Genomic DNA, 457,461 nt, shown 5'->3' with positions numbered 1-457,461 from the left:
AGACTGAAGTGATGTCCGAGCAGGATGAGATCTTCGAGGCGCTCGGGCTCGTTGCCATGGAGCCGCTCCAGTGCGGCACCAATCCTTCCATGAAGCTCGATCCGCCGCTGCAGAAGCAGATTTTGATAGATCACGTCCTGAAGCAGGGTTTGCGTGAAGCGGTAGGTCCGCAACGAAATCGAGTTCGATCCCGCGATCTCCTCGATGATTTCCGCGTCGCACAGAAGTTCGAGCCCGACCTCGACCCTTGCCGGCTCGGTTGCCGCCGCAGCGAGAGCCGCGACATCAAAACGCGGACCGATCACCGCCGCTTCCTGTGCCAGGTGGCGCACCTGATGCGGCAACCGGTCGAGGCGCGCCAGCAACAACGCCTGAATGCTCGCCGGAATATCGGCGGCGGCATCATCGGACGTTATCCGCCACTGCGCGCCGTCGCGCCCCAAGGTGCCGGCTTCGATGAGGCCGCGTATGATCTCCTCGAGGAAAAGCGGATTGCCGCCGGCGCGGTCGAGGATGCGACTGAACAGACGCCCCGGCGGTTCGCACCAGCCCTGACTGAAGTAGGCCGCGAGCAGCCTTTGTCCATCAGCATCGCCGAGCTGAGGCAGCCGAAGGGTTGTGTGACTGATCCTGCTCGAGCCGAACTGATCCAGTTCCAGCATCGGCCGATGCGTAAACAGCAGCATCAGGCGCGTCCGCTCCAGCCGGTCCGTCAGGAACCGCAACGCTTCAAGCGACACCGCATCAGCCCAATGCAGGTCCTCGACGATGATCAACAGCGGCGACAGGGCCAGGCGGCGTTCGAAGACGGTGCGAATCGCGAAGAATATCTGCCGGCGGAGCTGTTCGGGCTCGACATGCCTGAGCGCGGCGTTGGGGTCGCCGAGGCCGAGCACGTGCAGATAGAGGGGCATCAGGCGGTCGGCCTCGTCGGTCGCGAGGCCAAGCTCCGCCAGCGCTTCGGCGACTTTCGCCTCCGCCTCTGTGGCGCCGGCCTTCTGCGCGATGCCATAGGCGCTGCGCAGCACGGCGGCGAGCGCGCCGTAGGATTGTTCGCCGAGCGGCGAGCAAGCTGCCTGCCGGATCGCCACGCCTGCGAAACGATCCTCGTCGCGGATGCGGGCGACGAATTCGCTGACCAGGCGCGTTTTCCCGATGCCGGCTTCACCGACCAGCCGCACCAGTTGAGCCGCGCCGCCGCACGCCAGATCAAGGCTGCCCATCATGCGCGCAACCTCGGCGTCACGGCCGATCAGCGGCGCATTGAGGCCCAGCATGTCGAGGCCTCGCGCCGCACGGGGCGTATCGAGCGGCTCCTTCAGACGGTGGACCAATACGGTGCCCATCTTGCCCTTGAGCGAGACTTCGCCAAGCGAGTCGTAGGAGAACGCATGCCGCGTCAGACGGTGGGTCAACGGTCCGACCAGCACCTCGCCCGGAGCCGCCATCGACTGCAGTCGCTGGGCGGTATTCACCGTATCGCCGGTCACCGAATAGGATTTGGCAGCGCCCACACCGAGCCCGCCCGCGACGACGTGTCCGGTGTTGATGCCGACATGGAGCTGAAGCGGTGAACCGGCATACGCCTTCGCACGTTCGCTGAGGCGCGCCGTCCGCCCGATCATGTCGAGGGCAGCGCGGACCGCCCGTTCCGGATCGTCCTCGTGCGCCGTCGGCGCACCAAACAGGGCAAGCAGCGCATCGCCGATGAATTTGTCCACGAAACCGCCGAAGCCTTGCACCGCGGCCGTCAACTCCTCGAACAATTCGTTTTGGAGCGACTGCATGACCTCTGGATCGAGCCGCTCGCTCATCGCGGTAAAGCCACTGAGATCGGCAAACAGCACGGTGATGGTGCGGCGGTTCGCTTCGCCCTCGACCTCACCCGAGCGAGGTCCAAATTCGGCTTGAGCCTCCGCCCTCGGCACGAGCGGCGGAGAGGAGGAACGGATCGGAGCGGTCGTCGGGCTCGTCCGCGCCGATGCCTGCGCTCCGCCCGTCGGGACCTCGCAGACGAGGACGCCGCACTTCGGGCAATAGGCGAAATCCGGCGCGCATGGAAAGCCGCAGCCAGGGCATGCGTTCGGCTGCTTCGTGCCGCACTTCGGGCAGAAGGCAAAGCCGCTCTGGACCTCGAAACCGCAACCCGAGCACTTCATGGCCCAAGACCTCGCGGAAGCCGCGATGGCGCGATCTGCTGGGCCATACCGGATGGCCCACGATGTGGGCCAGAATGGCCTCGGCGAGGCGGAAGAGCAAGCGGGCGACCGGTCTACCCCCTCCCAGCAACAGGTCCAACGGCGCGGCGATGCTGCGGGTGCACTGGCGCATAGTACGTCGCCGGCAAGCATGGCCGCATGCAGTGGCACCAATTGACACCCGCATCGCCGGTACTACCCTGCTGAGGAAATGACAAATAAGAAGAGTAAGGGAATCGCCGTGACAGGCGTCATCGCGTTGTGAGCCCAGCCGCACGGCGTTCGGCGCTCGCACCATTCCGCATCCGCAACTATCGCTTTCAGTGGCCGTCGGACCTGCTCACCTCCTGGGCGTTCGAGATCGAGACGCTGGTGCTCGGCTGGTACATCCTGGTCGAGACAGGCTCGGTGCTGCTGCTCACCGTTCTGGCGTCGCTGCAATATGTCGGAACGCTGATTGCTCCGGTGCTCGGGATGGTCGGTGATCGCATGGGTCACCGCGATCTTCTTGTCGTGCTGCGTCTCACCTATACGGTCCTCGCCTCGACCATCATGGTGCTGGCGCTGACCGGGCATCTGGCGCCGTTCAAGGTGATGATCATCGTGACGATCATGGGCCTGATCCGCTCCTCGGATCTCGGCCTTCGCAGCGCACTTCTCGCCGACATCATGCCGGCCGAGCTGTTGGTGGGGGCGATCAGTCTGTCACGCACGACCCAGGACAGCGCGCGCATCGCCGGGGCGCTGACGGGAGCCGGACTGTTCGCGACCTTCGGGATCGGCAAGGTCTATGCAGTGATCGCCTGCCTGTATGTCGTGGCCGCCCTCCTGATGCTGTGCCTGACCCGGCCGGCAAAGTCCGCCGCGCATCGCGCGGCCGGGAGCCATTCGGGCTCGCGACTGCTGCGTGATCTCAAGGAAGGCATCGTGTATTCCTGGAACGGGCCGGCAATGCTGGCCGCGCTTTGCGTCGCGTTCCTTGTCAATCTCACCGCGTTTCCGCTGACCAATGGATTGCTGCCCTACATCGCGCGCGACATCTTTCATACCGACCAGACCGGCCTCGGTTATCTCTCGGCGAGCTTCGCCTTGGGCTCGCTGATCGGCTCCGTCACGCTAAGCCTGGTCGGCGGCCTGCGCATTGCCCGGCTCCTGATCGGCGCCACGCTGGCCTGGTACACGCTGCTGCTGCTGTTCGTCGAAATCAAGACCATGCCCGTGGCCATGGCTTGCCTCGTGCTGGCCGGCATCGCCCAGAGCCTGTCGATGATCTCGGCTGCCGTGATCCTGATGCGGACCGCCAGCGCGCACCTGCGCGGGCGCGTCATGGGCGTGCGCATGATGGTGATCTACGGTCTGCCGATCGGATTGCTCACGGCCGGCAGCCTGATCGACCTCATCGGCTTTTCGGCGACGGGGTCGCTCTACGCCGCCGGAGGCTTCATCGCGATGCTGGCCATCGCGATCCGCTGGCGCGCCGACCTCTGGCCGGTGCACGCGCCCGCCAATGCCCGCTAGGGCCCCGTTCCGATAAATCGTTCGCTCGAAAACGCTCTAATCCCCGTAGCCGCGCAGCCGCTCGACATTGAGGATGGTGACGCCACCGTATTCGAGGCGCAGCAGCCCCTCCTTCTCGAGCCGGTTCAGCGCGCGATTGGCGTTCTGGCGCGACATGCCGGAGAGCGCCCCGATCTCCTCCTGGGTGATCTCCAGATGCGCAGTCGATTCCGGATAGAGGATCGGGTTGAACAGCGAGGCAATGCTCCGGGCAAGCCGAGAGGTCGCATCCAGCGTCCGGTTGACCTCGAGCATGCCAATGAACTGGCCGAGCCGCTCGTTGAGCTGGCGCACCAGGAAGCGGTTGAAGCCGACGCTGTTCTCGAACAGCCACATGAAGGCGCTGCGCTCCATCAGGGCGACGCGGCTGACGCGCAGTGCGACCACGTCGTAGCGGCGCAGCTCGTTCTTGAGCACGCTGCCCTCGCCGAACCAGGCGCCCGCCGTAAGCCCCGCAAGGCTCGTCTCCTTGCCGTCGCGCGAGACCCCGCCCATGCGGGCGAGGCCGCTCACCATGCCGGCCCAATAGTCGAACTTGTCGCCGCGCATGAACACGGTCTCGCCGGTGCCGTAGGACCGCTCTGTGATCCCGGCGCGGGCGACCTCGATCTCCGCCGGCGTGAGCTCGCGCGACCACGCGGCGACGCGCTTCAGTTGATCCTCTGAAATCATGACCCCGAAGCCAGCCGCACCGTTTCGTCACTCCATCCGCCTGCTGCACTGCAGCACGATCGTTCCGACCACCATCCTACGAAAGATGGATGTGGCTGCTGCCCGAAAAACTTTGTCGCAGAATTGTCAGGCCGGAGACATTTCAAAATAGCGCTTTCCCCTATTGAGAGCCACCTCGGGTGTTGCGGCTTTTGATCCCAAACGGGTGCGAAAGTGGCGCGGCTCCGGTCGGGACCATGTGCTGCATGGCCTCACCGGCACGACCGTACTAGGATCGCCCGAGAGGAACGGACGAAGAGCGCCGCTGAACGCGCCATCACCGGGAGGGATTTGTTTGGTGGCTACCAGTCTCGAAGTGCGCGGCGTGTCCCTGCGGTTCGGCGGCGTCCGCGCGCTGACCGATGTCAGCTTTGCCATCAGGGAAGGCGAGCTGTTCTCGATCATCGGTCCCAACGGCGCCGGCAAGACCTCGATCGTGAACTGTATTTCCGGTCGCTACAAGCCGACCGAAGGCCAGCTGTTCTACCAGGGCAGTGACATCACCGGCCTGACGCCGAATGCGCGCCCCAAACTCGGCATCGGCCGCACCTTCCAGAACCTCGCCCTGTTCCACCACATGAGCGTGCTCGACAACATCATGGTCGGCCGCCATCACCTGCTGAAGAACAATTTCCTCACGGGCTCGCTGTACTGGCTCACCGGCGCGCGCAAGGAAGAGCTCGAACATCGCCGCAAGGTCGAGGAGATCATCGACTTCCTCGATCTCCAGTCGGTGCGGAAAGCGCAAGCCGGCACCCTCTCCTACGGCCTGCGCAAGCGCGTCGAGCTCGCCCGTGCCATGGCACTGGAGCCGCGCCTCATCCTCCTCGACGAGCCGATGGCCGGCATGAACTTCGAGGAGAAGGAGGACATGGCCCGCTACATCGTCGATCTCAACGAGGAGTTCGGCATGACGGTGGTGATGATCGAGCATGACATGGGCGTGGTGATGGATATCTCCCATCGCGTCATGGTGCTGGATTTCGGCAAGAAGATCGCCGAAGGCGATCCGGCCGCTGTGCTCGCCGATCCCCACGTCAAGCGTGCCTATCTCGGTGAAGAGGACGAGGTGCTCACTGATCCCGACGACAAGCCCGAGGCTCCGGAGTGCGCCGCATGATGGATTATGCAGGGCGCGTCGCGCAGGCCGATACCTATCCGAAAATGCTCCGGCTCAATGCCAGAGAGCACGGCAACGAGATCGCGCTGCGTGAAAAGGATCTCGGCCTCTGGCGCCCCTTCACCTGGAACGATTACCAGACCCGCGTGCGCGACTTCGCGCTCGGGCTGGTCGAACTCGGCCTCGGCCGCGGCGACGTCATCGGCATCATCGGAGACAACCGGCCGGACTGGGTTGCGGCGGAAGTGGCGACCCATGCGATCGGCGGATTGAGCCTGGGGCTCTATCGCGATGTGCTGGACGAAGAGGCATCATATCTCCTCAACTATGGCGAGGCCCAGCTCGTCTTCGCCGAGGACGAGGAGCAGGTCGACAAGCTGCTGGCGCTGGCCGAGCGCGTGCCGAAACTGAAGCACGTCATCTATTCGGACCCGCGCGGCATGCGGAAATATGACGACCCGCGCCTGATGTCGGCGGAGAAGTTCGCCGAACTCGGCCGCGCCCGCGCGACCCGCGAACCGGACCTCTACGATCGCCTCGTGGATGCGACCAAGGGCGAGGACGTCGCGATTCTCTGCACCACGTCGGGCACGACGTCGCATCCAAAGCTCGCGATGCTCGCTGCCGGCCGCGTGCTCGGGCACTGCGCGACCTATCTCGCCTTCGACCCGAAGGGCCCCGACGACGAGTACGTCTCCGTGCTGCCGCTGCCGTGGATCATGGAACAGGTCTATGTGCTCGGCAAAGGCCTGCTCTGCCGGATGAAGATCAACTTCGTCGAAGAGCCGGACACGATGATGAATGATCTGCGCGAGATCGCGCCGACGTTCGTGCTGTTCGCGCCCCGCGTCTGGGAGACGATCGCCGCCGACGTCCGCGCCAAGGTGATGGACGCGACGCCGTTCAAGCAGCGCCTGTTCGACATCGGCATGAAGTCCGGTCTCGCCGCGCTCGAACAAGGCAAGCGCTCCGGCTTCGCCGATGCGATCCTGTTCCGCGCGCTGCGCGACCGGCTCGGTTTCACCCGCCTGCGCTCGGCGGCCACCGGCGGCGCCGCGCTCGGGCCCGACACGTTCAAGTTCTTCCAGGCCATGGGCGTGCCGCTGCGCACGCTCTACGGCCAGACCGAGTTGCTGGGGGCTTACACGCTGCATCCCGAGGGCAAGGTCGACCCCGACACCACCGGCGTGCCGATGGCCGACAATGTCGAGATCCGCATCGACAATGCCGACGTCCACGGCGTCGGCGAGATCGTGGTGCGGCATCCCAACATGTTCCTCGGCTATTACAAGAACCCTGAAGCGAGCGTCGCCGACATCAGGGACGGCTGGATGCTGTCGGGCGATGCCGGCTATTTCAACGCGAACCGCCAGCTCGTCGTCATCGACCGCATCAAGGATCTTGCGGAGACCTCGCGCGGCGAGCGTTTCTCGCCGCAATTCATCGAGAACAAACTGAAGTTCTCGCCCTACATCGCGGAAGCCGTTGTGCTGGGAGCCGGCCGCGACGCGCTCGCCGCGATGATCTGCATCCGCTACTCCATCATCTCGAAATGGGCGGAGAAGAACCGGCTCTCGTTCACGACCTACAGCGACCTCGCCTCCCGGCCCGAGGTCTACAAGCTGCTCCAGAAGGAGGTCGAGACCGTCAACGCCACGCTGCCGCCGGCCCAGCGCATCTCGCGCTTCCTCTTGCTCTACAAGGAGCTCGATGCCGATGACGGCGAGCTCACCCGCACACGAAAAGTTCGCCGCGGCGTCATCAACGAGAAATACGCTGGAATCATCGACGCGATCTATCGCGGCGACGCCGACATCCCCGTCGACACCGTGATCCGCTTCCAGGACGGCACCACGCAGCGCGTCCGCACCACACTACGGGTCGTGGACCTCGGTGGACATGGCCCGATGGCGGAGGCGGCGGAGTGAGACAGGTATCCATCGCGAACGGTGCTGCCCTTCGCCTCTCCCCGCTTGCAGGGAGAGGCCGGAGCGCGTCAGCGATCCGGGTGAGGGGGAGCCTCCGCGAAGGCGGTGGCAATCGTTTCGAGAACCCCGACCAGATTGGTCGACACATCGTTGTTCCAGAACCGGCGATACCAGAGTTTCCCTTCCGCATCCGTCAACGCGGCTCGCAAGTGTCTGGCGCGCTCGGTCTTGGATTCGTCAGCACCTCGCATGCGGAGACTCCCCCTCACCCGCCGCGCGTTCCGCGCGTCGGCCTCTCCCCGCAAGCGGGGCGAGGCGAAGATAACACGGAACCGACATGAACACCGCCTTCCTCATCCAGCTTCTGGTCAACGGCCTCGTGGTCGGCACGCTCTATGGCGTGGTCGCGATGTCGTTCGTGCTGATCTACAAGGCGACGCAAGTCGTCAATTTCGCGCAAGGTGAATTGCTGCTGGTCGGCGCCTGGGTGTGCTGGGCGCTGCTCGCCAAATATCAGGTGCCGTTCTGGATCGGCATGCCGATGACGCTGGTGTTCATGTTCGTGTTCGGCATCGCGATTCAGGTCCTGATCCTGCGCCCGATGATCGGCGAACCGATCATCTCCGTGATCATGGTGACGATCGGCCTCTCCACCGTGCTGCAGGCGACGCTGAAATGGATGTTCGGCGTCAACCCGCAGCCCTTCCCACGCGTGTTCGAGAGCCAGTCGGTCGGCCTGTTCGGCCTCCAGGTCCAGACCGTCTATGTCATGAGCCTCGTGGTCTCAGTCGCGATGATGATCGGCATGGCCTGGTTCTTCCGCGCTTCGAAGTATGGCCTGGCGATGCGCGCCACCGCGTTCAACCAGCAGGTCGCGCAATCGCTCGGCATATCCGTGAAGAGCGTGTTTGCGATGGCCTGGGCGATCTCGGCGACCGTCTCCGCCGTGGCGGGCGTGGTCGTCGCCGTCGTCAACGGCGTCTCCTCCGGCCTTGCCGCCTACGGCATCAAGGTGTTTCCGGCAGCGATCCTGGGCGGGCTCGATTCCGTCGGCGGCGCGGTGCTTGGCGGCATCATCATCGGCCTGCTCGAGAACGTCGCGCAGTATGTCGACAGCGAGTACCTGCACTGGGGCAATCTCTACGAGATCGCGCCGTTCTACGTCCTCATCATCGTGCTGATGATCAAGCCTTACGGCCTATTCGGCACCCACGACATCGAACGGATCTGACCCATGGCCGGCCCTGCCCTCATCCCTGCTGGTGATTTCCGCACCTCCTATGCGGCCGACACCACGATCTTCCCGACCACGACCAGCCGCAACTTTGCGATTGCGGGCGTGCTGCTGCTCTGCCTCGTTCCGCAAGTCCTCGGCGGTTACTGGCTCAGCATCCTGATCCAGATCGGCATCTTCTCGATCGCGGCGCTGGGGCTGAACATCCTGGTCGGCTTCACCGGCCAGATCTCGATCGGCCATGCCGCCTTCTTCCTGCTCGGCGCCTTCACCTCGGCCTACATCTCCAACAACGCACCGATCCCGGTGTTCTTCGCGATCCCGCTTGCGGGAATCGTCACCGCGCTGGTCGGATTGATCTTCGGCATCCCGGCGGCGCGGCTGAAGGGGCTCTATCTCGTCATCGCCACGCTGGCTGCGCAATACATCCTGCTCGACTTCTTCTCCCGCGCCGAATGGTTCTCGGGCGGCTCGGTGCCGGCCAGCGCGAATCCGTTCTCGATCTTCGGCTACACGTTGCGCGGCGACAGGCAATATTTCTACGTCGTGCTGGCCTACGTGCTGGCGAGCTACATCCTCGTCACCAACCTGATGCGCACGCGCGACGGCCGCGCGCTGGTGGCGATCCGCGACCATTATCTCTCCGCGGAGATCATGGGCATCAACCTCACCAAATACCGCACGCTGTCGTTCGGTCTCGCCGCCTTCTTCGCCGGCATCGCCGGCGCGCTCTACGCGCACTACCAGCAGGTCGTGTCGCAGGAAGGCTTCGGCATCGAACGCTCGATCCTGTTTCTCGCCATGATCATCATCGGTGGCACCGGCTCGATCATGGGCACGCTGATGGGCACCGCCTTCGTGGTGCTGCTGCCGGAATCGATCGAGCTGCTCAGCCTGTACCTGAAGGGCGGCGCGATCGACAAGGCGCTGGCGCTCAACAACAACATCACCTTCCTGCGCGAGATCACCATCGGACTGATCATCATCGCGTTCCTGATGTTCGAGCCGGACGGCCTCGCGCATCGCTGGCGACAGATCAAGGCGTACTGGAAACTCTACCCGTTCTCGCATTGAGCCCGGGCAACTTCACTTAAACAATAAACTGGAGGAACCGACCCATGACGATGAAGTCCCTTTTGAGCACCGCATCGCTCGCGCTTGTGATCGCGGCATTCTCCGCGAGCGCGCAGGCGCAGATCGCGATCGGCCATCTCGCCGATTATTCCGGCGGCACCTCCGACGTCGGCACGCCCTACGGCCAGGCCGTCGCCGACACGTTCGCCTGGGTCAACAAGAACGGCGGCATCGGCGGCAAGCAGCTCAACGTCGACACCAACGATTACGGCTACCAGGTGCCTAAGGCGATCGCGCTCTACAAGAAGTGGTCGGCTCCCGACAGCAAGGTTGCCGCGATCATGGGCTGGGGCACCGCGGATACCGAGGCGCTGACCGGCTTCCTCGCCCAGGACAAGATCCCCGACCTGTCCGGCTCCTACGCCGCCGCTCTCACCGATCCCGAAGGCGTCAGCGGCAAGGCCAAGCCGGCGCCCTATAATTTCTTCTATGGTCCGAGCTATTCGGACGCGCTGCGGGCGATGCTGATGTGGGCGGCCGAAGACTGGAAGACCAAGGGCAAGCCCGGCAAGCCGAAATTCGTCCACATGGGCGCCAACCATCCCTATCCGAACGCGCCGAAGGCCGCCGGCGAGGCCATGGCGCAGGAGCTCGGCTTCGAGGTGCTGCCGCCGCTGGTGTTCGCGCTGACGCCGGGCGACTACAGCGCGCAGTGCCTGAGCCTGAAATCGTCGGGCGCCAATTACGCCTATCTCGGCAACACCGCAGCTTCCAACATCTCGGTGATGAAGGCCTGCAAGACCGCGGGCGTCGAGATCCAGTTCCTCGGCAACGTCTGGGGCATGGACGAGAACGCCGCCAAGACCGCGGGCGATGCCGCCAATGGCGTGATCTTCCCGCTGCGCACGCCGGTGAGCTGGGGCGGCGATGCGCCCGGCATGAAGACGGTGATGGAGATCTCGAAGATGTCCGACCCCACCGGCAAGGTCTATCGCCCCGTGCACTATGTCGCCGCGGTCTGTTCGTCGCTCTACATGAAGGAAGCGCTCGACTGGGCTGCCAAGAACGGCGGCGCCACCGGCGACAACGTCGTGAAGGGTTTCTATCAGAAGAAGGATTGGGTGCCGGCAGGCCTGGAAGGTGTCTGCAATCCCTCGACCTGGACCGACAAGGATCACCGCGGCACGCTGAAGGTCGACCTCTATCGCACCAAGATCTCGGGCCCCACCGACGGCGAGCTCAACGACCTCATGGCCAAGGGCACGATCAAGCTCGAGAAGGTCAAGACCGTCGAGCTGCCGCGCAAGCCGGAATTGCTGGGCTGGTGATCGCAATCTCGGACGTCATGGCCGGGCTTGTCCCGGCCATCCACGTCTGACCACTCGGCACGAAGTACGTGGATGGCCGGGACAAGCCCGGGCATGACGAGCCTAGCAGATTGGCGACACACATGACCGAAACCCTCGAAGCAACCCGCCCCTCCCCGAGCGTCGTACCCGCACCGCCCCTCCTCGCCGTGCGCAACATCGAGGTCGTCTATGACGACGTCATCCTGGTGCTGCGCGGACTGAGCCTCGACGTGCCCAAGGGCGCGATCGTGGCGCTGCTGGGCGCCAACGGCGCCGGCAAGTCGACGACGCTGAAGGCGATCTCGGGGCTGCTCAAGACCGAGGACGGCGAGGTCACGCGCGGCGAGATCCTGTTCGAGGGCGAGCCCATCGCCGGCATCGATCCAGACAAGATCGTCCGTCGCGGCATCTTCCAGGTCATGGAAGGCCGCCGCATCGTCGCCGACATGACGTCGCTGGAAAACCTCAAGCTCGGCGCCTTCACCCGCAGGGATCGCGAGGTCGATGCCGACCTCGACATGGTCTTCAACTATTTCCCGCGCCTGAAGGAGCGCACCGGCCTTGCCGGCTATCTCTCCGGCGGCGAGCAGCAGATGCTCGCGATCGGCCGCGCGCTGATGGCGCGCCCGAAGATGATCCTGATGGATGAGCCTTCGATGGGCCTGTCGCCGCTGCTGGTGAAAGAGGTGTTCTCCATCATCCAGAAGATCAACCGCGACCTCGGCGTCACCATCCTGCTGGTCGAGCAGAACGCGCGCGCTGCGCTGTCGGTGGCGAGCCACGGCTACATCATGGAGCAGGGCAAGGTCGTGCTCGACGGCACCGCCGACGAGCTGCGCGACAACGAGGACGTCAAGGAGTTCTATCTCGGCGGCGCCGGCGACCAGCGCAAGAGCTTCAAGAACCTCAAGAGCTTCAAGCGGCGCAAGCGGTGGCTCTGACAAAGCGTTTTCAAGCGAAGTGGGAACCGGTTCGCGTGAAGAAAACGCGTCAAAACAAGAGAGCTCTAGCCCTCCAGCACCTGCTCCGCTTCCGTGACCGCGCAGAGAACATGATAGAACGACGACGCAGGAATGGTGTCGACCAGCGATTTGCCGTCGCTGTCGAACTGATCGTACCAGCCGCCCCGCACGGGATGGCTGAGGTAATGCCGTTCGAGCCGCACCAGCGCCGCGCGCGCCTCCTCCGCTGCGCCCGCCTCGCCGGACTCGGCCTGCGCGATCCACGCCTTTGCCATCTCGGTCTGTGGCCACAGCCGGCGTGTGCTGCGGCGGATGTTGCCGGTGTCGTCGCCCTCGTCGACGAGGCAGCCGGTGGCTGCGTCGCGATAACGCAGCGCGGTCGCAAGCAACTCGGCGCGCCGCGGCCCGGTCGGACATCCCGTGATGCGCTCGAACCCTTTCAGCAGCCACACCCATTCCGCCTGGTGGCCGGGCTCGACGCTGACCGGCTCGATCTTCGACCAGTCCTCCTCGAAATATTCACCGAGCGCGCATTTCCGCTTGTCGTAGAGGTTGGCGAGGAACAGCGCGAAGAACTCGCCGGCGCGGTTCTGGAACGACAGATCGTGGGTCGCGTCGAAACACGCGATCATCGCCTCGAACAGATGCATGTGCGGATTCTGCCGACGCGGCAGCGACACCGGCAGGCTTTCGTGCACCCCACCATGCGGGGAGCGCAGATGGCCGTCGAGGAAGGCGAGCAGCGCGTCGATCTCGGCGCGGATTTGTGCGTCCTGGTCGAGCGCATAGACAGTCGCCAGCGCAAACAGGATGAAGGCGTGGTCGTAGGCGTCGCGCCGCGCGTCCAGCACAGTTCCCTCCGGCGTCAGCCGGTGCACATAGCCGGGCTTGCCGTCGGGCGCCTTCGCCTTTGCCAGGAGGTGCTCCAGCCCCTTCAGCGCGATGGCGCGCCCCTCGGGATACCAGCCCATCTGCGCCGCCTTGGCGTAGCAATAGATCTGGCGCGCCTGCACCATCACCCGCCGCGGCGCAGCCGCATCTGCGCTGCCATCGCGATGCAGCCGGTCGATAAAACCGCCCGTGGCATGGTCCCAGCCGACCGTCGACCACAGCGGGATCGCATCCTCGATCACGCGGCGCTTCAGGCGTGCGACGACGTCCACCGTCTCGGCCGCCGGAATGATGCTCTCGTCCGCCATCGCGTCCTCTCCACGCCCCGCCAATGGCCGTCTGATACCCATGCGAGCGGCGGCGCGCAACGGATGCCAACCCGGAAAGACCTGCCATGACCGCCCATTACGACGCTCTCGAGACGCGCGAGCATGCGGCGCGCGAGGCCGATCTGTTTGCCCGCCTGCCAGGCGTCCTGCGCAGCGCGATGAGCGCGCCCGCCTATGCCGAGCGGCTGAAGGGCATCGATCCCGCCGCGGTGACCTCCAGGACAGCGCTGGCGGGCCTTCCCGTGCTGCGCAAGTCGGAACTGCCGGCCCTGCATAAGGCCTCCCAGCCCTTCGGCGGCTTCGTGGCGGCATCCCCGGGCTCGTTCGGCCGCCTTTTCACCTCCCCGGGCCCGATCTTCGAGCCCGAAGGACGGCAGGCCGATCCCTGGCGCGGCGCGCGGGCGCTGTTTGCGGCTGGATTCCGGCCCGACGATATCGTGCTGAACACCTTCAGCTATCATCTCACCCCCGGCGGCTTCATCTTCGATGCCTCGGCGCGCGCGCTCGGCTGCGCTGTGATTCCGGCAGGTCCCGGCAATACTGAGCAGCAATTCGAGCTGATCGAGGCTTACAGGCCGATCGGCTACAGCGGCACGCCGGACTTCCTCAAGATATTGCTCGATGCCGCCACCGCCGGGGTCCGCGACGTCTCCTCGATCAAGCGCGCGCTGGTTTCCGGCGCCGCCTTCCCGCCCTCGCTCCAGGCCGAGATCAAGGCGCGCGGCATCGACGCCTACCAGGCCTTCGGCACCGCCGATCTCGGCCTGATCGCGTTCGAGACCGAGGCGCGCGACGGCATGGTGGTGAACGAGGATCTGATCATGGAGATCGTCAAGCCCGGCACCGGTGATCCCGTGTCCCCCGGCGATGTCGGCGAGATCGTGGTGACCTCGCTCGATCCGCATCATCCCTGGATCCGGCTCGCGCTCGGCGACCTCACCGCGGAGCTGCCCGGCCCAAGCAAATGCGGGCGCACCAACATGCGCATCAAGGGCTGGATGGGCCGCGCCGACCAGACCACCAAGGTCAAGGGCATGTTCGTCCGTCCCGAGCAGATCGCCGAGATCGGCAAGCGCCATGCGGCCCTCGGGCGCCTGCGTCTCGTCGTCACGCGCCAGGGCGAGACCGACGCCATGACGCTGAAGGCGGAAACGCCGGCCGCAAGCGATGCGCTGCGCGAGGAGATCGCAAGCAGCCTTCGGGCCGTAACGAAGCTCGGCGGCGCCGTCGAGCTGGTCGATCCCGGCGCGCTGCCGAACGACGGCAAGGTGATCGCGGACGAGCGATAGGCTCCGCTCGACGTCGCGAACCGGTCAGCCTGGTTGATCTTGGTCGCTTTGAATCGCGCCGGACGTTGCGGCAGCCGGCTCTTTCGTCCGGGTGGGCAAGCTGAAGATTCGCGAGGAGTTTGCCGCCAGCCGCCGGTAGATCCGACAATCAAGCAGTCCGAAGGCGTAGCCTGCCATCAGGCCGATCGCGAAATACAGCGGGAGCCAAGCAAGTCCCTGCACGTGCAATACGCGCACGGCAATGATGATGGCCGGAAAGTGCAGCAGATAGATGCCGTATGACGCGTCGCCCAACGTCTCAGCCATACGCGAATTCAAATCGATATCGGCAACAGCGAGCAAGAGACTCGTTGCCGCCACGCCGAGGAAAAGCAGCTTGTGCGAACTGTACTCGGGAAATGCAAAGCTCACGCAAAAGGCAACCAGGGCAACCAAAAGGCCGGCCAGCCGGGGCACCTTCCTGAGATCGTCGAAATGAATCCCGCAGATGACGCCCATCGGAAAAACCTGCACGGCCGGCGACCATAGAATGCCGGGAAGGCCCGGAAAGGTGTACCTGCCGACATCAGGCGCCGCGGCCACGAGATTGACGACCAAAATCCAGATGACCGCAAGAATGGTCAAGCTGCGATCACTGAGGCGCACCCAATAGGCGACGGACGCCAGAGCATAGAAGATGATTTCGAATGCGAGAGTCCAGTAAGGAATCGTGAGCGTGCTGTTGCTGACGGTGGAGGGATACAGCAGCAGCGATGATGCGCTCGCGCTGACCGGCGAATGAATCGCGGCGAGCCCGATCGCTGCAACGATCATGGCCAGCCAGTAACTCGGGTAAATCCGCAACAATCGATGCTGTACGAAATTCGTCCAGTTCTTCGCTCGCTGCAGCGCGATCACGAACCCGGAAATCGCGAAAAACAGCACAACGCCGAACGAGGTCATGCGGATCGGAGTGTAGTGGTTTGCCACATAGGCCGCGTGCTCGCCGACGACCAAAATTGCCGCCACGGCCCTCAGCGCATGTATGCCTCCGAAAAATCGCGGCGATGCAGTCATCTCCTGAGTCTACCTTGGAACCGACGATGCTCCGGAATGGAGGCCGACCCGAAAGCCAGTGCGCGCCGATCGATACCGGGGCCGTGGTCATATCTGAATGCGCCGCCCTCTGCCAAGACGGCTCTCGATGCTTGAAGCAATCGAGAAGAGCATCGAGCTTTGCGTGTCGGGCGAGAGCCGCGCCGCGAACATGCTCTCAAGCAAGATCGCCGCCATCGAGTGTCTTGATAGGCTTTCGAAATGGAATACGGCGCCCCCAGCTCGAACTGAAAGACAGCTACAATCATTGTTGCCAGGCTGGAACAAGCGGGATATCAGCTCGATTTCACGACCTTGGTGAGTACTCATGTCGACCTCAAGAGGATCAATTTCGGCCTTGGGCATGTCCGACCACCACCGAACGCACGCATCAAGCACCGGCTGATGCGCGTTCTCATCCTCAACGCCGATTATCAGCGCTTTCTCGCCTGGCTGTACCGGCGCCATCCGGGCCTCGAGAATGCGACCTACGACGCACAGATGGCAGCGCGCAGCGCCAGCCTGTTCGGCGTGGCCGACTTCTACTCGCGCAATTTCGAGGCCCTCGGGCACACGGCCGCCAACATCCACGTCAACAACGGCTGGATGCAGACCGCATGGGCGCGCGAACACGGCATCAGCGTAACGCCGTCTCCGCCGCCGGGCGCTGCGGTGAGCGATGCGATCCCCGGATGGCTGCAGCGCGCCGTCGCGCCGTTCAAGCCGGTGTTGAGACCGCTCGCGCGCAAGATCGGACTGAGCCCGCGCCTCGACGCACAGTCGGAACAGATCCTGCTGGCGCAGATCGAGGACTTCAAGCCGGACCTGATCCTCAACCAGGATCTGTTCCATGTCGACACACGCCTCGTGCGCCGGATCAAGCAGATCTGCCGTCCCACCATGGTCGGCCAGGTCGGAATCGTGCCCTCGCGCGGTGAAGACTGGTCGGTCTACGATCTCCTGATCTCGCAGATCGCCGCGGTGGTGGAGTTCTTTCGCCAACAAGGCGCGCGCTCCGAGGTCATCCATCTCGGATTCGAGCCTGGGATTCTCGACGTTCTTCCGCCCGCACCGGCGCGCAGCATCGACGTCTCATTCGTGGGCGCCGTATCGGCCGATCATCAGCAGCGCGTGGCGCAGCTCGAAGCTGTCGCGCGGCGCCACGATCTGAAACTGTTCGGCAGCGGCCTGCACACATTGCCCGCCTCGTCGCCGCTTCATCGCTGTTACCAGGGTGAGGTTTGGGGCGTGGAGATGTATCAGGCGCTGCGAGCCTCGCGCGTGACGCTCAACTCGCATATCGACATGGCCGGACCCGAAGCCGGCAATGCCCGCCTGTTCGAAGCGACCGGCGTCGGCGCCTTCCTGCTCACCGACTTCAAGGACAATCTCCATACGCTGTTCGAGCCCGGCCGCGAGGTCGCTGTCTGGCGCTCGGCGGACGACTGCATCGCGCAGATCGATCGCTATCTGAATGATGAGCCAGCGCGCATGGCGATCGCTGCGGCCGGACAGGCATGCACGCTTTCGACCCACACGTTCCGCCAACGCGTCAGCACGATCTTGCAGCTCGCCGGCCGCACGTAAGAGCCACCGGCGCGCCCTTGACGGTCTCGGCCAAAATGGCCAAAGTGCCCTTGCGTGACGCTATGTCACTATAATTTCAGCGCTTTTTGTCGAGGCCCAGAATGGAACACGTCGAGCATGTTCGATTCGGCGACCAGCTCTATGCGATCATCGTGCGCGCCTCGTTCCGCGAGCCGGGTATCCACTTCTTTTCATCACCCGAACTGTCGCAGCAGCTCGCCTATATGAGCCATCCGAAGGGCAAGAGCATCGAGCCGCATCGCCACAACAAGGTGACGCGGGAGGTGCACTACACCCAGGAAGTGCTGCTGATCCAGAAGGGCAAGCTCCAGGTCGACTTCTACACGGTCGAAGAAAATTATCTGGAAAGCCGCGTCCTCGGCGCCGGCGACATCATCCTGTTGTGCAGCGGCGCCCACGGCTTCCACGTGCTCGAACCGGTCGAGATGTTCGAGATCAAGCAGGGTCCCTATTCCGGCGAGAACGACAAGACGCGGTTTGCCGAAGTCCCCCAATCCGAAATCCGGATCAAGGGTCCAAGCCTGTGAGCTCGCCTGTGAGCACGCCGGTGACCGCACCGTTCATTCCGGTCAATACGCCGCTGCTCGACGGCAACGAGGCCGATTATCTCGCCGAGTGCATCCGCACCGGCTGGATCTCTTCGGAAGGACCTTTCATCAAGCGTTTCGAACAGGCGATGGCGGAGGCCGCAGGACGGCGCCATGGCGTCGCGGTGACCAACGGCTCGGTCGCGCTCGACATCGCCGTCCATGCCCTCGGTCTCGCGGAAGGCTCCGAGGTCATCATCCCGACCTTCACCATCATCAGCTGCGCCGCAGCGATCGTGCGCGCCGGCCTCGTGCCCGTAGGGGTCGACTGCGATGCCGCGACCTGGAACATGACGGTCGAGGGCGTAGAGGCCGCGATCACACCGCGCACGCGCGCGATCATGCTGGTGCACATCTACGGCCTGCCGGTCGATCTCGAACCGATCATGGCGCTTGCGCGCAAGCATGATCTGAAGGTGATCGAGGACGCCGCCGAGATGCACGGGCAGACCTATCGCGGCGCGCCCTGCGGCGGCTTCGGCGACGTCTCGACCTTCAGCTTCTATCCAAACAAGCATGTCACCACCGGCGAAGGCGGCATGATCCTCACCGACGACGACGCGCTCGCCGGTCGGCTGCAGGGCTATCGTAATCTCTGCTTCCAGCCGCAGCAGCGCTTCATTCACGAGGAGCTCGGCTGGAACGCGCGCATGACCAACCTCCAGGCCGCGCTCGGCGTCGCCCAGGTCGAGCGCCTGCCGCGCACGGTCGAGCTCAAGCGCCGGATCGGCCGGCTGTATGACGAGCATCTCGCCGGCGTCGACCGCATCCGCCTCCCGGTCGCCCGCACCAACTATGCCGACAACATTTACTGGGTCTACGGCGTCGTGCTGGACGACAGCGTGCCGTTCGACGCCAAGGAGGCGATGCGCCGCCTTGGCGAAAAAGGCATCGGCACGCGGCCGTTCTTCTGGTGCATGCACGAGCAACCGGTGTTGCGCCGGATGGGCCTGATGCTCGATGAATCCCATCCGAATGCCGAATACATCGCCCGTCGCGGCTTCTACCTGCCGAGCGGACTTGCCCTGACCGACGACGAGATTGCGCGCTCGGCGCAGGCGCTCAAGGAGATCTTGGCGTGACGGTGTTCGCCGACTACGCGCCCTGGTATGACCTGCTTTATCAGGACAAGGATTACGCGGCGGAGACGGCGTTCGTCGAAGCACGCCTGCGCGATCACGGCGTTTCCTCGGGCAAGCTGCTCGATCTCGGCTGCGGCACGGGCCTGCACGCCGTCGCATTCGCGCGCCAGGGCTGGAACGTTGCCGGCATCGATCTCAGCCATGAGATGATCGCGAGCGCCAAGGCGCGCGCCGCGCAGGCCGGGCTGTCGATTCCGTTCCGGCAGGGCGATGCCTGCGAGACCGGCCCGGAACGCGACTTCGATGCGGTCGTGTCGTTATTTCATGTTGCGAGCTACCAGACCAGCCGCGATGCGCTGGCAGCGATGTTTCGCACCGCGCACGCCGCACTGAAGCCGGGCGGCGTGTTCTTGTTCGATTATTGGTATGGCGGCGCCGTGCTGGCGCAGGGCGTCGAGACGCGGGTCAAGGTGATCGAGCGGAAGCCGCTGCGCCTCACCCGCATCGCGCAATCCGACCATGACGAACAGGCCGCGACCGTTACCGTGAACTACACGCTGTTCTGCGAGGACACGGACCGCGCCACGATCCGTCGCGTCGACGAAGCGCACCACATGCGCTACTGGTTTCCGTTTGAGATCGATTCTGCGCTCAAGGCGAACGGCTTTGAGCCCGCCACGCATGCCGCATGGCTGACGCAGGACGCGCCGAGTTCGAAGAGCTGGGCGGCCTACACGGTCGCCAGAAAGAGTGGCACGCCGTGAGACCGCTGCGGCTCGCCGTGATGCTGGAGCAGGCGCTGGAGGTCGGCGGCGGCTTCCAGCAGCCGCTCAACGATTTGCTCTGGCTGCGCGACTGGGCGGCCAAGTCGGGCAACGAGATCGTGGTGTACTCGCCCCATCCGAAGACGCTGGAGATCCTGAAAGAGTTCGGCGTCGCTGGCTCCCTGCTCAAGTTCGGCGTGCTCGACTATCTCTTCCTGTTCCTGAAATATTGCGGACCGTTCGATCTGGTCCAGATCGTGCTGAAGTGGAAATCGCCGTTCGAGCGCGCGCTGATCCGCGACGGCATCGACGTCGTGCATTTCACGTCGACCTCGAAGCGGCACCTGCTGCTCTACGAGCTGCCCTTCATCATCACGATCTTCGACGGTTGCCATCGCGATGCGCCGGAATTTCCGGAGGTCCGCACCTTCGGCGAATTCGAGCGCCGCGAGATCCTGTTCGGCCTTGCGAGCACCAAGGCCGCGGTGGTGATCGTGAATGCGCCCGAGCTGATCGACGATCTCTCGCGGCGCTACGCCATGGAGCGGGGTCGCGCGGTCTGCATCCCGTTCTCGCCATCGGCCTATGTCGGCCAGTCCGCGCCCGCTGCGGCCGACGATGCGGCGGTGCTGGCAAAGTACCGGCTCGAGTCCGGCTATCTGTTTTATCCGGCGCAGTTCTGGCCGCACAAGAACCACATGACGCTGCTCGCCGCGCTCGCCCACCTGCGCGAGCGGGGCGTCACCGAACGGCTGGTGCTGTGCGGCTCGGATCGCGGCGGCCGCGACAAGATCGACGCGGCGATCCGCAGCTATGGCCTGTCGGACCAGATCTCCATCATCGGCTTCGTCGAATCCGCCGAGCTCGGCGCGCTCTATCGCGGCGCCGCTGCGCTGGTGATGCCGAGCTATTTCGGCCCGACCAACCTGCCCCCGCTGGAAGCCTGGGCCGTCGGCACGCCCGTGATCTATCCCGAGGCCTTCAAGGCCCAGGCCGGCGACGCCGCGCTCCTGTTCGACTATGACGACCCGCGCTCACTCGCAGACGCCATCGTCAGTCTCCGCACCGAGGGCATGCGTGAGCGCCTGAGCGAGGCCGGGCATCTTCGGCTCGCGCAGTTCGCCGAGGAGACCAAGGCCGGTCATCGCGAGTTCGCCCGCCACCTCGAACGGCTGAAGCACCGGCTGGCGCTGACCGCACGCTGAGATCTTCCGCTACGCCGGAACCAGCGCCCGCAGCCGCTCGCGCAGCGCTGCGTTCAACAGCGGGCTTGCGAGCCCGCCGACCACCACCATCCAGATCGCGCATTCCAGGACGAAGTGCACGAGCCCGCTTCCGGGGACGAGCATGGTGATGGCGAGTCCGATCAGCCAGACGGGCGCCACGATTCCGGCGGCGACAAGCATCAGGAACGCGATGTGCCTGAGCGGGTGACGGAGGGTCTGCCAGATGATCACCAGCGCGAGCAGCCCGAACTGAACGACGATGTCGCTCGCCACCACCGCGATCGCCGCGCCGAGCGGTCCGAACCTAGGGATCAGGACGATGGACAGAGCCAAGAAGACGACGAACTGGAGCCCCTTGGTCCGGATCAAAAGCGTGCCGCGATTGCTGTGGTTGGCAAAGACCAGTGCCATCAGCGAGGGCGCGCCCGCGGCCGAGCCGAGCAGCAGCGTCACTGCAAGCGGCCCGTCATAGGGTATGCTGCCATGGGTCCACAATGCGAAGAAATCGGGCCAGAACGGCAGAAAGCCCGCGACCACCAGGCAGGCAAGCCCGGTGACGAACGCCGATCCGTACGCATAAAATCGGCGGAGCCGCTCCGTGTCGCCGATGGCGTGATCGTGCCCGAGCTCGGCACCGAGCGGCAAGGCGGTCTGCAAACACAGCCCACGTACGAGGCTGGCGACCACGCGCGTCAGCCCCCATTGCACCACCGCGACGCGGTCGGTGACGAGCGCAGAGACGAGCAGGACCGGAACGTTGACCAGCGCAAGCTCGGTGATGTTGGCGATCGCAAAGGGTAGCGCGCGACCGAACTGGCCGATGCTCCAGCGCCAGGACGGCGCCACAAGCGGCGGCCTTGCGGGGCGTCGCAGGAACGGAAAACGGCGCGGCGCATCGACGGCGACGATGAAGATCGTGAAGAGGAGCTGCGTCGACACGAAGGCGACCGCCACCGCGAGCAGGCTTCCGAACATGGCGAGCGCGGCGAGTTGCGCGATCTGCCCGAACAGCAGTGCAGCGTTTTGCAGCCACACCGCCCGGCTGTACTGGCCGCGAACGCGATAGAGGCCGGAGCCGAGATTGGCCGGCAGGCTCAGCAGCGTTCCCAGCGTCATCACCAGCATCGCGGCGTCGAAGGTCGGCATCGCGTGAAACCCGAACACAGCCGACGGCGGCACGAGATACACGGCCGCGCAGAGCAGGACGCCGAGCCCGGCGACGATGGCAAGATAGATCAGCAGCATGCCGTGGTAGACGCTCGCCGTGCGTCCGTCGCAGTCGACACAGGACTTGAACGAGAGAAACCGGTTGATGGCGCGAAGCTGCAATCCGGCATCCGCCACGATCACGAGACTTCCGGCAGCATAGATCGCAAGCCACGCCGCGAGCACGTCGCCGCTCCAGACGTGCAGGAATGCGGGGATCAGCAGCAATTGCTGGGTCAGCCCCAGCACCATCTGGACCAGATTCGCCGACCAGCCGCGAACGAGCCGTCCGGCCCGTCCGGCACCACCCGGCACCGCAGCCTTGGCGGGCGCGTCAGTCTGCGTGTCGGTCAAACCGTATCCTTCCCGGCAGCGCTCAGAGCCCGTCCGGCAGGCCGTTCTTGGGCGTGGCGCGCGGTACGAAGGGCGCGAACGACGGGCCCCCCGGCGTCGGCGTCACCAGCTGGCTGCCGCCATTCAGAATCGCCAGCCCGGGCGCGCTTGGGGGCGCGGACGGCGTCGCCTCCGGCCGCTGCAGCGCGAGCACCTCGCTGCGATCACCTTGCTTGAATGTCACCTCACGCGGCTGGATCGAGGCCAGCGACCAGCCGTCCAGCGATTCGCCTTGCCGCAGGCGAACGACTTTCTGGTCGGTGCGCTTGATGAGGATCGCGATCGCGTCCCCCTCGCCCACCACGGCCCCGACCAGCATCAGCGGCGGCGGCCCTTCGAGCGGCTTCGGGGCCGGCGGCGGCGGGGCCTCTTCAACCGGGGCGGCCGCAACGGCGCGCGGCGGCGGCCGCCGCGTCGCCGAGAAGATCGGGCGCTCCTGGGTTCCGGTCAGCGCCGACAGCGGCACCGACCAAAGCGGATTGCCGCGAGGCGCGGGTCTGTCCGCGGCCGGCGCGGGCCGGACAATCGGTTTTACCGCACCGACATCGACGCTTGCGGCAGGACTGCCGGCGACATCGTCAGACAGGATGTCCATGCGCGACGAGGTGGCCGCAAAGCTGTCGGTGACGCCGAGGACCGCACACAACACGGCCAATCCAGCCGTTCTCAGCCACCCGGACATCGAAACTCCCCTGCGACCGGCCGCCACGTCGGCGCGCGGCAAGCCCGAGGCCGCAAACTAGTTCTGATGGGCCTCCCGATCAACCCGCCACCATCCCTTTGACCTGGCTGGCGAAGCTGCGCCGGGCGGCATGTTGCGACGCATGAAATTGTTGCCCAATGGCCACGATGACCGAAATTGCGGAGGAAACGGGCGGGAACTCTATGCAAATCGATGGCCGTTCATTGCAGCCCGTTGCGGCACCATGAGATCATGGGCCGGAGGCGGGCCGTTGCAGCCTGCGCGATTGCGTTGATTTGTTTAGGCGATTTGTGAAGGGCCGATGGCTGGATCGATCATAGCGCGCGGAAGGATGGATCGCCGGCTGCGCGCCGTCATGCGCCATTCGCTGGCGACCCTGCTGGCGACCACCGCGCTCGGCGTCGTCGCCGCGCACGCCGTGGACGCCACCTGGACCGGCACCTTCAGCAACGAATGGACGGATGCCCCCAACTGGACGTCCAACCCGAGCGTGCCGGACGGGACCGCGACGTTCAGCAACACCGGCGCCAATGCGATCGTCAACTTCGGCGGCATCGTCACCATCGGCACGATGCAGTTCACGAACACCGCGCAGGCTTACTCGTTCACGCTCTTCAACCCGTTCATCATCAACGCGGCCGGCGTCGTCAACAATTCGGGCAACACGCAGAGCTTCGAAGTCACCTCCGGCAACAATCTGGTCTTTCAGAACAGCAGCACCGCCAGCGGCGGCACCGGGGCGGTGACCATCACGAACGATGCCGGTGGCACCGTCAACTTCCTCCAGAACAGCACCGCCGGAACGGTCAGCCTCACCAACAACAGCTTCGTCACCTTCGAAGATTCCAGCTCGGCCGGCAGCGCCCAGATCACCAACAACGCCAACGGCCAGATCGACTTCTTCACCAACGCCTCGGCCGGCACCGCCACGATCGGCAATGCCGCGGGAGCGACGCTCAACTTCCACAGCAACGCCACCGCCGCCGGCTCGACCATCACCAACGACGGCACGCTGACCTTCGATGGCTCCGCCACCGCCGGCAATGCCACCATCACCACCGACAACGCCGCAACCACGACCTTCAACGACAACGCAACCGGCGGCAACGCACGCTTCATCACCAATCTCGGCGGCACCGTCGACATCTCCGGCCTGACCAGCGGCGGGATGACGTCCGGGTCGATCGAAGGCGCGGGCAATTACGTGCTCGGCGCCAACACGCTCACCACCGGCGGCCTCAACACCTCGACCGTGGTCGACGGCGTGATCTCCGGCACCGGCGGCGGACTGACCAAGGTCGGTACCGGCACGCTGACGCTGACCAACACCAACACCTACACCGGTGCGACGACGGTCTCGGCCGGAACGCTGGCGCTGTCCGGCTTCGGCAGCATCTCCGCCTCGAGTGTCGTGACGGTGAACGCGACACTGGACATCACGGCAATTACCCCGGCAGCCGCCGCGATCACGACGCTCGCCGGCAGCGCGAGCGGCATCGTCAACATGGGCAGCAAGGGGCTGTTCATCACCAACGGCTCGACCGAGTTCGCGGGCGTGATTCAGGGCACCGGCGGATTCGAGGTCGGCGGCGGAACGCAGACGCTCTCCGGTGTGAACACCTACACCAACACGACGCAGATCGATGCCGGCGCGACGCTGGCGCTGAAAGGCGGCGGATCGATCGCGAACTCGGCTAGCGTCACCTTCACGCCGGGCGCAGGCGGTACGTTCGACATCTCGCAAACGACCTCCGGCACCTCGGTGAACGCCCTGTTCTCCGCGACCAGCGACGGAATCGTCGCGCTGGGGTCGAAGACGTTGACGATCACGGGCGGCAGCTTCTTCGGCGGCGTGATCCAGGATGGCGGCATCGCCGGCGGCGCCGGCGGCAGCGTCGTGATCGCCAACGGCGCCACGCAGCAGCTGTTCGGCACCAACACCTATACCGGCACCACGACCATCGCGAGCGGCGGCGAGCTCGATCTGATCAATTTCGGCGGCGGCGATGGCAGCATCGCGACCTCGAGCAACGTCGTCGTCAACGGCGTCTTCGACATCACGGCCTTGAGCGGCGGCACCTCGATCAAATCGCTGTCGGGATCAGGCAACGTCAATATCGGCGCCAACACGCTGACCATCACCAACGGCAGCGGCACCTTCGCTGGCATCATTGGCGACGGCGGCGCCGGCGGCGGCCTCACCATGGCCGGCGGCACCGAGATCCTGTCCGGCGCCAACACCTATACCGGCGCGACCACCGTGAATGGCGGCAGGCTGGAGGTGAACGGCTCGATCGTCAGTGCGAGCACCGTCAATGCCGGCGGCACGCTCGCAGGCGCCGGCAGCGTCGGCAGCGTCGCGGTCAACGGCGGCACGCTCGCGCCCGGCAGCACGGCGAACCCGACCGGAACACTGGCGATCAACGGATCCCTGAGCTTCACGGCGGCCTCGACCTATATGGTGCAGGTCTCCTCCACCGCTGCCAGCCTCGCCAGCGTCACGGGCGCGGCCACGCTCGGCGGCGCGACGGTGAATGCGATCTTCAGCTCCGGCACCGTCAAGAAGCAGTACACGATCCTGACGGCGGCCGGCGGCCTTGGCGGCACCACCTTCAATTCGGCGGTCGTCTCCAACATGCCGTCGCTCAACGCGACGCTGAGCTACGACGCCAACAACGTGTTCCTCAACATCGGCGTCAATTTCACGCCGAGCGGTGGCAGCCTCAATGTCAACCAGCAGAACGTCGCCAACACGCTGACCAATTTCTTCAATTCGACAGGCAGCATTCCCGCCGCCTTCACCACGCTGACGCCTGCGGGGCTGACCACCGCTTCGGGTGAGCTCGGCACCGGCATCATCCAGTCCGCGATCAACGCCGACGGTCAGTTCCTCAACCTGATGCTGGATCCGACCGTCGTCGGACGCTCCAGCGGCTTCACGAAAGCCGGCAGCGTCGCGCAATACGCCGAGAGCGACGATGCGGCCGCCTATGCGTCGATGCGCCCGGCCACCGTGCGCGAACGAGAAGCCTTTGCGATGGCGACCAAGGCGCCGCTGCTGTCGTCGCAGCCGATCAATCGCTGGAGCGTCTGGGCGGCCGGCTACGGCGGCTCGGCGCAGGTCGGCGGCAATACCGCGGTCGGCTCGCAGGACCTCACTGCGCGGGTCTGGGGCGGCGCGGCCGGCGCCGATTACAGGCTTTCGCTGGACACGCTCGTCGGCTTCTCGCTCGCCGGCGGTGGGCTGAACTATTCGGTTGCCAACGCCATGGGCTCGGGCTCCGCCGACCTATTCCAGGCCGGCGTTTATGGCCGGCACAATTTCGGCCCGGCCTATATCGCCGGCGCGCTGGCCTATGGCTGGCACGACGTTACAACGAACCGCACCGTGGCGCTTGCCGGCGCCGATCAGCTCCAGGGCCGCTTCAAGGCCGACACCTTCTCGGCCCGCTTCGAGGGCGGCTATCGCTTCGCGACGCCGCTGATCGGCATCACGCCCTACGCGGCTGCGCAGGTGACGAATTTCAACCTGCCGAATTATTCCGAAGTCAGCCTCAACGGCGGCGGCCTGTTCGCGCTGAACTATGCCTCACAGTCGCTCACCGACACCCGCTCCGAGCTCGGCCTGCGCACCGACAAATCCTACGCGATGCCGAACGGCGTGCTGACGCTGCGCGGCCGGGCCGCCTGGGCGCACGATTACAATCCGAACCGCGCCGTCACCGCGCTGTTCCAGACCCTGCCGGGCTCGAGCTTCGTCGTGAACGGGGCCAGGGTCGACGCCGATTCCGCTTTGGTCAGCGCCAGCGCCGAGATGAAATGGCTGAACGGCTTCTCGATCGCCGGCACCTTCGACGGCGAGTTCTCCGGCAACCTCACCAGCTATTCCGGCAAGGGCGTGCTCAAATACAGCTGGTGAACATGATCCGGAAAAGTGTGCAGCGGTTTTCCGAGAAGATCATGCTCAAATGATAAGCTACTTCCCTGCCTGCCACTGGCCGGAGACGCCCAGGATCACCCTGACATGGCCGGTGCTGGCCTCGTTCTGCGCGGTGGTCTGCGGCACCTGGACGTCGAGCTGGTCGATGAAGAGGAACGGCATGCCGGCCTCGAGATCATAGAGCAACTTTTGCAGCGCGGGCTGCTCCAACTCGCAGCTCACGACAAGGCCGACGAAGCCGTCCTTGGTCTGCGCCCCCGAGACGTCGACCTGCGAGGACTGCACCGAGCCGCCGACATTGCCGACTGCAGTCGCAACCCGCTGCAGCAGATTGGCGCCCGCCACGGTCACCGTCGGCCCTTCCAGGAACGGCGTGCCGGGATGTTCGGCCGACATGGCCGCGGCATTCTTGGCGGCGCCCTTGCGGCCGCGCAGCTGGTCGAGCAGGTCGGAGGTCTGCGCCAGGGCCTGGCGATGCGTGATGACGTCGGCGATCGACAGGCCCGCCATCACCAGGAGCCCGCCCGTCACCGCGAGATAGAGCGTGACCGCGATCAGCGGCGAGCCGGTCAGCCACCGCGCGGCTGCGTTCTCGGCTGCGACCCCGCCGCTGCTCATGCTGCTGCTCATGGCGCGTTCCTCGGTTCGACCTGCGCCTCGATGTGGAAGCGCTCGCCGGGATCGGAGGGGCTGCGCGTCGTCGGAGCGTAGAAGGTCGCGCGGGTGAAATGCTGGGACTGCTCGATCAGCGGGATCAGCGAGGGCGCATCGCGGGTGATGCCGGCGATCTGGAGCTTGTTGCCGACCATATGCATCTCGGTGACGTAGGTATGATCGGGCAAAAGACGGCTCAGCGATTCCAGCACGATCACGCTCGCCGGCGTGTCGTATTTGCGCCGCTCCAGCAGCGCCAGGGGCGAGCGCTCGCCGCCGTCGGCACCGCGGATCGCGGCGCGGCGCTGGGTGATCTGTCGTTCGAGCTCGCTCTCCTGCGCGCTCAAGCTGTCGGCCAAATAGCCCGCGACGATCGAGCCGAGAACGGCGGCGACTGTGGCAATGGCCAGCACCACTTGCAGCGTCCTGCTCAACCGCACGGGATCGATCGCCCCGCGCGACTTCTGCTCGAACACCCTGATGCGCCCGCCCTCGCCCGGCTCGGTCAGAACCGCGATTGCCGACGGATGAAAACCGGACACGGCCTCGACATAGCCCATCGCGAGCCGGCGCGGTGCAGCCGCGATCATCGTGGTGATGCTCTCGCTGCCCTGCGCCGTCGGCGCGCTGCAACCGAACACCGCATCAGCGGCGCTCCACGGCGTCAGCCGGTCGATCTGCGCCCGCACGATGCCGTCGAGGAAATCGGCCGCACGCGCCGGCAGCTCCAATGGACGGAACAGGAAGCGCGCCGGCCGCAGCACGATCTCGACACGACAGCCGCGGACGATCGGCGCGAGATTGGCGCCGGTGAATTTGCCGTCCTCGAACGCGATCTCCTTCGGGATGTTATCCGGCTTTGCCGCCTCCAGCGCAAACGTGCCGGTCTCGCCCTCGACCAGCCGCACCAGGCGCGGCGACACCATCCGCTCGATTCCGGCGACGGTGGCGCCGGCCACCGCGCCGGTCCAGGCATCGAAGATGGTGCGAAGGGAACTGAGCGAGCTCATCTCACAGGGGCTTTCCGGCCGAGCCGTCAAAGGCGTTGTGCCACGACAATACACGATAGGGCTCATCGCCGCTTTCGAGAAGCAGGATGACGATCTCGGCCGAGCTCTGCCGGTGCGATGGCGCCTCGGCGGCGACCGTCACGCGGTAGGCCTTCGAACCCTCGATCGTGGCGCTGGCGCTGCCGGCGAGCCCAACCAGGGATCGCGGGTCCACGTTGGGATCGGCGCGGTCGCGCAGCAGGCGTTGCAGGGTCTCCGGGGTCATGTTCGGCAGCGCCGCCACCACCTGCGGCGCGGCATCCAGCACGTTCACGGTGCGCATGTTGCTGAACACGGTGACGAAAGGCAGCACGCGCTCGATCACGGCCGGCGGGATGCCGCGCACCAGCCACAGCTCGTCGCTATGCGGAAACGGCGCATGGCGCGGCAGATAGGGCGCGCCGAGCGTGCGGTAATAGGAATCCTCCGCATTGTCCTGGCCGGGCTCCGTGGACGTCCGCCACGCCAGGATCCGGTCGGCGTAAACAGCTGCATCCGCCCCGGGGACGCCGAACCCCATCATCAGGCCGGCGAGGACGCCTTTCGGCGCCATGTTGAGATCGATGCGTGCCGCCTCCGAGCGGAATGTCACGGCCACCTTTCCCGCCCCGACGCGGGCATTGAAAGTGCCGCTGGTCGGCCGTGTCGCCTCGCCTTGCGCGGTGAGCCGATAGGCCGCAAGCTCGAGGCCGGCGGTCACCAGTGCGTCGGCCTGCAACCGGTCGGCGTTGACGGCGACCGTGACCGCAGTGTTCGTGACATAGGTCAGATAGATCAGCGCGAGCGCGGCCAGCGCGGCCAGCATCCAGAGCACCACGATGACGATGAAGCCGCGCTCGTTGCGGAGCATTCCCCGGCGATGCACTACGCCGCTCACAGCTGCGGCTCCTCTTTCTGCCCCTTGGGTGGTTTTACTCCGGCCACGCAGGTCATCGGATTCTTGGCCCGCGCGCATTCGGCCGGCGCATTGATATGCGGCAACACCGCGGCCGAAACCGCCAGCACCTGCCCGTTGGCGCCGTCGCGCACCGTGATCCGGATGCGATCTGGCAATTGCGTCTGGCCTTGCCAGGTCGGCTGCCAAATCCTGTCGGGCCCGGCATAGGCGAAGCTGACACGGAACGGCGCGCGGATCAGCACCACCTGGTCGAGGAAACGAATCTGCCCGTCCGTCGGCATCGGCTGGAACGGCGCGCGCTCGCGCACCAGCGCGAGCCCCTGGGCATCGGCCTTTTCGATCAAGCGGATGAATTCCAGGCCCGGCCGCGCGCTCGGGCCGAGCGCGGTGCGCAGGAACGTCACCGACAATTCGGCGCCATCAAACAGCGGCGCCTTGGCATCGCCGTTCACGGTCATCTGCTCGGCGACCGAGAGATCGGCGACGATGCGATCGAGTCCCGTGGCCAGGCGCTCCGCGCGCTGCACCCGCGCAATGCCGCGATTCCAGTTCGGCAGCCATTGCGCCGTCACGGTCGCGAGCGCAGCCAGGATCACCGTCATCAGTAGCGTCGCCAGCAGCACTTCGAGCAGCGTGAAACCCGCCTCGGGGCGGCGCGTCCGGTGCAGGCGCTCTCCGGCGCGGGTCATTGCGCCGCCCTCGGCACCAGCTTCACCGTCGTGACCTGGATGGCGGCGCCGTCGGCGCGCTGAAGGCGCAGATTGATCGCCAGCGGCACGAAGCGATCGGTGGCGGGATCGCCGCCGGCGACGTTCATTGGCGCAATGTCGACACGCCAGCGGCTGCCGGCAAGCTGCCCGCTCTGCCGACCGGGCTTCAGCAATCCGCGCGCCGGCAGGTCCGCGAGCAGGGTCTCCGCCGTGCTCGCCAATGCCAGATGCTGGTCGATCGAGCGCGTGCCCTTCGTCGTGACGGCGATGACCGAACCGATGGTCCCGAGCACGATGGCGATGATCGCAAGCGCGACCAGCGCCTCGATCAAGGTGAAGCCGGCGGCGCCGTCAGAGCAGCTTCTGCGGGACAATCTCGACGCCTCCCGTCAGCCAGTTGACGCGCACCTCGTAGCCCATGCCGGGCCGCGCCAGCGCAATCGTGCCGCCGCACGACATGCCCGACGGAAAGAAGTCGATCGACCGTCCCGTGGCGCGATCGGCGCAGCGCGCAGCCAGCGTCGCCTGCACGACGACGTCGCGCGGCAGGCGGATGGTCTGTCCGGTGACGCCGGACCGGATCGCGCGCGCCTCCGCATCCACCTGGGTTGCGACCCTGACCTGGCGACGCAGCGCCGAGTTGCGATCGGATTTCAGCAGGGCCGCGGTCTCGACTGCGTAGCTTTCAAGCTTCGCCCGTGTCGTCGAGTGCGGGATCGCTGGCAGAATGATCGCCGCAAGCAGCCCAATGATCGCAAGCACGCACAGGATCTCGATCAGCGCGAAGCCTTGCTCATCGAAGGCTTGGGCGCTGAAAATTTGCGCAGGACGAGCGGGTTCAGCGCGCGCCGCTGACAATATCGGCTGCCGTTCCACTGCCGCCTTCCTGACCGTCTGATCCGAGCGAGATGATTTCGTAGGGAGCGCTCGCGCCCGGTGACCGATAGACATAGCCATGGCCCCAGGGATCGTTGGGCACCACGCCGCCGCGCAAATAGGGACCGTTCCAGCCGGCCTGGTTGTTGCTGCGGGTCAGCCCGGTGAGACCTTCATTCGAGGTCGGATAGCGACCGAGATCGAGGTAATAGAGATCGAGCGCGCTGGAGAAGCTCTCGATCTGGATCTTCGCGGCCTTGGCCTTGGACTCGCTGAGATAGTTCAGCACCCGGGGGCCGACCAGGGCCATGATCATGCCGATGATGGTGATGACGACGAGCATCTCGACCAGGGTGAAGCCGGCCTCTCCCCGGGCCTTGCGCCGCCGCCGGCACCTCGACGCTGGATGTCTGATCACTTCAAGCCCCTCCCAATACCTTATCGTCTAACCGACAATCTGACTCACCGACATCAGCGCCGTCATCACCGACGTGATCAGGCCGCCGACCACCAGCGAGATCGCGATGATCGCCGCAGGCCCGGCAATACCCACCGCGCGGTCGAGCGTGCGCTGCAGCTTGGCCTCGTAGAATTCGGCAACCCGGCCGGACAGCATCGGCAGCTGCCCGGTCTCGTCGCCCAGTCGTAGCATGCGCACCGCCATCGGCGGCAGCGCCTCGGTCTCCGCGAGCGCATCGGAGAGCTTCGAACCATGACGAACGCGATCGGCAGCATCGCTCCAGACCGTGGACGATCCCGTCGTCGCCATCATGTCGACGAGGATGCGCAGCGTGGTGGTGAGGTTGACGCCGCTGCCGAGCAGCAGGCCGAGGTTACGGCAGAACAGCGCCGTGCGGTATGCGCCCATCACGTTGCGGATCGCCGGCAGCCGCACCATCGCATTGGTCAGCCCGCGGCGGACGCGCTCCTGCCGCAGCACCAGCCATAACGTTGCGATGGTCACCAAAAGGCCGGCCAGGACCGCGTCGGAGTTGCTGCGTAAAAAGGTCGAGATGTTCAGGAACACGCCGACGATCGGATCGACCTTGGCGCCAAAATCCTGCAGGACGCTGGCGAATTGCGGCAGCACGAAAGTCAGAAAGAACAGCAGCACGCATCCGGCCGCGCCAAGCACGAAGAGCGGATAGCGGATCGCATCCGTCAGGCGCCGCCTCAGCGCCTCGCTGCGCGCGCGTTCGCCGGCAAGCACCTCCAGCACCTGGTCCAGCGACCCCGACGCCTCGCCGACCCGCACCAGTGCGATGTACATCGGCGGAAACTGCCCCTCGTGCCGTGCCAGCGCCTCGCCAAAGCTCTCGCCGGAGACCACGCGCGCGCGGATGTCGGCGACGACCGGCCGCAGCCGTCCAAAATCCGGATCGGCGGCGAGCAGCTCCAGGCCGTCATTGATGCGGGCACCGGCGCGCAGCAGCAGCGCGAGGTCGCGGGTGAAGATGGTGACGTCTTCCGGCTTCGGCCTGTTGAAGAGGCTGAACGCGCCGCGCGCAGCACCGCCCTCTTCCGGCGTGACGTTGTCGACCAGCACCAGGCCGAGCCGCTCGATCCGCTGCGCCACGTCGGCGGGCGCCGGCGCGGCGATGGCTCCGGAGACCAGTTCGCCGTTGGCATTGAGCGCGCGATAGCGATAGTTCGGCATGGTTCCTAGCACATCTCGGCGTTAGCGCACCGTCGTGACACGGAAGACCTCAGGCACCGTCGTCAATCCGGCCCGGCATTTGGCAACCGCATCCTCCAGCATCGTCGTCATGCCGCCCCGCATCGCGGCGGCGTCGACGGAGTGGGAGTCGGTCTTCGGCCCGATCAGCGCGCGCACCTCGTCGGACATTTCGAGGATCTCGAAGACGCCGTTGCGGCCGCGATAGCCGGTGCCGCCGCAGCGCTCGCAGCCGCCGGCTTCGTGCACGACCTCGCCGCACTTGAAGCCGATCACGGCAAAGCGCGGATCCTCGGCGAGATCGGCCTCGGTCAGCGCGTGCGGCACCTTGCAGCGGTCGCACAGCATGCGCACCAGGCGCTGCGCCACCACGGCGCGCAGCGTCGACTTGAGCAGGAAGCCCTCGATGCCGAGATCGATCAGGCGCGGCACGGCTGCCGCCGCCGTCTCGGTGTGCAGCGTCGTCAGCACGAGATGGCCGGTCAGCGCGGCATGGATCGCGATGTGCGCGGTCTCGGAGTCGCGGACCTCGCCGACCATGATGACGTCGGGGTCCTGGCGCACGAAGGAGCGCATGGCGGAGGCGAAGGTCAGGCCGATCGACGGCTTGACCTGGGACTGGTTGATGCCGGGAATTTCGTACTCGACGGGATCCTCGATGGTGAGGATCTTGCGCGTCGGCTCGTTGAGGATCGACAGCATGGTCGCAAGCGTCGTGGTCTTGCCGCTGCCGGTCGGCCCGGTGATCACGATCATGCCGTGCGGCATCGCCAGCAGCCGCGTCATCACGCTCTCGTCACGGGTCCGCAGACCGAGCTTGCTCATCTCGAGCAGACCACGGTCGCGCGGCAACAGGCGAATTACGGCGCTCTCGCCATGCTGTGTCGGCATGGTCGCGACGCGGACGTCGATTTCGTTGCGCCCGACGCGCACGCGCGCCGCGCCGTCCTGCGGCAACCGGCGCTCGGCGATGTTGAGACTGGCGAGAATCTTGATGCGCGAGATCAGCGCCTGCGGCGGAATGCCTTGCGGCGACGGCAACGCGCGCAACAGACCATCGACGCGCATGCGCACCACGAGCCCGGAGCGAAATGGCTCGACATGAATATCGCTGGCGCGCAAGTCCAACGCACGCTCCAACAGGTCGTTGAGCGCCCGCACCACCGGCGCACCGCTGGCGAGATCTCGCAGGCTCTCGATGTCGTCGTCGGATCGCTGCGCAGCGCTCCTGCCGCGCTCGTCGACATTTGCGTCATCGGCCTCGGCCCGCTGATCGAGGACTGTCGTAATGTCCTCATATGACGCGACTACGACATCGACCGTCGTTCCGAACACGATCTCGGCTGCGCGCATGGCAGCCGTATCGGACGGATCAGCCACCGCCAGACGGAGATCGCCATTCGGTGCGCTGAAGGGAAAAACTGTGGACTCTCGCAGAAATCGACGCGAAAAGCCGTCCAGGCGAGGCGTGGTCGTGAGCAGTTGCGGAAGACTGAGCCGTGGCAGGCCAAAATATTCCGACACTTCATCGGCGAAGTCGGCAGCAGAGAGATCGGTGGCTTCCCAGAATTCGCGCAAAGGGCGCGCGAGCGTGGTCGTGCCTGACCTCTCCATACGGGCGTGCGCCCGCGGCGGCAGCGCGTATTTTTCCAGAAGGTGCTGCCGGAAGCTATCGGCGGAGCGGTCTTGCATCGCAGTCACAGCGTTGACCTTGTTACTCGAATGCAACAGCTTCCGCCTGTCACGGAGTCCCTTTACCCTTGACTTATTTCTTAGCAAAAACATAATCGTGGCGCAAATTATTGCGCGTCCGAACCAAGGGGGATCGGATGCAATTTCCAGTCACTTCCAGCGTTGGCAGGCGTATTTTGTTTGAGGTGGTCCAGCCGCTTTTGCGCCGACGCTCAGCGTTGACTGGAGCGCTCGCTCTATTGTCGTCCGCCTTCCTGCTCACGGCCTGCATTGTGACTGCCGATCAGTCGGTCGAAGCGGACCCGAGGGACCCGCGCACCCAGGATCTTGTTGATAAGATACGTGGCCTCGACCTCCAGCCCCGGCAACCTGCGGATGCAGGATCGACCGGCGTCGGCCAGCCGAGGTCGTCGAAACCTGCGATCTATCTGAGCGATGGTGCACCGCAAGGCGGCGCACTGGTCGAGCGCGACGATGGCGGCGGCAGCGGCTACGACCTCAATTTTGAAAATGCGCCGGTCGCGACCGTGGCAAAGGTCATCCTCGGCGACGTCCTCAATGTCGGCTACGCGATCGATCCCCGCGTGCAGGGAACCGTGACACTCGCCTCGGTCCGGCCGGTTCCGAAGGCCGATGCAATCTACGTGCTGGAGAATGCGCTGCGCATGTCCGGCGTGGCCCTGGTGCACGACCGCACCGGCTACCGGCTGCTGCCGGCGCCCGAAGCCGGCCCCGGCCGCCTGGACCGTTCGGCAAGCACCGAAGCCGGCCAGGGCATCACCGTCGTGCCGCTGCGCTACACGTCGGCACAAAACATCTTCAAGCTGCTCGATGCCTTCGGCGTGAAGGCCTCGACCATGCGCCCCGACAACTCCCGCAACACCCTCATCGTCAGCGGCAGCGGCACCGACCGGGCGACCGCGGTCGACACAATTCTGTCCTTCGACGCCGACTGGATGCGAGGACAATCGGTCGGCATCTTCCCGGTGCGCAATTCCTCACCCGAGCCTGTCATCGCCGAGATCGAGAAGATCATGGACTCCGGCGACGGCGGCATGGGTCAGAACGTCATCAAGATGCAGCCGATCGCACGGCTCAACTCGATCCTCGTGGTGAGCCAGAAGCCGGAATATCTCAAGCGCGCCCAGACCTGGATTGCGCGGCTCGACCGTTCCGACACCGACGGCGTGAACCTGAAATCCTATCCATTGCGCTACGGCAACTCCAAGCTGGTCGTGGCGATGCTGAACGAAATGTTGTTCAATCAGAGCGCGACGAGCAATACGACGCTGGACAGCGCGTCGAGCCAAGTTGCGCCGGGAGCGGGCATGGCGACGTCGTCGTCCGGGTCTGCCGGCAGTCCGGTCGCAGCGCTGAGCGCGCTGCCGACCGCCGCATCAGGTGCTGCGCCGCCGACGAACGGACCGGCAGGATCAGCGCTCGGCGCCCGTCCCGCTCCGGCCGCATCCGCAACGCCGGCGCAGGACAACACCTTCGGCGGCCCCGGCGGCAGCGGCTCGAAGTCGGGCGTCAACGGCATCCTGCAGAACGTGCGGATCACCGCCGACGTCACCAACAATGCCGTTCTCGTCTATGCCAACCAGGATGCGCAGCGCATCGTGGAGCAGACCATTCGCCAGATCGACCGGCCGCAGCGCCAGATCGCAATCGAGGCGACGATCGCCGAGGTGACGCTGAACGACCAGTTGAACTACGGCGTGCAGTACTTCCTGGCGAGCCAGAAAGGTTCGATCTCCAACACCATTTCCGGCGTCAGCAATTCCGCGACTGTCGGCAGCGGTGCTGTCGAAACCGCATCCAACGCCGTCAACGCCGCGGCCGGCACATTGCTCGGACGTGTGTTGCCGGGCTTCAACTTCCTGGTCGGCTCGGAGAACTCGCCGCGCGTCATTCTCGACGCGCTGCACGGCGTCACCAACGTCAAGGTGCTCTCGAACCCGTCGCTGGTGGTGCTCGACAACCAGCCGGCGACGTTGCAGGTCGGCGATCAGGTGCCGTTCTCGACCGGCACCGCGACCGTGCTGACCGCCAACAACACCGTCGTCAACACCATCGACTACAAGAATACCGGCATCATTCTGCGCGTGCTGCCGCGCGCCAACGCCAACGGCAATGTCGTGCTCGACATCGAGCAGGAGATCTCGAGCGTGGCCGCAGGCAGCGCCAACTCGCTGACACCGACGATCTCGCAGCGCCGGGTCAAGAGTTCGATCGCGGTGACGAGCGGTCAGACCGTGCTGCTCGCCGGCCTGATCAGCGAGACCGAGAACAAGCAGCGCCAGGGCATTCCCGTGCTCGATGCCATTCCTGGCATGGGCGACGCCTTCTCGCACCAGACCAATACCCGTGCACGCACCGAGCTGATCCTGTTCATACGGCCGACCGTCATCAAGGACGGCGTCGATGCGCATGTCATCGCCGAGGAGATGCGCAGCAAGATGAACAGCCGCCTGGTCGGGACCAGCAATCCCGTGGTCACGGTCAGCCCGCCCAGGGCCGCGCGCTGACGGCGTGGCCGCTGAAGACGGGCATGACGGGATAGGCGCCCCGCTCGTCCTCAGCCTCGCGCTGCTCGTCGGCGTGTTCGCGAGCCTCGTCACGGCGCCGGCCGCGGAGGGCCTCTATGGCGCGTTCCTGGCCGCTCTCATGCTCGCCATCGCCGTCAGCGATGCGCGCCATTACCTGATCCCGAACGAGCTGAGCGGAGCCGCCTTTGCGCTCGCCCTGCTCCGCGCCGCCGCCTTCGTGCCCGATGTCGGCGCCGAGGCGCTGCTCTGGCCGCTCGTGCGCGCCGTGGCCGTGGGGCTTCCGCTGCTGCTCCTGATGCTGGCCTACCGGCGCTGGCGCGGCCGCGACGGGCTCGGGCTCGGCGACGTCAAGCTCGCGGCCGTTTGCGGGGCCTGGCTCGATCTTGCGACGGTCGCCGCAGTGATCGAGCTCGCGGCGCTGCTCGCGATCGGGGCCTATGTCGCTAATGCTGCATTGCAAAGGACCCCGCTGCGCGGGACTGCTTTCCTGCCGTTCGGGCTGTTCCTGGCGCCCTCGATCTGGGTCGGTTGGCTGGGCGAGACCTGGTATCTGAACTGGCTGGGCGGCTGGCCCGGCTAACGCCCGGCGCGATCAGGGCAAATCCGCATCGCCGCGCCGCTCGCCTGCCGTCCCCTACTGTGCATGGGGTTGTTTTCGGCATTTTTGCGAAACCATCTGCAATTGTTTCGCCGGGTTGACAGCAATTCCTTCTACATCCTAATAGACCGGTCGTTTCCGGATGTTTTCAATCATGTCAAATGCTACGGAGCTCGTCTCCGAAATCTCGTCGAAGATCGGGAACGCAGCGAAGGTCGTGGCGATGCGCGCGCGCCGCAGCCTTTCCCAGGGCGGCAAGGTCCGTCCCGGCTTTTTCGATCAATATCCCCAGTTCTTCGAGACCAGCGAAACGACGGCATTCGCGAACCGGTTGAACGAGCGCTATCGCGCCATCATCGATTTCAGCCGCAACGCGATCTCCGGGAAGCGCATCCTCGATATCGCCAGCCACGACGGCCGTTGGAGCTTCGCCGCGCTGAGCGCGGGCGCGAGCCACGTCACGGGCATCGAGGCCCGCGCGCATCTGGTCCAGTCCGCCGGAGACAATCTCGAGCAGCTCGGAATGTCGCGCGACAAGTTTCAGTTCATCCAGGGCAATGCGTTCAGCGCCCTGGATCAGATCGCGCCGGGACAAATCGACACCGTGATGTGTCTTGGGTTCTTCTATCACGTCACCGATCACATGGCGCTGCTGGCTCAGATCGAGCGACTGAAGCCCGCGCACGTCATCATCGATACCGCCGTCGCCGCCGATCCGCGGAATGTGGTCGTCTGGCAGGTCGAGAACCACGATTTCGAAAGCGACGCTGCCAAGACCTCGGATGCACAGAAGATCGTTCTGGCTGGCATCCCGAGCAAGGCTGCGCTCGACTTGATGCTGAAGAGCCTGGGCTGGAAGCCCCAGTATTACGACTGGGGCAATGCCGGCATTCAAAACTGGACTCACATCGAGGACTACCAGGAAGGCACGCGCGTGACGCTGCGTGTCGACGTGAGCAAGTAGCCCCGAACGCCCCGCGGGGCGGATCGAGCTCGCGGCCACCGCCGCCGCGCCGCGGCCGTGCGACCTACACCAGCAAATGAAAGCCTTGTCCGATGCTGGCAGCCAAATCGTTGCTTGTGTCGTGATCGAGGCTCGCGGCCACCGTTTGCTGCGAGGCAAGCGGAGCCGCGCCTCCGCTCCCCGTGGTGTTGACGTGGAAGTAGCTATAGGTGCCGTTGCCTGAATAGGCCTGGCCATCATAGGCCTTGACGTAGAGGTCGTCGGACGTCCCGCCACTTCCCGCAACATAGGTCGTTTGCGCGAGCTGCGCCGCCGTCACCGCATACGCGGTCTGTGCCGGCACGATCGTTCCGTTGACGGCAAAGTGCCCGCTGCTCGCCGACGGGCTGTCGTCGTAGAGATAATAGGTCAGCGCATCGCCGTCGGCATCGCTGGCGCTGAACAGGCTCGATGCCGTAAACGTCTGGCCTGCCGTCGCCGAGATCACTGTCTGCGGCACCGTCACGACCGGCGCGTGGTTGCCGCCGGGAGCGACCGCGTTGACGTGGAAATAGCTGTAGGTGCCATTGCCTGAATAGGACTGGCCATCATAGGCCTTGACGTAGAGATCGTCCGACGTTCCGTTGCTCCCCGCAACAAAGGTCGTTTGCGCGAGCTGCGCCGCCGTCACCACATATTCCATCTGTGCCGGCACGACCGTCCCATTGACGACAAAGTGCCCGCTGCTCGCAGACGGGCTGTCGTCGTAGAGATAATAGGTCAGCGCATCGCCGTCGGCGTCGCTGGCGCTGAACAGGCTCGACGCGGCGAGAGATTGCCCCGGCGTTGCCGAGATCACCATCTGCGGTACGGTCAGAACCGGCGCATGGTCGGTGACGTTTGCACTGGTCGTGTTGACATGGAAATAGCTGTAGGCGCCATTGCCTGAATAGGCCTGACCATCAAAGGCCTTCACGTAGAGATCGTCGGACGATCCGTTGCTCCCTGCAATAAAGGTCGTTTGCGCCAGCTGCGCTGCCGTTACCGCATACGCCGTCTGGGCCGGAACGATTGCGCCATTGACGACGAAATGCCCACTGCTCGCCGACGGGCTGTCGTCATAGAGGTAGTAGGTCAGCGTATCGCCGTCGGCGTCGGTCGCACTGAACAGGCTCGACGCCGTGAACGCCTGGCCGGGGGACGCCGAAAGCACCGTCTGCGTCACCGTCAGAACCGGCGCATGGTCGGCGGGCGTGTTGACGTGGAAATAGCTGTAGGTGCCGCCACCGGAATAAGACTGTCCGTCAAACGCCTTGACGTAGAGATCGTCGGACGTTCCGCCGCTGCCTGCAACGAAGGTCGTCTGGGCGAGCTGTGCCGCCGTCACCACATATTCCGTCTGCGCCGGCACGATCGTGCCATTGACGACGAAGTGGCCGCTGCTCGCCGACGGGCTGTCGTCGTAGAGGTAGTAGGTCAGCGCGTCGTTGTCGGCATCGCTGGCGCTGAACAGGCTCGACGCCGCAAACGTCTGCCCGGCGCTCGCCGCAACAACGGTCTGCGACACCGTCAAGACGGGCGCGTGATTTGACGTGATCCCAACGAGGTCGGCTGCCGTGATCGTCAGCTTGCCGACGAGGTCGATCGCAAAATCCGCGACGCCGTCGCCGTTGGTGTCGCCCTGGAGGACCGTGACGCCCCGCGCGCCGTCATAATAGAAGTTGAGCTCGCCGGCCCTGCCGTCAAAGGCTGAGACGCCAATGAAGTGAAAGGAGTCGCTTGCCGCCGTGCTGGGGATGGCGTCCATGGACGACAGGTCGATATGATCGACGCCGTGCGTAAAGTCGGTGATCTGATCATGCTGACCGACCGCCGGCGAGCTATCGCCGGCCGCAAAGACGAAAGTGTCGGCCCCGTCGCCGCCGGTCATGATGTCGACCCCGGTACCACCGACCAGGGTGTCATTGCCGCCGCCGCCGGAGAGCGTGTCGTTCCCGCCACCGCCTTTCAGCACGTTGGCGATGGCATTTCCGATAATCGTGTCGTTACCGGTGCCGCCAATGGCATTGTCGATGTAGGAGCGCACGTCGCCATTGTAGAGATAGGCGTTGTAGACATTGCCCGACGCGTAATGGCCGTTGCCGAGATTGGCCAGCTGCACGGTCGAGAACACCGACGACGCACCGGGATTGAGATTGATGGTCAGGCTGGTCGTGTAATTCGACAGGTCGTAGGTATCGACGCCGCCACCGTCCCACACCGTGTCGTAGATGCGGTTGGCCGAGCCGCCGGTACCGCCACCCGGCGCGAGCTGTCCGACGCCGTTGACGAACTCCTGCCCCGTCGTCGGGCTCCAGGTGTAGACGGTGTTGCCGCCCTGCGTGTTGTAGTTCGCGCCGTACAGCGTCTGCAGCGCGAGGATATCGTTGGCCATATAGGTCTGCGGATATCCGTAGGCCTCGTTGGTGTAACCGGTCAGCGGCCCACCGACATAGCTGCGATAGCTCATGACGGTGTATTCGCTGTCGTCATGTGCGGTCGGCACCGCGACATTGGCGACGCCGCCGGCCTCCTGGCTGTGCTTGAGACCCATGGCATGCCCGAGCTCGTGCAGCGCGGTCGTGAAATAGTAATTGCCGAGCTGTGCCTGGGTGTAATCGTACTGCGTGCCAAACCAAACGTCGCCGCCGGCCGCGTAGTTGCCGGGGTAATAGGCGTAAGAGGTCGGATTGGCCGCCGGCGACTCCGCGACCATGATGTCGGCCGTGCCCGTGCCGTTATAGGTGATGCTGGCGTTGGTGTAGCTCTGGATCAGCGCGATGGCGTAGTTGATCGCCGCCTGCATCTGGGTCGGCGCAGCCGAAAAGCCCGACTTCGTCGGTTCACTGCTGCCGCCGGAGTAAGGATTGGCATAGGTGCTGGACGAGGTGGGGAAACTGTAGCTGATCGTGCCGGACCATTTGGTTCCCGCCAGCAGGCCGTCAATGTCCGCGTTGTTGGTTGCACTAACGTTGACAGAGGTCGCCAAGAGAATCTCCAAAACAGCAAGCCCCCGATCGTTCGGAGGCGCGGAATGATTCTAGCTTGAGCCCCATTCGTTTGGTTTAAGTTTGGCGATGCGGCCTGATCTCTTCCTTAAGACCTTGTTAAACATCAGATCCCGTGGAGGTACGGCAAGAGCGACGATGCCGATTCAGCTGCCATCGCAATTGACAAGGGAACTCATGAAACCACACTTGCTCTCGGCCGGTCTGCTCAGCGCTTTCGTTGTGCTTGCGGGGCCAGATCAGCTGCCCTCCGGAGGAACGCCTGTCATGGTCGGAAAAGCCAACGCGGACGACAGCGGCAAGGCGTTGCGCGCGCCTTCGGTTCCACCGGCCCGCGCCCCATCGGCAGCGGTCGCCGAGGAGTATGAGCTGGCGCGCCAGAAGGGAACATCAGAGGCGCTCGAGCTGTTCATCGCCCGCCACCCTGACAGCGCACAGGCACAGAAGGCTCGCGAGGACCTCGGTGCGATGAAGCGGTAGAGGCCGGTGCGCCCGGCTTGGCGCCCACTCCAGCCCGTCCCCCTTCAGGTCTCGATCTAAACCAGCAAGTGAAAGCCTTGTCCGATGCTGATGGCCAAATCGTTGCTTACGTCGTGATCGCCGCTCGCGAACACCGTGTGTTGCGAAGCAAGCGGGGCCGTCCCGCTCCCGGTGGTGTTGACGTGGAAATAGCTGTAGTAGCCGTTGCCTGAATAGGCTTGGCCATCATAGGCCTTCACGTAGAGGTCGTCGGAGCTCCCGCCGCTTCCCGCGACAAAGGTCGTTTGCGCGAGCTGCGCCGCAGTCACGACATACTCGGTCTGCGCCGGCACAACTGTTCCATTGACGGCAAAGTGCCCGCTGCTCGCCGACGGGCTGTCGTCATAGAGATAATAGGTCAGCGTATCGCCGTCGGCGTCGCTGGCGCTGAACAGGCTCGACGCCGTGAACGTCTGGCCTGACGTTGCTGAGATCACCGTCTGCGGCACCGTCACGACCGGCGCGTGATTGATGCCGGTGGCCGCGGTCGAATTGACGTGGAAATAGCTGAAGTAGCCGTTGTTCGAATAGAGTTGGCCATCATAGGCCTTGACGTAGAGATCGTCGGACGTTCCACCGCTTCCAGCGACGAATGTTGTCTGGGCGAGCTGCGCAGCCGTCACCGCGTAGGCGGTCTGTGCCGGAACAACTGTCCCGCTAACGACGAAGTGCCCGCTGCTCGCCGCTGCGTTGTCGTCGTAGAGGTAATAGGTCAGCGTGTCGCCGTCGGCATCGCTCGCGCTGAACAGGCTCGTGGCGGCGAGAGATTGCCCGGGCGTTGCCGAGATCACCGTCTGCGGAATCGTGACGGCAGGCGCATGGTCGCTGCTCGCTGCCGTGTTGACATGGAAATAGCTGAAGTAGCCGTTGTTGGAATAGAGTTGGCCGTCATAAGCCTTGACGTAGAGATCGTCGGACGTTCCGCCGGTTCCCGCCACGAATGTCGTCTGCGCGAGTTGCGCCGCCGTCACCGCATAAGCGGTCTGGGCCGGAACAATTGTCCCGTTGACCACAAAGTGCCCGCTGCTCGCCGATGCGCTGTCGTCGTAGAGGTAATAGGTCAGCGCATCCCCGTCGGCGTCAGTCGCGCTGAACAGGCTCGATGCCGTAAACGTCTGGCCGGCGGTCGCCGAGATCATCGTCTGCGATATCGTCACGACGGGCGCATGGTCGGCGGCCGTGTTGATATGGAAATAGCTGTAGGTGCCGCCGCCCGAATAGGACTGTCCGTCGAACGCCTTCACGTAGAGATCGTCGGACGTTCCGCCGCTGCCTGCGACGAAGGTCGTTTGGGCGAGTTGCGCTGCCGTCACCGCATATTCCGTCTGCGCCGGCACGATCGTGCCATTGACGACGAAATGGCCGCTGCTCGCGGACGGACTGTCGTCGTAGAGGACGTAAGTCAGCGTATCGCCGTCGGCGTCGCTGGCGCTGAACAGGCTCGAGGCCGCAAACGTCTGACCAGCATGTGCCGAGATCACCGTCTGCGGCACCGTGACCACGGGCGGATGATTGGTGTGAAGGTGAAATCCCAGCGCATCAAGTTGCTGCAAGTCGACTGCGGTCAGGACTTGGCTGGTGCTGCCAGAATAGAACTCATTGAAGGGATCGTTGCGGCCCTGCACACCGCTATTGAGGAAATCGCTGGCGTCGGACGTCTGGCCGTAGTCCGCGATCTTGGTGTTGCCCCCGTCCAGCGAAAAATACGCGGCCGGCGCGGTAGCGCCGCCCTGGAAGAGGCGCGTCCCAACCCCGGTGAATCGGAAAAGGTCGAAAACGTCCGGGGCCGTACCATAGGGGATACGTCCCATCGCATGGGTCAGTTCGTGAAGCGCCACGCCAACGATGAGGTTTGGATTGATGTCCGCTGCAAAAGTCGCGCCGCCGTCATCTGTCGTCGCATCGTTGGGATTGAGCAATCCCCAGAGCTTCAGTTGCGCGTTCCAGACCGCAACGTTCGTTTGTCCCTGAATCGAAGATCCTGACGGCAACGCATTGAAGGTCGCGTCACCGGCACTCGCGTTGTTGACCAGATCGCTCCGGATCAGGGAATAGCTTTCATACAGGCCGCTGTCGGGGCCGGCAGCGGCGCCTCCGCCGGAGCCGCTGATATCGACGTTGAGGTTGACGGTTATCTTGTCGGTGATCAGCGAAGCCAGAATCCCCGCGGCCTGCGCGATCCCCGCCCTCAGGCTCGCGGAAGCCGCCATCGCTGCAGTGTCGAAGTTCAGGTTGAGCGTGAGCCCGCCAGCCGAGACCGTGACCACGTTGCCGGACGCGCTGAAAACAGGGCTCGCTGTCGACCCATCGACCGCAAAGAAGCTGGCATGAATGGCGTTCCCGACGACGGTAAAGGTCGGGTCGTCGGAGGGGTCATAGTCGTTTGGATCGGTCGCCATCTGTCGTCTTCACCTGAGCCTGCCGCCAATGCAACCCACAGTCCGATTCGCCGGCAATCACAGCCAATAGCAGAATCGGCACAGTTTGAGCCGGACGAATTGCTATTCGGTTACAAAAGAATTCACGCCGGATGCCAATTTCTCACCAGGATTTGCCGCTGTTGCCCGCCCGCCCAGAAAGGCGCCGGGGCATGAGACGCCGCGGACCTCGCGTTGGATCCAGGGGAAACGGCGGCCTCAGCGCTCGCGACTTGGCGCCCACTCCAGGGCCCGCAACCTCGCCTCGGCAATCTCACCGCGCGTCATCTTGGACGTCACGGCGTCGCGAATTCGCACACGCGCATCGCGGGCCTGGCGGGGCGCCGCCGCAGTGGACAGGTTGAGCCATTTGCTGGCTTCGACGATATCCCGCGGCACCCCTTGGCCCCTGTCGTAGAGAAGTCCGAGGGAATATTGCGCGAGGCTATCGCCCTGCTCCGCGGCACGGCGGTACCACATCGCCGCCTCGGTATAATTCTGCGGAACGCCACGGCCGGTCTCGAACATATAGCCGAGATAGGTCTGGGCAGGCGCGCTGCCGCGCTCGGCAAAGGGAATGAATGCCCGCGAGGCTGCAACGTAGTCCTGACGATTGAAAGCGGACACCCCCTGTCGGAGGGATTGCGCCTGGGCCGCCGAGCCGCTGGACCACATCGCCGCGGCAACCAGCAGGACCAGCCTTGCGCCACCAACCATTCCCCCGCCGGCGCCCCTTGGCCGACGGTTGGCGCTTGGACGATCGTTGTAGCCTGTGCCCATCCCTGCCCCACTCCCGCTGTACCCTGTCAGGTTAGCTTCCCACCTGGCCGATTTCCAGCATCTTCGCAGGGCCAAAAAGAAGAGCGGCGGGCTTCCATCAAGAAGCCCGCCGCTCTGGCACAAATCGAATGCTACTTCAGAGGTGTCGATATCGTCGGCGTGAAAGCGCCGTTCGTCGCGTTGTCGACGAAGGACGTCACCGAGGCGCCACCAATCGCATTCACTGCGGTTGCGGCACCGAACATCTTGTTGCCCGAGAGCAGCAAATTGCTCGGCGCGGTAACCTGGATCGCGAAGCTCGGATTGTTGTCATACAAGGCGGTGAACGACAATCCAGTGTTCTGGACGCCACCGGATCCTGCAATATTGAAACCGCCGGCGTTGTTGGTGATGATCGAGTCCCGGATGACGGCGCGTGCGCCGGCCGTGCCGACCAGGTTCACACCGTTTCCGGTGAAGTGCCGGATCTGACAATTCACGATCGTGGTCGTTCCGGAGCCGATGATCTTCACACCGTCGAGGCCCGTGCCAAGACCTTCGATATCGAGGCCCTGAAGCAGAACCCTGTCGGTCGCTGCGGGAAGACTGACAACGATACCGTTGGTGCCGGAAACCAATACGCCGGCTTCAAATGTCGAGCTGATGGTGATCGACTTGGTGATGGTCACGGCGCCGAAGCCACCGGGATCGAGAACGTTGATTTCGCCGAATGTCGCCGTCTTGGAGATCGCGCCGGCGAAGGTCTTGCACGGTGCTGTGCGGCTGCAAGGATTGGCATCATCGCCAACGCCGGAAACCCACGTGCGGGTCGCCTGGGCATTTGCTGGCGCGGACGCCAGGAATGGGACCAAAAAGCCGATCGTCAATATGAGTAAACCAAACCGCCTCATCTCTGCCTCCTCTGAGCTGGCCGATTTCCGGCCCAGCAAAACTGCCGAACAATCATTTCCAGGTAGAATTGCTAGTGAAGGCAGCCCCGGCTTGTGCATATCGCATGCGCGAAACGTCGCCGGCAGCCATCCCCCAATTCGCTGCAGTCCGTAGTCCATGCTGTGACGCGCTATGGGCCGGAATCACGCCACTGAATTAGAGACCCACTATGAGATCGAAGCCGTGTTGGCGTCCGCCTCACGTGCATCTGTCCTCCGTTTGGAGGATCAGGTTCAATTTGAGTTTGCAATTTTTGCGATCGCTTCTGACGGCGGGAACCAAGGGCCGCTGGCGCAAAATGAGCTTGAACTCGAAAAATGGCCTGCGAACCTCGATCGGGAAAAGATGGTAACTCAGCAATCGTTACAGGGCAATGACGTCAGGCCGCCCGCATCGACCGCTGTCCCCAGGGCTGTTATAGCTGCCTCGCCGGCCGGACCCGCGTGATTTGGCGGCGGATCTATGCACTTCTCCCTGGAGTCTCGTGAATGGCCTTCCCGCGCGCCTCGCAAGCCCTCTCCCGTTTCACCGTGCTCGACCTGACCCGGGTCCGTTCGGGACCAACCTGCGTACGGCAATTGGCCGATTGGGGCGCCAATGTCATCAAGATCGACGCACTTCTGGAGGACGGCGGCGGCGAGCAACCCGGCGGCCCCCGTCAGGGGGCCGATTTCCAGAACCTGCACCGCAACAAACGCGCCATGACGCTGAACCTCAAGGATCCCAAAGGTCTCGCTGTATTCAAGCGGCTGGTCGCGAAAGCCGATGTCGTCGTCGAAAACTTCCGGCCAGACGTCAAGACCAAGCTCGGCATCGACTATGAGAGCCTGCGCGGGATCAATCCGGCCCTGGTCTACGGCAGCATTTCGGGGTTCGGCCAGGATGGCCCCTATCACAAGCGGCCGGGTTTCGATCAGATCGCGCAGGGCATGGGCGGCCTGATGTCGGTCACGGGCGCCCCCGGCGGCGGTCCGATGCGGGTCGGCATTCCGGTCGCCGACCTCACGGCCGGGCTGTTTTGCGCGATCGGCATCCTTACCGCGCTGCTGGAGCGCGACGTGTCCGGCGAGGGGCAATGGGTGCAGACGTCGCTGCTGCAAGCACAGATCTTCATGCTGGACTTCCAGGCGGCGCGTTGGCTGATGGAAAAGGAAGTCGCCGGCCAGGCCGGCAACAATCATCCGACCAGCATCCCGACCGGCGTGTTCAAGACCTCCGACGGCTACATCAACATTGCAACCACTGGTGGGCGGATCTGGGAACGTTGCGCGCAGGCGATCGGCGCGCCCGAGATGGTCACCAATCCGGATTATGCCACCGCGCCGGCCCGCTCGAAGAACCGCGACGCCTTGAACGCGGAGATCAGCAAACGGACCGTGACGAAATCGACCGAGACCTGGGTCAAGGAACTCAACGACGCCGGCGTGCCGTGCGGGCCGATCTATGCGATCGACCAGATGTTCGAGGATGCCCAGGTCAAGCATCTCGGCATCGCGCAGGATGTGCCGAATGCGGAGAACCGGCCGATCCGGCTTCTCGCACAGCCGGTCAAATTGTCCCGCACCCCGAGCAGGATGGCAGCCCGACCGCCGGAATTCGGCGAGCAGACCGAAGAGGTGCTCGCCGAGTTCGGCTTCAGCGCGAGCGAAATTGCCGAACTGCGGCAAGGCAAGGTGGTGTGAAGCGCGGCCCCCGCTGGCGCCGCGCCTCTTCCGAACACGGCCTTCGTCACACGACCAGTATGTCGTGCGGGATGATCGTCACGCCGGCCTGAACCTGTGCCAGCGCCAGCGCTGCCCCCTGGGTTCCGTCGGCGCTGAAGTAGAGCGTCTGGTTGGCCGTATCGAACAGGAACCCGGAGAGCCCGTTGAACTGATCGCTCGCCGCAGTCTGGAACATCGGCGTCGCATCCATGCCGGCCGTCAACCCGCCGCCGAAACCGCTCGCCGAGACGGCGATATGATCGTGCTGGCTGGTGTTGTTGAAGTCGGTAATGGTCGCGGTGCCGTCGGTCGTGTGCATGAACGCGAACGTGTCGTTGCCCGCGCCGCCGCTCATGACGTGGCTTCCCGAATTGCCGAACAGGATGTCGTTGCCGCCTCCGCCGTTGAGCGCCTCGGTACCATTGGTGGCGATCAGGATGTCGTCTCCGCCAGTACCGTTGAGGGTGGTGGCGCTTGCTGCGTTGTTGCTCACGGTCGCGGTGGCCGTATTGGCGCTCGCCGCCAGTCCGTCGGACGCGGCGTAGTTGAACGAGCCGCCCAACGCGGCATCGTCCGTGAAGGACACGTTTGGACCCGACAGCGACGCCGAGCCGCCACTGCTCGAGGTGATACTGCTGACCGATAGATGGTCGATCGTATCAGGATCGGTGTCGTTGGCCGCCAACGCCCAGGTGGGAATGTCGACGGTGCCGTTGGGACCGACATCGGTGACGACATTGTCGCTCACGGCGGTGGGTGCATCGTTGCTCCCGTTGAGGGTGACGCTTATGTCCTGGTAGGTGGTGGCACCGGCGTTGTCGGTGACCGCCACGGTATAGATCTGCGTGATCGACTGCCCCTGCGCCAGGAACTGGATATCGGCATTATCGACACTGAAATGCCAGGCCACAGAGCCCGAGCCGCCCGACTCCGTGACCGGGTCGAGCGAGAACGTTCCGAAATAGTTGCTATCGTGCGGCGCGAAGCTCGCCGTATGGGTATCGCCCGGATCGGAGTCCGCGAACGAGACGGATCCGTCGGAGGTCTCGACGGCCGGTCCCGGCGTAGGGGCCAGCGAGAACTGGTCGAAATGCATGCCCGAGATGCCGGCAGTGTAGTTGATCAGGAACTGATCGGTCAGGCCGTCGCCGACAACGTCGAAGGTGTATTTGGTGAAGCCGAATGCAATCTCCGAGTCCACCGCCGACACCAGCGTCGCGCCGCCAAAGGATGCGACAAACGACTGGCTGCCGCCGCCGGCATCGCCGGCGAGATAGAAGCTCAGGGCGTAGTGCTGTCCGGCAACGGTCGCAATGTCCTGCTCCAGCGATCCGCTACCCGCGAGATCCGCCGTGTAATTGGCGAAGTCGCCGCCCAGTGCATCGAACTCGACGTTCGCACCGCCCCCAGCGATCCAGCCGGTGAAATCGCCGGTCTCGAAGCCACCATTGACGGCAAGGCTCGGCCCGGCGTCTTCGGTGATCGAGGCGAAGGCGACCGCCGACGTGATCTGCGGCGCCTCGTCCGATCCCGTGATGTTGAACGTCAGGGTGGTCGCCGTATTGTGACCGAAGCTGTCGGTGACCGTGAAGTTGAACAGGTCGGTGGCATGCTGGCCGTCGAGCAGGCCGTCGAGCGCCGGATTGGCGGTGTAGAGATAGGTGCCGTCGTTGAAGACCGTGAGCGTGCCGTAAGCGCCTGCGACGTCCAAAGCGCCGGAGACCTCATGACCGTTGACATCGGTCACGCTCAGCGAATTGGCGATGTCGCCGGCGTTATCGCCGGCATCCGTGATCATGTTGCCGACGGCGACAATGTTGCCTGCATCGGTCGCGGTCGTGTCGGCAACGCTGGCGACGTCCGCATTGATGATGGGCTGGTTGTCGGCCGCACCGGTGGCCGTGATCGTCACCAATTGCGTCGAGGTGGTCACTCCGTCCGAAACGGTGACGTTGTAGGTCACGGTCAGCGTGTCGCCCGCGCTGAGGAAATCGAGATCCTTGTCCGGAATGCTGAAGGTCCAGTCAATGCCGCCGTGTCCCGAGCCGGTGGAGTCGTGCAGGACCGTGGCCAGCGCCGACTGCAGATCATTCAGCGTCTGCGACGGCACGAAGTCGCCGCCCGACCAGACGGCGGAGCCGACATCGACGCTCACCGAATGGTGGTCGGTCAAATCAACGTCATCGAATGCGAGCGTGCCGGTCGGCGTCGGGCTCGTGCTGTCCAGCGACGACGACCCGATCGTGTCAGCCTGCTCGGCAACCGTGCCGCTCTGCGGAGCGCCGGTCATGACGACGGCATCGTTGGCGCCGGTGATGACGACTTCGACGGTCTGCGTTGCGGTGGTCGAGGCGTCGCTGACGTGGACCTGGTAATCGACGGTCAGGGTCTCGCCCGCAGCAAGGAAATCGAGCTGGCTATCGGGGATGCTGAAAGTCCAGTCGACGCCGCCGCTGCCCGTGCCGGTGGAGTCATGCAAGGCCGTGGCAAGCGCGGTTTGAAGGGCCGTCTCCGTATCGGTCGGAAGCGTCGAGCCGCCAGACCATGTTTCGGACGCCAACGACACTGCCACGGTATGGGCGTCACCGGTGTCCGCGTCCGTGAAGTTCAACGTCCCCGTCGGCACCGGGCTCGTCGTGTCCGGCGCCGCGGAGCCCGTCGTATCGGCGAGTTCGGACAAGGTGGCGGATTCCGCGCCGCTGCTGATCACCACCGGATGGTTGGTGCCGAGAATGGTGATGGTGACGTTCTGCATCGCCGTCGCACCGGCAGGGTCGGTGACGACCACCTGATAAGTCAGCGTCAGGGTCTCGCCGCCGGGGATGGCGCTTGCCAGACTGTTGGGAAGAGCAAAATCCCAGCCGACGTCGCCAAGCACATGGCCGGTCGAATCCGTCAACGACGTGGAGAACGCGCTGAGCAGCACCGAGTTCGGGATCGAGATCGAACCGCCACCCGACAGCGAGGCCGAGACCGACGTAGCGACGGAATGGCTGTCGGACAAGTCGACGTCGGTAAAGGGCAGGTCGCCATGCGCCGTGAGCTTGCCGTCTGGCGAGACGTTCTGGTCCTCGATGAGATGCGCGGCCTCGGGACCGCAGAGGAAGACCGGCTTGTCGTTCGTCCCGATCACCGTCACCACGACATTCTGCGTGGTGATCCCTCCGGCATGATCGTCAAGTTGAAGGACGTAGTTGATCTTCAGCTGCTCGCCGGCCGCGAGATAGTCGAAGGCAAGATCCGGCGCGGAAAACGTGGTGTTGATTGTTCCGCTGCTCGAGCCCGACGCCTTGACGATGTTGTTGATGCTGAAGAAGGACATCAGTTCCGCGGTGCCCAACCCACCCGGCAAGATGCCGGTGGTCGTCCCCGAGGCGGACGCTGCGACCACGCTTGCGGTGAAGTTGGTGTTGGTCAGATCGACGTCGGTGAAATTCACGGCAATCGGTGTCGTGTCAGGTGACAATGACAGGGTCTGGTCCGCCTGCTCGGTGACGGTCGCCGCTACCGACGTCGCGATCACCGGCTTGTCGTCGGTGCCGGTCACCGTGATGGTGACCGTCTGCGTCGCCGTGCCGCCATGATTGTCGCTGACCATCACGTCATAGGTGAGGACGATCACCTGGTTCTTGGACAGGAAGTCGAAATCGTCATCGGCTTCGCTGAATGACCATTTTACCGTCCCGGTCCCGTTGGTGTCCTTGGTGATCTGCGACGTCATTGCCGTCTGGAAATGCGCGAGCGATGAGGCCGGGATCACGGAGCCGCTGGACAGCACCGCGGAATGCAATGCGACGGACGTCGTATGGGTATCGCTGTGATCGCTGTCCTTGAAAGTCATCGTGTCCGAGAATTGATGCAGCGTCGTGGAATCCGTCGTGTTGCTGAATTCGCCGAAGCTGTCGCTGTCCGGACCGCTGGTGAAGACGGGCGCGTGATTGGTCATGGAAAACACCTCCCTGAGTGGGTGCAACACAAGCGCCGCCTATGATTTCGGGGGCGCGTTCAAATTTGCTTGGCCGGTTCGCGAGCACGGCAGACACGAAATCGCACGAAGTACAGAGAACGCGGAATGGTGCGCTGTCAGAACTATCGTCGTCGTTTCTCAGTTTGATGACTGGTGGAGCATCGAGGGTGATGACGGGCGGTCGCGTGACGGGCCGGTCGAAAGAAACGTCAGAAGATCTACAAAAGACTCTGGAGGGACAATGATCGTCATTCGCAACCACAGAGATCATATTCGCAACGCTGCGGTTACGTCAACCTAGGCGCGCAACGCCGCGAGAAAACCAGCAGCACGCTTGAAAACAATTTGAACGAATTGGCAAATCTTCCCGTTGTTCGCGACAAACCGACGTCGTTCCGGCGACGGAACCACTCGTCCCCTGCACATTGATCTTTTCCGGATATCAACCGGCGCGGACCTCAGCGACAATGTCGCGCAATCCGCCGCAAGAGCGCCGTCGCGATCTTGTCTCCAGGGGATTCTGAAGATGCGGGCCGCCTCTTTGGCGCGATATTCAGGAGGCCGCCTGCATGCCCCGCAAGTGGTTCTGCCCTATGGCAAACTTGCCGCCAACGGGCGATCTGCTATATTTCCGAACTATGGATTGCACGAGGGCTCATGAAGGGGACTATCTGGCGGGCAGCACCTGTTTGCGCCTTTGTCCGGTGACGACGGCCATGTCCGCGTCCCGCGCCGGCGAACCGGTCCAATGAGCGGCAAGGGAGCGCTGGGCGAGGCGGATCGCATTGCGCGGCTGTTTGGCCTGATCGCCGTTCGTGCCGGCGAAACCATCATGAGGGTCCGCGCGACGGCGAGCGATCCGCAGCACAAGAGCGATGGCTCGCCGGTCACTGCCGCCGATCTTCAGGCCGACGAGGTCATTCGAGCGTGCCTTGCACGCAATCTTGCGGGCCTGCCGGTCATCACGGAGGAGACCTGCGATGGCACGGTGACGACTGGGCATCCGCGTTTCATCCTCGTCGATCCCCTCGACGGCACCAAGGAATACATCCGGGGCGCAGCCGAATTCACGGTCAATATCGCCCTGATCGAGGACGGATCACCGGTCGCAGGCGCGGTCTATGCGCCGGCCCTGTCCCAGCTCTATCTCGGCGGATCGAACGCCTACAAGCTGCATGTCGAGCCGGGCTCATGCGGTCCCTCGTTCAGCGACATGCAGACGATCGAGGTGCAGGTCCCCTCTCCCGAAGGCCTGCGGGCCGTCACGAGCCGGTCGCACCTCGACGATGCCACGAAAGCCTGGCTCGGCCGGCACCGGATCCGGGAACTGAAGCCGTCCGGATCCTCGCTCAAATTCTGCGTGGTTGCAGAAGGTGCGGCAGACGTCTATCCACGTCTGGCTCCGACCATGGAGTGGGATACGGCCGCGGGCCACGCGGTGCTCCTGGCGGCCGGCGGACGCGTTGTCGGCCTGGACGGAGAGGACGTTCGCTACGGCAAGCCGGCCTATCGCAACGGTCACTTCGTTGCATGGGGCGGAAGCGTCGGCGAATAGCGCAACTGGATCAAAAGACGCAATATGCTGCCACGACATCTCCGCCGCCTCGAGGCTGAATCGATCGAGATCATGCGCGACGTGGTCGCCGAGTTCAAAAAGCCGGTCATGCTCTATTCGATCGGCAAGGACTCGAGCGTGATGCTCCACGTGGCGATGAAGGCGTTCCATCCGGCCAAGCTCCCCTTCCCGCTGCTCCACGTCGACACCACGTGGAAATTCCGGGAGATGATCAGTTTTCGCGACGAGACGGCCAAGCGCATCGGCGCCGATCTGATCGTCCATGTGAACAAGGAAGGCGTCGAGCGCGGCATCGGCCCGATCGCCTCCGGCTCCTCGCTGCACACCCAGGTCATGAAGACCGACGCATTGAAGCAGGCGCTGGATCTCTATCAGTTCGATGCGGCGTTCGGCGGCGCCAGGCGCGACGAGGAGAAGAGCCGGGCCAAGGAGCGCATCTTCTCGTTCCGCTCCGCCGGCCATGTCTGGGATCCGCGCAACCAGCGCCCGGAGCTGTGGAACCTGTTCAACACCCGCATCCGCCAGGGCGAGACGATGCGCGTGTTCGCGATGTCGAACTGGACCGAGCTCGACATCTGGGAATACATCATGCTCGAGAACATCCCGGTCGTGCCGCTCTATTTTGCCAAGATGCGTCCCGTCGTGCGGCGCGGCGGCACGCTCATCATGGTGGATGACGACCGCCTCCCGCTGGAGCCGGGCGAGACCGCGGAGATGCGGATGATCCGCTTCCGCACGCTCGGATGCTACCCGCTCAGCGGCGCGATCGACTCGTCGGCGACGACGATCAAGGACATCGTCGCCGAGATGCAGACGGCAACGGTCTCCGAGCGGCAGGGCCGCCTGATCGATTCCGACGAGGCCGCCTCGATGGAAAAGAAGAAGCGCGAGGGCTATTTCTGATGGACACCTCCGTTCTCCGCGAACCGCATTCGACCGGGACCAAGGACCAGCTGCGCTTCATCACCTGCGGCTCGGTCGACGACGGCAAGTCGACCCTGATCGGGCGACTGCTGCACGACAGCAAGCTGATCTTCGAGGATCAGCTGGCCGCGCTCGCGCGCGACAGCGCCAAGCACGGCACCACCGGCGACGACATCGATTTCGCGCTGCTGGTCGACGGCCTCGAGGCCGAGCGCCAGCAAGGCATCACCATCGATGTCGCCTATCGCTTCTTCACGACGCCGCGGCGCTCCTTCATGGTCGCGGACACGCCGGGCCACGAGCAGTACACGCGCAACATGGCCACCGGTGCCTCGACCGCGCAGCTCGCCATCATCCTGATCGACGCCCGCAAGGGCGTCCTGGTGCAGACCAAGCGCCATTCCTTCATCTGCTCGCTGCTCGGCATCAAGCACGTCGTCGTCGCCATCAACAAGATCGACCTGGTCGATTACAAGAAGGACGTCTTCGATCGCATCGCCGGCGATTATGTCGCCTTTGCCACCGGGCTCGGCTTCTCCTCGATCGTCCCGATTCCGATGTCGGCGCGTTATGGCGACAACATCATCGAGCGCTCGGGCAATACCGACTGGTATCACGGCCCCTGCCTGCTCGATTATCTCGAAAGCATCGACGTCGCGAGCGAGACGACCGGGCTGCCGTTCCGCTTTCCCGTGCAGTGGGTCAACCGCCCCAATCTCGATTTCCGCGGCTTCACCGGAACGGTGGCGTCAGGCAGCATCTCGCCCGGCGACGCGATCGTGGTGTCGGCGTCCGGCCACAAGAGCCGCGTCAAGGAGATCGTGACCTACGACGGCGAATTGCCGAAGGCCGAGGCCGGCGATGCCGTGACGATCACGCTCGAGGACGAGATCGACATCGTCCGCGGCGATATCCTGGCGAAACCGACCGAACGTCCTGAAGTGGCCGACCAGTTCGCCGCCCACCTGATCTGGATGGATCAGGACCCGCTCGTGCCGGCGCGCAACTACATCGTCAGGATCGGTACCCAGACGATCACGTCGGCGAGCGTCACCGCGATCAAATACCGCATCGACGTCAACACCCGCGAGCACCTGGCCGCGACGACGCTCGGCCTGAACGAGATCGCGTTCTGCAATTTCGCCGTGGCGCTGCCGGTCGCCTTCGATTCCTACGAGGCCAACCGCCGGACCGGCGCCTTCATCGTCATCGACCGCTACACCAACCGGACCGTCGGTGCCGGCATGATCGCATTTCCGTTGCGGCGCGCCAGCAACATCGCCTGGCAGCCGCTCTCGATCGGCAAGGCCGAACGCGCCGCGATCAAGAACCAGAAGCCGCGGATCATCTGGTTCACCGGCCTGTCCGGCGCGGGCAAATCGACCATCGCCAACATTCTCGATCAGAAGCTGTACGCGCTCGGCAATCACACCATGCTGCTCGACGGCGATAATCTCCGCCATGGGCTCAACCGGGACCTCGGCTTCACCGAGGCCGATCGGGTCGAGAACATCAGGCGCGTCGGCGAGGTCGCCAAGCTCATGGTCGACGGCGGCCTGATCGTGATCTGCTCGTTCATTTCCCCCTACAAGGCCGAGCGTGACATGGTGCGCGGCCTCGTCGCCGAGGGAGATTTCGTCGAGGTGTTCGTCAACACGCCCATCGAGGAGTGCATGCGGCGCGACCCGAAGGGGCTCTATAGCAAGGCGAAGGAAGGCAAGATCAAGAACTTCACCGGCATCGATGCGCCCTATGAAGCGCCCGAGCGCCCGGAAATCCGGCTGGAGACGGTCGGTCATCGCCCGGACGAGCTTGCCGATCAGATCGTCGAACTCCTCAGGCGCCTTTGAGATGCCGAGCCGCCTTGGGCTAGAGCGTTTTCGAGCGAAGTGGATACCGCTTCGCGTCAAGAAAACGCGTCAAAACCAGAACTAGAGCCCCGTTCCGATATCACCGGAACGGGCAAGGCTCTGGGGTCTCAGCCCCGCGGCCCCGGCAGCAACTCGTCAATGCGGCCGGCGGCCCGATAGGTGATCAGACCGAGCCACTCGCGGACCCCGAGATTGGTCCGCGACAGGCCGTCCTCTGCAATATCCGTGAACGAGAAGGCGTCGCGTCCCGTGCCGACGCGCCAATCGACCGGACAAGGCTCGACCGCAAATCCTACTTTGCGAAACAGACCGATCGACCGCGGCATGTGAAAGGCCGACGTCACGAGCAGCCAGCGCTCGCCGGGCTTCGGATCGACCATGGCTTTGGCGAACAGAGCGTTCTCATAGGTGTTGCGGGCGCGGCTTTCCAGCATCAGCCGGCTCTTGTCGATCCCAAGGCTTTCGAACAGCGCGGCCGCGAAGTCGGCCTCCTTCGCCTCGCCGGAAATCAGATTGGGGTTGCCCCCCGTGAAGACCACGCGCGCGCCAGGATATTTCCGGGCCAGCGCAGCGGTCATGATGATGCGGTCGGACGCGGTCGTTGTGACCGGCGTATCATGAGCCGCGGACAGGTCGACATCGATCGACGCGCCAAGAACGATGATACCGTCCGGCGCGCCCTGGGACGGGGTCCAGGCCGGGAAGCGCGTCTCCAGCGGATAGAGCAGCAGGTTTCCGACCGGTCCGAACCCGCACAGCGCGAGCATCAATGCAGACAGCAGCACCAGCGCGCGGCCGAGCCTGAAGAATCGCGTCAGGAGCAGGAGCGAGCCCAGCACGGTGAGGCCGATCAGGAAATTCTGCGGCAGCGCCATGACGCCGAGCGTCTTGGATAGAACGAAGAACACGGTTTTCCTCCGGTCGCAAACGTGATCGTCATATCATCGATTGATGGAGGAAGCAGGCTTCGCCCCAGGCCGCCGGCGGCTCGCTCAGGCGCGAGCCAGGCGCGCCGCCAGTTCGGCGCATTGATTGCGAATGTCGGGAATGGCGATGCTCGCGCGTGGATCCTTCACCACGCCCGTACAGTCCGCGACGGGTCCGAGCTGAAGTTGATGTGCGAGGAGGACACCGCTTGCTCCGCCACCTATGACGATTGCGTGTCGACTAGCGGACTGACCCATTGACCTGCAAACCATCGTTGGTACGCGTTGCAGGCCTCGTTACATACCGCGCGATGTTTTGCAACCGACCGCAAGTCGGCATCGATCGTGGATGCGGTCGTCCGATAAACGACAAAGCCCGGCGCTTGCGCCGGGCTTTGCTTGTTGTTGACGCCTCTGTCGATCAGTACTTCGCGACCACCGGGCCGCCGAACTGATAGTTGATGCCGGCGCGCAGGATGTTGTCGGTGAAGCGCGACGAAACGTTGGCGGCGATCGTCGAGCCCGGCGCCAGCGTGAACGGACCGGACGAGAAGCGGCCGAGATCCATGTAGAGATATTCGAGCTTGGCGCTCCAGTTCTGGGTGATCTTGCCTTCCACACCCACGCCGACGGTCCAGCCGGCGCGCGTTTCCGAATTCGAGCCGACCGAGGCGATCGCGACACCGGCGGGCGTAAAGCCGGACATGGTGCCGGTGGTCTTGATCGAGCCGAAGGCCAGACCGCCGGTGCCGTACAACAGCACCTGGGGCGCCGCCAGGACGCCGACGCGACCGCGGACGGTGCCGAACCATTCAAGCTTCTGGTCGATCGCCAGCGTGGTGCCGGCAGCGGCGCCCGCGGGCAGGAAGGTCAGGCCGGGAAGACAGGCACCGCCCGCAAGTCCGGAAGCAGCGCAACTGAAGCCCGCGCTGCCCTTCTCACCCGACCAGTTCAGGTCGCCCTCGATGCCGAACACCCAGTTGGCGCTCTGCCAGTTGTAGCCGGCCTGGCCACCTGCGACGCCACCGTTCATGTTGAACGAGGCGCTGGTGATGGAGCCGGCGGGCGCCGCGATCGCAGCGCCACTGGCCGTATTGTTGTAGGTGACGTCGCTGCGCGAACGGCCCCAGCTGTAGCCGCCGTTGGCGCCGATATAGAAGCCCGTCCAGCTCCAGACCGGCTCGACCATGACCGGTGCCTTGACGTAGGGCCGCGCCGCCAAATCGGCAGCCATTGCGCCCGTTGCGAACAGCGACATCGCCGCTGCGATTCCAATCACAATCCGCTTCATGAAAATCCCCTCCGCACAATCTCGTGACCAAAATATACGCCGCGGACTGCCCAAGGACTGTGCCGGCTTGGCAACATTCAGAAACAATCGATTTGAAGTGGCGCCCGCACCAGAACACCACCACCCCGACATGCAATTGATTCTAAAAGAAATTATCTCGCCCCGCTAAGGCGATGTCGTCCTGGTCCGCTGCGTCCATCCGACGCGGGCGAGCAGCCCGTCGATCACAGGCCAGAACAGCAGCACGATCGCCAGCGTCGTTATCGAGCCGACCAGACCATTCGACCAGAACACCTTGAGGTCGCCGCCGGAGCCGATCATCGACAGGCGGAAGGCGTCCTCGGCGCGGTTGCCGAGCACGAGCGCAAGGGTGAACGGTGCCAGCGGAATGCCGATCTTCTTGAAGACGTAGCCGACGACACCGAAGCCGAGCATCAGCCAGATGTCGAACATCGCGTTCTGGATCGCATAGGCGCCGATCGCGCAGGACACCACGATCATCGGCGCCACCGCCGCGAACGGCACGCGCAGGATCGAAGCGAAGATCGGCACCGTCGTCAGCACCAGCACGAGGCCGACGACATTGCCGAGATACATCGAAGCGATCAGGCCCCAGACGAAATCCTTGTGCTCGACGAACAGCAGCGGGCCCGGATTGAGCCCCCACACCATCAACCCGCCGAGCAGGATGGCCGCGGTGCCGGAGCCGGGGATGCCGAGCGCCAGCATCGGCAGCAGCGCCGAGGTGCCGGAGGCATGCGCTGCGGTTTCCGGCGCGAACACACCCTCGATGCGGCCCTTGCCAAAACTCTCGGGCTCCTTGGCGAAGCGCTTGGCGAGATTGTAGCCCATGAAGGACGCCGCGATCGCGCCGCCCGGGGTAATGCCGAGCCAGCAGCCGATGAAGGAGGAGCGCAGCAGCGTCACCCAGTATTTCGGCAGATCCTTCCAGACGCCGAGCACCACGCGCAGCGAGATGCTCGCGGCGTGACCGCGCAGTGCCAGCCGCTCCTCCATCGTCAGCAGGATCTCGCTGATGCCGAACAGGCCGATGACGGCGACGAGGAAGTTGATGCCGCGCAACAGCTCGGCGGAGCCGAAGGTCATGCGCAACTGGCCCGACACCGTGTCCATGCCGACGCCGGCGAGCAGAAGGCCGAGCGACATCGAAATGACCGTCTTGTGCTTGGCTTCGCGCCCGAGACCGACGAAGGAGCAGAAGGTCAGCAGATACACCGCGAAGAACTCGGGCGGCCCGAACTTCAGCGCAAAGGACGAGATCATCGGCGCAAGGAAGGTGATCAACAGCACCGCGACCAGCGAGCCGATGAAGGACGACGTGAACGCCGCGGTCAGCGCCTCCGCTGCCCTGCCCTGCTGCGCCATCGGATAACCATCGAAGGTGGTCGCGACCGACCAGGCTTCACCCGGGATGTTGAACAGGATCGAGGTGATCGCGCCGCCGAACAGCGCGCCCCAATAGATGCAGGACAGCATCACGATCGCCGAGGTCGGATCCATCGTGAAGGTGAGCGGCAGCAGGATCGCGACGCCGTTGGGGCCACCGAGACCCGGCAGCACGCCGACGAAGATGCCGAGCACCAGCCCGACCATCATCAGCACGAGCGTCTTCCACGTCAGCAGGACGGCGAAGCCGTGAAGCAGGAGACCGAAAGCTTCCATCGCGGGTCCGCCTAGTAGCCGAAGGCCGCTTCGAGCGGCCCCTTTGGCATGATGACGTCGAAGGCGATGTCGAAGGTGACGAACATGATCGCCGTGAACAGGAAGGCGGTGAGCAGCGATTTCCACAGCGCGATCTTGCCGATCATGCGCATAAAGCCCGCAATCAAAAGGAAGCTCGCGACATAGAGGCCGAGGAACTGCGTCACCAGGCAGAACAGCAGCGTCGGCACGAACACCGCCATCACGCGGCGGGCCTGCGCGCGCGTGATGAAAGTCTCAGCGGCCCCGCGGCGCGCCAGCAGCGCGACGATCACGCCGTAGAGGCTGGCACCGCCAAGGACGATCGACAGATAGAACGGAAAATAGCCAGGCTCGGGCCCGGTCGAATCCCAGGAGGCGCCGGTGCGCCAATTGTCGTAGCCAAGCGTGGCGGCGAGCGCCAGCAAAAGAAGACAAACGAATATCTCGATCGTGCCGGAGGAAACGACGGAAGGCGAGTCGTCTTCAGGCGCGGTCGGATCGTCGACGACGATTTCAAGATCGGTTTGGGACATGCTCTAACAACAAACGCTGCGGCCGATCCCCTCTCCCCGCTTGCGGGGAGAGGGTTAGGGTGAGGGGGAGTCTCAACGGGGACGGTGAAAGTCGGACTCGCGAAGAGTCCCCCTCACCCGCATCGCATCTGACGATGCGATGCGACCTCTCCCCGCAAGCGGGGCGAGGTAAAGACGATCACTTCGCAACGAAACCGGCTTCCGTCATCAGCGACTTGTTGGTGGCATCGTCCTCTTCGAGGAATTGCACCATGTCCTTGCCGGTCAGGAAGATCGGCTTCAACGCCTGCTTCTCCATGTAATCCTTGTACTCGGCGGTCTGCGTCACCTTGTGGAAGAGCTCGACATAGAATGCCTGCTGCTCCGGCGTGACCTTGCCGGGCAGGAACATCGCACGCAGCATCAGATACTGGACGTCGACGCCTTCCTCCTTGCAGGTCGGGATGTCGGCCCAGGACTGCGTGTCCGTCACCTTGGTGGTGTAGGAGATGCGCTCCTTGTCGAACACGCAGAGCGGACGCACCTGGCCGGCACGCCAGACCTCGAGGTTTTCGCTGGGGTTGTTGACGTTGGATTCGGTGTGATTGCCGACCAGCTGGGTCGCGGCCTCGCCCCCGGACTTGTAAGGCAGGTAGGAGAATTTCGCGCCGGTCTTCTGCTCGAGGAAGACGGTCAGCACGTGGTCCTCGCGCTTGGAGCCGGTGCCGCCCATCTTGAACGGTGCGCTCGCGGCCTTTGCGGCCGCGACGAATTCCTTCACCGTCTTGGGGCCGGCGCTGTTGTCCCACAGCACGAACTGGTCGAGCGCAATCACCGAGACCGGGGTCAGCTCGCGCCAATTGAACGGGATCTTCGCCGACAGCGGCAGCATGTAGATCAGCGAATAGGCGATCAGCACCTTGTTCGGATCGCCCTCGCTGGACTTCATGTACATCAATGCTTCCGCACCCGACGCGCCGCCCTTGAGCGAAACCACCATCGGTTGCTTCATCAGATTGTTTTTCTGGATCGCGGCCTGCATCATCCGCGCCATCTGGTCGGAGGCGCCGCCGGCGCCCGCCGCCACTACGATCTCGACCGGCTTGGTGGGTTCCCAGCCGGCAAAGGCGGGCGCGCTCAACAGCAAGGCCGTCGCAGCTCCGACGGCTTTCAATGGAATTCGCACGAGTTTCGTCCCCTGGTTATTATTGGCTTTGTGATGCCGGGAATTTTATCGGTGCATTGTGCGGACTAAAGATCGCGAGTTCAAGCAGGCGGGCCTTCCGCCGCATATGACTTTCGGCTGACGACGCGGGCGCTACTTGCCCTTCCAGACCGGCGTGCGCTTGTTGAGGAAGGCGTCCATGCCCTCGCGGAAATCTTCGCTCATATAGGCCTTGAGGATCAGGTCCTCGCCCTCTTCGCGCGAGAGCGTGCGGCGGATGCGGCGCACGGCTTCCTTGGTTGCTTCCAGCGTGAGCGGCGCATGGCTCGCGACGAGCTTTGCGGTCTCGTCGGCGCGACGCTGCAGCGTCTCGACATCAGGAACGATCTCGGTGAGCAGGCCGAGCGACAGCGCTTCCTGCGCCTCGACCAGGCGTGCCCTGAAGATCAGGTCCTTGGTGCGGGCGGGCCCTACCAGCGAAACGACGCGGCTGATGTTCGACATCGACAGGCAGTTGCCGAGCGTGCGCGCGATCGGGAAGCCCATCCGCGTCGTCTCGGTGCCGATGCGAAGATCGCAGCAGGCGGCAATGCCGGCGCCGCCGCCGGTGCAGGCGCCCGCGATGGCCGCGATCACGGGCACGCGGCACTGCTCGAGCGTGCCGAGCACGCGGTCGATCCGTGCCTCGTAGTCGAGCGCGTCCTGCGCGGTCTTGAAAGCACGGAACTGGGAAATATCGGTGCCGGAGGCAAATGCCTTGTCGCCGGCGCCGGTGAGGATCAGCGCCTTGATCGAGCGATCGGCGTTGATCTCCTGGCAGATCTCCGCCATGCGGTCATACATGGCGAAGGTCATGGCGTTGCGCGCCTGTGGGCGGTTGAAGGTGATCCGCGCGATGCCGTCCGTGATGGAGTAGAGCAGGTCTTCGTTAGCAGTCGCAGGTAAGTTCATCGCGCGCTCACTTCTTCTTCAAGTTGGATCGTTCAGGCCACCTGAGCCTTCGTCATCGGCACCGCATCGCGCCCCTTCAGCACGTCCATGGCCGCCAGCACGCCGCCGCTCCGGTGCGGAATCTTTGCAAGATCCAGGCCCATCTCGACGCCGGCGAGCGTGCCCATCAGCATCAGGTCGTTGAAATGGCCGATATGGCCGATGCGAAACACCTTGCCCTTGACCTTGTTCAGGCCGGTGCCGAGCGACATGTCGAAGTTCTCCAGCACCACCTTGCGGAAGGCGTCGGCGTCGTGACCGTCGGGCACGCGTACGCCGGTCAGCGCCGGCGAATGCGCGGCGGGATCCACGCACTGCGTCTCCAGGCCCCAGACCTTGGCCGCCGCGCGCGTCGCCGCGCTGTGGCGCTTGTGGCGGGACCAGACGTTCTCGAGACCTTCTTCCTCGAGCATCTTCACCGCTTCGCGCAGCCCGTAGAGCAGATTGGTCGCGGGCGTATAGGGGAAGGTGCCGAGCTTGTTGAAGGAAATGACTTCCTGCCAATCCCAATAGGAGCGCATGCCGGGATTGGCCTTGGCGACATTGAGCGCCTTCTCCGAGACGGCGTTGAAGCCGAGACCCGGCGGCAGCATCAAGCCCTTCTGCGAGCCCGCGACCGAGACGTCGATGCCCCAGGCGTCGTGCTCGTACTCCATCGAGCCGAGGCCGGAGATAGTGTCGACCATCAACAGCGCCGGATGCTTGACGCGGTCGAGCAGCTTGCGCACCTCGAGCGGCGGCGTGACGCAACCGGTCGAAGTCTCGTTGTGGACGACGCAGACCGCCTTGATCGCGTGCTGCTTGTCGGCAACGAGGCGCTTCTCGATCTCGGCCAGGTCGGCGCCATGGCGCCAGTCGCCCGGGATGAAGTCGACGTCGAGCTTGAACTTGTCGGCGATGCCGCGCCACAGCACGGCGAACTGGCCGGTCTCGCACATCAGGACCTTGTCGCCGGGCGCGAACACGTTGACCATCGCCGCTTCCCAGGCGCCGGTGCCCGACGACGGGAAGATGATGACGGGCTGCTTGGTGCGGAACACCCGCTGCATCGAGGCCAGAACCGCGAAACCGAGCTCGGCGAACTCCGGACCGCGATGGTCCAGCGTCGGCATGTCCATCGCCCGCAGCACGCGGTCGGGCACGTTGGTCGGTCCTGGAATCTGGAGAAAATGCCTTCCAGTATGCACGGTCATAGGCGTCCTTCCCGGTCTTTGAGGCTGTCTTGCTCGAGCGTGGCCCGCATTGGGCTCCGGCGAGCCGCTCGCATATCACTATTCGCCGGGCTTGTCCCTCGCCCGACGGGGTCCGTCAATGCACAAGAAGCAGGGCTCGCTTGCCAAGGGCCGTCACGGGAGGCAAGACGGTGCCGGCGAACAGGCGAGAGCGGACCATGGCGGCGGAAGTGGCTGGAAAATCACCGGAATCGGTCCAAACGGACCGTCTGGCGGCTCGTCTTGCCCGGGAAGTCAGCGGCGACGTCCTGTTCGATCGCTTCAGCCGCGGCCGCTACGCCACCGACGCCTCGTTCTACCAGATCGTGCCCTCCGGCGTGGTCGTCCCCAAGACCATGGACGAGGCCCTGCGGGCGCTGGCGATCGCTCGCGACGAGGGGGTGAAGGTCACCCCGCGCGGCGGCGGCACCTCGCAATGCGGTCAGACCGTCAATGACGGGCTCGTCGTCGATCTCTCGAAGCACTTGAACCGCATCCTGTCGCTCGACGTCGCGGGCCGGACCTGCGTGGTCGAGCCCGGCATCGTGCTCGACGACCTCAACCGCCAGCTCAAAAAGCATGGCCTGTGGTTCCCGGTCGACGTCTCCACGGCCTCGCGCGCCACCATCGGCGGCATGGCCGGCAACAATTCCTGCGGCGGCCGCTCGCTTCGCTACGGCACCATGCGCGACAACACGCTGTCGATGGAGGCCTCGCTGGCCGACGGCACGCTGAGCCGGTTCGGCGAGGTCTCGCGCGATCTCTCGGACAGCGACGCCGGCGAGACCATGCGCGCGCTGTTCCGCGACATGCTCGATCTCGGCGCGCGCGAGGCCGACGAGATCGCGGCGCGCTTTCCCAAAGTGCAGCGCCGCGTCGGCGGCTACAATCTCGATGCGCTCACGCCGCGCAACTCGCGCAACAACATCGCACATCTGCTGGTCGGATCCGAAGGCACCCTCGCCTTCACCACCAAGGTCGAGCTGAAGCTGTGGCCGGTGATCCGCAACAAGGCGCTCGGCGTCTGCCATTTCGGCAGCTTCTACGAGGCGATGGATGCGGCCCAGCATCTGGTCAAGCTGAAGCCGATCGCGGTCGAGCTGGTGGACCGCACCATGCTCGCGCTCGGCCGCGACATCGCGATGTTCCGCCCGATCATCTCCGCCGCGATCAAGGGCGATCCGGACGCAGTGCTGGTGGTCGAGTTCGCAGAAGAGGACCAGGCCGACAACCTCGCGCGCCTCAAGCAGCTCGGTGAGCTGATGGGCGATCTCGGCTTCGCCTGGACCAACGACACCCGCAAATGGGGTGGCGTGGTCGAGATCACCGAACCCGCCTTGCAGAGCGGCATCGCCGACTTCCGCGCAGCCGGGCTCAACGTCATGATGTCGATGAAGCAGGAGGGCAAGCCCGTCTCCTTCGTCGAGGACTGCGCCGTGCCACTGCCGCACCTCGCCGACTACACGGCACGCCTGAACGAGGTGTTTGCCAAGCACGGCACCAGCGGCACGATGTATGCGCACGCCTCCGAGGGCTGCCTGCATGTGCGGCCCGTGCTGAATTTGAAGCTGGAGAAGGACGTCAAGGCGATGCGCGCCATCGCCGAGGAAGCCTTCGCATTGGTGCGCGAATACAAGGGTTCGCATTCCGGCGAGCATGGCGACGGCCTGGTGCGCTCCGAATTCCACGAGACCATGTTCGGCGAGCGCCTCGTCGCCGACTTCCGCGAGGTGAAGCACCGCTTCGATCCCGATGGCGTGCTCAACCCCGGCAAGATCGTCGACGCGCCCAGAATGGACGACCGCTCGCTGTTCCGCTTCAAGCCCGACTATCGCGTCAAGGAGCTGAAGACGAAGCTCGACTGGTCGGCCTATCCCGGCGCCGGCGGCGGTTTCCAGGGCGCAGTCGAGATGTGCAACAACAACGGCGCCTGCCGCAAGCTCGAGGGCGGCGTGATGTGCCCGTCCTATCGCGCCACGCGCAACGAGAAGGACGTCACGCGAGGTCGCGCGAACACGCTGCGGCTCGCGATCTCCGGCCAGCTCGGCCCCGATGCGTTGTCCTCCGACGAGATGATGGAGACACTCAAACTCTGTGTCTCCTGCAAGGCCTGCCGCCACGAATGCCCGACCGGCGTCGACATGGCCAAGATGAAGATCGAGGTGCTCGCGGCACGCGCTGCCTCGCTTGGGCTGACGCTGCGCGATCGCCTCGTGGGCTACCTCCCGCGTTACGCCAGCCTCGCCTCGCGCTTCGCGCCGCTGGCAAATTTGCGCAACCGCAGCCCGCTGCTGCGAAAACTGTTCGAGCGATTTGCCGGCATCAGCGCGCGCCGTGCCCTGCCCGCCTTCCGCAGCGACGTGTTCGTGCCTCCGGCCGAGAGCGTCGGACCGGTGGCCGGCCGCGAGGTCGTGCTGTTCGCCGACACGTTTAATCGCATCTACGAGCGCGAGAATCTCGAGGCCGCGCTGCGCGTGCTGACGGCCGGTGGCTATCGCGTGCACCTGCCAAAACCTGCGAGCGGCAGCCGCCCGCTCTGCTGCGGCCGCACCTTCCTCTCCGCAGGGCTCGTCGACGAGGCCAGGTCCGAGCTCGACCGTCTCGTCGCCACCTTCGCGCCCTTTGCCGCACGCGGCGTGCACATCATTGGCCTCGAGCCGAGTTGCCTGCTGACGCTCCGCGACGAGCTGGCGTCGCTGCGCAAGGACGACGACGCCAAGGCGGTCGGCGCCCATGCCCTGACCTTCGAGGAATTCCTGGTTCGCGAGGCGGAAGCCGGAAGGCTGCAATTGCCGCTCGGCACCGTCGCCGACAAGGCCATGGTGCACAGCCATTGCCATCAAAAATCCTTCGGCGCGTTCAAGCCGGTCGAGCAGGTGCTGCGGCTGGTCCCCGGCCTCGAGGTCGAGACGATCGAATCGAGCTGTTGCGGCATGGCCGGCGCGTTCGGCTATGGCACCGAGACCTATGACGCCTCGATCGAGATGGCCGAGCTGTCGCTGCTGCCGGCCGTAAGGCGCGCGGGCCAGACCACGCTGGTCGTCGCCGACGGCACCTCCTGCCGCCACCAGATCCACGACGGCGCGCAGCGCGAGGCGCTTCACGTCGCTCGCGTGCTGGCGATGAGCCTCGATCGCGCCGAGACCCAATCCCTAACCAACCCAGTCGCAAAGGAACCCAGCCATGGCTAATCTCACGCTCGATACCGCCCGAAAAATCCTCGACGCCGCCTTCGCAAAGTCCACCGAGCTGAAGCTGAAGCCGCTGGTCGTCACCATCCTGGACGCCCGCGGCGTGCTCAAGATCGCCGCCGCGCAGGATGGCACCAGCCTGATGCGCGCCGAGATCGCCCACGGCAAGGCCTATGGCGCGCTCGCCATGGGCATGGGCTCGCGTGCGCTGTACCAGCGTGCCCAGGAGCAGGCCTATTTCATCGACGCCGTGAACACCATCGCCAAGGGCGCGCTGGTGCCGGTCCCCGGCGGGGTGCTGATCATGGACGGCGCGACGCTGCTTGGCGCGGTGGGAGTGTCCGGCGACACGTCCGACAATGACGAAGCGTGCGCTGTGGCCGGCATCCAGGCGGCTGGCCTGAAGGCCAACGCGGGCTAGCTCGTCATTCCGGGGCGCGCCACTTGGCGCGTGCCGACGAATGACGTCAGGCGAGAAGCCGATTTTGCCTTGATACACCTGTTTTGCCCGACGGAGCAAGCAATTTTCGGTAAGACCGAAAGTTCTCCAAGCGTTTCAACCCCAGCTCTACTGTGCATGGGGTTGTTTTCTCGCTCTTGAGGTGCCGGAGCGCGCCTCCCCTCTACCTTCCCGTCCAGACCGGCTTCCGCTTCTCGCCGAACGCCTTCAGCCCTTCCTTGGCGTCCTCGGTCATCGCCAGTAGTGCGATCTGGCTTTCGGTGTAGGCGATGCTCTCATCGAACGACATCGCAGCGATGGCGCGCATGGCGTATTTGCCGCGGCGGATCGCGGTCGGGGATTTGTCGACGATGCGGCCGATCAGCCAGTCGACCTTGGCGTCGAGCTCGGCCGCGGGCACGACGTAGTTGAGCAGGCCTGCCGCCTGCGCGGCTTTTGCGTCAAACGGCTCCCCGGTAAGCGCCCATTCGTTGATGAGGCGTCGCGGCGCGATCTCCTGCAACAGGCTCAGCACCTGCATCGGAAACACCCCGACCTTGACCTCCGGCAAGCCGAAGATGACATGATCTGCCGCAACCGCCATATCGGTCATGCACAGCAGGCCCATGCCGCCGGCCATGCAGACCCCGCCGACGCGCGCGATCGCGGGCTTGGTCGCGTTCTGCGACAGGCGCAACAGATCGGCGTAATCGACATTCGGCCTGGAGTGATCCATCGCGAACGCCGCACCGGAATTCTGCAAATCGGCGCCGGCGCAAAACGCCTTGTCGCCGGCGCCGGTCAGCACGATGACGCGGACGTCCTTGTCCTCATGTGCGTCGCGATAGCCGCGCGTGATGCCCGCGATGACGTCGCCGTTCAGCGCGTTGCGCTTCTCCGGCCGGTTGATCGTGATCCAGAACGCCTGCCCGCGCTTCTCGGTGATGACGCTTGTGGTGTCGGCCATGCGGTTCAATCCTTGCTCCCGGTTTGCAGCCATTTGCGGCAGCTCGGGTACGAGGTGCAAGGCCAATCTGTTAGGATTGCGCCGCTTTAGCGCCTCGACGCAAATCTGCGGCCGATTGAAGCGCGAACGCAGCTCAGGCCGCAGACGCCTTCCTGATCCAGACCTTATTGTCGTGGAACGCAGCGCCGCCGATCGGAGCAATCGTGTCCGCACCGGTCAGCATGTTGATGCCGCGGCCGCCGATATGATTTTTGTTCGGGTGCACGGACTCCGCGATCAGCACGCCACGGCGCACGCCGTCGAACAGCACGGCCCTCAGCGTGGTCTCGCCGCGCGAATTGCCGAGCGTCACGGCATCGCCATCGGCGATGTCGAGCGCGGCAGCATCTGAGGGATGGATCATCACACTCGCCTTGCCTTCACGCGCCTGCGAGGACGGGGTCTCGTTGAAGGTGGTGTTGAGGAAGCTGCGCGACGGGCTGGTCGCGAGCCGGAACGGATGGGCCTGATCGGTATGCTCGATCACCGCCCAATGGTCCGGCAGCGAAGGCATCTTGTCGAAATCGCCCATGGTCTGGCCGAACGGCGGATGCGCCCAGTCAGCCTTGAAATGAAACTTCTTGTCGGGATGAGCGAAGCCATCGAGATAATGCGAGGTGCGGAAGTCCGGCTGCAAATCGCGCCAGATGTCGGCCTCGAGACCGGCGATATCGCCATGGTTGCTGAGCTGCAGTGTCGTGTCGATCAATTCGCGCGGCGTCATTTCGAAGCCCGGATGCTGCGCGCCAAGCCGCGGCGCCAGCGCCTGCAACAGCTGGTGGTTGGAGCGGCATTCACCGGGCGGATCGATCAGCTTGGGGCCGACCGAGATGTGCTGATGGCCTCCGCCGTAATAGAGATCGTCATGCTCCATGAACATGGTTGCCGGCAGCACGATGTCGGCCATCAGCGCCGTCTCGGTCATGAACTGTTCGTGCACCGCGACGAACAAATCCTCGCGCGCAAACCCCTGCCGGACCAGCGCCTGCTCCGGCGCCACCGTCATCGGGTTGGTGTTCTGGATCAGCATCGCTTTGACCGGGCCCTTGCCGAGCAGAGCCTCGGCATCGCCGGTGAGGATGCGGCCGACCTGCGACTGGTCGAGCGCGCGGATCGTCTTGTCGATCGCGTCATGGCCTTCGATGACGGACTCGTTGAAGTGCCAGAGCGCGTAATTGTTGAAGAAGGCGCCGCCGCCTTCATACTGCCACGCACCGGTCACGGCGGGAATGCAGTTTGCCGCATGCATCTGCATTGCCCCGTTACGCGAACGCGTGAAGCCGTAGCCGAGACGGAAGAACGTCCGCTTGGTCTCGCCGACGGCCTTGGCAAAGGCCTCGATCTCCGCCACCGGTACGCCGGAGATAGCGGAGGCCCATTCGGGGGTGCGCGCCTTCAGATGCGCCTCGAGCTCATTCGGACAATCGGTGTACTTGTCCATATAGGCCCGGTCGGCATAGCCGTCGCGAAAAAGAACATGCATCACGCCGCAGGCGAATGCGCCGTCGGTGCCGGGCCGCAGCAGGATCTTGATGTCGGCCTGCTTCATGGTCTCGTTGTCGTAGATGTCGACGGCCGCGATCCTCGCGCCGCGCTCCTTCCGCGCACGCGCGGCGTGCGTCATCACGTTGACCTGCGTGTTGACGGGATTGGTGCCCCAGATCACGACGAGATCGGACAGCGCCATCTCGCGCGGATCGGCGCCGGCGATCTTGCCGGTGCCGATCGCAAAGCCGATGCGCCCGACATTGGCGCAGATGGTCTGGTAGAAGCGCGAATACTTTTTGACATGTGTGAGGCGATTGAGACCGTCCCGCATCACCAGGCCCATCGTGCCCGCGTAGTAATACGGCCAGATCGACTCCGCGCCGAACGCGCGCTCGGCCTGATTGAAACGATCGGCGATCTCGTCCAGCGCCTCATCCCAGCTGATCCGCGCAAACTGCCCGGAGCCCTTCGGTCCAGTCCGGCGCAGCGGATACATCACCCGCTCGACGTGATGGATGCGCTCGGCATAGCGCGCAACCTTGGCGCAGACCACACCAGCCGTGTAGGTCTGCTTCTTCGAGCCGCGCACACGGCCGATGCTGCGGCCTTCCACCACCTCGACGTCGAGCGCACAGGCCGACGGGCAATCATGCGGACAGGTGGAGTGACGGATCTCGATCTTGGCGTGCTGGTTCATGGCCAATTTCGTAACACCAAAATACCGGGCAGCCGAGGGCCTTTATCCGGCAATGCCCATGCAAAATGCTCAAAGCCAGCGCGCGGCCTGCTCCTTCCGCGACCGCGAAATGCCCCGCTGCCACACCGAAACGAGGCCGATATTCCGGCCGGAATCGACTTTGTGAGGCGTCGACAGTCCGCGTCCGCTACCGCTACAGTGCCGGCCAACAAAAACGAGTTCAGGGAGGTGGGTGTGACGGCCCGACGATTGATGCTGGCGCTGGCCGCCGGCCTGCTCACCCTATTCCCCGCAAACCCGTCCCTGGCGCAAGATTATCCTGCGCATGCGGTCCGCATCGTCGTGCCGTTCGGCGCAGGGGGGCCGGCCGACGTCGCAGCCCGGCTGATCGGTCAGGCGCTCCAGGAGCGCTTTGGCCAACCCTTCGTGGTCGAAAACCGGACAGGCGCGGGCGGCGTCATCGGCACGGTCGAGGCGGCGAAGTCGCCGGCCGACGGTTACACGCTGCTGATGATGTCCAATACCCAGACCGCAAATGAATCATTGCTGACGCCGGAGCAACGCAAATACGATTTGATGCGCGACCTCGCGCCGATCGCGCCGGTGAACTATTCCGATCTCGTCATCGTGGTGAACCCGCAAGTTCCGGCAAAAACGCTGCAGGAGTTCATTGCGCTCGCCAAATCGCAGGCGGGCAAGCTCAACTACGCCTCATCCGGCCAGGGCACGCCCTACCACATGGCCGGCGAACTGTTCAAAGCGATGGCCGGCATCAATGTTGTCCACGTCCCCTATCGCAACAGCGGCGAGGCCCGCAGCGGCGTGATCGGCGGCCAGGTGCAAATGATGATCGACGCCGTGCCGGCGATGGCGCCGAACATCGGAGAGAACCAGGTCCGCGCACTCGCGACCACCGGCCGGCAGCGCTCGACCGTACTGCCGAACGTGCCGACTGCCGGCGAGGCCGGTGTCGCGGGCTACGAGGCGACGATCTGGCTCGGCCTGATGGCCCCAGTGGGCACGCCCAAGCCGGTCATCGACAAGCTCAACGCCGCCGTGAACGCGATGGTGAAGCGGCCGGACATCGTCAAACTCTGGACTGAGCAGGGTGCCCTGCCCATGTCGATGACGCCGGAAGAATTCGACAAATTCCTGCGCGGCGACATCGCGAAATGGGCTGATGTCGTCAAGAAGTTCGACAAGTCCTGAGGCCGTGCTGCCTATGCCCGCCATTCAATTTCGGCTCAACGGCGCGAACCTTGGTGTGGATGCCGATCCCGATCAGACGCTGCTCGACATTCTGCGCAACCGGCTCGGCGTCACCAGTCCGCATTTCGGCTGCGGGGCCGGTGAATGCGGAGCTTGTTACGTGATGGTCGACGGCCACGCGATGGCGTCCTGCGAGATGCCGATGTGGTCGGTCGCCGACAGGGACGTCGTCACGGTAGAGGGCCTCGGAACAGTGGAGCAGCCGCATCCGCTGCAACGCGCCTTCATAACCGAGCAGGCGATGCAATGCGGCTATTGCGTTTCGGGAATCCTGATCAGCGCGGCGGCGCTGCTGCAGCGCAATCCGTCGCCGACGGAGATGGAGGTCAGGGCAGCGCTCGATCGCAATTTGTGCCGTTGCGGATCGCATAACCGCATGGTGCGGGCCGTGCTGCGGGCGGCCTCGGAGATGGCGGCATCATGATTGCTCCGTCCCCTGCCCCGAAACTGCCGGCCAGCCTGGCGGCCAATCCAAGACTGTCGTCCTGGGTGAGGTTCACCAGCGTAGGGCGCGTGGCGATCTCGCCCGGCAAGGTCGAGATCGGCCAAGGCATTGTCACGGCACTGGCGCAGATCGCGGCGGACGAGCTCGACGTCGAGATAAGTCGGATCGAGATGATCCGCGCCTCGACCGCGACCAGCCCGAACGAGGGCGTCACCTCCGGCAGCCTGTCGATCCAGCAATCCGGCCGCGCGCTGCGTCACGCCTGCGCCGAGGTGCGCGAACGCTTCCTCGCGGCAGCATCCGAACGTCTCGGCGTCGATGCATCGCTGCTCGGCATCGAGGATGGCACGATCATGGGCCCCGGCAATGTCAGGACCAGCTATTGGGAGCTCGCAGACGACGTTTCGCTCAACCATGATGCTGCCGCCGGCGCTTCGGCGAAGACTGTGGCCAGGCGCACGGTGGCCGGACGTTCCATGCAACGCGTCGACATTCCCGACAAGGTGTTCGCGCGGCCGCGCTTCATTCACGATCACGCGCTGCCGCGGCTCGTGCACGGACGCGTCCTGCGGCCGGACGTCTCGGGCGCGAAGCTGATCGCGCTCGACGAAGCCGCTGCGCGCGCCGCGCCCGGGCTAATCGCGATCGTCCGCGATGGCGGCTTTGCGGGCGTCGTCGCCGACAGCGAGGCCGCCGCGGAAGCCGCGCTGAAAGCCTTGCGCAAGGGGGCCACATGGTCGGCCGGAGAGCCGCTCCCCAATGAGAACGATCTGGCGGGCTTCCTGAGAGGCCAGCCGATCGAGAGCACCGTCATCGATACCAGGGCAGCCCCCGCATCAGGAAAGGCGGCCCGCACGCTCCGGCGGCGGTACACCCGCCCCTACATCGCCCACGCCTCGATCGCACCGTCCTGTGCGATGGCTCAGTGGAACGGTGATCATGTCCATGTCTGGACCCACAGCCAGGGCGTCTATCTGCTGCGCGCCGATCTCGCCATCGTGCTCGAGCTGCCGGCCGAAAACATCGTCGTCGAACACATGGAGGGCGCCGGCTGTTACGGACATAATGCGGCCGACGATGTCGCGCTTGATGCCGTGCTGCTGGCAAAGGCTGTCGGCGGCCGTCCAGTGCGGGCGCAATGGTCGCGCCACGACGAGATGTCCCACGCGCCGTTTGGTGCCGCGATGGCGGTCGAGATCGAGGCCGATCTCGACCCAGATAACGAGATCATCAGCTGGCGCCATGCGATCTGGAGCAACGGCCACACGGCGCGGCCAGGGCGCGCGACGCAGCCTGCCCTGCTGGCGGCGAGCGAGATGGCAAATCCCTATCCGCGCATGATCTCGACAAATCCGCCGGCCGCCAATGGCGGCGGAGGAGACCGCAACTCCGTCCCGCTCTACGACTTTCCGGCTTGGACCATCACGAGCCATCGCTTGCTGACCATGCCGGTGCGCACCTCTGCGCTGCGGACTCTCGGTGCGCAAGGCAACGTATTCGCGATCGAATCCCTGCTCGACGAAATCGCGGCCCTGCGCGGCGAAGACCCGATCGCGTTTCGCCTGCGGCACCTTCGCGACGAGCGGGCACGCGAAGTCATCCGTGCTGCCGCACGACGTGCAGGCTGGAAGCCCGCGAAGCAGTCCGGCAACGGTCACGGCGTCGGCTTTGCCCGTTACAAGAACACGGGCGCGTATTGCGCTGCCATCGCCGAGATCGAAGGCGCCGAAGACATCCGCGTGAAGCGGCTGACGCTTGCGGTCGACGTCGGCGAGGCCATCAATCCGGACGGCGTGATCAACCAGATCGAGGGCGGCGCGATCCAGGCGACGAGCTGGGTGCTGAAGGAACGTGTCCGCTTCGACCGGACGCGCATCACATCAACCTCGTGGACGGACTATCCGATCCTGACCTTCACCGAGGTGCCGGCAGTCGATGTCGAGATCATCCAGCGGCCGGAAATCGAGCCCGTCGGCGCAGGTGAAGCCGCGCACGGCCCGGTGACGGCGGCCATCGCGAACGCGGTCCACGATTGTCTCGGCGTGCGCGTGCGCGATCTGCCGATCACGCGTGACAGAATCATCGCAGCCATGGAGCTTGCATCGTGACGACAGTGAACATTCTGAGCGGTGGCGCGGCGCAAGGCCTGGTGCGTGGTCTCGCCGAGGCCTTCAAGGCCCAAACCGGCTTCGACATCGACGGTGAGTTCGGCGCCGTCGGAGTGATGGCGGACAAGCTGCGCGCAGGTACGCCGGCCGATCTCTTGATCCTGACGCAGGCGCTGCTCGCAAAACTGGCGGCGGAGAAGCTGGTCACGCCCTCCTCGATCGCGGATGTCGGCCGGGTGGAAACCGCCCTCGCCGTTCGCAATCGCGATCCCAAGGTGACCGTAAGGACGGAAGCCGATCTGCGCGAGGTGCTGCGGTCCGCAGACGCCATCTACGTTCCCGACACCAAGGCCTCGACCGCCGGCCAGCACGTCGCGAAAGTGCTGGATCAGCTCGGCATCGCCTATGAGGTCGCCTCGCGCCTGAAGATATTTCCGAACGGCGCAACGGCGATGCGCGAGTTGGCCTCGTCCACCGCGAAGCGGCCGATCGGATGCACGCAGGCGACCGAGATCATCGCAACTGACGGCATCGCGCTCTCCGGTCCGCTGCCGCCGGGAAGCGAGCTGACGACGATGTACACGGCCGGCATTGCCACGAAGGCGGCGCATCCGAAAGAGGCCGCGGCGTTGATCGCGCTGCTCTCCGGCGCAGACCACAGGGAATTGCGCCGGCGCATGGGCTTTTCCGGATAGATGCGAACCCTATTTGTGCAACTGGGTCAGACCGGTCGGCGGACCGTCGACCCCGGTCCAGCCGCCGTCCACGAACAGCGTGCTGCCGCTGACATAGCTTGCGGCATCCGAGGCGAGATAGGCCACGGCTGTTGCGACCTCGTCAGCGCTGCTCCAGCGATTGAACACGGTGTGGCCGGCGTAGAGATTGTAGATGTCGGGCCGCTGCTTGAACGGACTGGTCAGCGCGGTCTCCACGATGCTCGGTGCGATCGCATTGACGCGCACCCCGGCATGGCCAACCTCGGAGGCAAAGCCCTTCACCAAAAGGCCGATCGCCGCCTTGGTCGAGCCATAGACTCCGAGACCCGGCTCGATGGTCACCGCGCGCACTGAGGAACAGGCGATGATGCTGCCGCCCTTTTGCTCGACCATGATGCGGCCGAACGCCTGGAAGAACCAGACCGTGCCCTTGACGTTGAGGTTGAGGACGCGATCGAGATCCTCCTCGGTGTAGTCGAGGATGGTCTTGCGGATGTTGAGCCCCGGCGTCGTCACGGCGATATCGAGCCGCGGAAATTTCTGCATCACGGTCTTGGCGAGCGCATTGACGTCCGCAGCACTCGAAGCATCGCAACTCGCAGCTTCCGCCCAGCCACCCTTGTCGCGAATGCCCGCAGCGGTCGCCTCGGCTGCGTCAAGCGCGCGATCGGCGCAGACGACGCGGGCACCGAGCCCGGCGAGCGCCTCGGCCGACGATTTGCCGATGCCCGAGGCGGCGCCGAGCACCACGGCCGTCTTGCCGGTGAGATCGAAGAGCTTGCGATAGTCAGTCACGGACAGATTCTCCCTGTTGCTGTGACGCAAACTATCGCAAGCGCGGTTCGCCGGCCAATGCCGGCGAATGCACGACAGCTATCCCTTGTAGCCCATCAGCAGACGGGGCAGCCACAGCGAGAACGCCGGGACGTAGGTCACGAACATCAGCGCCGCGATCAGCGCGGCGTAGAACGGCAGGATGGTGCGCATCACCGCGCCCACCGAGATGCCGCCGATGGCGCAACCGACGAACTGCGTCGTTCCGACCGGTGGGGTGTTCAGCCCGAGAGCGCAGTTGATCAGCATTAGCATGCCGAACTGCACCGGATCCATGCCCGCCTTCATCGCGATCGGCAGGAAGATCGGCGTGCAGATCAGGATGGTCGCCGCCATGTCCATGAACGTACCGAGCACGAACAGGATGACGTTGATCAGCAGGAAGATCATCCAGGGCTGCGTGGACACCTTGCTCATCAGATCGCCAGCGAAGTCGGCGACTTCATAGAGGCCCATCAGATACTGGAACATGGTGGAGACGCCGATCAGCAGCAGCACCACTCCGGTCGTCTTCACCGCCTTGGCGGCTGCGTGCAGGAAGTTGCTCCAGGTCATGGTCCGGTAGATGAAGAACGTCAGCACGATCGTGTAGGTGACGGCAACAGCGGCAGATTCAGTGGCCGTGAAGACGCCGGACAGGATGCCCGTCAGGATGATGCCGACGATCAAGAGGCCGGGCAGAGCGGCCGCGAACGAGCGGACAACCTCGGCCCAACCCGGGAACTTGCCGGCCGGATAGCCGCGCTTGACCGCGACCGCGTAAGCGGCGACCAGCATGCAAACCATCAACACCAGCGCCGGCAGAAGACCAGCCGCGATCAGCGCGCCGATAGAGACCTTGCCCCCGGCGGCGAGCGCATAGATGATCATGTTGTGGCTGGTCGGCATCAACGCTCCGACCAGCGAGGCGTGGGTGGTGACGTTGACGGCGTAGTCGGTGTCGAACCCTTCCTTTTTCATCATCGGGATCATCACCGCGCCCATCGCCGACACGTCGGCGACGGGCGAGCCCGAGACGCCGCCGAACAGCGTGCAGGCGACCACGTTCGACATGCCGAGGCCGCCGCGGATGTGGCCGACGAGATTCTTGGCCAGCTGCACGATCTTGTCGGCAACGCCGCCATGTAGCATCAGCTCACCGCTGAAGACGAAGAACGGGATCGCCAGGAAAGAGAAGATGTTCATCCCCGACATCATCTGCTGGAAGATGACGGCGACCGGCAGGCCTTCATAGAGGATGGTGCAAATCGCGGAGAGGCCGATCGCGAAGGCGACCGGAACGCCGAGGACGAGGAAGCCGAAAAACGTGGCGCCGAGAATAATCAGTTCCATGAGGGGACGACCTCTTCGCCGCGCAGGAGAGCAATGATGTGCTCGATGGAAAAGGAGACGATCAGGACGCCGGAGATGATCAGCGGCACGTAGCGGACGACCTCGGGCAGGCCAAGGTTGGGGATATGAACGGTCCCGACCGACGCTCCGAGAATCCAGCCATTGTAGACCATCGCAACGCCGAAAATTGCCACCAGGACGTGGATCACGAGCTCGATCTTCTCACGCAAACGGTCGGGAAGCATCACCAGCAGACTGTCCATGCCGATGTGTCCGGCGTCGCGCACGCCGACGGCGGCGCCAATCAGCGTGACGTACAGGATCAGGACCAGCGCGAGATTTTCAGTCCAGGTCGGGCTTGAGTTGAGCACGTAGCGCCCGAACACCTGGTAGAACACGATGGTGACGATGATGAGCAGTCCGGTCACGGACAGATACATGCCGAGCCGAGCGATGGGAGCGTTGACCCGCGTAAGCAGACCGGTAGACGGCCGTCCGGCTACCTCCTGCTCGTGGTCTGCGACGTGAGGGTCTGTCATCAGCGTCTCCTTGCAAGGGCCCGGTGCCGCCTCGCGCCGGCGCCGGATCCGATGCGTTATGGTCTTACTTCGTGGCCTGGATCCGCTTGACGAGGCTCTGCAGCTTGTCGTCGCCGGCGAACTTGGCGTAGACCGGCTTCATCGCATCGACGAACTCCTGCTTGTTGGCGATCGTGACGACCTGAACGCCGGCCGCCTCGACGGTCTTGCGGGAAGCCTGCTCACGCTCGTCCCAGAGCTTGCGCATGACAGGCACCGATTCCTTGGCCGCCTTGCGGATCATTGCCTGATCCTCCTTGCTGAGCGTGTCCCAGACCTTCTTGGACATCACGAGGACTTCGGGCGCCAGCGAATGCTCGGTGACGTTGTAGAACTTGGCGGCCTCGAAGTGGCGCGAGGACTCGTAGGAGGGCCAGTTGTTCTCGGCGGCGTCGACCAGCCCGGTCTTGAGGGCGGTGTAGACCTCACCATACGGCATCGGCGTCGGATTGGCCCCGAGGCTCTCGATCATGCCGACCCACAGGTCGGACTGCTGCACGCGGATCTTCAGGCCCTTGAGGTCCGCAAGCGACTTGACCGGTGCCTTGACGGTGTAAATCGACCGCGCGCCGCTGTCGTAGTATGCGAGACCGATCAACCCCGCAGGCTCCATGGCAGCGAGGATCTCGTCGCCGATTGGACCATCAAGAACGGTGCGCATGTGCTGGGTGTCGCGGAAGACGAAGGGCAAGCACAAGGCGACGGTTTCCGGCACGAAATTGTTCAGTGGCGATGCGTTGATCCGCATCATGTCGAGCGCGCCGATCTTGAGCTGCTCGATGGTGTCCTTCTCCGAGCCGAGGGCGCCGTTGGGAAACACCTTCACGCCAAGCTTGCCGCCGCTCGCCGTCGCGAGCTGCTTGCCCATGAACTTGACGGCTTCGACCGTCGGATAGTCGGCCGGATGGACGTCGGCGGAGCGGAAATCGCGCGCAGTCGCGAACGGCGCCGTGACCGCCAGTGCAGCGGCTGCGATGATACCGATTAGTGTCTTCATCTGGGGCTTCCTCCTGAGTTGATTATGTCGTCGTTGGGCTGGTGCTGCGGGACCGCCTTGCGTCGCTCCACTTCAGGTGTGGAGTCAAGCGTTGCAACTGCACCACCTTCGTAGGATAGCGCGGCGGTGTCGAGTGAATTGGGCTGGTTGGCGATCTCTGCCCGGACAGTGCGACGCTCATCGCGCCCGCTCCTGCGGTGCACCAGTGCGGCAAGTGCCGGCCCCCCGGCAATCGGACCGCGCCATCGGCCAATGCCGGATGCGCGGTAACGATGCTCATCGTATCCATGGACGTCCCTCTGGTTTTGTGCTCGACCGCTATTGGTTGCGGCTTGGGGTTCGGGCGAGACGATTGCCTCATCCTGTACGAACGCGCCGCCACCGACGCGATGTCGCCAATGTCGTCCCTAGGGCGGGCGATATTCTGAGTCCAAGCCAAATCCGGCATCGATCAATGCTGGAGTTGCATTGATCGACCATTCGGTGCCTGGACCGCCAATCGGCGGATTGTTTCGTTTTCCCGAATAAGCGAGTGAGAGAGCGTGCCGAAACAAGATGCCGGCCAGATCGGGAAAGGCCATAAGGCGGGGCGGCAACATCGGCTATTGCCAATCGAGAAGCGGCATAATCTCGAGGAAGTGCCCTCGACCGGATTCACGCTCTCATGCTTCCCCGGTGAAGATCGAATGTGCATCCGCTGGCTGGACCCGCGCGGGCGCCATCATCGACGGCCAGACCGGCGACATCACTCGCCGTCGAGGCCACTCTCGGCGAGTTCGCGCAATGCATCGGTATCGAGGACGACGATGGCGCCGTGCTCGAGGCGCACCCAGTTTCGTCCGGCCCAGGCGCGCAACTGCTTGTTGATGCTCTCGCGCGTCATCCCCACCATCTCGCTGATCTCCTGCTGGGTGATCGCGAGCGTGCCGCTACCGGAGTCGAGCTTGCGTTCCTCGGTCAGACCCAGCAGCGCGCTCGCCAGCCGACCCGGTAGATTCTGCAGGATCACCTGCTCGACCTGCTGGCTGGTCCAGCGCAGCCGCGCGCACAGCAATTCGATGAATTTCATCGCCAGCGCCGGCTGACTCTTCACGAACGGCAGGAAGTCGCGGCGGTCGATGATGTAGAGTTCGCAATTGGTGTTGGCGGTCGCATCCGCCGACCGCGGTGCACCATCAAGTACGGCGATCTCGCCGAAGATTTCCCCCGGACCGATCAGGTTGAGAATGGCGTTTCGGCCATCGGGCGAAGAAGACGAAATCTTCACTGTTCCGGAGATCACCGCGAACAAATTGTTTCCGGGGTCGCCCTTGGCAGCGATCGTCGCCCCGCGCTTGACCGTGGTGTGCTTGGCGTAGCGGCAGAGCTGATCGAGCGCTTCCGGATCCAGATCTGCGAAGATCGGATGCTTGCGCAGGACGGACAGTTTGTTGCCCGACGACTGTCGGGGGTCGCCGGTCTTGTCCTGAGGCACGCCGGGACTCCTAAGACTGCGAGGCACTGGAGTTCCTGCGTAGTCAACGTTGCCCAGCTTTTCAACCGGAAAGCATGGGCACAATTTGAGGCAAACACCGTGAGAATGCCGCAATCGCCCCACGGAAAACGCATCCGCAGGGTGCGCTGACGCGATTCGGGCCATGCAAAGTTGCAGGGATGGCAACTCACGGGGAACCGGAGCGCCGAAGGACGGTCCTCGGTGGTTATGGGAGAGGCCGCGACGGGCGTGTCGTGATGCCGACGGTTATCTCAGGAAATTCAGCGCTTCGCGTCCGAATCGAGCCGCCCTGAGCTGGTTTGTCGGTCCGCCCAAGCCAGCGCTGCGCCGAATACGACGAACATGGTCAGAACGGCAATGGCCACCAGCAGCGCATCAATCGGCATCGTGCCCTCCCAAATGTTGTTCCGGGTATTATTTGCGGCGCCTGATTGGCGTCATTGATCCGGATCAAATCGGCGGGTACTCCGCGAGAGCGAAGCTTCAGGCTGCAGCCAACGCCTCAACTCGCGCGGCATCACGCAGTTTGATTCCGCCATGGACGATCTCGATCGCTCCGTGCCGTTCCAGCTTGGTAAAGGTGCGGCTCACGGTCTCGATGGTCAGGCCAAGATAGTCTGCAATGTCCTGCCGGCTCATTGGAAGAGGAACGGTATTCGACGATCCCTTGAGCGAGACCAGCCGCCCGCGCCAGCCGAGCAGAAATGTCGCGACCTTTTCATCCGCCGAGCGACGGCCGAGCAGGACCATGTGGTCGCGCGCCTGGCTCAACTCGCGGATCGCCAATTCGTTGATCCGCTGGAGCAGATGCGGCCGGTCTTCGATGAAGCGGCCGAACGGTACCTTGGCGAACTGGCACACGGTCACCGCACCAATCGCATCGGCCGAAAAATTGTGACGGCCAGACATGTTCATTCCCAGAAAATCGCCGGGCAAGGCAAAGCCCACGATCTGGCGACGACCGTCGGGCAGCAGCTTGTAGAGCCGCATGACGCCTTCGAGGAGATTGAAGAACGAGGTCGTAATGTCCTCCTCGGAGAACACGGTCTCTCCCGAGGCAAAATGAACGCGGCGGCCGAGATGCTCGAACTCCCTGAGCTCGGCCGGGTCCAGCGACGCACAAACCGCGACGCCGCGCACCGCGCAATCGCTGCAAAAATGGCCGTTCGGCTCAATCATCGTCACGGAAGCCATCATCCACCGCTCCAAGCGTCACCGGATCTCTGCACCCCACAGAGCCCACCGCGCGGAGTGCATTTTACTGCATCGCGTCAAACCCGATTGACCCAGATCAATTTTGACGCCCATCCCCACCCTATTCTGCGTCAACAGTTCGACGGGACCAATCTCCATGCTGCAAAACGCGCTGCGACACGGCTTGATCGTGCTGCTTTTGATCACTCCTGCGCTCGCCGCGCCGAATGCCGAACAACGCGGCAAAGCCTACGCGCGGGCTAATTGCGCGCGCTGCCATGCGATCGACCGTCGTTCTGAGAGCCCGCTGAAGATGGCTCCCCCGTTCCGAACCCTGCACCATCGCTACCCGATTGATGCCCTCGAGGAAGCGCTCGCCGAAGGCATCTATACCGGCCACGCCGACATGCCCGCCTTCGAGCTCGATCCGGACCAGATCCACGACCTGCTGTCCTATCTCAAGACGCTCGAATAGCCCGTTGGCGCTGTCACACGGCCTGCACCGTCCAGCCGATCAACTCCTTGGCGATACGGGCGAAGGCCGCGTCAAACGCTGCGACCGCGGCCGTCGGCTCGACCTTGTCGAGCTTCTCATTGGTCTCGACCAGGCGTGATGCGATCACCTTGCCATTCTTGTCGACGATCCGCGCCGACAGTCCGATCTCGACCCGGGTCCCGCCGTCTGTGGCAATGCGAAAGCGCCTGATGTCGATCAGAAGCTGATAGTCCGTCTGTCCCAGGTCGGCTGTCCGGAGCGGAGCGTGCGCAATATCGTAATTTTCAAAACTATCGATCAACCGCGCCTGCAGCAGCTTTGGAATACTGTCCGCCCAGAGGAATTCGGCAAAGCCTGGGTTGTCGCCGACCGGCGAGAACAGCATCCGCTGCGTCTGGAGCATCGCGACGGCAGTCGGCTCGGGGATGGTCAGCGACGCGGACAGCGTCTTGCCGGCCGGTCCGAGATTTTGCGGCGTGCGGAGATCATAGGTGATCTTCTGCGCAGGCGCGCCTCCGCCCGTCATCTTTTCGAGGCCCGCCAGAATGCCGTCAAGCTTGCCGGTGTTGCGTGCAAGGCCGTCGGAGAACGTCTTGAAATTGGCGATGGTGTCCTTGAGCGGGCCGGAATTGTCCTCCAGCACGGTATCGACGCGCCGCAGGGCGTCGCGCGCGGCCTGGGTCATGCTCTGACCCGCGCCGGCCTCGGCAATCAGGGTGGGCTGCTCGCCGGATTTGGCGACGATCATGCCGCCCTCCAATGTCACCACCGGAACGCCGGTCAGCCCCTGGAATTCAAGCCCGACCTTGGTGTCGGCGCGCACCGGCGTCGTCGAGGCGACCGAGATCGTCGCGTTGACGAAGCGCGGATTATCGGGCGCAAGGCCAAGCTGGGTCACCTCGCCGACGCGGATGCCATTGAACAGCACGCCGGCACCGACCAGAAGTCCCGGCACCGGCCCCTGGAATTGCACGTGGTAACTCGTACGCGGCCCGATGCCGCCGGTGTTGTTCAGCCAATAGACGAAGCCGAACACCGCGACGATGGCGGCCAGCACGAAGCTGCCGATCAGCACATAGGGAGCGCGGGTTTCCATGTCTTATCTCATTTGTGGTTGTAGCATCTGTGAGCGTTTACCGTGGAAATAGGCCCGCACCCAGGGATGCTCGGATTGCAGCAACTGGCGCATCGGACCGATCGCTACGATCTTGCCATCGGCAAGCGCGGCGACACGGTCGCAGACCGTCGTGAGGCTCGCGAGATCGTGGGTCACCATGAAGACGGTGAGCCCCAGGGTCTTTTGCAATGTCCTGATCAGCGCATCGAAGTCGCCAGCGGCGATCGGATCGAGGCCGGATGTCGGCTCGTCGAGAAACAGGATCGGCGGATCGAGCGCGAGCGCACGCGCCAGCGCGACGCGCTTGGTCATGCCGCCGGACAGTTCCGAAGGATATTTGTCGCCATCCTCGGCACGCAGCCCGACCATCTCGAGCTTGGCGATTGCGATCTCGTCCATCAGCTCCTGCGACAGCGTGAGATTTTCGCGCAGCGGGAATTGCACGTTCTGGCGGACCGTCAAGGAGGAGAACAGCGCGCCCTGCTGAAACAGGATGCCCCATGTCGCGGCCGTGCTGCGGTCATGCGCGCCACCGATCGGCTGCCCCATGATCTCGATGGAGCCACTACGACGCGGAATGAGGCCAATGATGGTGCGCATCAGCACCGACTTGCCGCCGCCGGACGCGCCCACCAGCCCGAGGATCTCGCCGCGGCGGACGTCGAGCGACAGATGGTCCAGCACGGTCTGGCGGCCGAAGCCGACCATGAGATCCCGAACCCGGATCGCGAACTCTGCCTGCGGTTGGGACATCGTCACATTCCGATCGAGGCGAAGAAGATCGCGAACAGGCCGTCGAGCACGATCACCAGGAAGATCGACTTGACCACCGACGTCGTCGTCTGTCGGCCGAGCGACTCCGCGCTGCCCTTCACGCGCAATCCTTCGCTGCAGGCGACGATCCCGATCACCAGCGCCATGAACGGCGCTTTCAGGATGCCGACCTCGAAATGGGTGACCGAGATGGCCTCATGCAGCCGGGCGATGTAGATCGCCGGCCCCATGTCACCGTAGAACTGCGCGACGAGGCCGCCACCATAGAGCGCGGCAATCGATCCGATGAAGGCAAGAATTGGCAGCGCGATGACCAGCGCAGCCACGCGCGGCAGGATCAGGACGTCGACGGGATCGAGCCCCATGGTCGATAGTGCGTCGATCTCCTCCCGCATCTTCATCGAGCCGAGCTCGGCGGTGTAGGCGCTTCCCGAACGGCCGGCGACCATAATGGCGACGATCAGCACGCCGAGCTCGCGCAGGACGAGGATGCCGACCATGTCGACGGTGTAGGACTCCGCGCCGAACCTGCGAAAATGGAAGAAACCTTGCTGGGCAATGATGGCGCCAATCAGGAACGTGATTAGCACGACGATGGGGATCGCCTGAAACCCGATCCGGTTGAGCTGATAGACCAGCGACGTCAGCCGCAGCGAGCGGGGCCGGCGCACGACGCCAAGCACGGCCATGAACAAGGCGCCGAGCATTTGCAGAAAGATCGCGATGTCCTCGCGGGCACCGGTCGTGGCCTTGCCGAGGTCGTTCAGCCTGAGCAGGATCGGGTTCGTCGCGGCTGTCGGCGCCGGCGTGTGGCGATTGACCTGCCGCACCTCCTCCAGCAGGCCGCTGAAATGATCGGCCACGCCGATGATCTCCGCCGGCCTTCCAGATGACGCAGCTTTGCGCGACAACTTCTCCAGCATCCACGCGCCGAGTGTATCGAGCGCGCTGATGCCCGACATGTCCAGCGTTACGGCTCTCGATCGATCAACGTCCATCCCGACCGAGCGAGACAGGGTTTCGAGCGTTGCGACGTTGGCTGCGATCCACGGCCCCTCGGGCCGCAATTCCAGCTTATCGCCGGAGGGCGTTGCGAGCAGCAGAGGTTCCGAATTCACGCGCGTATCCTCATGAGACAACTGGTCCCCGATCGCTGGTGTTCTAGGCCGGCATGAAACCGCCCGATTGACGCAAATCAATGGCCATTGGGTCCGCTCGCATAGGCTACGATCATGCAACGGAGACCGCCAATGTTCGATACCGGCAGAATGAACGATGAGCTAAAGGCACTCAAGGTCGACGTCACACGTCTGCTGAGCACCGCCGGCGAGGACATGTTCGAGACGTCAAAGGAGCGTGCCGAAGCCCTGGCCGATCAGATCAAGGCCGCGCTGGCCGAACTCGGCGAAACCGTCAGCGAAGAGCAGGAGCAGCTGCACGATCTCATCACCGAGCGCCCGGTAGCCTCGCTGGCTTCCGCCTTTGCGCTCGGCGTGGTCGTCGGCTTCATGCTGAGGAGACATTAGGTGAACACGGAAAATGTGGTCAAGCATCTGCGGGCCCTGTGGCGCACGGACAGGATCATCGCGGATATCAGGCTCCGCCACCTGCTGATCGGGCTAGGCTTGCGGGCCTTCGCGGCGCTGATCGCTGCATTCGGGCTCCTGATGCTCGAGCTGTCCGCTTATTTCGCGCTGGTCCAGATCTGGAGCGCGATCGCCGCAGCCGCCGTCCTGGGAGCGATCAATTTCGCCATCGCGGGAATCCTCTTCATCCTCGCGGGGCGTCCGCCGTCGGGCCGCGACATCGAGCTCGCCAACGAAATCCACGGCACATCGATCGAAGCTCTTCAGCTCGAAGCCCGCGCGTTCCAGGCCCAATTGACTGGCGCGGTACATCATCCACTCAGCACAATCGTGCCGGTGCTGGTGCCGCTGATCGCGATCATCGTCAAGAACATGCGAAAGCCGGCCAGAGAGCCCGCCACGACCACGGCGTCCGAAACCCGCTCGTAGCCGCGGGCCTCAGAGCTTCAGCCGAACGTCGCAGATATCGGGTTCGGTCGGGTCCGGCTTCACCTCGAAACCGAGCTGCCGGCACATCTCGAGCATCACGACGTTCTCCTTGAGCACGTCGCCCGAGATGGTCTTCAGCCCTTCCGACCTTGCGTAGTCGATGATCAGCTGCATCAGGGCCCAACCGAGCCCCCTGCCCTTGAGGTCGGACCGCAGCAGGATTGCGTATTCACCACTCTCGTAGATCGAGTCAGAGTGAAGCCGCACCACTCCGACCATCTCGTTCTTGTCATCGAATGCGATGAATGCCATTGCGCGCGCATAATCGAGCTGGGTGAGGCGCGCGATGAACTCGTGGGTAAACTCCTTCATCGGCGCGAAGAAGCGCAGGCGAAGATCGTGGGCCGTGACGTGACGCAGGAACTCGTGAATGGTTGGCTCGTCCTCGGGACGCAGGGGCCGCACCGAAATGTGCCAGTCCTCCTTGAGGGTAAAGCGGCGTTCCCATTGCGATGGATAGGCGCGGACGGCAAAATTCGCGGGGCCCGAGCCTGCAAATTTCCGTTGCGGCGGCCCCACCGCGACGCGGGCATCGACGGCCGTTACGCCGGTTTCGTCGGCAAGCAGCGGGTTGATATCGAGTTCGCGAATTTCAGGGATATCCGTCGCCATCTGCGCCAGCTTGACCAGCACCAGCGCGACCGCGTCCTGCTTGACGGCCGGCACATCGCGATAGGCGCGGAGCAACCGCGACACGCGGGTACGATCAATCAGATCTCGGGCGAGCTGCAAATCGAGCGGCGGCAGCGCCAAGGCCTTGTCGTTGATAATCTCCACCGCCGTACCGCCCCGGCCGAACACGACAACCGTGCCGAAGGTCGGATCGTCGGCGAGGCCCAGAATCAGCTCGCGCGCCTTTGCCTTGACGACCATCGCTTGCACGATGATGCCATCGATCCGGGCTTCGGGCCGTAACTTCTTCGCCCGCGCAAGGATATCGGCGGCAGCCGTGCGCACCGCGCCCGGTGTGGTCAGATTGAGCACGACCCCGCCGACATCGGACTTGTGCACGATATCGCGCGACAGGATCTTGAGCACGACGGTGGCGCCTTGCGCGAATATCTCATCCGCATAGTTGACCGCCTGCTCGATATCTGCCGCCGCATAGGTCGGCACCATCCCGATGTCATAGCACCCGAGCAGATGCTTGATCTCGACGGGCTCGAGCCATTTCCGACCATCCGCGATGGCGGTTGCGACGATTTGCTTCGCTGCCGCCACATCCGGTATGAAGGTGTCGGGCATCGCAGGAGGAACCTGGCTCAGTTCGTCGACCACCTCGCGATGCCGCACCAAATGCATGAAGCCACGCACCGCGTCGTCTTCGGTCGGGTAATTCGGAATGCCCGCGCCGGACAGCGTCGCAATAATCTCCTGATCGGCCCCGACCCAGGCCGCCAGCACCGGCTTGGCCCAACTGCGGTGCTTCTCGCGATATTTGCCGACGAGCTCGGTCACCGTCGTCGCAATCTGAGCGGCCGAAGCTATTGCAGTCTGCACGTTGAGCACGAGGATAGCGTCATTCCCGGGATCGTCGAGCAACACCTCGAGCGCAGCCGCATAACGCGACGCGTCGGCGTCGCCGACGATGTCGATGGGATTTGCGCCAGACCAGGTCGGCGGCAGCACCGCGTCGAGCCTCTCGCGCGTATCCGGTGTCATGGGGGCGGCAATTCCGCCGAGGTCCGCCAGCCGGTCGATCGCCAGGACACCGATGCCGCCACCATTGGTCAGAATGGCAAGACGCTTCCCCGCGGGCGATCCTATGCGCCCAAGCGTCTCGGCACAATCGAACAGCTCACGTAGATCGGACACCCGAAGGACGCCGGCACGGCGGAAGGCCGCATCGTAGACCGCGTCGGCGCCAGCGAGCGCGCCCGTATGCGTGGCGGCGGCCTTTGCACCCTGCGTCATGCGGCCGGACTTCACCACGACGACGGGCTTCACGCGCGCCGCGGCGCGCGCCGCCGACATGAACTTCCGCGCGTCCTTGATGGCCTCGATGTAGAGCAGGATGGCGCGAGTCTTGTGGTCCATCGCGAAATAGTCGAGCAGGTCCGCGATGTCGACGTCGATCTGATCGCCGATCGTGACGATGCCCGAGAAGCCGACGCCGCGCTGCGCCGCCCAATCCACCATGCCGGCAGCGATCGCGCCCGATTGCGAGATCAGCGCGAGGTTTCCAGCTCCAGGCATGTGCGCCGCGAAACTCGCATTGAGGCTGACGCCGGGCATCATGACGCCGAGGCAATTGGGACCGATCAGCCGCATGCCGTATTTGTGGGCCGCCGCCAGGGCGGCTTCCTCGAGCGATCCCGGTCCGTGGCCAAGCCCCGCCGAGACGATCAGGGCACCGGCCGAGCCGCGACGGCCGGCCTGGTCGATGATATCGGGAACCTCCCCCGCCGGCGCGGTGATGACGACGAGCTCAGGCACGAAGAGGAGTTGAGCCAGACTGCTCACCGCGGCCATCCCGCCGATCTCGGAATAACGCGCATTCACAAGGCCGAACTGTCCCTTGAATTTTGCCGTGCGAACATTTTCCAGGACCGCGCGCCCCACCGACACTTGACGGGGGCTCGCCCCGACAAGCGCCACGGACCGAGGCGACAAGAGGTTCTTCAGGCGGTAGGTCGACATGATCATAATCGTCCGATCGGGCAACGGGTCCGACAGCAAGAGGCTAACCCGGATATACGGTGAAACGCACCTAGTGCGACATCATCACCCAGCACGGTGGCTGGCCTATGACAGTCTTGGTCACGCCGCCCCAGACGGTCTCGTTGAGGCGCGAATGATGGTAGGCGCCCATGACGATGGCGTCGACGGCGTGGGATTGCGCCCAACTCTCCAGCACCTTGCCGATCGAGCTCCCGCTGCCCTTCACGGTTTCGAAGGACGCATAAATCCCGTGTTCCCTGAGATGGTGGACGAGACTGGTGCCGGATTGCGTAATCGCGTCGTCCTTGTCATCCGCTACCGTGATCACACGCACCGCAGCGGCAGCTTGCAGAATCGGCAATGCGTCGCCCACCGCACGCGCAGCGCGTGCCGAATGATCCCAGGCAATGATGACGTTCTCGAATTCCGGTCGCAGCGCCTCCACATGCTGCTCCGGGCAGAGCAGCAGCGGCCGGCCGGATTGGAACAGGAACGTTTCAACGAGGTTTTCAGTTCGGCTGTCGTGCGGCTTCACGGGAATCAAAGTGAGGTCACTAAAGCGCGCATGCGCGGCCAAGGTCGATGCGATCTCGTCCGCCGGCACCCTCTCTGATCGGCTTTGGGCACGAATGCCGGTGCGCGCGGCCGCGTTGGTAAATGCATTCAGGAGCTGCTGCATATCGCCCGCCTCGCGCACAGCGCTGAACTCGGCGGCCACCGGATCATCGGGAAATACCACCTTCGGCCGGACGAAACCATCGTCCTCAAGCGCGAGCCCGGTGATCCTGGCGCCGAGGTCGGCGGCAACTGCGACGCATTTCTCAATTGCGGCCAGCGTGGGCGCACGCGGCTCGCCAACGAGCGGCAGAAAGACGTCCTTGATCGGCATCGGGATTCTCCTTGCCGGCCAGAATAGGCCGCTTTTCGTCAAATCCCTTGATTCTCGTCAAGGCGGGGAACGCCGGCCGGCCGGGCGACGCCGAGCGTTGACCAAAGTCAAGGGCTGGTCGCTCCGTCACCCTATGGATAATCAGTCGGAGCGGCTCGCCCTGGAGAGGCTTATGCGTGCAATGGTGTTAACGGCCCCACGAGCGCGACTCCGAATGGAGGAGCGGCCTGACCCATTCCCAGGCGATGGCCAAATCCGGGTGAAGATCGGCGCTTGCGGGGTATGCCGGACCGACCTGCACGTCGTCGATGCCGATTTGCCCGATATTCGCTATCCGATCGTACCTGGCCATGAGATCGTCGGTCGGGTCGACCTCGTTGGCCCCAATGTGGCAACACACGCGCTTGGCGACCGGGTCGGTATTCCCTGGCTCGGCTTTACATGCGGAAAATGTCGGTTCTGCCGGGAAGGCGTGGAGAACCTGTGCGACGCGCCGCTGTTCACCGGCTACACGCGTGACGGCGGCTACGCAACGCACACGATTGTCGACGCGCGCTATGCATTTCCGCTCGACGAAGGCGATGATGACGTCGAGATCGCACCCCTGCTATGCGCTGGACTGATCGGCTGGCGCTCGCTGGTGCTGGCTGGTCCCGCGGAAAGGCTCGGCCTCTATGGCTTTGGCGCGGCCGGCCACATCGTCGCGCAAGTCGCGATCTGGCAACGACGAACTGTCTTTGCATTCACGCGGCGCGGCGATGACGCCGCACAAGAGTTCGCGCGACGTCTTGGTGCCGTCTGGGCCGGAGCTTCTGACAAGATGCCCGCCGAGCCCCTCGAAGCCGCCATCATTTTCGCACCAGCCGGCGAACTCGTCCCGACCGCGTTGCGTGCCGTCCGAAAAGGGGGTCGCGTCGTGTGCGCCGGCATCCACATGACCGACATCCCAAGTTTTCCATATGATTTGCTCTGGGAGGAAAGGCAGTTGGTCTCGGTCGCCAATCTGACCCGGCAGGATGGCTCGGATTTTCTCAAGATCGCACCGCAAGCCGGTGTGCGCACCGAGACAGCGGCATTTCCCCTGGATCAAGCCAACGAGGTTCTGGGCATGCTGCGAAACGGCCAGATTCTGGGCGCCGCCGTGCTGACGCCCTGAGGGTGCTTCGGATGTCTGTTTCAATGGAAAATCAAACGGCGGCCCAGGAGCGGATCTTCCAGACACTGGCTGGACATCCGGGCGTGACGCGGATCGATACCCACGGCGCCTCGGTCTTCCTCGACGGCGATCGCGCGTTAAAGATCAAGCGGGCGGTCAAGTACCCATTTCTCGACTATTCGACGCTTGAGAAGCGCAAGGCGGCCTGCGAGGAGGAAATCCGGATCAACCGGCCGCTGGCGCCGCAGATCTACCACGGCGTCGTCGCGATCACAGAACGGCCGGACGGATCCGTGAAGGTCGGCGGCCCCGGCCGGCCGATCGAATACGCCGTCGACATGTCGCGATTCGACGAGAGCCGGACGCTGGATCATCTGGCGAAAGCGCTAAAGTTCGATGCGGGCCTCGCGTCGGCCATTGCCGATGCGATCGCGGCATCGCATGCGGCGGCGACGCCTGCCGACAGCGAGGCGTGGGTTTCCTCGATCCCTGCACTGATCGACGGCAACAGCGATGGCCTGCGGAACGGCGATCATCTGCCGGGCAAGGAGATCGAACAGCTCGCGCAGGCCTCGCACGGGGCATTCCTGCGCATCCGCCCCTTGCTTGAAGAACGCGGCCGCCAAGGCTTCGTCCGCCGTTGCCACGGCGACCTGCACCTTGCGAACATTGTGCTGATCGAGCGGCAACCCGTACTGTTCGACGCCATCGAGTTCGACGCACAGATGGCGACGGTCGACGTGCTCTACGACCTCGCATTCCCGCTGATGGATCTGTTGCGCCACGATCAGCCGCTCGCTGCAAACGTTGTCCTGAATCGGTATCTTGCCAAGACGCCGCCCGGGAATCTCGATGCGCTCGGCGTGCTGCCGCTGTTCATGTCCATTCGCGCAGCAATCCGCGCCCAGGTGACGCTGGCGCGATTGAGGCCGCCACATTCCGACGACGCCGGCATCGTCGATGAAGCACGCCACTATTTTAACCTTGCCTGGGCGCTGATCCAGCCTCCCGCTCCCTGTCTGATCGCGGTGGGGGGACTGTCGGGCACCGGCAAGACGGTTCTAGCGGGGGCGCTCGCGCCGGCGGTCGCACCGCAACCGGGTGCCGTGGTGTTGCGCAGCGATGTCATTCGCAAGCAGATGTTCGGGGTCGCGGACACGCACCGGCTGCCGCCATCCGCATACACGCCCGAGTTGGCGGAGCGGGTTTACATAGCGTTGGCCGAGCGCGCCCGCCATGTGCTGGCCCAGGGCCATTCCGCGATCGTCGACGGCGTGTTCGCCCGCGATGTCGAGCGAGACGCCTTCGCGGCACTGGCCCGGGATTGCAACGTACCTCTCACCGGACTCTTCCTGGTCGCAGATCTGGCAACCCGGCAGGCTCGAATCGGCGCACGCCGCGGCGATGCATCCGATGCCACGCAAGAGGTTGCCGCATTGCAAGAGCACTATAATATCGGTCATATCGGGTGGACGACCATCGATGCGTCCGGGACACAAGCGCAGACGCTCCAGAGATGTCGGGACACGATCGCTGAAGGCAAATAGGGCAATCTGATTGGCGCGGATGGCGCGATCCACTACGAGTTCGACCAGGACCGCCCGTGTCAAGCCGGCGGCGAGCCGCAATCCGTTGCCGGGCCGCCTCAGTCCCGGCATGGCCTGTGATACAGCCTTTCGGATCATCGCCCGCCGTCATCTCGCAGCCGTCCTCGCCCAGCATGAGGGGACCTGCCGCGGCGATCCGGACGCTCTGCATCAGATCCGGATCGCCCTGACCCATCTGCGAACCGCGATCCGCTTCTTTTCACCCATGGTCGACGATGCCCTGCGCCCCAAGGTCTGGGCCGAATTGAAATGGCTGAACAGCCAGCTCGGCATGGTGCGGGACCTCGACGTCGCGATTGAACGCGTGGTCGCCGAGACCGGCGACGAGCTCGCCGTGATCGCAGAACTCCAACACTGGGACGAGAAGCGGGCCGAAAGCCATCGCCTGCTGGCCCGTGCGCTGCAATCGGCGCGATATCGCCGCCTGGTCGAGCAGACATCAAGCTGGATCGAGCGTGGCCCCTGGTCAACCAGGCGCAGCAAGGAGGCCATCAGACTTCGCCGCTGTCCGCTTGCCGACCACGCCACGGCGCAACTGACCGATTGGGAAAGGACGCTGCTCACGAAAGCTCGGAAGCTGCGCAAGCTCGACGTCGAGAAGCGGCACAAGCTGCGGATTCTCAACAAGCGACTGACCTATTCGATCGAGTCGCTGGAGGATCTGTTTGCCCACAAGGCGCTGAAGAAGCAGAAGTCAATTCTCAAGCAATTGCGCAGGGCGCAAAAGTCCCTCGGACAGCTGAACGACGACGCACGCGGTCAGACGCTAGCCGCTTCGTTGAACGAAGCGGTGCCGGAGGCTGGCATGCGCTTTCTCGACCGCAAGCGCGAAAAGAAGCTGTTGCGAACGGCTTCGACGGCCTATCGCAAACTCGACAAGGCCAAGACCTTCCGGTCCTCTGACCTAACGCCGGATTCGGAGCCCGAAGACTAGGTGCGAACGTAGTCGCCCGGTGCGTCGGGCAGGCTATCAATGTTGCCATGCCCGATCGGCGGCGGATCGCAGAGCTCGCCGGATTTCGCGATGAGCCAACGGCTCCATTCCGGCCACCACGATCCCTCGACATGCGGCGCCAGCTTCAGCCATTCATCGGGGCCCACATAGGGCGCGTCCGCGGCCTTGGTCATGATTTGATAGTTGTGTCCGGGATCATCGGGCGGCGCAACGACGCCGGCATTGTGGCCGCCGCTGGTCAGCAGGAACGTCAGGTCGGCATCGACCTGGTAGTGGATCTTGTGCACGGATCGCCACGGCGCCACGTGATCAGCGAGCGTACCGACCACGAACATCGGCACATGGATGTCGGACAGCGAGATACTCTTGCCCTCGACCCGGTAACGCCCCTCGGCCAAATCATTGTTGAGGAACAGCTTGCGGAGATATTCCGAATGCATCCGATAAGGCAGCCGCGTCGCATCGGCATTCCAGGCCATCAGATCGCTCGGCGACGATGCTTCGCCCATCAGGTAGTCATGCGATAACCGTGACCAGATCAGATCGTTCGAACGCAACAGCGCGAACGCGCCCGCCATCTGCGCCGTATCGAGGTAGCCTCGCTGCCACATCATGTCTTCGAGAAAGGCGACCTGGCTTTCGTTGATGAAGAGCGTCAGCTCGCCGGCCTCGGTGAAGTCGGTCTGCGCAGCCAGGAGAGTGATAGTGCCGAGGCGATCGTCGCCGTCGCGCGCCATCGCGGCGGCAGCGATCGACAGCAAGGTGCCGCCGAGACAATAGCCGAGCGCGTGGGTTTTCTGACCCGGCACGATCCGGCCGATCACATCCAGCGCGGTCATCACGCCCTGCTTACGATAATCGTCGAACGCGACATCCCGATCCCTGGCATCCGGATTGCGCCAGGAGATCGCGAAGACGGTGAAGCCCTGATCGGTGAGATATTTGACCAGCGAGTTCTGCGGCGACAGATCGAGGATATAGTATTTCATGATCCAGGCCGGCACGATCAGGATCGGCTCGGGCCGTACTTGCGCCGTGGTGGGATGGTACTGGATCAGTTCCATCAGCTCATTGCGATAAACGACCTTGCCGGGCGAAGCCGCAACAGTCTGTCCGACGATGAACCGCTCATCTCCGACCGGCTTCGCGGCCGAAAGCATCCGTATCAGATCGCCGCACCAATTTTGCCAGCCGAAGACGAAATTCTCTCCACCACTCTGAAAGGCCTTCTCCAGCACCTCCGGGTTGGTCATCGCAAAGTTCGACGGAGACAGCATGTCGAGCATCTGACGGGTCGAGAATTCGACGATGGCCTCGTTCGCGCGCGAAACGCCACGAATTCCCGTCGTGGCATCGTGCCACCAGCGCTCTCCGAGCAAGAACGCCTGCGCGAAAATATTGAACGGCGCGACTTCCCACTGCGGCTCCCTGAAACGGCGGTCTCGTCCCTCCGGCCGGATGACAGACCAGGGCTCTTGTCCCGGCGAGGTCGCGTGCGCGGCAGCTTCCAGCAAACGGCAGGTATCACGAACGACGTTGCCGGCGATCTCCATCCGGCGCTGCGGCGCCACGGCAAGGTGGGAACTCCAATCGAGCCAGGCGAGCAGCAAGGCCGCGGGCGAAATGCCGCTCGTGAACCGCGCCAGCATCGCGTGGACCGTGCGATCGAAAAGGTAGGGCTCGGCCATCGGCTCGACGGCCGGTGTCGCGGCGGACGGCTCGATATTCGTCACCGAGGGGTTGACGTCCGCAGCCTGGTCAATGGACGGCGCCGGCTGTTCGGGCCGAGGAAGAATTTGCACGACGTTCATAGCCATCCCTGCGCGCTCCTGGTCGCATATGCGCGACAGGATATGGTCAGCCGGCCAGGAGACGTTGAGCTGCATCAATTCCAGAGCTCGATCACAACCGCTTAACCGGCGAACCTGCTTGACCTGCATCAAACCGCACCGTGGGGCCTGATCTAGATTTTCTCATCGAAATTCGACAAGCCAGCGGAGCATTCTATGCGCGCCCACCAGATCATGACCCGGTCGGTTATCTCGGTCACGCCCGACACCAGCATCGTCGAGGCCGCGAATATCATGCTGAAACGTCACGTCAGCGGCCTTACCGTCGTCGACGACCGTGGCAAACTGGTTGGCGTGGTCTCGGAAGGAGACTTCATCCGCCGCAGTGAGATCGGCACCGGACGCAAGCGCGGCCGCTGGCTGAGCTTCATCCTCGGACCCGGCAAGACGGCTAGCGACTTTGTCCACGAACACGGCCGCAAGGTGTCGGAGGTGATGACAGACTCGCCTGTAACCATCACCGAGGATACGGCACTTGCCGAGATCGTCGATCTCATGGAACGGAACAACGTCAAACGGTTGCCGGTGGTGCGCAGTGATAAAGTCGTCGGTATCGTATCACGCGCCAACTTATTGCAGGCCGTGGCCGGCCTGGCCCGCGAGGTGCCGGATCCGACCGCCGACGACGATCACATCCGCGGTCGCATCATCGATGCCATGGAGAAATACGACTGGTGCCCATTCGGGCTGAACGTCATCGTACGCGACGGCATCGTTCACCTGAGCGGCGTCATCACCGAGGAACGCTCGCGGCAGGCCGCTGTCGTCGCAGCGGAGAATGTCGAGGGCGTCAAGAAGGTGCATGACCATCTGTGCTGGGTCGACACCATGTCCGGCGTCTACCTGAACTCGCCCGAGGACGACGACCTCGCCAAAGCAAGCTGAGCGCAAGAACCGACTCAGCGCGGAATGACGGCGGTGGCCTCGATCTCGACACGCGCCGCTCTCTCCACAAGGCGGACGACCTGGACCAGCGCCATCGCCGGATAGTGCGCACCGAAAACGGCGCGGTAGATCTGGCCGAGCTCCTTCAGGTTCGTCAAATATTCGTCCATGTCGACGACGTACCAGGTCAAACGCACCAGGTGCTCGGGCCGCGCACCGGCCTCAGCCAAGATCTCAGCGATGTTGCTCAGGGTCTGGCGCACCTGCGCGACAAAGCCGTCGGCGAGGCGCTCCTCGGCATCCCAACCGATCACGCCCCCGGTCACGACGAAGCGCCCCTCAGCGGCCATGCCGTTGGCATAGCCCTTTGGCATCGGCCAGCCAGAGGGCTGCAGCACCTGTGCCTTCGGGCCGGGGTCATCCTCCTCTGCGGTCGGTAGCACCGCGACCTGTGGAACTTTCGGCGTCGTCACGGACAATTTCTTGATCCTCATCTCATTCTGCCGCGACACCCGAGGACGTCGCGGCCGCGTGCGCCAATTGCCGCAGGGCGAAGCGCTTCAATTTTCCGGTCTCGGTCTTCGGTAACTGCGTCACGAACTCGATCGCGCGCGGATATTTGTACGGCGCGATCTCGCGTTTCACGTGCTCCTGCAACTCGGCTGCGAGCTTTGCATCCGGCGTTACACCGGGCGCAGCAACGACATAGGCTTTCACGATCATCCCGCGCGCCTCGTCCGGCGCGCCAACGACGCCGCACTCGGCGACAGCCGGATGCGTGAGCAGCGCTACTTCCACATCCGTGCCCGCGATATTGTAGCCGGATGACACGATCATGTCGTCCGAACGCGACTGATACCAGAAATAGCCATCGCTATCCATCAGATAGGTGTCGCCGGTGATGTTCCAGCCGTTCTGGACATATTTGCGCTGCCGCTCGTCGGCGAGATAACGGCACCCGGTCGGCCCCCGCACTGCAAGTTTTCCCATCGTACCCGCCGGCAGATCGTTACCGTCATCATCGACGATCTTGGCTTCATAGCCGGGAACGGGCTTGCCAGTCGCGCCGGGACGAATCTCGTCCTCGGTCGCACTGATGAAGATGTGCAGCAGCTCTGTCGAGCCAATCCCGTCCATCAATTTGATACCGGTAGCCTTGAGCCAGGCATCGAATGTCGGCTTGGGCAGAGTCTCACCAGCGGAGACGCATTTTCGGAGCGAGGAAATGTCACGACCCGGAAGCTTGCTGATCAAGGCGCGATACGCGGTCGGCGCCGTAAAGCAGACAGTCGTCTTGTACCGCTCGATCGCCGACAGCATGTCGTCGGGCGTCGTCTTCTCCAGCACGACGAAGGACGCGCCGATATGCATGGGGAACAGCACGCCACCGAAGCCGAAGGTGAAGGCGAGCGGCGCGGAGCCGATGAAACGGTCCTTCTGCTCGGCCCGCAAAATGTTGCGCGCGTATGCGTCGCAGACAGCCAGCATGTCCCGGTGGAAATGCATAGTGCCCTTGGGATCGCCGGTTGTGCCAGAGGTGAACGCGATCAAGCAGATATCGTCGGAAGCCGTATCAACCGCCCTAAACTCGCCACTCGCATCCGCAATCAGCGCCTCGAGCGAGTCGGGAGCGCCGTTGCCCCAATAGACCACATGCTTGAGGCCGGGGGCCGCCAGCTTCGCCTTCTCCATCTCATCGGAAAGCTTTCCGTCACAGAGCGCCAGCGTGATCTCCGCCTTCTGGATCGGATAGGACAGCTCCTTGGCGCGGAGCAGCGGCATCGTCGCCACGCAAATGCCGCCGGCTTTGATGACCGCGAGATAAGTCGCGACCATCATCGGGCTGTTGGCCGAGCGCAGCATCACGCGCCCGCCGGTGACGAGACCGAGCTTGCCGACCAATACATTGGCGATGCGGTTCACGAGCGTCTGCAACTCGCGATAGGTGTAGCTGACAGCGGGACTGATGATGCAAGGCGCATCGCCCTGCCCCTGCTCGACCCAGCGGTCGAGGAAATAGCTGACGCAATTCAATCGCAACGGATAGTGCAGTTCCGGCCGCGTGAAGATGAACTCCGGCCAGAGCTCGGGCGGCGGTAGATGCTGCCGGCCGAACGTGTCGACATGGGCGGTCGCAGCGTTGCCGTCATGCGAACCCGAAAGTTGAACCTTGGCGGCGTTGGCCATCGCACGCTCCTTTGCGCATGGAAAGCACCCGGCAGCACGAACTGGAAAACATTTTAGGCTTAAAACAATTTGGTGCAATAGCGGATTTTGGGCATCCCATGCATTTCGTGCGGCAAAGCGGGATTGGCGGGCGCGTCGGCCAGCGGACTTAGGGCCGGCGGCGACCGGCCGATTTCTGCGCCGATGCCTTGGTCTTGGCCAGGAGCCGCATCAGCTCGCGCACATCCTTCGGCGTCAGATCGGCAAAGAGATCGGCGATCCAGGTCTCGTGTTCCGAGGCCATCCGGCGAAACTCGGCGCGACCGAGTTTTGTGAGGCGGATCACCTGGACGCGGCGGTCCGTCTCCGAGGTTCGGCGGTCGAGATGGCCGGATTCCACGAGGCGCTCGACGAGGCCGGTGACGTTGCCGTTGGACACCATCATGCGCTTGGAGACGTCCGACAGCGTCATGCCGTCGGCCGCCTTGTCGAGCTGCGCCATCAGATCGAAACGGGGCAGCGTGACGTCGAAGCGCTGCCGCAGCCGGCCGCGGACCTCGCCCTCGATCAGGGTCGTGCAGGTGAGCAGCCGCAACCACAGCCGGAGTTCATCGGCGTGGTCCTCAGGCGTTTCGACGGCTTTGGTCTCGGAATCGAGCATCTCGATGCAGTCATTCGCGGCCGGCATTGGCGCCGGCTCGGATTCCCCAACGTTTTGAGCTTCAAATAAATCCACGCCGGCCGCAAGTCCAAAGCTGCAACAATCGACCGCACGCGAATTTCTTTAGGCTTCAAATAACTGGCGCGCCGCTTGCATGCACCGCCCGCGCGATGGTGACGCCTTTGAGCTTGGCTTGCCGCGAGCGCCGTCATCGGCATAAGCTTGGGTCGGAGTACGCGCCTTGCAACGCAAGCGCGATCGTTACGGGGGATAGATCATGAAGACGCAACTGACCTTGGCCGCAGCCGCACTTCTTATTGGCACCGCGATGAGCCCTGCCCTTGCCCAGGAGAAGATCAAGCTGGGCGTGATCGTGACCCTGTCGGGACCTGCCGCCGCGCTCGGTCAGCAGGTTCGCGACGGCTTTGCCCTCGCTGTGAAGGATCTCGGCAACAAGATGGGTGGCCGCGATCTCGAAGTCGTCGTGGTCGACGACGAGCTGAAGCCCGACGCGGCCGTGACCAAGGTCAAGGGCCTGCTCGAGCGCGACAAGGTCGACTTCGTCGTCGGCCCGATCTTCTCCAACATCCTTCAGGCGATCCACCGGCCGGTCACAGAATCGAAAGTGTTTCTGATCAGCCCCAATGCCGGTCCGTCGACTTTTGCCGGAAAGGACTGCAACCCGTTCTTCTATGTGACGTCTTATCAGAACGATCAGGTCCATGAGATCCTCGGCAAGGTCGCGCAGGATCGCGGCTACAAGCGCATGTATCTGATGGTGCCGAACTATCAGGCCGGCAAGGACTCGATCGCCGGCTTCAAGCTCGACTACAAGGGTGAGATCGTCGAAGAATCCTACATGCCGCTGAACACGCTGGATTTCCAGCCGGAGCTCTCCAAGATCTCCTCGCAAAAACCCGATGCGGTGTTCACGTTCATGCCGGGCGGCCTCGGCGTCAATCTGGTCAAGCAGTACAAGCAGGCCGGTCTCGCTGACAGCATTCCGGTGCTCTCGGCCTTCACAGTGGATGAATCGACCCTGCCGGCGCAGCAGGACGCGGCCGTCGGCATGTTTGGCGGCGCGAACTGGGCGCCCAATCTCGACAATCCCCAGAACAAGAAGTTCGTCGCCGCCTACGAGGCCGCCTATAACAGCGTGCCCGGCACCTACGCCTTCCAAGCCTACGACGCCGCGATGCTGATCGACAGCGCCGTCAAAGGCGTGAAGGGTGACCTCTCCAACAAGGACGCCGTTGGGGCAGCCCTGAAGAAGGCGGACTTCACGTCGCTACGGGGGGCCTTCAAGTTCAACACCAACGGTTATCCAATCCAGGACTTTTACCTGACCAAGGTCGCCAAACGTCCGGACGGCAAGTTCCAGACCGAGATCGTCCAGAAGGTCTTCGAAAATTACGGCGACCGCTACGCCAAGGACTGCAAGGCGGCGAACTAAGGCCGCGCATCGCGTTAAGGGAGGACTGCAATGAAGAGCGAAATCACCGGCATCACGCGAGCCAATGAGGGAATCCAGGGCATTTCCTGGAACATCCTCGGCCAGACCTATGTCCCGAAGAGCTGCGCCGAGAACAGCTTCTCCTGGCACGCCACGCTGCCGCCGGGCACGTTCGTTCCGCCGCACATCCACCCCGATCAGGACGAATATCTGTACATGCTGGAGGGCAAGCTCGATTTCGTGCTCGGCAATTCAGAGGCGCAGGCAACGCCAGGCGATCTGATCCGGCTCGGCATGGGTGTGCCGCATGGCATCTTCAACAAGTCGGATCAGACCGCAAAAGTGCTGTTCTGGGTGTCGCCGACCAAAAAACTGTTCGACCTGTTCTGGGGTCTTCACAACATGAAGGAGCAGAAGCCGGAGGATGTTGTCGCGATGGCCGCCGAATTCAACATCCACTTCCTGCCGCCGCCGCCCGGCGCCGGTTAGCGACGCGGTTTAGGCGCGCACCGCCGCAAGTCCCGGTACCGCGGCGAAGCCGGCCTTGGTGGCATAGCCCCGCACGATGGCCTCACGCTGGGAATAGCTCAGCACGTTATCGATATTGTCAAAGCCGTCGGGCGCCAGCTGCTCGACGGCGTCGATGACGCCTTCGGGGCCGCCGCGGCGATTGGAGCGAACGATCTCCGCGGTCATCGGCAGGCGCTTCTTCTCGTACTCCATCAGCGCCTGTCTCGGATGCTCGGCACGCACCAGCGCGTCGGCGAGACAGCGTGCATCGAGGATCGCCTGCGAAGCACCATTGGATCCGACCGGATACATCGGATGGGCGGCATCACCGAGCAGCGTGACGCGCCCCGACGACCAATATGGCAAGGGATCACGGTCGCAGGTCGGATATTCGTAGAACTCGGGTGTCGCCGAGATCAGGCTCTTCACGTCGATGTAGGGCACGGAGAAGCGTGCCACGTGCGGCATCAGCTCCTCGCGCCGGCCCGGCCGTGACCAATCTTCCTTCCGTGGCGGCGGCGCATTGCCCTCACCCACTTTCACCAGCACCGCCCAATTGGTCAGACGGCTCGCCGGGCTTGATCCCTCCGCGATCGGATAGATCACCACCTTGGCGTTGAGACCGCCGGCAACGATCATCGATTTGCCCGTGAGGAACAGCGGCCAATCGCGCGCACCGCGCCACAGCATCAGGCCGTTCCAGCAGGGCGGCCCTTCGTTCGGAAACAGCGTATCGCGGACCCGTGAGTGGATGCCGTCGGCGCCAATCAGGATATCTCCACGCGCGGTGTAAATGTGCGCGCCGGCACGATCGAAGAAATAGGCCGTAACGCCGCCTTCGTCCTGCGTGAAGGCGCCGAGCCGGCAGCCGGTGTGGATGGCCTCCGCTCCGAGCCGCTCCTCGACCGCGCGATGGATGACACCCTGGAGGCGGCCGCGATGAATCGAGAATTGCGGTACGTCGTGGCCGGCGTCCACGCCGCGAGCTTCGCGCCAGACCTCCTGGCCATGACGGTTGAGGTAGTAGAGCTGGTCGGTGCGGATCGCGACGTCGTCGAGCTTCTGCAGCAGACCGAGGCTGGCAAGCTCACGCATGGCGTGCGGCAGTGTGTTGATGCCGACGCCGAGTTCGCGGATCGTATCGGACTGCTCGAAAATCTCGCACCCGATGCCGCGGGCCCGCAGCATCAAAGCCGTGGTGAGACCACCGATACCGCCACCGACGATAATCGCCTTCATCGCCCTCAACTCCACTCAATACGCAGGCAATGGGGGTAACGTCGCACGGGCGGTCACTCCGCCGCAAGCGGCTTCGTCGCCTCCGCCTTGAGCTCAGCCCGGGTCTTGGGCTTAGCCTTAATTCTCAGCTCCTCGATATCCTGCCGGTCGCGCACGCTATTGCGGAAAATCTGGTCCTTTCCGGGCAGATATTGCGGTGGGCAGAACGCATCGTTTGCGCCGTACCAGGCCGCCGCTTTCATGGTGAAGAAGGGGTCGACCAGATGCGGGCGCCCGAGCGCGACGAGGTCGGCCCGGCCGGCGGCCAAAATGGTATTGGCCTGGTCCGCGGTCGTGATGTTGCCGACGCACATGGTGGCGACGCGCGCCTCGTTGCGAACCTGGTCGGAGAATGGCGTCTGGAACATGCGTCCATAGACCGGCTGCGCATCACGAACCGTCTGCCCGGTCGAGACGTCGACGAGATCGACACCGGCATCGGCGAAGGCGCGCGCAATCGCCACCGCGTCATCGCCAGTGATGCCGCCATCCGCCCAATCCGTCGCGGAAATGCGCACAGACATCGGCTTGTGCTTCGGCCACGCCGCGCGCAGTGCCCCGAAAATTTCGAGCGGGAAACGCAGCCTGTTCTCGAGCGAGCCGCCGTATTCATCGGTGCGGGTGTTCGTCAGCGGCGAGATGAAGCTCGCGAGGAGATAGCCGTGGGCACAATGCAGCTCGAGCATGTCGAAACCGCAGCGCTCGCCGCGTTCGGCCGCCGCGACGAACGTATTCCGCACAGCGTTCATACCGGCACGGTCAAGCTCGCGCGGCACCTGACTGTCGGGGAAATAGGGCAGCGGCGATGCCGAGACCACGTCCCAGCCGCCCTGCTCCAGCGGACGGTCGATGCCATCCCACATCAACTTGGTCGCGCCCTTGCGGCCAGCGTGTCCGAGTTGCAGACAGATTTTCGCGCCGGAATTGCCATGGACGAAATCAACGATGCGGCGCCACGCCGCCTCCTGCTCGTCATTCCACAATCCGGCGCAACCGGGCGTGATCCGCGCATCGCGGCTGACGCAGGTCATCTCCGTGAAAATCAGGCCGGCGCCACCGATCGCGCGCGAACCGTAGTGCACGAGATGGAAATCACCGGGAACGCCCTCCTTCGCCGAATACATGCACATCGGCGACATCACGGCGCGGTTGGCAATCTCCATCTCGCGCAAGCGGAATGGCTGGAACAGCGGCACCATTGGCGTGTCGGTGTTGACGTCGAAGCCGTTGCTGCGCACCTGCCTTGCGAATGACTTCTCGACCTCGGCGACGAAATCGGGCGCGCGGAGCTTGAGATTGTCATAGGTGATCGCCTTCGAGCGCGTCATCACGCCGAAGGCAAACTGCACGGGATCGAAATCCCAGAAGCGATCGACATGCTCGAACCAGACCAGCGAGACGTCGGCGGCGTGCTGGGTCTTCTCGACCTCCTCACGGCGGCCGTGCTCATAGACATCCAACGCAGCCTTGATGTTAGGCGCCTTCGCCATCGCCTCGGCCAGCGCGATCGCATCTTCCATCGCGAGCTTGGTGCCCGAACCGATCGAGAAATGCGCACTCGCCTTGGCGTCGCCGAGCAGAACCATGTTATCCCTGACCCAGCGCTTGCTGCGGATCATCGGGAAGTTGCGCCACATTGAGCGGTTGGTGAGCAGCTTGTGCCCATCGAGGAACCAGCCGAAGATGTCGGCCATCCGGGCGGCGGACTCGGTCTCATTCAGTCCCGTCAGGCCCGCGCGCTCGAACGTCTCCGGATCGGTCTCGAAGATCCAGGTCGAGTGACCAGCCTCGTATTGATAGGCATGAGCGATGAAGGGGCCCCACTCGGTCTCCTGAAAGATGAAGGTGAAGGCATCGAGCGGCCTGGTCGAGCCCATCCAGGCGAACTTGTTGGTGCGGAGATCGACTTCCGGCTGGAAGTGCTCGGCATATTTCTCGCGGAAGCGGCTGTTGACGCCATCGGCGAGCAAGATGAGATCGGCGCCGGCAAAGCGCTGCTCGTCGTCGATATCCACCTCGAAATGCAGGCTGACGCCGAGCTCGCGGGCTCGCTCCTGCAGGATCAGAAGCAATTTTTGTCGCGAGCAGCCGCAAAAGCCATTGCCGCCGACCCGATGCACCGTTCCACGAAAATGCACGGCGATGTCATCCCAGTAGGCGAACTCCTGGGTGATGCGGCGATAGCTCGGAAGATCGTGCTTCTCGAAATTGTCCAGTGTGGCATCCGAGAACACCACGCCGAAGCCGAACGTGTCATCGGCCCGATTGCGCTCGTACACGTTGATGTCGGCGCTCGGACGCTGCTTCTTGAGCAGGATTGCAGCGTAAAGACCCGCAGGTCCGCCACCAATGATCGCGACTTTCATGGGAGCCTCGCCAATCTTCCCGGCAATGAAACTATTTTAAGCCTAAACTAATTCCTGGCAAGTCCCCGTTCGAGGCCTCCCGCAGGAAAGAGCCGTTCAGTCGCCCCTGAAGACCGGCTTGACCTTGTTGGCGAAAGCCTCGAAAGCGCGCTCGAAATCGGCCGTCGTCATGCACAGCGCCTGGGCAATGGCCTCAGATTCGATCGCCTCCTCGACCGACATCGCCCATTCCATGGCCAGCATTCGCTTGGTCATGGTGTTGGCGAAGCTCGGCCCTTCCGCCACCTGCTTGGCCAGCAATTGCGCCTGAGGCAGCACCTGCTCCGGCGCGACGATGCGACTGAAAAATCCCCAGCGCTCGCCCTCTTCCGCGGTCATGAACCGGCCGGTGTACAGAAGCTCGGAGGCACGGGACTGACCGATGATCCGCGGCAGGATTGCGCAGGCGCCCATGTCGCAGCCGGCAAGGCCGACCTTGTTGAACAGAAACGCCACCTTGGCCCCGCTCGCGGCGAGCCGCATGTCAGATGCCATGGCGATGATCGCGCCGGCGCCAGCGCAGATGCCCTCAACCGCGGCCACGATCGGTTGCGGACAGGCCCGCATCGCCTTGACCAGATCACCCGTCATCCGCGTAAACGCCGTCAGCCCTTTGGTGTCCATCTTCACGAGCGGGCCGATGATCTCGAACACGTCGCCGCCCGACGAAAAATTTCCGCCGGCACCGGTGACGACGATGGACTTGACCGCATCGTCGAAGGCGCCGGCACGAAAGAAGTCCGTCAGCTCGCGGTAGCTTTCGAACGTCAGCGGATTCTTTCGTTCCGGACGGTTGAGCGTCACGGTGGCAACGCCATCGACTACGGCCAGCAGGAAGTGTTGCGGCGAATAGTCCGCGAGCGGCACGGTGACGGGGTTGGCTGGTCTGCTCATGCGATCTCCTTAGTTTCCCTGTTCCGCGTCCGCGCCAGTACGCTAGATCTCGCCGCCGGCGACGGCAATCGCCTGCCCCGTGATCGCGCCCGCATCGGCGCTGCACAACCAAAGCACGGCATTTGCCACTTCCTGCGGCGTAATCAGGCGACCCTGCGGATTGTGCTTGGCGAGCTCAGCGACAGCCTGCTCACGGGTTCGCCCAGTCTTTTTCATGATGTTGTCGATGCTGCTGGCAACCAAGTCAGTGTCGGTGAAGCCAGGGCAGACTGCATTCACGGTGATGTTGCTGCCGGCCATCTCCAGGGCAAGCGAACGCACAAGGCCGACCACGGCGTGCTTAGCAGCCGTATACGCGCTCACGTAAGCATAGCCTTTAAGCCCGGCGGTCGACGCGATCGCAACGACGCGCCCATAGGGACGATCCTTCATCCCAGGCAGCACTGCGCTGACAGCATGGACGACGCCCATGAAATTGATGTCCATCATACGCGCAAAAAGGGCACTATCCGACTTCGCAAACGGTGCGGATTCGGCGCTGCCGGCATTGGCGATCAGGATATCGATCGGCTTTCGCGCACCGGCCTCAGCGATCGCGGCTTTCAGGGATGCTTCGTTCGACACGTCAGCAACGGCAGAAAAATGCGCAGCACCTGCCTTGATCGCCTCTTCGAGAGTGGCGGCGTTCCGCCCGAGCACCGTGACGGTGGCGCCGGCGCTGACAAGGGACGCTGCGATCGCGCGGCCGATGCCGCGACCGCCACCGGTCACCAGCGCGTGCGGCGAATGCGGTAATGCGGACATGCCCGAGCTCCCCAAAGTTCTGCTGATCGCCCCTCCGATATATTTTAACCTTCAAGCTTTTGCAACGAGAGCGCGGACCGACGCCGCAAAGCGCCCGCGCAAAAGCGAGCGGCCTGAAAATTGCTTTAAGTATAAAATTATCTCTTTCCATCCCCCACAGGCCTGTTAGCATCGCCGGGCCAAGCCAAAGGATGTTGCGTGTCGCAGCCTGCGCCAATGATAACAAGGGACGGACGCTTCGCCTATGAAGCCGCCGGCGACCCAGGCGCGATAGCCCTGATTTTCCTGCATGGCATTGGCGGCGCGGCGCGAGCCTGGCGGCAGCAGCTTGCCACATTCGGCAATCGATTCCACGCGATCGCGTGGGACATGCCGGGCTACGGCGGATCGGCGCCGCTCGCCAGCGTCAGCATCGCTGCCCTGGCCGATGCACTTCAGCACTTCATCGAGCGGATCGGTGCGACAAGCCCCATTCTCGTCGGCCATTCGATCGGCGGCATGATCGTCCAGAAATGCCTGGTGCAATCGCCAAAACTCGCGCGCGCAGTCGTGCTCGCACAGACCAGCCCGGCGTTCGGCAAGGCCGACGGTGACTGGCAAAAATCGTTCATCTCAGCGCGGCTCGGGCCGCTCGATCGTGGCGAGACCATGAAGTCGCTGGCTCCCTCCCTGGTGAAGGAGCTGGTCGGCGAAAATCCAGACCCAAAAGGGATGGAGCTTGCGCGCGAGTGCATGGAAAGTGTGCCCGAGGCGAGTTATCGCGCCATGATGTTGGCGCTGATCGGGTTCGACCAGCGCAGCACGCTCAAAGACATCTCCATCCCGGCGCTGTTGCTCTCCGGTTCCAAGGATAACAACGCCCCTGCGCCCATGATGGCGAAGATGGCAACCTATATTCCCGCAGCTGATTACGTCGAACTCCCCGGCGTCGGCCATCTCGCCAACCTTGAACGTCCCAACGCCTTCGACAAAGCGCTCGGCAGCTTCGTCGATGCCATCGCTGCAATACACGGGTGACCGCGCCATGACCATGCAAGTCAGCAAGAACATCGGCGCAACCGACAAGGTCGCGCTGGATGCGCCGATCTTCGATCCCGTAGCGTTCCGCCTGAGCGAGGAGCAGGCCGCTATTATCGCGCGGGCGCGCGAAATCGGCCAGAGCGTGTTCGCCGATCGGGCCGCCGCCTACGATCGCGAGGCGATCTTCCCGACCGAGAACTATCGCGATTTGCATCGCGCCGGCCTGCTCGGCATCGCTGTCCCCAAGAAGCACGGCGGATTGGGAGCGAACTACCAGACCTACGCCCTGGCCGCGGCGGAAATCGGCCGCTATTGCGGCGCGACCGCGCTGACCTGGAACATGCATGTCTGTTCGACGCTGTGGTCGGGGCCGCTGGCCGATGATCTCGACATGGATGCGGAAATCCGCGCGGAACACGAAAAGCGGCGCGCCGTCCACTACAAGCGCATCGTAGAGGATGGCGCGATCTATTCGCAGCCCTTCTCAGAAGGCGGCGCGGCGGCAGCGGGCGGGGTCGCCTTCGGTACCGAAGCAAAGCCCGTCGACGGCGGCTGGATCGTCAACGGCAAGAAGATCTTTGCGTCGCTCTCCGGCCACGCTGACTATTACGGCGTACTCTGCACTGAGATCGAGGAAGGCGAAAAGGCCTCGCGCCGCAATACGCTTTACCTCGCGATATCAGCGAAATCTCAAGGCGTTTCTGTCGTCGGCGACTGGGATCCCCTCGGCATGCGCGGAACGGTCTCGCGAACACTGCTTTTCAAGGACGTGTTCGTGCCCGAGGATTCTGCGCTGATGCCGCGCGGCGTCTATTTCCAGGCCGCGATGCGCTGGCCCCACATGTTCCTGACGCTGTCGCCGACCTACATGGGCCTCGCGCAGGCCGCTTACGATTTCACGGTGCGTTATCTGCGCGGCGAGGTGCCGGGCATGCCGCCGGTCAAGCGGCGGATGTACCCGACCAAGCAGATCGCTGTTGCTCAGATGCAGATCAAGCTGGAGCAGATCAAGGCAATCTGGTTCCAGGCTGTCACCGAGGCGCGAGCTAATCCGGGCAAAGAGCAGGTGCTGCGCGCCTATGCTGCGCAATATTCGGTGATGGAAGGTGCCAACGAGCTCGCCGCGCTCGCAATCCGTACCTGCGGCGGGCAGGCCATGCTCCGCTCGCTACCGCTGGAGCGCATCTATCGCGACAGCCGCTGCGGCTCGCTAATGCTGCCGTGGACGGCCGAGCTTTGCCTCGACCGGATCGGGCGCGAGGCGCTGTACGAGGCTGGCGAAATGGACGACTGACGGTGGACCTCTGCAGTCTGATCGATCGCAACGCGGCGTTTTCGCCAGACAAGACGGCCATTGCCTTCGAGGGCGAACGGCTGAGCTACGCGACATTCGCCGATCGCATCGAACGGACGGCAACAGCCTTGAAGACGGAATTCGGCGTCGGCCGCGGTGACCGTGTCGCGATCCTGAGCCTGAACCGGCCGGACTATCTGGTCCTACTCTACGCCTGTGCGCGGCTCGGCGCGATGCTGGTGCCGCTGAACTGGCGGCTCGCGGTGGCCGAGCAGCTCTTCATCCTCACCGATGCTGGCGCCAAGGTGCTGATGCTCGAGCGGGCCTTTGAAGGCGTTCTTCCCGAACTCGCGCCGGGCACTGCCGTCGTTGGCCTCGATTTTGCGCCACCGCGCGGCATGACATTCGAAAACCTGCTGGCGCGTGGCCAGGGTAGCGGCCGAAATCCGCACACCGATTTCTCCTGTCCGCTGCTGATCGTCTACACGTCAGGAACGACGGGGCGGCCGAAAGGCGCCGTCCTGCGTCAGGAGGCCCTGTTCTGGAACGGCGTCATGAGCCAGCACATGCACAACATGACGTCGGATGATCATGTGCTGACGGTGTTACCGTTCTTCCACGTCGGCGGCCTCAATATCCAGACGACCGCAGCGCTCCAGCTTGGCGCGACCGTCACGATCCACGCCCGCTTTGCGCCGGACACGGCTCTAGCTTCCATCGAGCGCGAACGACCGAGCTTGACAGTCATGGTGCCGGCGATCATCCAGGCCGTCAGCGAGCATCCCGCCTGGGCCACGACCGATCTCTCGTCGCTGAAGGCGGTCGCCACCGGCTCAACCGTCGTGCCGCCGCACCTGATCGATCGCTTTGTCGCGCGCGGCGTGCCGGTGCTGCAGGTCTACGGCTCGACGGAGACCTGTCCCATCGCCGTCTACACCCGCCTCGGCGGCGACCTCTCGCGCGTGGGATCGACAGGACTTGCCGGCTTGTGCTGCGAGGCGAAAGTGTTCGATCAAGCCGGCAACGAGGTGCCGGCGGGCTCGCCGGGCGAGATCGCGGTCCGCGGCCCCAACGTCTTCTTCGAATATTGGGGCAATGCGGAGGCCACGCGCGAGGCGCTGCAAGACGGCTGGTATCGTACCGGCGATGTCGGCCTGTGCGACCGGGACGGCTATTTCTGGGTGCGCGACCGCAAGAAGAACATGATCATTTCCGGCGGCGAAAACGTCTACCCGGCCGAGGTCGAGCGCGTCCTTCTGGAGCATCCCGACGTCAGCGAATGCGCCGTGATCGGAAGACCGGACCTGCGCTGGGACGAGGTGCCTATCGCCTATGTCATCCGGCGATCCGGCTGCCGGCTCGAAGCGGACGAACTGAGAGCGCATGTTCAATCCCAGCTTGCCCGCTACAAGGTTCCACGCGAATTCGTCTTCGTTACCGACCTGCCGCGCACGGCGCTTGGCAAGGTCCAGCATTTCCTGCTGAAGCAGCTTGATGCGCAGTCGCGCGCCCAAGGAGAAGCACCTTGAAGATTGCGGTTCTGGGTGGGGGAAACGGCTCTTTCGCGGCCGCTGGCGATTTTGCGCGGTCGGAGCACGAAGTCCGACTTTGGCGTCGTGACGCAGAACAGGTCGAAGCACACCGTGCCGCTGGCTGCCGCGTCCTCGTCAAAGATCACAATGGCCGCCACGACGTGAAGCTGGCGCTGGTGACCACCGACATCGCCGAAGCCGTCAGCGGTGTCGAGCTGATCGTGTGCCCTGCCCCCGCCTTCGCACAGCAAGACATCGCTCGGCTCCTCGCGCCGCACCTGCGCGACGGCCAAGTCGTGTTTCTACCACCCGCGACATTCGGCTCGATGATCTTCGCGCAAGCTGCGCGCAACGTCGGCAATCGCGCCAAGGCCAGCTTCGCCGAAACCGGCACGCTGCCGTGGCTCACCCGCAAGCACGGACCATTCGAGGTCGCGATCACCATCCGCGCCAAGCGGCTGCCGGTCGGTGTGTTCCCGCTCGATCAGGCGCCTCACGCGCTTGAGGTGATTGGCCGCGCCTTCCCTGATGTGATCGAGCCCTGCGGTGACGCGCTGTCGGGCGCGTTGATGAATGCGGGTTGCATCATACATCCGCCGCTGATCGTGATGAACGCGGGCCCGATCGAGCACTTCGCGCGGTGGGACATCCACAAGGAGGGCACGCAAGCTGCGATCCGGCGCGTGACCGACGCCCTCGACGCCGAGCGGATCGCGGTGCGCGAGGCGCTCGGTTATCACGCGCCGCATTTTCCCCTCGCGCACCACTACGCCAAGGAAGGCGAGATCTGGATGTATGGCCGTGGCTCGCATGACCGCCTGACCGATTCCGGCGACTGGCGGGAGCGGATCGTGCTGACCGAGCACCGCTACATGCGCGAGGATTTGCGGCTTGGGCTCTCGCTGCTGGTGTCCGTCGCCGGGCTAGCGAGCGTGGCCACGCCACTGGCCAAGGCGTTCCTGGCCATCGGCGGCACGATCTGCGGCGAGGATTTTACGCGAGACGGCCGAACGTTGGAGACTCTGGGACTTGGCAAGCTCCGCAAGGCCGAATTGCAGACGCTGCTTCGCGAGGGATTCTGACCAATGAGCAGCCGTGCCAACATTGCCTGTCTCGGAGCCGGTCGCATGGGCCGCGGTATCGCCGTCGCGTTTGCCTATGCAGGACACACGGTCACGATGATCGACATCAAAGCCCGTTCGGCGGAGGATTTCGCCAGACTGGAGGCGGAGGCGCTCGACGAGGTCGGGAAGACGTTTGCCAGCCTGTCGAAGCTGGGGCTGCTGACCGAGGCGGACGTTGCCCCGCTGATCGCGCGGGTCTCGGTCGTGCCGGCCAGTCAAAGCGGCGCCGCGCTGTCCGAAGCCCGGATGGTATTCGAGGGCGTTCCAGAGGTCGTCCAGCTCAAGCGCGAGGTGCTGGGGGCCGCTTCAAAGCAGGTCGCCCCCGACGCGATCATTGCATCGACCACATCGACCATCCTCGTCGACGATCTCTCCGGCGCGATCGTGAATCCGCGCCGCTTCCTGAACGTGCACTGGCTCAATCCGGCCTATCTGATCCCGCTCGTGGAAGTGTCGCCCGGCAAAGCCACCGATCCCGCCATCATCGACGAAGTCAAGGCGCTGCTCGAAGGCATCGGCAAGGTGCCCGTGGTTTGCGCCGCGACGCCCGGTTTCATTGTCCCTCGCATCCAGGCCCTGGCCATGAACGAGGCCGCGCGCATGGTCGAGGAAGGCGTCGCCAGCGCGGAGGAAATCGACAAAGCGATCCGCTACGGTTTCGGCTTTCGTTATGCGGTGCTTGGATTGCTCGAATTCATCGACTGGGGCGGCGGCGACATCCTTTACTACGCCAGCCGCTATCTCGAAGGCGCTCTCGGCAGCGACCGCTATCGGGCACCGGACGTGATTTCGCGCAACATGCATGAAGGCCGGGTCGGCCTCCGCACGGGCGCAGGCTTCCTCGACTATTCGACCATGGACGTCGATGCCTATCGCGCAAAGCGCCTCCAGGCCATGGTCGACCTCCTCCGGCACTTCGACCTGGCCCGTCCGCCCGTTATCGATCGCAGCTAACCGAAAACGTCCTGAAGGACGCCGTCCCGCACCACCGCGACGCCATCGAGCTCGATGGTGGTTCCCATCATCGGTAGGTCGAAATGACCCGCCGTGTAACGGCCGGCGAATTCGTTGGCGCCCGTCGAGAACAGAAAATTCCCGGGCACGGCACGAATCTCCGTACCGTTGGTATCGCGCTGATCATACATCGATAGCGCTTCGTAGCGCGCCCCCGGGTTCATGCCGAAGCCGACATGCGACACGGCATAGGCCTCACGATCGCCCCAGGCGGCGAGATAGGCACGCATCATCGCGGCATCCGTCCCCTCGCCTTCCAGCTCGACGACATAGTCGTCCTTCAAGGTCATCTTCACCGGCGAGGTCAGGTAACGCTTGAAGGTAAGATTGATATCACCGGGCGCCATCACCAGCGCGCCATTGATCGTCCCGCTCTTAGGGAAGCTCACGACGATACCGCCCGGCCAATGCGCCAGTGTACCCGGCTTGTCGGTCCACCCCCACACGCCGACCGTCGAAGCACCGACCATGTCCACATCCAGCGCAGTGCCGGCCTTCGAGGTGACCCGCATCCGCTTCGTCCCACGCAACATCTTCGCGGCCGCGCGAACGCGCTTCTCGAGTGCAGGGGCCGGCACCATCCGCTCCAACGCCTCGGGATGCTCGTTCGAGATCACCAGGATACGTGCGCCGGCCTTCAGGATTTCAGGCGTCTCCACCGCATGCATCAGGCCCTCGATGGTGCAATCCACGACGAAGCCGGCCTGCTGAAGCGCGCTGATGACGGGACCAAGCTTCTGAATCGCCTCACTGGCCCCGGTCGAGCGGACCGGAACGATGTTGCGATTGCGCGGCGTCGGCATGACGACGTGAAACGGCTTCGCTCCCATTCGCAACAAGGCTAGTTCCGCCAGGTGCACATTCAAGGCGCGAGACTGGGTTTCAGAAAGGATCGCCGCGATATCGCCGGCCTTGACCGCGCATCGCTCAAAAATCTCGCAAAACGCGTCGATCCATTTTGCCTCGATGCGGTCAGCCAGCATGGTTCACTCCCGGTCTTCTCGTTTCGTATGCGTCAGGTCACGCTTCGGGGAAGCCCCGCAGGAGGTATGACCGCACAGCACCCAACAGGCCGTTCAGGATCAACCCCAGCAGTGAGATCGTAATCAGTGGCACGAACATGTCGACCGCCTGAAAGGTGCGGGCCGCGGTGACCAGCGCATGCCCCAGACCGTCCGTTGACGTGATCATCTCGGCCAGAAACACCACGATGCAGGAAATGACAAGGCCGATCCGGCATCCAGTCAGGATGGGGGGCATTGCCGCCGGCAAGACGACCTTCAACAGAATTTCGTAGCGCGGCGTTCCCGCCGCCATCGCCGACCAGATCAGCTTTTGCTCCACCGTCGACGCCCCATAATAGGTGGACAGCAGAATAGGAAAGAGCGCGTCCGCAGCCACCAGCGTGATCTTGGATCCGTGGCCAAAACCGAGTAACAGCAGCAGCGCCGGATAGAGCGCGACCTTCGGCAGCGGCGCCAGCACGCGCACGATCGGCCGGACCACAGCGTTGATTGCCGAACTGGCGGCGGCCGCAACGCCGATGCTGACACCAAGCACGACCGCGATCGCAAAACCGGCAAACAGCCGGATCAGGGTCGCCGCGATTTCCTGCTGGAACGTCCATGTCACGAGTTGCTGGAGCAACCGGTTGAAGACGATGCCCGGCGGCGGCAGCAGAACCGCGGGCGCGACACCGAATGACACCAGGCCTTGCCACAGGGCAATCACCAGCACGATTGGCGCGAACCCAACGATGACGTTTGCTGAGAGATAGCGTGATATCATGAGAAGCTCAGCGGCATGTCGAACTGAGGCTCGGACCAGCGCACGAGCCTTGCGCGGACGCGCTCGAAGACCGCATCAAGGCAGATACCCATCGCCCCGACGATGATGATCATCGCATAGACCGTGTCGTATTGGCCCATATCGAGCGCATTGAACAGAATATTTCCGGCGCCCGATTGGCGCGCGATCATCTCGCTGGTGATCATCGTGATCAGCGCCAGCACCAGGCCGGTGCGGCACCCCGTCAAAATCTCCGGAAGCGCGGCAGGTAACACGATCCGGACTAGGCGCTGCAGAGGCGAAAGCCCCATTGCCGCGCCCGACCACAACATCTTCTCCTCCACGGTTTTGGCACCTTCAAAACTGTGATAGATGACCGGGAGGCTGACGCCGAGAAAGATCACCAGCGTCTTGGTGACGTCACCGACGCCGAGCCATAGCATGATGATCGGCATCAGTGCCGCCTTCGGCACCGGATAAATCACCATCAGCAGCGGATTGAAAAAGGCTGCGACTGCCCGGCTACGGCCCATCAGCAAGCCCAGCGGAATCGAAACCAGCACCGCGATGCCGAACCCGATCGTCATGCGGCGGAGTGAAGCCAGGATGTTGATCAGGGATTCCTTGTCACCGAGGATATCCGGGATCGCGCGGATCGCTTCGAACGCCGTTGGAAAACTATCGTTCTTCAGCGCAAGCGACGCAACCTGCCACACCAACAGCGATCCGACGCAGGCCAGCACCGGCGCCGCTCGTTTCGAGATGGTGGCCGGCGAGTTCATGAGGGCGCCCCGGCTTCGTCGCTTTCATCGAACATGCGTTCGATAGCGACGACGTATTTCTGGTAGCGGGGATCGAGCAACAGCTCGTTGCGACGCCGCGGTCGCGGCAGGTCGATATCGATGATGTCCCGGATGCGGCCGGGAGACTTCGACATCATCACGACCTTGTCCGAGAGAAAGACGGCTTCATCGACGGAGTGGGTGACGAACAGTACCGTTTTGCGGTCGCGTTCCCAGATATTCAGGAGATCGTTCTGGAGCCGCGTTCGCGTATGCGCATCAAGCGCACCGAACGGCTCGTCCATCAACAGGACTTCGGGATGGTAAGCGAGCGTCCGGGCCAGCGCGACGCGCTGCTTCATGCCGCCCGACAGCTCCTTCGGATAGAAATTCTCGTAACCCTTGAGCCCGACCATCTCGATCAGAGCGCGGCTCTCCGCTTCGGCCTCGGTAGCTCGCACGCCTTGCTGGCGCGGACCATAGATCACGTTGCCCAACACCGTCTTCCATGGGAATAGCGCGAACTCCTGGAACACCGGCCCGCGATCCGGACCCGGACCCGCGATCGCCTGTCCCTTCATCCTCGCCGCGCCGTTGGTTGGGCTAACAAAACCACCGACGATATAAAGCAGCGTCGACTTGCCGCAACCGGAGGGACCGAGGATAGAGACGAACGCCCCCTCCTCGATCGTCAAGGAGATGTCCGACAGCGCCAAATGATCCTTGCGCGCCGAGGTCTGGAAGACCTGCGAGACGCGGTCGATCTCGATGATCACGGAAGCCGGCCTTTGTGACATCACCGGTCTCACCAATTCGTTCCTCGAAGGCACTACCTTCATCCTGTCTCTCGCTTCACGCACGCGCGAATGTCACGCAACCGATGAGCTGATTGTTCTCCATCAGCGGCACGAGCTTAGCAAGAAATCTGCCAAACACGTCCATTCCGCATGCGTTCTCAGTCGAACCACGGCCACTCCGCTGGTCCCTCATGCGTGACGGCTCCGCCCGGTGCCTGGCCGACCAGACGCGCATATTTCGCCAAGGCGCCAGCGCGATGCCGCGGTGGGCGTTGTTTCCAATCGCGCCGGCGTGCAGCGAGTTCCTGCTCCTCGACCAGCAGGTCCATGCGGCGGCCAGCGGCATCAATCCGAATCTTGTCGCCATCGCGCACGAGCGCCAACGGCCCGCCGACAAATGCTTCGGGCGAGACATATCCGATGCACATGCCGCGCGTGGCACCCGAGAACCGGCCGTCGGTGATCAGGGCCACCTCCTCGCCCATGCCCTGGCCGTAGATCAGCGCAGTGACGCCGAGCATCTCGCGCATACCGGGACCGCCGACCGGCCCTTCATTGCGGATCACCAAGACCTCGCCAGCCTTGTAGCTACGGTCGCGAACAGCCGTCACGCAAGCCTCTTCATCCTCGAAGACGCGCGCGACGCCCTCGAAGAATTGGCTCTTCAAACCGACGACCTTGATGACGGCGCCATCAGGGCAGAGGTTGCCCTTCAGCACCGCAACGCCGCCATCCGGCATCATTGGCGCGCCGGCCGTGTAAACCACCTCGCCATCAGGAGCATTGGCTGCGCCATATTCCTCCGCAAGCGTACGGCCCGTAATGGTCAGGCAGCTACCATCGATATGCCCGCTCTGGATCAACTCGCGGATCACAACAGCCGCGCCGCCGATGTCGTAGACGTCCTTGGCCGTGTATTTGCCGCCGGGCCGCAGGTTGCCGATCAGCGGTGTCCTGGCGAAGACTTCGCCGACATCATCGATCGTGAATGCTATGCCCGCCTCGTTCGCGATCGCTGGCAGATGCAGCGCGGCATTGGTCGAGCCGCCGGTCGCGGCAACGATGGCAGCGCCGTTTTCCAGAGATTTTCGCGTCACGATGTCGCGCGGCAGCGGTCCACCACGCTCCAGCATTTCCATGATCAGGCGCCCCGCGCGGCGCGATATCTGCGCGCGCTCGGCATAGACGCCGGGCACCATCGACACGTTGGGAATTGTGAGGCCTATCGCCTCCGACACCATGCCCATGGTGTTCGCGGTGAACTGACCAGCGCAGGCGCCAATGGTCGGTAGGCAAGCGCGCTCGATCCGCTCGAGCGTGGCAGCGTCGATCTCTCCGGTCATGAAGCTTCCGACGGCCTCATAGGAATCGAGCACCGTCAGCGTCCGTCCGTCCACGCGGCCCGGCAGCGAGCTTCCGCCGTAGATAAAGATCGACGGCACGTTGCAACGGACCATCCCCATCATCACGCCTGGAAGCGTCTTGTCGCACCCGCCGTATCCGATCAGCGCATCATAGGCGAGGCCATGAACGACCGCCTCGATGGAATCGGCAATCAGCTCGCGCGAAAACAGGGAGAACTTCATCCCCTCATGATTCATGCTGATGCCGTCGGACACCGAGACGGTCGAGAATTCGCGCGGCGTGCCGCCGGCTTCCTCAATTCCGGTCTTGGCCGCAGCCACCTGGAAATCGTGGGTCATGTTGCAGGGCGTCTGTTCGCCCTTCATGCTGACGATGCCCACCATCGGCTTGGCGATGGCGGCGTCGTCCAGTCCCATGGCGCGCATGAAAGCACGGTGCGGAGCCCGGTCGAGGCCGTCAGTCGTTATTCGTGATCGCAACTTCTTCATGCCTGCATCGTCTTCATACGATGTCCCGCACAGGGCGGGACATCGCGACCTCGTTGCCCCCGGTGAACGACCGACTATTGCAGCGGCGCGACGATGGTCGGGTGTTTGAACTGCGCGACATCCAGCTTCGGCAGCATTCCCGTGTCCGCGTAAATGTCGAGCATCTTTTGGATTGCAGGGAAATTCGGGGCAGCACCGGGATCGCGGCCGAAGTCATTGTCCTTGAGCAGGTAGGTATCGAGCACGGGAACCGGCGCCTTCAGCACCTCGGATACGACCTTCAAGGTCTCTTCGCGATTTGCGAGTGCCTTCTTCATTCCAGACGTGATGTCGCGAACATAGGCCTTCACCAGTTCCGGGTTTTTGTCGACGAAATCGGCGCGGCAGGCCTCCAGGATGTGCACAATGTTCGGCATGGCCTGCGACAGCGAGAATAGCTTTCTTGTGCCGCCCTTCGCCTCCGCGCGTGCCGCAAACGGCTGGTTCATGTTGACCGCATCGACGCGGCCCTGGCGCAGCGCATCCTCGGAGACGGCAAAGCCGACCTCGACCAGCTTGATGTCCTTGGCAGGATCGATGCCGTTCTGTTTCAGGAGCAGGTTGAACGGACCTTGCGTGCCGCCGCCGATCACGGAAATGCCGACCGTCCTTCCCTTGAGATCCGCAATCGTCTTGATCGGCGAGTCGTCCATCACCGCCCAGTAGACTGAGAAGCCACCGGGCTTCTCGAACACATGCTGGGCCACGATGTAGGCCTTGAGATTGCCGCCAACCACGCCGTTGGCAAGGGAGAGCGGCGCCTGCGTGGCGCAATCCAGTGCGCCCGCCGCCAGGGCCTGCGTCATCGGTGCGGTGCCCTGAAACTGGGTCCATTCGATGTTGTAGGTCTTGCCGAGATCGGGAAATTCGGCCGGCCTGCGCATCATCCAGTATTTGGATTCCTCGGCCGGGATGGTCCAGCCCACGCGGATCGTCTGTTGTGCCTGTGAGGTGCTTGCGCCCGTGATCATGGCCGCCACGGCCCATATTGCCAGCATCCACCTCGAAACTGCGCGCATCGTGCCCACTCCGTTGCTCAGGCGCCGACCGACGCCACCCAACCCGACCGGCCCAAATGTTTCATGGTTCAAACATTCAGGCAAGCCATGCAAGCCGGCCCGATATCGCGGCGGGCTGCGTCATGTATGGTGCACAGCGGTCGCGCGCCGCCGGCGCCACGACAGAAGGAAGCAACCTATGGCTGATGCGAGCAAGGCAATCCCGCAGGACGTCGAGAGGCTCGGCTACCTCGGCCTGGGGCTGATGGGCACGCCCATGACCCGGCGCCTGCTCGAGGCCGGTCATGACGTCAGCGTCTGGAACCGCTCGGAAGGCAAAGTAGCTCCGCTCGTCGAAGCCGGCGCCAAGCGCGCAGGCACGCCTCGTGACCTGTTGGCGAACTGCGGCATCGTCTTCATGTGTCTGACGGATGCCGCAGCCGTCGAAGAGGTGGTCTTCGGGCGGGAGGGTCTTGCTGCCGCTCCCGGTGCAGGCAAGCTCGTGGTCGATTTTTCATCGATCCATCCCGACGCCGCGCGCGATCTTGCGATGCGATTGAAAACTGCGAACGGCGCAGGCTGGATCGATGCGCCCGTGTCCGGCGGCACCAAGGGTGCAGAGGAAGGCGCGCTTGCCATCATGGCGGGCGGAGAGACCTCAGACATCGAGCGGGCACGGCCCTATGTGCTGACCATGGCGCGCAGGTTCACCCACATGGGTCCGACCGGCGCCGGCCAGACTACAAAACTCTGCAACCAGGTGATCGTCGGATGCGCAATGGCCGTGCTTGCAGAAGCAACCCGCCTTGCCTCGAATGCCGGAATTGACGCGAGCCGGCTGCCCGAAGCACTCTCCGGTGGCTTTGCGGATTCGATCCCCCTTCAGCTCTTCGTGCCGCGCATGGTCCAGGGCATTCACTCGCCGCCACTTGGCCACATCGCGACGATGCTAAAGGACCTCGACACTGTCGCCGATGTCGCCCAGGCGACGTCAACACCGGTGCCGATGGCAACCCTTGCCGGACAGATCTTCCGGCTGGCCAAGGCTGCACGCGGCGCAGACGCGGACGCGTTGGAAATCTACAAGCTCTCAGCCACGACCGCTGAACCGCGTTAAGGGGACTTTTTGCGGTCGTCGTCGGCGAGAAATCGGCCGTATCCTCCCCGCGCGAAGAGCAGCGGCTCTCTTGAGTTATAAGTATAGGCTTCAACCGCACCGAGAAAGATCACGTGATCGCCACCATAATAGCGATTGACGGATCGGCACTGAAAGCTCGCCACGCTCTCGGCGAGTACCGGCGCGTTGCCAAGGCCTGGCGTCCAGTCCACACCGGCGAATTTGTCTTCGGACGATTTAGCGAACTGGTTTGCTAGCGCCTGCTGCGAAGTGCCTAGCACATGGACGGTGAAATGGCTGGCGTTCTGAAAAACAGTCAGGCTCGATGAATAGACCCCGAGGCTCCAGAGAACCAAGGGAGGATTTAGAGAGACCGACGCAAACGAATTGCAGGTGATGCCATACGGCTTTCCATCGGCGGCCGTAGCTGTGATGATCGCAACACCTGTTCCATAGGTGCCGAGCGCGTTGCGAAAATCACGCGGATCAATCTGCGAGCTATCGCTCGCGAACTCATTGGCTGGATCGGGGACGGCCGGCTGCTTTGGCAGATCATTCATCGGCCGGCCTCACAAGGTGAGATTCTCGGACGGCAGGCCGAGTGCCACGCGCCCATAGTTGGTTCCGGCCGCATCGAAATTAAAGGCGAGATGCGAATTGATCGCATGCGCATCGCGGAACTGCCGCTGTAACACGCCCGTCGTGAACAGGCCGCGCGCGCCACTCGCCGCGAACAACATCGAGACGGCATCCGTGCACAGATTGACCGAGAACGCCCCGTCGCGCCGATACCTGGTCTTGATCGCCATGTCGGGCGTGTGCCTGCTTCGTGCGTGGTCCATCGCCTCGATGCAGGCTGCGCGCATGATGAGGCGCGCAGCATCGATCTTGGCGGAAGCCTCCGCGATCTTGATTTGCGTGCTTTGGAAGTCGCTCAGCTTGGCACGGTTGTACGTCGATATGCGATGACGGGCGACCTCCGCATAGTCGTCGAGGCAAGCCTGCGCGTTCCCAAGCGCGACACCGGAGAGAACATAAGGAAACAGCGAGAACACGGGCAGCGCGTACAGCGGATTGAGGTTCACCTTGCTCCCGGGTGTCGCGCCTCCGGCAAGATCACGCACGGCGACCGTCATATATTCGGGTACAAAGGCATCCCTGACCTCGACATCAGACGAGCCGGTGCCGCGCAGCCCGGCGACGTTCCAGGTATCGAGAATTTTGTAGTCAGCTTTGGGCAACAGGAAGATGCGGTATTCGATACCGTCAGCCTCGTCGTCGGAAGCGACGACGCTTGCCAGCATATTCCACGCGCAGGAGCCGACCCCCGACGAGAACGGCCAGCTTCCGTGCAGCCGGTATCCGCCCTCAACCTTGCTGGCGCGACCGGCAGGAAAGATGAATGATGATGCGATCAGCACGTCCGGATCTTTCCCCCAGACTAGGTCCTGCGCGCGCTGCTCGAACATGCCGAGCATCCAGTGGTGGCTCGCCAGATTGGCAAGATTCCAGGCCACCGACGCGTCGGCCTGCCCCAGCAGCTCGGCGCAATCGATCAAAGCGACGTAGTCGAGCTCGGCGCCGCCGATCCGCTTCGGCTGAAGCATCCGGAACAGGCCGGCATCATGAAGGTCCCGCTCCGTCTCCGGTGGCAGATGCCGCAGTTCCTCAGTCCGCGCGGCGCGTTCGCGCAACTGCGGCACCAACGACCGCGTCTTGGCAATCATCGTCGCATAGGCTCGTTCGTCGGAGACTAACCCTACCGACTGCCCCATACTCGGCTCTTGACCAGGCGCCATTCGTGTCCCTCGCTCTCGTCTATTTATGCGGCGGGAACCCTTCCAAATCAAGCTGGGGCAGCGCTCAGTCGGACGTTGCGGCCCTCCGCCGCCCGAATGCGCCTTTTTCGGCCAAAGCCGCAATCCGATTCTCGTCGTAACCAAGTGTATTACGCATGACGTCTTCTGTATGCTCGCCCAACAGCGGCGCAGCCACTGGATTAATTGTTGCCGTCAGGCTCATGTTGATCGGCGGCTCGATATTCGGCACCCATTGCGCCGTGCGGTGCGGGATCCGGTTCAGGCGCGCGCGTTCACGCGCTTCAGGCGCATTGAATCCCTCCTCGACGGTCCGGAGATAGCCAACCGGGATATTGGCCAGCTTCATCTTCGCCATCCAGTTCTCGAGCGTGTCGCTCGCGAACACCTCCGCAATCGCTGCACGCAGGAGCTCCTTGTTCTCGGACCGCGCCTTGCGCGTAGCGAACTGCGGCGCGTTAATGAGATCCGGGCGGTTCAGCACCTCCACCACCAGCCGTCGATACAGCCGGTCGTTGGCGCAAGCCATGTAAAGCGGTCCATCTGATGCTTCGTAAACACCGACGGTCGGAGACCCACTCGGCGAATTGCCGAACCGTCCCGGGTTCTCGCCATTGATCAGGTAGGCCATGCCGTAGAAGCCCGTCATCCCCATGGCAACGTCGAACAGCGCGACCTCGACATGCTGCCCGCGACCGAGTCGATCCCGCGCCAATAGCGCCAGCAGGATGGCATTGCAGGCGGACATCCCCGTCGCCATGTCGACAATTGGCGGGCCGGTCCGAACCGCCGGTCCGTCTGCAAACCCATTGAGCGACATGAAGCCGCTCTCGGCTTGCGTGATAGGGTCGAAGCCGGGACGCGAGGCGAACGGCCCCGTCCGCCCGTAGGCGGAGATCGAGCAATAGACCAGTCGCGGGTTGAGCGGCGCGACGGCCTCGTAGTCGAGGCCGAATTTCTTCATGACCCCGCTGGAAAAATTCTCCACGACCACGTCCGCCTTGCGGATCAGGTCCAGCGCAATCTCGCGCGCCTCCGGCACGGCGAGGTCGATCGCGATGCCGGTTTTGTTGCGGTTCAGGCTGAGATAGGCGGCACTCTCGCCACCGATTTCGGCATGCTCATAGGCACGGGTGTCGTCGCCACCATCGGGATTTTCGATCTTGATGACGTGCGCGCCGAAATCGGCGAGCGTCTGCGTACAGGCGGGCCCTGCGACCACGCGCGTGAAATCGACGACCAGCAGACCATCAAGAGCGGATGGTCCTCCCGCCGCCCGCGACGGACGTTCCGGCAATCGAGGCTTGGTGGACATCCCCGGCGCTCCCTTACATCGGCTTGTGCTCGCCGAATTTCCCGCAAGCAAACTTAAAGCCCGGCGCCGCCGACTGCGCAAGTGCTTCAACAGCAACGCTTCAATACGCAAAAAGGACCCGGCAGCGGTCAAGCTGCCGGGTCCTCGAGTATTCCAGGTGCAAAAGCCCGCGCGTTCAGCCCGCGCCGGTCAACGTTGCGAAAGCCCTCGTTCCGCACTACGGGACACCAGCTCAGCGAAGCGACTTTCGCCAATAGAGCGTATGCGACCAGGCCCAGGGCACCTCGGGCTCGTAGAGCCGGTAGCCAGCCCGAATGAAATTATTCGCAGAAAAGCTGTTATCCGTTGTGTCCGAAACGATACCATCCCATCCGCTACGCCGCCCTCGCGCTTCGACCGCTCGCATCAACCTGAGTTGAAGCCCCCTGCCCCAATGCCGCTGCAAGACTCCGACGCGCGAGAAGTAGCCGGAATTTCGGGCATAGGTGGACGGCACGACGCCTGCGAACGCGACCGGATCATCACGGCAATAGGCAAGCCACCACGCCCCGAGATCGAAATCCGGCATGGTTGCGGCATCAAAAAAAGTCAGCCGATGCAGCTCGGCCAGGATGTCCGCAACGTCATCATCAGACGCGTCAACCATACGAATTCTGTACATGGCATGACCTAAAGGAACGGGACGGACTTGCGGCGACGTCACCGCCAATCGATTTTCACTTACCCAACACGACCTTCACGCCGAGCCAGACAGCCCCCATCAGGCCGGTGGCGATCACGGTGATCACGGCTTTGAAAGTGTAGCTCTGCGCCTGCTCCACGCTTTTCCGCCACCGCCGCAGGTGCTGGAAATCGGCGCGCACTTCCTTGCGATCATCATCCTCGATGCCAAAGGAGGCCAGCACCGATGCCACCGCCTTCAAGACGATCGCATCGATGCTGTCCTGCTGGAGCCTGTGCTGCTCGGCCAGCGTCTCGGCCACGATGGCCCTGATTTCATCATCTGGCATCTTCACCGCTTGATGATCCTTGCAACATTCTCGAAGCCGCGCTTGGCGAAGTAGAAGGAAACGACGAGATTGGCGGTGATCGCCGCGAATCCTGCCAGAGGATCGGTGGATCCAAGGCCTAAAACCTTGTCGAAGACGAGAAGCTTGATCGAGTCCGCCGTATGATCCTGAAGTCCGCGGAAGATGATCAGTCCGTCGCCGGGCGTCTCGATCTTGTCGCTGAAGAGCTTGAAGCCGTGACCGAGCCCGAGGCTCGCGATCTTGCCCTCGATCAGCCGCTTGGACGATTGCGCCAGCGTCCGCTGCGCCTCGCGGATGCAGACCGCGAGCGTGCCGCGCTCGGCCTGGCAGGTCTCGACCAAAAGCTCGCCGAAGAAATGCGATTTGCCCGAGCCGCGTCCGCCGTAAACGCCCTTGTAGCGCGCCGGCCTCAGCAGCGGCTCGAAGATCTTCGCGGTCGGTATTTTCAGCGTCGACATGCGAGCGCCTCTTCTCCAGCAATGGCGCTAGGACTCCTCGACGCCAGGCTTTTGGGGATGCACGATGATGCGCTCAATCCGGTGGATCAATTCCAGCACGCCGTCTTCACTGTTCTCGACCGGTTGCGCCGCCTTGCCACAGCCGCGATCGAGGATCGCGTTGGCGGCCGAAACGCGCGCCGCCGGCGTCGCCTCGTCGCTGCGCATGACGCCGACGAGCGTGTCGACGGCTGTCCCGGCATGGCTGCGCGCGAGCGAGCGAATGTCGGTCAGCGTCCGCCCTTTTGACGGTTTCTTCGCGACAGGCTTGTGAACGTCCGCGATCCTGGGCTCATATAAAAGGCCGTCACTCAAGCAAGACTCTCCCACACAACAATTGCGACCAGGCCCGCGAGCGCGAGCGATATCAGATAGACCGTCATCGTTTCTCCAAAAAACAACAGTGCGGCAGATCGCGACACGACGCGCGATCGTTTCGGCGCGAACCTTATCCCCGTCTTGCGGGGACCGCGGCGGCGCAAGCAAAGGCTCGCGCCGCGGGCCGGCACGTTCGCGCGTGCTCGGCCAATAAAATGGTTCGGACGGCGATGCGCTGATCGGCGCTCCCTAGACGCGTATCAAGCAAGTGCGAGGCCGCAATGCGCGGGACGCCGTCCGATTCCTGACATCGAAACGAAAAAGCCCGCAGCGGATGTTTCCGCGCGGGCCTGACAAACTCGTTTCGATGATGGCATTATGCCGGTGTTTTGCCCGACGTGTCAAACGACATTGAACTGGATCGAAAAAATCTGCAGCGGATCATCAATCCTGGCGAAGCAGCGGCTGTATCCAGCGAGAGAACCAATCTCCTGCGTCGCTTCGCGGATTGGCTGAAGCTTCCAATCCCCAAATCGGTGGTGGGATAACATAGCCTGGCTCGTCAGCGAACATACCGACCGGACTGCTCACTTGGTGAAACCGCTGTTCTCCCATGCGCCAGTTTCCAAATCGGTCGTTGAATTCAGAAGAAGGCAGATAGGGTACCGGCACACTACCAGAATCAAACACACTGCCAGCGTTCGAGGCGTTCACACGCGCGAGACGCCGGACCTCTCCACCCGCCGCTGGTCCTGCGACGGAAGCGGCTGGTTCCTCAGGTTCCTTCGACGGCTGGGGCGGTGTGGCAACGACTGCAGTTCCTGGCCAATTGCCAAAACGATCATGGAAGGTACCAGCACGTATCGTTTCCTGATCCAGTGCATTGCCTGTCAGCAAGGGGATCCCGGGCTGCGCGCCGAGCAGCTGACTTGCCTTCCCATTGGAGCTCGATGTGTCTTTTGGACTAAACGGATTGTATGGAGGCGCGCCAACGGCGAACACTCCCCCGCTGAAGTCATTCGTTGGTTGCGCTCGAGCCGATGATCCCGCTGCGACACCTGCTGTGCCCAGAGCACCCAAGGTCCATGCCCACGCTGGCAACGTGGGTAGAATAAAAGGCGCCGCTACGCCGAGTGCCGCGCCACCCAGCAACCAAGGAAGCGCATCCTGTCCGACAGAGGACTCGCTACCAGGGTCACGCATCAGTGGATTATCCTGATATGGAAGTGGCGCCCCGGTCATCGGATCGAATTTGAGGACGAGTGGGTCCGATGGCGCGGCAGTGCTCGGAGGCAGCTGTCCGATCCGTTGCCAATCCGGACCGGCCGCCGGAAAACCAGACAATCCATCGACCAAACGCGGATCGCTCCGGGTGAAGCCTTCAGGGGCAAATTCTGCAAGCGGGGCTGGAATGAAGCCCGGCAACTGCGGATCGTGGTTCGGATTGGCTGGCTCTGAGCCTGGAATGCGAAAACTATCATCCGCAGCCATGAACTCCTGTTGCCAAGGCGTTCCGTCCAATTCATTGTTCCCCGAAGTGATGTTAACTCGCGGGTTCTGCCTGATTGCTTCGCTCAGCAGCTTTTCCCTCTTGGTATTGCCTAAGATTGCGGACCACTTGCCCAGATGACCATGCCCAGCCTTCGCACCCCTCTGCTCGAGATCGCGTATCGCCTGAACTACGTTCAGATTGTCCGCACGGTATGTCGCATACTCATCGACGACACTTCTAATTAATCGATCCACTTCTTCACGGGTCTTTCCAATTGGGACATTGGTGTAGAGATCGCCATTAACAAAGCCGGCGCTCATTGCGTCGATCAACGCTTCTATCTCCGCCGCGCGAATATCCGGATCAGCATATTCCGCAATTCGATCAAGAGTTCGGCTAACCGCTCCGTAATATAGTGGATCATGCCCGCCGGGGTGAGGCGATACTCTCATGTTTCTGGCCAGCTCGTAATCTGCCGGCAGATAGATCTGATTGCGTCGAGCCCGCACTCCAAGTACTTGCCTATCGATACCATCAAACGCGCGATGAGAATCAAATCGCTGAGATATAATGTGGTGATTCCGCAGAATAGCTCCGCTGAGCCTCATTGGTTGCAACCCTTCAAAATCATTCGATGTGCGATTGCTCCCGAGTGACTTTGCGGAGTGCCTGAAGGAGAGTATCGGCGCTCTACGGTGGCGGATGCGCACCGGCTAGCTGCGCGTCTTCCGTGGAAGCTCGGTCAACGCACTTGAGCGGCCGGATGATTTCAGCAAATCGCAGCGATCTGCCTTGATCCCGCAAAACTCGGATTTGGATTCGGAGAGTCCTCGCAGTCAGGCGAATGCCTTTGCCGGCGCCAAATGCGCATCGGCAGCGAGTAGCGATGAAATGAAAAAACTAGAAGCTCAGGCAGTTCGCTGCATACCTGCCGACGCATTGCGACGGCGAATGCATTCCAGCATGCCCTTAGTTTCCAAGAACGCCACGTCGAACCGCATTAGCGAAGATTCAGGACGTCCTGGGCCAGACCAACAGCCTCTTCTTTGAAGACAAGGCTGAGCTTTCCTATACCGTTGTAGTGCTTGCACCCGGCACCATCATTCAAGATTTGGCCGCGCGTCTTTTCCTCGTCGATGGCATCAAGGACGCGAATGACATCATAGAGCCAGCAATCCGCGGCAGCCTTCCGACTGAGAGGCCGCGTTTCGCATTTCAGGAACGTCACGCCTTCTCGGTCGACGACTTTAAGAACGCCCCTTCATCCGATCGGACACGAGCCACGCTGAGCAAAGCCTGTTTGCTTTGCTCTACGACGATGAGCCGTCAGTACAGAGAAAAACAGGCATGCCATTGAACCGATCTGAATTCTTGTAACGAACAGCGATGCGCTCCTTCGGATCGCCGCCAAAGGTGTCGCCGTCTCCGAGCACTCGTCCGCGCTCGATCAGATAGGCAACAAGACCAGCCACCTTTTCGATCAGCGCTGCAAGCGTCAACCTGGCAGTCTTGAATTCAATCTCACGCCCGACAAAAGCGGACAGTCCCATCGTCACCGCGCCGATACCCGCCTCAGAGCGGAATGGTAGAATATCCACCCAGAGCGGGAAAGGATAGTCAGGGAACGGCGCATAGGATTGGGCAAACAGATGCAGCCAGAGATCGGCAGGTTGCGCGACCTTCCCATCCCAGACCACAGCGCCGCATTGCGGCATCGTCGCAATTAACGCGCCAATAACGGCTGTCATCAGACGAGCAGTGGGCAACAATTGTTGGTCTTTGCCAAGCACCGAAACGATCAAATGCCCCCGGTGCTCCGCAGCAACCACCTGCGCTTCCGGCCACGTGATAGCGGTACGCGACCATAGGCCGGGATCATGTGGAATGGCCGTCGGCATAGACATGACCGTAATGAGTTGGTCGCCAAACCGGATAACCGACGCACCTCCGGAACCCTCGCGCATCTTTGCCGCGTCGTCGTCACGCATCTCTGATGCCAGCTCCGGGTGCCGGGTGCGAAGCGCCGTGGCAAGCGCGCCCGTGTTCAGACTTGCGGGGCTGTCCAGCAAGACAAAAGCAAGAAAGGATTTACTCATCGCCACCCCGCAAGAGTCGAGCACAATTGGCGTCCGTCAACTCATCCTTAGATTGAGCTTTGGATGAATAGAACATATGAAGAACAAAATCAACGCATTTTTTCGCAACGACTCGATCCGTAATTTCGGCAACTAGGCGATGAGTTCGGAAAAATGATCATCATTTGGGGCAGGCAGCCGCTCCGCCGGGGCGCGGTCCCACGTAGGTGCTCATGGCACGGATGGGTCAGGCGGCTCCCGGCAGATCGGCCCGTCAAACCAGTCTGCATCGCCAGACCGGTGCAGACCTCAAAAGGTACAGGATGGGTTGAGCCCTTGCGAAACCCATCAAACTTCGCCGCTTGATCCGGTCGCACCAACGATTTGCTCGATACTGGCACCGTCCGTGTGGCGATGGGTTTCGCAAGAGCTCAACCCACCCTTGTATTAGCCCGATCGCTTATATTGAGGGCCGTTCCGTGAGGAATGGCCCAGCCCGGGAGGCCGCCCGAACTGGGCCGCCGTTCGATCGGATCGGTACCCACCGAAGCCTTGAGGGCTGTCTGACGTAGCGAGATCGCGATCGGCACTTCATCGGGACCCGAATGGTTGAACGAACTTAAGGTTCGCATCACAAGGGAGGGATCGACGAAGATGGCCAAGTCTACCACGATCTGTGCCGGGATCGATACCGGCAAACGGAAGCTTGATGTGGCGATCGAGGGTTGCCGCGAGCCGTTGCAAGTGAAGAACACGTCGGAAGGTCACGCGGCTTTGTTGGCGTGGCTGCGACAGCATCGCGTCAAACGCATCGGCATCGAGGCGAGTGGCGGTTACGAACAGCCTGTCGTCGCCGAACTGCGGCGCAAGCGGTTTGTGGTTGTGGTGTTTCAGCCGGCTCAGGTCCGGGCCTATGGCAAATTCCACTTGCAGCGTGCCAAGAACGATAGGATCGATGCCGCTCTTATTGCCGCCTGCACCGCAGCGGTGCGCAAGATCCATGCTGCGCCCGATCCGCGGTTACTGCGGTTCGCCGAGCAGCTGACCATGATCGATCAGATCGGCGAGGATATCGCGCGCCTCAAGAACAGGATCGAAAGCTGCCGCAATGTGACGATTAACAAGATCTGGCACGAGGATATCGCTCGCCTGGAGCAACGCGAGAAGGCCGCACTCAAGGCCCTGGTCACCTCGATCCGCAAGCACCCTGATCTTGCCAAGCGGCTCGCGCTGATCAACAGCGTCGACGGCATCGGGCTGCCGACTGCCGTTGCCATCCTGGTGCGTCTGCCTGAGATCGGCCGGATCACGCGGGAGCAAGCCGTCGCTCTCGCCGGCCTTGCGCCCTATGACGACGACAGCGGCGACCAGGTCGGAGTGCGGCATATCGAGGGCGGACGAAAGCGGCTGCGGCGCGCCCTTTATACCGCCTCACTGGCTGCATCGTTTCGATGGAACCCGCAGCTCATCCAGCTCTACCAACGCCTGACCGCAGCCGGAAAGGAGCACAAGCGCGCGCTCGTTGCCTGCGCCAGGAAGATGCTCATCTTCGCCAACACAGTGGTGGCTCGCGGCACGCCATGGTGCGGCGAACCGCCGGTGAGATCATTCCCTGTTTCTTAGTTCGACCGGGACGTGTTTCTTCGTCCCGACCTACGGTCCCTCACGACGCCGCGCGCAGCGTCCGTCAAGGATGGCCGTCGCTCGCCCGCACCTCACCTGATCTGCCGCCAGGCCACGCCTTGACGGATGCGAGCACGGCGTCATCATGGCAGGCGCCGACGATCCGAAAGGCAAAACACAGCCGCCAGTTAATGGTTGCTACGAGCTAGCTGCCGAGGCCGCAGCCATTCCGCCCACGAGACCGCCGATCAGATTTCGTTGGGTGAGGTTCGAGAAAGTCATGAAAATCCGTCCCTGAAAAATGAAAAATACGAGCGGAACAATCTAAGCGCCAACCGTGGAAACACGGAAGCCCGGATCGGCCGGCCTGCAGGGAATATTTCGACCGGCCCATTGCTTCCTCTCGACTTCGGGCAAATGAAAGCCCGCGGCGGGATGCTTCCCGCGCGGGCTCGACGAATTCTTCGATGATGCCATTCTGCCAGTGTTTTGCCCGACGGGTCAAGTGACATTATGATAAACCGAATCTGATCGAGCCTAGGGGCGACAGTGCACTTAATGGCACGAGTCCTTCATGTCTTCGTTGACAGCGGGACGCGCTCGCATTTCTCAGTCACCAGCGCCCGAAGATTTTTGCGGATGATGAGGCTCGACATAACCAATGTTGGATTCCCAGCATCCAAGTAAATTAGTCTAGCTGTACGTGTCCTATGTTACAGACGGCTTGGCTGAAACCGCGCATTCTCGCACAGGGAGGGCCAATGGATGCGGAAGCCAGTCGCGTTATCGATCCGAGAGCAACGCGTCGTCGCGATCATTTTGATCAAACGACGCCTCGCGGTCATCGAGGACATGCAGCAACAACTCGCTGCTTATCTGCCAGTGCCGCAAGAGAGCGCGACAGCGCGTACGCTTGAACCGCTTCGCGACGGCGGCCGCCTCCGATTAAGGGATCGCTTGCCAGCGACGTAGAGCGCCGCTGGCTAACGAGCGCCCTCCTCCGCGCTGAGCGCGTTTGATGGCCCTAATTGTCGGACAAGTTCCCTACGATGGTGCAGTCGACAGAGATGGAGTTTCCGGACCCTGTTGCACCCTGCGCACCTAGAAAATAGATGAATGGGTACCGTCCGGGCCCGAGCTTCAAATAGGACTCCGTCACGATCGAGTAGTATCGGCCTGAGCTCCCGATCTCTACAGTCGCATTCCCGCGGATTTCTTGACCACGGCCGAGGTCACCAGATGCCCCATTCGTACTAGAACCACCTAGAGTGACTTGCCCCAGCACGAGCCCGGTCGACGTTACAACTATGCATGCAACGTGAGTGATATTCAAAAACTTGTTGGTTGGCGCTTGAGCGAACGACAGAAAGACAATGCCGGAGCCAGAATTAAAGGCTCGATCTTCATACCAAGCCCCCGAAACTATCGGCTTGTTGTTCTGCGCTTGCGCTGGCAGGGCGAAGCAGACGAGCGAAAAGAGGAGAGCGACGGATTGAGCAAAACGATTGAAATACATTTTAGTCTCCATGCTTGAAATGGAGGTCGCATCTCAATCTTGAGTAGAGGCGCAGTCAATCCAGAATCCGCCGCGTGAACCGTTCGGATCAGGGGCAACAGCGCGTAGGAAGGTTGGAGCAAACCTTTCAACTTCACTCCGCGCAAAAAGGCCCGCCACCGATCACTCGGTGCGGGCAGATCCTATTTTTCGATGATGCCATTCTGCCAGTGTTTTGCCCGACGGGTCAAGCGCGTTTTTGCTAATCCGAAGTGAGGATCATGGCAACGGCGCACTCATCCGGCTCGCGCCGACCGGCGGCCTCACGGCGTTGGCGGCTGCAGCTCGCTGTTGAGCAAGCTCTGGACATCTGAACGCTGCATCGGGTCTTCCGCCGGGAACGGCTTCTGCGTCTTCCGGCCGAGGAAGGTGTCGGGCGCCGGCTCGTTCAGCAGCGCCAGTGCACTATCCACGACGCTTCGAATGATCGCGTTTTGCTCCGCGATCTCGATCGCCAGATCGTGCGCGCGCGCGATGTGGGAATGTTTGGTCATGCGGCACTCCCTCTCCATGCAGGCGGGAGCGCGCTCGGTCTCTCAGCCACCGACGCCTACGGACAGAGCCTTGGCCGGTGATGGTCCATCAATCTGCCGATTGACGATGGGTTGCAAGCGAAATGAACCCTCCTGGTAAGGCAGCCTCGCTGTCATTTCGCGATACCGCGGCGTTGCCGGGCTCGCGAAGATCGAGGCCAGCTTGATGGCGAACGACGCCACGTGGCTCGCGCAGCTTCGATCGGACTAATCGTCCCAGACAAGTTGCCCGCACTGACACTGATGGACCCGGATGTAGCCGGCAGTTCCCGGACTCCAGATCCTCTCAATGAGCCGCGGCGGCATCTTGCATCGGGGACAGCGGATGGCGGCTTGATCCTGTGTCATGACACATCCCGGCAATCGAGATTGACGCGACAGGACCAGCGTCGTTCCTAGATCGATTGGCGTATCGCGCCCAATGAAGGATACGGGAACACCGCAGTTTCCCGGACTCCACAACCCCTCAGGTCTGGATAGAAATACGCAGGCCGGGGCTGGCATTTTCATCCCGATCAATCATTACGCCCGGCAAGGGGCCCACCGCGAGGGGCCCCTTTCGATTCCGGAAAACCCGCAACGACGTCGTGCGAGCCGATTGGCTACGATCGAGCTGTGATGCGATAGACCCGTGCGTTGCCCTCCACGCCACGCAATGGCGCGTCGAATTCCTCGACAACGTGGCCCGTCAACAGATCGCGAACGCCGGGAGCCGTGTAGAGCGCTTCTGTCAGGCAGATTTCTCCCGCATCCGCGAATGACTGCACGCGCGCGGCTATATTCACGGTCTGGCCGAAGTAGTCGAGATTCTCGTTGAGGGTCACGGCAATGGAAGGTCCGCAATGTGCGCCCATTTTGAGGATGATGGCGGGCTGGTCTCGCTCGAAGTTGAACTGGCCGATTCCCTGCAGCATTTGCAGCGCAGCCGCGACCGCGTCGACCGGCCGGGAGAACGCAGCCATCACGGCATCACCGATGGTCTTCACGATGGCGCCGGCATGCCGTTGAGCGACTGCGTCGAGCAGAGCAAAATGCTCCCTCACCAGCGCATAGGCATTCAGATCTCCGAGATGCTCGTAAAGAGCGGTCGAGCCCTTCAAGTCGGTGAACAGGAGGGTCACCTGCCGAATGCCGAGGCCTTCCTCCTCGTCCACACGCTCGGAGCGGAAGAGCTTGCGGAAAGTCTGCCGCGTCAGCAGCATGCCGCCGGACACGTAGGGGTCAAACTCGAGCGTCGGCTTCTCCGGCATGGCAACGATCTCAGGTGGCCAGTTGATCAAGAGCACCGAGCCGCGCTTCGCGCCGGTATTGCTGATCTCGAAGACGGCGCGCCCCGACGGCACGGCCGAAACATCGGATGTGAAACGCTGCCCATCGTAAGTGATGCGGATGATCGTCGGCGCGCCGGGCGGGGCTGCCGCGGAGTCCACCGCGGGAAGTGTGAAGCCGGCCTGCGTCTGGACGTTCACACCCGAGAGGGCACCGGACTTGATCTCGGTCTGCAGGGTCGTGGTCACGCCGGGTGGCAGATATGTCATGCCGCGGACGAGGGTGCGCAGAACATCGACAAATCGGGTTTGTCCGCCGGGCAACCGCCCGCTGTCCGCAAACTTCAGCTTCCAATGCAGGTCTTCGATCGAGAGGTTGTCGACGTCGTGCAAGGCGAGGCGCCGGACTTGCGGCGAGACGGAGAAAGACGCCTGGATGAAGTCGTCGAGGTCCGTCTGCCCGTCGATGTCGCACAGCCCGCAAACGAAGTGGCTCCGGAGTGCGCGGAGCTTGCCGAAGCTTTCCAGCACCAGGCCGGAATGGGGGCACAGAATATCCCAATGCAGGTCGACCAGCCCGGCGCGGGCGGCGTGGAGGAACAGGTCGATTGCTTCCGGCTCAGCCACACCGCGATCTCGCGCGAACGCCAACGGGTTGGCGCGGAAGATGCTGACCTCGTCGCCGCTGCGGATGAGAGTTTCGAACTTGGAAATGACCCGCGGGCTCCAGGCCCTGGCCTGCTCGATCTGGGTCATCTTGCTTTCGAGAAGCCGTTCGTCAATGGACGTCATCGACAGCTCCTGGCGATGCCAAATCCAGAATAAAATATCAATTTCGCAGCGCGACCGCCTCTCGCGGTGTCCATCCCGTTCAGGACATTCTGTCGGCGTTTGCCGCCAGCATTTGCCCAACGCCTCGAAGGTGCCGGACGCAAACAAGAAACGCCCCTCCTCCCAGCTCAATATGTGGTGCGCAAGGGGCTTGCTTCAAGATCCCGGCCCCGGTGTACACCCCCGCGCCTCACACCAAGCCGAGGGATCACCACATGCCTGTCCTGCTTCCGAAGTCACGCGCGCGCACCCATGCCTTGCCGACGCGCTCCGAACGCGCGGCCGACCATGCCGTCCTGATCGCCGGCGGCGGGCCGACCGGCTTGATGCTGGCGGCGGAGCTGGCGCTCGCCAAGGCCGACGTCGCCATCGTCGAGCGCCGCGCCAGCCAGGATCTCACCGGCACGCGGGCCGGCGGCCTGCATGCACGCAGCATCGAGATCCTCGATCAGCGTGGCGTGGCGGATCGCTTCCTGCGCGAAGGCAAGGTCACCCAGCTCGCCGGCTTCGCCTGGACGCGGCTCGACATCAGCGACCTCCCCACCCGGCACGCTTACGGACTGGCGCTGCGGCAGAGCCACATCGAACGCATCCTGGCCGATTGGGTCGCGGAGCTGGGCGTGCCCATCTATCGCGGCCGCGAGGCGGCAGATGTCGCGCAGGATGACACCGGCGTCGACGTGACGCTCTCGAGCGGCGAGATCTTGCGCGCGGATTATTTGGTCGGCTGCGACGGCGGCCGCAGCACGGTGCGCAAGACGGCTGCAATCGATTTTCCCGGCACGGCTCCGACGCTCAGCAATCTCATGGCCGAGGTCGAGATGGGCGAGACGCCGCCATGGGGCCTGCGTCACGACGCGCTCGGCTTTCACGGCCTCAGTCAGGCGGAGAACGGGCGCGTGCTGGTCGTCATGACCGAAGCGAGCCTCGATCGCACCGGCGAGCCCAATTTGAGCGATCTCAGCGATGCGCTGATCACCGTTTACGGGACTGATTTTGCCGTCCACAGCCCGGCCTGGATCTCCCGCTTCACCGATGCGGCGCGGCAGGCCGCCGCCTATCGCAGGGGACGCGTGCTGCTCGCGGGCGACGCCGCGCACATCCATCACTCCGTCGGCGGACAGGGCCTCAACACCGGCCTGCAGGATGCCGTCAATCTCGGCTGGAAGCTGGCGCAGGTGGTCAAGGGCGTTGCGCCCGACGGCCTGCTCGACAGCTACCATGCCGAACGCCATGGCGTGGCCGCGCGCGTGCTCCGCAACACCAGGGCGCAGATCGCCCTGCTCCGCCGCGAGGACGACGGCCGCAAGGCCGCGCGCGAGGTGATGTCCGAGCTGCTCGCGATGGACGAGCCGCGCCGGCGCTATGGCGCGATGATGAGCGGGCTCGACATCCACTATGATCTCGGCGAGGGGCATGAGCTGCTCGGCCGCCGCATGCCCGATCTCGCGCTGACGGTCGAGGGGCGCCCCATGCAGCTATTCACGCTGCTGCATGATGCACGCGGCGTGCTGCTTGACTTCGGCGGGGGCGACGTTCCCGACATCACGCCCTGGGCCGATCGTGTCACACGCATCGATGCCGCCTATGACGGCGCATGGGAGCTACCGGCGATCGGCGCGATCGCCGCGCCGACGGCCGCGCTGGTTCGGCCCGACGGGCATGTGGCTTGGGTCGGGCACGACAGCCGAGGCGAACTTGTGGAGGCGCTGACGAGATGGTTCGGCGCACCCGGCCAGAGCTGAAGCTCGGGTCCGAGGCGCTGGCAGAAACGAACAAGCCCGCGGCGTTGCGCGGGCTTGCTTCGAACTCATCTCGAGGATGCCATCATGCCGGTGTGTTGCCCGACGTGTCAAACCAAACGGCCCCGGCGCTGACGGGGGGCACGCGCGCCGGGACCGCCATTCCAGGCCGGTCAATCGGCGGCTGACCGGCCACCTCACAAAACCGGCTGCGGAACGGGAGGTTCCTAACCGCGCGAGCGATTGCGGCTGTCGTCAGCGATTCCGCTTCTCGCCTCGCTCGCTCGGAAATGGCTCCTGAGTCCTGCGACCGAGGAACGTGTCCGGCACTCCCGCCTTCAAGATCTCGAGCGCCCTGGCGATCTCGTCGCGCATCCGCGCGATCTGATCGGAGATTGCGGATGCTTCGCTGTGAATGCGGTGAATCGGCACGCGATGGTGCGGCATGGAAGCGCTCCCTTGCTTTGCAGGCGGGAGCACGCTCGGTCTCTCAGCCACCGACGCCTACAGGCAGAGCCTCGGCCGGTGATGCCGGGTAGGCTACACGAAGTTCGCTCTTGTTCAAAAGCGAACTTAAGACTCGTCGCGACGCGCAAAATGAGTAAGCGGCTCAAGTGCTGCAAATAGCGCAACGAAAACAGCGCGATAATTTGTTCGCGAACCTATCAAATGATGAAGACAGTCTCGACTACGAGTCGTACAGTTGAGCATCACCGCAAGGCCCTTGGCATTCATCGGTGATGAGAACGCCAGTCGCGCTCCCGCCCCACTCGAACGAGGGAGCAGCGCCATGTTGAAGCGGCGTCGTTTCAGGCAGACCAAGACACTTCACCAAAGGCTCGCAGACGAAGCCGCGCAATTGCGCGAGCAGGCGCGCGCGCTCGCGCCGGGGCACCGCCGCGAGATGCTGCTCCGCCGCGCGCGGCAGGACGAGATGGCGATACAGATCGATGCCTGGCTGCATTCGCCCGGCCTGAGCACGCCGACATGACGCAGCAATACCGCGCCTATCTGGTCGGCGAGAACGGCGTCTTTCGCGCCGCCGAGGCGTTCGAGGCTCCCAGCGACATATCCGCCCTCGCCTACGCACAGCAGTTCGCGCGACGCGGCGACGTCGAAGTCTGGCAGCTCGGCCGCAAGATCGGCTCGCTGAGGGGGCCGCGGCCGCACGAGGCCTGACGGGAAGCGAGCTGCTGCGAGAGCGGGGGAAGAGCGCGGGCGCGGCTACGCCGCCCGCGACACCTGCGCCGTCCGCCCGACCCGTGCCTCGAGCAAGGCGATCGAGGTCCGCAGATTGTCCCGGCGCGCACGCAACGTCAGCGCCAGCATCGAATAGGTGGGACTCAAGGGGTCGGCATTGCCGGCATTGCGCTCCTCCTCGGCAATGTCGCTCTCCAGCATCTGGATCCGCCAGTGCAGGTCGGAGATCAGCGCGTGGAGCTTCAAGGACGCGGTCGCTTCGAAACGGGACGTGGACTGCATGTGATCGCCTCAATCTGAAACGGCCCGATTGGCCGGGCCGGGATTAAGACGTGACGTAGCAAGACAGATGCCAGCTCCTGCGGAGCCGGCCGAGGCGCTCGAAACGCCTCACCCCTCGGCCAGCTTCCGCTCGATGTAGGCATCCACCGTCTCGGCGAACGAGCGCTGCACGCCGATGGACGTGACGTGCAGCTCGAGCGCGTCCTGCTGGAGCACACGCAGGCCACGGCTGCGCGCACTGACAGGTGCCATCGCCAGATAGTCGTCGATGGCGCCCGTCGCCAGCGGGATACCTTTCGGATCCCCCCGCGCGATCAGCAGACGCAGAAAGCTCAGGCAATCGGCCAAACCCGCCATGGGCGTATCTCAGCCTTGCGGCGACTTCGGCTTCGGCTTCCGGACGGGCTGGGTATGCGTCCCGAACAGCGCCAGCAGCAACGCGACTTCTTCCTTCGAACCAATCTGGATCATGACTGTCTCCTTTTCGCTTCGTTGGTCGGGCCCAATGGCGGCGGAGTTCAGGACGATCTGGTTTCAGGACTGTTTCAAAGCTGTTTCGTCGTCATGGAAGGCCGCATCGCGCCGGCCTGAAGGACGAATACCGATCGCTCAGCCGTTCGGCTGCCACCCGATGATCGCGCCAACGAGACATAGCAGCGAGCCGAAGGCCGTGCCGCCCATCTGCATCCAGTACCGGATCGGCATGGTGTCCCGGTAAAACTCCTGCCGCGACCACCTCGACCAGTCCAGCCAGTCATCGCTGACGAACAGGATCTTTCGCTCGACATAGCCGTACCAGGCCTTGCGCGCCCAATAGATGCTGATTCCGATCGCTGCGAGGCGATAAAGCAGATCGAGAGCGGGGTTCATGCAAGCATCCGGCGGCCACGGCAACAGCTCTGCCTGTCTTTGTGTCGCAGGACGGGACGCAGGTTCAACGAAAGGATCAAACTTGAATTGAATGCGACGAATCGGATTCGGCGGAATGAAATCTCTCCGCCCCATGCTGGCACATGTCCATTCTCACGTGAGGGAGCCATGTATTACGTCGCCGCCGCATTGCTCGGACTTTCAGGAGTGTTCTATTCGGCGGGCCGTCACGAGCTCGGCCAGTTCGGCGCCGACGTGTGCAGCTATGGCGGTACGTTCTGCGACACCCCGATCATCGTCTTCACCGGGGCAGCCCTTGCCGCGGCCTGGGGCATGTTCGTCAGCGTCAAGTAGCACGCAGGAAGACGGACCGCCGCGACCAGCTCACACCGCCAGCTCCTTGCGAACGGCGGCAGCCGAATTGCCGACCTTGTCGATGGCCTGTTGCAGCTCCTCCCTGGAGACACCGAGCGCATGGGTCCAGTACTTGACCTCCCAGGCCTCGTGCATGTTGATCTTGCTGCGGTCCGGCTGTTCGCGCTTCGTCAGATGGTCCATCACGATTGTCCTCCTCACGACAGAAGAACGCCACCGTGCCCCCGCCGTTCCGAGGCGGAGCGGCGGCGCGACGCTTGCTCACGAAACGCGCGCTTCGGAAAACCGGCTCGGCCACCAAGCGGACTGGCCCTGTCGCACGCAACACCGGCTTCAGACCCTGACCGGGCCTTCACTTGATAAATGTTAGGTCCGGCACCTCGCCGCGCCCGCATATCTTAACATTTGTTGTGTTCGCCTGTTTTGATAACGCGTCGTCCACAATGTTGAGAAACGGAGAGCCCATCATTTAACCTTTGTTATCAGCGGCAAGCTGGGGTCTATGCTTTTTGGCCGTCACGCGCCCAGGCGCGTGGGGGAATGAGAGACGTGACAAGCGACATGATCTGGGCGCCGCTGTTTCAGCGCCTGAAAACGACGACCGGTGCGGACGACAGGGATCTCCAAGCTCTCGCGGCGCTGCCGTTCACACTTCGCCACTACCGCGAAAACCAGACCGTGCTACGCGACGGCGAAGAGCCGAGCGAATGCTGCCTGATCGCCGACGGGTTCTGCGTCCGCTCCAAGACGATCGCGGACGGCCGGCGCCAGATCCTGTCGATCCACATTCCCGGCGATCTGCCCAATCTCCAGAACCTGCACTTTCCGACCGTCGATCATGACCTGATTGCGCTGTCCGATTGTACGCTGGCCTTCATCGCCCACAAGGCGTTGAACGACCTCATTGGCCGGCGACCGGGTGTCGGCGACATGTTCTGGCGCGACACGCTGGTGGATGCCGCCGTGTCCCGGGAATGGATCGTCAATGTTGGCCAGCGCTCGACCTACAACCGGCTTGCGCATCTGATCGTCGAGTTGCGCGAGCGGCTGCGCCTCATCGGTCGGGTGATCGACAACACCTTCGCAATCCCGCTGACGCAGGAGCAGTTCGGCGAAGCCATGGGTGTGACGAGCGTTCACACCAACCGCATTCTGCGCGAGCTGCGCATCGACGGCGTTCTGGAGCTTCAGCGCGGCACTGTGAGAATTCTCAACGAGCACAAGCTCCAGGAGCTCGCCCAGTTCGACGGGCGCTATTTGCATTTGTCGCCCTCGCCTTAAGGCAACGGACGAGCGCTCTCCCTGGGCACAAACACTTCAGAGGTATCCATGCGTACATTACGGATCGCGCGGCAAGCGTCCTGGCTCGCCCGATGACGCTCCTGCATGAAGCTCAGCAGCAATGAACGCCGCCGCGCGCCGGAGCGGTTACGCGTCGCCCCGTGCGGCAGGTCGGCGTCGAACACCAGGATGTCGCCTGCGTCGCCCGCCACGATCAGGGACGAGGCTTCGTCGGGCTCGCCGCGGTCGAGATGGCGCGGAACGACGCGTGTGGCGCCGTTGTCCGGTCCGTAGGCGTCGAGGAAGACCAAGGCGGAGACGGCCTTGGCGCCCGCACCATCGCGGTGCAGTGGCTGGTGGCCTTCGCCGGGCAGCGGCTCGCGCCCCTCAACCTGAGCCAGAAAGAACGGACCGGCCAGTATTTCGGCTCCCACCGCCAGCAGGGACGGCAGACGACAGGTTCGCTGCACTGTTGGATCCAGATCGAGCAGCGCATGGCGCCAGCCGCCCCCGCGGGGGGCCGACCATTGGTCGCTGCTGCCCACACCGGCGTCGAAGGCGGCCCGCAGCATATCGCGCCAGGCCGCCGGCACGGCACCACGGAGCAGGAGATAACCGTCGCGCACCAATGCGGCCGCTTGATCTCCCGCGAGCGGATCGACTTCAGTGAGCATCAGGCGATGGTGCATGACCGCTCACTACAATCTAGACGTGCTAAATGCAAGAGCGTCGTGCGCAGCGCAGCGGGAAGGCCCCGCACACGATGACGGCGGCACGTCGCAGGCCGAGGAACTTTACGGCTCCGTTCGTGCTTAAGCATTGAATTCGCAATTTCCGGAAGGTCAGTCCTGTCTAACCGATCCAAACTTCAAGCCTCCAGGCACGACGAGCTCGCTGCACCGACCAGGCCGGCACCGACGCTGCTGCAACGCCTGGGGCCAGGCCTGATCACGGGAGCAGCCGACGATGATCCGTCGGGCATCGCCACCTATTCCCAGGCCGGCGCACAGTTCGGCTACGGGCTGCTCTGGACGGTCTTCCTGACCACGCCATTCATGATCGCGATTCAGCTCGTGAGTGCGCAGATCGGCCGGGTCACTGGCAAAGGGTTGGCTGCCAATGTGATGAAGATTGCCCCCCGCTGGCTGGTGCTGGGGCTTGTGGCGTTGCTGGTTGCCGCAAACACCTTCAATATCGCCGCCGACATTGCCGCGATGGCGGAGGCACTTTCACTCGTTATCGGCGGACTCAACCACGAGCATGCGTTGATCTTCGCGGCCGGCTCGACCCTGCTGCAGATCTTCCTGCCCTATCGCCGCTATGCGCCCGTGCTGAAATTCTTGACTTTGACCCTCTTTGCCTATGTCGCGACCGCCTTCACCGTGCAAATCCCCTGGAGCACCGCGCTGCTCGCCGCAGTGTGGCCGAAGGTGAATGTCAGCGCCGATTATTTCATGATGGTGGTCGCTGTCCTCGGCACCACCATCAGCCCCTATTTGTTCTTCTGGCAGGCCTCGCAGGAAGTCGAGGAGATGAATCTCGGCCAGCGCGACAAGCCGCTGCGCGAGGAGACGCGACGCGGCGGCGATCCCGAGCTCACGCGCATGAAGGTCGACACGACCCTCGGCATGCTGCTCTCGAACGGCATTGCCTTCTTCATCATCCTGACCACGGCCACGGTGCTGAACGCCAACGGCGTCACCAACATCAGCTCGGCGACGCAGGCGGCCGAAGCGCTGAAGCCGCTCGCCGGCGACTTCACCTTCGCATTGTTTGCGCTCGGCATCATCGGCACGGGTCTTTTGGCAATCCCGGTGCTGGCCGGCTCGGCGGCTTACGGCGTGGCCGAGATCTTCGGCTGGCGCGCTACGCTGGAGGCAAAGCCCGAGAAGGCGATCGGCTTCTACACCATCATCGCAGCCGCAACCATCATCGGCTTCGGCCTCGGCTTCACCGGAATCGACTCCATTCACATGCTGGTATGGAGCGCAGTGCTCAACGGCATCGTTGCCGTCCCCATCATGGCGATGATGATGCTGATCGTCTCCAACGGAGCGATCATGGGGCGCTTCAAGGCCCGATCGCAGCTCATCGCATTGGGATGGCTCGGCACTGCGCTGATGGCGCTGGCCGTCCTCGCTTTGCTGGGCTCGTCCGTCATCGGCTAGCCAGAGCGCGATCGAATCCGCAGGGCTTCCTTGGCGCAAATTGCGCAGCGGTTGTCCCGCCGATTCTGCGGGTCTTCCATTCAAGCCACCGAAATCGACACCCAGCCAAGCGTTTGCAGGCTTCACGACGCCCCGTCGTTAGCCTAACAATTATGGCTGGCTCGGGCTTGCGACCCGGAACACAAAACCAATAATGCCCGGCCGGGCGACAGGGAGCGATATGACCAAATCAAGAGCAACAAGCCTCGAGATCCTCGCCTGCGACGCCGGCTGGAGAAACTACCACTTCGTCAAGGTGACGACGGAAGACGGCGTCGTCGGCTGGAGCGAGTTCGACGAGGGCTTTGGCTCGCCCGGCGTCGGCGCCGCAATCCAGCGGCTGTCCGCCCGTGTGATCGGGCAGAACGTCTTCCAGCACGAGCGCATCCATGCCGAGTTGTTCGCCGCCACGCGCCCCGCCGCCGGCGGCGTGGTGGCCCAAGCGCTCGGTGCGATCGAGAACGCATTGCTGGATGCCAAAGCCAAGTGTCTCGGCGTCCCCTGCTACGAGCTTCTCGGCGGCAAGATCCGAGACCGGGTTCGGGTTTACTGGTCGCATTGTGCGACCTGGCGGATCAATCATCCCTCCTGGTACAAGCCGCCGATCGAAAACCTCGACGGCGTCAAGGCGATGGGCCGCGAGGTCCGCGAGAAAAAATTCACCGCCCTCAAGACCAACATCTTCTCTTACGACGACGGCAAGCCCACCGGCTGGCGGCCCGGCTTCGGCACGCCGTTCGCGCCCGAGATCAATGTCGACCGCAAGATCCTGCGCGACCTGCACATGCATCTCGAAGCGATCCGCGACGGCGCCGGTCCCGACGTCGACATCCTGCTCGACTGCAACTTCAACGCCAAGACCGAAGGCTACCTGAAGATCCTGCGCACGATCGCCGATCTCGACATGTTCTGGATCGAGATCGACAGCTTCAATCCGCAGGCCCTCGGGTATATCCGCAGGCAGAGCCCGCATCCGATCTCGTCTTGCGAGACGCTCTTGGGCCTGCGTGAATTCCTGCCCTATTTCCACGAGCAGGCCATGGACGTCGCGATCATCGACACGCCCTGGAATGGCGTGTGGCAGTCCATGAAGATCGCCTCGGCCGCCGAAGCCTTCGAGGTCAACGTCGCGCCGCATAATTTCTATGGCCATCTCTGCTCGATGATGAACGCGCATTTCTGTGCGGCGGTGCCGAACCTGCGCATCATGGAAATCGACATCGACCGGCTCGCCTGGGACCACGAGTTGTTCACGCATGAACCGGAGATTGCGAACGGCCATCTGATCATTCCGGATCGGCCCGGCTGGGGCACCGAGCCAAACGAAGATGCGCTGCGCGCCCATCCGCCCAAGGCGACCGGCGGACTTCTCAACTACGGCCGCAAGAATTGAGACTTACGGCGACACCGGATTGATGGTCGGGGATGTTTTTGGCCCCGGCCGCGCAGGCTCGAGCGGCGATTTTGGTTCGGTCGGAAGCACCTGGGCGCCCGCCGCCCTGGCGGCTTCACCCGTGGTTGCGAACATCGCGACATGAGCCGGCTGGGTCTTTGCGCGGCTCCAAGGCCCGTGGTCGACAATCAGCATCGCAGCAATCGTTACGACAGCCACGATCATCGCGATCACGCCGGGGTGCCGAAGCGCCATGGAAATGGAGTTTGCGAAACGATCTGTTGCCATAGAATAATCCGCACCTCTGTCCTCTCGCGGGATAACGCTGCAATGGGCCGCCGAGTTCCGCCCATGGAGCAAGCGAGTTCCGGCCCGATGCGCGGGAACCAGGACACCATTTCCTCAATGCTTCACGTCGGGCCGCGCATCGCCGACGAACTTGTCGCGGTTTGGCATCTTGATCGCCGCCAGCGATTTGGCATCGAGCGTTGCGTCTGCACCCACCAACCCATTCAGGCTCAAGACATAAGCCGACACCGCGTAGACGTCCTCGTCGCTCAGCGACTGCGGCGCATTCTGCGGCATGGCGCGCCGGATATAGTCGAACAACGTCGGCGCATAGGGCCAATAGCTTCCGACGGTGCGGATCGGCTTGGCGGTCCCGATCGTACCCTGTCCGCCGAGCAAGCGATCGCCGACGCCGCCCTCTCCTTTCTCGCCATGACATGACGCACATTGCTGGGCGAACAGCTCGCGTCCATGAGCGACCGACCCGCTTCCCTTCGGCAGATTGCTGCCATCGCGCCCGACATCGATATTCCAGCCGGCGATCTCGGCCGCCGTCGCCGGCCGGCCGATGCCGTAGGCGCTTTGCGCCTGCGCTTCGTTTGCCCCGATAGCAAACAAGATCGCGAAGGCGACGCCGCAGATCTCACGCCAATGCATTGGTCACCTCGCCGTCGGCCGCGATGCGCCAGGGCCAGATCGCATTGTTGTGGTAGAAATAATCTCGCCACGTATCGCAAGCAGCTCCGCAAGCGTCGGCTGCACATAACCGGTCTCGTCGGTCGCGCGGCTCTGGATCACCGCAGGGCTCCCGTCCCATTGCCAAGGCAGGCGGAAGCGCGTCAGAGCGCGCGTCAGCACCGGCTCCTGCAATCGCGCATCCTGCCAGCTCTTCCCATCATCGACGGACACCTCGACGCGCTTGATCTTGCCGTAGCCACTCCAGGCGATGCCGGTGATTTCGTGGAAGCCGGGTGCGCTCAGACGCTGGCCGCCCGACGGGCGCGTGATGATCGACTTCGCTTCCATGTAGAAGGAGAACTCGCGTGCCGTGCCGTCCGGCAGCAGGTCGGTATATTTCGAGGTCTCCTCGCGCGAATAAGCAGGCTCTGCCGTCACATGCAGGCGCCTCAACCACTTCACGTTCATATTGCCCTCGAAACCCGGCAGAAGCAGCCGCAATGGATAACCCTGCTGCGGGCGAAGCCGCTCGCCGTTTTGGCTGTAGACGAGCATCGCATCCTCGAGACATTTTTCGATCGGGATGCTGCGGGTGAGTGCTGCGGCATCGGCGCCTTCAGCAATGATCCATTTGGCTTCCGGCTTCAGCCCGGCCTCCTGGAGCACCAGCTTCAGACTGACGCCCGTCCATTCGGCGCAGCTCAGGAGACCGACGAGATCCGAGGCCGTCTTGCCGTAGGGCTTGGCGTAACCGGGATTGCCGGAGCACTCGAGAAAGTGGATGCGCGACTCCGATGGAAACCGCCGCAGATCGTCCACGGTGAAGATCAAGGGCCGTTCGACGAGGCCGTGCAGCATCAAGCGGTGCTGCGCCGGATCGATGGTCGGAACACCGCCATGATGCCGCTCATAAAACAGCCCATTGGGCGTGATGATGCCGTCGAGTTCCTGCAATGGCGTCCGGCCGGACGCGGAGATGTACTGCTTGAGGTTCTTCGAGATGTTCTTGACGACGCCCTTCTCGAACGGCGAGGGCGCGCCATAGGGCTGGCTCCCCATCGGATCGCCCGGTGCCTTCATCCAATCCGGAACATTCGGCGGAAGGTTTTCCGTATCCGCGGCAGCCGATTCATCGGCTCCGATCACGACGCCGCCCACTGCGGCGCCGCCACCTTGCAGGAAGCGGCGGCGTGTGGTCTTCGCAGATCTGTCGCGGATGTCGATCGTGTTGTTGTTCATGGCGGACCCTCGGCTGAAGCTCGGTCCGCATAAGACCTTTCGCGAAGCACGTTGGCAATTCGCGTACATTTCAAAAGCAGGCGATTTCGATCAGGACTGACCTAAATTCACGGGCCGCGACAGCAGTTCCATTCCTTGCAACGCACAAAAAGACACGCGGGTCACTCACCCGGCGCGATCGCATTGCTGGGTGTCGGCCGATCGGTGATCTGCTGGCCGAACAGGCTGCCGATCAGTTCGACCGCGGTGCGTGCAGTGCGGCCACGCTCATCCAGGAACAGATTGAGCTCGACGATGTCCACCGATCCCACCACCCCGGAATCGTGCAGCAGCTCCATGATCAGATGCGCCTCGCGATAGGTCGCGCCGCCCGGCACGGTGGTGCCGACGCCCGGCGCGACGCAAGGGTCGAGAAAATCGACGTCGAAGCTGACATGCAGCACGCCGTTGCTGGCCTTGACCCGCTCGATGACGCGACGGATCAGCACCGCGACGCCGAATTCGTCGATCTGGCGCATGTCGACAACCCTGATCCGGCGCGCGCGCATCAGCTCCTTCTCGAGCTTGTCGATCGAGCGCGCCCCGAACAGGTCGAGCCTGTCCGGGTCGATCGAGGCGCGCGGATCATCTCCCAGCAGGCCATCGAGACCGGCCTCGCCGCAGAGGAACGCCGCCGACATGCCGTGCATATTGGCCGTGATCGTCGTTTCCGGCGTGTTGTAGTCGGCATGGGCGTCGAGCCAGAGCACGAACAGCTCGCGGCCACGCTCCTGCCAATGTCGCGCCATTGCATTGACAGACCCCATCGACAGCGTGTGATCGCCGCCGAGGAAGATCGGCAGAGCGCCGGTTTGTGCGATCTCATAGCCGCGACGACTGAGCATGCGCGTCCAGCGCTGGATTTCGCGGTAGTGATTGGCCCTCTCCGGCGGCTTGTCGGCGAGGTCCCTGACCTCGGCCACGGAGAGGTCGCCGTAATCGACGACCTCGAAATCCAGGCTTTCGAGCAGCGTAGCGAGGCCGGCGGTCCTCAGCGCCGCAGGGCCCATCAAGGTGCCGCGCTGCGAAGCGCCCATGTCGATGGGCGCGCCCAGCAACGCGATGCGCCGGGCTCGATCCGCGATGATTTGATCGGTCACGGCAATCTCCTGAGGTCAGCGACGCTGCACCAGCGTAACAGAGATTCGCACCCGTCGTTTCACGGGGAAACCGGAACAAATTGCCGAGCGCCGCATTTTCTCTTCAAGGCCGGCACCCGCCGTTCAAAACGGCGCCTGTCGCGGATAGCCAAAGGTCTTTCGACCCGCTGTTCAAAACGAGCGCACGCGCGGATAGCCAAAGGTGCCGGCCTCAGTTCTTTCGCCAATCCTGGAGATCGCGCTTGAGCACGGACATCCCGCAGTCCAACCAACAGCCAGGCATGGCCGAGCGCGCCCTCGACGCAGCGACCGACGTGTCCCACACCATCGGCGAGGTCGCCGGAGGGTTGCGAGCCGCCGTCGACCGCCTCACCTACGCGATCGATGAAGCGCGAAAGCCCGGACGGCCGCTGGCGACAGTGGCAGCGATCACGCGCGAAGCGCCCCTCGCCAGCCTGTTCGTCGCTTTCCTCTTTGGCGTGGCAGTGGCGCGCCGGCGCTAACGACCACGATCGAGCCCGCTTAAGCTGCGCTGACGGCTTCGAGCCCCGCCGTCAAGAATTTCTTCTCGAACGCCTCGGCGGGCATCGGACGGCCGAAGAAATAGCCCTGCCCCTCCTCGCACCCCATGCTGACCAGGAAGTCGGCCGTAGCGCGATTCTCGATTCCTTCGGCAACAATCGTCAGGCCAAGCTGTTTGCTGAGGCCGATGGTCGAGCCCACGATGGCCGCATCATCGGAATCGGTAAGCAGATCGAGCACGAACGAGCGGTCGATCTTGAGCCCATCGAGCGGAAACTTCTTCAGATAGCTCAGGCTTGCATAGCCCGTGCCGAAATCGTCGAACAGGATGCGGACGCCGAGCTGCTGAATTCGCTTGAACATGTCGAGCACGCGAACCTCGTCGTGCAGCAGGATGTCCTCGGTCACCTCCACCTCGAGTAGCGAAGGAGTAAGTCCCGTCGTCCTCAGCAACTCCGCGACCGCATGCGCGAGATCGCCGGAGTGGAGCTGAGACGGCGAGAGGTTGATTGCAACGCGCACAGCGTTGCCCGACAATTCCCACGCCCGTGCTTGGCGGGCGGCCGTCTCCATCACCCAGCTGGCGATCCGCTCGGACAGTGCCGAGGTGTTGACGATGGGCATGAACTCTCCGGGAGAGACGTAGCCACGAACCGGGTGCCGCCAGCGGATCAGCGCTTCGGCACCAGTCAGGCGACCATCGATCAGGCGAACCTGGGGCTGGTAGAACAGCTCGAACTCGCCGCGATCCGCGGCAAGCGCCAGTTCGCTCTCCAGCCTCAGCCGGCTTTCCAGCTCCTGCCTGATCGCGCTCTCGAAGATCACATGACCGCCGCGCCGCGTCAGCTTTGCCTTTGTCAGCGCGAGGTGGCCATTGCCCAGGAGATCATCTGCATTCTGTCCACCGTCCGGGTAGACGGCAATACCCATGCTGATCCTGACCCGATGCTGGCGCGTACCCGTTGCGAGCGGCGTCTCGAAGGCACGCGCGATCCGCTCGGCGAACGCGGCAACCGGCTCTCCTGCGCAATCCAGCGCAATTGCGAACTCGTCACCGCCGAGCCGGGCGACGACCGCCCTGCTATCGGATTCGACCCGCAGGCGCTCAGCCACCGCCCGGAGCACCAGATCGCCGGCCGAATGTCCAAGCATGTCGTTGATCTGCTGAAAGCCGTCCAGCCCCAGCACGAGCAGCGCAACCTCGGAGGACCGCCGCTCCGCAGCAGCGATCAGGCTGCTGAGGCCCGCATGGAGGGTGTTGCGGTTGGCAAGACCAGTCAGCGCATCATATTCGGCGAGGTATCTGACGCGTTCGGCCTCGCGCTTGCGCACCGAGATGTCGCGCAGGATCGCACCATATTGGAAGCCCTCCGTTCCCTGCCAACCCGAAAAACTCGCCTCGACCGGAAAGGTCTCGCCATTCTTGCGCCGCCCCTCGAACTCGACGACAACGGCGCCGCCGGGGACCAGCAAGGCCTGGCGTGCAGCGTCGCGGATGGCAAAAGTCTTTGTGCCGGCTTCCACCGGGATCGCACAAAGCGTCTCGAACGGGCGACCGATCATCTCGGTCGGCATATAGCCGAAGATCGCACTCGCGCCCGGATTCCAAACCGTGATCCGATGATGTTCGTCGGTGCAGACCAGGCCATCGCCGAGCGACATCGCAATACGGTGAAAGCGGCTTTCGGCAATGCGTCCCAGCAGGCTGCGGAAATCGATCTCATCCAGCGCAATCGCCGTCAGATAAGCGACGATCGCGATGTGGAACAGCGACGTGTCGATGACGAAGGGCCAATGTTCCTGCACGAGAACCGCGCCCAGTTCGATGCCTGCTCCGGCTGCGACCAGGATCGCGACGCGGACGCCCGGTGCGACACGGCGCCATGAATACATCATCAGCAGGCAGATGACGCCGAGGCCAGCGATCATGCCGGCATCGGACGTCCAGCGCAGCATGCGGTTCTGCAGGACAGATTCAGCCGCCAGTGCCTGGAGGACAGGGCCCGCGACGATGCGGCCGTTCGGCACACTGAACCGGTCGCCCAGTTCGAGCGCCGTGGCGCCGACGATGACTTTCTTGTCCCTCAGCCTGTCGAGCGCCGCAGCGCTGCCCCGCAGCACGTCGGCATAGGAAACAATGGGAATAGACGCCGCCCGGATGCTGAAGTCGATCAGGAAAGGCGGCCGTCGATTGACGTCCTGCCCGGCCAGCACCACGGCCATCGAGGGAATCTGGGCATCGCCAAGCTTCTCGCCGACCGGATAGCGGCGAACGAGCCCGTCGGATTCAACCGCGACATTGACGACGGCCGGCCACGATTGGTTGCCGAAGGGCTTCAGGGGACGATTGATGTGAGCCGCGCCACCATTTGGCGTCGGCTGCTTGAAGGACGGCAGGATCGTCGAGCCGCCGACCTCCCGAAGCGCTTTGAGGAAGGCCTCGTCAGAGGCCGGATCCGACGGCGAGCTGAAATCGATGTCGAAAGCCACGTCCTGCGCGCCGGCGGCCTCGAGCCGGTGCAACAGGTCGGCGTGCAGGCGGCGCGGCCAAGGCCACACCCCGATCTGATCGATCGAGGGCGCGTCAATCGCAACCACGACGACGTTGCCGGTGGCGGAGCGCGATTGCCATGCGAAACGGAGATCCGTGAGCGCATTGCGAAGCGCGCCGTGCCATCCGGTGGACAGCACGACCGCCAGCGCGATCACGACAAGAATATGCGGCCGATAGCGTTTCACCCGATCCTCCCGCGCTCGCTTCTGCAAGCGCGCCCCCTCGTCCCCTAGGAAATCGCTTTAGTGCTTGTTGTGGCCGTAGGCATTGCCGTGGCCGTTGCTGCCGTTACCGCCGCCATTCCCGTTGCCGTTACCGTTGTTGCCCTTGCCGTTGCCGGTGGCGCTATTGTCGTCGCTGCCTCCATTCCCTTTGCCGGAATTGCTGTTGCCGCCGGATTGTCCGCCACTGCTGCCGCCGGTCGCATCCTTGGTCGAGCCGGCGGTGGTCGCAACAGTCGTCGTTGCGCTTGACGAGGTCGATGCGGCGCTGGAAGCAGATGCGGCGCTCACAGTGACCGCAGTGACGGTCGAGCTGTTGGTCGCAGTGGTCGTCGTGCTGGCCTTGCTATCGCTCCACACGGTATCGGTGCTGGCGTTCGCGTTGCGCACGTGCCCTGGCGCGACCGACTCGTGGGCGAGCCCATGCGTGACCTTACGGAAATTCAGCTTGACCTCACCGAGCGAGCTCGAGATGCGCACCACGCCGGCCTTGGGCACGTGAGCTCCGCTTGCATGGCGCGACTGCGTCGACACACCAGCTGCCTTGCTCCCCTTGTCGATCGGCCCTAACGCATGAACAGCATGGCCGTTCGCCGCATTGCGCGGCATCGGCAGACCCGACTTCGGCACGGGAACGCGCTCGATCGTCGAAGCGCGCGGCTTGCCTTGCTCGATCGGATTGAGGGTGCCGGCACCGCTCAGGCTGAGGCCAGGCTTGCCATGCTCGAAGGCGGTCGCCACCTGTCCCGGCATCACCTGGGCGATCTGGCCGGTCTTGAAATCGGAGACTTCAACCTGGCCGCGGAGCACGCCAACCTTGGTGCTGCCTGCGCCCACTGTGACGCTGAAATGCGTTCCCTTGACCACAGCGGCGAGATAGGGGGTCTCGACCTCGAAATGCTTGACGTTGCGCTTCTCGACCTCGAGCAGGATCGAACCCGCCTGCTGGATAATGGTGGTCGAAAGTCCCTCCTTCTTCTCGGCTGGCACGCCGACCACCGAATTGGGAGCGATCAAAATCGTCTCTTCGCCGCGAACAAGCAGCACGCGCCCGTTGCGCCCGGTGCGAATGGTATCGCCCGGCTTCAGCGTCTCTTCCTGGTTCAACGACACCTGCTGGGCGCCGTTGGTGGCGAGCCAGACCTCGCCCGACGACTTGCTGACCGACCAGACGCCGTCATCCGCAGCGGATGCACCGGACACCGTTCCCAGGATCAGCGCAGCCATCAAGGTGCACCGCACTCCAACTCTCCCCAGCATGACAATCCTCGGTCCGCGTTACAGCCAGTCCTGAGGCGTACTCAAAATCACTCAACATAGACTTAGCGGGCAGCGGACAGCGGAGCAGTCGCATTAACGATTCATTGACCATAAAAAACTAAGAAAAATCATGCGGCTAATGAACCTTTACCGGCTCCTGGGCACCTCTCCGTCGAACTACGGAGAACGGCTCGGTGCGCGAGTTGAGAAGCGGCACCTCCTTACCGCGTTGGTGTTGGTGGCGCCGATCTTCGCGGGAGTTTCGCAGGCCTTCGCGCAGCAGGCGAATGCCCCCGGGTTCGATCCCCGACAGCCAGAGAAATACTTTGAAAACCAAACAGAGCAGGAATCTTTGGGCCGGCCTCCGGTGAAGCTGCCATCGGTCGGCCGCCCCAATACGGGCGGAGATACCAGGCCGCAGTTTGTGCTGCGCGGCATCGATGTCAGCGGCTCCCACGCCATCCCGCAGGACCGCATCGGCGCGACTTACCAGCCCTATCTCGGCAAGAAGGTCTCGCAAGCCGACCTCGCCACGATCGCAGGTGCGATCAGCGATCTCTACCGCGCCCAGGGCTTCCATCTGAGCCGGGCGATCGTGCCCCCGCAGGACATCGCCGACGGCCGGGTCCGGATCCAGGTGATCGAAGGCGCCATCGTCGAGGCCGAGCTGAAAGGCGATGGGGCCGAGCAGTTCGGCGTGAGGCCGGTGCTCGGGCCGGTCCTGGCCGAGCAGCCGTCACGCCTCGCGACGCTTGAACGCCAGCTCTTTCTCATCAACGGCAGGCCGGGCGTTCGGATCACCGATACCGCGCTGGAGGAGATCGGAGGTGCGACCGGTCGCTTCCGTCTCACCGTCTATTTGAAGACCTGGCACGTCTTCACCTCGTTCGGTCTGGACAATCTCGGCTCGTCGTCGGTCGGTCCCTGGCAGACCTATGCAACGGGCGCATTCAACTCCTACCTCACGCCCGGCGACGCGCTCGCGGTCAACCTCTCGACCGTCGCGAACGACCCGCGCGAGCTCGGCTTCGGACGGCTGTCCTATGACGCACCGGTCGGCGTCGACGGCGTGCGGCTTGGCGGATCCCTCCTCTACAGCGCCGTTCGACCGGGCGATGCCCGGCGCCTCGACAGCGACATCACCACGACCGAGGCGTTCGAACTGCGTGCCAGCATCGTCCCTCTACAGTCGCAATCATCCTCGCTGGTCCTGACTGCGGCGACGACCTTCAGCAACGTGTCGGAACACGACCTCTACGGTCCCTGGTACAATGACCACATCAGGACCGCGAGCCTCACTGCGGACTACCGCCTCCAGGATAATTTCGGCGGCACCAACTACACGACGATGACCTTTCGCCAGGGCCTCGACGTCTTCGGCGCCTCGCATTACGGCGACGATCTGCTGTCGCGGGACGGCGCGTCCTCGAATTTCTCGGTTCTGAACTTCTGGTTCACGCGCTACCAGACCCTCAACGACGCCTGGTCGCTAAAGCTGTCTGCGGCGAGCCAGACTGCGTCGCGGCCGCTGTTCACCTCACAGCAATTCTACCTTGGCGGCGCAGCCTTCGGCCGCGGCTATGGTTCGGCCGAGATCAGCGGCGACAACGGTCTCGCCGGCTCGCTCGAACTGCGCTTCGACCAGAAGCTCAATTTCCGCTACTGGAGCGGCTACCAGCTCTACGCCTTCGGCGACGCCGGCGCAGTCTGGAACGACGGCTATCGGCCGAGCGACGGCTTGGCGCTGACGTCAGCCGGCGCCGGCGTACGGTTCTTCCTGCCGCAGGATCTCCAGGCCGATCTCGCGGTGGCCGTGCCCTTGAGCTACCGCGCGCCGGACAATGAACGCCGCAGCCCCCGCTTCCTGTTTACCCTGTCGAGCGCGTTCAGGCTCTGCCCCGAACGCGGCAGAAACGGCTGTCTCTAACCAGGGGCGGCCCTCGATGCGGCCCATTTTGCGGCCTTCCTCACAGACTTGCCTAAATTTAATCCCGTAACGTGCTCACGATCGCTCGATCCGGGGGTTTTCAATAGCCATTTTCAGTCAAAAGTGATTGAGACGGAACCATGAAGAGGGTGTTTGCCATTCTGGCCTTTCTCTGCGTCCTTGCCGCGGGCCAGTACATTATCGTCAGCAAATTCGCGATCCGTCACGAGATGCTGTCATTGTTCGACGCTGCGCGTCAGCGGCCGATCTCTGTCGAGATTGCCGTGCGGCGCGACTACGAGGCGAAGGCGAATCTCGGCCTCTGGAAGCTTCCGGTCGCCATCATCAGCAATGGCAATACCGTCAAGGCCACCGAATATTCCTTCCTTGCCAACGTGCTTGCGGCCCGCGGGTATCTCGTCGCCAGCATCCAGCAGGATCTGCCGAGTGACCCGCCCCTGATGACCCATGTCGGCCAGCAATATGTCGGCCGGCGCGAAGTCTATATGCGGTGTGAGGCCAACATCCTCTACGTGCTGAACACGTTGAAGGAACGGCAGGCGAATGCCGACTACGACCACATCACGCTGGTCGGCCATTCCAACGGCGGCGACGTGTCCATGTATGTCGCAAAGCAGCATCCCGAGCTCGTGTCGAAGGTGATCACGCTCGACAATCTCCGGGTGCCTTTCGTCCTCAGCGACCGCATGAAGATCCTGTCGTTCCGCTCCAAGGATCCGCATTTCCAGACCGACCCTGGCGTGCTGCCTACACCGGAAGAGGCCAAGGCGCGCGGCATCGACATCATTCATACCGGTGCGCAGCACACCGAGATGAGCGATCGCGGCCCCGATGCGGTCAAGGAGAAGATCCAGGCAACGCTCGATCGCTTCCTGCGCGATAGTGCCAGCAGCGCGCTGGCGCCGGCCGATACGACCAGCCCGATGATCATGAATCCCGGCGACTACTAGCCTGCACGCTTTGCGGCAGATCAACGCAACTCCCCGCCGGCCACGATAGAAGGGCCATACAGCATCGGAGAGGCGCGTGTCGCACCATACCCAAAGGCTTGATACCGAGGGCCTTGGCCTGCCCCCAGCGAGGGTGCCGGGGTTTATGAGGCATCTCTATCGTTCGGCCCGCAGGCTGCTGCGGTCGATCATTGCCCGCATCGACCTCTCACAATTCCCGGGATCATGCTGCGGCTAGGTCGACGGCCTGCAATTGAATTTTGACAGGTGCTCGGATGCGCGAATACATGAGACGAACTTGGCTTCTGCTCGCGACAGTCTCGGGCCTCGGTGCGTTGCCTGCTCTTGCCGCCGACGCCGATCATGGGGCCGATCTCGCCCGGCGCTGGTGCGCAAGCTGTCATGTCGTGACAAGCAGCCAGACCCAGGCCAGTGCCGATGTGCCTTCCTTCGCCTCGGTTGCGCGCAGGCCTGATTTCAGTACGGAGAAACTTGCCTTCTTCCTGCTCGACCCGCATCCGAAAATGCCGAACTTTCCCTTGAGCCGGATCGAAGCCGCCGACATTGCCGCCTATATCGGATCGCTGCGTCCATAGACCGCGCCAGGCCCTCAAAGAGAAAATCCCTGCCGGGTGAACCGACAGGGATCAACAGAAAAGATGCAACTCCGGTGCCCATCATGGACCAGCACCGGAACTGAAATGCGCATCACGCCGCTCTACAAGATCGATTTGCAAGCAGACGACCGCACACGCCAAATCAGGACTTGCCTTGTCAGGACTTGCCCTTGCCCGGTTGCATGAAGTTGCCGGTCATCTGGCGCATGTGATCGCCGGCATTGGTGAACTGGCTGCGCAGGAACTCGGACTGGATTCGCATGGCTTCCTGAAGATCAGTTGCGTGAACCAGCCTGCGGGCATGCTCGAACGCCGCCTTCATGTTCTGTTCGGTAAAGGCGAGCGCCTGCTTGGACACGTCCGCGCCCGCTCCGGGAACAGATGACATTGATTTGGTGGCGGCATCGAAAAACATGCCGAATGCCTTCTCCGCCTGATCGATTGTCTTCTCGGCCAGGTCGCGCAGTTCTGCCGGTACTTCGAGCTTCGGTTCGATCATGGTCACACTCCTCCCCTTTTTCCTGACTAATTATCACATTTGTCGCATCGCCTTCCAGCGGCCAAGCTCTGGCGGCGGCCGTCATCTGGCAGTCTGCCTCAGGGCTGAAAGATGGACAAAGCGTAATGTCGGCCCGGCCGGGCTCAAGACAAGGGATGTTCGGGGAGAGTTTCGTCGGTGACGAGGTCTTCGACGAGCTTGATGACCTCGAAGCGCTGGCGGGGAGCAAGCTTGAGAAAGGCGCGCAGCAGGCGGAGACTCTCGACCGTACTGTTCGCGGGTGCGCCGAGCTTGAGGTGCAGTTCAGCCGCGAAATTGAGGTTTTTCATCTCGCACCTATGACAGGACTCGGCCCCTGGGGTCGGACGTCGGAGGCCCGATCGAGGACCAGACGCCGTCACCAAACGCCATGGCGACGACGAACTCTAGGTCAGGACATCTCAGCGTCTGACAGGCTGAGCTACGCATCTGAAGGGACTCGGCCCGACCCGAGAAGTTGTAATTATGGCAAGGAACAACCCCGTGGGCAAGCCAAACCGTAGGCCTTAGCGATGCTTCGTCGGCATCGTGCCACGGCAATTCCGGATAACAGGAATATGCGCCGCCGTCACCCACCTGCGTCAAGAAGCGCCATCAGTGACCACATGGCCCCGATCGCTGTCAATTGGACCTGCGTTTCATCTCGTTTCCGGTGTGAACGGAGATTGGCAACTGCCGGCTAGCGCTTCTTCAGCGTATACACGTAATCGTTGAGCCCGATTTCGGCGGTTGCATCGTCCACGAAATGAACGTCGATCTCGCAGCCGGTCTCCAGCGTCCTGATACTGGCCCCGGTGAAGCCGAGCGAAGCGGCAAGTGCCTTGGGATCGGCCTTTTTATCGGCGCGCTGCATCTCGTCGAACGCCCCCTGGAACAGCATGTCGGGACCGGAGGTCGTCACCTTGTATTGCGGCCTGGCGCAGGCAAATGGCCGCGGACCGGAGATTTCCCTGGCCTTCAAGACCACCGTCTTGCCCAGCAGCCGCGTGCGCTCGGTATCGTCAGGCTTGTGCTGCGGATCGGCCTAAGGCGCCACTACGGCCGTCGTCAAGGTCCAGCTTCCGACATAGAAGGGATCGGCCGCCACGGCGGCGCCAGTCGTGCCGAGAAAAGCAAACAAGCAAACGGTGCTGATGAATTTCATCCCATGAGTCCCCATGATTCTCTCTGCTTGGACTCGTCTCTCCGCATCATGGTTCATCATCGCCAATATTTCTCCCGTCATGAACCCTTGTTCAAGATCGTGCGACCAAGCGGTTGCGAAACGGCCACGCAAATCACGGGCGCCATGGCTGATGGACTGTTCGATTCGGGCGCGCGTCAGCAAAGGACGACGGCATGCTTTCTCGCTGCGATCTCATCAAGGGCGCCGCGGTTGCGCTTCTCACACTCTCGACACAGGACGCATGGGCGCAGGAGACCAAAATGAACCTTTTCAAGATCGTCACCGTCAAGGATGAGATCATCATCGGATTGTCGCCCGAAGAGCTCCAGGCGCTCGGCGGCAATGACGCGAGCGCGGTCGCGCACGCGCTTGCGCAGAAGGGCGATCTCACCGTCTGGCAGTACAACGTGCACCGCGGACAGAACGGTGAAATGCAGCAGGCCCCGACCGCCAAGATCGGCCTGCTGGCCAACGCCTCGCTCCGCGTCGAGCCCTACACCACGCCGTACCAGATCATGCCGCATCCATGAGAGGCGACGAAGGCGGGCCGGCGGCGCTAGCCGCCGGCCCCCTCATTCAGCGACGCCGCGCCGAAGCATCCGTTGCGAATCCATAGACCAGCGCCAGCCGGTCGAGGCATTCGCGAAAGCGCCGTGCAAAATAATCGTTCCAGCGCTGGGTGCGGACGGCGCGTCGCTGCCCAATCTGTTCCATGGTCAGGCCGAGCACCAGCACGTCGTGCACCAACGCAGCACCATCGGTGCCGAGTTCGCGTTCGACCCGGTTGAGCCGCAATACGGCCTGGCGCTGGCTCTCGGTCAAGGGCTCGCGGGAGCGCGCGCCGTCGACATATTCGCGGGTCGGATCCATGGCCTGAGGGCCCCGCTCCGCTCTCTCCCAGTCGTTCTGATAGGCGCGGCCACCTCGATATTGCGCCTCGTTGATCTGATGGTGCGCGTGCAGGCGGCCGAGCGGATCGTGGCGGATCGACCGCATGGCCACGATCTTCTCGTCGAGATCGAGTGCGAGAGGATTATCGACCTCGATTTCCGCCACTTCGGCATTGAACGGCAGCTCCCGCGACCGCCGATCGTGCAGTCCGGTCAATTTGTAAGACATGTTGCGTCTTGCACGTACCACTCGGAGACTCCTTGCAAATTGACATGGGAAGGGTTGGTGGCCGTGCGGGTCAGGCGGCGGAGACCAGCCTCAGCGCGACGGTGCCGGCGATGCGGCCGGCAGGAGTGCCGCAACTGCTGGCCAGATGCATATGCGGCGCGCAATAGCTCGAGCCCGGCTGACGCGGGTGACCGCAGAAGTTGATCTCCTCTCCCTCCTTGTCACCGCCATACGGATAGCGGCAATCACCCGGCTCGAGCTCGATCAGCGTGATCAGGCGCGGCCGGATACCAACGCAGCGCAACTTGACCGGACTGGCCGGCTTCAGTGCCGATGGCGGCGGCAGGTTGAGGCCGGGCACCGCGACGCAACGCGGCGGCAGCAGACAGGGTTCGCCTGGCAAGGACGGCACGATTGACGGACTCATCACCCGCTCGACCACTCCGAGTCCGAGCCGCTTGGCGCGACCAACCACCGCATTGCGCGTGTAAGCCGTTCCAAACCTTGCGTTTATCTCCTTTCCGATCTCCGCATATGACATCCCTTTGAAAAAATAGTCGCGAAGCGCGTCGGAATGCTCCGACGGCCAATGGCTCGGTTCCATGCTGCTGTCCTGTGATGTGCCTCGCGCGATCGCACGATCCGAAGGCGGAACACACATTCCGTTATTCCGAAGGCGAAGTCAAGCTGTAATTCTGATATTCATAATTGCATCAATTCCGAATTTCGGATTACAAGAGACTGCGCCATTGGCAATCGAGGGAATCACCATGTTGGACGTTGCAATGATCGAACGGGGCCTGGAGAAAACGGGCAAGAGCAAGGGCGGGTTGGCCGCTGCGATGGGCGTTCGTCCGGGCGCGGTGTCGGAAATCCTCGGTGGCGAACGCTTGGTGAAGGCTTCGGAAATCATTCCGATCATGGAATATCTCGAGCTCAACCTCGCGCCGATCATGGGCCGCGTCGGCGCCGGCGCCGTGATCGAACCGGATTTCGAGCAGGTTCCACCGGAGGGGCTCGGCGACATCGCGCTGCCCTTCCCGATCATGGAAGAGACGGTCGCCTTCGAGATCGTCGGCGATTCGATGCTGCCCAAATATGAAAGCGGCGATGTGATCGTGGTCTACAAGGACCAGCGTCATCCGCTGTCGAGCTTCTACGGTGAAGAGGCCGTGGTCCGGCTCAAAACCGGCGAGCGCTATTTGAAGACCATCGAGCGGGGCAAATCCCCCTCCGTCGTCAACCTCAACAGCTTCAACGCCAAGCCGATCGTCGGCGTCAAGCTCGACTGGGTCGGCGAGATCTGCCTGTCCATGCCCAAGGGCCAGCTCGAGCGGCTGCGCGCCAAGTCGGCCCGCCCGCGCAAGAAGGGCCGGTAATCCAGGATTTCCGAAATCAACCTTGACTTAATTCCGATTTTCGGAAATACTCTGCCGCGCACCCGACCATGGGCGCGGCAGGATCGGTTCATGCAGTATTTCGTCGTGATGATCGACTACGGGCGGCGCGGCCGCGAGGCGATCGTCGATCCCGAGATCACAAGGCGCGAGGTCATCTCCCGCATCAGCTCGGGCGAATACCAGAACATCTCGTTCATCCACGAAATCGCAGAGAACGCGGTCGAAGATGTCACCGAGGCGATTCTGACCGAGGCCTCCCTCCCCCAGGTTCCCCCTGAGGACATCGACCTCCAGGCAATCCGCCTCGATCACATCAGTGACTTGCGCAAGCACGAACGGACCTGACGCAGGCCAAAGCTGCCTGCGCCATCGCCCGATCCAGGATCACACCGTGAGCACGGTCGATCCCGTCGTCTTGCGCGCGGCGAGATCGGCGTGCGCTTTCGCGGCGTCCTTCAGTGCGTAGGTCTGGTGCACCTCGATCTTGACGGCACCGGACTTCACGACATCGAACAGCTCGTTGGCCATCGCGACCAGGTTCTCGCGCTTGGCGGCGTAAGTGAACAGCGTCGGGCGGGTGACGTAAAGCGAGCCCTTCTGCGCGAGCAGGCCGAGATTGAGCGGCTCGACCGCGCCCGAGGACGCGCCGAACAGCGCGGCAACGCCGAGCGGCGCGAGGCAGTCCAAAGACTTGAGGAATGTGTCCTTGCCGACGGAATCATAGACCACCGGCACCTTCTTGCCGCCGGTGATCTCGTCGACGCGCTTCACGAAATCCTCGCGCGTGTAGATGATGACATGGTCGCAGCCATGCGCCTTGGCGAGTCTTGCCTTCTCGTCGCTACTGACCGTGCCGATCACGGTCGCGCCGAGATGCTTCGCCCACTGACTGAGGATCAGGCCGACGCCGCCGGCGGCGGCATGCAGCAGAATGGTGTCACCGGCTTTCACGCGATAGGTCTGCCGGATCAGGTATTGCGTAGTCAGCCCCTTCAGCATCATCGCGGCCGCGGTCTTGTCATCGACCCCATCAGGCAGCTTCAACAGCCGGTCGGCGGGGATCAGCCGCGCCTCGGAATAGGCGCCGAGCGGTGATGCACCATAGGCGACGCGGTCACCCGGCTTCAGATCGGTAACGCCTGGTCCGACCTCCTCGACGACGCCCGCGGCCTCGCTGCCGAGCCCGCTCGGCAATTGCGCCGGATACACTCCCGAGCGGTTGTAGATATCGACGAAGTTGAGACCGACCGCGGTATGGCGGATGCGCGCCTCACCCTGCCCCGGCTTGCCGACATTGACCTCCTCCCAAACCAGGACTTCCGGACCGCCGGTCTTGTGAAAACGAATGGCATGGGTCATGGGCGTTGCTCCCTTATCGTTGCGTTGATGTTCCGAGAAAAGCAGGTCGGCCGGAGAAATAGGCATTTAATCCGCCCGTTCCAGCGTAGAAGACGTAACAAGAATGTCACAGCGAACGACAAACCCTCTCCGTTCCGTCTCTGTTCGAAAGAGTTGATGACGGCATCTGCTGCGACCAGCAGTAGCTTTCGCGCGGGGTTTGGTGGTCGCCTGCGAAGGAGAGCCGAGATGCCAGCTTATGTACAGCATCATCAGCACATCGAAATCGCGCCTGTGATTTGCCCGACATGCATGGGGTTCCTGCCGATGTATGTGCGCGAGGTCGAGCCGCACTGGAGCCTTGCCAAGATCGACTTCGTCTACGAATGCGCCGATTGCGGCGCCGAGGTCAGGCAGACCATCCGCAAGCCGGAGCTGCTGCAGCACTGACCGATCGGCCGCCGTTAGTATTTGCGCGGAGCGGAAAAACGATCGCTCGTGCGTATCAGGCCCGTCCCAAACGAGACTTGTTCTTTGCCGGCAACGCAGGCAGAACAAGCCCTAAGCAAGACCTTTGGGAGCGCCGTTTCGTGGCTGAACAGAAGGCCTCGACCTCGATCGAGGCAGTGGAGAGCGGCCTCGCCGCGCAGGGCTATATCGCGAGCCGGCAGATCGCGACCGCAGTCTATTTGTCGCAACAGATCGAAAAGCCGATCCTGGTCGAGGGCCCCGCGGGCGTCGGCAAGACCGAGCTTGCCAAGGCGATCGCCGCCTGGCGCGGCAAGAAGATGATCCGCCTGCAATGCTACGAAGGCCTCGACGAGGCCAAGGCGCTCTATGAGTGGAAATACGCCAAGCAGCTGCTCTACACGCAGATCCTCAAGGACAAGCTCGGCGAAGTCCTTGGCGGCGCGCAGACGCTGCACGCAGCCCTCGACCAGCTCCACGATTTCGGCGACGTGTTCTTCTCCAAGGAATTCGTCGAGCCGCGGCCGCTGCTCCAGGCGCTGGAGCAGCCGGGCGGCTGCGTGCTGCTGATCGACGAAATCGACAAGTCGGATGCCGAATTCGAATCGTTGCTGCTGGAAATCCTCTCCGACTTCCAGGTCACGATTCCCGAGCTCGGCACCGTCTCCGCGATCACGCCGCCGACGGTGATCCTCACCTCCAACAGCGAACGCGATCTCGGCGACGCCCTGAAGCGGCGCTGCTTGCATCTGCATATCGGCTTCCCCGAGCAGCGCCTTGAAGAGCGCATCGTCGAAAGCCGCGTGCCCGGCATCTCGCAAACGTTGCGTCGACAGATGGTCGGCTTCATTCACGAGATCCGCTCGCTCGATCTGAAGAAGCTGCCCTCGGTCAGCGAAACCATCGACTGGGCGCGCGTGCTGGTGCTGCTCCAGGCTTCCGAGCTCGACACCGAGATCGTCAAGGACACCCTCAACGTGCTCCTGAAATACGAGGCCGATATCGAAGCCGCGACGCCGCAGATAACGACCTTCATTGCCAAGGCGGCACGGTCCAACGTCTTCGGTTGACGCCGATGCGCGAGAACCTTTATCGTTTCTTTCGGGCGGCGCGGGGCGCAGGCGTCCATGTCTCGCCAGCCGAGAGCATCGATGCGATGCGTGCAGTCGCGCAGGTCGGCATCACCGACCGCGCCATTCTGCGCGACGCGCTGCTCCTGACGCTCGCCAAGTCGCAGGACGAGAAGCTCGCGCTTGGTGACTGCTTTGACTTGTTCTTCAGCCAGCCGGAGCCGCGCCAGGATCAGCCTGAGGCGAACAACGAAGACGACGCTTCACCGAGCCCGGATCAGTCGCCATCATCCGGCTCGGTCAGCGAACCCGGCGAAGGCCAGCCTCCCGAGGGGCTAGGCTCGCTAGCGCAGATGCTGCTCTCGCAGGATCGCAACGCGATCTCAGCCGCGATCGCCAGCGCCTCCGGTGCAGCCTCCCTGTCCGACATTCGCTATTCGACCCAACGCGGCATCTTCTCCAGCCGCATCCTCGACGCCATGGGCCTCCAGCGCCTGCGCGACGATCTCGATGAGCTCACCGGGACGAACCCGTCGCTGGCCGAGCGCCTGCGCGCCGCGCTCGACGCCCTACGCGAAGCGGTCCGTGACACCGTCTCTCACGGACTAGCGCTTTATGCCCGAGAGGAGGCCGAAAACCTCCGCAACGAAATCCTGCGCAACGCACCGCTGTCTCGCATCGAGCGGCGCCAAGTCGCGGAGATGCGCGCTCTCATCCGCCAGATCGCGCGCCGCCTGCGTGAGCGCTATTCGAAGCCGCGCAAGCGCCAGCGCCGCGGTCATCTCGACGTCCGCCGTACGCTGCGCCGCAACGCCGCCTGGGGCGGCGTCCCCTTCCTCACCGCCTGGAAGCGCAAGCACCGCGACCGGCCGAAGATCGTGGCACTGTGCGACGTCTCCGGTTCGGTCGCGCAGGTTTCTGATTTCTTCCTGCTCCTGATCCACTCGCTGCATGAGGTCGTCGACGACGTCCGCTCCTTTGCATTCTCGTCCCATCTGATCGAGGTCAGCGAGATCCTGGAAAAGAAGCCGCCCGAAGAGGCGATGGCCGAAATCATGTCCAAGGTCGGCTTCGGCTCGTCCGACTACGGCTCTTCGCTGGTCGATTTCGAGCACGATTTCATGAGCACGCTGACACCGCAGACCACGGTGATCGTGCTCGGCGACGCCCGCAGCAACAATCTCGATCCGCGCGCAGATATTCTGCGCCGAATCTCCGAACGCTCGAAACGGCTGGTCTGGCTCAATCCCGAAGGACGGCTCGCTTGGGGCTTTGGCGATTCAGAGATGCCGCGCTATGCGACCTTTTGCAGCGTGGTGCGGCAGTGCGCCACCGCGCAGCAGCTCGAGCGCGCAGTGTCCGATATCGTTGCGACATATCAGTAGGTCTCGGACTGGCAGCGAACGTCAGTTTCGCGCAAGCTCCGCGTGAGCGACGTTGCACTCGCGAAAGTGATAGGCAATTTCGTCGAGCGCACGCTGTTCCCATTCCTGGGCCTGCGCGAGCCAGAACACCCGACGCTCAAAATCGCGCGCGGCCCGCTCCCGGCACAGGGATTCCTGACAGCGAATTTCCACCAGCCTGTTCATGCACTCACACTCCTTGTCGTGTGAAGCCATTCCCCAAGAATCAGCCTAGCAGAGTCACGAACCCAGCGTCTCACCAATTCTGTGTGCATATCGCGTTCTGTGCATATCGCGACGCAGAATGAGACAGCAGCGCTTTCCATGCACTGCGGCTGTCGCAGCGCAACATCAAATGAACATCATCAATTAGTGATCAGCGATCCGGACGATAATCCCCTCCATGCGATCTTAACTATTGTGGCGCAACAGACTGCGGCAATTCGTGAAGAGACGTTCTCGACAGCTCACCGAATTCCCGACTCATTGTCGTCGCATGGTCTTCATGCAGCGCCGCTAACAGGGGCGCGCGAACGTGACTATCGCTCGAGGCAACATGAACGACGATTTCGACTTCGATCTTTCGCCGGATCAATGGGCTGCTTTGCGTACGCTTCGTAACCCTCTCACGAACAGTCGTCTTTCGAAGGCCTATCTGGTCGACAGCCTCGTCAAGCTTGGTCTCGTCGTCATCGCTGACGGCGTGCCAGCGATGACGCCGATGGGACGCAAGGCGCTGGTGCGCGGATCGTGTCGGCTACTGGATCTCGCGGCGTAACACTTGCGTCAAAATATCTGCGCGATCACGATCGCGTAGGCGATGAACACGACGCCAAGCCCCCACACCATCGCCGGAATCTGCGACCGCCGGCCGACCGCCACTTCCAGAGCGACGTAGCTCAGCGTGCCCAAGGCCATCCCGTTGATAAGGTTGTTGGTCAGCACGGTGACCAGCAGCGTCAGCACGATCGGAACCGCATTGACGAGATCGGTCATGTCGATGCGAGCGAGACCCTGCATCATCAGCACGCCGACGAGCACCAGCGCGGGGGCGGTAGCTTGCGGCGGGATGATGACGAAGATCGGCCAGAAGAACAGAGCGAGGCAAAAGAACGCCGCCACCGTCACCGAGGTCAGGCCGGTACGCCCTCCGGCCTGTACGCCGGTGATGGATTCGATATAGGCCGTCACGACCGACGTGCCGAGCAGCGGACCGACGATGGACGCCGTTGCATCGGTCGCAAATGCGGCGGTGGCGTTCGGGATCGAGCCGTCGGGTTTGCGCAGATTGGCCGCACCCGTGACGCCAATCAGCGTGCCCAGGGTCGAAAAGAATTCGGCGCAGAGGAAATAGAACAGCAGCGGCAACGCCACGACGAAATGGCTGAAGAGATAGCCGACGTCGAGCGCCATGAAGGTGCTGGTCGGCCAGCGCGGCCACGACAGGATGGCCGATGGCATCGATGTCACCATCTTACCATTGGCGCCGGGAACGAAAAAGCCGATCAGGGTCAACAACGCGATCGACAGGATCAGCGCCGCCGGCACCCGGCGCGCCACCAGCACCGGCGTGAGCAGGAGGCCGAACAGCGTCAACAGCACCGCCGGGCTTCGCAGGGATCCCATGGCGATGTAGGTCGACGGATTCTGGACGACGAATCCGGCGCCGCGCAGCGCGATGAAGACGATGAGGGTTCCGACTGCCGCCTGGATGCCGATCTTCAGCGCTTCCGGTACGTCCTTCGCAACTTTCTCGCGCAGCTTCGACAGGCTGAGGATCAGGAACAGCACGCCCGTCAAAGCAACCATGGCAAGCGCACCCTGCCAGGGCATGCCCATCTGCTTGACGATGACATAGGTGAAGATGACATTCGACCCCATCGCGGGCGCAACCGCGAGCGGGAGATTGGCCCAAAGCCCCATCATCACCGAGCCGAAGATCGCGGCGAGCGCCGTGGCGCTGACGAGATCGGCGCGATCCATTCCGGCATTGGACATGATGGCCGGGTTCACGGCGATGATATAGGCCATCGCTGCGAACGTGGTCGCTCCGGCCATCACCTCGTGGCCGACGCTCGTGCCCCGCTCGGTGAGGCCAAAGAAGCGATCGAGCGGTCCGGCCACAGCGCGCGGCGCCGGCTCTGCGGAAGCGGCCTGCGGCTTCGTCATCTCGTCCATCCCAGTTCTCCCCTACCAGACCACCGGGTGCGCTTCGCCGGTCTGCACATTGATGAAACCGAGCGGTGCCTGCTCGCACGGCGCTACCAGCACCCAGCTCCACGGCGCGCAAGTCAGCGTCGCAAACATCAGCCGCTCCGGAAATCCCGGATACCAGCGCGGCCGGAACGTCGGCTCATACATCCAGTCGACCTTGCGTCCCTCCGCGTAGAGCGCCTGCATGTCGGCATCGAGCGCTTGCGCCGAGCGACAGCTCATCAGCCCGCCGACCTCGAAGCGCACGGTGGCGACGAGCTCGCCCTCTCGCACCAGCGCCCATCCGCCCTGAAGTTCGATCAGCGCGTTCACCGCCTTTGCCATCGCCGCGTCGGACGAGCCGACCACCCAGATATTGTGCTTGTCGTGCGCCACCGAGCAGGCGACCGCCGTCTCCGGCGTGCGCGGTCCGCAACCGCGCCAGAACATCTTTGCAACATGCCCATTGCCGGAAAAGCGGTCGACGATGGCAAATTTGGTGATGGCCTCGCTCTCGTCACGCTGCACGGCACCGTCGCGCACCGGCAATTCGAGCGTGTAGAACTCGGGATGCCAATGGAAAGGGCGGATCACCGCCGCTTTCATCGTGGCCCGGCCAGGCTCGGCCCGCAGCTCGAAATCCTCAGGCTTGATCGTGCGCTTGATGTTGACCGTCCTGGTCGCCCACTCCGGCCATGCGATCGCCGGCACCTCGCCGAGATAACGCTTGCCATCGGAGACCTGCGCGCCGTCGGCCCACACCTCCGCGATCTCGAGCTTGGCAACATCCGACAGCAGCACGACATCGCCGAAGCGCCCGGGAGACAGGCTGCCCACGAACGGCGTGAGCCGCATGTGCCGCGCCGGATTGATGGTGAGACACTGGATGGCGATTTCAGGCGTTAAGCCGGCCGCGATCGCGACCCGCGCATTGTGATCGCTGGCGCCGAGCTCCAGCGTATGACTGGCACTTCGGTCATCCGTTGTGAACGCGATCTGCGACCAGTCCTGCAAACCCTTCGCAAGCAACCATTTGACGATCTCGTCCATGGCATAGACGCGCAGCTCGACGAACAGGCCGCGCGTGAGCTTGTCCCAGGTCTCCTCCGGGGTCTGCACTTCATGGTCGGATGCAAGCCCGGCTGCGGCAAAGGCGTTGATGGAAGGCAGATCCCGCAAGCCCGAGGCATGCCCCTCGACGACGCCGCGCGCCGCGAACGTGGCCTCGATCATTCCCCAGAGCCGCTTATAGGACGGGTTGTCGGGATTCCACACCGCCGGCCAGTCCATGACCTCGTCGAGGCCGGTGACCATCAGGCTTTCGCTCATGAAGCGCGCCTGCTCGTCGCGGCCATACCAGCCGCCGCCCCATTCATACGCGGTCGGCGGCACCGCCGAGCCGGGCTGCGGAAAGATCTTGAGCGGCGAGCCGCGTTTGCGTGCCTCGAACCAGAATTCGAGATTGCGTACACCATCGACATTGGAGAATTCGTGGCTTGCCTCGCAGGTCCAGGTATTGCCATGCGGCAGCACCAGCGCCGCCTCCCATTCCGGCGTCAGGTGCGAGCTTTCGATATGCTTGTGCACCTCGCCAAAGCCGGGGACGGCCGCGAGATCCGGCCGGTGCACGCGCTCGCGGATCTCGCCGGGATAGCTTCCGGCTGGCCCCACCCACGCAATACGCCGGCCCTTGAAAACGATCTCCTGATCCCCGCTCCAGGTGCGGCTGTGCACGTCGAGCAACCTGCCGACCCGCAAGGCGCGATCTGCCGGGCGGCGACCGAGCGCCGTCAGCACCAGGTCCTGGCGAATGCGAACCTCGTCGGGCGCGTTGATCAAGAGATCGTCGGGTCTCGCATTCATGGTCTGCCTCACTCTATGCTGGTGCTTTCGCAGCCGCGGTCCGCTTCCGCGGCGTCTTGCCGGCCTTTTGACCGGCCCTGCCGCTGCGCGCGGCGGCGGCATCGCGCTGCCGAACGTCTTTCAGAAGGGTCGTGAGCGCCCACTCGATGGCATCGGCGATCTCGCTGCTGGTCATGCCAAAATCCTCGCGCATCGCATTCCAGGCCAGCACGTTGTTGAGATAGGACGCGAGTGCCTCCGCCTGGCGGACGTCCTTGGCGGGGAGATGCCGCACCAGCGGTGCCATCGCCTTGCGATGCTGGTCGATCAGGTGCCGCCGGAAGCCGGCGCGCACCCGGCGCCCTGCCCGCGTCATCGCAATGGCGCGCGCCAGATGCGGATGACGGTCGAACCGCTTGCACAGCTTGCGGAAAATCTCGGGCAGTTCGTCGGGCGAAGTGAAGGGAATATAGCTGAAGACGTTGTCCTCGATCCATTCGCCGGCCGCCGCGAACAGCTCCGCGCGGGTCTTGAAGTGCCGGTAGATGGTCCGCTCAGCCACCTTCGCGCGCTTGGCCACCGCCGCCATGGAAATGTCGTCGACAGCTTCATCCTCCAGAGCCTCGACAAACGCCGCAACGATGCGCTGCCGCGTCATCTCGGCATACTCGTCACGAAGGCTGGCGATCTGTCGTTTTGCTGTACTCATGTCATAAGTCTGACATCGGGCGGATTGGAGGGTCAAGCCGAGACTTGAGGCAGCGCGCCGCAACAATGGGCGTCGGGGGCGCTTCAGGGGCTGGCGGTCCTGAACGACCGATCGCGCGCCCTGGCGGTTTCCCGACGCCGACGCGCAGGTTCGACAGCACGGCGAAAGCGGCGGAATGGACCATCCGCCGCGGACATCGCGACAATCTGGCACGGTTGTTGCTCCTTTTGACGTCCAAATCGCGTCAAACCGGGGAATCCACCATGTCGACCATCGCCGCGGCACCCGCCGCCGAGCCAAAACCGCTTTACGCCTCGCTGTTCGTCCAGGTCCTGGCCGCGCTGATGCTTGGCATCGTCCTCGGCGTAGCCGCTCCGGACTTTGCCATCAGCCTCAAGATCCTCAGCGACGCCTTCCTCAAGCTGATCTCGATGATCGTGGCACCGATCGTGTTCTGCGTTGTCGTCCACGGCATTGCCGGTGCCGGCGATCTCAAGAAGGTCGGCCGGGTCGGCGTCAAGGCATTGCTGTATTTCGAAGTCATGACGACGGTCGCGCTCGTGGTGGGCCTGCTGCTCGCCTACCTCTTCGGCCCCGGCCACGGCATGAACATCGATCCCTCGACGCTCGACGCCAAGGCGCTCAGCAGCTACGCCGACAATGCCCACAAGCTGTCAGGTGGTGGCATCGGCGCCTTCCTGATGAACGTGATCCCGACCACTTCGTTCGACGCTCTGTCGCGGAACGACGTGCTCCAGGTGTTGTTCTTCGCGGTCCTGTTCGGTGTTGGCCTGGCGCTGGTCGGCGGCGAAAAAGGCGCGCTTGTCACGTCGATGATCGATGCGGCCTCCACGGTGCTGTTCCGCGTCATGGGCCTGGTGGTGCGGGTCGCCCCGCTCGGCGTGCTGGGCGCGGTCGCCTATACCGTCGGCAAATACGGCGTCGGCTCACTGAAGCAGCTCGTCTCTCTGGTCATGCTGTTCTATGCCTCGGTCGGCATCTTCGTGCTGGGCGTGCTCGGCGGCGTGATGGCGCTCGCCGGAATCAACATCCTGAAATTCCTCGCCTACCTACGTGAGGAATTGACCATCGTGCTCGCGACCGCTTCGTCCGACGCCGTGCTGCCGCAGATCATGAAGAAGCTCGAGCGCATGGGCGTGAAGGACTCCGTCGTCGGCCTCGTCATTCCGACCGGCTATTCCTTCAACCTCGACGCCTTCTCGATCTACCTCACGCTCGCCGTCGTGTTCATCGCGCAGGCCACCAATACGCCGCTGTCCCTCGGTGATCTGCTGCTGGTGCTGGGAGTCTCGCTGATCACCTCGAAGGGCGCGCACGGCGTGCCGGGCTCGGCGATCGTGATCCTGGCCGCGACGCTGAACGCGGTGCCGAGCATTCCGGCGATCGGCCTCGTGCTCGTGCTGTCGGTCGACTGGTTCATCGGCATGGCCCGTGCCGTCGGCAACCTCATCGGCAATTGCGTGGCGACCGTGGTGGTCGCCGCCTGGGAAGGCGATCTTGACCGCGCCAAGGCGGCCAAGATTCTCGAAGGTGGCGAGTTGGTGGATGTGACCGCGGGCTGAGGCGGGCTCGTCCCGCCGCTAGCGCAGGTGTCCGCTTTCGTAGTGCTTAAGCTCGGCCGCCGTGAGCGGCGGCCGAGCAGCGCTTGCAGGCGTTACCGCAGCGACAACGGTCGCGCTTGGGCCCTGCGATGCCAGCACTAGGACGTCGACGCCGTCGGCGGTGACCTGCATCGCATAATCATGGCCGCTGAGGAGTCGGGCGACCACGCGCCGCAGCGGTCCATCGAAGACGCCCGTCATCTGCACCTCGAGCGCGCCGACCGTGCGATAGCGCAGATTGAACCGCTCTTGCAGCGCGGCCAACACGTCATGGAGGGAGGCCTCGTGCACCTCGAGATGGACCGCATCCGACCGGCCTGCGACCTTCACCTCGGACGACGCAGTTCGACCAGAGGCCAGAACGATGGCAGACACGATCACGGGGAGCAAGAGTAGCTGACGCATTGTCATACCAGTTCCGCCTCCGGAATTTCGCGCGCCAAGCGTTCGCGGAGCGGCCCTAATCGCTCGGCATGGTGGCGCCATTTCCCGACCGAGGATGCGTAGATCGGGCGGCGCACTTGAACGGCGCTGGCAGTCGCCGATGGTGCCGGGCTTTCGTGAAAACGCATCACACCATCTTCCCAGGGAAGCCCCAAAAACCGGATGATGTCCCGGCTCACCGCAGCCTGATCCCGAACAACGTCCTCGTAGTTGACCTCCATGAGAACGTCCGACGGCAACTCGGCGCGCCAGTGCCGCGTCAGGCGGCGATAAGCGAGATAGTAATCCGCAAGCTGGGTTTGATCATATGAGAAGGTGAACTTGTTGCGGAAGTGCGCCTTGTAGATCGCCCAGCACGCATCCATCGGATGCCTTTGAACGAGGATTACCTTCGCCGAAGGCAGCGCCGCGTGGATGAGGCCGCAATAAAGGTAATTTTCTAATGTCTTGTCGACGAAGCGGACATTGTCCGGCACGCGGAGCGCCGTGGCCCGATCAAGGTAGCGCCTGCCGATATCCTCGAGGTCGCGTCCCCTTGGACGTTCCGCCATGCTGCGGCGCACCTCTGCAGCGAACGCGCTGGTCTCGCCTATCGAATGCATCGCCGAGTGGCTCGCGATAATCCGCTCCACCAGTGTGGTACCGGTGCGTGGCAGGCCGGTGACGAAGACTGGCGCGGCATTGGCGTAGCCACGCGGCGCAGCTTCGATCCAACATCGCGTGTGCGCCTGGATGATCGCATCGACGGCGCCGATCTCGGCGGCGGGATCGCGCGGTAGCGACCGACGTTGCAAGTTACAGCCGGCCTCGACATGCGCGAAAGCGCGGTCCCAACGCTCCAGATCCTCGCACTCCTTGGCGAGCGCAAAGCGCAGCATGATTTCGCTCGGCGCCGACAAACGTCCTTCGGCGATCACGGCCTCCATCTCGTCGAGATGGTTGTGGTCGCTGCTCTGGATTCGCAGGTCCGAACGCAGGTAGTGGGCCAATCCGTAGCGACGGTCGCATGCAATCGCCGCATCGCAATGCACTTCCGCGTCGCCGAGTGCGCCGATCATCCGCTCGGCGGCGGCCAGATTGAACAGATACTGCGGAACGCCGGGCTTCAGGGCGACAGCGCGGCGAAAAAGCTCCCTCGCCTGCTGTTGAAGCCCGAGCAGGCCAAACATGGCGCCAACTGCGTCGAGCGCGTCCGGCTCCTCACCGGCATGCCTGGCCGCCGCTTCCGTCGCTGCACTGGCCTGGCGCGCCTCCCCCGTCACGAACAGGCATTTCGCACGCAACACCAGCGCAATCGGGTTGGTCGGAGCGAAAGCGACGGCGCGTTCCGCGCTTACCGCTGCCGCATCCAGGCGATCACGCATCAGCGCGGTCTCCGTCAGAAGTGCCCAGGCGCGCCAATCCGTCGAATTGCCTGCGAGCACCTTTGCGCAGATCGTCTCGGTGGAGCTCAGATCGCCGCTTGCAAAGGCACGGCGCGCCGCCTCGATCGAAGCGGCGCTGGCGGCGTACCGTCCTGTGGCTTCCACGCGTATGGCTCCCTGCAACGGTTGAGACGGGATTGGCCCGGCGGCTGGGCAGCCGCCGGGTCATGCTGATCAAGCTATCGGCCCCGGTCAGTCCTGATCGTTATCGTCGTCGTGACGATCGGCGAAGTTGAAGTTGCCGAAGAGATCGCCGATCGCGGGCCGATTGACGGGAACGTAGGGATTGTCGTCAGACGCAATCGGATTCGGTAAGGCGTCACGCGTCTTGGGCCCGAGTGGCTTGAGGCGCCAGTTGCGTTCGATGAACTTGGTGATCGAGACGTGGTCACCATATTCATGCGACACATGACCGCCGCGCGAGTATTTCGAGACGACGAGAAGCGGGATACGCGTGCCGTCGCCGAAGAAGTCGACCGGCTGGACATAGCCGGAGTCGTAGTAACCGCCGCCCTCGTCCATGGTGATGACGATCGCGGTCGACTTCCACAGCTCCTTGTTGGACTTCACCTGATCGACGATCTTCCTGGTGAAGGCCTCGAAGAGGTCGACACGGGACGAGGCCGGATGACCGTCGTTGAAGGTGCTCGGCTTGGCGAACGACACGGCGGGGAGATTGCCATTGGCGATGGCGTCATAGAGATCGAGCGTGTCCTTCATGTGCGCATCGCGCTGCGCCGCATGGGTCATGACCGAAGCGGAGAACAGGAACGGGTTGCAGATATTGCAGTAGAGATAGGCGACCGGGTCCAGCGCGCCGAAGTTAGTACCTTCTCCGGGGGCCGTCTTGAAGTCATTCCAGCGCTCGCCGAAATAGGCCCAGGAGACATCGGCCTGGGTCAGCGCATCGCCGATATGCCGCTGCTTGATGACCGGCGGCAGAGTGAACGGGCCATTGTTGATCGGGTCAGTCGCACCGCTGCCGATAAAGGCCGGAACGTAGTTGTTCAGCAGATAATAGGCGTTCGGCGCACAGCGCGGCGAAACATGGATCGCGTTGAGATAGGTAACGATCGGACCCACGCCCGGCTGGCTGGGATCCGAGCAGTTCGAATAGCTGCCGCCGCCATAGCCGTCGTTGAGATACCAGTTGTTGGTACCAGGCGCCGGGTTGGGATTTTCGATCTCGTTGACATATTGCGGCGGGTTGGAACCAGGCACGAGCACGTAGTCGGGCTTGGCAGGATCGCCCTTGTCGTCGGCATAATAGAGCGCGTCGGCGTAGCCGATCATCATGTGATTGGCGAAAGTGCCGCCCATCACGCTCTGATGGAAGTTGTCGTTGAGCGTGTATTTGCGCGCAAGCTCGGTCAGATAGGGCGCATCGCCCTTGGCGACGTTATAGAAGCCGAGCGCGATGGCGCCTTCCTTCAGCGCGTGCGGGGTCGCATTGCCATTGCTGCCCGACGAGACACTCTGTTCCACAAAGGTGAAGAGATCGGCCTGGCAGCCGCTTGGATTGTGATGTGTCGCCTTGGCGACGTCGCAGTCGAGCTGCTGCCACATCTGGTAGAAGCGGTGCACCGGGCTGCCGCCATAGGTCTTGTAGAGGCTGGACGGAGTTTCGCCGCCCTGCGCCAGGGTCACGAGGGGATAGGGACCGTTCGGCAGGTTGTCGGCGTCCAGGATGCGCGTGTCGGGCGAATTGCCCGGCAGGCCGGTCGCACCGGTCGTCAGCAGTGGCAAATCCTGCTGCTTCAGACCGTAATCCCCTTGCTGCGCGAGTTGGAGCGTGGCGAGACATCCCGGGCCATTGAGCGCAGCCTGATCGACGGAGGTGTAGCAGGTTTGCGGCGCATAGGAGGTGCCGGGCGTCTGCACCTTGTTGGTCGTGTGGTTATACGGCGTCTTAGGCGTCGGATTCATCGAGTAGGTATTGTTGACGACAGTGGAGAACTGCGTGGCCCTGGCGTAATTCGGACCGGGCTGACCGTCCCTGGTGATGATGCCCTTGGAGAGCAGATTGTCGACGCGTTCGCCCGGGTGCCGCGGCTCATAGGTGGCGAAGACGTGGTCGAAGGTGCGGTTTTCGCCGAGAATGACGATCACATGTTTGATTGGGCTCTCGGTGCGGTCGCCATTCTTGTTGCTACCGCCGAGTACATTGTCCATCGCATAAACGTCATGTCCCATCAGTGACAGGATCGCGGCCGTCACCACGGTACGGTCACGCAGACGCCGTGTCGTTTTTGAAAGCATTGTGCACCCCTCCGTTCATTTCCTGAATGCAGAGAAATTGTTTCAACGCATGTCAGGTTAAGAGGCGCGCTTGTCAGACGTGCTGCTACGCCGTGTCACTTCGGTTACGAGATTATGACAGCGAGCAGAGACCTATTGTCGCAAGCAGCGGGCGCTTCTCGACTGCGATCAACGGCTTGCTGCGGATTCGGCCTGACGTTCCGATGCGGCCGGCCGCGGGAAGATCGCGGCTTAATCGTTCCAGTGGACCAAGGCCGTTCCGTACGCCCTCCTCCAGACCGACAGGAAACGCGGGAACCAGGAGTGGGCCACCGCACCCTGATACGCCCAGGTACGATATTTCAGCCCCTGCTCGGAGATCAATTCCTGATAGCCACCGTGGACCTCGGTCGCGGTGCGAATGTCCTTCAAGATCGCTTGCGCACAAGCGCGGTATTTCTCGCTACCCGCGAACTCGTCGAAGTCCAGCATGCGGTCAGCGAACTCGACGTTGAAGGTCGGCCAGGAGGAGCGTCCCTGGTAAGCGGGCGCCGCAATCTTGTGGATCATCTTGTTCCGCGGATTACGGGCGGAGACGAAGAAGTGGAATGTGTTGGGGATGCGGAAGCGCGGCTCGGAGATGATCAGATCCGTCGTAGCAGCAAACAGCGCACGCTCGCTCGCATCGTTCAGATCCCAGAAGCCACGATGCACGCTGACGAAATCCAGCGCGACCAAAGATGCCGGCGCGCCCGCCGTGCTATCCAGCGAATGCCTGATATAGCCCTCCCTGCCGAACACGCGGAACAGATCCTTCTTGTACTGCGCAAGATCGCGCCCGAGCCGCCGCTTCAGCTCGTTCTCGTCGACCGCACCTAGCTCTACGCCCCACACGAAGGTCGTGTACACACAGGCATTGGTGACAAAACGTCTGCGCTCCGCGCGCGTGTCGGTTGCCGCAGAGCGCGGCCCACTGGCGTCGCACAGCAAATATCGGGTGCCGTCAGCCTCGAACGGCTCGAGGTCGCTCGCGAGCTTCAGGATCGCGCGGTTCAGATCGGCGCCATATTCGGCCAGCAACAGGCGGCCGGCACGCGCGCATTGCGACATCGCCAGATAGGACGACGCCCGCTCCTCCGCAGAGATCATCTGCTGGAGGCCGGCCAGAATACCGAGCAGCGTGTCCGAGGGGCGCGAGAAATAGTTCACTCCGAGGTAGCGACCGCGCCCCGCCGGGACGATGGTCGTCGTGACGACGTCGGCGCGAACTGCCTCGAGCAACAGGCGAACGCTCTTTTCGAGCAGGCGGGCCCGACGCACCGCATCCTGCGCATCCATGATGGTCTCCGGATCGAGAACATCGGGATAAAACCAGGCAAAATCCCGCGGGTAATAAGCGGACGCGTGCGGTGCGCCCGTGACGAGAAAAGCCTCGGTCGCCGAAAAGGCGCTGTCCATTGCGTGCCGATAGAGATCCTCGATGACCGACAATGAATGATGCGACTTCCTCAGGAACCGATCGCCGAGAAAATTGACCGCCTGCAGAGCATTCGCGACCAGGGTCGCAACCATGCCCTGGTAAAACCGATTTTCATGATGTGACGGCAAGGAAATATCGCTGTTCATACGCGCCTGGTGTCTCGTGACCCGGCGATCGCGGTCACCACTTCAAGCATGTCCGATTCGTATCTCACCCCGATGACGTGCGGTCGCAGGCAGCCAGCTCGCTCCGCGCGGGCACCGCAGTCTGCCCTCGCGCATCCAGCCAAGGGTGATGTTCGAGCCGGCGGCAGCTCCGTCATGCATAGAGATCTCCGCGCGCGAATCGGTGCGACGCACAATCTCTTCGCCGGCAAGAAGCTGGTTAAGACTGCTTAACCAGATTGCATACAATCAGTGAATACTGCCTATAAAATGACCTATCAGCTTCCTGGCCAGGATCCGACCCTCAATCGTATCTCTTGTTTTTTCAAAGACTTACATGAAATTGCTTGCCCCATGGCCTCTGGCACGAAGCTTGCGACATCTTAGCCGGGCTTCGCCAGACCGGCGCAGCCGCGAGGTCAAGGCGGTCAACCCGCCAAGGGGAGCGAGCAATGGATTTTGGCAGGATTTCACGACGTCAAGTTTTGCAGGGCGGCGCAGCCCTCACCCTAGGTGCGGCAACGGGCATGCGCCCGGCCTTCGCGGCCGAGACGACCATTGGCTTCATCTATGTCGGGTCGCGTGACGACTACGGTTACAATCAGGCGCACGCGCAGGGCGCGGCGGCGCTGAAGAAGATTCCGGGCCTCAAGGTCGTCGAGGAAGAGAAGGTGCCCGAGACAGACGCGGTCGAGAAGACGATCGAGTCCATGATCAATCTCGATGGCGCCACCCTGCTCTTTCCGACCTCGTTCGGCTACTACAATCCGCATATGGTCAAGATGGCCGCCAAGTACCCGAAGCTGCACTTCGAGCACTGCGGCGGCCTCTGGACCGACAAGGACCCGAAGAACGCAGGCAGCTATTTCGGTTATATCGACGAAGCCCAGTACATCTCGGGCATCATTGCCGGATACACCTCCAAGAGCGGCAAGCTCGGCTTCGTCGCCGCCAAGCCGATCCCGCAGGTGCTGCGCAACATCAACGCCTTCGCGCTCGGCGCCAGGCTCGCCAATCCGAAGGCGACGACACAGGTGATCTTCACCGGCGACTGGTCGATGCCGGTCAAGGAAGCCGAGGCCACCAATAGCCTGATCGACCAGGGCGTCGACGTTCTCACCTGCCACGTCGACGGCCCCAAGACCATGGTCGAGAACGCCGCCCGCCGCGGCGCCTTTGTCTGCGGCTATCACACCAACCAGTCGCCGCTGGCGCCAAAGGCGTACCTCACCGGCGCGGAATGGAATTGGGAAGCGCTCTATCCGAAGTTCGTGAAGATGATCGCCGCCGGCGAGAGCATCCCGAACTTCTACCGCGGCGGCCTCAAGGAAGAGATCGTCAAGACGTCGCCCTACGGCGAAGTCGTCTCCGCCGAAGCGCGCAAGCATGCCGACGACGTCAAGGCAAAATTCCTGTCGGCAGAGGGCTACGCCATCTTCAAGGGCGGGCTGGTCGACAACAAGGGCAAGACGGTGATCGCGGCCGGCACCGATCGCGGCCAGAAGGATCCCGAGCTCGAGAAGATGGACTATCTCGTCGAGGGCGTGATCGGAGCGACTTCGTGACATCGGAAGCAGCGGAATCTGCCGAGGAGGTCGGGGCAGTTGCCCCGGCCGCCGACCCGGGCTTCCTCCAGCGCCACGGCGGCACGATCGAATACGTCCTGATCCCGGGCGCAGCGCTCGCCGGCGCGCTCGTGGTCTTCGGCATCTTCGTCATGCTGTCCGGCAAGAACCCGCTGGACCTCTATTTCTACATGTATTACGGCGCGTTCGGCACCTGGTTCTCTTGGCAGAACACGCTAACCCGAGCCGCGCCCCTGATCCTCACCGCCCTCTGCACAGCACTCCCGGCGCAACTCGGCATGGTCATCATCGGCGGCGAAGGTGCCCTGCTGATCGGCGCGCTGTCGGCAACGGGCGCAGCACTCGCACTTCAAGGCATGCCGCCGCTCCTCGTGCAGATTGCGATGGTCATCACCGGCGTGATCGGCGGCGGCTTGTGGATCACGTTGGCGGGCGCGCTGCGGCAGTATCGCGGCGTCAACGAGACGATATCGAGCCTCTTGCTCGTCTACATTGCGCTCGCGATCCTCAATCATCTTGTCGAAGGCATGATGCGGGATCCCGCCAGCCTCAACAAACCGTCGACCCGCGAGATCGGCGCCGCCAACATGATCGGCTCGATTCCCGGCACCGACGTGCATTGGGGTCTCGTGTTCGGCCTGATCGCTGCAATCGCCGCCTACATCCTGATCTATCACACCGTGTTCGGCTTCGCTGCGCGCGTCGCCGGCGGTAACATCCGCGCCGCGAAGATCGTCGGCCTCGGCGTCAGTAAGCTCATCCTCACCATCTGCTTCCTCGCCGGCGGGGCTGCGGGTCTTGCTGGCATGGTCGAGGTCGCCGCCGTGCAAGGCCGCACCAACGCCAACCTCGCCGCCGGCTACGGCTTCACCGGCATCCTTGTCGCCTTCCTCGCACGGCAAAATCCGCTCGCCATCATTCCGGTCGCGATCCTGCTCGGCGGCATCAGCGCCAGCGGCGGCCTGTTGCAGCGCCGCCTCGGATTGCCCGACGCGTCTGTGCTGGTACTGCAGGGCATCATCTTCGTCTTCGTGCTCGCCAGCGATGCGCTCTACGGGCGCATCGGATTCCTGAAGGGAAAATCCTGATGGCAGACGGATCGATCGGACTCTGGACCGTCCCGCTCGCCGTGCTCGGCGGCGCCATTCGTGTCTCCACACCGTTCCTGTTCGTGAGCCTGGGGGAATGCATCACCGAGCGTTCGGGCCGCATCAATCTCGGCCTCGAAGGCACGCTCGTGATGGGCGCGATGAGCGCCTATGGTATCTCCTATCTCACGGGATCGCCGTGGCTCGGCGTATTCGCCGCCGGTGTCACTGGCGCGCTGCTCGGCGCATTGCATGCCGGCATCTGCTCGTTGCCGCGAGTCAACGATGTCGCGGTCGGGATCGCCTTGATGCTGTTCGGCACCGGCCTTGCCTTCTATCTCGGCAAGCCGCTGATCGAGCCGACAGCGCCGCGACTGCCCGCGATCGATTTCGGCTGGTGGAGCGATATCCCGCAAGTCCGCGCCGCGCTACGCGTCAACGTGCTGTTTCTGATCGGCGTCGCGCTCGCGCCGATCCTCTATTGGGCCTTCCGCACCACGCGCTGGGGCCTGCTGATCCGCACCGCTGGCGAGAGCTCGGACGCCGCGCGCGCGATGGGACACTCCGTGCTCTTGATCCGCCTGCGCGCCACCATGGTCGGCGGCTTTCTTGCCGGCATCGGCGGCTCGTTCCTTTCGCTATTCTATCCCGGAAGCTGGAACGAAGGTCTCTCCTCGGGCCAGGGCATCACCGCGGTCGCGCTTGTGATCTTCGCGCGCTGGGATCCCCTGCTATGCCTGTGGGCCTCGCTCGCCTTCGGCGGCGCCGCGGCACTCGGACCAGCACTGCAATCGGTCGGCATCACCTCCGGCTACCACCTCTTCAACGCTGCACCCTACATCCTGACGCTGGCAATCATGATCATCACCTGCTCGCCGAAGCGCACGCTGACCGGCGCTCCCGCCGAATTGTCGATCACCCGCTAGAGAGTGAAATCATGCCCGAGCGCTATATCAAGTCCGAGCCCTACGCCTGGCCCTACAATGGCGACCTCCGCCCCCAAAACACCGCGCTGATCATCATCGACATGCAGACCGATTTCTGTGGCGTCGGCGGCTATGTCGACAAGATGGGCTATGATCTCTCGCTGACGCGGGCACCGATCGAGCCGATCAAAAAGCTGCTCGCGGTCATGCGCAGGCAGGGTTTTCATATCATCCATACCCGCGAAGGCCACCGCCCTGATCTCTCCGATCTTCCAGCCAACAAGCGCTGGCGCTCGCGCCAGATCGGCGCCGGCATCGGCGATCCCGGTCCCTGTGGCCGCATCCTGGTGCGCGGCGAGCCCGGTTGGGACATCATCGAGGAACTTGCACCATTGCCGGGAGAGCCCATCATCGACAAGCCCGGCAAGGGTTCTTTCTGCGCCACCGACCTCGAACTGATCCTGCGCGTGCGCGGCATCGAGAACATCGTGCTCACAGGCATCACTACCGACGTCTGCGTCCACACCACCATGCGTGAGGCCAACGATCGCGGCTTCGAATGTGTGCTGCTGCACGATTGCTGCGGCGCGACGGACAAGAGCAACCACGACCACGCGCTGAAGATGATCAAGATGCAGGGCGGCGTGTTCGGTGCGGTCTCGACCTCGGACGCCTTCATCGGAGCGATTTCGTGATCATCGGCGAGCCGCCACCGCTTGTCGGCGCCTTCGGCGTCGACGCCATTGCCATGACGATGCGCTTCGGCGATTTCCTGGCGCTGGATAACGTCGAGCTGAAGGTGCGGCCGGGCTCATTCCACGCGCTGCTCGGCGAGAACGGTGCCGGCAAGTCGACCCTCGTCAAATGCATCATGGGTTACTACCATGCGACCGAGGGCGACATCCTCATCGGCGGCCGCGAACAGGCGATCGCCAATCCGAAGGACGCCCATGCGCTCGGCCTCGGCATGGTCTATCAGCACTTTACGCTGGTGCCGGCCATGACGGTTGCCGAAAACCTCGTGCTGGCGCGCGACGACGTGCCGGCCGTGGTGAACTGGCCGAAGGAGATGAAAGAGCTCGAGGCATTCCTGGCGCGGATGCCCTTCAATGTGCCCCTCGCCGCAAAGGTGTCCGACATCTCCGCCGGCGAGCGGCAGAAGTGCGAGATCCTCAAGCAGCTCTATCTGAAGCGCCGCTTCCTGATCCTGGACGAGCCGACGTCGGTGCTGACGCCGGCAGAAGCGGACGAGGTGCTGGGCATGCTCCGCGAGATGGTCGTCAGGGGCGAGCTGACCATTTTGATGATCACGCACAAATTTCGCGAGGTCATGGCCTTCGCCGACGAGGTCACGATCCTGCGCCGTGGCAAGCTCGCGGGAGCGGGCAAAGTCGCGGAGCTCACGCCGGATGCGATGGCGCGCACCATGATCGGCGCCGAAGAATTGACCGTGCAGCCGCCGCGCACAGGCGAAGCCGGACAAGCACGACTGGAGTTGGCAAAGATTCGCGCTCTTGACGACGCCGGCGCGATCGCCGTGCATGACGTCTCCCTCACCGTGCGGGCCGGCGAGATCGTCGGCATCGCCGGTGTCTCCGGCAACGGCCAGCGGCAGCTGGTCGAGGTTTTGGCGGGTCAGCGCGAAGCCGAAAGCGGCGAAGTGCGCGTTGCCGGCGATCCCTATCACGCCAGCCGCGAGGAGATGCGGCGCCACAAGATGTCGCTCCTGCCGGAGGAGCCGCTGAAGAACGCCTGCGTCGGCGGCATGAGCGTTGCCGACAACATCGCCTTCCGCGAATTCGACCGCGCACCTTTTGCCAGCGGCGGCTGGTGGCTCAACCGCAGCGCTTTCCGTGACGACGCCAAGAGGAAGATCGGACAGTACAAGATCAAGACCCGCACTCCGGAGACACCGATCTCGGCGCTCTCGGGTGGCAACGTCCAGCGCGCCGTGCTCGCCCGCGAGCTTGCGGGCGATGTCGAAGTGCTGATCGCGGCCAATCCCTGCTTCGGTCTCGATTTCGCTGCGGTGGCGCAGATCCATGCCGAGATCATGGCCGCGCGCAACCGCGGCGCTGCAGTGTTGCTGGTCAGCGAGGATCTCGACGAACTGCTGGAACTGTCCGATCGGCTGGTGGTGATGTTCCACGGCGAATTCGTGTATGAAGCACGGACCAGCGAAGCCGATCTCACCGAGGTCGGCCGGCATATGGCGGGACACTGACCCTGGAGCAGCGATGAGCGGCGCAATTGAGCGCGACGAGCACTTTTTGCGTTTATCCTTCGCGGTCGCCCGCCGCTCCCTCACCCATGGCAACCACCCCTTTGGCTGCATCGTCGTCGATGCCGACGGCATGGTGCTGATCGAGGCCGAGAACGGCTATATGCCGGATCGCGACGGCACCGCCCATGCCGAGCGCCTCGCGGCCACCCAGGCCTGCCGCAGGCTCGGTCGCGATGTGCTGGCGAAAGCCACGCTCTATTCCTCCGCCGAGCCCTGCGCGATGTGCGCCGGCGCGATCTACTGGGCCGGCATCGGGCGCGTGGTCTATGGCCTCAGCGAACACCGCTTGCGCGGCGTCACCGGCAACCACCCGGAGAACCCGACGCTCGACCTGCCCTGCCGTGAGGTGTTTGCGAGCGGCCAGCGGCCGACGAAGGTGGTGGGGCCGCTGCTTGAGAACGAGGCCGAAGCGCTGCACGAGGGCGTGTGGAAGAAGTAGACAATGCCACGAACTCGAGATCGCAGGCTTCCGCCTTCGCTCTTCGAGCCACGGCGGACAAGTCCCCCTACCCTACACGACTGGCGCCGCGCAGTCCCGCGCAGCGCCACGCCTGCGTACCCCATCAGAACTTCACGGTGACGCCCCCGTAGACCGTGGACTCGGTGCAGCTCTTGGTGCTCTGGCCGGTCGCGGCGACCGTGCAGACGCCCGGCATGGCGTTATGGTCGAGGCCGAACTTGTTCTGCCAGTAGCGATAGGCGACCCAGAGGTCGACGAAGTGTGAGTACTTGTCGCCCCAGACCGCCTTCGACGCGTCAAGGGTCAGGCGGATCGGTTCGCTGTTCAGCTCGGTCTTCGAGGCGGTCGAGAACCGGCCGATACCTGAGAGCGCAGCAAGGCCGTTCGAATCGCCCTTCGGGCCATACCAGCCGGCGCGGCCGCTGATCGACCAGAACTGCATGTTCGGCGGCAGGAATCCGAGATCCATGTAGTAGTTGATCTCGACAGCCCATGTCGGGTTGTAGCTGACGTTGCCGTCGGAGTTACAGGTCACGCCGGGCGTACCCGCGCCGAACAGGCCGCACTGCGTGAAGGCGTTGTGGTTCGAGAACTCCCAGTACATCAACGGAGCGACGTTGATATAGCCCTTGTAGGGAAGGTCGAACGCGAACTGCAGACCGGCGACGACATCGCGCTTGGCGGGTGCGAGGAAGGTGTTCTCGCTGTTGCCGTCCATGCCGACTTCGAACGAAATGTTGTGCAGCGGGCCCATGGTGAAGGTCTTGGTATTGAACAGCTCGTTCCAGCCCAAGGTCGAGCGGAACAGGCCATAGATCTCAGTTGCACCGGCGCAGTCGCCGGCGCCGCCGGTGATGGTCACGCCGGGCGCGGTGCAGGGAGAAGCAGGATCGTTATGGCCCGACTTGAACATCGAGATGGTGAAGAAGTTGGTGCCGTAGGCCCAGAGGTCGAAGTGCGTGAAGGAGTAGACCTGCTTGGCGGTGGTGCCGTTGATGCTGCCGTCGGGACGGACGCTCCACATGCCGGGGTCGGTGCCCTTGGGCATCCAGGAGAACGACACGCGGTTGTCGATCACTAGGAAGAACGGTAGGTCGGCCGCCTTCTTGGCCGCCTTGACCGGCAGATCCGCCGCGTGAGCCCAGCCACCGATGGCCAGCGTAGCAAGTGACAGCGCCGTTGCTGCAATTGCCTTGAAACGAAACGACATCCTGAAAACCCCCAAGTTCGGACGCGCAGAAATGAACGTCCCTTGGATGCGACCCTTGCGCCGAAGTCCCGTGGTGAGAAGCCTCAACTTTTTTCAAGGCATGCCGCTTGTTTCGGCAGCGCGCGGCGTGACGCAGCCAAATCTTACGGGATTTTATGCGGCAGCCTTCCCGACGATCGACAGCAGCAGGCGGATGCCATTGCCGAACATTCCCGTTTGATTCCGCTTGCCTTTTGCGCTGAAACAACAATTCGACCGCAACGATCGGAGACGATCGCCGTCACCACCGGCCGAAGCTTGCGAGCGACGATGCGAATTTGCTCAACTTCACATCAAGCCCTGCACAACGAGTTCCGATTTGGCGTAGACCGTCACAAATTTGCAACAGCCGCAGTGCGGAAGGCGAGATCACCGGCCGTCCAAGGACCGAATAGGCCTGGAAGCGGCCGCGACTCGCGATACCAAGCTTCCTGCCGAAGCGTTGGGCAAGGGATGACGCTTTTTCACACCTTACGCACCGGTTCAAACTAGCCCACTATTGAGGCATGTCATCCCATGCCAGCGTATCAACGAATGTTAGATCCGACGCCTAACGGCCTGCATTCCGGCGAGTCCCCGTTGCTCAGCACGGTCGGGCTCACCAAGCGTTATGGGGATTTCCTTGCCAACGATTCCATCAACATCGACATCTGGCCCAAGGAGATCCACGCGCTGCTGGGCGAAAACGGCGCCGGCAAGTCGACGCTGGTGAAGGCGATCTATGGGCTGATCCAGCCGAGCGCCGGCGAGATCCTCTGGCGGGGCACACCGATCGTGCTGTCCGGCCCGTCCGAGGCGCGCAGCCGCGGCATCGGCATGGTGTTCCAGCACTTCTCGCTGTTCGACAATCTGACCGTGGCGGAGAATGTCGCGCTCGGCCTCGACGGCAAGGAATCCTTCAGAGACATGTCGGCGCGGCTGGAGCAAGTGTCGAAGACCTATGGCCTGCCGCTCGATCCCAGGCGCGAGGTCTGGCAGCTCTCCGTCGGCGAGCGCCAGCGCATCGAGATCGTCCGCGCGCTGATGCAAGATCCGAAATTCCTGATCCTGGACGAGCCCACTGCCGTCCTGACGCCGCAGGAAGCCGACCAGCTCTTCCTCGTGCTGGAGCGGCTCAAGGCTGAAGGCCGCGCTATCCTCTACATCAGCCACAAGCTCGAGGAGGTGAAGCGGCTCTGCGACACTGCCACGATCCTGCGCGGGGGCAGGAAAATCCAGACCTGCAATCCCCGGCTCGAGACCGCCGCCTCGCTCGCACGCATGATGGTTGGCGGGGAGATCAGGGAAGTGAAATCGGCCGCGAGCCGTCAGACCACGATACCGCGCCTGGTCGTCAACGATCTCTCGCTCACCCCCGAAGAGGCGCACGGTGTGCGACTCCAGCATATCTCGTTCGAGCTGAAGGGCGGCGAAATCCTCGGCATCGCCGGTGTCGCCGGCAATGGCCAGGACGAGCTGTTTGCCGCATTGTCCGGCGAGCGGCTGTCGAAGGATCCCGGCACGGTCGTCATCGAAGGTATCGCCGCCGGCCACCTCTCGATCACCAAGCGGCGCAAGCTCGGCGCAGCCTTCGTGCCGGAGGAGCGGCTCGGCCATGGCACTGCCCCCCGCATGAAGCTATCGGAAAACGCACTCCTGACGGGGCACGCCGCCAGCGGCATGGTCAGCCACGGTTTCATCGACACGGCGGCCACGCTGGAGACAGTGGACCGCGCGACCGAGACCTTTGATGTGCGCAAGGCCAAGCGGGATCCGGAAGCGGCATCCCTTTCCGGCGGCAACCTGCAAAAATTCATCGTCGGCCGCGAGATCCTGCGCAACCCGGCCGTGTTGGTGGTCAGCCAGCCGACCTGGGGCGTCGATGCCGGCGCCGCCGCAGTCATCCGCCAAGCATTGCTTGATCTCGCAACGGCAGGCGCCGCCGTGCTGGTGACCAGCCAGGATCTCGACGAGCTCGTCGAGATCGCCGATCGCATCGCCGTGATGTTCCACGGCCGTCTGTCGGAGCCACTCGCCACGCGCGATGCAACACGCGAGAAGCTTGGTCTTCTCATGGGCGGCAGCAGCCTCGAGCCGAAGGAGGCCGCGCATGCAGTTGGTGCTTGAGAAACGAACTGAGCGCTCCAACACGATCGCGCTGGTCTCCCCGCTGGTTGCGATCGGCCTGACGATCGTGACCATGACCATCCTGTTTGCGGTCCTCGGCAAGAATCCCCTCCTCGCCTTGCATGCCTATTTCATCGCGCCCCTGACCGACAGCTATTCGCTCCAGGAAATCGCGGTGAAGGCGACGCCGCTGGTGATGATCGCGATCGGGTTGGCGCTCTGTTATCTCGCCAATGCCTGGAACATCGGTGCCGAGGGACAATTTTTGATCGGCGCCGTTGCTGGAAGCTGGATCGCGGTCAAGACGCAAGGCACCGACGCCGGCGTCTGGGTGCTGCCGGCGATGCTCGTGCTCGCCGCAGCCGCGGGCGCGCTCTATGCGCTGATCCCGGCGATCTGCAGGGTGAGGTTCGGCGCGAGCGAGATCCTGACCAGCCTGATGCTGGTCTATGTCGCCGACCTCTTCCTCGACTATCTCGTGCGCGGTCCCTGGCGTGACCCGAATGGCTTCAACTTCCCGACCACGGCGGAGTTCGATTCCGTCGCGACCGTGCCGCTTCTGATCGAAGGCGGCCGGCTGCATCTCGGCTCGATCATCGCGCTGCTCGTCGTCGCAGCGGCTGCGATCCTGCTCGGGCGCACCATCAAGGGATTCGAGATCCGCGTGGTCGGTGCTGCCCCGCGCGCGGCGCGGTTCGGCGGCTTCAACGCCAACCAGCTGATCATCCTGACCTTCGCGGTGTCGGGCGCACTGGCTGGCCTTGCCGGTATCATCGAGGTCGCCGGTCCCGTCGGACATCTCCAGCCCGGCATCTCGCCCGGCTACGGTTTCACTGCGATCATCGTCGCTTTCCTCGGCCGGTTGAATCCGCTTGGAATATTTATTGCAGGCCTCTTTCTCGCACTGACCTTTATCGGAGGCGAGCAGGCGCAGATCGCAATGAAGATTCCGTTGGACGTGACCAAGGTCTTCCAGGGCATCCTGCTGTTCTACGTGCTCGCCTGCGATTCCTTCATTCTCTATCGTTTCAAGCTGGTCTTCCCGAATCGACAGGTGGCTCGTGGAACTGGTTGAAGCCATCATCCTATCGGTGCTCGCCGCCTCGACACCACTCCTGATCGCGGCAACGGGTGAGCTCGTCACCGAACGTTCCGGCGTGCTCAACCTCGGCGTTGAAGGCATGATGATCGTGGGCGCCGCTTGCGGCTTTGCCGGCGCGTGGTTGACCGGATCAATCTTCATCGGCGCGCTGTTCGGCATGGTCGCGGGCACGCTGATGTCGCTGATCTTCGCCCTCATGGCGCTTGGCCTCGCCGTCAACCAGGTCGCCACGGGATTGGCACTGACCATCTTCGGCATCGGCCTGTCCGGCCTGATCGGTGCGGGCTTCGTTGGCGAACGCATCACGCCGGCGGCGCATCTTGCCATTCCCGGCCTTACCGAGATTCCCCTGATCGGCCGCGTGCTGTTCGGCGAAGACGCCTTCGTCTATTTCTCCATCGTACTCATCATCGGCGTCTGGTGGTTCCTCTACCGCACCCGCGCGGGATTGATCCTGCGTGCCTGCGGCGACAACCACGTCTCGGCACATGCGCTCGGCTATCCCGTGCTGCGCATTCGCACCTTTGCGGTGATGTTCGGTGGTGCCTGCGCCGGGCTTGCGGGAGCCTATCTGCCGCTCGCCTATACGCCGTTCTTCATTCCAGGCATGACCGCGGGCCGCGGCTGGATCGCGCTGGCGCTGGTCGTGTTCGCATCCTGGCGACCGGGCCGGCTCGTGGTCGGCGCCTACCTGTTCGGCGCGGTCACGATCCTCCAGTTGCATGCGCAAGGCTGGGGTGTCGGCATTCCCTCGCAATTCATGTCGGCGCTGCCGTATCTCGCGACCGTCATCGTGCTGGTCCTGCTCTCCCGCGCGCGGACTGGCGGCTCGACCGCACCGGCCGCGCTGGGCACCGTGTTCGTACCTGACCGTTAGCGTTTTCATTTCCACAGCGTGCGCGATGGGGCGCGCAGGTTGCGGATCGTGGCTTTCCCCTGATGTTTGGAGATTGATGATGAGGAAATCACTTCTTGCGCTGGCAACTGGCCTTCTGCTTGCCGGGAGCGTTAGCGCAGCCTCCGCTGCCGACAAATTGAAAGTCGGTTTCATTTACCTCGGTCCGATCGGCGATCTCGGCTGGACCTACCAGCACGATCAAGGACGCCTGGCGCTCGAGAAGGAGCTCGGCGACAAGATCGAGGTCACGTATCTCGAAAAAGTTCCCGAAGGCCCCGACGCCGAGCGCGCCATCGAGCAACTCGTCCGCGCCGGCAACAAGCTGATCTTCACGACATCCTTCGGCTATATGGATCCGACTTTAAAGGTCGCCAAGAAATATCCGAACGTGCATTTCGAGCACGCCACCGGCTACAAGCGCAACGCGAACATGTCGACGTATTCGTCGAAATGGTATCAGGGCCGCTACATTCAAGGCCTGATCGCGGCCAAGATGTCGAAGTCCGGCGTGCTCGGCTATATCGGCTCGTTCCCAATTCCGGAGGTCGTCTCCGGCATCAACGCGACGATACTCGCGGCGCAGACCATCAACCCCAACATCAAGGTCAAGATCATCTGGGCCAACACCTGGTTCGATCCGCCCAAGGAAGCCGACGCTGCGAAGGCGCTGATCGACCAGGGCGCTGACGTCATCATGCAGCACACGGACTCGCCGGCCGCGATGCAGATCGCCAGCGAACGCGGCAAGCTTGCCTTCGGTCAGGACTCCGAGATGATCAAGTTCGGCCCCAAGACCCAGCTGACCTCGATCCTCGACACCTGGGGCCCCTACTACATCGCCCGCGTCAAGGCTGAGCTCGACGGCACCTGGAAGTCGGAGGACACCTGGGGCGGCCTCGACAGCCACATGTTCGCGATGGCGCCGTATACCAACATGCCCGACGATGTGAAAAAGATCGCCGAGGATGCCCAGGCGGCGATCACCGCCGGCAAGCTGCACCCGTTCAAATGCCCGGTCATTGGGCAGGACGGCAAGGAGATCGAGTGCAAGGGCGGCGCCAATCTCGATGACGGCCAGATTCTCGGCATGAATTTCTACGTGAAGGGCATCGACGACAAGCTGCCGGGCAAGTAGCACGCTTCTTGCATTGCCTAAATCACCTGCTCCTCCCGGAGGAGGTTCGGAGGGGGTGGCCAGAAGCACCCGGCACTTGTGGTCGCCCCCTCCTTCTATTTTCCTATCCCACCTGCATCGCCCGCGCCGCAGCGCTGTGCCGGCGGACGAGATCGGCGACGTCCATCCCGGGGATCGCGCCGTCGACCACGGCCCAGTTCCCCGCCACCATCACCCGATCGGCCCGATACGCCCCACACAGCACCAATGCGGCCAAGGGATCGCCGTGGCCTGAGAAGCGCAGCTCATCGAGCCTGAATAGCGCGAGGTCGGCGGCCTTGCCGACCGCGATCTCGCCAAGCTCCGGCCGGCCGACGCAGGCCGCCGAGCCCTGGGTCGCCCAGCGCAGCGCATCCCTGTGACTGACCTTGCTCACGCCGTAGCGCGCCCGCTGCAGCAGGAAGGCCGCGCGCACCTCCTGCATCAGGTTGGATCCATCGTTGGAGGCCGAGCCGTCGACGCCGATGCCGATGCCGACACCAGCCTCCTCCATCTCGCAGACCGGGCAGCAGCCGGAGGCCAGCAGCTGGTTGCTGCACGCGCAGTGGCTGATGGTGGTCTTGGCCTTGCCGAGCCGTTTCATCTCGTCGGCGTTGAAAAAGATGCCATGGGCGAGCCAGGTTCGCGCATTGAGCCAGCCGCATTGTTCGAGATAGTCGAGCGGGCGGCAGCCGTACATCTGCTGGCAAAACTTGTTCTCGTCCTCGGTCTCGGCGAGATGAGTGTGCAGGCGCACGTCGAGCTTGTCGGCGAGTTCGGCGGTGGCGCGCATCAGTGATGTCGTCACCGAAAACGGCGAGCATGGCGCCAGCGCGATCTGCACCATCGCATCCGCACCGCGCTGGTGATGCCTCGCCACCACGCGCGCGCTGTCGGCGAGGATGGTGTCCTCGTCCTGCACGACGCTATCCGGCGGCAGGCCGCCGTCGCGCTGCGACAGGTTCATCGAGCCGCGCGTCAGCAGCACGCGCACGCCGAGCCGCTTTGCGACGCCGACCTCGATATCGACGGACTCCTCGAGCCCCGCCGGGAAGACGTAGTGATGATCGGTCGTGGTGGTGCAGCCCGACAGCAGCAGCTCGGACATCGCCACGGTGACACCGAGCTCCAGCGCCTCAGGCGTCAGCTTGGCCCAAATCGGGTACAGCGCCTGGAGCCAGGGGAACAGCTCGCGATCCATCGCCGCCGGCAGCGCCCGGGTCAGCGTCTGATAAAAATGATGATGGGTGTTGATGAGGCCCGGTAGCACGACATGCTCGCGCGCATCAAACACCGTGACATCTGCGGTCACGGGCGTTCCGCCGGCCGGCACGAGTTCGACGATGCGGCCCTCCCTCACGACGATTCCGCGCCCAGCGCCATCGGCGAGGATAGCCAGGGGATCCCTGATCCAGATCGGTCTTGCGTCGGTCATGCGCCTGCTTCTCCTGACATCCGCTGACGACGGGCCTGCAAGGCAAGGGCCAGCCCGAGAGCGTGATTACCGCGACTTGTTGTTGCCACTTGGCGCTGGTCTTGCAAGACTTTCCCTCGTGACAAATCACCCGGCGCAGGCGCTATCGCAGCCATGGACTTGAATACCATCACAGTGGTCTCCCATCCGCAAACCCGAGCCCAGTTGCCCGCCTGGACGCCAGGCGATGCTTGGCTCGCGGGCGGGACGTGGCTGTTCTCGGAGCCGCAGATCCACCTCACGCGGCTGATCGATCTTACTGATCTGAAATGGCCGGCACTGGCGATCACCGAAAGGCACCTCAGCATCGCCGCCACCTGCACGATCTCGCAGCTCGATGCGCTCGCCTGCCCGCCCGACTGGCTCGCCGCGCCGCTGATCAGCCAATGCTGCCGCGCCTTCCTCGCCTCCTTCAAGATCTGGAAGACGGCGACGGTGGGCGGCAATCTCTGCATGTCGCTGCCGGCGGGTCCAATGATCTCGCTTACCGCCGCACTCGACGGCGTCTGCACCATCTGGAAGGCCGGCGGCGGCGAACAGAGAATTGCCGTTGCCGAATTCGTCACGGGTAATCAGCGCAACCGCCTCTCGCCGGGCGACCTGCTGCGGCAGATCGACATTCCAATGGCTGCACTGAAACGCCGCTCCGCGTTTCGTCAGATCTCGCTTGCGCCGGTCGGCCGCTCGGCAGCGCTTCTGATCGGGAGCCTCGATGGCACCGGCGTGCTGAAGCTGACCGTGACCGCATCGACCGTGCGCCCGATCCTGCTGTCATTTCCAAGAGCGCCCGATGCGAGCACGCTTCGCACCGCCATCACCGACGAAATCACTGATGATCTCTATCATACCGACATTCATGGCAAACCCCTCTGGCGCAAGCACATGACGCTGCGACTGGCCGAGGAGATCCGGGCCGAACTCCTGGGTGCAACGACGCCATGAGCTTCGAGGTCAACGGCACGAACTTTCCGCAAGCGCCGCGCGCAGGCCAATGCCTGCGTACGTTCCTGCGGGAGCTCGGCCAGTTCGGAGTGAAGAAAGGCTGCGACGCCGGCGATTGCGGCGCCTGCACCGTTCTGCTCGACGGTGAGCCGGTGCACAGCTGTTTGATCCCGGCGTTTCGCGCGGAGGGGCGCGCGATCACCACGATCGAAGGACTCGCTGGTGACGGCGGTATGCACCCGATGCAGCAGGCCTTCCTCGACGCGCAAGGCTTCCAATGCGGCTTCTGCACCGCCGGCATGATCCTGACCTGCGCCGCGCTGAACCAGGCGCAGCGGACCGATCTCGGCGACGCGCTGAAGGGCAACATCTGCCGCTGCACCGGCTATCGCGCGATTGAGGACGCAATCCACGGCAAGACCAATGTCGAGGGATGCGTCGAGGCCGGCGACGCGTTCGGCCGCAACCTGCCAGCACCCGCAGGCCCCGACGTCGTCCGCGGCACGGCGCGCTACACGTTTGATACAGAGATCGACGGCCTGCTGCACGTCAAGCTGCTGCGCTCGCCGCATGCGCATGCCAAAATCGTCGCGATCGACAGATCGGCCGCGATGATTGTCCCCGGCGTGCACGCCATCCTGACGCATGAGGACGCACCTTCCGTGCTATTCTCGACGGCGCGGCACGAGAAGGACTGGATGGACCCTGAGGACACCCGGATCCTCGACAATGTCGTCCGGTTCATCGGCCAAAAGGTCGCGGCCATCGTCGCCGAGAGCGAGGGCGCGGCCGAGGAAGCCTGCCGAAGGCTGAAGGTCGACTACGAGATCTTGCCTGCGCTGATTGACCCTGAGCAGGCGATGACGCCGGGCGCGCCGCTCGTTCACCCTGATCGCACCAACGCGAACCGCGTTGCCGACGCGCAACGCAATCTTGTCGCGGAGATCCATGGCGAGTTCGGCGACGTCGCAGCAGCACTCGCCACATCCGCAGTCACATACGAGGCCACCTTTCACAGCCATCGCGTGCAGCACGCGGCGCTGGAGACCCATGGCGGCCTTGCGTGGCTGGATGAGGGCGGAACGCTCAACGTCCGCACCTCGACGCAGGTGCCGTTCCTGACCCGGCGCGCGCTTTCGGACATCTTTGGACTTCCCGTGGACAAAGTCCGCGTGTTCTGCGAGCGCGTCGGCGGCGGCTTTGGCGGCAAGCAGGAAATGTTCGTCGAGGATATTCTGGCGCTGGCCGCGCTAAAAACCGGGCGGCCGGTCAAGCTCGAGCTCACCCGCGAGGAGCAGTTCATCGCGACCTCGACGCGGCATCCGATGCGGGTTCACGTCAAGGCCGGCGCCGATGCCGATGGCAAGCTCACCGCGCTGCAGCTCGACGTGCTCTCCAATACGGGCGCCTACGGCAATCACGGCGGCTCCGTGATGTTCCACGCGGTGTCGGAATCCATTGCTGTCTACAACTGCCCGAACAAGCGGGTCGACGGTTTCGTCGTCTACACCAATACCGTCCCGGCGGGCGCGTTTCGCGGTTATGGCCTGCCGCAGAGCCTGATCGCGGTGGAAGCTGCGATCGACGAGCTGGCAAAGCAGCTCGGCATCAGCCCCTACGACATGCGCCGGCGCAACATCATCCGGGGCGGCGATCCCATGCTGTCGCCGCCGCCGTCCGAATATCACGACGTGCTCTACGGATCCTACGGGCTCGACCAGAGCATCGATCTTGTCGAGCGTGCGATGCAGGCCGATCAGCCGCAGCCCGAGCTGCCCGCGGAATGGCTGACCGGCGACGGCGTCGCGCTGACCATGATCGACACGGTGCCGCCCGCCGGCCACATCGCGGACGCGATGATCGCCCTCAACGACGATGGCGGTTTCGATCTCACCGTCGGCACCGCCGAGTTCGGTAACGGTACCAGCACCGTGCACCGGCAGATCGCAGCGACGATACTCGCGACCACCGTCGACAGGATCCGCCTGCGCCAGTCGGATACCGCGCATGGCGGCCACGACACCGGCGCCTATGGCAGCACCGGCATCTTCGTGGCCGGCAAGGCCACGCAGGCTGCCGCGATGCAACTTGCGACCGAGCTGAAGGCGGCCGCTGCCGGCGCGTGGCTTTGTGATGTCGGGACTTGCATCCTCGACGGTGGATTCGTCGTCAGCGGCGTGCGGCGCATGTCCTTTGCCGAGCTGGCGAAGCTCGCCCGCGAAGGCGGCCGACCGCTCGCGGCGCACGGTAATTCCGAGGGAACGCCGCGCTCGGTGGGCTTCAACGTGCACGGTTTTCGTGTCGCCGTGAACAAAGGCACCGGCGAGATCAAAATCTTGAGGAGCGTGCAGGCTGCCGATGCTGGCGTCGTCGCCAATCCCATGCAGTGCCGCGGCCAGGTCGAGGGCGGAGTGGCCCAGGCGCTAGGTGCGGCGCTCTACGAGGAGATGGTGATCGATGCGGATGGACGCGTCACCAATCCCAAATTCCGCGATTACCATCTGCCGTCCTTCGCGGATGTGCCGCGCACCGAGGTCTTCTTCGCCGAGACGTCCGACACCATCGGGCCACTCGGCGCGAAGTCGATGAGCGAGAGTCCGTACAATCCGGTTGCCGCCGCGCTCGGCAACGCGATTGCCGATGCCACGGGGATCCGCTTCACCGCACCGCCGTTCAAGCCGGACCGGCTGTTTCCGGCCCTGCACGCGAAGTTCGGCGACTAGCTCCCGCGATAGGTCGAATAGCTCCAGGGCGTCACCAGCAGGGGCACGTGATAGTGGCCCTCGGGCTCGCTGATCGCGAACCGCAGCGGGATCTCGTCGAGGAATGGCGGATCGGGGAGCTGCATGTTGCGCTCGGCGAAATATTTGGCGACATTGAACCGCAACTCGTAGCGGCCGATCGGCAGCGGGCGACCGCCGATCAGCGGCTGATCAGTGCGGCCGTCCGCATTGCTGATAGCGCGCGCGATCACGCGGCTCTCGCCGAGGCTTGCGAGTTCGACAAGCTCCACCGCGATCCCCGCTGCAGGCTTGCCGGCATGATTGTCCAGCACGTGCGTCGAGAGACGGCCATGCACTTTCAGCTTGTCGTCGGCGACGACAAGCTGATCGAGCCGCAGCGCCGAGATGCGGCCGATCTCCTCGATCGCGCGGCGCGTCTCGGTCTTCGCGATATTGCGCAGGCGCGCCTCGAAATCGTGCAGCACGGAATCCTTGGTGTGGCGCCGCACGCAGACGACATAGGGGAAGCCGAACTTTTCACGATAGGCATTGTTGACGCGCTCGAACGCCGTGTATTCGGCCTCCGACAGCCGGTCGAGGCCGGCGCTGTTCTGCTCGTCGGTCGATTCCGCCGTCAGGCCCGCGGCCCGCTGAGTCTTGTTGGCGAGATCGGGATGCGCCTGGATCAACGCCAGCTGCACGTCGGGTTCGGCAGCCTGGATCGCCGCCATCAGCGCGGCGTGCAGCTGATTGATGCCGGCAAACGGCCGCTGCGCCGCCAGTTGCTCGGCAATCCAGGGCGAATATTCGACGACATTGGCGAGCGCGGCGACGAAATCGGCCTTGCTTGCGGCGTTAAGATCAGCGAGCGAGATCAGCGGCATCGCCTCACCGGATCTCGAAGGCATCAGCCGCAAGATGCGCGTGTCTGTCGTGCCAATGCTGTGCGATCTGCAGCCGTGTCGGCACCCAGACGCGCTCATGCTTGCCGATATAGTCGAGGAAGCGGATCAGACCCGCGGCGCGTCCGGGCCGGCCGGCGAGACGGCAGTGCAGTCCTACCGACATCATCTTCGGCGCGGTCTCGCCTTCGGCATAGAGCACGTCGAAGGCATCTTTCAGATAGGTGTAGAATTGTTCGCCTTCGGCAAAGCCCTGCGGATTGATGAACCGCATGTCGTTGGCGTCGAGCGTGTACGGAATGATGAGCTGCTTGCCGTTCGTGCCCTTGACCCAATAGGGCAGGTCGTCGGCGTAGGAGTCGCATAGATAGAGGAAACCGCCCTCCTCCATCAGCAGACGGTTGGTGTTGATCGACGAGCGGCCGGTGTACCAGCCGAGCGGCCGCGCACCGGTGGCCTCGGTGTGGACGCGAATCGACTCGGCAATCTCGGCGCGCTCCTGCGCTTCCGTCATGTCCTTGTGCTCGATCCACTTCAGGCTGTGGCTCGCGATGTCCCAGCCCGCCTCCTTCATCGCCGCGACGATTTCCGGATTGCGCTTCAGCGCGGTGGCGACGCCGAACACGGTAGTCGGCCATTTGCGTTCGCTGAACATCCGCCACAGCCGCCAGAAGCCGGCGCGCGAGCCATATTCGAACATGGATTCGATATTGGCATGGCGCTGGCCCGGCCAGGGCTGTGCGCCGAGCACGTCGGAGAGGAACGCTTCGGAGGCGCGGTCGCCGTGCAAAATGTTGTTCTCGCCGCCCTCCTCGAAATTGACCACGAACTGCACCGCGACCCGCGCGTTGCCAGGCCATTGCGGATGCGGCGGATTGCGGCCGTAGCCGCGGAGATCGCGCGGGTAGCTTGTATCGGTCACTCAGATTTCCTCGAAGCGGATCGGCAACGCGCCCTTCCACAGCACGCTCTTGCCCAGTGTTGCCAGGTTCTCCAGGTCCGAGGTCACCGTGATGAAGTGATTGCCGGCGAGCTGGCCCATTTTGCTGGCAAAGCGGACGCCACCATAGGCCATCAGGATCTCGGTTTCGCTGATGCCGCCGGGGTAGAGGATGATCTGTCCCGGCGCGGGATAGCTGGTGTGGTTCTCATAATCGACGCCGAAATCGAGATCGCCGAGCGGCATCCAGACGCCTTCGCCGCTCCAGCGCACATGGATGATGTGGCTCTCGAACGGCAGTGTCTTGCGGAATGCCGCGACGGTCTTGGGCGCCGCCTGCTCCTCGAAGCGAGCATCGAAGGTGAAATCACCGGCGCGAATAACGAGTTTGCTCATCTCATTTCTCGGGGTCGGGGACGATGTTCGCCCCGCGGAAGCTTCCAAGCAAGAGCATTCCAGCGGGCTTCGCGCAAGTGGCGTTGGACCCCTCACCTCCGGTCGTAAGACCAGCCGAACAAGCCGCTCCGCCGCACCTCCGGCACCGGCTCTGCGGCCGGTGCCTCCTTTAGTTCCGCCTGCGGCGGGGGCAGCGGAGGCGCCGGCAGGCTCTCGCATTTCATGGAATAGACCAGCTTGCCGTCTGCGGTGCGCCCGATCGGTGCGCAGGGGTCGGGATGCGCCGCCGAGGTCCTGGCAGCGGGTTTCACCTGCGCCGCGGCCGGCGAGACCATCAAAAGCAGCACCAGCAGATATTTCGACATCGTTGCCGCGCCTGAAACCCGGTTGCGGCATTCAACCGGATTGTGTCGGGCAAGTCCATCGGGGCTAGCAGGGCTGCCGAATATTTAACCGGCACTGCTGCGCGGCCCCTTCCCATGTCCGGATGCGCCGCGACGCGCAGTGCCGTGGGGTGGGCAAAGACGCAAAGCGTCGACCCCACCAATTCGGTATCGGCAAGATGGTGGGCACGCTTCGCTTTGCCCACGCTACGACAGCCGGGCGTGTGACACGCAGTTCAATTCGCAGACACGCCTCAGCAGCCTCGCGGCGCATCTCGCCCGAGCTTTGCTTGATCTCTCTGCATTTCAGTAATGCGAAATGCTTTGCCGGAAGGGATCGACCGGCCAGGCGACACGGCACCTTAGCCCGGATTTCGCTGCGCTCCATCCGGATTACTTTAGCCGTCAGTACGGATTGTAGTAATACCGCGGGCCACCATAGTAGCCGTAGCCGGGCCCCGGCCCATAATAGCGCGGGCCGCCATAGTAATAATTGTCGTAGTACTCCTGGCGGCGGCTCTCGGCGATCGCGCCGCCGATCAATCCGGCAGCGGCGCCCATGAAGGCGAGGCCCGCAGCGCTCGGTCCGCGCCGATAATAGTGACGACGTCGCGCAGCACTGAAATCAGTCGCGCTGGATGAGCCCTGCCACGCCACGGCGGCGGTCGCGGGCGCCACCTTGGCCGGCATTGGGGACGCGGCAGCCGAAGGCGACATGGATGCCGCGACCAAGGCGACGCTGGCGAACACGGCCAGCGCAGCGCTGCGGCCAACTCTCGAATTCACGGGCCTGACACTCATCTTGACGTCCTCATCTCTCGCCAAAGAAAAGATACGGAAACAACGTATAATGCGCAAAGTACTGAGATGGTTTCGTGATCGCGGCAATCTGCCACGCTTTGAACGATTATAAACCGCACCACCAGCTCCAGCTTGCCCCATTCAACCTGAGCGGATAATGAACGGGCGCGCCGTTTCTCGGCTGCCGTAAGCGTTCAACGTGAACCAACGCATCAACCGACGCCGTCGGGATCGATGCCATTTGCAGGGTTCAACGTGACTGACGCGTCCTTTTCCTTGAGAGAAATCAGATGATTGCGGTTCGCAAACTGCCGGCGCGCTATGCGCCGATCGTGATGCCGTTCGTGCTGTCCATCCTCATGACGGCCGTGGTGTCGGTCATTTCGACGCTTCGAAGTCTTGGTGCTACGCCGGCCTTCATCGCGACCTGGCCGGGCGCCTGGGCGCTGTCATGGCTCGTCGCCTTTCCAACACTGCTGTTGGTGCTGCCACTGGTCCGCCGGATCGTGGTATTCCTCGTCGCGAGCCCTGCCCAACCGGGCCGATAACCGGCGCGGACGGCGCCTCACGCGCCGTCCCGCTTTCGGGATCGTCACCCAGAGAGGCGATCGTCTCCCATCATACGTTCAGGCCCGGTAGCTCCAGTATTTGCGGAGCGCATCGCCTGCGGCCTGGAGATCGAAGCGCTGGTCGGGGGCGAGTTGCTGCGCGATCAGATTGAACATGTCGTTCAGGATCGAGCGTTTCTCGCCGAAATAGGAATGGTGCAGACCGACCAGGCTGGTGTCGACCAGCGACGCATCGATCGTATCGACGCCGTCGACGATTGTCAGGGCATCGCCGGCCTCACCTGCCCGGGGATAGCCGTGCACGAATTTCGAGGCGAGAAGCGCGACGTCGCGGGACGAGGCATAGAGCGTCACGCGTGCGGCGCAGCCTTTGAACTTTGCCGCGAGCTGAATAAAACGGTCGCGATCGATGTCCGGCGCGGCAAAGATGATTTGGCCGAGCTTTGCGGCGACCGCCGGCAGCTGCCACGACGTGACGCGCTCGAGCGTGTTGATCACCGCCCGGTTGCCCATGCTGTGGGCGATGATGTGCACCTTGCCGGCGCCGATCTCCCCGAGCGCGAGTTGGAGAAACGCCTCGAAATGATCGCGCGACCAATCGATCGTGCTCTCATCCACGGTGTACTTCTTGGTGTCCGCCGCCGACGCCCAGCTGTACAGCAGCGTCCTGCCGGCGAATTTCAAGTCCACGGCAAGCTGCGCGGCGCGGCGCGCTGCATCAACGAACGTCACGTTGTAACCGTGCACGAAGATCAGGGCGTCGTGCACATCTGCAGCTGCAAGCGAGTCCTTCAGGCTCGTGACGAAGACGTCCCGGCCAAGCGCGCCGACGCTTTTGAGGATCACATGCTTTTCCGGATTGGCCGAGAACTCGAGACGCCACCAGCTGGGACTGGTGAGCTCGCCGAGGTCGCGGCCGCGCGTGGGCACGCTGACCTCCGCGACACCGAAGGACAGCGCGCCGCGCTCGCCCCGGAAATAGTTCGCCGGTGTATCGTCGCCCCGGGCGCGGTCGGTGCCATAGAAAACGGGGATGGTGACGACCCCAGTGGCCTCGTCTGTGCTCGGCTGGACAATGTCCGGGACCGTAGGCGTCACCCGGCCGCGGCGGGTCACGGTCTCCCTGGCGGCAGCGGGCGCCGCCATGTCTGCCATCACGCGCTCGACAAGTTCAATGGCCGGCGGCTCCGCGAGCAGGCGCACGACCAGCAGGTCGAGCGCCTGCCGAAGCTTGTCCGGGTCTTCGCCGCGGCTGGCACGACTGGCCAGCTCAAGCAATTCCTCGCCGTAAGGAGGCCATTTGTCGCCGAGCAGATCCCTCAACCGCGGCCCGAGTTCGAGCAAGGCAAGCAACAGGCGAAGCGTGTCCGACATCGCACGGCCCTCGTCGCTGACTGCGGCCTGGGCACCAGCCCGGCCGTCAGCCCCCAGCCTAGAGGTTGTGAACGATCTGGCAAGTCCGCTGTGCGTGCTGGCGTCAACTTGCCCCGGGGCCCGCCTTACGACAGCGCCCCCAGCACGCCGCGCGTGGCCTTGTCGATCTCCTCGACATAGCGGCGGCGGGCGAAATTCTCGGTCAGGAAGCCGACGACCTTGCGGCTGTCGGTGGAATCGACCACCGCCAGCATCTCGGCCTCGGCCTCGTCGAACACCGCCATCGCGCTCTTCACGTTCATTTCCGGGATCAGCACGATCTCGGTCAGGCGCGCGAGCTCGATGACCTGGATGTCGTCGGCAATGGTGTCGAGATCGCTGGAGAACAGATCGGGCAGCAGGACCAGGCCGACATATTCGTCAGCATTGTTGACGATGACGATTCCGGGCCGCGATCCCAGTCCGAATTCCCGCCGTGTGGCGGCGATCGTGGTGGTCGACGGCACCTTGCCGACGTCGGAGCGCATCAGCCGCTCGACGGTGAGGTTGCGCAGCCAGCCGACGTCGTTGGCACTGCGGATGGTCTCGCCGCGCAGATGCAGGCGCCAGGTCGAGAAGGAGTGGCCGAACATGAAGCGGACGCAGATCGAGGTGACGATGCAGCCGGCCAGCACCACGGCGGTGACGTCGACATTGCGGGTCATCTCGAGCACGAGAAACGACATGGTCAGGGGACCGCCGACGATGGCGACGCCCAGCGTCGCCATGCCGGTCAGCATCGCCACCAGCGGATCAATCACGAAGCTCGGGCTGATCAGCAGCAGCACCGCCGCAAAGAACTTTCCGATCAGGCTGCCGACGAACAGCGAGGCGAAAAAGAGGCCGCCGCGGAAGCCCGAGGCCAACGAGATCAAACAGGCCGTCACCTTCAGCGCGATGATGATCGCGACCAGGCCGATGGCCATATCGTGAAAGAGATCGAGCACCATGGCGCCGTGGCCGGCCGCGAGCACCTGCGGCGTGACGAGGGCGAAGCCGCCGACGATGAGGCCGCCGATGACCGGACGCAGCCACACCGGCAGCCATTTGAACAGGCGCTCGAACACCGAGGACGAGCGCATCACGGCGATCCCGACGCCGCTGGTGACGAGCGCGAGCCCGATCAGCGCCAGATATTGCTCGACGCCGACGGCGCTGACCTTGGGAATTTCGAGCGAGTAAGGCGCGCCGCCGAGCCATTGCGCGGTGAGCGCGCCGGCAAGCGAGGCCGCCAGGATCGGCGCGGCGCTGCCGACCGAATAGACGCCGACGATCAGCTCGCAGGCGTAGAACGCACCGGTGATCGGCGCGCCGAAGGCCGCCGCGATCGCCGCCGCAGCGCCGCAGCCGACGATCAGGCGCAAATCGTTACGCCGGAGATTGAAGAATTTCCCGAACAGCGAGGCGATGCCCGAGCCGATCTGGGTGTAGCCGGCTTCGAGACCGACCGAGGCGCCGCAGCCGTTCGAGATCAGGGTCTGGCTCGACACCACCACGCTGTCGCGCATCGACAGATTGCCGCCGCGCAGCGCATTGGCCTCGATCGGGTCGACCGCGCTGGAAATCTTCAGCCGTCGCCGCCACCATTCCATGATGCCCAGCGTGAGACCTCCCAGCGCGGGCGCGGTCATCGCCGCCCAGGGACTGATATAGGTGTTGGCCGAGAGGCGGACGTCGATGGGAATGCCGTAGATCACGACATGGGCGATCTGCGCGATCTCGGCCATCAGAGTTACGATCGCGCCAGCCAGTGTGCCGATGACCAGCGCCAGCGGAATCAGGTAGAATTCGTTGCTGCGCAACAGAGCGCGCAGCCGGACCATGGTGCGGTTCGTGCCCTTGCCGTCGACGAAATATCTGATCCGTGCGAACACCGCTTGCGAGCCCTACCCTTCCGACAGGCCGTAACCGGCCATGCGCTGACGGACCCGTTCGATCTCGGCGCTCGAAAGCAGCGGCGGTTTCCCGATCTGGAGGCAGCCGTGATATTGCCGCGCCAGCGTCTCGACCTCGACGGCAAGCCACATCGCCTTGTCGAGCGTCTTGCCGATCGCGATCATGCCGTGATGGTCGAGCAGGCAGGCGAGCCGTCCGACCAGCGCGCGCACCGCATGCTCGGATAGTTCCGCCGTCCCGAAGGTGGCATAGGGCGCGCAGCGGATGCTGTCGCCGCCGGCCGCCGCGATCATGTAATGCACGGGCGGGATGTCCATGCCCATGATCGCCAGGATGGTGCAATAGGTCGGATGGGCGTGAACCACGGCGTCGACGTCGGCGCGCGCCTTCAGGATGTCCAGGTGGAAGCGCCACTCGCTGGACGGCTTCTGATCGGGGGCGTGCGAGCCGTCCATCGCCATGAAGACGATCTGGTCGGGCGTCATGGTGTCATAGGGCAGGCTGGTCGGTGTGATCAGGAGCCCGCCCCCATGCCGCACGCTGATATTGCCTGAGGTGCCCTGGTTGATGCCGAGCGCGTTCATGCGGCGGCAGGCGTCGATGATGGCCTGTCTCTTCTCGAGTTCGTCCGCTGTCATCGACATCTCGATTCATCTCCACCTTCTTGGCGATGGGCGTTTGTTAGACCGGAAGTACGTCAAAGCAATATGGCAGCGCAAGCGAAAGCGGACCTGTTCAGGCGCCGTCTTGCCGGCGCCGTCATGGCACCACGAAATGAACCGTAAAATCAATGGATTAGAAGATTGCCGCAGCCCTATGACAGGCTCGCCCGAACGGCCGCAATCCCGTTGATCACGAATTGCACCGAATAGGCCGCGAGCAGCATGCCGAGCACACGCGAGAGCACGGCATTGCCGGTGCGCCCCAACGTCCGTGCGATCAGGCTCGCCGAGACGAAACAGAGCATGCAGAGCAGGCAGACGGAGAGGACGACGGCGATGATGATCCCGAGCTTCACTCCATAGCCGGCATCGCCCGCCAAGAGCAGCGTGGTCGCGATCGCCCCGGGGCCGGCCATCATGGGGATGGCGAGCGGAAACACGGCGACGTCGGAGGCGTGCTCCGCGGTTGCCTTGTCGGCCTCGCGTGCCTCGCGATGCGGCCGGTCGCCAAAGATCATCTGGTAGGACACGCCAAACAGCAAGAGCCCGCCCGCGATTTGGAACGCCGGAATGCCGATCCCGAGTTGGCGCAGCAGCCAGTTTCCGACCAGCGCGATCACGACCAGGATCGAGGCCGCGATGAAGGGCGCCCGCAGCGCGACCGTCCGCTTGATCTTGTCGGGCATACCCCCGGTCGCGGCCAGAAACGCCGGCGCAAGGCCGACGGGATCGACCACCAGCAGCAGCGTCACGAAGGCGGACAGGGCAAAGTCGAGCATGGGTCGGGCGTCTCGGGTGAGCGTGGTTCTGACGGCCAGCCATAGCGGCTCGCGCGGGCCTTCGCGAGGAACATTTGCTGATCCCGGATCTTGATCGCGTGAGGATTGAGGAAGGGCGTGCCTTCCCGTGTCGCCTCATGAGGAGGATCCATGGCCAAACGAGCAAAGAAACGTGCATCCAAGAAAAAGACCGCATCGCGCCGTCCGCGTCGGGCTCCTAAGATGCTGAGCGATCTGTTTCTGGAAACGCTGAAGGACATTTATTTCGCGGAGAACAAGATCATCAAGACGCTGCCCAAGATGGCCAAGGCTGCGCATTCGAAGGACCTTGCCGCCGCCTTCAACAAGCATCTGCGCGAGACGCAGGGCCAGGTGAGACGGCTCGAGCAGATCTTCAAGATGCTGGACAAGCCCGCGCGCGGCAAGCCGTGCGAGGCGATTAACGGCATCACCGAGGAAGGCGCCGAGATCATGAAGGACTTCAAGAACGCCCCTGCCCTCGACGCCGGCCTGCTCGCCGCGGCGCAGGCCGTCGAGCATTACGAGATCTCGCGCTACGGCACGCTGCGCACCTGGGCCGAGGAGCTCGGCATGCCCGAGGCGGCAAGGCTGCTGCAGGATACGCTGGACGAGGAAGAGGCCACCGACCATATGCTGACCGAGCTCGCGACGTCCGTGATCAACCTTGAAGCGGAGGCCGAGTACCGCGAAGCCGCCTGATCAAGTGCGCCCGCCCAATTGTTGCCTTCGGCGCCGCGGAACCTCTCCGCGGCGTCGATGCGTCTGAGCGCAAGAGGCTCCTCGCGTTGGAGGGGCCAGGCATGCCTGGGACGCACGATGCTGGAATTTGCGGGAACCATCACCATATCCCGGTTTTCCAACCGCAGCGCCTTCCCCGAGTTTTGCCATGCAACCCAAAAATCCCTTCGACTGGATGCTGTCCGAAGCCCTGGACCAGCTGACGCGCGCCGAACGGCTGCGCCAGCAGTTCGGCCGTCAGGAAGCCTGCTGGGAGCCGCCGATCGACGTGCTCGAAACCGAGCATGAGCTTTTGATTCTGGTCGCGCTGCCCGGCGTCAATCCGGACAATGTCGAGACGGTCATCCATGACGGCGTTCTGGTCATCTCCGGCCAGCGCACGCTGCCGCCGGAGCTTCGCAACGCCCGCATCCACCGGCTAGAGCTACCGCAGGGGCGTTTTGAGCGCCGCATTGCATTGCCCCTTGGCCGCTACGCCATCAGCCGCTTCGTGATGGACGGCTGCGTCGCACTGCGCCTCGCCAAATCCTGAGGTCGATCATGGCCACCGAACAGATGAATAACGAACAGACGAATCCAGACGTGAAGATCCCCGAAGACGCACTGATCATCATTCCCGTGCGCGAGATGGTGCTGTTCCCCGGCGCCATCGCGCCGATCGCGATCGCGCGGCCGAAGTCCGTCGCCGCCGCGCAGCAGGCGCTGCGCGAGCAGCGCCCGATCGGCATCGTCCTGCAGCGCAGCCCCGAGATCGACGAGCCTGGCCCGGACGATCTCTACCGGGTCGCGACCATCGCCAACATCGTGCGCTACATCACCGCGCCCGACGGCACCCATCACATCGTCTGCCAGGGCGTGCAGCGCGCGCGCATCCTCGACTTCCTGCCGGGGACGCCGTTCCCGGCTGCGCGCATCCAGCAGATCCCCGAGCCGACCGCGACCTCGCCCGAGATCGAGGCGCGTGCGCTGAACCTGCAGCGCCAAGCCATCGAGGCGATCGAGCTGCTGCCGCAGGCGCCGCCCGAGCTGGTCGCGATGTTCCAGAGCACCACCGCGCCCGGCGCGCTGGCGGATCTGGCGACCTCATTCATGGACATCAAGCCGCAGGACAAGCAGGAGGTGCTGGAGACCATCGACCTCGCCCTGCGCGTCGAGAAGGTGTCGAAGCACCTGGCCGAGCGGCTGGAGGTGCTGCGCATCAGCAATGAAATCGGCCAGAAGACCCGCGCCACGTTCGACGAGCGGCAGCGCGAGGCGATCCTGCGCGAGCAGATGGCGACCATTCAGCGCCAGCTGGGCGAAGGCGACGGCAAAGCCGCCGAGGTCGCCGAGCTGACGGCTGCCATCACCAAGGCCGGCATGCCGCCGGAGGCGGATGCGCATGCCAGGAAAGAGCTGCGCCGCTACGAACGCATGCCGGAAGCCGCCGGCGAGGCCGGCATGGTCCGCACTTATCTCGACTGGCTGATCGAGCTGCCATGGGCGCTGCCCGCGGAGAAGCCGATCGACATCAAGGAAGCGCGGCGCATCCTGGATGCGGATCACTTTGGCCTGGAGAAGATCAAGAGCCGGATCATCGAATATCTGGCGGTGCGCAAGCTGGCGCCGCAGGGCAAGGCTCCGATCCTGTGCTTCGTCGGTCCGCCCGGCGTCGGCAAGACCTCGCTCGGCCAGTCCATCGCGCGTGCGATGGATCGCCCCTTCGTGCGCGTCAGTCTGGGTGGCGTGCATGACGAGGCCGAAATCCGCGGTCACCGGCGCACCTATATCGGCGCGCTGCCCGGCAACATCATCCAGGGCATCAAGAAGGCCGGCAGCCGCAACTGCGTCATGATGCTGGACGAGATCGACAAGATGGGCCGCGGCGTGCAGGGTGATCCCTCTGCCGCCATGCTGGAGGTGCTTGACCCCGAGCAGAACGGAACGTTCCGGGACAATTACCTGGGCGTGCCCTTCGACCTGTCGCGCGTGGTGTTCATCGCGACCGCCAACATGCTGGACCAGATTCCGGGGCCGCTCCTGGACCGCATGGAGCTGATCAGCCTCGCCGGTTACACCGAGGAGGAGAAGCTGGAGATCGCGAAGCGCTATCTGGTGCGGCGGCAGCTGGAGGCCAACGGCCTGACGGCCGAGCAGGCCGAGATCGAGCCGGAGGCGCTGAGACTGGTCGTCAAGGGTTACACCCGCGAGGCCGGCGTGCGTAACCTCGAGCGCGAGATCGGCAAGGTGTTCCGCCATGCCGCGGTGCAAGTCGCCGAGGGCACGGCTGCGAAGGTCGTGGTGACACCGAAGGACATCGCCACCGTGCTCGGCCAGCCGCGTTTCGAAGGCGAGATCGCGCAGCGCACCAGCATTCCTGGCGTGGCCACCGGCCTGGCCTGGACGCCGGTCGGCGGCGACATCCTGTTCATCGAGGCCTCGCGCGTGCCCGGCCGCGGCGGCATGATCCTGACCGGCCAGCTCGGCGACGTCATGCGCGAGAGCGTGCAGGCGGCGATGACGCTGGTGAAGAGCAGAGCCACGCAGCTCGGCATCGATCCCCAGGTGTTCGAGAAGAGCGACATCCACGTTCACGTTCCCGCGGGGGCAACCCCGAAGGACGGCCCGAGCGCGGGCGTGGCGATGTTCACGGCGCTGACGTCACTGCTCACCAACCGCACGGTGCGGAGCGACACGGCGATGACCGGCGAGATCTCGCTACGCGGTTTGGTGCTCCCCGTGGGCGGCATCAAGGAGAAGGTGGTGGCTGCGGCCGCCGCCGGACTGAAGCGGGTGATGCTGCCGGCACGCAACAAGCGGGACTACGACGACATCCCAAAGAGCGCGCGGGACAACCTCGAGTTCATCTGGCTGGAGCGCGTCGACGAGGCCATCGCCGCAGCGCTCGAGCCGGCGGAAGCCCAAGCCGATGCGAACGTCGAAGCGGCGGAGTGAATGCGATGAAGAAACTGCTGGAAGACGCGAAGCGATCGCGGAAGACACAGAAGCTGCGTCAGTTGCTCGATCGCGCCATCGACCGGGTGCGCGATGCACTTGCAGGACCGGAGCCACGGCTTCAACCGATCCCGGTCCGGGTGAAGCGCCGCAAGGGCTGATCCCCTCCGTATCGGCCCCTGCGGTCACTCAAACCAAAAGGCCCCCTCTCATCGAGGGGGCCTTTGCGTTATCAGGCCACAGCGTCCTTGGCGGCCTTGACCGGGCGGGCGCGGACGATCTTCCGGGCCGGCTTGGCCTTGAACATCATCTCTTCACCCGTGAACGGGTTGGTGCCCTTGCGCGCCTTGGTCGCGGGCTTCTTGATGACCACGAACTTGGCGAAGCCCGGCACCAGGAACAGGCCGTTCTTCTTGAGCTCCTTGTGGCCGACGTCGGTCAGCGTCTCCATGACGCTCTTGACGTCGCGCTTGGAGAGCTCGGTGGCGGTCGCAATCTTTTCGATCAACTGCGATTTGGACATTTGGGCTGGCATCGTGTCTCCTCTGATTCGTTGCCGGTTGCATATTAGACCAACCGGCGAAGGCCTATAGCCTTCTGCACAGTTTTGTCGCGGTTTTACGGGCTTTTTTGGCCCCCTGTGGCAAAAACCCCTGCTTTTTAGCGGCTTCCGGAGCGGAAGGCACCTTGAGCAGCGCTTTTTGCCTTGTTTCAAAGGCCCGCAAGCAGCCTTGCTAAAGCTGATTCGATGCTTTCGACAAGCGACGACCGGCCTCTTTGTGAGAGACCGGTCGCTGGAGAAGCGCAGAAATGGGTCACCCCCGCCTCACCGCACGAGGCTTTCGGTCCGATATGCAGCCGGGTCGCCGCTGTCTGTCAGATGCTCGATGGCGAGCTTGAGCGGCGCGCTCATCGGGACTTTGAGATCGACATTGTTCGGTGAAATCGGCGCCAGAAACCATCTGGCATAGATCTTCTGGATCTCTCCGCTGCGATAGACCACCGCCAGCGCATCATCGACCACCTTCTTGAACGCCGGATCGTCGCGCCGGAGCATGATGCCATAAGGCTCGACCGACAGCGCTTCCTCCGAAACAATGTAGGCGCCGGGATTCTCCGAATTGGCCATCCGACTGTAGAGCAGGATGTCGTCCATCACGAAGGCCGCGGCCCGATCGGACTCCAGCATCCGGAACGCTTCTCCGTTGTCCTTGGCAGCCAGAATGGTGAGACCGAGCTGACGCTGGGTGTTGAGCTCACTGATCTGCTTGAGATTGGTGGACCCGATGGTGGACACCACAGTCTTGCCCTTGAGGTCCTCCAAGGTCCGCAAGCTGGCCGCCGCCTTGGCCATGAAACGATTTGCAGCGACGAAATACGAGGTCGAGAACGTCACCACCTTCTGCCGCTCGAGGTTGTTGGTGGTCGTTCCGCATTCGAGGTCGATCGTCCCGCTCAGCACGGACTGGATTCGACCAGACGGAGTGACAGGCACGAGCTTCACATCGAGCTTTTGCAGTCCCAGCTTCGCTTTCACGGCGTCGACCGCCAGATAGCAGAGGTCCATGGCATAGCCGACGACCTTCTCGTTGTTGTCGTAATACGAGAACGGGATCGACGATTCACGATGTCCGATCGCGATCGTGCCGGTGCTCCTGATCTTCTCCAACGTACCGACCAGGTCCTCGGCGGCCGCCACATGGCTCGCAACGCTGAGTGCGGCTATGGCCAGGATAATCTTGATGCGCATCGCTCCATTTCCTTCGTTGGGATCGCCAAATCGCGCCTGCAACAATTGGTCTTCGGCTTGCTCATGCCTTGGCGACCAGCCGCTCCCGGCGAACCGGCCGCCCCACGATCCCAGCATATTGGGTCATCGAGGCCGGCCGTCCGATCAGGAAGCCTTGCGCGAAATCGCAACCGGCATGGGTGAGAACATCAAGCTGAATCTGCGTTTCGACACCCTCGGCGGTGACCGGGAGCTCGAGACCCCGCGCCAGTCCGACGACGCCGCGCAAGACCGCCTTCGATTGTGCGTGGTCCAGGTTCGAAACGAAGCTACGGTCGATCTTGATCATGTCGAACGGGAATGCGTGCAGATAGGATATCGACGAGTAACCCGTACCGAAATCGTCGAGCGCAATGCGCACTCCGAGCGCCTTGAGCCGGCGCAGGATCGAGACCGCGCCAGAGAAATCATCGATCAGGACGCCTTCCGTGATCTCAAGCTCCAGCCGGCCGGCGCTCAATCCAGTCTCGATCAGGATTCCATGGACGAACCGCACGATGTCGTCGTTGCGGAACTGCACCGGTGACAGATTGACGGAAATCTTGAGCGGGTTCGCCCAGGATGCGGCTTCACGGCACGCGGCGCGCAGAATCCATTCGCCCATCGCGACAATCAGCCCGTTCTCCTCGGCAAGCGGGATGAAGGTGCCGGGCGAGATCAAGCCGCGTCGCGGATGCCACCAGCGGACCAGGGCTTCGAAGCCCACAATCTCGCCGCCGACCCGAGCCAGCGGCTGAAAATCCAGCCGCAGTTCATCATTGGCCACCGCGGATTGCAGATCATGCTGCAATTCGCGCTGGTCACGAAGCTGCGTCGCCATGTCCGCCTCGAAGAACCGGATCGCGTTGCGTCCCTCCGACTTGGCGCGGTAAAGCGCGATATCTGCATAGGCCAGAAGTGTCGTCGGATCGTCGCCGTCGGTCGGAGAGCACGCAATGCCGATGCTGATGCCGATCCGCACCTGCCGTCCGGCAATCTCGATATCTCCGACAAGAGCCGTCCGCAGCTGCTCCGCAAGCCGGCCTGCGACTTCGGCCTGGGCCTCGCCAAGCAGCACCGCGATGAACTCGTCGCCGCCAACCCGCGCCAGGAAGGCGTCGCCTGCAACCTGCTTCAGTCGCCGTGTCACCTCACACAACAGCGCATCACCGACCGGGTGGCCATAGAGGTCGTTGATCTCCTTGAAGCGGTCGAGGTCGAGGCACAGAATCGCGAAAGCCCCTCCGGCGCAGATCGTCTCGTGGACCGTCGTCGCCAGATAGTCGGAAAACGACGCGCGGTTGTGCAATCCGGTCAGCGCGTCGTGATGTGCAATGTGCGCGATCCGCCTCTCGGTGCGCTTTCGCTCGGTGATATCCTCGACCGTCTTCACGAAGCCGCCGCCGGGCACTGGGCGGAAGACGATCACCACCGCGCGGCCGTCTGGAAGCTCCGCCACGATGCTCGCCGGTTCGTTGGCCGCAATGATCGCCTTCAGCGCGTCGGCGCCGTCAGCGGGGTACAGCCCCCGCGAAAGCCGATACTCGAACACCTCGTGCAGCGTGATTCCCGGTCTCATGAGCTCGTCGGGAAGGCTGAACATCTTGGCGTAGCGGTCGTTGCAGACGATCAGGCGATGATGGGCGTCGTACATGCAGACGCCTTGCGACTGGTTGTTCAACGTCGCATCGAGCTGGATACTCTGCTTGCGGAAATGCTGCACGACCACGGCTCCGGTGCCACCGATGGCGACGACGAGAACGAGGGTGAGTCCGATCAGAAACCAGGCCTCCGTCCGCCAGCCGGCAAGTGCCGCGGGCACGGTCGTGCTGGTCGTCAGGAAGATGGGGATCTTGACGAGAGATGTCGCCGCAATCAGCCGGTCGGTGCCGTCGCGCGCGTCGAATTCCCGGACGACACCCGCGCCCGATCGGGTCATCTCGGCAAGCCGGCCACGCGAGACGGATTTGTCGACCATGGGGTCGACATACGGATAGCGCGCCAGCGTTACGCCGTCACGGCCGATCAGCGCAATGGATTCGTCTGCGCCGCGAACCAACGTCCGATAGAGCTCCTCGAAATGCCGGGATTTGATTATGCCGACCACAAGCCCGAGAAATTCACCGTCAGCACCCATGAATTTGCGGGCAAGCGGGACGGTCCAGGCTCCGGTACGCGGATCCCTGGTCGGACGGCCGAGCTTCGAACTCAAGGCCGGTGTGGCCTTCAGGGCCTGAAAATAGTCCTGATCGGCGACGTTGAGGCGTGGTGTCGGCCAGGCAACGGACCAATTGATCACCGTCCCGTCGGCGCCGACCAGCATAACAGATTCAATATGCGGAAAGCCGCCGATCTTGTCCTCCAGCATGAGCTGGATGTCGCGGCTCGCCATCGAACGTGCATAGACCTCGTCGGAGACGACGGCGAGGATTTGCATGTGCTCGATCAGATTCGCCTCGATCAGGTCGACGGCCTCGAAGTCGCGCGCCGCCTGCTCGGCCAGCACCGTCGCAGTCGCCAGCAGTTGCTGCTTGCTCTCGGCAAGCGCGTGATCGCGCAGATTGGACAGAATGAGAGCGATGGTGCACACGACGAGCGCGATCAGAAACGCGCCGCACAGCATCAGCAGGGCAACGGGCCGCGTCGCGCCGATCCGGCGGATCGGCTGGGCTCCCCCCTCCGGCACCGGCATCGCCAACCTGTCTTTGAGTGCGCGAACAGCCCGAGGCATCAGGAAACACAATTCCCAGAACGACCCATCCCACGGAGCGTAGGGCTTCGAGTATGTCGAATCCGGTTAAAACCGGCGCATGCCAACGATCGAACGTCGGTCAAGGTTACCTGTGCGTTTCATCATCTCGGATGATGTGGAGAAACACGTTCCTCTTCCCGCAGATCTACGGAGATCGATGCCTATGGAATGGGCAAGACAAATCGCCCGGCCAGGGGCGCGGCCACGGGCGCCCCATCGCATCCCGAACCGACGACCGCGGAACCCGAATCCCTTTCCGCGCGCGCAGCCGGCTAGATCCGCTCGATGATGATAGCCGGCGCCATGCCGCCGGCCGCGCACATCGTGACGAGACCGCGCTTGAGGTCGCGGCGCTCGAGTTCGTCGAGCACGGTGCCGATCAGGATCGAGCCGGTCGCGCCGATGGGATGGCCGAGCGCGATCGAGCCGCCATTGACGTTGACCTTGGCACGGTCGAGCTTGAGATCGCGGATGTATTTTTCCGCAACCACCGCAAAGGCCTCGTTGATCTCGAATAGGTCGATGTCGTCGATGGTCAGCCCGGCCTTCGCCAGCACCTTGCGCGTCGCCGGCACCGGCGCGTTCAGCATCAGGGTCGGCGAGTCCCCCATGTTCGCCATCGCTACTACGCGGGCGCGGGCTTTAAGGCCGTGCGCCTTGGCGTAGGACGGCGAGGCCAGCAGGATCGCGGCGGCGCCGTCAACGACGCCGGACGAATTGCCGGCGTGGTGCACGAAGTTGATGTCGAGATCAGGATATTTCTGCAGGATGAGGCCGCGATAGGTCGTACCCTTGTCGTCCAGCGCATAGTCGGCGATCGCGGGAAACGCGGGCTTCAGGCTGCTGAGGCCTTCCATCGTGGTCTGCGGCCGCGGATATTCTTCGTGGTCGAGCGCGAGGCTGCCGTCCTCGCGACGAACGGGCACAAGGCTCTTCTTGAAGTGACCGCCGGCAATCGCCTGCGCGGCGCGCTTCTGGCTTTCCAGCCCGAGCGCATCGACATCCTGCCGCGTGATGCCTTCCAGCGTCGCGATCGCATCGGCGCAAACGCCCTGATGCGATTGCGGATGCCGCGCGCGCAGTCGGAGATTGCCGCTATCCATCATCATCGGACCGCCGCCGCGGCGCCCCTCCATCGACATCATCTCGCAGCCGCCGGCGATGACGAGATCTTCCGCGCCTGCCATGATCGAGCTTGCAGCCATGTTGACGCTGGTGATGCCGGAACCGCAGAACCGATCCAGCGTCACGGCGCTGGCGCGCACGTCGTAGCCGGCATCGAGCGCCGACATGCGGCCGAGATCGCCACTTTGCGTTGCAACCTGCGCGCTGCAGCCCCAGACGATGTCGTCGACGTCGGCGGTGTTGATGCCGGTGCGATCGGCGAGCGCGCGCAGCACCGTTGCGCCGAGCTGCTGCGGATGAATGCCGGAGAGCGCTCCCTTGCCGGCCTTGCCGACGCCCCGCGGGGTGCGGCAGGCATCGATGATCAGCGCATCGGTCATGGGCGTTGTCCTCTTGTCATGGGCGTTGAGGCGGTTTTGAATCACGGGGAGATCGGAGTCAATGCGGGGTGTTACGCCTCTGGTCCGGATTTTCCGCTGTGCGAAAGCTTCCGCGACGTCATGCCGGGCATGACGACTTCGAGGGTTCTACGCGAGAGAACCCATCACGCCCCAGCCGCGTTCTTCGCGATCACGTTTCGGTAAAAGCTCGCGCTGAGTTTTGGGGTACGCACCTGCGTGTCGAAATTGACGTGATAGAGCCCAAAGCGCTTGTTGAGCCCGTACACCCATTCGAAATTGTCCATCAGGCTCCAGAGGAAATAGCCGCGCACCGGCACGCCCTCCGCGGTGGCGCGCTGGAGCTGGGCGAGATAATTGCGCAAGTACATGATGCGGTCTGTATCGTAGATCTTGCCGTCTTGCGTCACCTGATCGTCGCCGGAGGCACCGTTCTCGCTGATATAGATCGCGTTCGTCTTCCAGATTTTGGCCGCGAGCTTCGGCACCCAGTAAATCGTTTCGGGGCCCACGCGCAGCCAGTCCGAATTCATGTGCGGGAACGATTTCGGGATCGGCAGCGGCATGAATCCCGCGCCCTGGTCGGACGCAACGATGTAGTGCTGCGGCGAATAGATGTTGAGGCCGACGAAATCGACCGGCGAGGAGATGATCTTCAGGTCCGCCTCGGTATATTTCGGCGCGTCGGCTCCGGCATATTTCAGGAATGCGTCGGTGTAGCGGCCGGTCATGATGACGTTGAGGTAGCCGGCATTCAGCTCGCGCAGCGCGATCTCGGCGGCACGGACGTTCTCAGGCGTATCGATCGCGGGGATGCAGGCATCGATATTCTCGGCGGGACCGACACGCGTGCCGCGGCGGCCATGGGCGCGCAGCGCCTGTACCGCAAGTCCATGGGCGAGCGCGCTGTTGTGCCGGATCTGGTTTACCTCGGCTTGCGGCAAGGTCAGGCCCGGCGCATCGATGCCGATACCGTAGCCGAAATAGACGAAGCGGCCACTCTCGTTCAGCGTGAAAACGTTTTTGACGCGATCGGTCAGGTGCTCGGCGACATAGGCCGCATAGTCGCCGAAGATCTTGCAGGTCTCGGTCGAACGCCAGCCGCCGAAGCGATCCTGCAGCGATTGCGGCAGGTCCCAATGATAGAGCGTGAGCCATGGCTCGATGCCATTCTTCAGGAGCTCATCGACCAGGCGATTGTAGAAGTCGAGGCCTTTTGGGTTCGGCTTGCCGTCGCCGTCCGGAAACACCCGCGGCCAGGCCACCGAGAAGCGATAGGCCTTGCAGCCGAGCTCCCTGACGAGCGCGATGTCCTCCTTGTAGCGATGATAATGCTCATTGGCGTGGTCGCCGGTGGTGCCGTCCTCGATCTTGCCGGGGATGCGCACGAACTTGTCCCAGATCGAGGCCCCTCGTCCGTCCTCATTGACCGCGCCCTCCACCTGGTAGGACGAGGTCGCCGTGCCCCAGACGAAGTTTTGCGGAAACCCGCCGCTATCGCGCGGGGCCGCGGCCGGCTTGGCCTCGACTGATGACGCGGGACTGGCCATTCCGGCTGCGGAAAGCCCCGCCAATTTCGCGAACTGGCGGCGCGAGACCTCATCCGGCATTTCATCTTCTCCAAATGCAGCTGTGTCGAGCCGGCACAATGACCAGTCCCGGCCGATTTGAGAAGACGGCTTCGCCATGAAGTCGTGACGTGGCGGCTGGCGGGACCAATTGACCTGCATTAGCATGCCTCCAAACAGGGTATGCGATGTCGCGGCTGGTCGATCGAATTTACGAATGCGCCTTTGTGCCTGACCTTTGGCCGGAGATTCTGGCGGAACTGGTGCAACTCGGCGGCGCACTGTCCGGCTGGTTGTGTATCTCGAACGGAAACGTGCTGCGATGGTCCGCCTCAAGCGAGGAAGCACGCGCCGATCTGCGACCCTTGATGGAGAGCGGATGGATTCCGCGGTCGGAACGCTTCAACCGGCTGCTGCGCGCGAAGCAGACCGGCTTCATACCGGACAGCACCCTCTATACGCCGGAAGAAATGCGCAATGATCCGGCCTACAGGGACATGTTGCACCCGCGCGGCATGGGATGGGCCTCGGCGACCGCTATAGCGTTGCCGACAGGCGACGACATGGTGATCGCGCTGGAGCGGGCCTACGATCAAGGATCGGCGTCGTCAGCGGTGCTTGGCACCCTCAACGAGGTGCACTCCCATCTGGCCAGGGCCTCCTTTGTCGCGGCCCGCCTGCAGTTGGAGCGAGCCCGGGCCGCAACACAAGCACTCGCCCTGCTCGGCATTCCCGCACTGGTATTCACGGATAACGGAAAAGTCCTCGGTGCGAACCAGTTGATCGAGACCTTGAGCGGCTTCATCTCGTGGCGGGCGAACGACCGCATCGCGCTAAAGGACGCCCACGCCGACGCGCTGCTGCGCGACGCCATCGCGACGGTGAATGACGATGACGCTCCGAATGTGCGGTCGTTTCCCGTCCGCGATGCGGACGCCGCGATGATTGCGCATCTCGTGCCGATCCGCGGCTCGGCGCGCGACGTCTTTTTCCGCTGCGCTGCCATGTTGATGTTGACGCCGGTGACCAGGCCGGAGGCGCCGCCGGTCGACCTGATACGATCCCTTTTCGATCTCACCCCCGCCGAGGCGCGCGTCGCCCGCGGCCTGGCTGCCGGTCAGACCGTGAAGGGCATCGCTGCGGAAAGCGGCACCTCCGAGAATACCGTCCGCTCACACGTGAAAGTCGTTCTGACAAAGGTCGGCTATACCAGGCAGTCCGACGTGGTCGCGTTGCTGAATGGGCTCCGGCCGCCCGGGCCCGTAGACGACGCCTGACGCCTGCGCGGTCGGTCGCACGGCGCAAACTCCGCATCATCACCGTCGGCGCGGCGAGCGGGCTCGATGGCCTGGCGCAAGAAAATCATCGCCATCTCACCAATCTTGATGAGGCGGGCCCGTCCCGCGGGCCGTAAATGTTGGCTTCTTCGCGGAAGACGAAAGACAGGATGTCCAGCGATTTGGAGCACGCAATGATCGCCTTGGTGCGGAGATTCTCGCTTCCTTTTGAAGTCAAGGACGACGCTGACGCTCTTGAAACGCTGGCGATAGTCTCCGGCGCCGGCCTGTTGGCATCACTCCTTCTATTGCTCAATGGAGTCGATCTCGGAGCTGGCTTTCTCTGACTTCATCCTAGCTCGAATTTCTGATGTTCGTCCTTTAAGCTGCGGTTCTCGGATTTGATGCAATGTTTGTCACGATTGTCGCCGTGCTTTGCCATTTTTCAGGTCATGACTGCACCGAAGTTGCCATTACAAATTCGAACCTCGACACCCGCCTCACCTTTCAGGGCTGCCTCACCGGCGGCCAGGCAGGACTCGCTCAATGGAAGAGCGCTCACCCGATCTACCGATCCGACGACTGGCACATCGCGCGTTTCAAATGTGTGCCCGGGCTGTACGTCGCAAAGGCCAGGATCTGATCCGAAGGACCGCTGCGACGCCTCCTGCGCTCAGCGCGGGCGTTTCGGCAGTTTTGGAAGCTTGCCGGGATCGAACGCCGGGACCACCCCTGTCTGTTCAGTTGCCGCCGCCGGCTGTTCCGTCAGAATGAGTGTTCCCTGGAGGACGACGCCCCGCGCTTGCCCGGCCGTCGCCGTGTAGGTCGCGATCTTGCCGGGGCACGTCCCCTCGATCTCCAGCGTGAGCTCATCATAGACGCCGAAGACGGTGACACGCCCCTCGGTATGACGCTTCGTCAGCACGGTCGCCGTGAAGCGATCGCCGTCCACCTTGCAGGCGCCGTGATACGTCATCAGGCTGTCGCGGCCCCAGATCTGGCCGTCTGCGACATGGACGATGCCGGTGCCCTCATCGAGCGGCGTCTTGTACCACGCCGCGTAGGTACCGTCCTTCAGCATGGGAGCAGTCTCCCCTGAAATTCCCGCTCAAATCCCGCCCGATCGGAGCTAAGAAACCATTAATCGCGCAGTCCGTGTCAATCCGGGTCTGCCGTTCATGCCGGGGATAGGCGATGGTCATTTTCGCCCATGATCCGCAAAAAGCCGCCCCGTCGGGGCGGCTTTTTCTGGGCACTTCTCGGACGCCTCTGGGACCTTTGTCCGATTGGTCAGCACCAGACGACGGCGCTGCTGCGCGTCGCCTGATGACGCCGGCGATAGGCCATCAAGCCCATGCCGGCAAACCCCAGAACCATCATCGCCCAGGTCGAAAGCTCCGGGACGGATGACGCAAGCTGCGTGATCACGACGACATAGGCGCCGCTGTTGTCGCTGAAGACGTCGTCGTGCACACCGAAATAGAGCTGGGTCGGACCTGACGCTCCCGTATTCAGCTCGAATGTATAGATTCCTGTCGGATTGAAAGCCGGCACACTGCCGACGAGATAGTTCTCGGCTTCGAACAAGCCGGAGCCGGATGTGCTAAATCCCAAATTCCAGAAATGAAAGTCGGCCGGTCCCGTCGGCGGGGCATTCAGAGTGTAGAAGGCGTCGCTATAAAGATTGGCTAGCGCCTGACCCAAACCCGCGACCGTGATGGACACCGTACCGCTGTACTTGCCCACGCTCGCAACGCCATCCGGCAAGTCGAAGGGAGCGTAGACGATCTCGCTGGCGACAGCCGGCGATACCATCGAGCAAATCATCGTCAGTCCCACGATCGCGTTGCGCAGCTTGGACGTCATCTCGATCCCTCCGTGTTTCGAACACGGACCTGAGCTTCGAGTGCGGCGGGTGGAAACACATCTGACGTACGTCGTAGGCCCGGGAAAATTCTGCAGCTGCGGAAGCCTTGCTGACGCAAGTCGACGGTGCATGCGACCCGGAAACGCCGTCCGCTCAACCGGCGCTCGATCCCCCGGCGGAAAGCCAGCGAGGCGAGCAGCGTGGTCGACTTTGCAGGAACGTCGCCTTCCGGTTGCACCCCCGGCGGGCTTTTGCTACGCTGAGGTACGTGCCTCATTTCACCTCGCGGGCCGGCTGTTGGCCCCGCCCTGCCGCAAAGACGCGGATGGCGGCTGACCTGCGCGTCCCGCAGGGAGGTGAGGCATGTGCCCAATTCGTGGGTTCAAGCAGAGTTGGCCTTCATGAAGGGCTGACCGCACAAGGGGAGGATGACATGCAGCGTCTCTTGATTGCAGGTGTATCTGTCGCGTTCGCAGTGGCTCTGGGTCTCGGCTCGGCCAATGCGGCGGACAAGAAGGTTCTGGCCTTCGTCGTCAACGGGGCATCCGACTTCTGGAAGATCGCCGAGGCCGGCGTGAAGAAGGCCCAGGGCGAACTGCCCAACTACAATCTTCAGCTCAAATATCCGGAACAGGCCGCCGCTGCCGTTCAGCAGCGCATGATGGACGACCTCGTCGCCGCCGGTGCCGCCGGCATCATGGTCAGCGCGGTCGATCCGAAGAACCAGGTCGAGCATCTCAACAAGATCGCCTCGCAGACGCTGCTGTTCACCACCGACAGCGATGCGCCGAACTCGAAGCGCATCGCCTATATCGGCTCGTCCAACGTCGACCTCGGCAAGGACGCCGGCAAGCTGATGCTCAAGGCGCTGCCGAACGGCGGTAAGTGCGTCGGCTTCGTCGGTCTGCCCGGCGCCGACAACGCCCGCGAACGCATCGAGGGCGTCAAGGAAACCATCAAGGGCTCGAAAGTCGAGCTGGTCGACGTTCGCGGCGACGAGATCGACCAGACCCGCGCCAAGCGCAACGTCGAGGACATCCTCGCCGCCATGCCCGACGTGAGCTGCCTGGTCGGCTTCTACTCCTACAACACCCCGCGCATCTACGAAGTGCTGAAGGAGGCCGGCAAGCTCGGCAAGATCCAGATCATCGGCTTCGACGAGGATCCGATCACGCTGGGCGGCGTCAAGGAAGGTGCGATCGCCGGCACCGTCGTGCAGCAGCCGTTCGAGTGGGGCTATCAGGGCATGAAGCTGATGGCGAAGTACATCGAGGGCGACAAGTCCGGCGTGCCCGCCAACGGCATCATCATCGTACCCGGCAAGGTCATCGACAAGAGCAATGTCGACGACTTCATGGGCTCGATGAAGGCGATGCTCAAGAAGTAGGAGACGTGCGGGCGTCGCCCGCAGCCGTCAATGCCTGAGCCATTTCTCGAACTGATCGATATCAGCAAGAGCTATCCCGGCGTGGTCGCACTCGACCACGTCGGCCTTGCCGTGTCGCCGGGCGAGGTGATCGCGCTGATCGGCGAGAACGGCGCCGGCAAGTCGACCTTGATGAAGGTGCTCGGCGGCGTGGTTGAGCCGAGTGGCGGCCGCATCCGCGTCGACGGCGTCGAGCGGAGCGCGCTGACGGTGGCTGAGGCGATCGCCGCGGGCATCGCCTTCGTTCATCAGGAGCTCAATCTTTTCGACAATCTCGACGTCGCCGGCAACGTGTTCATCGGCCGCGAGCCCGTCCATGGCGGACCGTTGCGGCTGATCGACCGCAAGGCGCTCTACGCCAAAACGCAGCCGCTGCTGGACCGCCTGGGGGCCGATTTCGCGCCGGACGCGCCGCTCGCGGAACTGTCGCTGGCACAGCATCAGCTCGTCGAGATCATGAAGGCGTTGTCGCTCGATGCGCGCCTCGTCATCATGGACGAGCCGACATCGAGCCTGACCCTGTCCGAGACCGACCGGCTGATGCGGGTCATCGCCGGCCTCAAGGCCGACGGCGTCAGCATCATCTTCATCACGCATCGCCTCAACGAGGTGATGCAATGCGCCGACCGCGCGGTGGTGTTGCGTGACGGGCGCATGGTCGGTGCGCTGACCCGCGCCGAGCTGTCTCCCGCGGCGATGATCCGCCTGATGATCGGGCGTGACCTCAAATCGCTCTACGTGCCGCCGGCGGCCCCGCCCGGCGAGGCCGTGCTCGACATCGTCGAGGCCGTCACCGACACCTATCCGGAGCGCGCGGTGAGCCTGTCGGTTCGCCGCGGTGAGATTTTGGGGCTCGCAGGCCTGGTCGGCTCCGGACGCACCGAGCTGGCGCGGGCGATCTTCGGTGTCGACCCGCTCCGCGGCGGCATGATCAGGCTCGAGGGAGATCCGATCCGGGTCGCGAGCCCGCGCGCGGCAATCGACCATGGCATCTACCTGATCCCGGAGGACCGCAAGGGCTGCGGGCTGCTGCTCGACGTGTCGATCGCCGAGAACATCTCGCTGCCGGATCTGTCGTCCTATCTGCGCTTCTTCCTGGTGAACACGGCGCAGGAGACCGAGAATGCCCGCGGCCAGCGCGAGCGGCTCAAGATCCGCGCGCCCGACGTCGCAACCACGGTGGGCTCGTTGTCCGGCGGCAATCAGCAGAAGGTCGTGCTGGCCAAATGGCTGTCGATGCGGCCCAAGGTGCTGATCTTCGACGAGCCGACGCGCGGCGTCGATGTCGGCGCCAAGCAGGAGATCTACGAGATGCTGCGCCGGCTGACCGACGCCGGCGTCGCGATCCTGATGATTTCGAGCGACATGGAGGAAGTGATCGGGGTCAGCGACCGGATCGCCGTCATGCACGAGGGGACGATCTCGGGCTTCCTTGATCGCGGCCAGTTCAGCGAACACAATGTGCTCCAGTTGGCCGTCGGCCACGCGGTTGAGATGAGGGTGCCTTGAACAAGAAAGATCTGAGCCTGCTGGTCCTGATCCTCGTGGTCGGCGCGGTCGTGGCCTTCATCAATCCGCGTTTCCTCTACGTCGGCAACCTCTCCAACACGCTGAACCAGGTCGGGATGTTCGGCATCTTCTCGATCGCGGAAGCCTTCGTCATCATCATCGGGGGGATCGAGCTCTCGGTCGGATCGGTGATCGCGCTGCTCGGCGTTCTCTTCATCGACCTCATCGTCAATCACGACGTCAACTGGATGCTCGCCTTTACCGCGATCATTGCGAGCGGCCTCGTGATCGGCCTCGTGCATGGCGCGCTGGTGACGCGGATGCATATCCAGCCGTTCGTGGTGACGCTGTGCGGGCTTCTGATCTATCGCGGCGCCGCGCGCTATTACACCGAGGACGCGACCGCCGGCTTCGGCTTCGGCGCCAGCTTCCCGACGCTGGAATGGCTGACGGCCGGCCGCACCAACGTGCTCGGCTTTCCGCTGCCGCACAGCGTCGTCGCGCTGATCGTCGTCGCCGCTGTCGCCTGGGTGCTGCTGCACCGCTCGGTGTTCGGCCGCTATCTCTACGCCGTCGGCAAGAACGAGGAGGCCGCGCGCTATTCCGGCATCCGCTCCGAGCGCGTGATGATCTCCGCCTATGTCATCTGCGGCGGGCTGACCGCGTTTGCCGCGATCCTGTTCGCGATGTACACCCGCTCGATCTCGCCGGCCGTGCACGGCTCATTCTACGAGCTCTATGCCATCGCCGCGGCCGTGCTCGGCGGCTGTTCCTTGCGCGGTGGCGAAGGCTCGATCATCGGCGTCGTGCTCGGCACCGTGCTGCTCCAGGTGCTGCAAAACCTGGTCAACCTGCTGGGCATCCCGAGCTCGCTGAATTTCGCGGTGATGGGCGCGGTGATCCTGATCGGCGTGCTCGCCGACCAGTACCTCGTCCAGCGCCGGCAACGCGTGAGCACCGCCAAGGGCCGCGAGGCGGCCAGCATCGCGACTGCCCCGCTCGAGCGGGTCAAGGTTGAGTGAGGAAACTCGAAAACAACCCCATGCACCGTAGCCGGGGATAGCGAGATCAAGGGCTTAAAGCGCGATGTGCGCGGGATGACGGGTCATCGCGCATGAGAGCACGATATTTCCGAAAAACAGAATATCGCTTGACCCGTCGGGCAAAACAGGTGCATGCTGACATCATCGGGAAGTGTTGGGCCGGGCCCCTCCCTCCGCCACTCCGTCTCGATATCCCAGCTTCACACCGCATCCCGTGCAGCGCTGCGAAGACAGCAATCCTCAAGTCCGACGATACGCTTAACGGCTCCCTTTTGGGCTTGTACCGAGGTCCAGTCAATTTCTGGAGATATCAGTGACTTTGAGCGTCCAATGTGCAGAACACCTCCCTTTCGTACTCGAGAGGTTGACCGAGGAAAACCTGCGAGCGTCCCGTATCAAACACCCCACAGCCCTGGACGGGCAATTCTATGCTGCGTTCGGCGTTGATCATGCGTCGATAGGCGACGCTGCCGGGTTTCAACGGCTGCAAGGTCTTGCGGGAGAGTTGTTGCACGCGCCCGCCGTGACTTCGCGTTTATTGCAACTGAAATCAAAAGGTCTCTCAGTCGAGTTCGTGGTCTATGACGAGCCAGCAGGACATTTCCTGTGTATTCTCGTCAAGGACCACGCGATCTACGATGAAGCTGTCAAACATTTCGATCCAATCGTCACACAGAAACAGCGCGCTCAACCATAGCGATCACGTACCCGATCTCTTTGTCAGCTATTCGGAGACGCTGCTGTCACAGGCTCAGCAAACCGTTGCGCGTCTACACAACCGTCTTCAAGCAATTCAGGGGTTGTTCTCCGACGCATATGGCGCACGAAACGCGGCTTGGAAGCCGAGCTGCGCCTTCAAGACTAGGTCGAAGCTGGGGCGCGTCTTTCCGTCCTGGAACACCACGCCGTTCGGGCTGAAGGCGACGTTGTCCGGGTTGTTGTTCAGCGTCTGCCATTTGTACGATATGGCGGCGATACCATAGGCCGAAACCGGCTTGACCTCTCCGGGGTTGCCACGCCATTGCCGTTGGCATCGCGCCACAGGGCGAGGCCGGCCAGTTCTTTGCCGGTCAAAATGCCGTCGCGGTCGTCATCGAGCGCGGCCAGCGGCGCGTATCCGTTGTTCCAAAACATCCAGAACGTGACGTTGCCGAACAATTGCCGGCCGCTGTCGATTTTGCCATCGAGCTTCGGGTCGCTCACCAGCCAGGCAGCCTTGGGGGTAATCCAGCTCCATTCGCGACCCAATCCGCTGCCGTCCACGTCGAACGTCACCCGCGCATCGGGTGCTTCGAGGTCGGTGATCGTGAGCCCATCGGCCAGCGGCACTGCGATGGGAGTGACCGGATAAGGCAGCTTTCCCAACGTGGCAGCGTGGTCCTTCAGCGTCTCGATCTCGCGCTTATCCCTCTCGGCGTCGAGAAGCGGGACGAGGTAAGAGACGACTTCACCGGTCAGCGTTTGCCTGCCGAGACCAACCATCGTCAGGCTGTTTTCCTTCTCCCAAGCGTCAGTTGCGATCGTTCGATACTGCTTCACCGCATCGACCTTCCTGCCGGCCTGCTCGGTCAGCCAGGCGAGGCCGAGCTGGATGACAAGGTTATCCTTGTCCAGTTCCAATTCCTGCTTGTACGCTTTCAACGCAGCTTCCAGATGCGCCTGGGAGGCCGAACTCAAAATGGAGTCAGCGGCACTCGTTACCGTACCTAAAGGAACGGCCGGCGGCTGAATGCCATGGTAGGCCTTCGGTACCGTCAGCGGGTCGGACTTCTGGGCGTAGGCCATGCCATGCGCGCGACCAAGGTTCAGCAACGCCTCGACGCTGGCAGGATCGTGCTTGGCGATCTTCTCCAGGTGTTCGATGAGCCTGGCGACCGGGATCCGCTCGACTTGCACCCCCACATACCTGGCGAGCGCCGGCGACGTCGCGGCAAGGAAAACCACCAGCAACAGCAACCGCACGGCGCCTCCGTCTTGTAAGGGGAGATTGTGGGCAATCTATCCGGTGCAAACTGACGACGCCAGGGTCTGGATGGTGCTTGTGGCGCATGCACGGATTAGTCGCGTGGTAGGAAGAGTGTTTGTCACCTGCCATTGTCGATCCATGGCCCGTAGACGAACAAGCCTGAGGTTATCGCGATGTCGGCTGTCGTCTGTAGACCGGACGCGAGGTCGTGCATGCTTCGACCGCCGCTTGTGGACCCAAAGCGGTCGCTAGTTGCGGCGCTCTTCTCGGCATGGTCAATACATTTCGTTAACAGTTAGCGATGCAACTTGGCCTCAACTAGAGGTTACAGTGGTATATGCCATGATGCGGGTGCGCCGTCGCATAGGTCAGGCGCTTATTGCTGCTCTCGCGTGGACGGTGCCAAATGGTATCTGGACCTGTTTCGCCCGCGCGGACTATCTCCACTTCTCCTCGCTCGACATGACGCCGGTCCGGATCAGTCTGGTCCATAAAGTTGCGGGGAAGGCCGATTTCCCTGATCTGGTGGTGCCTCGGGCCTACGTTTATTGGGTCAATAATTTTCTACCCAGCGAGGGACCCTTGCCCTCCCAATTCAGCTCGGACCATCTCGAGTTGAAGTTCGTTGACGGCACAGGTGAAGCCTGGACGGTCGCAGCGGCGGAGCGGGGGCGGCGTGAGGGTATTGATGCCGACACGGCCGCTCATCGCATGCGCGCCGAAGAGACCATGGTTGAGATTAGCCCCAGCAGCGTTCCGACTGCAGCTTTTGCGAATGCGACGCGCAACGTAAGCGGGCCCGCGCCGCATCGCCAGGACGACAGCTTCGAAGGATTAGCGCATTACCGCGGTGTCTCCAGCTGGTCCTACTATGTCGGTGAATCCAGCGACGAGTTTTTTACGGCGCGCTGCGAGGGCAGGCTCCATCCGGTCTATTTCTGCAGCTATTCGACGTCGATCACGGAAGGCGTCGTGGCGCAGGTCCGTTTTGTCGATTTCCGACTCTATGGCGGCCGCGCCTATGCCAATCGACGCCTGCGCTTCGCTCGCCAAGTGGTCTGCCGCTATCTAACCCGCTGCTGATCTCCATCCTCGGAGAGCGACCGTTGCATCACGCCAGTGCGGCTCGGCTGCGCAGACTACGTGGTCTCGAATAGGCGAGTTCCGATTGTGGCCCATCTGCGAAGTTGTGTCGGGTCTAACGGAGGTCCGCTCATCGCGGCAGAGCGGACCAGATTTACTCAAACTGAGTTCTTCGCAGTTTGACCCGATGCGGGCATCCGATGCTTGGTCGCTCGGTGCGAAATCGCGTACACTCGGCGGCGGGATTGGAAGGGTGTGAGCGATGACAAGTCCTTCAAAGTCCGTTATCGGCGCCGGGAAAGCACTCTCGCGGCGCTCCGCTCTAAGCGGACTTGCGGCAACCTGCGTTGCGGCGTCGGCGAAATGGAGTTGGGCTGCCGAGAGCGGTGATGGTCCGTCGTTTTCCGCTGATGGCCCGGACGCCGAGCTTTACGGCGCGGCCGAGAACTACCCGATCAAGGACGGGGGGCGGATCTATCAGCCCGGCAATCCGGCGCCAAAATACCGCGTCGGCGCATTCAGTCATTACGATGAGATATTCCCGACGCGTCACGTCGATCGCGCAGCCACGGCTTGGCCATTCAAGCGAACGCCGGCGGATGTCAGCTACCAGTACAAGGGAAGCTCCGCTTCGCTTGCGGAATATCTGGCACGCAATCCGGTGACGGGCCTGTTGATCGCAAAAGACGACCGGATTCTGGTCGAGCGCTATCAGTACGGCCGCACCGACCGAGACCGGCTGATGTCGCAGTCGATGGCAAAATCGATCAACGGCATGCTGATAGGGATCGCGACCGCGGAAGGCGCGATCAAGTCGATCGACGATGCTGCGGAGATCTATGTTCCCGGCTTGAAAGGCACGGAATACGGTGCAACGCCGATCCGCGCGCTGCTGCACATGTCGTCTGGCGTGAAGTTCGGTGAAGAGAACGAAGAAGCGAGGGGCGGCGGAGGCGACCTCGATCGCCTGTGGGGCGACATGGTGCGCGGGTTTTCACAAAAAGGCACCGTTGCCAGCATCGCGCAATTCAACCAAAGGATCGCGCCGCCGGGGACGCGATTCCATTACGCCAGCATCGAGGCGGATGTGCTTGGTCTCGTGCTGCGTTACGCGACCGGTCAATCAACGTGCGGCTATCTCCAGGAAAAAGTCTGGCAGCCGATCGGCACGGAAGCCGATGCCAAATGGATGATTGATGCGGAAGGCGGTGAGGTAGCGCACGGGTTCTTCAATGCGGTACTGCGCGACTACGCGCGGCTCGCCCGTCTGCTGGCCCACGACGGAGCGTGGGAGGGCAAACAGATCATACCTGCACAATGGATGATCGATGCGACCACGGTGCGCGCCTCCGAGACGTATCTGGTCAAGGCCGAGGGAGTGTTCGGGTACGGCTATCAGGTCTACCTGTTTCCCGGCAGCAGACGGCAATTCGCGCTCTTGGGGTACCTCGGGCAGCGCATCCTTGTTGATCCGCCCTCGAAGCTGGTCATGGTGCAGACCGCCGTCGATGAAAAGTCCCCCGAAATCTGGCGTCTGTGGTCGGCCGTGATCGCGCAGTTCGGGTGACCCCATCAAAAGCCGAATGATCTGTGAGGTCTGCTTTTGGCCCATCGCTTCCCTTAGGGCGTTGCGGCGAGACGTCTGGGGTCGGGGGTAAAGCGGAAGCGCCCCGCCGCTGGTCAAATCGGCGCTGTTGACCCCAAGCCGAATTAAGCGGCAAGGCTTTTCTGTCACGCACAAAGCCCATGAGACATTTCGTGATGGCCGTCACATACCGACCGGAGCGATGATGCCAAATGTGGTCGCACCGGCATCGGATGATCGCGCCAACCAAAGAGGCATGTGATGACTGATACAATCGGAAGCAACAATATGCATAACAACAAGACGGAACTGACAGCGCGGGACCTTGAAAAGGTTAGCGGTGGCATGAAAACCGATCCCAACCATGTAAGCAGCGATGTTATCGACGCGCGCGGCGGCTCGCTTACATTTATGGGGCTGACCTTTACGAGTGACGTAAATGGCAAAGTGCACGTGAGCTGAAACGGCCTACGCCCTCGAAGAGTCTGCCCACGGCCTTGCGGATTTCTGACTTTTGTTGCGATGCATAAGTCCGCTTGTGGCCCATCTCGGACCTAGGGTGCGGTGTGCCAACGCGCCGCTGTCAGAGGCAGTACGGACCTCATACGACGTGCAGCGCGGATTTATGCGTCCGCGTCCTAAAACGTCACCCGCATCCCCGCGTAAAACGCGCGCGGCCTTGCCGGGCTCAGCGAGCGCGGGTCGGTGAAGGGGTTTCCGCCGTTGGTGAAGTTCGGCAGGGCGCCGGTGTCGAAGAACTGTCCGTAGGTCGCGTAGCGGTTGTCGAAGATGTTGTCGACCTTGCCGTAGAGCTGGACGTTCCTGGTGACCTGATAGGACGTGTGCAGGTTGAACACCGTGTAGGATGGCAGCTTGGAATATTGGTTGGATTCGTCGCCGACCAGGAATTGGCTGGAGACGAACAGCGCATTGCCGCCAACCTTCCACTCATCGGTGACGGCGTAGTCGACCCCGACCTTGACACGGTGGCGCGGGATCGCGGGAATCTGGTTGCCGGGCAACACCTGGATGTTGCCGTCGGCATCGGCGAACGGGCTGTTGGAGCCGAGCGTCAAGGCGTCGAGGAAACGGGCATCGACGAACGTGTAGCTCGCCTGGAACTGCAGCGACTGCGATTTGATGTTGACCTCGGCCTCGAGCCCCTGCCGCCGTGTCCTGCCGACATTGGTGAAATAGCCGAAGCCGGTCCGGCCGGGAACGGGGACGGCCAGGATGTCGTCATAGTTGGTGGCGCGGAAGCCGCCGATCTTCCATCCGAGCGTGCCGATGCTCAGCTCCTTGCTGCCGCGCAGGCCCGCTTCCACGGTCTTGGACACGACCTGCTTCAGCGGCGGATCGGAGACCAGGAACGCCGCGATGAGACAGGGATTGTTCGGATCGGCGCAGCCGAGTTCGAGCGGCGTCGGCACGCGGTTGGCCTCGGAATAGCCGGCATAGGCGGTCAGCTCCGACGTGATCTTGTAGGTCCCGCCGATCACGGGATTGAACCTTGTGTAGGTGTAGTCGCCGTTGAGCGCGGTGCCGAGCTGATCCTCCAGCGAGATGCGCGCCACGTTGAAGCGGCCTCCGCCGGTGATCGCGAAGGCATCCGTGACGTTGAACGTGTCCATCGCGTACAGGCCGTTATATTGATTGACGGTCCGCAGCGAGACGGGACCGGCAAACCCGGTATCGACCGAGCCGGTCGGCCCCAGCACGACGCCGCCGCCGCTCACGACATAGTTCTCTCCGATCGAACCGATCTCGGCGGTGGCATCGTAACGCGTGACGCTGGCATCATAGCTCGTGCCCATCACGAAGCGGTTCTCGTGCCCGAACAACTGATCCGTGTTGGTAGCCTGCCCCGACACGCCGAAGCTGGTCGACCGTATCGAGCTGCGGTCGATCTCGCCGAGGATCGTTCCCGGCGCAAAGGGATTGCCAAGCTGCACGCCATTCGTGCCGTTTGCGCGCGTCGCGCCGTCGCCGAAACACAGCAGGGTCGCGTCCGCCGTGCACTCGCTGACGTCGGTCGGATTGCCGTCGACGATCCTGTGCTCGTACCGGCGCACATGCGCGGTGCCTTCGAGCGTCCAGGTCGGCGTCGGGTCGGCCTTGGCGGTCAGGTTGAGATAGCCGACGCGGTTGGAGCTGGTCTGCGGTGACGTGTAGGTCGCACCCCAATAGTTGTTCAGGAGCTCGGCCGGAACGGTGGCGCTGGCGCCGAAATCGTTCTTGGCGACCCCCATATTGACGTGGAATTCGCTGTCGCCTGCCTTGTAGCCGACGTCACCGTAGAAGCGCCGTACGTCCGATTGGGAGAAGTTACGGAAACCGTTGTCGTGCAGGCCTTCGAGCGCGGCATAGATGCCGTAATTCTGGTCGACCTGCTTGCCCCATTGCGCCGAGCCCTGTATGCGGCCGAACGAGCCACCCATGACATCGAGCTCTGCGCCTTGATAGGTGAAGCCGTCCTTCATTTGCAGATTGATCGCGCCTCCGAGCGCGTTGAGGCCGAAGGCGGGGTTGTTGGTCACCAGGGTCGCCGACCTGATCGCCGCGGTCGGGATCAGGTCCCAGTTGACGGCGTCCGAGAAGGCCTCGTTGATGCGCACGCCGTTCTGGTACACCGCGAGGCCTTGCGGCGTGCCGGTCACGGGCGAGGCGATAAAGCCGCGAAACTCGACGTTGGGCTGGAACGGATTGCCGGTGACCTCGCTGATGCTGACCCCCGCGATGTTGTCGCGCAGCGCATCCGTGATGTTGAGCGAGCCGGTGCGCTTGATCTGACTGGCATCAACAGCGTTGATCGCCGACGGCACCTTGTCGACCTCGAGACCCCTGCCGGTGCCGGGCGTCGTCGGATAGACGTAGATTCTTCCTCCCCTGGGCTTGCCGGAATTCGCAACAGCGCGTGCGACAGGCCGCGGCGACGTACGCCGCGGGGTCGGCTGCGGTGCCACCACCTCGACCGCCGGCAGGTTCTGGACGTTGGTTTCCTCGTCCTGCGCGGCGCCTGCGCCGGTCGCGAAAACGAGCCCCGACAGCAGCCCGGTCGAGACCGAGGCCATCAGCAGATTTCGCGTGTGCCGCAGCTTGCGCATTCCCAACGTCCCCCACCCGTCACCTTCGGCTGTTTTCATCTTCGCCGATCGGTCGAGACGAGTGTATTCGCCGGCAGCTCGAGCACTAGCCACAAAAGGTCGGGCAATATCCGCACCCGTTTTCCCGACCAAATCGGGAATTCTTCCCGATCGGGAATTTTCCTCGCACCAACCGGGCGCGATCAGGCCGCTGCAGTCGGAACCAGCGCCTCGACGGTGACACCGCCCTCGCCCGACGCCACGTTGAGCGTGCCGCCCAGCGCCAGGATGCGCTCGCGCATGCCGACGAGGCCGAAGCCGAGTTTTTGCCCCGGCTCCATGCCGCGACCATTGTCGCTGACCCGCACCCGGGCACAGAAGCGACCATCGCGGCCCGGCTGCTCCGCTGGCTCGATCACCACATTGATCGCGGTCGCACCGGCGTGGCGGAACGCATTGGTGAGCGCCTCCTGCACGACGCGGTAGATGGTGAGGTCGGCGGTCTCGCCGGTGATCCCAAGCGCGGGCGAGATCGTGGTCTGGATCGTCACCTCGGGATGCGATTCCCGCCACAGCCGCGACAGCGATTCCAGCGCCTTGCCGAGGCCCAGCTCGGCAAGGCCCACGGGCCTCAAGCGCTCCAGCACGCGCCGGGTGAACTGCTGCAGCGCGTTGATCTGCTCCAGCAACGCGCCACCGTGCTTTCGCACGGCGTCCGCGCTCGGCGCACGGCCGTCGGCCAGTTTCGCCAGCGCGCTGGCATGCGCGCGCAGCGAGAACAGATACGGACCGAACTCGTCATGCAGCTCGCGCGCGATCTCCTTGCGCTCGACGTCCTGGAGCGACACCGCGCGCTCGGCAAGCCGCCGCTTGTCCTCGACCGCCTCTCCAAGCGTTGCCGCGAGATGATTGAGCTTGGTGCAGATCGCAGCGAGCTCGGGCGCGCCACCGGGGGCAACGCGCGCATCGTAGTCGCCGTCCTCGAGCTCCGCCATGGTCTGCGCCAATGACTGCAGCGGTGCGAGCGCCCGGCCGACCACATTCATCATCACCAGGAACAGCATCAGCGCGACGGCTGAGCCGACCTCGAGCTGCGTCACGATGGCGTCCCAGATCTCGGCGATCTCGTCATTGGGATGCGAGGTGATGACCAGCGACCCGGCCTTGCCATGGATCGAGACCGGCACGGTGACAGCGGTCTGCTCGGGATGAACCAGGCTGACGAACCAGGCCGGCGGCCCGGGCGTGTCATCATCGGTATCAGGGCGCGGCGGCGTCAGCGGGTTCCCGCCGGCGTCCCGGAGCGCAATGCTGACATGGCGCAGGCGGTTGAGGTCGCGCGCGATCTGGTTCAGCCGGGCGTCGGGATCCGGCGCCTCGTTGAGATCGGCAACGATCATCTCGATGAACTCGCGCGCCAGCCGAATCACGCTCTGGTCCTCGGCCTGCACGCGCGGCCCTGCCTCGGCGACCTGGCGGGCGATGTTGACGGCGAGCCCGAGCGCAAGCAGCAGCGCCAGCAGAAGGTTGATGCGCCCGCGCAAGGAAAGATTTTGCCACATTGCTTTCGCCCATGCCCCGCCAGGGATCACTCGCGCCCGTCCGATAGCGTTGACAGAGCCGAAGCGCCCGATATCTAATCGGAAGCGTACAGCAATCCCGGCCGGGTTGCATGACCCGACATGAGACGCGCGCGCGTCGCTCCTCGTTCGGCATCATGCGGCACGAAAACAGGCAAGTTCTATCATGGGGAACGCGCTGTCACGGGGAACGCCTATGCGCATTCTGATCGTCGACGATCATCCCATTGTCGCCTCCGGCTGCCGCGCCGTGCTGGCCGACGAAGGCGAGATCGAGATTTTGGAGGCCGCCGACGCCGAAGACGGCGAGAGCATCTTCATCGTCGAGCGTCCCGACCTCTGCGTGATCGACATCAACCTGCCGACCGTTTCCGGCTTCGAGCTCGCGCGCCGCATCCTCGAGCGCGCGCCGGAGGCGCGCATCATCATGTTCAGCATGAACGACGACCCGGCTTTCGCCGCCCGCGCGATCGAATGCGGCGCCAAGGGCTATGTTTCCAAGACCGGCGACCCCGACGATCTCGTCGAGGCGATCCGCACCGTCGGTGGCGGCGGCACCTATCTTCCGAGCGCAATCGCCCGCAGCATCGCCTTCGCAGGGCCGACGCTGGCGCAGAACCCGCTGTCGAAGCTGAACGCGCGCGAGATGGAGATCTTGCGGCTGCTCAGCGCCGGAAAGAGCCTGTCCGAGATCGCCTGGCTGGTGCAGTCGTCCTACAAGACGGTCGCCAACACCTCCTCGATCATGCGCCAGAAGCTCGGGGTGAAGACCTCGGTCGAGCTGGTGCGGCTGGCGATCGACAGCGGCGTGGCCTAAAAGCGCGCCACAAATTTCGGTCACACACGCATTGCATTCTTGATGTGGTGAGATGCCACGGAGCAAAACGGCATGACGATCCAGACTGTCTCGACCAATACATCCTACGGCGGCGTGCAGGGCGTGTATCGCCATGCAAGCCAGGCGACCGGAACCGACATGGTGTTCTCGGTCTACGTGCCGCCCCATGCCGCCGGCGCCAAGCTGCCCGTGGTCTGGTACCTCTCAGGCCTCACCTGCACGCACGCCAACGTGACCGAAAAGGGCGAATTCCGCAAAGCCTGCGCCGAGCTCGGCCTGATCTTCGTCGCGCCCGACACGAGCCCGCGCGGGCCCGACGTGCCGGGCGACGCCAACAATGCCTATGATTTCGGCCTGGGCGCCGGCTTCTATGTCGACGCCACGCAAGAGCCGTTCGCACGCAATTACCGCATGTGGAGCTATGTCACCGACGAGCTGCCCAAACTCGTGGCGGGAAATTTTCCCGTCGATGCCAAGCGGCAATCGGTGATGGGCCATTCGATGGGCGGCCACGGCGCGCTGACGGTGGCACTGCGCAACCCACACCGCTATCGCGCGGCCAGCGCCTTTGCGCCGATCGTGGCGCCGTCTCAGGTGCCGTGGGGGATCAAGGCGCTGACCGGCTATCTCGGTCCGAACAAGGATGCCTGGCGCAGCCATGACACGGTGGCCCTGATCGAGGACGGCGCCAAATATTCGGGCTTCCTGGTCGACGTCGGCGAAGCCGACAATTTCCTGAAGGAGCAGCTCAAGCCGGAGCTGCTGGAGGCCGCTTGCGCCAAGGCGAACATCCCGCTGACGCTGCGGCGTCAGCCGGGCTACGACCACAGCTATTATTTCATCTCGACCTTCATGAGCGACCATCTGCACTGGCATGCGGAAAGACTGAAGGGGTGAGTTTTGCTCTCTCCTCCCCCTCCGTTCGTACGGGGAGAGGTTTGGGGTGAGGGGCTGCTTCGGCAAAACCAGTGCGAGTTGGACTCGCGGAGACTCCCCCTCACCCGGAATTTGCTCTCGCAAATTCCGGCCTCTCCCCGCACGCGGGAGAGGCGAAGAGCCCTACTCCGGCTTGCCGTAATTCGGCGCGAGCAGGCGGTTGCGGATCAGATAGCTCATCGTGCGCGACCAGGATTCGTCGGTGTTGCCGCGCATATCTGCGCTCGCCGCCGCGATCATGTTGCCGGTCTTCACGTCGCGCAGATAAATGTTGAGGTTGATGATCAGGTTCGAGACCTTCTGCACCATGCCGGTGATCTCGAGGTCCGCACCTAGCTGCCCGGCAAGCTTGAGATCGCAGCCGCCGCAGGCCTGCAGATTGCTGTGACGAGCGGCATCCCTCACCGGCGCGATATCGAGCACCTCGAACCTGCCTGATTCCGCCAGTTCTTTGCGCAACTGCTCGCTGATATGCGCGAGCCGCGCCTCCTCCGGCCGGGAGCCATAGAACTCGCCGGGCAGGCTGGTGTCGATCAGCTCGAAATCAAATATTGCAAGCTTTGGCGGATCAGCGAGCGCAGCCGCCCCCGTCAACAGCAATGCGGCGAAACACAGCAGCGCTCGCACGATCGTGATTCCGGCGCTGGTGCGCGCGAGGACGAAATGCGGGGTTGCAAGCCTTGCCAAATCGGTCATGCTTCCAGCAGAAACAATTCTCCACCGGCGGTCAAGCCGGGGAGGATTCTTGGAGGAAACATGATCCGATGGTTGGTCGGCCTGATTGGCCTCGCTCTTGCGGCGACGCAGGCGCTGGCGGCTGACCCCATTGAGATTGGCGTCGGCTATCTCGGCGTCGCCGGCACCAAATCGACGCTGTCGCTGGTCGAGCAGCCGGCCGACAATGACGGCCTTGCCGGCGCCAGGCTCGCCATCGAGGACAACAACACCACCGGAAAGTTTCTCAACCAGCATTTCACGCTGGAGGAACGCCGTATCAAGGAAGGCGAAGACCCGGTCCAGGCCGCGACCGCGCTTGCCGAGAAGAACGGCTTCATCATCGCCGACCTGCCCGCCGACGCGCTGCTCAAGGTCTCCGATGCCCTGCGCGATCGCGGCACGCTGCTGTTCAACGCGGGGGCCATCGACGACCGGCTGCGCGAGGCCGATTGCCGCGCCAATGTGATCCACGCCGCGCCGACGCGGTCGATGCTGGCGGATGCGCTCGGCCAGTACCTGGTGTGGAAGAAGTGGTCGCGCTGGCTGCTGGTGGTCGGCTCGCATGACGCAGACAAGCTGTACGCCGATGCGCTCCGCCGCGCCGCGACGCGGTTCGGCGCCAAGATCGTGCAGGAGCGCACCTTTGAGGATACCGGGGGCGCGCGCCGCACGGACTCCGGCGTGACACTGATCCAGCGCCAGATGCCGGTGTTCACGCAACAGGCCCCCGCTTACGACGTGCTGGTCGCCGCCGACGAGAGCGAGGTGTTCGCCGCCTACCTGCCCTACCGCACCTGGGATCCCCGTCCGGTCGCGGGCTCGGCCGGCCTCATGCCGCGCAGCTGGGATGCCGCGCAGGACCAATGGGGCGCGACGCAGATGCAGAACCGCTTCATGAAGCTGAACTCGCGGCGCATGACCGCGCTCGACATGCAGGCCTGGACCGCGGTGCGGATGATTGGCGAGGCCACCTCGCGCACCAATTCCGGTGACGTCAAGAAGGTCACCGATTTCATCAGGGGTCCGGATTTCTCGGTCGCCGCCTTCAAGGGCACCAAGCTGACGCTGCGCGACTGGAATCTCCAATTGCGTCAGCCGATCCTGCTGGTCGACGGCCGCATGGTGGTGTCGGTGTCGCCGCAGGAAGGGTTTCTGCACCAGGTCTCCGAGCTCGACACGCTCGGCTACGATCGCCCGGAGAGCAAATGCAAGCTGAAATGAGAACGCGGATGTTGCGTGTGGGATTGCTGTCCGGACTGGTGCTCGCCGCTTCCCCCGCGCATGCCTTCATCGCCTATGTCTCGAACGAGAAGAGCAACACGGTGTCGGTGATCGACACCGAGAGCTGGACCGTGACCAAGACCATCAAGGTCGGCCAGCGCCCGCGCGGCATCGACTTCACCCGCGATGGGAAATTCGTCATGGTCGCGGTCGGCGACGACGACACCATCCAGATGATCGACGCCAAGACGCAAGCCGTGGTGGACACTCTGCCCTCCGGTCCCGACCCCGAATTGTTCGCCCAGGATGCCGCCGGCAAGACGCTCTATGTCGCCAACGAGAACGACAACACCGTGACCGTGATCGACCTGGAGAAGCGCGCCCGCCTCGGCGACATCCAGGTCGGCGTCGAGCCCGAAGGCATGACCATCAGCCCCGACGGCAAGACCCTGATCAACACGTCGGAAACGACCAACATGGCGCATTTCATCGACACGTCGTCGCGCCAGATCGTCGCCAACGTGCTGGTCGATGCCCGGCCGCGCTTTGCCGAGTTCAAGCACGACGCCTCGGAATTGTGGGTATCCTCCGAGATCGGCGGCACCGTGTCGATCGTCGATCCCGGCAAGCACGAGGTGATCGGCAAGGTCACTTTCGAGATTCCCGGCTTGCGAAAAGAGGCGATCCAGCCGGTCGGCATCGGCATGACCAAGGACGACAAGACCGCCTTCGTCGCGCTCGGCCCCGCCAACCGCGTCGCCGTGGTCGACACTGCGACGCGCAAGGTGACGAAATATCTGCTGGTGGGTCAGCGCGTCTGGCACATGGCCTTCACGCCGGACGAGAAATACCTCCTCACCACCAACGGCGTCTCGAACGACGTCTCCGTCATCGACGTCGCCGCGCAGAAGGTGATCAAGACCATTCAGGTGGGCGAATTGCCCTGGGGCATCACGATCGCGCCATGACCAGCCCCGCTCCCATCGCCGAGCCGCAGGGAATGCCGAGGCCTGATCCAGCCGCGGTGCCCGCCCTGTCGATCGACCGCGTCAGCCATTCCTACGGCCCGCGCCGCGCGCTGATGGATGTCTCCTTCAACGTGCGGCCTGCGAGCTTCACCGCCCTGCTCGGCCTCAACGGCGCCGGCAAGAGCACGCTGTTCTCGCTGATCACGCGCCTGTTCGGAATCCAGACCGGCCGTGTCGGCATTTTCGGCCATGACATCACCCGCACGCCCGGCGAGGCGCTGCGGCTGCTCGGCGTCGTGTTTCAGCCGCGCACGCTCGATCTCGACCTGTCGCTGACGCAGAACCTGCTCTATCACGCAGCTCTCCACGGCATCAGCCGCCGCGAAGCGGCCGCGCGCAGCGCCGAGCTGCTCGCGCGCATCGGGCTTGCAGACCGCGCCGGCAGCAAGGTGCGCGATCTCTCCGGCGGCCAGATGCGGCGGCTGGAGATCGCACGCGCATTGCTGCACCGGCCGCGGCTGTTGCTGCTGGACGAGCCGACCGTCGGCCTCGACGTCAAGGCGCGCGCCGACATCATCAGCCATGTCCGCCAGCTCGTGACCGAGCAAGGCATCGGCGTGCTCTGGGCCACGCATCTGTTCGACGAGATCATGCCCAGTGACGATCTCGTGGTGCTGCATCAGGGCAAGGTGCTGGCGCAGGGGCCGATGAGCCGCGTCATCGCCGAGGCCGGCGCGCAGGACGTCAACACCGCCTTCATGCGCCTGACAGGCGCGCAAGTGATGCCGGGAGGCGGCGCATGAGCAGCATCACCACGCGCGACGCGCCGCGCGGCTTCTCGGCCTCCGAATACATGACCTGCCTTACCGGCATCGTCTGGCGCGAGGGCCTGCGCTTCCTGCATCAGCGCGAGCGCTTTGTCTCGGCACTGGTCCGGCCCCTGGTGTGGCTGTTCATCTTCGCCGCCGGCTTCCGCCAGGTGCTCGGCATCTCCATCATCCCGCCCTACGAGACCTACATCCTCTACGAGGTCTTCATCGCGCCGGGGCTGATGGCGATGATCCAGCTCTTCAACGGCATGCAGTCCTCGCTCTCGATGGTCTATGACCGCGAGATGGGTAACATGCGGACGCTGCTGGTGAGCCCGCTGCCGCGCGGCTTCCTCTTGTTCTGCAAGCTGCTGGCGGGCACCGCGGTGTCGCTGCTCCAGGTCTATGCGTTCCTGATCATCGCCTGGTTCTGGGACATCACGCCGCCGCCGATCGGCTATCTCACCGTGCTGCCGGCGCTGATCCTGTCCGGGCTGATGCTGGGCTCGCTCGGCATGCTGATCTCGTCCGGCATCAAGCAGCTGGAAAACTTCGCCGGCGTGATGAACTTTGTCATCTTCCCGATGTTCTTTGCTTCGTCGGCGCTCTATCCGCTGTGGCGGGTGCAGGAGGGCAGTCCCTATCTGTACTATGTCTGCCAGGCCAATCCGTTCACCCATGCGGTCGAGCTGATCCGCTTCGCGCTTTATGGTCAGGTCAACTGGATCTCGCTGGCGGTGGTCGGAGCTTGCACAATCGTCTTCATGATCGCTGCGATCTATGCCTATGATCCCTCGCGCGGGCTGGCACGGCGCGGGCCTGCGGGAGGCGAAGGATGACGGTACGGACACTTGCCATGGCGGCCCTTGCGTTCGCGGTCTCGACGACCGCCGCACGTGCAGCCGATCCGCGCTACCCCGACTGGCCCTGCGCGCAGGCCAAGGTGCCGGACATTTCGCTCGCAGCCGTCTGGGCCGGTCCGGCCCTCGACGACGCCGAGAGCAAGTGGAAGGACGACAGCAAGGTCAGCGCGCTGGTCTCCAAGCTCGCGGCCCGCAAGACGCCGCTGGACGAGGCCGAGAAGTCGGTGAAGGAGTTTCTCGCCGGCTCCGCCGCCGACAAGACCGCGAACGCCAAGCTGCTGTTTGCCGGGCTGTTCGATACCCTCAACGCCCAGCGCGCCCAGGTCATGAGCGGGCTCGAACGCGTCAGCCGCAAGCAGCGCGAGGCCGCCGACAAGATCCGCGAGGAGACCATCCAGCTCCAGGCGCTCCAGGACGCAACGCCGCGCGACGACACCAAGGTCGACGCCATGAGCAACCAGCTGATCTGGGAGACCCGCATCTTCGAGGACCGCCGCAAGGTGGTGCGCTTCGTCTGCGAGGTTCCGACCACGATCGACCAGCGCCTGTTCGCGCTCGGCCGCGTCATCCAGCAGGAAATGGAATAGCGTCAGCGCTGTTGACGACGTTCATGAAAGTTCCCGTGATATCAACGCGATCATTCATGTTTGCCGCGCTATCTGCCGGAACCAAATCGATCTAGGATGGCTTGTCGATGTGAATCTCCAACGCCGGGAGGCCTCGATGGGAACAGCAAAAATCATCCTCGCAGCCGCCGCAGCCACGACCGTGCTTGCATCTAGCGCCTTTGCGGACGACATGACCGGGACGGTCACGAGCATCAATCGGCTCAACAACACCATCTCGATCCAGCAGACGCAGAAGGGCACGGTCGGCGGCAGTGCCGGCGGCGCCGGCGCGCTGCAGCAGTTCAAGGCCAAGGACGCCGCCATGCTGGATGCCGTCCACGCCGGCGATCGGGTGACGTATTCCGCGACCGACGCGGATGGCGCGGGCACGCTGACGACATTGAAGAAGCAGTAGCCGCTCGCGACACGGCGTCATGGCCGGGCTCGTCCAGGACAAGCCCGGGCATGACGCTCTTCATTCACTGCTCAGGCCGCAGCTCCGGTTGCGCCTCTTCCGTTGGTAGCTTCGCATGCTCCCAGCCATCGGTCCCCTCCGGATACCAGGCGACGTTGGCATAGCCGTACGCCAGCGCGCGCTTGGCCGCGTTCCAGGACATCCAGCAATCGGCGAGGCAATAGATCACGAGCAGCGCAGCCTTGTCGCCATGCGAGGCGCGCGCGAGGCCACGCTGGAGATAGTCGTCCATGGCCGGCGGCAACGCGCCGTAGCCGGTGTCCGGCAGCCAGATGCTGCCCGGAATATTCCTGCGCGGCATGTCTCGCCACACCGTGCCTGCGGGAAGATTTTTCGGCTTCGGGGCGCGCGGCAGCACGTCGACGAAGTTGCCACTCTTCGCGCGCCAGATCGTCTCGGCTTCCGCTGTCGTCAGGACGCGCGCGCCTTCCAGCGTCGCCGGCACCGGCGCGCGATAATTATCGGTGCGATAGCCCTCGGGTTCGAACGGCTCCTGCTGCTGCGCCCAAGCCGGCACCGCAAGGGCGGCGGCGACCAGCGCAGCGGCAAGATGTCGCCTCATGGCGATTTCTTGGCCGTCTCCGCACCGAGCGGCCGGTCGTTTTCGTCCAGCAGGGGCACGCCGAAATCGAGCAGGATCTTGTTGATCTCGCCCTGGTTCTCCTGGATCAGCTTGTTGAGCTGCCGCTTCCAGTTCTGGTCGGCGGCGCGCACACCCATGCCGATCCGATAGACCAGCTTCGGCCCGGTGGTCTCCTTCACCAGCGGCGTCACGTGCAACGAGCCGACCTTCTTGGCGTAATATCCCGCCATCGGCCCCCACAGCACGCCGGCATCGATCTTGCCGGCGGCGAGATCGTCGATCATGGCCTGCGCGGAATTGTCGTAGCGCGTGTCGATCATCAGCGGATAGGGCTTTGCATCGCCCATCAGCCCGGCGATCGCCATGTTGGTCGCCGGCGGCGTGCCGGCGACGATGCCGACATGCTTGCCCTTCAGCTTGGAGTCCTCAAGCGTATCGACGTCCTCGAGCCCACTCCCCGCCTTCGCAACCAGCGCGTAGGACGTACGGTAATATGGATTGGTGCCCTGCACGAGGTCGTCGCCCTGTGGGAAGCCCATGATGACGTCGCAGCGATGCGCACCCAGCGTCATCCGCACGAAGCCCGTGGCCTGCGGGAAGAACACGTAGTCGAGCTTCTTGCCGAGCTTGTCCGCGAACAGCTCGGCGAGCTTGTTCTCGATCCCCTCGCCCTTCTCGTTGGAGAACGGCAGATTGCGCGGGTCGGCGCAGACGCGCAGCACCTTGGGATCGACCAGCTCGAAAGAGAGGTCACCAGCATCGGTCGTCTGCGCGCGAGCGGCGCCGCCGATCGCACAGGACGCCGCCATCAGACACAGTGAAAACAACCAGCGACGATGTCGTCCGGCCTCCATCGCGCTTCCTCCTCATTTCATTCGAATGCTATCCATGCAACGCAGGATGCACCATGTCTTGCCAAACTTTGCGTTGGCTTGTTGTGCTGCAGTGCAATGCGGCAAACCCTGAACTGAGGCGGAAAAGTGTCGCAACTCACGTCAAAGATCGCAGCCCTGTCCCTGCTGGGACTGGCGACGCTAGCACGCGCCGGGGCGGCCGAATTGCCTGTGAGCGAAGTCGCGACCGGAATCTTCGTGCACTCCGGGACCATCGCGCTGATGACCCGCGAGAACGAGGGCGACATCGCCAATGTCGGCTTCATCGTCGGCGAAGAGGCGGTGGCCGTGATCGATACCGGGGGCAGCCTTCGTGAAGGCGAGGCGCTGCTGGGCGCGGTGCGGGCCCGCACCGGCAAGCCGATCCGCTACGTCATCAACACCCATGGCCACCCTGACCACGTCTTCGGCAACGCAGCCTTTGTCGCGGAGGGAACCAGCTTCGTCGGCCACAACAGGCTGCCACAGGCGCTGGCGACGCGCGGGCCGTATTATCTCGACAATTTCCGGCGCATCATGGGCAGCGAATTGATCGATCCCGTGAAGATCGTGCCTCCCAGCGTGCTGGTGAAGGACACGATGACGCTTGATCTCGGATCGCGGCAGCTGACCTTACGGGCCTGGCCGGCCGCGCACAGCGACAATGATTTGACGGTGTTCGACGAGAGCACGAAGACGCTGTTCGCGGGCGATCTCGTGTTCCTCCGCCATATCCCGGTGATGGATGGCAGTATTCGCGGCTGGCTTGCCCTGCTGAAGGATCTCGAGGCCGTTCCGGCGGTTCGCGTCGTTCCCGGTCACGGCCCTGTGAGCGATTGGCCTGCGGCTTTGGCCGATGAGCGGCGTTATCTCATGACGGTGCTGTCGGACGTCCGTACCTCGAACAAGAAGGGCGAGCCGATCCGAACCGCCGCCGAGAAGGCGGCCGCCACCGAACGGCCGCAGTGGGAACTGTTCGATGATTACAACGCCCGCAACGCAACTGCAGCATTTTCTGAAATTGAATGGGAGTAGCGGGCGCGCTAGCTTTGTCGGATAATCGCGCCGTCCGCACAGGACCCTGACCATGACGGGATGCACACGCCGCCTGCCCCTGATCGCCGCGCTGCTCGGCATTGTCTTCGCCGCGCCTGTCAGCGCCGAAGAAGCCTACGATCCCTGGCCCGGCCTGGTGCAGGATATCTTCAGCAACCGTCCGATGAACGACGGCAACGACGTCATCGCCATCGAGATGCCCTATCGCGCCGAGGATGCGGCCATCGTGCCGGTCACGCTGCGCAGCAAGCTGTCGCCAGCAGATAGCCGCCGCATCCGATCGATCACGCTGGTGATCGATCGCAATCCGGCGCCGATGGCCGCGAAATTCGAGCTCGGCGCGGATGCCAATATCACCGAGATCTCCACGCGCGTGCGCGTCAACAATTACACCGACGTCCATGCCGTGGCCGAACTCAGCGACGGCCAGCTCTACGTCTCCAAGACCTATGTGAAGGCGTCAGGCGGCTGCTCGGCACCGGCCGGCAAGAATGCCGAGGAGGCCCAGAACCGCCTTGGCCAGATGCGCTACCGTCAATTCGCCCGCGGGGACGCGCCAGCAAGCCGCATCCGCGAAGCGCAGATCATGATCGGCCATCCCAACAATTCCGGCCTGCAGATGGACCAGGTCACGCAGCTCTATATTCCCGCCTTCTTCATCAACCAGCTGAAGCTGACGCAGGACGACAGCCCCGTGCTCTCGATGGAAGGCGGTATCTCGATCTCGGAAGATCCCAACCTGCGCTTCACCTACGTCTCAAACGGCGCCAAGCGTTTCCGTGCGGAGGCCAAGGACACGGACGGACATTTGTTCCGCAACGAGTGGGACGTGGAGAAGCCGGGGACGTAGTAGCCGCGCCGTCATTCCGGGGCGGTCCGCAGGACCGAACTATGGTGCGCGATTGCGCACCTGAGAATCTCGAGATTCCGGGTTCGCGCTTCGCGCCCCCCGGAATGACGGTGCTAAATCAGAAACACCTGACCTCGGCCTCGGCCTGCGCCCGCCGCAAATCATTCACGGCCGAATTCGCCTGCTCCGACGTCCTGAACTGGGTGCCGAGATTACCGCGGACCTGGGACATGCTGAGTGCGGTCTCCGCCGTGACATATCGTTCATAGGGGACGATCGAGGCGACCACGTCGATTGAGCAGGAGCATTGCTCGATCGCCTGCCGCGTCTCGCCATTGGCCTTCATGCAGCCATAGACATATTCCGCGCGCGCTGACGTGGGATAGTCATTGGCCTCCTCGGCCCGCGCCGCGCTGAGGCTCGCCACGAGCACGACCATGGCGGCGACAATCGGTCGTACCTGTCCCGCAAAACTCATGAGCGTCCTCCCGCTGGTTGCGATGGAAGCTATGCTATGCGTATTGTCCTGAAAAGCACTCAATCTGAGGAAATGGCTCACAAGTGATGAGAGTTTTGGCACGGACATTGGCGCTCGCGGTGGTGCTGGCGCTGGGCACGCCGGCCCATGCTGCGGACACCATCCGCCTGGCCGTGCAGAAGACCGGAACGTTCTCCTGGGAACTGGCGACGATCCGCGAGGCCGGGCTCGACAAGGAAGCCAACCTGGCGCTCGACGTCACCGAGCTTGCGAGCCCCGAGGCCGGCAAGATCGCGCTCCGCGCCGGCAATGCCGACATCATGCTGTCGGACTGGCTGTGGGTGTCGCGCGAGCGCGCGCTCGGCGCCAAGCTCACCTTCTATCCCTATTCCAGCGCGCTCGGCGCGGTGATGGTGCCGGCGTCCTCGCCGATCAAGACGCTCGCAGACCTCAAGGGCCGCAAGCTCGCCGTCGGCGGCGGTCCGATCGACAAGAGCTGGCTGCTGCTGCAGGCCCGGATGAAGCAGGACGGCATCGACCTGAAGTCCGATGCGACCATCGTCTATGGCGCCCCGCCTCTGATCGCGGCCAAGGCACTCGACGGCGAGATGGATGCGAGCCTCAATTTCTGGAATTTCTGCGCCCAGCTCGAGGCCAAGGGTTTTCGGCGCCTCGCCGGCATCGAGGAGATTTTGCCGAAGCTCGGCGCCAAGGGCGCGGTGTCCGCCGTCGGCTATGTCTTCGACGAGAGCTGGGCTGCGAGCCATCGCGACACCGTGGCGCGCTTCATCGCCATGACGCGCAAGGCCAAGCAGCTGCTGGTCAGTTCGGATGCAGCCTGGGACAAGATCGCCCCGCTCACCGGCGCAACCGATCCGGCCATGCTCAAGACCTATCGCGACCGCTATCGCGACGGCATTCCGCGCCGGAGCATCAGCGACGAGGAAGCCGACGCACGCGTGCTCTATCGCGTGCTCGCCGAGATCGGCGGCCGTGACCTGGTCGGTCCGGCAGCCGAGCTTGATCCCGGCACGTTCTATCACGCAGTTCCCGGAGACTGAGGTGCTGCGCCTTCTCTCGTTCGCCCTCTTCGTCGCGATCTGGTGGACAGCCGCGCTGTTCGTCGGCGGCGCAAAGCTGCCTTCCCCGCCCGCGGTGCTCAATGTCATCATCGCCGAAGCCGCGAGCGGCGCGCTGTTCGTGCATCTGGGCGCCACGCTGGCGCGCGTCGCGCTCGCTTTCGTGCTGGCGATGTCGCTCGGCAGCGCCATCGGCTATCTGATGGGACGAGTGAAGCTTGCCGACCGGCTCGGCGATCCCTGGCTGATCCTGCTGCTCAACCTGCCGGCGCTGGTGGTGATCGTGCTGGCCTATATCTGGGCCGGGCTCACCGAGGCCGCCGCGATCGCGGCGATCGCCATCAACAAGCTGCCGACGGCGGTGGTCACCTTGCGTGAGGGCACGCGTGCGCTCGATCGCTCGCTCGACGAGATGGCGAACGTGTTCGCAATGCCGCGCTGGCGGGCGTTCCGCCATGTCGTGCTGCCGCAGCTGGCGCCCTATATCGCAGCCTCCGCGCGCTCCGGCCTGTCGCTGGTGTGGAAGATCGTGCTGGTCGCCGAGCTGTTGGGACGGCCGAACGGCGTCGGCTTCGAGATCGGCGTCGCCTTCCAGCTGTTCGACACGCCGCGCCTGCTCGCCTATTCCCTGACATTCGCCGCGGTCGTGCTCGTGATCGAGACGGCGCTGGTGCAGCCATTCGAGGCCCGCGCAACGCGGTGGCGGCCCCGTGCGGCTTGAGGTCGAGATCACAGGCAAGACCTACAGGAGCGCTGCGGGCGGGACGCACGAGGTGCTGGCGCCGGTCAAGTTCGCGCTGCAGTCCGGCGAGGTCGGCGTGCTGATCGGCCCGTCCGGATGCGGCAAGAGCACGATGCTGCGCATCATTCTCGGGCTCGACCGCGACTTCGACGGCCATGTCGCCCGCCCGCCGCAGGCGCGGATCGGCATGGTGTTCCAGGAGCCGCGGCTATTGCCATGGCGATCGGTCGAGCAGAATGTGCGGCTGGCGGCGCCTGACGTCACCGATGCGAAGCTGTCAGAGTTGTTCAAGATTCTCGAGCTGGACGCGCATCGCAGCCATTTTCCCGGCGAATTATCGCTCGGCCTCGCGCGCCGCGTTGCGCTCGCCCGCGCCTTTGCGGTCGAACCCGATCTGCTCGTGCTCGACGAACCCCTCGCCTCGCTCGACGACGCGCTCGCCGGCCGCCTGCGCGACGAGATCGCGACGCTGGTGGCGAGTCGCCCCGTGATGACGCTGCTCGTCACCCACAGCCTCGACGATGCCATCCGTCTCGGCGACCGCCTGTTCTTCCTCTCGCCACGTCCCGCCCGCATCGTGCAGGAGGTGCCGATTGCCATCCCGCGCGCCGAACGTAGCGAGGTCGATCTCGCCAGGATCAGGACAGAGCTCGCGGCCTTGCTGCTTGAATCGAAATGAAAACTTGTGGTCAACTGTGTCAAACGAGATTGTCGAGGGAGTTCACCATGCGCCGTCAGTTGATTGCGATCGGCATCCTGTTGGTTGCGATGCCGGGCGCGGCGCTCGCGCAGACCAAGGGCAAAGGCATCCGGCTCTGGAATCTGACGAGCGAGACGATCTCCGGCTTCCAGCTGGCACCGGCCGGCAAGACCGACTGGGGCCCGAACCAGTGCCTGAATGACAAGGACAAGGAGGTCGATCACGACGAGCGGTTACGCATCACCGGCGTCGAACCCGGCCGCTACGACGCCAAGGTCAGCTATCCCAACTCACGGCAATGCGTCGTCCGCGACATCGAGATCAAGGCGGATGCCGTGTTCTCGATCGCCGACAAGGATTTGAAGGATTGCACGAAGTAGCGGATCAGGCTTTGTCGTTCGGGTGCGGATATTCGCAGCGCCAGCGCACCGCCTGCCATTTCGGATGCTCACCGACCCATTGCGCGATATAAGGCGGCGCGGCCATGGAGCATTGCGCCGGTGAGCCGCCAAAGTTGAACACCAGATGCTGCTCCTCGCAGGTCGCCGGCGAGAGCACCGCACACACAGTCACCACCAGATCGATCGGGTTCATGCCGGGAATCCTTCAGGGATCATCAAGAAACTATCATAAAAATCTACGTCTCAGGCAGCCGGAAGTTTCAAACAGGCGTGAGCCATGCGGGAACGGTCACGGCTTCGCAACCACGCGCACCGACCGCCACAGAAGTCACGGACGTGCACCGGCGGCTTGCCGCCCGCCGGTTTCGTCAATAAGCTGGTTCCCGAAAACTGCTAACAGGCTGATGGCTCTTACGGAAACCTCCCGGCGCGGCGTCGCGGCCGCAGTCTGCGTGTTGGCGCTCATCGCCAGCACCTGGGCCGTTACGGGTTATGTCGGGCGAGTTGCTGCTGCCGAGACACAGCCGGACAAACCGGGTTCGGGCCGCGCTGAGCCTTCCCGCACCGCAGACAGCGACCAGCCGGTCGTCAAGCTGACGCCGAGCCAGCAGACACAGATCGGGCTCGAAACGGCGGCTCTGGAAGCAGCTCCCCATCCCGAGCAATTCCGCGCCTATGGCGCCGTGCTCGATATCTCCCGCATTACGGAGCTCGCAAACAGCTACGCCAATGCGCAAGCCCAACTCCAGACAGCGCAGGCCAAGCTCGAAGTGGCGAAGAGCGCATACGACCGGACCAAGAATCTCGTCGACTCCGCCGCCCTCCCGAAGAAAGAAGCCGAGACCGCAGAGGGGACGTTGCGGGTCGACAAGGCTGCGCTGACCGCAGCGGAATCACAGCTCAGGACTCTCGCCGCAACAGCACAGCAGGAATGGGGGCCGGTCATCGGCCGGGGAATCGTCGCGCGCTCGCCTGCCGTTGTCGGCCTGATCGAACGCGATCAGCTTCTGGTTCAGGTAACGCTGCCGCCCGGCGTCGCTGTCAGCGGCACGCCGGGAACGGCGCTGGCGCAGGCGCCGACCCGGAATGCGAATATCGATCTGCAGTACATCTCTCCGGCAACCCGCACAGACCCCCGTATTCAGGGATTGAGCTATTTCTTCTCCGTGCCGGGCGATAGCGGCCTGCTGCCCGGCATGAACACCACAGTCTATGTGCCGTCGGGCAAAACCTACGAGGGCGTGTTCATCGAAGACACCGCAATCGTGCGGTGGCAGGGTCGATCGTGGGTTTACTTGCGCGTGAGCCCCGACAGCTTCCGACGGCACCCGATCAGCATGGATCAGCCGGTCTCCGATGACGACTACGTCGTCCGGGACATCCCGTCCGGCTCCGAAATCGTCATGCGGGGCGCGCAGGTCCTGTTGTCCGAGGAGGCCAAAAGCGAGCTTCGGGGCGGCGATGACGACTGATGGCACCGGCTCCGGCAGATCAGGGCCGCAAGCCGCTCTCGTCGCATTCGCCATCCGATTCCGCGGCATCGTGCTGGCGCTTGCGTTTGCGCTGCTGGGCTACGGCTTGTTCGCACTCGGCGAGGCCAAATACGGGGTCTTCCCCGAATTCGCACCTCCACAGGTGACGATCCAGACCGAGGCTCCCGGCCTCAGCCCGGAGCATGTCGAGATCCTGGTCACGCAACCAATCGAAACGTCGATCAACGGCCTGGCCGGCGTCGAGAGTCTGCGCTCGTCATCGATCCAGGGCCTCTCGGTCGTAACCGTCGTCTTCCAGCCGCGCAGTGATATCTATCGGGCGCGCCAGTTGGTGACCGAACGCCTGGCCGTCGTCGCCGCCCGGCTGCCGCAAGGCGTTCAGCCGCCGTCGATGACGCCATTGACCCCGTTGGCCGGCACGGTGCTGGTCATTGGCCTGACGTCCGACCAACGTTCGCTGATGGATTTGCGCACCATTGCGGACTGGACCGTGGCAAGACGGCTGCTGGCCGTGCAGGGCGTGGCACAGGTCTCGACCTACGGCAAAGATGTCCGGTCCCTGCAAGTGCAGGTCCGACCGGACGATCTGATCCGCTTCCGGGTCGGTCTGAATGACGTGCTGGCCGCTGCGCGCAAGGCCACCGGCGTGCGCGGCGCCGGCTTCATCGACACGGCCAATCAGCGCATCACGCTGCAAACCCAGGGACAGTCGTTGACGCCCGAACAGCTGGCCCGCACCGTGCTTCTGCACCAAGGCGGCGCAAGCGTGGTTCTCGACGACGTCGCCACCGTCGTGACCGCTCCCGAGCCGCCAATCGGGGCCGCTCTCATCGACGGCGTGCCTGGCATCATGCTCATGGTCAGCCAGCAATATGGCGCAAATACCCGCGAGGTCACCACACGAGCGGAAGCCGCGCTGCAAGAGCTGCGACCTGGCCTCGAAGCCGACGGCGTCAAGCTCCATGCGGACATCTTTCGTCCCGCCAATTTCATCGATGCGGCAACCGAGAACGTTCTCACCGCCCTGTTGATCGGCGGAGCGCTCGTGGTCGTCGTTCTCTTTCTATTCCTGTTCGACTGGCGCACCTCGATCATCAGCTGCACCGCAATTCCCCTGTCGTTGCTGGCAGCCGTGCTCGCACTGCAATGGATAGGTGAAACTCTGAACACGATGACGCTGGGCGGGCTCGCAATCGCGATCGGCGAAGTCGTCGATGACGCCGTAATCGGCGTCGAGAACGTCGTACGCCGGTTGCGCGAGAATCGCCGGGCGACGGTGCCGAGACCCGAGCCTCGCGTCGTGCTCGACGCCTTCCTCGAGGTACGCACCGCCGTTGCCTATGCGACGTTTGCGGTGCTGCTGGTGTTCTTTCCGGTCCTGGCGCTGTCCGGCATTGCCGGCCGCCTGTTCGGCCCCCTCGGAATTGCCTACATCTTCGCTGTGATCGCATCGCTCGCGGTCGCTCTGACGGTGACGCCGGCGCTCTCCATGCTGCTTCTCGTCGGAAGAACCGGCGGACAACGCCTGCATGAGCCGCCGGCGGTGCGTTGGTCCCGTCGCTACTACCAGGCCTTGCTGCGTCGTATCGGCCGCTTCCCGAAGCTTGTGATGACGGCAGCCGCAGCCGTCACGATCGCCGGCGCGGCGATGCTGCCTTTCTTTGGCGGGACCTTCCTGCCCGACCTTCGGGAAGGCCATTTGATTCTGCACGTCTCGGCAATCCCCGGCACCTCGCTCGACGAATCTCTTCGTATCGGCAAGCTGATGACGGATACGCTGCACCATATCCCGGGCATTCGCAGGGTGGCGCAGCACGTCGGCCGGGCTGAGGCCGGCATCGACACGGTCGGTCCGCATTCCAGTGAGTTCGAGGTCGATTTGGAGCCAGGTCTCTCGGGTCAGGCTCAATCCCAAGCAGAAGCGCGCATCAGGGAAGCCCTCGCCGACTTCCCCGGGGTTTCCTTCTCGAGCAAGACCTACCTGACGGAGCGCGTCGAGGAAACCGTCTCCGGCTTCACCGCGGCGGTGGTCATCAACATCTATGGGCCTGATCTGGACTCACTCGACCGCGCTGCACGTGACGTCGCGCGAGAGCTTGACGAAGTCGGCGGGGCCGCCGACGTGCAGCGACGCTCACCGCCGGGAATGCCGCAGGTCAATGTGACGCTTCGGCCGACCGATCTGCAGCGCTGGGGACTCGATGCGGTCGAGGTGCTCGAGCTGGTGCGCACCGCCTACCAGGGCGACATCGTCGGCCAGGGCTATGAAGGCAACGCCGTCTTCAACATCATCGTGATTCTCGATGCGCCTGCCCGCGCCCGGCTCACCCAGATCGGCGACCTGCCGGTTCGCACACCGAGCGGGGCCTACATTCTGCTCAAGCAGATCGCGGACGTCTATGAAACGTCGGGTCGCTATCAGATCCAGCACCAGAATGCGCAGCGCGTTCAGACCGTAACGGCGAACGCCAGTGGACGCGACCTCGAATCCTTCGTGGCGGCCGCCAAGCGCAAGCTTGCGCGCGAAGTCAAACTCCCACCCGGCGCTCACCTTGAATTTGCCGGCGCGGCCGAGGCTCAGGCCCGGTCGCGGCGCGATCTCATCGTGAATTCTCTGCTGGCCGGGACGGGCATCGTCGTTCTGCTCGCGATGGTTACCGGCCATTGGCGAAATCTGTTGCTGGTGATGATCAATCTGCCGTTTGCATTGGTCGGGGGGGTGCTCGCACTCGCATTGACCGGCGGTCTGCTTTCGCTCGGATCGATGGTCGGCTTCGTCACGCTGTTCGGAATCACGCTTCGAAACTCGATCCTCATGATTTCGCACTACGAACACCTCGTCCTCGTCGATGGTCGCGCGTGGGGCCCCGATACCGCGATCGAGGGTGCGGCGGATCGTCTTGTCCCGATCCTGATGACGTCGCTCGTGACCGGCTTGGGATTGCTGCCACTCGCCATCGGCGCAGGAGAGCCAGGTCGTGAAATCGAGGGCCCGATGGCGATCGTCATCCTTGGGGGCCTCATGACCTCGATGGCACTCAGCCTTTTGGTCTTGCCGACCCTTGCGCTTCGTTACGCGCGTTTCAAGGCCCGTGCAGAATAAACGCAAATCCGCGTTAAGCCCTCAGCCACACTGCCAAGTGGGTCACGACGGGGGCAAAAACATGAGCTGACAGTTGAGATGTCGGGCGCGTTGCTCGATCGCTATCGCCGCCGGACGTTAGGGAAGCCGAACGAACCGCTCCGAACGCCAAAACACTGCCGCGGCTTCGACGGCATCTGCCATCGAAGCCGCGGCAGGTCTTCAGGCTTACTTGCGCGCAGCGCAGGCGTACATGTTGATTTCCATGCCGACCGGCACTTCCACGATCTTCGGAGCTTTCCAGGCCATTCGGGGTCTCCCCAAGTATTGAGCGCGACATCGCGCCGGGCAAAACCTAGGGCTGCGCCCCACACAGTTCAAGCCTCGATTCGAACCTCGAGCGTGTCTGTGCCGATTCTTCGCGGCTGCATTTCACTCTCGGGCAAAGCCAGTTCTCTCATGGTCAAACGCGACCCATGAAGAGAGCGTCTTGCGCAATGCCGCGGACGTCTCGATACGCGCTACGCCTCGCCGTCAGCAGCCCTTGTCGGATGCCATCGCATTCGGCTTGGCACCTTCGGCCTTCTGGGCCGCCGTCGGCTGGCCTTGCATCTGACGCTGTGCATCCTCGGACGATGCCGGCGTTTCGCCGCTCGCGCGATTCATCGTGCTGGTCGGCGGGTGCTGGCCCTTATTGCTCGCCGCATCCGACCGATTGGACTGCGCCGAGCCCACGGTGACAGGACCGGAACCGGCGTCCTTGTTGCCGGCGGTGGTGCCGGTGTTGCAGGGGCCCGCCATCGCCGTGCCGGCGCTCAGTGTCAGGATCCCACACGCAACAAGAATGGATCGTTTGGTATTCATCTGCTTCGTCTCCTCTCCTTCCCGCCGAGCGGGCCCCCAGCGCCCGACGGATGTCGAGGAAAACAGGTCGAATCGACCGATGTTCCGAATTTCAGGGCAGAATTCCGCAGTCCGCTCCTCGCCGGCCCGTTATCGCAACAGCCGCAGCAATGCCCGGCCGGAGCGCGAGTTCAGCTCCTTCGCATCCAGCGTTCCATCCTTGTCGGGATTCGCGGCGTTGAAGCGCTGCTCCACCACGGCAAGATATTCGTCGAGCGTCAGCGTGCCGTCGTGATCGGGATCGGCGGCGGCGAGTTCTTTCGCCGTTAACCGTCCGCGCAATTCGCGCGCGTCGAGCGTCCCGTCGTGGTCGGGATCGAGCTTTGCGAACAGCGCCGCTGCCGCCTTCTTCGCTTCGGCAAGATCGATCGTCCCGTCATTGTCGGTGTCGAACATCTTGACGGCACCGCCGGATGCCGACCAGGCCGGGCCAGAGAGCGCGGCAAGTGTGAGCGCAAGCGCAACTGAGCGACGCGATATCATTTGAGACCTCCTTGACCAAGACCCCCGATTCGACGGGGGATCTAACGACATAATTGCGCAAGCAAGCCCCGGTTCAAGTCCGGAAATGCAACCGGCGCACCGCAACATCACCCACCTCGCCGGCCCGCATACCACCGCGGATCGCAGGCGCTGTATCATGCCGCGGAATTTTTTCAGCGCCTGAGCGCAAGTGAGAGCAGATTGTCAGGTTTCCGTCAGGTGACCGGCAGACGACGTCCAACATATCGGCAAGCCGCTTTCGACTTTCGTATTGACGCGTTTTGGTTTCCGACAGAGTGTTGCTTCTGCAGCGTCAAAAGGCGCGCATATTGGGAGGAACGGATGAAACGTTTTGCGATGGCCGCGAGCCTCGTCATATCCGCATGCTCGGTTGCGAGTGCACAGACGACCGATCAATTGGTCAAGGGTGCAACCGATACGTCGAACGTTCTCAACTACGGGATGGGCTACAATCTCCAGCGCTTCTCAACGCTGAACCAGATCAACAAAGACACCGTCAAGAACCTGGTCCCGGTCTGGAACTACTCCTTCAACGACGATCGCAGCGAGGAATCGCAGCCGCTGGTTTACCAGGGCGTGATCTACGTGACCTCTCACAACGCGACCATGGCGGTCGACGCCAAGACCGGCAAGCAGATCTGGAAATCCAAGATCGAATATCCGGCCGAGACACCGCGTATCGTCTGCTGCGGCATCATCAACCGTGGCGCCGCCCTGTTCGACGGCAAGCTGTTTCGCACCACGCTCGACGCCAACGTGATCGCGATCGATACCAAGGACGGCAAGGAGCTGTGGCGGCAGAAGGCGGCCGACATCAAGGAAGGCTATTCGATGACGGTGGCCCCGCTGGTCGCCGACGGTGTCGTCATCACCGGCATCTCCGGCGCCGAGTTCGGCACCCGCGGCTTCATCGACGGCTGGGACCCGGCGACGGGCAAGCATCTCTGGCGCACCCATTCGGTCCCCTCGCCGGACGAGCCCGGCGGCGACACCTGGAAGGGTGACACCTGGAAGCTCGGCGGCGGCTCGACCTGGATCACGGGCTCCTATGATCCCGAGCTGAACACGGTGTATTGGGGCATCGGCAATCCCGGCCCGTTCAACGCGGCCGTACGCCCCGGCGACAACCTCTACACCTGCTCCGTGCTGGCGATGGATCCCAAGACCGGCAAGATCAAGTGGCACTACCAGTTCTCGCCGAACAATCCGTTCGACTATGACTCGGTGGCCGAGATGGTCCTCGCCGACATGAACGTCGAGGGCAAGCCGACCAAGGTGCTGATGGATGCCAACCGCAATGGCTTCTTCTACGTGCTCGACCGCACCAACGGAAAGGTGCTCGCGGCCAATCCCTACGTGAAGGTGAATTGGGCAACCGGCGTCGACCTGAAGACCGGGCGTCCGATCGAGACCGACGTCGTCAAGGATGCGCGCGACGGCAAGAAGGTCACCGTCTATCCGTCGATCCTCGGCGGCAAGAACTGGGAGCCGATGTCGTTCAACCCGCAGACCGGCCTCGCCTACGCCAACACGCTTGCCTTCGGCGGCAAGTACAAGTCGGAGCCGGCCACCTTCAAGCAGGGTGAATGGTATCTCGGCATGGACCTGACCGATCCCTGGGAATGGGGTGACGGCGCGCGCGGCCATCTGAAGGCGATCGATCCGATGACCGGCAAGGCGAAGTGGGAAGCGGCAAGCGACATCCCGCGCTTCTCCGGCGTGCTGTCGACCGCAGGCGGCGTCGTATTCACGGGCGCGCTGACCGGCGAGTTCGAGGCCTTCGACGCCGACACCGGCAAGAAGCTCTGGCAGTTCCAGACCGGCTCCGGCATCGAGGGACAACCGGTGACCTGGCAGCAGGATGGCGTGCAGTACATCGCCATCACCAGCGGCTATGGCGGCGTCTACTCGCTGTTCTCCGGCGACGAGCGGCTGGCCAAGGTGCCGCCCGGCGGCTCGCTGTGGGTCTTTGCGGTGAAGCAGTAACGGCAACAGACGTTGACAGACATGGCTCACAAGACGGTGGCGATCCTCGCCACCGTCGCGGTGCTGACGGTCGCGCTTGTGGCGACCGTTCGTGCCGCGGATGATTCGAACGGCAATCCGCTGCAGGCGCAGATCGACCACGGCAAGTCGACCTATGCCGAGAAATGCTCGCACTGCCACGGCCCGAACATGATGAATTCCGGCACCATCACGCCGGACCTGCGCTCCTTTCCCGACGACAAGACGCGGTTCGTCACCACCGTGAAGAACGGCAAGAACAACAGGATGCCGCCCTGGGGCGACATTTTGAACGATGACGACATCGGCAATCTCTGGGCCTTCATCTCGAGCCGGAGAAGACCATGAGGAACCGGCTGGCAGCACTCGGTCTTGCCATGATGCTGGCTGCGCCGGCGATGGCGGCGTGGGCGGCCGATCCCCTGAGCGTCTGTCTGGACGAGGACCGCCCGCCGCTCTCGGCGCACCACCGCGGCAAGCCGGACTCAGGCTTCGACGTCCTGCTGGCGCAGGCGATCGCGGATCGGATGGGACGGCCGCTCAAGATCCAGTGGTTCGAAAGCAAGCTGGATGAGGATTCGAGCCCGCAGCTCGAGGCCAATGCACTGCTCTCCGACGGCCGCTGCTCGCTGGTCGGCGGCTACGCGCTGACGACGGACTCCCTCGTCAAGCCCGGCGTGCCGACGGCGCGCCTCCCCGATTTCGCAGGCGCTACGCGCGACGACCGGCGCCGCCGCGTGGCGCTCGGCGTGCTCACGCCGACCAGACCTTACGTCTATTCGCCGATGACGGTCGTGCTTGGACCGAAGGCGCGCGAGCGCAAGATTGCCGACATCGGCGATCTCGCCGGCCTTCGCCTCGCGATCGAGAGCGGTTCATTGGGCGACGCCATCCTGATGACCTTCGACAAGGGGCGGCTGATCGACAACATCACCCATCTCGTGCCTGCCCGCGATGACCTTCTGGGTGCGCTCAATCGCGGCGAATATGATGCGACCCTGATCGACCTCGCGCGCTACGACGCCCACCGCGCCGCGCATCCCGATACGGCGATCGCGGCCTCCGGATATTATTACCCGATTGGCGTCAATCGCGGCTATGTCGGGCTTGGCAGCGATCCTGCCCTGGTCGAGGCCGTCAACAAGGCGCTGGCGGATCTTGCCGCCGAGGGCAAGATCGCCGAGTTCGGCCAGCAAGCCGGGCTGACCTATCTGCCGCCGCGCGAACCCGCGATCCTCGGCGACGTCTGGACGAAGATCATTCAGCGGTGAGGGGCGGACGCGAAGCGCCGTGATGCCGCGCTACTCTCCGCTGTCACGCCCCGCAAAGGCGGGCGACGACAGCGAGGGTGAGGCGAGATAGTCGGTTCCCCCACTGAAGTCTTGAGGTCGCTCCTGTGCTATGCATAACGCCTCATTGACACCGGTGCCCCGTGAACACCCCGACTACTCCGTCCGCCACCGGCCTGCGCGATCTCCTCTCCCGCGAAATCAAGAGCAGCGAGCTCCTGCGTGCGCTCATCGTCGTCGGCCCCTTCGTCGCCGCCTATTTCGTCTCGCGCGAGCCGGCGCTGCTGAATTTGGGACTGATCGCGGTGTCGCTGCTCATTCCGGCGCTGCGGCTGCACTCTCCGCCGAAGGTCACAGCGTGGCACTACCTTGCCATCCTCATCGCGTTCGCGGCACTGTTCCTTGCCGCTCCCGTCAAACCGCTGTTCGTGGTGCTGACAGCGCTCACCGGGTTCCTCACGGTGGCGGCAACCCGACATGGCGAAGATTTTCGCACGCTCGGCAATTGGGTGTTTATCCCGGCGGTCTATCTCGCCTGCGAGGTGCACGAGGGCATGAGCGCCTCGGAAGCTCTGCGGCATGCCGGCATCGTCATTGTCGCTTCGCCGGTCGCGCTGGCGCTGGTCTGCGGCATCCAGATCTACGACCAGCGGCGACGCACCAAAGCAGCAACCTCGTTCGGACTGCCCGCGACCAAATGGCTGCTGCCCGCAACGGCCACCGCCATCGCGGTCTTCGCCGCGGCGGCACTGGTCGAGATCCTGAATCTCGCGCAAGGGCAATGGGTGATGTGGTCGGCCGCGAGCGTCGTGGTCGGCGATCTCTCCGCCTCCACCGACAAGCTGAAGCAGCGCGCGATCGGCGCGCTCGCCGGCGTGCCCTCGGGCTTCCTCGCAGGCCTCGCGCTGCCACAGAACCGCGTCGGCTATGCGCTTGCGGTTCTCGCCGCCACGCTCACGCTGATCTCGTTCTCCCGCTATGTCGTCGGCTTCGGCCTGCGCTGCTTCTTCATTGCGCTCGCCGCATCCTTCGCCGGCGGCGCCAGCGGCATTGCGGAGGAACGCATCGGCAATGTCATCATCGGCGGCGCGTTCGGCCTGATCGCGGTCGCCCTGACCGACATCGTCTGGCAGCGCGTGACGCCGAAAGGCGGGCCGCCCCCTTCGCATCCAACCAAAGCCTAGTGTCGCAAGCGCCTTGGCCAGCTATGATCATGCGCTGTCGCCGGACGCCCCTCTCCGCTCCGGGCGAGAAAGGCCGAGCCTATGAAACCCGATGCTGTCGCCGTCGCGGCCCTGGTCATCCTGCTTTTTCCGATGGGCTATTTCCTGCTGGCTTCGCCCGCGTTCCTGCTGGTGAAGCTCGACATCCCGCCCGTCACGCAGTTGCTGCGCGGGATGTTCAACATCCAGTTCAGAATGATTGCTGTGACCGGCGTCTTTGGGACGGCCGCTTTCATCTTCGCCGGGAGACCGCTGTTCGCGGCCGGCATTGGCCTAATTGCGGCCCTCGCGATCTGGGGACGCGGTCGGTTCATGCGACGGATGGATAACGAGCTCAGCGCCAGGGATGCGGGCGACACCGAGGCCGTGCGCCGACTGCGTCGACTGCATTGGAGTGGAATGCTCTGCAACGCAGCGCTGGTCGCGGCGCTCGTAACCAGCATTCCCTACGTCGCCATGTCGACTTGAGCAGGCAGGCCTAATTTTCGCCCGCGGCAACGGCGTTCTGCTGCGCCTTGTGGATCGAGGACGGCACCACGCCGAAATATTTCCGGAACACGCGGCTGAAATGCGACGAGCTCGAGAAGCCCCAGGAGAATGCCACATCGGTGATGGTCTTGCCGGCGTGGGCCTCGAGCTCCTGGCGGCAATTCTGAAGACGCGCCTGCCAGATGTAGTCGCTCACCGTGGTGCCGCGCTCGGAGAACAGCATGTGCAGATAACGCTTGGAGCAGCCGAGCTCGGCCGAGATCTGGTCGATGCACAGATCGGGATCGCGCAGGTGCTCGCGGATGAAAAATTGGGCACGCACATACATCGCCTCGGGCCCAACACGATCGAACATCGTGTCGGCTTCGCGCAGCGGCAGCAGCAGCAGGTCGATCAGCGAATCGGCAACGCCGACCGCGCTGTTGGCCGACAGCTTCGCGGCCTCGTCGAACGTGGCATGGACGAAATCGTGGGCGATCCGCCCTGTCCCTGTTTTGGCCGACAGCTTGCAGGCCGGCATGCGCTGCGACGGGAAGCCGCGATCGCGCAGCAGCGCCTTCGGCACGATCACCACGTCGTGGCGCGTGAAGGCGGGACTGACGATCAAATGCGGGCATGAGACGTCATAGGCGATGATGTCGCCCGGGTTCAGCTCGATGTGGCGGCCTTCCTGCTCGAAATAGGACACGCCGTAGGTCTGGAAGTGGATCTTGATGTACGGGTGTTCATTGGCCTTGGCGCGCGCCAGTGTGTGCGCGATGCGATGCTGGCTCACCTCGATCTGGCAGAGCTTGAGGCGAGAGACGCTGGTGTAGTCGATGCGTCCTTCGAGCGAGGACGCCTCCAGCGGATCGACGTCGAAATGCCCACACAGGCTCGTCAGCCCATCGATCCAACTCTGGATCTGGCGCTTCGGCGTCATGCCGGTCGTCGAGAACGTGTGAATGGTGTCGGACATTAATCCAGCCACTGGTGTGTTTCGGGATTCGACGCGAATCGCGACCAGCGCTGCTGGAGCCCTCAGCCGTGATTGCGTGACGTTTACCTCAAATTTGGGCGGTCTTGGGAACGAGCGCCATCGCTCCATTGCCACCCTTGAAGGACAATCCTCCGCCTTAGTTGCACCGCCGTCAAGGGGAACCTGAGCGTTGAGAGCCGCACCGCGCAGCGTCGAAGCCGCTGAATTCGCTACTGCAAAATCAAAAACTTCGCATCCGTGCGCTATCGAGCAAATCAGCTTCTCTCTTGGGCAAGTTTCCCGGTGACGAAGTCGTTACGAATTGCGGCAGGAACAAAAAGAACGGGCCGCTCCTGCACGCGGACCTGTGGCTCTCATCAGGAGGAGGAAACAGCACAGCATCGTTTCTGGTCCCAATCGCGACCGCCCTGCACGAGCAGACGCCGGACGAGAAGCCCGGTGATTGAGCAACGCTTCGGAAACAATAAACGAGACCAACGGAGGAATGACTATGCGCAAGGTGCTACTGGCGACCTTTCTTGGCTCCGCGGCGGCTCTCGCCGTCGGGAGCGCGTCAGCCAATGACGAGCTGAACAAGATGTCGCAGAACCCGAAAGACTGGGTGATGCCGACCGGCGACTACGCCAATAACCGCTATTCCAAGCTGAACCAGATCAACGCACAAAATGTCGGCAAGCTCCAGGTCGCCTGGACCTTCTCGACCGGCGTGCTGCGCGGCCACGAAGGCGGCCCGCTGATCGTCGGCAACATGATGTACGTCCATACGCCGTTCCCGAACAAGGTCTACGCCATTGACCTTTCCAACGAGAACAAGATCGTCTGGAAGTACGAGCCGAAGCAGGATCCGAACGTCATCCCGGTGATGTGCTGCGATACCGTTAACCGCGGCCTCGCCTTCGGCGACGGCAAGATCTTCCTGCACCAGGCCGACACGACCCTCGTCGCGCTCGACGCCAAGACCGGTCAGGTCGCATGGACCGCGAAGAACGGCGATCCCAGCAAGGGTGAGACCGGAACCTCGGCACCGATGGTCGTCAAGGACAAGGTGCTGATCGGCATCTCCGGTGGCGAGTTCGGCGTTCAGGCCCACATGAGCGCCTACGACATCAAGACCGGCAAGCTGGCCTGGCGTGGCTATTCGGAAGGTCCGGATGACCAGATCCTGGTCGACGACAAGACCACCGCACTCGGCAAGCCGATCGGCAAGGATTCGAGCCTCAAGACCTGGCAGGGCGATCAGTGGAAGATCGGCGGCGGCGCCACCTGGGGCTGGATCTCCTACGATCCCGAGATGAACCTGATCTACTACGGATCGGGCAATCCCTCGACCTGGAATCCGAAGCAGCGTCCCGGCGACAACAAATGGTCGATGACGATCTGGGCGCGTAACCCGGATACCGGCGTTGCCAAGTGGGTCTATCAGATGACGCCCCATGACGAATGGGACTATGACGGCGTCAACGAGATGATCCTCTCGGATCAGTCGATTAATGGCCAGGCACGCAAGCTGCTGACGCATTTCGATCGTAACGGCCTCGGCTATACGCTCGATCGCGGCACCGGTGAGCTTCTGGTCGCCGAGAAGTACGACCCGAAGGTGAACTGGACCTCCGGCGTCGACATGGACAAGAACTCCGCCACCTATGGTCGTCCGAAGGTGCTCGACGCAGCTTCGACCGACAAGGCCGGCGAAGATCACAACGTGAAGGGCATCTGCCCGGCCGCGCTCGGCACCAAGGACGAGCAGCCGGCGGCCTACTCGCCGGATACGCAGCTGTTCTACGTCCCGACCAACCATGTCTGCATGGACTACGAACCGTTCAAGGTGAGCTACACCGCGGGCCAGCCCTATGTGGGCGCAACGCTCTCGATGTATCCGCCTGCCGGCGAGACCAACATGGGTAACTTCATCGCCTGGGACGGCAAGACCGGCAAGATCGTCTGGTCGAACAAGGAGCAGTTCTCGGTCTGGTCGGGTGCGCTCGCAACCGCCGGCGGCGTGGTGTTCTACGGCACGCTCGAAGGCTACCTGAAGGCTGTCGACGCCAAGACCGGCAAGGAGCTCTACAAGTTCAAGACTCCTTCCGGCATCATCGGCAACGTCACGACCTATGAGAACGGCGGCAAGCAGTATGTTGCCGTGCTCTCCGGCGTCGGCGGTTGGGCCGGCATCGGTCTGGCAGCGGGTCTGACCGATCCGACTGCGGGCCTCGGTGCTGTCGGTGGCTACGCTGCGCTCAGCAACTACACGGCACTCGGCGGCACGCTGACCGTGTTCTCGCTGCCTGCGAACTAGCCTCGACCTCGTCTCGCTCCGGCGCGTGGATCAACTCCACGCGCCGGCTCGTCTCCACCGAACGCCTTCGAGGAACATCTCTTGCGTAAAATCTGCTCTGTCATTGCTGCGATGATCTTCGTTGCGTCCGGGGGAATTGCTGTCGCGGACGGCTCGGGCGATCCGACTGCCGTCAAGCAGAACGAAACTGGCGAATGGCTCGATAAGGATGGCAACCCGACCTACAAGATCAATGGCGACTCCGTCGACTGGTACACTTATTCCGGATACCGCCGCTATCACTCGGACTGCCATGTGTGTCATGGCCCGGATGGCATGGGCTCGACCTACGCGCCAGCACTGAAGGATTCGCTCAAGACCATGAGCTATGCCGATTTTCTCGGCGTCGTCGCCTCGGGCCGCAAGAACATCTCGACCGCCGCAGAGAACGTGATGCCGGCGTTCGGCGATAATCCGAACGTCGCCTGCTACATGGACGATCTCTACGTCTATCTGCGCGCCCGCTCCAATGAAGCCTGGGGCCGTGCCCGTCCCGGCAAGCATGAGGACAAGAGCGACGCCTATACCAAGAATGAAGACTCGTGCATGGGCAAGAAGTGAACGTCTGGGGCCCGACTGAGACGCACGTCTTGGCGCCCTGCGAGAATTTGAGGAGCTACCGATGAAGACACGTGCTGCCGTCGCTTTCGAAGCCAAGAAGCCGCTCGAAATCGTCGAAGTCGATCTGGAAGGGCCGAAGGCCGGCGAAGTCCTGGTAGAGATCAAGGCGACGGGCATCTGCCACACCGACGCCTACACGCTCGACGGTTTCGACAGCGAGGGAATCTTCCCGTCAATCCTCGGCCATGAGGGTGCCGGCATCATCCGCGAGATCGGCGCGGGCGTGACCTCGGTGAAGCCGGGCGATCACGTCATTCCGCTCTACACGCCGGAATGCCGGCAGTGCAAAAGCTGCCTGAGCCAGAAGACCAACCTCTGCACCGCGATCCGCGCGACGCAGGGCAAGGGCGTGATGCCTGACGGCACCAGCCGCTTCTCCTACAAGGGCAAGCCGATCTACCACTACATGGGTTGCTCGACCTTCTCCAACTTCACGGTGCTGCCGGAGATCGCGGTGGCGAAGATCCGCGAGGACGCCCCCTTCGACAAGAGCTGCTACATCGGCTGCGGCGTCACCACCGGCGTCGGCGCCGTGGTCAACACCGCAAAGGTCACGCCGGGCTCCAACGTCGTCGTGTTCGGCCTCGGCGGTATCGGCCTCAACGTGATCCAGGGCGCCAAGATGGCCGGTGCCGACAAGATCATCGGCGTCGACATCAACGACTCCAAGGAGGAATGGGGCCGCCGGTTCGGCATGACCGAATTCGTCAACCCCAAGAAGATCACCGGCGACATCGTTCCGCATCTCGTCGGCCTCACCGACGGCGGCGCCGACTACACCTTCGACTGCACCGGCAACACCACGGTGATGCGGCAGGCGCTGGAAGCCTGCCATCGCGGCTGGGGCACCTCGATCGTCATCGGCGTTGCCGAATCCGGCAAGGAGATCGCCACCCGCCCGTTCCAGCTCGTCACCGGGCGCAACTGGCGCGGCACGGCCTTCGGCGGCGCGCGCGGCCGCACCGACGTGCCGAAGATCGTCGACTGGTACATGAACGGAAAGATCCAGATCGACCCGATGATCACCCACACGCTCAAGCTCGAAGACATCAACAAGGGCTTCGACCTCATGCATGAGGGCAAATCCATCCGTTCTGTCGTCGTGTTCTAATTCGAAAAACGTCACCCCAAGGAGGATCGACCCATGACTGTTTCACTCCATCCCTCGATCGATAACGGCGTCAAACAGGGCAGCGGCAGCTTTGCCGGCGGCACCCTGGTCTGCAAATGCTCGGACCATCCGGTCAAGGTCGCGGTGAAGGGCGACGTCGCTCATAACCACGCCTGCGGCTGCACCAAGTGCTGGAAGCCGCAAGGCGCCAACTTCTCGGTCGTCGCAGTGGTGCCCCGCCAGAACATCACCGTGACCGAGAACGGCGACAAGCTCCAGATCGTCGATCCCTCCGCGGTGATCCAGCGTCACGCCTGCAAGGCGTGCGGTACGCACATGTACGGCCGGATCGAGAACAAGAACCATCCGTTCTACGGGCTCGATTTCATCCATCCGGAACTGTTCCAGGAGCAGGGTTCGCAGGCGCCGCAATTCGCCGCCTTCGTCTCCTCGGTGATCGAATCGGGCGTGAAGCCGGAGCAGATGGCCGGCATCCGGTCGCGGCTCAAGGAAATCGGCCTCGAGCCCTATGACTGCCTGTCGCCGGCGCTGATGGATGCGATCGCGACCCACGTGGCGAAAGCCAAGGCCGCCTGAGCACGGCCGCCTGACACTGCCCGTCCGCTCGCTGGCTATCCGCGAGCGGACGGGTGCAGTTCCCGAATGATCGCGGCGATTTGCCGCCTGTGCACTTTGCGTATGCGAGCGCGTTCCGCTCCCTCAGTCCTGGTCTCTGAATGACTGCGCAGTGCCGCCCTCTTCTGCTTGAAGTCAGCGTGCCCTGCGATTCTCCCTCCCTCGACTGAGGACTACTGCTTCGTCCGTGCAGTCCCTCTGGCGGACGAAGCTTTTTTCACGGCACCCAAGCCCTGTATCCGCGCAACGAGCGACATGTTGCCGCGCCCTGCTTTTGACAAACCTCAGATGCAGTCTGTTCACGTCAAGAACACCCGGCTGTGATGCCGGCCCGGCGCGATCTCTGCTACGGTCGCGTCGTTACGATGCCCGCGAATTCAATCAATTAAGAACAAAACGGGAGGTATCGAGCACATCCGGACATTGCGATTCGCATTCCAGCTTCCTGCCGGGGCCTGCCCGCGCAGGACAACGGGCCAGGATGCGGTCACACGACGCAGCGGACATTGCGCCAACCGAAACCGGCAATGTTGAAATCAGCAAGCTTATGAAGAGCGAGGACGATCATGATCAAGGTGAAGATCAACGGCCAGGAACAGAGCTGGGACGGCGACCCGGATCTCCCGCTACTCTGGTTCCTGCGCGATGAAGCCGGGCTAACCGGCACCAAGTTCGGCTGCGGCAAGGCGCTGTGCGGTGCCTGCACAGTCATCGTCGACAAGGAAGCGGTGCGGTCCTGCATCACGTCGATCAACGACGTCGCCGGACGCGAGGTCACCACGATCGAGGGGCTGCATCCGGATGGCGATCATCCCGTCCAGAAGGCCTGGCGCCAGGTCAACGTCCCCCAATGCGGCTTCTGCCAGGCCGGCCAGATCATGCAGGCTGCCGCGCTCCTGATGGACAATCCCAAGCCGTCGCACGACCAGATCCGCGAAGCGATGTCCGGCAACATCTGCCGCTGCGGCTGCTACCAGCGCATCGAGAACGCGGTCCATCTCGCATCGACGGGAGTGTGACATGAATTTCATCGATAATCCCCGGAAGCTTCGTGGCTTCGAAAAGAACATCCGCGTCGAGAAGGTCTCGCGCCGCGGCATCCTGAAGGGGCTCGGCGTCACCGGCGGCTTCGTGCTCGCCGCCCCCGTGATGACGCGTCAGGCCTTTGCCTATGAGACCGGCGCCGGCAAGATGCCGCATGGCGTCGTGGTCGATCCGCGCGTGTTCGTCGCGGTCGCGCCCGACGGCACCGTCACAATCCTCGCCCATCGCTCCGAGATGGGCACCGGCGTGCGCACCAGCCTGCCGCTGGTCGTGGCCGAGGAGATGGAGGCCGACTGGTCCAAGGTCAAGGTGCAGCAGGCCCATGGCGACGAGGTCAAGTTCGGCAACCAGGACACCGACGGCTCGCGCAGCACGCGGCACTATCTGATGCCGATGCGCCAGATCGGCGCCTCGGCCCGTACCATGCTGGAGCAGGCCGCGGCCAAGCGCTGGGGCGTACCGGCGACCGAAGTCAAGGCGGCCAATCACGAGGTCGTCCACAACGCGAGCGGACGCAAGCTCGGCTTCGGCGAGCTCGCGGCCGATGCTGCCAAGGAATCGGTACCGAGCATCGAAGGCCTCAAGCTGAAGGACCCGAAGGACTTTCGTTATCTCGGCAAGGGCCAGGTCGGCATCGTCGATCTCCACGACATCACCACCGGCAAGGCGCGTTACGGCGCCGACGTACGGCTTCCCGGGATGAAATACGCCGTGATCGCGCGCCCGCCGGTGACCGGCGGCAAGCTCACCTCGTTTGATCCGGACGCGGCGCTGAAGGTGCCAGGCGTCGAGAAAGTGATGCAAGTGCGCGGCTGGCCGTGGCCGTCGAAATTCCAGCCGCTCGGCGGCGTCGCGGTGATCGCGCGCAACACCGGCGCCGCGATCAAGGGCCGCGACGCGCTGAAGCTGGTCTGGGACGACGGTGCCAACGGCAAATATGACTCGGTCGCCTACCGCAAGGAGCTCGAGGAGGCCTCGCGCAAGCCGGGTCTCGTCGTGCGCAAGGAAGGCGATGCCGACGGCGCACTGAAGGGCGCGGACAAGGTCATTGTCGGCGAGTACTACATCCCCCATCTCGCCCATGTCAGCATGGAGCCGCCGGTCGCGGTGGCCGACGTCAAGGGCGACAAGGCGGAGATCTGGGCACCGGTGCAGAGCCCCGGCGGCACGCGCGAGGACGTCGCCAAGACGCTCGGCATTCCCGAGGGCAACGTCACCGTCAACGTCACGCTGCTCGGCGGCGGTTTCGGCCGCAAGTCGAAATGCGATTATGCACTCGAAGCCGCCCTGCTGTCGAAGGAGCTCGGCGCGCCGGTGAAGGTGCAATGGACACGCGAGGACGACATCCATAACGGCTTCCTGCACACCGTCTCGGTCGAGCGCATCGAGGCAGGCCTCGACAAGGACGGCAAGGTCACCGCCTGGCGTCACCGCAGCGTGGCGCCGAGCATCGCCTCGACCTTCGCCGCGGGTACCAAGCATCAGGCACCATTCGAGCTCGGCATGGGCCTCGTCGACATGCCCTTCGAGATCGCCAACATCAGTTGCGAGAACCCGGAAGCCGCAGCGTTTACGCGCATCGGCTGGTTCCGTTCGGTCTCGAACATCCCGCGCGCCTTCGCGGTCCAGTCGATGGTCGGCGAGATCACCAACGCGACCGGCCGGGACCAGAAGGAGACGCTGCTCGCGCTGATCGGCAGCCCGCGCATCGTCAAGCCCAACGTGAAGGACATGTGGAACTATGGCGAGCCCTATGACAGCTACCCGATCGACACCGCGCGCCTGCGCAAGGTGGTCGAGCTGGTCGCCGAGAAGGGCGAATGGGGCCGTCAGGTGCCCAAGGGCCACGGCCTCGGCATCGCCGTGCACCGCAGCTTCGTCAGCTACATCGCGACCATCGTCGAGGTCGCCGTCGACGAGAAGGGCAAGCTGACGGTGCCGCGGGTCGACACCGCGATCGATTGCGGCACTTATGTCAATCCCGAGCGCATCGCCTCGCAGATCGAGGGCGCGGCGATCATGGGCCTGAGCCTCGCCAAGTACGGCGCGGTCACCTTCAAGGACGGCAAGGTGGAGCAGACGAATTTTGACGACTTCCAGGTCGTCAGGATCGACGAGGCCCCGCTGGTGACCAACGTCCATATCGTGCCGCCCTCACCCGATACGCCGCCGAGCGGTGTCGGCGAGCCCGGCGTGCCTCCGTTCGCGCCGGCGCTGCTGAACGCGATCTTCGCGGCGACCGGCAAACGCATCCGCGCGCTTCCGATCGGCAAGCAATTGGAGGCCTGAGGCTGGGAACATCAGGCGGCCTCGTACCGCCTTACGCGCCAGTGCTTCGACATCGTCATGGTGTTGGTCGCAGCCCGCATCCCACACGCAAAATGCGGCGGACGTTGCCGCCCGCCGCATTTGCCCCCTGACGCTCCGCTTCTCTCGATCCGCCTGCGGAGCTTATTTCTTCAGCGCGAACACCCAGATCACGCCGCCCTGCGGCACGTTGGACTCGATGCCGATATTATTGGTCGCGAGCGCGTCCTGGATGCGTTGCGCGTCCACGCCCCAGCCCGACTGGATCGCGATGTATTGCGTGCCGTCGATCTCGTAGGACATCGGCATGCCCATGATGCCGGAGTTGGTCTTCTGCTCCCACAGCAGCTCGCCAGTCTTGGCATTGAAGGCGCGGAAGTTGCGGTCGTTGGTGCCGCCGGCGAAGACGAGATCGCCTGCGGTTGCCGTGACCGAACCGAACATCTGCGATTTCGGGAAGTTGTGCTGCCACACCTTCTTGCCGGTCGCGGGGTCCCAGGCCTGGATCTCACCAAAATGATCGGCGCCCGGCTTGGTCTTCAGGCCGATATCTTCCGGCTTGGTGCCGAGCCAGAGCTCGCCGGGCTTGAGCGCGATCTTCTCGCCGGTGAAGCCGCCGCAGAAGTTCTCGTTGGCCGGCACGTAGACGAGCCCTGTCTTCTGACTGTAGGCCGCCGACGGCCAGTCCTTGCCGCCCCACAGCGACGGGCAGAATTCCACGCGCTTGCCGACCACCGGCTTGTGCGCGGGATCGAGGATCGGCTTGCCGTTCTCGTCGATGCCCTTCCAGACGTCGGTCGAGACGAACGGCCAGCCGGCGACGTAGTTGATCTTGGTCGGTGTGCGCTCGAGCACCCAGAAAATCGCATCGCGCCCGGGATGAACCAGGCTCTTGATGCTGCGGCCGTCACGCTGGAGATCGATCAGCATCGGCGCGTCGACCTCGTCCCAGTCCCAGGAGTCATTCTGGTGATACTGGTGGTAGGTCTTGATCTTGCCATTGCCCGGATCGAGCGCGATCACCGACGAGGTATAGAGATTGTCGCCGGGATGCATCTCGCCGGGCCACGGCGCGGCATTGCCGACCCCCCAATAGATCGTCTTAGTCTCCTTATCGTAAGTGCCGGTCATCCAGGCCGAGCCGCCGCCGTTCTTCCAGTCGTCGCCCTGCCAGGTGTCGTGACCGGGCTCGCCTTCGCCGGGAATGGTGAAGGTGCGCCACAGTTCCTTGCCGTCCTTGGCATCGAAGGCGGCGACATAGCCGCGCACGCCGAACTCGCCGCCGGAGCCACCGACGATAACCTTGCCGTCAACGATCAGCGGCATCAGGGTCATGTACTGACCCTTCTTGTAATCCTGAACCTTGGTGTCCCACGCCACCTTGCCGGTCTTGGCATCGAGGGCGACGACATGGTCGTCAGTGGTGGCGAGATAGAGCTTGTCCTCCCACAGGCCGACGCCGCGGCTGGTCGGATGCAGTTGGAACAGATCGTCGGGGAGCTGCCGCTTGTAGCGCCAATATTCATCGCCGGTCTTCGCGTTCAGCGCGATCACCTGGCCCATCGGGGTCGCCACGAACATCACGCCGTTGTTGACGATCGGCGGCGCCTCATGGCCTTCGACGACGCCGGTTGCGAAGGTCCAGACCGGTGTGAGATTCTTGACGTTGGAGGTGTTGATCTGATCGAGCGGGCTGTAGCCTTGTCCGTCATAGGTGCGCCGATAGAGCATCCAATTGCCCGGTTCCGGAGTCTCCAGGCGCTGCTGGGTGACGGGTGCGTAGCTCTCGATCGGGCCGGCGATTGCGGCGGTCGAGACAACACACGTGAATGCGACGAAGCCGGACAGCAGCCATTGCTTCCTGGACATGGACGTTTTCATGGACGTTTCCCCTTTTTCATCCGATTGAATTCTTGTTTTGAATTCTTGTCGTTCGTCCCGGCGTCCGCCCCTCGGCGGATGCGGCCTCTCGTGAGGCGGGCCCATCCCGCACCGTCCATCATCCCGGCTGCGCGCCACCTACCTTTCCGATGAAGCCACCCGCGACGCTGAGCGAGCCGTCAGCGAGCGCCAGCGGCAGTGCTGCGAGCCGCCGCGGCGCCGGCCCGAACACCACCTGCGCGCCGGCGCGGGGATCGTATTCGGAGTTGTGGCACATGCACTTGAACACATCCTTGTCGCCGACATCGCTCTTCACCCAGGCGGTGACGGGACATCCGGCATGGGCGCAGATCGCCGAATAGGCGAGGATGCCGTCGACGGCACGCGCCTCGGTCTGCTCGTCAAGCTCGGCAGGATCGAGCCGGATGATCAGGAGCTCGTTGAGACGCGAGGCATTGCGCACCACCGACGTCTTGGGATCCTGCGGCCAGGCATGCACCGGCGGGCCGCCAACCGTCAGGTCAGCCGCCTTGATCAGCTTTCCTTCTCTGTCGCCCTCCGAGAACACGAGCACGTCGCCCTTCTGCGGCCGCTCGTCGGCGCCGGGCTGATCTTCACCCGCGCGTGCCGGCGCGGAACAGCCGAAGCACGCGGTGGTGGCGAGCGCACCAAGCAGCAGCTCTCGCCGCGTCTGCTCGGCGTGCGCGTCCGCTTCGGGGTCAGCAGTGCTGTTGGAGGATGATGAAGTGACACTGAATGATGCGCGCGACATGCACAGTAGCAGGCGCTGGAACTCTGCCGAAATGAAGGCGAAGAATTGGCGCCGCAGTGCATCAATATGGCTTTACTCGCTTTGATTGAACGAGATCGCACGCATTCAAACGCGTTTTTGCCATTTCAACGTCATACCGCGCGATCGGCATGATGATTTTGCAGATCAGACCGATGATGCAGGAATTGGTGCAGCGCGCCGTCGGCAGCGCGCGGCAACCTCAACGCGATTCAACTGCACGTTTTGCAGGCAGATGCGTCGTGTTCAGGACCTGAGCACGTGACGCGGCGCGGCGATGCGGCCGGCGATCGTTGCCGACGCCATCTCAAAACTGTCGGCGATGCGGCGGGCCTTGTCGATGAAGAGGCTAGCTGCCGGCGGCGGGCAGACTTCGCGCGCAGTCTGCTCGAACAGGTCGAGCCAGCGGTCGAAATGATCGCCGATCAGGCTGAGCGGGATATGCGCCCGCATCGGCGAGCCGTGATAGCGACCGCTCATCAGCACGACCGACGACCAGAAATCCCTGAGCTTGGCAAGATGCTCGTCCCAATTCTGCACAATCGTGAACGCCGGCCCGAGCAGCGCGTCCTCGCGCACGCGCCCATAGAAGCGGGTGACGAGTTCTCCGATCATCTCCTCAGTGATCCCGGTGCGCTCGATCGCATCCTGGGTCAGCAGGTTCCGCCGTTGGGCCGCAGCTTCCCGCTCGGCCTTCAGTCGATCCGACATGTCCTTCGTGTTCCGTTCGTTGTTCCCGCGAACCGCCGTGCGACGTTGTCGGGCCAAAGCGCTGCGTTCGTCTTTGTCGTAGCGCAAATTGCGGGATTGAGCGGCGGGGATTGAAGCCCGCCGCCCACGCCAAAATCAGGCGCCGTAGGCGTAGAAACCCTGCCCGGTCTTGCGGCCGAGATGGCCGGCATCGACCATTTCCTTGAGCAAGGGGGCTGGACGGTATTTGGGGTCGTTGAAGCCCTTATAAAAGACCTCCATCACCGACAACATGGTGTCGAGGCCAACGAGATCCGCCAGCGCCAGCGGCCCGATCGGATGGTTGCAGCCGAGCTTCATGCCGGCATCGATCTCCTCGGCGGTCGCAATGCCCTCCTGGAGTGCGAAGATCGCCTCGTTGATCATCGGGCACAGGATGCGGTTGACGGCGAAGCCCGGGCTGTTCTTGGCCGTGATCGCCACCTTGCCGACGCGCTGGGCGAAATCGAGCGCCTTGGCGTGGGTGTCGTCCGATGTCTGCAGGCCGCGGATGAGCTCCAGCAGCGCCATCACCGGAACCGGGTTGAAGAAGTGCATGCCGATGAAGCGATCGGGGCGATCGGTCGCCGCCGCAAGCTTGGTGATCGAGATCGACGAGGTGTTGGTTGCAACCAGCGTGCGCGGCGACAGCGTGGCGCAGAGGTCCTTCAGGATCTTGACCTTAAGCTCCTCGTTCTCAGTGGCGGCCTCGATGACGAGATCACAATCCGCAAGCTTCGCGCGGTCGGTGGTGCCGGTGATGCGCTTGAGCGTCGCCTCACGATCGGCCGCCGACATCTTCTCCTTCTTGACCAGGCGCTCGAGGCTGCCGCCAACAGTCGAAATGCCGCGGCTCACCGCCGCATCGGAGATGTCGACCATCACGACCGAAAGCCCGGCCGCGGCGCAGACCTGCGCGATGCCGTTGCCCATGGTCCCTGCTCCGATGATGCCAACGGTATTGATCATAGCCTGACGTCCTTCTCGTTGAGCGGGCTTGGCCTCTGGCGGCGGCGAGCCCGGTTTGACCTGAATTCCGATCTGCGGCGCCTTATGTGCGGCGCCGCATCCAGGCTCTTCCTTAAAGCATCCGTGGCGAGAATAAAGTCGCCTTTCTGACCGCAAAGGGCGTGATTTCGCGGTCTCGCGGCCGTTTCGGCCCGAGTTTTGCGGCTGGTTTCGCCGTTGCCGAGTGGATCGGGACGGCGCTCCTGCTCGCCGCAATGGTTGGCTCGGCAATCATGACCCAAGGCCATTGAAATGGGCCCCCGACGTCCCGAGAGCCGGCCTGAGCCCGACGGGCATTTTCTTGCGAGCAGAGTGCCCAAACCGCTCGGCCCTTGTATTCTCCGAATGTCAGCACGAACGGCAGGGAACAGAGTGACGCAACTTCGCAGCCTCGACATCGACCATTCCAGGACACTCGGCCCGGCACTGAGGCTCCAGGCCGGATGAACGACTTCGCACGATCCATCGTCGCCGCGTTCACGCTGATTGGCGAGGCCGATCCCGAGATGCTCGGCATCGTCGCCCTGTCGGTGCGCGTGAGCCTGACGGCCAGCATCGTCGCACTGCTGATCGGCGCCCCATTCGGAGCCCTGCTCGCGATCACCCGCTTTCGCGGGCGGCAGGTCATCATCGTGCTGACCAATGCGCTGCTTGGCCTGCCGCCGGTGGTGGTCGGGCTTGCGCTTTATCTCATGCTGTCGCGATCCGGCCCGCTCGGGGCGGCCGGCCTGCTGTTCACGCCGACCGCCATGGTGATCGCACAGACGCTGCTGGCCACGCCGATCGTGGTGGCGCTGGTGCACAGGCCGGCGAGCCTGCTGTGGGCGGAATATGGCGACCTCGCACGGATCGATGGGCTCTCGACGCTGCGCAGCATCGGGCTGCTGTTCGCGCTCGGCCGGACCTCGCTGCTGACGGCCTTCCTCGCCGCGTTCGGGCGCGCGATCGCCGAGGTCGGCGCCATCATCATCGTCGGCGGCAACATTCGCGGCTTTACGCGCACGATGACGACCGCGATCGCTCTGGAGACCAGCAAGGGCGACCTGCCGCTGGCGCTCGGGCTCGGTCTGATCCTGCTCGCGCTCAGCGTGGCCGTCTCGACGGTCGCCTTCCTGCTAGTGGGACGCGTTGGGGAAAAATAGCTGCTCGCCGCCGACCTTGTAGCCGGCGATCGCATCCTGCCCCTGCCGTGAGATCAGCCAGTCGATGAAGGCCTGCCCGTCCTTGGCCTTCACGTTCGGATGCTTGTCCGGATTGACCAGCATGACGCCGTATTGGTTGAACAGCCGCTTGTCGCCCTCGGTCAGGATCGCGAGCTCGCCTCTGTTCTTGAACGACAGCCAGGTGCCGCGGTCCGACAAGAGGTAAGCGTTCGACGACGACGCCATGTTCAAGGCCGGGCCCATGCCCTGGCCGATCTCGCGATACCAGCTGTCCTTGCCGGCCGCGGGATCGACACCCGCCTCCTTCCACAGTCGCAGCTCGGCGGCATGCGTGCCGGACTTGTCGCCGCGGGAGATGAACGGCGCTCTAGCCGCTGCAATCTTGCGCAAGGCATCGGCGACGTCCTTGTCGCCGGCGATTTTCGCTGGATCGCTCTTCGGGCCGACGATGATGAAGTCGTTGTACATGACGTCGAAGCGCTTCACGCCCTGCCCCTCGGACATGAACTTGTCTTCGGCCGGCCTGTCATGAACGAACACCACGTCGGCATCGCCGCGCCGCCCGATATCCAGCGCCTGGCCGGTGCCGACGGCAACGACCTTCACTTCGACGCCCTCGGCCTTCGCGAACAGCGGCAGCAGATAGCCGAACAGACCGGATTGCTCCGTCGACGTCGTCGAGGCCACGGTGATGGTGCGGTCCTGCGCATAGGCGCATGTCGACCAGAACAGAACCGCTACGATGGCGGCAAGCTTCTTCATTGCGTCGTCCTCACTCCCCCAGACATCTCAAGTTACGCGGGGAGGACGGCGCTGAAAAGACCGATGTTCTGCGCAACAGCTCCTGGGCGCGGTCGCGTTGGCTGCGGCATCATGACAATCGCAGCTTCGCGATGATCGCCGAGACCTCGTCGAGCTGGGCTTGGGCCGTTGCCAGGAGGCCAAGCAGATCGCGTGCCGACTGCGCCGATCCATTTGCCCCCGCCTGGTCGATCACGCCGAGGCCTTCGGTGAGGCGGGAGACGACCCGCACGAGCTCGTCGCGGCGTGCCTCGAGGTCCGCAAGCGTTGCGTCGAAGCGCTCGTCGAGCCTGGCGTCTTGCAACGAGCGGATCGGAACGATCCTGTCTTCGGGAGGATCACGCATGCGAATTCTCGCTTTGCTGCCCGCGCATCCTAAGCGCGGCAGCCCAGTACGCCGCGGCGGTGCGTTGTCGCATGCAGGTTCCCGGCTCAGTTCGTTGCTGGCGGGAAGCAGCACCTTTTCACGACGGCCTCACGGCCGTTGAACCCCGCGTGAGCTGTCGCAGGATCATGCAGCGGCGCGGAATAACGCACGTTCAGGCCGATCCCCTAGGATGGAACGGTTGGAGCCTCGCATGACAAAGACGATCATCGCCACCGCCCTGCGGGTGGTCTTGTCACTTGCAATCGGCGGTCCGGCGCAAGCCTGGCCCGGACAGTCGTCAAGCATCGATTGCGCGTGGGGGAGTGCCCCCGGGGAATGCGAGGCGCTCACCATGGCGCTCGTTCGCAAGCACGCACTGGTGCACCCGCACCTCCGCAAAGCAGAGCACGCCGTCATACCGCTTGTTCCGACGCACCAGCCCGATCGCGACGAAGATCCGCTCGCATCGATGCATTTCGAATGAGCGCTGTGGCGCGCGGGCTGTGCAGATGTTCTGCAATTGGTCCCACCTCAATTGACAGGGGTGTGACGGCCGGGGCAGTTTTTCACATTGCTGGCGAATCAGCGATTGCCTAAGGCCTATGTACCTCTTGGACAATTCCCGGTGCTTTCGAGACTGATATCGTTGCTGAGCCGCATTCCCGCGGTGAAATGGGCGTTCACCCGGCTTCGGCCCTCGCCGTCCAGCGGCAGCATCGACGCGGCGCCGATCGTCGCGGATGAGCAGCCAGCCATTGTCGCCGAAGCAGCTCCCGCCCTCGATAGTGTCACCGAGCCGACGCCTCGCGACGCCGACATCGAGGTCGCTGCTCCAGTCGTCGAGGACGAGGCCGCGATCCCTGCCGTCGCCGAGAGCCTGTCCCGGGCGCTGGCTGACATCGGCGTTGGCGAAGATTCATCTTTGGAGACGCCGGCAGAGGCCGAGCCCATCGTCGAGGAAGAGATTTCGATCTCTTCGGTCGAGATCGCGAGCGAGCCAGTTGACGCGCCTGAGCTCATCAGCAGCGATCAGCCTGCGGAACTGCTGGCGGATGCTGGAGCCGAGGTCGTGGAGGAGGCACCGGTCTCGTCCGTCGACAACGAGAGCGAGCCGACCGCGACGCCAGAGCCGCTCGCCAGTAACGATGCAACACCAGGACTTCCGGCCAGAGTTGAGCCAGTCGTCGCAGAGCACGTCTTCATCGCACCTGACGTGATGGAGACGATGCCGGTCGCCGCCGACGTGGCACCCGTCATCGTTGTCGACACCGCGATCACCGCGCCTGTCGTTGCCGAGGTCAGCATCGACAGCGAGCCTGCTCCGAGCGTCGCCGCGGAAATCGAACCGGTTGTGGCCGACGATCTTTCGCCCGTCACGGCCGTTGTCCTGGAGGACACCACCGCCGATGCACCGGCTGTCGTCGCGCATATCGAGCCGGCTCCGCCCCCTGAATCTCCCGCTCCGAAGATCGTCAGCACGCCGAAGGCTCGCGCAAAGATCGTGGAGCCCGCCGACCGCGCCACGCTGATCCGGCAGCGCTGGGCGGAGACCGGGATCAGGATGTGGAATCCGCGGCTCCACGGCACCGGCGATGCCACGCTGAACATCCAGGGACGCATCGAGCTGCTTCCGCCCGAGCCGGGCGAGACGATGCCGCGTTACGACAAGCTGGAATTCAAGTTGCTCGGCGGCCAGATCGTTTGCGAGGGCGTCATCGTCGAAGCGCCCGTGCATGCCGGCCAGCGCAGCTTTACCAGGCTCGCCGAACCGCGTGGCACCGATCGCAGCCGGGAGCCGGTGCGGGAACGCCAGGCCGCGCTCGCCTGATCCTTTTCCTCTGCGATGTCGTTCGTCCCGTGCTAGGCTGACGCCCTGGATATGGGAGCTCGCATGTCCGCAAGATGGCAAAGCCTGATCGCGATCATCGCCCTCTGCGGTTCGCAAGGCGCCCTCGCCGCATCCCACAAGCCGCCGCGCCACACCCATTCGGCGGCGCCCGCCACCGATCCTGTTGCCCCCTACAAGGCCAACCGGCTCTCCACCTCGCGTGGCGAGACCATTCTCGACACGCCTGGCCAGACCACCGTGCTGACGCGGCGGGTGCTCGACGACATGAGGGCGACCAGCCTCCGCGACGCCATGCGCTCGACCGCCGGGGTGACCATCGGGCGCTGAGCCACGCCCGCACCGTCGCCGCCATGCTCTAACCGGACAGGGATCGTTATTCCGCGCATGACGCGGAATTTTTCGAGCACGAGGCCGTTGCTGCGGCTTCGCGCAACATCTAGCCTCTCGATCGATCCGCGCCGACGTCACGTGCGATCGCAACGACAACGACAATCGGGAGGACAATCCATGAGAAAGCTCGCGGCCGCGCTGTGTGCGCTGGCGCTCTTCGCACCCGCTGCGCAAGCGCAGACCATCAAGGACTTTCTGGCGGTGGTCATGAAGAAATGGACCGCACCATTCGATCCGTTTCGCCTGATCGACAACATCTATTATGTCGGCACCGACGGCATCGCCGTCTACGTCATCAAGACGTCGCAGGGCCTGATCCTGATGGACACCGCGATGCCGCAATCGACCGGCATGATCAAGGACAACATCGCCAAGCTCGGCTTCAAGGTTGCCGACATCAAATACATCCTCAACACCCATGCCCATCTCGACCACACCGGCGGCTTCGCCGAAATCAAGACGGAGAGCGGCGCGCAGCTGGTGGCCGGCGAACGCGACAAGCCGCTGCTCGAAGGCGGCTATTATCCGGGCGACGAAAAGAACGAGGACCTCACCTTTCCGCCGGTGAAGGTCGATCGCGCGGTGAAGGAGGGCGACAAGGTCACGCTCGGTGACACCACGCTGACGGCGCATGCGACGCCCGGCCACTCGCCGGGCTGCACGAGCTGGGAGATGACGGTGAAGGACGGCGGCCAGGAGCACGAGGTGCTGTTCTTCTGCAGCGGCACCGTGGCGCTGAACCGGCTGGTTGGACAGCCGACCTATCCCGGCATCGTCGACGACTATCGCGCGACCTTCGCCAAGGCCAAGGCGATGAAGATCGACGTGCTGCTCGGACCACATCCCGAGGTCTACGGCATGCAGGACAAGCGCGCGCAGCAGATCAAGAGCGAGACGCCGAACCCGTTCGTCAAGCCGGGCGAGCTTGCAACCTACGCCACCGGCCTGTCGGACGAATTCGACAAGCAGCTCGCCAAGCAGACGGCCGCGCTCCAGGCCGCAAAATAGGCGGCATCTCCATCGCTACGTGGCGGTCGTCAATGACGACCGCCGCGACATCAGGCTGCACCTTGTTGCCAGGCCCGCTATGGTTAGCAGAACGTAGCCGCGATCATTTCGGACAATCTGTCGCGCGAGACACGGCGTCCTTCCGCCTCACATCCTTAACATCCCCTCACCAATGCACGCGGGTGGCAAATCGTGCGGTAGACTGCAACCATAGCTCGTGTTCCCGGGACGGGAACATCTAACGCGCTCTTTACCCCCGCTGTGCAAGATTACCCTCGTTTTGAAGGGATTAGGGGCGCGGATTGCAATGCCTGCCGTTGATTTGAAAACCTACCTTGCCGCTACGACGCGCCTGTTTCGCGTGCCGGAAGACCCGGATCTGTCGCGCGCGCAATTCGACGCCTTCTCCAAGCAGATCCCGCTGCTCTACTTCATCCTGATCAGCAATACGATCGCGGTCGCCTATACCTACGTCAACGTCGCGCCAGATTGGCTGACGATGATCGTCCCGAGCGTGCTGACCCTGATCGCTGGGCTGCGCACATTCTGGTGGCTTCGACAGCGCCGTCTCGTCCGCAGCGATGCCGACATCCTGCGCAATCTGCGCGCCACCAACTGGATGACGCTGCCGATCGGCGCCGGCTTCACCATCTGGTCCTTTGCGCTCTATCCCTACGGCGATCCCTTCGCCAAAAGCCAGGTCGCATTCTACATGGCCGTGACCGTGATCGGCTGCATCTTCTCGTTGATGCATCTGCGCTCGGCGGCGCTGATCGTGACCTTGATCGTCGACGTACCCTATGTGCTGTTCTTCTGGGCCACCGGCGAACCGACGCTGAAGGCGATCGCAATCAACAATCTGCTGGTCTCCGGCGCGATGGTGACGGTGCTGTTCATCTACTACCGCGACTTCGCCGACCTCGTCGCCAGCCGAAAATCGTTGCTGACGCAGCAGGCGGCGACGCAGGCGCTCTCGGACGAGAATTTTCGCCTCGCCAATCTCGACTCTCTCACCGAGCTGCCGAACCGCCGCCGCTTCTTCGCCGAACTGTCGAGCGCCTTCACTGAAGCCGAGCGCAGGCACGTACGCGTCGCGGTCGGTATCATCGACCTCGACGGCTTCAAGCCGATCAATGACAATTACGGCCACTCGGTCGGCGACCGCGTCCTGATCGAGGCTGGCCGCCGCGTCCGCGAGGTCTGCGAAGGCTTTGGGCCACAACGGGTCGAGTTTGCCCGGCTCGGCGGCGACGAGTTCGGTCTCGTCGTATGCGGTGACCCCGAAGACGCCGATCTGATGCGGCTCGGCCAACGCATCGGCGAGCAGGTCAAGCTGCCCTACCAGCTCGACACCGCCCACACCGGCCTGTCCTGCTCGATCGGATTTGCGCTGTACCCGCGCTCCGCCACGACGTCGGAAGCGCTGTATGAATGCGCAGACTACGCGCTCTACCACGCCAAGCGCCATCTGCGCGGGCGGACGGTGATTTTCTCCAGCGAGCTCGAGGCCGAGATTCGCAGCCGCGGCGTCATCGAGAACCTGTTGCGGACCTCCGATTTCGGCGCCGAGATGGAGCTGGTATTTCAACCGATTGTCGATGCCATGAGCGAGCACACCGCGGGCTTCGAGACCCTGGCGCGCTGGCATAGCCCCCGCCTCGGCTGGGTCTCCCCCGCCGACTTCATTCCGGCCGCAGAGCGCATCGGCCTGATCCGGCCGCTGACACAGGTGCTGCTGACGCGCGCGCTCGCGACCGCAAAGACCTGGCCCGACCACATCCGCCTGTCGTTCAATCTCTCCGCCCATGACGTCTGCGCGGCCGAAGGCATCTTGCCGCTGATCGCCATCATCGAGAAGAGCGGCCTGCCGCCGCACCGGATCGATTTCGAGATCACCGAGACTGCCGTCACCTTCGATTTCGTGCGCGCGCAACAATCAATCGCGACGCTGAAGGCCATGGGCTGTGGCATCTCGCTGGACGATTTCGGCACCGGCTATTCCTCGCTGAGCCACGTGCACCGGCTGCCGCTCGACAAGATCAAGGTCGACCGCAGCTTCGTCGCCGACATCAACGAAAACCCGGTCAGCCACAAGATCATCAAGTCGCTCGCAGGCCTCTGCGACGACATGGAGATCGCCTGCGTGGTCGAGGGCGTGGAGACGCGCGCCCAGCTCGATACCCTGCGCCGCCTCGGCTGCGACTTCATCCAAGGCTATTATTTCGCAAAGCCGATGCCAGGCAGCGCGATTGACGAGTATCTCGCCAAGGAACGCGAGCGCCTGGACGGCGACGCCGCGCGCGCGGCCAAGGTGGTCGCCTGAGGCCGCGCTACTTCGAAAGGCTCGGCAGGTCGAGCCCCTTGTCACGGGCGCAGTCGATCGCGATGTCGTAGCCCGCGTCCGCGTGGCGCATGACGCCGCTGGCCGGATCGTTCCACAGCACGCGCTCGATCCGCTTGGCGGCCTCCGGCGTGCCGTCGGCGACGATCACCATGCCGGCGTGCTGGGAATAGCCGATGCCGACGCCGCCGCCGTGATGCAGCGAGACCCAGGTCGCGCCACTGGCGCAATTGAGCAGCGCGTTGAGCAAAGGCCAGTCGGACACCGCGTCCGATCCATCCTTCATCGCCTCGGTCTCGCGGTTCGGGCTCGCCACCGAGCCGCTGTCGAGATGATCGCGGCCGATCACGATCGGCGCTTTCAACTCGCCGCGCGCGACCATCTCGTTGAAGGCGAGGCCGAGCCGATGGCGATCGCCGAGGCCCACCCAGCAGATCCGCGCCGGCAGGCCCTGGAACTTGATCCGCTCCCTGGCCATGTCGAGCCAGTTGTGCAGATGCTTGTCGTCAGGCATCAGCTCCTTGACCTTGGCATCGGTCTTGAAGATGTCCTCGGGATCGCCCGACAGCGCGGCCCAGCGGAACGGTCCGACGCCGCGGCAGAACAAGGGGCGGATATAGGCGGGCACGAAGCCGGGGAAATCGAAGGCATTCTTCAGGCCCATGTCCTGCGCCATCTGGCGGATGTTGTTGCCGTAGTCGAGCGTCGGAATGCCCTGGGCATGGAAATTCAGCATGGCCTGGACGTGCTCGACCATCGACGTCTTTGACGCGCGCTCCACCGCCTTCGGATCGGAGGCGCGCTTCGCCTCCCAATCAGCCAGCGTCCAGCCCTTCGGCAGATAGCCGTTGATCGGATCATGCGCGCTGGTCTGGTCGGTGACGATGTCCGGCTTGACGCCGCGACGCACCAGCTCCGGGAAGATCTCCGCGGCGTTGCCGAGCAGGCCGACCGAGACGGCTTTCTTGGTCTTCGCGGCGTCCGCCATGATCGCGAGCGCTTCGTCGAGCGTTGCGGCCTGCCGGTCGAGATAGCCGGTGCGCAGCCGCATCTCGATGCGGCTCGGCTGGCATTCGACCGCAAGCATCGACGCACCAGCCATGGTCGCGGCCAGCGGCTGCGCGCCGCCCATGCCGCCGAGGCCCGCAGTGAGAATCCATTTTCCTGCGAGGCTGCCGCCATAATGGCGGCGGCCGACCTCGACGAAGGTTTCGTAGGTGCCCTGCACGATGCCCTGGCTGCCGATATAGATCCACGAGCCCGCCGTCATCTGGCCGTACATCATCAGGCCCTGGCGATCGAGCTCGTTGAAATGATCGAGCGTTGCCCAATGCGGCACGATGTTGGAGTTCGCGATCAGCACGCGTGGTGCATCCGCATGGGTGCGGAAGATACCGACCGGCTTGCCGGACTGAACCAATAGCGTCTGGTCGCTCTCGAGCTTGCGCAACGCGTTGGTGATGCGGTCGAAGCTCTCCCAATCACGCGCGGCGCGGCCGATGCCACCATAGACGACGAGCTCGCTCGGGCGCTCCGCGACGTCAGGGTCGAGATTGTTCATCAGCATGCGCAAGGGCGCTTCCGTCAGCCAGCTCTTGGCGCTGATGTCGCTGCCGCGCGGAGCACGGATGGTGCGGTCGTTGTCCAGTCGGCGGTTCATGAGAAAACCTCTTCAGGCAAGTCTGGTTCAGTCAAGTTTTGGAAACGGATCAGCCGGGAGCTTGGCGAGCGCCGCAGCCGGCAGCGCGTCGGCTTCGACCAGCGCCGCAGCCCTGCCGAGATCGCCGGCCATGTATCGATCGTCGCCGAGTGCGGGCACCTGTTCGCGAAGGGCCGCGATGACGGCGATGAGCGGCGCGCTGGTCGCATGCGGCGCGCGTAGCGTGATGCCTTGGGCTGCGACCAGAAGCTCGATGCCCAAGATGGCGGCGAGATTGTCGGCCATGTCCGAAAGGCGCCGCGCGGCATGCGCGGCCATCGAGACATGGTCCTCCTGGTTGGCGCTGGTCGGCGTCGAGTCGATTGAGCAGGCCGCAGCGCGCTGCTTGTTCTCGGCATAGAGCGCGGCCGCCGTCACCTCGGCGATCATGAAGCCGGAATTGATGCCGGGGTCCGGCGTCAGAAATGGCGGCAAGCCAAAATTGAGCGCGGGATCGACCAGCGTCGCGATGCGCCGCTCGCTGATCGCACCGACCTCTGACAATGCCAGCGCGATGGTATCGGCGGCGAAGGCCACCGGCTCGGCGTGAAAATTGCCGCCCGAGACGATCTCGCCACTCTCGACCAGCACCAACGGATTATCGGTGACGGCATTGGCCTCGACGATCAGCGTGCGCGCGGCTTGCGTGATCAGATCCAGCGCCGCGCCTGCGACCTGGGGCTGGCAACGCAGGCAATAAGGATCCTGCACGCGCTCGTCGCCTTCGAGATGCGACAGACGGATATCGCTGCCATCGAGCAGCGCAGTCAGCGTCGCGGCAGCTGCGACCTGCCCGGGTTGACCGCGCAGTGCCTGAATCTCGGGGCGGAACGGCGCAGTCGAGGCCATCGCGGCATCCACCGACAGTGCGCCGGTGACGAGCGCGGCGCGGGCGAGGCGAAATGCGCGCAACACGCCGGAAATGGCGTAGGCGGTCGAGAATTGCGTGCCGTTGATCAGCGCGAGGCCCTCTTTGGGGCCGAGCGTCAATGGCGCAAGGCCGGCCGCCGCCAACGCTTCGGCCCCGGACACGGTCTTGCCGTCGATGATAGCCTGCCCCTCGCCGATCATCACCGCCGTCATGTGCGCAAGCGGCGCGAGGTCACCGGAGGCGCCGACCGAGCCCTGCTGCGGCACCAGTGGATAGACGCCCTGCGCCAGCATGGCCTGCAACTGCTCGATCACCTGGCGGCGTACGCCCGAGGCCCCGCGCCCGAGCGAGATGATTTTCAATGCCATCATCAGCCGCACGATCGGCTCGGGCGTCGCCGGCCCAACGCCACAGCAATGCGAGACGATCAGGTTGCGCTGAAGCAGCGCGGTCTGGTCCGGCGGAATGCGCTTTGACGCCAGCTTTCCGAATCCGGTGTTGATGCCATAGACGGGTGCAGCAGCCTGAGCGGCCTTCGCGACGATCTCCGCGGCCGCCTCGACGCGCGGCCAGAACGCGGCATCGAGCACGACGGACGTGCCTTCGAGTACGCTGGCGAGATCGTCGAGGCTGACCGATCCCGGCCTGACGACGATCGCTGCGCCTGGCTCCGTCACTGGCCCCTCCAGACACGGCGGTGCAGCGGATTGAAGCCGATGCGGTAGACCAGTTCGGCGGGACGCTCGATGTCCCAGATCGCGAGATCGCACCATTTCCCGGCCTCCAGCGTGCCGGTCTCATCGAGCATGCCGAGCGCCCGCGCGCCTTCGCGGGTGATACCGGCGAGGCATTCGACGACAGTCATCCGGAACAGCGTCGCACCCATGTTCATGGCAAGCAGCAGCGAGGTCAGCGGCGAGCTGCCCGGATTGCAGTCGGTCGCGAGCGCCATGGGGACGCCGTGCTTGCGGAACGCCTCGACCGGTGGCTTTTGCGTCTCGCGAATGAAGTAAAACGCGCCGGGAAGCAGCACGGCGACCGTACCAGCTTTCGCCATTGCAGCCGCGCCGGCCTCGTCCGTGTGCTCGAGATGATCGGCGGAGAGCGCTGAAAATTTTGCGGCGAGCGCAGCGCCGCCGAGGTTCGAGAGCTGATCCGCATGGAGCCTGACCGGCAAGCCCAGCCCCCGCGCGGTTTCGAACACCCGCGCCGTCTGCTCGGCCGAGAACGCGATGCCCTCCATGAAGGCGTCGACGGCATCGGCAAGGCCGGCTTTCGCGACGGCGGGCAGCATCTTGTTGCAGAGGAGGTCGATATAGCGGTCCTTGTCGCCATCAGCCTCGACCGGCAACGCATGTGCGCCGAGGAAAGAGGTGCGAATCGCCACCGGCCGCTGACGAGCGAGGCTGCGCGCGGCGGAGAGCTGGCGCATCTCGGTCTCGGCATCGAGGCCATAGCCGGACTTGATCTCGATCGTGGTGGCGCCCTCGCCGATCAGCGCATCGAGCCGCGGCAGCGCACTTGCGACCAGTTCGGCCTCGCTCGCCTTGCGCGTTGCGGCGACCGTCGAGACGATGCCGCCGCCGGCACGCGCAATCTCCTCGTAGCTCGCGCCCTTCAGACGCAGCTCGAATTCATGCGCGCGGTTGCCGCCATAGACGAGATGGGTGTGGCAGTCGACGAGGCCCGGCGTGATCCAGCGCCCCTCGCAATCGATCCGCTCGATGGCATCGGCATCGACAGGAAAATCTGCCGCCGCACCGGCATAGACGATGTGGCCGCCGCGTATGGCGATCGCGCCATGCGCGATCTCGCCGAGATCGGGACGGTCGGCCCGCATCGTGGCGAGCCGGGCGTTATGCCAGATCCGGTCGAAGCGCTCTGCCATGCCAGTGTCCCTTCGCGAAGTCCCTGCGCCCTGGGATGCTTGACTTATATGTCTAGACATATAATCGTATGGCGGTTCTGTCCAGCCGGCGTGTCCTCATGTCCCGACTGCATTTCGCCTCCGCGCTCCTGCCCTCGGGCTGGGCCAATGACGTGCAGGTGGTGATCACCGCCGGCGCGATCGCGGCGGTGACGCCGGGCGTGGCATCTGCCGCCGGCGACGAGCGCCACGCCATCGCGCTTCCCGGGCTTGCGAGCCTGCACAGCCACGCCTTTCAGCGCGGCATGGCGGGGCTCGCCGAGCTGCGCGGCGATTCGACCGACACGTTCTGGACCTGGCGCGAGACGATGTATCGTTTCGCGCTGGCGATGACGCCGGACGATGTCGCCGCTGTCGCGACGCTGCTGTATGTCGAGATGCTGGAGCGGGGTTTTACCCGCGTCGGCGAGTTCCACTATCTGCATCACGATCGCGACGGCTCGCATTACGCCAACCTCGCCGAGATGGCCGCGCGCATTGCGCAGGCCGCCGAAGCCTCCCGCATTGGCCTGACGCTGCTGCCGAGTTTTTATGCGCATGGCTCCTTCGGCGGCGCCGCGCCGCACGACGGCCAGCGCCGCTTCATCTGCTCAGTCGATCAGTTCGCCGCGCTGGTGGCAGCGTCACGCAAGGCGATCGCTGCGCTTCCGGGCGCCAATATCGGCATCGCGCCGCACAGCCTGCGCGCGGTCGCGCCGGACGAGCTCACGGCGATCATTCCGCTCGCGGACGGCGGCCCGGTGCACATTCACGCCGCCGAGCAGGTGAAGGAAGTCGAGGATTGCCTCGCCTGGTCGGGGCGGCGTCCGGTGCAATGGCTGCTGGATCACGCGCCACTCGATCAGCGCTGGTGCCTTATTCACGCGACCCACACCACGGATGAGGAAGTTAGCGCATTCGCAAAGACCGGTGCGGTCGCCGGCCTCTGTCCCATCACCGAAGCGAGCCTCGGCGACGGCATCTTTCCGGCGCGCGAATTTCTTGCTGCCGGCGGCGCATTCGGCGTCGGCACCGATTCCAACGTGCTGGTCGGCGTCGCCGACGAGCTGCGCCAGCTCGAATACGGCCAACGACTGAAGCACCGCCAGCGCAACGTCCTCTCCAGCGGCGCCGGCCGCTCGACCGGGCGCGCGTTGTTCGACCATGCGCTCGCGGGCGGCGCGCGGGCGCTGGCGCAGCAGATTGCGGGGCTCGCCCCCGGTGCGCGCGCCGATATCGTCACGCTCGACGCCGCGCATCCGTCGCTGGCGGGACGTGCGGGCGATGCCGCGATCGACGGCTGGATCTTTGCGTCGGGCGGCAGCGCGATCGATTGCGTTTGGGCCGGCGGCAGCAAGGTCGTGGAAGGCGGACAACACAAATTGCGCCAGACCGCGCGCGAACGCTTCAACGCCGCGATGCGGAGGCTCGTTGCATGAGCCTCGCCACCGATGCAGCAGACAAGCCGACGCTCTACAAGCGCATCCGCGCCGACATCGAAAAACGAATCCTGACGGGCGAATGGCCGCCCGGCCATCGCATTCCCTTCGAGCACGAGCTGGTCGCACGCTACGGCTGCTCGCGCATGACGGTGAACAAGGCGCTGTCGGAGCTTGCACAGGCGGATTTGATCGAGCGGCGACGCCGCGCCGGCTCGTTCGTGCGGCGGCCGCAGCATCAGTCGGCGGTGCTCAAGATCGCGGATATCCGCGCAGAGATTATCGCGCTTGGGCGCACTTACGGCTATGAGCTGATCGGCCGCAAGCTGCGCGCGGCGACGGCAGCCGACCGCGAACGTCTTGGCGTCAAGAAGGCCGGCAAGGTGATCGCGATCTCCTGCCGCCACAGCGCCGACAACGTCCCGTTTGCGGTCGAGGACCGGCTGATCGATCTGTCCTCCGTCCCGGACGCTGCGACCGCGGATTTCTCGCGCGAGCCGCCCGGCTCGTGGCTGCTTCATCATGTCCCTTGGACAGAGGCCGAGCACACGATCAGCGCCATTGTGGCGGATGATCGGACGGCGGCGGCGCTCGACATCGCAATCGGCGCGCCATGCCTCGTGATCGACCGCTATACTTGGCGCAGCGCACGCACGATCACAGCGGTGCGACTGCTTTATCCCGGTGACTCTCACCGCCTTGTCGCCCGATTCAAGGGAGGTTGAGACGATGATGTCGGCACAAATCGTGCAACGCTTCGGGCAACGGTCCGTAGGGGCCGACAGAGATCAACAGGACGTCAAACCATCGATCGGCAAGAGGACGACAATCATGCGTAGTTCGAAAGTATTTGCGACAATCATTGCTCTCGCGGCCTCCACCCCTGTGCTCGCCGACGACGTCAAGGTCGGCATCGGCATCTCCGGATGGACCGGCTTCGCGCCGCTGACGCTGGCGAAGGATGCCGGCATCTTCAAGAAGAACGGCCTCGACGTCACCATCAAGAAGATCCCGCAGAAGGACCGCCACCTCGCCATCGCTTCCGGCGACGTGCAGTGCGCGGCGACCACGGTCGAGACCTGGATCTCCTGGAACGCCAACGGCGTCGCGACCAAGCAGATCTTCCAGCTCGACAAGAGCTTTGGTGCCGACGGTATGGCCGTGCGCAACGACGTCGCGTCGATCAAGGAGCTCAAGGGCAAGACGGTCGCGGCCTCCGCGCCCGGCACCTCGCCCTATTTCGCGCTGGCCTGGATGCTGAAGAAGAACGGGCTCACCGTGAAGGACGTCACCGTCGTGAACCTCGAGCCCGCCGCGGCCGCGCAGGCCTTCGTCTCCGGCCAGAACGACGCCGCGATGACCTATGAGCCGTATCTGTCGACCGTGCGCGCCGCGCCCGACAAGGGCAAGATCATCGCGACCACGCTGGATTATCCGATCGTGATGGACACGTTCGGCTGCACGCCGAAATTCCTGAGCGAGAATCCGAAGGCGGCGCAGGCGCTGGCCAACAGCTATTTCGAATCGCTCGACATGATCGCCAAGGACCAGGCCAAGTCCTATGAGATCATGGGCGCCGACGTGAAGCAAACCGGCGAGCAGTTCGGCAACTCTGCAAAATATCTGCGCTGGCAAGACAAGGCCGCGAACCAGAAGTTCTTTGCGGGCGACTTCCTCGCCTTCAACAAGGATGCGGCCGAACTCCTGCTCGAAATCGGCATCATCAAGGCTGCGCCGAAGGTCGAGGACCTCTACGACGCCAGCTTCATCAAGTAGATCCCCAACAGGCCACCGGTCCCGCCGTACGGCGGGACCGGTGCGAGATCGACCATTCGGATAGATAATTGATGCGTCCCCTGGATTCCGTGACATCGAAGCAGCGGGTGGCCTACGGCCTCGCGTTCTTCGTGCTGTTCGTCGCTCTCTGGTCCTGGGCGACCTTCGGCGGCCATGTGTCGAAAACCTTTCTCGCCAATCCGCTGACCATGGTGCAGGAGGGTTATGATCTCCTGGCCAAGCAGGGCTTCCTGTTCGACATCGGCATGACGATCTGGCGCGTCGTCGGCGGCTTTGCGCTCGCGGCGATCATCGCGGTGCCGCTCGGCGTGCTGATGGGCGCCTACAAGCCGGTCGAAGCCTTCCTCGAGCCGTTCGTCTCCTTTGCGCGCTATCTGCCCGCCTCCGCTTTCATTCCACTGTTGATCCTGTGGGCCGGCATCGGCGAATTACAGAAGCTGCTCGTCATCTTCATCGGCTCGGTGTTCCAGGTCATCCTGATGGTCGCGGTGACCGTCGGCGCGACGCGGCGCGACCTGGTGGAAGCCGCCTATACGCTCGGGGCCAGCGACCGCGGCATCATCCACCGCGTGCTGCTGCCCTCGTCCGCGCCCGAGATCGCCGAGATTTTGCGGCTGGTGCTGGGCTGGGCCTGGACCTACGTCATCGTCGCCGAGCTGATCGGCTCGTCCTCCGGCATCGGCCACATGATCACCGACAGCCAGGCGCTGCTCAACACCGGCCAGATCATCTTCGGCATCATCGTGATCGGGTTGATCGGCCTGCTCTCGGACTTCGTGTTCAAGGCGTTCAACGCCTGGCTGTTTCCGTGGAGGTTGGCATGACGATCCTCAAGATCGAGCAGGTCTCTCGCACATTTCCCGCGCGCCACGGCAACGCCCCCACGAGAGCGCTGGAGCCGACCGATCTCACCATCGGCAACAACGACTTCGTCACCATCCTCGGCCCCTCCGGCTGCGGCAAGTCCACGCTGCTGCGGATCGTTGCAGGCCTCGACCGTCCGACCAGCGGGCGCGTCACGCTCGACGGGCGCGAAGTCACCGGCCCCGGCGCCGATCGCGGCATGGTGTTCCAGTCGTACACGCTGTTTCCCTGGCTGACCGTGCGCGAGAACATCGCCTTTGGCCTGCGAGAGCGCGGCGTGGCGGAGGCGGAGCGCAACAAGGTTGCCGACGCCTTCATCCGCCAAGTCGGACTTGCCGGCTTCGAGAACCACTGGCCCAAGCAGCTCTCCGGCGGCATGCAGCAGCGCACGGCGATCGCGCGGGCGCTCGCCAATGATCCGAAGATCCTGCTGCTCGACGAGCCCTTCGGCGCGCTGGATAACCAGACGCGCGCCCTGATGCAGGAGATGCTGCTCGGCATCTGGGAGCGTGACCAGAAGACCGTGCTGTTCGTCACCCACGACATCGAGGAAGCCATCTTCCTCGGCAGCCGTGTCATCGTGATGAGCGCCCGTCCCGGCCGGATCAAGGCCGAGATCTCTGTGGACCTGCCGCATCCGCGCTCCTACAAGATCAAGACCACACCGGAATTCGTCCAGTTGAAGGAACGGCTGGTCGAGGAGATCCGCACCGAGGCGCTGAAGGTTGCCGAACATGCCTGACACACAGCCGCGCGCCAATGGCGAGCGCGTTCTTGCCGATCTCAATGCACTCCGTGCCTTCGGCACCTACAAGACCGGCGTGCACAAGCCCACATTTTCCGAGGCGCACAGGCAATCACTGGACTGGTTGGTGCGGAAGTTGCCCGACGCGAGGCTTACCGGCGCGATCGATGGCATCGGCAATATCATCGGCACCAGCACGAAGGCTGGGCCGAAACTTCTCGCCGGCTCGCATCTGGAAAGCCAGAACTACGCCGGCTGGCTCGATGGCCCGCTGGGCGTCGTCTACGCTTTCGAAGCGGCACGCGTGCTCAACGCCGATCCCACCGTGAAGGGCGCGGTGGAAGTGGCCGCATGGTGCGACGAGGAGGGCCATTTCGGCAGCTTCCTCGGCTCGCGCTCCTATGTCGGGCAGGTCACCGAGGCCGAGATCGACGCGGCGCGCGACCGCAGCAACGGGCGCACGATGCGCGATGCGCTCGCCGACATGGGCCTTGCCGGGCGCCCACGCGTCACCGCCGAGCCCGGACGGCATGTCGGCTATCTCGAGGCACATATCGAGCAGGGCGACACGCTCGAAAGCGGTAAGCTTGCGATCGGTGTCGTCACCTCCATCGTCGGCATCTGGCAGTACCGTATCAATTTCACCGGCGAGCAGAACCACGCCGGCACCACGCGCATGGCCGTGCGCAAGGATGCGGGCCTCGCGCTTGCCAAATTCTGCGTGGCGATCGACGAGCGCTTCCCGGCCGCGTGCGGTCCGCGCACGGTCTGGACAACAGGCCGCATCACGCTCGATCCGGGCGCACCGAGCATCATTCCCGGCAGCGCCGAGATGCTGTTTCAGATCCGCGACGATAACCCGGCCGTCATCGCGCAACTGGAGGAGTTGCTGCGAAGCATGGCGGCTGAGACCACCGCGAAGGGCCCCTGCACCGTCAACGTAGAGAAAATTCGCACCGGTGCGCCCGCCATGATGGATACCCGCTTCCAGGACGCGATCGACGTCGCAAGCAAGGCGCTCGCCGGTGGACGATCGATCCGCATGCCGAGCGGCGCCGGCCACGATGCGCAGATGCTCGCGACCATCATGCCCGCAGGCATGCTGTTCGTGCCATCGATCGGCGGTATCAGCCATCACTGGACCGAGAACACCGCCGATGCGGACATCGTCACCGGCGCGCAGGTCTACGTCGATGCCTGCCGACGGATACTCGGTGGCTAGAACGATGTTCCGCCGCCGAACCTGAACTCCTGGACCACGTCGTATTTGCCCTTCGTGAGCGGCACGGCGTAATCGAAGCGCAGCGGTCCGAACGGCGAGGCCCAGATCAGGCCAACGCCGACCGACGAGCGCACCACGCTGCTGTCGTCATATTGCAGTCCGCAGGTCGGGCATGCCTTGGTGTTGACCTCACCTGTGGCCGCCCACGAGGTCGGACCCTGGTAACCCCAGAGCGAGCCGGCATCGGCATAGACCGCACCCTTCAGGCCAACCTCCTTGGGCAGGAACCAGAACGGCATCTGCAACTCCATGGACGCGCCCCAGTACTTCGTGCCGCCGAGCGCATCGCCTGTGGCGCCGTACCCTGCATAGGTGATGTCGCGCGGACCGATGCCGTTGGGAGCGAAGCCGCGCACGAGGTTCGGGCCCATCTGGAAGTGGTCCAGCATGCGCAGATCGTCGTTACCGATCTTGCTGAGAACACCTCCCTGGAGATGGATCACGCTGATGAGATCGGACACCAGCGAGGTGTAGTATTTTGTGTCCAGCGCGGTCTTCAAATAGGTGACGTCGCCGCCCACGCCGGCGAAATCCTGCTTGAAGTCGACGAGCAGGCCGTCGGTCGGGTTCTTGGTGTTGTCGAGCGTGTTATAGGTCAGGGTGTAGCCCAACGCCGAGGTCAAGGTCTTGCCGTTAGCCAATTCCTTTCGGATCGGCAGGCTCGATTCGCCGTCAGCGTAGCAGCCGTAGCCGTAGTATCCTGAGCTCGTCGAGTTTGTGGGATCCGCTCCGCCCAGCACGTTCTGGATGTAGGCCGGCGTCGGGTTGAAGGCCAGCGACGCATTGGCTGCGTTGTTGTTGCAATTGTTGTAAGCGCTGGGAAGCGTGATGCTCTGCTGATAGAGTGAATAACGGAGCTGGAGCGACAGGTCCTCGCGCAGCGCGAAGCCCAGGCGCGGCGAGAAGCCCAGCGTCGTCACCCCATAGCTCGTATAGCTGTTCGACAGATTCTCGCGCCAATAAGTGTCAAATCCGAGTGCGATCCGGTAATCGAGCAGATAGGGCTCGACGAACGATAGCGACACGCCGCGGGCGTACTGGCCGTAAGTCACCGAGGCCTTGGCAAAGAGCCCCTTGCCGAGCAGATTGCGCTCCGAGACCGAGACTTCGGCGAGCGCACCGTCGGTGGTCGAGTAGCCGCCGGAGATCGAGAAATCGCCGGTCGACTTCTCCTCCATGTCGACGATCAGAATCACGCGGTCGCTGGAGGAGCCCGGCTCCGTGGTGATCTTGACGCTCTTGAAGTAATCGAGGTTCTTCAGCCGGCGCTCGGCGCGGTCGACCAGCGCGCGGTTGTAGGCATCGCCCTCGGAGATGTCGAATTCGCGGCGGATCACGTAGTCGCGCGTGCGGGTGTTGCCGCGCAGATTGATGCGCTCGATATAGGTGCGCGGCCCTTCGTCGATGTTGAAAACGACGGAGACGGTGTGCGCCTCGAAATTGCGGTCTCCGCTCGGCCGTACGACGGCGAAGGCATAGCCGCGGCGTGACGCCTCAATCTGCATCTCCTCGGTCGATTTCTCGACCGATTCGACGTTGTAGAGCGAGCCGACATTGACGCGCGATAAGCTGCGCAGCGAGCTCGCGTCGAAATTGGCGATGCTAGAACGGAACTCGACCACGCCGACGCGATATTGCTGGCCTTCCTCGATCTTGAAGCTAACGAGAAAGCCCTTCTTGTCTGGATCATACTCGGTCAGCGCCGCCACCACCTGCGCATCGGCGAAACCGTTTTTGAGGTAGAAGCGGCGGATCAGGTCGCGGTCGGCCTCGACGCGGTCGGGATCGTAGATGTCACCGCTGCTGAGGAAGCTGAGCAGATTGCTTTCATGGGTCTTGATCACGTCGCGCAGCCGCGCGGCGGAGAAGGCGCTGTTGCCGATGAACTCGATCGATTTGACGCCGGTCTTTGCGCCCTCCTCGATCGTGAAGACGAGATCGACGCGGTTGTTTGGCTGTTCGATGATTTCGGGGGTGACGCGCACATCGTAGCGGCCCGAACGGCGATAGATCTCGGCGATCCGCAGCGTGTCGGATTGCACCATCGCCCGCGAGAAGGTCCCGCGCGGCTTGGACTGGATTTCAGCCGTGAGTTGCTCGTCCTTGATCTTCTTGTTGCCCTCGAACGCGACGCGGCCGATCACGGCGTTCTCCACCACCGACACGACGATGTGGCCGCCGACCCTGTTGACCTTCACATCCTGGAACAGGCCGGTCTCGACCAGTGCCTTGAGCCCGTCGTCGACGGCAATCTGGTCAAACTGCCCGCCGGGGCCGGCCTTGAAGTAGGAACGGACCGTTTCAGCCTCGACGCGGCGATTGCCTTCGACGACGATCGCATCCGTAGTTTGCGCCGCGGCCGGCTGCGGCAGCAGCAGCGGAAGTGAGGTTGCCAACGACACGCCGGTCGCGACCACCGCGACAAGCCAGGCCCGCAAAAACGACATTCCACACCTCAAGAGCAGCTAACATGCTCTGAAACGGGAAAGCTGTGGCCACGGTGTGGCTTTGGTATTGCTGTACTGTTTCCAGGGATTGAGTTTGATTGAGCCGGCACCGCGCAAACCGCCTCGTGCGCGGCGTTTGCGCGCAGAGCCAGCAACATCGGGCAATGGGAGCTATTCGGCAGGCAAGGCGCGCATCAATCGCGAGCTCGAGATTACGGCAGATTGTCCCGCAGGAAAATGTCGATACGGATGCGCTCCTGATCAGGGCTGATCGGCTCTTCCATGCAATGCGCCAGCAGCACCCTGGCCGCGGAGCGCGCCTCGTGGCCGGGATCCTGGTTGATGATCGCATCGAGCGTGCCGCGCACCAGGAAGCGTCGCGTATGCTGGGTCAGCTCATGGGTGATCCAGACCACGTCGCGCGCGCGGCCGGAGGCCTCGAGCGCCTCGGCGATGCCGCGATTGCCGGCGCCGCAGCAGTAGATGCCGCGCAGGTCCGCATGGCGCTTGAGCAGCGCGGCAGTGAGCTCCCGCGTGCGCTCGCTGTCGTCGCGGCCCTCGATCACGGGCAATGCCGTGAGGTTCGGATACTCGCTGGACAATATCTGGTGGAATCCGAACTGCCGCTCGGTGTGATCGCGCAACGACAACGATCCCGCGATCACGGCCACCTTCCCCTCCCCGCCTGCAAGGAAGCGTCCCGTGAGCGTTGCCGCGGTTCGTCCCGCAGCCGGATTGTCGATACCGACATAGTGCAGACGGCGCGAGCTCGGTGCATCCGATACAAGGGTCACCACGGCGACCCCGCGCGCGGCGAGTTGGTCGATCGCATCGCGTACCCTGGGGTGGTCGAGCGCGACCACGGCGACTCCGTGATAGGCCGGCGACAGGTCTTCCAGCGCACCGGCGAGCACATCCGGATCGAAGACGTCGACATGGAGGAGATCGATGAAGCCACGCTGGCCGGTGAGCCAGTCTGCGGTGCGCTGGACCTGCTCGGTCAGGTTGGTCATGAAGCTGTTGCTGCCGGTTGGCAGCACGAAGGCAAAGCGGAACGTCTGCCCGCGGGCGAGCCGCGCGGCGGCGACGTCGGCACGATAGCCGAGCTTTGCCACTGCGGCCTCGACGCGTGCAATGGTCTTGGCGCGGACGCCTTCTCGCCGGTTGACGACGCGATCGACGGTGGCGAGCGAGACGCCCGCCGCGCGCGCGACGTCTTCCAGCGTCGCACGAACCGCCGGCTGGATCGCACCAGCCGTCATTCGCGCGCCGCCCACAGCATGCCGCGGGTCATCAACGTCCTGATCTCCGGCACGTCGAGCTCGTAGGCGCGGTGGCCGAGCGAGGAATAGAACACCCTGCCGGCGCCGTAGCGCTTCTTCCACACCACCGGCATCACCACGCCGTCGATCCAGGGCGCGTGCTCGCCGGTGAAGGTCGTCGTCGCCAACACCTCGTTGGCGGGGTCGACATGCATATAATACTGCTCTGAACGATGCTCGAAACTGCTTAAGCCCTTCACGATGGGATCATCCGGCTTGGTGACATCGACCTTGTAATCGATGATGTTGCCGGGATGCGCGACCCACTGCCCGCCGCACAAAAACTGATAGTCGACGGACTCGCGGAAAGCATCACACATACCGCCATGATGGCCGGCGAGCCCGACGCCACCGCTCACCGCGGCGCAGAGATTGAGCGCGTCCGCCTTCTCGATCTTCGACATGGTGTAGATCGGGATGATCAACGAGAGATCGTGGATCTTGGGATCGCCGAACGCCTCCGTCGTCGTTTCGATCCGGACCTCGAAGTCTTCGGCCTTGAGCCAGCCGCGGATCATCGAGGCACACAAATCGGGATCGTGTCCCGGCCAGCCACCCCATACAATCAATGCCTTGCGCATGGTCATTCCCTCAGTCGATCTGTCCGGTTTCGCGTCCGGCTGGCAGCATCGCCGGCCGCTCCACGCGGCTCTCGATCTTGACGCGGCGGCCCTCGTCGGCGGAGGTCTGGAACGCCTCCATCACCTCCAGCACGTGGAAGGCGAGCGCGCCGCTGGCGCGATGCGGCCGGTCATTCAGGATCGCAGCGGCCATATCGGCGACGCCGATGGACCGGAATTCGCCTTCCGCATGACCGTGCGTCAGCGGCATCGCCTCCCATTCGCCGCCGGTCTTCGCCACCTGCACCTCGCCGCCAAAGCGGTTCGGGTCCGGCACCAGCATGCTGCCCTTGTCGCCGTAGATCTCGATCGGTGCATGGCGGTGTTTCGGCACGTCGAAGCTCATCGCGATCGAGACGACCGCCCCGCTCTCGAATTCGAGCGTCCCCGCGACATGAGTCGCGACCTCGACCGGGATCATCGCACCGTTCATCGGCTGGCTAGTGACCAGCCGCTCGGATCGCGGACGGGCCGTCGAGCCCATCACGCCGGCGACCGGACCGAGCAACTGGACCAGATCGGTGATGTAGTACGGCCCCATGTCGAGCATCGGCCCGCCACCTCGCAGATAGTAGAAGCCTGGCGCCGGATGCCAGCGCTCATGGCCGGGACAGCCGAAGAAGGCGCTGCCGGCGACCGGCGTGCCGATCGCACCGTCATCGATCAGCTTGCGCGCGGTCTGGTGTCCGCCGCCGAGGAAGGTGTCGGGCGCGGAGCCGACGCGCAAATTCTTCTGCGCGGCGAGATCCATCACCTTGCGCGCTTCGGCGACGTTGATGCCGAGCGGCTTTTCGGAATGGACGTGCTTGCCGGCGTTGAGCACGGCGAGGCTGACGTCGGTGTGGGCCAGCGGCACCGTGAGATTGATGACGATCTCGACATCGTCGCGCTTCAGCAATTGATCGACCCGCATTGCCGGCAGGCCGAACGCTGCGCCCTGCCGCTCCGCGACATCGCTGCGCATGTCCGCCAGCGCCTTGACCTCCATGACCGGGAACCGCTGGGCCGCCTTGAGATAGGCAGTGCTGATCACACCGCAGCCGATGATTCCGATGCCGACTTTTCTCATTGTTATCTCCGTGAAGTCTTGCTCATCCCTTGACCGCGCCTGCGGTGAGGCCGGCGACGATGTGCTTCTGCGCCAGCAGGAACAGAATGATGGTCGGCAGGATGGTGAGCGTGATGAAGGCCAGGATCAGGTGCCATTCGGAGGAGTATTCGCCCTGATAGACCATGATACCGAGCGGCCAGGGATAGAGTGCGTCGGTGTTGAGCATCACCAGCGGCAGCAGATAAGCATTCCAGCTGTTGACGAAGGTGATGGTGCCGACGGTCGCGAGAATCGGCCGCGACAACGGCAGTGTCACGTAGCGGAAAAATTTGATGTAGCTGCAGCCATCGACCAGGGCCGCTTCGAGCAGCTCATGGGGAATGTCCTTGAAGAAGCGCCGCAGCAGCAACACGCTCATGGCAAGGCTGAAAGCCACCTGCGGCAGGGCGACGCCAAAGTAGGTGTCGAGCAGGCCGAGGTCGCGGACCCTGATGAACAGCGGCAGCACCGCGGTCGCGGCCGGAAACAGCAGCCCGAGTGTCAGGTAGCTCAGCAGCATCGAGCTGCCGTAGAACTTGACGTGCGCGAAGGTGAAGGCAGCCATCGAGGCGACGATCAGGGTCAGGGTGACCGTGAGCGTCGAGATGATCAGAGAGTTGCGCAAGAGCTGCCAGTAACGGCCGGAGAACAGGATGTCGGCATAATTCTGCCACTCCCAATGCCTGGGCAGGCCGAATGGATTGACACGCAGCTCGCCGAGCGACTTGAAGCCACCGAGCAGTGTCGCAAGCAGCGGCACCAGCACGAAGATGGCGACGAGCGCAAGGAACAGCGCCTTGAACAGCGCGGCGGGATCGTACGGTCGGCGGGCGGTCTCGGTGTTATTCATCGCGCATGAACCATCGCTTGTAGGTGAAGGCAAAGGTCACGCAAATCGTGAACAGAATGACGCCGATCGCACTGCCATAGCCCACCCGCATGCGTGAGATGCCGTTGTTGTAGAGGAAGCTCACCATGGTGTTGGAGGAGTCTGCGGGGCCGCCGCGAGTGAGCGGCATGACGAGGTCGAACAGCTGCAGTGACCCGACGATGGCAAAGAATACGGAGAGACGGATGGTCGGATAGAGCAAGGGGATGACGACATGGCGCAGGGTCTGCGCCCGCGTCGCGCCGTCGATCCGTGCAGCCTCGATCAGGCTCTTGTCGAGGCTCTGGAGCGCTGCGATGAACAGCATCATGTGGAAGCCGAAATACTTCCACACGATCACGATCAGCACCGCCAGCATCGCAGTGTCGGTCGAGGCCAGCAAATGCGGCGGCTCGGCGCCGAACGTGCGCCAGATCGAGGCGACGAGGCCGTAATCGCCGTCATAGACGAAGGAGAAGATCAGCCCGGTCGCGATTTCGGCCAGGATATAGGGCATGAAGAACAACATGCGCAGCGCCACCGCGCCACGAAACTTCTCGGCGAGCATCAGGGCCAGCGTCAGTGCAAGCGGCAGCTGGATCGCGAGCGAGACCGCGATGATCAGCCCGTTGTTGCGCAGCGCGAGCCAGAAGGCGCGCGTTTCCAGCACGAAGCGGTAGTTGTCGAAGCCGATCCAGTTGGTTGGCTTGCCGAAGCCATTCCAGTTGAAGCCCGAGTACCACGCCGCCTCACCGATTGGCAGCACCACAAACAACGTGAACAGCAGCAGGGCCGGCGGCAGGAACAGGATCAGGACCGTGAAACGGCCGTCCCAACCCGGGCCGCGAACCGCAACCTGAGGGGGCGCCTCGCCAGCAATGCTCACCGGCGAGGCGATCGCGATCCGCCGCGCCACCGTCAGTTGCCCTGCTTGTACGCTGCTTCGATCGCCTTCGCAGCGTCCTGCGGGCTCATGCTGCCACCGGCGATCTCCGCGGTGACGTCGTTCACGACGCGGCCGACCGACGGGCCGAGGCTCTGGTCATAGAAGTTCTGATGATAATTCGACTTCGCCAGATTGGCCGCGATCTGCTTCATGAAAGCACTGTTGAGGCCGGCCTCGCCGCCCTTGACGACGGGAACGATGAAGTTGCCGGCGGCGAGCCGCGCCTGCACGTCCTTGGAGATAAAGAACTTGAGGAAGTCGGTGGCCTCCTTGGGCGCCCCCTTGGTGATCAGCCAACCGGTGATGCCGCCGAGCGTGTCTGACGGCTCGCCCTTGCCGCCGGGTACGACCGGAAAATCGAACCAGCCGAGCTTGTCGTCGGCGAGACCGACCTTGTCAGCGGCAAGCGCGCGCTGGGTGTGATAGAAGGACGAGATGGCGAGGGTCATCGCGGCCTTGCCGTCACCGAAATAGCCGACGGCCTGCGGGTTCTTGAAGCCGAGGAAGCCGTTCTGGAACGGCTGCAGGTCGACGAGCTGCTTGAACAGCTCACCGGACTTCTGGAAGGTCTCGCCGGCGAAGCCGCCGTTCTCACCCTTCAGCGCTGCATCGAAGGCAGCCTTGCCGCCAATGCGCACTGCGAGATGCGTCCAGTAGAAGTGCAGCGGCCATTTGTCGGCGCCGCCAACCACAATCGGCGTAACACCCGCGGCCTTCAGCGTTTTCACCGCGCCGAGCAGATCGTCCCATGTCTTGATCTTGCTTGCATCGACGTGACCCTTGGCCATCAAATCCTTGTTGTAGAGGAAGCCGACCTGCGACAGTGCGATCGGAAGTCCAAAGACGTGGCCGTTCTGGGTGAAGGCGGCGAGCGCCGCCGGTGCGATCGTGTCGCTATAGCCGCCGCTCTTCACAGAATCGGTGATGTCTTCGAGAACACCGGCCTCGATCTGCGTCTTCAGGACGCCGCCGGCCCAACTATAGATGATGTGCGGCCGGTCCTTGGATTGCAGGATGGTCGGCAGCTTGGCCTTGTAGGCCTCGTTCTCGAGGAACTGCATCTCGACCTTGACGCCGGGATGCGACGCCTCATAGGCACGCGCGACCTCCTCCCAGACCTTCACCTGGGCCGGATTAACCTCGATGTGCAGCCATTTTACCGTGGTATCGGCTGCGGCGACGTTGGCGTCAAACAGGCATGCGGCAGCGGCGAGTCCCAGCTTCTTGAGCAGTCTCATCTCATCCTCCCAACAGGCTCTTATTCTTTGGCTGCAATCCTGCCTTCAATTTTTGAGGTACGCAACACAAATTCTGACCTATGCACCTCACGAAGGGAATGGATAAGGTCGGGAAAAGAGGCGGGGCGGCCCGTCGCGCCGCCCGCAACAAACTGGGAGTTGCCCATGGCTGCCATCTATTCCGACCTCGCCGGCAAGGTCGTGCTCGTCACCGGAGGCGCAGCGGGAATTGGCGCCGCAATCGTGCGGCACTTCGCGGAGCAGAAATCCAAGGTGGTGTTCTTCGACATCAAGGTCGAAGAGGGACAACGCCTGGCGCGCGAGCTATCCGATCGGGGACTGGCTGCGCATTTCCAGCGCGTCGACCTGACCGACATCCCCGCGCTGCGCGCCGGCGTGGCGGAGGCGCGCAAGGCGCACGGCGCGATCAACATCCTGATCAACAACGCCGCGCATGATGAACGGCACAAAACCGAGGAGATGACGCCGGACTATTGGGACGACCGCATCGCAGTGAATCTGAAGCACCAGTTCTTCGCCTCGCAAGCCGTGCTGCCGGACATGAAGGCGGCAAACGCCGGCGCCATCATCAATTTCGGCTCGGTGTCGTGGATCGCCGGACAAGGCGGCATGGCTGCCTACACCGCCAGCAAATCAGGCGTGATCGGTTTGACGCGCTCGCTGGCACGTGACTACGGTCCCTACAATATCCGCGTGAACGCGATCGCGCCGGGTTGGATCATGACCGAGCGTCAGCTCGAGAAATGGATGACGCCGGCCGGCGAGATCGAACTGCAGCAGCGACAGTGCCTGAAGCGCAGGCTGGTCCCGGACGAGGTCGCGAAATTCACCGTCTTTCTTGCCTCCGAAGAGGCCTCCGCCTGTACGGCCCAGCATTACATCGTCGATGGTGGATGGGTGTGATGCCTTGAGGATGGCGGGCGCGCCAATTCCAAGCTGTGACGCGTCCGCGGGTTGACTTGCGGAAAGGTTCAGCGGCTATTCCGGCAAACGTCTCGTCGTACCGGCAACGTCCAAGGTGGCACCATGATCAAGCGCGTCCTACCCTATGAGGGATTGCTTCACGAAGTTGTCGAGCATAATGGCGTGCTCTACATCGGCGGGATTGTTCCTGAGGACACCAGCCTCGATATGGCGGGCCAGGCAAGTGATGTACTTGGCCAGTTGTCGCGCTTGCTGGAAACCCTGGGATCGGACCGCTCCCATGTCCTGCAGGTGACGATCTTCGTGACAAAACTCAGCGAGAAGGCCGCATTCAATACGGCCTGGAAAGCCTGCTTCGCGGAGGCGTCTCTGCCGGCGCGCGCAGTCATCGGGGTTGCCGACCTCGGCCCCGGCGTCAAGCTCGAGATGACAGCGATCGCGGCTCGACGCGCGTCGAGCTGACGGCGCGAAGCAACCTCTTCAATCGCCGGGCTTCAGGGCGACGGGGCCTTCGAGTGAGCCGATGGACAAGGGTTCCGTCACTCCCACCCCCTTCACCTGCAGCCGCTCGAAATCCGGCTGGAAGCTGCCCTGCGCCATTCCCGTCAGTTCCAGGCCGGTGGCGCTGCGACGAAGGTGGAAGGTCAGAACCAGCGCATCGGTGCGCCAGGCCGCCGTATCCCCATCGTCCTCATAGAGGTCGGCAGTGGAGTGCATCACCGGCGCACCGAATATCACGAGCGACCGGTCGCCCTGACGGCCGGTCGCGTCGATGTCAACGACCGGAATCATGCTGCCGCCGCGGACGAACAGAGGCAAGCGTCCCAAGGGCGCAGCGACCTGCACCATCTCACCGCCGGCGAAGCGCCGGCCGTCGTGCCAGTCGTACCAGCCGCCGTCGTGCGCGGGCAATCGAACGCTGCGTTCGAAAGCGCCCTCCTCGAGCACGGGAGCGACGAGCAGATCGGGGCCGAGCATGAAGGCATCCTCGACGCCCCGCACCGCTGCATCATCAGGGAAATCCCAGAACAGCGGGCGGATCGCGGGCTCATGGTCGCGGCTGGCGCGCCACATCTGCGTGTAGAGATAGGGCAACAACCGATGACGCAGCGCGATTGCCGCGCGCACCTGCGGCAGCGCATCCGCGTACATCCAGGGCAGGGTCACCGAGCCGTCATCGTTCCAGGAGTTCATCACCATGCGCGGCCAGAGTGCACAGAACTCGGCGAAACGGCAGAGCAACTCGGGACTTGGCTTCGGACCATGGAAGCCGCCGACATCATGCCCGATGCTGAACAGCCCGGAGAGGCTCATGTTGAGACCCTGGGTGAGATTGAAGCGCAGCGTCTTCCAGGCCGTTGCGTTGTCGCCCGACCAGGTCTGACCATAGCGCGCAAGCCCTGCCGGCCCGCCGCGGGTAATGACATAAGGCCGCCGCAACGGCGATCGCTCCGCCTGCGCCTGGAACGACAGCTTCGTCATTAACAATGGCTGCGCCGGCCGTCCCAGTGCCTGGGCAAAGGGGCGGCCGTCTCCGGCACAGATCGCGTCCTCATCCCAGATCTCGAACTCATTGTTGTCGTTCCACATGGAAACGACGCCGTGATCGAGCAGCGCATGCTCGATGCCCGCACGCCACCACCGGCGCCCATCGGGATTGGTGAAGTCGACATGAAAACCCACTCCGTCCCAGAACTGCGCGACCGCCGGAGCGCCCGTCACGCCATCCTTCACCAGGATGCCGGAGTCGATGGCCTCGTCGAGCCGCGGATGATCGTCGAGCAGGCACGGCTTGATGTTGGTCACCGGCTGCATGCCCGCTTCGACCAGCCGCGTCATGGTCGCCGATGGATCGGGAAACTTGTCGTAGTTCCAGTTGAACACGTAGCGGCGCGAGCCGATCGAGGTGTAGCCGGAGCCGAAATGGAAGCTGTCGCAACGGATGGCGTGGCGGCGGCAGTCGGCGATGAAGTCCGTCACCCGCCGATCGGCGTCGGGCGCATCCGCAATCGCCATCGATGTAACACCGAAGCCGTAGGACCAGCGCGGTGCGAAGGCCTGGCCGCCGGTGAGCCAGGAGAAACGGCGCGTGACTTCGTGCAGCGTTGGCCCCGCGAGCACGTAGAAATCGAGGTCGCCATCGTCGGCATGATAGGACCTGAACGTGCCGTGATAATTGTCGATCGTGCAGCCGAGATCGACAGATCCGGTGGCAAGATTGTCATAGAAGATGCCATGCGCACCCTGCGGCCCGTCGACGATGACGAACGGCAGCATCTTATAGAGGGGATCGCTCAGTTCGGCATCGAAACCACAAGGATCCACCGCGTCGATGGCAAAGCGCCGTCCCGTACGATCCAGCGGGCCGGCCTTGTCGCCAAGGCCATAATGTCTCTCGTCAGGATGCCGCGCCATCATATGGGCGATGGCCGGAGTCTTGTTGGAGATGAAATAGGCTTGGGTCGGCCGGTCGCGCAGAAACGGCTGGGCATCGCCGGCGCGGCGCCAGGCAATGCCGAACGGGCGGAGCCTAACCTCGGCGGTCAGCCCGGCTGCCGCAACAGTGACGATGCCGTCGCCCGGCGTGACCGTTACCGCCGGATTGGCGAAGCCCGACAAATCGTCGCGGTTGCGTCCCTCATAAGGCGGCTCGATGCCACCAGGCGCCAACGACCAGCCCCGATCCAGCCGAAAGCCGCCAGCACGGCGCAGCGTCACCCGGCCGAGATCACCCTCGAGAATGCGGACCGCGATGGTGACGCCCTCCCCAACCTCGAACACCGCGGCTCCGCCCTCGTAACCGCGATAGCGGCCCTCAACCAGGGCTTTCATGTCTCATCACTCCATTATTGATCGCTGGTCGTTATGGACCTGCGTGATTCAGACACCGGGCCGTACCGCGGCCCCTTCGGCATCGAACAGATGAAGGTGGGCCGGCTCGAAGCGAACCGGGAGAGTCTCGCCGCGCCCCCGCAGCGCCTGCCCGTTCTGTCGCACCGTGATCTGCGGCAGACCGGGCGCGCTCGCATAGAAATACGTATCGCCGCCGAGCTGTTCGACGATGTCGATGGTGGTTGTCAGATCGGCCGCGCCGTCGGCGAGCGTGATATGCTCGGGGCGTACACCGAGCGTCGCAGACGCGCCCGTAGCGAGCGGTCCCGTCGCAACCTTGATCGGCTCACCGGCCTCGCCGACGCGCACCAGGCCCGGCGACACCACCTGCACCGGCAGCAGGTTCATGCGCGGCGAACCGATGAAGCCTGCGACAAAGAGATTGTCGGGCCGATTGTACAGATCGAGCGGCGTACCCACCTGCTCGATGCGGCCGCCGCGCAGCACCACGATACGGTCGGCCATGGTCATCGCTTCGACCTGATCATGGGTCACGTAGATCATGGTCCCACCGATCTCGGCGTGCAGCGCCGCGAGTTCCTTGCGGGTCGCGACTCGAAGCTCGGCATCGAGGTTGGAGAGCGGCTCGTCGAGCAGGAAGATCTTCGGATCGCGCACGATGGCCCGGCCGATGGCCACCCGCTGGCGCTGGCCACCCGACAGCGCCTTCGGCTTGCGCTCGAGATAGTCGGAGAGACGCAGCATCCCGGCCGCGCGCCGCACCCGGGCGTCGATCTCGGCGCGCGCCAGACCCATGTTCTCGAGGGCGAAGGCCATGTTCTGGTAGACCGTCATATGCGGATAGAGCGCGTAGGACTGGAAAACCATGGCAAGACCGCGATCCGAGGCCGGCACGCGCGTGACGTCGTGGCCATCGATCGCAATCTCGCCGCCGGTGACATCTTCGAGCCCGGCGATGATGCGCAGCAGGGTCGACTTTCCGCAGCCGGACGGGCCGACGAAGACGATGAACTCGCCATCCGCGATCGCGAGATCAACCCCGTGGATCACGGCGACCGTCCCGTAAGCCTTGCGGACGTCCCGAAGAGTCAAGCCAGCCATGACGACACCCTCGCCATCATTTCATCCCCGTATTGGCTATGCCGGTGGCGATGAAGCGTTGCAGAAAAACGAAGACGAGAGCCACCGGGACCAGCGACACCACCGTCATCGCCAAGAGATAATTCCACTGCGTCTGCAGCTCGCCCTGGAAGGCGTTGAGCCCGATCTGCAGCGTGAAGGATTCGGACCGGGTCAGCACTGCGAGCGGCCACAGAAACTCGTTCCACCGCCACATGATGGAGAAGATGGCGAGCACCGCCAGAGCGGGAGCCGCCAACGGCATCACGATGCGCCAGTAGATCTGCCACTCGCTCGCTTTGTCCATGCGCGCCGCCTCGATGAGGTCGCGCGGCAGCGTCAGCATGTACTGCCGCAACAGGAATACCCCCGTAGGCGTTGCAGCCCCCGGAAGAATGACAGCCCAGAGCGAATTGACGAGACCCAGCTTGGTGATGACGAGATAAACCGGCACGAGGATGATGGTGATCGGGATCATGAGCGTCCCGATCACCATCAGCATGGCGATCGTCTTGCCCCTGAATTCATAGATGGAGAGAGCATAGGCTGCCATCGAATTGATGAGCAGCGTGATCAGCGTTGCGATCGTCGTGACGAACACCGAGTTCCACAGATAGCGAGTGAAGGCGAATTTCTGAAGCGGCTCGGTATAGTTCGAAGTCACGAAACTCAGGTGCCGAACCGGCGCGAGCCTGGCCGTCGGCACGCGATATTGCCGTTTTGGGTCGGCAGGATCGACCATCTGGGCGATCAGCCCGATGCGCCTGATCTGCGCGAGCTCGCGACGCTCGCCGTTGTCGAGGGTGGCTGCAAAGAGCGGCAACGGCTGCGGAAAGCCCTCGACGCGCACCTCCTGCTGGGACAGCGGCAGCAGCGAGGGCGGAAATTCCAGGAGGCTTGCCTGAGTCTTGAACGAGGACAGCACCAGCCACATGACAGGCCCGAACATCAGCACGACGCCGAGCCCGAGATAGGCGTAGGCGGCGATGTCGGTCCAATGCCAATGCCCGTTCCGACGGCGAGCGCGCAGCAGCTGAATTGGCTTCATGACGCGCTCCGGGTACGCGACAATTGCGCCAGCGTGAGCAGGAACAGCACGACACCAAGCACGATCGACGCCGCCGCGGCGAGGCCGAAATTCTGCACCTGGCTCGCAAACGCGGTCTCATAGATGTACTGCACGATCATGAGGGTTGCGGTGCCTGGTCCGCCACCGGTCAGCACGAACACCTCATCAAACGTCTGCACGCCGCGGATCATCGCCAGCACGATCACCACGATGAGGTTCGGCCAGAGCAGCGGCAGCGTGATCCGAACGAGCACACGCCAGCGCGGCGTGGCGTCCATTTGAGCCGCCTCGTAGAGATCGGCGGGAATGGCCTGCAACCCCGCGAGCAGGATGAGCGTATAGAAGCCCATGTGCGCCCAGACCGAGACGAACACCGACCAGAACATCGCCCAGCCGGGGTCGACAAAGAACAAGATCTTCTGACCGCCGATCATGGTGAGCCCCGCGTTCAGCAACCCGTCGCGTTGCAGGATCCATTTCCAGACCAGCGCAACAACGACCGGCGACAACAGGACCGGAAAGAAATAGACGGCGCGGAAGAAGCCGCGGCCGCGAATCCGCATATTCAGGACCAGCGCGGTGACGAGCGAGAACGTCACCATGGAGACGAGCTGGAAGACGGTGAAGCGCATCGTGTTGGCAACACCGCGCCAAAAATGATCGACCCGGCACGAGGCGGGATCGAAGAATGATCCGCAATCGAACAGATAGGCGTACTGCTCGGTCCCGACATAGGGGCGTTGCGAAGGAAACAGCGACTCACCGCCGGTCAACGAATAGGCAAGATCGATCGCAAGCGGAACGAAGACGAAAAGCGAAAAGAAGGCGAGGTTCGGCAGCAGAAAGACATAGACCATTCGCCGCTCGCCGATCAGCCGCTGCAACAAGCCCATCGGACGGTCGATGAGACGCAACACGGCGCCGAGGATCGTCGCGCCGCTCCGGCGCAAGCGCGCGAGACGAGAGGCCGTCGGTACGGCCTGTAGTCCGATGCCATCTGGCAAATCGATCATGCCGCGGCGCGCCCGGCCTACTTCTTGTTGCGTTCGGCGAGCTGTTGCTCGATGTCGCCCGCGATACGCTTGTAGGAGTCGTCAAGGGTAATCTCACCGGAGACCGCCTGTCCCAGTCGGCTGATCACCGCGTTGAGGATCACACGGCTCGCCGGATAACCCTGCAACTGATTGGCCGCCGGGGCGAGCTGGTTGACGCCATCGCTGAACACCTTGAGCGCGGCATTCGCCACCGGCGAGGCGTCCTTGTAATCGAGGCCCTTGCGGGCGAGACCAAGATGGCCCGGCACGAACAGCGAACGCGCGTAGAACTCGGCAACGACGTCCTCGCTCGCGAGGTAATCGAGCACGCGCGCGACCTCTTCGGGGTGCTTGGTCGACTTGATGCCGACCAGCGCGGCGCCGCCGGGCATGCCGGAGCAATTCGCCGGCCCGCAAGGTGTCGGCACCGCCACCCAGTCGAAGGCCGCTCCAATCGTCTTGTCGAACTGGCTGATCTGCCAGGAGCCCGATTCATACATGACGACCTGGGCATTCTTGAATTCCTCGTTGGCGCCGCGGTAGGTCGCTCCCGCGACCGAACCCCACAGCTCCTTCGACATCACGCCGCTGTTTTGCCAGTCAAAGATCAACTTGGCCGCGCGCTTGAACCCATCGTCGATCACGGCCGGATTTCCCTTGTCGTCAAACACGGCGGCGCCTTCCGAAATCGCCATACCGAAGAAGCGATGGCCGGAACGGTCGAACGCGATCGGAAACGGCGCCTGCACCTTGGCCGCCACCTCTTTCGTCGCTTTCGCCCAGTCCTCCCAGGTCGCTCTCGGCCCCGGCATCGCCACGCCTGCCTGCTCGAACAGCGTCTTGTTGACGAAGGGACCGGTTACGGTGAGCTGAGTCATGAAGCCGGGGATCGATGATGTGTCGCCCGGCACCCGCATCCATTGCAGGAAAGGACCGTAATTCGCCTCCCAATAGGCGGCGTCCTTCAGATAGGGACGCAGGTCGAGCATATAGCGGGCCAGCCCGCCCATGTCGGCGACGCGGGCGATATCAGGGCCCTGACCGGAGGCGAGTTGCACGGGAAGATTCTCGTTGATGGCTTTGAAGGGCACCTGGTCGAGAACAACGTGGATGTCCGGGTGCTTATCCTCGAAGCGGCGCAAAAGGTCCGCCATCACCTCGCCTTCGTTGCCATCGGAATACCAGGTCATCCGAAGCGTCGTCTGCGCTGCGGCGACGCCAATGCCGAGGCTGGCCATCAGCGCCAAAAGACAAGCCGTCAACAAGGACGCGCCGATAGCCCGTCGGATAACTGCCCGCATTGCGCTCTCCCTGCGATCTCTAAGATCTTGGATTCAAGCTTGGCAAACGTTTGCCTAACCTGTCAATCTCTATATTGTCTGACATCAATGGAACACACCGAGCCAGACCCATGACACGCAAGCAACGCTCCACCCCAGCCTCGCTCGCGACCGTTGCCGCAGCCGCCGGAGTCTCGATCGCCACGGTGTCGCGCATCGTCAACGGCGAAACGCGCCGGGCCTCGGCCGAGACCATCGCGCGCGTCCGCAAGGCCATAGCCGTCGTCGGCTACCAGCCCAACCACGCCGGCCGGACACTGCGCCGGCGAGAAAGCCGCCTCGTCGCGATGCTCGCCCCCAACCTGGAGAATCCCGTGATGGCCGCCATTGCCGCCTCCACCGAAGCCGCGCTGCGCGCCGCCGGTTACGTGATGATTCTCTGTGACACCCACGATCGCCCCGACCTGCAGGACGAATATCTCAACGCGATGCGTTCGCAGGTGGTGCGCGGCTATATCATGGTCGCCAGCGTACCGAGCCCAGTGCTGAAGGACTTCGTCGCTGACGGCGCGCCAATCGTCTTCGTGAACCGCCGCCCACCCTCCGGGCGGGGCGCCTTCGTCGGCATCGACAATATCAAGGCCGGCGCCGACGCCGCCGACATGCTGTGGTCAGCGGGATTACGACGCTGCGGCGTGCTGACGCCCGCCCAAGGATCCTCCGTGACGCGGGATCGCCTGAAGGGATTCTGCGACCGCCTGCGCGCTCTTGGGACCGAGGACGTCTACAAGGCCGAGGCCACTGGCCGTTCTCATCTCGAAATCGGATATGAAGCCGTACAGCGGCTCACAGCGCGCGACGGCTGGCCTGAGGGGCTGATGTGCGTCAGCGACCAAATCGCCTACGGCGCCTATCGCTTTGCCCGCGAGAGCGACGTCGTCATCCCGGAACGCTGCATGCTCGTCGGCATCGACGGCAATCCCCTTAATCGTTGGATCGCGCCGTGGCTGCGGTCCATCGAAATCATGTACGAGGAATTTGGCCAGCCGATCGTGGAGCTACTGGATCAAGTTTGGTGCGGCGGCGGCAATGCGGAGCGCATCATGCCGCACAGCGTCGCATGAAAGCCCTTTGGACACGGCGGGACAATGTTGCGCGCCTCGAGCTGCCGGCACCGGCGCCAGGCAATCACAGCCCCGCGTGACCGGCAATCGCAGCAATGGCGATGTCAATCCGGAGATCGAAACGCAATCGTCAAGTGGTCACCGGGATCCGCTCGCGCTCGAAGGCAAAGTCACGATACCCCGCCCGGGCGACAGCGGCGCAATACTCCCGGTACCTTGGAAATCCGCCCGTGAAGAGCGTGAGCCCAAGAGGCTTGTCCTTGACGTTGGCGCCGAGGTACCAGGTCTTCGCCTTGTTGAGGAGCGAATGCTGCGCGGTCCTTGCGACGAGTTCCATCCAGCCGTCTTCCACCGCTTTGGTCGGCTCTACGGTCGCTAGGCCGTGATCGTCCATATGCGTGATTAGGTTCGCAATCCAGTCGACGTCGTTTTCGCTGATCCTGACGATATTGGCGAGCGCCGCCGGCCCGTTCGGCCCCGTCGTCATGAACAGGTTCGGGAACCCTTCCATCATCAGGCCGAGATAGGAACGCGCGCCGTGCTTCCACTTGTCGCTCACCTTGCCGCCGTGGCGGCCGACGATGTCGAATGCGGTCAGCGCACCGGTAAGCCCGTCATAGCCCGTCGCGAGGATCAGCATGTCGAGCTCGGTCTCTCCCGATTCGGTTCGCACGCCCTTCTCCGTGATCTCGAGAATCGGATCGGTGGTGCAGTCCATCAGATGGACATTGGGCAGATTGAACGTCTCGTAATATTCGGTGTCGAGGCACGGCCGGCGGGCAAAAATAGGATAACCGCGCGGCTTGAGCTTCTCCGCAGTGACTGGATCCTTGACAACCTCGTCGACCTTGCCGCGCACGAACTCGGCGACATGCTCGTTGGCCTCTTCGTTGCTCAGCAGATCGGTGAAAGTCCCGAGCATTGCAAGGCCGCCGAGCTTCCAGGCATCCTCCAGGAGCTCGCGTCGTCGAGCCGGCGTCACGCTGAAGAAAGCGCGCGTGGTCCACGGGCGTACACCACCGTTCGGACTGTTGCGCGCGGTCTCTCGAAGGCCTGCATAGTTGCGCTTGACCTCAGCAACGTAGTCCGGCTCCAGCTTCTGGTTGCGCATCGGCATGGTGAAGCTTGGCGTACGCTGAAAGACGAAGAGCTCTCCGGCCTTCCGACCGACCTCCTGCACGATCTGGATGCCGCTCGACCCCGTGCCGATCACCCCGACCCGCTTGCCGGCGAAGCTGACCGGATGGTGCGGCCACTTGCCGGCGCGCAGCAGCTCGCCCTTGTAGCGCGCGATGCCCGGAATCTGGGGATCCATAGGGACTGAGAGCGGGCCTGTAGCCATCACGCAATAGGTCGCCTCGACCGTCTCTCCGCGATCGGTCGTCACCCTCCAGAGCCTGCGCGTCTCGTCCCAAACGGCGCTGGCGACGCGCGTATTGAACTTGTAGTGCTTGCGAAGATCGAGCCGGTCGGCCACGAAATTGAAGTAGGCGAGAAGCTCCGGCTGGGACGCGAACTCCTCCGACCAGGTCCATTCCTGCTCGATCTCGGAGGAAAACGAATAGCTGTAATCAATGCTCGGCAAGTCGACCCGCGCGCCGGGATAGCGATTCCAATACCACACGCCCCCGACATCGCCGCCCGCCTCGAACGCAGCGAGCTTGAGGCCCATCTCGCGGAATTTATACACGGCGTACAACCCGCCGAAACCGGCGCCCACGATGACCATGTCCAGGCGTTGTGCACCCATCTCAGAGCTGCTCATCTCGGGCATTTCCTCGCTTGCGTCGTTGACGTGGGTTGGAGCGGCGCTTGACGATGTGCCGCATGCGAAACCGCCTGCGTTGGGCCGCAGCCTCGCGTCAAAAACCATCTCATGAGTTCTGCAGCACCACTACCGCTTTGACGGCGCGTGGCTTCAATTTCACATCTATGAAAGAGACCAAGCACGTCACGAAGCCCGTACGAGGCGCGAAAGATCACGCCCTGCCCAATGGCTTCAGCAATCGTTGCATACGGACCTTCCATCAAACGTTCGCAGAGCTCGCATCGCCGGCGTTTCCGAACGACGTCCAGCCACCGTCGACATAAAGGATCGACCCGTTGATGTAGGACGCCTCCGGCGAGGCCAGGAAATAGGCAGCATCAGCGACCTCCATCGGCTCGCCAAAGCGGCCAAGCGGGACGCGGCGCCGAATCGCTGTGCCGTCGATGCGACCTTGCGCTTCCAGAGCGGCGACGCCCGGCGTGCGGATATAGCCCGGCGCGATGGTCGCGGTACGTACGCCGTTGGGACCGAGTTCAGCCGCCATGCATCGCGTCAGCATGTCGATGGCCGCCTTCGAGGCGCCATAAGCGTGGCGGGGTGCAAACGGCAAGAACGTGTTGATCGAGCCGAGATTGAGAACGACGCCGCCGCCACTCATCAGCTTGATCGCCTCGCGGGCGCAGAGAAATGCACCGACAAGGTTCACTTCGAGAATCTTGTCGAAATCTGCGGCCGACTGCGCAACTGCCGGCACGAAACTATCGGCCACCGCGGCATCATTGACCAGGACATCGATCCGACCAAAGCGCTGCTTGATCGTATCGAAAAGCGCGAGCACGTCTTGCTCCACGGAGACGTTGAGGGCGTAGGCCAGGTGCTTTGTGCCGAGCCCGCGCACCAGATCGGCGGCGCGATCACCATCCTTGTCCGCGACGATGACGATGTCACCCGCGATGGCGAATCGTTGGACGATTGCTTCTCCGATGCCGTTGGCGCCGCCGGTCACGACCACGACGCGCTCCTTCGGTGCCTGCTCAGGCCGCGCTAGTTCTGCGGCCGGCGCTCCGACGACTGGCGGGTGGGCATGGCCCGGCTGATTGAAAGACTGCCAACCGCCATCGACGGCAAGGACCGCACCGGTCACATAGCCTGCCGCCGGCGAGGCCAGGAAGTGCACAGCAGCAGCGATTTCATCCGGCCGCCCCATGCGCCCCAGAGGAATGCGGCGCCGGACCAGGTCCAGGTTCGCGGTCCCGGAACGCTCGAGTTGCGCGACCATGGGCGTGTGGATATATCCGGGCGCCACCGCCGCGACGCGAATGCCATGCTGTGCCCATTCGCAGGCCAGCGAACGGGTCGCCGAGATCAAACCCGCCTTGGAGGCCGCATAGGCGTTGCGCTTCGGATTGGCGAGCACTCCGGCAAGCGATGCGACGTTGACGATGATGCCTCCCCGCCCGATCATACGCTTTGCGGCTTCGCGAGCCAGCACGAAGGGACCGCGCAAGTTGACGTTCAACGCGTGGCGAAACGATCCGACATCCGTATCGACCGTCGCCGCCATGGTCGGCCCGAGCGCCGCATTGTTGATCAGCACGTCAACGCGACCAAATCGCCGCTCGACCTCGGCGATCAGACTGACGACCTGCTCTTCCGACGCCACGTCGCAGAGGAATCCCGCGTGCTCGGGTCCCAGCGCGGCCGTGATAGCGACCACATCGGTGCCTGGCAGGTCGACGGCCGCAATCATGTCGCCGTCTCGATGGAACGTATCGAGCAAGGCTCGGCCGACGCCTCCGGCCGCCCCCGTAATGACCACCACCCGCCTTGGCTTTTCCATTCCTCGTCTCCTCGCCGCGTTCCTCGCTCCCCGGCGCAAGCGTTACGCGCCGCGCGCCTCGGCCAGAATCTCCTGGATCGGATCGTCGGGAAGCGGCGCGCCGATCGGCATGCGCGGCCCAAAGCGCACCTCCTCGCTTTCGGTCGGCGGCACCTGCTCCTCGACCCAGTCGAACGCCACGATGCGTCGGGCGACGCGCCACTCGGTGCCACGCTTCTCGAAGAGGTCGCAATAGCGTCCGGCAATGAAAAACTGCCGGACGACGCCGTCCTTGGCCGGCCCGCGCTGCAATGCCTGGAAATAGGACTCGACTGCGGCCCGCGTCGGGCCGGCGAATTCGATCAGGATATTGCCGACGTGATGGATGTTCCGCGCACCGCTCGTGAACACGTCTCGCGCCCAGAGGAAGAAGCCCTCAACCGGCCCGGAATAGATACCGTGCCGATCGGTGGCATCGGGCCAATAGGAGCTGCGCAGCGTCGCTTCGTCAGCCCGGTCGACACCGCGGCAGTACCGGTAGATGCAATCGCGGATCGCCTCCCGGTCCAGGAGCTCGGTCAGCCTTGCTTCATTGATCGCCATATGGCTTCCCTCCTCAATGATCCGCCGCTGACCGGCTCGCGACCAGCAGCGCGTCGAGCGGCAACACGCCTTCGCCGCGAGGCATCACAAGGACCGGATTCAAGTCGATGCTTTCGATCACGTCGGCATTGTCAGCGGCGAATTGCGAAAGCCTCGACAGCATCGCTGCCAGCGCATCGATGTCAGCAGGCGGTGCTCCGCGCACGCCTTCCAGCACGGCAAAGCCGCGGATCTCACGGATCATCCGCTCGGCCTCTGTGGCATCAAACGGCGCGGCCCGGAAGGTCACATCCTTCAGCACCTCCACGAAAATGCCGCCGAGCCCGAACATGACCACCGGACCGAACGTCGCGTCCTGCACAACGCCGACGATGGTCTCCACGCCACCCGTGATCATCCGGGAAACAATGACACCATCGGTCCGCGCATCCGGCCGTTTCTCATGTGCACGGGATAGAATGGTGCGGGCGGCGTCGCGAGCCTCGGCTTCGCTGCGCGAGCCGACGATCACTCCGCCGATCTCGGTCTTGTGCGGGATATCAGGTGAGCAGACCTTCACCACCACCGGAAAGCCGATGGCAGCCGCAGCTGCGCCGACATCCTCGTCTGACCGCACCAGCACCTCCTCGGGAAAGACAATGCCGGCGGCGCGCAGCAATGCCTTGGCCTCATGCTCGCTGAGCACGCCATCTGGCGGTGCGATGCGCGTCGTGGAGAGCGCCTCTTTGCGCGCCTGCTTCGCTACGTCGAAGCTGCGGCGAAACCAGACCAGCGCCGCCAGGGCGTTCGCCAGCGCCGAACCATCCTCGAAGATCAGGAAGCCGTCGGCCTCGTAAGAGCGAACGATCTCTGGAGGCGCCGACATGGACAGCGCCAGAATCCGCCCCTGATGTCCGGCCGTCGCCTCGCGCAACGCCTTGCGCAGCGAGGCGGAGAAAGTGGGGCTGGCCGGTCCGCTGCCGAAAATGCCAGCGAAAAGGTCATAACCGCCCTTCTCCAGCATCGCAGCAATGTAGCTCGTCATCAGCGGCAGGTCGGTCAAAGCCTGCGCGGTCGCATCCACCGGATTGCGCGGCGATGCGTATGGTAGCATCGCCTTCAGTTCTTCCTGCGCGGCGTCAGGCATCGGCGCAACGTCGAGTCCACAGGCGGAAGCGTCGTCTGCCATCTGAATGCCGAAGCCACCGGAGAGGGTGAAGATGCCGAACCTGTTGCCGACCGGATAAAGCCCACGCGCGCAGGCATACGCGACATCAAGATGCTCGGCCGTGGTGCGCGCGCGATAGGCGCCGAATTGCCGGAGCACGGCGTCGAACACGGCATCGGATCCCGCCAGCGCCGCGGTGTGCGAGCTCACCGCCTGAGCGCCGACGTCGGAACGGCCGACCTTCAGGAAAACGACGGCCTTTTCCCTGGCCCGCGCCACCTCCAGCGCTTCGATGAACGTATCGCGATCGCGGATGCCTTCCGCATAGGCCATCACGACCTTGACGTCTGGCTGGTCGATGACCCAGCGTAGCGCCTCGGCGACATCGATGTCGCACTCGTTTCCAGTGGTAATCCACTGTCCAATGCCAAGGCCGCGCTGTCGCGCCAAATGAGCGATATGGGAGCCATACGCCCCACTTTGCGAGACAACCGCGATCGAACCAGGCTCCACGAACGCGGCATCCAGAATTGCGGAGAATGTCCCGTAATAGCCTATCTCGGCGTTGAACAAGCCAAGGCAATTCGGGCCGAGTACGCGCATGCCGCTCTCGCGCGCAATGCCCGCGATCTGGTCCTGCACGCGGCGTCCCTGTTCGCCTGCTTCGGCAAAGCCGGCCGAAAACACCACGGCGGCCTTGACCTTGCGATCCGCGCAGTCCCTGAGCGCTTGCACGGTGCCTTGCGCGGGCACCGCCAGAATGGCGACGTCAGGCGTTTCGGGCAACGAAGCAACCGATTGGTAGGACCTGGCGCCCTGGACGGTATCTCGCTTCGGATTGATCGGGTAGACCGCCCCCTTGAAGCCGCCTTCGCGGAGATAGCGCAGAGGACGCCCGCCGATGCGCGCAACATCGTCCGATGCGCCAATCAGGGCAACGGATCGCGGCTTGAACAATGGATCGAGCGAGGCTGGGTGATGACGCATCAAGGTGAATCTCAACTGGAAGAATGGAGTTCGAATTGTGCTTCCGCCAAGCCGGTGACGCCTAGGCCGTCGATCGCAAATAGGAAGCCGCCGTCCGGATGTTGCGACACGGCGCGTCCCGATCCTGAATCCCTGATCGACGTCACGTAGAGCGTCGACAGCGACGGGCCGCCAAAGGCAACGGATGACGGCAGGTCCGTGGGCGCGTCGATGAGCCGATCGAGCCTGCCTTGTGGGGTGAACCGCGCGATCTTGCCGACCTGCACGAGTGCGACCCAAAGACAGCCGTCACTGTCGACCGTTGCGCCGTCGGGCCCCGACTGATACGGCGCGGTGTCGATGACAATCCGTGGCTCCGGATCGAACTCGTCGCCCGGTCCGTAGCGGTAGGCGCGGATCGCGCGATCAAGGCTGTCCGCGAAGTACATGGTTCGGCCATCAGGACTGAAGCAAATCGCGTTCGAGATACGAATATTGTGGGCGAGAGCCTTGGGCGGGGCGGCCGCGTGGAAGCAGAAGAGCTGGCCCAGCGGCTCGGCATGAACACCCATGGTACCGCAAACGAACCGCCCCCAGCGATCGACCTTGCCGTCATTGAAGCGAACGCGTGGATCAAGTGGAGCAGGCTGAAAAAGAGGCGTTAGTTCGCCGGTATCGAGATCGAGCAGGTAGATGCCGTCTGCGAGCGCCACGACGAGATGGTCATCCTCGCAAAGACCAACCGAGCCCACCATGGACGGCACGTCCCAGTGCCGCGCGGTTCCGCGCTCGGGCTCATAAGAGCTGATCCGGCGTGACACGCCGTCAACCCAGTAGAGCCGTTGCCGCGCAACATCCCAGAGGGGACTTTCGCCAAGCTGCGCGGCCGTCGTCGACACCCTGCTCACCTGCAACGCCATCAAGGGTTTCCCGTCGCGCTTACCTCGCGTCATCTCGCCGCCGCCAAGGGCACGCGAGGACGGTAAGGGGGCTATCCCACCGGCCCGTCTCGGAACTCACTGCGTCTTCAAGAGTTCGCAGACGCTTTCCGACGCCGGTCGCCAGGCATCATCGGCCGAAATAGTCCCGGTGATCTCATAGTAGTCGTAGGGATATTTGGATTCAGCCGGTGTCTTGATGCGAGCGGCATAGAGCGGCCGCATCACCTGGCCGTCGGCGCGGATGCTGACATTCTTCATTTCGAAATCATTGACGGGCGTGGCCTTCATCTGCCGCATCACCGCCTCGCCTTCATCGGTCTGCGTCGCGGCGATCGCCTTGAGATAGTGTGTCACGGCGCTGTAAGTGCTCGCCTGCGCTTCGTTCGGGATCCGGCCGCTGAATGCCGCCTGATAGCGCTTGGCGAAGGCCCGCGTTTCGTCCGTCATGTCCCAGTAGAAAGGCGTGCTCAGGCGCACGTTCTGCAGCGGCTGCAGGCCGATGCTATGCGTCTGATTGATCATTAGTCCCAATGGTGCGAGCTGCTGCTTCTCCGTCAGCCCGAATTCCTGTGCCTGCTTCATGGCGTTGGCAAAGTCCGATCCGGAATTCGCCAACGCAATGACCTTCGCTCCGCTCGATTGTGCAGTGAGCAGGAACGAGGACAAATCCGGCGAATTGAGCGGATGCAGTACCGAACCTACGACCTTGCCACCATCGGCCGTGATGAATTTGGTTGTATCGGCCTGCCAGGCCTTGCCGAACGAATAGTCGACGGTGACGAAGAACCAGGTGTCGAGCCCTCGCGCCAGGAGCGACTTCACCGTCGCCTTCGGCAGCGCATAAGTGTCCATCGCCCATTGCGTCGTCATCGGCGAGCATTTCTCGTTGGTGAAGACCGAAGCCGCCGTTCCCGCCAGAAGATATGGCTTCTTCCTATTCTTCATGACGTCTTGCACGCCGAGCGCGATCGAAGATGCCGAGCAGCCGACAATCGCATCCACGCCCTCGTTATCGAGCCAGCGCAACGCTATGGAAACACCAATATCCGGCTTGTTCTGGTCGTCGGCCACGACGAGCTCGATCTTCTTGCCACCAATGGCGCCGCCAAAGTCGCTGACGGCAAGCCGCGCGGCTGCAACCGAACCTGGTCCGCAATTGTCGGAATAGGGACCAGTCTGGTCGTTCATGACGCCGATCTTGATGACGTCCCCGGAAATTCCCTGTGCCATGACCGGTGCTGCGGCGATCGATATTGCACTCGAGAAGATCGCCATAGCGGCGACAAAGGCAGCCGATAGTCTCATTTGCTTCTTCCTCCCCATGGTCCGCGGGTTTCGCCCATGTTTTTGTTGTGGCGGGCGGACAAAATCAGTCATTGCGCGCTCAAGAAAACGCGTAGGTAATCCCTCCGTCGACGAACAGCATGTCGCCGGTGATGAAGCTCGCTTCGTCGCTTGCAAGAAATACGGCCGCATTCGCTACGTCCCGCGGCTCACCGAGACGGCCGATCGGGACGCGCGCGCGACGTCGCTCCCATGCCTCCGCGCTGACGACGCGGTTCGCGCCATCCGTCCGCGTCGGCCCCGGCGCGATAGCATTGACACGAATCCTACGCGGCCCAAACTCAGCCGCCGCGGAGCGCGTTGCGCCCGCCACAGCGGCCTTCACCGCGCTGTACATCACGCCATTCGCCATCGCGAGCACCGCCGATGGCGATCCGATATTCACGATCGCTCCGCCGCCGGCTGCCGTCATTGGCTCCAGCACCGCCTGATAGCCCCAGATCACGCCCTTCAGGCCGACATCGATCATCCGGCTGATCATGTCCTCGGTCTGCTGCTCGAGCGGACCGTACCGATTCCACATTGCGTTGTTCACCAGAATGGTGGGCGGCCCGAAGGCCGAAACAAGGCGGTCGACCGCAGCAAAGACGTCGGCTCGCGCTCCCGCATTGCCGACGATCGCCAGCGCCCGACCGCCAGCCGCGACGATGTCGCGCGCCGCGGCTTCCGCCACCTCCGCCTTCAGGTCAAGCACTCCGACCGCCGCGCCCTCGCCGGCAAAAGCTTCCGCGATAGCGCGGCCGATACCACCGCCTCCGCCCGTGACGAGCGCCACCCGCCCCTTCAACCTGCCGCCTTCCAAGACGCCCTCCACCGCGGCCAGTCTCTGTTGGCCTTGACTGAAGGCACCTTGTCATGTGCAGTTGGCGCAAACCAAATATAATTCATGCGAGACGCGGAATTTCACATTCGTGAATTTACGAACGGGGCGAGGAACGCAAGTCATGCGGGCGACGGTGCCGAAATCCGCAGCGATACCGGGCAGACCATCAACCGTGAAATCAGCGCTTCGTGCGCTGGAAATCCTTCAGTACTTCATGAATGTTCGACAGCCGCGCGCGATGTCGGAAATCGGGCTCGCACTCGGATATCCGCCATCGAGCACGACTGTCCTGCTCAAGACCCTCGTCACCATGGGTTACCTGAACTACGACCGGCGCATGCGCGTGTATTTTCCAACGCCAAAGGTGACGACGCTCGGTGACTGGATTCCGCGAGCCCTGTTCGGCAACAGCCGGGCGCTCGAGGCGATGCATGACGTCCATGCCGCGACCGGTGAGACGGTTTCCATCGGCACGACCAACGACGTCTATCTGCAATACGTCAAGATCATCCAGTCGGTTCATCCTCTTCGTTTCCACGTCGATGAGGGAACGCTCCGGCCGCTAACTCAATCGGCGCTCGGCTGGTTGCTGATGTCGACCATGTCGGACGAGAAAGTCGACAACATCATTCGGCGCGCGAACATTGCCACGCCCAACGCATCGGATCGCGTGAAGCTACCCGACATGATGGATCGCATACGCCAGCTCCGCGGCAAGAGCTATTGCTCGACCGAGAACATACCCATCCTCGGCGGAGCCACGATCTGCGTCCTGCTCCCCGTGCTGATCCAGAACCAGCCCGCAGTCCTGGGGCTTGGCGGCGCTGCAGAGCGCATCCGCCAGAATTCCAGCCGCTATCTTGCTGTGCTGCAGCGCGCTGCGCGGTCGCTCAAGGCAGACGACGGCACCGATCGGCCAGTCGGCACCGACACCTAACACGGTGCTCAGCCCGGAAGCTGCAACACCGCCTTGGCAAGAATGTTGCGCTGGATTTCGTTAGAACCACCGAAAATCGCGGGCGAACGGGAGTCGAGGAAGAGATTCATCGCGTCGATCTCGACGTCACCTGCGGCGAGATCGTCAGCAAATCGCGCCTCCTCTCCGGCAACGGCGAGCATTTCCTCGGTGATCCGCTGGTAGAGTTCGGTTGTGAACACCTTGAGAGCCGAGACGTCGGCTCCGAGCTCCCCACCGGCCCGGAGGACCTTGGCATAACGCTCGAAAGCGGAGCCGAGATCGTACAGGTCGAGCCGCAGCCGCGCGAAGCGCGACACAAACGCAGGATCCTCGAACGCTCCGCGCGCGTCGGCCAACCGCTGCAGGCGAGCAATCGCATATTCCGGCCGCGTCGGCGCACCCAGGAAGATCCGTTCGTGGCCGAGCACGGACTTGGCGACGGTCCAGCCTTCGTTGACCTTGCCGACGAGATTCTTCATCGGAACGCGCACTTGGTCGAAGAAGACTTCGCAGAAATCCGCTTCGCCACGCAGGTTCTCGATCGGCCTGACCCGCACGCCGGGCGAGGTCAGGTCGAGCAGCAGAACAGTGATGCCCTTCTGTCGCACCTTCGCGTCACGCTCGGTGCGGACCAGGACGAAGATCCAGTTGGCGCAGTGGGCAAGCGTCGTCCAGATCTTCTGGCCATTGACGACGAACTCGTCGCCGTCCAGCACAGCCGACGTTGTCAGGCTTGCGAGGTCCGATCCCGCATTCGGTTCGGAATAGCCCTGGCACCAGACGTGTTCACCCGATAGGATGCGCGGCAGATAATGAGCCTTTTGCTCCTCGGTCCCGTGCTGGATGAGCAGCGGCCCGACCAGCCCAATCCCATGATCAGGGATGCGCGGGCAGCCTAGCCGCCCCCATTCCTCGACATAGATCATGTGTTTGGCGGCCGAGAGACCCATGCCGCCATATTGCCGCGGCCAGGTTGGCGCGAGCCAACCCTTGGCAGCCAGCGCATGATACCACTCGGCGACCTCGTTGAAGAGCGGACGCTGCTTGCGCATATAGCGCAGCTGCGCCGGGCAGTTCTGGTCGACCCATTCGCGAAAGGTCGACCTGAACTCCTCGTCGGGAATGTCGTTCCAGTCGGATGCCATCAAACGGCATCCTTGAAGACGGGATCGCGCTTCTCCATGAAGGCTCGCATCGCTTCCTTGGAGTCCTCGTGCTGGGTCATCTCCACGGTCAGGTTCTGCTCGAAGCGATAGCCGTCCTTCAAGCCCATCGTCTCGACCGTATTGATCGCACGCTTGGCGAGCTTCAACGCCATCGGGCTCTTCTTGGCGATCTCCGCCGCCATCTTCATGGCCGCGGGCATCAGTTCTTCGCGAGGCACGCAGTCCTCGATGATGCCGCGGCGATAGAGCTCCGCCGCCGGCACGCGGTAGCCCGTCAGCACCATCCGGCGCGCGAGCGTGTGGGGGATAATCCGCATCGTATGTCGAACTCCGCCCATCAGCCCGACGTCAATTTCCGGAAGACCGAACACCGCGTTCTCGGAAGCCAGGATGATGTCCGAGCAGAGCGCGAGGCCAAGGCCTGCCCCAAGCGCGGGTCCGTTCACCGCTGCGATCACCGGCTTGTTGCATTCGACGATGCAGAAACCAACCTCGCGCGCCCGGCGCAGATGGCGATAAGTGTCGCCCGGCACCGCCCCGACCTTGCCGCGCGACTTGATGTCCGCACCGGCGGAGAAGGTCTTGCCGGCACCCGTCAGCACGATCACCTTGACCGTCGGCGTCTCGTTCAGCTCATCGAAGGTCGAGATAAACTCCTCGACGAATTCCTTGGATTGCGCGTTCACCGGCGGCGCATCCATCGTCACGACGGCGATGTGATTGCTGATTTCGGTCTTGATCAGATTGTTATCCATAGGTCCTCCCGCGGCCGACGCCGCTTTCGCGTTCGACGAATTCCAGGCGCAGTTGTTCAGGCTGGCCCAGCATGGCATTGAGATTGATCGCGCGTTTCAGATAGAGCCCGACGTCGCACTCGTCGGTGTAGCCCATGGCCCCGTGCAGATGCACCGCGCGCCGACAGATCGAGAAGGCAGCATCTCCAGCCCGTGCCTTGGCCGCCAACACGGCAAGCTGCGCGGCCTCGCTGTCATCCGACTGGAGGGCTTCCACCGCATTGCCTACCGCGGCGGCGGCCAAATCCGCCTCGATCCACATGTCGACCAGCCGGTGCTGGATCGCCTGGAAGCTGGCGATCGGCTTGCCGAACTGCACGCGGTCGCTGGTATAGGCGATCGTGAGCTCGAGCGCTTTTGAGGCCAGCCCGGACAGCTCGGCCGCAAGCGCCAGCCGCGTATGCAGGATGGCTTGACGGAGCAGATCCTCGGAGCTGTTTGCACGTGACAGCACGCGATCCGTCGGCACCTTGCAATCGGAAAACGAGACGGTCGCAATGGCACCGCCATCAATACCGGCGCGCTCCGACATGGTCATACCGTCCAAGTCGGCAGGAACGCTCAGCAGCATGCCGCCCTGGGCGTCCTGCGCGACCACAAGGAAGTCCGTTGCCACACGCGCCGCATCGACGAAGCGCGCTTCGCCTGATAGTGCGAGATTGTCGCTGACGGCATGCACGACGAGCGGCTTTGCACCAGATATCCAGGCCGGCACGGCGACGACGTCGCCGCTCACGATTCCGGCGGCCAGACGACTGCGTTCGGCGCCCGGCGTGGCTCCGCCAATCAGCGTTGCAGCAAAGACGGATGCCGAGCCAATCGGCTCGGACACCAGGGCCCGTCCAAGTGCCTCGCTGAGAACGGCCTGCTCGCGCAAGCCGAGCCCCGCGCCGCCGCATTCCTCCGGCAACAACAGCCCGATCCAGCCAGCCTCCGCCATCGCTGACCAGATCAGCGGGTCCGTCGCGCCGCCCAGCCCGCGCTTCTCGCGCATTGCCTTGGCGCCCGGAAAGCGCTCCGCAAAGCCCGCGACGCTGTCGCGCAGCATGACAAGTGTACCGTCGGGATCATCGAGCATCAATTCGGGCATGGTCTTTGCTTTCCGCCGGCGCCAACATCAGGTCGGCAACGCATGGTCCTTGAACAATTCGCGCAGCTTGGTCTTCTGCAACTTTCCCGTCGCGGTATGCGGCAGCTCATTCACGAACACGACGTCATCGGGCAGCCACCATTTGGCGATGCGACCGGACATGTAGTCCAGGATGTCCTCGCGCGCGGGATCGGTATCCGGCTTGCGGACCACGACCAGGAGCGGCCGCTCCTGCCATTTCGGATGTGGCAGGCCGATGACGGCCGCTTCCTGCACGGCCGGATGGGCGACCGCGACGTTCTCGAGGTCGATCGAGGAAATCCATTCGCCCCCGGATTTGATGACATCCTTCGAGCGGTCGGTGATCTGGATGTAACCGTCGGGGTCGATGGTCGCGACGTCGCCGGTTGTAAACCAGCCTGCCTCGTCCAGGGCGGCGCCGCCCTCTCCCTTGAAATAGCCCGATGCAACCCAGGGCCCACGCACTTTCAGGTCGCCGGCACTTGCGCCGTCGTGGGCAAGCGGCTTTCCGTCCTCGCCGACAATCCTGAGCTCGACGCCATAGATGGCGCGCCCCTGCTTGCATTGGATAGACACCTGGTCGGCGACGGGCAGATCGCGATGACCTGGCAGTAAATTGCCAATCGAACCCAGTGGGCTCGTCTCGCTCATGCCCCAGGCGTGGATGACGAAAGCACCGAACGTTTCTCGGAACTTCTCGATGATGCTGCGCGGTGCGGCCGACCCTCCGACTACCACGCGATCGAGCTTGATTGCGGAGAGATCAAGCGCGGGGTTTTCCTCGATGTACTTGAAGAAACCCAACCACACGGTCGGCACGCCGAGCGAGAAGTTGCAGCTTTCCTGCGCCGCCAGATCAAAGATGCTCCTGCCGTCCAGGGCCGGACCGGGGAGCACGATCTTGGCCCCGCACATAGCGGCAGCATAGGGAATTCCCCACGCGTTCACGTGAAACAGTGGCACGACGAGAAGAACGCTGTCGCTGCTGGACAGCTTGAGACCGTCGTTGGCGCAAGCAACAAACGAATGCAGCACGGTCGAACGATGGCTATAGAGCACCCCCTTGGGGTTACCGGTCGTGCCGGAGGTGTAGCAGAGCGACGACGCGGTGCGCTCGTCGAACATCGGCCAGGCCAGGACGTCGTCCTCCGCTTCGATGAGCGCCTCGTAACAGAGGCAGTCCGAAACTTGGGACGGCAGGTGAGCGCTGTCCGTCATCGCCACCACGCTCTCGACGGTGACGAGATTCGGCTGCAGCTTCCGAACCAGGTCGGCGAAGGTGATGTCGAACAGCAGAACCCTGTTTTCAGCATGATTGACGATGTAGTCGATCTGCTCAGGAAACAGGCGCGGATTGACGGTGTGCAACACCGCGCCAATGCCGGACACGGCGAAATAGAGTTCCATGTGACGATGCGTATTCCACGCGAGCGTCGCAACGCGATCGCCCGGCTTGATGCCGAGCTTGATCAGCGCCTTCGCGAGCTTCGCCGCACAAGACCGCAGCTCGGCATAGTTGCTACGATGAAGCGTTCCCTCGCAGGTCTTGCTGACAATCTCCGCTTTGGGATGATAGCGAGCGGCATACTCGATGAGACTTGAAATCAGTAGCGGCCGATCCTGCATCAAGCCAAACACCGGTGCTTCCTCCGTAGCTCTTGCGCGCAGGCAGCCCTTGTTTGATCTTGCTCGCCGCCACGCCTGGACATTTCTTGGTGGAGGCGCGCACTGTCAAACGAAACGATCGACGCGAGGTGAATTTCACATCCTTGAAAATGCACGAGCGGCGACCACATTGCCTCTTCGGCGGCGGCGTGCCTTGCAGCATGAGGTCGCTTGCGGCGATCGCTCCCGAGGTCCGCGGATTGTCGCACGCGAGGCCCGGGCTAGAATTAACGCCTTGCGGTCGCAGGGCTTCGACACGCGCCTTCTAAACGCGCCGGGACTGGCGCGCAGGTCGACTATGTCTTTCGTTCTGGCCTAAGAGAATGCATTCTGTTGACCAGCCACGCGCAACGATCCCCCCGCTATCGCCGATCGGAGATGGTTTCCCGCGGGCGAGGCATGCAACCGGGCTTGTCCGGAAAGGAAGGAGCTCCACGACCGCGTTAGCCAGGAGTTCGAGCCGAGGGAGGAAGGGCTCGCGTCCCGACTCATGCCGCACGTATCCTCGACAGGAAGCCCTGCACCTCACCGTCCAGGTGACTGCCCTCTCCGGAGAGAGCCTGCGCGGATGACAACAACTGGGCGGTCGCAGCCTCGACCTCGGCAGCACCGTTGTTGACATCGACAAAGCTCGCGGCCACCTCCTGCGTGCCCTGCGCGGCTTGATGCACGTTGCGCGATATTTCCCGGGTCGCCGCTCCTTGTTCCTCGACCGCTGCCGCGATCGCCGTGGAAATCTCCGAGATGTTGCCGATCGTCGCGCCGATCTCCTTGAGCGCCGCAACCGAATCGTTCGTCGCTGCCTGCATGGCGACGATCTGCACACCGACCTCCTCGGTCGCCTTGGACGTCTGAGCCGCCAACGCCTTCACCTCGGACGCGACGATGGCGAAGCCTCGCCCGGCCTCCCCTGCTTTCGCGGCCTCGATCGTGGCATTGAGCGCCAGCAAATTGGTCCGCTCGGCGATCGAAGTGATCAGCCTGACCACGTCGCCAACCCGCTCCGCTGCTTGGGAGAGTTCGTTGATACGAGCATCGGTCTTCGATGCGTGGTCCACTGCCGCGGTCGCAATTGCGTTCGCTGCATGCACCTGCCGTCCGATCTCCTCCACCGAGCTCGCCAGCTCCTCGGCAGCCGCGGCAACCGCCTGGACGCTCTCCGAGACGTGCTCGAACGTTGAAGCCACTTCGCCCGACCGACGCTGGGTGTCCCCGGCCGTTGCCGCCAGCGATGAGGCAGACACTTCCAGCTCACTCGCCGATGACGACACGATCGTCGCAGTTCCGCCGATTGCCTCATCGAAATCGTCGGCCAGTCGCTGCAACGTCTCTCCACGCCCGCGCCGGCGGGCCTCCATGTAGACGGAAATGGCCATGCTCATGTCGAACGTCGCGACCTTGATGATGGCCCTCTGCAGATCCGCCTTCCTCTGCTTGGCATGCCGGTCGAATACTCCAGACATGCCGCCAGCCAAGGCTTGCAACATCCCCGAGAGCACCAGGCCGTACCCGGCGATGTACCAGCACAGTTCGAAGCCCATTCTGGCATAGAGCAACTCGCCGATCCGGGTGACCGAGGCTTCGTAGGCCTCATCGAAGGTCCCGTCGAGCATGATCGACCAATGCTCCACGTACATCGCCTTGCTATCCTTGATCTGATCGGGGCTCGCGATCAAATGGGCGGTCCGCTCAAATCCGGCGTAATGAACGAAGTATGTGTCGAGCTGCGCCTGCAGATGCCGCAGGATCAGATCCTTCGACTGCCGCAGGTCCGCCAAGGCACGCTCATCGATCTGACTGAATGCGAGCCGCTGTCTGGTCTCTTCCTGTTTCATTCTGCTTTCCCGTTCATTCTGGCCAGAGCGCCACTACAAGAACATGTCGTCCAGATCTTCGGAATTCTGGTCAGCCGAAGCCGGCGCGCTCGATTCGATCGAAAAGAACTCGTCGTAAGTTCTCCGCTCGTCTTCCATCGTGTAGACCGATCGCAACTCCTCCCTGAGCCCCTGCTCGACCGCATCCGGATCTGGATTGTCGGAAGCGGTGGCCATGAACTGCTCCAGCTTGGAGTGGGCGAGGCGCCAGCCATTGCTGATGCGCTGCCGGTCCGAAACGCGTTGCGATGTCATTCCGAGCAACCATACGGTTCGCCGCCCGACGGTCTTGATCCTCTCTGTGCTCGCGCGCAAACGACCCGCAACGCGCTCGAATACGCCGATCGCAGCCGCGGCACCTTCCCTTACTGCGTCGATCTGTTGCGAATCCAGCGCGTTTCGCTCGTTCATGAGGACCTGTGTCTGGTCATCCGCACACTTCAGGCCCGCCATGATCGCACTGGCCGCCGCGACGGTCTGATTGGACAGCTCGCGCAATTGCTGGGCAACGGCACCAAGACCGCGCCCCTCCTCGCCGTCATCCACGCTGCAACACTGGATCGTGGCGTTGAAGCTCAGCATTCGAATCTGCTGCTCGATCGCCCGTATCGATTGCAGGTGCCCGACCATCTCCGCCACGGAGCGAGTGACGTCGTCAACGATTCGCTCTTGCTCCACGCGCGCGCGCTCGAACTCGCCGAGCAGAGAGCATATATGGCGCAGCTCGCCCGCTATTCGCGACAGCGATTCACTGCCGGCCGACAGCAAGGTTTGCGCCTCGTTGCTTCCGTCATTCAGAACCGCAACCGCATTCTTCGACAGGCCATTGATGTTTTCGGCAAGATCGGCGACCTCGCCTTCGAAGCGGCCGATCGCCTGGTCGAGCTGTACGAGTTGCAGACGGCCGATCGCGGCCATGGCCTCCTGCGAAGCCTGAACGTGCGATCGGTCGCGGAGCAACCCGCAAGCCTTCTCCACATGCTCGATCCGCTGCCGGGTAATATCCCCGATCTGCAGGGCGAAAATGGCCCTTCCGATCCCGCTACGGATCTGGCTCGTCGTAGCGGCCCGTTCGTCCGCGATTGATTCTACCTGCTTCCGAAACACCGCAATGGTCTCGAGTTCGGATTCGAGGGTTTTCGCGATCTGAGCGATTGTGTTGCCGTGACGGGCCACGAATGTGCTGTTCGTGAGTCGTGCAGCAGTGAGCCGCTTCGAGAGCCGTTCGTAGCCGAGTGAAAACGCATCGACGGCCTCGTTGACCTTCTGCGCCAGGGACGCCATGTCCGACGTGAACGCGGTCACGTCTTGGTTGCTCGCGCCGAACCCAGCCGCCACGATGCGGGCATTGGTCGAGATCTGTCCGATAGCACGAACGGTCGCCCGAAGATCGGACATCGGCTGCTCGACCCGCGCCGTCATTTCAGCCAGCAAGCCGACGTGGTCTTTTTCGTCGGCATGCGACACGGCGATCGCATTCACATGATCACGGATGTCGACCAGCATCTGCGCCGCCGTCGAGAACTCGGCGCTCGAGAGCTCGACCGGCAACGCTTCGTGGGCGGCAGAGAGGAGTTCGAGCAGCTTGACACAGTTGCCGAGACCGTCACCCATCTGCAGGAACGATTGCTCGATCGCCTGGCGAGGCCGGGCGAGTTCGTTGGCGACGCCCCTGAGCAAGAGGTCCTGATAGCGCAGTGCAGCGCCGCCACGAACCGGCGGACGGGTCGCCTCCCGTCCACGCGGCTCAGCGGCGTTGCCGCGATCGGAAACGGCAGGCGCACCCTGGTTCATCACGCCGCCCCCTTTCCGCGGCGCGCGTCATGAACCATCTCGGCGGCGATGCGATCAAGCGGAAGAACCTTGTCGGCGGCACCGCGCTGGATCGCTTCCTTCGGCATCCCGAATACGATGCAGCTTTCCTCGTTCTGCGCGATCGTCCTCGCGCCAGCCGCTTTCATCTCGAGCAATCCACGAGCCCCATCATCACCCATGCCGGTGAGGATGACGCCGACGGCGTTTGGCCCGGCGGCCTGGGCCGCGGAGCGGAACAGCACGTCGACGGAGGGGCGGTGGCGCGACACCGGAGGCCCGTCCTTGATGGTCACGCGATATTGGCGGCCGGCGCGCTCCAGCAGCATATGATGGTTGCCTGGTGCGATCAGTACCCTGCCGGGCAGGACGGCATCCCCTTCTGCAGCTTCCTTAATCGACATGGCACACAACGAATCCAGCCGCCTCGCGAACGCCGCAGTGAACTTTTCCGGCATGTGCTGGACGATGACGATACCTGGCGTCGCCGCCGGAAGCGCAACGAGGACGTCACGCAGGGCCTCGGTGCCCCCGGTCGACGCGCCGATGCAGACGATCGGGTCGGTCGGCGGCGTCGTGCGCCCCGGGCTGACTGCAGGAAGGATGACGTCGGCGGTGTGCTTCGCCTCGACCCGAACTGGCGCCACGACCCGCCCTCGGGGCGACCGACGCGAATGTGCCGCAGCACGGAGCACATCGCAGATTCGCATGCGCGACTCCTGCAGGAACTCCGCAGTATTGACTCGCGGCTTCGACACAACGTCCACCGCTCCAGCCTCAAGGGCCTTGATGGTCGTCTCCGAACCTTCCTCCGTCAGCGAAGAGCAGATCACCACCGGTATGGGCCGCTGCGCCATGATCTTGCGCATGAACGTCAGCCCATCCATTCGCGGCATCTCGATGTCTAGCAGGATGACGTCGGGAATCTCCTGGCGGATGCGTTCGGCGGCAATATAGGGATCCGACGCCGTCGCCATGACTTCCAGATCGGCGTCGCTCGCAATGATGTCACAGAGCGCTCTCCGTACGGAGGCGGAATCGTCGACGACCAGGACGCGAATCTTTCGTCGCGCGAAAGAGCGATCTGGTGCGTCGGTCTGCGTACTGCCCATGATCGCCTCAGACACGCTGGAATACCGCCGGCGCACACTGGCGCAGCGGCAGGCTCGAGCCGATCACCGATTCCGAGTGACCAAAGATCAGGAAGCCGCCGGGGCGCAGGTGGCTGGCCAGACGGCCCGCGACCGCCTCTTGTGTCGGCTTGTCGAAATAGATGAGGACATTGCGCACGAAGATGACATCCATCTCGCAATCGAAGGGGTACCGCTCGTCCATCAGATTGAGACGGGCAAATCGTACCTTGCGCCGCAATTCGGGGACGATACGAACCTCAGCCTGGCGCGACGACACGCTGCCAAACATGACGTAGCGATCCCGCATCGACGGGGGCACCGGGGCAATCATGTCCTTCGGATAGATCGCCAGTCTCGCCTGGGTGAGCACCTCCGTCGAAATGTCCGTGCCCAGAATTTCGAAACTGAGTCCCGTGATCCGCTCGGCGACGTCAGCCATGACCATCGCCATCGTGTAGGCTTCAGCCCCAGTCGAGCTCGCCGCGCTCCAGAGCTTGATCGTCGGCCGCTCGCCGGGCCTGCGCAGCTTCAGAAGCTTCGGCATGATTTCATGTTCGAGACATGAAAAATGCTCGGCTTCACGGAAGAAATCGGTCTTGTTAGTGGTCACCGCATCGATAAGGTAAGTGAATTCCTCCCTGAGCCCTCCCTGATCGAACAGGTACGCGCAATAGGCCGAGAGACTGCCGTGACCGAGATGTCGCGTGCGCCGACGCAGCCGTCCCTCGACCATCGTCCGCTTCGCCGGCGGCAACTTGATGCCGACGTGGTCGGTCACCAGACGAGCAATTTGCGCGAACTCCCTGTCCGTCAGGCGATCCGCCGAGGGCGGTTCATATGCGGGCTCAATACGACGAACGACTTGTGACATTGGCAATCGGGTTCACACTTCTTGCGCATTCGGAGGGCCATCCGGCAGCCCACACGTGATTTTCTCTCACCAATACAACGACGCTGCGGCTCTCAGGCTGCCCGCTCCACGACGGCAATGTCGGAAGCGGCGAACAGGCAGCCCAAGTCAAACACGGTCACGAATGCGCCGTTGCGCCGCCCGATGCCGGTAATGCACTTGGCGCTCCAGCTCGTTCCGATCTCGGGCGGCGGCTCGAGATGATTGCCGTCGAGTTCCGTGACCTCGAAGACCCGGTCCGTCTTGAGTCCGAGCGTGAGCTCACGCCCTCCGACCGTGACCTGCAGCACGATGATGCGCGTGGTCTCGGTATCCTCGCCGCTCTCGAAGCCCAGCTTCAGCCGCAGATCGACCACTGGGACGCCTTGGCCTCGCACATCGATCATGCCGAGAAAGCACGCCGGAGCGTTGGGCATCCGTGCAATCGGCTGCATCTGAAGGATCTCCCGCACCCTCTCCACCGGCAGGGCGAAGCGTTCATCGCCAACGCCCAGCGTGACGTATTGTGCACTTTCTGCCATTGCAATTCTCCATTCAGGTCGCCCGGCCGAGACCAACTTCCCCGTGCCCTACCCCTACAGCCGGCACCGTGGTATCCACCCGACTCGGGAAGAGAGACGCGGACGAGAGCGTCCGCGTCAGTCTTGCATCGAAGTTCAGGTCACGCCGCGCCCGACCGCTTGAACTCTGCATCGAGTTCGTCAGCCTCGCCGCCCATATCGAACGAGAAGCCGCCACCGCCGCCCGTTTTGCTCTTGCGCCTGACGATGCCCGGCGCGGCACTTGCTACCCGCTCCTGCATGCCGGCAACTGCGTTCCTCGCAGGCGCCTTCTGCGCAACATTCGCCGCGGCGGGCGCAGAGCGGCGCTGAACCGCCGGCACTTCGGCACGAGCACCTTGTTCGTCGAGGCGGAAGTAGCTGATGGTTGCCTGCAGCTGCTCGGCCTGGCTGGCAAGCTCCTCGGCGGTCGAGGACATTTCCTCTGCCGCTGAGGTGTTCTGCTGCGTCACCTTGTCGAGCTGCTGGATCGCCGTGTTGATCTGGCTGGCGCCGGCGTTTTGCTCGTTCGTCGCCGACGAGATCTCCGCAACGAGGCCTGCGGTCTTCTGGATGTCCGGCACCAGCCTCTTGAGCATTTCGCCGGCCTGTTCGGCGGCCTTCACGGTGTCCATCGATAGGGTCGAGATTTCGGCCGCTGCCGTCTGGCTGCGCTCGGCGAGCTTGCGCACCTCCGAAGCCACCACAGCGAAGCCACGGCCATGTTCGCCAGCACGGGCGGCTTCGACCGCCGCGTTGAGGGCAAGCAAGTCGGTCTGCCGCGCGATCTCCTGCACGATCAGGATCTTCTCGGCAATCGTCTGCATCGCCGTCACCGCCTTGCCGACCGCCTCGCCGCTGGCGTTTGCATCGTCGGCCGATTGGCGGGCGGTCTGCTCGGTCTGGACCGCATTGTCGGCATTTTGCTTGATGTTCGCGGCCATCTCTTCCATGGACGACGATGCTTCCTCGGTCGATGAGGCCTGCTCGGTCGCCCCCTGGGAAAGCTGCTCGGCGGCCGCGGACATCTCCTGGCTGCCGGCCGTGACGTTGTGCGTCGCCGTCATCACCTCGGAGACGACCTGCTTCAGCTTCGACACCATGGTGTTCAGCGCATCGATCAGGTCCTTGATCTCGTCGTTGGATTTGACCGTCGCTGTCGCGTTGAGATCGCCGGCTGCGACGGCATTGGCGAGGCCGAGTGCGCTCGCGATCGCACGACTGATGTTCAGCACGATCCAGGTCGCGGCGGCGACCGCCAGCAGCAACGAGCTGACCAGCAACGAGATCAGCAGCAGGCGCGATTGCTCGTACTGCGCCCGCGAGTCGCGCGCGGTCTGCTCCATGGCCGACTTGGCCCGGGCCGAAACGGCGTCAAGCGCAGCCTGCATCTTCAACCAGATCGGCCGGCTCTCGGCCTTCAGGAGCGCGAGTGCTTCGCTCTTCTGATTGTTGCGGCTGAGCTCGAGCACGCGGTTGTTGATGGACGCGCTTTGCTCCGAGACGGTCTGCACCGTATCAAGCAGGCGATTGCCTTCCGCATCAGCCAAGCGGCGCGCGTTCTCCAGGGCCGCCTTGGATCCGTCTCGCGCCTTGGCCAGATTTTCTTCGGCCGCCTTGACGTCAGCCGGATCGCTGTTCAGGAGGTGATAGCGAAGCTCGCGCTGAATGCGGAGCTGGTCAGCGCTCAAACTTTGAACGGCATCTCTGAGCGGCGCGGTCCGCGCGACAATTTCCGTCAGCCTATCGTCGATGCCGGCGAGGGCATTGATCCCCATCGCCATGCCGACACCGGTCATGACCAGGATGGCGGCAAACGTCACCCCCAGCTTTGCCTTCAGCGTAAATCTCATAGTCAACCCCTTTTCTGAGAAACGGACGGCCCAGCGTCGCCCGTTGCGAAAATTCTCCCCATCTCGGGGATGATAATGAACTCGTCACCACGCTTACCGATGCCGTGAACGTATTCCGGCCGCCAGCGCATGCCGATCTTCGGCGCCTGCTCGATCGTAGCTGCTTCGATCTCGCTCACGTCGTGCACGCGGTCGGCAAGAACGGCAACAATCGTCGGCTCGCCGTCGAGATCGATTTCGATCACGACGATCCTCGTATTCACGTCCGGCGGCGGCCGGTCCATGCCGAACAACAGGCGCAGATCGGCGAGCGGAACGATGCGGCCCCGCACGTTGATCAACCCGCCGACGAACGCGTTGGCATTCGGGACTTCCGTGATCGGCACCACGTCAAGGATCTCGCGCACGCTTTCGGCGTCGATCGCGAACACCTCATCCTGCAGGCGGAGCGTCAGCGCCGTCATCGCCCGGCCGGCATGACCGGGATGAATACCAGTTCTCATGCCGCCCTCCCGATCCGCTCATCGCGCAGGCGGCTCTCGAACTCCTGACCGAAGCTCACGAGATGAGCGACGTCGAGGATCAGGGCCACCGTGCCGTCTCCAAGGATGGTCGCGCCCGAGAAGTTTTCGACGTCGGCGTGAAGCTTGGAAAGCGACTTGATCACCGTCTGGCTGTTGCCGATCACCTGGTCGACCACCAACCCGACCCGGGATTCGCCGGCCGACACGATCACCACCTTTTGGTGCGGCTCGATCGCGGTCCTGGTCTTGAACAATTCACGCAGGCGAAGGAACGGCACCAAATGGCCGCGGATATTGAGGAAGTTGCGGCCGCTATTGCCAGCTTCCGCGTCCCTCGGCAGCTCCACGCACTCTTCCACCGCCGACAGTGGAATCGAGTAGCGGCCCTGCCCGACCCGCACCAGCATGCCCTCGATGATGGCAAGCGTCAGCGGCAGTCGCAACGTCACCGTCGTTCCGCCACTTGGTCTCGAGCCGAGATCGATGCGGCCGCGCAAGCCCTCGATAGTGCGCTTGACCACGTCCATGCCGACGCCTCGACCGGACAAAGCCGTGATCTCCTTCGCGGTCGAAAATCCGGGATGGAAGACCATTTGAAAAAGATCGTGGTCGGCAAGCTTTGCGTCGGGCGCGATCAGGCCGGCCTCTTCGGCCTTGGCGCGGATTCGATCGGCGTCGAGGCCCGCGCCGTCGTCGACGATCGAGATCGCCACCTCCGAGCCGGTGTGCACGGCGGACAGGCGCACCTGCCCGCGCGCGGCCTTGCCCGCGGCAATCCGTCGGCTCGGAACCTCCAGCCCATGGTCGATCGAATTGCGGATCAGATGAACCAGCGGGTCGGCCAGACGCTCGATTACCGTCTTGTCGAGCTCGGTGTCCTCGCCGGCGGTCACGAAGTCGACCTCCTTGTCGAGATCGTGCGAGAGATCGTGGACGAGACGGCGAAAGCGACCGAACAACGAGCCGATCGGCACCATGCGGATTCCCATGGTGGTGTCGCGCAGGCTCGAAGCCAGGCGCTCCATCTCCTCCGCAACATTCTTCAGATTGCCATCGTCCGAGGCGACGGCAAGCTGAGACAGCCTTGCTTGGGCAATGACCAGCTCGCCAACGCGATCCATCAGCTCGTCGAGCCGCTCCGCGGCAACGCGCACCGAGGTGCCACCCTTTGCGCCCGCGCCGGTGGAGTCGCGCGGCTTGTCGACGTCGACCGCCTTGGTCGTCGCAGCCTTGTCGTCGCGCGGCGATTCAGCGACGGTCCCGGCTAGCGTTTCGATCGACAGCTCCATCCCGTCGGCAATAAAGATGAATACGTCATCGATCGCCTGGCGCGGGCGATCTGTGCTGACGACGACCTCCCAATCCAGGTAGCAGACCTCCGAATCGATCGATTCCAGCGGAGGCACCGCATCGACCGCGACGCTCACCTCGCAAGGGCCGAGCTCGCGCAGCTCATTGAGCAGCAGAACCGGGTTGGCACCGAGCACGAGCGCGTTTTCGGCCAGACGAAACTTGACCCGCCATGTTTGGAGCGGGCTCTGGACTCGTGACGGTTCGGCTGCGCTCGCCTGGGCATCCGCGGGTGGGAAGCTGTCGGAGCGACCGCTGTCCTCGTCGCTCGAAACGATCGCACGCAGCTTTTTCAGGATCGTTTCGCCATCCGCAGCGTGCAGGCCAGGCTCGGCGATCAGCCGGGCGATGTGATCCTTTGCGGCGAGCGCCACCTGGACCAGTGGCGGACTGACCGCCACCGAGCCCTTGCGCACACGGTCGAACGCGGTCTCGAACTCATGGACGAAGCCTGCCACCTCGTCGAAGCCGAACATTGCGCCCGACCCCTTGATAGTGTGCAGCGCCCGAAACGCGCAATCGACGAGATCGCGATCGTCTGAGGACGTGCCGAGATCGAGCAGCGCCTCCTCGAGTTGGTCGAGAAGCTCTCGCGCTTCCTGATGGAAGACGTCCCGGGGATCCATCACCGTCATGGGCCGGCGACCTTCTTGATGACGGCGAGCAGCTGGTCCTGCTTGAATGGCTTCACCATCCAGGCCGTCGCGCCCGCCTCCTTTGCCTGACGCTTCATGTCCTCGTCCGATTCCGTCGTGAGAAAGATAATCGGCACGCCGGTGCTGGATGGATGCGCGCGAAACTTGCGGATGAACTCGATCCCGTTCATCCTGGGCATGTTGAGATCGGTCACCACCGCGCGAATCGGGTTGGCCGTTGCCTTGGCGTAACCGTCCTCGCCGTCGATAGCTTCGAGCGTGGCGTAGCCCGCTCCCGACAGTGTCAGCGACACCATCTGCCGGATCGAGGCGGAATCGTCGACCACCAGAACGCTCTTGCTCATGCTCCAATCTCCGCCTTCTGCAACTCGCCACCGGCCCAGAATTCTTCGTCGACGCGACGACAGGAGCCGTCGTCACCGAGAAATCCCGTCTTCGCCAGCGTGGCCCTGAACGCGCCGCTAGATCCCGTTGCAAGCGTCAGCTTGCGCCCACGCTGCTCGGCACTCTTACGCGCGCTCACGATCAACTGAATGATGCTGACATCGATGCTGCTGACGTCGCTGACATCGATTTCGATTTCGCGGGAGGCGCTGATGGCGTCCAACAGCAATCCCTGCACCTGCTTTGCGTCGCGCAGGGTGAGACTCCCCTGCAACCGCACGCGGCCTTCCGAATCCCCAACCGAGATCTTCATGAAGCCTTCGGTCCCCTCCTCACACCGCGAAACGATCGCGACCACACTGCTTGTGATTTCGACGTGTTCGCCAACTTGAGGTGGGGGAGTTAAATCAAATCTTACTATCGCGTCTCACTTGCGTGATGCGGATAGGATTTGCGGAAAGCGGATGCGAAGACCGTGTTTTTGCGGAGCTGCTTGCGCTCGCGTTCGCGTTGTCCTCGCTCTCTCTATGCGCAACCGAGATACGCACTCGTGTCGCGGTCCCTCCGCATGCATGAATTTGCTTCGCGACCAATGCGCGATCCGGATGTCGCGTTCGTAATCCGGATAGCTCGCGCATGGGTTTGGCGATGGAAGGCGCGCTTGCTCAGTGAACTGTTAACCCGGAATCTGCAGATATGGCGAGGTGGGCTCGTCGCTTCGCCGGAGCAGCCTTCAGTGCAGTTGCGTTTTCCTTGCGTCCCGTTTCTCCAACCAATGGAAGGCACATATGGCACTTCAACCCATGCACACGATCGTATTGGCGACTCAAAAGGGAGGCAGCGGCAAGAGCACGCTCGCCATCAGCCTGGCGCTGGCCGCGAAGGAGGCCGGACACAATGTTCGGCTGATCGACGCCGACCCGCAGGGAACGCTCGCAAGCTGGCGCAGGCGCCGTGCCGGTGCGGAGCCAATTGTCGAGACCGTCCACACCGTCCAGGAGATTGAGCCACGCCTGCGCGCGTTCAGGGATTGCGGCGTGACGGTGACCATCATCGATGCGGCGGGCGGTGTCAGCTCGGCAAGGACGGCGGCGATTCGCCATGCCGACCTATGCCTGATCCCGACCAGACCGACCACGGCCGATATCGAAGCAACGGCATCGACGCTCAGCCTTGTTCGGGCCTGGAATAAGCCATTTGCATTCGTTCTAAACCAGGTGCCCAGCCGCGGCCGCCGCACCGACGACGCCGCCGAAACGCTTGCGGACGAGGCGGCGGTCGACCTCGGTGACGTGCTCGCGCGTCCCTTCATCGTCACGCGCAATGATCACCAGGATGCGTTGAGTGCCGGACTGGCGGTCAGCGAGTACGCGCCGAAGAGCAAATCCTCAGACGAGATCCATCGCCTGTGGCACTGGATCGAGGCCCGGCTTGGTGCCGTCGTATCGGCCGATACGGGTGCGACCTCGCCCTTTGCAGAACTGCCTCTGCCGATTCGCGCAGAACCCGCTGCCTTCATCTTCTGACCCCGGCACGGAGCTAGGCGATACACGGCACCCCGGCACGCAGATTGCTTGCCGGATTGCGGGATACGGCCACTCTTTTCGGATATCGGATATCGTGAGGCGATATTTTCGGAACTGCGAGCGCTCATCACTCAATCCTAGGTTGAGTGAAACAGATCCAATCGGAATCCGAGTGAGATGGCGGGATAACCTTCGTAGGACTTGAACGTTCGTGCGTGCTCGTGCTTGCATCTGCTTGCCGGGATCTCTTTCTTGACGAGTTACGACTTGCCAAAGGATCCACTTCGCGAAACTCCAGTCGTTCAAGGTTCGAATTTCGAAGATCTCCTCGCCTACTACCGATCGCGCCTGCTGCCCCTGAAAATTACCCCGCCGAATCCGCGTGCCGGATTCCGGTGGTGGTCGGATTTTGCGGCGGGAGCGGGCGTGAGCGTCGTTCGCGCAGCGTATTCGAGCAGCTGGTCCTACGGTTCGGACAACGATACCGAGAACCTAAACCTATGCTTTCTCAATGCGGGCGGCTCCGAACTGACGATCGGCTCGAGAACCTTTGAGCAGACCACCTCGCGCCTGGCCATCTACGCGCAGCCGATGCTGCGACGGCAGGCCGTATTTGTTCGCAACGAAGGCCTTACCGGAGCGACGATGCGCTTCGACGCGGGCACCGTGGCCCGGCTGCTGGTCGACATGTTCGATGGAGCGCCGCTGACCAGCCTCAATCTCACGCCCACCATCGATCTCTCGAGCCATTTGGGAAGAACCCTGCAGTCGATTGCCTGTGCACTGGCGAGCGGCATGCGCGACGAACAATTGCTCCTGCGGTCACCCAAGGCCATGACCTTGCTGACGGAGGCCGCCCTCCGATTGATTCTCGAAGAGGTGCCGCACCGCCTCTCTGCGAAGCTCGAGCAGCAAAACGGAGCTGTCGCGCCGCAGCAGATCAAGCAGGCGATCGACTACATGCGGGCCAATCTTCACCTGCCGCTGACGATAACCGACATCGCGGCAGCGGTCGGCATCAGCAGCCGCTCTTTGCAGCTTGGTTTCCGCAAGCACTGCGAGACGTCACCGGCATACTATCTGCGGGGCGTCAGACTCGACGCGGTCCACAGCGAGTTGTCGTCGCCCGGAAATACATTGCCGGTCAGCGAAGTCGCCCTGAAGTGGGGATTTGCCCACATGGGACGCTTCGCAGCCCAGTATCGCCGAACCTTCGGCGTTGCTCCGTCGGAGACAGCCAGGCGCGCTGGCTCGTCCCACGTCCTCCGTCGGCAACCCTAGGAAGACAGGATGGCTCTGACCGGAATCGAGGCAAACCTGATCCGGCTCGATCACGCCGCGCGGATACCCTTCAGGAACCGCTGCACTTCCGTGCCCAGCTCTTCGCCCTGCTTGGCAAGCAGGGAGGAGGCGCGCTGCACCTGACTCGATGCGGCCACCGTCTCGTCCGCGGCATGGCTCACACCGGCGATGTTCGAGGAAACGTCGCCCGTGCCCCTGGCCGCCTGTTGCGCATTGCGCGTGATCTCCTGCGTTGCAATGCCCTGCTGCTCCACGGAGCCGGCGATCGCGGAGGCAATCTCGGAGATACGGCGAATGATCTGACTGACTTCGCGAATCGTCGTGACGGCCTCTTGCGTTGCGGTCTGAATTCCGGCGACCTGTTGCCCGATCTCGCTCGTGGCCTTTGAGGTCTGCTCGGCAAGCGTCTTGACCTCGGACGCAACGACGGCAAAACCTCTTCCCGCCTCGCCCGCACGCGCCGCCTCGATCGTGGCATTCAGCGCCAACAGATTGGTTTGCCCGGCGATCGTGTTAATGAGTTCGACGACGGTGCCAATCTTCGACGCAGCCTCGGAGAGCGAGTGAATGCGCTGATCGGCACTTCGCGAAAGTTCAACCGCTTCGGTCGAAATCCGTGTCGATTCGTCGGCCTGCCGGCCGATCTCGGTCACGGACGAAGCCATCTCTTCGCTGGCCGAGGCGACGGACTGAACGTTGGTCGAAGCCAATTCCGAGGCCGCCGCCACATTGCTCGCCCGGTGCGTCGTCGTCTCCGCAGTTTGCGCCATGGTGCCGGCGGTATCGTTCAACTCGGTCGAAGACACTGACAAGGCCTCCAGCGCGACGGTCACCTGTCGTTCGAAGTCGACGATCAAGCCGTCGACGGTCCTCTGGCGCTTTGCCCGCTCGTCCAGCAGAGCCTCCTGATAGACCGAAATCGCGAAATCCATGTCGAGCATCACGGCACAGTCCACGGCAGTGATGACGTCCCGCAGACGGGCCCTGTTCCACCGATAGGTGGAGATCGCGAGGTCCGTGAGGTGCGACAGCACGAAAGCGTAGCCCCCGATGTACCAGCGCGGCTCCAACCCGATCATGCTGTGCACAAGGCCGATCCTTCGAACACCCTCAACGTAGGCGCCATCGAAATGACCGTCGAACATACGTGCCCAGTGTGCAGATTGGGCGCCCTGCAGACGCCCCATCTGGTTGCCGACCAGCTTCGCCAATGCCGGGTTGTCCGCAAGATGTTTATAGAATCCTTCGAGGATTGCAGGCAGCGCCCTTTCGACGACCGGCCAGAACTCGCGTAGCGCCGCGCCAGTCTTCTGATCGATGCGCAAGAAGCGAAGGCGGCTCTCGCGATCAGTACGGTCATTCGAGTTGTCAGTCATAGTCCCCCACAATGTATTCGACGTCCCCGCGCTGGCGAGGCACAGACGGCCGCGAGCGTGAATGCATCCGCGAACCAGTGCTGTTGGGAAATAGACGCGGGGAGATCAAATCAAAGCTTAACTATAGTGGCGCGGTTGCGCGATCCGGACTGATTGTTCGGAAATCGGATGTCAGACCTGCACCGACCTCGTGCAGCACGTGGCGGTGCATTGGCGTTCCGCCCACGCAGCGACAGCCGTACCTTCTCACCAGAACGAGACCTGCCGCTTATCTCGGCTCCGTCCATGACCCCGGACATTCGATCCGCCAACTTGCGTAATCCGGACAGCTTTTGCGCAAACTGGATAGGATCCGACCGCTTTGCCTTCGCAAGCTGGTTGAAACGAAAGTCTCGCCGCGCGATGGAACTATACTGCCGAAACGGCGTGTGGTGAGATCTATATTGCAAGATGCATTCGAAGAGGCGCCCGTCCTGTCCGGAGCAGGCTTTGAAGACCTGCTTGCCTCGTTTGGCGCGCACTTGTTCTCAATCAAGGTCTCCCCTCCAAGCTCCGATGCCACGTTTCTCTGGCGATCGGATATCTCGGCAGGACAAGGCGTCAGCGTCTGGAGGACGCGATATTCCGCTGACTGGTCCTACTCGTCGGAATCGCCCGAGGACGACCTCGTCATGGCATTTCTCTCCGCCGGCGCTGCTGACATAACCGTTGGCACGCGAAACGCACAGAGAACGCCATCGACGATCGCCCTCGCTCCGCTATCAATGTTGCGGCGTCATCAGATGAAGGCGGTAGACGGAAGCTATGCGAACGTCATGCTGCGGTTCGATGCCAGTGTCGTCGCGGGCGTGCTCAACGCGATGTTCGGCCATGCGCCTTTGACGAAACTGGACTTGACGCCGACGGTCGATCTGTCGACCTACACGGGTCAAACTCTCCTTCAACTGTCGCGCACGATCGTTTCGGCCACGCAGGGGCAGCAACTAGGGAGGTTCTCGCCGAAGGCGATGGCCCTGCTCACGGAGGCCGCTCTGCGATTGGCGTTCGAGAGTGTGCCGCATCGCTTCATCGACAAATTGGATCAATATTCGAGCGACGTTGCGCCTCGGCACATTCAGCGTGCCATCGATTACATGCGCGCCAATCTGCATCACCCCCTCACGATGATCGACATCGCCGCGGCTGTCGGGATCAGCGAAAGATACCTGCAGCTAGGATTTCGCAGATTTCGCGATACGACGCCTGCAATGTATCTGCGACAGATCAGGCTCGAAGCCGTTCATGCGGAATTGGCGCGCCCCGAAAACCGCCTTCCGATCAACGAAGTCGCGCTGAAATGGGGCTTCACCCATATGGGCCGTTTTGCGGCGCAGTATCGCGCGACTTTTGGCGTCCCTCCCTCCGAGACCGTCAAGCGTGCCCTTGGCAGCTATTAGCCTCACAATGCAGGGTCCATCCATCGTTCCACGATACATGGACCGCGAGAATCACGTCAGCGCCTGATGCGTCAGAGCGCTGACCCGGGAAATCTCCTCAGAGGCGTCGCCCAGCGTACGCAAGATGCCCGCAACACTCGCAAGTTGCGAGGAGAGCTGGGACTTGATCTCCGTCGTATACAATTCGGTCGGCTCACCGTCTTCGCACGCGAGAAGCGCGCACTGCAAACCATCGAGGGTCATAAGACTGCACTGCAGACTTTCGATACAACCAACGATGATCTCGCAGGCGGACGTCGCCTGCTCAATTCGGCTCGAATCGATTTGGAGCTTCGCCTGAACGTCAAGCGCGAGGTCCGGCCGCCGCAGCTTCGCCAGCGAATCCACCTGCTTTTCAAATCTGACGACCGTTCCCATGATCTTCCCCTTGCGCGCAATCGGATCGCGGATCGCCACGATCGCCAAATTGTGCCGCACCAAGAGATACCTCAAAGGATAATCAAACATTGCCCGCGGAGTGCTGCTTGCAGGATACGGACAGCCCCTTCGCGAACTGGATAGATCCGACGCACGGTCGATGGCGGCGGCTTCGCGCCACGATGCGTGTCCGCGGCGTCCGCCGACATGTTGCGGATTAAGGCCAGATATTCTGCTCAGTTGCTTTCGGAAGAGCGCATCCCGCGCGCTGCCCTGCGGGTCTCGGAAGGCGACTGGCCGTACGCGGCCTGATATTTGGCCGCGAAGCGCCCCATATGCGTGAAGCCCCATTTCAGCGCCACCTCGCCCACCGGCAGCGTGTTCTCGGCCAGTGATAGCTCGGCATGCACCTGCTGGAGGCGAAGATCGCGCAAGTACGCCACAGGCGTCGTTGCCCGAAATGTCCTGAAGCCGTGCTGCAGCGAGCGCTCGCCGATTCCCACCGCTTCCGCGATCTCCGCGAGCGTGAGCGGCTCATGCATATGTGCACGCATGAAATCGACGGCGGCCCTAATCTGGCGGGGGGAAGCGTCCGTTCCGTGACGGGCCAGCCGGTCAATGAAGCGGTGTGGAAAATTCTTGAAGACCAATCGGGGTATGGCCTCGCGGAGCAGCGCGATCGCCTTCGCCGACCTGATCGACTCGTCCTTCATTGCCGCTGCGATGGCGTGGACCAGAGACCCAAGGGTCTGGCCTGCAGGACTGTCGAGGTCCAGTAGCGGATCGAGCTCGATGTTCTCCAGCGTGGCATCCTGGAAGATGCTGGTGAGGGTTCTCCTGACGTCCGCCGCCTTGAGTTTCAAGGACATGCGCCCATGCCGATCGTCGGTGCCATGCGCCCACGTCTTCGAAATGTCCTTAACGCCGAGCACCAGGGCGCGGCTCGAATCGGCTTGCAGGGACTTGCCGCGGATCTGAGCGCCAAACGTGCCAGAGGCCGGGAAGACGAGACAAAACCTCTCCTCGTCGCGCTCCGGCCAGCAGGTCCACTCGGTTTCCGTTTCCAGTTGCCACCAGGAGAGCCTGTTGGCCATGGCGAACTGGGCACGCCACTGACCTGCCCTGCGGGGCCCGTTCAGCTCGATCCTCACGTCGGGCACGAGCACCCTGAAGGTGCTCAGCAAACGCTCGTGGCTGTCCTTGCCGCTATCGAGCTCGGCAAACATCGAGGGCTCCTTCCCGATGGACGGGCGGTCTGCGAGATACATGCAATGTGGTGAAATCTATCGCCAACAGACGCCCGCTTCTCCGATGAAGCGGTTGTCAAAGCTCCGGGCTGACGAACGGCCGAGCCGGCAATAGGACTAAGTTCTTATCAACCATGGGATGGCCCAAAGGGCCGGTCAACTCCGGGCGAGCCCGGATGTTGCGCTGAGCCCGACGATGAAGCAGCCTCCTTGCGACTAAAGAAACTATGCGCATAACTTCTTTGCGAGAACCGGGGGGGGTTGGGGCCGGCGATTTCACGTCGGATTATCCCAAGGAGCAGGTCGAGCGCGTCTGTAAGGCGATCATGATCACAGAAGAACAGTGGGACAAGCTGGTCACTGATGGCCACGTCAAGCTGGAGGAACTCGAGACTGAAAAGGCCGCACGAGCGGCGGACACCGCCGAAATTCTTGCCTTGGCCCACACCGTGACGATCCAGTTTTCGAACGGCAAGCGCCGGGAGATTGGGTACGTTGACTGCAACCTGTTCGAATGCTGGGAGCAGCTTGAGGACGAACACCAACCCTACAGCGATCCCGAGCCCGGCCTGATCCGTTTGCCGTATGAGGGCTATCACCAAACGGTGTTCCTCAACCCGGAAGCATTGGATTACGTCTCATTTCCGACCCACAAGGTGGAAGGTGGCCGTGTCGAAAGTTATGACGATGGACTGACGGATGAAGGTGAGATTGAGGCCGCAAGGGACGACGCCAAGACGATCAAGCAGCCGAAGGCCAAAAAGAAGCCACCCACAGAGAAAAGCGGCACAAAATGAAGCCGAAATACAAACGCCGCGCCACCCTCACCGATCTAGGCTGCAACACCTTAACGCCAACGCCAACGCGTTGAATTCCGCACGACGTTCGCGCGCGAGGATGGTCGAAGCGATCAATTTGTCGCAACAAGTACATCGCCCGGACAAACGTCGATCACTACCTAGAGGTTTTGAAAGACACGGACCTCACGACGCAGCGCAGAGGCACTACTACCGCGCGGCTTATTGCTGACCCGTATCCAAACGCAGATCGATGATGTGGCCGGAAATTGCAAGCTGCCTGGCCGCAATCGCGGGGCAATAAAGATCGTGCGGGCGCTCGCTCAATATGGCGAGTATTTTGACCCATGCGGGCTGGCAGCCGCGCTGCCGCGCATTGTCCTGAGGCGTCACGCAAGCCAAGGCCGGCTCGGCGCGAGAGCTATGCTTCCTCCCCGAACGGCTCTATTGCTGCGGAACCGAGTTCCTGGTCCCGTGCATGAACGCCAGCATTTCTTCCAAGGTCAGCTTGCCATCCTTGTTGCTGTCCATTGCCTTAAAAATTCGTTCGTGAGCGACCTGAAACTCCGCCAATGAGATGGTACCGTCGCCATCAGCATCCATCAGCGCGAACATCATCCGAAACATCATGGGTGGCCCCATCGTGCCACGGCCCTTCATTCCGGGACCCATCATTCCCATCATGCCTCCGCTGCTCATCCCCTGTCGCTGTTCCGACTGGCTTGGAGAATTTGTCTGGCCGGGAGTCGACCCTTGGTCTTGTCCGGGATGGTGGGCCTCGTGATCGGCTGCCGATTGGCCCAGAGCGGGATAGCTCAAGGTGGCAAATAACAGCGTCATAGCAATGGTTCGACGTCGCATGGGTGTTCCTCCGGCTTCGTGTAGCGAAACAAGTGCCGATCCTTCGGTTCGGCCTTAGCTCCCACGCGGCTTGTGTTTGACCAAAATCTATCAAAGCAACGAGGCCAACCCGCGCACTGATGCAAATCAATGGGTCAGGAGCGCTGAGCGACCTCGATCCAATCCAGGCAAGCGCAGCGATGTGCGTTCGGCGTGGATCGCACAGCTCCGCTGTCGCCTATGCCGCCACGGCTTCGTAAATATCCTCCTCTTGGGCCGTGTGCATGCGCACCAGCGTTTCAATCGCCTCGATCACCCGCTGGGCGTCTCGGACAAGATAGCGGTCGACCTTCTCTGACGGCAGATCCTCCACGATCCGATCGAGCAGCCGGGTCAGGTGCAGAATTTCCCGATGGGCGCGGCTCATGGCAGAGAGGCCATGGCGCTCGCGGAGCACCTCCGCAAGCTTCGGATAGACGCTGTCCTCATCCGCGCGCTCGTGCATGACAACGCTGCTCTGAACGATGCACTGAGCATCCCCAATCAACCCCACGGCGGACTCGGGCGTCGCATCGTCCAACGCATCGACGATCTTGCGCAAGCGGTCGAGATCCCTGAAGAGGACCTGATGATCGTGATGCAATGCCAACCCCTGCTCCACGGTGATGCCTGCACCGCCGCGGGCAAGGGCCGGAGTGAGCGCCCGCAATGCGTTCAGAATGACTGCAACGTCGATTACCTCCTGGACTATGGCCGCAGGCACGGGATCAAGCCAACCAACGGTAGCAGCTACCATTGCCACCAATGACAACCCCATGCCGACAACGATGCTCTGCAAGGCGATGCGTCGTGCTCGTTGTGCGATGATGATCGCTTCGCCAACGCGATCGAGCCGGTCGGCCAAAATCACCACATCGGCAGCCTCGGACGACGCGGTCGCACCGCGCGCGCCAAGCGCGACACCGATATCGGCCACGGCCAGTGCAGGGGCGTCATTGATGCCATCGCCGACCATGATGGTCGGATGCAGGCGCTGCTCGGTGCGGACTGCCTCGACCTTGTCCGAAGGAACGCGGTCGGCCAGCACGGCGTCGAGGTCTAGCGCTGCACCGATGGCCTGCGCTGCCGCGGCGCGATCGCCCGTAACCATCACCATTCTCGCGATGCCCGCATCGCGCAGCAGCCGGATCGCCCGCGGCGTATCAGCCCGCAACTCGTCGGCCAGCAGCAGCGCGCCGATCGGACGCCCGTCCACGGCGACGAAGACGATCAGCGCCGAGCGCCACGAGGCGCGCCGGATCGCCCGCAGCTCCCAAGGCGACAGTTCGGGATGCGAGCGAAGCAGCTCTCGCGAGCCCGCGGTGACCTGGCGTCCGTCGACCAGACCGCTCAAGCCGGTGCCCATGGTCTCCTTGACCTGTTCGGGCGCTTTCAGCTTGAGGCCGCGCTCGAGGGCCGCGGCGACGACCGTCTTCGCGAGCACGTGATGCGAGGCCTGCTCGAGCGATGCCCCAAGCTTGAGAACCTCGTCCGGGTCCTCCCCGGGAGCGACCTCAACCGAAAGCAACCGTGCCCCTCCCACGGTCAGGGTGCCGGTTTTGTCGAACAGCACCGTGTGCGCGCGAGCCAGCGCCTCCAGCGCCCCTCCACCCTTGGCGAGGATGCCGCGCCGGGCCGCTCGCGCCACCCCGGCGATAAAGGCGACCGGTGCAGCCAGGATCAGGGGACAAGGCGTCGCCGCAACCAGCACAGCGAGGCTGCGGGTCAGATCACCTGAGATCCGCCACGCCACAAAGGCGATGACGAGCGTCACCGGCAGCAGGATCAGAGCAAAACGATCGGCCATCCGCACAAAGGGAGTCTTCGCCGTTTGCGCCGCCGTCACCATGCGCACGATGCCGGCGTAGGTGCTCTCACCGGCCGGCGCGGTCACGGTCAACTCGAAGGTCTCACCCGCATTCAGCGAACCCGAAAGAACCGCGCTACCGCGTGTCTTCTCAACCGGAATGGGTTCGCCGGTAACCGCGGACTCGTCGATCGTGGCCGAGGCCGAACCAACGAGACCGTCGACCGGCACGATCTCACCGGCCCTCACCAGGAGCTTTTCACCGACCGACACTGCCTCGATTGGGACCTCCTCGATCCCCTCGTTGCTCTTGCGATGTGCCTGCCGCGGTGCCCGATCGACCAGGGAACGCAGGTCACGCTCCGCACGAGCGATCGCTATATCCTCGAGCACGTTGCCGCCGGAATACATCAGCGCAACCACGGCCCCGGCAAGCGGCTGGCCGAGCGCCAACGCGGCGCTCATCGACAGCAGCGCAATCGCGTCCACTCCAAGTCGGCCGCTCAGAAGATCCCTGACGATCGAGACCGCCAGTCCGCCGATCACCGGCGCGGTGCCGAGTTCCCATGCAAGATCCGCCAGATCAGACCGGCCCGCCACCCGCGCGAGAATACCCGCACTCAATCCTGCGATTGCAACCACAACCAGGGTCCATCGCAGGACCCGCTCAAACGACATGGCTTCGTTCCATAGTTACACGGACGCCACTCTCTCCCGAAACCGGCTTCGTCGCTTGAGCAGAATCAACCGCCGAGACGAGGGAATGCTATCCGGAAACCGTCCTCAAGAGACAGCCATGACCTGGATCAACATTCGTCCGATCGTTGGATCGATACTTCGTTGCGATCAGCTTGGAGGCCCTTTTAAAATGGATCAACTCCGAAAGGCTGAGGAACGGGCTTGGCGTGCCGACCGGAAAGAGAGACGTTTCAGCACATGAACTTCTGATAGAATCGCTGATTAGGTGACCAACACTATCGTGGAGCGTCCAAGGGACACGCGTTTTCGGTGGCATCATCATAGAGCAGGCCTTGGCTGCGATAGAGACGAATCTCGCTGTGTGGCATGGCGGGTTCGAGAGCCGCCGATCAAGAGCTAGCGTGACTCTTGGGTTTTCGTTGGGAGACATTAAGTTTGCCTCCGATCATTCGAAGGAAGCCCCTGCGGCTGACATGTTCGCCGGCCGGCCGGTACTATTGCTAGCGGACATCTCGTCTCTGCGGAGCGGCTATAGCGAAAACATCATATCCGTTCGTCCTGCGCCACTCCGTAGTATCGGAGAGCCAATCTTCCGCCCCATCCGACGAAGTAGCCAGCGCTGAGGCCGGAGATCACGACATCGATTTCATAAAGTGACGATTGATCGAAGGCGTGAGCTGCGATGGCTACAGCCAGCAGATACTTGGTCCAGAAGATCGCCATGTTCCGCGTCAACGGCACCAAGGATCCCGTGACCCTGACGGATCCGATTGTCGGCCCCGGCTGAAGATCGTCCATAGGGGTGAGCCACCACGAGACAACGGCCGAGAGTGCCAGCGCCGCGAACCAAAAGACGACAAGCTCCGGATCGCCGGATCGAATAGCGGCCCCGTAGCTACCCCAGCCGATGAAAACCACCGGGACGATCAGGAGCCGCCAAAGTGGAAGCGTTCTCGGCTTAAGCGACTGAAAGCCCAACACCAGAAGCAGAGCAAAAAGCACGAAGACCCACATCGGCGTGTTCTGGATCATGCTTGCAAACACCATCAATCATCCCTTCTAGACATTGGGAAAGCACGACGCATTCGAGAGCTTGCCCAGCGCTGCGACATGCTTCTTGGCCGTCACTTGGTGCAGAGCGCAAGCACGCGAAAGCGCGTTTACGTCTCTGCCGTCCACACATCGCTACCGTTGGAGCACCAACTCGTGGTCTAGTGACGGACGCACGGCAGTCGTCTCATTCGCGCTCCGCCTCCTGAGTTGCCACACCGAGAGGAAGTGGAGCACGAAAGACAGAGGCACGGTGAAGGCCGGGACCAGGACCAGAGGATAGGCACCCAAGCTTGGAGCGAGGACGTTGGCGGGCGGAGGCAAGATCCCGGCGCCATTCAGAATGCCAAGGGTGACGGCAGACACGAGATCGAGTGTGCCGAGTGCATTCCAGCCGTAACCAATCCAGCGGTTCGTTCCGAACCTTGAGACCAGAATTGCGGCCAGGGGCGCCAGCAGCCCAACAATGACGTCGCCCACACCGGCGGGAATGGCGAACGCGCCAGACGCGTTTCCGATTGCCCACTGGGCCAGGAAAGCGGCTCCGAGGACTCTGTATGCTTGAAGTCCGATCAGCCACGATGAAGGGACGGCGTCGAGCACGGCGGCCATGACCTTCGAACGCCTGAGCACCGCAATCCAGACGATCAAAGGCACGAAAATGGCGAGCGGAACGGCCGGCGAACCTCGTCCCGGCACCGCGGGAACGAAGGCCCCCACGTAAGCAGCGTACCAAGCGATCGCGAGCCAGACGAGCAGTGGAACGGCGATCGCGAGGAAGAACCCCCGCTGCCGTTCGGGGGAAATGCCGCTCCGGCCAAGGCCCAGTGCCAAGCCGAGCAACACCAAGCCAACGTAAACCGGTCGCGCCAGGATACCGATGTAAGTGAAGTCCTCGAGCCAATGCATTTGAGCTTCTCCTATTGGTACCACATCGTACCGAAATGGTACCGACTCGTACCATCTACATTATCGAATTGCAAGGCTGGATCAGCGGCGCAAAACCCAGGCTTGATTACATTGAGAAAGATGTGGGTACGGCCCTAGGGCCGTAGCGGCTGCACCAGATCAGGCGGCGGCTGCGCCGTAGATCGCGATGAACGCGCTGGCCGCATCATCGGCGAGGGCTCGGATTTCTGCGTCGCCTGGCACCTTCGAAACTCCGAGAAGAAGCCCAACCTGAAGGTCCGACCAAACGAGACCGAAGTAAGCCCGCACCATCTTGTCGATATCGGCGGGTTTGACCAAGCCCTTGGCGCTAGCTTGCTCAAAAAGACGGGAGAGTGCGGCTCGGCTGGCGCGGCGGCCGTGTTTGTCGATCGTTCGCGCGGCCCCGGGAAGATCCTGGCTTCGGGCGATTGCGAACCTGAAGGCGGTGATCACATCCGGCCGCGCTGCGCCCTTCAGGAGCCGATATCCGAACGTGCGCAACACCTCCGTAAGCTCGCGAACAGTCTGAGCCTCTGGAAGCGTCAAGCTGTCGCTGATGGCGGTCGCGCGCTCGACAATGCAAGCGAGGAGGATGTCGTCCCTGTTGCCGAACAGAGCGTAAAGTTCGCGCTTGGAGACGCGAGCCCGGCTGGCGATATCGAGCGTGCTGGATCCCGAGAAGCCGTTTTCGGCAATCGTCTGGAACGCAGCACTCATGATCCGCTCCCGAATTGATCCTTTCGGCTCAGCTGTTGAATCCTTGGACATTCACTTCGCCCGATCTCATGCGGTACGATTTGGTACCGCGCCGATCACACGATTGCAACCGCCTGCCTTGTCTGGTCGACGGTCTCATAGGGCAAACGAAATCGTGAAAATCGCAGGACAGAGAGCAAAATCGCGGAATTGGTGGCGGAGGAGTGAATTGCCCCCTGAACCGAACAATCCGGTTCTCATTCTGCGGCAAGCCGTACCCTGCGGCGACGGGCAGAACTAATTGTCCGTTTTGCTCGCCCTAATGTCCTATTCTACGATGAGCACGTGATCGATCTGCACCATTGGATTAGCGCGCTGTATCGAATGGGGTGACGATAACGGAACAAAGGGAAAGTCGCACAGCAATCCGGCCGGGCGACCACGAAAAACGTCGCACGAGACGCGTTTTAGACCTGAGCCTGAAATCAAAAGCCCTGCCTAGGCAGGGTCTTGGGATGGTGGGCGCACCAGGGCTCGAACCTGGGACCCGCTGATTAAGAGTTCAAAACGGGCGCTTCTCTACGGTTTCTGAATCTACGCCACGCCGCGACAGCGGCCACGAAGGTCTTTTATTTCTAGGGACTTGTCGCATAGCTTCGCAGTCCAGCGAACCCAGACCTTCAAACACCTCGGCTCGCCAAAACCGTTTGAAAACCGTTTTAGCAGTTCACATCCGCCCCCATGACTGACATTCGCATTGCTCTCAGCGACAAAGCCATCGCTCAGAGTATCAGCGCTCGGTCGAGCTAATCCTTGATCCGTTTTTTGCCAAAGCAGCACGTTCGCTCTGTGACGACGGCAGACGTCGCAGAATTGCACGGTCCTTCTCTCGTATCCCCTACCAGGCGAACCGAATCCTGTCGAAAATGATGAACCTCGCTGAGACTTGGGGATAAGGGACAAGCACAGCAAATCAGACGGAGACAAAATATGCGGTTGCCGCTTTCCGCGTCCTGCTCCTCACCGGTTGCCGCTTGTCTGAGATTCAGACCCTTGAATGGCGCTACGTGGATCTAGAACAGAAAGAACTGCGACTACCCGACAGCAAGGCCGGTGCAAAGACCATTCATCTGAGCGAGGCGGCGGTCACATTGTTATAGGCATTTGCCTCGCGTAAGCGGCAACCCTTACGCTATTGTAGGAAGAAAGCAGAAATCGCACCTAACCGATCTTCAGCATCCGTGGCGGCGCATCCGGAAAGCCGCGGGACTGAATGACGTACGTATTCACGATCTCCGCCACACATTTGCGTCAGGCGCTGCGCTTCTCCGACGATACCTGGGCGACGCGGTCCGCGGTCAAGCTGCTCGCCGGCGGGTTCACGGCGATCAAGCCGAAGGTGCTGACGGTGAAGCCGTCCGACGTCGGCGCCAAGGCGATCGGCCATTTCGGCTTCTTCCGCCCCAAGCATCGCGACACGCTGTGGCGCGGCATGGCGGAATAGGTCCAGGGCGAATGAGGGCGACGCAAGGGATTGCGGGCGCGGCCCGTGCTTTCGTCGACTATTGCCGGCTGGCCGGGCTCAGCAGGAAGGCCGCCAGCTCGGTGCGATTATGCGCTCCGAAGCGGCGACACAGGTTTGCGACGTGCTCCTTCACGGTCTGATCCGAGATTCCCATCTCCCGCGCGATCTCCTTGTTGGTTTGGCCGCGACAGACGCGAACGGCCACATCGGCTGAACGCGGCGGAAGCGATGCCGAAAGCGTCGCGGCAGGCTCGGGAGCCGGGATAGGGCCGCGATGCGCCTCGATCTCGCGCGCATTCGTCATATTCGTCAAAGCAAGCGAACCGGCACGGCATAGCACTTCCATGCGCTGCCGTGTCCGCGACGTGTAGGGCGCGTCCGTATCTGTCGTCGCGGTGAACAGCACGCCGACGATCTTGTGGCTGGACCACAGCGGCCCGCCCATGTTGTAGGCTAGACCCCACTCGTGCAGCATCTCGAAGGACGGACTGTGCCGCCACCGCTGCGGGCCGACTACGGTTTCACCGTCTGCCGCGCGGCCCCTGGTCATGATGCAGTCGAGCACGGGATCACACTTCCAGAAGCCGGCCTTGTAGTTTTCGAGCAGGCCTTCCGCGACGTGACTACTGTAGACCAACTCGGGCGTCAGCCCGTCGAGCAGATAGAGACCAACGGTCGGCGATCCCGTCATTTCCGCAATCGCGGAACAGCAGGCAATGCCGAGCGACCGTACCGACCGGCTCTCGGCGATAGAGAGCAGCCGATCTGCGAGCCGCTCGGGCAGACCATCAAAATGCTCCTGCTCGGCTCTCACCACCGCTCCTCGCGAGATCGTGTCGTGCCCGAAGCGACGACGCGGAATTGCCGATTATTATAAGCCTAAAATTTCTTCCTTGCCTGTTGCTTGGTCAAGCGAAAAGAAGCGTCAAAGCCTCGTTCTAACAGCTCAGCTTTGCGGCAGCGCACCATTATCGCCCCCCCCATCATGGGGGATTGCCGGTTTGCCTGCCTCGTCTCTAGCATTCAACGATCGTAATCGCGCGACGACCTTTGCGCGGTTCCGACGGGGACACGTCGACACCATCGCAAGCCGTTCATCACACGTGCCAACTGGATTGGCGCGCGGCGGAATCGTTTTGCGAAAAGCCGCCCCCGTGTTCCCGCCGATCCAAGCCTTCCCGCCGCCGTCAATGCGCGCGGGCGACCAACAGCCTGACGTGGAGACATCGACCATGAGCCTTTCTGTGCAGCGCGCCGTAAAGTCAACCGCAACGCCAACGGTGGCCGAATTTCATGCGCGCCTCGACGCCCTGCTGCCATTGGTCGAATCGAGGGCCGCTCAGGCCGAGGCGCAGGGCTATCTCACCGATGACGTGGTGGCCGCGCTGCGCAAGGCCGGCATCTACAACATGCTGTTTCCTAAGGAGGTCGGCGGCGCTGAGCTTCTTCCCTACGACGCCATGACCGTGATCGAGCGTCTCGCCTACACCCACGCATCCGCTGGCTGGTGTGCGATCGGCTGCAACATGGAAGGAACGACACTCGCCATCTACATCGAGGATGAGGGCATAAGAAAAGTCTTCGCTGGCGGCCCCGATATCACCATTGCCGGCAACGGCGTTCCACGCGGTTTCGCCCGCCCGGTCGACGGTGGGTACATGATCCGCGGCAACTGGGCCTATGGCAGCGGCATCCAGCATGCCGAGTGGGTGCATTCCGGCTGCTTCCTGACGGACGCATCCGGCAAGAACATGGTGCTCGGCCCAAACGGCAAGCCCAAGATCGTCGTAACCCACCATCCGCGCTCGACGATCAAGCTGATGGGCAATTGGGACGTGCTCGGCCTGCGTGCCACCGGAAGTTTTGACTATACGCTGAGCGAAGGCGACGAGCTGTTCGTGCCGACCCACATGACCTACGACTTCGACATCGGCGCGCCGCGGCGCGGCGGTGTGCAGGGTGCTCTGGGACTGGCGGGCTACAGCGCCTGGTCGCATTCGGCCTGGGCGGTCGGAGCTGGACGCCGCATGCTCGACGAACTCGTGAAGGTGATCGTCCAGCGCCAGGATCCCTTCGGCAAATCGTGCGAAAGCGCGAGCTTCAAGTTTCAGTTCGCTCAGGCCGAAGCGCGCTTCCGCGCGGCTTGCGCGCTGGTGCACGAAACCTGGAAGGAGGTCTCGGACACCTGCGCCAGCGGCGAACCTCCGTCGCTGGACCAGATGACCATGATGAAGCTGTCGCTGCGCCACATCCACGACGTGCTGTCTGATGTCGGGACCTTCGCGCACCGCGCTGCCCGAGGCGCCTCGCTGCACAACACGCCGATGCAGCGGTTCTATCGCGACATCCACTCCGGCACCCAGCACATCCTGATGGCCGACCAGATCGTCGAGGAATGCGGCCGCGCCCTGCTCGGTCTCCCCGGTCCCGATGCGCAGTGGACCGTGTTCGGGGTAACGGGCTGAGCGTGCGGCCAGACATGAAGGGCGTGAACGTGAGGACATCCCGCATCGTTGGATTCTGCGGTAACAGTTGGCGACCGGCGAAGTCGCGCGTGCTGGTGGAAGCCGTCGCGGCTGACCTGCTCGGGCAGCATGGACTCGAGACCGACGTCCTCGACCTCGTTGATGCCGGCTCAGGCATAGCCGCCTTTACTCGCATCGGCCTCGACGGCCAGGCCCGCGCCGTCGTCGAGGCGATCGAGCAGGCCGACGGCCTTGTGATCGGCTGCCCGGTATTCCAGGGCTCCTATCCAGGCTTGTTCAAGCACGTATTCGACCTGATCGAACCAGGCGCGCTGCGCAATCGCCCGGTGCTGCTCACCGCCGTCGGCGGCGGCCTGCGCCACTCGCTGGTGGTCGAGCACCAACTCCGTCCCCTGTTCGGGTTCTTCGAGGCTTGCACCATCTCGACCGCGATCTACGCTAGCAGTGGCGAGTTCGAGCCGGATGAATCGCTCTCTCCAATCATCGCAGCACGGCTCGCCAATGCCGTCGAGCAGTTCGCCATGCTTCTCAACGGTCGCCAGGCGAACGCCGCATGAGAGTCCTTCGCATCACACGACCTGACGACCTCAACCGGAGATAGCGCCATGCTTGATACCGTCAAACCCTCGCCCGATCTCACCGGCTTCACGCGCGCGGAGTACGACATCAACGGAGTGCGGACGGTCGTCCACACGATCGGAAGCGGTCCGGAGCTGGTGTTCCTACACGGCACCGGCACCTTCACCGGCTTCGAGATGGCGCGCGACTGGGCGAAGCGGCACACCGTGATCATTCCCTATCACGTCGGCTTTGGCGACTCCGGTGATGCCGCTGCGATCGACACGATCGAGGATCACGTCCTCCACTACATGGATCTCTTCGACAAGCTCGCGCTTGCGCAGTTCGACCTCGCCGGCTTCTCGCTTGGCGGATGGCTCGCCGCAGAGTACGCGATCCGCCAGGCGCAGCGCGTGCGCAAGCTGGTGCTGGTCGCGCCAGCCGGCCTCGTGGTGCCGAGCGCGCCCGCCCCGGGATTGTTCGAGATCGCGCCGCAGGAATTGCCGGCCTATCTCGCGCACGATCCCGCAGCGGCGCTGCGTTACTTCCCAAAGGTGCCCGATCCCAGCTTCGACGAGCGCCTGGGTCGGGAGGTCACGGGCTTTGCCAAGCTGATCCGCAGCGAGCCGCAGGGTAATCCGAAGCTTGCGAACTGGCTGCATCGGATTTCGATGCCGACGCTGGTGTTGTGGGGCGCGGCTGACCGGTTGCGTCCGACGGCACAGGCGCACGCCTGGAGGGCCGGCCTACCCGACGCCCGCATGACGCTGGTGCCCGCGACGGGCCATCTCGTCTTCGAAGAGACGCCCGCTGCCGCGCAACACGTCATCGACTTCCTTGCCGATTGAATCCAGCAATAGAGGACATAAGCATGATCGAGATGCCCCCGGGCGTAACCCCTTCCAAGGAAGGTTTCGGCAACATCGTCTGGAACATTCTGGGCCAGACCTACACGCTCAAGCAACATTCCGAGGCCTCAATGGCCTGGCACGCCGTGTTTCCGGACGGAACCTTCGTGCCGCCGCACGTGCATCGGACCCAGGACGAGTTCGTCTATGTGCTGACCGGCCGATACGATCTCTGGCTCGATGGCAGAGATTTCGTTGCCAAAGCCGGCGATCTCGTGCGCATGCCCAAGGGCATTCCCCACGGCATCTTCAACAAGTCGGGCGAGACAGCGACAAGCCTGTTCTGGGTGGCTCCAACGCGCTCGCTGAAGGAGCTGTTCGAGCGCATCCATAACCTCCCCGATCCGCAGGAGGTCGTGCGACGCGCCGCCGAGCACGAGGTCGAATTCCTGCCGCCGCCGACCTGACGCCGCGCTTTTGCCCCGACGATACGCACCCCGCAAAGACGGATGATGACCATGCTGATGACCAACTGGACGACGATTTCCGAGAGCGACCGCCAGCGGATTGGACGATGGCAGAAGGGAATGCTGGCACTCGCCATCCTCTGCGAGATCTTTCTTGCCGCGGACTGGTACGCCTTCGCCGCAGTACTGCCCTTCGTCTCGGAAAGCCTGAAACTCAATCCCGCTGAGGCAGGGCTGGCACAGGGCATCTTTGCGCTGACCTACGGCGTCGGAATGGTGGTGTGGTCGCCGGTCAGCCGCGCAATGACGGCGCGCAATATGCTGCTGATCGGACTTGCGGGCACCGGCCTCGGCATGGTGCTCCAGGTGTTCGTACAGAGCTACATGCAGCTCGTATTGCTGCGGCTCGCAATCGGCTTCTTCGACGCTGGCATCTTCATCGGCAATATGAAGCTGATCTTCGGCTGGTTTCCTCAAAGTCGGCGGGGCTCGGTGGTAGGCATCATTCTTGCCGCCTACAGCCTCGCCATCACCATGGATTTTGCACTCGGCATTCCTCTGACGATCGCAGCCGGCTGGCGGTTCTTCTTCGCCGTGCTGGCAGTGGGCACGCTGATCGTTGCAGCGATCGACGCGCTCGTCGTCCGCAACAATCCGCGCGAGCTCGGCCTCGACGGCTTCACCTGGGGCAACGAGGCACAACAACAGCATCTGCCACTCGGCGAAATCTTCCGTTCGAAATGGATCGCGGTGGGCGGCTTCGGCATCGTGGCCTGCACCTTCGCGATCGCCGGCACGGCCACCTGGGTCGTGCCGGCCTTCATCACCGTGCAGCACATGGTGCCGGAATCCGGCGCTGTGATCGGCACCGTGATGGGACTGTCTCAGGTGCTGTTCCTGGTGATCGGTGGTTACATGTCTGACCGATTGGGCAAGCTCTTCATGATCAAGCTCACCTCGTTCCTTGCCTTCCTCACGGCACTGATGTTCCTGTGGAGCGTAGTCACGCCGATGCCATTCGGAATGCTGGTGTTGTTTGCAGCGCTCAGCGGCGTTGCGCTGCTTGGCGGCGGCGCGATCTTTGCCCTGTTGAGCGAAAAGTATTCCGATGCGCTCGCGCCAGCGGCGATCGGCTATGCCGAAGTATTCGGCATCTTCTCGGCGTTCGTGGCCCCCTGGATGATGGGCGCCATCATCGACGCCTCCGCCGGCCTGTTCACCGGGGCCTTCATTGCCTTTGCCGTGGTCGAGTTCATCATCGTCGGCCTCTTGATGATCCTCGCCCGCGACGACGTCAGGCAGGAAGTAACCATGGAAAGTCCCGCGGAATAGATCTCAACTGGTCTGGTGGGGGGCTTCGTCCTGCACCGGCGTCTTCCCTCAGCGAACGAACGTCGTCAGCGACGAGTAGCTCCTGTTCGGCTTGGCTTCGCCCGGCGCGAACTGCGCGAAGGGATCGCTGACGCGCACCGCCTGCGGCGTATCTCCGGCGAAGCGGAATTCCTTGGGCCGCGCCGTGCAGAAGCTGGTGCTGAAATAGGCGTCGTCGAAGCGCGCTTCGCCGACCCCGAACAATGCGCCCCAGACGAACGGAACGTATGCACTCGGTAAAATTGTCGAGCGCAGCGGTGCTGTGCTCGCGGCCAAGGCCGGAGTCGCGTTCGCCGCCCCAGGGCAGGCGCACGTCGGCGTAACCATGGTATTCATCCGGACCGGGCCGACGCGGGCCCGCAAAATGCTGGAGCTTGCCGATGTCGCCGCTCCAGACGCCAGCGGCGACGCTGTAGGCCGTGCCGTTGGCGATCCGCAAAGCGCCGGCCTCATCCCTGAACTTGATGACGCTGACAACCCGGCCGAAGATTTCCCCCTGCGAGATCCGCATCTCGTGTTCGACATTCGCAAACGCCGCAGGGCCAATGAAGTAGCCGCGCTCGGCGCCCCGCTTCCCGCCGGTACGAGGGTCGCCCCCTCCTGACGGCCGATGTCGACATAGTCGAGGATCGACTTCATCTGCTTCTCGAAGATGACGGGGCCAAGCGCAGTCTTGCTGTCGAGCGGATCGCCCATCTTCAGGGACTTGGCGCGCGCAGCAAGACGTTCGACGACTTCGTCATAGGCCCTCTCCTGCGCCAACACGCGGGAGCCGGCCGAGCATATCTGGCCGGCGTTGGAGAAGATCCGGGAGGCCGCGGCTTTCGAAGCTGCTTCGAGATTGGCATCGTCGAAGATAACGTTTGGCCGATTTGCCGCCGACCTCGAGCGAGACGCGCTTGAATTTGCCGGCCGCGCCTTTCATCATTCCACGACCCACGCCCGGTGAAGGTGACCTTGTCGAAATCAAGGTGATTGACCAGTGCGTCGGCGACGACGCGGCCCGGCCAGGCGACGACGTTGAAGACGCCCGCCGGCAGGCCCGCTTCGAGTGCGAGCAAGCAGCACTTCGAGCTGAAGGGGCTAACCTAGCTCAATTCGATTAGGGCATAGCAGTGAGCCTGCTTTTCGCGGATAAAAGCGAAAGCAGGCCTCAACTGGATAACGGAGATGATTACCCCCGCAGCGGAGGGACGACTCCTAATGTCACGAGAATTGCGAGCACATCGAACTGTTCCCAATGTGCAGTGATCTTGCCGTTGCGTATCGCATAAGCGGTGATGCCATTCAGGCGGAAACTTCGTCCCGTTGGGGCGATGTGCAGAAATTGTCCAACATGTGTGACGTCCGCATGCCAGATCGCCACCGCCGTCTCGCCCTGCTCGATGAGACGATCAATGTGATACACTTGGCGGAATGCGCTGTTGATGAAGCCGACCGTCTTGGCGAATCCCGCCTTATTTGGCGTCGCCCCGAAGGCCGGCGCATGGTCGACGAAGTCGTCAGCGACCCGTTCAGCTACCAGGCGCGTCGCGGCCTCGGGATCATTAACGTTATAGAATCCAGCGAACAGATCAGCGCCGAAAGGATTGATGCTCATGATGACCTCCTAAGGCCTAGCTAAATTGATGGAGCGGGAGCTACGGCGCGAGCGCCGCGGAGCGAATGTTTTTGTGATCAGGCATTTCGCCCGTGTGACGTTTTAGATTTCGGCGAGCTACTGTCTCACGGTGCGCGGCGTCAGCCAGCAGCTTTTGTGCGCTGGTGCGCTCGTCGATAACGTTGGCCGGGAGTTCACGGAGCCGTGGTCCAGAACGCTCCGCTCGCCTTTACCGTGCGTGCCGAGCACCCACCTTCCCTGCAGCTAACAAACGGCCTCAAGGGGACCACCCTGTGCGCCTGTGGCGCCGTGGACGACATAAGCCATGAACTCTCCTTAGTATCAGGCATGCACTGAGAATTTGTTGGTGCAAGAGATTCACCGGTTAAGTCAAATGCACTAATGGGAAAATCTTGTCGTAAACGTGCTGCTACTTGGCAACCGATTGGGGCGGCACCTTACACTGCTCCACCAGATGCACTGGTTGAGCCGCTCGGGTTGGTGACACGGACCCAGCAATCGAGACCGCCTGCGTGGTCGCGGACAGTTTCAAGTTGCCAACCTGTCGAACTCGACGATCCAATTTCAGCTTTGATCACTAAACGTGGCGCCTCATGCATATGAAGGTAAACTCTATTCAATCGTCGCCAGCGACTTTGGCTCGTCCGAGGATGGGCAACCGGGAAGCTACAACTGCATCTCAGGCGTGGTGGGTCCGAGTCGGGATGAACTACGGCCCCCTCTTCGACACGCGAGGTATCGCCTGTGCCAATTGCCCCCTCGGCTCCATCGTTGACGGTAAGCCGTTCCACGATATTGCGGACACTATAATCGGTCCTACGGCTTTGTCTGGATACAACGCCGCGCACGCCCGATTGCGATGGCGCTCCCAAGCCGAACAAAAGTGCAGATGTCCTTAATCGACGACTATACATTCGTGCGGGCGCGCGTTGCCGGCCGCTGGACAAGCACTTGCACTAAAGTTGATCTCGCCGGCACCGTTGTCGATCGTTATCGCTTTGACCTTGAGATCAGCGTTTCTGGATGAAACGAGTGTCGCCTATCGGCAGAAGGCGCGATATGCCTGGGAGGACGGCGGCGTCGTAAACTTGGCGTTTGACGCGAGGTTCGAGTACTCGGCTCGGGGACGACCGAGCATCTGCTGGGATCGTGCAGGAAGCGATTCTTGAGCTCCGACGGCCAGCACTACATGCGACACGCACCGGTACAAGGATGGCGTGCCATTTCGAAAGACGTTGGTCGATGAAGTCCGCGCCAAGGTTTCCCGCGAGGCCGATGAAAATGTCATCGACTTTGGCGACTCCAACTGGGCTCGCCTGCTCCTGCGCGTTGTTGATTCCATCTCCCTCGGCCAGGAACCGCTTCCCATTATGTTGTTCTTCGACTTCGATGATCGCTTCGTATCACCCAACGTTCCCTTGGTTTGCTCCAGCAAGCGCAATTTCACACGTCGATGACGACCTCATCTTTGCCCTCCGGCACCGTGCAGCAAAGCAATATCTCTGAATCGTCCAGTTCGGCGACAGGTGGCAGTGTATAAGTCACAGATCCCCTGACCAAGCGCGCGGCACAAGATCCACATACACCCGATTTGCAGCCATAAGGAGCAGTAACACCCGCCACACCAGCCGCGCCGAGTAGAGAGCCAAAAGACGAACTCCAGGCGATGGCCTTTCCAGTACGCCCAAATCTGATCAATTGGCTCGAACCAGCGGGGCGTATTTTCTCTTGCTTACGCAATACCCTTGCCGGGCCGAACGACTCGAAATGAATCTGTCGGTCCGGCACCCCCAGGCCGAGGAGTGCGTCATAGATCGACTGCATGAAGCCGCCAGGGCCACACAAATACGCGTCTATGTCGGATGTGGGCAACAAACGGGCCAGAACGTCGCGGTCGATCCGGCCGACGTGGTCAGCAAGCCTTCCAGCCTGGTCTTCCCGGTTTGGCGCACTGAGAACGAAGTGCGCTGACAAGTTCGCATGATGACGGACCTTGTGAATTATGTGTGCAGCAAAAGCGAGATTGCCACCATTCCGAGCCGCCTGCAGCCAGATGATCGGCTCAGCATGACGCGTCCGCATGTCATTGACTAGAAGACTATTCACGATCGCCACCATTGGAGTAACGCCGACTCCAGCGGAGATCAGCATTACTGGCTTTCGAGTGGCAGTGTTGAAGATAAACTCGCCTCGCGGCGGGAGCACGTCAAGAACTGCGCCTGTGGGACGGTCATGAAGCCAACAAGAGGCAATCCCGTCGCGTTTCACGCTAATTCTGTAGGTCCGGCCATTGGCCACCTCAGACAACGAGTAAGACCTAACTAGATGCGAGCCGTCATCCCCAGCTGGCACTTTGATAGGCAAAAACTGTCCGGCCAGGTGCGCAGCAACGCCTCCATCGTCCGCCGGCTCAAGCACAAAGGAAACAATGTTTCTACTTTCTTTATCCTTCTTGACAATTCGAAATGGTCGCCACCGCGTTAGTTCACGGCTTGCTTTCTGGGCCTGTACCGCCTCCGACCAGGTACCCGTTCCCTCGATCTCGGTTGATACTTCTGTCGATCCGACCGCTCGAAACGGTAACGCGCCGCACAACCTGATAATCTGTTTAATGTGAAAGCGGACAAGCCTTTGCGCGCCCGCAAAGCTCCTTAATTCTTCTCCCTCCCAAATCACCTCGGATCGGCAAGCTATCATGGTTACGTCCCCAGACTTGAAGTCCGCGAACAGCAAACCAGCACGCGGCTCTACTGACAAGTTGCCTAGTGTGTTGAAGACATAATTTCCGACAAAGTCTGGGGTCGTAATCGTTCTATCATCATCAATACGAATAAACCCGGGCCGCCCGCCACGGTGCGACACGTCAGCTCCCGCCGAAATATCTTCCGGTCCGCCCGGACTGGCACTCGCAATGTAGAACGCATCGGCACCAGCAAGCATAGTTATGTCATGCTGAGTAAGCCGATCAGAATGCTCAATGCTCGCGCTCGGTCGTTCCTGTAGAAACTCCAACTCGCGTCCTTGAATGTACTGCGGGCAGTTCCCAAAGCTCTGAACCACTCGAATTGCAAAGCCCCTCTCATCCAGTTCCAAAAAACGACCGCTGATACGATTGCGGCGGCGCGTCGGAAGCTCGATACCGAGCACACCGATCGGTGCGCCATCGACCAAGTGGCGAGGTAACGGATCGCCGGGGAGCGGATCCGCTTCGAAGCGAAGAATTACAGGATTAGTCGAGTGCATGAAACCGGGCCGCCCAACCAGCATCGATGCCCAGGGTTGCCCTTCATGGTCAACGCTTCCGATCAGAACAAACGGAAGCTGACCAAAGAAGACGCGATGCTGTTCGGTTAAGTGGTCTTGGATCACTCGGCGCGCGGCGAAGTCAATTTGCTGCCTTCGCCCGTACAGCTCGTGCAACGCCCGCTCGCCTTGGTGAAACGGAGATTGATCAAAGGGCCATCCTAAACCTGGTTTCGATATCATCGCTCCCCCTGCTCTCATGCCCATGTTGTAGCGGCTTCGATGCGACTTAGCCGAGCCCATACGTTCGAATAGCAATCCCGAGCGATCCACTTCCGGAGCAACGGTCAATATATGAAACACGAAAATCTCAATAGTGCAGCAACTGTGTCTATGTTAATGCATTTACGGCATCAGTTACGTCAAATGCACTAATGGGGACTTTCGTATGGCTCGAAAGGCACAGTTACCGTCATGTGGAGTCGAACGCTTCCTTCTCCTCCTCGGCGGCCCTTGGGCCACCCTTATTATTAGAGAGCTTTTGCACGGTCCTCAGCGCTTCATGGACCTACGCAAAGCGTTGGTAGGTATCAGCGCACACACGCTTACTCATCGACTGCGCCGGTTCGAGCAGAATGGGCTTGTGATACGCACGGCCTTTGCCGAAACGCCTCCAAGGGTGGTTTACGAACTAACGCCCCTGGGATTCTCGCTTGAAGGGATCCTCTACAGCATGAATGATTGGGGCAATTCGATACCCGAAGATGTTCTTATGACCGCGCTCGCGAATGAACGCCAATTGCGACACTCGGCTGGCTCGCCGCAAGGTCGAGCACGTTGACGCAGCGAACGCCAGCTGGAAACGCTTAGCCGAGAGCGATTAATATTGGCCCTTCCTACACATCGCGTATTCGATCTCGCTCTCGTATCTCAAAAGCGAGTTATCTAACCGGGCTCTTCCGTTCAGCCTTTGCGTGACGTATCGAGGCTCCATGCGCAATCCGGTGAGCTGGGTGCAGCGAGATTTCATCGCCATTGTCTCAGTTGATCTGGTTCGCATAGCACCCACACAGACTTGCAATCAGGTGCAACGGCCCAAAGACGGCGAAGAAGTTCCCAATGGGAGAGCTCATAACTGAGTGACCTCGACGTACTGATGGCTGCGTGCCCTCTTTATGAATATCGTACCACGCCAGAAATTTCAGGGGCCGGCATTCATCAGGATCAGGGCGGATAAATGATCGGCCCGCCATGCATCGATGCAGCAGAGAGCGCGCGTCCTCGATCGGATGAATTGCAGGAAGCTCCTTGAAACGACTGCAGATTCGCTCACCAACAGCATGGGGTCTGGCCGGGCGTCCTCAAAGAAATCCTGTCCGAACCTCGACATAGGCAGGAATATCCTCGGCGCGCAGCAGATAGTGCGTCACCTTTACGTGCATTGTCATCCGGCTAACGCCAGCATGTCGATAATTTGCGGCCACCATGTCAGCCTGGCCTGCGATGTCGGACGGTAGCTTGCCGTCAATCGCAAGCCCAGGTGTCCCCGACGTGAGCAGCCAGCGGGCATTTTCGCTCAGCTCATCAAAACCTGCCCGGGCGTACGTAACCGTCCTCTCAGGTCGTTGATAGCTTCGCCGGGGAACTGATATCGTCAGCGTGCTAAACGCTGACGATGGTGGTGAGATACCCGCTCTCATCACGCTGCTTTCGATGCTGCCGCAAGTGACGCGAACGTCTTGCCTTCTGCCGCGAGCTTCTTCAGCAGCGGGGCGGGCTCGAGGCTCGGATCGTTGGTCTCCTTGGCGTAGAAGGAAAGGCGATCGGCGATGTGCTTGAGGCCGACGCTGTCGGCCCAGAACATCGGACCGCCCCGGTAGATCGGCCAGCCATAGCCATAGAGCCAGACCACGTCGATGTCGCTAGGACGCGCCGCGATACCCTCTTCGAGGATCTTCGCGCCCTCGTTGATCATCGGGTACATCATGCGCTCGAGGATCTCCTCGTCGCTGACGACGCGCTTCTTGCGCCCCAGGCGCAGCAGCGTCTCGTCGATCAGCTTCTCGACCTCCGGATCGGGCAGCGCCGCGCGGGAGCCGGCTTCGTACTTGTAGTAGCCCTTGCCGGTCTTCTGGCCGAAGCGGCCGGCTTCGCACAGCGCATCCGCGATTTCCGACTTGATGCCGCGATCTTTCCGCGAGCGCCAGCCGATGTCGAGGCCGGCGAGGTCGCCCATCGCGAACGGACCCATCGGCATGCCGAATTTGGTCACGACGGCATCGACCTGCTGCGGCAGCGCGCCCTCGAACAGCAGCTTCTCGGACTGCTTGCCGCGCTGGGCGAGCATGCGATTGCCGACAAAGCCGTCGCAGACGCCGACCACGGCCGGCACCTTGGCAATCTTGCGCGCGATCGTCACCGCAGTCACCAGCGCATCCGGCGCGGTCTTGTCGGCGCGGACGATCTCGCACAACTTCATGACGTTGGCCGGCGAGAAGAAGTGCATGCCGAGCACGTCCTGCGGACGCTTGGTCGACTTGGCGATCTCGTCGATGTTCAGATACGAGGTGTTGGAGGCAAGCACGGCGCCCGGCTTGGCGTACTGGTCGAGCTTGCCGAACACTTCCTTCTTCACCGCCATGGTCTCGAACACGGCCTCGATGACGAGGTCGGCATCGCCGACATTCTCGATGCCGACGACGCCGTTGATCAGCGCCATGCGCTTGGCGGGCGCATCCGCGGGAATGCCGCCACGCGCGGCCGTCGCTTCCCAGTTCTTCTGCATGATACCCATGCCGCGCTTGAGCTGCTCCTCGCCGGTCTCGATCAGCGTGACGGGAACGCCGGCATTGGCAAAGGACATCGCGATGCCGCCGCCCATGGTGCCGGCGCCGAGGATGGCGACACGGTTCACGGGACGCGATTTGGTGCCGTCAGGAACGCCCGCGATCTTGGCAGCCTCGCGCTCGGCGAAGAACGCATAACGTTGCGCCTTGGACTGATCGCTGGCGACGAGCTTCAGAAAACCCTCGCGCTCCTTCTTCAGGCCTTCGTCGAAGGGTAGGTCAATGGCGTAGCCCACGGCGTCGGCGGCGGCGAACGGCGCCTCCAGGCCGCGCGACTTCTTGGTCATGGCGGCGACCGCATTGGTGAAGATCGAGCGGTCCGCCTTGGCCGCCGCGATCTTGGAATCGTCGTCGCGCAGGCGCCGCAGCGGACGCTTCTCGGCCAGCAGCTTTCGCACGAAGGCCTCGCCGCCCGATGCCGGCCCCTCGATGATTTCCTCGATCAGGCCGTTCTTGAGCGCTTCCGCCGCACCAATGGGATCACCGCCGACGATCATCTTGACCGCGAGCTCGGGACCGACCGCGCGCGGCAGGCGCTGGGTGCCGCCGGCGCCCGGCAGCAGGCCGAGCTTCACCTCGGGCAAGCCGAGCTTGGCTTCCTTGACGGCGACGCGATAATGACAGGCGAGCGCAACCTCGAGGCCGCCGCCGAGCGCGGTGCCGTGAATCGCGGCAACCACCGGCTTCGGCGAGTTCTCGATCTCGGACAGCACGTCGTTGAGGGCGGGCGGCTTTGGCGGCTTGCCGAATTCGGTGATGTCGGCACCCGCAATGAAGGTGCGGCCGGCACAGGTCAGCACGATGCCTTTGATGGCGGGATCGGCGATTGCGGCCTTGATGCAGTCCAGGATGCCACCGCGGACCGCGGCACTCAGCGCGTTGACCGGAGGGCTGTCGACCGTGACGATCCCGACTTCGTCATGACGCTCAAGCTTGACCACTTCGTTCACGGCTTACTCTCCTTCATGGCCTCTGCCAACGCTAGTCTGCTTTCTTTGCAGCCTTGTTCGCGCATCAGCGCGCGGTAGCACGGTCGTCGCCTCGATTTCAACTCGCGCCGCCTTCTCGACCAGGCGAACGACCTGAACCAGCGCTATCGCTGAAAAAAATATCTCTCGGTCCGCCTGGCCCAAGCCCGTCAGATTCGCCAGATACTCGTCCATATCAACGACGTACCAGATGAGACGCACGAGATGCTCGGGCCGAGCGCCGCCTTCGGCAAGAATGACCGCGATGTTGCTCGAGGTCTGACGGACGCGCGGCACGAGGCCATCGGCAAGACGTTCCTCAGCGTCCCAGCCGATCACGCCGCCAGTGACGACGATTCGCCCTTCCGCGGCCACGCAATTGGTATAACCTTTTGGGTATCGGCCAGCGGGCTGCAAAATCCGTGTAGCCTCATCGACGCACAGTAGATCACGAAGCCCGCATCGCCCGACGTAGGGCACGCTTCTCAATCAGGAATAACGGCGGTCGCTTGCACTTCGACTTTAGCGCGGTCTTCTATCAGTGCAGACACTTCGACGGCTGTCATGGCAGGAAAGTGCCGTCCCATCACTTGACGATACGTTTCTCCGATTTGTCTAAGCCGTGCCAGATAGTCCCGACGATCAGTAAGATACCAGGTGATGGTCGTGATGTGCTCGGGTCCTCCGCCATCGCACGCCAGGACCGAAACGATGTTCTCAAGAGCTTGACCGATCTGGTCAACCAGATCGTCGCTTTCGAATTTGCAATCCTTGTTCCAGCCAATCTGTCCTCCAACGAAGACGGTGCGACCTCTCGCGCTTACGCCGTTGGCATAGCCGATCGGCTTAGCCCAGCCTTCAGGTTGTAGAGTCTTGTACATCTGTGTTCCCAATTCTCCTATTAAGCATCCGCCTAGTTCGCAAATGCAGCGATCCCAGTAAGTCCCCGACCGATGATGAGAGCATGGACGTCATGTGTTCCCTCATAGGTGTTGACCACCTCGAGATTTACGAGATGCCGAGCGACTGCGAACTCGTCTGAGATGCCATTTCCACCAAGCATGTCGCGCGCGACACGAGCGATCTCCAAGGCTTTACCGCATGAATTGCGTTTGAGGATCGAGGTCAACTCAACGGGCGGATGCCCTTCTTCCTTCATTCGACCGAGCCGCAAGCACCCCTGCAAACCGAGACCGACTTCAGTCACCATGTCCGCGAGCTTCTTTTGGATCAACTGGTTGGCACCGAGCGGCCGCCCGAATTGTTTGCGCTCCAGTACATAGGACCGGGCGACGGAGTAGCACGCCTCGGCTGCGCCCAGGGCACCCCACGCGATGCCGAACCTTGCCGAATTGAGGCAAGTAAATGGACCCTTTAATCCCGTTACGTTCGGCAAAACGTTCTCTTCCGGAACGAACACGCCGTCGAGAACGATCTCGCCGGTGATGGAAGCTCGCAGTCCGACCTTCCCATGAATAGCCGGTGCACTCAGACCCTTTGCGCCCTTCTCGATCAAATATCCACGGATTAGACCATCCTCGGATTTTGCCCAGACCAGAAAGAGATCGGCGATGGGGGCATTTGTAATCCACGTCTTGCTACCGCTGAGGGAGTATCCACCGGCTACCTTCTTGGCCCGCGTGGCCATCGATCCTGGGTCCGAGCCATGATCCGGCTCTGTCAGGCCAAAGCAGCCGATCCACTCGCCCGTCGCCAACTTCGGAAGATACTTCTGCTTCTGAGCGACAGAGCCGAACGATTCAATCGGCGTCATAACGAGGGACGACTGTACGCTCATCATCGAGCGATATCCCGAATCGACGCGTTCGACCTCACGCGCAATGAGGCCATAGGCAACGTAGCCTAGGCCGGCACCACCGAACTCAGGCGAGACGGTACATCCAAGAAATCCGAGTTCACCCATTTCCCTGAAGATTGCCACGTCAGTCTTCTCGTGACGGAAAGCATCTCTAACTCGTGGCGCGAGCCTGGCTTGTGCATAGTCTCGGGCTGTCTTTTCGACCATCCGCTCCTCTTCCGTCAGTTGACTTTCAAGTGCAAACGGATCATTCCAATCAAGCTCTTGTAACGACATGTCTGGTCCTCATCGCGACTTGAGAAGTTCGCGTGCAATGATCAATTTCTGTACCTCGGTGGCACCTTCGTAAATTCTCAGCGCGCGAATCTCCCGATAGAGGCTCTCCACGACTTCCCCCTTTCTTACACCGCGACCGCCGAACATCTGGACTGCGCGATCAATCACGCGTTGGGCCGTTTCGGTAGCTGCCAGCTTGGCCATCGCCGCTTCCCGAGTGGTCGGCAGCTTCTGGACATCGCGGCGCCACGCGGCCCGGTACGTCAACATAGCCGCGGCGTCGGTCTCGGTCGCCATGTCGCCCAACGCGGCCTGAGTCAATTGAAAGTCCGACAGCGTCGCACCGAACATCCGACGATTTCGCGCGTGCAGAAGCGCCTCGTCGAGTGCCCTGCGCGCAAATCCAAGAGATGCTGCCGCAACAGACGCACGGAAGATGTCGAGCGTCTGCATCGCAATCTTGAAGCCTCCGCCCGGCGTTCCTAACATGCGCTCGGCGGGTATCCGACAATTAGTGCAACGCAGTGTGGCTAGCGGGTGCGGAGCGATCACATCTATCCGCTCGGCGATGCTGAAACCCGGGTCATCGGGAAACAGGACAAACGCCGAAATGCCGCGAGCACCCGGCGCTTCGCCGGTTCGCGCGAACAATGTGTAGACGTCGGCGATCCCTCCATTGGAGATCCAGGTCTTCTCGCCGTCGAGGATGTAGGCATTGTCCTCGGCGCGAGCGGAGCAGGCCATAGCCGCGACGTCCGAGCCCGCTTCCTTCTCCGAAAGGGCGAATGCCGCAAGCCACTCACCCGCCCGTACCTTGGGCAGCACTCGTGACCGAAGCTCGGGCGAGCCCGCAATTGCGATTGCGCCAGAACCGAGGCCCTGCATGGCAAATGCGAAGTCAGCGAGGCCATCGGCGTAGGCAAGAGACTCGCGAGCAAGGCAGATCGATCGAGAGTCAATCGAACCAGCGTCACCATTTGGTGTAGCAACCGCGCAATCCAGTAGGCCGGCTTCGCCCAACGCCCGGACGATTTTTCTGCATGCGCCATCGACATCGGTGTGATCGATCGCTGCGATAGCGCCTGAGTTTACGAAACGGTCGAGCTCATCTCCGAGAGCTCGGTGACGCTGATCGAAGAACGGCCACTCTATCCAATCGCGAACAATCGTTTTTGCGGGGGATCCCATCAGACACCTTCAAAGGTTGGCTTGCGTTTGGAAGCGAAGGCCTCAAAAGCTCGACGGAAGTCTCCCGTGGCCATGCAGATTGCTTGTGCCTGCGCTTCGGACTCGATCATCTCGTCGATGCCCATCGCCCATTCCTGGTTCATCATCGTCTTGGTGATTCCGTGCGCAAACCACGGTCCGTCGGCAAAAGTACGGGCCAATGCGACCGCCTCAACGTCCAAATCGCCGCTCGAATGCAGGGCGTTGTAGAAGCCCCACCTATGGCCTTCCTGGGCTGTCATAGCGCGACCCGTGGCGAGAAGCTCCGCCGCACGTCCCTGACCGATGATGCGCGGCAGGATGCCACATGCCCCCATATCCGCCCCGGCGAGCCCGACGCGCGTAAAGAGAAAGGCCGTCTTGGCTTCAGGAGTGGCCAATCGCAAATCCGACGCCATCGCCAGGATTGCTCCTGCACCGGCGCATATTCCATCCACAGCAGCGATGATCTGCTGCGGACATTTGCGCATCGCACGAACCAGGTCGCCCGTCATACGCGTGAATGCAAGAAGATCATGCATCCGCATTCGCGTCAGGGGCTCGATGATCTCGAAGACGTCACCACCCGAGCAGAAGTTTCCGCCGGAGCCCGTCAACACCACCGACCGAATGTCCGACGCGTAGACGAGATCACGAAATAGATCGCGCAATTCAGCATAGCTCTCGAACGACAGCGGATTCTTGCGTTCGGGACGATTCAGGCGAATGATCGCAACACGCCCATCGGTGCTGGCTTCGAATCTTAGGTGTTTCGCGGCGTAGGACGCGAACGGTCGGCGTCCTTCCTGCATTGCAGATTGCTCACTCATCCCGCCATCACCTCTCCACCTGCAACCACTATCGCCTGGCCATTGATTGACGACGCCCCCGGCGAGACGAGCCAGAGCACGGCGTCGGCAACCTCGTCGGGTTTTACCAACCTTCCTTGCGGGTTCGATTTGACGAGCTCAGCGATCGCCGCATCGCGGGATTTTCCAGTCTTGGCGACGATCGTGTCAATGGCGCGCTCGATGAGAGGCGTTTCCGTAAAGCCCGGGCAAACCACGTTCACCGTTACTCCGCTGCGCGCAACCTCGAGCGCCAGGGCGCGGGTAAGACCCACGACACCATGCTTGGCCGCGCAATAGGCCGTTACATAGGCGTACCCTACCAGGCCGGCGGTTGATGCCACGTTCACGATGCGCGCGCCGGCACCAAGCTGCTTGAGGTCCGGCAGCACTGCTTGAGTGACCAGAAAGATCCCGGTGAGGTCAACCGAGAGCACTCGAGCCCATACTGCCGCCTCGGTCTTCTCGAACGGCGCACTGGGTGCTTCCCCCGCGTTGTTGATCAAGATCGAGATCGGCCCAAACAATTCGCGCGCGGCCTGAATGCCACGAGCGATCGCCGCCTGATCGGTCACGTCGAAATCATCAACTACGAGACTTGCTCCCCTCGGCAGCGTGCGACTGACGTCATCGAGAGGCTGACGTCTACGGCCGGCTAGACTGACACGCGCACCGGCACCCGCCAACGAAGTGGCAATAGCTGCCCCAATGCCACTGCCGGCGCCGGTCACGAGCGCGTGGCGGCCGGCGAGAGGTTGGGTGGCGCTCATTTTGCTGACACTTGCGCTGCGGAACGCGCCAGATTGGTTTCGTACTGTACTTTTGCCGACAGGTACTGTTTCGGCCAGTTGACGGCCGTGATCCCGATACGCGCGGCTTCATGTAAGGTCCACGCGGGATCGGCAAGATGCGGCCGCGCGATCGCACAGAGATCGGCTCGGCCGGCTGCCAGGATCGAGTTGGCGTGATCTGCCTCCGAGATCGCACCCACCGCGATGGTCTCGATGCCAATCTCATTGCGGATCAGATCGGCGAACGGCGTCTGGAACAATCTCCCATAGATCGGCCGCTCCTCCTTCCAGACCTGTCCCGACGAGCAATCGATCATGTCGGCGCCCGCATCCTTGAACATTGCTGCAAAGATTGCTGCATCGGCGGGCGTGTTGCCGCCCTCGGTCCAGTCATGGCAGGAGAGCCGAACCGACATCGGTCGCTCCGACGGCCATACCGCCCGCATCGCCTTGAATACCTCCAACGGATAGCGCGCTCGATTCTCGTGACCACCGCCGTACCTATCGGATCGCCGGTTGGTCAATGGCGACAGGAAGCTCGACAAGAGGTAGCCATGAGCGCAATGGAGTTCGAGCCATTCGACGCCAGCCTCAGCTGCCCGACGCGTCGCGGCAACGTGATCGTCACGCACGCGATCCAAGTCGCTGCCATCCATCGACCTCGGCAACTGGCTGTGAGGGAGGTAAGGCAACGCCGATGCAGAGATCAACGGCCAGTCGCCAGACTTAAGAGGCTGATCTATTCCCTCCCAGGGGACTCGCGTCGCGCCCTTGCGCCCGGCATGACCAAGCTGAATGCCCACTTTGGCATGCCCAAGGCTGTGGATCAGATCGACGAGGCGGCGCCACTGCTCAGCCTGCGCGTCGTTCCAGAGCCCTAGACAGCCTGGTGTGATGCGCGCATCCGACGAGACGCAAGTCATTTCGGCGAAGATCAGCCCGGCACCACCCATGGCGCGCGCACCGAGATGGGCGATGTGGAAGTCGTTGATGAGCCCGTCCTGCGCCGAATACATTGCCATCGGTGAGACCACGATCCGATTCGCAAGCGTCAGGCCGCGCACGCGGTGTGGCGTCAGCATCGGGGGCGGCACCCGCTCGCCATCCCGGACATTGATGCCCGCACGCGCCGCGTACCAGCGCTCAAAATCCTCCAGCCAGGTGCGATCGCGTAGGCGGAGATTCTCGTGGCTGATGCGCTGGGAGCGCGTCAGCATAGAATAAAAGAACTGCGGCGGCTCGAGCGTGTCGGCATAGCGGCGCCCCACCACCTCGAACCACTCCATGGCATTCCGCGCGGCATTTTGGATGCGCGCGACATCGACACGGCGCAGCTCCTCATAGGCCTCCAGCACTGTCGCAATGTTGGCGAGATCGTGACCATGACGATCGAACTGATTGACAAGTTCGATGGCGTCGTCGAGTGCGAGCTTGGTGCCTGAGCCGATGGCGAAATGCGCGGTGTGCGCGGCATCTCCCATCAGTACGACATGCGACTTGCCGTTGAACACGCTCCATTTGCCGCAGATCAGGCGGCTGAAATTCAGCCAAGCCGAACCGCGCAGATGGCGGGCATTGGTCAGGAGCTTCGCGCCATCGAGCGTCTCGGCGAAGATCTTTTCGCAGAAGTCGATCGAAGCCTGCTGATCGAGCTCGTCCAGCCCGTGGGCCTTGTAGGCTTCTTCCGTGGTCTCGACGATGAAGGTCGAGGTTTCGCTGTCGAACTTGTAAATGTGCGCCTGGAACCAACCGTGCTCGGTTCTCTGGAAATCGAACGTGAACGCGTCGAACAACTTCTTGGTGCCGAGCCAGATGAAGCGGTTCGGCCGGATCACCATGTCCGGCTGGAATTGTTCGGCATAACGCGTGCGGATCCGGGAATTGACACCGTCGGAGGCGACAATCAAATCGGCATCCGGAAAATCGAGATCAGACTCAACCTCACGCTCGAAGATCAGCTCGACGCCTAGCGCCTCGCAACGCCGTTGCAGGATGTTGAGCAGATGCTTGCGTCCGATACCGATGAAGCCATGGCCGCTCGTGCGCTGGCGCGTTCCCTTGAAGATGAGCTCGATGTCATCCCAATGATTGAACGCATCCTCGATTTCGGCGGCGCTTTCGGGATCGGCGACGCGCATTGCAGTCATCATGGCGTCGGAGAACACGACACCCCAACCAAACGTATCGTAGGGCTTGTTGCGTTCGACCACCGTGATGGAGTGCCCTGGATGTCGGCGCTTCATCAGGAGGCCCAGATAGAGACCGGCGGGGCCGCCGCCGATACAGACTATGCGCATGTCCTCGCTCCAAGAATATTTTAAGCTTAAAATATTGAAGCATAAACTATCTTGTCAAGGGAATGTTCTGGGTCAGGTCCCTTTGGCTGATCCCGCCAGCATTTTCGCCAGCATGAAACCCGAACCAGCGCCGGTGCCTGCGCCAGGCCATGTCGATGCTCCGCACATATACAACCGGCGAACAGGCGTGCGATATCGTGAATAGCCCGCAACCGGCCTGAAAATGAAATTCTGGTCGAGGTGATGGCTCCCCGAGAGATTATCGCCTCCGATAAGGCAAGGGTTCTCCCGTTCGAGATCCAGCGGTGAAAAGACGGCTCGGCCGATCAGCTTCGAGCGCACGCCCGGCGCATACTGCTCAAGCAGATCCAGCGCGCGCTCCGCATAAGGCTCCTTGGCGCGATCCCAGTCCCGCGCCTCAATCGTGCCGGCGGCGTCGCCGACAATCGCGGACGGCAAAGCCCGTACCTGCACCCAAAGGATGTGCTTTCCTTCGGGAGCGCGACTTGGATCGATGGCAGTCGGTTGTCCGACGACAAGCACCGGTTCCGCCGGCAATAGACCGCTCGCAGCCTCCGCATAAACTTTGGACATCATTGCTAGGTCGGGGGCAATGTGGACGTACGCAAACCGCCCGAGAGCCTCGCCAGCACGCCAGTTGGGGGGGCCGTCGAGCGCCAGATGAATCATCATGGTACCAGGCCCAGGGCGAATGCGCGCAACACGAGCATCAAACTCAGCGCGCCCCGGATCGGGCGGGAGGAGCGAGCCAAAGACGAGTTGCGGGTGCAGGTTCGCGACTACAGCGCGACGCGCTACTATACGCGTTCCGTCTGCAAGCCGCACCCCGCATGCTGATCCCATCTTTGTTTCGATCTCCACAACGGGCGACCTCAAACGGATGTCGACACCTTCGGCGTGCAACAGCCCGCACATAGCTTTGATGATGGTATCCGCGCCCCCATCGCCGACAACCATTCCAAAGGACTGATCAGCCATCGCCTCAATATAGGGAAAGAGCGCTCCGCCGGCCGTATCGGGCGCAAAGTCCAGATGCATACCCCAGGCGGCCAACATCGCCTTGACCTGGGGCGAATGAAAATGCGCATCCAGGAAGTCTCGCGGAGTGGCCAGCAGTAGCCTCGCAGTGTCGGCGAGCCAAGCTCCTCCTTGCTTACGCCAAGCCGAGACGACAGCGCGCGCGGCGGCCACCGATGGCATCGGCGATCCAAGTAAGGCGAATATATGCGGCGCGTCGCCGCGAAAGCGTTCCACCATGTCGCGCCAGGCTAACGCATCCTTCTTCGATATCGCGAATATGGCGGAGAGGGTTTTGTCTAGATCCGCGCTCACGCCGAGATAAGTGTGATCACGAAAGACACTGGCAAAGCAGTCGGAAACAGGCAGAAATCGAAGTCCGTGAGCAACGAGCTCATCCTTATAAGTCGCAAAGAATTGCGACCCAGCGAACATCGACAAGTTCATTGCGAAAACGTCGTGCCTGAACCCCGGCAGCGTGAGTTCGGCCGTCTTTACCGCGCCGCCGGCCGCTGCGCCGGCTTCCACGACGGCGACTGACCAACCACGCCTACTGAGATGCACCGCGGCGGCTAGCCCATTGTGTCCGGCCCCCACCACTACCGCGTCAAAGATGTCCATTCCATCTTCTCTCGATACATACCGATGCATATATCCATTTGGTCACAACCCGCAACTTAGTTCAGACGATACGCGGATCGCCATGTTCAATTTTTCGGGTCATGAGCTACGATTTCTACCCCTTTGAAAGAATATGCTGCTGTTAGAATGCGGCTCCGGACTTCAAGGCGACTAGCCAGATACTTGCATTTTCATATTTCTTGATCTAGCTTGCACCGATAATCAAACCAGCGTGGCGCATTACACCACGCCTCGGGGCGCATACATTCCAGGGAGAAACAGGATGAGCCAACTTCTTGCAGATTTTGCCACGGCGCTCATTTCAGGCGCCGTAAAAGTCGTTGACCTTTCCGCGCCTCTCGGCCCCAACACGCCGATCCTCTATTTGCCCCCCGAGATCGGCAAGAATACCCCGGCCCTGAAGGTCCACGAAATCTCGCACTACGACAAGAATGGCCCCTACTGGGCCTGGAATTGGTTCGAGCTTGGCGAGCACACGGGAACGCACTTCGATGCACCGGTTCATTGGATTTCCGGAAAGGACCACGCGGACGGCACGACCGACCGAATCCCCGTGAAGAATTTCGTTGCGCCCGTTTGTGTCATCGACCGCTCCAAGGAAGCGTCGGAAAACCACGATTATTTGCTCACCGCCGACAGTGTCCGCGATTGGGAGAAGCAACACGGCGCCATTGAAGCCGGATCGTGGGTGCTGCTGCGCACCGATTGGTACAAGCGCAATGGATCCAGCGATACGTTCCTGAACGCCGATGCAAGCGGGCCGCATTCACCCGGTCCGACTGCGGAAGCTATTCAGTATTTGCTGAGCAAGAACATTATTGGATGGGGATCAGAGACCATTGGCACCGATGCGGGTTCTGCCGCCGGCATGACGCCACCGTTTCCTGCTCACCATCTGATGCACCAATCAAACCGATACGGCCTCGCGAGCCTTTGCAACCTCGACCTGCTCCCGCCGAAGGGAGCAATCCTGATTGCCGCGCCGTTGAAGTTCGTCAACGGAACGGGTTCGCCTATCCGAGCACTAGCACTCGTTCCCTGATCGCGGTCGCAATAGCAACGTCATCGGACAACCGGAGTGACGCGTGAGTGCCTATGATTACGTACTGGTGGGGGGCGGCATCAACTCACTTGTTGCCGCTGCCGTCCTGGGCAAGAAGGGCGCGAGGGTTCTTCTGCTCGAGCGTAATTCGACGATAGGGGGTTGCTTACGCACTGAAGAGATCACGGCGCCAGGCTTCATCCATGACGTCATGGCCACCACTTTGGTGCTTTTTCGCACTTCTTCAGCCTATGCGGCTCTCGGAAAGGACCTCGAGGCGAGAGGGTTTGCTTTCGCAGATTCTCCTTTGCCGACGGGCGTTCTTCGTCCCGATGGGTCCAGCGTTCTCTTTGCGATGGACCGCAAGCGCAATGTCGCCACGCTTGAATCACTTGCAGCAGGGGACGGCATAGCCTTTGCGCGTGAAATGGACACTCTTGGCGGCGACGCCCCCTTCTTGTTCGGTCTACTCGGCGGCAGTCTATGGTCCTTGAGCACCGCGAGGTTGGTCGTCCGGGAGGCCTGGAAGCGCGGCCTGCGCGATCTAGCTGCCTGGGCCGGCGAGGCACTGGCCCCCGCGCGAAACCATCTGGAAAACACCTATTGTTCGGACGCGGTCCATGCGCTTTGGGCTCCTTGGGTGTTGCATACCGGCCTCGGACCCGAAAGCGCCTATTCCGCCGCGATGGCGAGGGTCATCGCCTTCGCCATTGAGATGGCGGGTTGCCCAATCGCGGTCGGCGGCGCCCGATCGTTGCTTCGCGCCTTCGAGCGCCTCATTGCTGACCAAGGAGGAACAATCCGCACCTCAACCGAGGCTGCGAAGGTCTTTGCTGGCCCCAAGGGTCGCGCCGCCGGCGTACGCCTGTCGAATGGCGAGGCCGTTTACGCTCGCAAGGGCGTCATCTGCTCGACTACGCCCGACCAGTTGTATCGGCATCTGACTGCCGAGTGGGGGCCTCCACCGAAAGAAATCGCGGAGGGACTGCGGAAGTTTCGGCACGGCAAGGGCAATATGCAAATCCATTACGCCCTCTCCCGAGCGCCACGGTGGAAAGGCGACCCGGAGCTCGCGAAGGTTGCTCTGCTGCACCTCACCCCCGGGTTGGACGGAGTATCCCGAGCCAACAACGAGGCCGAACGGGGTCTGTTGCCAGCCGAACCGACAATCTGCGTCGGACAACCAACGGCGCTCGACCCCAGTCGGGCTCCTCCTGGCGCGGCCATTCTTTGGCTTCAATTGCCGGAGACGCCCCGACTGATCAAGGGAGATGCGGCCGGGATCCTGCCTACGCCGCAGGACGGGCAATGGACAGAGGCGTTGCGCGAAGCCTATGCCGATCGCATCGAGGCCAGGCTCGCTTCCCATATCCAGAATTTTGCTGAGATCAGACTGGCCAGACGCACCTACTCTCCCGCCGATCTGGAGGCCTTGAATGTTAATTTGGAGGGGGGAGACCCCTATGGGGGATACTGCGGGCTTGACCAATTCTTCATATGGCGTCCATTTAAGTCCAGTACCAACCATCGAACTCATATCCGCGGTCTCTACCACATAGGTGCATCGGTCCATCCCGGGCCAGGCCTTAGCGGCGGTTCCGGCTTCCTTGCCGCTTCCTCGCTGGAGTGACCGTCCCATGAGAGACTTTCATGAACGAGCGCTTTTACGGCAACATCATGCAGGACGGGAGCGACCAGGAAGCCCCCCCGCCGACCCTAGGCGAAATCGGTATCAATCATTTCGCCCCTTATCTGATCAACCGCATCGCCGCGCGTTACAATGCCAACATGGCGGAGGCGCTGAAAGCGCTGGGAATCACGACAACCGATATGCGGGTGTTGGCGATCCTCAGCCTCAATTCATCCATCACGATCAACGAACTCGCCGTTTATACGGTCACGCAGCAATCTACGATGAGCCGCACCCTCGACGAACTCGAAGATCAAGGCCTCATTCGTCGGACCGCTCGACCGGACGATCGGCGGATCCGGGACGTTTCAATCACCAAAAAGGGGCGACAGGCTTTCGAAAAGATCTGGCCGATCCTCTACGAACAGTTCCGGCAGCTGTTCGATGGTGTCCAGGAAGAAGAGTACCGTTCGTTCATCAACACCCTGCATCAGATTCTGCGCAATATCCGAAAGCACGAAATCTGATCAGATCAGGGAGGCTTTGCTGTGCCCTGATATTCTAGTTTTCATTTTTTGGTCCAGAAGCAACGATCATCAGCTCGAGCCGCATCGCGCGCCGGGTTTTCTCCGAAATCACAGGATCATGCCAAATGTCAGGGACTCGCTCTACGCGTGTCGCGCGTGTATTCGCAGCAGGCTTTGCCCTCCTTGTAGTTTCCTCGTCTGCGAAGGCCGAAGGTCTACCCACACTGCGCGGTCACGACCACACCGGCATTACCGTTCCCGATATGAACCAGGCCGTCAACTTCTTCGTGGACATCCTGGGCTGCCAGAAGGCAACCGCCTTCGGTCCGTTCTCCGATGACAAGGGTACCTTCATGAAGGATGTGCTCGACGTCGATCAGCACGCTGTCATCAATCAGATCGTTCTCATTCGTTGTGGATCGGGCTCCAATATCGAGCTCTTCAGCTACAGCTCGCCCGATCAAAAAATCGTGCAACCGAAAAACAGCGACGTAGGCGGCTACCACATCGCCCTTTACGTTGACGACATCAAGGCCGCGGCCGAGTATCTCAAGACCAAAGGCGTTCGGACGTTCGCCGGTCCTATCCCGATTACCGAGGGGGCAGCCGCGGGTCAGTCGATCCTATACTTCAAAGCTCCTTGGGGACTGCAGTTCGAAGCGATCACATATCCGCAGGGTATGGCGTACGAGAAGACATCGAACGTCAAGCTATGGGATCCGAAGAATCCAGGCCAGTGAGGGCCCCGTCCCTCTGCTTACGCAGCGGTTGGCGAATTGCGGAAGCCGCATCTCGGAGACGCGGCTCCCGCCTATCTCGATGCCAGTCGTTCAGGCTGACGACTATTCTGCGATCTCACTGCCGTCGAAGCCGCCGTGCTTCAGAGCCGTTCGAAGGGCTATTCTGCATCAGGTGATGTGATTCACAATTGAGAAACAGCATCGCAGTGAACACGAGTAGAGGACTCCGATGGCCAGGATCGCCGCCTCCGCCGGTCGCCTCCTACAGCCCTCCTTTTCACGCGACTTTGAGGACGTTCGATAAGCGTAGGCGAAAGCTTCGCACCGATCGTCCAAAAGGAAACCGACTGGATGGCCGAATGCCGTTCAACTTAAACCCTGGATGTTGGAGCCGTGGGCTATGGCACCGATGTGCGGATGACCTTGGAATCGACTCGATCGAAGCTAGCAAGTCCGCCGATCTGGCCGTCGACCGCTACCTACTGGGTGCCAAACAGGTTTGAGAATCCGGTTGCCGATTGCGTTGATCGCAATGGATGCGCGAGAGCAAAAACGGTGATCATGAATGGCGCTGTTCTGTTCGACAACGGACTCTTCACCTCGAAAATCGATCTCGTCCGTCTCACTGCGCCGTCGGCGCGAGGCGACGCATAAGACACCGGTAGCGTTCGACGCTTGATCCTATACGAGGGCATCCGGCGGCGCGCCCTGGTGATCAAGGCGTTGAACCAGCGCCGAGCGGAGATCGCTCGGCCATTCCGTCGCGCGATGTGTCTCGAGTGACGTGGCAACGATCCTCTGGTCGGCCAACCAGAGCGTTTTGTCCTGATGGGTAACGTGGTGATTTAGATCGAGTGATGAGGTTCCGATCTGCCTTACGCGCAGCGCGAAATTCAACCGGTCACCGTGAAAGCCGGGCTGCTTGAATGTAACATCAAGCCGAACCGTCGGAAGTCCGAGTTTTCTCTCGCGAATGAGACTTGGCCAGGCGAAGCCAATCTCCTCAAAGAACTCCTCGACTACCCCCACCAGAATATCGAGGTAGGTCGGAAAATAGACGAGACTCGATGGATCGCACTGTCCGAACTTGATCGTGCGTACCGCATTGTAGGTCACAGCAGTCGTCTCCGCTTCGTTGTGGCCGACCTAACCTCTCGCCCACGTACACGCATCGCAGGACGAGGAATCAGCCGGCGCACCTCCACATGTATCCGATAGATTTTGAGCCGATGCTTGTGCTCTTATCTATGTTTCTACTTCGCGTTCCATCATGGATGATGCGATCTCGGCGCAACGATCGCAAATCCGGCGCCGAGGGTGCCGCTTCCGCGTACGCTGATCAGATCGTCAAAGATCCTTCGCTGATTTCCTCCAAGCGTCCTCGATTGAGCCAACCCGCGTCGATGCACGGCAGCGGGATGGCATCGATGAGAAGTTGGGTGTATGGATCCTTGGGGTGCGCGAAAACCTCGTCGCATCGTCCGTGCTCGACGATCACTCCGTGACGCATGACGTACACGCGGTCGCAGACCGATCGGATCACTGAGAGATCGTGACTGATAAAGGCCATAGCGAGCCCCATCTCGCGTGAGAGCGCCTTGAGAAGGTTCAGGGTCTGGGCCTGCGTTGATACGTCGAGACCAGAAACGATCTCATCGGCGAGGACGAAATCGGGCTCGAGCAACGCCGCGCGCGCGATTCCGACACGCTGCCGTTGCCCACCTGACAGCTCGTGCGGAGCGCGATCCAAGCAACTCAACGGCAGGGCGACCCGTTCGAAAAATCGCCGCACGCGGCGCTCCGCGTCAACCTTACTCGTCGCGACGCGATGGAAAAGTAGAGGTTCGGTCAATATCTGGCGTATGCTTCGCCGAGGATTGAGCGAACTCATAGGATCCTGAAATATCATCTGCATGCGGCGCCGCAGCGGAACGATCTGGGACTCCGGCAGATGTGTTATGTTTCTTCCGTCGAAAGTGATGTTGCCGGCGGCGACCTCAGTCAGCCTCAGAAGTGCTCGACCCAGCGTCGATTTTCCTGACCCGGACTCGCCGACGATCCCAACTGTTTCGTGGCGCCCGATATGGATATCGACGCCATGAAGCACCTTTACTCCGCGGGTCTCGCCGCGTCCGACGCGACGGCGTGCCCCGTAGACGACTTCGATGCCGTTCGCTGCGATCAAGGCCTCAGGCATGATTTCTTCCGTCAGACGCGAAGATATCCGCCCGCAGGGAATTGATGATCCCGTCGGGCACCGGCTGAAGCCCGGCACCCGGCCGATCGTAGCGTGGACCTGCTGCGATCAACGCCTTGGTGTAGGGATGCTTAGGTGCTTCCAGCATCTCTGTCGTGGTCCCGGTTTCGACGACGCGCCCTTCGAAGAGGAGCGTCACCCGATCGCAGATCTGAGCAACCACACCAAGGTCATGAGTGACGAACATAATTGCCGTGCGGTGATGCGCCTGAAGATCCCGCATCAGGCGCAAGACGTGCTTCTGAACAGTGACGTCAAGGGCGGTGGTCGGCTCGTCCGCGATGATGAGCTTCGGCTCGAGAGCGAAGGCTGCAGCGATAAGAATGCGTTGGCGCATTCCTCCGGAGAGTTCATGCGGGAAGGAGCGCATGACGCGTTCGGGCTCGCGGATCCGCACCTCTTCGAGCAACTGAAGGGCCCGAACTCGTGCCTGTCGCCACGGCAGCTTGCGGCGCAGACGTAGACCGTCCGTAAGCTGACGCTCGATCCGACGCCCGGGATTCAGGGCGGTGAGCGGATCCTGCGGTATCAAGGCAATCTGATCACCGAATATCCGATTGAGCTCACGCTCGGGGAGTTCCCTAAGGTCGCGCCCATCGAATACGATACGCCCGGAGGCTATTCGCACTGTCCGAGGCAGTATCCCTAGCAACGCCTTTGCTATCGTCGACTTACCGGCCCCGCTTTCACCAACCAACCCGAGTGTCTGGCCGGGCGCGATGTCGAGGCTGACCCCGCGAAGAATCGGTCGACCGCCGAAAACCGAGATCGCATTCAAGTCGCGGATTCTGAGCATCGAGTCGGTCATCTTTTCAATACCGGATCGAGAGCCCGGCGCAGTCCCTCGCCCAACTGATTGAAGGACAGTACCGTGGCAAACAGAGCGGCAAGCGGCGCAGCCAGAACCCACCAGGTCTGATGAATATATTGACGGCCCTCGGCGATCATCCCGCCCCATGTCGGCGTGTCCGAGGAAACCGAGAGACCCACGAAAGAGAGAATTCCCTCGACGATCACGGCTATGCCCATCTCGAGGCTTACAAGCGCCAGCAGCGCTGGCATGATGTTGGGAAGGATCTCTCGGAGGAGGATGTGGAGACGCCGATAGCCGACTGCGCGAGCGGCAAGTACATAGTCCTCCTGCGCTTGCGCCAGCGTTTCCGCGCGAATCACCCGGCAAAATCTCGTCCAATCAATAATGGCGATGGCGGCGATCACGGAGGTAACTCCGGAGCCGATCACGGCTACCAGCAAGATGGACAGCAGCACCGGGGGAAACGACATCCAGATATCGACCAATCTGGAGATTGCAGCGTCCACCACGCCTCGATACCAGCCGGCCAGCAGCCCGAGCATCGTGCCGACGATCGCAGCGAGGCCCGCGGCCACGAACGCGACGATCAGGGCGATCCGGGTCCCGTAGATGAGCCTCGACAAGACATCTCTTCCAAGATTGTCTGTTCCGAGCCGATAACCCGGCTCTGCATTGGCGAAGCCTGCGGGTGGAAGCGCCGTGGCCATCAAGTCCTGATCCAGCGGGTTGTGCGGCGCGATGTACGGAGCCAGGATAGCCACAATCGCGAGCAAAAGTACGAATCCACCGCCGATCGCAATCTTCGGCTCGGTCGCCAATGCCCTCAGGCGATGCCACGAGCCATGGCCGGATTGCGCTTGAAGCACCTTCGTGAGTTCGGAAAAAGAGACGGTCTCATCCATGACGCAGCCTAGGATTGAAGACGAGCTGCAGAAAATCGACCAGCATGTTGACCACGATGAAGATCACGGCAAAAACGAGGACGAGCCCTTGGATGAGAGGAAGGTCGCGGTTGATGACGGCGTCGATTGCCATATTTCCGATCCCCGGGTAGGCGAAGATCCGTTCTGTGATGACGGTTCCGCCGACCAGGAATGTGAACTGGACGCCAGTCAGCGCGAGTGTCGGTCCCACCGCGTTTCCCAGTGCTTCTTGAAGCACCAGGCGCAACTGCGACATCCCTTTCAGCTTTGCCAGCAGAACGTAGTCCTGAGCCATCGCTTCGACGAGTGAGCCCTTCAACACGCGAGCGATCACGGCGCCGAGGGGCAAACCCAATGCGAGAACTGGCAGCACGAGATGGCGGCAAAGATCCCAAAACACGTCGGACCGAAGCCGCAGAAGGCTCTCCGTCCAAAAGAACGGGGTGACCATGCCCGAGGCCACACCTGGATTCAGGCGCCCGGAGAGCGGAAGCACTGGCCAGAGCACACCGAGGAGCAACGCGAGAGCGAGAGCCCAGACGAAATCCGGCACGGCGAGCAAAAGTCCGTTGACGGCGTCGATCAGGTCCTCAACCCACGAATTGCGCCAGACGGTTCCGATGAGGGCAACCGTGCCGCCAACGAGAGCAGCAAGCTCCAGAGCGGCAATACAAAGCTCGAGCGTTGCCGGCAGCCGCTCGAGGAGCACCTCCATAACGCTTCGACGAAGCGAAATGGAAACCCCAAGATCTCCGCTCAACAGCGCCTTGAGCCAAATGCCGAATTGCGAGAGCAGGCTACCATCGAGCCCGTAATGAGCGCGCAGTGCAGCAACGTCGCTCGCGCTTGCGCCAGGAGAAATCATCATCGCCACCGGATCACCCGGAACGATTCGAAGCAGCACGAAGACTACGATCGCCACTCCTGCGAGCGTACCGGCTGCCGTGGTCAGTCGCCGAGCAAGGGCCATCGCAATCATTGCCGAAGCCTCGGTTTGCCCGTGCCGGCCAAGGCCGACACGGGACGTCCGAAGACTTGTGTCGCAAGCCGTGCGGCGCCAACATCGTTTGCGTTCACGGGCGCGCCACAAGCGTCGGCTGCAGCGCGCCCGATGTGTTGGGCGAGACCCTCAGCTCAGACTTGTAGACGATCGGCTGAACATACTGCAGCAGCGGGATGACGTAGCCTTGTTCTGCGATGTACCTGTCGACGGCCTTCCAGCCCTCGATGCGCTTGCTTTCGTCCTTTTCGCCCCAGAGCGGACCGATCTTAGCATCGAGATCCTCCGTCTTCCAAGCTGAGTGTGGCGAGGGACCGAACATGGCGAAGCCCGTTGAGGATGTCGGGTCGGCGATCGCATTGCCCCAATTGTAGAAGGCAGCCGGCGCCAGCTTGTGGGTGGTGCGAAGCTCGAAGTGTTTGGCAATCTCGTAGACCTCGATTTCTGCCTCGATGCCGACTTTGCGCCACATGCCGACGATCGCCTGGATCATCTCGAAATCTTTGGGCTTGAAGCCGCGCGTTGTCTGGATCGTGAACTTGACCGGCTTCTCCGGCGAATAGCCTGAGGCCTTGAGCAGTTCGACGGCCCTTTTTGGGTCATACTGCGTTCTGATCGAAGGATCGTAGGCCGAATACTCAGGAGCCTCGAGCGTATCAATCGGCACGCCGTAGCCACGCAGCAGACGGCTGACGATCGCCTTCTTGTCGATGGCATGGATCGCCGCCAAACGAACGTTCTTGTCGAGCATCACGTCCTTGTTGGTGATGAAGATCATGCCGATATCTGAGATTGGCGCTGCCACGCCGGCAAGACCCTGCTTGTTGATCAACCGGTCATACTCCTCATAGGACACCTCCAGCGTGATGTCGGATGAACCGGATTCGATCTCAGCCACGCGGGTGGTGGCGTCGGGCATGAACTTGAAAATCACAGTCTGGAAGGCCGGCTTGGGGCCCCAGTAGTTCGGATTAGCCTTCAAGCGCAGGAACGCGTTGCCGGAGTATTCCTCGACCATAAAAGGACCCGTCCCGATTGGCTTCTTCTCGAAGCCTTCCGCGCCCACCTTCTCGTAATAGGCCTTCGGCAGCACGTAGCCGGTGAGGAACGCCATCCACATGAAGAATGTTGGCTCGTACCGGACGACGTCAGCCGTGATCCGATTTCCGTCAATCTTGTAGTTTGCGGCAGTTGCCCAGATGAACTGGACCGGGTTGCCTCCGTCCTTTCTTGCTGCGCGCTCAAGCGAAAACACAACGTCTTCCGGACTGAAGCGCGATCCATCGTGCCAAGTTACGCCGCTTCTGACATCCATCCAGAGCCTGGTCTTGTCTTCGTTCCATCCCCACCCAGTCAGAAGTCCAGGCTGAAACGCGAGATCCGGCTTCTGGCCGATGTACTGGTCGAAGATCGAGCGGTAGATCGCCTGGATCGTCGGATTGACGGAGGATGGACCGGACGTCGGATCGAACGACGGAACGTTGACGTTGAATGCGATCGTCAGCGTATCCTTGGCGGCGGCGATGGCACGCGAATTTGCGAAAAGTACTTCGCTCAAAAAAGCGCTCGCACCCAATGCGAGCGACTGACGCCTGGTCAGCAGCACGGTCCCCTCCCTCGTACCAGGCCATCGGACGCCATCATCATATGCGGTCGCGTCACAAGCTCGGCCATTTGCTTTAGGTCTAAACCATTGGAGCATAGCATGGCGCACCATTTTTTCAAGATGCATGAATATGGATTTATTTGACCTCCATGAAAGCCGCGTCATTTTGGGGAAAAATGCACAAAATCCCGAGTTTGTTTGACAGGCGATTTGGCAGGAAATATGCTTATGCAACTAATTCGAAAGGGAAGCAGCTCATGGCGGAGCGGTCGTTCGAGCGCGAGGTTCAGGATCTACGACTTGGCGAGGGAGAGGTTTTTCGGGGCGAAGGCATACTCGCCATCACGAAAGCTCTTCTGCAGTCCGGCGTGTCCTATGTGGCCGGTTACCCAGGGTCGCCCATTTCACACTTGATGGATGTGCTCGCCGACGCCAAGGACGTTATGGACGACCTGGGAGTGCATTTTGAGACTTCGGCTTCCGAAGCCGCGGCGGCGGCGACTCTGTCGGCCTCCGTGATGTATCCGTTGAGAGGCGCCGTGACCTGGAAGTCGACGGCCGGCACGAACGTCGCTGCAGATGCGCTCTCCAATCTATCGTCAGGTGGGGTCACTGGTGGCGCACTGATCATCATCGGTGAAGACTACGGCGAGGGCTCTTCCATCATGCAGGAGCGTAGCCACGCCTTCGCTATGAAATCCCAAATGTGGCTCTTGGATCCTCGGCCGAATCTGCCGATGTTGGTGCAGATGGTGGAGCAGGGCTTCGAGCTGTCCGAGGCCACCAACACGCCCGTAATGTTGCAGGTTCGCATTCGGACTTGCCACGTTCACGGACACTTCGTGGCCAAGGACAATAAGCGCCCTGCCTTCACCCTGCGGCAGGCGATGGAGAACCCGTCCCGCGACGTTAACCGCATCGTATTGCCGCCAGCTTCCTTCCTTCATGAGAAGGAAAAGTTGGAGAAGCGCTGGCCTGCGGCCATAGCGTTCGTCAAAAACAGACGCTTGAACGAATTCTTCGGAGCGAAGGAGGGTGACGTCGGGATTATCCTGCTCGGCGGCCTGTACAACACCGTCATGCGCGCATTGCAGCAACTCGGCTTGGCCGACGTCTACGGACAGTCCAAGATACCCCTCTACGTGCTGAACGTCGCCTACCCCATTATCGAAGACGAAATGGCGGACTTCTGCGCCGGCAAGTCGGCGGTCTTGATGATCGAGGAAGGCGCTCCCGACTTTCTCGAACAGGCACTCAATACACTACTGCGCAGGCGCGACCTGAATACGAAAGTCGGTGGCAAGAACGTCCTGCCAATGGGCGGAGAGTACACGGCGCCTGTGGTTGCAAAGGGCGTACGGGATTTCCTCCTGACGCATGCGCGTCCGCTGCTGGGAAATCAGCCCCCGATTCCTGATCCTTCCGCGATTCTAGCGCACGAGAAGGTGAAGACTCTGGCGGAGGTCGTTCCTCCGCGGCCGCCGGGCTTTTGTACTGGTTGCCCAGAGCGGCCTATCTTCGCCGCTCTGAAGTTGACCGAGAAGGAGCTTGGGTCTCATCACATTTCCGCGGATATCGGCTGCCATCTGTTTTCGATTCTGCCGCCTTTCAACATCGGTGGGACAACGATGGGCTACGGCCTCGGGCCGGCATCCGCCTCGGCGTTCAACGTCCCCGCGGATAAACGCGCCATCTCGATCATGGGTGACGGCGGCTTTTGGCACAACGGACTCGCCTCGTCTGTGGGCAACGCGGTATTTAACAAGCAAGACACCGTTATCGTCGTCGTCGACAATTTCTATTCCGCCGCGACCGGCGGGCAGGACATTCCCTCCTCGCGCGCGGACAATCCGCGGCGGAAGACTAAGAATTCGATCGTCGAAGCCGTGAAGGGAGTCGGCGCCACCTGGGTGAAGCAAATCGATCGGACTTACGACGTTGGGCGTCTGCGAGACACGTTCCGCGAGGCGTTGACGACCAAAGAGCCGGGTCCGAAGGTCATTGTGGCGTCTTCGGAATGCATGTTGAACAAGCAGCGCCGCGTAAAGCCCCAGTTCAACAGGAAGGTCGCCGCCGGCGAGCGCGCGGTGAAGGAGCGCTTCGGCGTCGATGAGGACATCTGCACCGGAGATCACGCCTGCATTCGCCTATCCGGCTGCCCATCGCTCTCGCTCAAGCATACGGACGATCCGTTGAAGGATGATCCCGTCGCTGCGATCGACAATAGCTGTGTTGGCTGTGGAAACTGCGGCGAGGTGTCTGAGGCGGCCGTGTTATGCCCCTCCTTCTATCGAGCAGACGTCATCTTCAACCCAACGCGATGGGACCGCTTCACGGCTAAGATGCGCGGTGCGGTGATTGGATGGATGCAGCGCCGCCGTGAGGCGCGACGTATCGTATTTTCGTGAGGATTCAGGAATGGACGCGTTGAGTCCGATGGCCGACCAACTTTCGCGCGAGAAGCCGCTCTCGATCGCCGTTTTGGCCATGGGTGGTCAAGGTGGCGGGGTACTGGCCGATTGGATTGTCGAGGTTGCCGAAGCCGAAGGCTGGGTGGCACAGTCAACTTCGGTACCCGGTGTGGCACAGCGTACCGGCGCGACCATCTACTATATCGAAGCTCTTCTACCACGGGATGGGGTATCACCTGTCCTGTCACTGATGCCGACGCCCGGTGACGTCGACGTGGTCATCGCCGCCGAGCTTATGGAGGCCGGGCGTTCGGTCTTGCGCGGTCTGGTCACCCCTGATCGCACGACCTTGATTGCCTCTACGCACCGGGCCTTTGCTGTCCTGGAGAAGGTAGCGCCGGGCGATGGCATAGGAGATCCTATCGCGGTCACGGAAGCAACTGACGTTGCCGCCCGAAAGGTTATCGCCTTCGATATGGAAGCACTTGCTCTTGCCAATGGAAGCATGATCTCCGCAGCCATGCTGGGGGCCCTGGCAGCGTCCGAGACGCTACCGTTCCCGAGGCAGACCTACGAGAAGATCATTGGAGGGGGCAACAAGGGAGCTGCTGCGAGTCTGAAGGCGTTTGCAGCCGCGTTCGACCGAACACGAACTGCCCCCCGCGAGACGCCTCGGCGAGGAGTTGAGAAGAGGTCAGATCCAATCCCGCCAAGCGCCGGTCATCCCAAGCTCGATGCGTTGCTGAGACGTCTGCGATCGGAGATCCCTGAGTCAGCTCAGCCGATCGCTTTCGTAGGCTTGAAGCGCTTAGTTGAATTTCAAAACATAGCATACGCACATACCTATCTAGATCGCCTGAAGCGACTGAGCGAACTCGATCGCAAGCATGGTGGCGAAGCGGCAGGATTTTCGTTCAGCCTGGAGGCCGCAAAGTATGTGGCGATCGCGATGGCATATGACGACGTCATCCGGGTCGCCGACATCAAGGTGAGATCCGCGCGTTTTACGAGAATGCGTAGGGAGATCGGCGCTAAGGATGATCAAATCGTCTATTCGACAGAATATCTTCACCCGCGCGCCGAAGAGATATGTGGCATGCTTCCCGCGCGATTGGGACAGTTTGTTGAAAGCCGTGGGCCGCTCTTTCGCGCATTGGATCGAATCGTCAATCGTGGCCGGCGCGTCGAGGTGCAGCGCCTAAGGGGCTTTCTCCAGCTCTTTGTCGTAGCGTCACTCCGTGGAACGAGGTTGGCCAGCCTTCGGCACAAGCGTGAGATTGATCATCTGGAGAAATGGCTCGCGATGGCTCGCGACGCCCTGCCGAAGAACTACCAACTCGCCGTGGAAATTCTGCGCTGCCGTCGACTGGTCAAAGGCTACTCGGACACTCACGCCCGGGGTCTGTCGAAATTCGATCGCGTCATGAATGTCGTTCCAGCTCTCCTGGCCCGAAATGACGGTGCCGATTGGCTCGATCGCCTGAAACGCGCAGCGCTTATGGACGAGGCTGGCGTCGAACTGGACGGCGCGATCAAGACAATCCAGGTGTCCTTGAATTAGGACGTTCCACTCGACTTCAGATCAAAACCTGATCATAGCTTTTCATATCGGCCTCATCGCCGGGACAAGGAAGGATGGCTAGGCAATGGCATTCCACCTTACCCTTTGGGGTGGCTTCGACGCGGAAAGTGACGGTAGGTGGCTGACCAAGGTTCGCTCGGAGAACGAGGATCCAGGGGAGAATGGTCTGATCGCAGACGTGGCGTCCGCACAGCATCATCCCGCTCGGATCGCTGTGCACACGTACGCGCGAGGTGGCTGGAGCAACGGCCGGGGCCTACCGCGAAGCGGGGGAATGACCGATTTGTCGCTGTGTCGGGAAAAGGCATTGGAGCTCGCCTCCGCGGAGCTGCGGCGTGTTTGCGAGACTTCGGTGCCGACCACATCCACGGAGGATCATACGGCCGGGAAGCCTAAATGCCATCTCAAGAGTCCTTCTCTTCAAGGCGAAGGCCCTCGCCTCGCCTTCTTCGTGCAAATGCATAATACGCTCCCAAATTCATCGATCGGGGGGCATGCTCTGGTTGAATGAGTTGCCCTCGCCCGAACTGCATGGAAGACGCGCATTGCGACCACCAGTTTCTACACGGACGCAAGCTATCCCCGGCTCGGGCTGAGCTTAGCGAGGATGTCGCCAGCCTCGCGCATCATCGCTTCGATAACCACAGCGGCCGGCTCGATCTTCTTGATAACCCCGACGCCCTGCCCACTGCATACCGGCATCTGCTCTATGTCGGCAACGGCAGACGCCACCGGAACATAGGCGCCGAAGCGTCGCAAGACGATATGTTGACCGGCCAAGGTCATCTCACCAACGACAGGCTGTGACTCGAGATCAGTCGGAACCGCATTCTCGCGGTGCGCCCACTCACCCACAAGCTTGTTGGCGACGACACGCATTGGGTTGAAGCCACCCATCTGCCGGCCCCAAAGGCTGCTCAACGTCGTTTCCGTACCGTTAGCGGTCATCAGGCGTTCCTTGTACTCAGCGGAGACATCCGCCTCTGTCGTCGCTACCATTCGCGTGCCAACCCAGACGCCGTCAGCACCCAAAGCCAACGCTGCAGCGACACCTCGACCGTCGGAAATGCCTCCCGAGGCGAGAACGAGCGCGGGGGCAACCGCATCAACAATCTCCGGCACAAGCACGAAGGTCGGAAGCGTGCCGTAGTTGTGCCCGCCAGCCTCGGTCCCTTGCGCGACTATCACATCGATGCCGTCACCTGCTGCGCGGCGCGCGTTGTCGACCGAACCAACCTGCTCCCAAATCTTGCACCCGGCTCGATGCAGGCGCTCGATCCACTCTGAACGAGGGTGCCCCCAATGAAAGGAGACGATTGCAGGCTTCAGCTCCTCGCAAAGGGCGATGTGGCTCTCGTCGGTCAAGAACGTGATGAAGTTGAGGTTCAAAGGCGCGTCGACCGCCGCGCGGATCGTCGCGACATGGTGAGCTACGAGCGGGGCCGGAAGCGGGCCAACACCGAATGCGCCGACGCCTCCGGCTTTACCGACTGCGATCGGGAGAGCCGGCGTTGAACCAGCAAAGGCCATTCCGGCGCAGGCGAAGGGATAGCGTACTCCGTATTCGCGAGTGAATCTCGTTTCGATTGTGTGTTGAGCGGCCATGGGGTCCCTTGGGAAAATGAGCCAACAGTACGGGTTGAGCGGAGACAGCTAGCGGATGAGCTTGCGATGCCTTTCAAGCAGATGTGCGATATCCTCACATGTGAGCGGATCGAAATTCACGGCAGTGTAATCCACCTTGAACGGGTGCCGTCGCAAACGTTGCATTGCAGAAAAAGCTCTGCCCGGAGGGCGGCAACGACGCGCTGCAACGACAGGGTAAGCCCTGAGAAGCGCACAACATCGTCGACTCCGGATTGAAGTTGATGCTAGTCTCGGAACAGGGAGGAGGAAGCCGTGCCCTGCGACGAGCTTCAATATTATCCGGCGCCAAATGCGCCGGCTTGGACCACCGTGCTTGATTCTTTGGCACTGCGCGCAAGTGCGCATCAGCAAGATGCTTCGGCTCCGTTTGCTGGCGCTAAGCACAGCGCGGATGCTGACGTTGATGCGTGGCAACAACGACTTCGCAGGACCTTTTGCGATCTGGAAATCGAACCCTATAGGCCGAGCAAGTTTTCGGCCCGTCTGAGTACTTTGGACAGAGGCGAGTTGAAAGTCTCTTTTCTCCTTGCGCCGGGCCAGACTGCTACTCGTTCGATGACGGGGATTCGCAGAGCGCCTGTTGAGACGTTTTTTCTAAATATTCACCTGCACGGAAACGGCTTCGTGGAGCATCGCGACGGCGTATCACAAGTTTACGCAGGCGAGGCCGTGTTGATTGATGCAATGCAACCGTACAGGATAAACTATCGCGATCCGTTCCGCGCGGCGTGCATCCAATTTCCGCAGAGCTGGCTCAGAGAACGTTGCGACAACAACCTCGACTCTTCGATTGCAAGACGGTTACCGGCAGGCACAGGCGCGCCGCGTGTGCTAGCTGCCGCCGTAGAGACGCTGATTGAGTCTAATGCACCAGGATCCACAGACGACATCTCGGTCGAACTTTTCCTGGACGTGCTTACTACCAGTCTCAAAGGGGCCGAATGTGGCAACAATTCACTGGCTCCCGGAGTGGCAATGCGCGAGGGACTTCTGCGTCGTTATTTGGCGCAGACCTATCGAGAGGAATGCCTAACACCGGCAATGGCGGCGGCAGCCTTGGGCTGGTCAGTTCGCAACCTGCACAAGATCTGCCAGGACAGCGGAACGAGCTTCGGCAAGATGTTGCTCAATATAAGATTGGCGGCTTCCACACAAAAGCTCGTTTCAGCCAGGCAAGGTCACCAACAGATTTCAGAACTTGCGCTGGAATGCGGGTTTCGCGATATCTCTCACTTCTGTCGTGCGTTTAAGCAGCGTTACGGCTTGAGCCCGAGCCGATACGCGCTGTATCACAGGTGATCGCTTACACAGGGCGGAAACAAGAGTAGCGGGGCTCGCTACTCATTGGCTGCCATCGACGTGAACAGGTCGACTATCGGAATTGATCAATCGCCTTATCGAGATATGCGCCCAAACCGAGCGGTCGTCGACCGATCAGCTCGCTTAAGTCGGCTCTCACGTTTGCTTCGTCGCCCGCAGCGCACGCTTGGGCGACTCCAGAAACCAGGCTGGCATAGCTCCACGACATCCGGCCAAACGTACACAGCATTGTCTTGAACAACAGATGGGGCGGGTTGACGTGACGAATCCTTCGCCCGAGCCTTTCACTGAGCGCTGCGCACACCTGACTCATGGTCCAGGCTTCCGGCCCGGTAAGGATAAAGGTTTTCCCAGAAAGCGATGGGTCGAGCACGACGCGCGCAGCAGCGGCGCCAATGTCCCTAACATCGACAAAGGCGACGGCCCCACCATGGGTTGGAAGCGGAAATACATTTTGCTTCCGGACGGGATCGCGGAACAGTGCGAGAGACTGGAGGAAGAAGGTCGGCTGCAAGATTACCCAACTTAAACCTGACCTCTTGAGATGATCCTCGATGGCGCCATGAGCAACACCGACGCTAACCCGTGGCGTCAGACTCGCGGTGATTGCCGATATTTTGATAATGCGCGGCTTCGTCGCGGCCTTTGCCCAGTCGATCAAGCGAATCTCCCGCTCGGCATGCCCTGGATCGTCGCCGGTGGTGAGCACCAGGTCCGTGACGCCGTCCAAGGCTCGGACCACGTCATCGCGATCTTCGAAGTGTCCCTGTCGAACATCTATGGTCGAACTCGCAAATTTTTGTAAGGCTTCGGGACGACGCGCGAGCACCCGAATGGGATGCGAGCCAACGCCTCCCTCCAAGAGCGAGCCGAGAATACATGTCCCGACCTGGCCCGTTGCTCCTAGGATGAGGATCATCGAAGCTTTCTCCTGAGCTGCCCGGTAACGTTCTCTGACGCTGGCCAAACGACGGCCAGAGATCGCTCGGCGCTCGCGTAGGCTCATGTTAGTCGGACTGAATTTGCGGTAAAGAGAGCGCGCTTTTGCTGCCATCAGCCGGTCGCTACCGTCCCCGATGGCAAATCGCTAACGACGTTCAGCGCGATCTCTACGAATCCACAGTGGCTTAGCTGATACCGCAGCGCTCCACCGACTGGCGGTTTCGCGCAACGAACTTCTAAGTCCGGGCGAGATCTGCAGCGTCAATCAATATTCTATGCGTCTCCAGCAAAGAGATTTCTCAGGACGAAAGATGAGATCGGCGTCAACATGGCGATGGACGCGAGTGGCGGCATCTTCCGAAGGGGGACCCGCCAGAAGCCCGAAGTCAAATGTGCTTCATTCGCCAATATTCTAGGACCAAAAGCCAACCTCCATCCATATCGTGCTGAGGAAGCGACTACACGTTTGGCTGCAACTTCGCAAATTGCCCATCCAAGCCGGCGTCACGCGCCGCATTTCGTTTGGACAAGATACCGCGTTTCACAAGTGACCGATGGCACTCAAATTGCGCATCAGGAGGGTCCTTTTCCCGCATCCACTTGGCCCCAGAAGCGACGAATTCCCCATCGTCAGAGCTCAGATTTGCCTCGTGGAGCGCGATAACTTCCCTTCCCTCGCTCCGGAACACCTTACGGACGTCCAAGCTTTCAACGACCCATTCCTCCAGTCCGGCGCCGGAATTTTCGGGAAAACACTCAGGCGAGTTCGATACAACACCTTGTGTATCTACTGAAATATCCTATGATGTTCCTGCGGACAACAAATTGCCGGCTGCGCGTAACGTGCCTGCGCTCGACTGCGGCGTTGTCTGGGACGAAATCGACCTGCTCGAGTGGATTGCCATAAACGCTGACGTCAAGGCCAACGGGTTCGGCCACATCAATTTGGAGAAGCTCGCGAAAGCCTTTGATTTCATCAACTTCAACGTACAGGTCACTGGCAGCAAACTCGACGCCGCGCAAACCTATGCGACGGGATTTTTGCCTCAGACGCCGATCCTGGCCGATCAGAAATAGTGGCCGATGTCCGAAACCTTCGTCGACAGAACGCGAGAGTCGTTCGTCACGGCACCGAGAGTTCTGATCGATGGCCGATCAGCACACATCGTCCACCTTTCGACCAACCAAGGAAACCCAATGCGGAAGAACCACCTCCTTTTAGACTTGGTGAACGCAATGTCTTCAGAGGAAATCCGCATTGTGGATCTGACGTTCACGCTTAGCCCGGATTTTCCAACCATTCTCCTCCCGCCAGAACTTGGCCAAGCTGCTCCAGTTCGCATCGAGGAGATTTCGCACTACGACGCGCGCGGCCCAGGACACTATTGGAACAACCTGTCGTTCGGCGAGCACGTTGGAACCCATTTTGATGCACCGATCCATTGGTATACAGGTAAGGACTTGCCGTCCAATTCGGTCGATACGATGCCGCTGAAGGACATGATTGCACCTGCCTGCGTGATCGACTGTGCCGAGCAGGCCGAGCAGGATCCCGATTTTCTTCTCACGGTGCCCATTGTCGAGGCTTGGGAAGCGCAGCACGGGCGCATCCCTGAACGAAATTGGGTCTTTCTTAGGAGCGGCTGGGCGAAGAAGGACTTTCGCGCTTATGCGAATCTTCGAGATGATGGGGCTCACACCCCGGGACCAAACGCCGAAGTCATGAAATGGCTCGTGGAGCATCGTGAGATCGTGGGGTTCGGCACCGAGACAATCGGAACGGACGCGGGGCAAGCCGGACATCTCGTTCCGCCCTACCCGGCACATCACTATCTGCACGGTGCGGGACGGTACGGGCTACAATGTCTCTGCAACCTCGACCAACTCCCAGTGACGGGAGCCGTTATCATTGCCTCACCACTCAAGATCAGGAATGGCTCGGGTAGTCCACTTCGCGTCCTTGCTTTGATTTCGAATTGAAGGGAGAAGGATTACGGAACGCAGGGCAAATGCACGCCTCGGCCACGTGAGCGGCTTATCCAAGACCCCTGCTCCTGCCATTCTCATTTCGATAAGTCGATCCTGGAGGTTCTTCGATCGACGCCAAGCCATCAAGAGTAGCCGGCATCAACAATCATGATGACGTTGTGCGAACCTGACGACCCGATGCTGGAGGTGATCTCACATGTCAAGCGACGACTTCAATAGCCAGCACCGCTCTGTCCAGATGAGGCCGCGAATCCAGATAGGACCGCCCTGATCTGTCGTGCGGCAATCCCCTCGGATTGAAGCAAACGCCAATTAAGTGAACCGCAGCGCCACGCTACCTAGCTGTCCGAAATCTGCGTGGAAGACGTCTCCTTGTTCAGCGAAGGCGACCCGAATGAACGATCCGGTCAAGATCGTCTGGCCTGGCGTCATCGCAATTCCGAACGAGCCGAGCTTATTGGCGAGCCAAGCTACGCCCATTGCCGGGTGCCCCAACACTCCAGCGGCCAATCCGGTCTCCTCAACCTCACCATTTTTATGAAGAATGCAGCCCGACCAGCGCAGATCAACTTCTTGAGGTTTGACAGGCCGTCCACCGAGCACAATGCCAGCCGATGCGCCATTATCGGAAATCGTATCGAAGATACTGCGAGGATCTTGAATGCGAGCATCCACAACCTCAATAGCGGGGATAACATACTCTGTCGCCCTTAGCGCATCGACTAAACGCACACCCGGTCCTTTGAGAGAAGAGCCAAGGACGAAGGCTAGTTCGGCCTCGACACGCGGGACGCAATACTGTTTGCGAGGGACGGCTCCTCCTTCCGGGATCAGCATCTCTTCGAGCAGATACCCGTAATCAGGCTCTTCGATCTTCGACGAGCGCTGCATCGCTTTGGATGTGAGACCGACCTTATATCCAATGAGCTTCGATCCCGATGCTAGTCGACGCCGGTTTAGCTCGGCAGAGATCTCATATGCGTCCTCGAACGTTACGTCGGGAAAGATCTTTGAAATCTGTGTTGCCTGTTGCTTTGACTGGTAAGCTGCAAGCAACATCTCAACCGCTCTAGATCGGTCCGCTTCTATCACGGCACTTCTCCAAGTGAACGCTGAAACTTTCAGGCCTCGGCGACACAGTCAATTTCCAGCAAAAACTCCTTGCGCGGGAGCCTTGCCTCCACCGTCGTTCTAGCAGGCCATTGAGCTGGATCATTGCCGAAGAATTCCTTGTAGATCTCGTTCAGTTCATCGAAGTCAGCCCGACGGTCGAGGTAAATATTCACCTTTGCAACTTTGTCGATCGAACTGCCGGCGTATTCGAGCGTCGCCTTAATATGCTTCAGCGCCTGCCTCAATTGCGCTGCGAAGTCTCCCTTTGCCACCTGCACACTCTCATCGTAGCCTGGAAAGCCGGAAACAAAGATCAGACCACCAACCTTGACCGCATTCGAGTGGGGGGACTTCGAGCGAGGAAGGCTCGGATTGTTAATGACGACACGTGCCAATGTTCTTCTCCTGCCGTTGCAACGTCGATTAGTCGTCCGCCCGGGGACGCTTGCTCGTCTCGGTGTGGTGCCTAGTACGAAATTGCTCCGGCGACATTCCTCTTCGCTTTCTGAAGAAGCGCGCAAAATGCGATGCGTGTGAATAACCGAGCAGAAACGCAACTTCCTTGATCGGGAAATTTGAATACAGGAGCAACCGCGTTGCCTGCTCAATCAAGGCGTTCTGAACGACCTCATGGGCTCCCGCTCCTGTCACAAATCGGCATGCGGCGTTGAGAACATAGACGGTGGTCGAGAGCCTCGTCGCTAAGCTTTCGACGGTATGAGACTGCGGTTTGGTCACGCCGCTCGCGAATCCGACGGATCCGATCACCGATCGCAACACACCTTGAAATTGTCGATATAACTCGGTCTGCGCATCCGCTTGATGCTGCAATTCGCCGTCTGCACTGTTCTGCACCGCGGCTCGATCCAACTCCAGTAGCAGGCAGCCCATCAGGTATCGGAGCAAGTCCCTTCTGCGATTGTCGGGCGTTTCGAAGCTGACCAACAACAGTGAGACGAGTTGTTTGACGACCGCCAGGACGTCTTTTGTGGGCAGTTTCACGAGCCGAGTGGCGGCCAGCCGTAATGCCGCTCTGTTCAACGAACCTTCGACCGAAGGAAGCCCTGCGATGAAGTCGGACGATACGCTTATGACCACGCCTTCGGCATCGCGCTCATAAGCAAACTCGTGCACCACATTGGCCGGCGTAAATACACAGGAGGGCGCACCGACAGAAATCTCTTGTCCGTCGTGGCGGAACGTGCATTTACCCCTCAAGAGTATCGAGAATTGGTCGAAATCCGGATGGCTATGTAGGGAGATGCGCCAGTTATTCGGGATGTTCCTGGCGGCCAGCGGCTCGATATGGAAGAAACCGAACACCGATTGATCATGACTTTCGCCATACAATCGGTATGCGGGAACACGCAGAACCATATCCCCCATCGGCGAGGATGCCGCGTTTGCTCCCACTTCGACCTTTTGTCTTCTCTTGGCCATCGCTCTGCGGGTTCAGGTATCAGTTCCGATACGCCAGATAGTTGGACATTCGCGGTCGCTCTTCTCCTTCCACGCCGCCCATGCGGCTTGTACCTTGGTAAGATCCTGTTCGATGTTCTCGATCAGAAATTCACCTCGGAACTCCAACCTCCCTTTCTCGTCATACCATTCCAAGGCATCGATTTCACCAGGCTGCCGATACCGTTCAATCACCAAGCCCATGCAGCCGGCTGGCCTTTGCGGCGAATGCCTGACGTGCGGCGGCAACAAATACATCTCCCCCTCGCGAACGATCACCTCACCACGTTCGCGAGTGACCGGATCAATCAGCTTCAGGGTGACGTCGCCGCGGAGTTGAATAAAGAGCTCTTCACCGGGATCGTCATGATAATCCGGGCGGTAGTTCGGTCCGCCGACCATCATAATCAAGAGGTTCTTCCAATCTCCCTTCCAGAACTGACGATTGCCTATCGGAGGCTTCAGGGTCGCCCCATTCTCCTCGATCCAGGCATCGAGATCGATCGGTAGATTTTCTAGCGCCTTTAGCACGTTGGATCTCCGTTCGGCTTCAACCGGGGTCGGCACGCAAGACTGATGTTTTCATTGATGCTTTTGGGACCGGGCCATCTCATCATGCAATGATCGATACTGCCGATTGAGATAGATCAGGCAATTCGCTTCGGGGTTCATCGCGATCGCACCAACTTCACCGAAGACCACGCTGTGAGTACCGACCTCTGTCAGGCTGGTAAACTTGCAGTCGATCGACTCGATCGCCGACAACAAGGCAGGCGCGCCCGTCGAAAGTGTGCGCCACTGGCCGGTCGCGAACCGTTCTGACATAGCCATACCCGCCTGGCCACCGAAAGCCTTGGAAATTTCCTCCTGGTGACCGCTCAGCACGTTCACACAGAAAACCCCGTTGCTCTTAAGCGCAGCCAGCGCGCGACTTTGTCGGTGAAGACAGACGAGAAGCGTCGGGGGATCGTCCGAAACCGAACATACCGCGGTACAGGTGACTCCAAGCCGGCCCGCCGGACCGTCGGTTGTCACGACCGCAACTCCAGCCCCCAAACGGGCCATGCCATTCCTGAATTCGACCGCGTCGATGGCCACGTTACGTCCGCTGCAGGTTCTTGAGTACGGAGATATCATCGTTGCTATGGTATGACGTCCCACGCCAGCCGTTTTCATCGTACTCTTCGAGGAATTCGGACGCGAGCGCCTCCATCGAGGCAAGCGCGCCGGACCCCCGAGCGTAAAGTAGGCCGTGCATCCTGATCACCTCGTGGTTGCCCGCATAATTCCGCTCGTACAACTCGTGCCGCGCCCCGAATTCGGAACCAATAGCGTCCCAAAGCGCCTTCATGATCTTTATTCGCTGCTTGTAGTCGATTCCGTTCGACCCTCTCGAGTATCTGGCCAGGTAGGCGTCAACCGTGGGGTTCTTGAAGTCCAATGCGCTGGAAGGAAGATAGATCAGACCAGAGGCCACGATCTGTTCTATGATTGCCCGAATGGCGGGATAGGCCTCGGTTGCAAATACGCGGTAGGCTTGGCAAGCTCTCATATTTGGCAAAACCGCTCCGTTGACCCAGGCATCGGGTACGGCGGCCATTGCATCGGTAAGAGACCAGAATAGGTTGCGCCAGCTGATGATTTCACCGAGTTGAACCTGTACCCCCCGAAACTCGTCCGTCCCGCATGCGCGAAGTGCCTTCACCAGCAGCCCTATGATGAAGTCGAGCTTAACGGCCAATCGGGTGCAGCCTTGGAACGTAAAGCCGTTCTGGAATCCCGATTGAGGATAGAACTTCTTCAACATGCCGATGTCGCGGTAGACGAAAACGTCCTCCCATGGAATGAAGGCATTATCGAAAACGAAGATCGCATCATTCTCGTCAAAGCGGCTGGTCAAAGGGTAGTCGAAGGGAGACCCGATCGCCGCTGCGGCCAATTCGTATGATGGACGGCAGATCAGCTTTATTCCTGGCGTGTCCATGCGAGCCATGAACATGACCGCCATCCCGTCGTCCGTAATCTCGGTCGAGATGTTCTGTCCGAGGAAATTGTAATGCGTCAGCGCCGACGAAGTCGCGACCACTTTTGCGCCGGAAATATAGATTCCAGCATCCGTTTCCTTTTGAATGCTTACATAGACGTCCTTGACGTCCTCGACAGCGCGGTGCCTGTCGATCGGCGGGTTCACAAGGGCATGATTGATGAACGGAACGGTCTCTTGCGTGAGCCTGTACCAGGCACGCGCGTTCTCGGCGAAAGCGCCGTAGAACTCGGCGTTTGCACCCAACGTATTTGTAAGGCTCGCCTGATAGTCAGGGCTCCTTCCCATCCAGCCGTATGTCAGCCGAGCCCAAGCAGCGATCGCTTCTCTCTGAGCGAGCAGGTCCTCGCGTGAGGTCGCATACCGGAAAAAGCGATGAGTCCACCCCTCAGAGCCCGTGTCCGTTGTCGTCGTCAACACATTTTTGAGCTTCTCATCGCGCAAGGCGTCATAGAGCCGCGCGATCGATACTGCCGAATTTCGAAAGGCCGGATGACGGGTGACATCCTTGACACGCTCTCCGTAGATCCACACTTCGCGCGCGTCTCGAATGGACTCGAGGTATTCCGCACCAGTATAGGGATGATCTCCCGTCGCGCTCTTCACATTGGTCTTGACGTTCATTGCGCTACTCATGTCCTGCCGCTTCCTCGCTTCAGCATTTCATCTTGCAAGAGGTTGAGGCAACGACCACTTCTTCAAAAGGAGTGACCGGCACCTGGCAAGCGGACCGCAAATATCCTTGACGACGCGTCCCCCGGTCTATTTCAGGAGAGCGCAGCCGCCGTCCGAAATGGGACGAAATGCCACTTCGCCTGGGATCGTTGAAAGAAGCTTGTAGTAATCGTAGGGATAATTTGTCTCTCCAGGACGCTTCACCTCGAAGAGATACATCGGATGGATTACGCGGCCGTCTTGCCTGATCCTGATGTTCCCGAACAGCTTGTCTTTGCCGCTTACCTTCTTCATCTCAGGCACGACTTGTCGGGCGTCGTTGCTATCTGCCGCCGCAACCGCATTCAGGAAGGCCAACGTCGACGAGTAAACGCCCGCCTGATTCCCACTTGGAACCTTGCCGTGCATTCCCGGTCGCGCAGCAAAGCGCATCGAGAATGCTCGCGTATCGTCGTCAGCATCCCAGTAGAAGGACTCGAGAAGCTGCAGGCCTTGGGCGACATTCAGGCCCATTCCATGAACGTCGTTGATGAATAGGAGGAAAGCGACCATGGACTGTCCTCCTTGCCGAATACCGAACTCGGATGCCTGCTTGATGGCGTTGATCGTGTCGCCGCCGGCATTAGCGAGCCCTATGACCTTTGCCTTAGAATTCTGCGCCTGCAGAAGCAGCGACGCAAAGTCTGAAGTACCCAGCGGGTGTCTTGCTGAGCCAAGCACCTTCCCGCCATGTGACTCGATAAAGCGGGTTGCCTCAGCCTCGAGGCCTTGTCCAAGCGCGAAATTGACCGTGATAAAGTACCAGTCCTTTCCGCCCCGCTCCATCATCGCCGCCGTGGTCGCATGGGCAGTCGCCCAGACGTCATTAACCCATTGAATGGTGTTAGGTGAGCACTCCTTGCCCGTAAGTTCGGAGGTCGCTGTCGACGACGCAAGAAACGTGACCTTCGTGCCGCGAAGCAAAGAGTTGACTGCGAGGCCAACCGCGGAATTGGGTACGTCCACCACCGCATCGACGCCGCCGCTATCTAACCACTTACGCACGATCGCGGTGGCGACATCTGGCTTGTTCTGGTGGTCCGCGAAGACAATTTCGACCTTGGTTCCCTTGTGCGCACTCTCGAATTCCTCGGCTGCCATTCTAGCCGCCTCTACCGATCCCATACCGTTGGTGTCTTGGTACAAACCCGTGACGTCGGTGAGCACGCCGACACGGACGATCTTATCGGACAGCTCCGCGTTCGCCATCTGGGAAGCAAAGATGGTGGCTGCGATCATTAGCGGAAGGATCGTTAGCTTCATTTTGCGCTCTTTGTCGTCCCTGGTTGGCGATTCAGACCTGCTTGTCCGGCACGCGAAGAATGAGACCATCGAGGGCCGCGGTCATTCGTATCTGGCACGACAGACGGCTAGTAGCCCGTCGGTCGGCAGAAACGCCGGTTAAAAGCTCATCCTCGAGCTCTTCGATTTCTTCGAGGCAACCGCTCCATCCCTCATCCACATAGACGTGACAGGTCGCGCACATGGCGTTGCCGCCGCACTCGGCTAGAATGCCCGGTACGGCGTTGCCAACGGCCGCCTCCATGGCACTCTCTTGTTCTCGCGCCTGAATCTCGTGTGATTCGCCCGAAGAGAGGACGAATATAATTGCTGGCATTTTTAGCTCGCCCGCTTGAGAGTGATTGGAAGGCTTTCAAGTCCACGAAGTGTGTTGTTGTATCGGCGCTTTATTTCACCTGAAATCTCAATCGCACGCACTCTTTTGGCCAAGGTCGACAACATCACCTCACCCTCAAGTCGCGCGAGAAATTGCCCGCTGCACATGTGTATCCCGGAACCGAACCCCACATGGCCACTTGTCCGACGACCGATGTCGTAGCTATCAGGATGCTCCCATTTTCTCGGGTCTCGATTTGCCGCTCCGAGGAACATCAGGACCTTCTTGCCGGCACCGACCTTGAAGCCGCCGATCGTGACCTCCTGTGTTGTCGTTCGGAAAAACGTTTGCACGGGAGACTCGTAGCGAATAGCCTCCTCGAATGCGTTGCGGGCGCGGCCTGGATCATCCCTGAGCAGCCTCCACTGATCAGGGAAACGAGCCAGACAATACAGTGCCGCGCCAAGTCCATTGACTGTCGTGTCAAGACCCGCGCTCAGCAGAGTGCGCACCAACAGGGGTGCTTCAGCTTCGGCAATGTCGCCGGATTCAACACAGGAATAGATACACGCCCCGAACCCCTCGGAGGATAGGTTCTCACGTTGGCATTGCTCCAAGACATACGCCTGATGCGGAGCGGAGCGCTCGAGCGCCTGTTGCCGAAGTTGGTTGGGAGGGCCGAACGCGTTAAATACGATACCCGCATATGGCAACAGATGTTCTCTTCCCTCTTTCTTCAATCCGACTGCCTCCGGAAAAACCGAGAGAGGAAATGCCTCCGCAATATCTCTGATTGCATCGACGCTGCCCCGCGCAAGCAACTCATCCGTCCTGTCTTCAGCCACTCTTGTAAATTTCTCGCGCAAGGCCCTCACGACGGCGGGGGATAGAATCCGATCGAAGATCGCTCTTATACGGGTATGCGCAGGAGGATCAGCTTCTAGGATGAGGCTGGGTGGTCGCCAGGGCTTCTCCTTGGCGAAATCAGTTAGCCCGGCGCCGCGACTTGAGCAGAAATTACGATGATCATGCAGTACGTCGTGCACCTCCTTATATCGAGCAATGGCATAGACATCCCATTTCGAAAGCCATATGACAGGTGCGATGTCACGAAGACGCTCGTGCGTGGGATAAGGATCATCGAAGAAGTCAGTCGAGAACGGATCCAGATCCAGCTCTGGCATCTGACGATCTGTCGACGTCATGGTCGCACACCCCTCCGGCTTGGCTAAAGACGTAATGATGTTATGCAGGCCCAGGCGCACTCCCCCGGAGCGTACATATTCTGCTCTAATCGGCTTCCGGCACTAATTATGCTGGAGGCACCCGCGCAGCCTGACAATGACCAATTCCGCAAATTCGCCAGCCACCCGTCCGGCCGCGACGATGATCCGCCGGGCCTACTTGGGATGCACGAACTATCGCTAGAGACGAAGCGGGGCTATCCTCAGTGAGGCTCCGTGCTTCCCGATCAAACAAAGCCAGATGCCGACCTCGCTCAATTGCTGTCGCCGCCGCGACAGCATCGCCTTGCTAGTGGCCACCCCGGGGCTGCACGCTCTAAAAAAACCGGCCGCTCAGCGCTTGCGCCGGCGGCCAGTATTGGGAGGAAACGCCGAAGTGGGACAATGCACGCGAGATCACGTCCGTACTTAGCGGCGAGGTCATTTGCGCGATTAGCCGGTCGAGCGCAATGACCATTTTGACAAAACCGCCCACCATTCATGACAAACTTGCAGCGAAAGCCGAACGGTTGGTCCCGCTCCTTCCCTCAGCGACAGCGCCTCATGTACCGCTGCCGTGAGATCATAGATCAAGGACCAGTCGACTTGACTTCGCCCTCGAACAGCACGGCGTGAAGCGATCGCCTCGCTCTCTTTCTTCATCAGTGAATACTGAGTCTCGATGATCCGGCGTTCCCTCCAAGATTCCCGTGATGCACGATCCGCAAATGCCCTCCTCACATGAAACAGCGAGCGAAAGGCCCGCTTCGATCAGAACATTCGCGGCCGATTTGTCGGGGGGCACACGCAGCTTCTGACCAGTACTGGCAACAATGATTTCAAATGGCGCAAGCTGCCCGTCCGAGATATGCTGTGGCGAGAAGTATTCTCGATGGAGACGACTTGCATCGACCCCCGCCGTTTGGGCCCCTTTCAGTACCCAATCAATGAAGCCCGATGGCCCGCAGACATATAATTGAGCGTCGGGACCCGCCTCCGAAACGACTTGCTGAAGATCCAATTTCTGATCGTCGGGACCATCATCAACGTGAAGATGAACCCGCTTTGAGTAATCGCACGACAAGAGATAGTCCCGGAATGCCATTCTGTCTTTTGATCGCGCACAATAATGTAGCTCGAATGCCGCCCCCATCGTGTTCAATTCCTCGGCCATACGGAGAAGCGGCGTAATGCCGATCCCGCCGGCCATTAGGAGTGAACTCGTCGCAGACTGAACCAACGGGAAGTGGTTCCGCGGCTCACTTATCTTTATGATGTCACCAACTTCTAGCTTATCGTGAACAGCAGTCGAGCCCCCCCGCGATTCTGTCTCTCTCAGGACCGCAATAACGTAAACATCTTGTTGGGCAGCAGTATTGCATAGAGAATATTGGCGAACTATTCCTGTCGCGAGATGAATGTCCACATGCGCTCCGGCGCTGAAGAAAGGCAACGGTTCTGCACTGGCGGGCGCAAGCTTGAGGACGCAGATATCCTTAGCGATCTGCTTTTTGTCAGTGATTCTTACGTTGAGCAGATTTTGCATCGGTGAAGATCGTTCCGGCTTCTTTCGTGGGCCAATCCCTGGAGGTCGTCCTTTTTGCGGAGGGAGGCCGAGGGCACATCGGTCAGTTTCTGCTGAAGCGCATTGGTAGCGAAGCATAGCCGCCGAGAGTGTTATTGAGGAAGATTTCTGGCTTTCCTACCTCGATCGTCTCGACTCTCTCCACCATTGCCATCAATAAGCTGGAGATTTCGAGGCGAGCCAGATGCATGCCAGCACAAGTGTGGATTCCGTGCCCGAAAGCCAAATGGTCGGTCGGTCGTCTTGAGACGATGAATTCGTCTGGTTGATCCCACTTCCTTTCGTCTCTATTTCCTGACGAAAACATGACGAGGACCCGAGAGTCTGCTGGCAGCAAGGTGCCACTCAACTCGACATCCTTCTGCACGCATCGGGTAAACGTGCGCACCGGAGATTCCAGGCGCAACGCCTCATCGATCGCTGCAGGGATGAGGGCCGGATCCTTGCGAAGCAGCTGCCACTGCGTGGGATTCTCTCCGAGTAACCGTAGGATATGACCCGTGGCAAAGATGGTCGTATCCAGACTTGGCCCGATATATTCGCGCATCATAGCAGGGCATCGCTCGGCCAACGTCTTGTTGTCACCGACAACTTTGTAAATGCGATCGGCCCAACTGCCAGGCCGCAGCTTTCCAGGAATGGCTTCTTTCAGACAGAATTCGTGCAACTCCTTGATCTCTGCTACGGCGCTTTTTCCACGCTCGTTCATCGGGCCCATCGCGTTGAACGTCGCTGCCGCCCACCTCAGCATGGACTCGCGACCATATATTGGGAGGCCTACGAGATCGGATACGATCGTGAGAGGGAGGACCTGGGCAAGTTCGGTCATCCCGTCGAAGGTTTTGCGCTCACAAAGATCATCCACAGTGCGACGGGCCGTATCTTCAATAAGAGGCTTGATCTCCTTGAGTGCTCCAGGCAGGAGCGGAGCCGACGTGATGCGTCGGATCTCATCATGAAGCGGCCGATCGGTGGTAAGCGAATTTGCTTTTGGGCCCGACGTCGCAGCGTTCACAGCGGAGTCCATTGCGACACCGCGGGAAGACACGAACGTCTCCCAGTTCTTGAGGACGTGCTTCACTTCCTCATAGCGAGGGATCGCCCATACCTGGTTGGAGGTAAGCCAAACGACCGGCCCAAGATCTCGCAATTCCTTGTATAGAGGATACGGGTTTGTGATGCTGTCCGGCGTAAAAAGGTCGATACTCGAGCTGGGGGCTTGGGCCATAGTTACCTCGATTTGCAGCAATTCGTCCGATCGGTTGAGGCCGAAGAACGTCAGCTACTAAAGTTCTAGGTGGCGCTCGCTTCGCCACCTCGAAGTTGAATGCGGCATCGTGCCTGCGGTCTTGGTATTAATTGTCAAGCTGGATCGAGTGCCAAAACTCGCAACCGCGAGCCAGTGCATCCGACAGGCTGGTGCGGTCAAATCGACGACCTTAAGCGCGCCCGTGGCGAAATGGTTCATCGTGTAGGTGATCGTGGCATGAGCATCCATCTCAAGCCTCCTCGTTTAGAAGTTCACTCCGAAGCGCTTCAAGGCCGCTGATGAAGCGGTTCGGAGAATCCGGTCGTAGAGAAATCCAAGACAGCCCAGAGTCAAAATGCCCGCAAACACCCAGTCTGTGCGACCGTAATTGCGTGCATTCCAAATGAGAGCTCCCAAGCCGACTTCCGAGGCAACGATTTCTGCGGACACGATGGTGAGGAATGAATTCCCCATCGCAATCCTGGCGCCCGTCACCAAATGCGGCACCACTGACGGCACGATTACGGTGCGCAAAGTCGCCAATCGGCCGGCACCGAGCGCTGCGGCCGCTCTCAATCTGATCTCGGGTACAGCAACTGTGCCCGCGATCGCGTTCAGGGTCATCGCAAATACAGTGGTGTAGAAAATTAAAGCGATCTTCGACGCGTCGCCGGGCCCCAGCCAGATGACGGCGAGGGTTACAAACGAGATCGGCGGGACAAATCGGAAGAATTCAATATAGGGCTCACACAGCTTCCTGATTGCACCGACGTATCCCATCGCCATGCCAAGAGGAATTCCTACCGCAACTCCGGCAATCCATCCGGCCAGTATGCGAAAGGTCGATGCGACGATGGACGCCCATAAGCTCCCATCGCGCGCGAGTTCAACCAAGGCCCAGAATGTAGTTGCCGGCGATGGTAGGAAGATTGGAGGAAACCAGAGGCTCGACAGCTCCCAAGCGACCAGGCCCGCGAAGATCGACAGGATGGGAAAGACAACCCCGCTAAGTGACGGGCGCTTGAACAACTTCGCCGGAAGCAACGAGACTTGCGGTGTCATCCCAACGGCCTTCACGCACGACCTCCCAGCACCAGTCCTTGGGCGGTCAAGACGTTGTTCACCTCGACCGCGATGTCGTCCCGAAGCGTTCGGAGGAGTTCGATTGCGCGAGAGCTTGCCAACTGGCGCGGTCGGGACAGATCTACTTCGGCTATGGTCTTGATGCGCGCCTTGGGCCCGACGGTCATCGTTACAACGCGATCAGCTAACAGTATGGATTCTCCGATATCGTGCGTAACGAACAACACTGATGCCCCGGTCTCCCGCCAAATTCGTTCGAGCTCGGTTTGGAGAACTTCGCGGGTCTGAGCATCCAAGGCTCCGAATGGCTCGTCCATAAGAATTACGGACGGCTCATTGGCAAGCACCCGTGCAATTTGGGCTCGCTGACGCATTCCGCCCGACAATTCGGAAGGAAAGCGATTTGCCGCCGACGACAGCCCGACCATGCGGAGGTACTTGTCAGCTTTCTCGGTGCGCTCGCTGCGGCTTACGCCCCGAATGCGGGCAGCATACTCCACGTTTTGACGAACAGTCAGCCATGGAAAGAGCGCCTCAGAACTCTGGAATACAACGCCCCTCTCCTTACCAGGCCCCGTGATCGGAACTCCTCCGGCGAGAACGGTGCCTTGAGCTTGAACGAAGCCTGCGATGACGTTCAGAAGAGTAGACTTCCCGCATCCAGAAGGCCCGAGTAAGCATACAAACTCGCCCGGAGCGATGCTCAGGTTTACACCGTCTGCCACAACGGTGTCCCCAAGCTTGACTGAGACGCCTTTCAATTCGATCGCTATGCTCACCGTGATCGATCCACGTAGAAGCCACGAGCTAGAAAGTGGGGAACGTCAACCTTCGCCGGACTCGACTTTCGACTAAACTGAAATTCAGCAATTTTGTCGAAGCTCTGGATATCGGAGTCGGAGAAATCCCGAAGATGAAACCTCAGGAGCCCAAAAAGCGGAAGCGTATCCGAAGCAGCGAGCTTGGTTTGCTTCTGAAAATCGGCGGCCGCCGCCGGCAGGTCGGCCTCCATTTGGCGGTTGGCTTCCGCAAGGACGTCTAGGAGCTTGTGCGCGACGGCTTCATTCGACGCCAACCAAGTCGGCGATGCCGTGACCCACATCGTGCTGAGATAGCCAACCTTGCCGTTGGTTGCGAGGCCCCTCGCTCCCTGCTTCATTGCCATTGCCGGAAACGGAGGCCACGAGAAGAACGCGTCGATATCTCCTCGGAGCAGCAGCGCAACAAATTCGGGGCCGCTTGCGTTTACGTATTTCAACGCCGAGTCCAAGCCGTATTTTTCGGCAAACATCGCCGCGCAATATTCACTCACAGTACCCTTAACGACCCCCATCTTCTTGACCTGACTTGGCTCGTCGATTCCCGACCGAGCCACGGCTTGCAAATAGTCTTCGGAGTCGTGGAGAATTGCCAATGGCCGCAAGTCAGCACGGGCCAAGCGAAGAATGACGGTTTGGTCGGCAGCAACACCGAGCTGAGCCTGCCCGGCGATGATTGCGTCCATCGCCTCGCCACCTTGCGCTACCCGCAGTAGCTTAACGTCCAAGCCGGCCTTGGCAAAAAGGCCGCGCTCTTGCGCGATGTAGACCGGAGAAAATGCCGGGTCGATACCAACGCTTATTGTGATTGTATCAGCCGCTGCAACCCGCGCGATAGCCGAGATCAGCAAGCCGCAGACGGAGAAGCAAATCAGCGATTTGCGCAGCGGGAGCGGGAGTCTAAATTTATTGGATTTGTGCATGAGCATGTCGCCCCTGATAATTGCCGGTTTCGAGCCCGGTCTTCAATCAGGCTAGCAGACAGATCCAGCATTGCGCAATCTGATATTTCTAGTGATATGCCCGATGTATAGCGGTTTGTATTTTTTGGCTGCATGTCCGTCGATGAAGCCGCTGGCTTTCGCTCTCGCCTCGCCATGGCGATGGAGGAACCGAAATCACTTGGTTAGCAAAGGCGAACGGATCCGACGTTCCGTTCGATGTTGGTCGGATTCGGCTTCCCTAGGTCAGGACCGTGAGCCCTGAACAGAGGAACGAGCCGGTCGCGCCGCGACCGCAGGTTCGGTCGAGGCGGACGAAAGGAAAGGCTGAGTAGGTCAGCCCGCCAAGTTGTTGCGCTACGGAGCCCGGCAAACGGGAAGGTGGCAGGCTCGACTCACGCCTTCGAGGTGCCAGCCATTTTGAGCTCAACAAGAATGTTGCGATAACGCCAAGTGCTGCGGTTGATCAACTCATGAGGAATTCCCGGCTCACGCCAAAGAGCCGTTCCGGGAGTTTCCTTGGTTGGCTTGCGCCGCCCGTCGGAGAAAATCATCTCATTGTCTCCGTCCGTAAGCGGTATCACCAGATAAGGAAGTTCGTGCCGATGCCACGGCTGACGCCCGCCGGGATCAAGCGCCAGACCCCAAACGCGAACATATTCGTTCTCGAAGACAATCTCATCTCCGATTGGTCCCAGTGGTTTGGAGGAATCAAACGCAATTTCATCGCCCATAGTATGTCTCCCATCTTCTATAATTGAACGGATGCTATGTTGCTTCGGAAGATGGCGTCACGCTCGTTGGGCAGCAGATTAGCCAATTGATCATGAGGATCCATCAAGCCCATCGGAAATGGCCAGTCAGATCCAAACAGGACGTGCGAGGCGCCAAAGACACTTTGGGCCAATCGTAGCGCTTGAGGATCATGAGTGACACAATCAACCATGAGGCGTTTCATCAACGCCTTGGGCGCGGGCAACGACCTATCCACTCCGGGTCGAACCGTGTGGAAGCCCATCTCGAAACGGCCTGCCAGCATCGCGGCGGCCCCTCCTCCGTGCGCAAAGCAAAACCTGATATGAGGGTAGCGGGCGACGACGCCACCAAACACGAGATGTGCGATGGCGACCGTCGTCTCATATGGATTCCCGAGGAGATTTCCCAGATAGAACGGCGCGAGGCGCCGATCTTCAGCTTCGCCCGGATGAACTAGAACGAAGGCCCGATTGTCGCTCAATACCCGCCATAACGGATCGTAGCACTTGTCAGACAACATCCGGCCGGACGCGCCGGCTGGCGAGCTAAATCGACTGAAACCACCTTCGATGGCGCGAGTTGCTATTTCGGCCGCGAGATCCGGATGCTCGATCGGCAAATGCGGCAAGGGCGTAAGACGAGCCGATGACACTCGTGTCAGCGATATGAGGCCCTCATTGACCCGGCTGATCCATTGCGCGGCAGCATCCTCGCCCAGATGCTGACGATACATCGGAGGCGGTACTGAAACATAGGCGGCCTCGACTAAGTTGGAATCCAGCCATCCAAGTAGGACCGCAGGAGAGAACAGACCTTTTGCACCGACCACATGCCCGTCGATCGTGAGGGTCGAAGACGCGGCATCCCAAGCAATGCCGTCGCTCCCAAGCACCGATGGCTCTTGGACCGGTACAAGATGAGTATGGATGTCGAGTGAGATCGCTTCCAAAGGATCAACCCTGCTGCAGGACAATTCGACGATACAGCTCATCGGCCCGTCCTGGAGTGATGGGTTCTATCGCGGCGACGTGATCATCTGGACGAATCAACACCAGGGTGTTGGGCGCACAACCCATGCGATTGAACAGCCTCTCACCGACATCCAATAGCGCGCGGTCCCGCAGCCCCGAATCCAACGGAGCATCCCATCGCGAGACGACATAGTGCTTCAAGCCAGGACTGTGAGCTGGAATTTTCGGCTTGCGGCGTGCGTCGGTGAAATACAGAGCAAGGAAGGTGTTGTCGATCAAATCGTGCAAACGGTGCGGTCGACCATCCGGGGCCTGCACCTCGAAATCAGGCACCCTGTCTCCGACCAGGAGAGGTCCCTTGTCCATTTTGACCATAGACCACTGTGCGCTGTCGTCGACACCCAATCGTACGCCGAGCATTGTTCGAGTTGCTGCGAGTCCCCAGGCAGTCCCGGACATCAGATTGGTGACATCGCCCTGCCCGCCCATATACTTGCGAGCTTGCTCCGCCATTTCTCCCGAGCCATTTGCAGCAAGAGGCATTTGCTCGCGTGCATAGCCTCGAAGGAGGTCCGGGCCTGCCCAACCGCGCAGGACCCAAGCAAGTCGCCATGGCAGGTTGATCGCATCAAGAATGCCGGTATTCAACCCAAGCGCCCACATCGGCGTAATCAAATGCGCAGCATCGCCCATGAGGAATATTCGGTCGCGCTGCCATTCCGATGCAATTCGATGATGCACGCGGTAGACGACGGTGTTTATGACCTCGAGCTTGTCGACGTCCCCGATAAAACGACGGACCTTTTCTCCAAAAGCATCGTTGCTCGGCGGCTCCATCCCAGGAGCGAGCGGAAATAAAAAGCGCCAGCAGTGAGGCTGCCGAACCAGGATCATCCACTCCTCGGGGTCCGAGAAGTACGCCAGATACGGGTAGTCCCGAGGATTTGCGAGGTCGAGATCGACCTTGAGGTCCACTAGCATGTACCGGATATCGTGAGACACACCGTCGACGGGTATATCTAACTGAGTTCGGACGGTGCTACGCCCACCGTCACAAGCAAGCAAATAGGACCCTTCGAACTCGCGTTCCCCTTGTGGAGTATCGAAGATCGCTGCCACACCGCCTTCGTTCTGACGGAACGATTTGAGGCGATGGGACAAATGCATCGAGCCAGGGCTGGCCTCGTCAACTGCTCGCTGCAGGATCGGTTCGAGGTGGTGCTGAGGCAAATTTATCACGAAGGGAAAGCGGGTATCCTCGGCGAGCACCTCCGTGCGAACCGACAGAGTCGGCTTATTGGTGGCGCGATCGAGGCCGCCAATTTCGTCCAAACGCAGGGCCTTCTGCAATACCGCGTCCGCCACGCCGTATCGCCGGAACGCCTCCAGTGTTCTGGTGAGGATTGTTCCGGCCTTCGTATCAAGCGAAAGCGTCTCGTCCTCCTCGAAGATTTTGAAAGGAAGGCCGTAGTAGTGGAGACCCAGCGCCGTCGTAAGACCGACGGGTCCTGCACCGATAATCAGGATAGGCTTCGTCTCGCTAGTATTCTTCATGCTTCACTCGCTGGATAGGCGAAGTCGCGACTGACGATGGAGGCCGTCATTGTTGCAGCGTCGGACAGCAAAAACAGAAGGGGGCCAACGACGTCCTCCGGAACTCCGACTCCCGTCGAAGCCCGCCATCGATCATCGTCGGCGCCGGCGTTGGCCGCGCGATACTGCGGCGTGTCGATGACTCCCGGGGCAATCAGATTGAAGCGCACCCGATGCTGCGCGACCTCCTTTGCAGCGCTCTTGACGAACGCGATCAGGCCACCCTTCGTGGCCGCATATGCGGACGCTTCCGGCCACCCCTGGTAGGCGAGCCCAGACGAAAACGCCACAATGCTTCCGCGTCGGCGCTCGATCATTCTTCCAATGACCACCTGATAGCACCACACGACGCCGTCGAGGTTGACCGCCATGACCTTCTTCCATTCGGCCGGATCCATGTCCTTGACCGCCGTCCTCGGCTGTATCGCCGCACCACAAACGAGGCCGTCGATGTGACCGAACGACTTTTCGATATCGGCGAAGGTCTTGATGACGGCGTCGCGATTTCCGACATCGAGCTTTTGAGTTACAATCAAGTCGCTCTCCGCTGCCAGCGACTGCATCGCCTGCTCATCGACATCGCAAACAACAACTCGAGCGCCGGCGAGGGCGGCGGCACGGGCCAGCGCTCGACCAATGCCGTTCGCGCCACCGGTGATGACGATCACATCGCCTTTTGCTTGAAAGGATACCTTCATCGTGGGGCGCTCATAGACGGTATGTTGGTTGCTCCGTAAAGGTCCTGTTCAACCAAGCGGTTGCTGAGTTCGCCCAAACCGGTACCGCGAACGACGACATGATCACCGGCCTTCATGAAGACTTGCGGCTCTCGCGCGTTACCCACGCCAGCGGGCGTTCCGGTTATGATGACGTCACCTGGCATCAGAGTCATGCCGAACGACAGTTCGGCAATTAGGTCGGGAATCGAGAATGCCATCTGCTTGACCAAGGCGCTCTGGAGCACTTCGCCATTGAGCAGGCATTCTAGCCGAATGTTCGGAATGTCCAATTCATCCCCCGTGACAACGTACGGTCCCATCGGCATCGTACCATCAATGCTCTTGCCCTTGAGCCATTGTCCTCCATGACGGCGCTGCAGATCTCGCTGAGACACATCGTTGGCGAGAAAGTATCCGAAAACGTGATCCAGTGCCTGCGCGGCCGGAATGCTTCTCCCGCCTTTCCCGATAACAAGCGCGAGCTCCGCCTCATAGTCCCATTTTGCAGAAATGCGAGCATCGAAGCCAATATCCGCGGTGGGACCGATCACCGTCCCAGGCGCTTTGCCAAAGAAGGTCGGTGCATTCGGTCGCTCGACCTCCTGCCCGTCGCGCTTCCCGCGACCTTCTTCAAAGTGGTCCCAGTAATTCCAGCCCGTGCACAGGATGTCCCGCTGAAAACGACGGATCGGAGCCAACAATTGGGTCTGCGCAAGTGGCACCCTGGGCAAGCTGTCGTCTCTCCGTAGTTTGGCGATCAGGCCATGCCATTCGTCCCCGAGCGCAATCAGATCGGAGACGCTAACCATCCGATGGGGCAGAAGCAGAACCTCATCGTGCTCGACAATGCCCGCGCGCTCTACGCCTGCGAACTTAACACTTGCGAACCGCATCAGTCCCTCTTGCTAAGCACTAGGTAGCACGGCGATGGCGTTGATCTCGATAAGATAATCGGGATGCGTCATCTTGCAGATTTCGACCATGGTAGAGGCCGGCAGCGGAGGCTTGAAGTATTCCCTGCGAACGGCGTGGATTGCGTCGAAGTGCTCCATGTTTCGCACATAGACATCTACGCGCACGACGTCCTCGAGCGAACCGCCCGCAGCCTCCACCGCAGCCTTGATATTCTCGCAAACCTGTCGGGTTTGCGCGCTCACGTCGCCCACTCCGGCGATAGTGCCATCCGGCTTCCGGGCAGTCATGCCCGAAACAAAGAGAAGCCTTCCACCAGCCTCGATAATGGTTGCCTGTGAGAAGTGACCGTTCGGTTGCCTGAGCTTGTCCGTCGTGATCTGTTTCTTCATGATGACTATTCCTTTTAGTGCTTGTGAATCAACCGATTGCAACACCGACCTTCATCGCCGCCTCGGCCAGGCTGCGCATCGTTTCCGGACTAACGTTGCAAGTGCCGGCGCTTTTCTTGGTCATTGCGTGAACCAACTCGCCAGGGGCGTAGACACGCTCAATACCGGGCGCGCGCTTGGACGACGAAATACGGCGCAGCTGTGTATCGACGCGCGACTTGAAGTCTTTCTCGGCCGCGAAGTGGGAAACGTCGATCGCAATGAACAACTGGCTGCAATTGTAGGGCTGCGATGCGTCGCCATACAATGGCCTGACCTCCGCACCGACGGCGCCGCCGGAAAGACCTCCACTCAGCATGTCGATCATGAACGCGAGTCCAAAGCCCTTCGGGCCGGCGGCCGGTAGCAACATCCCCCTGATTGCTGCGCTTGGATCGGTGGTGGAGCGCCCTTCCGAGTCCGCGGCCCACCCCTCTGGAATCGGATTTCCGGCCGCGGCAGCCAACCGAATTTTCCCCATCGCCGTAGCGCTCATGGCAAGGTCGACTTCGGCCGGGTAGTCACCCAGGGTAGGCAATGCGATCGCGATGGGATTATTTCCAACGAGCGCTTCGGCGCCTCCCGGAGCGGGCATTAGCGGCCGAGTATTCGACATCACGATACCGATGCATCCTTCGCCGGCGATCATACGAGCGTACCGTCCGGCAGTACCGAAATGAAAGGCATTACGCACCGCCACCGCGGCAAGACCGGCCTTGCGCGCCCGCGACGCCGCAAGCAGCACGGCCTGCCGTGCTGTCAACTGGCCAAATGCGTTGGCGGCATCGATAACAATAGCCCCATCCTGATCTTTTACGATTTCGCCGGCCGGCCGTTTTGAGATGGAGCCGCTCAAAAGACGATCCAGATACATTGGGACCAACATCACGCCATGTGACGGCACACCCTCGAGATCTGCCGCCACGAGGTCTTCGCCGACCACCTCAGCATCTTCACGACGAACTCCTGCCGCGGCAAAGATCGACACAACATCACGTACCAAGCTGGCAGCATCGACCGCGACGGCCGGCTTTGGACTGGCCGCCGTCATTATCGAGCATCCTGATCATTATCGTACCAGCTCGGGCGCTGGGGGTAGTGCGGGCCATCATAGATCTCAACGACGACCGTATCCTCATGCGCGATCGTTGGGCCGTGAACGTTGCCCTTCGGATTCCAGTAGAACGAGCCCGGCCTGAGCACCAAGCCATTGTGTTTGTATTCATAGTGCCCCTCCAGCACGAACATGAACTGGTTCGATGCGTGCATGTGGGGCTCTGGAATGCTGGTACCTTTGTCGAATTTAATCAAACAGATCGAGGCACCCGAAGCATCATCCCGCCAAAGCACTTTTTCATAGACTCCCTTGAGGGATTTCGGACGCCATTCCTGCTCGTTGCTCTTGATAAGCACCTCGTCGAGCTTCGGCATGTTCTCAGGCATTTGCGGTTGCGTGGTCACGTTGGGATTCTCCCGGGTTACGTCTCAAGTTTGATGTTATTCCGTCTCGCCAACCCGCGGCTGCTCAGCCGTCCTTGCGTTTGAACCAGCGCATGAATGGGAACGAACTAATTTTCGCGATGCACGTATCGGCAAGCTGCTGCCGGATGAACGCCGCGACGAAGTGTCCCCACTCCACGAGCCCCCGTTCGCTTTCGCGAGATATCGTGTCGTCGGTGCCTGCTCCGTTAAACGGCATCGCCAACTCTCCTGCGCCCACGCGAAGGCAGGCGCGTCGGCTGCAACAACGCCAGTTCCACTGGGGAGCTCTGTAACTTCAGCTTGCACAACACCTGAAATATCTGAATTATCGTCTTTGTCAATCGACCTTGAAGGCAGGGAATCGGCCTCGACCACGTTGAGTTCGCGGCGCACCAAGAGGTCGCTGCTGATCCGCGGTTTTGGGGAAGCTTGGCATCCGGGCCGACAGAATCTGCATAGAGGTCGAAATGACTGTGAGAATGATGTTGTAGTGCTTTTCGAAGTGAGGATTCACGATGTATCGCGCCTTATTCGCGACTGCTTTTCTTGCGGCGACCTGCGCAATGGCTTCCGCGGACCCGTTTCCTAATCATCCGGTCACGATCATCTCGCCTTATCAGGCAGGCGGGACGAGCGATATCATTGCACGAGCCTTAGCTCAGAAACTCCGGCAGATGTGGTCGCAGCCGGTGGTTGTTGAAAATCGACCCGGGGCCAACGGCGCAATCGGTGTGCAGGCGGTGGTTCGGGCGCCAGCGGACGGCCACACGTTGCTCGCCGTTGCGTCGAGCGCACTGACCTCCAATCCGTCTGTTTTCCAGAACTTGAGTTATGACGTTAGGCGCGACCTTGCGCCTGTCACAAGGACGGGACAGGTCCCCAATGTCCTTGTTGTAAACCCATCGGTGCCGGCGGCGACGGTGAAGCAATTGATCGCCCTCGCGAAAGAGAACTCTGGCAAAGTTAGTTATGCTTCCCAAGGCATAGGATCGAACGGTCATCTCAACGGAGAGATGTTCGGAATGCGAACGGGGATCAGCCTGCTACATGTGCCTTACAAAGGCAGCGCGCCGGCCGTTACAGACCTGATCGGCGGGCAGGTCCAGGTGATGTTCGACAATTTGCCGTCGGTATTGGCCCAAATCGAAGCCGGTAAACTCCGGGCGTTGGCGGTAACCACAGGGAGGCGCAGTCCGCTTCTCCCTGACGTTCCGACTTTGACTGAAGCTGGAATAGCGAACTTCGACACGAGCGCGTGGTTTGCGATAATGGTCGCCCACAGTACCACGGACGAGATACGCCTGAAATTGGAGGATGCATTTAGATCGGCCCTGGCCGACCCCGAGACCAAGGCTCAACTGGTAGCAGCGGGAGTTGAACCTCTTGGAAAGGGCGCAGCCGATCTGGCAGATAAAATTGATGCCGATACTGCGATCTGGAAGGAGGTTATCGAAGCCGCAAAGATCAAGGTGGAGTAGGACGGGACCGGTCAAGCAGATTGCACAGGCCCGCGCAGCAGGCCGATCTATCGTTGCAATTTCGGGCCTGCCACCTCGCGGTCCCACGTGGCCTCAGTTTTACCTCGCTCCCGCAATTTGAATTTCTGAACCTTGCCGTTTTCGGTCCGCGGAAGATCCGAGACGAATTCAATGAAACGGGGGATGGCAAAGTACGAAAGTTTTCCTTGGCAAAACCGCACCACATCTTCCTCCTGGATTGCCGCGGAATCCTTCAGTACGATCGCAGCCATCACCTCGTCTTCGGCCAAGTCAGAGGAGACGGGGAACACCGCAGCAAGTCCAATTGATGGGTGGGACAGCAGAACTTGCTCGACCTCATAGGACGAGACGTTCTCTCCGCGGCGACGAATGGTGTCCTTCAGCCTATCGATGAAACGGAAATAGCCGTCGGTCGTTCGCACGAGCCTGTCGCCGGTGTGCAACCAAAGATTTCGCCAAGCCTCGACTGTTTTGTCGGACATCCCGTAGTAGCCCGAAGCCATCGCAAATGGCTCTTTCGCTCTCAGAAGGAGCTCGCCTGGCTGACCGTCATCGACCGGATTGTCATCTTCATCAACAATAACCGCCTCGAAACCATCCATTACTTTACCGGCATATCCCGGTTTCCGGCAATCCATCGTCGAACAGATTACCGCGTTGCTTTCGGTTGAGCCAAAGCCGTCCAATAGGGCAATGCCGGTGCGCCTTTCGAATTCCACGCTTGCCTGCTCGGGCACGCCTGGCGCAAGTGCGCAGCGTACCGAGTGCTGTCTTTCGTTCTTGCCTTCGGGCCTCGAAAGCAGCATAGGCACCATCGCCCCCAACACGTACGTGACCGTCGCACCCGAGCGCTCTAGGGCTTCGTAGAAATTCGAAACCGAGAACCGCACTTCCACAACCTGCGTTGCGCCGTGCAACAGCGCTTGGAAGAAGCAGTTCAGGGCGTTGGTGTGAAAGAGCGGCAGGGTAGTGTGCAGAACATCGCGCTCGACGAGGCCGAGGGCCTTGCCGGTATACACGCCCCACCAAAAGAACTGTGCGTGTGGGCAAACAACACCTTTGGACGGACCTGTGGTTCCCGACGTGAAGAGGATCGTCAGAGGTTCTGAGGGCTTGATGACAGCCGGCTTTGCAGGGCCGCCTGGCCCAGGGAAAGGGCTTATCTTGATCGAAAGAGACTTCAGCACGCTCACCGAAGTGTCTCCCAGCACCCAAGCTTCATTGAGTGGCAGAACGCTGAGATCGAGCCCATCGAGCACGGGTAGGAACTCGGCCTCGATGAAGATCAGCCGGGCTCCGGAAGTGCTGAGCATGTGCTGGAGTTGAAGGCCTCGTGCCGCGGTATTCATTGGGACGCTGATGGCCCCCATCCAGGCGCAGCCCAAGAACACAGCCATAAATTCCGGCTTGTTGCTGCAAAACATTGCGACGCGATCGCCAGGAGCAATACCCGCTTCGTGGAGGCGAAAAGCGTATGCTCCGGCCATATCCCTACAGTCGCGATAGGTCCATGATGCGCCTCCACAGACGAAAAGATCTCGGTCTCCGAACCGAGCGGCCTGCTTTTCAAGTATGGCCGCCGTTGTTCGTTCGCCAGCGTGGAAATTTGCAACGAGCGCCTGCGCCTCGACCACGGGCGACCTCCCAAAGCTGAAGGAGGACTGCTGCGTTCCTCCATATGCTCGAGGAGTACGCCTCGAAAGTTTAAAATGTCAAGTGATATATCAGTCCGTAGGAAGCGATGCCTGCGCTGCGCTCCATTGGAATATCTCTTCCGGGGTCGCGAACCAAACGTTATCCGCCTTCAGAATGTAGTCCAAAGCCTGCTCAAAATATCTCAATCGATGTGGCGCGCCGATGATGTACGGATGAATACTCATGGACATAACGCGAGGCTGCGTCTCACCCTCATGATAGAGGCGATCAAACTGATCAGTCACGCGCGTAAGCCAGGCGGATGATTCATGTTGGTGTGCAACCATCAAGGGCAAATCGCCCATCTCGACGGAGTATGGGATCGAGAAAATGTCGCCGCTCTTCGTGCGCATTCGCACAGGATGGTCGTCCAACGGCCAGTCGACAACAAACTTGAAGCCTGCTGCAGCCAGATGATCCAAAGTTTCCGGCGTCTCGTGCAAGCCAGGCCCAAGCCACCCGAGAGGTGGCTTGCCAGAATAAGCGCGGATAACGTCGAAAGTACGTTTAATGTCTGCCGATTGATCGGGCAGAAGGTGCACTGGCCGCTGGTGATATCCATGGCCCATGAAATTCCAACCCGCCTCCTGCACCGCGCGGGCAACCGGCTCGTATTCTGATTCTAAAACCTTGCCGTTTATGGCGGCGGATGCCTTTAGCCCGCGCGCGGAGATGCTATCCCTCAACCGCCAAAAGCCAATGCGCATTCCATATTCGTGCCACGACCAGTTAGGTACGTCCGGCACAACGGCCGCGCCCCCCGGGGCCCCGAAGTACTGGCGGGGAACCGGTTGATCAAACGCCCACGCCTCTATGTTGACGATCAAATATACTGCCACACGTGCTCTATTGGGCAGTTCAAGGCGAGGTCGTTGATTGATCGGACTAAAGCCGAATCTCTTTAGCGGAAGCTCTTTCGACAACAGCGCGCCCCTGTTCCGACGTCATGGGCCGATAGGATCTACGACATCCCGATGGGCAGATCGAACCATGGAGCAGCCGTACAGTATTTCACGTAAAATATCAAGTGATGTCACTGCACTGGCGTACCTAACGGGCCGAAATGATCCGAGGGGCGCCGAAGAGCATTGGGTGAGTTGTGTTGAATTTTTTCGAGCCTATCGCGCACGGCCTGAATATGCTCGCGCATATGTTGGGCCGCAGCATCCTCGTCTCCAGCAATAATTGCTTGCGCGATCGCCGCATGCTGCCGATTGGACGTTTTCACGTCGATGGTTTGCCACAAGTTCAAATACCAAAAACGAGTAGAACGCTCATGCAGCCGTCGAGCAAATTCGCTCATCTCGATATTGCCCGCTAGCGACGCTACCTCTTGGTGGAAGCGACGGTCATTTACGGTAAAGGCGGCGATGTCTGGCGGATTTTGTTTTGGATCCGTTGCGGTTGCGAGGCTCTTGAGCCGATCGAGAATTGACGCATCCACTCCCTGTTTTGCTCGGCGCGCCGCTCCTCGTGCTAGTTCCGGCTCGACCGTCAATCTCGAATCGAGGATCTTTATGATTTGAGCAAAGCTATCGGGCTGGACGACAATGCCCTTTCGGGGAAGGATTTCCACCAATCCCTCCACTTGCAACCGCTGCAATGCCAAATGGACCGGCGTGCGACCCAGATTAAGATTGGAACAAATCGCCGCCTCGTTTAGATACTGGCCCGGAAGGAAATGGAGCATCAAAATGCGCTCCTTGATCTCCTCATATGCTTGCGTCACCAGTGAAGGAGACTGCTCTGCCTTCTTGCTGGGTGGTTTTGGGGCGGCCGCCTTCGTTTTACGCGTCTCTACCTTGCTCTGCTTCGCCATTGCGATCGTCTGACCTTCTTTTTGACCTGCAATTGTGCCATGTGGCACCACACGTGAACCTTCAGATTTCAGTCTCGATCCATACCACGTAAAATATCTCAGGAACACCTCAGAGTGGAAATTGAACAGGAATCGCCCTTTCCAACTTTCCCAGTTGGGCCTCCTTGGGAGGGTCGCGCATCCTGTGCCCAGGGTGGTTTCCTGCTGGATGAGGATATCCACGCACCTGGGCACCCTGCTTCTTGGATCGGGGGCGATCATCCTGAATTAAAGCGCCGGAGCCGCTTTACGCTCGAGCTTGCGTCACTTGGTGCGAGGACAATTTGTTCGGCCTGATCGCCCCATTCAGCCCCCCCCCTCGCCTTCACCACATGGGTCGCGATCGCGTCCATCAGAGGCGGCGACAGACAGTCATAGGGCTCGAGCCCGATCTCCTTCAGCCGCGAACGAATGCCCACCATCTGCTCCGGCTTCACGCCGGATTCGATCACGGAGGAGACGAAGGCGGCGAATTGCGGCGCCTGCGAGCCCTGCTCCTGGAACAGCTCGGGATGGACGAAGTCGAGGCCGTAGAACGGGTGGCCCTTGTTCTCGATGCGACCGTACATGTGGGTGCCGCAGGCCTTGCAGGCGTAGCGCTGGATCACCGCGGAGGGATCGACGATCTGGAGCTTGTCGCCGTTCTCGAGCACCGTGACGTTCTGGCGCGGGACCACGGCAACGACCGAGAAGTTCGCGCCCTGCGGCTTCCAGCATTTTGTGCAGCCACAGGCATGATTATGGGCTACGTCGCCCTTGATGCCGACCTTGACCGGATGATCGCTGCATTTGCAGACGAGCGTGCCGCCGGCAAAGCTGCCGCTGCCCTGTTTGAGGCCGTTGTCGATCGAGGGGTGGAGTGCAACAGTCATGGGTCGATCCTCCTTGGGGTGACGGTTTCGAGCTAGAACACGACGACTGAACGGATGGATTTGCCCTCGTGCATGAGGTCAAAGCCCTTGTTGATCTCCTCGAGCTTGAGCACGTGGGTGATCATCGGATCGATCTGGATCTTTCCGTTCATGTACCAGTCGACGATCTTCGGCACGTCGGTGCGGCCGCGGGCGCCGCCGAAGGCCGTACCGCGCCAGTTGCGCCCGGTGACGAGCTGGAACGGGCGGGTGGCGATCTCCTTGCCGGATTCGGCAACGCCAATGATGATCGAGGTGCCCCAGCCGCGATGGCAGGCTTCCAATGCCTGGCGCATCACCGTGGTGTTGCCGGTGCAGTCGAAGGTGTAGTCGGCGCCGCCGTCGGTGAGGCCGACGAGGTGCTGAACGATGTCGCCGGTGATCTTCTTCGGGTTGACGAAGTCGGTCATGCCGAACCTGCGACCCCATTCCTCCTTGGAATCATTGATGTCGACGCCGATGATCTTGTCGGCGCCGGCCATCTTGGCGCCCTGGATGACGTTGAGGCCGATGCCGCCGAGGCCGAACACGACCACGTTGGAGCCCGGCGTGACCTTCGCGGTGTTGACGACCGCGCCGACGCCGGTGGTGACGCCGCAGCCGATGTAGCAGCTCTTGTCGAACGGGGCGTCCTCGCGGATCTTGGCGACCGCGATCTCGGGCAGCACGGTGAAGTTCGAGAAGGTCGAGCAGCCCATGTAGTGGTAGATCGGCTTGCCCTTGTAGGAGAAGCGGCTGGTGCCGTCGGGCATCACGCCCTTGCCCTGCGTTGCGCGGATCGCAGTGCAGAGATTGGTTTTCTGGCTGAGGCAGCTTTTGCACTGCCGGCATTCCGGCGTGTAGAGCGGGATGACGTGGTCGCCCGGCTTCACCGAGGTCACGCCCGGGCCAATCTCGCGGATGACGCCGGCCCCCTCATGTCCGAGGATCGACGGGAAGATTCCCTCGCTGTCGAAGCCGTCGAGCGTATAGGCGTCGGTATGGCAGATGCCCGTCGCCTTGATCTCGACCAGGACTTCGCCGGCCTTCGGGCCTTCCAGATCGACCTCGACGATCTCGAGCGGCTTCTTGGCTTCGAAAGCAACGGCGGCACGTGTCTTCATCGGTAGCTCCTCAAATCGAGATGTAGCCTTGGCTTCGGCCCACCGTTTTCCCTGCAAAAGGGTATTTGACGCGATGACCCTAGGCGTTCGACCTTGGCACTCTTCCTCCCTGGATCAGTTCTTTGAATTGACTACGAGCGCCATCGCTGGGAAGCCGAAAGCTAGGGCCACGACCCGGTTCAATTCCATCTATCCGGTGTAGTTGCGCCCACAGCTCGGCTGTCTTTAGGGCGACCGACGCGCAGTTAAGGACCGGCGCGCGATCAATTCGGCACTCCCGCTCTCCAGCAATCAGCAAACCTGGCAAGACACCCGCTGGAATTATAACGTCTGCGCCAGCGGCAAGCAGCGGATCCGCACACTTGCGAAACTGCTCGATCATGCGCTGCCTAGCCCCCGCATCGCCAGCAAAGGCGGCCGAAAAGTCTTCCGGACGACAACCCAGACCAGCAACCTTGACCACGCGACCTTGAACTCCGTACCGCTCAGCCTGCTCGAGGTGCCAGACTTCGAAGTCGGGATCGAGAGTAACAAGACCTAGCCGACGTCCAAGCTGCAGACCGGCGAGGATACTCGCCTCGCCAGCACCGACGACGGGTATCCGAACAGAAGACCTTAGTTCGTAGAGGCCCGGATCTTGAAAATGGCCAATGACCACCGCGTCAAAGCCAGCCTCTTCGGCCCAAATCCCGTTGTCCACCGCCAGAATCGAGCAACGAAATTCGCTCAACCTTGAAATGTCGCTGTCGGGCGGCGACATTCCGTGCACCTCGACCTGAACGCCTGGCGCCGAAACGTTTGCGAGATACTGTGACAGACGCACGAGATAGGCATCATTCATCGATCGATCAACGAAGCTCTGCCAGTAAATCCGGATAGGCTTTTGGTCGTTCATGAGATCGGCTCCGCTACCATGGCGAACGACTCAGTCGTCTTGCGCCTTTCGCTGTCACTTGATATATCAGATGATACTTGAATGAAACGGCTTTTCCGCCTGGGATCGGCATTGCTGCGCCAAAAGCAGAATGAGATGAACGATGATTACGTGGTTTTGCGAATGGAGAGACGTTGGTGGGTCAAGGACGGGCGTGTCCGACTCTGACGTCCGAGCGATCACGTCTCTCGTCCGGATCTGCAAGCCAATCGAGAGTGCGACGCTCATGCGGCCTGCTCCCGCTGTGGATCCCCATTACCAGGACACCAGCAAGTCGTCCTGTCTCGTGATGCAAATCGATTTTCGCGACGCACTTTCTCTCGAAACTGCCCTGACAAGATCGGGACCGCTAGCCGCGCTGTGCGAGCCAATGCTTTTCCCGAGCCTTAGCGATCTCAAGCCTACGCAGGAAATCATGCTTGGCAGGAACTATCCGGTCGCCAAACGAGCGCAATCGGAGGACCAGGAGATTGCATACCTAGTCACTTACTCAGGTCAGGCTCGGGACGAATTGTCCTGGCACACCGGCTACCTCGGCCGGCACCGCGTCCTTCTGACCAAACTTGTCGGTATCAAACAGTTAGAAGTATTTACACCGGCGATTGCGGTATCAGGCCTGCCTATTCCATTCGTACGCTCGCTACAAAGAAATAGGACCATCTTCGATTCAGCGGATGCAATGAAGGAGGCGATGTTATCGGAGGTTCGCACCGAGTTACGATCTGATTTCGAGACCTTCCCGCCTTACGAGGGCGAGGCTCGACACGAACCCTTTTCTCTCGTGAGGATCGTTTAAAGCCAGGACAATCAACTTACCGGTAAGGATCCAGCGGCGCGGGTGCCGCCGAGATAGGCTGCGATAAGCTTTGGATCGTGAATCAAGGCCTCGGATGACCCCGATTGGACGATCTCGCCTGTCTCAAGCACGTATCCAAAATCCGCTGTATTAAGCGCCGCCCTGGCGTTCTGCTCGATCACCAATACGGAAACTCCGAGCCCGCGCAGTGCCGCAATGGTGCGGAAGATCTCCGCGACAATCAGTGGCGCGAGTCCAAGGCTTGGTTCGTCTAAGAGGAGAACCTTTGGCTTCGCCATCAGCGCTCGCCCAAGCGCAAGCATCTGACGTTCGCCGCCCGACAACGTGCCAGCGAACTGACTTAGGCGTTCTTTTAATCTTGGAAATCGGTCGTAAACATCATCCAGATCAGCCTTGCGATTACGACGATCCCGCCTCAGATACGCGCCAAGAAGTAAGTTGTCTTGAACTGACATTTCGGAGAACAGCTCGCGCTTTTCCGGAACGAGGCAAAGACCACGTGCGACCCGCTCCTCGACCGTGAGGTTGGATATGTCGGCCCCCTCAAAGTAAACGCGGCCGTGCGATCCCAACAGACCGATAGTCGCGAGAAGGAGTGTGGTCTTTCCTGCGCCGTTGGGCCCCAGCAGCGTCACGATCCTGCCAGGCTCGACATGCAGCGACACGTTGCGGACAACCTCGACCTTGCCGTAGCTAACGCTCACTTTATCGATCGAAAGTATCGCCATTAGACGGCAACCCCAAGATACGCTTCCTGGACGCGCGGATCATCGACAATCTCGGCAGGTCGCCCCTCGCAGAGCTTGGAGCCGAAGTCCATGACGACTACGCGATCGGCGAGGCCCATCACGAATTCCATGTCGTGCTCGACCAGAAAGATGGTGACCCCTTCTGCTCGCAACGCTCTAAGCAGTTCTCCAAGTCGTTGCTTCTCGTTCCGCCGAAGCCCCGCAGCAGGCTCGTCCAGCACGAGGAGCAGCGGATCCGCCGCCAAGGCACGCGCAATCTCCAGAATCCGCTGATTTCCGAGGGCCAGATTTCCAGCTAGCTCCAGAACGTCCCGACCAAGACCGACACGCTCCAGTTGATGAAGGGCATCGGCCGTTGCCCGCGCCTCTTCCTGACGGTCCAGTCTAAACGCGCCACTGAAAATCCCGGCGTTAGTGCGCGGATATGTCCCGAGCAAGACGTTGTCGAGAAGCGTCATGGTCGGCCGCAATTTGACATGCTGAAAGGTGCGTGCGATGCCTTCTCGTGCAATGCGGGCCTGCGATTGACCAGCGAGAGACCGACCGCAAAAGATCACATCCCCCGAATCGTATCTCAGGGCGCCCGTAATCAGATTGAACAGAGTGCTTTTTCCTGCCCCATTTGGACCAATGAGGGCCAGAATCTCTCCAGAATTGACTTCAAATGTCACGCCATTGACTGCGATCAGGCCACCGAACCTACGGACCAGCTTCCCGACCTTGAGCAATTGTGTGCCTGGCTTAAGTTGCTGGCGACGTGGCAAGGATCCATTGCCTTTGGGAATAGCTTTGGGCCGCATTGGCATCAGGCGAGCCAGAAACGGCACAAGCCCCTGGCGCGCGCGCTGTAAAAATACGATGAACAGCGCGGAGAATACGACGAGTTCGAGCTGCCCTGATCCGTTCTTGATCACGAGTGGCAGAAAATCCTGAATGGTATTCTTTAGGTACGTCACGATAGTGCTGCCGGCGACGCCTCCGAGCAAGGTTCCAGCGCCGCCAACCATTGCCATCATGAGGTACTCAATGCCGGCCCCTGCTTCGAACGGTGTAGGACTAACGAAACGGCTTAGATGCGCATAAAGCCAACCAGAAAATGCCGCGAGCAACGCAGCCAGCACAAAGGCAACCAACCTCGCATTAAAGACGTTGATGCCAAGGCTCTCGACGAGAACAGTTCCGCCGCGCAAGGCCCTGAACGAGCGACCAACGCGCGAATCAAGGAGATTGCTTAACAGAAGCAGAACGATGAGTACGATGCCCCAGATAAGGTAGAACATCTGCCAACTCTGTACGAGTTGATAGCTTCCGACCGCGATCGGCGGGACGTTTGCCAGTCCGTTGAAATTGCCAAGACCATCGATATTGCCGAAGAGGAAGCCAATTGCGAGGCCCCAAGCTACAGTACTGAGTGAAAGAAAGTGCCCTTGGAGACGAAGGGTGATCAGTCCGAGGATGGCGGCGACTCCACACGTTAGGGTAACACCAAGCAAAAGACCAACCCAAGGAGACTGGCCCTGGACAACAGAGAGCCACGCGGTGGCATACGCGGCCACGCCAACGAAGGCGGCCTGACCGAACGAAACGATGCCGCAGATTCCAGTCAGGAGCGCGAGGCCGATCGCAACCAAGGAATAGATGCCGACATAATTCAGGAGGGTGATGCTGAAAGGGGGCAAGATCGCCGGCAATCCTCCGAGCAACAAAACGACCGCGGCTATCAGCAGCTTGGATAGCGCGCCGTTCATTCTTCAGCTCCCTCTTCTGAATGCGAGTAGTTGATTGAGCGCCAAAGCAGGATTGGGATAAGGAGAGAGAACACGATAACATCCTTGAGAGCGCTGCTCTGAAAAGAAGCAAAGCTTTCGAGGACACCGACCAAGACTGCCCCGAGAGCGGTGGCAGGATAGCTCGCTAGTCCGCCAATAATCGCCCCTACGAACGCCTTCAGGCCGAGCAGAAATCCAGAGTCGTAGAAGATTGTATTGACTGGAGCGATAAGAATTCCGGACACACCGGCCAGTACCGATCCAACGATGTAGGCAATCGTGCCGGCTCGGGCCGGCTCTATCCCCATTAGGCGCGCGCCAGTTCTATTCATCGCAGTGGCGCGCAGTGATTTTCCCAACATCGTATAATCAAAGAACATAAACAGAGCCGCACTCAACGTCAGAGCTGCAAACACAATGATCAACGACTGGCCCGACAGCTGGATTGGCCCCATGACCAAGGACATGGCGGTGAGAGGCTGCGTTCGAACACCCTCTGGACCGAAAAACAGAAGGCCAAGACCTACGAGGGCAAAGTGAAGGGCCATGGACACAATAAGCAACAGCAGCACGCTGGCGTCCGCGATCGGACGAAAGACGATCCGATCGAGCAGAGGCGCTACCGGAACCATGAGAGCCAACGCGGTTAGTATCTCAAGTGGCATCGGCAAATTCAAAGTGAGCGCAAGCCACGTCGCCCCGACAATCAGGAGCGGAAGCACGAGGTACATCATCAATGCTCGCGGGATTTCCCGATATCGCGCTCCGCGAAGCAGACCAGCGACCTCGACCAGCGTTGCTAGACAGGCCAGTGCGACCACTAAACCTATTGTTCCAGGAACTTGCCCGGTCTCGATTGCCGCTAGTGTCAATACTGTGAACGCGGCAATGTCGCCGAAAGGTATGTAGATTACCCGAGTGACACTGAATATCAGTACCGTGCCGATAGCGACCAGAACGTAGATTGCGCCCGTAGCAACACCGTCAATCGCGAGAATTGCGACAATATCGCTGGTCATAGGATGTAGGAACTCGCCTGTTGCGTCGTTGGAGAATTATGGGACGTACTTCCAGGCACCACTTGTCAGCTGAACGATCACTAACGATCGCTCGTCGACCCCGTAATTCTCTCCTGGCTTGAAGTTGTATACGGCGTGCACGCCAGTCAGTTCGTGCGTGCTAAGGATCGCATCCCGCAGCGCGGCTCGAAATGCGAGATCGCCCGGCTTGGCGGTTTTGATGGCACGCTCGACTGCGTTGTCGAGAATGCGCCACGCGTCGAACGAAAGACCAGAGAACTGATCGGTAACGGGCGCCTTATTTGCGCGTTCATACGCGGCACGGAACTCCATCGACAGCATTTTCGAAAAGTGATCATCTGGGAGTTGCTCGGCAACAACCACCGGCCCCACCGAAAGTTTTATGGCCTCGGCGGCCTTACCACCTACGCGAACAAACTCGGGGTTGACTAATGCGCCCGTCCCGTAGAGCCCTCCCTTGAAACCGCGCTCGCTTAGGCTCAGCAAGGGAAGTGCCCCTTGAGTGGCCGAGCCACCGATCAACACAGCGTCCGGCTTTGCGGCCATAAGCCTCAGAATCTGACCCGTGACAGACGTATCAGTACGGGCATATCGCTCGTTAGTGACCACCTGCATGTCACCTCGGGCCTCCGCGGCCTTTGCCCCGGCATAGACAAGATCTCCCCAACCGTCGGAGAATCCAATATAGCCCAGCTTCTTGACCCCATCTCTTTTCATCCGATCGGCAACAATCTTCACCAACAGGTCAGCCGATTGAGGGACGGTTACAGCCCATTGACTCTCAGCCGAAGCCGGCTTCGGTGGGATCGGGGACACGCATATCATCGGGACCTTAAGCTCCGACGCTACAGCGATCATCGCCACCGTCGAAGGCACCGTCGCGGTGCCGATCAGAACGTCGACCTTTTCCTCTTCAACAAGCTTCCTTGCATTGCGTGTCGCAGCAGATGGGTCTGAACCGTCATCGAGCTGGATGAGGCGGACTTTCTCGCCGGCCATCTGCGCCTTGTATTCATAAGCCGCAGCAATTCCTTTTGCATAGCCCAAGCCGATCGAAGACCCCGGCCCGCTCAGCGAGGTCACAAAGCCAATGGTTATGTCGGCACGGGCCGCAGTTGCGAACGAAAGCGTCAAGACACTGACCGCAAGCGTCAATTTTCGCTGCATTTCCTAACCTCCCCAGGTCATCTGCACGACCACCGAAGCCGACCTCATCTGGCAATGAAGACGCGCGAAAGCTAAGCCATGCCTGTTGATATTTCTTGTGAAGCGTTATATGGAATATGTCAACCGCAACCGCGCAGCGTGGCTCATCAATGATCGGACAAGGTCTTCTACTTGTCCGCCGCTTCCAAGATGCCCTGTTCAGCGGCCAAAGGGTCGCGTTTCGGCGCTGAAACTGGATCGGTGGGCGACTTGGCGAATCCGGAACGTCTCGAATTGACCGTAACGCATGTGAAACGCGAAACGCAGCTTGTGCGTGCGCTCACGCTCGCGGCGCCCGACGGCGAAGTGCTTCCTGGGTGGCGTTCCGGCGCACACGTCAACGTTCAGTTGCCCGACGGACAGCAGCGGTCGTATTCGCTCGTCAATCTGATTGCCGATGCCTCCGCCACGACCAACCCGCGCTCTTATCTTGTCGGCGTGCGGCTTGAAGAGAGCGGGTTGGGAGGCTCTCGTTTTATGCATGGTTTGGAGGTAGGAAACACGCTTTCGATTTGCGCGCCTCGGAACAATTTCCCGCTCGAGTGCACGGACCGTCCCGTCCACCTGATCGCTGGGGGCATCGGGATCACCCCACTCGCGTCGATGGCCTCTGAACTGATCGCCGCGAAGCGACCGTTCCGGCTGCACTATGCTGGCCGGTCAATCGAAGATCTGGCGTTTTTGCCGGAGCTCCGGAGTTTGTCTGGAGAGAAACTGATCCTCCACGGCGACGATCGTGACGGTCAATTTCCTTTAGCCGACGTGATGCGCGCCCTGGTCAATGCAGAACCCCTCTATCTTTGCGGCCCGCGGCCTATGATCGACTCGGCAGTAGCTCTCGCTCGCGAACTAGGGTGGTCCAAGGACCGTCTTCACTTCGAGATATTCTCTGCGGCACAACCGACGGATGCCGACGACTCTTTCGAGGTCGTTCTCAAAGCTTCGGGCCGTTCGTTCCAAGTGCCCAAGGACAAAACAATTCTTGACGTATTGATCGAAGCGGGGTTGGACACACTGTTCGACTGCCGGCGCGGGGACTGCGGCATTTGCCAGGCGGCGGTCATAGAGGGCATCCCCGATCATCGAGATTATGTGCTCTCGGACGAAGAGAAATCATCAGGAAAGCTCATTCAAATCTGCGTGTCGCGATCAAAGTCGCCACGCCTGGTTCTTGACCTCTAGGGAACTGCGCAAGTGGGAGAATGCAGATGAGCCACATTCCGTTTGACGCGAACGCGATTCAAAACCTGGTCCGCGATCGGGAAGTCCATCGAGACGTTTATGTCGATGAAGAGGTCTTTCGCCTCGAGATGCTGCATTTGTTCAGCAACACGTGGGTGTACGTCGGGCATGACAGCCAGATCCCCAACTCCGGAGATTATTTCGGCACGGAGATAGGGACACAACCTGTTCTGATGGTTCGGCATACGGACGGATCCGTCAAGGTTCTTTACAACCGATGTCCGCACAAAGGCGTCCGTATCACGTCGGAGACCTGCGGCAATGCTGGTAAATTCTTTCGCTGCCCCTATCACGCGTGGAGCTTCAAAACGGATGGTTCGCTTCTCGCGATTCCCCTCAAGAAGGGTTATGAGAATACGGGACTTGCCGAAAGCCACGCTGGTCAAGGGATGAGCCCCGTTACTCATGTGCGAAACTATCGAGGCTTCATTTTTGCAAAGCTGAGCAATCTTGGACAGGGCTTCGAGGAGTACTTCGGCGACAGCCTGTCTTCGATTGACAATATGATCGATCGTTCGCCGGAAGGGCGTCTCGAAGTCGCTGGTGGCGTTTTCCGATACACCCATCCGTGCAACTGGAAGATGCTGGTCGAGAACCAGACCGACACATGCCATCCAATGGTCGCGCACGAATCATCCGCCGGAACCGCAGTCGAGGTTTGGAAGAGCGCTCCACCAGGCACCCCAATGCCCATGGCAATCGAGTTGCTGGCTCCATTCATCGGCCCGTACGAATTCTCCGAAGAAATGGGAATAAGGGTCTGGCCAAACGGCCATGGTCATACCGGCGTTAGCAAGTCGATCCACTCGAACTATTCGGCCGTTCCAGAATACTTCGAGCGGATGGTGGCCGCCTATGGTGAAGACCGAGCCAAGGGGATCCTGGGAGAGAATCGACACAACACCATCTATTTTCCCAACCTGATGGTCAAAGGTCCCATACAGCTTCTTCGGATCTTCAAGCCTTTAGCGGCCAACAAGACGCTCGTCGAGTCCTGGACCTTCAGGCTCGTAGGGGCGCCGGATCTACTTCTCGAGCGCACGCTCTCTTACAATCGGCTGATCAACGCTCCCACATCAATCGTTGGCCACGACGACCTCGAAATGTACGAGAGGGCCCAACTCGGTCTTCGCTCTAACGCAAACCAGTGGGTCAATCTTCAGCGCCTCTATTCGCCCGATGAGGATCCTGAACAAACCATCGCGACTAACGGTACCACCGAGCTTCAGATGCGAAATCAATTTCGTGCCTGGGCGAAATACATCACCCTGTCGATGTAGCGAAGTGATGACCATGCATCCGAGCAACCACGATCTGACCAACTTCATCCTCAACGAGGCGCGGCTGATCGATCAAATGCATTTCAATGAGTGGCTCGATCTTTTTACAGAGGATGCGTTCTATTGGATGCCACTCGAATGGCAACAGACCGACCCTCGCCTCGGGGCTTCTCTGATGTACGAAGATAGGATGCTACTGAAGATTCGCGTCGAGCGGCTCAAGGGTAGTCGAACCTTCAGCCAGAAGCCAAAGAGCCGGTGCCATCATCTCCTGCAGACCCCACTCGTTCTCGATCGCGATGACGCCACATCGACCTATACGACCTGGACGCCAATGCACTACGTCGAGACGAGGCAAGACGAGCAGACCCTCTTTGCGGCGTGGGCTACTCACACGCTGGTTTCCACCGACGGCACCCTGAAAATCAAGCTGAAGCGGGTCGACCTGGTAAATTCCGACGCAGCGTTTGGAAGCATTCAGCTTTTTATGTGAGGACGATTCCGATGCTTTCCGGCGATTCTGCAGCGGCGGTGGTAACTGGCGGAAGCGCCGGAATCGGTGCTGCCATCTGTCGTGCTTTGCTCGATACTGGGCATAAGGTAATCGTGCTCGATGCAAAGCCATTGACTTGGAAACATGAGCATGCGCGCCACGTAGCTGTGGATCTTTCTGACACGGAAGCTACGCAGAATGTCGCCTCCGTACTCGCAGAGGAGTTCAAGGTAACAATCTTCGTTCACAACGCCGGCGCGATAAGACCTGCCCTCGTGGAGGCGACAAAGTATGACGATCTCAAATTCTTGTCGGACCTCCATCTCGCGGCTCCGCTTGTGCTTCTGCAAGCCTTCCTACCGACCATGAAACTTCAGCAAAACGGGCGCGTGGTTCTTATTTCGTCGCGTGCACTGCTCGGCGTTCCGACGAGAAGTTCGTACTCGGCAACCAAAGCAGGCATGATCGGGCTAGGCCGTACCTGGGCGCTCGAGCTTGCAAAGCACGGCATTACCGTAAATGTGGTCGCTCCTGGTCCGATCGGGGCCACCGATATGTTCCGTGCTCTGACACCAGAAGGAAGCGAGCAGGAAGCGCGACTCGCAAACTCCATTCCGGTGGGGCGGCTCGGACGTCCCGAAGATGTGGCCAACGCCGTGCTATTTTTCGCGTCTTCCCGCTCCGCATTTGTCACGGGTCAAACCTTGTTTGTTTGCGGTGGAGCAAGCGTCGGCAGTTTTTCTCTTTAGCAACCAAATGTGCCCCGTTCGGCCGGTGCGCGCTCGAACAACGCGGAGATTGACGCATGAAGCCCGAAAGGATTCTTTTCGAAACGCAAGTGACGGCTAAAGGGGGGCGCCAAGGTGAGGTAACGAATGAAGCGGGCGATTTCGTCTTGAGGCTTGCACTCCCGAAGGAATTGGGTGGTGCCGGCGGCCCCGGCACAAATCCAGAGCAGCTGTTTGCCGCGGGCTACGCCGCGTGTTTTCTGGGCGCGGTGAAGCTCGTTGCGAGGAACAGGAAAATTCCGATCTCGGATGATGTGAGCGTTACGGCAAATGTTGGAATTGGGCCGATCGCGGTGGGCTACGCCTTGGCGATCGAATTGAAGGTCCACCTTCCCGGCGTCGATCAAGCGCTTGCAAACGAGATCGTCTCGGGAGCCCACGAACGGTGTCCGTATTCCAACGCCACTCGGGGGAATATTGACGTCGTTCTTACTGTTGTCTGAAGACGCTCTCCATGAAGACAGTTCGGCGATTGCCTTACGATGGCGTTGTAGTCGCGATTCCAGTAACCATTCGATACGCGCGTTACTCACAAGAGAGCGCGCAATGGTGGATCGGAAGAGCACTAAAGGCCCTCCTTAGTGAAAGTGGCCTACAAATAGCCGATCTCGACGGCCTCTCAATATCGAGCTTTACGCTTTTTCCTGATACCGCAGTTGGTTTGACGCAGCATTTCGGTGTTTGCGCGCGCTGGCTGGACACAATTCCACTGGGCGGTGTCAGCGGGATTGCTGCGCTTCGACGAGCCGCACGGGCCGTCCAGATGGGCGACGCCCGTGTGGTCGCGTGCATCGCAGGTGACACAAACCATGTCGATACATTTCGAAAGACGTTGGAATCATTCTCACGAGCTAATCAGGATGCAGTTTACCCGTACGGCGCGGGCGGCGCTAATGCAAGCTTTGCTCTCATTGCTCGCAACTATATGCGGACGTATGGCGTGTCGCGTGAGGACCTGGCTAAGATTGCCGTATCTCAACGCGATAACGCGTTGCGCAACCCGAATGCGTTATTGAAGCGTCGCCTCACAGTCGACGAATATTTGGCGGCGCGTCCCATTTCGGATCCGATCCATCTCTTCGACTGCGTCATGCCTTGCGCCGGTGCCGAGGCATTCCTGGTAATGGACAGGGATTTTGCAGTATATCGCGGGATTTCGGGGGCGAAGCTGCTTGCAACGATCGAACGGCACAATGCCTTTGCGCAGGATCCGCTTCAATTGCGTGGGGGTTGGGTGATCGACATCGACGAACTTTACGCCATGGCGGGCATTGGCCCAGACGAGCTCGATGTTGTTCAGACATACGACGATTACCCGTTTGTGACAATGATGCAGCTCGAAGACCTCGGCTTTTGCAAGAAGGGAGAGGCCGCCGAATTTGTGAGGAAGCACGATCTAACGATCAACGGCAGCTTCCCGCATAATACTTCGGGTGGTCAATTGTCCGTCGGGCAAGCCGGAGCGGCAGGCGGATACCTCGGTGTGACTGAGGCGCTTCGCCAGGTGTTGGGGTCTGCCGGCCCCACTCAAGTTCCGAACGCACGAAGCGCGCTCGCGTCTGGCTTCGGGATGATAAATTACGATCGCGGTCTCTCTTCCGGGGCTGCAATATTTGCAGGACCATCGGCATGACTCCTCCCCTCCAAAGACCTCCGCGCAAGGGGGTTCTTAAGCGCACACGAACTGCAACCTTGCCCCCGAACCGGCGCAGCCGGGCGGCTCACGCTTTGACCAAGGCGGCGGCGGAGTCCCGCTTCGCCCTGCAATGCTGCTCGGAATGCAACACTTTCGCATACCCACCACGAGATTGCTGCCCAGTTTGCTTGTCAACCGTGCTTCCGCTCACGGATGCTCCGAACGAGGGAGTATTGGTGTCGGACACATTGGTGCGCGTGCCTGCCGACGTCTACTTCCGGGAACGTGCGCCGTGGCGCATAGGACTAGTCCATCTCGATTGCGGACCAATCATGGTGGCGCACGTGCACGGTGACTGTCACGAAGGTGAGAAAGTTCGTATGTCTCTTCAACTTGACAAAGCTGGCCAAGCAGTCGCTTTTGCTGCTCCGACCAGCATGACGCCTAACTCGACAGACGATGCTCAATGGCGCGAGTTGACCGCGGACCCACGATTTCGAAGAGTACTCGTAACGAACGGACGCAGTGAAATAGGACAAGAGATTGCACTAGCACTTGTCGAGGCTGGCGCCAGCAACGTTTTTGTCGGCGTCGCCCAACCTTGGAAGCCGTTTCGAGGCGAGGACCGCTTGGTTGGGGTTTCTGGTATTCAATTAGTTCCGCTCGACGTTGCCGACGAAAAATCCGTGTTCAATCTCGCCGCGGATATAGCAGGAAGGACCGACATCGTCGTCAATACCGCTGAGCACATAAGGCCAGGTGGGCTTCTGACTCGAAATGGGTTAAGCCATTTTCGCGACGAAATCGAGCAAAGCTATATTGGCTTCGTACACCTGGCTCAGGCCTTTGGCCCCGTAATGCGGATTCGGGGCGCTGATGGTGCGAACAGCGCGGCCGCTTGGGTCAACATCTTCTCGGTCTATTCACTGGCAAATTGGCCAGCCTACGGAGCCTACTCTGCGTCGCAGGCGGCGGTTCTGTCGTTATCTCACTGTCTGCGTTCAGAACTGCAACCCGGAGGCATAAGAGTCATGAATGTCTTCACCGGTCCACTTGACACGGAATGGTACCAGACGCTTCCGCCGCCAAAAGTAGCGCCTAAATTCGTCGCCGACTCCGTAGTGCGGGCCTTGAGGTCTGGAGCCGAAGAGGTATTCGTCGGAGATGTTGCGGAAGACCTCAGGAAGCGGCTCGCTGCAAATCCAAAGGCGTTAGAGCGAGAGCTAGGACTTTGAGCGCGTATGGAGCCGATCCTAACCAGATGGGCCTGCTTTGCTCTTGACGGACAGCGTGTTCTGGTTGTCGCATCTTATTGCAAACCGGCACCACGGGCCCGCTCCTGCAGTCGCTCGAGGCGGCGCTGCCCCACCGAGACCGTCGCCCGCTCAAGCCGGCGCGGCAGGCGCGCGGCGCCGCCACCCTCTACTATCAAGGGGCCCGATGCGCGCGATGGAACCTATGGCTTTCAGCTGGCCTTACAATCTAGCAGCACCTATCTCATAGATGAAAGGATCCATGGGGGCAGCTAAGCAAGCTGCGTCAGTCACGACCGCCTTATTGCCTATTTATTTCATGTGAAATATCATATGACTCGTAAACGTCCATGTGTCTCTGGGTAGGACCTCTCTGGATGTTGGTGATGACGCGCCAAATCAAGGCCGCACGATCGTTGTTGGGTTGGAAGCAGAACGATCTTGCGATGTATTCTGGAGTTGCGATTTCGACTATCCGGCGGCTGGAGGGGCAATGCGACGAGACATTGGCGGCACACTTCCAGACAATTGAGAAGATCAGATACGCTCTCGAAAGGGCTGGCATCGAATTCCTTGGCAAGCCCTCTCCAGGTGTCCGCGTTAGTTTGAATGTTCACGACCAATCCGAAGGGGCGAGAAAACGGCAATCCAGAACTCGGGCTAGCCGAGAAGCTATTTACGAGTCCATTGTACGCCTCCTTGCGCTACGGCGTACGAGGCCAAAGGACTTGGCCTCAAAAGGTAAGTTGTTGGGGAGTCGCCAAGCCTGTCCTCCCACTCATCTGAGAATGGCCAGCATTTTTTTGTCGCGCGCCACGGAAAACGGCCCCTGTAGGGAGTGGCAAAGATCGTTGTCTCATGAGTCGTGCAAGCCAAGGGCTATATCGGAGACGCCGATCTGCAGGATCTGGTCATGTCGCCCAATTATGCGGATCTCAAAAACTTTCCGCTGCATGACGGGAAAAGCGACTTCCTCCCGAGCGGAAACAGCAATTTCCACCGCGCGCTGTGCGAGCCAATGTGCTGACGGAATTGGTCATTTTCGACGGTCTTCCCCACGTGCATTAGAGCACCTTCACGATGTCCGGGGTACACTTGTCTGAGCTGCCAGGACCAAAGCGGACATCCGATTGGAATGCGGAACTACCGAACGGCCGGTTGTCCCCTACATAGGTCCGCGATCGCGGGTATGGGTCTTGCCCTTCGCCAGTACCGGGACGGTCTGGGCCCCCACAGACTTCGCTGAACACAGCACCGATAGCGACGAAGTTCCTACCATGGATGTCCTTGGTCCTCTCCTCCGACCTCAGCGCTCGCTATACATTCAGAATTGACGTCTTCGCTAGATCGCCCCGTGCGGAAGCGGCCCAACTTAATGCCCGACCCAGCTCATGCCGCATTAATCGTGGCCATGAACTTCATGAGCTCATCGCGAAGCCGAGCGCTTTCCAGCGAGAGCATCTTCGCTGAATCTAACACGTTGACCGATGCCACCCCCGTCTCCCCAGCGCCACGGTCGACTTCCGTGATGCTTTCTGCAACTTCCTGGGTGTCTCGCGCCACTTCCTTCACGTTGACCGATATTTCTTGGGTCGCATCGCTCTGCTGGCGTATGGCGGCAGCGATGCTAGACGCGATCTCCGATATTTGCACGATTGTCTCACCGATCTCCTTGATAGAGCCGACGGATTCCTGGGTGGCGGACTGCATACCGGCGATTTGCGCCGCAATTTCCTCGGTAGCCTTCGAGGTTTGGCTTGCTAGCGATTTGACCTCGGCCGCTACCACGGCGAATCCACGTCCCGCCTCACCCGCGCGGGCCGCTTCGATCGTCGCGTTCAATGCAAGCAAGTTTGTTTGCTCCGCAATTGCGGTTATCAATTTAACAACCGCGCCGATTTGCTGCGCAGCATTCGAGAGTTTAGCGATACGACAATCAGTTCGTTCCGCCTGGAGAACCGCTGCTTCGGCGATGCGACTGGACTCGTGGACTTGGCGACCGATGTCGCGCACCGAAACCGCCAGTTCTTCCGTCGCGCACGCTACTGACCGAACATTGGAGGACGCCCGTTCGGAAGCACCTGCGACGCGCCCGGAGAGATCCTGTGTAAGCTCTGCCGTGCGAGTCAGCGAACTTGCCGCCCCCTCCAACTGATTTGCAGAAGAGGAGACATTTGAAACGATGCTACCGACCGCCGCTTCAAACCCTTCCGCAAGACGCTGCAACTCCGCACGCCTCATTTCCTTCTGTTCCTGATTGCGCGATTCTCTCTCCGACGCCTCGCGTTCGGCCTCTGCGAGGGCTCGGACCTTGAACTGCTCAACGGCACTCGCCATCTCGCCCAATTCGTCTTTGCGCCCGAGGCCCGGCAGCACCACGTCAAAGCGTCCGCTAGCGAGTTCACGCATTGCAGCGCACATTGCAGTCATTGGCCGTGCAATCCCCTGTCCCAAGGCCCAAGCCAATAGCGAACCGAGCATCAGTGTTACTATGCCGAGGAACGTCGCAGACCGCTTAGTATCTTGAGCGATCGCCCCCGATCGAGCAGCAATCGCTTGCTGCTGTGCGAGTAGAGAAGCCTTCATTTCGTCGCCATCCTGGGCGATCTTGCGGGCCGCTTCGTCCAACCTATTGACTAGATCGGCGATCGCCACCGAGTTGTCGACGAACTTGGCGAAGGACATTTGGTACGCGTCAAGCTGAGAGGCGAGTTCCACCATTTTCGGGGTAATCTTGGGATCTGCGTTGCTTAAAGCCTCGAGGGTATTCTTCAGCAACTGTAGGCCGGTCGTGGCGGTCTTCACGATCGATGGATCGGGTCGAGCTACGTAGTTTGAGATGGCGGTGGCGACAGTCGCACTTCTACCTGCGAGCTCATTCAGGCTCAACTGCAGTTCGGCGAGGTCCGCAAGCGCCGCGGCGTCGCGAATATCCTCGAGCTTATAGCGAAACGAATTTCCAAATCGCGCTAGATGGCTCGATACAATTTTGGCATTCTCCTTCTTCAGCTGTACAATCTGCGCAAACAACTTGACGACCTCGTCAAACTCGCTGCCGAGCTTTTCGACTTTCTTGCTCGTGGCTACGCTGGCGACATTTCTCGCATGCTCGATGGCGCGTGCGAGGGCAGCCTCGGCTTTTCGTGCGGCGTCCTCGTCACCCGACGTTCCTGTAGCGGCAAAATATCGAGTGAGTAGTTCATAGGCGACTAGACCACGATCGATGTCACGGGCCGCGTCGGTTTCACTGACGATCTGCTGATATGAGTCCATGCCAGCTGATACCTTCTCAAATCCGAAATACCCGACGCCAATGCTAATTGCCAATAGGGCCAGCACCGCGAAGAAGCCGAGCACTATTTTGGCACGGTATCTCAGATGAGACAGCATCCCTAGATTGCTGGGTGATTTGCGAGTACCTTTGAACCAATTCATTTTTGCACTATCTGGCTTATGTCAATTTCGTCAAAGCATCACGAAGCGGAGAGAGCTGCCTTCATCTTGATGCAGACGATACGGCGAAAACAATAAGTTGGGGTAAAGCTATTCAACGGCGCCGAGTCGAGATTCGCCCGATAGTGATATATGAAATACAAGTTCTTGACGCATTTCGCCGGCGTGTGCGGTCGAAGGATTGCGACAACTCTGAAACGTCTCGTCTACGCCTGGTGCCGGGATCCTGGCAGTCGCGAAGTAAGCCGGTAGAGCCCGCCTTCGCCGATCGAGCTCGAGCGTGAGATGTCTTGCTCATCAATTCGCAAGCAAATGGGCAAACGTGACGACGGCTACGTTCTGTCCGGTCCCGAGCGGCGACGGCGGTGACGAGTGCCGAGAAACGTCGGATCATGGAGGAGAGTCTGGTGCCTGGCGCCAGTGTTGTCGAGATTGCTCGACGACATGACGTTCACCGCAATCTGTTTCCTGGAGCAGATGGAGCTTGAGCTTGAAGAGTTGGGTGCAACCGCAACGGAAGACGAACTGGCAGCATAGAGGGCGGACCAAGATACAGACCGTCAGGTGATTCCAGCGCAAGCGCCGTCACGCAAACCGTTCCCGACCATTTGCCGCGCGAGCAGGTCGTAATTGCCGCACCGCAGAGCTGCTCTTGCTGCGGCTCATCGAAGCTATAAAAGTTGGGCGCAGACATTACGGAGACAACGGAGACGCTGGATGTCGTTCCCGGCATTGGAAGGTGATCCAGACGGTGCGCGAGAAGTTCTGCGCCGGGACTGCGAGACGATGACCCAGCCGCCAGCCTCTTTCCACGTGACGCCGCGCGGCTTTGCCGGGCGGAGCCTGCCGGCCATGATCCAGTTTGAGAAGTTCGGCCAGCATCAGCCCTTGAACCGGCAGAGCGAGCGCTACGCCCCGGAGGGTATCGATCTGAGCCTGTCGACACTGGCCGACCAGGTCGGCGCCTGTGCGGCGGCCTACAGCCGATCCATGGGCTGATTGTGCGCCATGTCCTCGCTGCCGGGCGGCTTCACGGCGAAGACACCACGTGCCGGTCCTGGCCAAGGGCCAGACGGTCAAAGGACATATCTGGACCTACGTTCGCGATGATCGACCATTTGGCGGGCGGGCGCCGCCGGCCGCGCTCTACTACGCCTCGCGCGACCGGCGGCAGGAGCATCCCACGTAGCATCTCCAAAGCTTCACCGGCATCCTGCAGGCCGATGCCTATAACGGCTACAACGAGCTGTATGACGCCTCGCGCGCGCAGGGACCGGTTACGCCCGCACTCTGTTGGGCCCATGCCAGGCGGCAGTTTCTTGAGCTAGCGGACACCGCCGCCAATGCGAGGCGCGACAGGAACGCCGCGGCGACCTCGCCAATTGCCCTGAAGGCGGTCAAGCGCATCGATGCGCTGTTCGACATTGAGCGCCGCATCAACGGCCAAAGCGCTGAAGAGTGTCTGCGGATGCAAAGAACAAAGCGCCTCGCTTTTGACGGCATTGAAAGCATGGCTCCGCAAGCAGCGGGGCCGGCTATCGAACTCGTCATCGGTCGCCAAGCCGATCGATCACATGCTGCGCCGCTGGGGCAGGTTTGCCCGCTGCATCGATGACGGGCGGATCTGCCTGGCAAACAATGCGGCGGAGCGCGCGGTGGGGCCTTGCCTTGGCACGCAAGTCCTGGCTTTTCGCCGGCTCCGAACGGGGTGCCGACCGCCCCGCTGTCATGGTGATGCTGATCATCACGGCAAAGGCCGACGGCGTCGATCCGCAAGCCTTCGCCGACGTGCTCGCCATGCCAGAGGAAACGCCGGAAACCGCTGACGACCCCAGCAGCGACACATCCCTTTTGAATTTATCTTTGAAGAGGATCTATCCCCCTAAATAGCGGCGTCGAGTTTCAGTGTCTTCTCTCAAGGCATCGGGAGGTCCCGAGTAAACGATCCGACCTTTGTTCATGATGTGAACATGGTCAGCGATCCTCATCACCAATCCAAAGTTCTGCTCGACCAGAAGAATCGCCATCCCTGCGCTCCGGCCCTCCTGGAGAACGTCGGCAACCTGTTGCACCAGTAGAGGCGAAAGTCCTTCAGACGGTTCGTCCAAGAGGGCAACGAGCGGATTTGCCATGAGTAGACGGCCCATCGAAACCATGCTCTGTTCTCCGCCACTCAGAGCGGCTCCCAGATTATCAAGACGTTCACCTAGACGAGGAAAGGCTTTCAAAACCCTGTCGAAGTTCCAGGCATTTGCCTTCTCACCGCCGCGTTCCGAGATCTGCAGGTGTTCTCTCACCGTAAGCGAGGGAAATAGCCTTCTGCCCTGAGGAGCAACGGCCATTCCGAGTCCGGCGCGTTTGTGCGCGGCAAGATGGGTCGCCTCGATGCCATTCAGACCGATCTTACCTTGTCGTACAGGGTGATGACCCGCAATCGACTGGATCAAGGTTGACTTCCCCACGCCGTTCCGTCCAAGGACGCAGCAAATGGTTCCGGAGCGGACTTCGAGGTCTATGCCATGCAGAACTGTGCCGTCACCGTAGCCAGCTTCAAGCTCTCGGACGATCAGCGCGCTATCCATGCTGATCTCCGAAATAGATCTTAGCAATTTCGGGATCCGAGTGGATCTCTGTTGGGGAGCCGCTTTTCACATGGCGGCCGTTCTGCAATACAGTTACCCTGTCGGCGAGGCGCATTGCCAAGTCGATGTCGTGTTCGATCAACAAGATCGTGACGTCGCGTTGCATCTTCGAAATCATTCTCTCCACGATTTCGGTCTCAGCGATGGAAAGGCCTGCCGCCGGTTCGTCGAGAAGCAAAAGCTTCGGGTGCCGTGCAAGCGCCAAAACCAGCTCGACCTGCCTTTGCTCTCCATACGAAAGTTGCTTTGTAAGAGAGGCCGCCCGGCCGCCAACTCCCCACTGATTGAGCATCTCCATCGCTTCATCTCGACAAGATTCGTACGCCAGAAGGGGCTTGAACATGCCGAAACGCGAGCGTGCGCCGGCTTGTAGAGCCAGCATTGTGCTCTCCAGAACGGTGAGATCAGGAAACAGCGTGGTGATCTGGAACGTGCGGCCCAGACCTAGCCCTACTCTCCGCGAAATGCTCATGGAAGCGACATCGCAGCCAAAAACGCTTATGGACCCACCGGCCGGCGTGATGGCTCCTGAGATCGCGTTGAACAGAGTCGTCTTTCCCGCGCCGTTGGGTCCGAACAGAACTAGCCGTTCGCCTTTTGCAACGGCCAAGCTCAGGTCACTGAGAACGGCGATGCCTCCAAAAGTGACGGTGAGATTGCGTACCTCGAGTACATTCATGGCCGGTTGCCCCGCATAGCACGAAACAATCCGACGAGCCCTTGCGGTGCAAACAGTGAGGTAAGAATGTAGATGAGGCCCAGTACCAATACCCATCTGTCAGTTATGGCACTCACGACGTTTTCGAGGCCGATCAGGATGAAAGCACCGATAACGGGACCAGCCACCGTACCCGCGCCCCCGAAGATCACCATGATGAGAACGAGCGCCGAAGTGGTGACGCTCAGATAGCCAGGACCAACAAAGCCATTTTGCCAGGCAAGCAAGGCACCAGCCAAGCCCGCAAGGGCGCCAGAGATCGCGCAGGCAATGAACTTGTGAAGCCAGACGTTGAATCCGAGGGCCCTCATCCGGCTGCCATTTTCTCGTATACCGATCATCGAGCGCCCGAAGGGTGAGTACACCAGTAATCGACTGGCAATGAGAACCACTGCAAACACCGACAGGACGATACCGTAAAAGAAGATCGCCGCATTCGATCCGAAGATTGAGAACGGAAGTCTTATCCCAGGAATGCCATCGTCACCGCCGCTAACTGCTCGCCAACTGTAGGCAGCGCCCCAGAGCACTTGACTGAGGGCGAGCGTGATCATGAGCTGATAGGGTCCAGTGGACCTTAGCGTCAGACATGCGAACGCCATCGCTAGAACCGTGCTAGCTGCGATTGCCACCGCTAGCGGTAAGAAAAAGCCGTCTACTCCAGCGCGAGAAAGGATAGCGATGACATATCCTCCAGTGCCAAAGAACGCGGCATGCCCGAGTGATGCAATACCGGTATATCCGACTAGCAAGTTCAGGCCGATCGCGAACATGCCGTAGATCATCATCTTGGCCAGCATCGCCGATGGGTAAGACCCCAGCACCAAGGGGGCCATGGCGAGAGCGCACACGAAAGCAATCGTTGCCGACCCGGCGACCGACCGCGTCTGACCTACCTGCGTTAAACGCCTCGAAATTTGTGCCGTTGACATTCTATCGTCCAAACAGGCCGGAGGGCTTGAGTGCCAGTATAAGTGCCATCGGCACAAATACCGAGAACAGCGCCAGTTCAGGAAAAAGGGCCTTGCTGACACTGTCCATCAGACCAATGAGAAGAGCACCGACCATTGCCCCTCGGAGACTGCCTAATCCGCCGATAACGACGACGACAAAAGAAAGTAGCAGGACATCGAATTCCATTCCGACCTGAACACCAAGAACGGGTGCCGCCACCACCCCAGCTAGCGCTGCGAGGGCCGCTCCAAAGGCAAACGTGACAGTTGTCAGCAGAGGAACATTCACGCCAGCGCTTTGAGCCATGAGCGGGTCGTCTATTGCGGCCCGGATCATCATGCCGATGCGGGTTCGCGTCTCGATAAGCCACAGGCAGATAGCCAACACGACGCCGAACCCGGCTACGAAGAGCCGATACTTTGGGAACACGATCCCCTGCAAACTTACGACACCCTGAAGCAATCCGGGAGCTTCTATGGTCAGGGGAGTACCGCCCCAATACCAGAGCGAAAGATCGCCCAACACAAGCATTGCACCGAACGTCAATAGGGTCTGCGGCAGTTCAGCCTTAGGAATGTATCGCAGCAGGCGTTCGATCATAAGTCCGATAAGGACAACGGCCACCACTCCACACAATGCGCCGAATACAATGCTTCCGCTCTGCCTGCCCGCCGATATTCCGATCCAAGCGCCGACCGCGTAGAATGCACCATGAGAAAGGTTGAGCACGCGCATCATGCCGAAAATCAAGGCCAACCCTACAGAAAGCGCGAACAGCGTCATGCCGTAGGAGATTCCGTTTAGTAGCTGAAAGGCCCAAAACGTCATGACACGGCAGGTCCGCTTGCCTTTCCGGCTAAAACGGGACGTCTCGGATTTGCATTTGTCAATGCTGTCCGCCACTGCTGCGGCCGGGTGCCAATCAGTGATGACGATTTTCGACGAGCTTCACGAAGTTTGCAAAGGCTCGCTGGAGCAATATTCGACTCACTCCAGAGGGAATGGCCGCTAATGGTCACTTTCGCCGAGGCCACATGTGCGACCGCTGATACGGCCGCTTCGATCTCATGCATGAAGCTTGGGGCAAGAGTGCATCCTGGAGAAGTTAAACGCATCAGTATGTCGACGTGCCGATCTGCCCCGATCGACCAGCCGAGAATGAGTCCCATGTCGATCACGTTGATGGAAACACCAGCGTTGACACTGCACGGATCGAATACCGTTGCGATCGCACGGCGTATTTCTCCTTGATCCGGGAACATCTCGCTGCTCATTCCGCCCTCCCCTCATTGGGCGCCCAACGCGACCAGGGCTGGGCGTATCCTTCGGCGGAGAGCCGGCGGGCGAACCTGTCATCCTTGATCTTTGCTTTTGCTGCTTCAATGTCGATCTCGAAGATTCTGCAGGCGTTTTCTCCGAGCACCAATTTCTTCTGATCCCTTGTAATCTGCTCAAGACCAAACTTATCAAGGATGTGCTGCGGGAATTTAAAGTCGCGCCAAAAGCGCTCGATCAGCGGCCGCGGATGTGCAAACATCGAGCCGCTACTCCAGACAACCTTCTCAGGTCCACCCCACCAGAAGAAATGGGCAAGAATATCGGCGAACCAATCGGGCGCCTTGTAAAGCAAAAGCGTGGTGACCTCCATGTTTACGCTTACATTTGGATAGCGAGCGATGGCCTGGGCTGTCTCATCCATGAAGGCCATGCCCCCATGAACGATCTGAAAGTGCAATTCCGGGAAAAGAGACGCGGGCTCGTCGATGTCATCGATGCGGTACGGGTTTAGCGGCACCGGACCGTCAGTCAGCGCCTTGTGGAAGATGAACGTCTTGATGCCCATTTTTGCCGCCTGCTCATAGAGCGAGTAGACTTGGCGGTTGTCGGCGCGCCAGCTCGCAAAGCGTTCTTTGCCTTTCTCCCAGTAGATCTGACTCGGATAAAGTTTGAGCGCGACAGGCATCCGCGGCATCTCTGTCGCGAGGTCCTTGAGGTCCTGCAGGTAGGCTTCTGGCGGCTTGGTGCAGTCGATACCGATGTAGTTTACATAGCGGTCCGGATACCGACTGGCCGCTTCAATGTTCTTCTCACGAGAAGCCAGACCGTCTTTCATCCAACCAGTGAGTTCGAGATTCATGTTGCCGATGAGATCAACCGGACTTTCCAGTAGAAGGGTCTCGATCTGCTGCTCGATCGTCAGGTTTCGATAGAAGACGTCTTTCGGAATTCGGTAACCGTCTGGGTTCCACTGATTTAGATGAAAGAAGAGATCGGCAAGGCCCTGGCCGTACCGATTGAGGATGTTATCGGGGGCGAGATTGAGCGCGTGCGAAATGGTGTCGAATACGAAAGCATCATCGATCATGATGGGATTGTTCTCAAGGCTATCGGACGGCGTATCCGCCGTCCGCAAGAATGTGCTGCCCCGTGATGTAGGAGGCATCGCTTGAGGCAAGGAAGAGCGCGACGCGCGCGATCTCATCAGGATCGGCCACCCGGCCCAGGAGCGTCAGCCTGCCTCCTGTGTCCCGCCACATCTGATCCTCTGCTTCAGCGCTGATATTTGGATGGAGCTGCCGCAACTGATTGGTTCGTGTCGCTCCGGGAGCAAGGGTGTTCACTCGAATGCCGTCCTTTCCGTAGCGGCTGGCCAGCGAGCGGGTGAATTGAAAGATTGCGGCCTTGGTCGTGCTGTAAAGCCAAGTGCTCTCGCCGCCGAACTCCATACCGACCATGCCGGCCAGCGAGCCTACGTTGACGATCGCGCCCTCTCCTCGCGCAACCATCATGGGAAGGACAGCTCGGCATACTTGGTACATGCTCTTAATGTTGACTGCCACGACTCGGTCGAACTCGTCTTCCTGCGTTTCAGTGATGTCCCGGCAGTGGAGGATGCCTGCGTTGTTGACCAGAATGTCCGCTCTTTGGGCAACCGCATCCGCTTCCCGCGCCAACGCGGAAGCCGTTGCGGCGACGGACACATCGCCAACCACCAGGCGATGATCCCGATCGGGAAGATCGGCCTTGAGTCGAATCAGGCTGTCCTGATCTATGTCATTGAGTACCAGCGTGGCGCCCTCTTGTGCAAAAGCGCGGGCGATCGCAGCCCCGATTCCGCTGCCTGCCCCAGTCAGAATTGCGGTTTTATGCGCTAGCTTGCCAGTCAATCTCTACACTCCCTAACCTGCAGCTTCTCGCCTTCCCATTCCCTCTAGCCGTCATGCGCGCTCACCAAGCGATCGGAAGTAGCCCTCGCGATCGACTGATATCGCTTTTCCGCGCTCCTTCGCTTCTGGTCCAACCAGCACTTCGGAGGCGCCCGCCTCGAGCGCGTTCAGGATTTCGTCGGCGGCCTCACGCGGACTGATTTTCGGAATGTCCAGTGAGGCGATCATCTCGGTGTCGATAGCTCCCGGCTTTGCAACCAGCACCTGAATGCCGGCGGGCGACAGCTCCGCTCTCAGAATATCCGCCATCGCGCCGGTAGCCGCCTTCGAAACGCAGTATGTCGCGAGTTCCAGGATCGGAGCGTCCGCCAGCGCAGAACCGGTGACGACGATGGCGCGATGCCCCTGCTGCTTACGCAGTTCCGGAAGCAGCGCGCGGATCACGCCCAGCGCTCCTAAATAGTTTACCTCAAGCTCGAGTCTTGCGGCCGCCAACCCGCCTTCTATCAAAAGTCCCTGCATACGGTTCACGCCCGCATTGCTGAAGACGAGTTGGGCGCCTGCGGCAGACGCCGCGAGCGCGTCCAAGTCAGACTGTACCGTCACGTCACATAACTGCCAGCAAACCCGCTCGCGCTCCTTTGGCAGCAGTGCGCCGTTGGGCATGGGCAGCACGTCGCTTGCCACCACGGACTCAGCGCCGCGGGCCAGGAGGGCTCTCACCAACGCGAGGCCAACCCCCTGCCTCGCACCTGTTACGACCGCTACCTTGCCCGCGACCTGCATCATGACTTAATCCGGAGCGACGTCTCGCCTGACGTCGAGGATTTCATATCCGCGCTTATTCCCGTCTGGCACCACCTTCACGAAATAGAAGTCGAGAAGCGGAAACTGCTTTCCGGCTGCGAACCGAAACCGACCCTGCGGCGAGTCAAAGTCGACCTTGCGGATGGCCTGGATCAATTGACCCGCCTCCGCCTTCCCGTTCGTCTGTTTCAGGCTTTCGCCAATGACTTGCCCAATCGTGTAACCCAAAGCTTCGTAATAGCCGCTCGGGGCGGAACCGTATTTTGCCTTGTAGTCAGCCACGAATTGCTTGTTCTGTGGGATGGATAGGGTTTCGAGATAGTGCGTGATCACGATGGCACCATCGGCTGCCGAGCCCATGGAGGGCAAAAGAACCCCATCCACGGTGCTGATGACACCCGTGAGCGGCATCGACTTGGTCTGCCCGAGATCCGCCCTTGCACGAACGTATTTGATGGCATCGCCGCCAGGAATTGCCGAAAGGACCGTATCTGCACTCGGCAAGCCGGCGAGGAAGGACAACCAATCGGCCGTGCCGAGGGGAATGAAGAGCTCGCTTTTGATAGTCCCCCCAGCAGAAGTAAAACCGCTCTTGAATCCCTCTGAGACCCGAATTCCGAAACCGTACTTTGAACTGACAATGTTAGCTGTCTTGTGTCCCAGTTTCGCGAACGCGTATTCGCCCATGAGCTTGCCCAGCTGCACAGCGTTCCAGCTCGGAACGAATACGTTCGGGTGCCTGACGTTTTCCGGGGGCTGACCGACCATTACGATGTTCGGAATGCCGGACGAACCGATGTAGTCCTGCGTGGCGGCTACGACATGGGCCAGAAAGGGCCCGACGAGCACATCCACCTTGTCGAGTTCGACTAGCTTGCGCACCTTCGCAAGGCCGGTCCCCGGATCGCCCGCATCGTCTTCGATGAGAAGCTTGAGATCCCTGCCGCCAGCTGTTCCGCCGATCTTCTCGAGATACAGCTTAAGGCCGTTGAGTTCGCTATTGTTGATATCCGCTGTGCCACCCGTAATGGATGCCACGACGCCAACCTTGAGCGGCTGTTCTTGTGCCACTGCGGGGACGGCCCCGACGGTCGCGATTGCGGCCAGTACCAGTAGCAGGCTCGCATGGATCAGCCAGCGCCTGCCAAGTGTGTTGGAGTTCTGCATATTTGCCCCTTGTCTCCCCGCCTGCAATGGCACGTAACCTTTCTCCTGAAATATCATGATTGTCAATCCACTTGCCTCTTCAAACGGGGGCCGCTGGGCTTCATAGGGCTTTTTGGCCGCCGCGAGCGCATCCCGCTGCTCGAAGGCTCTGCCGACGGTTCGCCCATATTCCGATGGACTCCTGGGACCCATTAAAGCCTTTATCCCCACACGACGCGAACTGTGCCGCTGATGCTTCAGACGATTCTTGAGAAGCGCTGCTGGGACAAGCCAATGCACGGCGCGAGCGCAGCGCCTGCGGTCGTAGCGCGCCAAGACTGGCGGCGGACACGGTCCTCGAAGGGTTACGCCAGATGGAAATCTCCTGAAGCCGGGATATCCACCCGGCCGCACGTTCGGCGAGATGCCCGTGCGTCACGACGCATTGGGATAGGTACGCTTCAGACGCGCCCACACTCATACGGCATTCCGGACTCGCGCCACGCCCCCCGCTTCTTGGTCGCGTGACCAGCCGTCACTCAGTCGCACGAAGTTATCGCGTGGTCGCTACATTCGCCGTCGCGCGGCAGCCCCGGAAGGCGGACGCGCTTCTTGGTTGTCCCGCTCCTCTCCATGGCCGGCACTCAATACTCATTGACTTCATCTGATATTTCATCAAAAGTATCAAAAAGGGGAGGCTCACGGAATGCGTATTTCTCGCAGCAGTACTTTGACGTTAGGTGCCCTGGCAGGAGCGCTCACGATGAGCTCCAGTTATCCTGCCGCGGCACAGCAGGACGCTCCGATAAAAATAGGCGTTGTGGCAACGCTTTCCGGACCAGGAGCGAACGTTGGCCAACAAATTCGCGACGGGTTCAATCTCGCGATCAAAGATCTCAACGGCAAGATGGGCAACCGCAAGGTCGAGGTGTTTGTCATCGACGATGAGCTGAAGCCCGACGTAGCCGTCACCAAGGTGAAGGGGCTCTTGGAGCGCGACAAGGTCGATTTCGTGGTAGGGCCCGTCTTCGGGAACGTACTGCTCGCTATCGAAAAGCCGATTTCGGCGTCGCAAGTCTTCCTGATCAGCCCCAATTCAGGCCCCTCCAACCTCGCTGGAAAAGCCTGCAGCCCTTACTTCTTTGTCACTTCCTATCAAAACGACCAGGTAAGTCAGATCCTCGGCAAAGTGGCTCAGGAGCGCGGCTATAAGAGGGTTTATGTACTTGTACCTAACTATCAAGGTGGCAAGGACGCCGTTGCGGGCTTCAAAACAGACTTCAAAGGCGAGTTGGTGGAAGAATCGTACGTACCGCTAAACACGCTCGATTTTCAATCGGAGCTTTCAAAAATCGCGGCCTTGAATCCCGATGCGATATTTACCTTCATGCCGGGTGGCATGGGAGTTAACCTCGTGAAGCAGTACAGGCAGGCCGGGTTGGCCGACTCGATTCCATTCCTCTCTGCCTTCACAGTCGACGAAATGACGCTGCCAGCGCAGAGGTCTGCAGCATTAGGCATGTTTGGCGGCGCCAACTGGGCTCCGAATCTCGACCTTCCGCAAAGCAAGCAATTCGTATCGGCCTACGAGGCAGCCTACAATACCGTTCCTGGTGCCACTGGGTTTCAAGCCTATGACGCCGCGATGCTGATCGACAGCGCCGTGCGAGCGACTAACGGCGATCTTAGCGACAAGAAAGCCGTCCGGGCTGCATTGAAGCGCGCCGATTTCAAATCGCTGCGTGGCTCGTTCAAGTTCAATACCAACGGTTACCCGATTCAGGACTTTTATCTCGTAAAAGCGGCATTGCGCCCTGACGGCAAATTCCAGACTGAGATTGTCCAGAAGATATTCTCAAATAGCGCGGACCAGTTTGCCAAAGACTGCACAATCAACGACTGATGTTGAACAGGCACGATACCCTTGTGATACCGGCTGCGCACACATGACGCTCACCTTGGCTTTGGTTCAGGTCCTCAATGGACTACAATTTGGACTTATCCTCTTTTTGATAGCGGCTGGTCTCACCATCGTCTTCGGAGTGATGGACTTCATCAATCTTGCACATGGCGTGCAATATATGGTGGGGGCTTATCTAGTCGCTGTTTTTAGCGCGTATACCGAAAGTTTCGCCGTCGGGCTTGTTCTCGCGTTGTGTCTTTCACTGGCACTTGGCCTGTTGTTGGAAGTCTCGGTTTTTCGTCATCTCTACGGTGCTGATTACCTCTATCAGGTTCTCGCGACATTTGGCGTTATCGTCTTTGTCGATCACACCCTCAAGTTCATCTTCGGAGCGGCTCCGCTTAGCGTGGCAATTCCTGACATCCTGTCAGGCACAGTGACTATCGCGCCGGGGATGCGCTATCCCGTCTATCGGCTTGTGGTCATCGCGTCAGGGATTGCCGTCGCGCTTCTATGTGCCTGGATGGTCAATCGCACCCGGTTGGGTATGCTTGTTCGTGCTGGCGCGAGCAACGCCCCCCTTGTGTCGGCGCTCGGAGTCAACATTCGGCTCCTCTTCACTGTGGTCTTCGGCCTGGGCGCGATGTTGGCGGGTTTCGCCGGCGCCCTCACGGCCCCGATTCTCTCAGTCGAACCTGGGATCGGCGCCAATGTCTTAATTCTAGCTTTCGTCGTAATCGTGATCGGGGGGGTTGGCTCGATACGCGGCTCGTTTGTTGCGGCTCTGCTGATTGGCCTAACCGATACGCTTGGCCGCAGTTTTGCTCCTCTCCTGCTTCGAGCTGTCTTCGATCCGTCGACCGCGAGCCAAGTCGGTCGCGCCCTCGCACCCATGCTGATCTACATTCTGATGGCTGCGGTGCTTTTCTTCCGACCGGCCGGCAACCTTTCAACCCGCTAGCGGAGCGTTTACGTGTCATCACAAGCTGCGCAATCATTAGAACGCGCAAGATTCTTTCGCACCGAAGTTCGCACGCAACGAGCAATTCTGGTGCCGTTGTTGTGTTTTGTGCCTTTGGCCGTCGTGCCGATGCTGCCTGAGGCGCTCGCGTCGAGCTTTGTTGTTGCACTTGTCACACGTACGATGATCTTCGCATTAGCAGCGATGTCGCTCGATTTCCTCATAGGGTACGTGGGGCTTGTCAGCCTCGGTCATTCCGCATTTGTCGCACTTGGCGCGTATTCTGTTGGGTTGCTGAGTTTTCATGGACATTCCAGCCTCGTTATTCATATGGCGGCAGCAATCATTGCCGCTGGAGGTTTCGCGATTTTCACCGGGGCAATATCACTTCGAACCCGTGGCGTGTATTTCATTATGATAACGCTTGCCTTCGGCCAGATGCTCTATTTCCTCGGCACGTCTCTTTCGGCATATGGCGGCGATGATGGAATGAGTTTGGCAAGGCGCAGTCAGCTTTATGGCTTCTCCGTCCTGAATGACCCTCTTGTCTTTTACTACCTGGTTTTCGCCATCCTGCTGGGCGCCTATTTGCTCTGCCGCTTGCTTGTTGCCTCACGCTTCGGACGCGTACTTCGCGGATTGAAGGAAAACCCGGTCCGGATGGCCGCAATCGGTTTCCCATCTTTCAGGTATCAATTAACTGCCTATGTCCTTTCTGGCATGATCGCTGGCATTGCCGGCGTTCTGCTTGCAAACCAGAGCGAATTCGTGAGCCCCGCAGCTGCATCCTGGCAGCGGTCGGGCGAGCTGATTTTCATGGTGGTCCTCGGTGGGGCAGGTTCTCTGCATGGTGCGATTGTTGGTGCATTTGTCTTCGCTCTCCTCGAGGAATATCTTTCGCAACTCACCGAGCATTGGGGAATGATCTTTGGCCCCCTGTTGATATTGGCAGCACTATTCGCCCGCAAAGGGTTGATCGGTTATCTGGAAATCCGGCGATGACGAGACCGATTCTTGAGCTTGAGCGACTGTGCAAGAGCTATGGCGCTCTATGCGTAACCGACAACGTGTCTCTTGCCGTCATGCCGGGGGAACTGCACGCGATCATAGGTCCCAACGGTGCAGGAAAGACGACATTGATACATCAGGTATCGGGTCTCCTCAGATCGGACACGGGGCGGATTAGATTTGACGGACGAGACGTCACTGCATGTCCGATCGACGTTCGGGCCAATATGGGTCTCGTGCGGTCGTTCCAGATCGTTTCAATCTTTCCCAACTTCACGGTTCTCGAGAACGTCGCCATTGCCGCACAGGCTGGAGCCGGGTCGAGTTTTAGCTTCTTCGACAATGCGGCGGCAGACGAGGACCTAAACGACATCGCGTACACTCAACTCGCCCGCGTTGGATTGCGTGAGAAGGCGGATTCACTTGCGTGCTTTCTTTCGCACGGAGAGAAGCGACAATTGGAGCTTGCGATTGCTCTCGCGACAAACCCCAAGCTTTTACTGCTTGACGAGCCATTGGCTGGCACGAGTCACGACGAATCTAGGCAGGTGATGGATCTGTTGAACTCATTGAAGCGCCAACTACCAATGATCTTGGTTGAACACGACATGGAGGCGGTCTTTGCGCTGTCGGACACGGTTTCTGTACTGGTCGCGGGCCGGATCATTGCCAGCGGTTCTCCTGAGAGCGTCCGAGGGAACGCAGAAGTGCGCGCCGCTTACCTCGGCGAAGAGGTAGCTTGATGTTGAGCGTTTCAGGTCTGCAGGCGTCATACGGCGCGGCACAGGTGCTTTTCGATGTTTCCATCGACGTCGAGGAAGGCCAAGTCGTCACCCTGCTTGGCCGCAACGGAATGGGCAAAACGACCACGGTGAAAACCATTCTTGGCTTATTGCCTCCCCGTGGGGGAACAATCGTGTTCGATGGAAAACAAGTGGCAGGGCTGCCTTCCTACCAAATTGCAAAACTGGGAATTGGCCTGGTACCCGAGGGGCGTCAGTGCTTTCCCACATTGACGGTCGCGGAAAATCTCGTCGCCACCGCAGCTAAGCGCGAAAGGCGGAATCGATGGACATTGCAGTCGGTATATCAATTGTTTCCGCGCCTCGAGGAGCGCCAGAACAACTTGAGCACCCGGCTCTCTGGCGGTGAGCAGCAAATGCTGGCGATCGGCCGGGCTTTGATGACTAATCCGAAGCTTCTGATTCTTGATGAAGCCACCGAAGGCCTCGCTCCGCTGGTACGTGGTGAGATCTGGGACTGTCTCCGACAGCTTAAAAGTGAAGGGTATGCGATCGTCGTGATCGACAAACACGTCGATGCCCTTACGTCCCTCGCCGATCGACACTTCGTCGTAGAGAAGGGACGAATCGTTTGGACCGGGAGCAGCAGCGAACTTCGCAGCGACCCAACCGTCAAAGATCGGTTTCTGCACGTGTAAAATTGCGAGGCCTCCTCGGAGCCTGAGAAAAAAGTTGAGCGGTTATGGTAGGCTTGTGATTGCTTCGGGATGTCCATGGTGCCGTCCCCATGTTGGAGGGCTGCCGAGGCCGCTTCCCTAGGCTCGAGCACGTCTGTGCCGATCGGTCTATCGCGGCAAACAGCTCGCCAACGCACTCTCAAAAATGCGGACCGTGGAGGATCGACATCGTCCAGCGACCGCCCGGGGTCAAGGGCTTCCAGCTCCCGCCCAGGCGCTGGGTCCTCGAGCGCATCTTCGCATGGATAGGAAGATGCCGGCGCCTCTCCGTATCCCTCCGCCAAAGGCCGCCTTGTTTGACGAACGCGATCGCTGCAGGTCCTAGGGGTAATCCTAGGAGAAGCGCTATGACGATTTCGAGGGCGGAGGTGATCACATCGGTCGAGCGGCGGCGCCGGTGGTCGCAGGATGAGAAGGAACGGCTAGTAGCAGCATCGCTCGAGCCCGGAGCCAATGTTTCCGAGGTGGCTCGCATGGCCGGCCTTCATGTGAGCCAGCTGTTCCGGTGGCGCAAAGAGCTTTGTAAGCAAGGTGAAGCGAGTATAGCGCCGTTCGTGCCGGTCGAGATTGGGCCGTCTGTGCCGCCGCGGGAGGTGGCCGAAGCGCCATTGACGACGACGGCGGCGCGTCGACGGAAGAGCCAGGGCATCATCGAGATCGATCTTGGTAGCGGGCACCGCATCCGGGTCGATGGCGACGTTGATGGAGACGCGCTACGTCGCGTTCTCGATGCTTTGGTACGCCGATGATCCCGGTTCCAACGGGCGCGCGAGTGTGGCTCGCGACGGGCTACACGGACATGCGCCGAGGCTTTCCGTCGTTGGCACTCCAAGTGCAGGAGGTGCTGCGCAAGGACCCGCTCAGCGGTCATCTGTTCGTCTTCCGCGGTCGCCGAAGCGATCTTGTGAAGGTGATCTGGCACGATGGCCAGGGAGCATGCCTGTTCACCAAGAGGCTCGAGAGAGGAAGGTTCATCTGGCCATCGGTTGCCGGCGAAGCAGTGACGATCTCGCCGGCGCAGATGAGCTACCTGTTGTCCGGAATCGATTGGCGCACCCCTCAAGAAACCCACCGTCCGACGCGGGTCGGATAGTCGTTTTACGGCTTGCTTCTTTGCTTCTGCTGCTTGATCTGATTCAATGGCTTCATGATGTCGAAGCCGGACGACCATCCATCGGATCTTGCGAGTGCCTTGGCGGCGCTGCAGGCCGAGCGTGAGGCGCGGCTGCAAGCCGAGGCAGTAGCTGCCAGTGCGCGGGCGGAGTTGTCGGCCAACGAGGCGCTGGTCGCGCATCTTGAGCTGCGGATCGAGAAGCTCAAGCGCGAACTGTACGGGCAGCGCTCCGAGCGCACGGCGCGGCTGATCGAGCAATTGGAATTGGAGCTCGAAGAACTCGTTACCACGGCGAGCGAGGACGAGCTTGCCGCTCAGGCCGCGGCGACGAAAACCCAGGCCGTGCGCGCCTTCACGCGTAAGCGGCCGGTACGCAAGCCGTGGCCGGACGACATCGAACGCGAGCGCATCGTCATCGAGGCCCCGACGAGCTGTGCATGCTGCGGCGGATCGCGCCTGGCGAAGCTGGGCGAGGATGTGACCGAGACGCTGGAGGAGATCCCGCGCCGGTTCAAGCTGATCGAGACGGTGCGGGAAAAGTTCACCTGCCGCGATTGCGAGAAGATCAGCCAGCCGCCGGCACCGTTCCATGCCACGCCGCGCGGCTTCATCGGTCCGCAATTGCTGGCGACGATCTTGTTCGACAAGTTCGGCATGCATATCCCGCTCAACCGCCAGAGTGTGCGCTTTAAGGCCGAGAGGATCGACCTGCCGCTGTCGACGCTGGCCGACCAGGTCGGCCACGGGACCTTCGCCGTCATGCCGCTCTTCCAGCTGATCGAGCGCCATGTGCTGTCGCGCGGCGATCAGGATGGAAGGCAGCGTCAATCAAGGTGAGAGAGTTTCGCTGGGCTCGTGACGTAGGGAGGGCGTAGCCCGACCGGAGTTACGAGCCCAGCGTCGGCGCGATCCGAGGAGGACCGCGCCGACTGGTGATCGCGGCCGGCGGGGTTATGCAAGTGGTTCTTCCGCCAAGAGGAATCACTCGCGTGCCCGGCCGACACATCACAGATCACCAGATGAGGCTCTACATGAAGTACCGTCAGACCGATAGCCCGCCAGTGGCGGCGGCCAAGGCGTCATTCAGTGCGTCGACCGCCTATCGGATCGAGAGAGACCCCCGATTTCCATCGCAAAGGAAGGCGCCCCGCGGCCGGCGACGGCCGGACCCGTTGAGCGACGTGTTCGAGACCGAGATCGTCCCGATCCTGAAGGCGGCACCTGGCTTACGCCCGGTGGCGGTGTTCGAGGAGATGCTGCGGCGTCATCCGGATCTCGGCAGCGGTATCCGTCGTACCCTGGAACGTCGGATCCGTGCCTGGCGGGCGATCCACGGCGAGGAGCAGGAGGTGATCTTCCGCCAAACCCACGAGCCTGGCCAACTCGGCCTCTCCGACTTCACAGACATGGACGAATTGGGTGTTACGATTGCGGGTGCACCGTTGGATCATCGTCTCTATCACTTCCGTTTGGCCTATTGCGGATTCGAGCACGCCCACGTCGTGCTTGGCGGCGAGAGCTTCGTTGCCTTGGCCGAAGGCCTGCAGAATGCCCTCTGGTCGCTCGGTGGGGCGCCGCGGGAGCATCGGACCGACAGTCTGTCGGCCGCATTCTGCAATCTCGATCGTGATGCACGGGACGATCTGACGCAGCGATACGAGGCCCTTTGTGCCCATTACGGCATGCGGCCTTCCCGCAACAATCGAGGCGTTGCTCACGAGAATGGTTCGATCGAAGGGCCCCACGGTCATCTCAAGCGAGCAATCGCGGACGCCTTGCTGCTGCGCGGAACTGTCGACTTCGACGATCTTGCCACCTATCGCGGCTTCATCGACGAGATCGTCAGCCGCCGCAATGCCCGCAACGCCAAGCGGATCGATGGCGAGCGCGTGGTATTGCAGGAGCTGCCCGATCGGCGCACCTCGGACTACGAAGAGGTGATCGTCCGCGTGACGTCCTCGGGCGGCTTCACCCTGCGCAAGGTGTTCTACACGGTGCCATCGCGCCTGATCGGTCACCGGCTGCGGGTGCGCCTTTACGATGATCGTCTCGACGTGTTCGTCGGCGGCACCCATCTCGTCACCCTGCCGCGTGGGCGGCCGCATCCCAATGGCAAGTACGACCAGGTCGTCGATTATCGGCACGTGATCCATTCCCTGCGGCGCAAGCCGATGGCGCTTCTCAATCTGGTCTACCGAGATCGGCTGTTCCCGCGCGATGCCTATCGAAAGACCTTCGATCGCTTGCGCGAACGCTTGCCGGACAAAAAAGCCTGCCGGATCATGGTCGATCTCCTCGCGCTCGCTCATGAACGCGGCTGCGAGACCGAACTCGCCGATCAGCTCACCGCCGACCTTGAGGCCGGCCAACTGCCCGACCTCAACCGGCTACGTGCTCACTTCGCCCCCGATCCCGCCAACCTGCCGAACGTCGTGGTGCAGCTCGTGCCGCTTGCGACCTACGAATGCCTCATCGGTACCGCCGAGACCGGAGGTGCCGCATGAGCGTAACGAACACGGTTGATGCCGCGCGCCTCAATCTGTTGCTCAATGAGCTCCGGCTGCCTGCCATCAAGGTGCTGTGGGCGCAATTTGCCGAACAGTCCGACAAGGAAGGCTGGCCGGCCGGCCGCTTCCTCGCGACCATCGCCGAGCACGAGATCGCCGAACGCGGCCGCCGTCGGATCGAACGGCACCTTGTCGAAGCACGTTTGCCCGCCGGAAAGACCTTCGACAGCTTCGACTTCGAAGCCGTGCCGATGATCTCGAAGGCGCAGGTGATGGCGCTCGCCGCTGGTGACAGCTGGCTGGGCAAGGGCGCCAATTTGCTGTTGTTCGGCCCGCCCGGCGGCGGAAAGAGCCACTTGGCGGCAGCGATTGGCCTGGCCCTCATCGAGAACGGATGGCGCGTCCTCTTCACCCGGACCACCGATCTCGTGCAGAAGCTCCAGCTGGCGCGACGCGAGCTCAACCTCGAGGCGGCCATCAATCGTCTCGATCGCTTCGATCTCCTGATCCTTGATGATCTCGCTTACGTCACAAAGGATCAGGCCGAGACCAGCGTGCTGTTCGAGCTCATCAGTGCACGCTACGAGCGCCGCTCGATGCTGATCACCGCCAATCAGCCATTCGGCGAATGGAATAGGGTCTTCCCGGATCCCGCCATGACCCTCGCCGCTATCGATCGCCTCGTTCACCACGCCACCATCGTCGAGATGAACGTCGAGAGCTATCGCAGACGAACCGCCCTCGAACGAAAACGCGGTCCAGGACGGCCGCCATCGCACGCGACACCTAAAACCGTCGCTGATTGACGCTGCGCGACAATCAGAGTTCAACAAAACTCTTGCGCGCGACAATCATCGCGGCAATCATCATCAGGCCGCGACACTGCCTCGCCATCCTAATTGCCGCGCACTTCCTACCCAGATTGCCGCGCTACAATGTGCTGTCGGCCGAGCGCCTTCATGGCGACGACACCACCATCCGCATCCTGGCCAAGAGCAAGTGCACGACCGGCCGGATCTGGACCTATGTGCGCGACGATCGGCCCTACGGTGGGCCTGCGCCGCCGGCGGCAGTCTATTACGCCTCGAGCGACCGACGGGGCGAGCATCCCCAGAAGCATCTGGCTGCCTTCACCGGCATCCTGCAGGCGGATTGCTACAACGGCTTCGAGCCTCTGTTCGACCCGCAGAGGAAGGTGCTGCCGATCACGCCGGCATTCTGCTTCGCCCACGCGCGGCGGGGCTTCTTCGAACTGGCCGACATCGAGAAAACCGCCCGGGACGGACAGAAAGGCAAACCGGTCTCCCCGATCGCGCTGGAGGCGGTCAGGCGTCTGGATGTGTTGTTCGAGATCGAGCGCGCCCTCAACGGCAGCAGTGCCGACGGGCGGTGTGCCGTGCGCCAGGAGAGAAGCAAGCCGCTTCTCGACGACATGCACGCCTGGCTGCTCCGCGAGCGAGAAACCCTATCGCGTTCCTCCGAGGTCCTGAAGCCCATGAACTACATGCTCAGGCGCTGGGACGACTTCGCCCGCTTCCTCGACGATGGCAGGATCTGTCTCAGTAATAACGCCGCTGAAAGAGCGTTGCGCGGCATCGCGTTGGGCAGGCGCAACTGGACCTTCGCCGGTAGCCTGCGCGGCGCCGACCGTGCCGCCATCATGCTGACGATGATCACGACCTGTCGTCTCAACGACGTCGATCCGAAAGCCTGGCTCGCCGACGTGCTCGCCCGCATCGCCGATCTTCCCGCATCGCGTCTGCACGAACTGCTGCCCTGGGAATGGAGGCTTCTGTGCCAAGCCGGCAAGCCCGACGATCAGCAAGCCGCCTGACCTTCACCCAACGCTATCATACAGCTCGCCACGCCCGCGCGCATGCGTCAATCAGGCGGCCTTCGTCGTATGCGTACGCCTCTCCAAAGACCTCGAAGGGCTCTGCCGCTACCGAGCTCGCCTGGCTGCTGGCCGCCCATCCGAGGCTCTTGGTTCGCCGCCTCACCAGGCCCTAAACGTTAGGCTTTTGAGTCAGGCTCTCGGGAGGAGCGGCTCTCGGATGCATTGGATCGCGGCCGCACAAGTCTCACGACATTCGAAGGCTTTTGGGTATCCGAGCGCTGTGAGCTATGCCACGAAAGGCTGTTCGTAACGGGGGTGTGATCTGCCGTTGAACCCGTCGAAACACGGCGCCCTTTGGGCAGGCATTCCTGTTCATACATGAAAAGTGCGTGGCGAGGATGTTCCGCACTGGCTAGTTTATCGGCAAGACACCGCGCCCCGAGTATCGCCCGTGATGCGCCGTTCGAGATGGCAGGATAGGCCGCATGTGCTGCATCTCCGAGCAGAGTCACACGACCGTGCGACCACTGACGGAGTGGAACCCGCTCGTACAACGGATACTCCCACAATTCACGGGTCGCTTGGATGAGGGCTGAGGCGTTGCAATAGGGAATGCTGAAGCGCCGCACATACGGCATGACATCATCCAGGACTCCGGGGCGTGCTGGGCCTGCCTCCTGTCGCTCTTCCCAAGCCCGCCCGACGTCGGCAAGCACGCTCCAGTTTGTGAGGTACTGACCTTTTAATGGACCCTCGGCAATCGGGTATAACTGCAGCTTGCTCGCAGACGCGGCAGCGATAAGCATCGAACGTCCCGTCAAAAAGGTAGGCCAATGATGCATCCCGCACCACACTACTCTTCCAGTAAAGCGGGGCCCATCGTTATGTGGAAACAGCAGAGCCCGAACTGATGAATGAAGCCCGTCTGCACCGATCAAGATGTCGCCGCTCGCTGTCCCGCAATGCGATCCGTGCCCATCAAAGAAATAGACCGTGACGCCTCTCTCGTCCTGGGTGAAGGACCTAAGTTGATGTCCGAAATGAATGCAGGATGATCCTAATCGAGCTTGTACAGCGGTGCTTAGCAACTTCAGAAGGCGTCCGCGACGCACTGAAAACTGAGGATATTCGAAGCGCGCCTCGGCGCCAGGGGCATTCCTCCGAAACTCTCGGCCCATCGAGTCGACATATACCGACTCGCGAGTTTGTAGGGCCTCGTTATCCAATTGACCCAGCAAGCCAAGCTGTACCAATTCTCGTCCGGCGCGCGGACCCAAATTGATTCCAACGTCTGGACCTGACTGGACATTTGCCTGGTCGTAGAGCTCACACTCAATGCCCCGCTGGCGAAGCATCAGCGCCATTGTCAGGCCGCCGATCCCGCAGCCTATTATTACAGCCTTCATCCAACCGCTCCAGACCGGCTACGACAACTTCACGCCGAGCGCTATTCGCTCGAAGTCTTCCCGCTGCCGGAGAGTGCTCCTTCGAGTGACGGCTGCTTAAGAAAAATCCCTCACCGCCAACAATCGCAATTGCGATAGCGGACAAGTGCGACAGCGACGCCACTAGGTGCTGGGCACCTCCCCCAACGATAAGCATCGTGCCGTCTGGCGAATTGCTGAGGCATCAGGTCCTTCATGTTAGTCTTCCGGGGCTACCGTTAGCTTGATGCCATCGAGATCATCGTGGAAGCGAATCTGGCAAGACAGCCGCGACT

At 62.2% G+C, this 457,461-nt stretch carries 413 protein-coding genes and 12 pseudogenes (2 of these 425 only partly in view); 181 read left to right on the top strand and 244 right to left on the bottom strand.

Annotated features, from left to right (window positions below; translation table 11 throughout):
- Positions 1–2,159: the 5' portion of an adenylate/guanylate cyclase domain-containing protein gene (locus ACWAT4_RS14010; RefSeq protein WP_449730774.1), read on the bottom strand. Its footprint begins 1,165 nt before the window's first position; 2,159 of the gene's 3,324 nt are visible here — the first part of the coding sequence; it begins with the start codon at positions 2,157–2,159; the stop codon falls past the left edge of the window.
- A gap of 300 nt (positions 2,160–2,459) precedes the next feature.
- Here ACWAT4_RS14010 and ACWAT4_RS14005 point away from each other — a divergent pair, with 300 nt between their 5' ends.
- A complete protein-coding gene (locus ACWAT4_RS14005; RefSeq protein ID WP_449730773.1) occupies positions 2,460–3,716 on the top strand; it encodes an MFS transporter in 1,257 nt (418 codons plus the stop codon).
- 36 nt (positions 3,717–3,752) lie between these two features.
- Here ACWAT4_RS14005 and ACWAT4_RS14000 read toward each other — a convergent pair whose 3' ends face one another.
- Positions 3,753–4,427, bottom strand: a complete 675-nt coding sequence (locus tag ACWAT4_RS14000; RefSeq protein WP_212301278.1) for a Crp/Fnr family transcriptional regulator — start codon at positions 4,425–4,427, stop codon at positions 3,753–3,755.
- Positions 4,428–4,764: 337 nt separating this feature from the next.
- Between ACWAT4_RS14000 and ACWAT4_RS13995 the strand changes: the two genes are divergently transcribed.
- Both ACWAT4_RS13995 and ACWAT4_RS13990 read left to right on the top strand, forming a co-directional pair.
- Positions 4,765–5,586 carry an ABC transporter ATP-binding protein gene (locus ACWAT4_RS13995; protein WP_212301279.1) on the top strand — a complete coding sequence of 274 codons (822 nt, stop codon included), beginning with the start codon at positions 4,765–4,767 and terminating at the stop codon, positions 5,584–5,586.
- Positions 5,583–7,514, top strand: a complete 1,932-nt coding sequence (locus tag ACWAT4_RS13990) for a long-chain fatty acid--CoA ligase (protein ID WP_212301280.1) — start codon at positions 5,583–5,585, stop codon at positions 7,512–7,514. The genes ACWAT4_RS13995 and ACWAT4_RS13990 overlap by 4 nt, the downstream gene beginning before the upstream one ends.
- Before the next feature lie 68 nt (positions 7,515–7,582).
- Here the strand turns inward: ACWAT4_RS13990 and ACWAT4_RS13985 are convergent, their stop codons facing one another.
- Entirely contained in the window at positions 7,583–7,765 is a 183-nt protein-coding gene (locus ACWAT4_RS13985; protein WP_449730772.1) for a hypothetical protein, read from the bottom strand.
- 86 nt (positions 7,766–7,851) lie between these two features.
- Between ACWAT4_RS13985 and ACWAT4_RS13980 the strand changes: the two genes are divergently transcribed.
- From ACWAT4_RS13980 to ACWAT4_RS13965, 4 genes are all read left to right on the top strand, one after another.
- Positions 7,852–8,745: a branched-chain amino acid ABC transporter permease gene (locus tag ACWAT4_RS13980; protein WP_212301281.1), complete on the top strand. Its 894-nt coding sequence runs from the start codon at positions 7,852–7,854 to the stop codon at positions 8,743–8,745.
- Positions 8,746–8,748: 3 nt separating this feature from the next.
- Entirely contained in the window at positions 8,749–9,822 is a 1,074-nt protein-coding gene (locus ACWAT4_RS13975; RefSeq protein ID WP_212426258.1) for a branched-chain amino acid ABC transporter permease, read from the top strand.
- A 44-nt stretch (positions 9,823–9,866) separates the two neighbouring features.
- Positions 9,867–11,150 (top strand): ABC transporter substrate-binding protein, encoded by a 1,284-nt coding sequence (locus ACWAT4_RS13970; protein WP_212444485.1) that lies wholly within the window; start codon positions 9,867–9,869, stop codon positions 11,148–11,150.
- Positions 11,151–11,272: 122 nt separating this feature from the next.
- Positions 11,273–12,112 (top strand): ABC transporter ATP-binding protein, encoded by an 840-nt coding sequence (locus ACWAT4_RS13965; protein WP_212301284.1) that lies wholly within the window; start codon positions 11,273–11,275, stop codon positions 12,110–12,112.
- Positions 12,113–12,177: 65 nt separating this feature from the next.
- Here ACWAT4_RS13965 and ACWAT4_RS13960 read toward each other — a convergent pair whose 3' ends face one another.
- Positions 12,178–13,332, bottom strand: coding sequence for an AGE family epimerase/isomerase (locus tag ACWAT4_RS13960; RefSeq protein ID WP_449730771.1), 1,155 nt, complete (start codon positions 13,330–13,332; stop codon positions 12,178–12,180).
- A gap of 86 nt (positions 13,333–13,418) precedes the next feature.
- Here ACWAT4_RS13960 and ACWAT4_RS13955 point away from each other — a divergent pair, with 86 nt between their 5' ends.
- The gene (locus tag ACWAT4_RS13955) at positions 13,419–14,642 is read left to right on the top strand and encodes a phenylacetate--CoA ligase family protein (RefSeq protein ID WP_449730770.1); all 1,224 of its coding nucleotides are present in this window, start codon (positions 13,419–13,421) and stop codon (positions 14,640–14,642) included.
- Positions 14,643–14,666: 24 nt separating this feature from the next.
- Here ACWAT4_RS13955 and ACWAT4_RS13950 read toward each other — a convergent pair whose 3' ends face one another.
- Together ACWAT4_RS13950 and ACWAT4_RS13945 are read right to left on the bottom strand one after the other, a co-directional pair.
- The gene (locus ACWAT4_RS13950; protein ID WP_449730769.1) at positions 14,667–15,698 is read right to left on the bottom strand and encodes an acyltransferase family protein; all 1,032 of its coding nucleotides are present in this window, start codon (positions 15,696–15,698) and stop codon (positions 14,667–14,669) included.
- A gap of 87 nt (positions 15,699–15,785) precedes the next feature.
- Positions 15,786–16,082 (bottom strand): hypothetical protein, encoded by a 297-nt coding sequence (locus ACWAT4_RS13945; protein ID WP_449730768.1) that lies wholly within the window; start codon positions 16,080–16,082, stop codon positions 15,786–15,788.
- 39 nt (positions 16,083–16,121) lie between these two features.
- On the opposite strand from ACWAT4_RS13945, the gene ACWAT4_RS13940 reads away from it, so the two are divergent.
- The 5 genes from ACWAT4_RS13940 to ACWAT4_RS13920 all read left to right on the top strand — a co-directional run bounded on the left by ACWAT4_RS13940 (position 16,122) and on the right by ACWAT4_RS13920 (position 20,962).
- On the top strand, positions 16,122–17,303 hold the full coding sequence (locus ACWAT4_RS13940) for a CgeB family protein (RefSeq protein ID WP_212444490.1): 1,182 nt from the start codon (positions 16,122–16,124) through the stop codon (positions 17,301–17,303).
- 101 nt (positions 17,304–17,404) lie between these two features.
- On the top strand, positions 17,405–17,851 hold the full coding sequence (locus tag ACWAT4_RS13935; protein ID WP_212301290.1) for a cupin domain-containing protein: 447 nt from the start codon (positions 17,405–17,407) through the stop codon (positions 17,849–17,851).
- 8 nt (positions 17,852–17,859) lie between these two features.
- On the top strand, positions 17,860–18,993 hold the full coding sequence (locus ACWAT4_RS13930) for a DegT/DnrJ/EryC1/StrS family aminotransferase (protein WP_449730767.1): 1,134 nt from the start codon (positions 17,860–17,862) through the stop codon (positions 18,991–18,993).
- A complete protein-coding gene (locus ACWAT4_RS13925) occupies positions 18,990–19,757 on the top strand; it encodes a class I SAM-dependent DNA methyltransferase (RefSeq protein ID WP_212444492.1) in 768 nt (255 codons plus the stop codon). The genes ACWAT4_RS13930 and ACWAT4_RS13925 overlap by 4 nt, the downstream gene beginning before the upstream one ends.
- Positions 19,682–20,962, top strand: coding sequence for a glycosyltransferase (locus ACWAT4_RS13920; protein ID WP_449730766.1), 1,281 nt, complete (start codon positions 19,682–19,684; stop codon positions 20,960–20,962). The genes ACWAT4_RS13925 and ACWAT4_RS13920 overlap by 76 nt, the downstream gene beginning before the upstream one ends.
- Before the next feature lie 9 nt (positions 20,963–20,971).
- On the opposite strand, the gene ACWAT4_RS13915 is transcribed toward ACWAT4_RS13920, so the two are convergent.
- Together ACWAT4_RS13915 and ACWAT4_RS13910 are read right to left on the bottom strand one after the other, a co-directional pair.
- Positions 20,972–22,543, bottom strand: a complete 1,572-nt coding sequence (locus ACWAT4_RS13915; protein WP_212444494.1) for a lipopolysaccharide biosynthesis protein — start codon at positions 22,541–22,543, stop codon at positions 20,972–20,974.
- A 22-nt stretch (positions 22,544–22,565) separates the two neighbouring features.
- Positions 22,566–23,264, bottom strand: coding sequence for a hypothetical protein (locus ACWAT4_RS13910; RefSeq protein WP_449730765.1), 699 nt, complete (start codon positions 23,262–23,264; stop codon positions 22,566–22,568).
- Positions 23,265–23,586: 322 nt separating this feature from the next.
- Here ACWAT4_RS13910 and ACWAT4_RS13905 point away from each other — a divergent pair, with 322 nt between their 5' ends.
- A complete protein-coding gene (locus ACWAT4_RS13905) occupies positions 23,587–27,204 on the top strand; it encodes an autotransporter domain-containing protein (protein ID WP_449730764.1) in 3,618 nt (1,205 codons plus the stop codon).
- A 57-nt stretch (positions 27,205–27,261) separates the two neighbouring features.
- Here the strand turns inward: ACWAT4_RS13905 and gspM are convergent, their stop codons facing one another.
- From gspM to ACWAT4_RS13860, 9 genes are read right to left on the bottom strand one after another with little or no spacing between them, the layout of a single operon-like run.
- Entirely contained in the window at positions 27,262–27,855 is a 594-nt protein-coding gene (gene gspM, locus ACWAT4_RS13900; RefSeq protein WP_249154379.1) for a type II secretion system protein GspM, read from the bottom strand.
- The gene (locus ACWAT4_RS13895) at positions 27,852–28,889 is read right to left on the bottom strand and encodes a PilN domain-containing protein (protein ID WP_212444496.1); all 1,038 of its coding nucleotides are present in this window, start codon (positions 28,887–28,889) and stop codon (positions 27,852–27,854) included. The genes gspM and ACWAT4_RS13895 overlap by 4 nt, the downstream gene beginning before the upstream one ends.
- A gap of 1 nt (position 28,890) precedes the next feature.
- Positions 28,891–29,805, bottom strand: coding sequence for a type II secretion system minor pseudopilin (locus ACWAT4_RS13890; RefSeq protein ID WP_349630889.1), 915 nt, complete (start codon positions 29,803–29,805; stop codon positions 28,891–28,893).
- Positions 29,802–30,515, bottom strand: a complete 714-nt coding sequence (locus tag ACWAT4_RS13885) for a prepilin-type N-terminal cleavage/methylation domain-containing protein (RefSeq protein WP_212301298.1) — start codon at positions 30,513–30,515, stop codon at positions 29,802–29,804. The genes ACWAT4_RS13890 and ACWAT4_RS13885 overlap by 4 nt, the downstream gene beginning before the upstream one ends.
- On the bottom strand, positions 30,512–30,910 hold the full coding sequence (locus ACWAT4_RS13880; RefSeq protein ID WP_212301299.1) for a type IV pilus modification PilV family protein: 399 nt from the start codon (positions 30,908–30,910) through the stop codon (positions 30,512–30,514). The genes ACWAT4_RS13885 and ACWAT4_RS13880 overlap by 4 nt, the downstream gene beginning before the upstream one ends.
- Positions 30,888–31,412 carry a prepilin-type N-terminal cleavage/methylation domain-containing protein gene (locus ACWAT4_RS13875; protein WP_212301300.1) on the bottom strand — a complete coding sequence of 175 codons (525 nt, stop codon included), beginning with the start codon at positions 31,410–31,412 and terminating at the stop codon, positions 30,888–30,890. The genes ACWAT4_RS13880 and ACWAT4_RS13875 overlap by 23 nt, the downstream gene beginning before the upstream one ends.
- Complete coding sequence (gene gspG / locus ACWAT4_RS13870; protein WP_212301301.1) at positions 31,375–31,830, bottom strand: type II secretion system major pseudopilin GspG; 456 nt, start codon at positions 31,828–31,830, stop codon at positions 31,375–31,377. Before gspG ends, ACWAT4_RS13875 begins: the two co-directional genes overlap by 38 nt.
- A gap of 27 nt (positions 31,831–31,857) precedes the next feature.
- The gene (locus tag ACWAT4_RS13865; protein ID WP_212301302.1) at positions 31,858–33,069 is read right to left on the bottom strand and encodes a type II secretion system F family protein; all 1,212 of its coding nucleotides are present in this window, start codon (positions 33,067–33,069) and stop codon (positions 31,858–31,860) included.
- 21 nt (positions 33,070–33,090) lie between these two features.
- A complete protein-coding gene (locus ACWAT4_RS13860; protein ID WP_249148962.1) occupies positions 33,091–34,779 on the bottom strand; it encodes a GspE/PulE family protein in 1,689 nt (562 codons plus the stop codon).
- A gap of 137 nt (positions 34,780–34,916) precedes the next feature.
- Here ACWAT4_RS13860 and gspD point away from each other — a divergent pair, with 137 nt between their 5' ends.
- The 3 genes from gspD to ACWAT4_RS13845 all read left to right on the top strand — a co-directional run bounded on the left by gspD (position 34,917) and on the right by ACWAT4_RS13845 (position 38,890).
- Entirely contained in the window at positions 34,917–37,307 is a 2,391-nt protein-coding gene (gene gspD, locus ACWAT4_RS13855) for a type II secretion system secretin GspD (RefSeq protein ID WP_212444498.1), read from the top strand.
- Between the two features lie 4 nt (positions 37,308–37,311).
- Positions 37,312–37,908, top strand: coding sequence for a prepilin peptidase (locus ACWAT4_RS13850; RefSeq protein ID WP_449730763.1), 597 nt, complete (start codon positions 37,312–37,314; stop codon positions 37,906–37,908).
- 172 nt (positions 37,909–38,080) lie between these two features.
- Positions 38,081–38,890: a class I SAM-dependent methyltransferase gene (locus ACWAT4_RS13845; RefSeq protein ID WP_449730762.1), complete on the top strand. Its 810-nt coding sequence runs from the start codon at positions 38,081–38,083 to the stop codon at positions 38,888–38,890.
- A 64-nt stretch (positions 38,891–38,954) separates the two neighbouring features.
- Here ACWAT4_RS13845 and ACWAT4_RS13840 read toward each other — a convergent pair whose 3' ends face one another.
- Positions 38,955–41,897 (bottom strand): M10 family metallopeptidase, encoded by a 2,943-nt coding sequence (locus tag ACWAT4_RS13840; protein WP_449730761.1) that lies wholly within the window; start codon positions 41,895–41,897, stop codon positions 38,955–38,957.
- Positions 41,898–42,183: 286 nt separating this feature from the next.
- On the opposite strand from ACWAT4_RS13840, the gene ACWAT4_RS13835 reads away from it, so the two are divergent.
- Complete coding sequence (locus ACWAT4_RS13835) at positions 42,184–42,396, top strand: hypothetical protein (protein ID WP_349630890.1); 213 nt, start codon at positions 42,184–42,186, stop codon at positions 42,394–42,396.
- A 56-nt stretch (positions 42,397–42,452) separates the two neighbouring features.
- On the opposite strand, the gene ACWAT4_RS13830 is transcribed toward ACWAT4_RS13835, so the two are convergent.
- From ACWAT4_RS13830 to ACWAT4_RS13820, 3 genes are all read right to left on the bottom strand, one after another.
- Complete coding sequence (locus tag ACWAT4_RS13830) at positions 42,453–44,834, bottom strand: NF038122 family metalloprotease (RefSeq protein WP_449730760.1); 2,382 nt, start codon at positions 44,832–44,834, stop codon at positions 42,453–42,455.
- A 237-nt stretch (positions 44,835–45,071) separates the two neighbouring features.
- Positions 45,072–45,569 carry a tetratricopeptide repeat protein gene (locus tag ACWAT4_RS13825; protein WP_212301463.1) on the bottom strand — a complete coding sequence of 166 codons (498 nt, stop codon included), beginning with the start codon at positions 45,567–45,569 and terminating at the stop codon, positions 45,072–45,074.
- 194 nt (positions 45,570–45,763) lie between these two features.
- Positions 45,764–46,681 carry a right-handed parallel beta-helix repeat-containing protein gene (locus ACWAT4_RS13820; protein ID WP_449730759.1) on the bottom strand — a complete coding sequence of 306 codons (918 nt, stop codon included), beginning with the start codon at positions 46,679–46,681 and terminating at the stop codon, positions 45,764–45,766.
- 369 nt (positions 46,682–47,050) lie between these two features.
- Between ACWAT4_RS13820 and ACWAT4_RS13815 the strand changes: the two genes are divergently transcribed.
- Positions 47,051–48,244 carry a CaiB/BaiF CoA transferase family protein gene (locus ACWAT4_RS13815; protein ID WP_212444502.1) on the top strand — a complete coding sequence of 398 codons (1,194 nt, stop codon included), beginning with the start codon at positions 47,051–47,053 and terminating at the stop codon, positions 48,242–48,244.
- A 46-nt stretch (positions 48,245–48,290) separates the two neighbouring features.
- Here the strand turns inward: ACWAT4_RS13815 and ACWAT4_RS13810 are convergent, their stop codons facing one another.
- Entirely contained in the window at positions 48,291–52,211 is a 3,921-nt protein-coding gene (locus tag ACWAT4_RS13810; protein ID WP_449730758.1) for a beta strand repeat-containing protein, read from the bottom strand.
- 769 nt (positions 52,212–52,980) lie between these two features.
- On the opposite strand from ACWAT4_RS13810, the gene ACWAT4_RS13805 reads away from it, so the two are divergent.
- The 3 genes from ACWAT4_RS13805 to cysN are packed head-to-tail and all read left to right on the top strand — an operon-like array spanning position 52,981 to position 56,582.
- Positions 52,981–53,787 (top strand): 3'(2'),5'-bisphosphate nucleotidase CysQ family protein, encoded by an 807-nt coding sequence (locus tag ACWAT4_RS13805; protein WP_212444504.1) that lies wholly within the window; start codon positions 52,981–52,983, stop codon positions 53,785–53,787.
- Positions 53,788–53,811: 24 nt separating this feature from the next.
- Entirely contained in the window at positions 53,812–54,711 is a 900-nt protein-coding gene (cysD, locus tag ACWAT4_RS13800) for a sulfate adenylyltransferase subunit CysD (protein WP_212301310.1), read from the top strand.
- Complete coding sequence (gene cysN / locus ACWAT4_RS13795) at positions 54,711–56,582, top strand: sulfate adenylyltransferase subunit CysN (RefSeq protein WP_212426277.1); 1,872 nt, start codon at positions 54,711–54,713, stop codon at positions 56,580–56,582. The genes cysD and cysN overlap by 1 nt, the downstream gene beginning before the upstream one ends.
- 128 nt (positions 56,583–56,710) lie before the next feature.
- On the opposite strand, the gene ACWAT4_RS13790 is transcribed toward cysN, so the two are convergent.
- The 7 genes from ACWAT4_RS13790 to ACWAT4_RS13760 form a co-directional block, all read right to left on the bottom strand.
- Entirely contained in the window at positions 56,711–57,511 is an 801-nt protein-coding gene (locus ACWAT4_RS13790; protein ID WP_212444505.1) for a YdcF family protein, read from the bottom strand.
- A gap of 439 nt (positions 57,512–57,950) precedes the next feature.
- Positions 57,951–58,820, bottom strand: coding sequence for an outer membrane protein (locus ACWAT4_RS13785; protein ID WP_212444506.1), 870 nt, complete (start codon positions 58,818–58,820; stop codon positions 57,951–57,953).
- A gap of 165 nt (positions 58,821–58,985) precedes the next feature.
- A complete protein-coding gene (locus tag ACWAT4_RS13780; protein WP_212426280.1) occupies positions 58,986–60,503 on the bottom strand; it encodes a tripartite tricarboxylate transporter permease in 1,518 nt (505 codons plus the stop codon).
- A gap of 11 nt (positions 60,504–60,514) precedes the next feature.
- Positions 60,515–61,057 carry a tripartite tricarboxylate transporter TctB family protein gene (locus ACWAT4_RS13775; RefSeq protein WP_212444507.1) on the bottom strand — a complete coding sequence of 181 codons (543 nt, stop codon included), beginning with the start codon at positions 61,055–61,057 and terminating at the stop codon, positions 60,515–60,517.
- Positions 61,058–61,235: 178 nt separating this feature from the next.
- A complete protein-coding gene (locus tag ACWAT4_RS13770; protein ID WP_212444508.1) occupies positions 61,236–62,222 on the bottom strand; it encodes a Bug family tripartite tricarboxylate transporter substrate binding protein in 987 nt (328 codons plus the stop codon).
- A gap of 132 nt (positions 62,223–62,354) precedes the next feature.
- A complete protein-coding gene (locus ACWAT4_RS13765; RefSeq protein WP_212444509.1) occupies positions 62,355–63,152 on the bottom strand; it encodes an enoyl-CoA hydratase/isomerase family protein in 798 nt (265 codons plus the stop codon).
- A gap of 32 nt (positions 63,153–63,184) precedes the next feature.
- Positions 63,185–64,384 carry a pyridoxal-phosphate-dependent aminotransferase family protein gene (locus ACWAT4_RS13760; protein WP_212444510.1) on the bottom strand — a complete coding sequence of 400 codons (1,200 nt, stop codon included), beginning with the start codon at positions 64,382–64,384 and terminating at the stop codon, positions 63,185–63,187.
- A gap of 197 nt (positions 64,385–64,581) precedes the next feature.
- On the opposite strand from ACWAT4_RS13760, the gene ACWAT4_RS13755 reads away from it, so the two are divergent.
- Together ACWAT4_RS13755 and ACWAT4_RS13750 are read left to right on the top strand one after the other, a co-directional pair.
- Positions 64,582–67,593: an FAD-binding and (Fe-S)-binding domain-containing protein gene (locus tag ACWAT4_RS13755; RefSeq protein WP_449730757.1), complete on the top strand. Its 3,012-nt coding sequence runs from the start codon at positions 64,582–64,584 to the stop codon at positions 67,591–67,593.
- Entirely contained in the window at positions 67,586–68,014 is a 429-nt protein-coding gene (locus tag ACWAT4_RS13750) for a GlcG/HbpS family heme-binding protein (protein ID WP_212444512.1), read from the top strand. The genes ACWAT4_RS13755 and ACWAT4_RS13750 overlap by 8 nt, the downstream gene beginning before the upstream one ends.
- Positions 68,015–68,216: 202 nt before the next feature.
- Here ACWAT4_RS13750 and ACWAT4_RS13745 read toward each other — a convergent pair whose 3' ends face one another.
- A complete protein-coding gene (locus ACWAT4_RS13745) occupies positions 68,217–68,999 on the bottom strand; it encodes an enoyl-CoA hydratase/isomerase family protein (protein ID WP_449730756.1) in 783 nt (260 codons plus the stop codon).
- 133 nt (positions 69,000–69,132) lie between these two features.
- Entirely contained in the window at positions 69,133–71,223 is a 2,091-nt protein-coding gene (locus tag ACWAT4_RS13740) for a molybdopterin oxidoreductase family protein (RefSeq protein WP_449730755.1), read from the bottom strand.
- Positions 71,224–71,475: 252 nt separating this feature from the next.
- Between ACWAT4_RS13740 and ACWAT4_RS13735 the strand changes: the two genes are divergently transcribed.
- Genes ACWAT4_RS13735 through ACWAT4_RS13720 form a run of 4 tightly spaced genes read left to right on the top strand, consistent with a single transcriptional unit; the run spans position 71,476 to position 75,740 of the window.
- The gene (locus ACWAT4_RS13735; RefSeq protein ID WP_449731210.1) at positions 71,476–72,432 is read left to right on the top strand and encodes a tripartite tricarboxylate transporter substrate binding protein; all 957 of its coding nucleotides are present in this window, start codon (positions 71,476–71,478) and stop codon (positions 72,430–72,432) included.
- A 13-nt stretch (positions 72,433–72,445) separates the two neighbouring features.
- Entirely contained in the window at positions 72,446–72,916 is a 471-nt protein-coding gene (locus ACWAT4_RS13730; RefSeq protein ID WP_212426289.1) for a (2Fe-2S)-binding protein, read from the top strand.
- Positions 72,913–75,045, top strand: coding sequence for a xanthine dehydrogenase family protein molybdopterin-binding subunit (locus tag ACWAT4_RS13725; protein ID WP_449730754.1), 2,133 nt, complete (start codon positions 72,913–72,915; stop codon positions 75,043–75,045). Before ACWAT4_RS13730 ends, ACWAT4_RS13725 begins: the two co-directional genes overlap by 4 nt.
- Complete coding sequence (locus ACWAT4_RS13720; protein WP_449730753.1) at positions 75,042–75,740, top strand: molybdate ABC transporter substrate-binding protein; 699 nt, start codon at positions 75,042–75,044, stop codon at positions 75,738–75,740. Before ACWAT4_RS13725 ends, ACWAT4_RS13720 begins: the two co-directional genes overlap by 4 nt.
- A gap of 9 nt (positions 75,741–75,749) precedes the next feature.
- On the opposite strand, the gene ACWAT4_RS13715 is transcribed toward ACWAT4_RS13720, so the two are convergent.
- The 4 genes from ACWAT4_RS13715 to ACWAT4_RS13700 form a co-directional block, all read right to left on the bottom strand.
- Entirely contained in the window at positions 75,750–76,556 is an 807-nt protein-coding gene (locus tag ACWAT4_RS13715) for an SDR family NAD(P)-dependent oxidoreductase (RefSeq protein ID WP_449730752.1), read from the bottom strand.
- A 78-nt stretch (positions 76,557–76,634) separates the two neighbouring features.
- Positions 76,635–77,927, bottom strand: a complete 1,293-nt coding sequence (locus ACWAT4_RS13710) for a TRAP transporter large permease (protein WP_212301327.1) — start codon at positions 77,925–77,927, stop codon at positions 76,635–76,637.
- Positions 77,918–78,466, bottom strand: coding sequence for a TRAP transporter small permease (locus ACWAT4_RS13705; protein ID WP_212426292.1), 549 nt, complete (start codon positions 78,464–78,466; stop codon positions 77,918–77,920). Before ACWAT4_RS13705 ends, ACWAT4_RS13710 begins: the two co-directional genes overlap by 10 nt.
- Positions 78,467–78,530: 64 nt before the next feature.
- The gene (locus ACWAT4_RS13700; RefSeq protein ID WP_212301329.1) at positions 78,531–79,502 is read right to left on the bottom strand and encodes a TRAP transporter substrate-binding protein; all 972 of its coding nucleotides are present in this window, start codon (positions 79,500–79,502) and stop codon (positions 78,531–78,533) included.
- A gap of 551 nt (positions 79,503–80,053) precedes the next feature.
- On the opposite strand from ACWAT4_RS13700, the pseudogene ACWAT4_RS13695 reads away from it, so the two are divergent.
- Positions 80,054–80,231, top strand: a pseudogene (locus ACWAT4_RS13695) (cyclase family protein); the annotation flags it as partial.
- A 16-nt stretch (positions 80,232–80,247) separates the two neighbouring features.
- On the opposite strand, the gene ACWAT4_RS13690 reads toward ACWAT4_RS13695, so the two are convergent.
- From ACWAT4_RS13690 to ACWAT4_RS13680, 3 genes are all read right to left on the bottom strand, one after another.
- On the bottom strand, positions 80,248–80,976 hold the full coding sequence (locus tag ACWAT4_RS13690) for a Crp/Fnr family transcriptional regulator (RefSeq protein WP_212301330.1): 729 nt from the start codon (positions 80,974–80,976) through the stop codon (positions 80,248–80,250).
- Between the two features lie 281 nt (positions 80,977–81,257).
- Entirely contained in the window at positions 81,258–81,383 is a 126-nt protein-coding gene (locus tag ACWAT4_RS13685) for a hypothetical protein (RefSeq protein ID WP_283815643.1), read from the bottom strand.
- Positions 81,384–81,480: 97 nt separating this feature from the next.
- Positions 81,481–82,191, bottom strand: a complete 711-nt coding sequence (locus ACWAT4_RS13680; protein WP_449731209.1) for a Crp/Fnr family transcriptional regulator — start codon at positions 82,189–82,191, stop codon at positions 81,481–81,483.
- A gap of 157 nt (positions 82,192–82,348) precedes the next feature.
- On the opposite strand from ACWAT4_RS13680, the gene ACWAT4_RS13675 reads away from it, so the two are divergent.
- Entirely contained in the window at positions 82,349–82,666 is a 318-nt protein-coding gene (locus ACWAT4_RS13675) for a c-type cytochrome (RefSeq protein ID WP_212301332.1), read from the top strand.
- Positions 82,667–82,679: 13 nt separating this feature from the next.
- On the opposite strand, the gene ACWAT4_RS13670 is transcribed toward ACWAT4_RS13675, so the two are convergent.
- From ACWAT4_RS13670 to ACWAT4_RS13660, 3 genes are read right to left on the bottom strand one after another with little or no spacing between them, the layout of a single operon-like run.
- On the bottom strand, positions 82,680–83,783 hold the full coding sequence (locus tag ACWAT4_RS13670; protein ID WP_212301333.1) for an ABC-type transport auxiliary lipoprotein family protein: 1,104 nt from the start codon (positions 83,781–83,783) through the stop codon (positions 82,680–82,682).
- 3 nt (positions 83,784–83,786) lie between these two features.
- Positions 83,787–84,557 (bottom strand): ABC transporter ATP-binding protein, encoded by a 771-nt coding sequence (locus ACWAT4_RS13665; RefSeq protein ID WP_212301334.1) that lies wholly within the window; start codon positions 84,555–84,557, stop codon positions 83,787–83,789.
- A gap of 2 nt (positions 84,558–84,559) precedes the next feature.
- Positions 84,560–85,696: an ABC transporter permease gene (locus ACWAT4_RS13660; protein ID WP_212301335.1), complete on the bottom strand. Its 1,137-nt coding sequence runs from the start codon at positions 85,694–85,696 to the stop codon at positions 84,560–84,562.
- Between the two features lie 150 nt (positions 85,697–85,846).
- Here ACWAT4_RS13660 and ACWAT4_RS13655 point away from each other — a divergent pair, with 150 nt between their 5' ends.
- Complete coding sequence (locus tag ACWAT4_RS13655; RefSeq protein ID WP_249148938.1) at positions 85,847–86,104, top strand: hypothetical protein; 258 nt, start codon at positions 85,847–85,849, stop codon at positions 86,102–86,104.
- A complete protein-coding gene (locus ACWAT4_RS13650) occupies positions 86,105–86,593 on the top strand; it encodes a phage holin family protein (protein ID WP_449730751.1) in 489 nt (162 codons plus the stop codon). It begins immediately after the preceding gene.
- A gap of 9 nt (positions 86,594–86,602) precedes the next feature.
- Here the strand turns inward: ACWAT4_RS13650 and ACWAT4_RS13645 are convergent, their stop codons facing one another.
- Both ACWAT4_RS13645 and ACWAT4_RS13640 read right to left on the bottom strand, forming a co-directional pair.
- Positions 86,603–89,293 carry a bifunctional acetate--CoA ligase family protein/GNAT family N-acetyltransferase gene (locus ACWAT4_RS13645; RefSeq protein WP_449730750.1) on the bottom strand — a complete coding sequence of 897 codons (2,691 nt, stop codon included), beginning with the start codon at positions 89,291–89,293 and terminating at the stop codon, positions 86,603–86,605.
- 70 nt (positions 89,294–89,363) lie between these two features.
- Complete coding sequence (locus ACWAT4_RS13640; RefSeq protein WP_212301339.1) at positions 89,364–90,203, bottom strand: universal stress protein; 840 nt, start codon at positions 90,201–90,203, stop codon at positions 89,364–89,366.
- A gap of 172 nt (positions 90,204–90,375) precedes the next feature.
- Between ACWAT4_RS13640 and ACWAT4_RS13635 the strand changes: the two genes are divergently transcribed.
- Genes ACWAT4_RS13635 through ACWAT4_RS13625 form a run of 3 tightly spaced genes read left to right on the top strand, consistent with a single transcriptional unit; the run spans position 90,376 to position 93,900 of the window.
- Positions 90,376–91,359, top strand: coding sequence for a zinc-dependent alcohol dehydrogenase family protein (locus ACWAT4_RS13635; RefSeq protein ID WP_449731208.1), 984 nt, complete (start codon positions 90,376–90,378; stop codon positions 91,357–91,359).
- A 23-nt stretch (positions 91,360–91,382) separates the two neighbouring features.
- Positions 91,383–92,906: a bifunctional aminoglycoside phosphotransferase/ATP-binding protein gene (locus ACWAT4_RS13630; protein WP_449730749.1), complete on the top strand. Its 1,524-nt coding sequence runs from the start codon at positions 91,383–91,385 to the stop codon at positions 92,904–92,906.
- Positions 92,907–92,925: 19 nt separating this feature from the next.
- Positions 92,926–93,900, top strand: a complete 975-nt coding sequence (locus ACWAT4_RS13625; RefSeq protein WP_449730748.1) for a CHAD domain-containing protein — start codon at positions 92,926–92,928, stop codon at positions 93,898–93,900.
- Here ACWAT4_RS13625 and ACWAT4_RS13620 read toward each other — a convergent pair.
- Complete coding sequence (locus tag ACWAT4_RS13620; RefSeq protein ID WP_433995301.1) at positions 93,897–95,570, bottom strand: PHA/PHB synthase family protein; 1,674 nt, start codon at positions 95,568–95,570, stop codon at positions 93,897–93,899. The two genes, ACWAT4_RS13625 and ACWAT4_RS13620, sit on opposite strands and share 4 nt — an antisense overlap.
- A gap of 357 nt (positions 95,571–95,927) precedes the next feature.
- Here ACWAT4_RS13620 and ACWAT4_RS13615 point away from each other — a divergent pair, with 357 nt between their 5' ends.
- The gene (locus tag ACWAT4_RS13615) at positions 95,928–96,656 is read left to right on the top strand and encodes a CBS domain-containing protein (protein WP_212301342.1); all 729 of its coding nucleotides are present in this window, start codon (positions 95,928–95,930) and stop codon (positions 96,654–96,656) included.
- Positions 96,657–96,670: 14 nt separating this feature from the next.
- Here ACWAT4_RS13615 and ACWAT4_RS13610 read toward each other — a convergent pair whose 3' ends face one another.
- The 3 genes from ACWAT4_RS13610 to ACWAT4_RS13600 all read right to left on the bottom strand — a co-directional run bounded on the left by ACWAT4_RS13610 (position 96,671) and on the right by ACWAT4_RS13600 (position 99,510).
- On the bottom strand, positions 96,671–97,129 hold the full coding sequence (locus ACWAT4_RS13610; protein ID WP_212301468.1) for a RidA family protein: 459 nt from the start codon (positions 97,127–97,129) through the stop codon (positions 96,671–96,673).
- A 22-nt stretch (positions 97,130–97,151) separates the two neighbouring features.
- The gene (locus ACWAT4_RS13605; protein WP_449730747.1) at positions 97,152–98,843 is read right to left on the bottom strand and encodes a benzoate-CoA ligase family protein; all 1,692 of its coding nucleotides are present in this window, start codon (positions 98,841–98,843) and stop codon (positions 97,152–97,154) included.
- A gap of 148 nt (positions 98,844–98,991) precedes the next feature.
- On the bottom strand, positions 98,992–99,510 hold the full coding sequence (locus tag ACWAT4_RS13600) for a MarR family winged helix-turn-helix transcriptional regulator (RefSeq protein ID WP_212301344.1): 519 nt from the start codon (positions 99,508–99,510) through the stop codon (positions 98,992–98,994).
- Between the two features lie 250 nt (positions 99,511–99,760).
- On the opposite strand from ACWAT4_RS13600, the gene ACWAT4_RS13595 reads away from it, so the two are divergent.
- Both ACWAT4_RS13595 and ACWAT4_RS13590 read left to right on the top strand, forming a co-directional pair.
- A complete protein-coding gene (locus ACWAT4_RS13595; protein WP_449730746.1) occupies positions 99,761–100,936 on the top strand; it encodes an ABC transporter substrate-binding protein in 1,176 nt (391 codons plus the stop codon).
- Positions 100,937–100,966: 30 nt separating this feature from the next.
- Complete coding sequence (locus ACWAT4_RS13590) at positions 100,967–101,425, top strand: cupin domain-containing protein (RefSeq protein ID WP_092300198.1); 459 nt, start codon at positions 100,967–100,969, stop codon at positions 101,423–101,425.
- A gap of 9 nt (positions 101,426–101,434) precedes the next feature.
- Here the strand turns inward: ACWAT4_RS13590 and ACWAT4_RS13585 are convergent, their stop codons facing one another.
- From ACWAT4_RS13585 to ACWAT4_RS13570, 4 genes are all read right to left on the bottom strand, one after another.
- Positions 101,435–102,685, bottom strand: coding sequence for a flavin-dependent oxidoreductase (locus tag ACWAT4_RS13585; RefSeq protein ID WP_212301346.1), 1,251 nt, complete (start codon positions 102,683–102,685; stop codon positions 101,435–101,437).
- A 53-nt stretch (positions 102,686–102,738) separates the two neighbouring features.
- Positions 102,739–105,090, bottom strand: a complete 2,352-nt coding sequence (locus tag ACWAT4_RS13580; protein ID WP_212426302.1) for a bifunctional salicylyl-CoA 5-hydroxylase/oxidoreductase — start codon at positions 105,088–105,090, stop codon at positions 102,739–102,741.
- 96 nt (positions 105,091–105,186) lie between these two features.
- Positions 105,187–106,023: an enoyl-CoA hydratase family protein gene (locus ACWAT4_RS13575; protein WP_212426303.1), complete on the bottom strand. Its 837-nt coding sequence runs from the start codon at positions 106,021–106,023 to the stop codon at positions 105,187–105,189.
- Between the two features lie 42 nt (positions 106,024–106,065).
- Positions 106,066–106,827 (bottom strand): SDR family NAD(P)-dependent oxidoreductase, encoded by a 762-nt coding sequence (locus ACWAT4_RS13570; RefSeq protein WP_212426304.1) that lies wholly within the window; start codon positions 106,825–106,827, stop codon positions 106,066–106,068.
- Between the two features lie 198 nt (positions 106,828–107,025).
- Between ACWAT4_RS13570 and ACWAT4_RS13565 the strand changes: the two genes are divergently transcribed.
- The 5 genes from ACWAT4_RS13565 to ACWAT4_RS13545 are packed head-to-tail and all read left to right on the top strand — an operon-like array spanning position 107,026 to position 112,751.
- The gene (locus tag ACWAT4_RS13565) at positions 107,026–107,844 is read left to right on the top strand and encodes an alpha/beta fold hydrolase (RefSeq protein ID WP_212426305.1); all 819 of its coding nucleotides are present in this window, start codon (positions 107,026–107,028) and stop codon (positions 107,842–107,844) included.
- Positions 107,845–107,851: 7 nt separating this feature from the next.
- Positions 107,852–109,141, top strand: a complete 1,290-nt coding sequence (locus tag ACWAT4_RS13560; RefSeq protein WP_212426306.1) for an acyl-CoA dehydrogenase family protein — start codon at positions 107,852–107,854, stop codon at positions 109,139–109,141.
- A 2-nt stretch (positions 109,142–109,143) separates the two neighbouring features.
- The gene (locus ACWAT4_RS13555) at positions 109,144–110,670 is read left to right on the top strand and encodes a class I adenylate-forming enzyme family protein (RefSeq protein ID WP_212426307.1); all 1,527 of its coding nucleotides are present in this window, start codon (positions 109,144–109,146) and stop codon (positions 110,668–110,670) included.
- Positions 110,667–111,755, top strand: coding sequence for an NAD/NADP octopine/nopaline dehydrogenase family protein (locus tag ACWAT4_RS13550; protein ID WP_449730745.1), 1,089 nt, complete (start codon positions 110,667–110,669; stop codon positions 111,753–111,755). Before ACWAT4_RS13555 ends, ACWAT4_RS13550 begins: the two co-directional genes overlap by 4 nt.
- 3 nt (positions 111,756–111,758) lie before the next feature.
- The gene (locus ACWAT4_RS13545; RefSeq protein WP_449730744.1) at positions 111,759–112,751 is read left to right on the top strand and encodes a 3-hydroxybutyryl-CoA dehydrogenase; all 993 of its coding nucleotides are present in this window, start codon (positions 111,759–111,761) and stop codon (positions 112,749–112,751) included.
- On the opposite strand, the gene ACWAT4_RS13540 is transcribed toward ACWAT4_RS13545, so the two are convergent.
- The 6 genes from ACWAT4_RS13540 to ACWAT4_RS13515 form a co-directional block, all read right to left on the bottom strand.
- The gene (locus ACWAT4_RS13540) at positions 112,748–113,794 is read right to left on the bottom strand and encodes a M29 family metallopeptidase (RefSeq protein ID WP_212426310.1); all 1,047 of its coding nucleotides are present in this window, start codon (positions 113,792–113,794) and stop codon (positions 112,748–112,750) included. The two genes, ACWAT4_RS13545 and ACWAT4_RS13540, sit on opposite strands and share 4 nt — an antisense overlap.
- A 37-nt stretch (positions 113,795–113,831) precedes the next feature.
- On the bottom strand, positions 113,832–114,599 hold the full coding sequence (locus tag ACWAT4_RS13535; protein ID WP_212426311.1) for an ABC transporter permease: 768 nt from the start codon (positions 114,597–114,599) through the stop codon (positions 113,832–113,834).
- Positions 114,596–115,381, bottom strand: a complete 786-nt coding sequence (locus tag ACWAT4_RS13530) for an ABC transporter permease (protein ID WP_212426312.1) — start codon at positions 115,379–115,381, stop codon at positions 114,596–114,598. The genes ACWAT4_RS13535 and ACWAT4_RS13530 overlap by 4 nt, the downstream gene beginning before the upstream one ends.
- Positions 115,378–116,220: an ABC transporter ATP-binding protein gene (locus tag ACWAT4_RS13525; RefSeq protein WP_212426313.1), complete on the bottom strand. Its 843-nt coding sequence runs from the start codon at positions 116,218–116,220 to the stop codon at positions 115,378–115,380. Before ACWAT4_RS13525 ends, ACWAT4_RS13530 begins: the two co-directional genes overlap by 4 nt.
- 116 nt (positions 116,221–116,336) lie before the next feature.
- Positions 116,337–118,031 carry a dihydroxy-acid dehydratase gene (gene ilvD, locus ACWAT4_RS13520; protein ID WP_449730743.1) on the bottom strand — a complete coding sequence of 565 codons (1,695 nt, stop codon included), beginning with the start codon at positions 118,029–118,031 and terminating at the stop codon, positions 116,337–116,339.
- A 74-nt stretch (positions 118,032–118,105) separates the two neighbouring features.
- A complete protein-coding gene (locus ACWAT4_RS13515; RefSeq protein WP_212426315.1) occupies positions 118,106–119,089 on the bottom strand; it encodes an ABC transporter substrate-binding protein in 984 nt (327 codons plus the stop codon).
- A 178-nt stretch (positions 119,090–119,267) separates the two neighbouring features.
- Between ACWAT4_RS13515 and ACWAT4_RS13510 the strand changes: the two genes are divergently transcribed.
- Positions 119,268–120,185, top strand: a complete 918-nt coding sequence (locus tag ACWAT4_RS13510) for an NAD(P)-dependent oxidoreductase (protein ID WP_212426316.1) — start codon at positions 119,268–119,270, stop codon at positions 120,183–120,185.
- Here the strand turns inward: ACWAT4_RS13510 and ACWAT4_RS13505 are convergent.
- The 10 genes from ACWAT4_RS13505 to ACWAT4_RS13460 all read right to left on the bottom strand — a co-directional run bounded on the left by ACWAT4_RS13505 (position 120,182) and on the right by ACWAT4_RS13460 (position 128,751).
- Positions 120,182–120,745, bottom strand: a complete 564-nt coding sequence (locus ACWAT4_RS13505; protein ID WP_449730742.1) for a flavin reductase family protein — start codon at positions 120,743–120,745, stop codon at positions 120,182–120,184. The two genes, ACWAT4_RS13510 and ACWAT4_RS13505, sit on opposite strands and share 4 nt — an antisense overlap.
- Before the next feature lie 9 nt (positions 120,746–120,754).
- A complete protein-coding gene (locus tag ACWAT4_RS13500) occupies positions 120,755–121,984 on the bottom strand; it encodes an acyl-CoA dehydrogenase family protein (protein WP_212426318.1) in 1,230 nt (409 codons plus the stop codon).
- Positions 121,985–122,048: 64 nt separating this feature from the next.
- Positions 122,049–123,317: a CaiB/BaiF CoA transferase family protein gene (locus tag ACWAT4_RS13495; protein ID WP_449730741.1), complete on the bottom strand. Its 1,269-nt coding sequence runs from the start codon at positions 123,315–123,317 to the stop codon at positions 122,049–122,051.
- Positions 123,318–123,549: 232 nt separating this feature from the next.
- A complete protein-coding gene (locus tag ACWAT4_RS13490) occupies positions 123,550–123,978 on the bottom strand; it encodes a GNAT family N-acetyltransferase (protein ID WP_449731207.1) in 429 nt (142 codons plus the stop codon).
- 55 nt (positions 123,979–124,033) lie between these two features.
- The gene (locus ACWAT4_RS13485) at positions 124,034–124,333 is read right to left on the bottom strand and encodes a hypothetical protein (RefSeq protein WP_212426319.1); all 300 of its coding nucleotides are present in this window, start codon (positions 124,331–124,333) and stop codon (positions 124,034–124,036) included.
- Positions 124,330–124,806 (bottom strand): phage terminase large subunit, encoded by a 477-nt coding sequence (locus ACWAT4_RS13480; RefSeq protein ID WP_449730740.1) that lies wholly within the window; start codon positions 124,804–124,806, stop codon positions 124,330–124,332. Before ACWAT4_RS13480 ends, ACWAT4_RS13485 begins: the two co-directional genes overlap by 4 nt.
- Positions 124,807–124,833: 27 nt before the next feature.
- Complete coding sequence (locus ACWAT4_RS13475; RefSeq protein ID WP_433995299.1) at positions 124,834–125,160, bottom strand: hypothetical protein; 327 nt, start codon at positions 125,158–125,160, stop codon at positions 124,834–124,836.
- Positions 125,161–125,607: 447 nt separating this feature from the next.
- Positions 125,608–127,107 (bottom strand): hypothetical protein, encoded by a 1,500-nt coding sequence (locus tag ACWAT4_RS13470; protein WP_212426320.1) that lies wholly within the window; start codon positions 127,105–127,107, stop codon positions 125,608–125,610.
- 548 nt (positions 127,108–127,655) lie between these two features.
- Positions 127,656–127,883, bottom strand: coding sequence for an imm11 family protein (locus ACWAT4_RS13465; RefSeq protein ID WP_212426321.1), 228 nt, complete (start codon positions 127,881–127,883; stop codon positions 127,656–127,658).
- An 82-nt stretch (positions 127,884–127,965) separates the two neighbouring features.
- A complete protein-coding gene (locus ACWAT4_RS13460; RefSeq protein WP_449730739.1) occupies positions 127,966–128,751 on the bottom strand; it encodes a DUF4261 domain-containing protein in 786 nt (261 codons plus the stop codon).
- A 633-nt stretch (positions 128,752–129,384) separates the two neighbouring features.
- Here ACWAT4_RS13460 and ACWAT4_RS13455 point away from each other — a divergent pair.
- Positions 129,385–130,353, top strand: coding sequence for an IS110 family RNA-guided transposase (locus ACWAT4_RS13455; RefSeq protein WP_212303881.1), 969 nt, complete (start codon positions 129,385–129,387; stop codon positions 130,351–130,353).
- 1,318 nt (positions 130,354–131,671) lie between these two features.
- A complete protein-coding gene (locus ACWAT4_RS13450) occupies positions 131,672–131,887 on the top strand; it encodes a hypothetical protein (RefSeq protein ID WP_212425551.1) in 216 nt (71 codons plus the stop codon).
- Positions 131,888–132,171: 284 nt separating this feature from the next.
- Here the strand turns inward: ACWAT4_RS13450 and ACWAT4_RS13445 are convergent, their stop codons facing one another.
- Together ACWAT4_RS13445 and ACWAT4_RS13440 are read right to left on the bottom strand one after the other, a co-directional pair.
- On the bottom strand, positions 132,172–132,402 hold the full coding sequence (locus ACWAT4_RS13445; protein WP_212425550.1) for a hypothetical protein: 231 nt from the start codon (positions 132,400–132,402) through the stop codon (positions 132,172–132,174).
- 641 nt (positions 132,403–133,043) lie between these two features.
- On the bottom strand, positions 133,044–134,501 hold the full coding sequence (locus ACWAT4_RS13440; protein ID WP_212425573.1) for an adenylate/guanylate cyclase domain-containing protein: 1,458 nt from the start codon (positions 134,499–134,501) through the stop codon (positions 133,044–133,046).
- 254 nt (positions 134,502–134,755) lie between these two features.
- Here ACWAT4_RS13440 and ACWAT4_RS13435 point away from each other — a divergent pair, with 254 nt between their 5' ends.
- The gene (locus tag ACWAT4_RS13435; protein WP_449730738.1) at positions 134,756–136,285 is read left to right on the top strand and encodes an FAD-dependent monooxygenase; all 1,530 of its coding nucleotides are present in this window, start codon (positions 134,756–134,758) and stop codon (positions 136,283–136,285) included.
- A gap of 252 nt (positions 136,286–136,537) precedes the next feature.
- On the opposite strand, the gene ACWAT4_RS13430 is transcribed toward ACWAT4_RS13435, so the two are convergent.
- On the bottom strand, positions 136,538–136,729 hold the full coding sequence (locus ACWAT4_RS13430; RefSeq protein WP_212301368.1) for a hypothetical protein: 192 nt from the start codon (positions 136,727–136,729) through the stop codon (positions 136,538–136,540).
- A gap of 343 nt (positions 136,730–137,072) precedes the next feature.
- Between ACWAT4_RS13430 and ACWAT4_RS13425 the strand changes: the two genes are divergently transcribed.
- Together ACWAT4_RS13425 and ACWAT4_RS13420 are read left to right on the top strand one after the other, a co-directional pair.
- Positions 137,073–137,273 carry a hypothetical protein gene (locus ACWAT4_RS13425; protein WP_212425548.1) on the top strand — a complete coding sequence of 67 codons (201 nt, stop codon included), beginning with the start codon at positions 137,073–137,075 and terminating at the stop codon, positions 137,271–137,273.
- Complete coding sequence (locus ACWAT4_RS13420; RefSeq protein WP_212301370.1) at positions 137,270–137,461, top strand: hypothetical protein; 192 nt, start codon at positions 137,270–137,272, stop codon at positions 137,459–137,461. The genes ACWAT4_RS13425 and ACWAT4_RS13420 overlap by 4 nt, the downstream gene beginning before the upstream one ends.
- 45 nt (positions 137,462–137,506) lie before the next feature.
- On the opposite strand, the gene ACWAT4_RS13415 is transcribed toward ACWAT4_RS13420, so the two are convergent.
- The 3 genes from ACWAT4_RS13415 to ACWAT4_RS13405 all read right to left on the bottom strand — a co-directional run bounded on the left by ACWAT4_RS13415 (position 137,507) and on the right by ACWAT4_RS13405 (position 138,634).
- A complete protein-coding gene (locus ACWAT4_RS13415; RefSeq protein WP_212301371.1) occupies positions 137,507–137,764 on the bottom strand; it encodes a hypothetical protein in 258 nt (85 codons plus the stop codon).
- Positions 137,765–137,872: 108 nt separating this feature from the next.
- A complete protein-coding gene (locus ACWAT4_RS13410; RefSeq protein WP_449730737.1) occupies positions 137,873–138,121 on the bottom strand; it encodes a hypothetical protein in 249 nt (82 codons plus the stop codon).
- Between the two features lie 252 nt (positions 138,122–138,373).
- The gene (locus tag ACWAT4_RS13405) at positions 138,374–138,634 is read right to left on the bottom strand and encodes a hypothetical protein (RefSeq protein WP_212301373.1); all 261 of its coding nucleotides are present in this window, start codon (positions 138,632–138,634) and stop codon (positions 138,374–138,376) included.
- Between the two features lie 168 nt (positions 138,635–138,802).
- Here ACWAT4_RS13405 and ACWAT4_RS13400 point away from each other — a divergent pair, with 168 nt between their 5' ends.
- Complete coding sequence (locus ACWAT4_RS13400) at positions 138,803–138,988, top strand: hypothetical protein (RefSeq protein WP_212301374.1); 186 nt, start codon at positions 138,803–138,805, stop codon at positions 138,986–138,988.
- A gap of 30 nt (positions 138,989–139,018) precedes the next feature.
- Here the strand turns inward: ACWAT4_RS13400 and ACWAT4_RS13395 are convergent, their stop codons facing one another.
- The gene (locus ACWAT4_RS13395; RefSeq protein ID WP_212301375.1) at positions 139,019–139,192 is read right to left on the bottom strand and encodes a DUF3606 domain-containing protein; all 174 of its coding nucleotides are present in this window, start codon (positions 139,190–139,192) and stop codon (positions 139,019–139,021) included.
- Between the two features lie 357 nt (positions 139,193–139,549).
- Here ACWAT4_RS13395 and ACWAT4_RS13390 point away from each other — a divergent pair, with 357 nt between their 5' ends.
- A complete protein-coding gene (locus ACWAT4_RS13390; RefSeq protein WP_449730736.1) occupies positions 139,550–140,290 on the top strand; it encodes a Crp/Fnr family transcriptional regulator in 741 nt (246 codons plus the stop codon).
- On the opposite strand, the gene ACWAT4_RS13385 is transcribed toward ACWAT4_RS13390, so the two are convergent.
- On the bottom strand, positions 140,287–140,979 hold the full coding sequence (locus ACWAT4_RS13385; protein WP_449730735.1) for a phytanoyl-CoA dioxygenase family protein: 693 nt from the start codon (positions 140,977–140,979) through the stop codon (positions 140,287–140,289). The genes ACWAT4_RS13390 and ACWAT4_RS13385 overlap by 4 nt on opposite strands.
- 231 nt (positions 140,980–141,210) lie before the next feature.
- Here ACWAT4_RS13385 and ACWAT4_RS13380 point away from each other — a divergent pair, with 231 nt between their 5' ends.
- The gene (locus ACWAT4_RS13380; protein WP_449731206.1) at positions 141,211–142,458 is read left to right on the top strand and encodes an NRAMP family divalent metal transporter; all 1,248 of its coding nucleotides are present in this window, start codon (positions 141,211–141,213) and stop codon (positions 142,456–142,458) included.
- Positions 142,459–142,678: 220 nt separating this feature from the next.
- Positions 142,679–143,890 (top strand): mandelate racemase/muconate lactonizing enzyme family protein, encoded by a 1,212-nt coding sequence (locus ACWAT4_RS13375; RefSeq protein ID WP_212444545.1) that lies wholly within the window; start codon positions 142,679–142,681, stop codon positions 143,888–143,890.
- Between the two features lie 3 nt (positions 143,891–143,893).
- Here the strand turns inward: ACWAT4_RS13375 and ACWAT4_RS13370 are convergent, their stop codons facing one another.
- The 4 genes and pseudogenes from ACWAT4_RS13370 to rocF all read right to left on the bottom strand — a co-directional run bounded on the left by ACWAT4_RS13370 (position 143,894) and on the right by rocF (position 147,171).
- On the bottom strand, positions 143,894–144,178 hold the full coding sequence (locus ACWAT4_RS13370) for a hypothetical protein (protein WP_212444546.1): 285 nt from the start codon (positions 144,176–144,178) through the stop codon (positions 143,894–143,896).
- Between the two features lie 114 nt (positions 144,179–144,292).
- On the bottom strand, positions 144,293–144,835 hold the full coding sequence (locus ACWAT4_RS13365; RefSeq protein ID WP_449730734.1) for a c-type cytochrome: 543 nt from the start codon (positions 144,833–144,835) through the stop codon (positions 144,293–144,295).
- A pseudogene (gene soxC, locus ACWAT4_RS13360) lies at positions 144,822–146,095 on the bottom strand (sulfite dehydrogenase). The gene ACWAT4_RS13365 and the pseudogene soxC overlap by 14 nt, the downstream one beginning before the upstream one ends.
- A gap of 161 nt (positions 146,096–146,256) precedes the next feature.
- Positions 146,257–147,171, bottom strand: coding sequence for an arginase (gene rocF, locus ACWAT4_RS13355; protein ID WP_449731205.1), 915 nt, complete (start codon positions 147,169–147,171; stop codon positions 146,257–146,259).
- A gap of 305 nt (positions 147,172–147,476) precedes the next feature.
- On the opposite strand from rocF, the gene ACWAT4_RS13350 reads away from it, so the two are divergent.
- Positions 147,477–147,737 (top strand): hypothetical protein, encoded by a 261-nt coding sequence (locus ACWAT4_RS13350; RefSeq protein ID WP_212301382.1) that lies wholly within the window; start codon positions 147,477–147,479, stop codon positions 147,735–147,737.
- A gap of 19 nt (positions 147,738–147,756) precedes the next feature.
- Here the strand turns inward: ACWAT4_RS13350 and ACWAT4_RS13345 are convergent, their stop codons facing one another.
- Together ACWAT4_RS13345 and ACWAT4_RS13340 are read right to left on the bottom strand one after the other, a co-directional pair.
- Entirely contained in the window at positions 147,757–150,495 is a 2,739-nt protein-coding gene (locus ACWAT4_RS13345; protein ID WP_449730733.1) for an EAL domain-containing protein, read from the bottom strand.
- Positions 150,496–150,552: 57 nt separating this feature from the next.
- Positions 150,553–151,791 carry a FecR family protein gene (locus ACWAT4_RS13340; RefSeq protein WP_212425542.1) on the bottom strand — a complete coding sequence of 413 codons (1,239 nt, stop codon included), beginning with the start codon at positions 151,789–151,791 and terminating at the stop codon, positions 150,553–150,555.
- Positions 151,792–151,921: 130 nt separating this feature from the next.
- On the opposite strand from ACWAT4_RS13340, the gene ACWAT4_RS13335 reads away from it, so the two are divergent.
- The 3 genes from ACWAT4_RS13335 (at position 151,922) to ACWAT4_RS13325 (ending at position 155,285) form a co-directional block, all read left to right on the top strand.
- Positions 151,922–153,718, top strand: coding sequence for a ShlB/FhaC/HecB family hemolysin secretion/activation protein (locus ACWAT4_RS13335; RefSeq protein WP_449730732.1), 1,797 nt, complete (start codon positions 151,922–151,924; stop codon positions 153,716–153,718).
- Positions 153,719–153,858: 140 nt separating this feature from the next.
- The gene (locus ACWAT4_RS13330) at positions 153,859–154,689 is read left to right on the top strand and encodes an alpha/beta hydrolase (RefSeq protein WP_212301386.1); all 831 of its coding nucleotides are present in this window, start codon (positions 153,859–153,861) and stop codon (positions 154,687–154,689) included.
- 287 nt (positions 154,690–154,976) lie between these two features.
- Positions 154,977–155,285: a c-type cytochrome gene (locus tag ACWAT4_RS13325; RefSeq protein ID WP_433995266.1), complete on the top strand. Its 309-nt coding sequence runs from the start codon at positions 154,977–154,979 to the stop codon at positions 155,283–155,285.
- Between the two features lie 178 nt (positions 155,286–155,463).
- Here the strand turns inward: ACWAT4_RS13325 and ACWAT4_RS13320 are convergent, their stop codons facing one another.
- The 3 genes from ACWAT4_RS13320 to ACWAT4_RS13310 all read right to left on the bottom strand — a co-directional run bounded on the left by ACWAT4_RS13320 (position 155,464) and on the right by ACWAT4_RS13310 (position 156,805).
- Positions 155,464–155,805, bottom strand: coding sequence for a phasin (locus tag ACWAT4_RS13320; RefSeq protein WP_449730731.1), 342 nt, complete (start codon positions 155,803–155,805; stop codon positions 155,464–155,466).
- Positions 155,806–155,948: 143 nt separating this feature from the next.
- The gene (locus ACWAT4_RS13315) at positions 155,949–156,134 is read right to left on the bottom strand and encodes a hypothetical protein (RefSeq protein ID WP_045006686.1); all 186 of its coding nucleotides are present in this window, start codon (positions 156,132–156,134) and stop codon (positions 155,949–155,951) included.
- Between the two features lie 389 nt (positions 156,135–156,523).
- Entirely contained in the window at positions 156,524–156,805 is a 282-nt protein-coding gene (locus ACWAT4_RS13310) for a hypothetical protein (RefSeq protein ID WP_449730730.1), read from the bottom strand.
- 377 nt (positions 156,806–157,182) lie between these two features.
- Here ACWAT4_RS13310 and ACWAT4_RS13305 point away from each other — a divergent pair, with 377 nt between their 5' ends.
- Positions 157,183–157,539 carry a hypothetical protein gene (locus tag ACWAT4_RS13305; protein WP_449730729.1) on the top strand — a complete coding sequence of 119 codons (357 nt, stop codon included), beginning with the start codon at positions 157,183–157,185 and terminating at the stop codon, positions 157,537–157,539.
- 46 nt (positions 157,540–157,585) lie between these two features.
- Here ACWAT4_RS13305 and ACWAT4_RS13300 read toward each other — a convergent pair whose 3' ends face one another.
- Positions 157,586–158,149 carry a hypothetical protein gene (locus ACWAT4_RS13300; protein WP_449730728.1) on the bottom strand — a complete coding sequence of 188 codons (564 nt, stop codon included), beginning with the start codon at positions 158,147–158,149 and terminating at the stop codon, positions 157,586–157,588.
- A gap of 49 nt (positions 158,150–158,198) precedes the next feature.
- On the bottom strand, positions 158,199–158,732 hold the full coding sequence (locus tag ACWAT4_RS13295) for a GcrA family cell cycle regulator (protein ID WP_449730727.1): 534 nt from the start codon (positions 158,730–158,732) through the stop codon (positions 158,199–158,201).
- 166 nt (positions 158,733–158,898) lie between these two features.
- On the opposite strand from ACWAT4_RS13295, the gene ACWAT4_RS13290 reads away from it, so the two are divergent.
- Complete coding sequence (locus tag ACWAT4_RS13290) at positions 158,899–159,507, top strand: S24 family peptidase (RefSeq protein ID WP_212301392.1); 609 nt, start codon at positions 158,899–158,901, stop codon at positions 159,505–159,507.
- A 90-nt stretch (positions 159,508–159,597) separates the two neighbouring features.
- Complete coding sequence (locus tag ACWAT4_RS13285) at positions 159,598–159,873, top strand: hypothetical protein (RefSeq protein ID WP_212301393.1); 276 nt, start codon at positions 159,598–159,600, stop codon at positions 159,871–159,873.
- A 39-nt stretch (positions 159,874–159,912) separates the two neighbouring features.
- Here the strand turns inward: ACWAT4_RS13285 and ACWAT4_RS13280 are convergent, their stop codons facing one another.
- Positions 159,913–160,887, bottom strand: a complete 975-nt coding sequence (locus ACWAT4_RS13280) for a quinone oxidoreductase family protein (RefSeq protein ID WP_212301394.1) — start codon at positions 160,885–160,887, stop codon at positions 159,913–159,915.
- A gap of 228 nt (positions 160,888–161,115) precedes the next feature.
- Between ACWAT4_RS13280 and ACWAT4_RS13275 the strand changes: the two genes are divergently transcribed.
- The 3 genes from ACWAT4_RS13275 to ACWAT4_RS13265 all read left to right on the top strand — a co-directional run bounded on the left by ACWAT4_RS13275 (position 161,116) and on the right by ACWAT4_RS13265 (position 163,789).
- The gene (locus ACWAT4_RS13275) at positions 161,116–161,316 is read left to right on the top strand and encodes a hypothetical protein (protein WP_212301395.1); all 201 of its coding nucleotides are present in this window, start codon (positions 161,116–161,118) and stop codon (positions 161,314–161,316) included.
- Positions 161,317–161,456: 140 nt separating this feature from the next.
- The gene (locus tag ACWAT4_RS13270; RefSeq protein WP_212301396.1) at positions 161,457–162,404 is read left to right on the top strand and encodes an AAA family ATPase; all 948 of its coding nucleotides are present in this window, start codon (positions 161,457–161,459) and stop codon (positions 162,402–162,404) included.
- Positions 162,405–162,409: 5 nt separating this feature from the next.
- Entirely contained in the window at positions 162,410–163,789 is a 1,380-nt protein-coding gene (locus ACWAT4_RS13265) for a vWA domain-containing protein (RefSeq protein ID WP_449730726.1), read from the top strand.
- Positions 163,790–163,810: 21 nt separating this feature from the next.
- Here ACWAT4_RS13265 and ACWAT4_RS13260 read toward each other — a convergent pair whose 3' ends face one another.
- Entirely contained in the window at positions 163,811–163,993 is a 183-nt protein-coding gene (locus ACWAT4_RS13260; RefSeq protein WP_212301398.1) for a hypothetical protein, read from the bottom strand.
- 370 nt (positions 163,994–164,363) lie between these two features.
- Here ACWAT4_RS13260 and ACWAT4_RS13255 point away from each other — a divergent pair, with 370 nt between their 5' ends.
- Complete coding sequence (locus ACWAT4_RS13255) at positions 164,364–164,585, top strand: helix-turn-helix domain-containing protein (RefSeq protein ID WP_212301399.1); 222 nt, start codon at positions 164,364–164,366, stop codon at positions 164,583–164,585.
- An 8-nt stretch (positions 164,586–164,593) separates the two neighbouring features.
- On the opposite strand, the gene ACWAT4_RS13250 is transcribed toward ACWAT4_RS13255, so the two are convergent.
- Genes ACWAT4_RS13250 through ACWAT4_RS13240 form a run of 3 tightly spaced genes read right to left on the bottom strand, consistent with a single transcriptional unit; the run spans position 164,594 to position 168,551 of the window.
- Positions 164,594–165,985: an NCS2 family permease gene (locus ACWAT4_RS13250; RefSeq protein WP_449730725.1), complete on the bottom strand. Its 1,392-nt coding sequence runs from the start codon at positions 165,983–165,985 to the stop codon at positions 164,594–164,596.
- A gap of 12 nt (positions 165,986–165,997) precedes the next feature.
- On the bottom strand, positions 165,998–167,863 hold the full coding sequence (locus ACWAT4_RS13245) for an adenine deaminase (protein ID WP_449730724.1): 1,866 nt from the start codon (positions 167,861–167,863) through the stop codon (positions 165,998–166,000).
- Positions 167,864–167,876: 13 nt separating this feature from the next.
- Positions 167,877–168,551, bottom strand: a complete 675-nt coding sequence (locus tag ACWAT4_RS13240; RefSeq protein ID WP_212425538.1) for a TetR/AcrR family transcriptional regulator — start codon at positions 168,549–168,551, stop codon at positions 167,877–167,879.
- Positions 168,552–168,814: 263 nt separating this feature from the next.
- Here ACWAT4_RS13240 and ACWAT4_RS13235 point away from each other — a divergent pair, with 263 nt between their 5' ends.
- Positions 168,815–170,134 (top strand): dicarboxylate/amino acid:cation symporter, encoded by a 1,320-nt coding sequence (locus ACWAT4_RS13235; RefSeq protein WP_449730723.1) that lies wholly within the window; start codon positions 168,815–168,817, stop codon positions 170,132–170,134.
- Between the two features lie 18 nt (positions 170,135–170,152).
- Here ACWAT4_RS13235 and ACWAT4_RS13230 read toward each other — a convergent pair whose 3' ends face one another.
- The 4 genes from ACWAT4_RS13230 to ACWAT4_RS13215 all read right to left on the bottom strand — a co-directional run bounded on the left by ACWAT4_RS13230 (position 170,153) and on the right by ACWAT4_RS13215 (position 175,905).
- Positions 170,153–170,584: a hypothetical protein gene (locus ACWAT4_RS13230; protein WP_449730722.1), complete on the bottom strand. Its 432-nt coding sequence runs from the start codon at positions 170,582–170,584 to the stop codon at positions 170,153–170,155.
- Entirely contained in the window at positions 170,581–171,786 is a 1,206-nt protein-coding gene (locus tag ACWAT4_RS13225) for a sulfotransferase family protein (RefSeq protein WP_449730721.1), read from the bottom strand. Before ACWAT4_RS13225 ends, ACWAT4_RS13230 begins: the two co-directional genes overlap by 4 nt.
- Positions 171,787–172,233: 447 nt before the next feature.
- Positions 172,234–174,300: an alkaline phosphatase family protein gene (locus ACWAT4_RS13220; protein WP_449730720.1), complete on the bottom strand. Its 2,067-nt coding sequence runs from the start codon at positions 174,298–174,300 to the stop codon at positions 172,234–172,236.
- Positions 174,301–174,531: 231 nt separating this feature from the next.
- Positions 174,532–175,905, bottom strand: a complete 1,374-nt coding sequence (locus tag ACWAT4_RS13215; protein WP_449730719.1) for a hypothetical protein — start codon at positions 175,903–175,905, stop codon at positions 174,532–174,534.
- A 470-nt stretch (positions 175,906–176,375) separates the two neighbouring features.
- On the opposite strand from ACWAT4_RS13215, the gene ACWAT4_RS13210 reads away from it, so the two are divergent.
- The 6 genes from ACWAT4_RS13210 to ACWAT4_RS13185 are packed head-to-tail and all read left to right on the top strand — an operon-like array spanning position 176,376 to position 182,246.
- The gene (locus ACWAT4_RS13210) at positions 176,376–177,488 is read left to right on the top strand and encodes a BMP family ABC transporter substrate-binding protein (protein ID WP_212301408.1); all 1,113 of its coding nucleotides are present in this window, start codon (positions 176,376–176,378) and stop codon (positions 177,486–177,488) included.
- A complete protein-coding gene (locus tag ACWAT4_RS13205; RefSeq protein ID WP_212301409.1) occupies positions 177,485–178,597 on the top strand; it encodes an ABC transporter permease in 1,113 nt (370 codons plus the stop codon). The genes ACWAT4_RS13210 and ACWAT4_RS13205 overlap by 4 nt, the downstream gene beginning before the upstream one ends.
- Positions 178,597–179,523 carry an ABC transporter permease gene (locus tag ACWAT4_RS13200; RefSeq protein ID WP_449730718.1) on the top strand — a complete coding sequence of 309 codons (927 nt, stop codon included), beginning with the start codon at positions 178,597–178,599 and terminating at the stop codon, positions 179,521–179,523. Before ACWAT4_RS13205 ends, ACWAT4_RS13200 begins: the two co-directional genes overlap by 1 nt.
- 11 nt (positions 179,524–179,534) lie before the next feature.
- Entirely contained in the window at positions 179,535–180,218 is a 684-nt protein-coding gene (gene biuH / locus ACWAT4_RS13195; RefSeq protein WP_212301411.1) for a biuret amidohydrolase, read from the top strand.
- Positions 180,215–181,747: an ABC transporter ATP-binding protein gene (locus tag ACWAT4_RS13190; RefSeq protein ID WP_212301412.1), complete on the top strand. Its 1,533-nt coding sequence runs from the start codon at positions 180,215–180,217 to the stop codon at positions 181,745–181,747. Before biuH ends, ACWAT4_RS13190 begins: the two co-directional genes overlap by 4 nt.
- Positions 181,748–181,760: 13 nt before the next feature.
- Entirely contained in the window at positions 181,761–182,246 is a 486-nt protein-coding gene (locus tag ACWAT4_RS13185) for a nucleoside deaminase (RefSeq protein ID WP_212301413.1), read from the top strand.
- A gap of 124 nt (positions 182,247–182,370) precedes the next feature.
- On the opposite strand, the gene ACWAT4_RS13180 is transcribed toward ACWAT4_RS13185, so the two are convergent.
- Positions 182,371–183,477 carry a hypothetical protein gene (locus ACWAT4_RS13180; protein ID WP_212301414.1) on the bottom strand — a complete coding sequence of 369 codons (1,107 nt, stop codon included), beginning with the start codon at positions 183,475–183,477 and terminating at the stop codon, positions 182,371–182,373.
- A 573-nt stretch (positions 183,478–184,050) separates the two neighbouring features.
- Here ACWAT4_RS13180 and ACWAT4_RS13175 point away from each other — a divergent pair.
- The 4 genes from ACWAT4_RS13175 (at position 184,051) to ACWAT4_RS13160 (ending at position 188,757) form a co-directional block, all read left to right on the top strand.
- Positions 184,051–185,622 (top strand): ABC transporter ATP-binding protein, encoded by a 1,572-nt coding sequence (locus ACWAT4_RS13175; protein ID WP_212301415.1) that lies wholly within the window; start codon positions 184,051–184,053, stop codon positions 185,620–185,622.
- The gene (locus ACWAT4_RS13170; protein WP_212301416.1) at positions 185,606–186,697 is read left to right on the top strand and encodes an ABC transporter permease; all 1,092 of its coding nucleotides are present in this window, start codon (positions 185,606–185,608) and stop codon (positions 186,695–186,697) included. The genes ACWAT4_RS13175 and ACWAT4_RS13170 overlap by 17 nt, the downstream gene beginning before the upstream one ends.
- Entirely contained in the window at positions 186,684–187,601 is a 918-nt protein-coding gene (locus ACWAT4_RS13165) for an ABC transporter permease (protein WP_212301417.1), read from the top strand. Before ACWAT4_RS13170 ends, ACWAT4_RS13165 begins: the two co-directional genes overlap by 14 nt.
- A 79-nt stretch (positions 187,602–187,680) precedes the next feature.
- Entirely contained in the window at positions 187,681–188,757 is a 1,077-nt protein-coding gene (locus tag ACWAT4_RS13160; protein ID WP_212301418.1) for a BMP family ABC transporter substrate-binding protein, read from the top strand.
- A 103-nt stretch (positions 188,758–188,860) separates the two neighbouring features.
- Here ACWAT4_RS13160 and ACWAT4_RS13155 read toward each other — a convergent pair whose 3' ends face one another.
- Positions 188,861–190,210, bottom strand: a complete 1,350-nt coding sequence (locus ACWAT4_RS13155) for an 8-oxoguanine deaminase (protein ID WP_449730717.1) — start codon at positions 190,208–190,210, stop codon at positions 188,861–188,863.
- Between the two features lie 153 nt (positions 190,211–190,363).
- Here ACWAT4_RS13155 and ACWAT4_RS13150 point away from each other — a divergent pair, with 153 nt between their 5' ends.
- Both ACWAT4_RS13150 and ACWAT4_RS13145 read left to right on the top strand, forming a co-directional pair.
- The gene (locus ACWAT4_RS13150) at positions 190,364–191,191 is read left to right on the top strand and encodes an FAD binding domain-containing protein (RefSeq protein WP_449730716.1); all 828 of its coding nucleotides are present in this window, start codon (positions 190,364–190,366) and stop codon (positions 191,189–191,191) included.
- A complete protein-coding gene (locus ACWAT4_RS13145) occupies positions 191,188–193,914 on the top strand; it encodes a molybdopterin-dependent oxidoreductase (protein WP_449730715.1) in 2,727 nt (908 codons plus the stop codon). Before ACWAT4_RS13150 ends, ACWAT4_RS13145 begins: the two co-directional genes overlap by 4 nt.
- On the opposite strand, the gene uraD is transcribed toward ACWAT4_RS13145, so the two are convergent.
- The 5 genes from uraD to ACWAT4_RS13120 all read right to left on the bottom strand — a co-directional run bounded on the left by uraD (position 193,911) and on the right by ACWAT4_RS13120 (position 197,336).
- Entirely contained in the window at positions 193,911–194,798 is an 888-nt protein-coding gene (gene uraD / locus ACWAT4_RS13140) for a 2-oxo-4-hydroxy-4-carboxy-5-ureidoimidazoline decarboxylase (protein WP_449730714.1), read from the bottom strand. The two genes, ACWAT4_RS13145 and uraD, sit on opposite strands and share 4 nt — an antisense overlap.
- 4 nt (positions 194,799–194,802) lie before the next feature.
- On the bottom strand, positions 194,803–195,738 hold the full coding sequence (gene puuE, locus ACWAT4_RS13135; protein WP_212425525.1) for an allantoinase PuuE: 936 nt from the start codon (positions 195,736–195,738) through the stop codon (positions 194,803–194,805).
- Complete coding sequence (locus ACWAT4_RS13130) at positions 195,739–196,152, bottom strand: DUF3830 family protein (RefSeq protein ID WP_212301423.1); 414 nt, start codon at positions 196,150–196,152, stop codon at positions 195,739–195,741. It abuts the gene before it with no gap.
- Positions 196,153–196,244: 92 nt separating this feature from the next.
- Positions 196,245–196,517 carry a hypothetical protein gene (locus tag ACWAT4_RS13125; protein WP_449730713.1) on the bottom strand — a complete coding sequence of 91 codons (273 nt, stop codon included), beginning with the start codon at positions 196,515–196,517 and terminating at the stop codon, positions 196,245–196,247.
- 423 nt (positions 196,518–196,940) lie between these two features.
- Positions 196,941–197,336 (bottom strand): hypothetical protein, encoded by a 396-nt coding sequence (locus tag ACWAT4_RS13120; protein ID WP_449730712.1) that lies wholly within the window; start codon positions 197,334–197,336, stop codon positions 196,941–196,943.
- 290 nt (positions 197,337–197,626) lie between these two features.
- Here ACWAT4_RS13120 and ACWAT4_RS13115 point away from each other — a divergent pair, with 290 nt between their 5' ends.
- The gene (locus tag ACWAT4_RS13115; RefSeq protein WP_212425522.1) at positions 197,627–197,884 is read left to right on the top strand and encodes a DUF2798 domain-containing protein; all 258 of its coding nucleotides are present in this window, start codon (positions 197,627–197,629) and stop codon (positions 197,882–197,884) included.
- Between the two features lie 78 nt (positions 197,885–197,962).
- On the opposite strand, the gene ACWAT4_RS13110 is transcribed toward ACWAT4_RS13115, so the two are convergent.
- The 4 genes from ACWAT4_RS13110 to ACWAT4_RS13095 form a co-directional block, all read right to left on the bottom strand.
- A complete protein-coding gene (locus ACWAT4_RS13110) occupies positions 197,963–199,279 on the bottom strand; it encodes an alpha/beta hydrolase (RefSeq protein WP_212301427.1) in 1,317 nt (438 codons plus the stop codon).
- A gap of 125 nt (positions 199,280–199,404) precedes the next feature.
- Positions 199,405–201,192 carry a chloride channel protein gene (locus ACWAT4_RS13105; protein WP_212301428.1) on the bottom strand — a complete coding sequence of 596 codons (1,788 nt, stop codon included), beginning with the start codon at positions 201,190–201,192 and terminating at the stop codon, positions 199,405–199,407.
- A 12-nt stretch (positions 201,193–201,204) separates the two neighbouring features.
- On the bottom strand, positions 201,205–201,858 hold the full coding sequence (locus ACWAT4_RS13100) for an L-fuculose-phosphate aldolase (RefSeq protein ID WP_212301429.1): 654 nt from the start codon (positions 201,856–201,858) through the stop codon (positions 201,205–201,207).
- A gap of 170 nt (positions 201,859–202,028) precedes the next feature.
- Positions 202,029–202,655, bottom strand: coding sequence for a MarC family protein (locus ACWAT4_RS13095; protein ID WP_212301430.1), 627 nt, complete (start codon positions 202,653–202,655; stop codon positions 202,029–202,031).
- A gap of 150 nt (positions 202,656–202,805) precedes the next feature.
- On the opposite strand from ACWAT4_RS13095, the gene ACWAT4_RS13090 reads away from it, so the two are divergent.
- The 4 genes from ACWAT4_RS13090 to ACWAT4_RS13075 all read left to right on the top strand — a co-directional run bounded on the left by ACWAT4_RS13090 (position 202,806) and on the right by ACWAT4_RS13075 (position 206,509).
- Entirely contained in the window at positions 202,806–203,375 is a 570-nt protein-coding gene (locus ACWAT4_RS13090; RefSeq protein WP_212301431.1) for a YciE/YciF ferroxidase family protein, read from the top strand.
- A gap of 187 nt (positions 203,376–203,562) precedes the next feature.
- Positions 203,563–203,946, top strand: coding sequence for an Hsp20/alpha crystallin family protein (locus ACWAT4_RS13085; RefSeq protein ID WP_063698631.1), 384 nt, complete (start codon positions 203,563–203,565; stop codon positions 203,944–203,946).
- Positions 203,947–203,954: 8 nt separating this feature from the next.
- Positions 203,955–206,348 carry an endopeptidase La gene (gene lon / locus ACWAT4_RS13080; protein ID WP_449730711.1) on the top strand — a complete coding sequence of 798 codons (2,394 nt, stop codon included), beginning with the start codon at positions 203,955–203,957 and terminating at the stop codon, positions 206,346–206,348.
- 5 nt (positions 206,349–206,353) lie between these two features.
- Entirely contained in the window at positions 206,354–206,509 is a 156-nt protein-coding gene (locus tag ACWAT4_RS13075) for a hypothetical protein (protein WP_162848670.1), read from the top strand.
- Between the two features lie 71 nt (positions 206,510–206,580).
- On the opposite strand, the gene ACWAT4_RS13070 is transcribed toward ACWAT4_RS13075, so the two are convergent.
- From ACWAT4_RS13070 to ACWAT4_RS13050, 5 genes are all read right to left on the bottom strand, one after another.
- Positions 206,581–206,883, bottom strand: a complete 303-nt coding sequence (locus ACWAT4_RS13070; protein WP_008139488.1) for an HU family DNA-binding protein — start codon at positions 206,881–206,883, stop codon at positions 206,581–206,583.
- Positions 206,884–207,174: 291 nt separating this feature from the next.
- Entirely contained in the window at positions 207,175–208,098 is a 924-nt protein-coding gene (locus ACWAT4_RS13065) for an amino acid ABC transporter substrate-binding protein (RefSeq protein WP_449730710.1), read from the bottom strand.
- A 61-nt stretch (positions 208,099–208,159) separates the two neighbouring features.
- On the bottom strand, positions 208,160–210,808 hold the full coding sequence (locus tag ACWAT4_RS13060) for a bifunctional diguanylate cyclase/phosphodiesterase (protein WP_449730709.1): 2,649 nt from the start codon (positions 210,806–210,808) through the stop codon (positions 208,160–208,162).
- A 332-nt stretch (positions 210,809–211,140) separates the two neighbouring features.
- Complete coding sequence (locus ACWAT4_RS13055) at positions 211,141–212,373, bottom strand: acetyl-CoA C-acetyltransferase (protein WP_449730708.1); 1,233 nt, start codon at positions 212,371–212,373, stop codon at positions 211,141–211,143.
- Positions 212,374–212,537: 164 nt separating this feature from the next.
- Positions 212,538–214,001: a GH1 family beta-glucosidase gene (locus tag ACWAT4_RS13050; RefSeq protein ID WP_449730707.1), complete on the bottom strand. Its 1,464-nt coding sequence runs from the start codon at positions 213,999–214,001 to the stop codon at positions 212,538–212,540.
- 146 nt (positions 214,002–214,147) lie between these two features.
- On the opposite strand from ACWAT4_RS13050, the gene ACWAT4_RS13045 reads away from it, so the two are divergent.
- The 3 genes from ACWAT4_RS13045 (at position 214,148) to ACWAT4_RS13035 (ending at position 215,879) form a co-directional block, all read left to right on the top strand.
- Positions 214,148–215,236: a helix-turn-helix transcriptional regulator gene (locus tag ACWAT4_RS13045; RefSeq protein ID WP_449730706.1), complete on the top strand. Its 1,089-nt coding sequence runs from the start codon at positions 214,148–214,150 to the stop codon at positions 215,234–215,236.
- Between the two features lie 170 nt (positions 215,237–215,406).
- Positions 215,407–215,583 (top strand): hypothetical protein, encoded by a 177-nt coding sequence (locus tag ACWAT4_RS13040; RefSeq protein WP_449730705.1) that lies wholly within the window; start codon positions 215,407–215,409, stop codon positions 215,581–215,583.
- 62 nt (positions 215,584–215,645) lie between these two features.
- Complete coding sequence (locus ACWAT4_RS13035) at positions 215,646–215,879, top strand: hypothetical protein (protein WP_212301440.1); 234 nt, start codon at positions 215,646–215,648, stop codon at positions 215,877–215,879.
- A 30-nt stretch (positions 215,880–215,909) separates the two neighbouring features.
- Here ACWAT4_RS13035 and ACWAT4_RS13030 read toward each other — a convergent pair whose 3' ends face one another.
- Both ACWAT4_RS13030 and ACWAT4_RS13025 read right to left on the bottom strand, forming a co-directional pair.
- A complete protein-coding gene (locus tag ACWAT4_RS13030; protein ID WP_449730704.1) occupies positions 215,910–216,317 on the bottom strand; it encodes a hypothetical protein in 408 nt (135 codons plus the stop codon).
- A 209-nt stretch (positions 216,318–216,526) separates the two neighbouring features.
- Positions 216,527–216,649 (bottom strand): annotated as a pseudogene (locus ACWAT4_RS13025) (choice-of-anchor K domain-containing PEP-CTERM protein); the annotation flags it as partial.
- 887 nt (positions 216,650–217,536) lie between these two features.
- Here ACWAT4_RS13025 and ACWAT4_RS13020 point away from each other — a divergent pair.
- The 4 genes from ACWAT4_RS13020 to ACWAT4_RS13005 all read left to right on the top strand — a co-directional run bounded on the left by ACWAT4_RS13020 (position 217,537) and on the right by ACWAT4_RS13005 (position 221,778).
- Positions 217,537–218,490 carry a sugar-binding protein gene (locus tag ACWAT4_RS13020; RefSeq protein ID WP_212301443.1) on the top strand — a complete coding sequence of 318 codons (954 nt, stop codon included), beginning with the start codon at positions 217,537–217,539 and terminating at the stop codon, positions 218,488–218,490.
- A gap of 30 nt (positions 218,491–218,520) precedes the next feature.
- Positions 218,521–220,038, top strand: coding sequence for a sugar ABC transporter ATP-binding protein (locus ACWAT4_RS13015; protein WP_449730703.1), 1,518 nt, complete (start codon positions 218,521–218,523; stop codon positions 220,036–220,038).
- Complete coding sequence (locus ACWAT4_RS13010; protein ID WP_449730702.1) at positions 220,035–221,060, top strand: ABC transporter permease; 1,026 nt, start codon at positions 220,035–220,037, stop codon at positions 221,058–221,060. Before ACWAT4_RS13015 ends, ACWAT4_RS13010 begins: the two co-directional genes overlap by 4 nt.
- Before the next feature lie 334 nt (positions 221,061–221,394).
- Positions 221,395–221,778, top strand: a complete 384-nt coding sequence (locus ACWAT4_RS13005; RefSeq protein WP_212301446.1) for a hypothetical protein — start codon at positions 221,395–221,397, stop codon at positions 221,776–221,778.
- 245 nt (positions 221,779–222,023) lie between these two features.
- Here the strand turns inward: ACWAT4_RS13005 and ACWAT4_RS13000 are convergent, their stop codons facing one another.
- Positions 222,024–223,043, bottom strand: a complete 1,020-nt coding sequence (locus tag ACWAT4_RS13000; RefSeq protein WP_449730701.1) for a hypothetical protein — start codon at positions 223,041–223,043, stop codon at positions 222,024–222,026.
- Between the two features lie 334 nt (positions 223,044–223,377).
- Here ACWAT4_RS13000 and ACWAT4_RS12995 point away from each other — a divergent pair, with 334 nt between their 5' ends.
- The 3 genes from ACWAT4_RS12995 (at position 223,378) to ACWAT4_RS12985 (ending at position 226,177) form a co-directional block, all read left to right on the top strand.
- Positions 223,378–224,130, top strand: a complete 753-nt coding sequence (locus tag ACWAT4_RS12995) for a hypothetical protein (RefSeq protein ID WP_449730700.1) — start codon at positions 223,378–223,380, stop codon at positions 224,128–224,130.
- Positions 224,131–224,791: 661 nt separating this feature from the next.
- Entirely contained in the window at positions 224,792–225,697 is a 906-nt protein-coding gene (locus ACWAT4_RS12990; RefSeq protein ID WP_212301451.1) for a serine hydrolase domain-containing protein, read from the top strand.
- 279 nt (positions 225,698–225,976) lie between these two features.
- Positions 225,977–226,177, top strand: coding sequence for a hypothetical protein (locus tag ACWAT4_RS12985; protein WP_212425575.1), 201 nt, complete (start codon positions 225,977–225,979; stop codon positions 226,175–226,177).
- 176 nt (positions 226,178–226,353) lie between these two features.
- Here the strand turns inward: ACWAT4_RS12985 and ACWAT4_RS12980 are convergent, their stop codons facing one another.
- Together ACWAT4_RS12980 and ACWAT4_RS12975 are read right to left on the bottom strand one after the other, a co-directional pair.
- Entirely contained in the window at positions 226,354–228,819 is a 2,466-nt protein-coding gene (locus ACWAT4_RS12980; RefSeq protein ID WP_449730699.1) for a TonB-dependent receptor, read from the bottom strand.
- A 182-nt stretch (positions 228,820–229,001) separates the two neighbouring features.
- Positions 229,002–230,360 (bottom strand): histidine kinase, encoded by a 1,359-nt coding sequence (locus ACWAT4_RS12975; RefSeq protein WP_449730698.1) that lies wholly within the window; start codon positions 230,358–230,360, stop codon positions 229,002–229,004.
- A 214-nt stretch (positions 230,361–230,574) separates the two neighbouring features.
- On the opposite strand from ACWAT4_RS12975, the gene ACWAT4_RS12970 reads away from it, so the two are divergent.
- Both ACWAT4_RS12970 and fghA read left to right on the top strand, forming a co-directional pair.
- The gene (locus ACWAT4_RS12970) at positions 230,575–231,195 is read left to right on the top strand and encodes a response regulator (protein ID WP_212298666.1); all 621 of its coding nucleotides are present in this window, start codon (positions 230,575–230,577) and stop codon (positions 231,193–231,195) included.
- A gap of 72 nt (positions 231,196–231,267) precedes the next feature.
- The gene (gene fghA / locus ACWAT4_RS12965; RefSeq protein ID WP_212298667.1) at positions 231,268–232,113 is read left to right on the top strand and encodes an S-formylglutathione hydrolase; all 846 of its coding nucleotides are present in this window, start codon (positions 231,268–231,270) and stop codon (positions 232,111–232,113) included.
- A 162-nt stretch (positions 232,114–232,275) separates the two neighbouring features.
- Here the strand turns inward: fghA and ACWAT4_RS12960 are convergent, their stop codons facing one another.
- A complete protein-coding gene (locus tag ACWAT4_RS12960) occupies positions 232,276–232,848 on the bottom strand; it encodes a DUF3280 domain-containing protein (RefSeq protein ID WP_449730697.1) in 573 nt (190 codons plus the stop codon).
- Between the two features lie 60 nt (positions 232,849–232,908).
- Between ACWAT4_RS12960 and ACWAT4_RS12955 the strand changes: the two genes are divergently transcribed.
- The 6 genes from ACWAT4_RS12955 (at position 232,909) to ACWAT4_RS12930 (ending at position 237,753) form a co-directional block, all read left to right on the top strand.
- Positions 232,909–234,090: an ABC transporter substrate-binding protein gene (locus ACWAT4_RS12955; protein WP_212298669.1), complete on the top strand. Its 1,182-nt coding sequence runs from the start codon at positions 232,909–232,911 to the stop codon at positions 234,088–234,090.
- Positions 234,075–235,058 carry a YVTN family beta-propeller repeat protein gene (locus tag ACWAT4_RS12950; protein ID WP_212298670.1) on the top strand — a complete coding sequence of 328 codons (984 nt, stop codon included), beginning with the start codon at positions 234,075–234,077 and terminating at the stop codon, positions 235,056–235,058. Before ACWAT4_RS12955 ends, ACWAT4_RS12950 begins: the two co-directional genes overlap by 16 nt.
- Positions 235,055–235,861 (top strand): ABC transporter ATP-binding protein, encoded by an 807-nt coding sequence (locus ACWAT4_RS12945; RefSeq protein WP_212298671.1) that lies wholly within the window; start codon positions 235,055–235,057, stop codon positions 235,859–235,861. Before ACWAT4_RS12950 ends, ACWAT4_RS12945 begins: the two co-directional genes overlap by 4 nt.
- Positions 235,858–236,706, top strand: a complete 849-nt coding sequence (locus ACWAT4_RS12940; RefSeq protein WP_212298672.1) for an ABC transporter permease — start codon at positions 235,858–235,860, stop codon at positions 236,704–236,706. The genes ACWAT4_RS12945 and ACWAT4_RS12940 overlap by 4 nt, the downstream gene beginning before the upstream one ends.
- Positions 236,703–237,317 carry a hypothetical protein gene (locus ACWAT4_RS12935; RefSeq protein WP_212298673.1) on the top strand — a complete coding sequence of 205 codons (615 nt, stop codon included), beginning with the start codon at positions 236,703–236,705 and terminating at the stop codon, positions 237,315–237,317. The genes ACWAT4_RS12940 and ACWAT4_RS12935 overlap by 4 nt, the downstream gene beginning before the upstream one ends.
- 136 nt (positions 237,318–237,453) lie before the next feature.
- Complete coding sequence (locus tag ACWAT4_RS12930; RefSeq protein WP_212298674.1) at positions 237,454–237,753, top strand: copper-binding protein; 300 nt, start codon at positions 237,454–237,456, stop codon at positions 237,751–237,753.
- A gap of 64 nt (positions 237,754–237,817) precedes the next feature.
- On the opposite strand, the gene ACWAT4_RS12925 is transcribed toward ACWAT4_RS12930, so the two are convergent.
- The gene (locus tag ACWAT4_RS12925) at positions 237,818–238,375 is read right to left on the bottom strand and encodes a PQQ-dependent catabolism-associated CXXCW motif protein (protein WP_212298675.1); all 558 of its coding nucleotides are present in this window, start codon (positions 238,373–238,375) and stop codon (positions 237,818–237,820) included.
- A complete protein-coding gene (locus ACWAT4_RS12920) occupies positions 238,372–239,250 on the bottom strand; it encodes a substrate-binding domain-containing protein (RefSeq protein WP_433995246.1) in 879 nt (292 codons plus the stop codon). The genes ACWAT4_RS12925 and ACWAT4_RS12920 overlap by 4 nt, the downstream gene beginning before the upstream one ends.
- 126 nt (positions 239,251–239,376) lie before the next feature.
- Here ACWAT4_RS12920 and ACWAT4_RS12915 point away from each other — a divergent pair, with 126 nt between their 5' ends.
- Together ACWAT4_RS12915 and ACWAT4_RS12910 are read left to right on the top strand one after the other, a co-directional pair.
- Positions 239,377–240,303: a quinoprotein relay system zinc metallohydrolase 2 gene (locus tag ACWAT4_RS12915; RefSeq protein WP_212298676.1), complete on the top strand. Its 927-nt coding sequence runs from the start codon at positions 239,377–239,379 to the stop codon at positions 240,301–240,303.
- 52 nt (positions 240,304–240,355) lie between these two features.
- A complete protein-coding gene (locus ACWAT4_RS12910; protein WP_212298677.1) occupies positions 240,356–241,174 on the top strand; it encodes a quinoprotein dehydrogenase-associated SoxYZ-like carrier in 819 nt (272 codons plus the stop codon).
- A gap of 118 nt (positions 241,175–241,292) precedes the next feature.
- Here ACWAT4_RS12910 and ACWAT4_RS12905 read toward each other — a convergent pair whose 3' ends face one another.
- Complete coding sequence (locus ACWAT4_RS12905) at positions 241,293–241,652, bottom strand: hypothetical protein (RefSeq protein ID WP_212298678.1); 360 nt, start codon at positions 241,650–241,652, stop codon at positions 241,293–241,295.
- A gap of 86 nt (positions 241,653–241,738) precedes the next feature.
- On the opposite strand from ACWAT4_RS12905, the gene ACWAT4_RS12900 reads away from it, so the two are divergent.
- The 4 genes from ACWAT4_RS12900 to ACWAT4_RS12885 are packed head-to-tail and all read left to right on the top strand — an operon-like array spanning position 241,739 to position 244,553.
- Complete coding sequence (locus ACWAT4_RS12900) at positions 241,739–242,713, top strand: ABC transporter substrate-binding protein (RefSeq protein WP_212299177.1); 975 nt, start codon at positions 241,739–241,741, stop codon at positions 242,711–242,713.
- 1 nt (position 242,714) lies between these two features.
- Positions 242,715–243,452, top strand: a complete 738-nt coding sequence (locus tag ACWAT4_RS12895) for an ABC transporter permease (RefSeq protein ID WP_449730696.1) — start codon at positions 242,715–242,717, stop codon at positions 243,450–243,452.
- Positions 243,442–244,152, top strand: a complete 711-nt coding sequence (locus ACWAT4_RS12890; protein ID WP_212298680.1) for an ABC transporter ATP-binding protein — start codon at positions 243,442–243,444, stop codon at positions 244,150–244,152. The genes ACWAT4_RS12895 and ACWAT4_RS12890 overlap by 11 nt, the downstream gene beginning before the upstream one ends.
- A 47-nt stretch (positions 244,153–244,199) precedes the next feature.
- The gene (locus ACWAT4_RS12885; RefSeq protein WP_212298681.1) at positions 244,200–244,553 is read left to right on the top strand and encodes a hypothetical protein; all 354 of its coding nucleotides are present in this window, start codon (positions 244,200–244,202) and stop codon (positions 244,551–244,553) included.
- Between the two features lie 4 nt (positions 244,554–244,557).
- Here ACWAT4_RS12885 and ACWAT4_RS12880 read toward each other — a convergent pair whose 3' ends face one another.
- Positions 244,558–244,767 carry a hypothetical protein gene (locus tag ACWAT4_RS12880; RefSeq protein WP_188104815.1) on the bottom strand — a complete coding sequence of 70 codons (210 nt, stop codon included), beginning with the start codon at positions 244,765–244,767 and terminating at the stop codon, positions 244,558–244,560.
- A 262-nt stretch (positions 244,768–245,029) separates the two neighbouring features.
- Here ACWAT4_RS12880 and ACWAT4_RS12875 point away from each other — a divergent pair, with 262 nt between their 5' ends.
- Entirely contained in the window at positions 245,030–246,046 is a 1,017-nt protein-coding gene (locus ACWAT4_RS12875) for an RND family efflux transporter (protein ID WP_249154281.1), read from the top strand.
- Positions 246,036–249,170 carry an efflux RND transporter permease subunit gene (locus ACWAT4_RS12870; RefSeq protein ID WP_449730695.1) on the top strand — a complete coding sequence of 1,045 codons (3,135 nt, stop codon included), beginning with the start codon at positions 246,036–246,038 and terminating at the stop codon, positions 249,168–249,170. Before ACWAT4_RS12875 ends, ACWAT4_RS12870 begins: the two co-directional genes overlap by 11 nt.
- A gap of 207 nt (positions 249,171–249,377) precedes the next feature.
- On the opposite strand, the gene pqqA is transcribed toward ACWAT4_RS12870, so the two are convergent.
- The 3 genes from pqqA to ACWAT4_RS12855 form a co-directional block, all read right to left on the bottom strand.
- The gene (gene pqqA / locus ACWAT4_RS12865) at positions 249,378–249,458 is read right to left on the bottom strand and encodes a pyrroloquinoline quinone precursor peptide PqqA (RefSeq protein WP_012029362.1); all 81 of its coding nucleotides are present in this window, start codon (positions 249,456–249,458) and stop codon (positions 249,378–249,380) included.
- Between the two features lie 225 nt (positions 249,459–249,683).
- The gene (locus ACWAT4_RS12860) at positions 249,684–250,013 is read right to left on the bottom strand and encodes a hypothetical protein (protein WP_449730694.1); all 330 of its coding nucleotides are present in this window, start codon (positions 250,011–250,013) and stop codon (positions 249,684–249,686) included.
- 129 nt (positions 250,014–250,142) lie between these two features.
- Complete coding sequence (locus tag ACWAT4_RS12855; RefSeq protein ID WP_449730693.1) at positions 250,143–250,535, bottom strand: EF-hand domain-containing protein; 393 nt, start codon at positions 250,533–250,535, stop codon at positions 250,143–250,145.
- Positions 250,536–250,877: 342 nt separating this feature from the next.
- Here ACWAT4_RS12855 and ACWAT4_RS12850 point away from each other — a divergent pair, with 342 nt between their 5' ends.
- The 5 genes from ACWAT4_RS12850 to ACWAT4_RS12830 all read left to right on the top strand — a co-directional run bounded on the left by ACWAT4_RS12850 (position 250,878) and on the right by ACWAT4_RS12830 (position 255,540).
- The gene (locus ACWAT4_RS12850; protein ID WP_449730692.1) at positions 250,878–252,542 is read left to right on the top strand and encodes a methanol/ethanol family PQQ-dependent dehydrogenase; all 1,665 of its coding nucleotides are present in this window, start codon (positions 250,878–250,880) and stop codon (positions 252,540–252,542) included.
- 21 nt (positions 252,543–252,563) lie between these two features.
- The gene (locus ACWAT4_RS12845; RefSeq protein ID WP_449730691.1) at positions 252,564–252,908 is read left to right on the top strand and encodes a c-type cytochrome; all 345 of its coding nucleotides are present in this window, start codon (positions 252,564–252,566) and stop codon (positions 252,906–252,908) included.
- Positions 252,905–253,831: a type 2 periplasmic-binding domain-containing protein gene (locus ACWAT4_RS12840; protein WP_449730690.1), complete on the top strand. Its 927-nt coding sequence runs from the start codon at positions 252,905–252,907 to the stop codon at positions 253,829–253,831. The genes ACWAT4_RS12845 and ACWAT4_RS12840 overlap by 4 nt, the downstream gene beginning before the upstream one ends.
- A gap of 161 nt (positions 253,832–253,992) precedes the next feature.
- Positions 253,993–255,033: an FUSC family protein gene (locus tag ACWAT4_RS12835; protein WP_449730689.1), complete on the top strand. Its 1,041-nt coding sequence runs from the start codon at positions 253,993–253,995 to the stop codon at positions 255,031–255,033.
- An 81-nt stretch (positions 255,034–255,114) separates the two neighbouring features.
- A complete protein-coding gene (locus ACWAT4_RS12830; protein WP_212444602.1) occupies positions 255,115–255,540 on the top strand; it encodes a hypothetical protein in 426 nt (141 codons plus the stop codon).
- A gap of 10 nt (positions 255,541–255,550) precedes the next feature.
- Here the strand turns inward: ACWAT4_RS12830 and ACWAT4_RS12825 are convergent, their stop codons facing one another.
- Complete coding sequence (locus tag ACWAT4_RS12825) at positions 255,551–256,519, bottom strand: helix-turn-helix domain-containing protein (RefSeq protein ID WP_212298691.1); 969 nt, start codon at positions 256,517–256,519, stop codon at positions 255,551–255,553.
- A gap of 511 nt (positions 256,520–257,030) precedes the next feature.
- Between ACWAT4_RS12825 and xoxF5 the strand changes: the two genes are divergently transcribed.
- The 6 genes from xoxF5 (at position 257,031) to ACWAT4_RS12795 (ending at position 264,576) form a co-directional block, all read left to right on the top strand.
- Positions 257,031–258,836 carry a lanthanide-dependent methanol dehydrogenase XoxF5 gene (gene xoxF5, locus ACWAT4_RS12820; protein ID WP_212298692.1) on the top strand — a complete coding sequence of 602 codons (1,806 nt, stop codon included), beginning with the start codon at positions 257,031–257,033 and terminating at the stop codon, positions 258,834–258,836.
- Positions 258,837–258,947: 111 nt separating this feature from the next.
- Positions 258,948–259,436 (top strand): c-type cytochrome, methanol metabolism-related, encoded by a 489-nt coding sequence (locus ACWAT4_RS12815; protein ID WP_212299178.1) that lies wholly within the window; start codon positions 258,948–258,950, stop codon positions 259,434–259,436.
- A 61-nt stretch (positions 259,437–259,497) separates the two neighbouring features.
- Positions 259,498–260,607, top strand: coding sequence for an S-(hydroxymethyl)glutathione dehydrogenase/class III alcohol dehydrogenase (locus tag ACWAT4_RS12810; RefSeq protein ID WP_212298693.1), 1,110 nt, complete (start codon positions 259,498–259,500; stop codon positions 260,605–260,607).
- Between the two features lie 33 nt (positions 260,608–260,640).
- Positions 260,641–261,204, top strand: coding sequence for an S-(hydroxymethyl)glutathione synthase (gfa, locus tag ACWAT4_RS12805; protein ID WP_212298694.1), 564 nt, complete (start codon positions 260,641–260,643; stop codon positions 261,202–261,204).
- Positions 261,205–261,809: 605 nt separating this feature from the next.
- Positions 261,810–262,262 (top strand): (2Fe-2S)-binding protein, encoded by a 453-nt coding sequence (locus ACWAT4_RS12800; RefSeq protein ID WP_188104837.1) that lies wholly within the window; start codon positions 261,810–261,812, stop codon positions 262,260–262,262.
- Between the two features lies 1 nt (position 262,263).
- Positions 262,264–264,576 (top strand): xanthine dehydrogenase family protein molybdopterin-binding subunit, encoded by a 2,313-nt coding sequence (locus ACWAT4_RS12795; RefSeq protein ID WP_449730688.1) that lies wholly within the window; start codon positions 262,264–262,266, stop codon positions 264,574–264,576.
- 162 nt (positions 264,577–264,738) lie between these two features.
- Here the strand turns inward: ACWAT4_RS12795 and ACWAT4_RS12790 are convergent, their stop codons facing one another.
- From ACWAT4_RS12790 to ACWAT4_RS12775, 4 genes are all read right to left on the bottom strand, one after another.
- Positions 264,739–266,463 carry a methanol/ethanol family PQQ-dependent dehydrogenase gene (locus ACWAT4_RS12790; protein ID WP_212299179.1) on the bottom strand — a complete coding sequence of 575 codons (1,725 nt, stop codon included), beginning with the start codon at positions 266,461–266,463 and terminating at the stop codon, positions 264,739–264,741.
- A 130-nt stretch (positions 266,464–266,593) separates the two neighbouring features.
- The gene (locus tag ACWAT4_RS12785; RefSeq protein WP_449730687.1) at positions 266,594–267,247 is read right to left on the bottom strand and encodes a QcrA and Rieske domain-containing protein; all 654 of its coding nucleotides are present in this window, start codon (positions 267,245–267,247) and stop codon (positions 266,594–266,596) included.
- A 264-nt stretch (positions 267,248–267,511) separates the two neighbouring features.
- Positions 267,512–267,976 (bottom strand): group III truncated hemoglobin, encoded by a 465-nt coding sequence (locus ACWAT4_RS12780; protein ID WP_212425492.1) that lies wholly within the window; start codon positions 267,974–267,976, stop codon positions 267,512–267,514.
- A 135-nt stretch (positions 267,977–268,111) separates the two neighbouring features.
- Positions 268,112–268,963 (bottom strand): 3-hydroxybutyryl-CoA dehydrogenase, encoded by an 852-nt coding sequence (locus ACWAT4_RS12775; protein WP_449730686.1) that lies wholly within the window; start codon positions 268,961–268,963, stop codon positions 268,112–268,114.
- Positions 268,964–269,445: 482 nt separating this feature from the next.
- Here ACWAT4_RS12775 and ACWAT4_RS12770 point away from each other — a divergent pair, with 482 nt between their 5' ends.
- On the top strand, positions 269,446–270,144 hold the full coding sequence (locus ACWAT4_RS12770) for an ABC transporter permease (RefSeq protein WP_212298701.1): 699 nt from the start codon (positions 269,446–269,448) through the stop codon (positions 270,142–270,144).
- Here ACWAT4_RS12770 and ACWAT4_RS12765 read toward each other — a convergent pair.
- Both ACWAT4_RS12765 and ACWAT4_RS12760 read right to left on the bottom strand, forming a co-directional pair.
- A complete protein-coding gene (locus tag ACWAT4_RS12765) occupies positions 270,118–270,927 on the bottom strand; it encodes an ABC transporter substrate-binding protein (protein WP_212298702.1) in 810 nt (269 codons plus the stop codon). The genes ACWAT4_RS12770 and ACWAT4_RS12765 overlap by 27 nt on opposite strands.
- Positions 270,928–271,036: 109 nt before the next feature.
- Positions 271,037–271,312, bottom strand: a complete 276-nt coding sequence (locus ACWAT4_RS12760) for a hypothetical protein (RefSeq protein WP_449730685.1) — start codon at positions 271,310–271,312, stop codon at positions 271,037–271,039.
- 232 nt (positions 271,313–271,544) lie between these two features.
- Between ACWAT4_RS12760 and ACWAT4_RS12755 the strand changes: the two genes are divergently transcribed.
- The 5 genes from ACWAT4_RS12755 (at position 271,545) to ACWAT4_RS12735 (ending at position 276,903) form a co-directional block, all read left to right on the top strand.
- A complete protein-coding gene (locus ACWAT4_RS12755; protein WP_212298704.1) occupies positions 271,545–271,817 on the top strand; it encodes a hypothetical protein in 273 nt (90 codons plus the stop codon).
- Positions 271,818–271,979: 162 nt separating this feature from the next.
- Complete coding sequence (locus tag ACWAT4_RS12750; protein ID WP_212299180.1) at positions 271,980–273,161, top strand: hypothetical protein; 1,182 nt, start codon at positions 271,980–271,982, stop codon at positions 273,159–273,161.
- A 63-nt stretch (positions 273,162–273,224) separates the two neighbouring features.
- Positions 273,225–273,509 carry a TonB-dependent receptor plug domain-containing protein gene (locus tag ACWAT4_RS12745; RefSeq protein ID WP_449730684.1) on the top strand — a complete coding sequence of 95 codons (285 nt, stop codon included), beginning with the start codon at positions 273,225–273,227 and terminating at the stop codon, positions 273,507–273,509.
- Between the two features lie 180 nt (positions 273,510–273,689).
- On the top strand, positions 273,690–274,580 hold the full coding sequence (blaBJP, locus tag ACWAT4_RS12740) for a BJP family subclass B3 metallo-beta-lactamase (protein WP_212298706.1): 891 nt from the start codon (positions 273,690–273,692) through the stop codon (positions 274,578–274,580).
- A gap of 307 nt (positions 274,581–274,887) precedes the next feature.
- Positions 274,888–276,903, top strand: coding sequence for a putative bifunctional diguanylate cyclase/phosphodiesterase (locus tag ACWAT4_RS12735; RefSeq protein WP_212298707.1), 2,016 nt, complete (start codon positions 274,888–274,890; stop codon positions 276,901–276,903).
- A gap of 7 nt (positions 276,904–276,910) precedes the next feature.
- Here the strand turns inward: ACWAT4_RS12735 and hutU are convergent, their stop codons facing one another.
- From hutU to hutI, 3 genes are read right to left on the bottom strand one after another with little or no spacing between them, the layout of a single operon-like run.
- A complete protein-coding gene (hutU, locus tag ACWAT4_RS12730; RefSeq protein ID WP_212298708.1) occupies positions 276,911–278,581 on the bottom strand; it encodes a urocanate hydratase in 1,671 nt (556 codons plus the stop codon).
- A 27-nt stretch (positions 278,582–278,608) separates the two neighbouring features.
- Entirely contained in the window at positions 278,609–280,168 is a 1,560-nt protein-coding gene (gene hutH / locus ACWAT4_RS12725) for a histidine ammonia-lyase (RefSeq protein WP_449730683.1), read from the bottom strand.
- Positions 280,165–281,379: an imidazolonepropionase gene (gene hutI, locus ACWAT4_RS12720; protein WP_449730682.1), complete on the bottom strand. Its 1,215-nt coding sequence runs from the start codon at positions 281,377–281,379 to the stop codon at positions 280,165–280,167. Before hutI ends, hutH begins: the two co-directional genes overlap by 4 nt.
- 98 nt (positions 281,380–281,477) lie before the next feature.
- On the opposite strand from hutI, the gene ACWAT4_RS12715 reads away from it, so the two are divergent.
- The 6 genes from ACWAT4_RS12715 (at position 281,478) to ACWAT4_RS12690 (ending at position 287,464) form a co-directional block, all read left to right on the top strand.
- Complete coding sequence (locus ACWAT4_RS12715; protein WP_449730681.1) at positions 281,478–282,836, top strand: formimidoylglutamate deiminase; 1,359 nt, start codon at positions 281,478–281,480, stop codon at positions 282,834–282,836.
- Positions 282,833–283,561, top strand: coding sequence for a histidine utilization repressor (gene hutC / locus ACWAT4_RS12710; RefSeq protein ID WP_212298712.1), 729 nt, complete (start codon positions 282,833–282,835; stop codon positions 283,559–283,561). Before ACWAT4_RS12715 ends, hutC begins: the two co-directional genes overlap by 4 nt.
- 106 nt (positions 283,562–283,667) lie before the next feature.
- On the top strand, positions 283,668–284,612 hold the full coding sequence (locus ACWAT4_RS12705; protein ID WP_449730680.1) for an ABC transporter substrate-binding protein: 945 nt from the start codon (positions 283,668–283,670) through the stop codon (positions 284,610–284,612).
- 71 nt (positions 284,613–284,683) lie between these two features.
- On the top strand, positions 284,684–285,457 hold the full coding sequence (locus tag ACWAT4_RS12700) for an ABC transporter permease (RefSeq protein WP_449731204.1): 774 nt from the start codon (positions 284,684–284,686) through the stop codon (positions 285,455–285,457).
- Entirely contained in the window at positions 285,454–286,239 is a 786-nt protein-coding gene (locus ACWAT4_RS12695; protein WP_212425484.1) for an ABC transporter ATP-binding protein, read from the top strand. The genes ACWAT4_RS12700 and ACWAT4_RS12695 overlap by 4 nt, the downstream gene beginning before the upstream one ends.
- On the top strand, positions 286,232–287,464 hold the full coding sequence (locus tag ACWAT4_RS12690) for a Zn-dependent hydrolase (RefSeq protein WP_212425483.1): 1,233 nt from the start codon (positions 286,232–286,234) through the stop codon (positions 287,462–287,464). Before ACWAT4_RS12695 ends, ACWAT4_RS12690 begins: the two co-directional genes overlap by 8 nt.
- On the opposite strand, the gene bamA is transcribed toward ACWAT4_RS12690, so the two are convergent.
- The 7 genes from bamA to ACWAT4_RS12655 all read right to left on the bottom strand — a co-directional run bounded on the left by bamA (position 287,461) and on the right by ACWAT4_RS12655 (position 296,055).
- On the bottom strand, positions 287,461–289,971 hold the full coding sequence (gene bamA, locus ACWAT4_RS12685) for an outer membrane protein assembly factor BamA (RefSeq protein ID WP_449730679.1): 2,511 nt from the start codon (positions 289,969–289,971) through the stop codon (positions 287,461–287,463). The genes ACWAT4_RS12690 and bamA overlap by 4 nt on opposite strands.
- 212 nt (positions 289,972–290,183) lie before the next feature.
- Entirely contained in the window at positions 290,184–291,233 is a 1,050-nt protein-coding gene (locus tag ACWAT4_RS12680; RefSeq protein WP_212425481.1) for a LacI family DNA-binding transcriptional regulator, read from the bottom strand.
- Positions 291,230–291,874, bottom strand: a complete 645-nt coding sequence (locus ACWAT4_RS12675) for a ThuA domain-containing protein (protein WP_449730678.1) — start codon at positions 291,872–291,874, stop codon at positions 291,230–291,232. The genes ACWAT4_RS12680 and ACWAT4_RS12675 overlap by 4 nt, the downstream gene beginning before the upstream one ends.
- A gap of 10 nt (positions 291,875–291,884) precedes the next feature.
- A complete protein-coding gene (locus ACWAT4_RS12670) occupies positions 291,885–292,982 on the bottom strand; it encodes a Gfo/Idh/MocA family protein (protein WP_212425479.1) in 1,098 nt (365 codons plus the stop codon).
- Between the two features lie 22 nt (positions 292,983–293,004).
- On the bottom strand, positions 293,005–293,853 hold the full coding sequence (locus ACWAT4_RS12665; protein ID WP_449730677.1) for a carbohydrate ABC transporter permease: 849 nt from the start codon (positions 293,851–293,853) through the stop codon (positions 293,005–293,007).
- Positions 293,846–294,787 (bottom strand): carbohydrate ABC transporter permease, encoded by a 942-nt coding sequence (locus ACWAT4_RS12660; protein WP_449730676.1) that lies wholly within the window; start codon positions 294,785–294,787, stop codon positions 293,846–293,848. Before ACWAT4_RS12660 ends, ACWAT4_RS12665 begins: the two co-directional genes overlap by 8 nt.
- 2 nt (positions 294,788–294,789) lie before the next feature.
- The gene (locus tag ACWAT4_RS12655) at positions 294,790–296,055 is read right to left on the bottom strand and encodes an extracellular solute-binding protein (protein ID WP_449730675.1); all 1,266 of its coding nucleotides are present in this window, start codon (positions 296,053–296,055) and stop codon (positions 294,790–294,792) included.
- Positions 296,056–296,220: 165 nt separating this feature from the next.
- Here ACWAT4_RS12655 and ACWAT4_RS12650 point away from each other — a divergent pair, with 165 nt between their 5' ends.
- Positions 296,221–296,979: an SDR family NAD(P)-dependent oxidoreductase gene (locus tag ACWAT4_RS12650; protein ID WP_212425476.1), complete on the top strand. Its 759-nt coding sequence runs from the start codon at positions 296,221–296,223 to the stop codon at positions 296,977–296,979.
- A 123-nt stretch (positions 296,980–297,102) separates the two neighbouring features.
- The gene (locus tag ACWAT4_RS12645) at positions 297,103–297,462 is read left to right on the top strand and encodes a RidA family protein (protein ID WP_212298724.1); all 360 of its coding nucleotides are present in this window, start codon (positions 297,103–297,105) and stop codon (positions 297,460–297,462) included.
- A gap of 18 nt (positions 297,463–297,480) precedes the next feature.
- Here the strand turns inward: ACWAT4_RS12645 and ACWAT4_RS12640 are convergent, their stop codons facing one another.
- The 5 genes from ACWAT4_RS12640 to ACWAT4_RS12620 form a co-directional block, all read right to left on the bottom strand.
- Positions 297,481–299,832 (bottom strand): glycoside hydrolase family 31 protein, encoded by a 2,352-nt coding sequence (locus ACWAT4_RS12640; RefSeq protein WP_212298725.1) that lies wholly within the window; start codon positions 299,830–299,832, stop codon positions 297,481–297,483.
- Positions 299,833–299,880: 48 nt separating this feature from the next.
- The gene (locus tag ACWAT4_RS12635) at positions 299,881–300,954 is read right to left on the bottom strand and encodes an ABC transporter ATP-binding protein (RefSeq protein WP_212298726.1); all 1,074 of its coding nucleotides are present in this window, start codon (positions 300,952–300,954) and stop codon (positions 299,881–299,883) included.
- 16 nt (positions 300,955–300,970) lie between these two features.
- Positions 300,971–302,020 carry a carbohydrate ABC transporter permease gene (locus ACWAT4_RS12630; protein ID WP_212298727.1) on the bottom strand — a complete coding sequence of 350 codons (1,050 nt, stop codon included), beginning with the start codon at positions 302,018–302,020 and terminating at the stop codon, positions 300,971–300,973.
- A complete protein-coding gene (locus tag ACWAT4_RS12625) occupies positions 302,017–302,934 on the bottom strand; it encodes a carbohydrate ABC transporter permease (protein WP_249154295.1) in 918 nt (305 codons plus the stop codon). The genes ACWAT4_RS12630 and ACWAT4_RS12625 overlap by 4 nt, the downstream gene beginning before the upstream one ends.
- Before the next feature lie 137 nt (positions 302,935–303,071).
- The gene (locus tag ACWAT4_RS12620) at positions 303,072–304,376 is read right to left on the bottom strand and encodes an ABC transporter substrate-binding protein (RefSeq protein ID WP_449730674.1); all 1,305 of its coding nucleotides are present in this window, start codon (positions 304,374–304,376) and stop codon (positions 303,072–303,074) included.
- Positions 304,377–304,486: 110 nt separating this feature from the next.
- Here ACWAT4_RS12620 and ACWAT4_RS12615 point away from each other — a divergent pair, with 110 nt between their 5' ends.
- Positions 304,487–305,479 carry a LacI family DNA-binding transcriptional regulator gene (locus ACWAT4_RS12615; RefSeq protein ID WP_449730673.1) on the top strand — a complete coding sequence of 331 codons (993 nt, stop codon included), beginning with the start codon at positions 304,487–304,489 and terminating at the stop codon, positions 305,477–305,479.
- Positions 305,480–305,609: 130 nt separating this feature from the next.
- Here ACWAT4_RS12615 and ACWAT4_RS12610 read toward each other — a convergent pair whose 3' ends face one another.
- The 7 genes from ACWAT4_RS12610 to ACWAT4_RS12580 form a co-directional block, all read right to left on the bottom strand.
- Positions 305,610–307,244, bottom strand: coding sequence for a flavin-containing monooxygenase (locus tag ACWAT4_RS12610; RefSeq protein WP_449730672.1), 1,635 nt, complete (start codon positions 307,242–307,244; stop codon positions 305,610–305,612).
- 262 nt (positions 307,245–307,506) lie between these two features.
- Positions 307,507–309,087 (bottom strand): SDR family oxidoreductase, encoded by a 1,581-nt coding sequence (locus tag ACWAT4_RS12605; protein ID WP_449730671.1) that lies wholly within the window; start codon positions 309,085–309,087, stop codon positions 307,507–307,509.
- A 42-nt stretch (positions 309,088–309,129) separates the two neighbouring features.
- Positions 309,130–309,669, bottom strand: a complete 540-nt coding sequence (locus ACWAT4_RS12600; protein WP_249148948.1) for a nuclear transport factor 2 family protein — start codon at positions 309,667–309,669, stop codon at positions 309,130–309,132.
- 13 nt (positions 309,670–309,682) lie between these two features.
- The gene (locus ACWAT4_RS12595) at positions 309,683–311,803 is read right to left on the bottom strand and encodes an acetate--CoA ligase family protein (RefSeq protein WP_212425470.1); all 2,121 of its coding nucleotides are present in this window, start codon (positions 311,801–311,803) and stop codon (positions 309,683–309,685) included.
- Between the two features lie 11 nt (positions 311,804–311,814).
- Complete coding sequence (locus tag ACWAT4_RS12590; RefSeq protein ID WP_212425469.1) at positions 311,815–312,702, bottom strand: SMP-30/gluconolactonase/LRE family protein; 888 nt, start codon at positions 312,700–312,702, stop codon at positions 311,815–311,817.
- A gap of 96 nt (positions 312,703–312,798) precedes the next feature.
- A complete protein-coding gene (locus ACWAT4_RS12585; protein ID WP_249154279.1) occupies positions 312,799–314,028 on the bottom strand; it encodes an ABC transporter substrate-binding protein in 1,230 nt (409 codons plus the stop codon).
- Between the two features lie 79 nt (positions 314,029–314,107).
- Positions 314,108–314,869: an SDR family NAD(P)-dependent oxidoreductase gene (locus ACWAT4_RS12580; protein WP_212298735.1), complete on the bottom strand. Its 762-nt coding sequence runs from the start codon at positions 314,867–314,869 to the stop codon at positions 314,108–314,110.
- A 193-nt stretch (positions 314,870–315,062) separates the two neighbouring features.
- Between ACWAT4_RS12580 and ACWAT4_RS12575 the strand changes: the two genes are divergently transcribed.
- Positions 315,063–315,827 carry an IclR family transcriptional regulator gene (locus ACWAT4_RS12575; protein WP_212425468.1) on the top strand — a complete coding sequence of 255 codons (765 nt, stop codon included), beginning with the start codon at positions 315,063–315,065 and terminating at the stop codon, positions 315,825–315,827.
- Positions 315,828–315,835: 8 nt separating this feature from the next.
- Here the strand turns inward: ACWAT4_RS12575 and ACWAT4_RS12570 are convergent, their stop codons facing one another.
- The 14 genes from ACWAT4_RS12570 to ACWAT4_RS12505 all read right to left on the bottom strand — a co-directional run bounded on the left by ACWAT4_RS12570 (position 315,836) and on the right by ACWAT4_RS12505 (position 331,932).
- Entirely contained in the window at positions 315,836–316,993 is a 1,158-nt protein-coding gene (locus ACWAT4_RS12570) for an acyl-CoA dehydrogenase family protein (RefSeq protein WP_212298737.1), read from the bottom strand.
- Entirely contained in the window at positions 316,993–317,769 is a 777-nt protein-coding gene (locus ACWAT4_RS12565; protein ID WP_212298738.1) for an enoyl-CoA hydratase/isomerase family protein, read from the bottom strand. Before ACWAT4_RS12565 ends, ACWAT4_RS12570 begins: the two co-directional genes overlap by 1 nt.
- Positions 317,762–318,898 carry an acyl-CoA dehydrogenase family protein gene (locus ACWAT4_RS12560; protein WP_212425467.1) on the bottom strand — a complete coding sequence of 379 codons (1,137 nt, stop codon included), beginning with the start codon at positions 318,896–318,898 and terminating at the stop codon, positions 317,762–317,764. The genes ACWAT4_RS12565 and ACWAT4_RS12560 overlap by 8 nt, the downstream gene beginning before the upstream one ends.
- A 27-nt stretch (positions 318,899–318,925) precedes the next feature.
- A complete protein-coding gene (locus tag ACWAT4_RS12555) occupies positions 318,926–320,557 on the bottom strand; it encodes a 3-(methylthio)propionyl-CoA ligase (RefSeq protein ID WP_449730670.1) in 1,632 nt (543 codons plus the stop codon).
- A gap of 515 nt (positions 320,558–321,072) precedes the next feature.
- Positions 321,073–322,419 carry a methyl-accepting chemotaxis protein gene (locus tag ACWAT4_RS12550; RefSeq protein ID WP_249154277.1) on the bottom strand — a complete coding sequence of 449 codons (1,347 nt, stop codon included), beginning with the start codon at positions 322,417–322,419 and terminating at the stop codon, positions 321,073–321,075.
- A gap of 33 nt (positions 322,420–322,452) precedes the next feature.
- Entirely contained in the window at positions 322,453–324,252 is a 1,800-nt protein-coding gene (locus ACWAT4_RS12545; protein WP_449730669.1) for a hypothetical protein, read from the bottom strand.
- On the bottom strand, positions 324,252–325,382 hold the full coding sequence (locus ACWAT4_RS12540) for a protein-glutamate methylesterase/protein-glutamine glutaminase (protein ID WP_449730668.1): 1,131 nt from the start codon (positions 325,380–325,382) through the stop codon (positions 324,252–324,254). The genes ACWAT4_RS12545 and ACWAT4_RS12540 overlap by 1 nt, the downstream gene beginning before the upstream one ends.
- A gap of 7 nt (positions 325,383–325,389) precedes the next feature.
- Positions 325,390–326,274: a CheR family methyltransferase gene (locus ACWAT4_RS12535; RefSeq protein WP_212298741.1), complete on the bottom strand. Its 885-nt coding sequence runs from the start codon at positions 326,272–326,274 to the stop codon at positions 325,390–325,392.
- 92 nt (positions 326,275–326,366) lie between these two features.
- Positions 326,367–326,834, bottom strand: a complete 468-nt coding sequence (locus ACWAT4_RS12530; protein WP_212298742.1) for a chemotaxis protein CheW — start codon at positions 326,832–326,834, stop codon at positions 326,367–326,369.
- Positions 326,835–326,974: 140 nt separating this feature from the next.
- Positions 326,975–328,705, bottom strand: a complete 1,731-nt coding sequence (locus ACWAT4_RS12525; RefSeq protein WP_449730667.1) for a methyl-accepting chemotaxis protein — start codon at positions 328,703–328,705, stop codon at positions 326,975–326,977.
- Between the two features lie 2 nt (positions 328,706–328,707).
- Positions 328,708–329,169: a chemotaxis protein CheW gene (locus ACWAT4_RS12520; protein ID WP_212298744.1), complete on the bottom strand. Its 462-nt coding sequence runs from the start codon at positions 329,167–329,169 to the stop codon at positions 328,708–328,710.
- A gap of 35 nt (positions 329,170–329,204) precedes the next feature.
- The gene (locus ACWAT4_RS12515) at positions 329,205–331,214 is read right to left on the bottom strand and encodes a chemotaxis protein CheA (RefSeq protein ID WP_449730666.1); all 2,010 of its coding nucleotides are present in this window, start codon (positions 331,212–331,214) and stop codon (positions 329,205–329,207) included.
- The gene (locus tag ACWAT4_RS12510; protein WP_212425462.1) at positions 331,211–331,579 is read right to left on the bottom strand and encodes a response regulator; all 369 of its coding nucleotides are present in this window, start codon (positions 331,577–331,579) and stop codon (positions 331,211–331,213) included. Before ACWAT4_RS12510 ends, ACWAT4_RS12515 begins: the two co-directional genes overlap by 4 nt.
- The gene (locus ACWAT4_RS12505) at positions 331,576–331,932 is read right to left on the bottom strand and encodes an STAS domain-containing protein (protein WP_449730665.1); all 357 of its coding nucleotides are present in this window, start codon (positions 331,930–331,932) and stop codon (positions 331,576–331,578) included. Before ACWAT4_RS12505 ends, ACWAT4_RS12510 begins: the two co-directional genes overlap by 4 nt.
- 490 nt (positions 331,933–332,422) lie before the next feature.
- Here ACWAT4_RS12505 and ACWAT4_RS12500 point away from each other — a divergent pair, with 490 nt between their 5' ends.
- Together ACWAT4_RS12500 and ACWAT4_RS12495 are read left to right on the top strand one after the other, a co-directional pair.
- Complete coding sequence (locus ACWAT4_RS12500) at positions 332,423–333,145, top strand: nucleotide-binding protein (protein WP_449731203.1); 723 nt, start codon at positions 332,423–332,425, stop codon at positions 333,143–333,145.
- A gap of 252 nt (positions 333,146–333,397) precedes the next feature.
- Positions 333,398–334,426: a helix-turn-helix transcriptional regulator gene (locus tag ACWAT4_RS12495; RefSeq protein ID WP_449730664.1), complete on the top strand. Its 1,029-nt coding sequence runs from the start codon at positions 333,398–333,400 to the stop codon at positions 334,424–334,426.
- 50 nt (positions 334,427–334,476) lie between these two features.
- Here ACWAT4_RS12495 and ACWAT4_RS12490 read toward each other — a convergent pair whose 3' ends face one another.
- Positions 334,477–335,823, bottom strand: a complete 1,347-nt coding sequence (locus ACWAT4_RS12490) for a globin-coupled sensor protein (protein ID WP_212298749.1) — start codon at positions 335,821–335,823, stop codon at positions 334,477–334,479.
- A gap of 332 nt (positions 335,824–336,155) precedes the next feature.
- On the opposite strand from ACWAT4_RS12490, the gene ACWAT4_RS12485 reads away from it, so the two are divergent.
- Positions 336,156–337,259, top strand: a complete 1,104-nt coding sequence (locus tag ACWAT4_RS12485) for an AraC family transcriptional regulator (protein ID WP_449730663.1) — start codon at positions 336,156–336,158, stop codon at positions 337,257–337,259.
- A gap of 51 nt (positions 337,260–337,310) precedes the next feature.
- On the opposite strand, the gene ACWAT4_RS12480 is transcribed toward ACWAT4_RS12485, so the two are convergent.
- Positions 337,311–337,766: a hypothetical protein gene (locus tag ACWAT4_RS12480; RefSeq protein WP_212425460.1), complete on the bottom strand. Its 456-nt coding sequence runs from the start codon at positions 337,764–337,766 to the stop codon at positions 337,311–337,313.
- Positions 337,767–337,912: 146 nt separating this feature from the next.
- Complete coding sequence (locus ACWAT4_RS12475) at positions 337,913–338,902, bottom strand: helix-turn-helix transcriptional regulator (protein WP_449730662.1); 990 nt, start codon at positions 338,900–338,902, stop codon at positions 337,913–337,915.
- 347 nt (positions 338,903–339,249) lie between these two features.
- Between ACWAT4_RS12475 and ACWAT4_RS12470 the strand changes: the two genes are divergently transcribed.
- Complete coding sequence (locus ACWAT4_RS12470) at positions 339,250–339,720, top strand: hypothetical protein (RefSeq protein ID WP_449730661.1); 471 nt, start codon at positions 339,250–339,252, stop codon at positions 339,718–339,720.
- A 444-nt stretch (positions 339,721–340,164) separates the two neighbouring features.
- On the opposite strand, the gene ACWAT4_RS12465 is transcribed toward ACWAT4_RS12470, so the two are convergent.
- From ACWAT4_RS12465 to ACWAT4_RS12445, 5 genes are all read right to left on the bottom strand, one after another.
- Entirely contained in the window at positions 340,165–340,581 is a 417-nt protein-coding gene (locus tag ACWAT4_RS12465) for an EF-hand domain-containing protein (RefSeq protein ID WP_449730660.1), read from the bottom strand.
- Positions 340,582–340,798: 217 nt separating this feature from the next.
- A complete protein-coding gene (locus tag ACWAT4_RS12460) occupies positions 340,799–343,084 on the bottom strand; it encodes a heavy metal translocating P-type ATPase (RefSeq protein ID WP_449730659.1) in 2,286 nt (761 codons plus the stop codon).
- Positions 343,085–343,648: 564 nt separating this feature from the next.
- Positions 343,649–344,152 carry a DUF6622 family protein gene (locus tag ACWAT4_RS12455; RefSeq protein ID WP_212444641.1) on the bottom strand — a complete coding sequence of 168 codons (504 nt, stop codon included), beginning with the start codon at positions 344,150–344,152 and terminating at the stop codon, positions 343,649–343,651.
- 138 nt (positions 344,153–344,290) lie between these two features.
- The gene (locus ACWAT4_RS12450) at positions 344,291–345,064 is read right to left on the bottom strand and encodes a hypothetical protein (protein ID WP_449730658.1); all 774 of its coding nucleotides are present in this window, start codon (positions 345,062–345,064) and stop codon (positions 344,291–344,293) included.
- Positions 345,065–345,223: 159 nt separating this feature from the next.
- Entirely contained in the window at positions 345,224–345,802 is a 579-nt protein-coding gene (locus ACWAT4_RS12445) for a TetR/AcrR family transcriptional regulator (RefSeq protein ID WP_449730657.1), read from the bottom strand.
- A 1,013-nt stretch (positions 345,803–346,815) separates the two neighbouring features.
- On the opposite strand from ACWAT4_RS12445, the gene ACWAT4_RS12440 reads away from it, so the two are divergent.
- Positions 346,816–346,941, top strand: coding sequence for a site-specific integrase (locus ACWAT4_RS12440; RefSeq protein ID WP_445083389.1), 126 nt, complete (start codon positions 346,816–346,818; stop codon positions 346,939–346,941).
- A gap of 152 nt (positions 346,942–347,093) precedes the next feature.
- A pseudogene (locus ACWAT4_RS12435) lies at positions 347,094–347,285 on the top strand (alpha/beta fold hydrolase); the annotation flags it as partial.
- A gap of 58 nt (positions 347,286–347,343) precedes the next feature.
- Here the strand turns inward: ACWAT4_RS12435 and ACWAT4_RS12430 are convergent.
- On the bottom strand, positions 347,344–348,120 hold the full coding sequence (locus tag ACWAT4_RS12430; RefSeq protein WP_338310929.1) for a helix-turn-helix transcriptional regulator: 777 nt from the start codon (positions 348,118–348,120) through the stop codon (positions 347,344–347,346).
- A gap of 418 nt (positions 348,121–348,538) precedes the next feature.
- Between ACWAT4_RS12430 and ACWAT4_RS12425 the strand changes: the two genes are divergently transcribed.
- Genes ACWAT4_RS12425 through ACWAT4_RS12405 form a run of 5 tightly spaced genes read left to right on the top strand, consistent with a single transcriptional unit; the run spans position 348,539 to position 352,997 of the window.
- Complete coding sequence (locus tag ACWAT4_RS12425; protein ID WP_338310930.1) at positions 348,539–349,771, top strand: acyl-CoA dehydrogenase family protein; 1,233 nt, start codon at positions 348,539–348,541, stop codon at positions 349,769–349,771.
- A 14-nt stretch (positions 349,772–349,785) separates the two neighbouring features.
- Entirely contained in the window at positions 349,786–350,349 is a 564-nt protein-coding gene (locus tag ACWAT4_RS12420; protein WP_338310931.1) for an NAD(P)H-dependent oxidoreductase, read from the top strand.
- A 48-nt stretch (positions 350,350–350,397) separates the two neighbouring features.
- Positions 350,398–351,198 (top strand): alpha/beta fold hydrolase, encoded by an 801-nt coding sequence (locus tag ACWAT4_RS12415; protein WP_338310932.1) that lies wholly within the window; start codon positions 350,398–350,400, stop codon positions 351,196–351,198.
- 23 nt (positions 351,199–351,221) lie between these two features.
- A complete protein-coding gene (locus tag ACWAT4_RS12410; RefSeq protein ID WP_449730656.1) occupies positions 351,222–351,665 on the top strand; it encodes a cupin domain-containing protein in 444 nt (147 codons plus the stop codon).
- Between the two features lie 51 nt (positions 351,666–351,716).
- Entirely contained in the window at positions 351,717–352,997 is a 1,281-nt protein-coding gene (locus ACWAT4_RS12405) for an MFS transporter (RefSeq protein WP_338310933.1), read from the top strand.
- Between the two features lie 48 nt (positions 352,998–353,045).
- Here ACWAT4_RS12405 and ACWAT4_RS12400 read toward each other — a convergent pair whose 3' ends face one another.
- The 4 genes and pseudogenes from ACWAT4_RS12400 to ACWAT4_RS12385 form a co-directional block, all read right to left on the bottom strand.
- Entirely contained in the window at positions 353,046–353,363 is a 318-nt protein-coding gene (locus tag ACWAT4_RS12400) for a hypothetical protein (protein WP_449730655.1), read from the bottom strand.
- Positions 353,326–353,852: pseudogene (locus tag ACWAT4_RS12395) on the bottom strand (aldehyde dehydrogenase family protein); the annotation flags it as partial. The gene ACWAT4_RS12400 and the pseudogene ACWAT4_RS12395, both read right to left, overlap by 38 nt.
- The gene (locus tag ACWAT4_RS12390) at positions 353,735–354,097 is read right to left on the bottom strand and encodes an aldehyde dehydrogenase family protein (protein ID WP_449730654.1); all 363 of its coding nucleotides are present in this window, start codon (positions 354,095–354,097) and stop codon (positions 353,735–353,737) included. The pseudogene ACWAT4_RS12395 and the gene ACWAT4_RS12390, both read right to left, overlap by 118 nt.
- A 113-nt stretch (positions 354,098–354,210) precedes the next feature.
- On the bottom strand, positions 354,211–354,636 hold the full coding sequence (locus ACWAT4_RS12385; protein ID WP_449730653.1) for an ester cyclase: 426 nt from the start codon (positions 354,634–354,636) through the stop codon (positions 354,211–354,213).
- Positions 354,637–355,892: 1,256 nt separating this feature from the next.
- Between ACWAT4_RS12385 and ACWAT4_RS12380 the strand changes: the two genes are divergently transcribed.
- Positions 355,893–356,114: a hypothetical protein gene (locus ACWAT4_RS12380; RefSeq protein ID WP_449730652.1), complete on the top strand. Its 222-nt coding sequence runs from the start codon at positions 355,893–355,895 to the stop codon at positions 356,112–356,114.
- Here ACWAT4_RS12380 and ACWAT4_RS12375 read toward each other — a convergent pair.
- Positions 356,101–358,263 (bottom strand): 2Fe-2S iron-sulfur cluster-binding protein, encoded by a 2,163-nt coding sequence (locus ACWAT4_RS12375; RefSeq protein WP_338310935.1) that lies wholly within the window; start codon positions 358,261–358,263, stop codon positions 356,101–356,103. The two genes, ACWAT4_RS12380 and ACWAT4_RS12375, sit on opposite strands and share 14 nt — an antisense overlap.
- Before the next feature lie 85 nt (positions 358,264–358,348).
- Here ACWAT4_RS12375 and ACWAT4_RS12370 point away from each other — a divergent pair, with 85 nt between their 5' ends.
- Positions 358,349–358,741, top strand: a complete 393-nt coding sequence (locus ACWAT4_RS12370; RefSeq protein WP_449730651.1) for a winged helix-turn-helix transcriptional regulator — start codon at positions 358,349–358,351, stop codon at positions 358,739–358,741.
- Between the two features lie 520 nt (positions 358,742–359,261).
- On the opposite strand, the gene ACWAT4_RS12365 is transcribed toward ACWAT4_RS12370, so the two are convergent.
- The 10 genes and pseudogenes from ACWAT4_RS12365 to ACWAT4_RS12320 all read right to left on the bottom strand — a co-directional run bounded on the left by ACWAT4_RS12365 (position 359,262) and on the right by ACWAT4_RS12320 (position 370,610).
- Positions 359,262–359,600, bottom strand: coding sequence for a hypothetical protein (locus ACWAT4_RS12365; RefSeq protein ID WP_449730650.1), 339 nt, complete (start codon positions 359,598–359,600; stop codon positions 359,262–359,264).
- On the bottom strand, positions 359,600–361,696 hold the full coding sequence (locus ACWAT4_RS12360; protein WP_449730649.1) for a 3-hydroxyacyl-CoA dehydrogenase NAD-binding domain-containing protein: 2,097 nt from the start codon (positions 361,694–361,696) through the stop codon (positions 359,600–359,602). Before ACWAT4_RS12360 ends, ACWAT4_RS12365 begins: the two co-directional genes overlap by 1 nt.
- A 69-nt stretch (positions 361,697–361,765) precedes the next feature.
- Positions 361,766–362,194 (bottom strand): annotated as a pseudogene (locus ACWAT4_RS12355) (RidA family protein); the annotation flags it as partial.
- Positions 362,195–362,199: 5 nt separating this feature from the next.
- The gene (locus tag ACWAT4_RS12350) at positions 362,200–362,595 is read right to left on the bottom strand and encodes a RidA family protein (protein WP_338310937.1); all 396 of its coding nucleotides are present in this window, start codon (positions 362,593–362,595) and stop codon (positions 362,200–362,202) included.
- A 32-nt stretch (positions 362,596–362,627) separates the two neighbouring features.
- Positions 362,628–363,809, bottom strand: a complete 1,182-nt coding sequence (locus tag ACWAT4_RS12345; RefSeq protein ID WP_338310938.1) for an acyl-CoA dehydrogenase — start codon at positions 363,807–363,809, stop codon at positions 362,628–362,630.
- A 9-nt stretch (positions 363,810–363,818) separates the two neighbouring features.
- A complete protein-coding gene (locus tag ACWAT4_RS12340; RefSeq protein WP_338310939.1) occupies positions 363,819–364,997 on the bottom strand; it encodes an acyl-CoA dehydrogenase family protein in 1,179 nt (392 codons plus the stop codon).
- A complete protein-coding gene (locus ACWAT4_RS12335) occupies positions 364,997–365,845 on the bottom strand; it encodes an enoyl-CoA hydratase family protein (protein ID WP_449730648.1) in 849 nt (282 codons plus the stop codon). Before ACWAT4_RS12335 ends, ACWAT4_RS12340 begins: the two co-directional genes overlap by 1 nt.
- Positions 365,842–366,633 (bottom strand): SDR family NAD(P)-dependent oxidoreductase, encoded by a 792-nt coding sequence (locus ACWAT4_RS12330; RefSeq protein ID WP_338310941.1) that lies wholly within the window; start codon positions 366,631–366,633, stop codon positions 365,842–365,844. Before ACWAT4_RS12330 ends, ACWAT4_RS12335 begins: the two co-directional genes overlap by 4 nt.
- Positions 366,630–368,951, bottom strand: a complete 2,322-nt coding sequence (locus ACWAT4_RS12325) for a bifunctional salicylyl-CoA 5-hydroxylase/oxidoreductase (protein WP_449730647.1) — start codon at positions 368,949–368,951, stop codon at positions 366,630–366,632. The genes ACWAT4_RS12330 and ACWAT4_RS12325 overlap by 4 nt, the downstream gene beginning before the upstream one ends.
- 72 nt (positions 368,952–369,023) lie before the next feature.
- Entirely contained in the window at positions 369,024–370,610 is a 1,587-nt protein-coding gene (locus tag ACWAT4_RS12320) for a phytoene desaturase family protein (protein ID WP_449730646.1), read from the bottom strand.
- 283 nt (positions 370,611–370,893) lie between these two features.
- On the opposite strand from ACWAT4_RS12320, the gene ACWAT4_RS12315 reads away from it, so the two are divergent.
- The 4 genes from ACWAT4_RS12315 to ACWAT4_RS12300 all read left to right on the top strand — a co-directional run bounded on the left by ACWAT4_RS12315 (position 370,894) and on the right by ACWAT4_RS12300 (position 374,570).
- Positions 370,894–371,673 carry a cyclase family protein gene (locus ACWAT4_RS12315; RefSeq protein ID WP_338310945.1) on the top strand — a complete coding sequence of 260 codons (780 nt, stop codon included), beginning with the start codon at positions 370,894–370,896 and terminating at the stop codon, positions 371,671–371,673.
- A gap of 43 nt (positions 371,674–371,716) precedes the next feature.
- Complete coding sequence (locus ACWAT4_RS12310; protein WP_338310946.1) at positions 371,717–373,303, top strand: phytoene desaturase family protein; 1,587 nt, start codon at positions 371,717–371,719, stop codon at positions 373,301–373,303.
- Positions 373,304–373,323: 20 nt separating this feature from the next.
- Positions 373,324–373,830 carry a MarR family winged helix-turn-helix transcriptional regulator gene (locus tag ACWAT4_RS12305; protein ID WP_338310947.1) on the top strand — a complete coding sequence of 169 codons (507 nt, stop codon included), beginning with the start codon at positions 373,324–373,326 and terminating at the stop codon, positions 373,828–373,830.
- A gap of 125 nt (positions 373,831–373,955) precedes the next feature.
- Positions 373,956–374,570: a VOC family protein gene (locus ACWAT4_RS12300; protein ID WP_338310949.1), complete on the top strand. Its 615-nt coding sequence runs from the start codon at positions 373,956–373,958 to the stop codon at positions 374,568–374,570.
- A gap of 681 nt (positions 374,571–375,251) precedes the next feature.
- Here ACWAT4_RS12300 and ACWAT4_RS12295 read toward each other — a convergent pair.
- From ACWAT4_RS12295 to ACWAT4_RS12270, 6 genes are all read right to left on the bottom strand, one after another.
- The gene (locus ACWAT4_RS12295; protein ID WP_338310951.1) at positions 375,252–375,686 is read right to left on the bottom strand and encodes an acyl-CoA thioesterase; all 435 of its coding nucleotides are present in this window, start codon (positions 375,684–375,686) and stop codon (positions 375,252–375,254) included.
- 223 nt (positions 375,687–375,909) lie between these two features.
- Positions 375,910–376,767: an ATP-binding cassette domain-containing protein gene (locus ACWAT4_RS12290; RefSeq protein ID WP_338310952.1), complete on the bottom strand. Its 858-nt coding sequence runs from the start codon at positions 376,765–376,767 to the stop codon at positions 375,910–375,912.
- A complete protein-coding gene (locus ACWAT4_RS12285; protein WP_338310953.1) occupies positions 376,760–377,635 on the bottom strand; it encodes an ABC transporter ATP-binding protein in 876 nt (291 codons plus the stop codon). The genes ACWAT4_RS12290 and ACWAT4_RS12285 overlap by 8 nt, the downstream gene beginning before the upstream one ends.
- Complete coding sequence (locus ACWAT4_RS12280; protein WP_338310954.1) at positions 377,632–378,543, bottom strand: ABC transporter permease; 912 nt, start codon at positions 378,541–378,543, stop codon at positions 377,632–377,634. The genes ACWAT4_RS12285 and ACWAT4_RS12280 overlap by 4 nt, the downstream gene beginning before the upstream one ends.
- The gene (locus ACWAT4_RS12275) at positions 378,536–379,543 is read right to left on the bottom strand and encodes an ABC transporter permease (RefSeq protein ID WP_449730645.1); all 1,008 of its coding nucleotides are present in this window, start codon (positions 379,541–379,543) and stop codon (positions 378,536–378,538) included. The genes ACWAT4_RS12280 and ACWAT4_RS12275 overlap by 8 nt, the downstream gene beginning before the upstream one ends.
- A 94-nt stretch (positions 379,544–379,637) precedes the next feature.
- Positions 379,638–381,170, bottom strand: coding sequence for an ABC transporter substrate-binding protein (locus ACWAT4_RS12270; protein WP_338310958.1), 1,533 nt, complete (start codon positions 381,168–381,170; stop codon positions 379,638–379,640).
- 257 nt (positions 381,171–381,427) lie between these two features.
- Between ACWAT4_RS12270 and ACWAT4_RS12265 the strand changes: the two genes are divergently transcribed.
- Positions 381,428–383,578, top strand: coding sequence for an indolepyruvate ferredoxin oxidoreductase subunit alpha (locus ACWAT4_RS12265; RefSeq protein ID WP_338310960.1), 2,151 nt, complete (start codon positions 381,428–381,430; stop codon positions 383,576–383,578).
- 10 nt (positions 383,579–383,588) lie between these two features.
- Positions 383,589–385,142, top strand: coding sequence for an indolepyruvate oxidoreductase subunit beta family protein (locus tag ACWAT4_RS12260; RefSeq protein WP_449730644.1), 1,554 nt, complete (start codon positions 383,589–383,591; stop codon positions 385,140–385,142).
- 597 nt (positions 385,143–385,739) lie between these two features.
- On the opposite strand, the gene ACWAT4_RS12255 is transcribed toward ACWAT4_RS12260, so the two are convergent.
- Positions 385,740–386,768: an NAD(P)H-dependent flavin oxidoreductase gene (locus ACWAT4_RS12255; RefSeq protein ID WP_449730643.1), complete on the bottom strand. Its 1,029-nt coding sequence runs from the start codon at positions 386,766–386,768 to the stop codon at positions 385,740–385,742.
- 294 nt (positions 386,769–387,062) lie between these two features.
- Between ACWAT4_RS12255 and ACWAT4_RS12250 the strand changes: the two genes are divergently transcribed.
- Positions 387,063–388,109: a helix-turn-helix domain-containing protein gene (locus tag ACWAT4_RS12250; RefSeq protein ID WP_449730642.1), complete on the top strand. Its 1,047-nt coding sequence runs from the start codon at positions 387,063–387,065 to the stop codon at positions 388,107–388,109.
- A gap of 73 nt (positions 388,110–388,182) precedes the next feature.
- On the opposite strand, the gene ACWAT4_RS12245 is transcribed toward ACWAT4_RS12250, so the two are convergent.
- Complete coding sequence (locus ACWAT4_RS12245; protein ID WP_449730641.1) at positions 388,183–389,049, bottom strand: NmrA family NAD(P)-binding protein; 867 nt, start codon at positions 389,047–389,049, stop codon at positions 388,183–388,185.
- A gap of 848 nt (positions 389,050–389,897) precedes the next feature.
- On the opposite strand from ACWAT4_RS12245, the gene ACWAT4_RS12240 reads away from it, so the two are divergent.
- Positions 389,898–390,149: a hypothetical protein gene (locus ACWAT4_RS12240; protein WP_449730640.1), complete on the top strand. Its 252-nt coding sequence runs from the start codon at positions 389,898–389,900 to the stop codon at positions 390,147–390,149.
- Positions 390,150–390,269: 120 nt separating this feature from the next.
- On the top strand, positions 390,270–391,052 hold the full coding sequence (locus ACWAT4_RS12235) for a cyclase family protein (protein ID WP_449731202.1): 783 nt from the start codon (positions 390,270–390,272) through the stop codon (positions 391,050–391,052).
- Positions 391,053–391,373: 321 nt separating this feature from the next.
- On the opposite strand, the gene ACWAT4_RS12230 is transcribed toward ACWAT4_RS12235, so the two are convergent.
- The 23 genes from ACWAT4_RS12230 to ACWAT4_RS12120 form a co-directional block, all read right to left on the bottom strand.
- A complete protein-coding gene (locus ACWAT4_RS12230; RefSeq protein ID WP_449730639.1) occupies positions 391,374–392,120 on the bottom strand; it encodes a fumarylacetoacetate hydrolase family protein in 747 nt (248 codons plus the stop codon).
- A 62-nt stretch (positions 392,121–392,182) separates the two neighbouring features.
- Positions 392,183–392,569 carry a RidA family protein gene (locus ACWAT4_RS12225; RefSeq protein ID WP_449730638.1) on the bottom strand — a complete coding sequence of 129 codons (387 nt, stop codon included), beginning with the start codon at positions 392,567–392,569 and terminating at the stop codon, positions 392,183–392,185.
- Between the two features lie 28 nt (positions 392,570–392,597).
- Complete coding sequence (locus ACWAT4_RS12220; RefSeq protein WP_449730637.1) at positions 392,598–393,614, bottom strand: helix-turn-helix domain-containing protein; 1,017 nt, start codon at positions 393,612–393,614, stop codon at positions 392,598–392,600.
- 12 nt (positions 393,615–393,626) lie between these two features.
- Entirely contained in the window at positions 393,627–394,163 is a 537-nt protein-coding gene (gene nbaC, locus ACWAT4_RS12215; RefSeq protein WP_449730636.1) for a 3-hydroxyanthranilate 3,4-dioxygenase, read from the bottom strand.
- A 51-nt stretch (positions 394,164–394,214) separates the two neighbouring features.
- Complete coding sequence (locus ACWAT4_RS12210; RefSeq protein WP_449730635.1) at positions 394,215–394,730, bottom strand: flavin reductase; 516 nt, start codon at positions 394,728–394,730, stop codon at positions 394,215–394,217.
- 1 nt (position 394,731) lies between these two features.
- Entirely contained in the window at positions 394,732–396,300 is a 1,569-nt protein-coding gene (locus ACWAT4_RS12205; RefSeq protein WP_449730634.1) for a 4-hydroxyphenylacetate 3-hydroxylase N-terminal domain-containing protein, read from the bottom strand.
- 138 nt (positions 396,301–396,438) lie between these two features.
- On the bottom strand, positions 396,439–397,653 hold the full coding sequence (locus tag ACWAT4_RS12200; RefSeq protein ID WP_449730633.1) for an ABC transporter substrate-binding protein: 1,215 nt from the start codon (positions 397,651–397,653) through the stop codon (positions 396,439–396,441).
- A gap of 31 nt (positions 397,654–397,684) precedes the next feature.
- A complete protein-coding gene (locus ACWAT4_RS12195) occupies positions 397,685–397,936 on the bottom strand; it encodes a 2Fe-2S iron-sulfur cluster-binding protein (RefSeq protein ID WP_449730632.1) in 252 nt (83 codons plus the stop codon).
- A gap of 74 nt (positions 397,937–398,010) precedes the next feature.
- Positions 398,011–399,213: a cytochrome P450 gene (locus ACWAT4_RS12190; protein WP_449730631.1), complete on the bottom strand. Its 1,203-nt coding sequence runs from the start codon at positions 399,211–399,213 to the stop codon at positions 398,011–398,013.
- Between the two features lie 601 nt (positions 399,214–399,814).
- Positions 399,815–400,777 carry a PDR/VanB family oxidoreductase gene (locus ACWAT4_RS12185; protein ID WP_449730630.1) on the bottom strand — a complete coding sequence of 321 codons (963 nt, stop codon included), beginning with the start codon at positions 400,775–400,777 and terminating at the stop codon, positions 399,815–399,817.
- An 82-nt stretch (positions 400,778–400,859) separates the two neighbouring features.
- A complete protein-coding gene (locus ACWAT4_RS12180) occupies positions 400,860–402,044 on the bottom strand; it encodes a cytochrome P450 (RefSeq protein ID WP_449730629.1) in 1,185 nt (394 codons plus the stop codon).
- A gap of 285 nt (positions 402,045–402,329) precedes the next feature.
- The gene (locus ACWAT4_RS12175) at positions 402,330–403,142 is read right to left on the bottom strand and encodes an ABC transporter permease (RefSeq protein ID WP_449730628.1); all 813 of its coding nucleotides are present in this window, start codon (positions 403,140–403,142) and stop codon (positions 402,330–402,332) included.
- Entirely contained in the window at positions 403,139–403,927 is a 789-nt protein-coding gene (locus tag ACWAT4_RS12170; RefSeq protein WP_449730627.1) for an ABC transporter ATP-binding protein, read from the bottom strand. Before ACWAT4_RS12170 ends, ACWAT4_RS12175 begins: the two co-directional genes overlap by 4 nt.
- The gene (locus ACWAT4_RS12165) at positions 403,924–404,889 is read right to left on the bottom strand and encodes an ABC transporter substrate-binding protein (protein WP_449730626.1); all 966 of its coding nucleotides are present in this window, start codon (positions 404,887–404,889) and stop codon (positions 403,924–403,926) included. The genes ACWAT4_RS12170 and ACWAT4_RS12165 overlap by 4 nt, the downstream gene beginning before the upstream one ends.
- Before the next feature lie 413 nt (positions 404,890–405,302).
- Positions 405,303–405,641 (bottom strand): cupin domain-containing protein, encoded by a 339-nt coding sequence (locus tag ACWAT4_RS12160; protein ID WP_449730625.1) that lies wholly within the window; start codon positions 405,639–405,641, stop codon positions 405,303–405,305.
- Between the two features lie 17 nt (positions 405,642–405,658).
- Positions 405,659–406,654, bottom strand: a complete 996-nt coding sequence (locus tag ACWAT4_RS12155; RefSeq protein WP_449730624.1) for an amidohydrolase family protein — start codon at positions 406,652–406,654, stop codon at positions 405,659–405,661.
- Positions 406,617–408,188 (bottom strand): FAD-dependent monooxygenase, encoded by a 1,572-nt coding sequence (locus ACWAT4_RS12150; RefSeq protein WP_449730623.1) that lies wholly within the window; start codon positions 408,186–408,188, stop codon positions 406,617–406,619. Before ACWAT4_RS12150 ends, ACWAT4_RS12155 begins: the two co-directional genes overlap by 38 nt.
- Positions 408,185–408,925: an SDR family NAD(P)-dependent oxidoreductase gene (locus ACWAT4_RS12145; protein WP_449730622.1), complete on the bottom strand. Its 741-nt coding sequence runs from the start codon at positions 408,923–408,925 to the stop codon at positions 408,185–408,187. Before ACWAT4_RS12145 ends, ACWAT4_RS12150 begins: the two co-directional genes overlap by 4 nt.
- Positions 408,922–409,839, bottom strand: coding sequence for a fumarylacetoacetate hydrolase family protein (locus ACWAT4_RS12140; protein WP_449730621.1), 918 nt, complete (start codon positions 409,837–409,839; stop codon positions 408,922–408,924). Before ACWAT4_RS12140 ends, ACWAT4_RS12145 begins: the two co-directional genes overlap by 4 nt.
- A gap of 12 nt (positions 409,840–409,851) precedes the next feature.
- Positions 409,852–410,250, bottom strand: coding sequence for a RidA family protein (locus ACWAT4_RS12135; RefSeq protein WP_449730620.1), 399 nt, complete (start codon positions 410,248–410,250; stop codon positions 409,852–409,854).
- Positions 410,251–410,278: 28 nt separating this feature from the next.
- The gene (locus tag ACWAT4_RS12130) at positions 410,279–411,340 is read right to left on the bottom strand and encodes an Ldh family oxidoreductase (protein WP_449730619.1); all 1,062 of its coding nucleotides are present in this window, start codon (positions 411,338–411,340) and stop codon (positions 410,279–410,281) included.
- A complete protein-coding gene (locus ACWAT4_RS12125) occupies positions 411,340–411,750 on the bottom strand; it encodes a cupin domain-containing protein (protein ID WP_338310993.1) in 411 nt (136 codons plus the stop codon). Before ACWAT4_RS12125 ends, ACWAT4_RS12130 begins: the two co-directional genes overlap by 1 nt.
- Before the next feature lie 64 nt (positions 411,751–411,814).
- A complete protein-coding gene (locus ACWAT4_RS12120) occupies positions 411,815–411,988 on the bottom strand; it encodes a hypothetical protein (RefSeq protein ID WP_338310995.1) in 174 nt (57 codons plus the stop codon).
- A gap of 298 nt (positions 411,989–412,286) precedes the next feature.
- Here ACWAT4_RS12120 and ACWAT4_RS12115 point away from each other — a divergent pair, with 298 nt between their 5' ends.
- Complete coding sequence (locus tag ACWAT4_RS12115; protein WP_449730618.1) at positions 412,287–413,249, top strand: Bug family tripartite tricarboxylate transporter substrate binding protein; 963 nt, start codon at positions 412,287–412,289, stop codon at positions 413,247–413,249.
- 47 nt (positions 413,250–413,296) lie between these two features.
- On the opposite strand, the gene ACWAT4_RS12110 is transcribed toward ACWAT4_RS12115, so the two are convergent.
- The 6 genes and pseudogenes from ACWAT4_RS12110 to ACWAT4_RS12085 all read right to left on the bottom strand — a co-directional run bounded on the left by ACWAT4_RS12110 (position 413,297) and on the right by ACWAT4_RS12085 (position 419,732).
- A complete protein-coding gene (locus tag ACWAT4_RS12110) occupies positions 413,297–414,904 on the bottom strand; it encodes an ATP-dependent acyl-CoA ligase (protein ID WP_449730617.1) in 1,608 nt (535 codons plus the stop codon).
- Positions 414,905–414,994: 90 nt separating this feature from the next.
- Positions 414,995–415,888, bottom strand: coding sequence for a polysaccharide deacetylase family protein (locus tag ACWAT4_RS12105; protein WP_449730616.1), 894 nt, complete (start codon positions 415,886–415,888; stop codon positions 414,995–414,997).
- A gap of 110 nt (positions 415,889–415,998) precedes the next feature.
- Positions 415,999–417,006, bottom strand: coding sequence for a GntR family transcriptional regulator (locus ACWAT4_RS12100; protein WP_449730615.1), 1,008 nt, complete (start codon positions 417,004–417,006; stop codon positions 415,999–416,001).
- A 134-nt stretch (positions 417,007–417,140) separates the two neighbouring features.
- A pseudogene (gene gfa, locus ACWAT4_RS12095) lies at positions 417,141–417,695 on the bottom strand (S-(hydroxymethyl)glutathione synthase); the annotation flags it as partial.
- 32 nt (positions 417,696–417,727) lie between these two features.
- Entirely contained in the window at positions 417,728–418,837 is a 1,110-nt protein-coding gene (locus ACWAT4_RS12090) for an S-(hydroxymethyl)glutathione dehydrogenase/class III alcohol dehydrogenase (RefSeq protein WP_449730614.1), read from the bottom strand.
- A 79-nt stretch (positions 418,838–418,916) separates the two neighbouring features.
- Entirely contained in the window at positions 418,917–419,732 is an 816-nt protein-coding gene (locus ACWAT4_RS12085) for an aspartate/glutamate racemase family protein (protein ID WP_449730613.1), read from the bottom strand.
- Positions 419,733–419,997: 265 nt separating this feature from the next.
- Between ACWAT4_RS12085 and ACWAT4_RS12080 the strand changes: the two genes are divergently transcribed.
- Positions 419,998–420,567, top strand: a complete 570-nt coding sequence (locus ACWAT4_RS12080) for a hypothetical protein (protein WP_449730612.1) — start codon at positions 419,998–420,000, stop codon at positions 420,565–420,567.
- A gap of 11 nt (positions 420,568–420,578) precedes the next feature.
- Here the strand turns inward: ACWAT4_RS12080 and ACWAT4_RS12075 are convergent, their stop codons facing one another.
- From ACWAT4_RS12075 to ACWAT4_RS12060, 4 genes are read right to left on the bottom strand one after another with little or no spacing between them, the layout of a single operon-like run.
- On the bottom strand, positions 420,579–421,316 hold the full coding sequence (locus ACWAT4_RS12075; protein ID WP_449730611.1) for an ABC transporter ATP-binding protein: 738 nt from the start codon (positions 421,314–421,316) through the stop codon (positions 420,579–420,581).
- Positions 421,316–423,085 carry a branched-chain amino acid ABC transporter ATP-binding protein/permease gene (locus ACWAT4_RS12070; RefSeq protein WP_449730610.1) on the bottom strand — a complete coding sequence of 590 codons (1,770 nt, stop codon included), beginning with the start codon at positions 423,083–423,085 and terminating at the stop codon, positions 421,316–421,318. Before ACWAT4_RS12070 ends, ACWAT4_RS12075 begins: the two co-directional genes overlap by 1 nt.
- Positions 423,082–424,125, bottom strand: a complete 1,044-nt coding sequence (locus ACWAT4_RS12065; protein ID WP_449730609.1) for a branched-chain amino acid ABC transporter permease — start codon at positions 424,123–424,125, stop codon at positions 423,082–423,084. Before ACWAT4_RS12065 ends, ACWAT4_RS12070 begins: the two co-directional genes overlap by 4 nt.
- A gap of 36 nt (positions 424,126–424,161) precedes the next feature.
- The gene (locus ACWAT4_RS12060; RefSeq protein ID WP_449730608.1) at positions 424,162–425,313 is read right to left on the bottom strand and encodes an ABC transporter substrate-binding protein; all 1,152 of its coding nucleotides are present in this window, start codon (positions 425,311–425,313) and stop codon (positions 424,162–424,164) included.
- Between the two features lie 171 nt (positions 425,314–425,484).
- Between ACWAT4_RS12060 and ACWAT4_RS12055 the strand changes: the two genes are divergently transcribed.
- Genes ACWAT4_RS12055 through ACWAT4_RS12025 form a run of 7 tightly spaced genes read left to right on the top strand, consistent with a single transcriptional unit; the run spans position 425,485 to position 432,026 of the window.
- Positions 425,485–426,534, top strand: coding sequence for a PDR/VanB family oxidoreductase (locus tag ACWAT4_RS12055; protein ID WP_449730607.1), 1,050 nt, complete (start codon positions 425,485–425,487; stop codon positions 426,532–426,534).
- A 26-nt stretch (positions 426,535–426,560) separates the two neighbouring features.
- Positions 426,561–427,874: an aromatic ring-hydroxylating dioxygenase subunit alpha gene (locus tag ACWAT4_RS12050; RefSeq protein WP_449730606.1), complete on the top strand. Its 1,314-nt coding sequence runs from the start codon at positions 426,561–426,563 to the stop codon at positions 427,872–427,874.
- A 7-nt stretch (positions 427,875–427,881) separates the two neighbouring features.
- Entirely contained in the window at positions 427,882–428,367 is a 486-nt protein-coding gene (locus ACWAT4_RS12045) for an aromatic-ring-hydroxylating dioxygenase subunit beta (RefSeq protein WP_338311015.1), read from the top strand.
- Positions 428,368–428,378: 11 nt separating this feature from the next.
- Positions 428,379–429,116, top strand: a complete 738-nt coding sequence (locus tag ACWAT4_RS12040) for an SDR family NAD(P)-dependent oxidoreductase (RefSeq protein ID WP_449730605.1) — start codon at positions 428,379–428,381, stop codon at positions 429,114–429,116.
- Between the two features lie 56 nt (positions 429,117–429,172).
- The gene (locus ACWAT4_RS12035) at positions 429,173–429,598 is read left to right on the top strand and encodes an organic hydroperoxide resistance protein (RefSeq protein WP_449730604.1); all 426 of its coding nucleotides are present in this window, start codon (positions 429,173–429,175) and stop codon (positions 429,596–429,598) included.
- An 11-nt stretch (positions 429,599–429,609) separates the two neighbouring features.
- Entirely contained in the window at positions 429,610–430,788 is a 1,179-nt protein-coding gene (locus ACWAT4_RS12030) for a thiolase family protein (RefSeq protein ID WP_449730603.1), read from the top strand.
- A complete protein-coding gene (locus tag ACWAT4_RS12025) occupies positions 430,785–432,026 on the top strand; it encodes an SDR family NAD(P)-dependent oxidoreductase (RefSeq protein WP_449730602.1) in 1,242 nt (413 codons plus the stop codon). Before ACWAT4_RS12030 ends, ACWAT4_RS12025 begins: the two co-directional genes overlap by 4 nt.
- Positions 432,027–433,433: 1,407 nt before the next feature.
- Here the strand turns inward: ACWAT4_RS12025 and ACWAT4_RS12020 are convergent.
- Positions 433,434–435,479 (bottom strand): methyl-accepting chemotaxis protein, encoded by a 2,046-nt coding sequence (locus tag ACWAT4_RS12020; RefSeq protein ID WP_449730601.1) that lies wholly within the window; start codon positions 435,477–435,479, stop codon positions 433,434–433,436.
- Positions 435,480–435,889: 410 nt separating this feature from the next.
- Between ACWAT4_RS12020 and ACWAT4_RS12015 the strand changes: the two genes are divergently transcribed.
- Together ACWAT4_RS12015 and tnpC (ACWAT4_RS12010) are read left to right on the top strand one after the other, a co-directional pair.
- The gene (locus ACWAT4_RS12015; RefSeq protein ID WP_449731201.1) at positions 435,890–435,985 is read left to right on the top strand and encodes a hypothetical protein; all 96 of its coding nucleotides are present in this window, start codon (positions 435,890–435,892) and stop codon (positions 435,983–435,985) included.
- Positions 435,966–437,387 (top strand): annotated as a pseudogene (tnpC, locus tag ACWAT4_RS12010) (IS66 family transposase); the annotation flags it as partial. The gene ACWAT4_RS12015 and the pseudogene tnpC (ACWAT4_RS12010), both read left to right, overlap by 20 nt.
- Here the strand turns inward: tnpC (ACWAT4_RS12010) and ACWAT4_RS12005 are convergent.
- From ACWAT4_RS12005 to ACWAT4_RS11965, 9 genes are read right to left on the bottom strand one after another with little or no spacing between them, the layout of a single operon-like run.
- Positions 437,372–438,079 carry an ABC transporter ATP-binding protein gene (locus ACWAT4_RS12005; protein ID WP_449730600.1) on the bottom strand — a complete coding sequence of 236 codons (708 nt, stop codon included), beginning with the start codon at positions 438,077–438,079 and terminating at the stop codon, positions 437,372–437,374. The pseudogene tnpC (ACWAT4_RS12010) and the gene ACWAT4_RS12005 overlap by 16 nt on opposite strands.
- Complete coding sequence (locus ACWAT4_RS12000) at positions 438,072–438,818, bottom strand: ABC transporter ATP-binding protein (protein WP_338311025.1); 747 nt, start codon at positions 438,816–438,818, stop codon at positions 438,072–438,074. The genes ACWAT4_RS12005 and ACWAT4_RS12000 overlap by 8 nt, the downstream gene beginning before the upstream one ends.
- A complete protein-coding gene (locus tag ACWAT4_RS11995; RefSeq protein ID WP_449730599.1) occupies positions 438,815–439,789 on the bottom strand; it encodes a branched-chain amino acid ABC transporter permease in 975 nt (324 codons plus the stop codon). Before ACWAT4_RS11995 ends, ACWAT4_RS12000 begins: the two co-directional genes overlap by 4 nt.
- A 1-nt stretch (position 439,790) precedes the next feature.
- Positions 439,791–440,594 carry a branched-chain amino acid ABC transporter permease gene (locus ACWAT4_RS11990; protein ID WP_449730598.1) on the bottom strand — a complete coding sequence of 268 codons (804 nt, stop codon included), beginning with the start codon at positions 440,592–440,594 and terminating at the stop codon, positions 439,791–439,793.
- A gap of 41 nt (positions 440,595–440,635) precedes the next feature.
- The gene (locus ACWAT4_RS11985) at positions 440,636–441,085 is read right to left on the bottom strand and encodes a metal-sulfur cluster assembly factor (RefSeq protein WP_338311029.1); all 450 of its coding nucleotides are present in this window, start codon (positions 441,083–441,085) and stop codon (positions 440,636–440,638) included.
- The gene (locus tag ACWAT4_RS11980; protein WP_449730597.1) at positions 441,082–442,176 is read right to left on the bottom strand and encodes an amidohydrolase family protein; all 1,095 of its coding nucleotides are present in this window, start codon (positions 442,174–442,176) and stop codon (positions 441,082–441,084) included. Before ACWAT4_RS11980 ends, ACWAT4_RS11985 begins: the two co-directional genes overlap by 4 nt.
- Positions 442,177–442,195: 19 nt before the next feature.
- Positions 442,196–442,978 carry an SDR family NAD(P)-dependent oxidoreductase gene (locus ACWAT4_RS11975; protein WP_449730596.1) on the bottom strand — a complete coding sequence of 261 codons (783 nt, stop codon included), beginning with the start codon at positions 442,976–442,978 and terminating at the stop codon, positions 442,196–442,198.
- Between the two features lie 51 nt (positions 442,979–443,029).
- Positions 443,030–443,767 carry an SDR family NAD(P)-dependent oxidoreductase gene (locus tag ACWAT4_RS11970; RefSeq protein WP_449730595.1) on the bottom strand — a complete coding sequence of 246 codons (738 nt, stop codon included), beginning with the start codon at positions 443,765–443,767 and terminating at the stop codon, positions 443,030–443,032.
- 3 nt (positions 443,768–443,770) lie between these two features.
- A complete protein-coding gene (locus tag ACWAT4_RS11965) occupies positions 443,771–445,009 on the bottom strand; it encodes an ABC transporter substrate-binding protein (protein WP_449730594.1) in 1,239 nt (412 codons plus the stop codon).
- Between the two features lie 685 nt (positions 445,010–445,694).
- Here ACWAT4_RS11965 and ACWAT4_RS11960 point away from each other — a divergent pair.
- From ACWAT4_RS11960 to ACWAT4_RS11900, 13 genes and pseudogenes are all read left to right on the top strand, one after another.
- Positions 445,695–446,834, top strand: a complete 1,140-nt coding sequence (locus tag ACWAT4_RS11960) for an ABC transporter substrate-binding protein (RefSeq protein WP_449730593.1) — start codon at positions 445,695–445,697, stop codon at positions 446,832–446,834.
- Between the two features lie 43 nt (positions 446,835–446,877).
- A complete protein-coding gene (locus ACWAT4_RS11955; RefSeq protein WP_338311035.1) occupies positions 446,878–447,795 on the top strand; it encodes a branched-chain amino acid ABC transporter permease in 918 nt (305 codons plus the stop codon).
- 12 nt (positions 447,796–447,807) lie between these two features.
- Positions 447,808–448,797: a branched-chain amino acid ABC transporter permease gene (locus ACWAT4_RS11950; RefSeq protein ID WP_449730592.1), complete on the top strand. Its 990-nt coding sequence runs from the start codon at positions 447,808–447,810 to the stop codon at positions 448,795–448,797.
- Entirely contained in the window at positions 448,794–449,546 is a 753-nt protein-coding gene (locus ACWAT4_RS11945; RefSeq protein ID WP_449730591.1) for an ABC transporter ATP-binding protein, read from the top strand. The genes ACWAT4_RS11950 and ACWAT4_RS11945 overlap by 4 nt, the downstream gene beginning before the upstream one ends.
- On the top strand, positions 449,546–450,244 hold the full coding sequence (locus tag ACWAT4_RS11940) for an ABC transporter ATP-binding protein (RefSeq protein ID WP_449730590.1): 699 nt from the start codon (positions 449,546–449,548) through the stop codon (positions 450,242–450,244). The genes ACWAT4_RS11945 and ACWAT4_RS11940 overlap by 1 nt, the downstream gene beginning before the upstream one ends.
- Positions 450,245–450,306: 62 nt before the next feature.
- Positions 450,307–450,552, top strand: a pseudogene (locus ACWAT4_RS11935) (transposase); the annotation flags it as partial.
- A gap of 78 nt (positions 450,553–450,630) precedes the next feature.
- The gene (tnpA, locus tag ACWAT4_RS11930) at positions 450,631–451,032 is read left to right on the top strand and encodes an IS66-like element accessory protein TnpA (protein ID WP_449730291.1); all 402 of its coding nucleotides are present in this window, start codon (positions 450,631–450,633) and stop codon (positions 451,030–451,032) included.
- Positions 451,033–451,055: 23 nt separating this feature from the next.
- Positions 451,056–451,376, top strand: coding sequence for an IS66 family insertion sequence element accessory protein TnpB (gene tnpB / locus ACWAT4_RS11925; RefSeq protein WP_449730292.1), 321 nt, complete (start codon positions 451,056–451,058; stop codon positions 451,374–451,376).
- 54 nt (positions 451,377–451,430) lie between these two features.
- Positions 451,431–452,195: pseudogene (locus ACWAT4_RS11920) on the top strand (IS66 family transposase); the annotation flags it as partial.
- Between the two features lie 191 nt (positions 452,196–452,386).
- Complete coding sequence (istA, locus tag ACWAT4_RS11915) at positions 452,387–453,901, top strand: IS21 family transposase (protein WP_433995304.1); 1,515 nt, start codon at positions 452,387–452,389, stop codon at positions 453,899–453,901.
- Positions 453,898–454,710: an IS21-like element helper ATPase IstB gene (istB, locus tag ACWAT4_RS11910; RefSeq protein ID WP_208764263.1), complete on the top strand. Its 813-nt coding sequence runs from the start codon at positions 453,898–453,900 to the stop codon at positions 454,708–454,710. The genes istA and istB overlap by 4 nt, the downstream gene beginning before the upstream one ends.
- A 128-nt stretch (positions 454,711–454,838) precedes the next feature.
- Positions 454,839–455,738: pseudogene (gene tnpC / locus ACWAT4_RS11905) on the top strand (IS66 family transposase); the annotation flags it as partial.
- 70 nt (positions 455,739–455,808) lie between these two features.
- Positions 455,809–455,914: pseudogene (locus ACWAT4_RS11900) on the top strand (IS5/IS1182 family transposase); the annotation flags it as partial.
- A gap of 3 nt (positions 455,915–455,917) precedes the next feature.
- On the opposite strand, the gene ACWAT4_RS11895 reads toward ACWAT4_RS11900, so the two are convergent.
- Both ACWAT4_RS11895 and ACWAT4_RS11890 read right to left on the bottom strand, forming a co-directional pair.
- Positions 455,918–457,096 carry an FAD-dependent monooxygenase gene (locus ACWAT4_RS11895; RefSeq protein WP_449731200.1) on the bottom strand — a complete coding sequence of 393 codons (1,179 nt, stop codon included), beginning with the start codon at positions 457,094–457,096 and terminating at the stop codon, positions 455,918–455,920.
- A 288-nt stretch (positions 457,097–457,384) separates the two neighbouring features.
- A protein-coding gene (locus ACWAT4_RS11890) for a 2Fe-2S iron-sulfur cluster-binding protein (RefSeq protein WP_449731199.1) crosses the window boundary here: on the bottom strand, positions 457,385–457,461 show its end. The gene runs 166 nt beyond the window's last position; only the last 77 of its 243 coding nucleotides appear in the window; its start codon lies off the right edge, out of view; it ends in the stop codon at positions 457,385–457,387.

It is taken from the genome of Bradyrhizobium sp. T-1, assembly GCF_053592855.1.
The sequence above is the reverse complement of the archived record's forward strand: the minus strand, read 5'-3'. Positions and strand labels throughout refer to the sequence as shown.

Bases quoted from the DNA above. Each gene is read 5' to 3' on its own strand.
- ACWAT4_RS12800 (WP_188104837.1), top strand. From the start codon at position 261,810: ATGATCAAGGTGAAGATCAACGGCCAGGAACAGAGCTGGGACGGCGAC.
- ACWAT4_RS13055 (WP_449730708.1), bottom strand. From the start codon at position 212,373: ATGACCGATGCGCTGATCATCGATGCCTGCCGCACCCCGCGGGGCGTC.
- ACWAT4_RS12595 (WP_212425470.1), bottom strand. From the start codon at position 311,803: ATGCGTCATCACCCAGCCTCGCTCGATCCATTGTTCAAGCCGCGATCC.
- ACWAT4_RS12040 (WP_449730605.1), top strand. From the start codon at position 428,379: ATGCTTTCCGGCGATTCTGCAGCGGCGGTGGTAACTGGCGGAAGCGCC.
- ACWAT4_RS13385 (WP_449730735.1), bottom strand. From the start codon at position 140,979: ATGCACCATCGCCTGATGCTCACTGAAGTCGATCCGCTCGCGGGAGAT.
- ACWAT4_RS12945 (WP_212298671.1), top strand. From the start codon at position 235,055: ATGACCAGCCCCGCTCCCATCGCCGAGCCGCAGGGAATGCCGAGGCCT.
- ACWAT4_RS12505 (WP_449730665.1), bottom strand. From the start codon at position 331,932: ATGAAGATCTCGGTTGGGGATTCGGAAGGCCGCGTGCGGTTGCAGGGG.
- ACWAT4_RS12690 (WP_212425483.1), top strand. From the start codon at position 286,232: ATGCCTGACACACAGCCGCGCGCCAATGGCGAGCGCGTTCTTGCCGAT.
- ACWAT4_RS13755 (WP_449730757.1), top strand. From the start codon at position 64,582: ATGGCGGCGGAAGTGGCTGGAAAATCACCGGAATCGGTCCAAACGGAC.
- ACWAT4_RS12775 (WP_449730686.1), bottom strand. From the start codon at position 268,963: ATGATCAATACCGTTGGCATCATCGGAGCAGGGACCATGGGCAACGGC.
- ACWAT4_RS12385 (WP_449730653.1), bottom strand. From the start codon at position 354,636: ATGAGCATCAATCCTTTCGGCGCTGATCTGTTCGCTGGATTCTATAAC.
- ACWAT4_RS13130 (WP_212301423.1), bottom strand. From the start codon at position 196,152: ATGAGCAAACTCGTTATTCGCGCCGGTGATTTCACCTTCGATGCTCGC.
- ACWAT4_RS12615 (WP_449730673.1), top strand. From the start codon at position 304,487: ATGACACGCAAGCAACGCTCCACCCCAGCCTCGCTCGCGACCGTTGCC.
- ACWAT4_RS13420 (WP_212301370.1), top strand. From the start codon at position 137,270: ATGACGCAGCAATACCGCGCCTATCTGGTCGGCGAGAACGGCGTCTTT.
- ACWAT4_RS14000 (WP_212301278.1), bottom strand. From the start codon at position 4,427: ATGATTTCAGAGGATCAACTGAAGCGCGTCGCCGCGTGGTCGCGCGAG.
- ACWAT4_RS13225 (WP_449730721.1), bottom strand. From the start codon at position 171,786: ATGTTTGGCCTGCTCGGGCTTCAACAGCAGGCGAGGGAGCTTTTTCGC.
- ACWAT4_RS12840 (WP_449730690.1), top strand. From the start codon at position 252,905: ATGAGGAACCGGCTGGCAGCACTCGGTCTTGCCATGATGCTGGCTGCG.
- ACWAT4_RS12420 (WP_338310931.1), top strand. From the start codon at position 349,786: ATGAAGGGCGTGAACGTGAGGACATCCCGCATCGTTGGATTCTGCGGT.
- ACWAT4_RS13245 (WP_449730724.1), bottom strand. From the start codon at position 167,863: ATGAATGCGAGACCCGACGATCTCTTGATCAACGCGCCCGACGAGGTT.
- ACWAT4_RS12635 (WP_212298726.1), bottom strand. From the start codon at position 300,954: ATGGCTGGCTTGACTCTTCGGGACGTCCGCAAGGCTTACGGGACGGTC.
- gspM (WP_249154379.1), bottom strand. From the start codon at position 27,855: ATGAGCAGCAGCATGAGCAGCGGCGGGGTCGCAGCCGAGAACGCAGCC.
- uraD (WP_449730714.1), bottom strand. From the start codon at position 194,798: ATGCCGCTGATCTCGCTCGCTGATCTTAACGCCGCAAGCAAGGCCGAT.
- ACWAT4_RS13670 (WP_212301333.1), bottom strand. From the start codon at position 83,783: ATGGAAACCCGCGCTCCCTATGTGCTGATCGGCAGCTTCGTGCTGGCC.
- ACWAT4_RS12975 (WP_449730698.1), bottom strand. From the start codon at position 230,360: ATGTGGCAAAATCTTTCCTTGCGCGGGCGCATCAACCTTCTGCTGGCG.
- ACWAT4_RS13540 (WP_212426310.1), bottom strand. From the start codon at position 113,794: ATGCTGGCTGACCGCATCGAGGCAAAATGGATCGACGCGTTTTGCGAG.
- ACWAT4_RS13375 (WP_212444545.1), top strand. From the start codon at position 142,679: ATGACCAAATCAAGAGCAACAAGCCTCGAGATCCTCGCCTGCGACGCC.
- ACWAT4_RS12955 (WP_212298669.1), top strand. From the start codon at position 232,909: ATGATCCGATGGTTGGTCGGCCTGATTGGCCTCGCTCTTGCGGCGACG.
- ACWAT4_RS13405 (WP_212301373.1), bottom strand. From the start codon at position 138,634: ATGAACCCCGCTCTCGATCTGCTTTATCGCCTCGCAGCGATCGGAATC.
- ACWAT4_RS13625 (WP_449730748.1), top strand. From the start codon at position 92,926: ATGGCGCGATCCACTACGAGTTCGACCAGGACCGCCCGTGTCAAGCCG.
- ACWAT4_RS13470 (WP_212426320.1), bottom strand. From the start codon at position 127,107: ATGAGAGTATCGCCTCACCCCGGCGGGCATGATCCACTATATTACGGA.
- ACWAT4_RS13220 (WP_449730720.1), bottom strand. From the start codon at position 174,300: ATGCTTTCAAAAACGACACGGCGTCTGCGTGACCGTACCGTGGTGACG.
- ACWAT4_RS13940 (WP_212444490.1), top strand. From the start codon at position 16,122: ATGCGCGTTCTCATCCTCAACGCCGATTATCAGCGCTTTCTCGCCTGG.
- ACWAT4_RS13440 (WP_212425573.1), bottom strand. From the start codon at position 134,501: ATGACGTCCATTGACGAACGGCTTCTCGAAAGCAAGATGACCCAGATC.
- ACWAT4_RS11895 (WP_449731200.1), bottom strand. From the start codon at position 457,096: ATGCTTCGCCAGCGGGGCATTGAGTGTGAGCTCTACGACCAGGCAAAT.
- ACWAT4_RS12930 (WP_212298674.1), top strand. From the start codon at position 237,454: ATGGGAACAGCAAAAATCATCCTCGCAGCCGCCGCAGCCACGACCGTG.
- ACWAT4_RS12045 (WP_338311015.1), top strand. From the start codon at position 427,882: ATGACCATGCATCCGAGCAACCACGATCTGACCAACTTCATCCTCAAC.
- ACWAT4_RS13515 (WP_212426315.1), bottom strand. From the start codon at position 119,089: ATGCGCGCAGTTTCGAGGTGGATGCTGGCAATATGGGCCGTGGCGGCC.
- ACWAT4_RS12425 (WP_338310930.1), top strand. From the start codon at position 348,539: ATGAGCCTTTCTGTGCAGCGCGCCGTAAAGTCAACCGCAACGCCAACG.
- ACWAT4_RS13255 (WP_212301399.1), top strand. From the start codon at position 164,364: ATGAACGACGATTTCGACTTCGATCTTTCGCCGGATCAATGGGCTGCT.
- ACWAT4_RS12905 (WP_212298678.1), bottom strand. From the start codon at position 241,652: ATGAGTTTTGCGGGACAGGTACGACCGATTGTCGCCGCCATGGTCGTG.
- ACWAT4_RS13085 (WP_063698631.1), top strand. From the start codon at position 203,563: ATGCAACCCAAAAATCCCTTCGACTGGATGCTGTCCGAAGCCCTGGAC.
- ACWAT4_RS12160 (WP_449730625.1), bottom strand. From the start codon at position 405,641: ATGGGCGATGAAATTGCGTTTGATTCCTCCAAACCACTGGGACCAATC.
- ACWAT4_RS12410 (WP_449730656.1), top strand. From the start codon at position 351,222: ATGATCGAGATGCCCCCGGGCGTAACCCCTTCCAAGGAAGGTTTCGGC.
- ACWAT4_RS13580 (WP_212426302.1), bottom strand. From the start codon at position 105,090: ATGAAAGTCGCGATCATTGGTGGCGGACCTGCGGGTCTTTACGCTGCA.
- ACWAT4_RS12950 (WP_212298670.1), top strand. From the start codon at position 234,075: ATGCAAGCTGAAATGAGAACGCGGATGTTGCGTGTGGGATTGCTGTCC.
- ACWAT4_RS12610 (WP_449730672.1), bottom strand. From the start codon at position 307,244: ATGAGCAGCTCTGAGATGGGTGCACAACGCCTGGACATGGTCATCGTG.
- ACWAT4_RS12370 (WP_449730651.1), top strand. From the start codon at position 358,349: ATGGCTCGAAAGGCACAGTTACCGTCATGTGGAGTCGAACGCTTCCTT.
- pqqA (WP_012029362.1), bottom strand. From the start codon at position 249,458: ATGGCCTGGAAAGCTCCGAAGATCGTGGAAGTGCCGGTCGGCATGGAA.
- ACWAT4_RS12860 (WP_449730694.1), bottom strand. From the start codon at position 250,013: ATGAATACCAAACGATCCATTCTTGTTGCGTGTGGGATCCTGACACTG.
- ACWAT4_RS13530 (WP_212426312.1), bottom strand. From the start codon at position 115,381: ATGAACTCGCCGGCCACCATCTCGAAACGAGCGGCGCCGGTGCTGGCC.
- ACWAT4_RS12700 (WP_449731204.1), top strand. From the start codon at position 284,684: ATGCGTCCCCTGGATTCCGTGACATCGAAGCAGCGGGTGGCCTACGGC.
- ACWAT4_RS12630 (WP_212298727.1), bottom strand. From the start codon at position 302,020: ATGAAGCCAATTCAGCTGCTGCGCGCTCGCCGTCGGAACGGGCATTGG.
- ACWAT4_RS12070 (WP_449730610.1), bottom strand. From the start codon at position 423,085: ATGAACGGCGCGCTATCCAAGCTGCTGATAGCCGCGGTCGTTTTGTTG.
- ACWAT4_RS12675 (WP_449730678.1), bottom strand. From the start codon at position 291,874: ATGCGCAAGGCATTGATTGTATGGGGTGGCTGGCCGGGACACGATCCC.
- ACWAT4_RS13410 (WP_449730737.1), bottom strand. From the start codon at position 138,121: ATGGCGGGTTTGGCCGATTGCCTGAGCTTTCTGCGTCTGCTGATCGCG.
- ACWAT4_RS12625 (WP_249154295.1), bottom strand. From the start codon at position 302,934: ATGGGCTTGTTGCAGCGGCTGATCGGCGAGCGGCGAATGGTCTATGTC.
- ACWAT4_RS11965 (WP_449730594.1), bottom strand. From the start codon at position 445,009: ATGATATTTCAGGAGAAAGGTTACGTGCCATTGCAGGCGGGGAGACAA.
- ACWAT4_RS13640 (WP_212301339.1), bottom strand. From the start codon at position 90,203: ATGCCGATCAAGGACGTCTTTCTGCCGCTCGTTGGCGAGCCGCGTGCG.
- ACWAT4_RS13710 (WP_212301327.1), bottom strand. From the start codon at position 77,927: ATGGAACTGATTATTCTCGGCGCCACGTTTTTCGGCTTCCTCGTCCTC.
- ACWAT4_RS13285 (WP_212301393.1), top strand. From the start codon at position 159,598: ATGCAGTATTTCGTCGTGATGATCGACTACGGGCGGCGCGGCCGCGAG.
- ACWAT4_RS13735 (WP_449731210.1), top strand. From the start codon at position 71,476: ATGCTGGCGCTGGCCGCCGGCCTGCTCACCCTATTCCCCGCAAACCCG.
- ACWAT4_RS12065 (WP_449730609.1), bottom strand. From the start codon at position 424,125: ATGACCAGCGATATTGTCGCAATTCTCGCGATTGACGGTGTTGCTACG.
- ACWAT4_RS12765 (WP_212298702.1), bottom strand. From the start codon at position 270,927: ATGAAGAAGCTTGCCGCCATCGTAGCGGTTCTGTTCTGGTCGACATGC.
- ACWAT4_RS13635 (WP_449731208.1), top strand. From the start codon at position 90,376: ATGCGTGCAATGGTGTTAACGGCCCCACGAGCGCGACTCCGAATGGAG.
- ACWAT4_RS13365 (WP_449730734.1), bottom strand. From the start codon at position 144,835: ATGCATTGGCGTGAGATCTGCGGCGTCGCCTTCGCGATCTTGTTTGCT.
- ACWAT4_RS12200 (WP_449730633.1), bottom strand. From the start codon at position 397,653: ATGAAGCTAACGATCCTTCCGCTAATGATCGCAGCCACCATCTTTGCT.
- ACWAT4_RS12845 (WP_449730691.1), top strand. From the start codon at position 252,564: ATGGCTCACAAGACGGTGGCGATCCTCGCCACCGTCGCGGTGCTGACG.
- ACWAT4_RS13445 (WP_212425550.1), bottom strand. From the start codon at position 132,402: ATGACCAAACATTCCCACATCGCGCGCGCGCACGATCTGGCGATCGAG.
- ACWAT4_RS12960 (WP_449730697.1), bottom strand. From the start codon at position 232,848: ATGACCGATTTGGCAAGGCTTGCAACCCCGCATTTCGTCCTCGCGCGC.
- ACWAT4_RS13980 (WP_212301281.1), top strand. From the start codon at position 7,852: ATGAACACCGCCTTCCTCATCCAGCTTCTGGTCAACGGCCTCGTGGTC.
- ACWAT4_RS13950 (WP_449730769.1), bottom strand. From the start codon at position 15,698: ATGACTGCATCGCCGCGATTTTTCGGAGGCATACATGCGCTGAGGGCC.
- ACWAT4_RS13910 (WP_449730765.1), bottom strand. From the start codon at position 23,264: ATGTCCGGGTGGCTGAGAACGGCTGGATTGGCCGTGTTGTGTGCGGTC.
- ACWAT4_RS13655 (WP_249148938.1), top strand. From the start codon at position 85,847: ATGAACGATGAGCTAAAGGCACTCAAGGTCGACGTCACACGTCTGCTG.
- ACWAT4_RS12450 (WP_449730658.1), bottom strand. From the start codon at position 345,064: ATGCATTGGCTCGAGGACTTCACTTACATCGGTATCCTGGCGCGACCG.
- ACWAT4_RS13315 (WP_045006686.1), bottom strand. From the start codon at position 156,134: ATGAAAAACCTCAATTTCGCGGCTGAACTGCACCTCAAGCTCGGCGCA.
- ACWAT4_RS12570 (WP_212298737.1), bottom strand. From the start codon at position 316,993: ATGGCATCCGACTGGAACGACATTCCCGACGAGGAGTTCAGGTCGACC.
- hutI (WP_449730682.1), bottom strand. From the start codon at position 281,379: ATGGCAGAGCGCTTCGACCGGATCTGGCATAACGCCCGGCTCGCCACG.
- ACWAT4_RS12515 (WP_449730666.1), bottom strand. From the start codon at position 331,214: ATGACGGTGATGGATCCCCGGGACGTCTTCCATCAGGAAGCGCGAGAG.
- xoxF5 (WP_212298692.1), top strand. From the start codon at position 257,031: ATGCGCAAGGTGCTACTGGCGACCTTTCTTGGCTCCGCGGCGGCTCTC.
- ACWAT4_RS12165 (WP_449730626.1), bottom strand. From the start codon at position 404,889: ATGCACAAATCCAATAAATTTAGACTCCCGCTCCCGCTGCGCAAATCG.
- ACWAT4_RS13090 (WP_212301431.1), top strand. From the start codon at position 202,806: ATGGCCAAACGAGCAAAGAAACGTGCATCCAAGAAAAAGACCGCATCG.
- istB (WP_208764263.1), top strand. From the start codon at position 453,898: ATGAGCGTAACGAACACGGTTGATGCCGCGCGCCTCAATCTGTTGCTC.
- ACWAT4_RS13435 (WP_449730738.1), top strand. From the start codon at position 134,756: ATGCCTGTCCTGCTTCCGAAGTCACGCGCGCGCACCCATGCCTTGCCG.
- ACWAT4_RS13240 (WP_212425538.1), bottom strand. From the start codon at position 168,551: ATGAGTACAGCAAAACGACAGATCGCCAGCCTTCGTGACGAGTATGCC.
- ACWAT4_RS11990 (WP_449730598.1), bottom strand. From the start codon at position 440,594: ATGACGCTGTTCGCGCTTTCTGTAGGGTTGGCCTTGATTTTCGGCATG.
- ACWAT4_RS12260 (WP_449730644.1), top strand. From the start codon at position 383,589: ATGGACGCGTTGAGTCCGATGGCCGACCAACTTTCGCGCGAGAAGCCG.
- ACWAT4_RS12600 (WP_249148948.1), bottom strand. From the start codon at position 309,669: ATGGCGATCAATGAAGCAAGGCTGACCGAGCTCCTGGACCGGGAGGCG.
- ACWAT4_RS13415 (WP_212301371.1), bottom strand. From the start codon at position 137,764: ATGCAGTCCACGTCCCGTTTCGAAGCGACCGCGTCCTTGAAGCTCCAC.
- ACWAT4_RS11970 (WP_449730595.1), bottom strand. From the start codon at position 443,767: ATGATGCAGGTCGCGGGCAAGGTAGCGGTCGTAACAGGTGCGAGGCAG.
- ACWAT4_RS13970 (WP_212444485.1), top strand. From the start codon at position 9,867: ATGACGATGAAGTCCCTTTTGAGCACCGCATCGCTCGCGCTTGTGATC.
- ACWAT4_RS13180 (WP_212301414.1), bottom strand. From the start codon at position 183,477: ATGTCGTTTCGTTTCAAGGCAATTGCAGCAACGGCGCTGTCACTTGCT.
- ACWAT4_RS12510 (WP_212425462.1), bottom strand. From the start codon at position 331,579: ATGAGCAAGAGCGTTCTGGTGGTCGACGATTCCGCCTCGATCCGGCAG.
- ACWAT4_RS13675 (WP_212301332.1), top strand. From the start codon at position 82,349: ATGCTGCAAAACGCGCTGCGACACGGCTTGATCGTGCTGCTTTTGATC.
- ACWAT4_RS13295 (WP_449730727.1), bottom strand. From the start codon at position 158,732: ATGGAACCGAGCCATTGGCCGTCGGAGCATTCCGACGCGCTTCGCGAC.
- ACWAT4_RS13155 (WP_449730717.1), bottom strand. From the start codon at position 190,210: ATGACCGACGCAAGACCGATCTGGATCAGGGATCCCCTGGCTATCCTC.
- ACWAT4_RS12460 (WP_449730659.1), bottom strand. From the start codon at position 343,084: ATGTCGTTTGAGCGGGTCCTGCGATGGACCCTGGTTGTGGTTGCAATC.
- ACWAT4_RS13500 (WP_212426318.1), bottom strand. From the start codon at position 121,984: ATGGCGCCTGGTCAAGAGCCGAGTATGGGGCAGTCGGTAGGGTTAGTC.
- ACWAT4_RS12220 (WP_449730637.1), bottom strand. From the start codon at position 393,614: ATGGCCAAGAGAAGACAAAAGGTCGAAGTGGGAGCAAACGCGGCATCC.
- gspD (WP_212444498.1), top strand. From the start codon at position 34,917: ATGCAATTTCCAGTCACTTCCAGCGTTGGCAGGCGTATTTTGTTTGAG.
- ACWAT4_RS12285 (WP_338310953.1), bottom strand. From the start codon at position 377,635: ATGACCGACTCGATGCTCAGAATCCGCGACTTGAATGCGATCTCGGTT.
- ACWAT4_RS13835 (WP_349630890.1), top strand. From the start codon at position 42,184: ATGGTCGGAAAAGCCAACGCGGACGACAGCGGCAAGGCGTTGCGCGCG.
- ACWAT4_RS12455 (WP_212444641.1), bottom strand. From the start codon at position 344,152: ATGGTGTTTGCAAGCATGATCCAGAACACGCCGATGTGGGTCTTCGTG.
- ACWAT4_RS12810 (WP_212298693.1), top strand. From the start codon at position 259,498: ATGAAGACACGTGCTGCCGTCGCTTTCGAAGCCAAGAAGCCGCTCGAA.
- ACWAT4_RS12465 (WP_449730660.1), bottom strand. From the start codon at position 340,581: ATGCGACGTCGAACCATTGCTATGACGCTGTTATTTGCCACCTTGAGC.
- ACWAT4_RS13235 (WP_449730723.1), top strand. From the start codon at position 168,815: ATGTCGACCATCGCCGCGGCACCCGCCGCCGAGCCAAAACCGCTTTAC.
- ACWAT4_RS12715 (WP_449730681.1), top strand. From the start codon at position 281,478: ATGTCCCGACTGCATTTCGCCTCCGCGCTCCTGCCCTCGGGCTGGGCC.
- tnpA (WP_449730291.1), top strand. From the start codon at position 450,631: ATGACGATTTCGAGGGCGGAGGTGATCACATCGGTCGAGCGGCGGCGC.
- ACWAT4_RS13070 (WP_008139488.1), bottom strand. From the start codon at position 206,883: ATGCCAGCCCAAATGTCCAAATCGCAGTTGATCGAAAAGATTGCGACC.
- ACWAT4_RS12185 (WP_449730630.1), bottom strand. From the start codon at position 400,777: ATGCAAAATCTGCTCAACGTAAGAATCACTGACAAAAAGCAGATCGCT.
- ACWAT4_RS12885 (WP_212298681.1), top strand. From the start codon at position 244,200: ATGCGCCGTCAGTTGATTGCGATCGGCATCCTGTTGGTTGCGATGCCG.
- ACWAT4_RS12365 (WP_449730650.1), bottom strand. From the start codon at position 359,600: ATGAGAGCGGGTATCTCACCACCATCGTCAGCGTTTAGCACGCTGACG.
- ACWAT4_RS12870 (WP_449730695.1), top strand. From the start codon at position 246,036: ATGACGACTGATGGCACCGGCTCCGGCAGATCAGGGCCGCAAGCCGCT.
- ACWAT4_RS12080 (WP_449730612.1), top strand. From the start codon at position 419,998: ATGCGGCCTGCTCCCGCTGTGGATCCCCATTACCAGGACACCAGCAAG.
- ACWAT4_RS13075 (WP_162848670.1), top strand. From the start codon at position 206,354: ATGAAGAAACTGCTGGAAGACGCGAAGCGATCGCGGAAGACACAGAAG.
- ACWAT4_RS13170 (WP_212301416.1), top strand. From the start codon at position 185,606: ATGCAGTTGGTGCTTGAGAAACGAACTGAGCGCTCCAACACGATCGCG.
- ACWAT4_RS12910 (WP_212298677.1), top strand. From the start codon at position 240,356: ATGACGGGATGCACACGCCGCCTGCCCCTGATCGCCGCGCTGCTCGGC.
- ACWAT4_RS12970 (WP_212298666.1), top strand. From the start codon at position 230,575: ATGCGCATTCTGATCGTCGACGATCATCCCATTGTCGCCTCCGGCTGC.
- ACWAT4_RS13395 (WP_212301375.1), bottom strand. From the start codon at position 139,192: ATGGACCATCTGACGAAGCGCGAACAGCCGGACCGCAGCAAGATCAAC.
- ACWAT4_RS13460 (WP_449730739.1), bottom strand. From the start codon at position 128,751: ATGAGTAAATCCTTTCTTGCTTTTGTCTTGCTGGACAGCCCCGCAAGT.
- ACWAT4_RS12335 (WP_449730648.1), bottom strand. From the start codon at position 365,845: ATGAGTGAGCAATCTGCAATGCAGGAAGGACGCCGACCGTTCGCGTCC.
- ACWAT4_RS12350 (WP_338310937.1), bottom strand. From the start codon at position 362,595: ATGTACAAGACTCTACAACCTGAAGGCTGGGCTAAGCCGATCGGCTAT.
- ACWAT4_RS13885 (WP_212301298.1), bottom strand. From the start codon at position 30,515: ATGACCCGCGCCGGAGAGCGCCTGCACCGGACGCGCCGCCCCGAGGCG.
- cysN (WP_212426277.1), top strand. From the start codon at position 54,711: ATGGACACCTCCGTTCTCCGCGAACCGCATTCGACCGGGACCAAGGAC.
- ACWAT4_RS13525 (WP_212426313.1), bottom strand. From the start codon at position 116,220: ATGAAGGTAGTGCCTTCGAGGAACGAATTGGTGAGACCGGTGATGTCA.
- ACWAT4_RS13815 (WP_212444502.1), top strand. From the start codon at position 47,051: ATGGCCTTCCCGCGCGCCTCGCAAGCCCTCTCCCGTTTCACCGTGCTC.
- ACWAT4_RS13765 (WP_212444509.1), bottom strand. From the start codon at position 63,152: ATGAACTTACCTGCGACTGCTAACGAAGACCTGCTCTACTCCATCACG.
- ACWAT4_RS12560 (WP_212425467.1), bottom strand. From the start codon at position 318,898: ATGCCCGAATTGATGCTCGATGATCCCGACGGTACACTTGTCATGCTG.
- ACWAT4_RS13865 (WP_212301302.1), bottom strand. From the start codon at position 33,069: ATGCCGAACTATCGCTATCGCGCGCTCAATGCCAACGGCGAACTGGTC.
- ACWAT4_RS12550 (WP_249154277.1), bottom strand. From the start codon at position 322,419: ATGAAACAGGAAGAGACCAGACAGCGGCTCGCATTCAGTCAGATCGAT.
- ACWAT4_RS12830 (WP_212444602.1), top strand. From the start codon at position 255,115: ATGAAACCCGATGCTGTCGCCGTCGCGGCCCTGGTCATCCTGCTTTTT.
- ACWAT4_RS12815 (WP_212299178.1), top strand. From the start codon at position 258,948: ATGATCTTCGTTGCGTCCGGGGGAATTGCTGTCGCGGACGGCTCGGGC.
- ACWAT4_RS13760 (WP_212444510.1), bottom strand. From the start codon at position 64,384: ATGACCGTGCATACTGGAAGGCATTTTCTCCAGATTCCAGGACCGACC.
- biuH (WP_212301411.1), top strand. From the start codon at position 179,535: ATGCCCGAGCGCTATATCAAGTCCGAGCCCTACGCCTGGCCCTACAAT.
- ACWAT4_RS13730 (WP_212426289.1), top strand. From the start codon at position 72,446: ATGCCCGCCATTCAATTTCGGCTCAACGGCGCGAACCTTGGTGTGGAT.
- ACWAT4_RS13975 (WP_212426258.1), top strand. From the start codon at position 8,749: ATGGCCGGCCCTGCCCTCATCCCTGCTGGTGATTTCCGCACCTCCTAT.
- ACWAT4_RS13630 (WP_449730749.1), top strand. From the start codon at position 91,383: ATGGAAAATCAAACGGCGGCCCAGGAGCGGATCTTCCAGACACTGGCT.
- ACWAT4_RS12795 (WP_449730688.1), top strand. From the start codon at position 262,264: ATGAATTTCATCGATAATCCCCGGAAGCTTCGTGGCTTCGAAAAGAAC.
- ACWAT4_RS13115 (WP_212425522.1), top strand. From the start codon at position 197,627: ATGATTGCGGTTCGCAAACTGCCGGCGCGCTATGCGCCGATCGTGATG.
- ACWAT4_RS12470 (WP_449730661.1), top strand. From the start codon at position 339,250: ATGATCACAGAAGAACAGTGGGACAAGCTGGTCACTGATGGCCACGTC.
- ACWAT4_RS12300 (WP_338310949.1), top strand. From the start codon at position 373,956: ATGTCAGGGACTCGCTCTACGCGTGTCGCGCGTGTATTCGCAGCAGGC.
- ACWAT4_RS11940 (WP_449730590.1), top strand. From the start codon at position 449,546: ATGTTGAGCGTTTCAGGTCTGCAGGCGTCATACGGCGCGGCACAGGTG.
- ACWAT4_RS13945 (WP_449730768.1), bottom strand. From the start codon at position 16,082: ATGCCCAAGGCCGAAATTGATCCTCTTGAGGTCGACATGAGTACTCAC.
- ACWAT4_RS12030 (WP_449730603.1), top strand. From the start codon at position 429,610: ATGAAGACAGTTCGGCGATTGCCTTACGATGGCGTTGTAGTCGCGATT.
- ACWAT4_RS13545 (WP_449730744.1), top strand. From the start codon at position 111,759: ATGAGCAGCCGTGCCAACATTGCCTGTCTCGGAGCCGGTCGCATGGGC.
- ACWAT4_RS13685 (WP_283815643.1), bottom strand. From the start codon at position 81,383: ATGCCGATTGATGCGCTGCTGGTGGCCATTGCCGTTCTGACCATGTTC.
- ACWAT4_RS13145 (WP_449730715.1), top strand. From the start codon at position 191,188: ATGAGCTTCGAGGTCAACGGCACGAACTTTCCGCAAGCGCCGCGCGCA.
- ACWAT4_RS13725 (WP_449730754.1), top strand. From the start codon at position 72,913: ATGATTGCTCCGTCCCCTGCCCCGAAACTGCCGGCCAGCCTGGCGGCC.
- ACWAT4_RS12085 (WP_449730613.1), bottom strand. From the start codon at position 419,732: ATGAACGACCAAAAGCCTATCCGGATTTACTGGCAGAGCTTCGTTGAT.
- ACWAT4_RS13320 (WP_449730731.1), bottom strand. From the start codon at position 155,805: ATGATCGAACCGAAGCTCGAAGTACCGGCAGAACTGCGCGACCTGGCC.
- ACWAT4_RS12205 (WP_449730634.1), bottom strand. From the start codon at position 396,300: ATGAACGTCAAGACCAATGTGAAGAGCGCGACGGGAGATCATCCCTAT.
- ACWAT4_RS12645 (WP_212298724.1), top strand. From the start codon at position 297,103: ATGATCAAGCGCGTCCTACCCTATGAGGGATTGCTTCACGAAGTTGTC.
- ACWAT4_RS12035 (WP_449730604.1), top strand. From the start codon at position 429,173: ATGAAGCCCGAAAGGATTCTTTTCGAAACGCAAGTGACGGCTAAAGGG.
- ACWAT4_RS12345 (WP_338310938.1), bottom strand. From the start codon at position 363,809: ATGTCGTTACAAGAGCTTGATTGGAATGATCCGTTTGCACTTGAAAGT.
- ACWAT4_RS13040 (WP_449730705.1), top strand. From the start codon at position 215,407: ATGTCCAGCGATTTGGAGCACGCAATGATCGCCTTGGTGCGGAGATTC.
- ACWAT4_RS13280 (WP_212301394.1), bottom strand. From the start codon at position 160,887: ATGACCCATGCCATTCGTTTTCACAAGACCGGCGGTCCGGAAGTCCTG.
- ACWAT4_RS12640 (WP_212298725.1), bottom strand. From the start codon at position 299,832: ATGAAAGCCCTGGTTGAGGGCCGCTATCGCGGTTACGAGGGCGGAGCC.
- ACWAT4_RS12985 (WP_212425575.1), top strand. From the start codon at position 225,977: ATGACTGATACAATCGGAAGCAACAATATGCATAACAACAAGACGGAA.
- lon (WP_449730711.1), top strand. From the start codon at position 203,955: ATGGCCACCGAACAGATGAATAACGAACAGACGAATCCAGACGTGAAG.
- ACWAT4_RS13600 (WP_212301344.1), bottom strand. From the start codon at position 99,510: ATGCCGGCCGCGAATGACTGCATCGAGATGCTCGATTCCGAGACCAAA.
- ACWAT4_RS13015 (WP_449730703.1), top strand. From the start codon at position 218,521: ATGCCTGAGCCATTTCTCGAACTGATCGATATCAGCAAGAGCTATCCC.
- ACWAT4_RS13265 (WP_449730726.1), top strand. From the start codon at position 162,410: ATGCGCGAGAACCTTTATCGTTTCTTTCGGGCGGCGCGGGGCGCAGGC.
- ACWAT4_RS12400 (WP_449730655.1), bottom strand. From the start codon at position 353,363: ATGGTTACGCCGACGTGCGCCTGCCCTGGGGCGGCGAACGCGACTCCG.
- ACWAT4_RS12770 (WP_212298701.1), top strand. From the start codon at position 269,446: ATGAACGACTTCGCACGATCCATCGTCGCCGCGTTCACGCTGATTGGC.
- ACWAT4_RS11955 (WP_338311035.1), top strand. From the start codon at position 446,878: ATGACGCTCACCTTGGCTTTGGTTCAGGTCCTCAATGGACTACAATTT.
- ACWAT4_RS12305 (WP_338310947.1), top strand. From the start codon at position 373,324: ATGAACGAGCGCTTTTACGGCAACATCATGCAGGACGGGAGCGACCAG.
- ACWAT4_RS12525 (WP_449730667.1), bottom strand. From the start codon at position 328,705: ATGAGATTTACGCTGAAGGCAAAGCTGGGGGTGACGTTTGCCGCCATC.
- ACWAT4_RS12520 (WP_212298744.1), bottom strand. From the start codon at position 329,169: ATGACGGCGCTGACGCTCCGCCTGCAGGATGAGGTGTTCGCGATCGAC.
- ACWAT4_RS13860 (WP_249148962.1), bottom strand. From the start codon at position 34,779: ATGCAAGACCGCTCCGCCGATAGCTTCCGGCAGCACCTTCTGGAAAAA.
- ACWAT4_RS13175 (WP_212301415.1), top strand. From the start codon at position 184,051: ATGTTAGATCCGACGCCTAACGGCCTGCATTCCGGCGAGTCCCCGTTG.
- ACWAT4_RS13830 (WP_449730760.1), bottom strand. From the start codon at position 44,834: ATGGCGACCGATCCAAACGACTATGACCCCTCCGACGACCCGACCTTT.
- ACWAT4_RS13330 (WP_212301386.1), top strand. From the start codon at position 153,859: ATGAAGAGGGTGTTTGCCATTCTGGCCTTTCTCTGCGTCCTTGCCGCG.
- ACWAT4_RS12535 (WP_212298741.1), bottom strand. From the start codon at position 326,274: ATGTCACAAGTCGTTCGTCGTATTGAGCCCGCATATGAACCGCCCTCG.
- ACWAT4_RS13425 (WP_212425548.1), top strand. From the start codon at position 137,073: ATGTTGAAGCGGCGTCGTTTCAGGCAGACCAAGACACTTCACCAAAGG.
- ACWAT4_RS13035 (WP_212301440.1), top strand. From the start codon at position 215,646: ATGTTTGTCACGATTGTCGCCGTGCTTTGCCATTTTTCAGGTCATGAC.
- ACWAT4_RS13505 (WP_449730742.1), bottom strand. From the start codon at position 120,745: ATGAATGATCTGCCAAAGCAGCCGGCCGTCCCCGATCCAGCCAATGAG.
- ACWAT4_RS13050 (WP_449730707.1), bottom strand. From the start codon at position 214,001: ATGCCGGATGAGGTCTCGCGCCGCCAGTTCGCGAAATTGGCGGGGCTT.
- ACWAT4_RS12500 (WP_449731203.1), top strand. From the start codon at position 332,423: ATGCACACGATCGTATTGGCGACTCAAAAGGGAGGCAGCGGCAAGAGC.
- ACWAT4_RS13185 (WP_212301413.1), top strand. From the start codon at position 181,761: ATGAGCGGCGCAATTGAGCGCGACGAGCACTTTTTGCGTTTATCCTTC.
- ACWAT4_RS13480 (WP_449730740.1), bottom strand. From the start codon at position 124,806: ATGTCGACGCTGAAAATACCGACCGCGAAGATCTTCGAGCCGCTGCTG.
- ACWAT4_RS12755 (WP_212298704.1), top strand. From the start codon at position 271,545: ATGACAAAGACGATCATCGCCACCGCCCTGCGGGTGGTCTTGTCACTT.
- ACWAT4_RS13560 (WP_212426306.1), top strand. From the start codon at position 107,852: ATGACCATGCAAGTCAGCAAGAACATCGGCGCAACCGACAAGGTCGCG.
- ACWAT4_RS12655 (WP_449730675.1), bottom strand. From the start codon at position 296,055: ATGAGACTGCTCAAGAAGCTGGGACTCGCCGCTGCCGCATGCCTGTTT.
- ACWAT4_RS13595 (WP_449730746.1), top strand. From the start codon at position 99,761: ATGAAGACGCAACTGACCTTGGCCGCAGCCGCACTTCTTATTGGCACC.
- ACWAT4_RS13260 (WP_212301398.1), bottom strand. From the start codon at position 163,993: ATGAACAGGCTGGTGGAAATTCGCTGTCAGGAATCCCTGTGCCGGGAG.
- rocF (WP_449731205.1), bottom strand. From the start codon at position 147,171: ATGGGCGCTTCGCAGCGCGGCACCTTGATGGGCCCTGCGGCGCTGAGG.
- ACWAT4_RS13665 (WP_212301334.1), bottom strand. From the start codon at position 84,557: ATGTCCCAACCGCAGGCAGAGTTCGCGATCCGGGTTCGGGATCTCATG.
- ACWAT4_RS13805 (WP_212444504.1), top strand. From the start codon at position 52,981: ATGAGCGGCAAGGGAGCGCTGGGCGAGGCGGATCGCATTGCGCGGCTG.
- ACWAT4_RS13160 (WP_212301418.1), top strand. From the start codon at position 187,681: ATGAGGAAATCACTTCTTGCGCTGGCAACTGGCCTTCTGCTTGCCGGG.
- hutC (WP_212298712.1), top strand. From the start codon at position 282,833: ATGAGCCTCGCCACCGATGCAGCAGACAAGCCGACGCTCTACAAGCGC.
- ACWAT4_RS12785 (WP_449730687.1), bottom strand. From the start codon at position 267,247: ATGTCGCGCGCATCATTCAGTGTCACTTCATCATCCTCCAACAGCACT.
- ACWAT4_RS13535 (WP_212426311.1), bottom strand. From the start codon at position 114,599: ATGATATCACGCTATCTCTCAGCAAACGTCATCGTTGGGTTCGCGCCA.
- ACWAT4_RS13455 (WP_212303881.1), top strand. From the start codon at position 129,385: ATGGCCAAGTCTACCACGATCTGTGCCGGGATCGATACCGGCAAACGG.
- ACWAT4_RS13955 (WP_449730770.1), top strand. From the start codon at position 13,419: ATGACCGCCCATTACGACGCTCTCGAGACGCGCGAGCATGCGGCGCGC.
- ACWAT4_RS12880 (WP_188104815.1), bottom strand. From the start codon at position 244,767: ATGAACCCGATCGATCTGGTGGTGACTGTGTGTGCGGTGCTCTCGCCG.
- ACWAT4_RS12405 (WP_338310933.1), top strand. From the start codon at position 351,717: ATGCTGATGACCAACTGGACGACGATTTCCGAGAGCGACCGCCAGCGG.
- ACWAT4_RS13120 (WP_449730712.1), bottom strand. From the start codon at position 197,336: ATGAGTGTCAGGCCCGTGAATTCGAGAGTTGGCCGCAGCGCTGCGCTG.
- ACWAT4_RS13570 (WP_212426304.1), bottom strand. From the start codon at position 106,827: ATGTCCGCATTACCGCATTCGCCGCACGCGCTGGTGACCGGTGGCGGT.
- ACWAT4_RS13810 (WP_449730758.1), bottom strand. From the start codon at position 52,211: ATGACCAATCACGCGCCCGTCTTCACCAGCGGTCCGGACAGCGACAGC.
- ACWAT4_RS13645 (WP_449730750.1), bottom strand. From the start codon at position 89,293: ATGTCGACCTACCGCCTGAAGAACCTCTTGTCGCCTCGGTCCGTGGCG.
- ACWAT4_RS12705 (WP_449730680.1), top strand. From the start codon at position 283,668: ATGCGTAGTTCGAAAGTATTTGCGACAATCATTGCTCTCGCGGCCTCC.
- ACWAT4_RS12075 (WP_449730611.1), bottom strand. From the start codon at position 421,316: ATGGCGATACTTTCGATCGATAAAGTGAGCGTTAGCTACGGCAAGGTC.
- gfa (WP_212298694.1), top strand. From the start codon at position 260,641: ATGACTGTTTCACTCCATCCCTCGATCGATAACGGCGTCAAACAGGGC.
- ACWAT4_RS13020 (WP_212301443.1), top strand. From the start codon at position 217,537: ATGCAGCGTCTCTTGATTGCAGGTGTATCTGTCGCGTTCGCAGTGGCT.
- ACWAT4_RS13575 (WP_212426303.1), bottom strand. From the start codon at position 106,023: ATGAGCAGACCAGCCAACCCCGTCACCGTGCCGCTCGCGGACTATTCG.
- ilvD (WP_449730743.1), bottom strand. From the start codon at position 118,031: ATGAAGAAGTTGCGATCACGAATAACGACTGACGGCCTCGACCGGGCT.
- ACWAT4_RS12565 (WP_212298738.1), bottom strand. From the start codon at position 317,769: ATGGATAACAATCTGATCAAGACCGAAATCAGCAATCACATCGCCGTC.
- ACWAT4_RS13490 (WP_449731207.1), bottom strand. From the start codon at position 123,978: ATGTACAGAATTCGTATGGTTGACGCGTCTGATGATGACGTTGCGGAC.
- ACWAT4_RS12120 (WP_338310995.1), bottom strand. From the start codon at position 411,988: ATGCCGTTTAACGGAGCAGGCACCGACGACACGATATCTCGCGAAAGC.
- ACWAT4_RS13740 (WP_449730755.1), bottom strand. From the start codon at position 71,223: ATGAACCAGCACGCCAAGATCGAGATCCGTCACTCCACCTGTCCGCAT.
- ACWAT4_RS13775 (WP_212444507.1), bottom strand. From the start codon at position 61,057: ATGTCCCAAACCGATCTTGAAATCGTCGTCGACGATCCGACCGCGCCT.
- ACWAT4_RS12180 (WP_449730629.1), bottom strand. From the start codon at position 402,044: ATGGCCCAAGCCCCCAGCTCGAGTATCGACCTTTTTACGCCGGACAGC.
- ACWAT4_RS12475 (WP_449730662.1), bottom strand. From the start codon at position 338,902: ATGTTTGCCGAGCTCGATAGCGGCAAGGACAGCCACGAGCGTTTGCTG.
- ACWAT4_RS13230 (WP_449730722.1), bottom strand. From the start codon at position 170,584: ATGACAATGCGTCAGCTACTCTTGCTCCCCGTGATCGTGTCTGCCATC.
- ACWAT4_RS13060 (WP_449730709.1), bottom strand. From the start codon at position 210,808: ATGCCGGTGCCGGAGGGGGGAGCCCAGCCGATCCGCCGGATCGGCGCG.
- ACWAT4_RS13390 (WP_449730736.1), top strand. From the start codon at position 139,550: ATGAGAGACGTGACAAGCGACATGATCTGGGCGCCGCTGTTTCAGCGC.
- ACWAT4_RS13215 (WP_449730719.1), bottom strand. From the start codon at position 175,905: ATGAACAGCGATATTTCCTTGCCGTCACATCATGAAAATCGGTTTTAC.
- ACWAT4_RS12545 (WP_449730669.1), bottom strand. From the start codon at position 324,252: ATGAACCAGGGTGCGCCTGCCGTTTCCGATCGCGGCAACGCCGCTGAG.
- ACWAT4_RS12855 (WP_449730693.1), bottom strand. From the start codon at position 250,535: ATGATATCGCGTCGCTCAGTTGCGCTTGCGCTCACACTTGCCGCGCTC.
- bamA (WP_449730679.1), bottom strand. From the start codon at position 289,971: ATGTCGTTTTTGCGGGCCTGGCTTGTCGCGGTGGTCGCGACCGGCGTG.
- ACWAT4_RS13340 (WP_212425542.1), bottom strand. From the start codon at position 151,791: ATGCTGGGGAGAGTTGGAGTGCGGTGCACCTTGATGGCTGCGCTGATC.
- ACWAT4_RS13275 (WP_212301395.1), top strand. From the start codon at position 161,116: ATGCCAGCTTATGTACAGCATCATCAGCACATCGAAATCGCGCCTGTG.
- ACWAT4_RS12025 (WP_449730602.1), top strand. From the start codon at position 430,785: ATGACTCCTCCCCTCCAAAGACCTCCGCGCAAGGGGGTTCTTAAGCGC.
- ACWAT4_RS12290 (WP_338310952.1), bottom strand. From the start codon at position 376,767: ATGCCTGAGGCCTTGATCGCAGCGAACGGCATCGAAGTCGTCTACGGG.
- ACWAT4_RS13125 (WP_449730713.1), bottom strand. From the start codon at position 196,517: ATGTCGAAATATCTGCTGGTGCTGCTTTTGATGGTCTCGCCGGCCGCG.
- ACWAT4_RS12190 (WP_449730631.1), bottom strand. From the start codon at position 399,213: ATGACGTCGACAGATCGTCAGATGCCAGAGCTGGATCTGGATCCGTTC.
- ACWAT4_RS12540 (WP_449730668.1), bottom strand. From the start codon at position 325,382: ATGGGCAGTACGCAGACCGACGCACCAGATCGCTCTTTCGCGCGACGA.
- ACWAT4_RS11995 (WP_449730599.1), bottom strand. From the start codon at position 439,789: ATGTCAACGGCACAAATTTCGAGGCGTTTAACGCAGGTAGGTCAGACG.
- ACWAT4_RS13820 (WP_449730759.1), bottom strand. From the start codon at position 46,681: ATGGACTACGGACTGCAGCGAATTGGGGGATGGCTGCCGGCGACGTTT.
- ACWAT4_RS13400 (WP_212301374.1), top strand. From the start codon at position 138,803: ATGTATTACGTCGCCGCCGCATTGCTCGGACTTTCAGGAGTGTTCTAT.
- ACWAT4_RS12235 (WP_449731202.1), top strand. From the start codon at position 390,270: ATGCGGAAGAACCACCTCCTTTTAGACTTGGTGAACGCAATGTCTTCA.
- ACWAT4_RS12980 (WP_449730699.1), bottom strand. From the start codon at position 228,819: ATGCGCAAGCTGCGGCACACGCGAAATCTGCTGATGGCCTCGGTCTCG.
- ACWAT4_RS12670 (WP_212425479.1), bottom strand. From the start codon at position 292,982: ATGAGAAAAGTCGGCATCGGAATCATCGGCTGCGGTGTGATCAGCACT.
- ACWAT4_RS13620 (WP_433995301.1), bottom strand. From the start codon at position 95,570: ATGCTGGCGCGGTTCACGAGCGGCATTTCGCCCGCGGCCTTGCTGCTC.
- ACWAT4_RS13065 (WP_449730710.1), bottom strand. From the start codon at position 208,098: ATGCGCATCAAGATTATCCTGGCCATAGCCGCACTCAGCGTTGCGAGC.
- ACWAT4_RS12760 (WP_449730685.1), bottom strand. From the start codon at position 271,312: ATGCGTGATCCTCCCGAAGACAGGATCGTTCCGATCCGCTCGTTGCAA.
- ACWAT4_RS12490 (WP_212298749.1), bottom strand. From the start codon at position 335,823: ATGACTGACAACTCGAATGACCGTACTGATCGCGAGAGCCGCCTTCGC.
- ACWAT4_RS13780 (WP_212426280.1), bottom strand. From the start codon at position 60,503: ATGGAAGCTTTCGGTCTCCTGCTTCACGGCTTCGCCGTCCTGCTGACG.
- ACWAT4_RS12605 (WP_449730671.1), bottom strand. From the start codon at position 309,087: ATGGAAAAGCCAAGGCGGGTGGTGGTCATTACGGGGGCGGCCGGAGGC.
- ACWAT4_RS13510 (WP_212426316.1), top strand. From the start codon at position 119,268: ATGGCTGATGCGAGCAAGGCAATCCCGCAGGACGTCGAGAGGCTCGGC.
- ACWAT4_RS13200 (WP_449730718.1), top strand. From the start codon at position 178,597: ATGGCAGACGGATCGATCGGACTCTGGACCGTCCCGCTCGCCGTGCTC.
- ACWAT4_RS12825 (WP_212298691.1), bottom strand. From the start codon at position 256,519: ATGTCCGACACCATTCACACGTTCTCGACGACCGGCATGACGCCGAAG.
- ACWAT4_RS13960 (WP_449730771.1), bottom strand. From the start codon at position 13,332: ATGGCGGACGAGAGCATCATTCCGGCGGCCGAGACGGTGGACGTCGTC.
- ACWAT4_RS11985 (WP_338311029.1), bottom strand. From the start codon at position 441,085: ATGAGCAGCGAGATGTTCCCGGATCAAGGAGAAATACGCCGTGCGATC.
- ACWAT4_RS12790 (WP_212299179.1), bottom strand. From the start codon at position 266,463: ATGTCCAGGAAGCAATGGCTGCTGTCCGGCTTCGTCGCATTCACGTGT.
- ACWAT4_RS12935 (WP_212298673.1), top strand. From the start codon at position 236,703: ATGACGGTACGGACACTTGCCATGGCGGCCCTTGCGTTCGCGGTCTCG.
- ACWAT4_RS12000 (WP_338311025.1), bottom strand. From the start codon at position 438,818: ATGAATGTACTCGAGGTACGCAATCTCACCGTCACTTTTGGAGGCATC.
- ACWAT4_RS12265 (WP_338310960.1), top strand. From the start codon at position 381,428: ATGGCGGAGCGGTCGTTCGAGCGCGAGGTTCAGGATCTACGACTTGGC.
- ACWAT4_RS12005 (WP_449730600.1), bottom strand. From the start codon at position 438,079: ATGGATAGCGCGCTGATCGTCCGAGAGCTTGAAGCTGGCTACGGTGAC.
- ACWAT4_RS12320 (WP_449730646.1), bottom strand. From the start codon at position 370,610: ATGGACATCTTTGACGCGGTAGTGGTGGGGGCCGGACACAATGGGCTA.
- ACWAT4_RS12325 (WP_449730647.1), bottom strand. From the start codon at position 368,951: ATGCGCATAGTCTGTATCGGCGGCGGCCCCGCCGGTCTCTATCTGGGC.
- ACWAT4_RS13495 (WP_449730741.1), bottom strand. From the start codon at position 123,317: ATGTCCACCAAGCCTCGATTGCCGGAACGTCCGTCGCGGGCGGCGGGA.
- ACWAT4_RS12275 (WP_449730645.1), bottom strand. From the start codon at position 379,543: ATGATTGCGATGGCCCTTGCTCGGCGACTGACCACGGCAGCCGGTACG.
- ACWAT4_RS13750 (WP_212444512.1), top strand. From the start codon at position 67,586: ATGGCTAATCTCACGCTCGATACCGCCCGAAAAATCCTCGACGCCGCC.
- ACWAT4_RS12060 (WP_449730608.1), bottom strand. From the start codon at position 425,313: ATGCAGCGAAAATTGACGCTTGCGGTCAGTGTCTTGACGCTTTCGTTC.
- ACWAT4_RS13030 (WP_449730704.1), bottom strand. From the start codon at position 216,317: ATGCTGAAGGACGGTACCTACGCGGCGTGGTACAAGACGCCGCTCGAT.
- ACWAT4_RS13250 (WP_449730725.1), bottom strand. From the start codon at position 165,985: ATGGACGAGATGACGAAGCCGCAGGCCGCTTCCGCAGAGCCGGCGCCG.
- ACWAT4_RS13985 (WP_449730772.1), bottom strand. From the start codon at position 7,765: ATGCGAGGTGCTGACGAATCCAAGACCGAGCGCGCCAGACACTTGCGA.
- ACWAT4_RS12195 (WP_449730632.1), bottom strand. From the start codon at position 397,936: ATGGAGGCGGCCGTTGGCAACGCCGTACCGGGCATTCTAGCCGAGTGC.
- ACWAT4_RS11980 (WP_449730597.1), bottom strand. From the start codon at position 442,176: ATGATCGATGATGCTTTCGTATTCGACACCATTTCGCACGCGCTCAAT.
- ACWAT4_RS12130 (WP_449730619.1), bottom strand. From the start codon at position 411,340: ATGACGGCGGCCAGTCCAAAGCCGGCCGTCGCGGTCGATGCTGCCAGC.
- ACWAT4_RS12665 (WP_449730677.1), bottom strand. From the start codon at position 293,853: ATGAATAACACCGAGACCGCCCGCCGACCGTACGATCCCGCCGCGCTG.
- ACWAT4_RS13605 (WP_449730747.1), bottom strand. From the start codon at position 98,843: ATGGCCAACGCCGCCAAGGTTCAACTTTCGGGTTCGCATGACGGCAAC.
- ACWAT4_RS13680 (WP_449731209.1), bottom strand. From the start codon at position 82,191: ATGGCTTCCGTGACGATGATTGAGCCGAACGGCCATTTTTGCAGCGAT.
- ACWAT4_RS12530 (WP_212298742.1), bottom strand. From the start codon at position 326,834: ATGGCAGAAAGTGCACAATACGTCACGCTGGGCGTTGGCGATGAACGC.
- ACWAT4_RS12315 (WP_338310945.1), top strand. From the start codon at position 370,894: ATGAGCCAACTTCTTGCAGATTTTGCCACGGCGCTCATTTCAGGCGCC.
- fghA (WP_212298667.1), top strand. From the start codon at position 231,268: ATGACGATCCAGACTGTCTCGACCAATACATCCTACGGCGGCGTGCAG.
- ACWAT4_RS12330 (WP_338310941.1), bottom strand. From the start codon at position 366,633: ATGAGCGCCACCCAACCTCTCGCCGGCCGCCACGCGCTCGTGACCGGC.
- ACWAT4_RS12090 (WP_449730614.1), bottom strand. From the start codon at position 418,837: ATGAAGACACGTGCCGCCGTTGCTTTCGAAGCCAAGAAGCCGCTCGAG.
- ACWAT4_RS13100 (WP_212301429.1), bottom strand. From the start codon at position 201,858: ATGTCGATGACAGCGGACGAACTCGAGAAGAGACAGGCCATCATCGAC.
- ACWAT4_RS12255 (WP_449730643.1), bottom strand. From the start codon at position 386,768: ATGGCCGCTCAACACACAATCGAAACGAGATTCACTCGCGAATACGGA.
- ACWAT4_RS13825 (WP_212301463.1), bottom strand. From the start codon at position 45,569: ATGGTTGGTGGCGCAAGGCTGGTCCTGCTGGTTGCCGCGGCGATGTGG.
- ACWAT4_RS13590 (WP_092300198.1), top strand. From the start codon at position 100,967: ATGAAGAGCGAAATCACCGGCATCACGCGAGCCAATGAGGGAATCCAG.
- ACWAT4_RS12145 (WP_449730622.1), bottom strand. From the start codon at position 408,925: ATGAAGGTATCCTTTCAAGCAAAAGGCGATGTGATCGTCATCACCGGT.
- ACWAT4_RS13705 (WP_212426292.1), bottom strand. From the start codon at position 78,466: ATGACAGACCCTCACGTCGCAGACCACGAGCAGGAGGTAGCCGGACGG.
- ACWAT4_RS12590 (WP_212425469.1), bottom strand. From the start codon at position 312,702: ATGGCGTTGCAGGTGAGCAGGGTGTCGACGACGGCCGCGCAGCTTGGC.
- ACWAT4_RS13325 (WP_433995266.1), top strand. From the start codon at position 154,977: ATGAGACGAACTTGGCTTCTGCTCGCGACAGTCTCGGGCCTCGGTGCG.
- ACWAT4_RS13845 (WP_449730762.1), top strand. From the start codon at position 38,081: ATGTCAAATGCTACGGAGCTCGTCTCCGAAATCTCGTCGAAGATCGGG.
- ACWAT4_RS13045 (WP_449730706.1), top strand. From the start codon at position 214,148: ATGTCGCGGCTGGTCGATCGAATTTACGAATGCGCCTTTGTGCCTGAC.
- blaBJP (WP_212298706.1), top strand. From the start codon at position 273,690: ATGAGAAAGCTCGCGGCCGCGCTGTGTGCGCTGGCGCTCTTCGCACCC.
- ACWAT4_RS12015 (WP_449731201.1), top strand. From the start codon at position 435,890: ATGGAGGAGAGTCTGGTGCCTGGCGCCAGTGTTGTCGAGATTGCTCGA.
- ACWAT4_RS13700 (WP_212301329.1), bottom strand. From the start codon at position 79,502: ATGAAGACACTAATCGGTATCATCGCAGCCGCTGCACTGGCGGTCACG.
- ACWAT4_RS11960 (WP_449730593.1), top strand. From the start codon at position 445,695: ATGAGCTCCAGTTATCCTGCCGCGGCACAGCAGGACGCTCCGATAAAA.
- ACWAT4_RS13290 (WP_212301392.1), top strand. From the start codon at position 158,899: ATGTTGGACGTTGCAATGATCGAACGGGGCCTGGAGAAAACGGGCAAG.
- ACWAT4_RS12445 (WP_449730657.1), bottom strand. From the start codon at position 345,802: ATGAGTGCTGCGTTCCAGACGATTGCCGAAAACGGCTTCTCGGGATCC.
- ACWAT4_RS12115 (WP_449730618.1), top strand. From the start codon at position 412,287: ATGTATCGCGCCTTATTCGCGACTGCTTTTCTTGCGGCGACCTGCGCA.
- ACWAT4_RS12925 (WP_212298675.1), bottom strand. From the start codon at position 238,375: ATGAGGCGACATCTTGCCGCTGCGCTGGTCGCCGCCGCCCTTGCGGTG.
- ACWAT4_RS12680 (WP_212425481.1), bottom strand. From the start codon at position 291,233: ATGACGGCTGGTGCGATCCAGCCGGCGGTTCGTGCGACGCTGGAAGAC.
- ACWAT4_RS12780 (WP_212425492.1), bottom strand. From the start codon at position 267,976: ATGTCGGATCGACTGAAGGCCGAGCGGGAAGCTGCGGCCCAACGGCGG.
- ACWAT4_RS12940 (WP_212298672.1), top strand. From the start codon at position 235,858: ATGAGCAGCATCACCACGCGCGACGCGCCGCGCGGCTTCTCGGCCTCC.
- ACWAT4_RS11945 (WP_449730591.1), top strand. From the start codon at position 448,794: ATGACGAGACCGATTCTTGAGCTTGAGCGACTGTGCAAGAGCTATGGC.
- hutU (WP_212298708.1), bottom strand. From the start codon at position 278,581: ATGAACCGCCGACTGGACAACGACCGCACCATCCGTGCTCCGCGCGGC.
- ACWAT4_RS13895 (WP_212444496.1), bottom strand. From the start codon at position 28,889: ATGAGCTCGCTCAGTTCCCTTCGCACCATCTTCGATGCCTGGACCGGC.
- ACWAT4_RS12245 (WP_449730641.1), bottom strand. From the start codon at position 389,049: ATGATCCTCATCCTAGGAGCAACGGGCCAGGTCGGGACATGTATTCTC.
- ACWAT4_RS13305 (WP_449730729.1), top strand. From the start codon at position 157,183: ATGCTTTCTCGCTGCGATCTCATCAAGGGCGCCGCGGTTGCGCTTCTC.
- ACWAT4_RS12735 (WP_212298707.1), top strand. From the start codon at position 274,888: ATGCCTGCCGTTGATTTGAAAACCTACCTTGCCGCTACGACGCGCCTG.
- ACWAT4_RS12020 (WP_449730601.1), bottom strand. From the start codon at position 435,479: ATGAATTGGTTCAAAGGTACTCGCAAATCACCCAGCAATCTAGGGATG.
- ACWAT4_RS12280 (WP_338310954.1), bottom strand. From the start codon at position 378,543: ATGGATGAGACCGTCTCTTTTTCCGAACTCACGAAGGTGCTTCAAGCG.
- ACWAT4_RS13965 (WP_212301284.1), top strand. From the start codon at position 11,273: ATGACCGAAACCCTCGAAGCAACCCGCCCCTCCCCGAGCGTCGTACCC.
- ACWAT4_RS12415 (WP_338310932.1), top strand. From the start codon at position 350,398: ATGCTTGATACCGTCAAACCCTCGCCCGATCTCACCGGCTTCACGCGC.
- ACWAT4_RS12135 (WP_449730620.1), bottom strand. From the start codon at position 410,250: ATGAAGAAACAGATCACGACGGACAAGCTCAGGCAACCGAACGGTCAC.
- ACWAT4_RS13335 (WP_449730732.1), top strand. From the start codon at position 151,922: ATGCGGCTAATGAACCTTTACCGGCTCCTGGGCACCTCTCCGTCGAAC.
- ACWAT4_RS13920 (WP_449730766.1), top strand. From the start codon at position 19,682: ATGGCTGACGCAGGACGCGCCGAGTTCGAAGAGCTGGGCGGCCTACAC.
- ACWAT4_RS12745 (WP_449730684.1), top strand. From the start codon at position 273,225: ATGTCCGCAAGATGGCAAAGCCTGATCGCGATCATCGCCCTCTGCGGT.
- ACWAT4_RS12585 (WP_249154279.1), bottom strand. From the start codon at position 314,028: ATGAGACTATCGGCTGCCTTTGTCGCCGCTATGGCGATCTTCTCGAGT.
- ACWAT4_RS13370 (WP_212444546.1), bottom strand. From the start codon at position 144,178: ATGGCAACAGATCGTTTCGCAAACTCCATTTCCATGGCGCTTCGGCAC.
- ACWAT4_RS12695 (WP_212425484.1), top strand. From the start codon at position 285,454: ATGACGATCCTCAAGATCGAGCAGGTCTCTCGCACATTTCCCGCGCGC.
- ACWAT4_RS13150 (WP_449730716.1), top strand. From the start codon at position 190,364: ATGGACTTGAATACCATCACAGTGGTCTCCCATCCGCAAACCCGAGCC.
- ACWAT4_RS13615 (WP_212301342.1), top strand. From the start codon at position 95,928: ATGCGCGCCCACCAGATCATGACCCGGTCGGTTATCTCGGTCACGCCC.
- ACWAT4_RS12480 (WP_212425460.1), bottom strand. From the start codon at position 337,766: ATGTTTGATTATCCTTTGAGGTATCTCTTGGTGCGGCACAATTTGGCG.
- ACWAT4_RS13210 (WP_212301408.1), top strand. From the start codon at position 176,376: ATGGATTTTGGCAGGATTTCACGACGTCAAGTTTTGCAGGGCGGCGCA.
- cysD (WP_212301310.1), top strand. From the start codon at position 53,812: ATGCTGCCACGACATCTCCGCCGCCTCGAGGCTGAATCGATCGAGATC.
- ACWAT4_RS12050 (WP_449730606.1), top strand. From the start codon at position 426,561: ATGAGCCACATTCCGTTTGACGCGAACGCGATTCAAAACCTGGTCCGC.
- ACWAT4_RS12920 (WP_433995246.1), bottom strand. From the start codon at position 239,250: ATGGAGGCCGGACGACATCGTCGCTGGTTGTTTTCACTGTGTCTGATG.
- ACWAT4_RS13110 (WP_212301427.1), bottom strand. From the start codon at position 199,279: ATGTCGGACACGCTTCGCCTGTTGCTTGCCTTGCTCGAACTCGGGCCG.
- ACWAT4_RS13745 (WP_449730756.1), bottom strand. From the start codon at position 68,999: ATGGCCGACACCACAAGCGTCATCACCGAGAAGCGCGGGCAGGCGTTC.
- ACWAT4_RS12150 (WP_449730623.1), bottom strand. From the start codon at position 408,188: ATGAAGAATACTAGCGAGACGAAGCCTATCCTGATTATCGGTGCAGGA.
- ACWAT4_RS13585 (WP_212301346.1), bottom strand. From the start codon at position 102,685: ATGAAGGCGATTATCGTCGGTGGCGGTATCGGTGGTCTCACCACGGCT.
- ACWAT4_RS13430 (WP_212301368.1), bottom strand. From the start codon at position 136,729: ATGCCGCACCATCGCGTGCCGATTCACCGCATTCACAGCGAAGCATCC.
- ACWAT4_RS13095 (WP_212301430.1), bottom strand. From the start codon at position 202,655: ATGCTCGACTTTGCCCTGTCCGCCTTCGTGACGCTGCTGCTGGTGGTC.
- ACWAT4_RS12620 (WP_449730674.1), bottom strand. From the start codon at position 304,376: ATGCGGGCAGTTATCCGACGGGCTATCGGCGCGTCCTTGTTGACGGCT.
- ACWAT4_RS12140 (WP_449730621.1), bottom strand. From the start codon at position 409,839: ATGCGGTTCGCAAGTGTTAAGTTCGCAGGCGTAGAGCGCGCGGGCATT.
- ACWAT4_RS13935 (WP_212301290.1), top strand. From the start codon at position 17,405: ATGGAACACGTCGAGCATGTTCGATTCGGCGACCAGCTCTATGCGATC.
- ACWAT4_RS12850 (WP_449730692.1), top strand. From the start codon at position 250,878: ATGAAACGTTTTGCGATGGCCGCGAGCCTCGTCATATCCGCATGCTCG.
- ACWAT4_RS12340 (WP_338310939.1), bottom strand. From the start codon at position 364,997: ATGGGATCCCCCGCAAAAACGATTGTTCGCGATTGGATAGAGTGGCCG.
- ACWAT4_RS12155 (WP_449730624.1), bottom strand. From the start codon at position 406,654: ATGAGCTGTATCGTCGAATTGTCCTGCAGCAGGGTTGATCCTTTGGAA.
- ACWAT4_RS13905 (WP_449730764.1), top strand. From the start codon at position 23,587: ATGGCTGGATCGATCATAGCGCGCGGAAGGATGGATCGCCGGCTGCGC.
- ACWAT4_RS13785 (WP_212444506.1), bottom strand. From the start codon at position 58,820: ATGAAGCGGATTGTGATTGGAATCGCAGCGGCGATGTCGCTGTTCGCA.
- ACWAT4_RS12900 (WP_212299177.1), top strand. From the start codon at position 241,739: ATGAGAGTTTTGGCACGGACATTGGCGCTCGCGGTGGTGCTGGCGCTG.
- ACWAT4_RS12230 (WP_449730639.1), bottom strand. From the start codon at position 392,120: ATGTTGCTTGCAGCTTACCAGTCAAAGCAACAGGCAACACAGATTTCA.
- ACWAT4_RS12650 (WP_212425476.1), top strand. From the start codon at position 296,221: ATGGCTGCCATCTATTCCGACCTCGCCGGCAAGGTCGTGCTCGTCACC.
- ACWAT4_RS13990 (WP_212301280.1), top strand. From the start codon at position 5,583: ATGATGGATTATGCAGGGCGCGTCGCGCAGGCCGATACCTATCCGAAA.